The sequence below is a fragment of the Paracoccus sp. pheM1 genome (genome assembly GCF_018499825.1).
Classification (GTDB): Bacteria; Pseudomonadota; Alphaproteobacteria; order Rhodobacterales; family Rhodobacteraceae; genus Paracoccus; species Paracoccus versutus.
Genome location: NZ_JAGXCX010000002.1, coordinates 1,288,622 through 1,741,894, shown reverse-complemented (window position 1 = coordinate 1,741,894; position 453,273 = coordinate 1,288,622). Strand labels below are relative to the sequence as shown.

Annotated in this window: 413 protein-coding genes, 3 tRNA genes, 1 other RNA gene, 1 pseudogene and 2 riboswitches (2 of these 420 only partly in view); of the genes and pseudogenes, 177 read left to right on the top strand and 241 right to left on the bottom strand. The window is 68.9% G+C overall.

Annotation, left to right across the window (positions count from 1 at the left end; translation table 11 throughout):
* The 7 genes in view from soxB to KF941_RS22530 are tightly spaced (at most 54 nt apart) and all read left to right on the top strand, a layout consistent with a single transcriptional unit that may run on beyond the window.
* Positions 1-262, top strand: the 3' portion of a protein-coding gene (gene soxB, locus KF941_RS22560) for a thiosulfohydrolase SoxB (RefSeq protein WP_214274572.1). Its footprint begins 1,433 nt before the window's first position; the window shows 262 of its 1,695 coding nt (coding positions 1,434-1,695); its start codon lies beyond the left edge, outside the window; its stop codon occupies positions 260-262.
* A 23-nt stretch (positions 263-285) separates the two neighbouring features.
* Positions 286-1,578: a sulfite dehydrogenase gene (gene soxC, locus KF941_RS22555; RefSeq protein ID WP_036757778.1), complete on the top strand. Its 1,293-nt coding sequence runs from the start codon at positions 286-288 to the stop codon at positions 1,576-1,578.
* Positions 1,562-2,713, top strand: coding sequence for a c-type cytochrome (locus KF941_RS22550; protein ID WP_214274571.1), 1,152 nt, complete (start codon positions 1,562-1,564; stop codon positions 2,711-2,713). Before soxC ends, KF941_RS22550 begins: the two co-directional genes overlap by 17 nt.
* Before the next feature lie 3 nt (positions 2,714-2,716).
* Entirely contained in the window at positions 2,717-3,427 is a 711-nt protein-coding gene (locus tag KF941_RS22545; protein WP_036757774.1) for a c-type cytochrome, read from the top strand.
* A gap of 54 nt (positions 3,428-3,481) precedes the next feature.
* Entirely contained in the window at positions 3,482-4,744 is a 1,263-nt protein-coding gene (locus KF941_RS22540; RefSeq protein WP_214274570.1) for an NAD(P)/FAD-dependent oxidoreductase, read from the top strand.
* Between the two features lie 17 nt (positions 4,745-4,761).
* A complete protein-coding gene (locus KF941_RS22535; RefSeq protein ID WP_214274569.1) occupies positions 4,762-5,673 on the top strand; it encodes an MBL fold metallo-hydrolase in 912 nt (303 codons plus the stop codon).
* Positions 5,673-6,611 carry an MBL fold metallo-hydrolase gene (locus KF941_RS22530; RefSeq protein WP_036757768.1) on the top strand — a complete coding sequence of 313 codons (939 nt, stop codon included), beginning with the start codon at positions 5,673-5,675 and terminating at the stop codon, positions 6,609-6,611. Before KF941_RS22535 ends, KF941_RS22530 begins: the two co-directional genes overlap by 1 nt.
* A gap of 51 nt (positions 6,612-6,662) precedes the next feature.
* Here the strand turns inward: KF941_RS22530 and KF941_RS22525 are convergent, their stop codons facing one another.
* Both KF941_RS22525 and KF941_RS22520 read right to left on the bottom strand, forming a co-directional pair.
* Positions 6,663-7,247: a rhodanese-like domain-containing protein gene (locus KF941_RS22525; RefSeq protein ID WP_072464274.1), complete on the bottom strand. Its 585-nt coding sequence runs from the start codon at positions 7,245-7,247 to the stop codon at positions 6,663-6,665.
* A 121-nt stretch (positions 7,248-7,368) separates the two neighbouring features.
* Entirely contained in the window at positions 7,369-8,430 is a 1,062-nt protein-coding gene (locus KF941_RS22520; protein ID WP_114535903.1) for a YeeE/YedE family protein, read from the bottom strand.
* Between the two features lie 515 nt (positions 8,431-8,945).
* Here KF941_RS22520 and KF941_RS22515 point away from each other — a divergent pair.
* Complete coding sequence (locus tag KF941_RS22515) at positions 8,946-9,257, top strand: H-NS family nucleoid-associated regulatory protein (RefSeq protein WP_214274568.1); 312 nt, start codon at positions 8,946-8,948, stop codon at positions 9,255-9,257.
* Between the two features lie 44 nt (positions 9,258-9,301).
* Here the strand turns inward: KF941_RS22515 and KF941_RS22510 are convergent, their stop codons facing one another.
* Positions 9,302-9,667: a helix-turn-helix domain-containing protein gene (locus tag KF941_RS22510; RefSeq protein ID WP_036757763.1), complete on the bottom strand. Its 366-nt coding sequence runs from the start codon at positions 9,665-9,667 to the stop codon at positions 9,302-9,304.
* A gap of 135 nt (positions 9,668-9,802) precedes the next feature.
* On the opposite strand from KF941_RS22510, the gene KF941_RS22505 reads away from it, so the two are divergent.
* A complete protein-coding gene (locus KF941_RS22505; RefSeq protein WP_214274567.1) occupies positions 9,803-10,351 on the top strand; it encodes an NAD(P)H-dependent oxidoreductase in 549 nt (182 codons plus the stop codon).
* Between the two features lie 20 nt (positions 10,352-10,371).
* Here the strand turns inward: KF941_RS22505 and KF941_RS22500 are convergent, their stop codons facing one another.
* The 8 genes from KF941_RS22500 to KF941_RS22465 all read right to left on the bottom strand — a co-directional run bounded on the left by KF941_RS22500 (position 10,372) and on the right by KF941_RS22465 (position 17,900).
* Positions 10,372-11,541, bottom strand: a complete 1,170-nt coding sequence (locus KF941_RS22500) for an NnrS family protein (RefSeq protein ID WP_214274566.1) — start codon at positions 11,539-11,541, stop codon at positions 10,372-10,374.
* A complete protein-coding gene (locus tag KF941_RS22495) occupies positions 11,538-12,287 on the bottom strand; it encodes an ABC transporter ATP-binding protein (protein ID WP_214274565.1) in 750 nt (249 codons plus the stop codon). Before KF941_RS22495 ends, KF941_RS22500 begins: the two co-directional genes overlap by 4 nt.
* Positions 12,284-13,102, bottom strand: a complete 819-nt coding sequence (locus KF941_RS22490) for an ABC transporter permease subunit (RefSeq protein ID WP_072463698.1) — start codon at positions 13,100-13,102, stop codon at positions 12,284-12,286. Before KF941_RS22490 ends, KF941_RS22495 begins: the two co-directional genes overlap by 4 nt.
* Positions 13,099-14,094, bottom strand: a complete 996-nt coding sequence (locus KF941_RS22485; RefSeq protein WP_214274564.1) for an ABC transporter substrate-binding protein — start codon at positions 14,092-14,094, stop codon at positions 13,099-13,101. The genes KF941_RS22490 and KF941_RS22485 overlap by 4 nt, the downstream gene beginning before the upstream one ends.
* 106 nt (positions 14,095-14,200) lie before the next feature.
* Positions 14,201-14,506, bottom strand: coding sequence for a DUF1971 domain-containing protein (locus KF941_RS22480; RefSeq protein WP_214274563.1), 306 nt, complete (start codon positions 14,504-14,506; stop codon positions 14,201-14,203).
* Positions 14,503-15,123, bottom strand: a complete 621-nt coding sequence (locus KF941_RS22475; RefSeq protein ID WP_214274562.1) for a hypothetical protein — start codon at positions 15,121-15,123, stop codon at positions 14,503-14,505. Before KF941_RS22475 ends, KF941_RS22480 begins: the two co-directional genes overlap by 4 nt.
* A gap of 3 nt (positions 15,124-15,126) precedes the next feature.
* Positions 15,127-15,534 (bottom strand): Rrf2 family transcriptional regulator, encoded by a 408-nt coding sequence (locus KF941_RS22470; protein ID WP_036757796.1) that lies wholly within the window; start codon positions 15,532-15,534, stop codon positions 15,127-15,129.
* 143 nt (positions 15,535-15,677) lie between these two features.
* Complete coding sequence (locus KF941_RS22465) at positions 15,678-17,900, bottom strand: TonB-dependent receptor (protein ID WP_214274561.1); 2,223 nt, start codon at positions 17,898-17,900, stop codon at positions 15,678-15,680.
* 311 nt (positions 17,901-18,211) lie between these two features.
* Here KF941_RS22465 and KF941_RS22460 point away from each other — a divergent pair, with 311 nt between their 5' ends.
* Complete coding sequence (locus KF941_RS22460) at positions 18,212-19,144, top strand: sugar-binding transcriptional regulator (RefSeq protein ID WP_114535884.1); 933 nt, start codon at positions 18,212-18,214, stop codon at positions 19,142-19,144.
* Between the two features lie 3 nt (positions 19,145-19,147).
* On the opposite strand, the gene KF941_RS22455 is transcribed toward KF941_RS22460, so the two are convergent.
* The 12 genes from KF941_RS22455 to KF941_RS22400 form a co-directional block, all read right to left on the bottom strand.
* The gene (locus KF941_RS22455) at positions 19,148-20,590 is read right to left on the bottom strand and encodes an FGGY-family carbohydrate kinase (RefSeq protein WP_214274560.1); all 1,443 of its coding nucleotides are present in this window, start codon (positions 20,588-20,590) and stop codon (positions 19,148-19,150) included.
* 15 nt (positions 20,591-20,605) lie between these two features.
* Positions 20,606-21,262 carry an HAD-IA family hydrolase gene (locus KF941_RS22450; protein WP_116220756.1) on the bottom strand — a complete coding sequence of 219 codons (657 nt, stop codon included), beginning with the start codon at positions 21,260-21,262 and terminating at the stop codon, positions 20,606-20,608.
* Positions 21,263-21,266: 4 nt separating this feature from the next.
* Positions 21,267-22,730, bottom strand: coding sequence for a mannitol dehydrogenase family protein (locus KF941_RS22445; protein WP_214274559.1), 1,464 nt, complete (start codon positions 22,728-22,730; stop codon positions 21,267-21,269).
* A gap of 65 nt (positions 22,731-22,795) precedes the next feature.
* A complete protein-coding gene (locus KF941_RS22440; RefSeq protein WP_214274558.1) occupies positions 22,796-23,794 on the bottom strand; it encodes an ABC transporter ATP-binding protein in 999 nt (332 codons plus the stop codon).
* 10 nt (positions 23,795-23,804) lie between these two features.
* Entirely contained in the window at positions 23,805-24,635 is an 831-nt protein-coding gene (locus KF941_RS22435) for a carbohydrate ABC transporter permease (RefSeq protein ID WP_036757746.1), read from the bottom strand.
* A gap of 5 nt (positions 24,636-24,640) precedes the next feature.
* Positions 24,641-25,510 carry a sugar ABC transporter permease gene (locus KF941_RS22430; RefSeq protein ID WP_036757744.1) on the bottom strand — a complete coding sequence of 290 codons (870 nt, stop codon included), beginning with the start codon at positions 25,508-25,510 and terminating at the stop codon, positions 24,641-24,643.
* 99 nt (positions 25,511-25,609) lie between these two features.
* Entirely contained in the window at positions 25,610-26,917 is a 1,308-nt protein-coding gene (locus KF941_RS22425) for a sugar ABC transporter substrate-binding protein (RefSeq protein WP_214274557.1), read from the bottom strand.
* Between the two features lie 147 nt (positions 26,918-27,064).
* Complete coding sequence (gene queF / locus KF941_RS22420; protein ID WP_214274556.1) at positions 27,065-27,529, bottom strand: preQ(1) synthase; 465 nt, start codon at positions 27,527-27,529, stop codon at positions 27,065-27,067.
* Positions 27,530-27,546: 17 nt separating this feature from the next.
* A complete protein-coding gene (gene queE, locus KF941_RS22415; RefSeq protein ID WP_072463690.1) occupies positions 27,547-28,254 on the bottom strand; it encodes a 7-carboxy-7-deazaguanine synthase QueE in 708 nt (235 codons plus the stop codon).
* On the bottom strand, positions 28,251-28,604 hold the full coding sequence (locus KF941_RS22410; RefSeq protein ID WP_072463689.1) for a 6-pyruvoyl tetrahydropterin synthase family protein: 354 nt from the start codon (positions 28,602-28,604) through the stop codon (positions 28,251-28,253). The genes queE and KF941_RS22410 overlap by 4 nt, the downstream gene beginning before the upstream one ends.
* Complete coding sequence (gene queC, locus KF941_RS22405) at positions 28,604-29,305, bottom strand: 7-cyano-7-deazaguanine synthase QueC (RefSeq protein WP_214274555.1); 702 nt, start codon at positions 29,303-29,305, stop codon at positions 28,604-28,606. Before queC ends, KF941_RS22410 begins: the two co-directional genes overlap by 1 nt.
* A gap of 94 nt (positions 29,306-29,399) precedes the next feature.
* Entirely contained in the window at positions 29,400-30,830 is a 1,431-nt protein-coding gene (locus KF941_RS22400) for an alkaline phosphatase D family protein (protein WP_214274554.1), read from the bottom strand.
* A gap of 126 nt (positions 30,831-30,956) precedes the next feature.
* Between KF941_RS22400 and ligD the strand changes: the two genes are divergently transcribed.
* Complete coding sequence (gene ligD, locus KF941_RS22395; protein ID WP_240540515.1) at positions 30,957-31,865, top strand: non-homologous end-joining DNA ligase; 909 nt, start codon at positions 30,957-30,959, stop codon at positions 31,863-31,865.
* 17 nt (positions 31,866-31,882) lie between these two features.
* Here the strand turns inward: ligD and KF941_RS22390 are convergent, their stop codons facing one another.
* From KF941_RS22390 to KF941_RS22370, 5 genes are all read right to left on the bottom strand, one after another.
* The gene (locus tag KF941_RS22390) at positions 31,883-32,947 is read right to left on the bottom strand and encodes a sn-glycerol-3-phosphate import ATP-binding protein UgpC (RefSeq protein WP_036757733.1); all 1,065 of its coding nucleotides are present in this window, start codon (positions 32,945-32,947) and stop codon (positions 31,883-31,885) included.
* Entirely contained in the window at positions 32,948-33,811 is an 864-nt protein-coding gene (gene ugpE / locus KF941_RS22385; protein WP_036757731.1) for a sn-glycerol-3-phosphate ABC transporter permease UgpE, read from the bottom strand.
* Positions 33,804-34,685 (bottom strand): sn-glycerol-3-phosphate ABC transporter permease UgpA, encoded by an 882-nt coding sequence (gene ugpA, locus KF941_RS22380; protein WP_036757729.1) that lies wholly within the window; start codon positions 34,683-34,685, stop codon positions 33,804-33,806. Before ugpA ends, ugpE begins: the two co-directional genes overlap by 8 nt.
* A 50-nt stretch (positions 34,686-34,735) precedes the next feature.
* On the bottom strand, positions 34,736-36,031 hold the full coding sequence (gene ugpB / locus KF941_RS22375) for a sn-glycerol-3-phosphate ABC transporter substrate-binding protein UgpB (RefSeq protein ID WP_036757728.1): 1,296 nt from the start codon (positions 36,029-36,031) through the stop codon (positions 34,736-34,738).
* A 411-nt stretch (positions 36,032-36,442) separates the two neighbouring features.
* Positions 36,443-38,497 (bottom strand): TonB-dependent receptor, encoded by a 2,055-nt coding sequence (locus tag KF941_RS22370; RefSeq protein ID WP_214274552.1) that lies wholly within the window; start codon positions 38,495-38,497, stop codon positions 36,443-36,445.
* Positions 38,498-38,645: 148 nt separating this feature from the next.
* On the opposite strand from KF941_RS22370, the gene KF941_RS22365 reads away from it, so the two are divergent.
* The 6 genes from KF941_RS22365 (at position 38,646) to KF941_RS22340 (ending at position 45,320) form a co-directional block, all read left to right on the top strand.
* Positions 38,646-39,686: a ChuX/HutX family heme-like substrate-binding protein gene (locus KF941_RS22365; protein WP_214274551.1), complete on the top strand. Its 1,041-nt coding sequence runs from the start codon at positions 38,646-38,648 to the stop codon at positions 39,684-39,686.
* Positions 39,683-40,561, top strand: coding sequence for an ABC transporter substrate-binding protein (locus tag KF941_RS22360; RefSeq protein WP_214274550.1), 879 nt, complete (start codon positions 39,683-39,685; stop codon positions 40,559-40,561). The genes KF941_RS22365 and KF941_RS22360 overlap by 4 nt, the downstream gene beginning before the upstream one ends.
* On the top strand, positions 40,561-41,637 hold the full coding sequence (locus KF941_RS22355) for an iron ABC transporter permease (RefSeq protein ID WP_214274549.1): 1,077 nt from the start codon (positions 40,561-40,563) through the stop codon (positions 41,635-41,637). The genes KF941_RS22360 and KF941_RS22355 overlap by 1 nt, the downstream gene beginning before the upstream one ends.
* On the top strand, positions 41,634-42,407 hold the full coding sequence (locus KF941_RS22350; RefSeq protein ID WP_072463682.1) for a heme ABC transporter ATP-binding protein: 774 nt from the start codon (positions 41,634-41,636) through the stop codon (positions 42,405-42,407). The genes KF941_RS22355 and KF941_RS22350 overlap by 4 nt, the downstream gene beginning before the upstream one ends.
* A gap of 100 nt (positions 42,408-42,507) precedes the next feature.
* On the top strand, positions 42,508-43,491 hold the full coding sequence (locus KF941_RS22345) for a zinc-dependent alcohol dehydrogenase family protein (protein ID WP_214274548.1): 984 nt from the start codon (positions 42,508-42,510) through the stop codon (positions 43,489-43,491).
* Positions 43,492-43,553: 62 nt separating this feature from the next.
* Complete coding sequence (locus KF941_RS22340) at positions 43,554-45,320, top strand: alpha/beta fold hydrolase (protein ID WP_214274547.1); 1,767 nt, start codon at positions 43,554-43,556, stop codon at positions 45,318-45,320.
* On the opposite strand, the gene KF941_RS22335 is transcribed toward KF941_RS22340, so the two are convergent.
* The 14 genes from KF941_RS22335 to KF941_RS22270 form a co-directional block, all read right to left on the bottom strand.
* Positions 45,317-46,420, bottom strand: a complete 1,104-nt coding sequence (locus KF941_RS22335) for an acetate/propionate family kinase (RefSeq protein ID WP_072463679.1) — start codon at positions 46,418-46,420, stop codon at positions 45,317-45,319. The genes KF941_RS22340 and KF941_RS22335 overlap by 4 nt on opposite strands.
* Positions 46,417-47,385, bottom strand: coding sequence for a bifunctional enoyl-CoA hydratase/phosphate acetyltransferase (locus KF941_RS22330; protein WP_279432832.1), 969 nt, complete (start codon positions 47,383-47,385; stop codon positions 46,417-46,419). The genes KF941_RS22335 and KF941_RS22330 overlap by 4 nt, the downstream gene beginning before the upstream one ends.
* Before the next feature lie 105 nt (positions 47,386-47,490).
* Positions 47,491-47,862 carry a response regulator gene (locus KF941_RS22325; RefSeq protein ID WP_036757709.1) on the bottom strand — a complete coding sequence of 124 codons (372 nt, stop codon included), beginning with the start codon at positions 47,860-47,862 and terminating at the stop codon, positions 47,491-47,493.
* Positions 47,863-47,955: 93 nt separating this feature from the next.
* On the bottom strand, positions 47,956-49,641 hold the full coding sequence (locus KF941_RS22320) for a cation acetate symporter (protein WP_240540587.1): 1,686 nt from the start codon (positions 49,639-49,641) through the stop codon (positions 47,956-47,958).
* 26 nt (positions 49,642-49,667) lie between these two features.
* The gene (locus KF941_RS22315; protein ID WP_036757705.1) at positions 49,668-49,976 is read right to left on the bottom strand and encodes a DUF485 domain-containing protein; all 309 of its coding nucleotides are present in this window, start codon (positions 49,974-49,976) and stop codon (positions 49,668-49,670) included.
* Positions 49,977-50,184: 208 nt separating this feature from the next.
* Positions 50,185-52,146: an acetate--CoA ligase gene (acs, locus tag KF941_RS22310; protein WP_214274546.1), complete on the bottom strand. Its 1,962-nt coding sequence runs from the start codon at positions 52,144-52,146 to the stop codon at positions 50,185-50,187.
* 290 nt (positions 52,147-52,436) lie between these two features.
* Positions 52,437-53,351 (bottom strand): FAD:protein FMN transferase, encoded by a 915-nt coding sequence (locus KF941_RS22305; protein WP_214274545.1) that lies wholly within the window; start codon positions 53,349-53,351, stop codon positions 52,437-52,439.
* Positions 53,348-53,923, bottom strand: coding sequence for a nitrous oxide reductase accessory protein NosL (locus KF941_RS22300; RefSeq protein WP_116220738.1), 576 nt, complete (start codon positions 53,921-53,923; stop codon positions 53,348-53,350). Before KF941_RS22300 ends, KF941_RS22305 begins: the two co-directional genes overlap by 4 nt.
* The gene (locus tag KF941_RS22295) at positions 53,920-54,744 is read right to left on the bottom strand and encodes an ABC transporter permease subunit (protein ID WP_036756607.1); all 825 of its coding nucleotides are present in this window, start codon (positions 54,742-54,744) and stop codon (positions 53,920-53,922) included. The genes KF941_RS22300 and KF941_RS22295 overlap by 4 nt, the downstream gene beginning before the upstream one ends.
* Positions 54,741-55,640 carry an ABC transporter ATP-binding protein gene (locus tag KF941_RS22290; protein ID WP_036756605.1) on the bottom strand — a complete coding sequence of 300 codons (900 nt, stop codon included), beginning with the start codon at positions 55,638-55,640 and terminating at the stop codon, positions 54,741-54,743. Before KF941_RS22290 ends, KF941_RS22295 begins: the two co-directional genes overlap by 4 nt.
* Entirely contained in the window at positions 55,606-56,937 is a 1,332-nt protein-coding gene (locus KF941_RS22285) for a nitrous oxide reductase family maturation protein NosD (RefSeq protein ID WP_214274544.1), read from the bottom strand. Before KF941_RS22285 ends, KF941_RS22290 begins: the two co-directional genes overlap by 35 nt.
* A 4-nt stretch (positions 56,938-56,941) precedes the next feature.
* Positions 56,942-58,903, bottom strand: a complete 1,962-nt coding sequence (gene nosZ / locus KF941_RS22280; RefSeq protein WP_214274543.1) for a TAT-dependent nitrous-oxide reductase — start codon at positions 58,901-58,903, stop codon at positions 56,942-56,944.
* Between the two features lie 22 nt (positions 58,904-58,925).
* Positions 58,926-61,115 carry a NosR/NirI family protein gene (locus KF941_RS22275; RefSeq protein WP_214274542.1) on the bottom strand — a complete coding sequence of 730 codons (2,190 nt, stop codon included), beginning with the start codon at positions 61,113-61,115 and terminating at the stop codon, positions 58,926-58,928.
* Positions 61,112-61,522: a hypothetical protein gene (locus KF941_RS22270; protein ID WP_214274541.1), complete on the bottom strand. Its 411-nt coding sequence runs from the start codon at positions 61,520-61,522 to the stop codon at positions 61,112-61,114. The genes KF941_RS22275 and KF941_RS22270 overlap by 4 nt, the downstream gene beginning before the upstream one ends.
* 337 nt (positions 61,523-61,859) lie before the next feature.
* Here KF941_RS22270 and KF941_RS22265 point away from each other — a divergent pair, with 337 nt between their 5' ends.
* Together KF941_RS22265 and KF941_RS22260 are read left to right on the top strand one after the other, a co-directional pair.
* Entirely contained in the window at positions 61,860-62,297 is a 438-nt protein-coding gene (locus KF941_RS22265) for a pseudoazurin (RefSeq protein WP_036756592.1), read from the top strand.
* Positions 62,298-62,458: 161 nt separating this feature from the next.
* A complete protein-coding gene (locus tag KF941_RS22260) occupies positions 62,459-62,731 on the top strand; it encodes a DUF6522 family protein (protein WP_036756589.1) in 273 nt (90 codons plus the stop codon).
* Between the two features lie 44 nt (positions 62,732-62,775).
* Here KF941_RS22260 and ric read toward each other — a convergent pair whose 3' ends face one another.
* From ric to KF941_RS22245, 3 genes are read right to left on the bottom strand one after another with little or no spacing between them, the layout of a single operon-like run.
* Positions 62,776-63,441, bottom strand: coding sequence for an iron-sulfur cluster repair di-iron protein (gene ric / locus KF941_RS22255; protein ID WP_214274540.1), 666 nt, complete (start codon positions 63,439-63,441; stop codon positions 62,776-62,778).
* Positions 63,434-64,027 carry a UbiX family flavin prenyltransferase gene (locus KF941_RS22250; RefSeq protein WP_214274539.1) on the bottom strand — a complete coding sequence of 198 codons (594 nt, stop codon included), beginning with the start codon at positions 64,025-64,027 and terminating at the stop codon, positions 63,434-63,436. Before KF941_RS22250 ends, ric begins: the two co-directional genes overlap by 8 nt.
* Positions 64,024-65,493 (bottom strand): UbiD family decarboxylase, encoded by a 1,470-nt coding sequence (locus KF941_RS22245; protein ID WP_214274538.1) that lies wholly within the window; start codon positions 65,491-65,493, stop codon positions 64,024-64,026. Before KF941_RS22245 ends, KF941_RS22250 begins: the two co-directional genes overlap by 4 nt.
* 123 nt (positions 65,494-65,616) lie before the next feature.
* Between KF941_RS22245 and KF941_RS22240 the strand changes: the two genes are divergently transcribed.
* The 4 genes from KF941_RS22240 to KF941_RS22225 are packed head-to-tail and all read left to right on the top strand — an operon-like array spanning position 65,617 to position 69,273.
* Positions 65,617-66,150, top strand: a complete 534-nt coding sequence (locus tag KF941_RS22240) for an SCP2 sterol-binding domain-containing protein (protein ID WP_214274537.1) — start codon at positions 65,617-65,619, stop codon at positions 66,148-66,150.
* Entirely contained in the window at positions 66,150-67,142 is a 993-nt protein-coding gene (locus KF941_RS22235; protein WP_036756575.1) for a peptidase U32 family protein, read from the top strand. Before KF941_RS22240 ends, KF941_RS22235 begins: the two co-directional genes overlap by 1 nt.
* Positions 67,143-67,144: 2 nt before the next feature.
* Positions 67,145-68,035, top strand: coding sequence for a U32 family peptidase (locus KF941_RS22230; protein ID WP_214274536.1), 891 nt, complete (start codon positions 67,145-67,147; stop codon positions 68,033-68,035).
* Between the two features lie 23 nt (positions 68,036-68,058).
* On the top strand, positions 68,059-69,273 hold the full coding sequence (locus KF941_RS22225) for an NnrS family protein (protein ID WP_214274535.1): 1,215 nt from the start codon (positions 68,059-68,061) through the stop codon (positions 69,271-69,273).
* A gap of 76 nt (positions 69,274-69,349) precedes the next feature.
* On the opposite strand, the gene KF941_RS22220 is transcribed toward KF941_RS22225, so the two are convergent.
* From KF941_RS22220 to KF941_RS22190, 7 genes are read right to left on the bottom strand one after another with little or no spacing between them, the layout of a single operon-like run.
* A complete protein-coding gene (locus KF941_RS22220) occupies positions 69,350-69,862 on the bottom strand; it encodes a DUF2478 domain-containing protein (RefSeq protein ID WP_214274534.1) in 513 nt (170 codons plus the stop codon).
* Positions 69,862-70,665, bottom strand: coding sequence for a peptidylprolyl isomerase (locus KF941_RS22215; RefSeq protein WP_214274533.1), 804 nt, complete (start codon positions 70,663-70,665; stop codon positions 69,862-69,864). Before KF941_RS22215 ends, KF941_RS22220 begins: the two co-directional genes overlap by 1 nt.
* A 6-nt stretch (positions 70,666-70,671) precedes the next feature.
* Entirely contained in the window at positions 70,672-71,373 is a 702-nt protein-coding gene (narI, locus tag KF941_RS22210) for a respiratory nitrate reductase subunit gamma (RefSeq protein WP_036756561.1), read from the bottom strand.
* 10 nt (positions 71,374-71,383) lie between these two features.
* A complete protein-coding gene (gene narJ, locus KF941_RS22205) occupies positions 71,384-72,073 on the bottom strand; it encodes a nitrate reductase molybdenum cofactor assembly chaperone (RefSeq protein ID WP_036756559.1) in 690 nt (229 codons plus the stop codon).
* Positions 72,070-73,587 carry a nitrate reductase subunit beta gene (narH, locus tag KF941_RS22200; protein WP_036756557.1) on the bottom strand — a complete coding sequence of 506 codons (1,518 nt, stop codon included), beginning with the start codon at positions 73,585-73,587 and terminating at the stop codon, positions 72,070-72,072. The genes narJ and narH overlap by 4 nt, the downstream gene beginning before the upstream one ends.
* Complete coding sequence (locus tag KF941_RS22195) at positions 73,584-77,333, bottom strand: nitrate reductase subunit alpha (RefSeq protein WP_214274532.1); 3,750 nt, start codon at positions 77,331-77,333, stop codon at positions 73,584-73,586. Before KF941_RS22195 ends, narH begins: the two co-directional genes overlap by 4 nt.
* A gap of 14 nt (positions 77,334-77,347) precedes the next feature.
* Complete coding sequence (locus tag KF941_RS22190) at positions 77,348-80,065, bottom strand: MFS transporter (protein ID WP_116220721.1); 2,718 nt, start codon at positions 80,063-80,065, stop codon at positions 77,348-77,350.
* Between the two features lie 273 nt (positions 80,066-80,338).
* On the opposite strand from KF941_RS22190, the gene KF941_RS22185 reads away from it, so the two are divergent.
* A complete protein-coding gene (locus KF941_RS22185) occupies positions 80,339-81,043 on the top strand; it encodes a helix-turn-helix domain-containing protein (RefSeq protein ID WP_036756548.1) in 705 nt (234 codons plus the stop codon).
* 222 nt (positions 81,044-81,265) lie between these two features.
* Here the strand turns inward: KF941_RS22185 and KF941_RS22180 are convergent, their stop codons facing one another.
* Positions 81,266-82,456, bottom strand: a complete 1,191-nt coding sequence (locus tag KF941_RS22180; RefSeq protein ID WP_214274531.1) for a multidrug effflux MFS transporter — start codon at positions 82,454-82,456, stop codon at positions 81,266-81,268.
* 389 nt (positions 82,457-82,845) lie between these two features.
* Between KF941_RS22180 and KF941_RS22175 the strand changes: the two genes are divergently transcribed.
* Together KF941_RS22175 and KF941_RS22170 are read left to right on the top strand one after the other, a co-directional pair.
* Positions 82,846-83,538 carry a FadR/GntR family transcriptional regulator gene (locus KF941_RS22175; protein WP_240540514.1) on the top strand — a complete coding sequence of 231 codons (693 nt, stop codon included), beginning with the start codon at positions 82,846-82,848 and terminating at the stop codon, positions 83,536-83,538.
* 210 nt (positions 83,539-83,748) lie between these two features.
* Positions 83,749-84,708 carry an asparaginase gene (locus KF941_RS22170; protein WP_346429019.1) on the top strand — a complete coding sequence of 320 codons (960 nt, stop codon included), beginning with the start codon at positions 83,749-83,751 and terminating at the stop codon, positions 84,706-84,708.
* A gap of 189 nt (positions 84,709-84,897) precedes the next feature.
* Here KF941_RS22170 and KF941_RS22165 read toward each other — a convergent pair.
* The 12 genes from KF941_RS22165 to coaBC form a co-directional block, all read right to left on the bottom strand.
* Positions 84,898-84,974: transfer RNA gene (locus tag KF941_RS22165), tRNA-Arg, on the bottom strand.
* 53 nt (positions 84,975-85,027) lie between these two features.
* On the bottom strand, positions 85,028-85,684 hold the full coding sequence (locus tag KF941_RS22160; RefSeq protein WP_214274529.1) for a cytochrome b/b6 domain-containing protein: 657 nt from the start codon (positions 85,682-85,684) through the stop codon (positions 85,028-85,030).
* Complete coding sequence (locus KF941_RS22155) at positions 85,677-87,299, bottom strand: tetrathionate reductase family octaheme c-type cytochrome (protein ID WP_214274528.1); 1,623 nt, start codon at positions 87,297-87,299, stop codon at positions 85,677-85,679. Before KF941_RS22155 ends, KF941_RS22160 begins: the two co-directional genes overlap by 8 nt.
* Positions 87,300-87,476: 177 nt before the next feature.
* Positions 87,477-88,688: a cysteine desulfurase gene (locus tag KF941_RS22150; RefSeq protein ID WP_036756531.1), complete on the bottom strand. Its 1,212-nt coding sequence runs from the start codon at positions 88,686-88,688 to the stop codon at positions 87,477-87,479.
* Positions 88,685-89,272, bottom strand: coding sequence for a YIP1 family protein (locus tag KF941_RS22145; protein ID WP_036756528.1), 588 nt, complete (start codon positions 89,270-89,272; stop codon positions 88,685-88,687). The genes KF941_RS22150 and KF941_RS22145 overlap by 4 nt, the downstream gene beginning before the upstream one ends.
* On the bottom strand, positions 89,269-89,757 hold the full coding sequence (locus tag KF941_RS22140) for a hypothetical protein (protein WP_214274527.1): 489 nt from the start codon (positions 89,755-89,757) through the stop codon (positions 89,269-89,271). The genes KF941_RS22145 and KF941_RS22140 overlap by 4 nt, the downstream gene beginning before the upstream one ends.
* Positions 89,754-91,115, bottom strand: a complete 1,362-nt coding sequence (locus KF941_RS22135) for a SufD family Fe-S cluster assembly protein (protein WP_214274639.1) — start codon at positions 91,113-91,115, stop codon at positions 89,754-89,756. Before KF941_RS22135 ends, KF941_RS22140 begins: the two co-directional genes overlap by 4 nt.
* Entirely contained in the window at positions 91,115-91,870 is a 756-nt protein-coding gene (gene sufC / locus KF941_RS22130) for a Fe-S cluster assembly ATPase SufC (protein WP_036756524.1), read from the bottom strand. Before sufC ends, KF941_RS22135 begins: the two co-directional genes overlap by 1 nt.
* Positions 91,871-91,879: 9 nt before the next feature.
* On the bottom strand, positions 91,880-92,191 hold the full coding sequence (locus KF941_RS22125; RefSeq protein ID WP_036756521.1) for a heavy metal-binding domain-containing protein: 312 nt from the start codon (positions 92,189-92,191) through the stop codon (positions 91,880-91,882).
* Positions 92,188-93,714 carry a Fe-S cluster assembly protein SufB gene (gene sufB / locus KF941_RS22120; RefSeq protein WP_072463069.1) on the bottom strand — a complete coding sequence of 509 codons (1,527 nt, stop codon included), beginning with the start codon at positions 93,712-93,714 and terminating at the stop codon, positions 92,188-92,190. The genes KF941_RS22125 and sufB overlap by 4 nt, the downstream gene beginning before the upstream one ends.
* Position 93,715: 1 nt before the next feature.
* A complete protein-coding gene (locus tag KF941_RS22115) occupies positions 93,716-94,789 on the bottom strand; it encodes a cysteine desulfurase family protein (RefSeq protein ID WP_214274526.1) in 1,074 nt (357 codons plus the stop codon).
* The gene (coaBC, locus tag KF941_RS22110) at positions 94,786-96,060 is read right to left on the bottom strand and encodes a bifunctional phosphopantothenoylcysteine decarboxylase/phosphopantothenate--cysteine ligase CoaBC (protein ID WP_036756515.1); all 1,275 of its coding nucleotides are present in this window, start codon (positions 96,058-96,060) and stop codon (positions 94,786-94,788) included. Before coaBC ends, KF941_RS22115 begins: the two co-directional genes overlap by 4 nt.
* Positions 96,061-96,206: 146 nt before the next feature.
* Between coaBC and KF941_RS22105 the strand changes: the two genes are divergently transcribed.
* Complete coding sequence (locus KF941_RS22105) at positions 96,207-97,721, top strand: YifB family Mg chelatase-like AAA ATPase (protein ID WP_036756512.1); 1,515 nt, start codon at positions 96,207-96,209, stop codon at positions 97,719-97,721.
* Between the two features lie 278 nt (positions 97,722-97,999).
* Here KF941_RS22105 and gshB read toward each other — a convergent pair whose 3' ends face one another.
* The 3 genes from gshB to KF941_RS22090 form a co-directional block, all read right to left on the bottom strand.
* Positions 98,000-98,950, bottom strand: coding sequence for a glutathione synthase (gshB, locus tag KF941_RS22100; protein ID WP_036756510.1), 951 nt, complete (start codon positions 98,948-98,950; stop codon positions 98,000-98,002).
* A gap of 149 nt (positions 98,951-99,099) precedes the next feature.
* Entirely contained in the window at positions 99,100-99,852 is a 753-nt protein-coding gene (locus tag KF941_RS22095) for an RlmE family RNA methyltransferase (protein ID WP_214274525.1), read from the bottom strand.
* 2 nt (positions 99,853-99,854) lie between these two features.
* Complete coding sequence (locus KF941_RS22090; protein ID WP_072463064.1) at positions 99,855-100,979, bottom strand: Ppx/GppA phosphatase family protein; 1,125 nt, start codon at positions 100,977-100,979, stop codon at positions 99,855-99,857.
* Positions 100,980-101,049: 70 nt separating this feature from the next.
* Here KF941_RS22090 and KF941_RS22085 point away from each other — a divergent pair, with 70 nt between their 5' ends.
* From KF941_RS22085 to KF941_RS22060, 6 genes are all read left to right on the top strand, one after another.
* Positions 101,050-101,274 (top strand): hypothetical protein, encoded by a 225-nt coding sequence (locus KF941_RS22085; RefSeq protein WP_140846490.1) that lies wholly within the window; start codon positions 101,050-101,052, stop codon positions 101,272-101,274.
* On the top strand, positions 101,274-102,455 hold the full coding sequence (locus KF941_RS22080; RefSeq protein ID WP_036756501.1) for a VWA domain-containing protein: 1,182 nt from the start codon (positions 101,274-101,276) through the stop codon (positions 102,453-102,455). The genes KF941_RS22085 and KF941_RS22080 overlap by 1 nt, the downstream gene beginning before the upstream one ends.
* A 27-nt stretch (positions 102,456-102,482) precedes the next feature.
* Positions 102,483-103,169 (top strand): M48 family metallopeptidase, encoded by a 687-nt coding sequence (locus tag KF941_RS22075; RefSeq protein ID WP_036756498.1) that lies wholly within the window; start codon positions 102,483-102,485, stop codon positions 103,167-103,169.
* A gap of 53 nt (positions 103,170-103,222) precedes the next feature.
* Positions 103,223-104,422: a hypothetical protein gene (locus KF941_RS22070; RefSeq protein ID WP_214274524.1), complete on the top strand. Its 1,200-nt coding sequence runs from the start codon at positions 103,223-103,225 to the stop codon at positions 104,420-104,422.
* The gene (locus KF941_RS22065) at positions 104,419-105,774 is read left to right on the top strand and encodes a cytochrome P450 (RefSeq protein WP_214274523.1); all 1,356 of its coding nucleotides are present in this window, start codon (positions 104,419-104,421) and stop codon (positions 105,772-105,774) included. The genes KF941_RS22070 and KF941_RS22065 overlap by 4 nt, the downstream gene beginning before the upstream one ends.
* A gap of 234 nt (positions 105,775-106,008) precedes the next feature.
* Positions 106,009-107,370: an aminotransferase gene (locus KF941_RS22060; protein WP_036756611.1), complete on the top strand. Its 1,362-nt coding sequence runs from the start codon at positions 106,009-106,011 to the stop codon at positions 107,368-107,370.
* A gap of 15 nt (positions 107,371-107,385) precedes the next feature.
* Here KF941_RS22060 and KF941_RS22055 read toward each other — a convergent pair whose 3' ends face one another.
* Positions 107,386-107,655, bottom strand: coding sequence for a DUF3572 domain-containing protein (locus KF941_RS22055; RefSeq protein WP_072463059.1), 270 nt, complete (start codon positions 107,653-107,655; stop codon positions 107,386-107,388).
* A 114-nt stretch (positions 107,656-107,769) separates the two neighbouring features.
* Here KF941_RS22055 and KF941_RS22050 point away from each other — a divergent pair, with 114 nt between their 5' ends.
* The 3 genes from KF941_RS22050 to KF941_RS22040 all read left to right on the top strand — a co-directional run bounded on the left by KF941_RS22050 (position 107,770) and on the right by KF941_RS22040 (position 110,418).
* On the top strand, positions 107,770-109,158 hold the full coding sequence (locus KF941_RS22050) for a diguanylate cyclase (protein WP_214274522.1): 1,389 nt from the start codon (positions 107,770-107,772) through the stop codon (positions 109,156-109,158).
* A 103-nt stretch (positions 109,159-109,261) separates the two neighbouring features.
* Positions 109,262-109,696 (top strand): DUF983 domain-containing protein, encoded by a 435-nt coding sequence (locus KF941_RS22045; RefSeq protein WP_036756488.1) that lies wholly within the window; start codon positions 109,262-109,264, stop codon positions 109,694-109,696.
* A 5-nt stretch (positions 109,697-109,701) separates the two neighbouring features.
* Positions 109,702-110,418 (top strand): DNA mismatch repair protein MutT, encoded by a 717-nt coding sequence (locus KF941_RS22040; RefSeq protein ID WP_072463090.1) that lies wholly within the window; start codon positions 109,702-109,704, stop codon positions 110,416-110,418.
* Positions 110,419-110,436: 18 nt separating this feature from the next.
* On the opposite strand, the gene KF941_RS22035 is transcribed toward KF941_RS22040, so the two are convergent.
* The 7 genes from KF941_RS22035 to KF941_RS22005 form a co-directional block, all read right to left on the bottom strand.
* Entirely contained in the window at positions 110,437-111,207 is a 771-nt protein-coding gene (locus tag KF941_RS22035; protein ID WP_036756483.1) for an enoyl-CoA hydratase-related protein, read from the bottom strand.
* Between the two features lie 67 nt (positions 111,208-111,274).
* Positions 111,275-111,727, bottom strand: a complete 453-nt coding sequence (locus KF941_RS22030) for a cytochrome c-type biogenesis protein (protein WP_116220711.1) — start codon at positions 111,725-111,727, stop codon at positions 111,275-111,277.
* 3 nt (positions 111,728-111,730) lie between these two features.
* Complete coding sequence (locus KF941_RS22025) at positions 111,731-113,692, bottom strand: heme lyase CcmF/NrfE family subunit (RefSeq protein WP_214274521.1); 1,962 nt, start codon at positions 113,690-113,692, stop codon at positions 111,731-111,733.
* A gap of 90 nt (positions 113,693-113,782) precedes the next feature.
* Positions 113,783-114,316, bottom strand: a complete 534-nt coding sequence (locus KF941_RS22020) for a holin family protein (RefSeq protein WP_240540513.1) — start codon at positions 114,314-114,316, stop codon at positions 113,783-113,785.
* Positions 114,307-114,918: a holin-associated N-acetylmuramidase gene (locus tag KF941_RS22015; RefSeq protein ID WP_214274520.1), complete on the bottom strand. Its 612-nt coding sequence runs from the start codon at positions 114,916-114,918 to the stop codon at positions 114,307-114,309. The genes KF941_RS22020 and KF941_RS22015 overlap by 10 nt, the downstream gene beginning before the upstream one ends.
* A gap of 76 nt (positions 114,919-114,994) precedes the next feature.
* Entirely contained in the window at positions 114,995-115,438 is a 444-nt protein-coding gene (gene ccmE, locus KF941_RS22010; protein WP_114536954.1) for a cytochrome c maturation protein CcmE, read from the bottom strand.
* Between the two features lie 18 nt (positions 115,439-115,456).
* Entirely contained in the window at positions 115,457-116,269 is an 813-nt protein-coding gene (locus tag KF941_RS22005; protein ID WP_036756470.1) for an aspartate/glutamate racemase family protein, read from the bottom strand.
* Between the two features lie 490 nt (positions 116,270-116,759).
* On the opposite strand from KF941_RS22005, the gene KF941_RS22000 reads away from it, so the two are divergent.
* Both KF941_RS22000 and purL read left to right on the top strand, forming a co-directional pair.
* On the top strand, positions 116,760-117,680 hold the full coding sequence (locus KF941_RS22000) for a LysR family transcriptional regulator (RefSeq protein WP_036756468.1): 921 nt from the start codon (positions 116,760-116,762) through the stop codon (positions 117,678-117,680).
* Positions 117,681-117,986: 306 nt separating this feature from the next.
* Positions 117,987-120,158: a phosphoribosylformylglycinamidine synthase subunit PurL gene (gene purL / locus KF941_RS21995; RefSeq protein WP_214274519.1), complete on the top strand. Its 2,172-nt coding sequence runs from the start codon at positions 117,987-117,989 to the stop codon at positions 120,156-120,158.
* Between the two features lie 252 nt (positions 120,159-120,410).
* Here purL and KF941_RS21990 read toward each other — a convergent pair whose 3' ends face one another.
* The 3 genes from KF941_RS21990 to araD1 are packed head-to-tail and all read right to left on the bottom strand — an operon-like array spanning position 120,411 to position 124,144.
* On the bottom strand, positions 120,411-121,322 hold the full coding sequence (locus KF941_RS21990; RefSeq protein WP_214274518.1) for a Gfo/Idh/MocA family oxidoreductase: 912 nt from the start codon (positions 121,320-121,322) through the stop codon (positions 120,411-120,413).
* Positions 121,322-123,076: an L-arabinonate dehydratase gene (gene araD / locus KF941_RS21985; RefSeq protein ID WP_214274517.1), complete on the bottom strand. Its 1,755-nt coding sequence runs from the start codon at positions 123,074-123,076 to the stop codon at positions 121,322-121,324. Before araD ends, KF941_RS21990 begins: the two co-directional genes overlap by 1 nt.
* 9 nt (positions 123,077-123,085) lie before the next feature.
* Positions 123,086-124,144, bottom strand: coding sequence for an AraD1 family protein (gene araD1, locus KF941_RS21980; RefSeq protein WP_276315878.1), 1,059 nt, complete (start codon positions 124,142-124,144; stop codon positions 123,086-123,088).
* A gap of 54 nt (positions 124,145-124,198) precedes the next feature.
* Here araD1 and KF941_RS21975 point away from each other — a divergent pair, with 54 nt between their 5' ends.
* A complete protein-coding gene (locus KF941_RS21975) occupies positions 124,199-125,152 on the top strand; it encodes a LysR family transcriptional regulator (RefSeq protein WP_036759231.1) in 954 nt (317 codons plus the stop codon).
* Between the two features lie 84 nt (positions 125,153-125,236).
* Here KF941_RS21975 and KF941_RS21970 read toward each other — a convergent pair whose 3' ends face one another.
* Complete coding sequence (locus tag KF941_RS21970) at positions 125,237-126,625, bottom strand: L-cystine transporter (protein WP_036759234.1); 1,389 nt, start codon at positions 126,623-126,625, stop codon at positions 125,237-125,239.
* Positions 126,598-126,921: a hypothetical protein gene (locus KF941_RS21965; protein WP_139294102.1), complete on the bottom strand. Its 324-nt coding sequence runs from the start codon at positions 126,919-126,921 to the stop codon at positions 126,598-126,600. Before KF941_RS21965 ends, KF941_RS21970 begins: the two co-directional genes overlap by 28 nt.
* Here KF941_RS21965 and KF941_RS21960 point away from each other — a divergent pair.
* The 5 genes from KF941_RS21960 (at position 126,920) to KF941_RS21940 (ending at position 131,054) form a co-directional block, all read left to right on the top strand.
* Positions 126,920-127,588 carry an ankyrin repeat domain-containing protein gene (locus KF941_RS21960; RefSeq protein ID WP_214274516.1) on the top strand — a complete coding sequence of 223 codons (669 nt, stop codon included), beginning with the start codon at positions 126,920-126,922 and terminating at the stop codon, positions 127,586-127,588. The genes KF941_RS21965 and KF941_RS21960 overlap by 2 nt on opposite strands.
* An 11-nt stretch (positions 127,589-127,599) precedes the next feature.
* Complete coding sequence (locus tag KF941_RS21955; protein WP_072463758.1) at positions 127,600-128,073, top strand: nucleoside deaminase; 474 nt, start codon at positions 127,600-127,602, stop codon at positions 128,071-128,073.
* Positions 128,070-129,278, top strand: a complete 1,209-nt coding sequence (locus KF941_RS21950; protein ID WP_346429018.1) for an MFS transporter — start codon at positions 128,070-128,072, stop codon at positions 129,276-129,278. Before KF941_RS21955 ends, KF941_RS21950 begins: the two co-directional genes overlap by 4 nt.
* A 29-nt stretch (positions 129,279-129,307) precedes the next feature.
* Positions 129,308-129,733 carry a heme-binding protein gene (locus KF941_RS21945; protein WP_036759243.1) on the top strand — a complete coding sequence of 142 codons (426 nt, stop codon included), beginning with the start codon at positions 129,308-129,310 and terminating at the stop codon, positions 129,731-129,733.
* Positions 129,734-129,815: 82 nt separating this feature from the next.
* Entirely contained in the window at positions 129,816-131,054 is a 1,239-nt protein-coding gene (locus KF941_RS21940; RefSeq protein WP_214274515.1) for an Hsp70 family protein, read from the top strand.
* Here the strand turns inward: KF941_RS21940 and KF941_RS21935 are convergent.
* The 3 genes from KF941_RS21935 to KF941_RS21925 form a co-directional block, all read right to left on the bottom strand.
* The gene (locus KF941_RS21935) at positions 131,051-133,150 is read right to left on the bottom strand and encodes a DEAD/DEAH box helicase (RefSeq protein ID WP_214274514.1); all 2,100 of its coding nucleotides are present in this window, start codon (positions 133,148-133,150) and stop codon (positions 131,051-131,053) included. The genes KF941_RS21940 and KF941_RS21935 overlap by 4 nt on opposite strands.
* A 145-nt stretch (positions 133,151-133,295) precedes the next feature.
* Complete coding sequence (locus KF941_RS21930; protein ID WP_214274513.1) at positions 133,296-133,856, bottom strand: DinB family protein; 561 nt, start codon at positions 133,854-133,856, stop codon at positions 133,296-133,298.
* Positions 133,857-133,907: 51 nt separating this feature from the next.
* Positions 133,908-134,804, bottom strand: a complete 897-nt coding sequence (locus KF941_RS21925) for a LysR family transcriptional regulator (RefSeq protein WP_052096186.1) — start codon at positions 134,802-134,804, stop codon at positions 133,908-133,910.
* Positions 134,805-134,922: 118 nt separating this feature from the next.
* Here KF941_RS21925 and KF941_RS21920 point away from each other — a divergent pair, with 118 nt between their 5' ends.
* Positions 134,923-136,296 (top strand): C4-dicarboxylate transporter DctA, encoded by a 1,374-nt coding sequence (locus KF941_RS21920; protein ID WP_338117749.1) that lies wholly within the window; start codon positions 134,923-134,925, stop codon positions 136,294-136,296.
* Between the two features lie 104 nt (positions 136,297-136,400).
* Here KF941_RS21920 and KF941_RS21915 read toward each other — a convergent pair whose 3' ends face one another.
* The gene (locus tag KF941_RS21915; RefSeq protein ID WP_214274512.1) at positions 136,401-137,318 is read right to left on the bottom strand and encodes a LysR family transcriptional regulator; all 918 of its coding nucleotides are present in this window, start codon (positions 137,316-137,318) and stop codon (positions 136,401-136,403) included.
* A 102-nt stretch (positions 137,319-137,420) separates the two neighbouring features.
* On the opposite strand from KF941_RS21915, the gene KF941_RS21910 reads away from it, so the two are divergent.
* Together KF941_RS21910 and KF941_RS21905 are read left to right on the top strand one after the other, a co-directional pair.
* On the top strand, positions 137,421-138,440 hold the full coding sequence (locus tag KF941_RS21910; protein WP_214274511.1) for a YeiH family protein: 1,020 nt from the start codon (positions 137,421-137,423) through the stop codon (positions 138,438-138,440).
* 67 nt (positions 138,441-138,507) lie between these two features.
* Positions 138,508-139,338, top strand: coding sequence for a DUF6635 family protein (locus KF941_RS21905; RefSeq protein WP_214274510.1), 831 nt, complete (start codon positions 138,508-138,510; stop codon positions 139,336-139,338).
* On the opposite strand, the gene KF941_RS21900 is transcribed toward KF941_RS21905, so the two are convergent.
* A complete protein-coding gene (locus KF941_RS21900) occupies positions 139,328-139,882 on the bottom strand; it encodes an alpha-hydroxy acid oxidase (RefSeq protein WP_240540585.1) in 555 nt (184 codons plus the stop codon). The two genes, KF941_RS21905 and KF941_RS21900, sit on opposite strands and share 11 nt — an antisense overlap.
* Before the next feature lie 542 nt (positions 139,883-140,424).
* A riboswitch (cobalamin riboswitch) is annotated at positions 140,425-140,616 on the top strand.
* A 91-nt stretch (positions 140,617-140,707) separates the two neighbouring features.
* Between KF941_RS21900 and nrdH the strand changes: the two genes are divergently transcribed.
* The 4 genes from nrdH to nrdF all read left to right on the top strand — a co-directional run bounded on the left by nrdH (position 140,708) and on the right by nrdF (position 144,496).
* On the top strand, positions 140,708-140,929 hold the full coding sequence (gene nrdH, locus KF941_RS21890; RefSeq protein WP_036759261.1) for a glutaredoxin-like protein NrdH: 222 nt from the start codon (positions 140,708-140,710) through the stop codon (positions 140,927-140,929).
* Positions 140,930-140,937: 8 nt separating this feature from the next.
* Positions 140,938-141,354 (top strand): class Ib ribonucleoside-diphosphate reductase assembly flavoprotein NrdI, encoded by a 417-nt coding sequence (gene nrdI, locus KF941_RS21885; RefSeq protein ID WP_072463767.1) that lies wholly within the window; start codon positions 140,938-140,940, stop codon positions 141,352-141,354.
* Positions 141,336-143,462: a class 1b ribonucleoside-diphosphate reductase subunit alpha gene (nrdE, locus tag KF941_RS21880; protein ID WP_214274508.1), complete on the top strand. Its 2,127-nt coding sequence runs from the start codon at positions 141,336-141,338 to the stop codon at positions 143,460-143,462. The genes nrdI and nrdE overlap by 19 nt, the downstream gene beginning before the upstream one ends.
* Before the next feature lie 62 nt (positions 143,463-143,524).
* A complete protein-coding gene (gene nrdF, locus KF941_RS21875; RefSeq protein ID WP_036759269.1) occupies positions 143,525-144,496 on the top strand; it encodes a class 1b ribonucleoside-diphosphate reductase subunit beta in 972 nt (323 codons plus the stop codon).
* Here nrdF and KF941_RS21870 read toward each other — a convergent pair.
* Complete coding sequence (locus tag KF941_RS21870; RefSeq protein ID WP_214274507.1) at positions 144,493-145,461, bottom strand: bile acid:sodium symporter family protein; 969 nt, start codon at positions 145,459-145,461, stop codon at positions 144,493-144,495. The genes nrdF and KF941_RS21870 overlap by 4 nt on opposite strands.
* Before the next feature lie 118 nt (positions 145,462-145,579).
* Between KF941_RS21870 and KF941_RS21865 the strand changes: the two genes are divergently transcribed.
* Complete coding sequence (locus KF941_RS21865) at positions 145,580-146,800, top strand: PLP-dependent aminotransferase family protein (protein ID WP_240540511.1); 1,221 nt, start codon at positions 145,580-145,582, stop codon at positions 146,798-146,800.
* Positions 146,801-146,833: 33 nt separating this feature from the next.
* Here KF941_RS21865 and KF941_RS21860 read toward each other — a convergent pair whose 3' ends face one another.
* Positions 146,834-148,609, bottom strand: a complete 1,776-nt coding sequence (locus tag KF941_RS21860; protein WP_072463769.1) for an SLC13 family permease — start codon at positions 148,607-148,609, stop codon at positions 146,834-146,836.
* Positions 148,610-148,748: 139 nt separating this feature from the next.
* A riboswitch (cobalamin riboswitch) is annotated at positions 148,749-148,967 on the top strand.
* Between the two features lie 134 nt (positions 148,968-149,101).
* Between KF941_RS21860 and KF941_RS21855 the strand changes: the two genes are divergently transcribed.
* From KF941_RS21855 to KF941_RS21835, 5 genes are read left to right on the top strand one after another with little or no spacing between them, the layout of a single operon-like run.
* Positions 149,102-151,006 carry a TonB-dependent receptor gene (locus KF941_RS21855; RefSeq protein ID WP_214274505.1) on the top strand — a complete coding sequence of 635 codons (1,905 nt, stop codon included), beginning with the start codon at positions 149,102-149,104 and terminating at the stop codon, positions 151,004-151,006.
* On the top strand, positions 151,000-151,848 hold the full coding sequence (locus KF941_RS21850) for an ABC transporter substrate-binding protein (RefSeq protein ID WP_214274504.1): 849 nt from the start codon (positions 151,000-151,002) through the stop codon (positions 151,846-151,848). The genes KF941_RS21855 and KF941_RS21850 overlap by 7 nt, the downstream gene beginning before the upstream one ends.
* Positions 151,845-152,843 carry an iron ABC transporter permease gene (locus KF941_RS21845; protein WP_214274503.1) on the top strand — a complete coding sequence of 333 codons (999 nt, stop codon included), beginning with the start codon at positions 151,845-151,847 and terminating at the stop codon, positions 152,841-152,843. Before KF941_RS21850 ends, KF941_RS21845 begins: the two co-directional genes overlap by 4 nt.
* Before the next feature lie 2 nt (positions 152,844-152,845).
* The gene (locus KF941_RS21840; RefSeq protein ID WP_214274502.1) at positions 152,846-153,613 is read left to right on the top strand and encodes an ABC transporter ATP-binding protein; all 768 of its coding nucleotides are present in this window, start codon (positions 152,846-152,848) and stop codon (positions 153,611-153,613) included.
* Positions 153,598-154,602, top strand: a complete 1,005-nt coding sequence (locus tag KF941_RS21835) for a hypothetical protein (protein WP_214274501.1) — start codon at positions 153,598-153,600, stop codon at positions 154,600-154,602. The genes KF941_RS21840 and KF941_RS21835 overlap by 16 nt, the downstream gene beginning before the upstream one ends.
* Before the next feature lie 16 nt (positions 154,603-154,618).
* Here KF941_RS21835 and glpK read toward each other — a convergent pair whose 3' ends face one another.
* The 8 genes from glpK to glpD all read right to left on the bottom strand — a co-directional run bounded on the left by glpK (position 154,619) and on the right by glpD (position 163,837).
* On the bottom strand, positions 154,619-156,106 hold the full coding sequence (gene glpK, locus KF941_RS21830) for a glycerol kinase GlpK (RefSeq protein WP_214274500.1): 1,488 nt from the start codon (positions 156,104-156,106) through the stop codon (positions 154,619-154,621).
* A 79-nt stretch (positions 156,107-156,185) separates the two neighbouring features.
* Positions 156,186-157,907, bottom strand: a complete 1,722-nt coding sequence (locus KF941_RS21825; RefSeq protein WP_214274499.1) for an ABC transporter substrate-binding protein — start codon at positions 157,905-157,907, stop codon at positions 156,186-156,188.
* A gap of 38 nt (positions 157,908-157,945) precedes the next feature.
* Complete coding sequence (locus KF941_RS21820; RefSeq protein WP_166435384.1) at positions 157,946-158,371, bottom strand: DUF2160 domain-containing protein; 426 nt, start codon at positions 158,369-158,371, stop codon at positions 157,946-157,948.
* Positions 158,371-159,174 carry a carbohydrate ABC transporter permease gene (locus tag KF941_RS21815; RefSeq protein WP_036753280.1) on the bottom strand — a complete coding sequence of 268 codons (804 nt, stop codon included), beginning with the start codon at positions 159,172-159,174 and terminating at the stop codon, positions 158,371-158,373. Before KF941_RS21815 ends, KF941_RS21820 begins: the two co-directional genes overlap by 1 nt.
* Complete coding sequence (locus KF941_RS21810; RefSeq protein ID WP_214274498.1) at positions 159,174-160,061, bottom strand: sugar ABC transporter permease; 888 nt, start codon at positions 160,059-160,061, stop codon at positions 159,174-159,176. Before KF941_RS21810 ends, KF941_RS21815 begins: the two co-directional genes overlap by 1 nt.
* On the bottom strand, positions 160,061-161,149 hold the full coding sequence (locus KF941_RS21805) for an ABC transporter ATP-binding protein (protein WP_214274497.1): 1,089 nt from the start codon (positions 161,147-161,149) through the stop codon (positions 160,061-160,063). Before KF941_RS21805 ends, KF941_RS21810 begins: the two co-directional genes overlap by 1 nt.
* A gap of 1 nt (position 161,150) precedes the next feature.
* Positions 161,151-162,230 (bottom strand): ABC transporter ATP-binding protein, encoded by a 1,080-nt coding sequence (locus KF941_RS21800; protein ID WP_214274496.1) that lies wholly within the window; start codon positions 162,228-162,230, stop codon positions 161,151-161,153.
* Positions 162,231-162,244: 14 nt separating this feature from the next.
* The gene (glpD, locus tag KF941_RS21795; protein ID WP_214274495.1) at positions 162,245-163,837 is read right to left on the bottom strand and encodes a glycerol-3-phosphate dehydrogenase; all 1,593 of its coding nucleotides are present in this window, start codon (positions 163,835-163,837) and stop codon (positions 162,245-162,247) included.
* A gap of 454 nt (positions 163,838-164,291) precedes the next feature.
* On the opposite strand from glpD, the gene cysD reads away from it, so the two are divergent.
* Complete coding sequence (gene cysD, locus KF941_RS21790) at positions 164,292-165,227, top strand: sulfate adenylyltransferase subunit CysD (protein WP_214274494.1); 936 nt, start codon at positions 164,292-164,294, stop codon at positions 165,225-165,227.
* A 1-nt stretch (position 165,228) separates the two neighbouring features.
* Positions 165,229-167,151, top strand: coding sequence for a sulfate adenylyltransferase subunit CysN (gene cysN / locus KF941_RS21785; protein ID WP_072462218.1), 1,923 nt, complete (start codon positions 165,229-165,231; stop codon positions 167,149-167,151).
* Positions 167,152-167,243: 92 nt separating this feature from the next.
* On the opposite strand, the gene glcF is transcribed toward cysN, so the two are convergent.
* From glcF to KF941_RS21770, 3 genes are read right to left on the bottom strand one after another with little or no spacing between them, the layout of a single operon-like run.
* On the bottom strand, positions 167,244-168,539 hold the full coding sequence (gene glcF, locus KF941_RS21780) for a glycolate oxidase subunit GlcF (protein WP_214274493.1): 1,296 nt from the start codon (positions 168,537-168,539) through the stop codon (positions 167,244-167,246).
* A gap of 1 nt (position 168,540) precedes the next feature.
* Positions 168,541-169,674: an FAD-binding protein gene (locus KF941_RS21775; protein ID WP_214274492.1), complete on the bottom strand. Its 1,134-nt coding sequence runs from the start codon at positions 169,672-169,674 to the stop codon at positions 168,541-168,543.
* Positions 169,671-171,116 carry an FAD-linked oxidase C-terminal domain-containing protein gene (locus tag KF941_RS21770; protein WP_214274635.1) on the bottom strand — a complete coding sequence of 482 codons (1,446 nt, stop codon included), beginning with the start codon at positions 171,114-171,116 and terminating at the stop codon, positions 169,671-169,673. Before KF941_RS21770 ends, KF941_RS21775 begins: the two co-directional genes overlap by 4 nt.
* A gap of 157 nt (positions 171,117-171,273) precedes the next feature.
* On the opposite strand from KF941_RS21770, the gene KF941_RS21765 reads away from it, so the two are divergent.
* Positions 171,274-172,086, top strand: coding sequence for an FCD domain-containing protein (locus tag KF941_RS21765; RefSeq protein ID WP_214274491.1), 813 nt, complete (start codon positions 171,274-171,276; stop codon positions 172,084-172,086).
* Between the two features lie 37 nt (positions 172,087-172,123).
* Here KF941_RS21765 and KF941_RS21760 read toward each other — a convergent pair whose 3' ends face one another.
* From KF941_RS21760 to KF941_RS21720, 9 genes are all read right to left on the bottom strand, one after another.
* A complete protein-coding gene (locus KF941_RS21760; protein WP_214274490.1) occupies positions 172,124-173,089 on the bottom strand; it encodes a tripartite tricarboxylate transporter substrate binding protein in 966 nt (321 codons plus the stop codon).
* A gap of 21 nt (positions 173,090-173,110) precedes the next feature.
* Positions 173,111-174,619, bottom strand: coding sequence for a tripartite tricarboxylate transporter permease (locus tag KF941_RS21755; protein WP_036753319.1), 1,509 nt, complete (start codon positions 174,617-174,619; stop codon positions 173,111-173,113).
* Between the two features lie 7 nt (positions 174,620-174,626).
* Positions 174,627-175,091 carry a tripartite tricarboxylate transporter TctB family protein gene (locus KF941_RS21750; RefSeq protein WP_036753322.1) on the bottom strand — a complete coding sequence of 155 codons (465 nt, stop codon included), beginning with the start codon at positions 175,089-175,091 and terminating at the stop codon, positions 174,627-174,629.
* A gap of 56 nt (positions 175,092-175,147) precedes the next feature.
* A complete protein-coding gene (locus tag KF941_RS21745) occupies positions 175,148-176,122 on the bottom strand; it encodes a tripartite tricarboxylate transporter substrate-binding protein (protein WP_036753325.1) in 975 nt (324 codons plus the stop codon).
* Between the two features lie 191 nt (positions 176,123-176,313).
* Entirely contained in the window at positions 176,314-177,639 is a 1,326-nt protein-coding gene (locus tag KF941_RS21740; protein WP_214274489.1) for a sigma-54 dependent transcriptional regulator, read from the bottom strand.
* Positions 177,636-179,465 carry an ATP-binding protein gene (locus KF941_RS21735; RefSeq protein ID WP_240540510.1) on the bottom strand — a complete coding sequence of 610 codons (1,830 nt, stop codon included), beginning with the start codon at positions 179,463-179,465 and terminating at the stop codon, positions 177,636-177,638. The genes KF941_RS21740 and KF941_RS21735 overlap by 4 nt, the downstream gene beginning before the upstream one ends.
* 118 nt (positions 179,466-179,583) lie before the next feature.
* Entirely contained in the window at positions 179,584-180,906 is a 1,323-nt protein-coding gene (locus tag KF941_RS21730; RefSeq protein WP_214274488.1) for an allantoin permease, read from the bottom strand.
* A gap of 89 nt (positions 180,907-180,995) precedes the next feature.
* Positions 180,996-183,119 carry a hydantoinase/oxoprolinase family protein gene (locus tag KF941_RS21725; RefSeq protein ID WP_240540509.1) on the bottom strand — a complete coding sequence of 708 codons (2,124 nt, stop codon included), beginning with the start codon at positions 183,117-183,119 and terminating at the stop codon, positions 180,996-180,998.
* A 94-nt stretch (positions 183,120-183,213) separates the two neighbouring features.
* The gene (locus KF941_RS21720) at positions 183,214-184,962 is read right to left on the bottom strand and encodes a hydantoinase B/oxoprolinase family protein (protein ID WP_214274486.1); all 1,749 of its coding nucleotides are present in this window, start codon (positions 184,960-184,962) and stop codon (positions 183,214-183,216) included.
* A 306-nt stretch (positions 184,963-185,268) separates the two neighbouring features.
* Between KF941_RS21720 and KF941_RS21715 the strand changes: the two genes are divergently transcribed.
* The gene (locus KF941_RS21715) at positions 185,269-186,225 is read left to right on the top strand and encodes a helix-turn-helix domain-containing protein (RefSeq protein ID WP_214274485.1); all 957 of its coding nucleotides are present in this window, start codon (positions 185,269-185,271) and stop codon (positions 186,223-186,225) included.
* 185 nt (positions 186,226-186,410) lie between these two features.
* Here KF941_RS21715 and KF941_RS21710 read toward each other — a convergent pair whose 3' ends face one another.
* Positions 186,411-187,556: a CaiB/BaiF CoA-transferase family protein gene (locus KF941_RS21710; protein ID WP_214274484.1), complete on the bottom strand. Its 1,146-nt coding sequence runs from the start codon at positions 187,554-187,556 to the stop codon at positions 186,411-186,413.
* Positions 187,556-188,755, bottom strand: a complete 1,200-nt coding sequence (locus KF941_RS21705) for an acyl-CoA dehydrogenase (RefSeq protein WP_214274483.1) — start codon at positions 188,753-188,755, stop codon at positions 187,556-187,558. The genes KF941_RS21710 and KF941_RS21705 overlap by 1 nt, the downstream gene beginning before the upstream one ends.
* Before the next feature lie 98 nt (positions 188,756-188,853).
* On the opposite strand from KF941_RS21705, the gene KF941_RS21700 reads away from it, so the two are divergent.
* Positions 188,854-189,762, top strand: a complete 909-nt coding sequence (locus KF941_RS21700; RefSeq protein ID WP_214274482.1) for a LysR family transcriptional regulator — start codon at positions 188,854-188,856, stop codon at positions 189,760-189,762.
* Between the two features lie 177 nt (positions 189,763-189,939).
* On the opposite strand, the gene gabT is transcribed toward KF941_RS21700, so the two are convergent.
* Positions 189,940-191,220, bottom strand: coding sequence for a 4-aminobutyrate--2-oxoglutarate transaminase (gene gabT, locus KF941_RS21695; RefSeq protein ID WP_116220676.1), 1,281 nt, complete (start codon positions 191,218-191,220; stop codon positions 189,940-189,942).
* A gap of 143 nt (positions 191,221-191,363) precedes the next feature.
* Here gabT and KF941_RS21690 point away from each other — a divergent pair, with 143 nt between their 5' ends.
* Entirely contained in the window at positions 191,364-191,942 is a 579-nt protein-coding gene (locus tag KF941_RS21690; RefSeq protein ID WP_036753347.1) for a cupin domain-containing protein, read from the top strand.
* Here KF941_RS21690 and KF941_RS21685 read toward each other — a convergent pair.
* The 5 genes from KF941_RS21685 to KF941_RS21665 form a co-directional block, all read right to left on the bottom strand.
* Positions 191,939-193,372, bottom strand: coding sequence for an NAD-dependent succinate-semialdehyde dehydrogenase (locus KF941_RS21685; RefSeq protein WP_214274481.1), 1,434 nt, complete (start codon positions 193,370-193,372; stop codon positions 191,939-191,941). The two genes, KF941_RS21690 and KF941_RS21685, sit on opposite strands and share 4 nt — an antisense overlap.
* Positions 193,373-193,502: 130 nt before the next feature.
* Positions 193,503-193,937: a hypothetical protein gene (locus KF941_RS21680; RefSeq protein WP_214274480.1), complete on the bottom strand. Its 435-nt coding sequence runs from the start codon at positions 193,935-193,937 to the stop codon at positions 193,503-193,505.
* Positions 193,938-194,441: a hypothetical protein gene (locus tag KF941_RS21675; RefSeq protein WP_214274479.1), complete on the bottom strand. Its 504-nt coding sequence runs from the start codon at positions 194,439-194,441 to the stop codon at positions 193,938-193,940.
* Positions 194,442-194,492: 51 nt separating this feature from the next.
* On the bottom strand, positions 194,493-196,292 hold the full coding sequence (lepA, locus tag KF941_RS21670; RefSeq protein WP_036753359.1) for a translation elongation factor 4: 1,800 nt from the start codon (positions 196,290-196,292) through the stop codon (positions 194,493-194,495).
* A 41-nt stretch (positions 196,293-196,333) separates the two neighbouring features.
* The gene (locus tag KF941_RS21665; RefSeq protein ID WP_116220673.1) at positions 196,334-197,239 is read right to left on the bottom strand and encodes a DMT family transporter; all 906 of its coding nucleotides are present in this window, start codon (positions 197,237-197,239) and stop codon (positions 196,334-196,336) included.
* Between the two features lie 104 nt (positions 197,240-197,343).
* Here KF941_RS21665 and KF941_RS21660 point away from each other — a divergent pair, with 104 nt between their 5' ends.
* The 5 genes from KF941_RS21660 (at position 197,344) to KF941_RS21640 (ending at position 200,455) form a co-directional block, all read left to right on the top strand.
* Positions 197,344-197,529: a heavy-metal-associated domain-containing protein gene (locus tag KF941_RS21660; protein WP_036753366.1), complete on the top strand. Its 186-nt coding sequence runs from the start codon at positions 197,344-197,346 to the stop codon at positions 197,527-197,529.
* A gap of 167 nt (positions 197,530-197,696) precedes the next feature.
* Complete coding sequence (locus KF941_RS21655; RefSeq protein WP_214274478.1) at positions 197,697-198,002, top strand: hypothetical protein; 306 nt, start codon at positions 197,697-197,699, stop codon at positions 198,000-198,002.
* A gap of 7 nt (positions 198,003-198,009) precedes the next feature.
* Entirely contained in the window at positions 198,010-198,690 is a 681-nt protein-coding gene (locus KF941_RS21650) for an NAD-dependent deacylase (RefSeq protein WP_214274477.1), read from the top strand.
* A gap of 181 nt (positions 198,691-198,871) precedes the next feature.
* On the top strand, positions 198,872-200,017 hold the full coding sequence (locus KF941_RS21645) for an alpha-D-ribose 1-methylphosphonate 5-triphosphate diphosphatase (protein ID WP_214274476.1): 1,146 nt from the start codon (positions 198,872-198,874) through the stop codon (positions 200,015-200,017).
* Positions 200,018-200,116: 99 nt separating this feature from the next.
* Positions 200,117-200,455, top strand: coding sequence for a carboxymuconolactone decarboxylase family protein (locus tag KF941_RS21640; RefSeq protein ID WP_036753378.1), 339 nt, complete (start codon positions 200,117-200,119; stop codon positions 200,453-200,455).
* Between the two features lie 21 nt (positions 200,456-200,476).
* Here KF941_RS21640 and KF941_RS21635 read toward each other — a convergent pair whose 3' ends face one another.
* From KF941_RS21635 to nadA, 10 genes are all read right to left on the bottom strand, one after another.
* Positions 200,477-202,108: an alpha-D-glucose phosphate-specific phosphoglucomutase gene (locus KF941_RS21635; protein WP_214274475.1), complete on the bottom strand. Its 1,632-nt coding sequence runs from the start codon at positions 202,106-202,108 to the stop codon at positions 200,477-200,479.
* Positions 202,109-202,118: 10 nt separating this feature from the next.
* Entirely contained in the window at positions 202,119-203,954 is a 1,836-nt protein-coding gene (locus tag KF941_RS21630; RefSeq protein WP_214274474.1) for a 4-alpha-glucanotransferase, read from the bottom strand.
* Complete coding sequence (gene glgX, locus KF941_RS21625) at positions 203,947-206,040, bottom strand: glycogen debranching protein GlgX (protein WP_214274473.1); 2,094 nt, start codon at positions 206,038-206,040, stop codon at positions 203,947-203,949. The genes KF941_RS21630 and glgX overlap by 8 nt, the downstream gene beginning before the upstream one ends.
* Positions 206,040-207,443, bottom strand: coding sequence for a glycogen synthase GlgA (gene glgA / locus KF941_RS21620; RefSeq protein ID WP_214274472.1), 1,404 nt, complete (start codon positions 207,441-207,443; stop codon positions 206,040-206,042). The genes glgX and glgA overlap by 1 nt, the downstream gene beginning before the upstream one ends.
* Entirely contained in the window at positions 207,440-208,702 is a 1,263-nt protein-coding gene (gene glgC, locus KF941_RS21615; RefSeq protein WP_072462239.1) for a glucose-1-phosphate adenylyltransferase, read from the bottom strand. Before glgC ends, glgA begins: the two co-directional genes overlap by 4 nt.
* Positions 208,703-208,745: 43 nt before the next feature.
* Entirely contained in the window at positions 208,746-210,947 is a 2,202-nt protein-coding gene (gene glgB / locus KF941_RS21610; protein WP_214274471.1) for a 1,4-alpha-glucan branching protein GlgB, read from the bottom strand.
* A gap of 21 nt (positions 210,948-210,968) precedes the next feature.
* Positions 210,969-213,365, bottom strand: coding sequence for a glycogen/starch/alpha-glucan phosphorylase (locus KF941_RS21605; RefSeq protein ID WP_214274470.1), 2,397 nt, complete (start codon positions 213,363-213,365; stop codon positions 210,969-210,971).
* 234 nt (positions 213,366-213,599) lie between these two features.
* A complete protein-coding gene (gene nadC, locus KF941_RS21600) occupies positions 213,600-214,451 on the bottom strand; it encodes a carboxylating nicotinate-nucleotide diphosphorylase (protein ID WP_214274469.1) in 852 nt (283 codons plus the stop codon).
* Positions 214,448-216,016 (bottom strand): L-aspartate oxidase, encoded by a 1,569-nt coding sequence (locus KF941_RS21595; protein WP_214274468.1) that lies wholly within the window; start codon positions 216,014-216,016, stop codon positions 214,448-214,450. Before KF941_RS21595 ends, nadC begins: the two co-directional genes overlap by 4 nt.
* 1 nt (position 216,017) lies before the next feature.
* The gene (gene nadA / locus KF941_RS21590; RefSeq protein ID WP_114536629.1) at positions 216,018-217,070 is read right to left on the bottom strand and encodes a quinolinate synthase NadA; all 1,053 of its coding nucleotides are present in this window, start codon (positions 217,068-217,070) and stop codon (positions 216,018-216,020) included.
* A 210-nt stretch (positions 217,071-217,280) separates the two neighbouring features.
* Between nadA and KF941_RS21585 the strand changes: the two genes are divergently transcribed.
* The gene (locus tag KF941_RS21585; protein WP_243700170.1) at positions 217,281-218,063 is read left to right on the top strand and encodes an IclR family transcriptional regulator; all 783 of its coding nucleotides are present in this window, start codon (positions 217,281-217,283) and stop codon (positions 218,061-218,063) included.
* A 5-nt stretch (positions 218,064-218,068) separates the two neighbouring features.
* Here KF941_RS21585 and KF941_RS21580 read toward each other — a convergent pair whose 3' ends face one another.
* From KF941_RS21580 to KF941_RS21515, 14 genes are all read right to left on the bottom strand, one after another.
* Positions 218,069-218,704 (bottom strand): aminotransferase class IV family protein, encoded by a 636-nt coding sequence (locus KF941_RS21580; RefSeq protein WP_214274467.1) that lies wholly within the window; start codon positions 218,702-218,704, stop codon positions 218,069-218,071.
* Positions 218,662-219,789, bottom strand: a complete 1,128-nt coding sequence (locus KF941_RS21575; RefSeq protein WP_166435383.1) for an aminodeoxychorismate synthase component I — start codon at positions 219,787-219,789, stop codon at positions 218,662-218,664. Before KF941_RS21575 ends, KF941_RS21580 begins: the two co-directional genes overlap by 43 nt.
* A gap of 270 nt (positions 219,790-220,059) precedes the next feature.
* Complete coding sequence (locus KF941_RS21570; RefSeq protein ID WP_214274466.1) at positions 220,060-221,220, bottom strand: Gfo/Idh/MocA family oxidoreductase; 1,161 nt, start codon at positions 221,218-221,220, stop codon at positions 220,060-220,062.
* Positions 221,221-221,286: 66 nt separating this feature from the next.
* Positions 221,287-222,336: a Gfo/Idh/MocA family oxidoreductase gene (locus tag KF941_RS21565; RefSeq protein ID WP_214274465.1), complete on the bottom strand. Its 1,050-nt coding sequence runs from the start codon at positions 222,334-222,336 to the stop codon at positions 221,287-221,289.
* Positions 222,336-223,121, bottom strand: a complete 786-nt coding sequence (locus tag KF941_RS21560) for a ThuA domain-containing protein (RefSeq protein WP_116220658.1) — start codon at positions 223,119-223,121, stop codon at positions 222,336-222,338. The genes KF941_RS21565 and KF941_RS21560 overlap by 1 nt, the downstream gene beginning before the upstream one ends.
* A gap of 41 nt (positions 223,122-223,162) precedes the next feature.
* Positions 223,163-224,164: an ABC transporter ATP-binding protein gene (locus tag KF941_RS21555; RefSeq protein WP_072462248.1), complete on the bottom strand. Its 1,002-nt coding sequence runs from the start codon at positions 224,162-224,164 to the stop codon at positions 223,163-223,165.
* A 3-nt stretch (positions 224,165-224,167) separates the two neighbouring features.
* Positions 224,168-225,001, bottom strand: a complete 834-nt coding sequence (locus tag KF941_RS21550; protein WP_072462249.1) for a carbohydrate ABC transporter permease — start codon at positions 224,999-225,001, stop codon at positions 224,168-224,170.
* Positions 224,998-225,960: a sugar ABC transporter permease gene (locus KF941_RS21545; RefSeq protein ID WP_028713855.1), complete on the bottom strand. Its 963-nt coding sequence runs from the start codon at positions 225,958-225,960 to the stop codon at positions 224,998-225,000. Before KF941_RS21545 ends, KF941_RS21550 begins: the two co-directional genes overlap by 4 nt.
* 73 nt (positions 225,961-226,033) lie before the next feature.
* On the bottom strand, positions 226,034-227,311 hold the full coding sequence (locus KF941_RS21540) for an ABC transporter substrate-binding protein (RefSeq protein WP_036753426.1): 1,278 nt from the start codon (positions 227,309-227,311) through the stop codon (positions 226,034-226,036).
* A 411-nt stretch (positions 227,312-227,722) separates the two neighbouring features.
* On the bottom strand, positions 227,723-228,355 hold the full coding sequence (locus KF941_RS21535) for an SCO family protein (protein ID WP_214274464.1): 633 nt from the start codon (positions 228,353-228,355) through the stop codon (positions 227,723-227,725).
* Positions 228,342-229,328 (bottom strand): DUF1775 domain-containing protein, encoded by a 987-nt coding sequence (locus tag KF941_RS21530; RefSeq protein WP_214274463.1) that lies wholly within the window; start codon positions 229,326-229,328, stop codon positions 228,342-228,344. The genes KF941_RS21535 and KF941_RS21530 overlap by 14 nt, the downstream gene beginning before the upstream one ends.
* A gap of 68 nt (positions 229,329-229,396) precedes the next feature.
* Positions 229,397-229,816 carry a DUF2946 family protein gene (locus tag KF941_RS21525; protein WP_036753432.1) on the bottom strand — a complete coding sequence of 140 codons (420 nt, stop codon included), beginning with the start codon at positions 229,814-229,816 and terminating at the stop codon, positions 229,397-229,399.
* 53 nt (positions 229,817-229,869) lie between these two features.
* Positions 229,870-231,513, bottom strand: coding sequence for an iron ABC transporter permease (locus tag KF941_RS21520; RefSeq protein ID WP_214274462.1), 1,644 nt, complete (start codon positions 231,511-231,513; stop codon positions 229,870-229,872).
* Positions 231,514-231,535: 22 nt separating this feature from the next.
* Entirely contained in the window at positions 231,536-232,549 is a 1,014-nt protein-coding gene (locus KF941_RS21515) for a Fe(3+) ABC transporter substrate-binding protein (RefSeq protein ID WP_036753436.1), read from the bottom strand.
* Between the two features lie 92 nt (positions 232,550-232,641).
* On the opposite strand from KF941_RS21515, the gene KF941_RS21510 reads away from it, so the two are divergent.
* A complete protein-coding gene (locus KF941_RS21510; protein ID WP_214274461.1) occupies positions 232,642-233,745 on the top strand; it encodes an ABC transporter ATP-binding protein in 1,104 nt (367 codons plus the stop codon).
* 14 nt (positions 233,746-233,759) lie between these two features.
* Here the strand turns inward: KF941_RS21510 and KF941_RS21505 are convergent, their stop codons facing one another.
* From KF941_RS21505 to KF941_RS21475, 7 genes are all read right to left on the bottom strand, one after another.
* Positions 233,760-236,363, bottom strand: a complete 2,604-nt coding sequence (locus tag KF941_RS21505; RefSeq protein WP_214274460.1) for a nitrate reductase — start codon at positions 236,361-236,363, stop codon at positions 233,760-233,762.
* An 8-nt stretch (positions 236,364-236,371) separates the two neighbouring features.
* The gene (locus KF941_RS21500) at positions 236,372-237,229 is read right to left on the bottom strand and encodes a formate/nitrite transporter family protein (protein ID WP_036753444.1); all 858 of its coding nucleotides are present in this window, start codon (positions 237,227-237,229) and stop codon (positions 236,372-236,374) included.
* An 11-nt stretch (positions 237,230-237,240) separates the two neighbouring features.
* The gene (gene nirD, locus KF941_RS21495; protein WP_036753448.1) at positions 237,241-237,576 is read right to left on the bottom strand and encodes a nitrite reductase small subunit NirD; all 336 of its coding nucleotides are present in this window, start codon (positions 237,574-237,576) and stop codon (positions 237,241-237,243) included.
* Entirely contained in the window at positions 237,573-240,005 is a 2,433-nt protein-coding gene (gene nirB / locus KF941_RS21490; RefSeq protein ID WP_214274459.1) for a nitrite reductase large subunit NirB, read from the bottom strand. Before nirB ends, nirD begins: the two co-directional genes overlap by 4 nt.
* A gap of 15 nt (positions 240,006-240,020) precedes the next feature.
* The gene (locus KF941_RS21485) at positions 240,021-241,229 is read right to left on the bottom strand and encodes a nitrate/nitrite transporter (RefSeq protein WP_214274458.1); all 1,209 of its coding nucleotides are present in this window, start codon (positions 241,227-241,229) and stop codon (positions 240,021-240,023) included.
* 288 nt (positions 241,230-241,517) lie between these two features.
* Positions 241,518-242,690: a CmpA/NrtA family ABC transporter substrate-binding protein gene (locus KF941_RS21480; protein WP_214274457.1), complete on the bottom strand. Its 1,173-nt coding sequence runs from the start codon at positions 242,688-242,690 to the stop codon at positions 241,518-241,520.
* A complete protein-coding gene (locus KF941_RS21475) occupies positions 242,681-243,271 on the bottom strand; it encodes an ANTAR domain-containing protein (protein ID WP_072462257.1) in 591 nt (196 codons plus the stop codon). Before KF941_RS21475 ends, KF941_RS21480 begins: the two co-directional genes overlap by 10 nt.
* A 220-nt stretch (positions 243,272-243,491) precedes the next feature.
* On the opposite strand from KF941_RS21475, the gene KF941_RS21470 reads away from it, so the two are divergent.
* On the top strand, positions 243,492-244,244 hold the full coding sequence (locus KF941_RS21470) for an MOSC domain-containing protein (RefSeq protein ID WP_214274456.1): 753 nt from the start codon (positions 243,492-243,494) through the stop codon (positions 244,242-244,244).
* On the top strand, positions 244,241-245,077 hold the full coding sequence (pdxY, locus tag KF941_RS21465) for a pyridoxal kinase (protein WP_072462259.1): 837 nt from the start codon (positions 244,241-244,243) through the stop codon (positions 245,075-245,077). The genes KF941_RS21470 and pdxY overlap by 4 nt, the downstream gene beginning before the upstream one ends.
* Before the next feature lie 744 nt (positions 245,078-245,821).
* Here the strand turns inward: pdxY and KF941_RS21455 are convergent.
* The 4 genes from KF941_RS21455 to dctP (KF941_RS21440) form a co-directional block, all read right to left on the bottom strand.
* Positions 245,822-245,915 (bottom strand) — tRNA-Sec (locus tag KF941_RS21455).
* Positions 245,916-245,926: 11 nt separating this feature from the next.
* Positions 245,927-246,844: an NAD(P)/FAD-dependent oxidoreductase gene (locus tag KF941_RS21450; RefSeq protein ID WP_214274455.1), complete on the bottom strand. Its 918-nt coding sequence runs from the start codon at positions 246,842-246,844 to the stop codon at positions 245,927-245,929.
* Positions 246,841-248,796: a selenocysteine-specific translation elongation factor gene (gene selB / locus KF941_RS21445; protein WP_214274454.1), complete on the bottom strand. Its 1,956-nt coding sequence runs from the start codon at positions 248,794-248,796 to the stop codon at positions 246,841-246,843. The genes KF941_RS21450 and selB overlap by 4 nt, the downstream gene beginning before the upstream one ends.
* A 188-nt stretch (positions 248,797-248,984) precedes the next feature.
* Positions 248,985-250,013, bottom strand: coding sequence for a TRAP transporter substrate-binding protein DctP (dctP, locus tag KF941_RS21440; RefSeq protein ID WP_083539108.1), 1,029 nt, complete (start codon positions 250,011-250,013; stop codon positions 248,985-248,987).
* A 220-nt stretch (positions 250,014-250,233) separates the two neighbouring features.
* On the opposite strand from dctP (KF941_RS21440), the gene KF941_RS21435 reads away from it, so the two are divergent.
* Positions 250,234-251,007, top strand: a complete 774-nt coding sequence (locus tag KF941_RS21435) for an SDR family oxidoreductase (protein ID WP_114536647.1) — start codon at positions 250,234-250,236, stop codon at positions 251,005-251,007.
* A gap of 69 nt (positions 251,008-251,076) precedes the next feature.
* Positions 251,077-252,063, top strand: a complete 987-nt coding sequence (locus KF941_RS21430) for a LysR family transcriptional regulator (RefSeq protein ID WP_214274453.1) — start codon at positions 251,077-251,079, stop codon at positions 252,061-252,063.
* Positions 252,064-252,102: 39 nt separating this feature from the next.
* On the opposite strand, the gene KF941_RS21425 is transcribed toward KF941_RS21430, so the two are convergent.
* Genes KF941_RS21425 through KF941_RS21415 form a run of 3 tightly spaced genes read right to left on the bottom strand, consistent with a single transcriptional unit; the run spans position 252,103 to position 253,703 of the window.
* Positions 252,103-253,137 carry a hypothetical protein gene (locus KF941_RS21425; RefSeq protein WP_083539109.1) on the bottom strand — a complete coding sequence of 345 codons (1,035 nt, stop codon included), beginning with the start codon at positions 253,135-253,137 and terminating at the stop codon, positions 252,103-252,105.
* A complete protein-coding gene (locus KF941_RS21420; RefSeq protein ID WP_036753484.1) occupies positions 253,134-253,376 on the bottom strand; it encodes a hypothetical protein in 243 nt (80 codons plus the stop codon). Before KF941_RS21420 ends, KF941_RS21425 begins: the two co-directional genes overlap by 4 nt.
* A gap of 39 nt (positions 253,377-253,415) precedes the next feature.
* Positions 253,416-253,703, bottom strand: coding sequence for a hypothetical protein (locus KF941_RS21415; RefSeq protein WP_036753487.1), 288 nt, complete (start codon positions 253,701-253,703; stop codon positions 253,416-253,418).
* Positions 253,704-254,106: 403 nt separating this feature from the next.
* On the opposite strand from KF941_RS21415, the gene KF941_RS21410 reads away from it, so the two are divergent.
* Positions 254,107-255,213: a transglutaminase domain-containing protein gene (locus tag KF941_RS21410; RefSeq protein ID WP_214274452.1), complete on the top strand. Its 1,107-nt coding sequence runs from the start codon at positions 254,107-254,109 to the stop codon at positions 255,211-255,213.
* Between the two features lie 129 nt (positions 255,214-255,342).
* On the opposite strand, the gene KF941_RS21405 is transcribed toward KF941_RS21410, so the two are convergent.
* Entirely contained in the window at positions 255,343-256,545 is a 1,203-nt protein-coding gene (locus KF941_RS21405; RefSeq protein ID WP_214274451.1) for a cysteine desulfurase, read from the bottom strand.
* A 322-nt stretch (positions 256,546-256,867) separates the two neighbouring features.
* On the opposite strand from KF941_RS21405, the gene KF941_RS21400 reads away from it, so the two are divergent.
* The 7 genes from KF941_RS21400 (at position 256,868) to trxB (ending at position 263,561) form a co-directional block, all read left to right on the top strand.
* Positions 256,868-257,098, top strand: coding sequence for a sulfurtransferase TusA family protein (locus KF941_RS21400; RefSeq protein WP_036760382.1), 231 nt, complete (start codon positions 256,868-256,870; stop codon positions 257,096-257,098).
* Between the two features lie 29 nt (positions 257,099-257,127).
* The gene (locus KF941_RS21395) at positions 257,128-257,490 is read left to right on the top strand and encodes a DsrE family protein (protein WP_214274450.1); all 363 of its coding nucleotides are present in this window, start codon (positions 257,128-257,130) and stop codon (positions 257,488-257,490) included.
* Between the two features lies 1 nt (position 257,491).
* The gene (locus KF941_RS21390; protein ID WP_214274449.1) at positions 257,492-257,998 is read left to right on the top strand and encodes a hypothetical protein; all 507 of its coding nucleotides are present in this window, start codon (positions 257,492-257,494) and stop codon (positions 257,996-257,998) included.
* A 9-nt stretch (positions 257,999-258,007) separates the two neighbouring features.
* Entirely contained in the window at positions 258,008-259,579 is a 1,572-nt protein-coding gene (locus KF941_RS21385) for a hypothetical protein (protein WP_214274448.1), read from the top strand.
* 51 nt (positions 259,580-259,630) lie between these two features.
* Positions 259,631-261,112, top strand: coding sequence for a 5-methyltetrahydropteroyltriglutamate--homocysteine methyltransferase (locus KF941_RS21380; protein ID WP_214274447.1), 1,482 nt, complete (start codon positions 259,631-259,633; stop codon positions 261,110-261,112).
* Positions 261,113-261,189: 77 nt separating this feature from the next.
* Entirely contained in the window at positions 261,190-262,617 is a 1,428-nt protein-coding gene (gene selA, locus KF941_RS21375; RefSeq protein ID WP_214274446.1) for an L-seryl-tRNA(Sec) selenium transferase, read from the top strand.
* Positions 262,614-263,561 carry a thioredoxin-disulfide reductase gene (gene trxB / locus KF941_RS21370; protein WP_214274445.1) on the top strand — a complete coding sequence of 316 codons (948 nt, stop codon included), beginning with the start codon at positions 262,614-262,616 and terminating at the stop codon, positions 263,559-263,561. Before selA ends, trxB begins: the two co-directional genes overlap by 4 nt.
* A gap of 145 nt (positions 263,562-263,706) precedes the next feature.
* Here trxB and KF941_RS21365 read toward each other — a convergent pair whose 3' ends face one another.
* The 3 genes from KF941_RS21365 to KF941_RS21355 form a co-directional block, all read right to left on the bottom strand.
* Complete coding sequence (locus KF941_RS21365; RefSeq protein WP_214274444.1) at positions 263,707-264,567, bottom strand: oxidoreductase; 861 nt, start codon at positions 264,565-264,567, stop codon at positions 263,707-263,709.
* Positions 264,568-264,631: 64 nt separating this feature from the next.
* On the bottom strand, positions 264,632-265,498 hold the full coding sequence (locus KF941_RS21360) for an oxidoreductase (protein ID WP_214274443.1): 867 nt from the start codon (positions 265,496-265,498) through the stop codon (positions 264,632-264,634).
* 14 nt (positions 265,499-265,512) lie between these two features.
* On the bottom strand, positions 265,513-266,286 hold the full coding sequence (locus tag KF941_RS21355) for an SDR family oxidoreductase (protein ID WP_214274442.1): 774 nt from the start codon (positions 266,284-266,286) through the stop codon (positions 265,513-265,515).
* 151 nt (positions 266,287-266,437) lie between these two features.
* On the opposite strand from KF941_RS21355, the gene KF941_RS21350 reads away from it, so the two are divergent.
* From KF941_RS21350 to KF941_RS21340, 3 genes are all read left to right on the top strand, one after another.
* A complete protein-coding gene (locus KF941_RS21350) occupies positions 266,438-267,376 on the top strand; it encodes an AraC family transcriptional regulator (protein ID WP_214274441.1) in 939 nt (312 codons plus the stop codon).
* 75 nt (positions 267,377-267,451) lie between these two features.
* Complete coding sequence (locus tag KF941_RS21345; RefSeq protein ID WP_214274440.1) at positions 267,452-268,414, top strand: LysR family transcriptional regulator; 963 nt, start codon at positions 267,452-267,454, stop codon at positions 268,412-268,414.
* Between the two features lie 157 nt (positions 268,415-268,571).
* The gene (locus KF941_RS21340) at positions 268,572-269,249 is read left to right on the top strand and encodes a TetR/AcrR family transcriptional regulator (protein WP_214274439.1); all 678 of its coding nucleotides are present in this window, start codon (positions 268,572-268,574) and stop codon (positions 269,247-269,249) included.
* Here KF941_RS21340 and KF941_RS21335 read toward each other — a convergent pair.
* The 4 genes from KF941_RS21335 to KF941_RS21320 all read right to left on the bottom strand — a co-directional run bounded on the left by KF941_RS21335 (position 269,239) and on the right by KF941_RS21320 (position 273,438).
* The gene (locus KF941_RS21335) at positions 269,239-270,024 is read right to left on the bottom strand and encodes an enoyl-CoA hydratase/isomerase family protein (RefSeq protein ID WP_214274438.1); all 786 of its coding nucleotides are present in this window, start codon (positions 270,022-270,024) and stop codon (positions 269,239-269,241) included. The genes KF941_RS21340 and KF941_RS21335 overlap by 11 nt on opposite strands.
* 3 nt (positions 270,025-270,027) lie before the next feature.
* Positions 270,028-271,050 (bottom strand): TRAP transporter substrate-binding protein DctP, encoded by a 1,023-nt coding sequence (dctP, locus tag KF941_RS21330; RefSeq protein ID WP_166435380.1) that lies wholly within the window; start codon positions 271,048-271,050, stop codon positions 270,028-270,030.
* 178 nt (positions 271,051-271,228) lie between these two features.
* Positions 271,229-272,149, bottom strand: a complete 921-nt coding sequence (locus KF941_RS21325; RefSeq protein WP_036760353.1) for a LysR family transcriptional regulator — start codon at positions 272,147-272,149, stop codon at positions 271,229-271,231.
* A gap of 80 nt (positions 272,150-272,229) precedes the next feature.
* On the bottom strand, positions 272,230-273,438 hold the full coding sequence (locus KF941_RS21320; protein ID WP_214274437.1) for an MFS transporter: 1,209 nt from the start codon (positions 273,436-273,438) through the stop codon (positions 272,230-272,232).
* Between the two features lie 479 nt (positions 273,439-273,917).
* On the opposite strand from KF941_RS21320, the gene KF941_RS21315 reads away from it, so the two are divergent.
* Positions 273,918-275,042 carry a DcaP family trimeric outer membrane transporter gene (locus KF941_RS21315; RefSeq protein WP_214272653.1) on the top strand — a complete coding sequence of 375 codons (1,125 nt, stop codon included), beginning with the start codon at positions 273,918-273,920 and terminating at the stop codon, positions 275,040-275,042.
* A 250-nt stretch (positions 275,043-275,292) separates the two neighbouring features.
* Positions 275,293-276,303: a TRAP transporter substrate-binding protein DctP gene (gene dctP / locus KF941_RS21310; RefSeq protein WP_214274436.1), complete on the top strand. Its 1,011-nt coding sequence runs from the start codon at positions 275,293-275,295 to the stop codon at positions 276,301-276,303.
* Positions 276,304-276,345: 42 nt separating this feature from the next.
* Here the strand turns inward: dctP (KF941_RS21310) and dctP (KF941_RS21305) are convergent, their stop codons facing one another.
* From dctP (KF941_RS21305) to KF941_RS21280, 6 genes are all read right to left on the bottom strand, one after another.
* Positions 276,346-277,365 (bottom strand): TRAP transporter substrate-binding protein DctP, encoded by a 1,020-nt coding sequence (gene dctP / locus KF941_RS21305; RefSeq protein WP_116220630.1) that lies wholly within the window; start codon positions 277,363-277,365, stop codon positions 276,346-276,348.
* Between the two features lie 121 nt (positions 277,366-277,486).
* Positions 277,487-278,596 (bottom strand): CaiB/BaiF CoA-transferase family protein, encoded by a 1,110-nt coding sequence (locus KF941_RS21300; RefSeq protein WP_114537157.1) that lies wholly within the window; start codon positions 278,594-278,596, stop codon positions 277,487-277,489.
* A 9-nt stretch (positions 278,597-278,605) separates the two neighbouring features.
* On the bottom strand, positions 278,606-279,085 hold the full coding sequence (locus tag KF941_RS21295; protein ID WP_036760877.1) for a MaoC family dehydratase: 480 nt from the start codon (positions 279,083-279,085) through the stop codon (positions 278,606-278,608).
* A 24-nt stretch (positions 279,086-279,109) separates the two neighbouring features.
* A complete protein-coding gene (locus KF941_RS21290) occupies positions 279,110-280,342 on the bottom strand; it encodes a CaiB/BaiF CoA-transferase family protein (protein WP_036760879.1) in 1,233 nt (410 codons plus the stop codon).
* A gap of 25 nt (positions 280,343-280,367) precedes the next feature.
* Positions 280,368-281,243, bottom strand: coding sequence for a CoA ester lyase (locus KF941_RS21285; protein ID WP_036760882.1), 876 nt, complete (start codon positions 281,241-281,243; stop codon positions 280,368-280,370).
* A 9-nt stretch (positions 281,244-281,252) separates the two neighbouring features.
* Entirely contained in the window at positions 281,253-282,419 is a 1,167-nt protein-coding gene (locus KF941_RS21280) for an acyl-CoA dehydrogenase family protein (protein WP_072464360.1), read from the bottom strand.
* 343 nt (positions 282,420-282,762) lie between these two features.
* Between KF941_RS21280 and KF941_RS21275 the strand changes: the two genes are divergently transcribed.
* The 18 genes from KF941_RS21275 to KF941_RS21190 all read left to right on the top strand — a co-directional run bounded on the left by KF941_RS21275 (position 282,763) and on the right by KF941_RS21190 (position 302,611).
* Positions 282,763-283,929, top strand: coding sequence for an acyl-CoA dehydrogenase family protein (locus tag KF941_RS21275; RefSeq protein WP_036760892.1), 1,167 nt, complete (start codon positions 282,763-282,765; stop codon positions 283,927-283,929).
* Entirely contained in the window at positions 283,929-285,071 is a 1,143-nt protein-coding gene (locus KF941_RS21270; protein ID WP_072464361.1) for a CaiB/BaiF CoA-transferase family protein, read from the top strand. The genes KF941_RS21275 and KF941_RS21270 overlap by 1 nt, the downstream gene beginning before the upstream one ends.
* Entirely contained in the window at positions 285,068-285,826 is a 759-nt protein-coding gene (locus tag KF941_RS21265; RefSeq protein ID WP_214274435.1) for an electron transfer flavoprotein subunit beta/FixA family protein, read from the top strand. Before KF941_RS21270 ends, KF941_RS21265 begins: the two co-directional genes overlap by 4 nt.
* Positions 285,826-286,752, top strand: coding sequence for an FAD-binding protein (locus KF941_RS21260; protein WP_214274434.1), 927 nt, complete (start codon positions 285,826-285,828; stop codon positions 286,750-286,752). The genes KF941_RS21265 and KF941_RS21260 overlap by 1 nt, the downstream gene beginning before the upstream one ends.
* 129 nt (positions 286,753-286,881) lie before the next feature.
* Entirely contained in the window at positions 286,882-288,528 is a 1,647-nt protein-coding gene (locus KF941_RS21255; protein ID WP_214272672.1) for an electron transfer flavoprotein-ubiquinone oxidoreductase, read from the top strand.
* Between the two features lie 128 nt (positions 288,529-288,656).
* A complete protein-coding gene (locus KF941_RS21250; protein WP_214274433.1) occupies positions 288,657-290,099 on the top strand; it encodes an MmgE/PrpD family protein in 1,443 nt (480 codons plus the stop codon).
* Between the two features lie 45 nt (positions 290,100-290,144).
* Complete coding sequence (locus tag KF941_RS21245; protein ID WP_214274432.1) at positions 290,145-292,070, top strand: AMP-binding protein; 1,926 nt, start codon at positions 290,145-290,147, stop codon at positions 292,068-292,070.
* Positions 292,071-292,074: 4 nt separating this feature from the next.
* Positions 292,075-292,875 carry an enoyl-CoA hydratase/isomerase family protein gene (locus tag KF941_RS21240; RefSeq protein ID WP_072464145.1) on the top strand — a complete coding sequence of 267 codons (801 nt, stop codon included), beginning with the start codon at positions 292,075-292,077 and terminating at the stop codon, positions 292,873-292,875.
* Between the two features lie 7 nt (positions 292,876-292,882).
* Complete coding sequence (locus KF941_RS21235; RefSeq protein ID WP_214274431.1) at positions 292,883-294,274, top strand: MmgE/PrpD family protein; 1,392 nt, start codon at positions 292,883-292,885, stop codon at positions 294,272-294,274.
* Between the two features lie 12 nt (positions 294,275-294,286).
* Positions 294,287-294,673 (top strand): cupin domain-containing protein, encoded by a 387-nt coding sequence (locus KF941_RS21230; protein WP_072464147.1) that lies wholly within the window; start codon positions 294,287-294,289, stop codon positions 294,671-294,673.
* Positions 294,670-295,377, top strand: coding sequence for a nitroreductase (locus KF941_RS21225; protein WP_214274430.1), 708 nt, complete (start codon positions 294,670-294,672; stop codon positions 295,375-295,377). Before KF941_RS21230 ends, KF941_RS21225 begins: the two co-directional genes overlap by 4 nt.
* Before the next feature lie 228 nt (positions 295,378-295,605).
* Positions 295,606-296,490, top strand: a complete 885-nt coding sequence (locus KF941_RS21220; RefSeq protein ID WP_036760001.1) for a CoA ester lyase — start codon at positions 295,606-295,608, stop codon at positions 296,488-296,490.
* Positions 296,487-297,320: a MaoC family dehydratase N-terminal domain-containing protein gene (locus tag KF941_RS21215; protein WP_116220617.1), complete on the top strand. Its 834-nt coding sequence runs from the start codon at positions 296,487-296,489 to the stop codon at positions 297,318-297,320. Before KF941_RS21220 ends, KF941_RS21215 begins: the two co-directional genes overlap by 4 nt.
* Complete coding sequence (locus tag KF941_RS21210) at positions 297,317-298,186, top strand: MaoC/PaaZ C-terminal domain-containing protein (RefSeq protein WP_036760004.1); 870 nt, start codon at positions 297,317-297,319, stop codon at positions 298,184-298,186. The genes KF941_RS21215 and KF941_RS21210 overlap by 4 nt, the downstream gene beginning before the upstream one ends.
* 14 nt (positions 298,187-298,200) lie before the next feature.
* Positions 298,201-299,253, top strand: coding sequence for an acyl-CoA dehydrogenase family protein (locus KF941_RS21205; protein ID WP_214274429.1), 1,053 nt, complete (start codon positions 298,201-298,203; stop codon positions 299,251-299,253).
* A gap of 3 nt (positions 299,254-299,256) precedes the next feature.
* Positions 299,257-300,420, top strand: a complete 1,164-nt coding sequence (locus tag KF941_RS21200) for an acyl-CoA dehydrogenase family protein (protein WP_214274428.1) — start codon at positions 299,257-299,259, stop codon at positions 300,418-300,420.
* An 18-nt stretch (positions 300,421-300,438) separates the two neighbouring features.
* The gene (locus KF941_RS21195; RefSeq protein WP_036760006.1) at positions 300,439-301,353 is read left to right on the top strand and encodes an SDR family NAD(P)-dependent oxidoreductase; all 915 of its coding nucleotides are present in this window, start codon (positions 300,439-300,441) and stop codon (positions 301,351-301,353) included.
* A gap of 61 nt (positions 301,354-301,414) precedes the next feature.
* Positions 301,415-302,611, top strand: a complete 1,197-nt coding sequence (locus KF941_RS21190) for an acetyl-CoA C-acetyltransferase (RefSeq protein WP_214274427.1) — start codon at positions 301,415-301,417, stop codon at positions 302,609-302,611.
* A 71-nt stretch (positions 302,612-302,682) separates the two neighbouring features.
* Here the strand turns inward: KF941_RS21190 and KF941_RS21185 are convergent, their stop codons facing one another.
* Entirely contained in the window at positions 302,683-304,170 is a 1,488-nt protein-coding gene (locus KF941_RS21185; protein ID WP_214274426.1) for an aldehyde dehydrogenase family protein, read from the bottom strand.
* 250 nt (positions 304,171-304,420) lie between these two features.
* Between KF941_RS21185 and KF941_RS21180 the strand changes: the two genes are divergently transcribed.
* The 3 genes from KF941_RS21180 to KF941_RS21170 are packed head-to-tail and all read left to right on the top strand — an operon-like array spanning position 304,421 to position 307,604.
* Positions 304,421-305,602, top strand: a complete 1,182-nt coding sequence (locus tag KF941_RS21180) for an MFS transporter (RefSeq protein WP_166443852.1) — start codon at positions 304,421-304,423, stop codon at positions 305,600-305,602.
* A 12-nt stretch (positions 305,603-305,614) separates the two neighbouring features.
* Positions 305,615-306,799, top strand: a complete 1,185-nt coding sequence (locus KF941_RS21175; RefSeq protein WP_036760017.1) for a CoA transferase — start codon at positions 305,615-305,617, stop codon at positions 306,797-306,799.
* A 22-nt stretch (positions 306,800-306,821) separates the two neighbouring features.
* A complete protein-coding gene (locus tag KF941_RS21170; protein ID WP_214274425.1) occupies positions 306,822-307,604 on the top strand; it encodes an N-acyl homoserine lactonase family protein in 783 nt (260 codons plus the stop codon).
* Positions 307,605-307,682: 78 nt separating this feature from the next.
* Here KF941_RS21170 and dctP (KF941_RS21165) read toward each other — a convergent pair whose 3' ends face one another.
* The 8 genes from dctP (KF941_RS21165) to KF941_RS21130 form a co-directional block, all read right to left on the bottom strand.
* The gene (gene dctP, locus KF941_RS21165; protein ID WP_166436144.1) at positions 307,683-308,717 is read right to left on the bottom strand and encodes a TRAP transporter substrate-binding protein DctP; all 1,035 of its coding nucleotides are present in this window, start codon (positions 308,715-308,717) and stop codon (positions 307,683-307,685) included.
* A 165-nt stretch (positions 308,718-308,882) separates the two neighbouring features.
* The gene (locus KF941_RS21160) at positions 308,883-309,452 is read right to left on the bottom strand and encodes a DUF2889 domain-containing protein (protein WP_214274424.1); all 570 of its coding nucleotides are present in this window, start codon (positions 309,450-309,452) and stop codon (positions 308,883-308,885) included.
* Between the two features lie 17 nt (positions 309,453-309,469).
* Positions 309,470-310,624, bottom strand: a complete 1,155-nt coding sequence (locus KF941_RS21155) for a CoA transferase (protein WP_214274423.1) — start codon at positions 310,622-310,624, stop codon at positions 309,470-309,472.
* A gap of 20 nt (positions 310,625-310,644) precedes the next feature.
* On the bottom strand, positions 310,645-311,844 hold the full coding sequence (locus KF941_RS21150) for a CoA transferase (protein WP_072464159.1): 1,200 nt from the start codon (positions 311,842-311,844) through the stop codon (positions 310,645-310,647).
* A 58-nt stretch (positions 311,845-311,902) separates the two neighbouring features.
* Positions 311,903-312,316 carry an OB-fold domain-containing protein gene (locus tag KF941_RS21145; protein WP_036761365.1) on the bottom strand — a complete coding sequence of 138 codons (414 nt, stop codon included), beginning with the start codon at positions 312,314-312,316 and terminating at the stop codon, positions 311,903-311,905.
* An 11-nt stretch (positions 312,317-312,327) separates the two neighbouring features.
* The gene (locus tag KF941_RS21140; RefSeq protein WP_036761366.1) at positions 312,328-313,551 is read right to left on the bottom strand and encodes a thiolase family protein; all 1,224 of its coding nucleotides are present in this window, start codon (positions 313,549-313,551) and stop codon (positions 312,328-312,330) included.
* A gap of 4 nt (positions 313,552-313,555) precedes the next feature.
* Positions 313,556-314,050 carry a MaoC/PaaZ C-terminal domain-containing protein gene (locus tag KF941_RS21135; RefSeq protein WP_214272643.1) on the bottom strand — a complete coding sequence of 165 codons (495 nt, stop codon included), beginning with the start codon at positions 314,048-314,050 and terminating at the stop codon, positions 313,556-313,558.
* Between the two features lie 86 nt (positions 314,051-314,136).
* Entirely contained in the window at positions 314,137-315,282 is a 1,146-nt protein-coding gene (locus tag KF941_RS21130) for an acyl-CoA dehydrogenase family protein (protein ID WP_116222638.1), read from the bottom strand.
* A gap of 370 nt (positions 315,283-315,652) precedes the next feature.
* On the opposite strand from KF941_RS21130, the gene KF941_RS21125 reads away from it, so the two are divergent.
* From KF941_RS21125 to KF941_RS21105, 5 genes are all read left to right on the top strand, one after another.
* On the top strand, positions 315,653-317,140 hold the full coding sequence (locus tag KF941_RS21125; RefSeq protein WP_214274422.1) for an aldehyde dehydrogenase: 1,488 nt from the start codon (positions 315,653-315,655) through the stop codon (positions 317,138-317,140).
* 302 nt (positions 317,141-317,442) lie between these two features.
* On the top strand, positions 317,443-317,976 hold the full coding sequence (locus tag KF941_RS21120) for a TRAP transporter small permease (RefSeq protein WP_214274421.1): 534 nt from the start codon (positions 317,443-317,445) through the stop codon (positions 317,974-317,976).
* Complete coding sequence (locus tag KF941_RS21115; protein ID WP_214274420.1) at positions 317,973-319,262, top strand: TRAP transporter large permease; 1,290 nt, start codon at positions 317,973-317,975, stop codon at positions 319,260-319,262. The genes KF941_RS21120 and KF941_RS21115 overlap by 4 nt, the downstream gene beginning before the upstream one ends.
* 64 nt (positions 319,263-319,326) lie before the next feature.
* The gene (locus KF941_RS21110) at positions 319,327-320,559 is read left to right on the top strand and encodes an acetyl-CoA hydrolase/transferase C-terminal domain-containing protein (protein ID WP_036760598.1); all 1,233 of its coding nucleotides are present in this window, start codon (positions 319,327-319,329) and stop codon (positions 320,557-320,559) included.
* Entirely contained in the window at positions 320,556-321,374 is an 819-nt protein-coding gene (locus KF941_RS21105; RefSeq protein WP_072464292.1) for a thioesterase family protein, read from the top strand. The genes KF941_RS21110 and KF941_RS21105 overlap by 4 nt, the downstream gene beginning before the upstream one ends.
* A gap of 14 nt (positions 321,375-321,388) precedes the next feature.
* On the opposite strand, the gene KF941_RS21100 is transcribed toward KF941_RS21105, so the two are convergent.
* Complete coding sequence (locus KF941_RS21100) at positions 321,389-322,858, bottom strand: aldehyde dehydrogenase (protein WP_214274419.1); 1,470 nt, start codon at positions 322,856-322,858, stop codon at positions 321,389-321,391.
* A 19-nt stretch (positions 322,859-322,877) separates the two neighbouring features.
* Positions 322,878-323,948: a zinc-binding dehydrogenase gene (locus KF941_RS21095; protein WP_072464290.1), complete on the bottom strand. Its 1,071-nt coding sequence runs from the start codon at positions 323,946-323,948 to the stop codon at positions 322,878-322,880.
* A 319-nt stretch (positions 323,949-324,267) separates the two neighbouring features.
* On the opposite strand from KF941_RS21095, the gene KF941_RS21090 reads away from it, so the two are divergent.
* Positions 324,268-325,263 (top strand): LysR family transcriptional regulator, encoded by a 996-nt coding sequence (locus KF941_RS21090; protein WP_214274418.1) that lies wholly within the window; start codon positions 324,268-324,270, stop codon positions 325,261-325,263.
* A 27-nt stretch (positions 325,264-325,290) separates the two neighbouring features.
* Here KF941_RS21090 and KF941_RS21085 read toward each other — a convergent pair whose 3' ends face one another.
* Positions 325,291-326,445, bottom strand: a complete 1,155-nt coding sequence (locus KF941_RS21085; protein WP_214274417.1) for a CaiB/BaiF CoA-transferase family protein — start codon at positions 326,443-326,445, stop codon at positions 325,291-325,293.
* A gap of 205 nt (positions 326,446-326,650) precedes the next feature.
* The gene (locus tag KF941_RS21080; protein WP_036760579.1) at positions 326,651-327,574 is read right to left on the bottom strand and encodes an alpha/beta hydrolase; all 924 of its coding nucleotides are present in this window, start codon (positions 327,572-327,574) and stop codon (positions 326,651-326,653) included.
* A gap of 163 nt (positions 327,575-327,737) precedes the next feature.
* Between KF941_RS21080 and KF941_RS21075 the strand changes: the two genes are divergently transcribed.
* Positions 327,738-328,631, top strand: coding sequence for a LysR family transcriptional regulator (locus KF941_RS21075; protein ID WP_214274416.1), 894 nt, complete (start codon positions 327,738-327,740; stop codon positions 328,629-328,631).
* 18 nt (positions 328,632-328,649) lie between these two features.
* Here the strand turns inward: KF941_RS21075 and KF941_RS21070 are convergent, their stop codons facing one another.
* From KF941_RS21070 to KF941_RS21060, 3 genes are read right to left on the bottom strand one after another with little or no spacing between them, the layout of a single operon-like run.
* A complete protein-coding gene (locus KF941_RS21070; RefSeq protein WP_214274415.1) occupies positions 328,650-329,420 on the bottom strand; it encodes an SDR family NAD(P)-dependent oxidoreductase in 771 nt (256 codons plus the stop codon).
* A gap of 27 nt (positions 329,421-329,447) precedes the next feature.
* Positions 329,448-329,888, bottom strand: a complete 441-nt coding sequence (locus KF941_RS21065; protein ID WP_214274414.1) for a nuclear transport factor 2 family protein — start codon at positions 329,886-329,888, stop codon at positions 329,448-329,450.
* A 32-nt stretch (positions 329,889-329,920) separates the two neighbouring features.
* Complete coding sequence (locus KF941_RS21060; protein WP_214274413.1) at positions 329,921-331,318, bottom strand: MmgE/PrpD family protein; 1,398 nt, start codon at positions 331,316-331,318, stop codon at positions 329,921-329,923.
* 231 nt (positions 331,319-331,549) lie between these two features.
* Between KF941_RS21060 and dctP (KF941_RS21055) the strand changes: the two genes are divergently transcribed.
* Positions 331,550-332,623: a TRAP transporter substrate-binding protein DctP gene (dctP, locus tag KF941_RS21055; protein WP_214274412.1), complete on the top strand. Its 1,074-nt coding sequence runs from the start codon at positions 331,550-331,552 to the stop codon at positions 332,621-332,623.
* A 172-nt stretch (positions 332,624-332,795) separates the two neighbouring features.
* Here dctP (KF941_RS21055) and KF941_RS21050 read toward each other — a convergent pair whose 3' ends face one another.
* Both KF941_RS21050 and KF941_RS21045 read right to left on the bottom strand, forming a co-directional pair.
* Positions 332,796-334,280: an aldehyde dehydrogenase family protein gene (locus KF941_RS21050; RefSeq protein WP_214274411.1), complete on the bottom strand. Its 1,485-nt coding sequence runs from the start codon at positions 334,278-334,280 to the stop codon at positions 332,796-332,798.
* An 18-nt stretch (positions 334,281-334,298) separates the two neighbouring features.
* Complete coding sequence (locus KF941_RS21045) at positions 334,299-335,918, bottom strand: GMC family oxidoreductase N-terminal domain-containing protein (RefSeq protein ID WP_214274410.1); 1,620 nt, start codon at positions 335,916-335,918, stop codon at positions 334,299-334,301.
* Between the two features lie 214 nt (positions 335,919-336,132).
* Between KF941_RS21045 and KF941_RS21040 the strand changes: the two genes are divergently transcribed.
* Positions 336,133-336,885: a glucose 1-dehydrogenase gene (locus KF941_RS21040; protein ID WP_214274409.1), complete on the top strand. Its 753-nt coding sequence runs from the start codon at positions 336,133-336,135 to the stop codon at positions 336,883-336,885.
* A gap of 40 nt (positions 336,886-336,925) precedes the next feature.
* Here KF941_RS21040 and KF941_RS21035 read toward each other — a convergent pair whose 3' ends face one another.
* Positions 336,926-337,198 (bottom strand): SDR family oxidoreductase, encoded by a 273-nt coding sequence (locus KF941_RS21035; protein WP_240540508.1) that lies wholly within the window; start codon positions 337,196-337,198, stop codon positions 336,926-336,928.
* Positions 337,199-337,732: 534 nt separating this feature from the next.
* Positions 337,733-338,065, bottom strand: coding sequence for a GNAT family N-acetyltransferase (locus KF941_RS21030; RefSeq protein WP_214274632.1), 333 nt, complete (start codon positions 338,063-338,065; stop codon positions 337,733-337,735).
* A 537-nt stretch (positions 338,066-338,602) separates the two neighbouring features.
* Between KF941_RS21030 and KF941_RS21025 the strand changes: the two genes are divergently transcribed.
* The 8 genes from KF941_RS21025 (at position 338,603) to trpB (ending at position 345,413) form a co-directional block, all read left to right on the top strand.
* Positions 338,603-339,187, top strand: coding sequence for a (d)CMP kinase (locus KF941_RS21025; RefSeq protein WP_036756444.1), 585 nt, complete (start codon positions 338,603-338,605; stop codon positions 339,185-339,187).
* A complete protein-coding gene (locus tag KF941_RS21020; RefSeq protein WP_036756441.1) occupies positions 339,184-340,263 on the top strand; it encodes a nitronate monooxygenase in 1,080 nt (359 codons plus the stop codon). The genes KF941_RS21025 and KF941_RS21020 overlap by 4 nt, the downstream gene beginning before the upstream one ends.
* Before the next feature lie 162 nt (positions 340,264-340,425).
* On the top strand, positions 340,426-342,105 hold the full coding sequence (gene rpsA, locus KF941_RS21015) for a 30S ribosomal protein S1 (RefSeq protein ID WP_036756438.1): 1,680 nt from the start codon (positions 340,426-340,428) through the stop codon (positions 342,103-342,105).
* 198 nt (positions 342,106-342,303) lie between these two features.
* Positions 342,304-342,591 carry an integration host factor subunit beta gene (gene ihfB / locus KF941_RS21010; RefSeq protein ID WP_011750022.1) on the top strand — a complete coding sequence of 96 codons (288 nt, stop codon included), beginning with the start codon at positions 342,304-342,306 and terminating at the stop codon, positions 342,589-342,591.
* Between the two features lie 38 nt (positions 342,592-342,629).
* Entirely contained in the window at positions 342,630-343,031 is a 402-nt protein-coding gene (locus KF941_RS21005; RefSeq protein WP_214274408.1) for a LapA family protein, read from the top strand.
* Positions 343,032-343,035: 4 nt separating this feature from the next.
* Positions 343,036-343,683: a phosphoribosylanthranilate isomerase gene (locus KF941_RS21000; RefSeq protein ID WP_072462967.1), complete on the top strand. Its 648-nt coding sequence runs from the start codon at positions 343,036-343,038 to the stop codon at positions 343,681-343,683.
* The gene (locus tag KF941_RS20995; RefSeq protein WP_214274407.1) at positions 343,680-344,129 is read left to right on the top strand and encodes a GNAT family N-acetyltransferase; all 450 of its coding nucleotides are present in this window, start codon (positions 343,680-343,682) and stop codon (positions 344,127-344,129) included. Before KF941_RS21000 ends, KF941_RS20995 begins: the two co-directional genes overlap by 4 nt.
* A gap of 51 nt (positions 344,130-344,180) precedes the next feature.
* Positions 344,181-345,413, top strand: coding sequence for a tryptophan synthase subunit beta (gene trpB / locus KF941_RS20990; RefSeq protein WP_214274406.1), 1,233 nt, complete (start codon positions 344,181-344,183; stop codon positions 345,411-345,413).
* 16 nt (positions 345,414-345,429) lie between these two features.
* Here the strand turns inward: trpB and KF941_RS20985 are convergent, their stop codons facing one another.
* The gene (locus KF941_RS20985; protein ID WP_214274405.1) at positions 345,430-346,047 is read right to left on the bottom strand and encodes a DsbA family protein; all 618 of its coding nucleotides are present in this window, start codon (positions 346,045-346,047) and stop codon (positions 345,430-345,432) included.
* Between the two features lie 91 nt (positions 346,048-346,138).
* Between KF941_RS20985 and alkB the strand changes: the two genes are divergently transcribed.
* A complete protein-coding gene (gene alkB, locus KF941_RS20980; protein WP_240540506.1) occupies positions 346,139-346,771 on the top strand; it encodes a DNA oxidative demethylase AlkB in 633 nt (210 codons plus the stop codon).
* Positions 346,772-346,837: 66 nt separating this feature from the next.
* Here the strand turns inward: alkB and KF941_RS20975 are convergent, their stop codons facing one another.
* Together KF941_RS20975 and puuE are read right to left on the bottom strand one after the other, a co-directional pair.
* Positions 346,838-347,665: a bifunctional allantoicase/(S)-ureidoglycine aminohydrolase gene (locus KF941_RS20975; RefSeq protein WP_036756418.1), complete on the bottom strand. Its 828-nt coding sequence runs from the start codon at positions 347,663-347,665 to the stop codon at positions 346,838-346,840.
* Between the two features lie 87 nt (positions 347,666-347,752).
* Positions 347,753-349,165 (bottom strand): allantoinase PuuE, encoded by a 1,413-nt coding sequence (gene puuE, locus KF941_RS20970; protein ID WP_214274403.1) that lies wholly within the window; start codon positions 349,163-349,165, stop codon positions 347,753-347,755.
* Positions 349,166-349,383: 218 nt separating this feature from the next.
* Here puuE and KF941_RS20965 point away from each other — a divergent pair, with 218 nt between their 5' ends.
* Positions 349,384-350,748: an NCS2 family permease gene (locus KF941_RS20965; protein ID WP_208861507.1), complete on the top strand. Its 1,365-nt coding sequence runs from the start codon at positions 349,384-349,386 to the stop codon at positions 350,746-350,748.
* A gap of 384 nt (positions 350,749-351,132) precedes the next feature.
* On the opposite strand, the gene KF941_RS20960 is transcribed toward KF941_RS20965, so the two are convergent.
* Positions 351,133-351,206: transfer RNA gene (locus KF941_RS20960), tRNA-Thr, on the bottom strand.
* Between the two features lie 478 nt (positions 351,207-351,684).
* Positions 351,685-352,068, bottom strand: coding sequence for a response regulator (locus tag KF941_RS20955; protein ID WP_072462973.1), 384 nt, complete (start codon positions 352,066-352,068; stop codon positions 351,685-351,687).
* A gap of 319 nt (positions 352,069-352,387) precedes the next feature.
* Between KF941_RS20955 and rpsB the strand changes: the two genes are divergently transcribed.
* Entirely contained in the window at positions 352,388-353,173 is a 786-nt protein-coding gene (gene rpsB, locus KF941_RS20950) for a 30S ribosomal protein S2 (protein WP_116220584.1), read from the top strand.
* A gap of 97 nt (positions 353,174-353,270) precedes the next feature.
* The gene (gene tsf / locus KF941_RS20945) at positions 353,271-354,161 is read left to right on the top strand and encodes a translation elongation factor Ts (RefSeq protein WP_036756409.1); all 891 of its coding nucleotides are present in this window, start codon (positions 353,271-353,273) and stop codon (positions 354,159-354,161) included.
* Positions 354,162-354,245: 84 nt separating this feature from the next.
* Here tsf and KF941_RS20940 read toward each other — a convergent pair whose 3' ends face one another.
* The 5 genes from KF941_RS20940 to KF941_RS20920 form a co-directional block, all read right to left on the bottom strand.
* A complete protein-coding gene (locus KF941_RS20940) occupies positions 354,246-355,085 on the bottom strand; it encodes a LuxR family transcriptional regulator (protein ID WP_240540505.1) in 840 nt (279 codons plus the stop codon).
* A 512-nt stretch (positions 355,086-355,597) separates the two neighbouring features.
* Positions 355,598-356,473 carry a hypothetical protein gene (locus KF941_RS20935; RefSeq protein ID WP_036756406.1) on the bottom strand — a complete coding sequence of 292 codons (876 nt, stop codon included), beginning with the start codon at positions 356,471-356,473 and terminating at the stop codon, positions 355,598-355,600.
* Positions 356,474-356,709: 236 nt separating this feature from the next.
* The gene (locus tag KF941_RS20930; protein ID WP_346429017.1) at positions 356,710-357,672 is read right to left on the bottom strand and encodes a GGDEF domain-containing protein; all 963 of its coding nucleotides are present in this window, start codon (positions 357,670-357,672) and stop codon (positions 356,710-356,712) included.
* 8 nt (positions 357,673-357,680) lie between these two features.
* Complete coding sequence (locus KF941_RS20925; protein WP_036756456.1) at positions 357,681-358,250, bottom strand: heme NO-binding domain-containing protein; 570 nt, start codon at positions 358,248-358,250, stop codon at positions 357,681-357,683.
* Positions 358,251-358,275: 25 nt separating this feature from the next.
* A complete protein-coding gene (locus tag KF941_RS20920) occupies positions 358,276-360,456 on the bottom strand; it encodes a ComEC/Rec2 family competence protein (protein ID WP_346429016.1) in 2,181 nt (726 codons plus the stop codon).
* Positions 360,457-360,577: 121 nt separating this feature from the next.
* Between KF941_RS20920 and gltX the strand changes: the two genes are divergently transcribed.
* The 4 genes from gltX to KF941_RS20900 all read left to right on the top strand — a co-directional run bounded on the left by gltX (position 360,578) and on the right by KF941_RS20900 (position 364,543).
* On the top strand, positions 360,578-361,984 hold the full coding sequence (gltX, locus tag KF941_RS20915; RefSeq protein ID WP_214274402.1) for a glutamate--tRNA ligase: 1,407 nt from the start codon (positions 360,578-360,580) through the stop codon (positions 361,982-361,984).
* A gap of 54 nt (positions 361,985-362,038) precedes the next feature.
* A complete protein-coding gene (gltA, locus tag KF941_RS20910) occupies positions 362,039-363,331 on the top strand; it encodes a citrate synthase (protein ID WP_036756401.1) in 1,293 nt (430 codons plus the stop codon).
* A gap of 68 nt (positions 363,332-363,399) precedes the next feature.
* Positions 363,400-363,780: a DUF1284 domain-containing protein gene (locus tag KF941_RS20905; protein WP_036756400.1), complete on the top strand. Its 381-nt coding sequence runs from the start codon at positions 363,400-363,402 to the stop codon at positions 363,778-363,780.
* A 109-nt stretch (positions 363,781-363,889) separates the two neighbouring features.
* Entirely contained in the window at positions 363,890-364,543 is a 654-nt protein-coding gene (locus tag KF941_RS20900) for an SDR family NAD(P)-dependent oxidoreductase (protein WP_036756397.1), read from the top strand.
* 53 nt (positions 364,544-364,596) lie between these two features.
* Here KF941_RS20900 and KF941_RS20895 read toward each other — a convergent pair whose 3' ends face one another.
* Positions 364,597-366,030 carry a cobyric acid synthase gene (locus tag KF941_RS20895; RefSeq protein WP_214274401.1) on the bottom strand — a complete coding sequence of 478 codons (1,434 nt, stop codon included), beginning with the start codon at positions 366,028-366,030 and terminating at the stop codon, positions 364,597-364,599.
* A gap of 69 nt (positions 366,031-366,099) precedes the next feature.
* Between KF941_RS20895 and secG the strand changes: the two genes are divergently transcribed.
* The 11 genes from secG to KF941_RS20840 all read left to right on the top strand — a co-directional run bounded on the left by secG (position 366,100) and on the right by KF941_RS20840 (position 375,566).
* Positions 366,100-366,624, top strand: a complete 525-nt coding sequence (gene secG / locus KF941_RS20890) for a preprotein translocase subunit SecG (RefSeq protein WP_036756454.1) — start codon at positions 366,100-366,102, stop codon at positions 366,622-366,624.
* Between the two features lie 148 nt (positions 366,625-366,772).
* Complete coding sequence (locus KF941_RS20885; RefSeq protein WP_072462978.1) at positions 366,773-368,416, top strand: CTP synthase; 1,644 nt, start codon at positions 366,773-366,775, stop codon at positions 368,414-368,416.
* A gap of 47 nt (positions 368,417-368,463) precedes the next feature.
* Entirely contained in the window at positions 368,464-368,919 is a 456-nt protein-coding gene (locus KF941_RS20880; RefSeq protein WP_114538061.1) for a hypothetical protein, read from the top strand.
* A 63-nt stretch (positions 368,920-368,982) separates the two neighbouring features.
* Positions 368,983-369,891, top strand: a complete 909-nt coding sequence (ppk2, locus tag KF941_RS20875) for a polyphosphate kinase 2 (RefSeq protein ID WP_036756388.1) — start codon at positions 368,983-368,985, stop codon at positions 369,889-369,891.
* A 70-nt stretch (positions 369,892-369,961) separates the two neighbouring features.
* A complete protein-coding gene (locus KF941_RS20870) occupies positions 369,962-370,258 on the top strand; it encodes a DUF1330 domain-containing protein (protein ID WP_036756385.1) in 297 nt (98 codons plus the stop codon).
* A gap of 52 nt (positions 370,259-370,310) precedes the next feature.
* Positions 370,311-370,772 carry a TerB family tellurite resistance protein gene (locus KF941_RS20865; RefSeq protein WP_214274400.1) on the top strand — a complete coding sequence of 154 codons (462 nt, stop codon included), beginning with the start codon at positions 370,311-370,313 and terminating at the stop codon, positions 370,770-370,772.
* Positions 370,773-370,917: 145 nt separating this feature from the next.
* Positions 370,918-371,730 (top strand): amino acid ABC transporter ATP-binding protein, encoded by an 813-nt coding sequence (locus tag KF941_RS20860; RefSeq protein WP_240540575.1) that lies wholly within the window; start codon positions 370,918-370,920, stop codon positions 371,728-371,730.
* A gap of 24 nt (positions 371,731-371,754) precedes the next feature.
* The gene (locus KF941_RS20855) at positions 371,755-372,477 is read left to right on the top strand and encodes a transporter substrate-binding domain-containing protein (protein WP_036756377.1); all 723 of its coding nucleotides are present in this window, start codon (positions 371,755-371,757) and stop codon (positions 372,475-372,477) included.
* A 51-nt stretch (positions 372,478-372,528) separates the two neighbouring features.
* A complete protein-coding gene (locus KF941_RS20850) occupies positions 372,529-373,407 on the top strand; it encodes an ABC transporter permease subunit (protein WP_036756452.1) in 879 nt (292 codons plus the stop codon).
* Positions 373,404-374,231 (top strand): ABC transporter permease subunit, encoded by an 828-nt coding sequence (locus tag KF941_RS20845; RefSeq protein ID WP_036756374.1) that lies wholly within the window; start codon positions 373,404-373,406, stop codon positions 374,229-374,231. The genes KF941_RS20850 and KF941_RS20845 overlap by 4 nt, the downstream gene beginning before the upstream one ends.
* Before the next feature lie 3 nt (positions 374,232-374,234).
* On the top strand, positions 374,235-375,566 hold the full coding sequence (locus KF941_RS20840) for a glutamine synthetase family protein (RefSeq protein WP_214274399.1): 1,332 nt from the start codon (positions 374,235-374,237) through the stop codon (positions 375,564-375,566).
* Between the two features lie 36 nt (positions 375,567-375,602).
* Here KF941_RS20840 and miaB read toward each other — a convergent pair whose 3' ends face one another.
* The 4 genes from miaB to KF941_RS20820 form a co-directional block, all read right to left on the bottom strand.
* Positions 375,603-376,940 (bottom strand): tRNA (N6-isopentenyl adenosine(37)-C2)-methylthiotransferase MiaB, encoded by a 1,338-nt coding sequence (gene miaB, locus KF941_RS20835; protein ID WP_214274398.1) that lies wholly within the window; start codon positions 376,938-376,940, stop codon positions 375,603-375,605.
* Positions 376,941-377,054: 114 nt separating this feature from the next.
* On the bottom strand, positions 377,055-378,527 hold the full coding sequence (locus tag KF941_RS20830; protein WP_214274397.1) for a carboxypeptidase M32: 1,473 nt from the start codon (positions 378,525-378,527) through the stop codon (positions 377,055-377,057).
* Entirely contained in the window at positions 378,524-379,669 is a 1,146-nt protein-coding gene (ctaA, locus tag KF941_RS20825) for a heme A synthase (RefSeq protein ID WP_214274396.1), read from the bottom strand. Before ctaA ends, KF941_RS20830 begins: the two co-directional genes overlap by 4 nt.
* 55 nt (positions 379,670-379,724) lie before the next feature.
* Entirely contained in the window at positions 379,725-380,465 is a 741-nt protein-coding gene (locus tag KF941_RS20820) for an RNA methyltransferase (RefSeq protein WP_036756360.1), read from the bottom strand.
* Between the two features lie 76 nt (positions 380,466-380,541).
* Here KF941_RS20820 and KF941_RS20815 point away from each other — a divergent pair, with 76 nt between their 5' ends.
* From KF941_RS20815 to KF941_RS20805, 3 genes are all read left to right on the top strand, one after another.
* Positions 380,542-381,153 (top strand): thiamine phosphate synthase, encoded by a 612-nt coding sequence (locus tag KF941_RS20815; protein WP_114538036.1) that lies wholly within the window; start codon positions 380,542-380,544, stop codon positions 381,151-381,153.
* 186 nt (positions 381,154-381,339) lie between these two features.
* Positions 381,340-382,899: a glutamine-hydrolyzing GMP synthase gene (gene guaA / locus KF941_RS20810; protein ID WP_214274395.1), complete on the top strand. Its 1,560-nt coding sequence runs from the start codon at positions 381,340-381,342 to the stop codon at positions 382,897-382,899.
* Between the two features lie 184 nt (positions 382,900-383,083).
* The gene (locus KF941_RS20805; RefSeq protein ID WP_214274394.1) at positions 383,084-383,893 is read left to right on the top strand and encodes a GNAT family N-acetyltransferase; all 810 of its coding nucleotides are present in this window, start codon (positions 383,084-383,086) and stop codon (positions 383,891-383,893) included.
* A gap of 6 nt (positions 383,894-383,899) precedes the next feature.
* Here the strand turns inward: KF941_RS20805 and KF941_RS20800 are convergent, their stop codons facing one another.
* The 6 genes from KF941_RS20800 to alr form a co-directional block, all read right to left on the bottom strand.
* A complete protein-coding gene (locus tag KF941_RS20800) occupies positions 383,900-384,829 on the bottom strand; it encodes a CBS domain-containing protein (protein WP_036756353.1) in 930 nt (309 codons plus the stop codon).
* Positions 384,826-385,350 carry an rRNA maturation RNase YbeY gene (gene ybeY / locus KF941_RS20795; protein WP_214274393.1) on the bottom strand — a complete coding sequence of 175 codons (525 nt, stop codon included), beginning with the start codon at positions 385,348-385,350 and terminating at the stop codon, positions 384,826-384,828. The genes KF941_RS20800 and ybeY overlap by 4 nt, the downstream gene beginning before the upstream one ends.
* The gene (locus KF941_RS20790; protein ID WP_214274392.1) at positions 385,343-386,440 is read right to left on the bottom strand and encodes a PhoH family protein; all 1,098 of its coding nucleotides are present in this window, start codon (positions 386,438-386,440) and stop codon (positions 385,343-385,345) included. The genes ybeY and KF941_RS20790 overlap by 8 nt, the downstream gene beginning before the upstream one ends.
* Before the next feature lie 115 nt (positions 386,441-386,555).
* The gene (locus KF941_RS20785; protein ID WP_036756347.1) at positions 386,556-387,293 is read right to left on the bottom strand and encodes an ATP-binding cassette domain-containing protein; all 738 of its coding nucleotides are present in this window, start codon (positions 387,291-387,293) and stop codon (positions 386,556-386,558) included.
* Positions 387,293-388,051: an ABC transporter permease gene (locus KF941_RS20780; protein ID WP_036756345.1), complete on the bottom strand. Its 759-nt coding sequence runs from the start codon at positions 388,049-388,051 to the stop codon at positions 387,293-387,295. Before KF941_RS20780 ends, KF941_RS20785 begins: the two co-directional genes overlap by 1 nt.
* Complete coding sequence (gene alr, locus KF941_RS20775; RefSeq protein WP_214274391.1) at positions 388,048-389,067, bottom strand: alanine racemase; 1,020 nt, start codon at positions 389,065-389,067, stop codon at positions 388,048-388,050. Before alr ends, KF941_RS20780 begins: the two co-directional genes overlap by 4 nt.
* Positions 389,068-389,226: 159 nt before the next feature.
* On the opposite strand from alr, the gene KF941_RS20770 reads away from it, so the two are divergent.
* The 8 genes from KF941_RS20770 (at position 389,227) to KF941_RS20740 (ending at position 395,829) form a co-directional block, all read left to right on the top strand.
* Positions 389,227-390,759: an acyl-CoA carboxylase subunit beta gene (locus KF941_RS20770; RefSeq protein WP_036756338.1), complete on the top strand. Its 1,533-nt coding sequence runs from the start codon at positions 389,227-389,229 to the stop codon at positions 390,757-390,759.
* Between the two features lie 24 nt (positions 390,760-390,783).
* Complete coding sequence (locus KF941_RS20765; RefSeq protein WP_072462992.1) at positions 390,784-391,437, top strand: DUF6497 family protein; 654 nt, start codon at positions 390,784-390,786, stop codon at positions 391,435-391,437.
* 196 nt (positions 391,438-391,633) lie between these two features.
* Positions 391,634-391,765, top strand: coding sequence for a hypothetical protein (locus tag KF941_RS28440; protein ID WP_255469682.1), 132 nt, complete (start codon positions 391,634-391,636; stop codon positions 391,763-391,765).
* Between the two features lie 93 nt (positions 391,766-391,858).
* A complete protein-coding gene (locus tag KF941_RS20760) occupies positions 391,859-392,272 on the top strand; it encodes a hypothetical protein (RefSeq protein ID WP_114538029.1) in 414 nt (137 codons plus the stop codon).
* Positions 392,273-392,417: 145 nt separating this feature from the next.
* Positions 392,418-392,663 carry a hypothetical protein gene (locus KF941_RS20755; RefSeq protein WP_011749921.1) on the top strand — a complete coding sequence of 82 codons (246 nt, stop codon included), beginning with the start codon at positions 392,418-392,420 and terminating at the stop codon, positions 392,661-392,663.
* A 66-nt stretch (positions 392,664-392,729) separates the two neighbouring features.
* Positions 392,730-392,942 carry a hypothetical protein gene (locus KF941_RS20750; protein WP_036756331.1) on the top strand — a complete coding sequence of 71 codons (213 nt, stop codon included), beginning with the start codon at positions 392,730-392,732 and terminating at the stop codon, positions 392,940-392,942.
* Positions 392,943-393,059: 117 nt separating this feature from the next.
* On the top strand, positions 393,060-395,117 hold the full coding sequence (locus KF941_RS20745; RefSeq protein WP_214274390.1) for an acetyl/propionyl/methylcrotonyl-CoA carboxylase subunit alpha: 2,058 nt from the start codon (positions 393,060-393,062) through the stop codon (positions 395,115-395,117).
* 49 nt (positions 395,118-395,166) lie between these two features.
* Positions 395,167-395,829: a hypothetical protein gene (locus KF941_RS20740; RefSeq protein ID WP_036756327.1), complete on the top strand. Its 663-nt coding sequence runs from the start codon at positions 395,167-395,169 to the stop codon at positions 395,827-395,829.
* On the opposite strand, the gene KF941_RS20735 is transcribed toward KF941_RS20740, so the two are convergent.
* Positions 395,795-395,986, bottom strand: a complete 192-nt coding sequence (locus KF941_RS20735) for a hypothetical protein (RefSeq protein WP_036756324.1) — start codon at positions 395,984-395,986, stop codon at positions 395,795-395,797. The two genes, KF941_RS20740 and KF941_RS20735, sit on opposite strands and share 35 nt — an antisense overlap.
* A 102-nt stretch (positions 395,987-396,088) precedes the next feature.
* Positions 396,089-396,616 carry a DUF4174 domain-containing protein gene (locus KF941_RS20730; protein ID WP_036756322.1) on the bottom strand — a complete coding sequence of 176 codons (528 nt, stop codon included), beginning with the start codon at positions 396,614-396,616 and terminating at the stop codon, positions 396,089-396,091.
* 57 nt (positions 396,617-396,673) lie between these two features.
* On the opposite strand from KF941_RS20730, the gene scpA reads away from it, so the two are divergent.
* From scpA to KF941_RS20710, 4 genes and pseudogenes are all read left to right on the top strand, one after another.
* On the top strand, positions 396,674-398,818 hold the full coding sequence (gene scpA / locus KF941_RS20725) for a methylmalonyl-CoA mutase (protein ID WP_072462995.1): 2,145 nt from the start codon (positions 396,674-396,676) through the stop codon (positions 398,816-398,818).
* 109 nt (positions 398,819-398,927) lie between these two features.
* Positions 398,928-399,412, top strand: a pseudogene (locus KF941_RS20720) (N-acetyltransferase family protein).
* A gap of 292 nt (positions 399,413-399,704) precedes the next feature.
* Positions 399,705-400,238, top strand: coding sequence for a hypothetical protein (locus tag KF941_RS20715; protein ID WP_036756314.1), 534 nt, complete (start codon positions 399,705-399,707; stop codon positions 400,236-400,238).
* A gap of 79 nt (positions 400,239-400,317) precedes the next feature.
* Positions 400,318-401,634 (top strand): homoserine dehydrogenase, encoded by a 1,317-nt coding sequence (locus tag KF941_RS20710; RefSeq protein ID WP_214274389.1) that lies wholly within the window; start codon positions 400,318-400,320, stop codon positions 401,632-401,634.
* A 469-nt stretch (positions 401,635-402,103) separates the two neighbouring features.
* Here KF941_RS20710 and KF941_RS20705 read toward each other — a convergent pair whose 3' ends face one another.
* From KF941_RS20705 to KF941_RS20605, 21 genes are all read right to left on the bottom strand, one after another.
* Positions 402,104-403,267 (bottom strand): hypothetical protein, encoded by a 1,164-nt coding sequence (locus tag KF941_RS20705; protein ID WP_214274388.1) that lies wholly within the window; start codon positions 403,265-403,267, stop codon positions 402,104-402,106.
* A gap of 79 nt (positions 403,268-403,346) precedes the next feature.
* The gene (locus KF941_RS20700) at positions 403,347-405,290 is read right to left on the bottom strand and encodes an ABC transporter permease (RefSeq protein ID WP_214274387.1); all 1,944 of its coding nucleotides are present in this window, start codon (positions 405,288-405,290) and stop codon (positions 403,347-403,349) included.
* Positions 405,287-406,474 (bottom strand): efflux RND transporter periplasmic adaptor subunit, encoded by a 1,188-nt coding sequence (locus tag KF941_RS20695; RefSeq protein WP_240540503.1) that lies wholly within the window; start codon positions 406,472-406,474, stop codon positions 405,287-405,289. The genes KF941_RS20700 and KF941_RS20695 overlap by 4 nt, the downstream gene beginning before the upstream one ends.
* Before the next feature lie 259 nt (positions 406,475-406,733).
* The gene (locus KF941_RS20690) at positions 406,734-409,259 is read right to left on the bottom strand and encodes a TonB-dependent receptor (protein ID WP_214274386.1); all 2,526 of its coding nucleotides are present in this window, start codon (positions 409,257-409,259) and stop codon (positions 406,734-406,736) included.
* A 135-nt stretch (positions 409,260-409,394) separates the two neighbouring features.
* Entirely contained in the window at positions 409,395-410,351 is a 957-nt protein-coding gene (locus tag KF941_RS20685) for a FecR domain-containing protein (protein ID WP_214274385.1), read from the bottom strand.
* A 1-nt stretch (position 410,352) separates the two neighbouring features.
* Positions 410,353-410,853, bottom strand: coding sequence for a sigma-70 family RNA polymerase sigma factor (locus KF941_RS20680; RefSeq protein ID WP_072463485.1), 501 nt, complete (start codon positions 410,851-410,853; stop codon positions 410,353-410,355).
* A gap of 236 nt (positions 410,854-411,089) precedes the next feature.
* Entirely contained in the window at positions 411,090-412,733 is a 1,644-nt protein-coding gene (gene recN / locus KF941_RS20675) for a DNA repair protein RecN (RefSeq protein WP_214274384.1), read from the bottom strand.
* Positions 412,734-412,740: 7 nt separating this feature from the next.
* Positions 412,741-413,583, bottom strand: coding sequence for an outer membrane protein assembly factor BamD (locus KF941_RS20670; protein WP_036754985.1), 843 nt, complete (start codon positions 413,581-413,583; stop codon positions 412,741-412,743).
* Positions 413,584-413,711: 128 nt separating this feature from the next.
* Entirely contained in the window at positions 413,712-414,650 is a 939-nt protein-coding gene (lpxC, locus tag KF941_RS20665; RefSeq protein WP_116220564.1) for a UDP-3-O-acyl-N-acetylglucosamine deacetylase, read from the bottom strand.
* Positions 414,651-414,885: 235 nt separating this feature from the next.
* Complete coding sequence (gene ftsZ / locus KF941_RS20660) at positions 414,886-416,502, bottom strand: cell division protein FtsZ (protein WP_036754979.1); 1,617 nt, start codon at positions 416,500-416,502, stop codon at positions 414,886-414,888.
* 220 nt (positions 416,503-416,722) lie between these two features.
* Entirely contained in the window at positions 416,723-418,057 is a 1,335-nt protein-coding gene (gene ftsA / locus KF941_RS20655) for a cell division protein FtsA (protein ID WP_036754976.1), read from the bottom strand.
* 21 nt (positions 418,058-418,078) lie between these two features.
* Entirely contained in the window at positions 418,079-419,101 is a 1,023-nt protein-coding gene (locus KF941_RS20650) for a cell division protein FtsQ/DivIB (protein WP_036754973.1), read from the bottom strand.
* Entirely contained in the window at positions 419,089-420,012 is a 924-nt protein-coding gene (locus KF941_RS20645) for a D-alanine--D-alanine ligase (RefSeq protein WP_214274383.1), read from the bottom strand. Before KF941_RS20645 ends, KF941_RS20650 begins: the two co-directional genes overlap by 13 nt.
* Positions 420,013-420,144: 132 nt before the next feature.
* Positions 420,145-421,065: a UDP-N-acetylmuramate dehydrogenase gene (gene murB, locus KF941_RS20640; protein WP_214274382.1), complete on the bottom strand. Its 921-nt coding sequence runs from the start codon at positions 421,063-421,065 to the stop codon at positions 420,145-420,147.
* A gap of 115 nt (positions 421,066-421,180) precedes the next feature.
* Entirely contained in the window at positions 421,181-421,642 is a 462-nt protein-coding gene (locus KF941_RS20635; RefSeq protein ID WP_240540571.1) for a cell wall hydrolase, read from the bottom strand.
* 71 nt (positions 421,643-421,713) lie between these two features.
* Positions 421,714-422,082 (bottom strand): hypothetical protein, encoded by a 369-nt coding sequence (locus tag KF941_RS20630; protein WP_072463489.1) that lies wholly within the window; start codon positions 422,080-422,082, stop codon positions 421,714-421,716.
* Positions 422,083-422,094: 12 nt separating this feature from the next.
* Positions 422,095-422,370 (bottom strand): DUF2484 family protein, encoded by a 276-nt coding sequence (locus tag KF941_RS20625; RefSeq protein ID WP_036754962.1) that lies wholly within the window; start codon positions 422,368-422,370, stop codon positions 422,095-422,097.
* The gene (gene murC, locus KF941_RS20620; RefSeq protein ID WP_214274381.1) at positions 422,367-423,794 is read right to left on the bottom strand and encodes a UDP-N-acetylmuramate--L-alanine ligase; all 1,428 of its coding nucleotides are present in this window, start codon (positions 423,792-423,794) and stop codon (positions 422,367-422,369) included. The genes KF941_RS20625 and murC overlap by 4 nt, the downstream gene beginning before the upstream one ends.
* The gene (locus KF941_RS20615; RefSeq protein ID WP_214274380.1) at positions 423,791-424,894 is read right to left on the bottom strand and encodes a UDP-N-acetylglucosamine--N-acetylmuramyl-(pentapeptide) pyrophosphoryl-undecaprenol N-acetylglucosamine transferase; all 1,104 of its coding nucleotides are present in this window, start codon (positions 424,892-424,894) and stop codon (positions 423,791-423,793) included. Before KF941_RS20615 ends, murC begins: the two co-directional genes overlap by 4 nt.
* Positions 424,891-426,060 carry a putative peptidoglycan glycosyltransferase FtsW gene (locus tag KF941_RS20610; RefSeq protein ID WP_072463492.1) on the bottom strand — a complete coding sequence of 390 codons (1,170 nt, stop codon included), beginning with the start codon at positions 426,058-426,060 and terminating at the stop codon, positions 424,891-424,893. The genes KF941_RS20615 and KF941_RS20610 overlap by 4 nt, the downstream gene beginning before the upstream one ends.
* Before the next feature lie 227 nt (positions 426,061-426,287).
* On the bottom strand, positions 426,288-427,268 hold the full coding sequence (locus tag KF941_RS20605; RefSeq protein WP_214274379.1) for a TerC family protein: 981 nt from the start codon (positions 427,266-427,268) through the stop codon (positions 426,288-426,290).
* A 268-nt stretch (positions 427,269-427,536) separates the two neighbouring features.
* Here KF941_RS20605 and KF941_RS20600 point away from each other — a divergent pair, with 268 nt between their 5' ends.
* The 7 genes from KF941_RS20600 (at position 427,537) to KF941_RS20570 (ending at position 434,293) form a co-directional block, all read left to right on the top strand.
* Complete coding sequence (locus KF941_RS20600) at positions 427,537-428,439, top strand: hypothetical protein (RefSeq protein WP_036754947.1); 903 nt, start codon at positions 427,537-427,539, stop codon at positions 428,437-428,439.
* Positions 428,439-429,365 carry a homoserine O-succinyltransferase gene (gene metA, locus KF941_RS20595; protein WP_072463514.1) on the top strand — a complete coding sequence of 309 codons (927 nt, stop codon included), beginning with the start codon at positions 428,439-428,441 and terminating at the stop codon, positions 429,363-429,365. Before KF941_RS20600 ends, metA begins: the two co-directional genes overlap by 1 nt.
* 2 nt (positions 429,366-429,367) lie before the next feature.
* Positions 429,368-430,285: a polyphosphate kinase 2 gene (gene ppk2 / locus KF941_RS20590; protein WP_214274378.1), complete on the top strand. Its 918-nt coding sequence runs from the start codon at positions 429,368-429,370 to the stop codon at positions 430,283-430,285.
* 57 nt (positions 430,286-430,342) lie between these two features.
* Positions 430,343-431,284 (top strand): TPM domain-containing protein, encoded by a 942-nt coding sequence (locus KF941_RS20585; protein ID WP_214274377.1) that lies wholly within the window; start codon positions 430,343-430,345, stop codon positions 431,282-431,284.
* A gap of 74 nt (positions 431,285-431,358) precedes the next feature.
* The gene (locus KF941_RS20580; RefSeq protein ID WP_214274376.1) at positions 431,359-432,411 is read left to right on the top strand and encodes an ABC transporter substrate-binding protein; all 1,053 of its coding nucleotides are present in this window, start codon (positions 431,359-431,361) and stop codon (positions 432,409-432,411) included.
* A 173-nt stretch (positions 432,412-432,584) separates the two neighbouring features.
* Positions 432,585-432,938: a transfer-messenger RNA gene (gene ssrA, locus KF941_RS20575) on the top strand.
* Positions 432,939-433,021: 83 nt separating this feature from the next.
* A complete protein-coding gene (locus KF941_RS20570) occupies positions 433,022-434,293 on the top strand; it encodes a glutamate-5-semialdehyde dehydrogenase (RefSeq protein WP_072463497.1) in 1,272 nt (423 codons plus the stop codon).
* Positions 434,294-434,704: 411 nt separating this feature from the next.
* Here KF941_RS20570 and KF941_RS20565 read toward each other — a convergent pair whose 3' ends face one another.
* Positions 434,705-435,361 (bottom strand): histidine phosphotransferase family protein, encoded by a 657-nt coding sequence (locus KF941_RS20565; protein ID WP_214274375.1) that lies wholly within the window; start codon positions 435,359-435,361, stop codon positions 434,705-434,707.
* 40 nt (positions 435,362-435,401) lie between these two features.
* On the opposite strand from KF941_RS20565, the gene KF941_RS20560 reads away from it, so the two are divergent.
* The 3 genes from KF941_RS20560 (at position 435,402) to KF941_RS20550 (ending at position 437,330) form a co-directional block, all read left to right on the top strand.
* On the top strand, positions 435,402-435,581 hold the full coding sequence (locus KF941_RS20560) for a DUF3553 domain-containing protein (RefSeq protein WP_036754938.1): 180 nt from the start codon (positions 435,402-435,404) through the stop codon (positions 435,579-435,581).
* A 139-nt stretch (positions 435,582-435,720) separates the two neighbouring features.
* Positions 435,721-436,500, top strand: a complete 780-nt coding sequence (locus KF941_RS20555; protein WP_072463499.1) for a GNAT family N-acyltransferase — start codon at positions 435,721-435,723, stop codon at positions 436,498-436,500.
* Positions 436,497-437,330: a lysophospholipid acyltransferase family protein gene (locus KF941_RS20550; protein WP_114537563.1), complete on the top strand. Its 834-nt coding sequence runs from the start codon at positions 436,497-436,499 to the stop codon at positions 437,328-437,330. Before KF941_RS20555 ends, KF941_RS20550 begins: the two co-directional genes overlap by 4 nt.
* Positions 437,331-437,478: 148 nt before the next feature.
* Here KF941_RS20550 and KF941_RS20545 read toward each other — a convergent pair whose 3' ends face one another.
* The 4 genes from KF941_RS20545 to ubiE all read right to left on the bottom strand — a co-directional run bounded on the left by KF941_RS20545 (position 437,479) and on the right by ubiE (position 442,526).
* Positions 437,479-439,257 carry an SLC13 family permease gene (locus tag KF941_RS20545; RefSeq protein ID WP_214274374.1) on the bottom strand — a complete coding sequence of 593 codons (1,779 nt, stop codon included), beginning with the start codon at positions 439,255-439,257 and terminating at the stop codon, positions 437,479-437,481.
* Between the two features lie 99 nt (positions 439,258-439,356).
* A complete protein-coding gene (locus KF941_RS20540; protein ID WP_036754926.1) occupies positions 439,357-440,175 on the bottom strand; it encodes a TIGR00282 family metallophosphoesterase in 819 nt (272 codons plus the stop codon).
* A gap of 60 nt (positions 440,176-440,235) precedes the next feature.
* Positions 440,236-441,771 carry a 2-polyprenylphenol 6-hydroxylase gene (ubiB, locus tag KF941_RS20535; protein ID WP_214274373.1) on the bottom strand — a complete coding sequence of 512 codons (1,536 nt, stop codon included), beginning with the start codon at positions 441,769-441,771 and terminating at the stop codon, positions 440,236-440,238.
* Between the two features lie 2 nt (positions 441,772-441,773).
* Positions 441,774-442,526 (bottom strand): bifunctional demethylmenaquinone methyltransferase/2-methoxy-6-polyprenyl-1,4-benzoquinol methylase UbiE, encoded by a 753-nt coding sequence (gene ubiE / locus KF941_RS20530; RefSeq protein WP_214274372.1) that lies wholly within the window; start codon positions 442,524-442,526, stop codon positions 441,774-441,776.
* A gap of 98 nt (positions 442,527-442,624) precedes the next feature.
* On the opposite strand from ubiE, the gene mutM reads away from it, so the two are divergent.
* From mutM to recF, 6 genes are all read left to right on the top strand, one after another.
* On the top strand, positions 442,625-443,470 hold the full coding sequence (gene mutM, locus KF941_RS20525; RefSeq protein WP_214274371.1) for a bifunctional DNA-formamidopyrimidine glycosylase/DNA-(apurinic or apyrimidinic site) lyase: 846 nt from the start codon (positions 442,625-442,627) through the stop codon (positions 443,468-443,470).
* 119 nt (positions 443,471-443,589) lie between these two features.
* Entirely contained in the window at positions 443,590-444,366 is a 777-nt protein-coding gene (locus KF941_RS20520; RefSeq protein ID WP_072463505.1) for an enoyl-CoA hydratase, read from the top strand.
* A gap of 152 nt (positions 444,367-444,518) precedes the next feature.
* A complete protein-coding gene (gene rpsT, locus KF941_RS20515) occupies positions 444,519-444,788 on the top strand; it encodes a 30S ribosomal protein S20 (RefSeq protein ID WP_036754914.1) in 270 nt (89 codons plus the stop codon).
* A 509-nt stretch (positions 444,789-445,297) separates the two neighbouring features.
* On the top strand, positions 445,298-446,641 hold the full coding sequence (gene dnaA / locus KF941_RS20510) for a chromosomal replication initiator protein DnaA (RefSeq protein ID WP_114537622.1): 1,344 nt from the start codon (positions 445,298-445,300) through the stop codon (positions 446,639-446,641).
* 92 nt (positions 446,642-446,733) lie between these two features.
* Positions 446,734-447,852 carry a DNA polymerase III subunit beta gene (dnaN, locus tag KF941_RS20505; protein WP_036754911.1) on the top strand — a complete coding sequence of 373 codons (1,119 nt, stop codon included), beginning with the start codon at positions 446,734-446,736 and terminating at the stop codon, positions 447,850-447,852.
* Complete coding sequence (gene recF, locus KF941_RS20500; RefSeq protein ID WP_114537567.1) at positions 447,849-448,931, top strand: DNA replication/repair protein RecF; 1,083 nt, start codon at positions 447,849-447,851, stop codon at positions 448,929-448,931. The genes dnaN and recF overlap by 4 nt, the downstream gene beginning before the upstream one ends.
* Before the next feature lie 95 nt (positions 448,932-449,026).
* Here the strand turns inward: recF and xth are convergent, their stop codons facing one another.
* Together xth and KF941_RS20490 are read right to left on the bottom strand one after the other, a co-directional pair.
* On the bottom strand, positions 449,027-449,812 hold the full coding sequence (gene xth, locus KF941_RS20495) for an exodeoxyribonuclease III (RefSeq protein WP_072463507.1): 786 nt from the start codon (positions 449,810-449,812) through the stop codon (positions 449,027-449,029).
* Between the two features lie 57 nt (positions 449,813-449,869).
* Positions 449,870-450,205 (bottom strand): iron-sulfur cluster assembly accessory protein, encoded by a 336-nt coding sequence (locus KF941_RS20490; RefSeq protein WP_072463508.1) that lies wholly within the window; start codon positions 450,203-450,205, stop codon positions 449,870-449,872.
* A gap of 75 nt (positions 450,206-450,280) precedes the next feature.
* On the opposite strand from KF941_RS20490, the gene KF941_RS20485 reads away from it, so the two are divergent.
* Positions 450,281-451,417 (top strand): deoxyguanosinetriphosphate triphosphohydrolase, encoded by a 1,137-nt coding sequence (locus KF941_RS20485; RefSeq protein ID WP_036754899.1) that lies wholly within the window; start codon positions 450,281-450,283, stop codon positions 451,415-451,417.
* Between the two features lie 187 nt (positions 451,418-451,604).
* A complete protein-coding gene (locus KF941_RS20480; RefSeq protein ID WP_072463510.1) occupies positions 451,605-452,027 on the top strand; it encodes an OsmC family protein in 423 nt (140 codons plus the stop codon).
* 74 nt (positions 452,028-452,101) lie between these two features.
* On the opposite strand, the gene KF941_RS20475 is transcribed toward KF941_RS20480, so the two are convergent.
* Together KF941_RS20475 and KF941_RS20470 are read right to left on the bottom strand one after the other, a co-directional pair.
* Entirely contained in the window at positions 452,102-452,605 is a 504-nt protein-coding gene (locus KF941_RS20475) for a hypothetical protein (protein WP_214274370.1), read from the bottom strand.
* 138 nt (positions 452,606-452,743) lie between these two features.
* Positions 452,744-453,273, bottom strand: the 3' portion of a protein-coding gene (locus tag KF941_RS20470) for a hypothetical protein (protein ID WP_214274369.1). 22 nt of this gene lie beyond the right edge of the window; the window shows 530 of its 552 coding nt (coding positions 23-552); the start codon falls outside the window, past its right edge — the gene reads right to left on this strand; its stop codon occupies positions 452,744-452,746.

Sequence of the window (453,273 nt, the reverse complement as noted above, 5' to 3'; positions counted from 1 at the left end):
GGGCGGGGACATGGTGCGCGTGGGCGGGCTGGCCTATGCGATCGACGTGTCCAAGCCGATGGGGCAACGGATCGGCGCCATGGCGCTGGCCGACACGGGCGAGGCCATCGAGCCCGCCAAATCCTACACAGTCGCCGGCTGGGCATCGGTCAACGAAGGCACCGAGGGCCCGCAAATCTGGGACGTGGTCGAATCGCATATCCGCAAGATCGGCACCGTCCGTCTGCAACCCAACACCTCGGTCACCGTGACCGGGGTCTGACAATCACGAAGGAGCGTTCGCCCATGAAAGACGAACTCACCAAGGACGGCAAGGACGCCGTCGGCACCTCGCGCCGCGCCTTTCTGCGCGGGGGCGCGGTGGCCGGCGCCAGCCTTGTCACCGGCACGGGCCTGGCCCGCGCGGCCGAAACCCCCGACCCGCTGATTACCGAGATCCAGCCCTGGGCCTCGGAATTCGGCGAGGCGGTCGATGCCAATCCCTACGGCCTGCCGATCCATTTCGAATCGCATGTGAAGCGGCAATATGTCGAATGGCTGACCGAAAGCCCGGTCTCCTCGATCAACTTCACGCCGATCCATGCGCTGGAAGGCACGATCACGCCCCAGGGCTGTGCCTTCGAGCGGCACCATTCCGGCTCCATCGAGCTGAGCAAGCAGGACTACCGGCTGATGATCAACGGGCTGGTGGAAAAGCCGCTGGTCTTCACCTTCGAGGATCTGCTGCGCTTTCCCCGCACCACCACCACCGCCTTCTGCGAATGCGCGGCAAACGGCGGCATGGAATGGGGCGGCGCGCAGCTGGAGGGCTGCCAGTATACCCAGGGCATGATCCACAACATGGAATATGTCGGCGTGCCGCTGTCGGTACTGCTGGCCGAGGCCGGGGTCAAGCCCGAGGGCAAATGGCTTTATGCCGAGGGCGCAGATGCCTCGTCCAACGGTCGCTCCTTCCCGATGGAAAAGGTGATGGACGACATGATGCTGGCCTTCTTCGCCAATGGCGAGGCGCTGCGCAAGGAACACGGCTATCCCGCGCGCCTGGTCGTGCCGGGCTGGGAAGGCAACATGTGGGTGAAATGGGTCCGCCGCCTGGGGATCTATGACAAGGCGGTGGAAAGCCGCGAGGAGACCTCGAAATACACCGACCTGATGCCGGACGGCCGGGCGCGGAAATGGACCTGGGTGATGGATGCGAAATCGGTCATCACCTCGCCCAGCCCGCAGGTGCCGATCCGCCACGGCAAGGGGCCGCTGGTGATCTCCGGCCTGGCCTGGAGCGGCAACGGCCGCGTCACCCGCGTCGATGTCTCGCTGGACGGCGGCAAGAACTGGACCACGGCGCGGATCACCGGCCAGGCCCTGCCCAAGGCGCTGACCCGCTTCCACCTGGACATCGAATGGGACGGGTCGGAAATGCTGCTGCAATCGCGCGCCGTGGACGAGACCGGCTATGTCCAGCCGACCAAGGATGCCCTGCGCGCCATCCGCGGCCGCAACAACGTCTATCACAACAACGGCATCCAGACCTGGTGGGTCAAGGCCGACGGGGAGGTCGAGAATGTCGAAATCGCTTGAGCTGTTTTTGGGCTCGGTGCTGGCGGCCTCGGTGCTTGCCGGTCCGGCCATGGCGGAAAAGCTGGGACTGGGCCGCGCGGCCCTGCCCGAAGAGATCAGCGCCTGGGACACGGCGGTCCTGCCCGACGGCCAAGGGCTGCGCCCCGGCTCGGGCGATGTCGCCACGGGGGATGCGCTTTTCGCCGACAACTGCGCCTCGTGCCACGGCGACTTCGCCGAGGGGCTGGACAGCTGGCCGGTGCTGGCGGGCGGCGACGGCAGCCTGACCGATCCGCGCCCGGTCAAGACCATCGGCAGCTACTGGCCCTATCTGTCGACGGTCTACGACTATGTCCATCGCTCGATGCCCTTCGGCTCGGCGCAGACCCTGTCGGTGGACGACACCTATGCCATCACCGCCTTCCTGCTTTATTCCAACGGCCTGGTTGAGGACGATTTCGTCCTGACCCACGAGAACTTCACCAAGGTCGTGCTGCCCAATGCCGAGGGCTTCTATCCCGACGACCGCGACCAGAGCGAATATCCGCTGTTCTCGAAAGAGCCCTGCATGACGGATTGCGCGGTCGGGGTCGAGATCACCAAGCGCGCGGTCGATCTGAACGTGACGCCCGAGGATCCCGACGGCCGCCCGGCCGGCAGCATGCCCAACCTGGGCGCAGCCGCCGACCCGGCCGAACCCGCCGCACCGGCCGAGAAGAAGGCCGAGGCCGCGCCGGTCGAGGCACCGGCGCAAGCCGCGCCCGAGGTCGTGGTCAAGACCGCCGCCGCGGCGCCGGAAACCCCGGCCCCGGCGGAAGCCGCGGCCGCCGCGGACCCGGCGCTGCTGGCCCAGGGCGAAAAGGTGTTCAAGAAATGCGCCGCCTGCCACAAGGTCGGCGACGGCGCCAAGAACAGCACCGGCCCGACGCTGAACGGCATCGTCGGCAGCCCGGCGGGCAAGGTCGAGGGCTTCAAATACTCCAAGCCCCTGCTCGCCATGGCCGCGGATGGGCTGGTCTGGGACGATGCTTCCCTGCACACCTATCTGGAAAACCCCAAGGGGATGATCAAGGGCGGCAAGATGTCCTTTGCCGGGCTGAAGAAAGAGGACGAGCGCGCCGCCGTCATCGCCTATCTCGCCACCTTCGCCAAGTAACCCATGAGACAGCGCAAGCTTCTGCCCGCGCTGTTCCTGGCCGCTGCGACCGGCACCACGCCGGCCGCAGCGGCCGAAATCGGAGACGCGGTCCACGGGGCAGAGCTGTTCGGCAAGGAATGCTCGGTCTGCCACCGGATCGGCAAGGGCGCGCGCCATTCCGTCGGCCCGCGGCTGAACGGCGTCTTCGGCCGCCGCGCCGCCAGCCTGGCCGATTTCAGCTATTCCAAGGCCATGAAGCGCAAGGGCAATGACGGGCTGACCTGGACCCTGGAAACGCTCGACGCCTATATCGAGAACCCCAAGGCGCTGGTGACCGGCACGCGCATGTCCTATCGCGGGCTGGCCGATCCCCAGGCGCGGGCCGATCTGATGGCCTATATGCGCGACTATTCCGACCGGCCCCAGGACATTCCCGAGGCCGAGCCCACCGCCCGCCGCAACGCGCCGGTGCTGTCCGAAGAGGTGCTGGCCCTGCGCGGGGATCCCGAGTTCGGCGCCTATCTGTCGGCGGAATGCACCACTTGCCACCAGCGCGACGGCTCCGACCAGGGCATCCCCTCGATCGCCGGCTGGCCGCAGGAGGATTTCGTGGTCGCCATGCACGCCTACAAGCAGAAATTGCGGCCGCATCCGGTGATGCAGATGATGGCCGGCAGGCTCAGCGAGGAAGAGATCGCGGCGCTGGCCGCCTTCTTCGCCACGCTCGAATGACCGAAAAGCGGCCGGTTGCCACGCACCGGACCGTTCATCAGGGAGGAGAGAAAGATGATCCTGACGAGACGATCGCTGATCGCGGGCGCCACTGCCGCCACCGGGCTGCTTTATGCGCCCGTCGTCCTGGGACGGGGCAAGCCGAAGGTCGTCGTCATCGGCGGCGGCGCCGGCGGCGGCACGGCGGCCCATTACATGGCCAGGGATTCCCAGGGCGCGCTGGACGTGACCCTGGTCGAGGCCAATCCGGTCTATACGACCTGCTTCTTCTCGAATCTCTATATCGGCGGGTTCCGCGATTTCGAAAGCCTTCAGCACGGCTATGACAAGCTGTCCGCCGCCGGGGTCGCCGTCGTCAACGACACGGCCGTCGGGGTGGATCGCGCGGCGCGGACGGTCACGCTGGCGGGCGGGCAGGTGCTGCCCTATGACCGGCTGGTGCTGTCGCCCGGCATCGAGTTCAAGGAGGATTCGGTCCCCGGCTGGTCGCTCGAGGCGGCCGAAATCATGCCCCATGCCTACAAGGCCGGGCCGCAGACCCAGCTGCTCAGGCGCATGATCGAGTCGATGCCCCAGGGCGGCGTCTTCGCCATGGTCGCGCCCCCCAACCCCTATCGCTGCCCGCCCGGCCCCTATGAGCGGATCAGCATGGTCGCGCATCTGCTCAAGCAGGGCAATCCGACCGCCAAGATCATCATCCTGGACCCCAAGGAAAAATTCTCCAAGCAGACGCTGTTCGAGGAGGGCTGGGGGAAATATTACAACGGCATGGTCGAATGGATCAGCCCCGAATTCGGCGGCGCCAGCGTCGAGGTGCGCCCCGACAGCATGGAGGTGCTGGTCGAGGGCACGGCGCAAAAGGTCGATTGCTGCAACGTGATCCCGGCCCAGAGCGCCGGCCGGATCGCCGCCATCGCCGGGCTGACCGACGAGAGCGGCTGGGCCCCGGTGCATCCCGACAGCATGAAGTCGCGGATGGACGAGAATGTCTGGGTCCTGGGCGATTCCAGCGCCCAGGGCGACATGCCGAAATCCGCCTTCTCGGCCAACAGCCAGGCCAAGGTCGCCGCCATGGCGATCCGCGGCGAGCTGACTGGCTCGCGGGTGTTCCCGGCCAAGTATTCCAACACCTGCTGGTCGCTGCTGGCCCCCGATGACGGCATAAAGCTGGGCGCGTCCTACCAGCCGAACGGCGACCGGATCGCCAGCGTCGAGAACTTCATCAGCAACACCGGCGAGGATGCCGCGCTGCGCAAGCTGACCTATGAGGAAAGCCTCGGCTGGTATGCGGGCATCACCGCCGACATCTTCGGCTGAACCGGAAGGACGAACCCATGCAACTGAGCCGCCGCCATTTCCTTGCGGCCTCGGCCGCCGCCCTGGCCCTGCCCTACAGGCGGGCCTGGGCCGCCACCACCCTGACCATGGGTCCGGTGCGCATCGACAGCCTGTCGGACGGGCATCTGGAACTGCCGCCGGACTTCACCTTCGCCGGGCTGCCCGAGGCCGAGGTCTCGGCCCTCATGGCCCGGCACGGGCTGGCGGCGGGCGCGCTGACGCCGCCCTGCAACCTGACGCTGCTGCGCGACGGCACCAACACGGTGCTGTTCGACCTGGGATCGGGCCCGGACTTCATGCCGACCGCCGGCAAGGTGATCGAGGCGCTGGAGGCGCTGGGGCTGGCGCCCGATGACGTGACCCATGTGCTGATCACCCATGGCCATCCCGATCACCTCTGGGGCCTGCTGGACGAATTCGACGAGCCGGTCTTTGCCCAGGCCGAATACATGATCGGCCAGGCCGAGTTCGACTATTGGATGGACCCCGCCACCGTCGACAGCATCGGCGAGGAGCGCGCCAGCTTTGCCATCGGCGCCTCGCGCCGGCTGGAGGTGGTGGCCGACAGCATCCGCAAGCTGGCAGACGGCGAAGAGGCCCTGCCCGGCATCACCGCGCGTCTGACCCCCGGCCATACCCCCGGCCACCTGGCCTATGAGATCGCGACGCCCGAGGGCGCGCTGATGGTCGTGGGCGATGCGATCGGCAACCACCATATCGCCTTCGAGCGCCCCGACTGGCCCTCGCCCTCGGACCAGGATCCGCCGCTGGCCGCCGCCACCCGCATTGCGCTGCTGGAACGGCTGGCGGCGGATGCCATGCCCTTCATCGGCTACCACCTGCCGCAAGGCGGGCTCGGCCGGGTCGAAAAGGCGGAAACCGGCTATCGCTTCACGGGAGAGATCTGATGCGCAGACTGATGCTTTGCCTGGTCGCCGCGCCCGCCTTCGCCTCCGAGGACATCCCCGACCAATACCCGCAATCGGTCCTGTATTCGAAGCCGGTCGAGGTGATCCCGAACGTCTTTTCGGCCATCGGCGCCACTGCGCCGCCGACCTATGACAATGCCGGGCACAACAACAACCTCAGCTTCATCGTGACCGACGAGGGCGTGGTGGTGGTGAACTCGGGCGCGTCGTGGCAGCTGGCCGAGGCGCTGCACGCGGAAATCCGCGCCGTCACCGACCAGCCGGTCAAGCTGGTCATCAACGAAAACGGCCAGGGCCACGCCATGCTGGGCAACGGCTACTGGGCGGCGCAGGGCGTGCCGATCCTGGCGCATGAAGAGGCCGCCGCCGAATTCGCCGACGGCGCGCCGCAGGATCTGGCCGGCCTGCAGAACTATGCCCGCGAAAGGGCCGAGGGCACGGTCATCGCCCATCCGACCGAGACCTTCACCGACCGCAAGGACATCACCATGGGCGGCGTCGCCATCGAGGTGCTGCACCTGGGGCCCGCGCATTCGCCCGGCGACACCCAGGTCTGGATCCCGCAATGGTCGATGATGATCGCCGGCGACATCGCCTTTCACGAGCGCATGCCGCCGATCTTCGAGGGCACCTGCACCTCGTGCTGGATCGAGACATGGGAGACGAAATTCGCGCCGCTGGCCCCGGCCCATGTCATTCCCGGCCATGGCCATCCGACCAACCTGGCGCAGGTGACGCGCTATACCCGCGACTACCTGGCCGATCTGCGCGAAAAGATCGGCGCGCATATCGAAGAGGGCGGCGACCTGGGCGGCGCCTATTACGTCGACCAGTCGCGCTGGTCGCGGCTCGATACGTTCGAGGAACTGGCGACCAAGAATGCCGGCGTGGTCTTTGCCGAGATGGAGTTCGAATAAGGCTGCGGCCGGGCGGGCACCTGCCCTGCCCGGCCGCTCCGGCCCGCCGGGTTACATCCCGTGCATCTTGGCCTTGTCCAGCTTGTAGCTCCAGGGCAGGCCCGCGTTCTTCCAGCCGTTGACGCTGCGGGTTCCGGCCAGCGGCCCGTCCTTGGCAAGGTCGCCCTCGAACCCGTCCGTCACCGACCAGACATTGCCGAAGCCCGCCTTGGCCAGTTCGTTGGCCGCCTTGGCGCTGCGGTCGCCCGACCGGCAGATCAGGACGATGGCAGCATCCTGGCCAAGGCCCTTGGCCCCCAGCCGGGCCCGGACCTCGTCGATGAAGCCGGGATTGCTTTCCATCTTGAAGGTCGAGCGCTTGTCGTCCCAGGCGGGCGATGCGGGCTGGATCATGTGGGGCACGTTGGCATCCGCGACGGTCGCCATGCCGACAAAGGCCACCTCGCCGGGCGAGCGCACATCCAGAAACAGCACCTCCTGCGGGGACTGCACGACCTTTTCATAGGCCTCGGCCGCGGTCAGATACAGCTTCTGCACCGTCTGCTTGTTTTCGGGCAAGGCCGCCGCATCGCTCGCCCAGGCCGGAGCCAGGGGCGACAGCGCCGATAATGCCAGGCCAAATAGAATGGCACGCATGTGAAATCCTCTCCTGCTTATATATCAAGATACGAATATACGACTTGAGCGATATGACGAAGCGATTTCATGCGTCCCGGCCGGCATTTTCCGGCCCCGGCCTTTTCCCGCCCCCGCCCGGTCAGGCCGTCGCCCGATGCGCGGATTGGTCCACCAGCCAGTCGGTGATGACGGCGCCGATCCACATGCACAACAGCGCAAGCCAGGCCGTCGCCACGAAGATCGAGCCGCCCGAGACGCCGGCGCCGATGGCGCAGCCCCCGGCCAGCATGGCGCCGAAGCCCATCAGCGCCGCCCCCAGCATCGAGCGCCGCATCTGCCCCTCGCCCTCGAAGCCCTGGAACTTCAGCCGCCGCTTCAGCGCTGCCGACAGGAAGGCGCCGACAAAGACGCCCGGCACCAGGCCGATGTCGAAATCCAGGATCGGGCTTTCGGTCAGAAAGAACATCAGCGTGCTGGCGGAAGGCCCGGAAAAGGTGGCCGAGGTCACGCTGACCGGATCGAAGGCCTGCTGCGACAGCGAAAAGGTCAGCACCCAGCCAAGCGCCACCGCAAAGCCCACGCCCGAGGCAAAGACCAGCACCGGCAGGCCGATCCGGTTCGCCCGCGCCAGCCAAAGCGCCAGCACGGCACAGCCGATGCCGACCAGGATGGCGCCGGATTCGCGCAGCGGCAGCGCCGTCAGCAGGCTGACATTGCGCCCGCCCGGCGTGGTCCACAGCCCCGCCAGTTCCTGCCGCAAGGGGGCCAGCCAGCCATGCAGCGCCATCTGCGCCACCACCGCGAAGATCAGCCCCGACACGACCGAGCGCAGGTTCCCCGTCGCCGCCAGCACCAGAAGCCGCCCCGAACAGCCGCGCGCCAGCACCATGCCGGCGCCGAACATCAGCCCGCCGATCACCGCGCCCGACCAACTGCCGGTGACGGCCATCATCCGCGCCTCCTCGGCGCGGAACAGGCCCAGAAGCCCTGCCCCCTGGACCCAGATCACCGCGGTCGAAAAGGTCAGCAGCCAGACCGCGACCTTGGGCCCCAGGCTGCCACGGGCGAATTCCACCGTGGCCGCGCGCAGGCAAAAGGACGACCGTTCCGCGGAAAAGCCAAAGACGGCCCCGACCAGCAGGCCGAAGATCGCGGCCAGTTGCGGCTCGGGAACATGCTCAAGCAGAAAGTCGAGATCCATCGCAGCCATCCTTTTCGACATATGGCCCCGGCCGCCCCGACCGCGCCTTGACATGGATCATATCCGGGCCAAAGCCCAGGCATCAACGCGGCACGCGGCCACCCCGCCCGGAATTGCCGGTCGCCTGCGATAAAAACGCCAATGATCCGGCAGATTCCAGGACAACCGGCCGGCAAGGTTTCTGGAAGCCAAGCGATGAAGATCGCATAATCGGTGCGCCCATCGGCGCAAATCGACCAGGCAAAACGCTGAAATGGAAAGGCGATCTCCTGCGGCCCCAGCGACGCAAAACCCGATGATCGCCGGGATTAAGATCGCATGCCGCGCATGGCCATCGGGCGGCTTGAAATGCTGCCGGCGTCGCCAATGGGCGATTGAAAAACCGCGGCGCTGGATCTTGATATTCCGACCGCCCGGCGGTTATTTTCGAACGATCAGCGCGGCGCCTTCGCCGGCCGCCGGTTTCCGGCGTGAATGCGGCAGCGGCGCCAATCGCCTATCGAAAGGAACTGCAAATGACCGAGATCGATCTGAACGCCATGTCCCTGGCCGAGTTGAAACAGCTGCGCAAGGATGTCGAAAGGGCCACCACCGGTTTCGAGGCCCGCCGCAAGGCCGAAGCCCGCGCCAAGGCCGAGGAAGCCGCGAAACAATTCGGCTTTTCCCTGACGCAATTGATCGAGACGGCGGCGCAGCGTCCCGCGGCCGCGCCGAAATATGTCCACCCCGAGAATCCCGATCTGACCTGGAGCGGGCGCGGCCGCAAACCCCGCTGGATCGCCGAAGGATTGGCCGCCGGCAAGGCGCTGGAAGATTTCGCCATCTGAACGGCATTGCCCCCGGCAGATCGAATGCAGGGGCCTTGTCCCGGCTAGACCTTTTCGCCCGCCCGGTCGAAACGGGCCTGGGCATCATGGATCGCGTCGATATTCGCCATCGCCCATTCCGCCAGCGCGCAGACCGGCTTGCGCAGCGAACGGCCAAGCTCGGTCAATTCGTAATCCACGCGCGGCGGAATGCTGGGCGTCACCGTGCGCGACACCAGCCCGTCGCGCTCCAGCCCGCGCAGGGTCAGCGTCAGCATGCGCTGGGAAATGCTGGGGATCTCGCGGCGCAATTCGCTGAACCGCCGCGGCCCCTCGGCCAGGACCGAAACGATCAGCAGGCTCCATTTGTCGCCGATCCGCTGCAGGACGGCGGCAAAGGCCCGGCAACCGAAACTGTTGGGGTCATGCATCTGGTTTCTCCGGTTTCCTTGCCGTGACCGGGTCACAGCCATGTAACTGCGGCACAGGATTGTGCCTTCTTGCGGGGGTCTTCCCGATGGTTATCTAAGCGGCCTCAGTATAAATTCCATACCTAGGAGACAAAAGTGACCATCCTGCATATCGACAGCAGCATCACCGGCGACAACAGCGTCAGCCGCATCGTCAGCCAGGCGATCATCGACCGGCTGGCCGAGGCCCGGCCCGGCGTCCCCGTCATCCGCCGCGACCTGGCCGGCGCGCCGCTGCCGCATCTGACGCTGGATGCGCTGGCCGACAGCGCGGTTCTGGACGAGTTCCTGGCCGCCGAGACGGTGGTGATCGGCGCGCCGATGTATAACTTCACCCTGCCGAGCCAGCTCAAGGCCTGGATCGACCGCATCGTCGTCGCCGGCAAGACCTTCCGCTATACCGCCGAGGGACCGGAGGGGCTGGCCGGCGGCAGGCGCGTGATCGTCGCCCTGGCGCGCGGCGGCTTTTACAGCGACGACGCGCGGGTGGCGCTGGAGCATCTGGAAAGCTACCTGCGCTCGGTCTTTGCCTTCATCGGCATCGAGGCCGAATTCGTGATGGCCGACGGCGTGAGCATCGGCCCAGAACAGCGCCAGGCCGCCATCGACCAGGCGCTTGGCCAGACCCGGCAGCTTGCCGCATGAACCCCGCGCCGCCCGTCCCCCTAGGGCAGGCGGCGTATCGCCGGCCAGTAATCGGCCAGCCACAGCAGGAACGCCGCCGCCCACAGCAGGGCGGCGAGCAGGTGCAGCGGGCCGGGCGGCCACGGCATCAGCCCCATCTCGGGCAGGGCGCGCAGCAGCACCGCCAGTCCGGCCAGCACGAAAGCCGCGCGGGTCGGCCGGTTCAGGCCAAGCCCCTGCCCGGTATGGAACCGCCCGGCGATCGCCAGCACCGCCAGCACGCCCAGGCCCAGGCCGCCCATCAGCGCCAAATGCAGCGGCCCGGCCTCGGCCCAGGGCGCGCCAAGCGCGGCGGCACCCAAGCCCAGCAGCCCCGCGCCGGCAAATCCCGCCGCCGCCATCAGCACCATGATCTCGGCGCGAAACGCCTCGGCACCGACAAAGCCCTCGGCCATGCGGTCCATGAAGGCGGCGCCGGCGGCGATCCACAGAAAGCCCGCGACCGCCGGCGAGAGCCCCGCGACCTGCCCCGCCAGGGCCAGCGCCACCAAGCCGGCCGACAGGTTCAGCCGCCCCGGATGCGGCCGGAAGGGCGAGGTGCTTTCGCTGGGGTCCAGCACGATATTCGTCACCGGCACGCTGATGCGCGCCAGCGCCAGCGACAGCAGCCCCAGAAACACCAGCCCGGCGATGCGCAGCCATTCCGCCGCCGCCTCGGCCTGCCCGGCCAGCATCGCCATGCGCGCCATCAGCCCGGCCAGCGCCAGCGCGAAAAGCCAGCCCGCAAAGCTGAGCAGCCGCGTGGTCCGCTGCTGCAGCGAGACCTTGAGCAGATAGGCCAGCAGCAGCACCAGCCAGGCCAGGTCCGCCAGCATCGCCGGCAGGACCAGCAGGTCCGCGCCCAGAAGCCCCGCGATCCGCGCCAGGCCCCAAAGTGCGGCCAGCACCCAAAGCGGCCGTCCGCGCAGGCGGGGGGTGTCGCTCCATTCCGGCGCGGCGGTGGTCAGAAAGCCCAGCAGCGCCGCGCCCCAGGCGCCGAAGATCATCTCGTTCGCATGCCAGATGCCGGCCGGGATCTGCCGCGCAAGGGGCAGGTCGAAGGACCAGAGCCCGACCCAGACGAGCGGCCACAGCCCGGCATGCAGCGCCGCCAGCGGAAAGAACAGCCGGAAGCCTTCGTCGGACAGCACGCGGTGCAGCGGAGGCGTCATGGGCGCAGCCGTTCGTCGATGTCGTGGATATGCGCAAACAGCGGGTCGGCGGTCAGGTAGTGCTGGCGCAGGGCAAAGATCGCCGCCTCGTCGCGGGTGCCGGGGCTGCCCGGCGGCAGGCGCTCGCCGGCGATGCCGCGCCCGCCCGCGTCCAGGACCAGGATGCGGTGGCTGATGCGGATCGCCTCCAGCAGGTCATGGGTGATGAAGAGCGCGGCGAAGCGCGCCGAGGCGGCGGCCTCGACCACCAGATCCTGCATCCGCCGCTTCAGCGCCACATCCAGCGCGGTGAAGGGTTCGTCGAAATAGATGAAATCCGGGTCCGTCACCAGGGCGCGGGCGATGGCGGCGCGCTGGCGCATGCCGCCCGAAAGCTCGGACGGGTATTTCCCCAGATCCTCGGGCAGCAGGCCGGCGCGCAGGGCGGCATCGGCGATCACCCGGCGCCGCATCCGGCGCGGCGCGCGCGACAGGCGCAGCGGAAAGCCGATATTGCCGGCCGCGGTGGCCCAGGGCATCAGCCGCGGCTCCTGGAAGACCATCGCGTGGCGCAGGTAGTGGCGGGCGATGCGCCCCTCGCGCGGCTCGACCAGCCCGGCAGCGATATGCGCAAGCGTGGACTTGCCCGAACCCGACGGCCCGACCAGCGCCACGATCTCTTGCCGGGCGACGCCCAGCGTGATGCCTTCGAGCACGGTGCGGCCGAAAAAGGCGTGGCCGATGCGGTTCAGTTCCAGCAGGCTCATCGCTTGACGCCCCAGGGCGCTGCGGCCTCGCGCCAGCGCTCCAGCTCGGCCCGGACAGGGCGGATCAGCACGTATTCGACCGCGATCAGCGCGGCGACGGCCAGGCTGACCCAGGCCAGCGCCTCGGCGATGTCCAGCATGGCCCGCGCCCGCGCCAGCGCGCCGCCGATGCCGCCGGCATTGGCCAGCAGCTCGGCCATGATCGCCACCTTGAAGGCCGAGCCGAGCGCCAGGATCAGCGCCGGGAACAGCTGCGCCGAAATCTGCCGGGCCGAGACGAACAGGAAGCGCCGCAGCGGCCCGGCGCCAAAGACCTGCGCCATGTCGTCCAGGCCGCGGTCGCGCGTCACCACCCCCTCGACCGCGCCGACGAAGACGACCGGCGTGGCCGAGATCAGGATCGTCACCGCCACGGTCAGGTCCGAGGGGCCGAACCAGATCATCGCCAGCACGATCCAGGCGATGGGCGGCACGCCCAGAAGCAGGGTCAGGATCGGCCGCGACAGCCGCAGCGTGGCCGGGGAATAGCCCGCCGCCACCCCGAAAAGCGTGCCGATCAGCGCGCAAAGCCCGAAGCCGGCCAGCGCGCGGGCGGTGGTCAGGGCCAGCAGTTCCTGCGCCCTGCCCTCGTGCATAAGCCGCGCCGCCGCGGCCAGCGTGTCCAGCGGCGCGGTCAGGATGAAATCGCCATAGGCCTCGTGCCCGGCCTGCCACAGCGCGCCGATCAGCGCCAGGCCCGCGAGCCCCGCCCAGGCCGACCACAGGAACCGGCCCAGCCGCGCCAGCCGGTCGAGACAGGCCGAAAGCAGGCTCACAGCAGATAGAACCCGTCGTCGGGCAGCTTGCCGCCGATGATCGCGGCATCGGTCTCGGCCATCAGCGACAGGATCGCCTCGATCGCCGGCCGCGCCTCGCCGGCGGGGCGCACGGCCAGCCGGGAATGCGGCACCGACAGCGCCAGGATCGGGGCGGGCATGTCCAGGGCGCCGGCGGCTTCGGTCGCGGCCTGCACCGGATCGGCCAGCACCTCGCCGTTCGCCTGCGCCAGCGCGGCCTGCAACGGCGCCAGCAGCTCGGCGCCGCCGGCCATGAAGGCATCGGTCGCGGCCAGCCCGGCCTGCGGCAGCACCGGGCCGACATCGCCCTGCCGGCCCCATTCCTCTTGCAGGTCGATCACCCGCGCGAAAGCCTTGCCCACGGTCCGCCCGCGCATGATCGCCACGCTGGAGGCCGGCTCGCTGAGCAGCGCCGCCTCGATCTGGCCGGCCAGCAGCATCTGCGCCGCCTCGATGGGGCTGCCGACGGGCACCAGCTGCACCTTGTCGGCGATGCCCTGCCGCGCCAGCAGCGCGCGCAGCACGAAATCGGGCGTGTCGTTGACGAAGGGCACGGCCAGGCGCCTGCCCTCCAGCCCGGCGAAATCGGCGACCACGCCGGATTCGGCCACGATGAACAGCAGCCCGTCGGTCATCGTATTGACCAGCCGCAGCCCCATGCCGCGGTTATAGAGATTCGCGGCGACCTGCACCGGCACCACCGACAGGTCGATGGTCCCCGAGGTCAGCCCGGCGCGCAACTCGTCCGGGGTGCGCCAGACGGTCAGCGACACCTCGGCCGACAGGTCCTTCAGCGCGCCGCTGGCCACGGCATGGGCCAGGGTGATGCTGGGCCCGGCAGGCGGCCCGAACAGCGCAAGCCGCGCCAGGGGTGCTGCGCGCAGGATGCCGGGCGCCGCCAGGGTGGCGGCAAGCGCGCCGGCCCCGGCAAGAAGGGCGCGGCGCGAGGGATGGCGAGGGGTTTGGGACATGTCTGCCCTCCTGGCAGTCGCAAGATGAACGGGGGATCGCTGGCGGAGGGCTGGCGCGGGGTTGACGATACCATAGGCCGCCGGGACCGACCGTCCTTGATTTAGGTCAGGCCGGCGCCGCGAAATCCCCCGGCCGGGCGCAGAACTCGATGAAAAACCGCACCGGGCCCGCAGCCGCGACCTCGTGCAGCCGCTCGGGGTGGATCAGCGGATGGATGCCCGGCCCCAAGAGCAGCTCGGCCCCGTCGACCAGGTCGCGAAAGACCAGCCCGCCCTCAAGCACATGCAGCCGCGCCCAGGTGCCGGGCCGGGTCGCATGGGCGCGCAAGAGGCCCTTGGGCACGCTGGCCTGGGTGAACTCCGGCGTGCGCCGATAGGGCGCGGCGTCGTCGGGCCAGGCCGGCAGGCTCATGCCGCGGGCCAGTCGTAGAGATGGACCAGCTTGGGATCGTCGGCGGCCGCCAGCATCCGCCGCACCCGGTCCTGGAACAGCGCCGCGAAACGGGCCAGCTCGGCCGGCTCGGCCCGCCCCGCGACCGCGCGCGGCATCAGCTCGGCCATGGCGGGATCGTGGGGCACACGGCCGGTGTCGATGTCCACGACCACGCCGGCGCCATTGTCCCGCCGGCGCAGCGCCATCACCCCGTCGATCGGCGCCTCGAAGCGCAAGAGCCCGCGGCGCGCGAACAGGTGCCCCGCGCCGATGCCGTGAAAGCCGCCCTCGGCCGCCGCGCCGGTCAGCAGCGTCGCGACCGAGGCGACGACCCCGGTCGTGCCCTGCCCGACGCCGTCGCGCATGTGGACCTCGATGCCGCCGCGTTCGGGCAGGTCGTCGCCGTAAAGCCATTCCAGCCCGGCCAGCGCCATCAGCCAGGCCCCGGCCACCACCGGGCAGGAATGGCCGCAAAGCCGCACGGCGTCAGCATAGCGATAGGTCATCACCCCGTCCTCGGCCGAGCCCAGGAAGCCCGCCAGGGGATCGCGGAGCCGGATCGCCGGCGCATCAGCGAAGAAGGCGGGAAAAACCATGGCTCACTCCTGTTCCTCGGCCAGCAGGTCGGCCAGCGTGCGGTGGTCCATCACTTGCAGGAAGGCGGCCAGCGCGTCGCGGATCGCCGCGTCCAGCGCGCCGGGGCGGTTCGGGTCGCGGATCTCTTCGGGGCCGAAGCATTCGGCGGCGGCCATGTCCGGCTCGGTCACGCGCAGCACCTCGCCCAGGGGCAGCACGGCGGGGTCGCGCCCCAGCTCCAACCCGCCCGAGCGGCCGCGGACCGAGTTCAGGAACCCCGCCCGCGTCAGCACGTTCGCCACCTTGGTCAGGTGGCTGCGCGAGATGTCATAGGCGGCGGCCGCCTCTTCGATCGTGACCAGCCGGTCGGGATGCCGCGCCGCATAGATCAGCAGGCGCAGGGCGTAATCCGAAAAGCTGGTCAGTCGCATGCAGGGGGCTTCCTCGATCCGCCCGCACAAAAGCACGGCCCGCGCCAGGCGGTCAATGGCACGCGCCAGGGCCCGGCGCGGCCCGGCCTGGGGCCAGATCCGGGGGGCGGGCGGCGACGGGGCGAAAGCGGCGACCGCCATCATCAGAACCGCAGCCGCGTGCCCAGGTAGAAGGCCCGCCCCTCGCCGGGGATGAAGGCCGCCTGCCCCGCCACCGCCTGGTCCAGCACCAGGGTCGAGGCGGCATAGCGTTCATCGGTCAGGTTCGTGACCTCGACATGGACCGCGGCATTCTCGGTCAGGGCATATTCGGCGCCCAGGTCCACCAGCGCATAGGAATCGTTGAAGACCGTGTTCATGTTGTCCACCGGCGTCTTGCCCGGCACCCAATGCAGCTTGCCGCGCAGCGTCAGCCGCTCGACCGGGCGCCAGTCCAGCGCCAGCGTGACGACGTTGCGCGGCGCGCCGGCGATGCGGTTGTCGCCGCGCAAGGGATCGTCGTCGAAGCGGAAATCCTGCCAGGTCCAGGCCAGCCGCCCCGACAGCGTTTCCGTCAGCTCGCCCGACAGGCCAAGCTCGACCCCGCTGTGCCGCGTCCGCCCGGCGTTGACCGAGGCGAGCGTGGCGCCGGTCACGTCGCGCAGCGACAGCAGCTCGTTCTTCAGCCGCGCGTGATAGACGGTCGCGTCCCAGGACAGGCGCTGCCATGTCCCGCGCCAGCCCAGCTCCAGCGTGATCGAGGTCTGCGCCTCCAGATCAGGCGTGGCGAACATGGCCGCAGGCGCGGCGGGATCGGCGGGGTTCGGCCGGCCCGGCCCGCTGTTGGGCGTGCCGCCCACCGTGCCCAGCAGGTCGTCATGGGTCGGCGGCTCGAAGCCGCGCGCCAGCGAGATCCAGGCGAACTGCCCCTCGGCCGGGGCCCAGGACAGGGCCAGCGCCGGGGTGAAGCCGCTATAGCTGCGGTCGTAGCTGGTCGAGGTCGCCGGCACCGCGCCATCGGGCAGGCGCATGCCGGGGTTCATAGGGCTGTAGGCCACGGTCGGCCGGGTCGCGGCAGTCCAGCGATCCTCGCTTTCGCGGCTGGCATGGTTGAAGGCGATCGAGGGCGACAGGGTGAAGCCGCCCCATGGCAGGTTCGCCCCGGCAAAGATGGACAGCGTATCGGCCGTCAGGCGGTTGCGGCCGAAGGCCGGGCCGCGCGCGCCGCCCAGGTTGTGGTCATAATCGCGGTCGGCCTTGCCGAAGGACCAGGTCAGCCCGGTCTCGAACAGCGGCAATTCCCCCTCGCCCAGCCGGCTGTAGCGCGCGGTCAGCGTGGCGTCGCTGCCCTCGGTGTCGCGGAACCCGGCCGAGATGGGAAAGGCGAAGCTGTCGTCGGTCCGCGACAGGCTCAGGCCGAAGTCATAGATGTTCTCGCCGCGCTCCAGCGTCGTGCGCGCGCCTGCCAGGGTCTGGCGGGTGTCGCGCCGCGGCTGGTCGCGCAGCACGTTCGGTCCCGGACCGACCGGCACGCCGCCGACGATCACCGGGCCGGCGTGGTTGCTTTCGGGATCGTTCTGGATCGCGTCCCAGGTCAGCGGCCCGGCCACGTCGAATTCCAGGTCGGTATGGCTGAAGAACAGCCGCGTCACCGCCTCGCCGGTCTGCAGGGTGACGTTGCCGCCGATGGCGCTGCGGCGCGAGCCGTTGTAGTCGCGATAGCCGTCCTTCTGCGCATGTTCGAAGCGCAGCAGCACATCGGCCCGCTCGCCGTCGATGCCATAGCTGCCCGCGACCTCGCCCCGCCCGAAGCTGCCGCCGCCGAAGCTGAGCCGCATCCCCGGCGCAGTCGCCCCCGAGGGCGAGGCGAAGTTGATCGCGCCGCCCAGCACGTTGGCGCCGATGCGGTTGGCCGCGGCGCCGCGAAACACCTCGATGCTCTCGGCCTGGCCCGGCGCGGCAAGGCCCACGACATAGGAGCCGTCGGCGCGGTTCACCGGCATCCCGTCCTGAAGGATCAGCAAGCCGCGCTCGGCCGGGTTCTGCTGCAGGCCCGAGCCGCGGATCTGGATGCGCGGCTGGTCGTTGCCGCCGAAGAATTCCTGCACGACCACGCCCGGCACCTCGGACAGCGTATCGGCCAGCGTCGGCGCCGCCTCGCCCATGGCCTCGCTGCGGTCGATCAGCGTGACCGCGCCGGGCGTCGCCTCGAAGCGCCGCGCGGTGGTGTCGGCGCGGATCTCGATCTCGTCCAGCACGATCACCGCGCCGGGCGCGGCCGATTGCGCCAGGGCGGCCCCGGCCTGCAAGGACAGCCCGGCCGCCGCCAGCCCGGTCAGGGCGGGGATCATTCGCGCAAAGCGTTTCGTCTTGTCGTCAGCGTCCATGTCGGCACGTCCTTGATCTTCCCGCAGGGGACAGCGCCCACGGCAATGCGCGGCGCGAGGGTGGCAATGAGACGGCTGGCACAGGGCTTGCGATGCGGCATAGCGGCGGCGGGCATGGGCTGCGGACGCGCCGGAATGACCCCGCCTGCATAGGCCGATCAAACATGAATGTGAAGGTCATATTTTATCCGGGGCGCTTTTGCCGCAGCCCCGGCCCGCGCGGGGTGCGCTGGACAGCCGGGCCACAGGCACGCTACACAGGAACCGCAAAAGCGACCCGAACCAGCGCGAAAGACGGAAAAGCCCCATCCATGTCGAACCAGGGCCGGAAACTGGAACAGGCGGCCAAGGCGGCGTGGCTTTCCTATGTCGCGGGCAAGACCCAGGACGAGATCGCGGGGATCATGGGCATCTCGCGCCAGACCGCGCAGCGCCTGGTGGCGCAGGCCATGGCCGAGGGCATCGTCAAGATCCGCATCGACCATCCCTTCGCGCATTGCATGGATATCGCCGCCGGATTGCAGCGCAAATACGCGCTGGCGTTCTGCCAGATCGCCCCTTCGGACGCCCCCGAGGCCGGGGTGGCGCTGATGCTGGCCGATGCGATCGAGCAATGGCTGCGCCGCCCCGAGCCGATGACCATGGCCATCGGCACCGGCCGCACCCTGCGCAGCGCCATCGCGCAATTGCCGCATATCGACTGCCCGCAGCACCGCATCGTCTCGCTGACCGGCAATATCGCGCCCGACGGCTCGACCGCCTATTACAACGTGCTGTTCACGCTTTCGGACCTGGTGACGGCGCGCAGCTTTCCCCTGCCCTTGCCGGTCATCGCCCCCAGCGTGCGCGAGCGGCAGGCGGTCAACGGCCAGCCCAGCATCGAGCGACTGATCCGCATGTCGGCCGAGGCCGCGGTGGCCTTTGTCGGCATCGGCACGGTGGGCGCGCGCGCGCCGCTGATGCTGGACGGGTTCCTGTCGCAGCCCGACCTGGACGCGCTGGTCGCGGCCGGCGCGGTGGGCGAGATCACCGGCTGGGCCTATGACGCGCAGGGCGCGCTGGTGCCGGGGCTCAGCAACGACCGCGTGGCCTCGGCCCCGATCCCCCCGCGCGAGACGACGCTGGTCATCGGCGCCGCCCATGGCGTCGAAAAGGTGCCGGCGATCCGCGGCGCGCTGCGCGGCGGGCTGGTCAGCGGGCTGATCACCGATGCCGAGACCGGGGCGGCGCTGCTGGCCGATTGATCCCTACATCGCCGCGATCTCGGCGCGCTGCTGCTGCATGCGCAGGAAGATGCGCCAGTCCCGCTCGCGCCGGGCGCGGGGGGCGGGCTCGGGGCGGGTGATCTCGACCGGGCGGGCGAAGCGCACCCGCGCCGCGCGGATGCCGCCCAGAAGCGGTGCGGCGGCGGCGATGGCGGTGCCGCGCAGCACCGCATCCTCGGGCTGCCAGTGGATCTCGGCCCCGATGGCATCGGCATAGAGCTGGCGCAGCAGGGCCGAGCGCGCCTGCCCCCCGGCCATGGCCAGCGCGGCGGGCGCCAGCCCCATATGGGCAATGACCTGCCGGGTCCCCAGCGCGATGCCCACCGCCGCGCGCCAATACAGTGCGTCCAGCGCCTGCGGGCTGCGCTCCAGCGTCAGGCCGTGGATCGCACCGCGCAGCAGCGGATCGGCAAAGGGCGTGCGGCTGCCCTTGATGTCGGGCAGGACATGCAGGTCCGGCTCGGGCTCGGGATCGGCGGCGATCCGGGCCAGGATGTCGTCATGGCCCGCCGGCTGCGGGTAAAGCCCGCGCACCCGCTCCAGCAGCGCGCCGGTGGCGGACTGGCCGCCCTCGCTGACGCTTTCGCCGGGCAGGATCGCGCCCGGATAGGGCCCCCACAGTGCCGCGCGCGGCGCCAGCCCCGTCGCCATGACGCAATTCGAGGTGCCGGCGATCAGCGCCGGCATCTCCGGTGCCGCGCCGAGCGCGCCGGCAAAGGCGTCGATCAGCCCGGCGGCGACCAGCGTCTCGGGCTCCAGCCCCAGCTCGGCCGCGCCTTGCGGCGACAGCGGGCCGATGCGCGTGCCGGGCGGCAGGACCGGGCCGGGGCGCGGGAAATCGGCGATCCCGGCCCGGTCCAGCAAGTCCTGCTGCCAGCCGCCGCGGTCGGGCAGCCAGGGCCATTTCGCCGCCGCGGCGCAAAGCGAACGCGCCTCGATGCCGGTGGCGCGAAAGGCCAGGTGGTCGCAAAGGTCGCGCACGCCCGTCAGCGCCGCCCAGACCTCGGGCCGGTGGCGGCGAAGCCACATCAGCTTCGGCGTCTGCATCTCGGGCGAGACCGAGCCGCCGGCCCGCGCGACGATCTCATGCGGGATGCGGCTCAGCTCGGCCGCCTCGGCCACGGCGCGGTGGTCGTGCCAGGCGATCACGTCGGGGGCAAAGCCCGGCGCCTCGACCACCAGCGAGCAGGTGGCGTCAAAGGCCAGCGCGCCGACCTGCGCCGGGCTGGCGCCGGCCTGCCGCCGCGCCTCGGCCAGGGCCTCGGCCACGGCCCGCCAGATCTCGGCGAAATCGTGCATGGCTTGCCGGTCGGGCCCCGGAAGGGTGGCGAAGCCGCGGCTTGCGCGGGCGACCAGCCGGCCGTCGGGGGTGAAAAGCCCCGCTCGCGCGCGGGCCGAGCCCACATCCACGGCCCCGATCAGCACGCCGATTCCCCTTCCCTAGCCCAGACCGGCCAAAGTCTTGGGCAAATCCCGCGCCTGGTCAATCAGCGCATCGGGGGCCAGCGCCGCCAGCTTTTCGGCCAGGCGCGCGGGGGCGGCATGGCTGCCGCCCAGAAAGCCGATCACCCGCATCCCCGCCGCGCGGGCCGCGCGCAGCCCGGCCGGGCTGTCCTCGATCACCACGCAATCGGCCGGGGCAATGCCCAGGTGCCGGGCGGCGAACAGGAACAGGTCGGGCTCGGGCTTGCCGCGCGCCACCTGCGTCGCGGAATAGACATGCGGCCCGAACAGCGGCGCAAGCCCGGTCAGCGACAGCGACAGCTGCAGCCGCTCGGGCGCGCTGGAGGATGCCACGGCGCGCGGCCCCGAGAGTTGCGCCAGCGCCTCGGCCATGCCGGGCACCGGGCGCAATTCGCGGCGAAAACGCAGCGCCAGGGCCTCGGCATAGCCGGGCAGCGCCGGGCCCAGGTCCACGCCCTGGTCCCGCGCCGCCTCGACGATGGTCGAGAAGGAACGGCCCAGGAACTCGTCATAGATGCGGGCGCGGGTGATCGGCGCGCCCAGCCCTTGCAGCAGCGCCTCGATCTCGGCCGCGGCCAGGGGCTCGGAATCGACCAGCACCCCGTCGCAGTCGAAGATCAGCCCGCGCGCCAAGCCCTCAGCCCTTGAGATAGGCGTCGAGCGTCGCGCGCGTGCCCTTGTCCCACAGCATGGCGAGCCAGCGGGCAAAGGGTTCGGCCAGGCGCGGATCGCGGCCGGTCTCGCCATAGATCTCGGCCATGTCGAGCCAGGCCGAGGGGTCGGTCCGGGCCGCCTGCGCCACCTGCACCAGCCGGTCCCAGTTCGGATCGTTCGGCTCGATCACGGCGCCGCTGTCGCTGGTGCCGGCGCAATAGCGGCACCAGAGCGCCGATTCCAGCGCCAGCCCGTCCACGGGCAACCCGCGCTCAAGCCGATGCGCGATGGTCGGCACGATGAACTTGGGCTGCCGGTTCGAGCCGTCCAGGCACAGCCTGCACACCGTGTCGCCGATCTTGGGATTGGCGCAGCGCTCGGCCACCTTGGCGAAATAGGCTTGCAGGTCGGTGCCGGGCACCGGCGGCACGGCGGGGATGATCTCGTCCGCCTCGATCTTTTCCAGGAAGGCGCGAACCTGCGCGTCCTCCATCGCCTCATGCACGAAATGGATGTCCAGAAGCCCGGCCGGATAGGCGATCACCGCATGGCCGCCGTTCAGGATGCGGATCTTCATCAGTTCCCATGGCGTCACGTCGGCGACGAACTCGACACCGGCTTTCTCAAGCGGCGGCCGGCCGGCGGGGAAGTTGTCCTCCAGCACCCATTGGATGAAATCCTCGCAAAAGACCGGGGCCTCGTCCTGGATGCCGAAATCCTCGCGCACCATGCGGCGTTCGCGGTCGCTGGTGGCCGGGGTGATGCGGTCCACCATGGCGTTCGGGAAGGCCACGGTCGCGGCGATCCACCCCGCCAGTTCCGGGTCCGACAGCCGCGCGGTTTCCACGACCGCCTCGCAGGTGACGTTGCCGTTATGCGGGATGTTGTCGCAGCACATGACGGTGAAGGGCGCGTGCCCCGCCGCGCGGCGCGCCCTGAGCCCCGCGACGATCAGGCCGAAGACGGTCTGCGGCGCGTCGGGATTAGCCGCATCGGCGGCGATGGCGGGATGCGCCCTGTCGAAATGCCCGGTGGCGGCGTCGATGAAATAGCCGCCCTCGGTGATGGTCAGCGCCACGATGCGGATCGCCGGATCGGCCAGCGCGGCGATCACCCGCCCATGGTCGCCGGGCGCGATATAGTCCATGATCGGCCCCAGCACCCGCGCGTCCGAGCGGGAGGCCGATTGCTCGACCAGCGTATAGAGGTAATCCTGCGCCGCCAGCGTGTCGCGCATCCGCGCATCGCCCGGCATGACGCCGGCGCCGATGATGGCGAAGTCCTGCGCCAGCCCCATGTTCATCAGCCGGTCCAGATAGGCGGCCTGGTGGGCACGGAAGAAATTGCCGACGCCGAAATGCAGGATGCCGGGGCGCAGGGCGGCGCGGTCATAGCCCGGCACCGGCTGGCCGAGGCGGTCAAGGGTCTGGTTGGAAAGCCTGTCCATCCGAATTCATCCCGGTTCTGATCTGTGAGGATGGGGCCGCGGCGGCGACCCCGACGGGGCTGCCGTCAAAGCGCCTGCCCCTGCTGATCGAAGCGATAGACCCGGCCCTCCTGCGGGGTCAGCCAGATGCGGTCGCCGTGGTCCACCGGGAACTCGCCCGCCGCTCGCGCGACGATGGGGGTGCCGCCGTCCAGCTCGACATGCAGGAAGGTGTCCGAGCCCAGATGCTCGGCCACGCCCACCGTGCCGGCAAAGGCGCCGTCGGTGGTGGACATGGCGAAATGCTCGGGGCGCACGCCGATGGCATGGGCGCCCAGGCGCGCCGCGGCCTCGCCCTCGATGAAGTTCATGTTCGGGCTGCCGATGAAGCCCGCGACGAAGCGGTTGGCGGGCTTGCGGTAAAGCTCCAGCGGGCTGCCCACCTGCTCGACCCGGCCGGCGCGCAGGACGACGATCTTGTCGGCCATGGTCATCGCCTCGACCTGGTCGTGGGTGACATAGACCATGGTCGTCGCCAGCTTCTTGTGCAGCTCGGAAATCTCGACCCGCATGTTCACCCGCAGCGCCGCGTCGAGGTTCGACAAGGGCTCGTCGAAGAGGAAGGCCGAGGGCTCGCGCACGATGGCCCGGCCGATGGCGACGCGCTGGCGCTGGCCGCCCGACAGCTGGCCGGGACGGCGGTCCAGGTAATCGGTCAGGTTCAGGATGCCGGCCGCGTGCTGGACGCGCCGCTCCTGCTCGGCCGCGGCCATGCCGGCCATCTTCAGCGGAAAGGCGATGTTCTTCCTGACCGACATATGCGGGTAGAGCGCATAGGACTGGAACACCATCGCCAGCTTGCGCTGCGAGGGCGGCGCATGGGTCACGTCCCGCCCGTCGATCATGATCTGGCCCGAGGTCACGTCCTCGAGCCCGGCGATCAGCCGCAGCAGCGTGGACTTGCCGCAGCCCGAGGGGCCGACGAAGACGACGAACTCGCCGTCGTTGATTTCCAGATCGACGCCCGGAATGACCTCGACATCGCCAAAGCTCTTGCGGACCTGTTGAAGCGTGATGCTACCCATGGTTTCCTCCTTATTTCACCGCGCCGAAGGTCAGGCCGCGCACGAGTTGCTTCTGGCTGAACCAGCCGAGGATCAGGATCGGGGCGATGGCCATGGTCGAGGCCGCCGAAAGTTTCGCATAAAAGAGCCCCTCGGGGCTGGAATAGCTGGCGATGAAGGTCGTCAGCGGCGCCGCCCTGGAGGTGGTCAGGTTCAGCGTCCAGAACGCCTCGTTCCAGGCCAGGATGACGTTCAGCAGCAGGGTCGAGGCGATGCCGGGGACCGCCATCGGCGTCAGCACATGCAGGATCTCCTTCATCAGGCTGGCGCCGTCCATCCGCGCCGCCTCGAGGATCTCGGACGGGATCTCGCGGAAATAGGTATAGAGCATCCAGGTGATGATCGGCAGGTTGATGAGCATCAGCACGACGGTGATGCCCAGCCGCGTATCCAGAAGGCCCCAGGACCGGAACAGCAGATACATCGGGATCAGCACGCCCGCGGCCGGCATCATCTTGGTCGACAGCATCCACATCAGCAGATCCTTGGTCCGCTTGGCCGGCTGGAAGGCCATCGACCAGGCGGCCGGAATGGCGATCAGCAGGCCCAAGAGCGTCGAGCCGACCGAGATGATGACCGAGTTCATGAAATGCCGGAAATAGGGCGAGCGGGACTGCACCTCGGCATAGTTCTCGGTCGTCCAGTCGAAGAACAGGAACTTGGGCGGGCTGGCGATGGCATCGGCCTCGGACTTGAAGCTGGTCAGGATCGTCCACAGGATCGGGAAGAAGATCAGCAGCGCCACGCCCCAGGCCAGGATGGTGAAGGTCCAGCGGCGACTATTCGTGACTTTGCGGGCCATGGTTCTTACTCCAGCGTCTTGCCGATCATCCGCATCAGGAAGATCGCGACGATATTGGCAAGGATGACGGCGATGATGCCCCCGGCGGATGCGCCGCCCACGTCGAATTGCAGCAGCGCCTGGCTATAGACCAGATAGGTCAGGTTGGTGGACTGGTAGCCGGGGCCGCCGTTGGTCGTGACTAGGATCTCGGCAAAGACCGAAAGCAGGAAGATGGTCTCGATCAGGATCACCACGGTGATGGCGCGCGACAGGTGCGGCAGGATCAGGTGGGTGAACTTGGCCCAGGTGCCGGCGCCGTCCATCTCGGCCGCCTCCATCTGCTCGCTGTCCAAGGATTGCAGCGCGGTCAGCAGGATCAGCGTTGCAAAGGGCAGCCATTGCCAGGCGACGATCAGGATGATCGACAGCAGCGGATACTGTGCCAGAAAGTCGATGGGCTGCGCCCCCACCGCCTTGGCGAGCCAGGCGAAAAGCCCGTTGACCGGGTTCATGAACATGTTCTTCCACACCAGCGCCGAGACGGTCGGCATGATGAAGAAGGGCGCGATCACCAGGATGCGCACCACGCCCTGCCCGAACATCGGCTGGTCCAGCAGCAAGGCCAGCAGGATGCCGCCGCCGACGGTGATGACCAGCACGCCCCCGACCAGCAGCAGCGTGTTCTGCATCGCCGTCCAGAAGGCGGGATCGGACAGGAAATACTTGTAGTTGGTCCAGCCGATGAACTGTTCCATGCCGGGCGAGAGCAGGTTGTAGCTCTGGAAGCTGAACCACAGCGTCATGGCCAGCGGCACGATCATCCAGCCCAGCAGCAGCAGGACCGAGGGCGCGACCATCAGGCGCGCGAGTGTTTTCTGATGTCGGGTAGCCATCGGCGCGCCTCCCACGCGAGCGATGAGGGTTCGGATTGCGGCAGGGGCCGGGCTTGCCGCCCCCTGCGCCGTTTCGCGGCCGTCAGGCCGGGCCGGGCGTCACTTGGGATAGCCGGCCTTGGCCATCTCGCGCTCGGCGATCTGCTGGGCCATCTGCAACGCCTGGTCGACGCTGGCCTGCCCGGCCAGGGCGGCCGAGAATTGCTGGCCGACCGCGGTGCCAAGGGCCTGGAACTCGGGGATGCCCACCCATTGCGTGCCGATATAGGGCACCTCGACGGTGGTCGGGTTCTTCAGGTCGGCCGACATGATGCTGTCCAGCGTCGGCTTGGCAAAGGGCGCGGCCTCAAGATAGGCGGGGTTCTCGTAAAGCGAGGTCCGGGTGCCGGGCGGGACGTTCGCCCAGCCCTCTTCCGCCGCGACCTGCTCGGTGTAAGCCTTGGATGTTGCCCAGGCGACGAATTTCTTCGCGGCATCCGGCGCGTCGGTCGAGGACGGAACCGCCAGCGTCCAGGCCCAGAGCCACATCTGCGGCTTCTCGCCCTCGGGGGCCAGCGCATAGCCCACCTTGTCGGCAACGGTCGAGTCCTTGGGGTTCGACACGAAGCTGGCGGCCACGGTGGCGTCGATCCACATGCCGCATTTGCCGGTCTGGAACAGCGCCAGGTTCTCGTTGAAGCCGTTCGACGAGGCGCCGGGCGGGCCGGCCTCGTTCATGACGGCGACGTAATCGGTCAGCGCCTTCTTCCAGGCCTCGCCCGAGAATTGCGGCTTCCATTCCATGTCGAACCAGGGCGCGCCGTAGCTGGCGCCCATCGAGGTCAGGAAGGCCATGTTCTCGCCCCAGCCGGCCTTGCCGCGCAGGCAGATGCCATAGACCTCGGCCGATTTGTCGGTCATCTTGCGCGCCGCGTCGAAGACGAAGTCCCAGGTCGGGCGCTCGGGCATTTCCAGCCCGGCCTTTTCCATCAGGTCGGTGCGATACATGATCATCGCGGATTCGCCATAGAAGGGCGCGGCGTAAAGCTTGCCGTCCAGCGACAGCCCCTCGGCGATGGGGGGCAGGATGTCGGCGGCGTCGTAAGCCTCGCCCATGTCCTCGAGCGCGAGCAGCCAGCCCTGCTTGGCCCAGATCGGCACCTCGTAATTGCCGACGGTCACGATGTCGTATTGCCCGCCCTTGGTGGCGATGTCGGTGGTGACGCGCTGGCGCAGCACGTTCTCTTCCAGCGTCACCCATTCCAGCTGGATGTCCGGGTTCGCGTCGGTGAACGGCTTGGTCATCTTCTGCATGCGGATCATGTCGCCATTGTTCACGGTGGCGATGGTCAGCGTCTCGGCCACTGCAGGCACCGCCAGCGCCGTCATGGCGCAGGCCCCCATCAGGCCGCGCAGCATCATGCTCATTCGATTGTCCTCCCCTGCGGATCAGCATTTGCTAATGCGATGGGCAAATGCTCACATACTCGCCGCCAAGCTGTCAAGCGAAATCGGCGCGGCCCGATACTCCGGGACCGCGCCGACCGATAGTTTCTTGCAGGGATGGGTGGGGGTTCAGCCGCGGCCGCGATAGGGCGGCACGCCCTGGTCGGGGATCCAGACCGCCTCGGGCATGGGGCCGGTCTGCCAGAACACGTCGATGGGCATGCCGCCGCGCGGATACCAATAGCCGCCGATGCGCAGCCAGCGCGGCGCAAGGAACCCGGCCAGCCGCCGGCCGATCGAGACGGTGCAATCCTCGTGGAAAGCGCCGTGATTACGGAAGCTTCCAAGGTAAATCTTCAGCGATTTCGATTCGACCAGCCAGTCGCCCGGCACATAGTCGATGACCAGATGCGCGAAATCCGGCTGCCCCGTCATCGGGCAGAGCGAGGTGAACTCGGGCGCAGTGAAGCGCACGTTATAGGCCACGTCGGCCTGCGGGTTCTGCACCCGCTCCAGCTCGGCCTGGTCGGGGCTTTCGGGCAGCCGGGTGGCGCCGCCCAATTGCTTGAGGCCGCTGTAGATCGTCTCGGTCATGGTTTCCCTCCGGGATGTCAGACGCCGCGCCGGTTGCCCCAGATCAGGACATGCAGCTGCGGCAGGATGCGCGGTTTCAGCCAGCCGCGGCCGACCGTGTTCTCGACCAGCCACAGCAGCCGGTCGGCCAGGGCCTGCGGATCGACCGGCAGGGCGGGGTCGGTCTCGGGGTTGCCGGGTTGCAGGTAAAGCGGCAGGTCGGGATGGCGGGCCGCGACCTCGTGCGCCCAGTCCAGGTCGGCCTGGTCGAAGATCACGATCTTCAGCACCCGCTGCCCCGCGCCCTCGCCCGCCTGCACACAGCGGTCGAAGGCGTCCCAATCGACCACCTGCCCGCTCGACGGCGGTTTCGGCGACAGCACCAGCATGGCGAGATCCGCGAACCAGGGCTGCGCGACCGAGCCCTGCGTTTCGCAGGCAAAGCGATAGCCGGCCGCCCGCCCCAGCGCGATCAGCGGGGCGAAGTCCTGGATCGCCGGATTGCCGCCCGACAGCGAGACGGTCAGCGGCTGGCCGCCGGACAGGCGCCGCACCTCGGCCCAGACCGCCTCGGCGCTCATCGGCCGCCATTCGTGGCGGTGGCGGCTCTCCACCGCGTGCGGGCTGTCGCACCAGACGCAACGATAATCGCAGCCCCCCGCCCGGACGAAGACCGTGGGCTCGCCGATCAGCGCGCCCTCGCCCTGGATGGTCGGGCCAAAGATTTCCGCGATGCGCAGCGTCATGGCCGATACTCGGCCCAGGTCTTGGGCGTTTCCGAGACCCGGACCGCCACCGTCTCGGGCCAGCGCGCCTTGCACCAGTCATGGAAATGCCGCGCCATGTTCTCGGCGGTCGAGGGGCCGTCCAGCACCTCGTTCAGGTGGCGATGGTCGAAATGCGTGTCGATGTAATGCTTCAGCGGCGCAAGCTCGTGATAGTCGCGCACGAAACCGTCGGCGTTCAGTTCCGCGGCGGCCAGCTCGACCACCACGACATAATTGTGCCCGTGCAGCCGGGCGCATTGGTGGTCCGGCGGCAGATGCGCAAGCTGGTGCGAGGCCGAGAAATGGAACTCCTTCGCGATGCGGAACATCAGGCCCGCCCCCGTTCCGCAATGGCCTGCCGCCAGAAATCCGCATCCTCATAGGCGGTCGGGTCGGGGATGCCGGCCAGGTGGAAGGCCTCGCGCCGCTCGACGCAGGTGCCGCAGCGCCCGCAATGGACGGCCCCGCCCTTGTAGCAGGACCAGGTCTCGGCAAAGGGCGTGCCGTGGCGCGCGCCCTCGGTCACGATGTCGGCCTTGGTCCGATGCACGAAGGGGGTCAGCAGCCGCAGCTGCGCATAGCCGTCGAGCGCGGCGTCCTGCATGTGCTGGAACGCCTCGGTGAAGGCGGGGCGGCAGTCGGGATAGATGAAATGATCGCCGCCATGCACGGCGGTCGCCACCGCCTCGTCGCCCATCGCCGCCGCCATGCCGAAGGCGATGGTCAGCATGATGGCGTTGCGGTTCGGGACCACGGTGATGCGCATGGTTTCCTCGGCATAATGCCCGTCCGGCACCTCGGCCCCACCGGTCAGGGCCGAGCCGGTCAGCACCGCCCCCACCCCGCGCATGTCGATGACGTGATGCGGCACGCCCAGCCGCCGGGCGGCGGCGGCGGCAAAATCCAGCTCCTTGCGGTGGCGCTGGCCGTAGTCGAAGGAGATCAGGCGCGTCAGGCTCCCTTGCGCCGCGACCATATGCGCCAGCGACACGGAATCGAGTCCGCCCGAGCAGACAACTGTCGTCTTCATGATGTGACCCTTGTTTTGATGACCGGGTAGGCTGCGACCGGTATGGGCGCCCGACATAGCGGGCTTTGGCGGGCGGCGCAACCGCCCGCCGGCGTCAGTCGGACAGATCCAGCGCCGGGGTATCGCCGCTGTCCTCCAGGTGCCAGACCGCCTGCCAGCGCCCGTCCTGGCGGGCCAGGGTCAGGTAGTTCCGTTCCGCCACATAGCGGTGGCGCTGGCCGGGCAGCGGGTGGATGCGGATCGGATGGCGGGGCAAGGGCGCCTCGCCCAGCCCCGCGAACAGCCCCAGCGCGCGGGCATAGGCCTGCGGCGGCGCGCGATGCGAGATGCCCGAGGCGACCAGCTGATGCACCCGCTGCGCATCCGGCCCCATGACGGCGCGGGTCGCCAGATGGATCTCGCCCGACAGCGCGGTGACATGGGCACGGGTGCGCCATTTCAGCACCTCGCCCAGCATCCGCCGCCATTCGGCGCGATGCGCGCGGCTTTGCCACTGGTCGCGCAGGTCGTCCTCGTAATGCTGCATGCGCGGCATGGCCATCATCACCCGCTCCAGCAGCGACAGGCGCGGACCCAGCAGCGGCACGCTGGAGACCAGGAACACCTGCTCGCCCTGCGGCGCCAGCGCCTCGACCGCCTGCCAGCCGGCGGGCCCCATGATGCGATGGCGGTGGCGCTCGGACCGCAGGTCGGGCGCGGCGATGGTCAGGCCGGGCAATTCGCGCTTCCAGCTGAGGCTCGCGCCCGAGGCATCCAGGAACAGCTCGGGAATGTCGCTTTCGACCGCGCCGTGCTGGAACAGCAGATAGGTTTCGCGCGCGACGGCGAACAGGGTCTGGCCCACGGCCGAGCGGCTGCGCTTCTCGGGCAGCGAGCCCCAGCCGTCGCAGATGTCATGGTCGTCCCAGACCGACAGCGCCGGCACCTGCGCCGCCATCGCGGCATAGCCCGGCGCCTGCAGCACATGCAGATAGCGGGCGACGAAGCGGCGGCGCAGATGCGCGGCCAGATCGGCAAGCTGGGCGGGATCCTCCACCTGCGGCACCTTGTCGGGCCAGTCCTGGCTCAGCGGATGGCCCTGCGTCGCCTCGTCGGCATAGATCTGGTCGCCGCCCTGCAACAGCAACGCAAAGGGCGCCTGGGCATGGTCGCGCGCCAGCCGCGTCCACATCAGATTGCGCTCGGCGCCGTCGCGGTCCAGGTCGCCGTTCTCCTCGCCGTTGCAAGAGACGAAGGCCAGGCGCAGGTCGCCCGACAGATCGGTCGCAACCGCATGAAAACGGCCCTCGAACTCATAGCCGCGATCCGCCGGGGTCAGGGTGAAATCGTGGCGCCAGGCGGCGATGCCGGCGATCTCGGCGATGCGGCGCGGCGGGATTTCGCTGCCGGACAGGCGGATCGGCGGCGGCGCGGGCTCGTCCTTCGGCCGGATGACGATGGCCGCCAGCCGGATGCCCTGCCCCGCCATGCCGCGGAAATGCAGGATCGGCCCCGCCCGGCCGGGTTGCTGCGCCTCGTCCATCATTCAACCTATCCCTTTCGCATTGCAGCGAGGGATATAGGTGCGGCGCGGCCAAGCGCAAACCGGACCGGCGGCGAACCGCGGCCCCGGTGCCGGCGTTGGTCCCGAAAGGCAGCGCAGGAGCCGGCGATGACCGAGCGGATCGAAGGCGTGACCATCTCGCATCCCGAGCGGGTGATCTTTGACGATGCCGGGCCGGGCAAGGCCGGGCTGACCAAGGCGGGGCTGGCGCGCTATTACCAGCGGATCGCGCCGCTGATGCTGGAAGAGGCCGCGGACCGCCCGCTGTCGCTTCTGCGCCTGCCCGACGGGATGGCGGGCGAGCGGTTCTTCCAGAAGCACCCCGGCAAGGGCTTTCCCAAGGCGATCCGGCAGATGCGGATCACCGAAAGCGACGGCGAGGATGCGGCCTATGCCTATGTCGCCGACGCGGCCGGGCTGGTCGCCGCGGTGCAGATGGGCACGGTCGAGTTCCACATCTGGCCCGCCCGCCGCGACCGGCTGGAGCGGCCCGACCGGCTGGTCTTCGACCTCGACCCCGACGAGGGGCTGGGCTTCGACGCCGTGCGCAACGCCGCGCTGTCGCTGCGCGGCCGGCTGCTGGACCTGGGCCTTGACCCTTGGGCGATGCTGACCGGCGGCAAGGGGGTGCATCTGGTGGTGCCCCTGCGCCGCAGCATCGGCTGGGGCGATCTTAAGCGCTTCGCCCGCGGCTTCGCCGCGCTTTGCGCGCAGGACGAACCGGACCGCTATACGGTGGAACTGGCCAAGGCCAGCCGCAAGGGCCGGATCTTCATCGACTGGCTGCGCAACGAGCGCGGCTCGACGGCGGTGGCGCCGTTTTCGGTGCGGGCGCGGCCGGGCGCCCCGGTGGCGGCGCCGGTCGGCTGGGACGAGCTGGCCGGGATCACCACCGCTCGCGCCTTCGACACCCAGGCGGCGCAGGAACGCGGCTGGGCCGGCGTGACGCGCAAGCCGCAAGGCCTGACCCGGCCGATCTTCGCCGCGCTGGACAAGGCGCTGGCCGGGGCCGGCTGAGCCCGGTTCAGCCCGGTTCAGCCCTCGATGCGCCGGCCGTCTTGCGCATCGAAGAAATGCAGGTGCCCCGGATCGGGCGCCACCTCGACCCGGTCGCCGCGCGCCAGCCCGCTGGTGCCGGGCAGGCGCAGCACCAGGGGCACGTCCGAGCCCTCGATCATGCCATAGCCGAAGGCATCGGCGCCCAGTCGTTCGACCGAGCGCAGCACGACCGGGATCGCCGCCTCGCCCGGCGCGGCGGGCCGCAGATGCTCGGGACGCAGGCCAAGCCGCAGATCGCCGCCGCGCGGCAGGCCCGGCAGCGGCAGCACCGCCCCGCCGGGCAGCGTGGCCCGCCCCTCGGCCGCCGAGACGGTGAAGATGTTCATCGCCGGCGAGCCGATGAAGCCGGCCACGAATTCGCTGGCCGGTCGCTGATAGACCTCGAGCGGCGTCGCGATCTGCTCGGCCACGCCCTTGTTCATCACGATCAGCCGGTCGGCCAGCGTCATCGCCTCGACCTGGTCATGGGTGACGTAAAGCGTGGTCTGGCCGGTGCGCAAGTGCATCTCCTTGATCTGCAGGCGCATCTGCACCCGCAGCTTGGCGTCGAGATTCGACAGCGGCTCGTCCAGAAGCAGCGCGGCGGGCTCGCGCACCAGCGCCCGGCCCATGGCGACGCGCTGGCGCTGGCCGCCCGACAGCGCGCGCGGCTTGCGGTCCAGATAGGGCTCCAGCTCCAGCATGGTCGCGGCCTTGGCGACGCGGGCCTCGATCTCGGCTTTCGGGAGCTTCGCGATCTTGAGCCCGTAGGCCATGTTCTCGCGCACCGACATATGCGGATAAAGCGCGTAGTTCTGGAACACCATGGCGATGTCTCGCTGGCGCGGCTCAAGCTCGTTGACCACCTTGCCGCCGATCTCGACCGTGCCGGCGCTGATCGCCTCGAGCCCCGCCACCATGCGCAGGAGCGTGGACTTGCCGCAGCCGGACGGCCCGACGATCACCACGAATTCGCCGTCGGCGATCTCCATGGTGATGCCGTGGATGACCTGGTTTCCCGCATAGCTCTTGCGGACGTCGTTGAGCAGGATGCGGGCCATCTATTTCTCCGTCTCGACCAGGCCCTTGACGAACCAGCGCTGCATCAGCACCACCACCAGGATCGGCGGCAGGATGGCCAGCACGCTTGTGACCATCACGAGGTTCCAGGGCGTATCGGCATCGGCAAAGGAGATCATCTTCTTCAGCGCGATGACGATGGTGTTCATTTCGTTGGAATTGGTGACCAGCAGCGGCCACAGGTATTGCGTCCAGCCATAGATGAACTGGATCACGAAGATCGCCGCCACATTGGTCAGCGACAGCGGCCACAGGATGTCCTTGAAGAACCGCCAGGGCCCGGCGCCATCGACCCGCGCCGCCTCCAGCAGCTCGTCCGGGATGGTCATGAAGAACTGCCGGAACAGAAGCGTCGCGGTGGCCGAGGCGATCAGCGGCAGGATCAGCCCCGGATAGGTGTCGATCAGGCCCAGGTCGACCATGACCTTGTAGGTCGGCTGGATGCGCACCTCGACCGGCAGCATCAGGGTGATGAAGATCAGCCAGAAGCAGGCCATGCGCAGCGGAAAACGGAAAAAGACGATGGCATAGGCCGAGGCCATCGAGATCGCGATCTTTCCCAGCGCGATGCCCATGGCGACGATGGTGGTATTGGCCAGAAGCCGCCACAGGCTGACCCCGCCGATGCGGCTGATCCCGCCCGAGAAGGCGTCGGAATAGTTCCGCGCCGCCTCGGGTCCGGGCAGCAGGGGCAGCGGCGGGCGCAGGATGGTCTGCACCGAATGGGTCGAGGCGACGAAGACGTAATAGACCGGAAAGGCCACCACGATCACGCCCAGCACCATCCACAGATGCGCCAGCAGCCGCCCGGCGCCGCGCGCGGCCAGGGGGGAGGGTTCAGCCATAATGCACCCTCCTTTCGATGAAGCGGAACTGGAAGGCGGTCAGCGCGATCACGATGATCATCAGGATCACCGATTGCGCGGCGCTGTCGCCCATGATCAGGTTCACGAAACCGTCGTTATAGACCTTGTAGACCAGCGTCTCGGTCGCCTTGCCGGGGCCGCCGCCGGTCACGGCATGGATGATGCCGAAGGTGTCGAACAGCGCATAGACCGTGTTCACCACCAGCAGGAAGAAGGTCGTCGGCGCCAGCAGCGGGAAGGTGATGGTCCAGAAGGCATGGCGGCGCGAGGCGCCGTCGATGGCCGCCGCCTCCAGCAGCGAGCGGGGGATCGCCTGCAGGCCGGCGACGAAGAACAGGAAGTTGTAGCTGATCTGCTTCCATGTCGCGGCCGCGACCACCAGCGCCATCGCCTGTTCGCCGTCCAGCAGCGGGTTCCAGTAGATGCCCATCTGCCGCAGCGGCCAGGCCAGCGTGCCGAAGCTGGGGTTGAACATGAACAGCCACAGCATGCCGGCGATGGCGGGCGCCACCGCATAGGGCCAGATCATCAGCGTGCGATAGAACCCCTTGCCGCGGACGATCTTTTCCGCCTGCACCGCCAGGAACAGCGCGATCGCCATGGCGCAAAAGGCGACCAGCACCGAAAACACCACCGTCACCCGGACCGAGTTCAGGTAGTTCGGATCGCCCAGCACCTTGCGGAAATTCGCCAGCCCGACGAAGGTCGTCTTCAGGCCAAAGGCATCCTCGCGCAGCACCGACTGGCGAAAGGCCTGCGCCGCCGGCCAGTAGAAGAAGATCAGCGTGATCGCCAGCTGCGGCGCCAGCAGCAGCCAGGGCAGCAGCTTGTGCGGAAAGACCGTGCGTCTCATCCGTCCCCCTTGTCGCATCGGGCGGGCGCCGGAACGCCCGCCCCTTGGCCTCAGCCGCCGGCGGCCTCGCGGATGGCGGCATTGCCGCGCTCGGCGGCGTTCTTCAGCGCCGTGGCCGCATCCTGCTGGCCGGCCAGCATCTTTTCATACTCCTCGTTCTGGATGTCGCGCAGCTGCGGCAGGTTCGGCGCGCGCACGCCCTTGGAGTTCTCGGTCGGCTGCTTGCCCATCATCTGCAGGATCGGCGTCTCGCGGCCGGGGTTCTGCTGGTAGAAATCCGAGCCCTTGGTCGCCTCGTAGGCCGCCATCGTCACCGGCAGATAGCCCGATTGCTCGTGCAGGTATTGCTGCACCTCGGTCTGGGACAGGTAGTTGAAGAAGGCGGCGACGCCCTTGTAGGTCTCGTCCGACTTGCCGCCCATCACCCAAAGCGAGGCGCCGCCCGGCGTGGTGTTCTGCGGCGCGCCCTCGGCGGTCTCGTCATAGGGCAGCTGGCCGATGCCGTAGTTCATGCCCGACTTGACGATGTCGCCAAGCCCGCCCGAGCTTTCGGTCAGGATGCCGCATTCGCCCGAGGTGAAGTTCTGCTTGGCCTCGCTGGTGCGGCCGCCATAGACGAAGACGCCCTCCTTCGCCAGGTCCGCCAGCTCCTGGAAATGCTTGACGAACAGGGGCCCGTCGATCTTCAGCTCGGGCGTGCCGGCCAGGCCGTTCTCGTTCGTGCCCCAGCTGACGTTGTTCCAGGCGGCGAAGTTCTCGGTATGGATCCAGGTCAGCCAGGTCGAGGTATAGCCGCAGGTCGCCGCCCCCGATTCCTTGATCTTGCGCGCGGCGGCCCAGACCTCGGCCCAGGTCTTGGGCGGGTTCTCGACGTCCAGCCCCGCCTTTTCGAAGATGTCCTTGTTGTAATACAGGATCGGCGAGGAGGAGTTGTAGGGGAAGGACAGCATGTCCCCCTCGGGCGTCGAGTAATAGCCGACGATGCCGGGCAGATACTGGCTCTTGTCGAATTCGTAGCCGCCTTCCTGCAGCACCTCGGCCACCGGCTTGATGGCGCCCTGCGCGCCCATCATGACGCCGGTGCCCACGTCGAAGACCTGGATGATGTCGGGGGCCTGGCCCGCGCGGAAGGCGGCGATGCCGGCGTTCAGCGTTTCGGGATAGGTGCCCTTGAAGACGGGCTTGAGTTCGTAATCGGCCTGGCTTGCGTTGAAATCGCCGGCGATCTTGGTCACCACCTCGGCATTGGCGCCGGTCATGGCGTGCCACCACGAGATTTCGGTCTTGGCCTCGGCCGCGACGGGCAGCGCCATCAGCCCTGCAAGCCAGAATGGGGTTTTCTGCATGGTATCCTCCGAGTCGTGCCTTGCGGCGTCATCGTTCCCGGACGGCAGCAGCTGGGCCAGGGCCCGCCATGCGCCATCCGCCTCCCTGTGCGGATTTGTCACCTGCCGGGGGCCGGGGTGTCAATTCGCAACTGGTCGGTTTGGTATGGCAGGCGGCAGGCAAGCACCGCGCCGGAAACAGCGGCTCTGTGGCATGGGTTTGTGAAAATCCAATGACAGCAATGGGTAAAATCCATCTCTTGAGGTGATTTCCGACCGCCCGCCCCTTGTCGGCAGCAAGAGGACGGCGCCGGTTCCGTCGCGTAAACCGCCGGGGGGTGGCAGGGTCGCATGGACGGCCGCAGCCGGTGCGGGGCATGAAATCGGCCGGCCGCCAGGGCCGGCCGTTCCGGTGACTGCCCGAAAGCCCCGTCAGAAGCTGCGCGAGACCGACAGCTTGAAGTTCCGCCCCGGCGCCGGGCCGCTGAGCCAGGAGGCGGGCGTATAGTCGCGGTCGGTAAGGTTGTCGACGCCGAGATGGACCTCGATCCCCGCCGCCGCCCCGGCTTGCGGCGCCCAGGTGGCAAAGACGTCATGCACGCCGTAGCCGGCGCGATGTTCGCCATCCGCCTTGTCGCGGCCCTTGGCCAGGGTGCTGCGCAGGCCCAGGCGCCAGGCGTCGCTGGCCTGCCAGATCGCCTGCAAGGTCACGCGGTCGTTGGGCAGCGTGTCCAGCACCGTGCCGTCCTGGTCCTTGCCATCGACGACCGAGACCGCGGCGCCCAGTTCGAAGGCGTCGATGCTGTAGGTCGCCTCCAGCTCGCCGCCGCGCAGATAGGCGCGGTCGATATTGACATAGGCGGGCGTGGGCGCCGCCGCCCCGGTGCGCACGATCATGTCGTCGATATGGTTGCGGAACAGCGTCAGCTTCATCACCGCCTCGTCGCCCTCGGCAAAGATGCCCGAGCCGCGATAGGAGACGCCGGCCTCCAGGTTCTTGCCCTTTTCGTCCTTCAGGTCGGGCGAGGGCGCGCCGCCCATATAGGTATCGAACAGCTCGTCCGCCGTGGGCATCCGGTTCACGAAGGCGGCCGAGCCGAAGACCGACCAGTTGTCGTCCAGCCGCCAGATCGCGGCCAGCTGCGGCTCGAAGGAATCCGAGCTGTAGCGGTCGTCGGTGGCCGTCACCGATGCCTTGGGCTCGATGCGCTGGCGGTCATAGCGCAGGCCGGTGTTCACGGTCAGGTCGCCCCACGTAACCTCGGACAGCGCAAAGGCGGACCAGAACCGGGTGATCCCCTCGGGATGCGAGGACGAGGGCACGCGCGAGGAACGGTCCTGCCGCGACAGCTCCATCCCCGCGGTCAGGTGGTGGTCATAGCCGGCGCCAGACAGGTCGGCGGCGTTCTGCAGCCGGAACTTCCACAGCCGGTAGTCGCGCCGGCCCAGCAAGGACGCCATGATCGGCTCGGCGGGGTCGTCGCCCTGCTGCACCTCCTTCATGGTGTTGGTATAGGACAGCGTCGCCGTCAGATCGACATAGCGGTTGTCCTGCGGGTTCCAGCCCCAGGTCAGCCTGGCCGTCTGGTCGCGCGTGGTGATGTCGCCCACGCCCCAGGAAAAGCCGGGATAGAACAGATCCCTTTGCGCCCCGTTCAGCTGGTCGAAATCCTGGTCCTCGCCCTTGGCCTCCAGGTGCTGATAGGACAGGGCGACATAGTGGTCGCCGAAGCTCTTTCTTGCCTTCAGCAGCAGGTTCGGCGTCTTGGAGTTCGAGCGGATCGTGGTGTTGCCGTCCGCATCCTTGGTATCGCCCAGCTTGCGCCAGGCCAGCGCCGCCAGCGCCTCGAAGTCATGGCTGGGCCGCCAGCCAAGCGCGATGCTGCCCAGCACCGTGTCGGGATTGCTGGCATAGCCCAGCTTGGCCCGGCCGCCGAAGGTCTGGCCCTCGGCGATCAGGTCGCCCGGCTCGATGGTCTCCATGGCGATCACGCCGCCAAGCGCGCCGGCGCCGTAAAGCGTGGACGAGCCGGGACCGCGCAGCACCTCGACCTGGCGCAGGAAGTCCGGTTCCACGAACAGCGCGCCCTGGCGATAGGATTCGTAGAACTTCTTTTCGCCGTCGAGCAGCTGCACGATGCCCGCCTCGGACGCCGCCTGCTCGCTGGCGCCGAAGCCGCGGATGTTGAACCCCTGCCCGAAGAAGCTGCCCGAGCCGACGCCGGCGACGCCGGGCACGGTCGCCAGCACCTCGCCGATATGGCCGGGGTCGATGTCCTGAAGCTGCTGGCCGTCGACCACGGAAACCGATTGCGGCACCTCGGAAGCCACCTTGGGCTTGCCGGCGCGCAGCACGATCTGGTCCAGCACATAGGCGGTCTGCGCGGACTGGGCCTCGGCGCGTTCCTGCGCCAGCAGCGGAGCGGAAAAGAGAAGGGTGCAGGCACTTCCGGCCAGAAGCGCGCCGCGAATCGGATGGCGTGGCATGTGATCCCCGTCGTCATGTCGTGAAGTTTACGGCTGGCCACGGGGCTGGCATCTTGCGCCGGTTAAAATATTCTTAGTAAAATTGTCAATGATTCCTTGCATCTTCCCGGTCCGAACCGGGCATGCAACAGCAGCGAAAGGCACCGCGATGACCGACCATTCCCCCGCAGAGCTGCGCCGCATCCTGGCCGAGGACGGCGGCCGTCCCTTTGACCTGGCCGAGCGGCTGGGCGTCCCCGAGGCGGCGCTGGTCGCGGCGCGGGTCGGCCATGGCGCGACCCGCATCGACGCCCTGCCCGGCCGGCTGATCCCGCAGGTGCAGGCCCTGGGCGAGGTCATGGCGCTGACCCGCAACCGCTCTTGCGTGATCGAGAAGGTCGGCACCTACAACGATTTCCACGACGGCGAGCATGCCGCCATGACCGTGGACCCCGAGATCGACCTGCGCATCTTTCCCCGCCATTGGGTCCATGCCTTCGCCGTCGAGCAGCAGGCCGAGAGCGGCATCCGCCGCTCGGTCCAGGTCTTCGACGCGGCGGGCGACGCGGTCCACAAGATCCACCTGCGCGAGGGCTCGGACCTGGCAGCCTGGGAGGCGCTGTGTCGCGACCTGGCGCTGGCGGACCAGTCCGACACCGCCCGCTTCGAGCCGCGCACGCCGGTCGAACCGCCCAGGGCCGGCGCCGAGCGCGCCGATGCGCTGCGCCGGGAATGGGCCGACATGACCGATACGCATCAGTTCAACATCCTGATCCGCCGGCTCAAGATGAACCGGCTGGGCGCCTATCGCATCGCCGGCGCGCCGCTGGTGCGGCCGCTGGCGGTCGAGGCGGTGCCGGCGCTGCTGGAGCGCGTCCATGCCGATGGCGTGGGGGTGATGTTCTTCGTCGGCAACATGGGCTGCATCGAGATCCATTCCGGCAAGATCCATTCGCTGAGGCCCATGGGGCCGTGGCTGAACGTCATGGACCCGCGCTTCAACCTGCACCTGCGCGGCGACCACGTCACCGAGGTCTGGGCGGTGGACAAGCCCACCAAGCGCGGCCCGGCGATCTCGGTCGAGGCCTTCGATGCCGAGGGGGCGCTGATCTTCCAATGCTTCGGGTTGCGCCCGGAAAAGGGCGGTAATGCCGAACAATGGGCGGCGCTGGTCGCCGGCCTGCCGGCACTGGCCGAGGCGGCGGAATGAAACGGCTGGCGCTTGCCCTGGTCCTGCTGGCCGGCCCGGCCGGCGCAGAAGGCCACCCCGAGGCCCGGCGCGTGCTGTCGCTGGGCGGCTCGGTGACGGAAATCGTCTATGCGCTGGGGGAAGAGGCGCGGCTGATCGGCCGCGACACCACCTCGAACTGGCCGCCCCAGGCCAATGCCCTGCCCGATGTCGGCTATGTCCGCGCGCTGTCGCCCGAAGGGGTGCTGTCGGTCTCGCCCGACCTGATCATCGCCGAAGAGGGCGCGGGCCCGCCCGAGGCGGTCTCGGTGCTGCAATCGGCCGGCGTGGCCTTCGTCAGCGTGGAAGAGCGCTATGACGCCGAGGGCGTGCTGGACAAGGTCGATGCGGTGGCCGAGGCGCTTGGCGTGCCGGACAAGGGCCGCGCCTTGCACGACAAGCTGGCGGCCGACCTGCAAGCGGCGCTCGGCCGGGCGCAAGCGGTGGCGGGCGAGCCGAAAAAGGTGCTGTTCGTGCTGTCGCTGCAAGGCGGGCGGGTCATGGCCGCTGGCGCGGACACCGCGGCGGACGGCATCATCCGCCTGGCCGGGGCGCAGAACGCCTTGCAGGGCGTCGAGGGCTACAAGCCCGTCACCGACGAGGCGGTGATCGAGGCCGCGCCCGACGTCATCCTGATGATGCGCCGCGGCGACGAACAGGCGGATGCGCAGGCCAATGGCGGCAGCAGCCACACCGCGGCGAAAGAGGCGGTGCTGGCCATGCCGGCGCTGGCCCAGACCCCGGCGGGCCGCGCGGGCGCGGTGGTGATGATGGACGGGCTGAAGCTTCTGGGGTTCGGTCCCCGCACCGGCGAGGCGGCGGTCGAGCTGCACGACCTGATATACGCGGGGTCGTGATGGTGGCCGCGACGCCCGACCTTCGCCCCGGACGGCTGGAAGGCGACCGCAGCCATCGCGCGCGGCGCCTGGGGGTGTTCCTGGCGCTGCTGCTGGCGGTGGTCGCGGTGATCTCGCTGGGCTGGGGCGCCTCGGGGACGTCGCTGGCCCGCGCGCTCTCGGACCTGCTGGCGGGGCGCGAACTCGCGGTGCAGGACCGGGTGGTGCTGCTGGACATCCGGCTGCCGCGGGTGCTGATGGGCATCTTCGTCGGCGCCTCGCTGGCGGTCTCGGGCGCGGTGATGCAGGGGCTGTTCCGCAACCCGCTGGCCGATCCGGGCATCGTCGGCGTCAGTTCCGGCGCCTCGCTGGGGGCGATCCTGGCCATCGTGCTGGGCGGCGCGCTGCCCGGCTGGGTGGCGGCGTTCTTCGGCTGGTATCTGGTCCCGGTCGCCGCCTTTGCCGGCGGCTGGCTGACCACCGTGGCGCTTTACCGCATCGCCACCCGGCGCGGGCGCACCTCGGTCGCGACCATGCTGCTGGCCGGCATCGCGCTGGCCGCGATCATGGGGGCGCTGGCCGGGCTGGCGATCCTGCGCGCCAACGACCGCGAGCTGCGCGACCTGACCTTCTGGGGCCTCGGCTCGCTGGCCGGGGCGAACTGGCCCAAGCTGCTGGCCGGGGCGCCGATCATGGCGCTGGCCCTGCTCTACGCCCCCTGGCTCGCGCGCGGACTCAATGCGCTGGCGCTGGGAGAGGCGGCGGCCGGCCATGTCGGCATCCGCGTGCAGAAGGTCAAGAACCGCGCCATCCTGACCGTCGCCGCCGCCACCGGCGCCGCGGTCGCGGTCTCGGGCGGGATCGGCTTCGTCGGCATCGTCGTGCCGCATCTGTTGCGGCTGGCCAGCGGGCCGGACCACCGCTGGCTGCTGGTCAACTCGGCGCTTCTGGGCGCGGTGACGCTGCTGCTCGCGGACATGGTCAGCCGCACGGTGATCGCCCCGGCCGAGCTGCCCATCGGCATCGTCACCGCCGTCATGGGCGGGCCGTTCTTCCTGTGGATCCTTCTGCGCAACCGCGGGGTGCTGGACCTGTGAGCCTGATCGCCAGCGACATCCAGGTCAGCCTTGGCCGCAAGCAGATCCTGCACGGCGTCTCGGTCGAGGCGCGGGCGGGCGAGATCACCGCCATCGTCGGGCCGAACGGCTCGGGCAAGACCACGCTGATGCGCAGCCTGACCGGGGAACTCGCCTGCCGCGGGGCCGTCACCCTGAACGGGCACGACATCGCCGCCCTGTCGCCCGAGGAACTGGCCCGGCGCCGTGCCGTGCTGCCGCAGGCCGCCGCCCTGTCATTTCCCTTTACCGTGGCCGAGGTGGTGCGCATCGGCGTCGAGGCCCGCGGCGAGCGCGCCGATGCGCTGGTGCCGGCGGCGCTGGCGGCGGTCGATCTGCCGGGCTTTTCCGGCCGTCTCTACCAGGAGCTTTCAGGGGGCGAGCAGCAGCGGGTGCAGCTGGCCCGCGTCCTGGCGCAGGTCTGGCAGCCGCTGGACGCGGACGGCCCGCGCTGGCTGATGCTGGACGAGCCGGTCAGCAGCCTCGACATCGCCCATCAGCTGACGGTGATGCGGCTGGCCGCCGATTACGCCAGGGCCGGCGGCGGCGTGGTCGCGGTCATGCACGACCTGAACCTGACCGCGCTTTTCGCGCAAAAGCTGGTGCTGATGAGCGGCGGCCGCGTCCTGTGCCAGGGCCGCCCCGACGAGGTCTTGACCGACGAGGCGCTGTCCAGCGCCTATGGCTGCCGGCTGCGCGTCAATGCCGTGCCCGACAGCGGCATCTGGGTGCTGCCGCACGCGGCGGCGTGACCGGTCGGGCCGAAAGACCCGCGACCAAAGGCCACGCCCATTTACAAGCCCGCCCCGGCATCCGCATATTGGACATGACCCCGCTGTTGAGAGATGCCCGATGCATGCCATGCTGCTGCACAGGATCGGCGCGCCGCTGGTCTGGACCGAACTGCCCGACCGTGACCCCGGTCCGGGCGAGATCCGGGTCCGCGTCCTGGCCTGCGGGGTCTGCCGCACCGACCTGCACGTGGTCGACGGCGAATTGCCCGACCCGGTGCTGCCGATCATCCCCGGACACGAGATCGTCGGCCGGATCGAGGCGCTCGGCCCCGGCGTTACCGGCCTTGCCCTGGGCCAGCGGGTCGGCATCCCCTGGCTGGGCCACGCCTGCGGCGCCTGCCCCTATTGCCGCGACGGGCGCGAGAACCTGTGCGACGCGCCGGGCTTTACCGGCTACACGCGGGACGGCGGCTATGCGACCGCGGCGATCGCCGACGCGCGCTTCGCCTTTCCCCTGGGCGAGGCCGGCGAGGACGTGGCGCTGGCGCCCCTGCTTTGCGCCGGGCTGATCGGCTGGCGCGCGCTGGTGATCGCGGGCAAGGCGCCGCGGCTGGGGCTTTACGGCTTTGGCGCGGCCGCCCATATCATCGCGCAGGTGGCGGCGTGGCAGGGCCGCGCGGTCCATGCCTTCACCCGCCCCGGCGACCTGCGCTCGCAGGATTTCGCGCGCCGGCTGGGCGCGGTCTGGGCCGGCGGCTCGGACCAGCCCCCGCCCGAGCCGCTGGATGCAGCGATCATCTTCGCCCCGGTGGGCGAGCTGGTGCCGGCGGCGCTGAGCGCGGTGCGCAAGGGCGGCCGCGTGGTCTGCGCCGGCATCCACATGAGCGACATCCCCGCCTTTCCCTATGCGCTGCTCTGGCACGAACGCCAGATCGCCTCGGTCGCCAACCTGACGCGGCAGGACGGGCTGGACTTCCTGTCGCTGGCGCCCCGCATCGGCATCGCCACCGAAACCACGACCTATCCGCTGCGCGAGGCCAATCGCGCGCTGGACGACCTGCGCGCCGGCCGCTTCGACGGCGCGGCCGTGCTGGTGCCCTGAGCCGCCCGCCGGGCGCGGCCGCGCCCGGCCAGCCCCTCTCTTTCCGACCGGGATCTGCTGCCATGAAGGAAACGGCGAATACCCTTGCAACCGGCCCCGTCCCGACCGATGCCGGCCCCTTTCGCGCCATCGACCGGCTGCGCGAGGCGATGGCCGCCGGCTTCGGCACCGGCGTCTCGCCGCTGGCTCTTGGCATGGCGCTGATGGACTGGTCGGCACATCTGGCCGCCGCGCCGGGCAAGCGGCTGGAGCTGGCCGACAAGGCCGCGCGCGAGACGGCGGCGCTGCTGGCCCATGCCGCGGCGCTCGCCGCCGATCCGGCGGCCGAGCCGGTGATCCGGCCGCCCCCGCAGGACCGCCGCTTCGCCGCCGCGGCCTGGCAGAACCCGCCCTTCAGCCTCTGGGCCCAGGGCTTCCTGCTGGCGCGGCAATGGTGGCAGGAGGCGACGCGCGACGTGCCCGGCGTCGATCCGCATCGCCAGAACCTGCTGTCCGCGATGGTGCAGCAATGGCTCGACATGGCCTCGCCGGCGAACCTGCCCTTCACCAATCCCGAGGTGATCGCCCGCACCCTGCAGACCGGCGGGCTGAACCAATGGGTGGGCATGCGCAACTGGGCCGAGGACATGGCCCGGCTGGCCGCCGGCAAGCCCCCGGTCGGGGCCGAGCAGTTCCACGTCGGCCACGAGGTCGCGGCAAGCCCCGGCAAGGTGGTCTATCGCAACCACCTGATCGAGCTGATCCAATACGCCCCCGCGACCGACACCGTGCTGGCCGAGCCGGTGCTGCTGGTCCCGGCCTGGATCATGAAATACTATATCCTCGACCTTTCGCCGGAAAACTCGCTGGTCCGGCACCTGGTCGGCGCCGGGCACACGGTCTTCTGCATCTCATGGCGCAATCCCACGGCCGAGGACCGCGACCTGACGCTGGAGGATTACCGCAGCCTGGGGGTGATGGCGGCGGTGGATGCGATCGCGGCCATCCTGCCGGGGCGGGGCATCCATGCGGCGGGCTATTGCCTGGGCGGCACGCTGCTGGCCATCGCGGCGGCGGCCATGGGCGGGGCGCGGGACGACCGGCTGGCCAGCGTCTCGCTGCTGGCGGCGCAGACGGATTTCGCCGAGCCGGGCGAGCTGGGGCTGTTCATCGACCACGACCAGCTCAACAGCCTGGAAAGCGCGATGCGGCAGCGCGGCTACCTGACGGCCGAACAGATGCTGGGCGCCTTCCGCTTCCTGCGCTCGAACGACCTGATCTGGTCGCGCATGGTGCGCGCCTATCTGATGGGCGAGCGCGAGCCGATGACCGACATGCTGGCCTGGAGCAGCGATTCGACCCGGATGCCCTATCGCATGCAGGGCGAATACCTGCGCCGCTTCTACCTGGAAAACGCGCTGGCCGGCGACCGGCTGCTGGCCGACGGCCGGCCCGTGGCGCTGCGCAACATCCGCGCGCCGGTCTTTGCCGTCGGCACCGAAGAGGATTACGTCGCCCCCTGGCGCTCGGTCTATCGGCTGCACTGCCTCAGCGATGCCGAGCTGACCTTCGTGCTGGGGGATCGGGACCACCTGGCGGGGATCATCCTGGACCCGGCCGGGCCCGGCCATCACCGCATCGCCACCCGCGGGCGGGACGGCACCTGCCTGCCGCCCGACGACTGGCTGCACGCCGCCGCGCTGCGCGAGGGCTGCTGGTGGCCGGCCTGGACCGACTGGCTGGCGCGGCATTCCGCGGCCGAGCGGGTGGCGCCGCCGGGCATGGGCGCGGCCGCCGCGGGCTATCCGGTGCTGGAGGACGCGCCCGGCAGCTATGTCCGCCAGCGCTAGGCCAGCAGGGCGGCGGCCTCCATCGCCATCATCCGCTCCTCGTTGGCGGGGATGATCAGCGTCGCGAAATCGCCCAAGGGCGCCATGCGGCGCAGGATCGCCTCGCGCACCGGGGCGGCGTTCTCGCCGATGCCGCCGGTGAAGACCATGGCGTCGATGCCGCCCAGCGAGACCGCCATGGCCGCCGCCGCCTGCGCGCATCTGAGCGCGAAATAGTCCAGCGCGAAACGCGACTGCGCCGAGCCATCCGCCAGCAGCGCCGCCACATCGTTCGACTTGCCCGACATGCCCAAAAGGCCCGAACGGTTATAGATCAGATCCTCGATCTCTTCGGGCGTCATGCCGAAGCTGCGCTGCATCAACAGGATCGCGCCGGGATCGACGGCGCCCGAGCGCGTGCCCATGGGAATGCCGTCCACCGCGGTCATGCCCATGGTGGTATCGACGCTGCGCCCCTGATGCATGGCGCAAAGGCTGGCGCCATTGCCCAGATGCGCGGCGACCACCCGGCCCCGGTGCAGGTCGGGATGGTCGCGCGCCAGCACCTGCGCCAGCCATTGATAGGACAGGCCGTGAAAGCCATAGCGGCGCACGCCCTGTTCGAACAGCGGCTCGGGCAGGGCGAAATGGGTGAAAAGGGCATCGCGCCCGGCATGGAAGGCGGTGTCGAAACAGGCAAGGTTCGGCACCTCGTCGCCCACCAGCCGGCGGGCGGCGGCGATGGCGGCCAGCCCGTGCGGCTGGTGCAGCGGCGCCAGCGGGATCAGCGCCGCCAGATCCTCCAGCACCTGCGGCGTGACCGGGGTCGAGCGGACATAGCGCGTGCCGCCATGGACGATGCGATGCGCCACCGCCTCGATCCGCCAGCCCTCGTCATGGGCGTCGATGAAATCCAGCACGGCCTGCATGGCGGCGGCATGATCGCCGCCCGCGACCGGGCCGCGGAACTCGGGCCCGCCGGCCAGCCGGGCCGCCAGCTCGGCATCCGCGCCGATCCGGCTGACCGCGCCGCGCGCCAGAAGCGCCAGCCCCTCTCGCGCGAAGACCCGGAACTTGAGGCTCGACGAGCCGGCATTCAGCGTCAGGATCGCCGGGGTCATTTCACCTGCCCCAGCCGGCGCGCCTCGGCCATCAGCACGGCCAGCGCGGTGGACAGCATCCGGGCGCGCACGGAATCGGCGCGGCTGGTCAGGACGACCGGCACCCGCGCGCCCAGCACGATTCCCGCCGCATCGGCGCCGCCCATGAAAACCAGCTGCTTGGCCAGCATGTTGCCCGATTCGATGTCGGGCACCAGCAGGATGTCGGCCTGCCCCGCCACGGGCGAGACGATGCCCTTTTCCCGCGCCGCCGCCGGGCTGATCGCATTGTCGAAGGCCAGCGGCCCGTCCAGATCGGCGTCCTCGATCTGGCCGCGATCGGCCATCTTGCACAGCGCCGCCGCGTCCAGCGTGGCCTGCATCTTGGGATTGACCGTCTCGACCGCGGCAAGGATCGCGGCCTTGGGCCGGGCCGGGCCCCACAGCACGCGCCAGAGCACGATGGCATTGTGCAGGATGTCGGCCTTGACCATCAGGTCGGGGGCGATGTTGACCGCCGCATCGGTGATGATGAAGGGGCGCGGATAATCCTCGGTCAGCATCAGGAAGGCGTGGCTGATCCGCCGCTCGGTGCGCAGCCCGCATTGCGGGTGGATCACCGCGCCCAGCAGCTCGTCGGAATGCAGCGAGCCCTTCATGATCGCGCCGACCTGGCCGGTCGCGGCCATCTGCGCGGCGCGGGCGGCGGCGGCGTGGCTGTGTTCGGTATCCACGATCTCATAGGTGTCGGGGGCCTGCCCCGCCTCGGTCAGCGCGGCGGCGATGCGGGCGGCGGGGCCGACCAGCACCGGCTCGATCAGCCCGGCCGCGCGCGCCTCTTCCACCGCGTCGAAGACGGTATGGCTGACCGGGTGGACCACGGCGGTGCGCAGCGGCGGCAGACCGGCGCAGCGGTCGATGATGGCTTGATAGGCGTCGGTCATCGCTATCCTCCGTGCTGGCGCGGATCCCGCGCCCCCGAGGATCCCGATATGCCGGCGGGAGGCAAGGGAAAAGCGGCGTCCCGCCGCAAGCGCCGCGGGAAAGGCCGGCCCGCTGCGACGATCCGGCGCGGGGGCCGGCGTCGGCGGTCAGCCGGTGCGGTCCAGAAGCCGGGCGATCTCGGCCCGCAGTTCCGACAGCTCGAAGGGTTTGGCGATGAAGCCGTCGGCGCCAAGCGCCAGCCCCTTGCGGCGTTCCACCACCGAGCCGCGGGCGGTCATCAGCAGCACCCGCACGTCGCGCAGGCCGGGGTCGGCGCGCAGCGCCTCGACGATCTGGTAGCCCGAGATGTCGGGCAGCATGATATCCAGCAGCACCAGGTCGGGGCGGTTGGCGCGGATCTCGTCCAGCGCGGCGGTGCCGCCGGCGATCCGCCTGTAGCTGTGGCCGGCCCGCGCCAGCAGGAACTCCAGCGCGGCGGCGATATTGTCCTCGTCCTCGACGATCAGGATATGGGCCATCACCCCCTCCGAAGGATCGGACACCGAAGCCGGGCCAGGCGGGTCGGTTCCGGGACGGCGATGGCCCGCCCCCAAGGGGGCGGGCCTGCGTTTTCAGTGCGACGAGGCTTCCGCCGCGCCGATCCCGGTTTCCGAGCGCACCTGCTGGGCCAGGAAGCCGGCCCGGTCGATGCGCGCCCGCGTGCCGTTGTCCATCTTGGACACCAGCCAGATGCCCAGGAAGGCCAGGGTCATCGAGAACAGCGCCGGCGAGGTATAGGGGAAGGGCGCCGAGCCGGCGGGGTTGCCCAGCGTGGCTTCCCAGACCGAGGGCGACAGTACCGTCAGCACCACCGAGGAGATCAGCCCCAGGAAGCCGCCGACCACGGCGCCCTTGGTCGTGCAGTCCTTCCACAGCACCGACATGAACAGCACCGGGAAGTTGGCCGAGGCAGCCACCGCGAAGGCCAGCGACACCATGAAGGCGATGTTCTGGTTCTTGAAGGCGATGCCGAGCACGACCGCCACCAGACCCAGGACCAGCGTGGTGATGCGCGAGACGCGCAGCTCGCTGCCCGGCGCGGGGTTGCCGTTCTTGATCACGGTCGCATAGAGGTCGTGGCTGACCGCCGAGGCGCCCGAGAGCGTCAGGCCGGCGACCACCGCCAGGATGGTGGCAAAGGCCACGGCCGAGATGAAGCCCAGGAAGACGTTGCCGCCCACCGCCTTGGCCAGATGCACCGCAGCCATGTTGCTGCCGCCGACCAGAGCGCCGGAGCCGTCCAGGAATTCCGGGTTGGTCAGCACGAAGGTGATGGCGCCGAAGCCGATGATGAAGGTCAGGAGGTAGAAATAGCCGATCCAGCCGGTCGCCCACATCACCGACTTGCGCGCTTCCTTGGCGCTCGGCACGGTGAAGAAGCGCATCAGGATATGCGGCAGGCCGGCGGTGCCGAACATCAGCGCCATGCCGAAGCTGATGGCCGAGATCGGATCCTTGATGAAGGTGCCCGGACCCATGATCGACTGGCCGGCGACGGCGGCTTCCTCGGCGGTCTTGCCGCCGGCGGTGGCCAGATCGGCCTTGACGCGGACCGCATCGGCGAACATCGCCTCGGGGCTGAAGCCATAGTGCCACATGACCATGAAGGACATGAAGGTCGCGCCGCCCAGAAGCAGGCAGGCCTTGATGATCTGCACCCAGGTCGTCGCGGTCATGCCGCCGAACAGCACGTAGATCATCATCAGCGCGCCGACGATCACCACCGCGATCCAGTAGTCCAGGCCGAAGAGCAGCTGGATCAGCGAGCCCGCGCCCACCATCTGCGCGATCAGGTAGAATGCCACCACGACCAGCGTGCCCGAGGCGGCAAAGATGCGCACCGGGGTCTGGGCAAAGCGGAAGGCCGCCACGTCGGCAAAGGTGAAGCGGCCCAGGTTGCGCAGCCGCTCTGCCATCAGGAAGGTCAGGATCGGCCAGCCGACCAGGAAGCCGATCGAATAGATCAGCCCGTCATAGCCCGAGATCATCACCGCGGCCGAGATCCCCAGGAACGAGGCGGCCGACATGTAGTCCCCGGCGATGGCAAGCCCGTTCTGGAAGCCGGTGATGCCGCCGCCCGCGGTATAGAAATCCGCCGCCGACTTGGTCCGCGACGCCGCCCATTTGGTGATGTAGAGCGTCGCCAGCACGAAGGCGGCGAACATGGTGATCGCGGTCCAGTTCGTCGCCTGTTTCTCGGCGCCCTGGATCACGTCGGCGGCCATGGCGGCGCCCGGCATGGCCAGGGCCGCGGCCATCAGGCCGTTGCGCAGGATCTTGTGGGTCATTTCAGCGCCTCCCGGCGAACCTTCTCGCTCAGCTCGTCGAACTCGCTGTTCGCGCGGCGCACGTAGACGCCGGTGATGATGATGGTAAAGACGATCACGCCGAAGCCCAGGGGGATGCCCCAGGTCATGACGCCGTCGCCGATCCGCGAGGCGAGCAGTTCCTTGTCGAAGGCGATCAGCAGGATATAGCCGTAATAGACCACGAGCATCGCGATCGTCAGGATCCAGCCATAGCGGGATCGTTTCGCTTTCAGTAATTGATAGTTCGGATCTGCGGCGATCCGTTCGGCCAGGTTGTCTTGCATCGGGGTCGTGCTCCTCCACTGCCACGATATGCTGTCTTTTCAGCCGCGCCGGCGCCATGCCGGCGAGACGATCTTCTTCTGGAAGGCTTTTCGGCGGGCGGCAGGCTCCTCCGGCCATGCCGCGGCCGGTCCATGGGCGCGCATCGCCCATGGCGGTCCGTCTTGCACCATGCCGGGCCGGCGATCCGCCGCCGGCCCGCTGCGGCTGTCAGTGCCGGTTCATCCGGTTCTCGATCAGTTCGTCGACGACGCCGGGGTCGGCCAGCGTCGAGATGTCGCCGAGCGCGCCGAAATCGTCCTCGGCGATCTTGCGCAGGATGCGGCGCATGATCTTGCCCGAACGCGTCTTGGGCAGGCCCGGCGCCCATTGGATCAGGTCGGGCTTGGCGATGGGGCCGATCTCGGTGCGGACCCATTTCTCCAGCTCGGCGCGCAGCTCGTCGCTGGGCTCGACCCCGTTCATCAGCGTGACATAGGCATAGATGCCCTGCCCCTTCAGCGGGTGCGGATAGCCCACGACCGCGGCCTCGGCCACCTTCTCATGCGCGACCAGGGCCGATTCCACCTCGGCCGTGCCCATGCGGTGCCCCGAGACGTTGATGACGTCGTCGACCCGGCCGGTGATCCAGTAATAGCCGTCCCTGTCCCGCCGGCAGCCGTCGCCGGTGAAGTAATAGCCCGGATATTGCTGGAAATAGGTCTCCATGAAGCGCTGGTGGTCGCCCCAGACGGTGCGCATCTGCCCCGGCCAGCTGTCGGCGATGCACAGCACGCCGTCGATCTCTTCGCCATGGCCGTCCTGCGGCACGCCGCTCTGCGCGTCCAGAACCACCGGCTTGACGCCGAAGAAGGGCAGCGTGGCCGAGCCCGGCTTGGCCTCGATGGCGCCGGGCAGCGAGGTGATCATGTGCCCGCCGGTCTCGGTCTGCCACCAGGTATCGACGATCGGGCAGCGGCCCTTGCCGACATGCTTGTCATACCAGACCCAGGCCTCGGGGTTGATCGGCTCGCCCACCGTGCCCAGCACGCGCAGGCTGGAGAGGTCGTATTTCTCGACCCATTCCGGCCCCTGCCCCATCAGCGAGCGGATGGCGGTCGGCGCGGTATAGAACTGGTTGACCTTGTGCTTGTCGCAGACGGCCCAGAAGCGGCCGGCATCGGGCCAGGTCGGCACGCCCTCGAACATCAGCGTGGTGGCGCCGTTGGCCAGCGGGCCGTAGACGATATAGCTGTGCCCCGTCACCCAGCCCACGTCGGCCGTGCACCAGAACACGTCGCCGTCCTTGTAGTCGAAGACGTATTGATGCGACATCGCGGCGAACAGCAGGTAGCCGCCGGTGGTATGGACCACGCCCTTGGGCTTGCCGGTCGAACCCGAGGTGTAGAGGATGAACAGCGGATCCTCGGCATTCATCGGCCGCGGCGGGCAGTCGGGGCTGACCTCGTCCATCAGCTTCAGCACGTCGACGTCGCGGCCCTCGATCCAGCTGGTCTGGTCGCCCGTATGCTTGACCACCAGGCAGCGCACCCGGTCCGAGCAATGCAGAAGCGCCGCGTCGGCGTTCGACTTCAGCGCCGTGCGCCGGCCGCCGCGCGGCGCGGTGTCGGCGGTGATGACCAGCTTGGCGCCCGAATCGTTGATGCGGTTGGCCAGCGCGTCGGGCGAGAAGCCGGCGAAGACGATGGAATGGATGGCGCCGATCCGCGCGCAGGCCAGCATGGCATAGGCCGCCTCGGGGATCATCGGCATGTAGATCACCACCCGGTCGCCGCGCATCACCCCCTGGCTCAGCAGGACGTTGGCAAAGCGGTTCACCTTTTCCGACAGTTCGGCATAGGTGATGTGGCGCGCCGGCTGGTTGGGGTCGTCCGGCTCGAAGATGATCGCGGTCTGGTTCGCGCGCTTGGGCAGGTGGCGGTCGACGCAGTTGACCGAGGCGTTCAGGATGCCGTCCTCGAACCATTTGACCGAGACCTGGCCCATGGTGAAATCGGTGTTCTTCACCTTGGTATAGGACTGGATCCAGTCCAGCCGCTTGCCCTCGCGGCCCCAGAACCCGTCGGGGTCCGAGATCGATTCGGCATACATGCGGGCGTAATCGGCCGGCTGGACCAGGGCATCCTCGAAGCCGGGCGGAATGGGATGTTTCGCAACATTTTCAACGGACATGGCGCGCCTCCTCTACTCGCGACAGGGTAGATCCGGGACGCCCGCACCCTCCTCAAGGTGCCGCAAACGGGCGCCGGAACACCGGTTGCGCTCATGTTAATATGAGTTTGCTTTTCCAGTAAACCATTTTTTTACAAAGAGAATTTTGTAAATAAATTGACGCGCGCCTGCGGGTTTTTGTAAATTTTTCACAACCCCGTCAGGATGACGCCGCGCCGCGGCCGCCGCCGGACATGCAAAACCCGCCGCGCGGCCATGGCGCGGCGGCCACCGGGTCCGGTGGCGGAACGCTATGCCCCGCGCGGCGCCGCTTCAAGCCGGGCGCCGTCGAAACGGGCCAGCAGCGCCAGGATCTCCTGCCGGTCGCCGGCCAGGCAGGCGGCGGTGGACAGCGCATCGGCCAAGCCCGCGCCGGGGGCCGAGATGCTGACCGCGCGCCAGGCCGGACGCGCCGGCGCGCCGCTGCGCGGGTCGAGGATATGGCCGTCGCGCCCCGCCTGGTCGAAGCTGGTGCCCAGCGGCGCCGATGTCGCCAGCGCCCGGCCGCGCAGGCCCACCGCGCCGCCCTCGGCCAGCCGCACCGGCCAGTGGGTGCCGTCGGGCCGGCTGCCCAGGGCGCGCAATTCGCCGGTGTCGATCAGGATGTCGCCCAGCCCCTCGGCCTCGAGAAGCGCGGCGACGCGGTCGGCGACATAGCCCTGGCCGATGCCGTTCAGCGTCAAGGCCATCCCCGGCTCCAGCGTGATGCGCGCCGCGTCCAGCCGCACCCGCTCCCAGCCGGTACGCGCCAGCGCCGCGCGACGCTCGTCCGCGGTGGGGCGGCGGCCGGCCGCGGCGGCCTCGGCCCAGAGCGACCAGAGCGGCTGCACGGTCGGGTCGAACAGCCCGCCGCTGGCGCGATGCACCGTGCCGGCCAGCGACAGGCATTCCAGCAGCTCGAAGGGCGGCGCCTCCAGCGCGGCTTCGCGGTTCAGCCGCGACAGGGCGCTGTCGGGGCGATAGAGGCTGAGGATGCCTTCCAGCCGGTCGATCTCGGCCAGGCAGCGGGCGGTGATCGCCTCGGCCTCGGGGTGGTCGATGCGGATCGAGGCGCGGGCGCCAAGCGCCTGCCCGACCCAATGCCGGCCGGGCTGGGCACGCAGGGCCGCGGGCGCAAGCGCCACGGCGGCGGTGATGGTCAGAAAGCGACGGCGGGACAGGCTCATGTCGCGGGCTCCTTGGGTTGGCTCAGCGCGCGCAGGCGGTTGATGAAATCGGCTTCCGTGCTGCCGTCGGGCACGGTCTCCTCGGGCGCCAGCACCATCTCGTCGGGGATCGCGTCCAGCCGCATCACCTGCCCGCCCTGCGCGGCGACGAAGGCATCGGCGGCCTCGCGGCTGGAAAAGGGCACCGCCTCGGGCGCGCCCATGCCGCCGACCTGGACCGAGCCCATGACGAAGAAGGCGTCCTTCGCCTCGATCCAGTTGCCCTGCCCCGGCTCTTCCCAGGTCGCGCCGGGCGCGCCCATGTCGTTCACCTGGATGGCCAGGATCGGGTGGCTTTGCTCGGGCATCCTGGCATAGGCGATGGCGTCGCGGACCTGGCTGAAGAACAGCGGCGTGCCCGGCATCCCCTCCAGATGCACCTGCGCCTTGGGGCCGGGATGCTCCAGCAGGTTCATCTGGCAGAAATGGCCCAGCGTCTGGGCGTTCATCTCGACCGGCGTGGTGTCCTGTGCGACCTCCTCGCGGCAGGCGGCAAGGCCCAGCAGCAGCACCAGCAGCAGCGCATGTCTCATGGCGTGACCTTTCGGAATGCGGCAATGGCAAGGCCAAGCGCGGCCAGCGGCCAGGCCAGGACCGACAGCGCCGATTGCCAAAGCGGGATGGTCGCGGCGGCCCCGCCGACGCCGGCAGCGGCGGCGGTGGCCTGGGCGGCCGAGAGGTTGAACAGGCGGAAGGCGTCGGCCGGGTTCGCAAGCAGCGCGACCGGCAGCACCTCGGTGGTGAAGCCGCCGCCGCCATCGGCGACGATCAGCGCCAGCAGGGCCAGGTCGTAAAGCACCACCAGCCCCAGCCACAGCCCGACCGCCAGCCCGGCCGCGCCCGAGGGCCGGCGCGCGATGCTGGACAGCGCATAGCCGGCGCCCAGGAAGGTCGCGCCCAGCAGGGTCGAGCTCCACATCAGCCGCCACAGCGCCGGCAGCCCCGCGGTCGAGGCCGGATCGCTCCAGACCGCCGCCAGGGCCGCCGCGCCGTAGCCCGCGCCCACCGCCAGCGCCAGGATCGCCATATGCGCGACCAGCTTGCCCGCCAGCACCTCGGCCCGCGCCACGGGATAGGTCAGCAGCAAGGGCAAGGTGCCGCGCTCGACCTCGCCGGCGACGGCATCGAAGCTCATCAGAAGCGCCAGCAGCGGCACCAGGTAGACGGCAAGCGAGGTCAGCGAGGCGACGACGACCGACAGCCGGTCGGCGCCGATGTCGCCGGTGGGCGCGGCACCCGCCGCCGCCAGCACCAGCGCAAAGACCACCATCAGCGCGGTGGCGATGGCCACCCAGCGGTTGCGCAGCGCGATGCGGAACTCCAGCGCCGCGGTGGAAAGGATGCGGCGGATCATTGCCCGTCCCTCCGGCTGAAATGGCTGTAGATGTCCTCGAGGCTGGGCGGGATCACGTCCAGGTCCGCGACCTGGCCGCCAAGCCCGGCGATGCGCGCCAGCAGGCCCAGCTTTTCGTCCTGCGCGCAGGCCAGGTGCAGCGTGCCGTCGCCCGCCAGCCGCGCCTGCGGCAGCGCGGCGGCCAGCGCCTCGGCCGCGCCGGGCGCCGGGACCACGGTCAGCCCCACCGGCAGGGCGGCGCGGCGGCGCAACTCGGCCAGCGTGCCCTCGGCCACCAGCCGGCCCTGCGACAGGATCAGGATGCGGTCGGTGCGGGCCTCGACCTCGGTCAGCACATGCGAGGACAAGAGGATCGCCGCCCCCTCGGCCGCCAGCCCGTCGAGCAGCGCATAGAAGTCGCGCCGCGACACCGGGTCGAGCCCCGAGGTCGGCTCGTCCAGAACCAGAAGCCGCGGCCGCCCGATCAGCGTCTGGGCCAGGCCGACGCGCTGGCGCATGCCCTTGGAATAGGTGCCGATGCGGCGGCGCGCGGCCTTGGCCAGCCCCACCCGCTCCAGCAGTTCCATGGCCCGGCGCGGGCTTTCGCCGCGCAGGGACAGGTAGTGGCGGATCTGCTCCTCTCCGGTCAGGGCCGGGTGGAAGGCGGCGTTTTCCGGCAGATAGGCCACCTGCATCCGCGCCTGGGCCGAGCCGGGCGCGGCGCCGCAGACCCGGACCTCGCCCGCGTCAAAGGGGATCAGGCCCAGGATGATCTTCATCATCGTGGACTTGCCCGCGCCGTTATGGCCCAAAAGCGCGACGCGCATCCCCGGCCCCAGGTCCAGCGAGACCTCGGCCAGCGCCTCGACGGTCTGGAAGCGCTTAGTGAGACGTGAGATCGTCAGGGTCGATGTCATCGTAGGTTCCTTTTGCCCAACGCCCCGCGACCTCGGCCTCGTAGGCCGCGATCTCGGGCGGGACGGGGATGGTCAGGGGTCGCATCAGGGGCGCGCTGTCCTGCACGCCGCCCGGCAGGGTGGCGGGAAAGCTCTGCTGGCTCCAGCGGATCAGCTGCACGGCCGGGGCGCCGGTCAGAAGCGCGGCGGCGGGCTGCGACCACAGGATATGGTCCATCAGGTCGTTGGGGCGATAGACGCCGTCGGCGATGCCGTCGCCGTTCAGGTCGAAGCCCGGATGGTCGGACCAGAAATTGCCGCGCCCCTCGTGGCTCCATTCGATATGGCGGGTGCCCACGTATTTCACCTGCTCGCGATTGCCGACAAAGGCGTTTGCGGTCAGCACGTTGCGCTCGGACCCGGCGGTGAAGTGGATGCCGATGCCGCAATCCTGGAAGCGGTTGTCCCAGATCAGGTTCTTGTGGGCGTTATAGATGAACAGGCATTTCTTGGTGCCGCCGCGGATCAGGTTGCCGGTCACGTCGGCATTGTTGGCATAGTTCAGCATCAACCCATGCTCGCGGTCGCCCAGGCTGCGGTTGTCGCGGATCACCGCCCGGTCCGAGAACATGATGGCGAAGCCCAGGTGGTTGCCGATGCTGACATTGCCCGACACCTCGGTGTTGCGGGTATACATGAAATGCACGGCAAAGCGCAGGTCGCGAAACAGGTTGTCGCGATAGGCGCTGTCGCCGCTGGCGTTCGAGAAGATGCCGTCGCGGCCGTAGCGGACGGAATTGCCCTGCACCAGCGTGCCGGGGCTGTTCCAGACATAGATGCCGTTGCCGCGCTCGTTCATGCGCGGGTCGCGGGTGCCGATGATCTCGTTGCCGACGACCTGGGCGTCGCGGCCGCCATGCACGTCAATGCCGTGCATGTTCCCGATCAGCCGCAACTGCCGCACCTGCGCCCGGTCGGCGCCCTTGAGGATCTTGACCCCGGCGTCCAGATCCTTGTTCGCCATGCCCGAGCCCGTGACGGAAAAGCCCTGCAAGGTGACGTCGGGCGCGGCGATGGTGACGACCGTGCCCCGTCCCTGCCCGTCCACCACCGCGGCACGGCTGCCGGTGACGGTCAAGGGACGGTCGATGGCGACGGGGCCGGCATGGACCCCGTCCTGCAGTCGCAGCACATCGCCGGGGGCGGCCCCGGCGATGGCTTGGGCAAGGCTGCCCTGGCCCGGCGCCACGACATGCTCGGCCGCGAGCGCGGGCCAGGCAAGCAGCAGGGCAAGGGCAAGGGTCAGCAGGCTGCGCATGGGATCAGGCCGCCTTCGGCTCGACCATCATGCGGCCGCGCATTTCCATGTGCAGCGCATGGCAGAACCACTGGCAATAATACCAGTACACCCCCGGATTGGCGGCGACGAAAGTCACCGACGAGGTCTGCTGGGGCGAGATCTCCATGGCGACACCGTGGTTGCCCATGGTGAAACCGTGGGTCAGGTCGTCGATCTCGTCAAGGTTGGTGACGATGACCGTGACTTCGTCGCCCTCGGTGACGGTGAAGCTTTCGACCGAGAAGCTGGGCGCGACGCTGGACATGTAGACCCGCACCTTGTTGCCGTCGCGGATGATCTGGTCGGTCCATTCGTCGATGTTGACGCCGTCGGCCTCGGCCTGCTTGCGGGTTTCGGCCCACATGGGATCGTTGCGGTCCCAGACCGACTTGATGACGCTCGACATGATCGAGGGATGCACGGCGATGGCGTCATGCGGCTCGGCAAAGGTCGGGCCGTCATGGACCAGCACCATCTTGTCGCCCGAGATGTCGATCAGCTGGTCGTTTTCCGGCTTCAGCGGCCCGACGTTCAGGAAGCGGTCCTTCGAGAACTTGGACAGGCAGACCAGCCAGTCGTTGCTGGCGTCCAGCGTCTCGCCCATCACCGTCTTGAGGTGGCCGGGCTGGTAATGCACGTCGATCTTGTCCTTGATCGGATCGACCTGCTCGCCGGCATAGGCGCGGATCGCCTCCTCGATGTTCCACTTGACCACCTGGCTGTCGAGGAACAGCGAAGTATAGGCGTTGCCGCGCCCGTCGAAGGCGGTGTGCAGCGGGCCCAGGCCCAGCTCCGGCTCGGCCACCACGGCGCTGCGCGGATCGGCATTCTCGTTGAACACCGCGTCGAACCTGGTCACGTCCAGCACCGTCACCGTGGGCGACAGCTTGCCCGCGACGACCAGGTGCTTCTTGTCCGGGGCCATGTTGCAACCATGCGGGTTGTTGGCGATCGGGATGTAGCGGGTGAACTGGCTGTTCGCCTCTTTCCGGCCGTCCAGCACCTTGCAGCCGTTGATCTCTTCAAAATTGCCGGCCTCGATGGCCTTTTCGATCTCGGCGATGTTGAAGACGACGACATGGTCCATCTCGGCTTCGGTCATCTCGGGCAGGGTCATGCCCATCTCCGAGTTATACGAGGTCGAGAAGGCCCATTTGCCCTCGTAATCGGCATCGCAGTTGTCGAGGTTGCCCGAGACCAGCACCTGCCAGGCGACTTCCCACTTGTCGGCATCGACGGCGGTGAAGACGTTCACATAGGTCGAGATGTCGTCCATCGTGGTGCCGTCGTTGATCAGCGGCGCCTCGTCCTCGCCGTTGCAGAACACATAGTTGCTGCGCGGCCATTTCTGCGGGCGCAGGCCGTGGATGGCCTTGGCGTTCGGCACCTCCAGGATGGCGTCGCATTTCATCACGTCGCAGCGCACCCGCGCCACGCGGGTATTGGCCTTGTCGTTCATGAACAGGAAGCGGCCGTCATACTTGCCCTCGGTAAAGGACATGTGGACGTGGTGCAGGTCGCCGTTGTCGTGGATGCGCTTGCCGTTGGCGGCAAGGTGCTTCCTGGTCCGCTCGGTCATGGTGCGTTCGTGGATGAGGATCGATTCGTTGGTGATGCCCCAGCCGGTGGCCGAGCAGCGGTTGAAGACCGGCACCCGCATCAGCTCGCGCATCGAGGGAACGCCCAGGATGCGCAGCTCGCCGGTCTGGCCCGAGGACCAGAAGCCGTAATAGTCGTCCAGCTGGCCCGGCGCGACCGCGCCGTCGCCGCTGGCGGCCAGCGCCGCGCCGCTGCCGGCGGCGGTGGCGACGCCCGCGGCGCCCGCACCGATCACGGCCGGTCCCAGCGCCAGGCGCCCCCCGAACGCGCCGGCCATGGCCGCACCGCCGGCGGTCGCGCCCAGAAGCGCGCGGCGGCTCAGGCCGTTTTGCTGTTTGGTTTCCATGGTCGAACTCCTTTTCGTGTGTTCAAGCTTCGATCTTGCGGGTGGCGTTGGGATGGCCGGCCGGGGGCTGGCCCAGCTTGGGCGTGCTGCCGGCGGCCACGGCCTCGCGCCGTTTCAACTTGCGGATCACCACCGGGCAGGTGGTCTTGGACTGGTAAAGCACCTGGCAATGCATGCAGTTGATGCATTCGTTGGGATTGATCTCGCCCGTCGGGTGGATCGACTGCACCGGGCATTGCTGGGCGCAGATCTGGCAGGGATTGCCGCATTCGTGATAGCGCTTGAGCCAGTCGAACATGCGCATCCGCGCCGGGATCGCCAGCGCCGCGCCAAGCGGGCACAGGTAGCGGCAATAGAAGCGCTCGACGAAGAGCCCGGCGATCAGCAGCGCCGCCGCATAGGCCACGAAGGGCCAGGCGCGGATGAATTTCAGGATGATCGCGGTCTTGAAGGGCTCGACCTCGGCCAGATGCTCGGCCTGCTCGACGCTCATCAGCGAGACGCCGAAAAGGCCCAGGAAGATCATGTATTTGACCGGCCACAGCCGCTCGTGCAGGCCCCAGGGCAGCGTCCATTGCGGGATGCGCAGCTTGCGCGCGATCTGGTTGGTCAGCTCTTGCAGCGCGCCGAAGGGGCAAAGCCAGCCGCAATAGGCGCCCCGGCCCCAGAACAGCAGCGCGGCGGCGACCGCGAACCACAGGATGAAGGTCAGCGGGTCCAGCAGGAAGGCCTGCCAGCTGAAGCCGTTCACCAGGCTGCCGAACAGCGCCATCAGGTTCACGACCGAAAGCTGCGCATTGGCATACCAGCCCAGGAAGACCAGCGTCACGGTCAGAAAGCCCATGCGGAAGATGTAGAAGGCGCGCTCGTTCCGGGTCGCGAAGCTCTGGAAGAAGAATGCCCCCGTCAGCACCAGCAGCATGGCGGCAAGCCCGGCGATCTTGGGCTTGGAATCCAGCCAGATCCGCTTCCACAGCTGCGCCTGGGCCTGGCTTTCGTCGGACTGGGCCACGGGTGCCGCCGCCTCGGGCGCGGGTGCGGGGGCGGCAACGCTGCGCAGGTATTTCTGCGGCAGCTGATAGCCCAGGTCGAAGGTGTGGAAGACCTTCTCGATCGGCCCGACCTCGCGATGCACCAGCAGCTGGATGCGGAAGGGCTTGGTCGGGTCGAAGCCCGAGGCGGCGGGGATCTTGAACAGGTCCATCTCGGTGAAATCCGGCGCGCCATCGGCGGCGACGGCGTTCAGCCGGCGATGGTCGCGGTCGCGGAAGCGCACCGAGACGTCGTCCTGGATCAGCACGATGCGGTCGAAGATGCCGCCGCGGACATAGCCCGAGCCCTTGAAGCTGTAGAGCCCGCGGCCCATGACCGCGATGGCCTGGTCGCCCGGCGCCAGCCAGGCCTGCAGGTTCGCGGCCTGCGCATCGCCCAGCAGCGCCTTGCCGATGGCCGGGACCGAGACCAGCCCGGCCTGCATCTCGATGAAGGTGGTGTCCGGCGCCTCGGACAGCGCGCGCTCGGCGGCGCGGCGGTCGGGATTGGCGGCAAAGGCCGCGTTCACCTGGCCCACGTCCAGCGACAGCCGGCGCAGGGTGCCGTCGCCCTCCATCTCGTGCCAGTCGGCCGAGGGGGCCGCGTCGGGGTCGATCTCGAATTTCGGGCCGGCGGCCACGGTTTCGGCGGCCAGCCCGCCAAGGCCGAGCGCGCGCGCGACCTTCAGCCCCGAGCGCACGATGGAATCGTCGATCACCATCACCGTGACCGTGGCGCCCGAGATGATCTCGACCTCATGCGCCGTGCCGCCCGATTGCGCCTCGGCCACCAGGTCAAGGCCCCGGTAGCCCTCGACCAGCGCCTTGACCTTGGCCTCGGGGATGCCGATCAGCACGATGGGTTCGGAATGCTTGACCAGCCGGACGCCGGCCACCTTCGCGTCCTTGTCCAGCGCGACGAGCGTATGGATGGGCTTGCCGGAATAGCCGGTGGTGCCGACGAAATCCGAGGTGACGAAGGCATGGGCGACGGTCTCGCCCCCCTTCAGCACCGGCGCCACGGCCAGGTCGGCGCGGATCGGCCCGAAACCGTCGGCGCCGGGCACCAGCTCGCCCGCGTTCTGTTCCGGCAGCAGCTGCGCCAGCACGCTTTCGGCGGCGGCCGGCAGGGCCGGCAGCAACAGCGATGCGATCGTCAGGACAAGGCGGAGGATCTTCATGCTCGGGCATCCATGGCAATTGCCTGGACCCGACGCATCGGCTGGCGCGGATCGCCCGCATCAGACCAGAGGCTGTCGCCCGCAGGCGACGGGACCGCATGGGTCCAGGCAGAGGGGAAAGACGGGGGGCCGCGCGTCAGCACCAGCACCGGACGGACCGCACCGCGCACCTGCGCCGCGCCCGGCGCCACGGCCGGGCGCGCCCAGGGCATCGGCCGGGCCGGCAGGGCGGGGTCGACCCCCGAGGCCAGCAGCGGCGGGTGGCAGACCGGGCAGTCGCGGCATTCCTGCGGCGCGGGATGTTCGTTGCCTTGGGCGTCCAGCCAGACGGTGCGGGCATGGCCCTCGGCGCAGATGACGACCTCTTGCAAGGGGCCCGACGCCGCCGCGGCGAGATGGGCGGGCATCGCCGCACCCGTCCCCGCCCATCCCGCAACGAGAAGAAGGAGAATCGCGGCAAAGGCGAAAAGGCGCTGGGCCCGGTTATGGTTCGCGCGGCGGCACATGTCGCTGGTCTATGCCTTTGCCCGGCCGCAAGCGTTGATCTAGGTCAAGCCAAATACAATGACGCGAGGTCACAGGGGGCCGGCCGCGGACAGGGACGCCGCCCTGCGACATTCTGTCATGCCGGAAGTCCGAGCTTTTCCCTCTGCCTTTGACTTATCTCAAGCCATGCGTCGCGCAACCGCCCTAGAACAAGGCACGACGGGCGGGTTTGCCGCCCGGACCACCAAGGAGAACACGATGTTCCACAATTCCCTCGCCGCTGCTGCCGCCGCGCTGCTGGCCCTTGCCGCCCCCGCGTTCGCTGCGACCCACGAGGTGCATATGCTCAACAAGGGCGAATCGGGCGCCATGGTGTTCGAGCCGGCCTTTGTCCGCGCCGAGCCCGGCGACGTCATCAACTTCGTCCCCACCGACAAGAGCCACAACGTCGAAGCGATCAAGGAAATCCTGCCCGAAGGCGTGGAAACCTTCAAAAGCAAGATCAACGAATCCTATACGCTGACCGTGACCGAACCGGGGCTCTATGGCGTGAAATGCACGCCGCATTTCGGCATGGGCATGGTCGGGCTGGTGCAGGTGGGCGAGGCACCCGATAACCTCGACGCCGCCAAGACCGCCAAGATGCCCAAGAAGGCGCGCGAGCGCATGGATGCCGAACTGGCCCAGGTCAACTGACCGGGGCCGGCGACCACCGCCCAAGGGGGAAACAGGCGCGGCGCGAGACACTCGCCCGCGTCTTTCTTGATGAAAGTCGTGTCTTATCCGCCCTCCGCCATGGCCAAACGCCCGGCGCATCCCCATATGCCGGACAGGACGGCACCCCGGAGGGCAATGGCATGACCAGGATCGACTTGACCGAACAGGGTTTTATCGTCGAGGCGCAGGAACTGGCCGCGGCCTTCGGCGTCGAGCCGGGCCAGGTGCCCGAACTGATGCGCGCCAATCGCATCACCACCCGCTGCGAGACCGGCGAGGGCGAGGATGCCGGGCGCCATCGCCTGACCTTTTTCTTCCGGAACCAGGCGCTGCGCCTGACCGTCGACGCCGAGGGCACGATCCTGAAACGCGCGCGCTTCGACGTCCCGGCCCGCAACGCCGGGGCGCGCTGAACACGCAGGCGGGGCATCCGGCCAGCCGAAAGCCCCGCGCCCGGTCACGACGCAAGGACGCGCGGGAACAGGACTTCCTCTTCCAGATGGATATGGGCGACCACGTCGTCGCACAGCTTGCGCAAGCCGGTGTAAAGCGCCGTCCACGAACCGCAGGCGCCGGCCGGCAGGGTCAGGCCATGGGTCACATGCTCGATCCGGCGCAGCAGCTCGGCAGTATCCTCATGCTCGGCCCGCATGATGCGAATCGGCCCGGCCAGCATGGCGCCGCCGCCTTGCAGGATGGCGGGGAACAGCACGGTTTCCTCCTTGGCCATGTGCGATTCCAGGTCGTCGCGCAGCGCGATCAGCGCCTCGGTCAGGCCCAGGGGCGCCTCGTCATGGTCGCCATGCACCATCTCGACCCGGTCGGCCAGGCCGATCAGCCAGCCCAGCTCCTCGCGGTGGGTGTCGTGATAGCGGCTCAGGATATGGTCGATCAGCGCCGAGGTCTCGGTCGGGGCGTCGCGGCCGGCATTGTCGATCAGCGCCTGCAATTCGGCGGTCAGCGCCGGCAGGGCGATGCCGGCCTTTTCGGCGGCTTCGGCCAGGCCGGCACTGGCACCGCAGCAAAAGCTGATGCCGGCGCGGCGGAACACCTCGGCGGCGCCGGGCAGCCGGGCGGCGATGTCGCCGACGGGGGTATCTGGGGCAAGGGTGATGTCAGTCATGATGGTCTCCTCCATGGGGGGCGGGTCGAGAGGGGGCCCAGGCTTGGGCCAGGGGCGGGCCGAGGCGCAGCAGATCGACCGCGCGGGCGGCGATCTGGGCGGTGACTTCGGCCAGGCTTTGCGGGCGCAGGTAGAAGGCCGGCACCGGCGGCAGGATCACCGCGCCCATCCGGGTCGCGGCCTGCATGTTTTCCAGATGCGCCAGGGTCAGCGGCGCCTCGCGCGCCAGCAGCACCAGCGGCCGGCGTTCCTTCAGCTGCACCCCGGCGGCGCGGGTCAGCAACCCGTCGTCGAAGCCATGCGCGATGGCCGCGAGGCTGCGCATGGAACAGGGCGCGACGATCATGCCCGCGACCGGGCACGACCCCGAGGCGATGGCCGCGCCCAGGTCGCGCTGCGCATGCACGCGCGCGGCCAGCGCCTGCAAGGCGGTCAGCGCGTCCGGCCCGACCTCTTCGGCCAGCGTGCGCCGCGCCATGTCCGAGACGACCAGGTCGATTTCCGCCCCGGCGCGGGCCAGCGCGCGGGCGCAATCCAGCGCCAGCATCGCGCCCGAGGCTCCCGAGACGCCCAGCACCACCCTCATGGCAGCACCGCGGCCAGCAGCGCCTCGGCCCGCGCCTCGTGCGTCGGGTCAAGCCGCATGACACGGCCCCATTCGCGGCTGGTCTCGGCGCCGATCTTGGTGGTGGCGTCCAGCCCCAGCTTGCCCGCCAGCCCCTCGACGGGCGAGGCGAAGTCCAGGTAGTCCATCGGCGTGCGGTCCAGCAGCATCACGTCGCGGCCGGGGTCCATCCGGGTCGAGATCGCCCAGGCGATGTCGTCCCAGCTGCGCACGTCGATGTCGCGGTCCACGACCACCACCAGCTTGGTATAGCTGAATTGCGGCAGCATCCCCCACAGCGCCATCATCACCCGCCGCGCCTGGCCGGGATAGCGCTTGTCGATCGCCACCACCGCCATGCGATAGGAACAGGCGGCGGGCGGCAGCCACAGGTCGGTGATCTCGGGGATCTGGGCGCGGATCACCGGCAGGGCGAGATCGTTGAACACCTCGCCGATGACCGAGGGCTCGTCGGGCGGCCGGCCGGTGACGGTCGACAGGTAAAGCGGATCGCCCCGGCAGGTGATGCGGCTGACGCGCATGACCGGAAAGGGCTCGACGGCGTTGTAATAGCCGGTGTGGTCGCCGAAGGGGCCCTCGGGTGCGGTCTCGCCGGGATGCACCCAGCCCTCGATGACGATTTCGGCGCGGGCCGGGACCATCAGCGGAACGGTCTGCGCCGCAACCAGTTCGGTCCGCGCGCCGCGCAGCACGCCGGAAAAGCCCAGTTCCGACACTGTCTCGGGCAGCGGCAGCGCGGCGGCCAGCAGCAGCGCCGGATCGGCGCCAAGCGCGATGGCGACCGGCATCGGCTCGTCCGCCTGCGCCCAGCTGCGGTGATGCGCCGCACCGCCGCGATGCGCCAGCCAGCGCAGGATCAGCCGGTCGGGGCCCAGCACCTGCGCGCGATAGACGCCCAGGTTGTAGCGGGTCAGATCCTCGGCCCGGCTGTCCTGCGGCCGGGTCAGCACCACCGGCCAGGTGATCAGCGGCCCGCCGTCCTCGGGCCAGGGCGTCTGCACCGGCAGCGAATCGAGGCCGGGCAGTTCGGCCTCTTGCGCCGGGCCGTGGCGCAAGAGCTTCGGCCGCGTCGCCAGCGCCGCGCGCAGCATCGGCCAGCGCGACATGGCGTCGCGCATGCCCTCGACCGGGGCCGGGCTGCGCAGCGCGGCCAGGAATTCGCCAAAGCCCGCGACCTCGTCCGGCTGCAGGCCCAGCCCGGCCGCGACCCGCGCCCTGGTGCCGAAAAGATTGGCGATGACGGGGATGCGCGCGCCCTCGGGCCGGTCGAAGCGCAGCGCCGGCCCGCCGCGGCGCAGGCAGGCCAGCTCGACCGCCGTCATCTCGTGGCGCAGCGACACCGGCTCGGCGATGCGCGCGAACTCGCCCCGCGCCTCCAGCCAGGACAGAAAGGCCCGCAGGTCGGGAAATGAAGGAAGGCTGCGCATCAAGGGCTCCGGCAGGCCCGCGGCAAGGCGGGCGGATCATGGCGGAAAGGCTAGGCGGGAATTTCCGCGGCTGATTTGACGAATATCAATCACAGCGCCGATTGGGCGGCCTAGACCCGAAACATGACCCAGCGCCCCACCCTGCCGCCGCTGCTGATGCGGCTTCCGCCCCCGCCGCTTTCCCGCCCGGCCCTTGGCCTGGCGCTGACGGCGTTCCTCCGCCGGATCGCCGCGAAGAACCCGGCGATCCTGGCGCGCCTTGGTCCCTATGGCCAGGCGCGCTTCCTGCTCGATGTCAGCGACGGGCCGTTCCTGCTGCTGATGCAGCCCCAGGCGCGGCGGCTGACCGCCCATCCGCGCCATGCCCCCGAGCCCGAGCATGACGCCGCGATCCGGGGCGGGCTGGCGGCCTTCCTCGCCATGCTGCATGGCGCCGAGGACGGCGATGCGCTGTTCTTTTCCGGCGAGTTGCAGATCGGCGGCGATACCTCGGCGGTGCTGGCGCTGCGCAATGCGCTGGACGATGCCGAGCTGGACCTGACCGAGGAACTGGCGGCGCTGACCGGCCGGCCGCTGGGGCGCTGGCTGCGCCGCGGCTCGGCGCTGGTCGCGCGCAGAAGCGGGCTGGTCCTGTCCCGACAAGAGGTGATGCCATGATGGAGCTGGTCTGCCCGGCCGGAACCCCGGCGGCCCTGCGCGCCGCGGTCGATGCGGGGGCGCATACGGTCTATTGCGGCTTTGCCGACGAAACCAATGCCCGCAACTTCCCCGGCCTGAACTTCAGCCGCGAGGAACTGGCCGAGGGCATCGCCTATGCCCATGCCCGCGGCGCGCATGTGCTGGTGGCGATCAACACCTTCCCGCGCGCCGGCGACCAGGCGCTGTGGCACCGCGCCGTTGGCGACGCCGCCCGGCTGGGCGCGGATGCGGTGATCCTGGCCGACCTGGGCCTGATCGCGCATGCCGCCGAGGCCCATCCCGGCCTGCGGCTGCACCTGTCGGTGCAGGCCGCCGCCGCCAATCCCGACGCGATCAACTTCTATGCCGAAACCTTCGGCATCCGCCGGGTCGTGCTGCCCCGCGTGCTGTCGGTCGAGGAGATTACCGCCATCAACCGCGAGATCGAGGTGGAAACCGAAGTCTTCGTCTTTGGCGGGCTCTGCGTCATGGCCGAGGGGCGCTGTTCGCTGTCCTCCTATGCCACCGGGTTGTCGCCGAACATGAACGGCGTCTGCTCGCCCGCAAGCCACGTCGCCTATGCCGATGTCGCCGGCAATCACGAGGCGCGGCTGGGCGATTTCCTGATCCACCGCACGCCCAAGGGCATGCCGGTGCCCTATCCGACGCTGTGCAAGGGCTGCTTCAGTTCGCCCGACGGCAAGGGCGGCGGCCAGACCGGCCATATCTTCGAAGACCCGGTCAGCCTGGACGCGACCCGGCTGATCCCGGCACTGCAAAAGGCCGGGGTCAGCGCATTGAAGATCGAGGGGCGGCAACGCTCGCGCGCCTATGTGGCGCAGGTGGTGCGCGCCTTCCGCGCCGCCGTCGAGGCCGCCGACCAGGGCGCGCCCATGCCCGAGGGACTGCTTGCGCGGCTGACCGAGGGCCAGGCCGCGACCACCGGCGCCTATGCCAAGACCTGGAGATGACCATGGACCTGACCGTCGGCCCCATCGCCTTTTTCTGGAGCGCGGAGCAGGTCCGCGCCTTTTACCGGACGCTGGCCGATACCCCCGTTCAGCGGGTGGTGATCGGCGAATGGGTCTGCTCGAAGCGCCTGCCCTTCTGGCAGCACGAGATCCCCGCCGCGGTCGAGGTGCTGCAGGCCGCGGGCAAGGAGGTGGCGCTTTCCACGCTGACGCTGATCACGCTCAAGCGCGAGCGGCGGCAGACGGCCGAGCTGTTCGCCTCGGGCCTGCCGGTCGAGATCGCCGACCTGACCGCGCTCCAGCACCTGCCGGAGGGCGCGCCCTTCTGGGTCGCCCCGACGGTCAACGTCTATAACGAGGGCACGCTGGAATGGCTGGCCGCGAAAGGCGCGCAGCGCATCTGCCTGCCGCCCGAGCTGCCGCTGGAATCGGTGGCGCAGCTGGCCCGCGCCGGGCAGGACGCCGGCGTCGCGGTCGAAGTCTGGGGCCATGGCCGGGCGCCGCTGGCGATCTCGGGGCGCTGCTATCACGCGCGGCTGCACGACCGCGCCAAGGACAGCTGCCAGTTCGTCTGCGCCGAGGATCCCGACGGCCGCACGGTCGAGACGCTGGAGGGCCAGCCCTTCCTGACCGTGAACGGCGTGCAGACGCTGAGCTATACGCATATGAGCGTCGCGGGACAGGCCGATGCCCTGCGCGATGCCGGCGTCGCCGCGCTGCGGCTTTCGCCGCAGCCGGGCGATTTCGCGGCCGTGACCCGGCTTTACGCCCAACTGCTGGAAAGCGGGCTTTCGCCGCAGGACGCCCTGGCCGGCTTGCGCCGCATCCAGCCCGGCGCCATCTTTGCCCAAGGGTTCCTGGAGGCGCGCCCCGGCGCCGCCCCCTGCCCATGACCCCATCTTGACGGAGACGCGCGATGTCCACCTCGGAACGCATGCGCAACTATCGCGGGCCGGTGCTGCTGAGCCACGGCTTCCGCGCCTTCTTCCTGATCTCGGCGCTCTGGGCGGCGCTGACCATGGCGATCTGGGTGGCCATGCTGGCGGGGGCCGAGATCCTGCCCCTGGCCTTCGACCCGTTCAGCTGGCACGCCCATGAATTCCTTTACGGCTATCTCGGCGGGGTCATCGCCGGCTTCCTGCTGACCGCGGTGCCGAACTGGACCGGGCGGCTGCCGGTGATGGGGGCGCCCCTGGCCGGGCTGGTCGGGCTGTGGCTTCTGGGCCGGGCCGCGGTCGGGGTCTCGGCGCTGCTCGACTGGCGCGTGGTCCTGCTGGCCGATCTGGCCTGCGGGCTCATGCTGCTGGCCTTCCTGGCGCGCGAGATCCTGCACGGCCGGAACTGGCGCAACCTGCCGGTTCTGGCGCTGCTGGGGCTGTTCGCCGCCGGCAACGCGCTGTTCCATGTCGAGGCCGCCCGCGGCGACGCGGCCTTCGAGGGCATGGGGATGCGGCTGGGCCTGGCCGCGGGCCTGATGCTGATCGCGCTGATCGGCGGGCGCATCATCCCCAGCTTTACCCGCAACTGGCTGGCGGCGCGGGGGGTGCAGCAACTGCCGGCGCCCTTCGACCGCGGCGACGGGCTGGTGCTGGGGCTGACCGGGGTGACGCTGGCGGGCTTCGTCGCCCTGCCCGACGGCCGGGCCATGCCCTGGCTGATGCTGGCCTGCGGCGCGGCGCATCTGTGGCGGCTGGCGCGCTGGCAGGGGGCGCGGACCGGGGCCGAGCCGCTGCTTTGGGTGCTGCACCTGGCCTATGGCTTCCTGGCGCTCGGCTTCTGGGCCGAGGCGGCGGCAGGCCTGGGCCTGATGGCGGCGGCACCGGCGCGGCATGTCTGGCTGGCCGGCGCCATCGGGCTGATGACGCTGGCGGTGATGAGCCGGGCGAGCCTGGGCCATAGCGGGCGGGCGCTGCATGCCGGGCGCGGCACCACGGCGCTTTACCTGGCGCTCACCGCCTCGGTGGTGCTGCGGCTGCTGGCCGGGGTGCTGCCGGCGCAGGTCTGGCTGCTGCACCTGTCGGGGACGCTGTGGGTTCTGGCCTTCGGCGGCTTCGCCCTGCTCTACCTGCCGGTGCTGGCGCGGCCGCGCGTGGCGAAAAAGCCGGTCTCGGGCGCAAGGCGGACAGCCTGAAGCGCATCACGAAAAGAAAGGCCCGGTCGCGACGACCGGGCCTTTTCCATTGTGCGGGCCTTGGCGGCCTTGCAGGTCAGGCGGGCTGCAGCCGGCAGACCCGCTGGCACCAGCCCATGACCGCCGCCTGATCGGCGGGAAGCGGCGTGGCGAACCCGTCTGAAAAGGCCTGGAACGCCGGCAGGTTCAGCCCGTTCACCCCGGCCAGCACCGGGATGCCGCGCGACAGTGCCTCGGCGATCAGGGACGCGAAGCCGCGGCCCTCGGATTCCTGCTTGCCGAACTTGTTGACCAGCAGCAGGTCGGCGCCGGGCAGCGCGGCGGCGACGCCCAGCACCGCCGCCTCCAGCACGCCGGCGTCCAGCCGGCAGCCGCGGGCGCCGTCGCCGCGATCCTCGCTGATGCGCAGCACCGGGCCGTCGGGCAGCACGCGCAGGTCCATGGCGCATTTGACGCGGCCCTCGCGCTCGGGGTTGGTCTGCACCGTCCCGGCCAGCCGCAGCCCCGCCGCCTGCGCCGCCCCGGCAAGGGCGGCAAGGAAGCGGTCGTTCGCGCCGCGGCCGGGCAGGCTGACATAGGCCAGTTGCATCACGCCCGCCTTTCCTGGTCGAAGGAAACGCCCGAGATCTCGGCCCCGGCGACCAGCCCGTCCAGGTAGTCGCGGCTGGCGCGCAGCCAGGCCGCCTTGTCATGCGCCTGGCGCAATTGCGGCAGCACGGCCTGGAACGGCAGCACCGCGCCCTGCGCGCGCGCATCCAGGCGGACGACATGCAGGCCATAGCGGGTTTCGGCCAGGGCCAGCGCGCCTTCCTCCATCGTGGCCAGCACGGCCTCGAACTCGGGGACGGTATCGCCCGAGGTCAGCTGCCCCAGAACCCCGCCGGCATTCTTGGAAGAACAGGCGCTCAACTCGGCCGCCAGTTCGGCAAAGCGGCGCGGCTGGGCGCGCAACTGGGCCAGCACCGCCTCGGCCCTGGCCCGCGCCTGGGCACGGGCCTCGGCATCGTCGGGGGCGGCGGCGAACAGGATATGCGCCGCCTCGAAAAGCGAGGGGGCGCGGAACTGTTCGGGATGGGCGGCGTAATGCGCGGCCAGCGCCGCCTCGTCGGCGGGCGCGGGCCGGATCTTCTGGTCCAGCAGGGCGCGGATCGCGGCCTCGTCCTCGGTCTCCCACTGGCCGGGGGCAAGCTCGGCCGGTTCGGCCGCGATGCCCTGGGCGCGGGCTTCCTGCAGCAGAAGCTCGCGCACCGCCAGCGCCCGCGCGGCGGCGCGCCAGGCATGGCCGGGCTTGCCCTTGGGCGCGGGGTGGTTCTGCGCCTCGGCCGCGATGCGGCCGGGGTCCAGGGTCACGCCGTTCACGACGACGGGCGGCAAGAGCGGTTTCACCTCCATCGCCGCTTACTCCGCCGGGTGGCGCTTGGCCGGGTAACGCTTGGTCCGCACGATCTGGTAGCCCGGCCGCCACAGGTAGCGCACGGGGGCCGAGATCATGTGGACCAGCCGGGTGAACGGGAACAGCAGGAAGATGGTCAGCCCCAGCAGGATATGCAGCTTGAAGAGCCAATGCACGCCCACCAGGTGATCCGCCGCGCCCGAGCGGAAATAGACGATGCCCTGCGCCCAGGACATCAGCCGCGTCATCTCGTGCCCGTCCAGGTGCTGCATCGAGACCAGGATGGTCGCAAGCCCCAGCACCAGCTGGGCGACCAGCAGGGCCAGGATGCCGGTATCGGCCAGCGTCGTATGGGCGCGCACCCGCGGGTCGGTCAGCCGGCGATGCAGCAGCATCCCGCCGCCCACCAGCGCCATGACCCCGGCGATGCCGCCGGCGGTCATCGCCAGCACCTGCTTGGCGCCATGGCTGATGCCGAAGGCGTCGAACACCGCGATCGGGGTCAGGAGCCCGACCAGATGGCCGAAGAAGATCACCAGCACGCCGACATGGAACAGGACCGAACCGATGACGAATTGCCGCCGCCGCAGGATCTGGCTGGACTTGGATTTCCAGCTGAACGGATCCTGGTCATAGCGGATGATCGAGCCGAGGATCATCACCGTGATGGCGATATAGGGATAGATCCCGAAAAGGAAATTGTTCATCTGCTCCTCCTCATTGCGCCGGGTTCGCGACGCGCGGGGCGTCCATGCGGGCAAGGATGTCGCGGCTGACCGGGCAGCCGGCATTGGGGTCGGGACCGAAAGTGACCTGCGCCTCTTCCCAGACGGCATCCAGCGCGGCCAGATCCTCGGGGTCGTCGTCGGGAACGGCGGCCAGCTCCTCGGGCAGTTCGGGCGGCTCGGTCACGACCAGCGTCACCAGCGCGCTCAGCACGCCGGCATAGGCGCTTTCGCGCCGCGTCAGCCGGTCGGCCAGCGCGACCAGGATATGGGCGGCATCGGCCAGCAGCGCCTCGGCCTCGGGCAAGGGCCGGGTGGACAGGTATTCCAGCAGCACCGGCAGGTGGTCGGGCAGTTCCGGCCCGACCAGGTCGAAGCCGCCGGCGCGATAGGTTTCCAAGAGATCGACCATGGCGCCGCCGCGGTCGCGGCTTTCGCCATGCACATGCTCGAACAGGTTCAGCGACAGGCTGCGCGAGCGGTCGAACAGCAGCACATAGCGTTCCTGCAGGTCGTAGAGGTCGCCCTGGCGCAGCTCTTGCAGCAGCCGGGCGATTTCCTCCATGCGCTTGGGGCCAAGCAGCCCCTCGGCATGCAGCACCGCGTCGATTTCGGGCAGCGCGGCGATCAACTCCTCGCTGGGATAGGAAAGCAGCGCGGAAAGGGCCTTGAAGCTTTTCATGCGATGAACTCCTGCGGGCTGCGGAACTTCTTGCCGCCGAAGAGCGAGGGGGTGTCGCCCGACGAACAGCCGTGCCCGTCGGTAAAGCCGCAGCCGCCGCGCAGGTCATAGGCGTCCTCGACGATCTCGCGATGCGTGGTCGGGATGACGAAGCGGTCCTCGTAATTGGCGATGGCGAGCAGCTGATACATCTCGTCGATCTGGTGCGGGGTCAGGCCGACGCGCTTGGCCACGCCCAGGTTCACCACCCCGTCCAGCGTCTTGGAACGCATGTAGCTGCGCATGGCCAGCATCCGCTCCAGCGCGGCGGCGACCGGGGCCTCGTCCCCCGCGGTCAGCATGTTGGCCAGGTAGCGCAGCGGGATGCGCAGGCTGCGCACGTCGGGCATGTCGTCCTGCGCTGCGATCTTGCCCGCCTCGGCCGCGTTCTGGATCGGCGACAGCGGCGGGACATACCAGACCATCGGCAGGGTGCGATATTCCGGGTGCAGCGGGAAGGCGATCTTCCATTCCATCGCCATCTTCCAGATCGGCGAGCGCTGCGCGCCGCGGATCCAGTCCTCGGGCACGCCCTCGGCGCGGGCGGCGGCGATCACCTCGGGGTCGTTCGGGTCCAGGAAGACGCCCAGCTGCGCGTCGTAGAGGTCCATTTCCGATTCCGCCGCCGCGGCCTCGGCGATCCTGTCCGCGTCATAGAGCATCACCCCCAGGTAGCGGATGCGGCCGACGCAGGTTTCCGAACAGACCGTGGGCTGGCCCGATTCAAGCCGGGGATAGCACAGGATGCATTTTTCCGACTTCCCGGTGGACCAGTTGTAATAGATCTTCTTGTAGGGGCAGCCGGAAACACACATCCGCCAGCCCCGGCACTTGTCCTGGTCGATCAGCACCACCCCGTCCTCTTCGCGCTTGTAGATCGCGCCCGAGGGGCAGGAGGCGACGCAGGCCGGGTTGAGGCAATGCTCGCAAAGCCTCGGCAGATACATCATGAAGGTGTTTTCATATTCGCCGTAGATGTCCTTCTGGATGCCCTCGAAGTTGTAGTCCTTGCTGCGTTTCTCGAACTCGCCGCCCAGGATTTCCTCCCAGTTCGGGCCCCATTCGATCTTTTCCATCCGCTCGCCCGAGATCTTGGATCGCGGCCTTGCGGTCGGGAAGGCCTGCATCTCGGGCGCCGATTTCAGGTGGTCGTAGTCGAAATCGAAGGGCTCGTAGAAATCGTCGATCTCGGGCAGGTCGGGGTTGGCAAAGATATTGGCCAGGATGCGCCACTTGCCGCCCTGCTTGGGCCGCAGATGGCCCGAGCGGGTCCGCACCCAGCCGCCGTTCCAGCGCTTCTGGTTTTCCCAGTCCTTGGGATAGCCGATGCCGGGCTTGGTCTCGACGTTGTTGAACCAAGCGTATTCGACGCCTTCGCGCGAGGTCCAGACGTTCTTGCACGTCACCGAGCAGGTATGGCAGCCGATACACTTGTCCAGGTTCAGCACCATGCCGATTTGCGCACGCACTTTCATTCCGCTGCCTCCATCTTTTGGGTTGCGGGCTGGTCGAGCCAGTCGACCTTGTTCATCTTGCGGACGATGACGAATTCGTCGCGGTTGGCCCCCACGGTGCCGTAGTAGTTGAAGCCATAGGCCAGTTGCGCATAGCCGCCGATCATGTGGGTGGGCTTGGGCACGATGCGCGTCACCGAATTGTGGATGCCGCCGCGCAGGTTGGTGATCTGGCTGCCGGGCGTGTTCACGATCTTTTCCTGGGCGTGATACATGAACATGCTGCCTTCCTTCATGCGCTGGCTGACCACCGCGCGGGCGGTGATGACGCCATTGCTGTTGAAGACCTCGACCCAGTCGTTGTCGACCAGCCCGGCTTTCCTGGCGTCGATCTCGGATATCCACACCACCGGGCCGCCGCGGTTCAGCGTCAGCATCAGCAAGTTGTCGGTATAGGTCGAATGGATGCCCCATTTCTGGTGCGGGGTGATGAAGTTCAGCACCACGTGCTTTTCGCCCGCGGCCAGCGACTTCCTCGCGTCCGCGCCGACGGTCTTCAGGTCCACCGGCGGGCGCCAGGTCACGAAGCTTTCGCCAAAGGCGCGCATCCATTCGTGGTCCTGGTAAAGCTGCTGGCGGCCCGAGACGGTGCGCCACGGGATCAGCTCATGCACGTTGGTCCAGCCGGCATTATAGCAGACCTCCTCGCTTTCGATGCCGGACCAGGTGGGGGACGAGATGATCTTGCGCGGCTGGGCGGCGATGTCGCGGAAGCGGATCTTCTCGTCCTCCTTGACCTCGGCCAGATGGGCGTGGTCGCGGCCCGTGGCGCGGCCGAGCGCGGCCCATGCCTTGACCGCCACCTCGCCATTGGTCTCGGGCGCCAGCATCAGCACCACCTCGGCGGCGTCGATAGCCGTCTCGATCCGCGCCATGCCCTTGGTCGCGCCCTCTTCGGTCACGCGGCCGTTCAGCGCCTGCAGGTGATGCACCTCGTCCTTGGTGTCCCAGCTGATGCCCTTGCCGCCGTTGCCCAGCTTTTCCATCAAGGGGCCCAGCGCGGTGAAGCGCTTGTAGAGGTTCGGATAGTCGCGCTCGATCTCGATGTAGGCGGGCGCGGTCTTGCCGGGGATCAGCTCGCATTCGCCCAGCTTCCAGTCCTGCACGAAGGGCTGGGCGATCTCGCCGGCGCTGTCGTGCTGCAGGGGCAGCTGCACCACGTCGGTCTCGACTCCCAGCACCTCGGGCGCGATCTCCGAGAACTTGCGGGCGATGGACTTGAAGATCTCCCAGTCGGATTTCGACTCGTAGGCCGGGTCCACCGCCGCTTGCAGCGGGTGGATGAACGGATGCATGTCCGAGGTGTTCATGTCGTCCTTTTCATACCAGCTGGCGGTCGGCAGGACGATGTCGGCATAGACGGCGGTGGTGGACATGCGGAAGTCGATCGTCACCAGCAGGTCCAGCTTGCCCTCCGGCGCCTGCTCGTGCCAGGCGGCCTCGACCGGCTTCTGCCGGCCCTCCTGGCCCAGATCCTTGCCCTGCACGCCGTGATCGGTGCCCAAGAGGTGCTTGAGGAAATATTCATGCCCCTTGCCCGAGGAACCGAGCAGGTTCGAGCGCCAGACGAACAGGTTCCTCGGCCAGTTCTCGGGCGCGTCGGGGTCTTCGCAGGACATCTGCAGATCGCCCGACTTCAGCTCGCGCGCGACGTAATCCCTGGCGGGGATGCCTTCGGCCTTGGCGGCACGGCCGACCTCCAGCGGGTTGGTCCTCAGCTGCGGGGCCGAGGGCAGCCAGCCCATCCGCTCGGCGCGGATGTTGTAGTCGATCAGGCTGAGCCGGTTCCAGTCGCCCGCCGGCGCGGTCGGCGACAGGATCTCTTGCGCGCTGACCGTCTCGTAGCGCCATTGGTCGGTATGGGCATACCAGGCCGAGGTCGCGTTCATGTGCCGCGGCGGGCGCGCCCAGTCCAGCGCGAATGCCAGCGCCGTCCAGCCGGTTTGCGGGCGCAGCTTTTCCTGGCCGACGTAATGCGCCCAGCCGCCGCCCGACTGGCCGACGCAGCCGCACATCACCAGCATGTTGATGACGGCGCGATAGTTCATGTCCATGTGGAACCAATGGTTCATCGCCGCGCCGATGATGATCATCGACCGCCCATTGGTCTTTTCGGCATTGGCGGCGAATTCGCGCGCGACCTGGATGATCTTGTCGCGGCGCACGCCGGTGATGCGCTCGGCCCAGGCGGGGGTAAAGGGCACGTCGGCGTCATAGTCGCGCGCGACGTTCTCGCCGCCCAGGCCCCGGTCCAGGCTGTAATTGGCGCAGAACAGGTCGAAGACGGTGGCGACCAGCGCCTGCTGGCCGTCGGCCAGGGTCAGCCGCTTGACCGGCACGTTGCGGGTCAGCACCGCGCCGCGGTCGTCGACGGCGAAGCCATTGGTCGCGGCGCCGCCGAAATAGGGGAAGTCGACGCCGACCACGTCGTCGCGATCCTCGTCCAGGATCAGGCTCATCTTCAGCCGGACCTCGTCCTCGCCGGCCTTCTGCTCAAGGTTCCAGCGCCCCTGCTCGCCCCAGCGGAAGCCGACCGAGCCGTTCGGGACCACGATGCGGCCGGTCACGTCGTCGATGGCGACCGTCTTCCATTCCGGGTTGTTCGCCTGGTCCAGCGCGCCGTCGAAATCGCTGGCGCGCAGCTGGCGGCCGGGGATCAGGCGGCCGTCCCGTTCCTCCAGCCGCACCAGCATGGGCATGTCGGAATAGCGCCGGCAGTAATCCTCGAAATATTCGGCCTGCCGGTCCAGGTGGAACTCGCGCAGGATGACATGGCCGAAGGCCATGCCCAGCGCCGCGTCGGTGCCCTGCTTGGCGTTCAGCCAGATGTCGCCGAACTTCGCCGCCTCGGAATAGTCGGGGCAGATCACCGCCGACTTGGTGCCGCGATAGCGCGCCTCGGTATAGAAATGCGCGTCGGGCGTGCGGGTCTGCGGCACGTTCGAACCCCAGAGCAGCAGGTAGCCCGCGTTATACCAATCCGCCGATTCCGGCACGTCGGTCTGTTCGCCCCAGGTCTGCGGGCTGGCCGGCGGCAGGTCGCAATACCAGTCATAGAAGGACATGCAGGTGCCGCCCAAGAGCGACAGGTAGCGCGTGCCCGCCGCATAGGAGATCATCGACATGGCCGGGATCGGCGAGAAGCCGAAGACCCGGTCGGGGCCATAGGTTTTCGCCGTATAGGCATTGGCGGCGGCCACGATCTCGGTCGCCTCGTCCCAGGTCGCGCGCACGAAGCCGCCCTTGCCGCGGATGCGGGTATAGCTTTCGCGCGCCTGCGGGTCGGCCTGGATCGCGCTCCAGGCCTCGATGGGGGTCATGGTCCGGCGCTTTTCGCGCCAGAGCTTCATCAGCCGGCCGCGGATCAGCGGCGTCTTCACCCGGTTCGCAGAATAGAGATACCAGCTGTAGGAGGCGCCGCGCGCGCAGCCGCGCGGCTCGTGGTTGGGCAGGTCCGGCCTGGTGCGGGGATAGTCGGTCTGCTGCGTTTCCCAGGTGACGATGCCGGATTTGACATAGATCTTCCAGGAACAGGAGCCGGTGCAGTTCACCCCATGGGTCGAGCGCACGATCTTGTCGTGCCGCCAGCGCCCGCGATAGGTGTCCTCCCAGTCGCGGTTCTCGGTCGTGGTCTGGCCATGCCCTTCCGAAAACACGTCCTTGCGCGTGGATTTCAGGAAGTTCAGGCGGTCCAGCAGATGGCTCATGGCTGTCTCCTATGTCAGGCAGGGGTGGCGGCGCCGGCAGGGGCGCGGCCGCGTTCGATGTCGTGCAAAAGCCCGCCCGGCCGGGTGTAGAACACCCAGGTCACGGCAAGGCACAGCACGTAGAAGCCCAGGAAGGCCCAGAGCGCGCCCAACGCCGATCCGGTCAGCGCGATCGAGCTGCCGTAGGCCTTGGGGATGAAGAAGCCGCCATAGGCGCCGATCGCGCTGGTGAAGGCGATGATCGCGGCGGATTCGCGGTCGGACTGCCGGCGGCGGTCCTCGGGGGAAAGCTGCGGCTCAAGCCGGGCGACTTCCTTGCGCATGATGACGGGGATCATCTGGAAGGTCGAGGAATTGCCGACCCCGGTAAAGAAGAACAGCGCCATGAAGCCCGCGAAGAAGCCCCAGAAGGACAGCGCCTGGAGCGAGACGATCACCAGCCCCACCGACACGATCATGCCGGCAAAGACCCAGAAGGTCACGCGCCCGCCGCCGACCCGGTCGGAAAGCCAGCCCGTCCCCGCCCGGCTGAGCGCGCCGACCAGCGGCCCCAGGAAGACGAATTGCAGCGCGTTCACATCGGGGAAGGCCAGCTTGATCAGCAGCGGGAAGCCCGCCGAATAGCCGATGAAGCTGCCGAAGGTGCCGATATAGAGCAGGCACATCACCCAGTTGTGCAGCCGGGTAAAGATCACCGCCTGCTCGCGGAAGCTGGCGCGGGCATCGGTGATGTCGTTCATGCCCAGCCATGCCGCGATGGTCGAGACGATGATGAAGGGCACCCAGATGAAGCCCGCGTTCTGCATCCACAGCCGGCTGCCGTCCGAAAGCTCCTGCGCCGCACCGCCCATGGCGCCGAAGACGCCCATGGTGATGACGATGGGCACCAGGAACTGCATCAGCGACACGCCCAGGTTGCCCAGGCCCGCGTTCAGCCCCAGGGCGTTGCCCTTTTCCGATTTCGGGAAGAAGAAGCTGATATTGGCCATGGACGAGGCGAAGTTCGCGCCCCCCAGCCCGCAAAGCAGCGCCAGCGCCACGAAGATCACATAGGGCGTCGAGGGATCCTGCACCGCATAGCCGATGCCCATGGCCGGGATCAGCAGCGAGGCGGTGGACAGCGTGGTCCACAGCCGCCCGCCAAAGATCGGCACCATGAAGCTGTAGAAGATGCGCAGCGTGGCCCCCGACAGCGCCGGCAGCGCCGCCAGCCAGAACAGCTGGTCCTGCGTAAAGTCGAAGCCGATCAGCGGCAGCTTGGCCACGACCACCGACCACACCATCCAGACCGCGAAGGCCAGCGTCAGCGCCGGGATCGAGATCCACAGGTTGCGCCGGGCGATCCTGCGGCCCTGCTCGGCCCAGAAGGTCGGGTTCTCGGGGCGCCAGTCGTCCAGCACGCGCGGCATCACCGTGCGCTCGGGGTCATGCACCTCGGCCAGTTCGGGAAAGTTCGGCAGCCGGTCCAGGGCGCGGCCCTGGGCGCGGCGCTCCATGGCGCGGATCGACAGGTGCATCCAGGCCATCGAGACGACGACGATCAGCAAAAGCAGGGCAAAGCACGAGGTCCAGATCCCGGTCAGGTCCAGCGCCGCGCCGAAGACGATGGGCAGAACGAAGCCCCCCAGCCCGCCGATCATGCCGACAAGCCCGCCGACCGCGCCGACGTGGTTCGGGTAATAGACCGGGATGTGCTTGAAGATCGCGGCCTTGCCCAGGCTCATGAAGAAGCCCAGCGCAAACAGCGTCACCACGAAGGGCCAGAGCCCCATCTCGGTCGAGAACGAGATCAGCCCGTCCTTGCCGCGGATGGTATAGTCGGTCGGCGGATAGGACAGCATGAACAGGAACAGCGCGCTGAAGCCGAAGGTCCAATACATCACCGTGCGCGCGCCGAAACGGTCCGACAGGATGCCGCCATAGGCGCGGAAGATGCTGGCCGACAGGCTGAAGGCCGCCGCCGCCATGCCGGCCACCCGCAGGTCGACGCCATAGACCTGCGTCAGGTAATGCGGCAGCCACAGCGCCAGGGCGACGAAGCCGCCGAAGACGAAGAAGTAGTAAAGCGCAAACCGCCAGACCTGCAGATTCCTGAGCGGCGCGAACTGCTCGGCCAGGGTCGGCGCGGCGATGCCCTGGGCGCGGCGCGCCTCGAAATCGGGATCGTCGCGAGCGACCAGCAGGAAGACCACGCCCATCAGCGCGATGCCCACCGCCCAGATCTGCGCGACCGCCTGCCAGCCCCAGGCCACCAGGATGAAGGGCGCGATGAACTTGGTCACCGCGGCGCCGACATTGCCCATGCCGAAGATGCCAAGCGCGGTCCCCTGGCGCTGGGCCGGGAACCATTTCGAGACATAGGCGACGCCGATGATGAAGGAACCGCCCGCCATGCCCACGCCAAGCGCGGCCAGCAGGAAGGTGGCATAGCTGTCGGCCCAGGTCAGCGCCCAGGTGGCAAGGCCGGTGAACAGCATCTGCAACGAGAACACCAGGCGCCCGCCATAGCGTTCGGTCCAGACGCCCAGGATCAGCCGGATCAGCGACCCGGTCAGGATGGGCGTGGCGATCAGCACCCCATATTCGAACTCGGTCAGGCCGAGTTCCTGCTTGATGGTGATGCCGATGATGGAAAAGATCGTCCAGACGGCGAAGCACAGCGTGAAGGCGGTGGTGCTGAGCCACAGCGCCTTTTGCTGCTGCATCGGGGAATAGGAACTTGGGTCCGGCATGGCGGATGCTCCGATTGGGACGTTCGCGCGCTGTTTGTGGCGCTCACCCAACACGGACCCCGGCGGCAATGTTTGATCTGGATCAACCTGTCCCAGCCGCACCCCGAAAACCGACCGGATTTCGATTCTGCGCCGTCAGGATTGGAGGATACTCAATCCGGCACCCATCATTCTCCCTGTCATTTCATGACAAATATGCCATCATTGATTGACAAATATCAAGATTTTTGCTATGTCATATGCGATTCCAGACCCATCCGACAGGACAGCTTTATGCGCGAAGAGGACCGCAACGACATCCGCAACCTGCCGCTGTTTCGCAACATGACCAGCCCGTGTTTCGACGCGCTGATCCATGCGGCCTACGACCAGGTGTTCCCCGCCCAGCTGGAGCTGATCCGGCAGGGCGAGGTGGCGAATTTCCTGCATGTCGTGCTGGAGGGCGCGGTCGAGCTTTACGCCAACTGGCAGGACCGCGACACCACCATGGCCGTGGTCCAGCCGGTCGCCACCTTCATCCTGGCCGCCTGCATGCGCGACGCGCCCTATCTGATGTCGGCGCGCACCCTGCAACGCTCGCGCATCGTGCTGATCCCGGCGGTGGACGTGCGCGCGGCCTTTTCGCGCGACCACGGCTTTGCCCTGGCCACGGTGCAGGAACTGTCCGAGGGCTATCGCAACCTGGTGCGCCATGCCAAGAACCTCAAGCTGCGCAATGCCCGCGAAAGGCTGGGCGCCTATCTGTGGCAGCGGTCGCAGGACGCGGGCGGCGTGGCGGGCTTCGTGCTGCCGCAGGAAAAGCGGCTGCTGGCCTCTTACCTGGGCATGACGCCGGAAAGCCTGTCGCGCGCCTTCAAGGCGCTGCGCGACCATGGCGTGCATATCGACGGCATGCGCGTCACCATTACCGACCCGGCCGCGCTGAAGGCGCTGGTCCAGCCCAACACCCTGCTGGACACGGCGCTGAACATTCCCTGACGGCGAGGATCCGAGCGCAAGCGGCGGCCTCCGACCGCGCCCGGATATGCCGGCGGATGGGTTCCGCCGATCCCGACCGAAAGGCAGCGGGTGCTGGCGCGCGACACGGCGGGCCGGCCCAGCGTGCCAGCCCGCCGGCGCGATCCATGATGCGGGTTTCGGCCCGAGCGCGCCCTGCCCGCCCGCAAGGGCGCGGCGCAGGCTGGGGCGGGACCGGGAAGGTCAGGCCAGCAGCCGCAGCCGCGGCAGCGAGGCCGCGGCCGCCGCCCAGGCAAGGGCCGCGCAAAGCGTGATCGCCGGCACCATGGTCGCCGCGGTATTGTCCAGGAACGGCCCGGTCACGGCGATCATCAGCCCGCCCGTCAGCATCTGCAGCGTGCCGCCCAGCGACGAGGCGAGCCCGGCGATGTCGGGATGCGGGTCCAGCGACATGACCATGGCCGTCGGCATGACCAGCCCCAGGCAGGCATTGGCCACAAACAGCCCGGCGATGACCACCGCCAGCGCGTCGAACCCCGCCAGCACCACCAGGGACAGCGCCAGCGACAGCCCGGCAAAGCCGGTGATGGCCAGCGAGATCACCCGCTCCATCCCGAAGCGCTCGGCCAGCCGGCCGGCGAATTGCGAGGCGGTGAAGAAGCCCACCGCATTCACCGCGAAGGCCAGCGAGAACCCGGTCGGGCTGAGCCCGTATTGCCGGGTATAGACGAAGCTCGCCGAGGCCAGGAACACGAAGAAGCTGGCCATGCCGAAGCCGCCGATCATGGTCAGCCCCAGAAAGCGGCGGTCGGACAGCAGCCGCCGCGCCCCGGCCGTCATGGCCGCCAGCCGCACCGGCCGGCGCCGCTCGGCCGGCAGGGTCTCGGGCAGCACGAACAGGATCAGCCCCAGGCTCAGCAAGGCGGCCGCGGCCAGCACGGCGAAGATCTCGCGCCAGCCGCCCCAGGCCATCACCGCCGATCCGGTCAGCGGCGCCAACATGGGCGAGACCGAGATCACGATCATGATCGCCGCCATCATCCTGGCCGCCGCGGGGCCGGTCGCCATGTCGCGGATCACCGCGCGCGGCACCGCCATCAGCGTGGCCGCGCCCAGCCCCTGCAAGGCGCGGGCGGCGATCAGCCAGCCGATGGTCGGCGCCAGGCTGGCCGCGACGGTGGCGACCAGAAAGATCGCCACGCCGATCACCAGCGGCTTCTTGCGCCCGACCGCATCGGCCATGGGCCCATAGATCATCTGCGCAAAGCCGAAGACGATGAAATACGAGGTCAGGGTCAGCGCCGCCCCGGCCTCGGTGGTGCCAAGGTCGCTGGCCACCTGCGGCAGGGCGGGCAGATACATGTCGATCGCAAAGGGACCGACGGCGGAAAGCAGGCCAAGAAGCAGGGCCATGCGGAACAGGGGATCACGCATCGGAAAACCTGTAGCTGTTCGGATATGGGAAATGCGGGCGCAGAATCGCGCCAAGGGTCGTTCGCCGCCGCCGGCCCTGACTGCCATACCGCAGCAGCGGGTGCAACCCCCACGGGCCGGGCGGGCAGGGTTGATAAATGTTCACCGCGCCCGGAATCCGGCTTCCAAAAATCCGCGGCCCCCGGCAGGATGAGAAACGATTTCCCTGGATTCTGGACGCGGAGCGACGCGGATGAGGATCTATCACCTGATTTTCATGGCGCAGATCGCCGGCCTGGCCGGGCTGCTCGGTGCCGCCATTCTGTACTGGTAGACGGTTCCCCGACAGCACGTCTTGACAGGTGCGCCTGACATGCAACATTGGCGCCATGAACAAGGTGGCTGATTGGTTGTCCCATAAGAGCCCGGTCAGTCGGAAAAACGCCGCCGAGACGGTGTTCGAGGATCTGCGAGGCGCGATACTGGCCGGCCGCTTGCCGGTCGGCATCCGGCTGCCCTCCGAGGCCAAGCTGGCCGAGCATTACGGCGTCAGCCGCCCGATCATCCGCGAGGCCATGCGCTCGCTGCAGACGCTGGGCCTGACCCGCAGCCGCAGCGGCAGCGGCAGCTTCGTCATCTCGGACCGGCAGGCGCCGGAGCTTGCCTATGGCAATTATTCGGCGCGCGAGCTGATCGAGGCCCGCCCCTTCATCGAGATCCCCGCCGCCGGCTGGGCCGCCCTGCGCCGCAGCGACGAGGACATGGCCCGGCTCTTGCAGCTTTGCGACAGCATGGAACGACAGGAGGACGCGCTGAAATGGGTGCGGCTGGATTCCGATTTCCACTGCCTGATCGCCGAGGCCGCCCGCAACCGGCTGTTCGCCCGCATCGTCACCGATTCCCGCGACGCACTGATGCGGCAGTCCGAACTGGTGAACCTGATGGCGGATCGGCGCATCACCTCGAACCTGGAACACCGCCGCATCGCCGAGGCGATCGCCGCGGGATCCGAGACCGAGGCGCGCACCGCCATGCGCGACCATCTCGACGAGGTCGAACAGGCGATGACCTGGATCATCAGCCAGCGCCCGGCCAATTCCTGATCTTGCGGTGGCAGGCCCGCTGCGGCAATGATCCGCCCGCTTTCGCCCCCGGCTGCGCAAGATTACGCAGGGTGCGGCGGACCGGCCGGGCTTGACCCCGGCGGCGGCTGTGTTTATCGCAAGCTGTCAGACAGATCGCGGCAGGCCGGGGTCGCCCAAGCCGGCCGCAGCTCTGCAAGGGAGGGATTGCGCAACCATGCAGTTCGTGTCGTGACCGGGACCGGACGGATTCCGCTGCTGGCGGTGCTTGCCACCGGCGGCACCATCGCCAGCAGCCGGGACACGAACGGCGCCGCCAGCCCCAGCCTGGGGGCGGCGGATCTTTTGGCGATGCTGCCGCCGATGGGGGTCGACCTGCGCCCGCAAGAGGTGCTGGCCAAGGATTCCGCCAGCCTGACGCTGGCCGACATGCAGCGCATCAGCGACGCGGTGGCGGCCCAGCTGGCCGATCCCGGCATCGCCGGCGTCATCGCCCTGCACGGCACCGACGCGATGGAGGAAACCGCGCTTCTGGTGCAATTGCAGCATGCGCCGCGCAAGCCGGTGGTGTTCACGGGGGCGCAATTCGCCTCGGACCACCCGCGTTCGGACGGGGCGCGCAACCTGGCCGATGCCGTCCGCGCGGCCCTGCAGCCGCCCGGCCAGGGGGGCGTGGTCCTGGCCTTCGGCGGCCGGCTGCTGCCGGTCTGGGGGCTTTACAAATTCGCCTCGGACGCGCCGGACGCCTTTCGCCGCGTGGCCGAGGAAGGCCCCAGCGTCACCCGGCCCCTGCCCGCCCCGGTCGACGGCCTGCGCGTCGACATCGTCGCCACCCATCCCGGCAGCGACGGGCTGCATCTCGAGGCCAGCCTGGCCGCCGGGGCGCGGGGCATCGTGATCTCGGCGCTGGGATCGGGCAATGCCACGCCCGAACTGGTCGCCGCCATTGCGCGGGCACGAGCGCAGGGCGTGGTGGTGGTGGTCTCCAGCCGGGTGCCCGAGGGGCTGCTGTCGCCGATCTATGGCGGCGGCGGCGGCGGCCATGACATGCGTCGTGCGGGCGCCATCCATGCCCGGCTGCTGCGCCCCGGCCAGGCGCGCATCCTGCTGGCGGCGATGCTGGCCAATGGCTGCCCCGAGGCCGAGATCGCCCGCGCCTTCGAAACCGCACCGGAAGCCGCAACGACCTGAGCCCGGCCGCACAGCTCGTGGCTGACGCCACGCCGCTGATCTTGGCGGATGGAGGCCTCTGCCCGCGCGCCAACGAATCGCGCCGCGGCGGGCCTTTCCCGCGCAGCCGATGCAGGGGAGCCGTGCTGGTTGGTCCAAGCCCGCAGGAACATCCCAAGCGGCCGATGTTCCGGTGGTGGTTCGGGGAAATGGCGCACCCGACAGGATTCGAACCTGTGACCTTCGCCTTCGGAGGGCGACACTCTATCCAGCTGAGCTACGGGTGCCTCAGGCCGGTCCATAGCCGATCGGACCGGCCCCCGCAATGGCAAATCGCCGGTCAGGGCTTCAGGCGCCGGGGTTCCTCGGCGGCCAGATAGGCTTCCTGCTCGGGCGTCAGGTCGACGGTCTCGAACCCGGTCAGCATCGGCTTCACATGCTCGCGAAAGCCGTGGCCGACGGTCAGCAGATAGACATGCGCCACCACGAAGCTGCCGATCGCAAAGGCGGTCAGGATGTGGATGTTGGCCACCGCCCAGATCGCCCAGCCCGACGGGTCGAGAGCGTCCCACAAGCCATAGCCCAGATAGGCGATGCCGCTGAGAAACACCGCCGGGAACAGCAGCACCTTCAACGCCAGATAGGCCAGCGCCTGCAAGGGGTTGTGCCGGCGCCGCAGCACCTTGCGATAGGGGTGCTCCTCGCCGCGGAACACCCCCCAGGCATAGAAGCGCGCGACCTGCCACAGCCCCGCCCGGCGCGGCGCGAACTGCCGCCACGTCCCGGTCGTCAGCAGCCAGAAGGCGGTGAAGGCCCAGAGCAGCATCAGCGCCACCGCGACGACGGAATGGATCGTCACCGCCAGGCCGAAGGTCAGAACCCCGTGCAGCCCCATGATCCGCAGCCCGGTGAACAGCAGGACCAGGATCGAGGCCGCCTGGCTCCAGTGCCACAGCCGGTTGAAGCGGGTATAGACCAGAACCTTGCGCTCAGCCATGATGCGCCCCCTTTCCCTTCCTGCCAAGCAGGCGCAGAAGCCCGTGCCCGGCCACGCCCGCGACCGCCATCGCCAGCAGGGCCAGCCCGATGATCCCGCCCGGCGGCAGGCCGGTGCCGGGAATATAGACGCCGGTGATTCCGGCCATGCGCCCTTCCGGCCGGTGGCAGGCACCGCATTTCAGCGCATCCTCGGCCGGCGCGACCATATGGGTGATCGGCCAATACATCTGCGTGTCGACGAAATCGAACTTCCCGGAATAATCCGTGCCCATGTAATGCGCCGCCGCCTGCAGCGCCTTGGACCAGTCGAAATTCGTCCAGAAGGCGGTGTCGGTCTGCGGGCCATAGACCTGGCTGTGCAGAAGCACGTTGCGCTCGGTGTCGAAGGCCTGGCGGCCGACCATCTGCTTGAAGGGCCAGATCCGCGCATCCGGGTCGGCGGCCGAACCCTCGAGCCGGTTGATCTCCACCGGCAGCGACGGATCGAAGACCGTCTCGGCGGTGGTGTATTCGACCGTGCCGTTGAACCAGCCATAGAAGGGCACCACGTTCTCGGCCCATTCGAAATTGCCCTTGGTGGACAGGTAGGTGTGCAGGTGCTGGCCGTCGGACTGGGTGAACTCCTCCTCGGCGAAGGGCTTGCCGTCCTTGAGCTTGCCGGCGGTCGACCAGTCCCACAGCGTCTTGGTCGCGACGCCGCCGCGGGCAAAGGACGGAATGTGGCAGGTCTGGCAGGCGACGCGGTCGGTATGGTCGTTCAGCTTCATCCCCGTCGGCGTCGCGGCATGGGGCCGGTTGCCGTGGCAGCTTTCGCAGGTCGCGGCATCGCGCGGCTGGCCCAGCAGATGCGCGTCGACGATGTCCTTGGCCTCGACGGCATAGCGCGAGCCGGCGACGCGGTGATCCTCGGTGACATGGCAGGTCTGGCAGGTGAAATTGCCGCCCTCGGGCGACATATGCACATCGGTCGCCAGGTCCGGCCGGATCAGCGCCGAGGACAGGTCGCCATGCTTCACGTTGTCGCCGCCGCCGCCGTAGAAATGGCAGTTTCCGCAATTGTCGCGTCCGGGCGCGCCCACCGATTGCGCCGCCCGCGCCAGATCGACCGGCTTGGCATCGGCGCCGGTGATGGTCTTGGCCCCGGCGGGCACCGGCTCGAGCGGCGGGTGGCCCGCCATGTTGTCGAGCTTGGTATATTGGCCGGAACGGTCATGGCAGGCCAGGCAATCCACCCGCGCCGGGTCCGAGGGGGGCGGCTGGCGCACGTCGGTCCAGCCATAGCCGGCGTGGCAGGATGTGCAGCGCGCCTCGTTCGAGCCGACATTGCCGCAAAACGAATTGATGACGCTGGATTTTCCCAGCTTCTGCCCGGTTTCGGCATGGGTGTAGTCCCATGTCCAGTGCAGCGTGTGCATGACCTGGTCGCCGGCCTCGGTATGGCAGGACAGGCAGGCCTGGGTGACTTCCGGCCCCGATGAGAAAGGCCCCTTCAGCGCCGGAAATTTCGAATGGTCGGCGGTGCTGCCGCTGCCCGGAACGGCAGGCGCCTCCTGCGCTTGCGCCGGCGCGGCCATCGCGGCCGCGACCCAAAAGGCCCATGCGAGCAAACGCATGGCCCGGTTTGTCGGTGGCATTTGCCCTCTTCCTCCCAAGGATCGGCCGGTTCGCTACGGCCGAAGAGAGCGCGCTTCCTGAATGCAGTCTAGCAATGCCGGCACAACGCCGCCAGAATCGGGCGCCGCCGCAAATTGACGCATGCCTACGAAGGAACGAATATTACGCCGGAGGGGTCAGGCGAACAGTTCCCGGCAGAAGGACAGCCCGTCCACCAGCGCATCGACCTCGGCACGGGTGTTATACATGGCGAAGCTGGCGCGCGCGGTGGCGCTGAGGCCGAAGAAGTCCAGCAGGGGCATGGCACAATGCGTTCCCGCCCGCACCGCGATGCCGCGCTTGTCGAGGATGGTCGAGATGTCATGGGCATGCGCGCCCTGCATCGTCATCGAGAAGATCGCGCCCTTCTCTGCCGCGTCGCCCTGCACCGACAGCCAGTTCAGACTGCGCAGCCGCTCGCGGGCATAGTCGCGCAGGTCGCGCTCATGCGCGGCGATGTTCTCCATGCCAAGCGCCATCAGGTATTCCAGCGCCGCACCCAGGCCAATCTGGTTGGCGATGCCGGGGGTGCCCGCCTCGAAGCGCAGCGGCGGGTCGGCGTAATCCACGCCGTCGCGGGTGACGGTGCGGATCATGTCACCGCCGCCCATGAAGGGGCGCATCTCGGCCTGGCGCTCGGCCCGGATCCAGATCGCGCCAGAGCCCGAGGGGCCATAGAGCTTGTGCCCGGTGATGCAGTAGAAATCGACGCCCAGCGTGGACAGGTCCACCGGCATATGCACGGCGGCCTGCGACCCGTCGGCCAGCACCGGCACGTCGGTCGCCCGCGCGATGGCGCCGACATCGACCACGGTGCCGGTCACGTTCGACATATGGGTGACGGCGATCAGCCGGGTGCGCGGTCCCACCGCCGCCAGCACCTTTTCGGGCGGCAGCGAGCCGTCGGGCTCGGGCTCGACCCATTTCAGCGCCACGCCCTGGCGTTCGCGCAGGAAGTGCCAGGGCACGATATTGGCGTGATGCTCCAGCACCGACAGCACGATCTCGTCGCCCGGCCCCAGCCGCGGCGCGGCCCAGCCATAGGAGACCAGGTTGATCCCCTCGGTCGCGCCCGAGGTGAAGATCACCTCGTCCTCGCGCGGGGCGTTCAGGAAGCGGGCGATGATGGCGCGCACCCGCTCGTAATTCTCGGTCGCGAGGTTGGACAGGAAATGCAAGCCGCGATGGACATTGGCATATTCCGCCTCATAGGCGCGGGTGATGGCGTCGATCACCACGCGCGGCTTTTGCGCCGAGGCGCCATTGTCCAGGTAGACCAGCGGCCGGCCGTTCACCTGCCGCGACAGGATCGGGAAATCGGCACGGATCTTTTCGACGTCGAAGCTCATGGTGTCACCTCGGGGACGATGCCGAATGCCGCCGCGATCAGCGACAGCACGAAGCCAAGCAGGAAAATGCTGCCGATCAGGCCCACGACCACCTTGCCGGTGCTGGTGAACCCGTGCAGCGCCTTGGTCATGGTCACGGCAAGATAGAGGAAAAGGCCAAAGGCCAGCATGGACAGCAGCGTGGCGGTGGCCGGGAACAGCGCCATCATCACCACCTGCACCGCCTGCAGCCCGACCAGCATCAGCTCGACCCAGCCGACGATCAGCAGCGCATCGGCGAACGTGCCATGCCCGCCGAACAGCCGGCCGATCTGGGCCACGAACAGCGCCGACAGCGCCATGGCGCCCAGCTGGATGCCGGCCAGCGTCATCGGTTCGGACAGCATGCGCGAGACGGGGTTGTCCACCTCGATCGGGAACAGCAGCAGCGACAGCGCGGCCAGCAGCGTGGACAGCGTCACCGCCAGCAGCAGCACCATCCAGCGCGTCGCCATCGGCAGGTCCAGCCCGCGCAGCACCGCGACCGCCGCATCCGGGTCGCGCAGGGTCAGGACCATCAGATCGCCAAGATCGCCCAGTTTCATCCGTTCCCCGCCAATGCGCGCAATCCCGCGCCCCATATCACGAGAAAGCCGAGCCCCGCCACCGCCCGCGTCACGCCAAGCGCCGCACCGGGGCCGACCAGCCCGGCGGTCAGCCCCGCCAGCAGCATCGCCGGCGCCACCGCCAGCAAGGCCCAGAACAGCGCCAGCCGCGAATCCTGCGGCGCGACCGGCCAGGGCGTCAGCCGCGACAGCGCCGAAACCAGCGCCGCCAGCCCATAGGCCAGCAGCGGCATCATGAACATCACCGCCAGCAGCGCCCCGCCCATGCGCGCGCCCAGCGGCACCTCGGGCATGAGCTGCGCATCCCGCACATGGCCCGGCGCCTGCGCGATCAGAAAGATCAGCATCGCCGCCATCAGCACGACGATCAGCGCCCGGTCGGGCATGCCGCGCAGGGACCTAACTACCCTGCCCGGCGCCCACCAGCTTTCCAGGATGCGCGGGACGATGCCGGCCCGGCTCATGCCTTGCCCGGACTGGCCTTGCCCGGATTGCCCGCGCGCGCCGTCAGCCAGTCTTCCAGCCGGCCCAGGATGTCGTCGCGCAGCCGCTGGTCCTCGATCTCGTCCAGCGCATCGGCCAGGAAGGACAGCACCAGCAGCACGATGGCGCGCTCCTTGGGCACCCCGCGCGAGCGCAGGTAGAACAGCGCCGTCTCGTCCAGCGCGCCGGTGGTCGAGCCATGCGAGCATTTCACGTCGTCGGCATAGATCTCGAGTTCCGGCTTGGCGAGGAACTGGCTGCCCTCGTCCAGCAAAAGCCCCTGGCTGATCTGGTAGCCGTCGGTCTTTTGCGCGCCGGGCTTGACCAGGATCTTGCCCTGGAAGATGCCCTCGGCCCCGTTCTTCAGCACCTTCTTGAACACCTGGCGGCTTTCGCAGCGCTCGGCGGCATGGGTGACGAAGACGGTGTCGTCATGGTGGAAGCGGCCGATGTCGCCGTCGCCCAGCACCGCGGCGGCGATATGGGCCACGGCATCGTCGCCGGCGATGTCGATCACCGCCTCGTTGCGCATCATCGAGCCGTTGACCGAAAGCGTGAAGGACTTGAACAGCGCCTCGGCAGCGACGCGGGCAAAGATATGGCCCAGCCCCAGCTTGGGATCGTTGGCGCGCTTGGCGCTGATGTGATGGAAGCGGGCGCCCCGGCCCAGGTCGGCCTCGATCACCACGTTCGAGCGCGCGCCGATCGAGCCGGTTTCCAGCAGCGTCAGCTCGGCCCCCTCCTCCAGCTGGACGAGGTGGTGCAGATGCACGTCGGCATCCGCCGCCGAGCGGCGATAGGTGATATGCACCGGACGCTCGACCTTGCCGGTGACGCGGATCAGCACGCCCTCGGCGGCGACCAGCGTGTTCAGCGCGGCGAAGGGCCGCTTGACCGGCACCTGGCCCGCGGCTTCCAGCCGGCCGTAAAGCCCGGTCGCCCAGTGATCCGCCCCGGCATCGGCGGCGGCCAGGCTTTCGACCTGCACCCCCTCGGCCGCAAGCGCATCCGAGGCCTCGGCGTCGAAGCGCCCGTCCACGAAGACCAGGTTCAGCCGGTCGATGCCGGTGAACAGGGTGGTTTCATCCGCCGCCAGCTCGACCGGCTGCGGCCGGGCCGCGTTGAAGGGCGCGGGATCGGTATAGCGCCAGTATTCGTCGCGCGCGCCGGGCAGGCCCATGGCCTCCAGCCGCTGCGCCGCATCCTCGCGCGCGGCGCGGGTAAAGCCGCCGCGCGGCAGGTCCAGCGCGTCCAGGCGCGCCGCAAGCGCGGCATCGCCGGGACGGGCCTTGCCCTCGACCGTGGGCACCTGCGCGGCAAGAACAGCCGTGTCCGCCATCATCCGACCTCCGCCAGCAGATCGCCGTAGCCGTTCTGCTCGACCTCCAGCGCCAGTTCGGGGCCGCCGGTGCGCACGATGCGGCCGTCGGCCATGATATGCACCACGTCGGGCCGGATATGGTCCAGAAGCCGCTGGTAATGGGTGATGACCAGGAAGCTGCGGTCGGGCGAGCGCAGGGCGTTCACGCCCTCGGCCACCAGCCGCATCGCGTCCACGTCAAGGCCGGAATCGGTCTCGTCCAGGATGCACATGCGCGGCTCGAGCATGGCCATCTGCAGGATCTCGTTGCGCTTCTTCTCGCCGCCCGAGAAGCCGACGTTGACCGCGCGCTTCAGCATCTCGCTGTCGATCTTCAGCGTCGCCGCCTTCTGGCGGATCAGCTTGAGGAAATCGGCCGAGGACAGTTCTTCCTCGCCGCGCGCCTTGCGCTGCGCGTTCACCGCGGTGCGCAGGAAGGTCATGTTGCCCACGCCGGGGATCTCGACCGGGTATTGGAAGGCCAGGAACAGGCCGGCGGCGGCGCGTTCCTCGGGCTCCATCTCCAGCAGGCTCTCGCCGTCCAGCGTGGCCTCGCCGCCGGTGACTTCATAGCCGTCGCGACCCGACAGCACATAGGACAGCGTGGACTTGCCCGAGCCGTTCGGCCCCATGATGGCATGGACCTCGCCAGCCGGGACGGTCAGATCGACGCCCTTGAGGATCTGCTTGTCCTCATCCTCAAGCTTGACGTGCAGGTTCTTGATTTCCAGCATGGTTCGTTCCTATTCGACGCTTACGGCGGTGCCCGAGGCGGACACCATCAGCATGTTGTTGATGACTTCATAGTCCAGGTCGACGCCGACCACGGCATTGCCGCCCAGGGCGGCCGCGCGGTCCTGCATCTCGGACAGGGCGGTTTCGCGGGCCGAGGCCAGCGCGGATTCATAGGCGCCCGAACGGCCGCCCACGATGTCGCGAATCCCGGCGAAGATGTCGCGAAAGATATTGGCGCCGATGATGGTCTCGCCGGTCACCACGCCGTGATAGGCGCTGATGCGGCGGCCCTCGATGCCGGGGGTGGTGGTGACGATCATCCGACCGACCCCTCCAGGCTGATGGCGACCAGCGATTGCGCCTCCATGGCGAATTCCATCGGCAGGGCCTGCAAGACCTCGCGGCAGAAGCCGTTCACCACCAGGGCGACCGCCTCTTCCTCGTCCATGCCGCGCGAGCGGCAATAGAACAGCTGGTCGTCGTCCACCTTGCTGGTGGTCGCCTCATGCTCCACGCGGCTCGAGGTGTTCTTGACCTCGATATAGGGCACGGTATGGGCGCCGCATTTGTCGCCGATCAGCAGACTGTCGCATTGCGTGTAGTTGCGGCTGTTCTTGGCGCGCGGGTGCATGGTCACGAGGCCGCGATAGGTATTCTGCGCCTGTCCGGCAGAAATCCCTTTGGAAACAATGCGCGAGCGGGTGTTCTTGCCAAGATGGATCATCTTGGTGCCGGTATCGGCCTGCTGGTGGTTGTTGGCAATGGCGATCGAATAGAACTCGCCCTGCGACTCGTCGCCGCGCAGGATGCAGGAGGGGTATTTCCAGGTGATCGCGCTGCCGGTCTCGACCTGGGTCCACATCACCTTGGCCCGCGCCTCGCGGCAATCGGCGCGCTTGGTGACGAAGTTGTAGATGCCGCCCTTGCCTTCCTCGTCGCCGGGGAACCAGTTCTGCACGGTCGAATACTTGACCTCGGCATCCTCCAGCACGACGATCTCGACCACCGCGGCGTGCAGCTGGGCCACGTCGCGCTTGGGCGCGGTGCAGCCTTCGAGGTAGCTGACGTAAGAGCCCTTGTCGGCGATGATCAGCGTGCGCTCGAACTGGCCGGTATTCTCGGCATTGATGCGGAAATAGGTGGACAGTTCCATCGGGCAGCGCACCCCCGGCGGCACATAGACGAAGCTGCCGTCCGAGAAGACCGCCGAGTTCAGCGTGGCGAAGAAATTGTCCGACTGCGGCACGACCGAGCCCAGGTATTTCCGCACCAGCTCGGGATGCTCGCGGATCGCCTCGCTGATCGAGCAGAAGATGACGCCGGCCTTGGCCAGCTCGTCCTTGAAGGTGGTGCCGACGCTGACGCTGTCGAAGACCGCATCGACCGCGACCTTGCGCCCTTCGGCGGGCGCGCCCTCGGCACCCTCGATCCCGGCCAGGATCATCTGCTCCTTCAGCGGGATGCCCAGCTTTTCATAGGTGGCCAGCAGCTTGGGATCGACCTCGTCCAGCGACTTGGGCTTTTCGGCCATGCTTTTCGGGCGGGCGTAGTAATACTGGTCCTGATAGTCGATCTCGGGATAGTTGAGCATCGCCCATTTCGGCTCGGTCATGGTCTGCCAGCGGCGGAAGGCCTGCAGTCGCCACTCGGTCATCCATTCCGGTTCCTCGTTCTTCTTCGAGATCAGCCGGACGATATCCTCGTTGATGCCCTTGGGGGCATATTCCATCTCGATCTCGGTATCCCAGCCGTATTTATACGACCCCATGTTCTGGACGGTCTCGACGGTCTCGCGGTCTACGCCCTCGCGGATTTCGATTGCCTCGCCGATCTCTACAGTCATCTCAAACCCTTCCCGCGGTCGCCCGCCAATCATTCCTTTGCCGCCAGCGGCCATGCGCCGCAAGCCAGGCATCCGCAAAACGCATCACGTCCCGAGGCTCCGTCGCCGGGCCGATCGAGACGCGGATCGCATCGCCCGCCCATTCCGCCGCGATGCCCATGGCCGTCAGAACCGAACTTGGCCGGACCTTGCCCGATGAACAGGCCGAGCCTGCCGAGACGGCAAATCCGGCCAGGTCCATCTGCATCACCTGCGTCTCTCCGCGCCATCCCGGCGTCAGGATCGACAATGTATTGGGCAGGCGGCGGGCCTCGCGCCCCGGAAATGTAACCATTTCCGCCCCGGATTCCAGTGTGGCCATCAGGGAATCGCGCAGTTGCGACACTTTTTCCCCGATTCCTTGATCCAGATCATTCTGCGCCGCTTTTGCGGCCGCTGCAAAGCCCATGATGCCGATCAGATTCTCGGTCCCGGCGCGGCGGCCCTGTTCCTGGCCGCCGCCCTTGATGCGCGCCTCGACCTCTGTGCCGCGGCGGACCACCAGCGCGCCGATGCCGCGCGGCCCGCCCAGCTTGTGGGCGCTGACGATGCCGGCCTCGATCCCCAGCCAGTTGAAGGCAAGGGGGATCTTGCCGAAGGCCTGCGTCAGGTCGCTGACCGCCAGGCCCTGCGGCAGATCCTGGATCACCCCGGTTTCGGAATTGGCCAGTTGCAGTGCGGTGCGGGCGGGATCGGCGACGGCGACCAGCCCCGCGCGGTCCGCGGGCAGCGATGCCTCGCACCAGGCCAGGACCGCCGGATGCTCGACCGCCGAGCAGACAAGGCCCCGGCCCTCCAGCGCCAGCGCCGCCGCCTCGGTCGCGCCCGAGGTGAAGATCACGTCCGCCCCCTCGGCGCCAAGCGCCACGGCGACGTCCTCGCGCGCGCGCTCCAGCGCGGATTTCGCCGCCCGCCCCTCGGCATGGACCGAGGAAGGGTTGCCGACGATTTCCATCGCCGCCAGCATCGCCTCGCGCGCCTCGGGGCGCAGCGGCGCGGTGGCGTTCCAGTCCAGGTAGACCCGGCCGCTGCTCATCCGTGGTCCTCCGGCAGGCCCTGGCCGGCGGGGCTCAGCGCCTCGGCGATGCGGCCGGCCAGGCGGCGCGCCACCTCGTCCTTGGTCAGGCGCGGCCAGCTTTCCGCCCCTTCCTCCGAAATCAGCGTGACCGCATTCTCGGTCCCGCCCATGATCCCGGTCTCGGGGTTCACGTCATTGGCGACGATCCAGTCGCAGCCCTTGCGCTTGCGCTTGCGGGTGGCATTGTCCAGCACGTCGTCGGTCTCGGCGGCAAAGCCCACCACCAGCGCCGGCCGGTCGCGGTCGAGCCGGCTGATCCAGGCCAGGATGTCGGGGTTCTCGGCGAATTTCAGTTCGGGCAGCTTGCCCGAGCCGTCCTTCTTGATCTTGCCCGGACGGGCATTGGCGACATGCCAGTCGGCAACCGCCGCCGCCATGACCGCGGCATCGGCAGGCAAGGCCGCCTCGACCGCCTCGCGCATCTCGCGCGCGGTCTGGACGGCGATCACCTCGACGCCCTGGGGCGGCGGCACCTCGGCCGGGCCGGTAACGAAGCTGACCCGCGCGCCCAGGTCGCGCAGCGCCGCGGCGATGGCCGCGCCCTGCGCCCCGCTGGAGCGGTTGGCGATATAGCGCACCGGGTCGATGGGCTCATGCGTGGGCCCCGAGGTCACGATCACATGCCGCCCCGCCAGCACGCGGGCGGGCAGCGAGACCACCGCCTCGGGCGGCAGGCGCAGTGGCCGGTCGCGCCCCAGCGCCGCGCGGATCGCCGCCAGGATCGTCTGCGGCTCGGCCATGCGGCCGGGGCCGTATTCGCCGCAGGCCATGTCGCCCTCGTCGGGGCCGACGAAGCGGATGCCGTCGTTCTCCAGCGTCTCCAGGTTACGTTGCGTCGCCGGATGCTGCCACATGCGCACGTTCATCGCCGGAGCCGCCAGCACCGGCTTGTCGGTCGCCAGCAGCAGGGTCGAGGCCAGGTCGTCCGCCATCCCCGCCGCCATCCGCGCCAGCAGATTCGCCGTGGCCGGGGCGACCACCACCAGGTCGGCGGCGCGCGACAGCTGGATATGGCCCATCTCCGATTCGCGCGTCAGGTCGAACAGTTCGGTATGGCAGGGCGCCTCGGCCAGGGCCGAGAGGGTCAGGGGCGTCACGAACTCGGCCCCCGCCTGGGTCAGCACCGGCACGACCGAGCCGCCCTCGCGCCGGATCATGCGGACCAACTCGGGTATCTTGAATGCGGCGATGCCCCCGCCGACGATCAGCAATATGCGGCTGCCTTGCATGGTCGTTTCCCTGTGCCCCGTATGTGCCCCGTGTCATCCGCCCTGCACATAGGCGCAAGCGCGGCCCGGAACAAGCAAGCCGAACCCGTTAACCATTCTTTAAACCCTGCGGGTTAAGCCTGCCCCGGTGCAGGGGAGAAGTGCCGATGGCGGCGATTGCCTATACCGTGGCCTTCGACGGGGTCGAGGCGCGGCTGGTCGAGGTGCAATGCTCGGTCTCGCCGGGCCTGCCGGGATTCGGCATCGTCGGCCTGCCCGACAAATCCGTCAGCGAGGCGCGGGAACGGGTGAAGGCCGCCTTCGGGGCGCTGTCCATCGCCATGCCCTCGCGCCGGGTGACGGTGAACCTGTCGCCCGCCGACCTGCCCAAGGAGGGCTCGCATTTCGACCTGCCCATCGCGCTTGCGGTGCTGGCCGCGCTGGAGATCGTCCCGGCCGAGGCGCTGGAGCGGGTGGTGGCGCTGGGGGAGCTGGCGCTGGACGGGCGGCTGTCGCCGGTCGCGGGCGCCCTGCCCGCCGCCGTGGCCGCGGCCGAGGACGGCCGCGCGCTGCTGGTGCCGCGCGCCTGCGGGGCCGAGGCGGCCTGGGTCGGCACCGTGCCGGTCCTGGCGCCGCAGAGCCTGCGCGAGGTGGTCGATCACCTGACCGACCGCGCGCCCCTGGCCCGCGCCGCACCGGGCGAGCTGGCGGAAGCCGTGTTCGAGGCCGACCTTGCCGAGGTCAAGGGCCAGGAACGCGCCCGCCGGGCGCTGGAGATCGCCGCCGCCGGCCGCCACCACCTGCTGATGATCGGCCCGCCCGGCGCCAGCAAGTCGATGCTGGCGACCCGCCTGCCCGGCATCCTGCCGCCGCTGAGCCCGCAGGAGGCGCTGGAGACCTCGGTGATCCATTCCGTCGCCGGCCTGCTGGCCGAGGGCGGCATCTCGCGCACCGCCCCCTTTCGCCAGCCGCATCACACCGCCTCGATGGCGGCGATGGTGGGCGGCGGGCGCAATGCCCGGCCCGGCCAGGCGAGCCTTGCGCATAACGGCGTGCTGTTCCTGGACGAACTGCCCGAGTTCGAGCGCCGGGTGATCGACGCCTTGCGCGAACCGATCGAGACCGGCGAGATCCACGTCTCGCGCGCCAATGCCCATATCCGCTATCCGGCGCGTTTCCTGCTGGTCGCGGCCGCCAACCCCTGCCGCTGCGGCGAGATCGCGGATGCCAGCCGCGCCTGTTCCAAGGCGCCGCGCTGCGGGGCGGATTACCTGGGCCGCATCTCGGGGCCGATGATGGACCGGTTCGACCTGCGCATCGAGGTGCCGCAGGTCGCGATCGAGGATCTGGGCCTGCCCGCCACCGGCGAAAGCTCGGCCAGCGTCGCCCTGCGCGTGGCCGCCGCCCGCGCGCTGCAAGCCGCCCGCTTTGCCGATCACCCGACGGCGCGGGTGAACGCCGACGCCTCGGGCCGGCTGCTGGAGGAGATCGCGCCGCTCGACGGCGAATGCCGGTCGCTGCTGGCGCTGGCGGCCGAGCGGCTGGGGCTGACCCCGCGCGGCTATCACCGCATCCTGCGTAGCGCGCGCACCATCGCCGACCTGGACGCATCCGCCGCGATTCGCCAGCCGCACCTGGCCGAGGCGCTGTCCTATCGCCTGCCCTTCGGCCGCCCGGATTGAGGGGCGGAGCGTCGCCATGGCGGCAGGTGGCAGGTGGCAGGTGGCAGGTGGCAGAAAGGATGGTTGCCAGAACAGGCGGCGCCGTAAGGCCGGCGGCCAGGTTCGAGCCATGCGGCTGGGAGAAAGGGCAAGCCGCGCGGCTGGCTCCCTCTTGCCGAAAACCGGCTCGCCCACCGCCGGGGCATGGCGGCGCGGCACCTTTCCACGCCGGGCCGGTCCACGCGCGGCCGGCATCGCGAAAGGCCAATCCGCTCCTGCGCCGACCCCGCGGCCGCGGGTCAGCCCCGCTCGGCCAGCCGCCGCTCGATGGCGTCCCAGATCAGCGCCGCGGCATTGATGCCGTCGAAACGCTCAAGCTCCTGGATGCCGGTGGGCGAGGTCACGTTGATCTCGGTCAGCCAGCCGTCGATCACGTCGATGCCGGTGAAGATCAGCCCCTTTTCGCGCAGCACCGGGCCGATGCGGGCGCAGATCTCGTATTCGCGCTCGGTCAGGCCGATCTTTTCCGGCCGGCCGCCGACATGCATGTTGGAGCGCGCCTCGCCCGCGGCCGGGACGCGGTTGATCGCGCCGACCGGCTCGCCGTCGACCAGGATGATGCGCTTGTCGCCGCGGACCACGGCGGGCAGGTATTTCTGCGCGATGATCGGCTCGCGGCTGTTCGACAGGAAGGTCTCGACCAGCGAGGACAGGTTCGGATCGTCCGGCCGCATGTGGAAGATGCCGACCCCGCCATTGCCGTAGAGCGGCTTGAGGATGAAATCGCCGTGCCGCTCGCGGAAGGCGCGGATCTGCGCCAGTTCGCGGGTGATCAGCGTGGGCGGCGTCAGCTCGGGGAAATCCAGCACCAGCAGCTTCTCGGGGCTGTTGCGCACCCAGAAGGGGTCGTTGACGACATAGGTCGAGGGATGCACCCGGTCCAGCAGATGCGTGGTGGTGATATAGCCCATGTCGAAGGGCGGGTCCTGGCGCAGCCAGACCACGTCGAATTCCGACAGGTCCACGTCGGCCCAGTCGCCGAAGGTCACATGGTTGCCCTGTTCGCGGCGCAGGCTGATCGGGCGGCCGCGGGCCATGACCCGCCCCTCGCAATAGCTCAGCCGGTCGGCGGTGTATTGGAACAGCCGGTGGCCGCGGGCCTCGGCCTCCAGCCCCAGCCGGAAGGTGCTGTCGCCGTCGATCGAGACATGCTCGACCGGGTCCATCTGAAGGGCCACGTAAAGACTCATGCTATCATTCCCAGCCAGTTTCGCCCGAAGTTCTGGCAAGCATGGGCGGGGTTTGCAAGCGGCAGCGCCGCGGCCCGCCCGCGGCAGGACCGGCGCGCCGGCACCGCCGCCCTGCGCGGTGGCCGGCCTGGGGGACGCCCAGGGGCGGCTCAGCCCTGGTCGGTTTCGTCCGCGTCCTGGCCGCGAAACCCCTGCGCCACCACGAATTTCTCGGAGGAATCCGAGCGGCTGGCCGGCGGCTTCACATTCGCCACCTTGCGGAAATTGCGCTTGAGCATGGCCTGCATCTCGGTCTCGGCCCCGCCGGCCAGAACCTTGGCGACGAAGGTGCCGCCCGGCTCCAGCACGTCGAAGGCCAGCTGCGCCGCCGCCTCGACCAGCGCCACGATGCGCAGGTGGTCGGTGCCCTTGTGCCCCGACGAGGCCGCCGCCATGTCCGACATCACCACATCGGCCCGCCCGCCCAGCCAGGCCTTGACCTGCGTGTCGGCGCCGTCGGACAGGAAGTCGAGCTGGTGGATCTCGGCCCCCGGAATCGGATCGACCTCTTGCAGGTCGACGCCCAGCACCCGGCCGACCTTCTTGCCGGGCTTGTCGCCAAGCGCGTTCACGCGCGCGACCGCCACCTGGCACCAGCCGCCGGGCGCGCAGCCCAGATCGACCACCCGCGCGCCGGGCACCAGGAAGCGATACTTGTCGTCCAGTTCCAGGATCTTGTAGGCGGCGCGGCCGCGATAGCCCTCGCGCTTGGCGCGCGCGACATAGGGGTCGTTCAGCTGCCGCTCCAGCCACAACGTGCTGGAAAGCTTGCGCCCCTTGGCCGATTTCACCCGCACCCGCAGGTCGCGCTGGCCGCGGCCCGAGCTTTTGCGCCCCTCGCCCGGCTTCTTGCCTTCGCTCATCTTCAAGCCACCCCGTTCATTCCATCCGGGGCCAGCACCCCGTCCTTGACCATCTGCACATAAAGCAGCCCCTCGCGCAGGCCGCGGTCGGCGACCGAAAGCCGCGTCGTCGGCCAGACCCGCATCAGCGTCTGCAGGATCGCCGCGCCCGACATGATCAGCGCATGGCGTTCCCGCCCGATGCGCGGATCGGCACGCCGCCCCTCGGGGCCAAGCGCCAGGTAGTCGCGGATCACCCGGTCGATCTGGGCCGTGGTCATGGTCAGCCCGTCCACCTTGGTCCGGTCATAACGGCGCAGGCCCAGATGGCTGGCCGCCACCGTGGTCACGGTGCCCGAGGTGCCGATGATCTGGAACCCTTCCCGCATGGTCTGGGCCAGCGCATAGGGGGCGAAATCCGCCAGCATCTCCTCGAAATGCCAGGACATCAGGGCAAAGCGGCCCTGGTCGTCCTCGACATCCTCGAACTGGTCGCGCAGCGTGGCCACGCCCAGCGGCACGCTGATCCAGTCCACCACCCGCGCGCCGCCCGGCTGCGGGTCAGTGAAACCATTGCCCAGCCGCATGATCGCGCGCGAGCGTTCCTTGGGCTCGACATCCTCGAGGTCGATCCAGACCAGCTCGGTCGAGCCGCCGCCGATGTCCACCACCAGCAACTGCTCGGTGCGCTGGCTGACCAGCGGCGCGCAAGAGATCACGGCCAGCCGCGCCTCTTCCTCGGCGTCGATGATCTCGACCGGCAGGCCGGTCTCGCGCCGGATCATGCGCAGGAAGTCGCGGCTGTTCCTGGCCCGCCGACAGGCCTCGGTGGCGACAAGGCGCATGCGCGCGACCTTGTGCGCCTCGAGCTTGCGCCGGCACACCTGCAAGGCATGCACCGTCCGCGCCATCGAGGGACGCGACAGCCTGCCTGATGCCTCGAGGCCGTGCCCAAGCTGGACCGGCTTCGAGAAACTGTCCACCACCTGAAACTGGCTGCCCGCGGGACGGGCAATCAGCATCCGGCAGCTGTTGGTGCCAAGATCCAAGGCCGCATAGAGCGGCCCGTCCTCGGCCGGGCGGGTGACGAAAGGCTCGACCGTTTTTCTCGGGAACGCGTCCGCACCCGCAGGACGCCTGGGCGCCATGGTCACGCCCTCCGATAACAAGTTGGACCGAAAGTAACCTGCGGCCGCCACGCCTTCAAGGGGGCGCGCGTTGGGGCGTGCGTGGGGCGTGCCTCTCGACAGGGGCGCGGGGGCGGGCTATGCCCTGCCCATGATCGTGATCGCCGCCTTCCTGATTGGCGCAGCGATCGGCTGGATGCGCGCCGCGAAAGCCGGCGGCAGCCGCGCCGACAAGCTGCAATATGCCGCCGCCCATGCCCTGGCGCTGACCGTGCTGGGGCTGTTCCTGACCATATTGCTCAGCCGGATGGGCTGATGTTTCGGCCCTTCCTCGACAGTCTGCGCCGCCATGGGGTGCCGGCCAGCCTGCGGGAATACCTGGACCTGCTGGCGGGGCTGCAGGCCGGGCTGTCGGACTGGTCGCCCGAGGGCTTTTATCACCTCGCCCGCGCCACGCTGGTCAAGAACGAGGCGCATATCGACCGATTCGACCGCGCCTTTGCCGAAGCCTTCGCGGGTCTGGACGAGATCCCGGTCGAGGCGCTGGTGAACGAGGTCTCGATCCCGCGCGAATGGCTGGAAAAGCTGGCCGAGAAGCTGCTGACCCCCGAGGAACGCGCCGCCGTCGAGGGCGCCGGTTCCTTCGAGGAGCTGATGAAGCGCCTGCGCGAGCGGCTGGCCGAGCAGCAGGGCCGCCACCAGGGCGGCAACAAATGGATCGGCACCGCCGGCACCTCGCCCTTCGGCGCCTATGGCTACAACCCCGAGGGCGTGCGGATCGGGCAGCACGAAAGCCGCCACCGCCGCGCCGTCAAGGTCTGGGACAAGCGCGAGTTCCGCGATTTCGACGATTCGGTGGAACTCGGCACCCGCAACATCAAGGTGGCGCTGAAGCGGCTGCGGCAATGGGCCCGCCACGGTGCGCTCGAGGAACTGGACCTGCCCGGCACCATCCGCGCCAGCGCCGAGCATGGCTATATCGACGTCCAGACCCGGCCCGAGCGCCACAATGCCGTCAAGGTGCTGCTGTTCCTGGATGCCGGCGGCAGCATGGACGACCATTCCCGACTGGTGGACGAGCTGTTCTCGGCCGCCCGCGCCGAGTTCAAGCACCTGGAGCATTTCTATTTCCACAATTGCGTCTACGAGGCGCTGTGGAAGGACAACCGCCGCCGCTGGACCGAGACAACGCCGACGTGGGAGGTCATCAACCGCTTCGGCCGCGACTACAAGGCGATCTTCGTCGGCGACGCCGCGATGTCGCCCTATGAGATCGCCATCCCCGGCGGCGCCAACGAACACTGGAACCCCGAATCGGGCGAGACATGGCTGCGGCGCCTGCGCGAGACCTGGCCCGACCATGTCTGGCTGAACCCGGTGCCCCGCGCGCATTGGCCGCATACCCGCTCGATCGACATGATTCGCGAGATATTCGAGGATCGCATGCAGCCCCTGACGCTGGAGGGGCTGACCCAGGCCATGCGAATCCTTGGCTGAGCGCCGCGCCATGCCCATATTGCGCTTATGCTGAAATTCACGCCGATCCTGCTGATCCTGCTCTATGCCGCCGCGATGTGGTTCTTTTCCGCATGGCGGCTCAAGGCCGAGCTGAACCAGAAGTCCACGCCGCTGCAGCACCCCCGGCTGGTGCCGATGCTGGAACGGCTGGGCAGGGCCATGGACCTGCCGCGGGTGCAGGCGCATGTCTACGAGGTCGGCCATGTGAACGGGCTGGCCGCGCCGGATGGCCGCATCTTCCTGACCCGCGGTTTCCTCGACCGGCTGGACCGCGGCGAAGTGACCGAGGCCGAGCTGGCATCGGTCATCGCGCATGAGCTGGGCCATGTCGCCCATGGCCATACCCGGCGCCGCATGGTGGATTTCGCCGGCCAGAACGTGGTGCGCATGGTGCTGGCGGGCGTGCTTGGCCGTTTCCTGCCCGGCATCGGCGTCTGGATCGCCAATCTCGCCGCCAGCGCCATCGCCGCGCGCCTGTCGCGCCAGGACGAGTTCGAGGCCGACGCCTTCGCCAGCGCGCTGATGGTCAAGGCCGGGCTGGGCACCGAGCCGCAGAAAAGCCTGTTTCGCAAGCTCGACCGGCTGGCGGGCGCGGGACGCGCCGGGGCGCCGGCCTGGCTGATGTCGCATCCGCCCGCCGCGGCACGCATCGCCGCCATCGAAAAGCTCGAGGCGCGCTGGGAATTAGCCTAACTTGTCTGCGCGCGCGGATCGCGTATGCTGCGCGGGCAAGCAGTTGATTTCCCATGACCCGCCCCTTTCGTCGCCGCGTCCTCTACATTCCGGGCTATGATCCGATCCCGCCCCGCCGCTATCGCGAGCTTTACCGGCGCGAGGGGGCGGAACAGGCGCGCATCTCGGGCTACGGCCTGGCCTTCGGCCCGCGCCGCGACCGCACGGGCTTCGGCTGGGGCGTGACCGGCGATTTCGCCGGCACCGCCGCCGAGGCCGAGTTCGAGGTGCTGGTCTGGGCCGACATCGTGCAGGGCTCGATGGGCCAGGGCATCCTTGCGACCTATGGCCAGCTTTTCCGCACCGCCTGGGCCTATGTCGGCTCGGGCGCGCTGTTCCGGCTGATGCGGCTGCGCCGCGGGCCCGTGATCGCGGCGCTCTACCCGGTGGCGGTGCTGCTGGCGCAGCTGCTGGCCTCGGCGCTGGCCGGGGCGCTGCTCGGCTGGGCGCTGGGACGGCTGACCGGGTTCGGCTGGTGGCTGGGCGGGCCCGTGGCGCTGGCGCTGACCTGGGCCGGGCTGCACCTGTGGCGGCGCATCGACGGCAAGATCTTCGCCTGGTATCTGATGCACGACTATGCCTTCACCGCCCAGGACCGCGGCGCCTATCCCCCGGCGCTCAGGGCGCGGCTGGCGCGTTTCGCCGACCGCATCGCCGAGGTGCTGGCGGGCGACTGGGACGAGGTGCTGGTCGTCGGCCACAGTTCCGGCGCCTATCTGGGCGTCTCGGTTCTAGCCGAGTTGATCCACTCGGGCCGAGTTCCCGCGCAGGGACCGCGGCTTTCCTACCTGTCGCTGGGCCATGTCGTGCCCATGGCGTCCTTCCTGCCGCACGCGGACCGGCTGCGCGCCGACCTGCGCTTTCTCTCGGCGCGCGGGGAACTCGACTGGATCGACGTGACCGCGCCGGGCGACGCCTGCTGCTTCGGCCTGTGCGATCCGGTCGCGGTCTCGGGCGTCGAGCCGCCCGGCCGCCGCCACCCGCTGGTGCTGTCGGCGGCCTTCACCCAGACGCTTTCCCCGCAAAAGCGGCGCGCGCTGCGCAGGCGCTGGTTCCGGCTGCATTTCCAGTATCTCTGCGCCTTCGACCGGCCGGGCGACTACGATTACTTCGCCATCACCGCCGGGCCACTGACGCTGGGACAGCGCTTCGCCGGGCGCAGCCATTCGCCGGGCCGCATCGCGCGCGCCGTCAACCGCCGGTGCGCGCCATGATCCCGCCCAAACCGCCGGCCCGACCGGGAAAAGCCTCGGTCTGGCGCTTCATCCGCGATTTCCGCCGCGACATCCTGTCGGCGCAATCCGACCGGCTCTATCGCGCCTGGATGGCCGAGTTCCGCGGCCCCTTCGTCCACAGCTTCACCTGCAACGACCCGGCGCTGGTCGATCTGATCCTGAAGAAGCGGCCGATGGATTTCCCGAAATCGCCGCGCATGGCCGCGGGCTTGCAGCCGCTGCTGGGCAATTCCAGCTTCATCTCGAATGGCGAGACCTGGCTCCACCAGCGCCGCATCATCGACCCCGCCTTCGAGGGCGGCCGCCTGCGCGAGGCTTTCCCGGCGATGTGGGACGCGGCCCAGGCCGGCGTCGCGCGCCTGCAGCCGCTGGCCGACGGCACCGAGATCGACATCGAGCCGCAGACCAGCCATATCGCCGCCGACGTGATCTTCCGCACGCTGTTTTCGATCCCGATCGAGGATGCGACCGCCGCCCAGGTCTTCCAGGCCTTCCGCGAGCATCAGGAGGCGCAGCCGATGGTGAACCTCGGCGGGCTGATGGCGCTGCCCCGCTGGGCGCGGCTGCACGGCCGCCGGGTGCGCCGGACCGCAAGCCGCATCCGCACCCTGATCCGCCAGCTGGTCGCGGCCCGCGCCACCGAGATCGCCGCGGGCACCGCGCCGCCGGACCTTGCGACCAAGATCATGACCACCCCCGACCCGCAGACCGGCCGCACCTTCACCGAGGCCGAGATGATCGACGAGGTCGCGACCTTCTTCCTGGCCGGGCACGAGACAGGCGCCTCGGCCCTGGCCTGGGCGCTCTACCTGCTCGCCGAAAGCCCCGACTGGCAGGACCGGCTGGCCGAAGAGGCGCGGCAGAACCTCGCCCCCGATTTCGCTGCCATGCGCCACCTGCCGCTGGCCCGCGCCGTCTTCCGCGAGGCGCTGCGGCTCTACCCGCCCGTGGCGATGACCGTGCGGCAATGCCGCCGGCCCGAGACCCTGCGCGACCGCAAGGCACCGAAAGGGGCGCAACTGGTGCTGTCGCCCTGGCACCTGCACCGGCACCAGCGGCTCTGGGACGACCCCGACCGCTTCGACCCCGCGCGCTGGGAAACCGAAAACGGCAAGACCTGCCAGCGCGAGGCCTTCATCCCCTTCTCGGCCGGCCCCCGCGCCTGCCCCGGCGCCGGCTTCGCCATGATCGAGGGGCCGCTGATCCTCGCGGCGCTGCTGCGCGCCTATCGCCTGGAACCGGCCCGCGAACGCCCGGTGCCGTTGATGCGGCTGACGCTGCGCGGCAAAGACGGCATCCGCCTGCGCCTTTCCCCAAGGCAAGGGGGATGACCCGCGCCCGCAGCACCCCCAAGGCACCGACGCCAGGACATTTCTTCGTTCCACAAATACCCATGCGACGCCGCCAACCAGCGCAAACCGCCGCGCCCCGCGCCGGCATTTCCACCGCCCGCCCCGGCAATTCGCCCGTCCCGCAGCCCGCCATCCGTCACTTGGCCGCGGCCCCCATTGAACCGCCCCCGGCGCCCGGCTAGCCTTCCGCCAAAGCAGATGGAGGCTGACGTCATGAACCAACCGCAAAGCTGGGAAGCCAGGGCCGAGACCTATTCGCTCTACGGCTTCACCGACATGCCCTCGGTCCATCAGCGGGGCACGGTCGTCGTGACCCATGGCGAAGGGCCCTATATCGTCGACGTGCATGGCCGCCGCTACCTGGATGCCAATTCCGGCTTGTGGAACATGGTCGCCGGCTTCGACCACAAGGGCCTGATCGAGGCCGCCAAGGCGCAATACGACCGCTTTCCCGGCTATCACGCCTTTTTCGGCCGCATGTCCGACCAGACGGTGATGCTGTCGGAAAAGCTGGTCGAGGTCTCGCCCTTCGACAGCGGCCGGGTCTTCTATACCAACTCCGGCTCCGAGGCGAACGACACCATGGTCAAGATGCTGTGGTTCCTGCATGCCGCCGAGGGCAAGCCGCAAAAGCGCAAGATCCTGACGCGCTGGAACGCCTATCATGGCGTGACCGCGGTTTCCGCCTCGATGACCGGCAAGCCCTACAACTCGGTCTTCGGCCTGCCGCTGCCCGGCTTCATCCACCTGACCTGCCCGCATTACTGGCGCTATGGCGAGGAGGGCGAGACCGAGGAACAGTTCGTCGCCCGCCTGGCCCGCGAACTCGAGGACACCATCGAGCGCGAGGGCGCCGACACCATCGCCGGCTTCTTCGCCGAGCCGGTGATGGGCGCGGGCGGCGTGATCCCGCCGGCAAGCGGCTATTTCCAGGCCATCCTGCCGATCCTGAAAAAGCACGACATCCCGATGATCTCGGACGAGGTGATCTGCGGCTTCGGGCGCACCGGCAATACCTGGGGCTGCCTGACCTATGACTTCATGCCCGATGCGATCATCTCGTCCAAGAACCTGACGGCGGGCTTCTTCCCGATGGGCGCGGTGATCCTCGGCCCCGACCTCGGCAAGCGCCTGGAAGCCGCCGTCGAGGCGATCGAGGAATTCCCGCACGGCTTCACCGCCTCGGGCCACCCGGTCGGCTGCGCCATCGCGCTGAAGGCCATCGACGTGGTGATGAACGAGGGGCTGGCCGAGAACGTGCGCCGCCTCGCCCCCCGCTTCGAGGCCGGGCTGAAGCGCATCGCCGACCGCCCGAACATCGGCGAATACCGCGGCATCGGCTTCATGTGGGCGCTGGAGGCGGTCAGGGACAAGCCGACCAAGACCCCCTTCGACGCCAATCTCTCGGTCAGCGAGCGCATCGCCAACACCTGCACCGACCTGGGGCTGATCTGCCGGCCGCTGGGCCAGTCCATCGTGCTGTGCCCGCCCTTCATCCTGACCGAGCCGCAGATGGACGAGATGTTCGAGAAGCTGGAAAAGGCGCTCGACAAGGTCTTCGCCGAGGTCGCCTGAGCCCTCGGGCGGCCCCTACCAGGGGTCGCCCCCGCCCAGCACGGCGCGCGCCAGCTGCACCCGCTGCGGCGCGATCTGCGCCGCCTGCGCGAAATCCAGCACGCGCTGGTCGTGTTCCAGCAGGAAATCCAGCACGAAGACGGAAAACTCCGGCCGCGCCGCCATCGCGCGCAACCCCGCCACGTCGCTGCCCGATTGCGCCAGCAGCGCCCCCACCAGTTCCGCATCCCCGGCGATATGGGCAAAGCCCGCATCGGCAATGTCGCGCGCCTCGTTTCGTGTCATTCCGCTCTCGCTTTCGTGAAGCCCGGCGCGAATTTCTTCGCGGCCGGAAAGGATTTGTTAACCATTGCCGCGCAAGATGCGGCTCTGGGCTCGGGGTGTAAAGCAGGCGTAACCATGGCAGGGCGCATTCTTGTCGTTGACGGCGTGCCGACGAATCGCATCACCATGAAGGTGCGGTTGTCCTCGGCCTGCTACGAGGTCACGACCGCCACCTCGGGGGCCGAGGCCCTGCGCATCGCCCGGCTGATCCATCCGCAGATCGTGCTGGTCGGCGCCAGCCTGCCCGACATGGACGGGGCCGCGCTGTGCAGCGCGCTGCGCGGCCAGCCCTGGGCCGCCGACCTGCCGGTCCTGGTCCAGGCCAGCGGCACGGATCGGGTGGCGGCGCTGCGGGCGGGCGCGGCGGCGCTGATCGACGCATGCAGCGACGAGTTGACGCTGCTTGCGCGCATTCGCGGGCTGATGCGGCATGAATACGGCGGGCTTGATCATCCCGCCCCCGGCATGGCCGAGGCGGCGGCGGGCTTTGCCGCGGACGACCGCCCGCGCGCGATCTTCGTCGCCGACCGGACCGCCACGGCGCTGGGCTGGCGGCACGCCCTGCGCGACCGGGTGGACTTCGCCATCGCGGTCCACGAACCCGAACATGCGCTGGCCGAGGCGGCATCCAGCCGGGTCGCCGATCTCTACCTGATCGCCGCCGACATCCAGCAACCCGGCGACGGGCTGCGGCTGCTGTCGGAACTGCGCTCGCGCCCACGCTCGCGCGAGGCGGCGGTGGTGGTGGCGCTGCGCCCCGAACGGGCCGAGATGATGCCGGTGGCGCTGGATCTTGGCGCCGGCGACGTGCTGCCCTGGGATCTGGCCCGCCCCGATGCGGCGCCCGAGACGGCGATGCGCCTGCAGGCCCAGCTGGCCCGCAAGCACGAGGCCGACCGCCGCCGGCACGAGACCCAGCGCAACATGCGCTGGGCGATGACCGATCCGCTGACCGGGCTGCACAACCGCCGCTTTGCCCTGCCTCGCCTGGGCGAACTGGCGGCCGAGATGCAGGAACGCCAGGGCGACCTGGCCGTCATGCTGCTGGACCTGGACCGTTTCAAGCAGGTGAACGACGTCCACGGCCATCCGGCCGGCGACGCCGTGCTGGCCGAGATCGCCGCCCGCCTGGCCGCCACCCTGCCCGAGGGCGCGCTGCTCGCCCGTTTCGGCGGCGAGGAGTTCCTGGCCGTCCTGCCTGATTGCCCCGCCCGCGACGCCCGCCGCGTGGCCGAGGATCTGCGCCGCGCGGTGATGGCCGCGCCGGTCGCCCTGCCGCAGGGCTGCCAGAATGCCGAGCTGGGCGTCACCATCTCGGTCGGCGTGGCCACCGGCCAGGGCGCTCCGCATCTGCTGCCGCTGGACCCCGAGGCGCTGCTGGCCAGCGCCGACCGCGCGCTGCTCAATGCCAAGTCCGCGGGGCGCAATCGAATCGTCATGGCCGCGCCCGGAATTGCGGCCTGATTGCCGCTGCGTCCCTTTGTCGCGGCAATTCCCGACTTACGGCGCGCTTTTCTTTATGGGCCGCATCCCCTAGATAAAGGCGGAACAGGAAAGGAACGCGCCCATGCCTCATGCCTATTCCGACACCGCCCTGCCCGAACGTCCCGTCAAGCCGGCCATGCTGCGCGGCGCGCTTGGGCGCTGCCCCTCTTGCGGGCAGGGCCGGCTGTTTCGGGGCTATCTGTCGGTCAGCCCCACCTGCCCGCATTGCCACGAGGAACTGCACCACCAGCGCGCCGACGACGGCCCGGCCTATCTGACCATCCTGCTGGTCTCGCATCTGGGTGCGCCGCTGTTGCTGGCGATCTTCATGATGTATCGCCCCTCGGCCATGGCCATGCTGATCGGCTTCGGCCTGGGCGCGGTGGTGCTGTCGCTGCTGTTGCTGCCGCGGATCAAGGGCGGGATGATCGGCTTCCAATGGGCGCGCCGGATGCATGGCTTCGGCGCCGAGCCCGCCTCGATCGAGCCTGCCGCGATCGAGGCCGCCGCGTCGTGAGCACCATGGCCGGAACCCCCGCCCCGACGCGCGACGCCGCCGAGCAGCCGATCCGCGATGCCGCCACCGTCATCGTGCTGGACCGCAACGCCCAGGGCGGGGCTTCGGTGCTGATGGGGCAGCGCGGGGCTTCGGCCGTGTTCATGCCTTCGAAATACGTATTCCCCGGCGGCGCGGTGGATGCGGGCGATGCGCAGGTGCGCCTGGCCGGCGAACTGCCGCCCCGGACCTCGGCGCTGCTGGCGGCCGAGCCGCGCAACGGATCGCAGGTCACGCCCCTGGCGCTGGCCGCCGCCGCCCTGCGCGAACTGGCCGAGGAAACCGGCCTGCTGACCGGCCCCCCCGGCCCCGCACCCGAGGGCTGGGACCATTACGCCGGCGCCGGGCTGGCGCCGGATGCCTCGGCGCTGATCTACATGTTCCGCGCCATCACCCCGCCCGGCCGGCCCCGCCGCTTCGACGCGCGCTTCCTGCTGCTGGACGCCGAGCGGCTGCACGGCGACCGCCACGATTTCAGCGCCGCCTGCGATGAGCTTTCGCACCTGCATTGGGTGCCCCTGCCCGAGGCGCGGGCGCTGGACCTGCCCTTCATCACCGAGGTGGTGCTGGCCGAGGTGGCAAGCCTGCTGGCCGGCGCCGGCGACGGGCCGCTGGCCCCGCCGCCGACGGTGCCCTTCTTCGACAACCGCCTGGCGGTGCCGCGCTTCAAGCGCATCGGCTAGGCGGGCTCAGCCCCCGATTCAGCGCCCGTTGAAGCGGGGCGCGCGCTTTTCCAGGAAGGCAGCGACGCCCTCGGCGAAATCCGCGGTGCGGGCCATGTCGCCTTGCAGCCTGGCCTCCAGCCGCAACTGCCCGGCCATGTCGTTGCCGCCCGAGGCGCGCAGGGCCTGCCGGATTGCCAGGAAGGCGGCGGTCGGCCCCTGGGCCAGGGCTTGGGCGCGGGCGGCCACCACGGTTTCGAACTCGGCGTCCGGCACCGCCTCCCAGATCAGCCCCCATTCCGCCGCCTTCGCCGCGGGAATGCGGTCGGCGAACAGCATCATCCCCATGGCGCGCGGCACCCCGACCGAACGCGGCACGATGAACGTCCCGCCCGCATCCGGGATCAGGCCGATCCGGCTGAACGCCTGCACGAAACTGGCGCTTTCCGCGGCGATGACCACATCGGCGGCCAGCGCCAGGTTGGCCCCCGCCCCCGCCGCGATGCCGTTCACCGCAGCGATCACCGGCACCGGCGCGTCCGAGATGGCGGCCAGCATCGGCTCGTATTCCTCGCGCAGGATGGTTTCGACGTCGAACCCGCCGGTGGCATCGGTCAGATCCTGGCCCGAGCAGAAGCCGCGCCCGTTCCCGGTCAGCACCACGCAGCGCGTGCCCGGCGGCAGGTCCGTCAGCGCCGCGACGATCTCGGCCCGCATGGCGCGGTTGAGCGCGTTGACCACGTCGGGCCGGTTCAGCGCCAGCCTTGCGATGCCGTCTCGATGCGTGAATTCGATGGTCTGAAAGCTCATCCTGCCCCTCCCCCGGTTTCGGCCATCCTGCCGGGGCGGGGCGCGGCGGGAAAGCCCCGACCCTGCGTCAGTCGCGCAGGATCCGCTCCAGCCGGGCCTTTTCCTCGTCGCTGAGCTTGGCCGGCCCTTCCTCGGCCAGGCCGCGCGAGCGGATGAAGCGCCAGCCCACCAGCAGCGCCAGCAGCGCCATGACCGGCCCGGCCAGGTAAAGCAGCCAGTTCGCCCCGCGCGCCGGCGGTTCGAACAGGACATATTCGCCGAAACGGTCGGCGATGGCCTGCACCGCCTCGCCGTCGCTGTCGCCGGCGACCAGGCGCTCGCGCAGGTAAAGCCGCAGGTCGCGGCTGATGGCGGCATTCGATTCGTCGATGGTCTCGCCCTGGCAGACCGGGCAACGCAGGGTCTTGGAGATCTCGCGCGCCCGCGCCTCCAGCGCCGGGTCGGACAGCACCTCGTCGGGCTGGACGGCCAGGGCGGGCAGCGCAAGCAGCAGCGACAGGCACAGGATCAGGGCGCGCATGGGCTACTCCGCCGGCTGGGGCGCGACGCGGGCATGGCGGGCGCCGGCAGCGACGCGATAGCGCCGGTCCGACAGGCTGATGAAGCCACCAAGCGCCATCAGCGCCGAACCCAGCCAGATCCAACTGGCGAAGGGCTTGATATAGACCCGCACCGCCCAGCCGCCGTCCTGCTGCTCGTCGCCGATGACCAGGTAGAGGTCGCGGAACAGTCCGTTCTGGATCGCCGCCTCGGTCGTGGGCATGGATTGCACCGGATAGACCCGCTTTTCGGGATGCAGCAATGCGACCTGCCGCCCGTCGCGTTCGACGCTCATCGCGGCGATGATCGAGTTGTAGTTGGGGCCCGGACGCTCTTCGACGCTGTCCAGGGTGATGTCGTAGCCGGCGACGGTAAAGGTCTCGCCGATCCGGGCCACGCGGATGTCCTCGACCTGCCAGGCCATCAGCAGGCTGATGCCGATGAACGTGACGCCCAGCCCGGAATGGGCCACGGCCTTGCCCCAATCGGCGCGCGGCAGCCGGCGCAGCCGCGCAAGGCCGGAGTTGCCGGTGCGCAGCCACAGGTCGGCGGCCGCGCCCGCGACCAGCCAGGCGCCCAGGCCCGCGCCGATCACCGCCAGCGCCGAATGGCCGGTCGAGACGGCAAAGACCAGCGCCATCACCGCCCCGGCAAAGACCAGCGCGCCGCGCAGCGGGTAAAGCGCGCGCTTCAGCCTGCCGCGCTTCCACGGCAGGATGGCGCCGACCGGCAGGATGATCGCCAGCGCCACCATGAAGGGCGTGAAGGCCTGTTCGAAGAAGGGCGCGCCGACCGACAGCCTGCGGTCCCACAGCATCTCGGCCACCAGCGGCCAGACCGTGCCGATGAAGACCACGAAGGTCGAGACCGCCAGCAGGATGTTGTTCAGGACCAGCACCCCCTCGCGCGAGACGGGGGCGAAGGCGCCCCGCGCCTGCATCGAGGCGGCGCGGAAGGTGTAAAGCAGCAGCGCGCCGCCGACGAAGAAGGCCAGGATCGCCAGGATGAACACGCCGCGCTGCGGATCGCTGGCGAAGCTGTGGACCGAGGTGATGACGCCCGAGCGCACGATGAAGGTGCCGATCAGCGAAAAGCCGAAGGCCATGATCGCCAGCAGGATGGTCCAGCTTTTCAGCACCTCGCGCTTTTCCACCACGATGGCGGAATGCAGCAGCGCGGCGGCGATCAGCCAGGGCATGAAGCTGGCGTTTTCCACCGGATCCCAGAACCAGAAGCCGCCCCAGCCCAGCTCGTAATAGGCCCACCAGGATCCCAGCGCGATGCCGATGGTCAGGAACACCCAGGCCGCCAGCGTCCAGGGCCGGACCCAGCGCGCCCAGGCGGCATCGACCCGCCCCTCGATCAGCGCGGCGACGGCGAAGCTGAAGGCCATGCTGAGCCCGACATAGCCGAGGTAAAGGAAGGGCGGATGGAAGGCGAGGCCGGGATCCTGCAGCAGCGGGTTCAGGTCGCGCCCGTCGAAGGGCGGGCTTTCCATGCGCAGGAAGGGGTTCGAGGTGAACAGGGTGAAGGCCAGGAAGGCCGCGCCGATCGAGGCCTGCACCGACAGCACCCGCGCCCGCAGCTTGGGCGGCAGGTTGGCGTCGAAGACGGCCGCCATGGCGCCGAACAGCGCCACGATCAGCACCCACAGCAGCATCGAGCCCTCGTGGTTGCCCCAGACGCCGCTGATCTTGTAGATCATCGGCTTGGCGGTGTGCGAGTTCTGGTAGACCAGCGCGACCGAGAAATCCGAGGTCACGAAGGCCATGGTCAGCGCCGCGAAGGAAATGCCGACCAGCCCGAACTGCGCCAGCGCGGCAGGGCGGGCGGAGTCGATCCAGCCGCTCCAGCCCTTGCTGGCACCGATCATCGGCACGACCATCTGGAACAGGGCCACGACAAAGGCCAGGATCAGTGCAAAATGGCCAAGTTCAGCGATCATGGGCTTCCTCCGGGGGTGGCTGCGCCGCAGGATAGCCGCGGTGCGGGCGGCAAACCAGCCCCCCGCACCTGCCAGATTGTCACAGCATCGCTAGCGCGCCGCGCCGGCCGCGGCCCAATCCCGCAGGGCCGGGTTGTCCTCGAAGGGCTCGGCCGTCATCGGCGGCGCCGGGGATGCGGCCGGCGCGTCCTCGGCGCCTGCCTTGCGCGGCGGGACGGGCAGCATGGGCCGGCTGCGAAAGTAATGCGCCTCTCGCGCGCCGAAATAGAAGCTGATGATGGCGCCCAGCAGCCACCAGAGCGGCTCGGGCACCAGGTTCAGGTTCTCCATCCGCAGGCCGAAACCCTCGGGATCGGCCATGGCATAGGTGAACAGCCCCACCGTCCCCAGCGTCATCAGCGGCCGCGGCAGCCGGTTCAGCCCGTTCATCATCGCGTCGAACCAGCCGCGGGGCTGGGCGGCGAACTCGCCGGAAAGCTGGGCGATGGCGCGGGCATAGGCCTCTTCGTCCAGTTCCATGCGCCGCGTCGCGTTCTCGCGGAACACCTCGGCCACGCCGGTCGCGGCATTGGCGACGGTGGTGACGGCGCCGCTGGCGCCCAGGAAACGGTCCATCAGCCCCATTTCGCCACCCTCGCCCGATGCTCGGCCGCCGTCAGGTGATACTTGGCCGAGATGAACTCCTCGGCCCGCAGGATCCAGCCGCCCTTGCCCCCCGTTCTGGTGCGGGCGTATTTGCGGCTGGCCGGGCGCGCATCGCCCAATGCGTAGTAATAGTTGCGCCGTGCGATCCCGTAGGCATCGGCGAAATAGCCCGGCGCCGCCGCATCGGCCTGCTGCGCAGCCTGGATGGTGCGCGGCCCGACCACGCCGTCGTCCGTGGCCGCAAAGCCCATGCGCGTGGCCAGCCGTTGCAGGATCTTCACCGCATTGGCACCGGCATTGACATACATGTCGAAAACCGAGGCCTGCACCGAGACCGGCAGTTCCGCCAGGCGCGGGCGGCGGAAATAATGCTCGACGAAGATGCGCTCGGCATCGGCGCGGGTCAGCGCCCTGACATCCGTCACGTCGACCCGCCCGTCGCCGGTCCTGTCGATCCCCAGCCGCTGCAGGGTCGCCAGCGTGACGCCGAATTTCGTCGCCCCGCCCGGATCGTCGGGGTCGTTGACGTAGCCCCCCTCACGCGCGACGATCTCGGCCGCGATCTGCGTTACTGTCTTCATGTCCAGCCCCCAATCCTGAAGCGGACCAAGGCTGGAGAAATCCGGTTAACCGGCCGTTAACCGGGCGCGCGTTGCGTCAGGAGTTCGGCTCCTGGTAGACGCCCTGCTCCTTCAGCGAATCCATGACTTCGCGCGGCATGTAGTTCTCGTCGTGCTTGGCCAGGATTTCCGAGGCGACGAAGGTCTCGCCCTCCATGCGCCCGGTGCCGATCATGCCCTGGCCTTCCGAGAACAGGTCGGGCAGCACGCCGGTAAAGCGCACCGGGATGGTGGCGCCGCCGTCGGTCACGCGGAAGGTCACCGTCTCGCTGGCGCCGCGCACCAGGCTGCCGTCCTCGACCAGGCCGCCCAGGCGGAAGACCTCGCCCATCTCGGGCGGGTTCTCGGTCATCTGGCTGGGCGAGCGGTAAAGGTTGATGCCGTCGCGAAACCCGTAGCCGATCAGCCCGACGGCCAACACAAGGGCCACGGCGGCGGCTATCAGGATCTGGATCCGGCGTCTTTTCTTCAATGACTTCATGTTGCAAGCTTTCCTTGTTCAGGCGCTTTCGAACCTGATCGGATGGCGGAGGAATTGCGTGGCCTTGCCCGAGACGCGCTCGGGATCGCCCGTGGTCAGGAAGCGCGAACGGGTGCCCGCGCCCAGCATTTCAGGATGGCGCTCAAGATAGTCATCAAGGCTTTCGGCGACCAGGTCGGGCTGGGAATAGACCTTGACCCCCGGCCCCAGCGCCTTCTGGAAGGCGGCCTGCACCAGCGGGTAATGCGTGCAGCCCAGGATCGCCGCCTCGGGATGCGGCATCCGGCGCAACAGCGCCTCGACATGGGATGTCACCAGCGCCTCGGCCAGGATCTCGTCGCCCATCTCGATGGCGTCGACGACGCCGCCGCAGGGCTGGGCCTCGACATCGACGCCGATGGCGCGAAAGGCCAGCTCGCGCTGGAAGGCGCGGCTTGCCACGGTGGCGGGCGTGGCGAACAGCGCCACATGCTTCACCGCCACCTCGCGCGGGGGCGAATTGTCGCCCCAGCCGCGCTCGGTCAATGCCTCGATCATCGGCACGAAGACCCCCAGCACGCGCTTGTCCGCGGGCAGCCAGGTTTCCTGCATGCGCTTGAGCGCGGCGGCCGAGGCGGTGTTGCAGGCCAGGATCACCAGATCGCAGCCCTCGGCCCAAAGCCGCTCGACCCCGGCGCAGGTCAGGCCGAAGATGTCCTCGGCGTCCCGCACGCCATAGGGGGTATGGGCATTGTCGCCCAGATAGACCAGCGGCAGGTCGGGCATCCGGGCGGCGATGGCGGCCAGAACAGTCAGCCCGCCCAGACCCGAATCGAATACGCCCACCGCCATGACTAGCCTCCTGCTCGCGAATGGCCTTTTTTAGGATGCGCCGCGCCGGAATGCCATGATTTATGTCACCCCGCCGCCGGGCCGGGGAGTGCGGCGAGGCAAGGCCTCCGGGGCCGCCCCAGCACGGGTTTTCCCGGCCGATTCCCCTGCCGGCGGGACGCAGGGGCGGCAGCGGCGGGGCCGCCCTTGCGGCAGAAGGTCGCGCGGCCCGGTCCCGCGCCCGGTCGGGGGCACCCGCCCGGACCCTGCCCCAGACCACCCGGCGCAGTTCAAAAGCGCGTGACGTTTCGCCGGTCCGAATCGGCACCCCGGACGGGATTTGCACAGGCCTGGCCTGCCCCTGCTCGCCGGGTGGCCATTCGCTGCGCATTGTGGGTAAGCAACACTGTCCGAGAAAGGGTTTTCTTGGCGTTTTGCAGGCTTGTTCCGCTAACCTTCTGTGATAAGGGTTGCACGGATTGCATGGCTGATGCCGCAAGAAAGCACTGTTATGGACTGGGATAAGTTAAGAATATTTCATGCCGTCGCCGACGCGGGCAGCCTGACCCACGCGGGCGATGTTTTGCACCTGTCCCAGTCCGCCGTCAGCCGCCAGATCCGCGCGCTGGAGGATTCGCTGGGCACCACCCTTTTTCACCGCCATGCCCGCGGGCTGATCCTGACCGAACAGGGGGAACTGCTGTTCGAGGCGACCTCTTCCATGGTCCGCAAGCTCGACACCACCGCCGCCCGCATCCGCGACAGCGAGGAAAGCGTCTTCGGCGAACTCAAGGTCACGACCACCACCGGCTTCGGCACCATGTGGCTGGTGCCGCGGCTGGCCAAGCTTTACGACCGCTATCCCGACCTCAAGATCGACCTGATGCTGGAAGAACGCGTGCTGGACCTGCCCATGCGCGAGGCCGACGTCGCCATCCGCATGAAGGAGCCGAACCAGCAGGATCTGATCCGCCGCCGGCTGCTGAACATCCGCATGCGGCTTTATGCCACGCCGGAATATCTGGCCAAGGCCGGCACCCCCGAGACGCTGGAGGATCTGGGGCCGCACCGGCTGATCTGCCAGAACCCGCAGACGCCGCAGGTCAGCTCGGGCGCGGTGCTGTCGCAAATGCTGCTGGCGCGCAACATCAGCTCGACCTTGATGGTGAACAATTACTTCGGCGTGCTGCAAGGCGTGCTGAACCATGTCGGCATCGGCGTCCTGCCGGATTACCTGTCGTCGGATTTCCCCAGCCTGACCCGCGTGTTGCCCGACATCCAGTCGGGCGAGGTGCCGGTCTTCCTGGCCTTCCCCGAGGAATTGCGCGCCTCGCGCCGCGTCGCCGCCTTCCGCGATTTCGTGCTGGAGGAGATCCAGTCCCTGCGCCGCCAGCAGACCGAGGAACAGGCCGCCGACCCGTCCGCGGGATGAGCGCGAAACGGGCAGATGCCGCACAGCTTTGCCCGAGGCATTCGCAGAATGCATATCGGGCATGTGCTGCAATGCGGAAATGATCCTTGAACCGTTCGCCGACTGCACATATTTCCGATCTCGAAGGCGATGGTTTGAGGAAACTCTCATCACCTTCAACCTCCCTGTTGGACTTGAGCCGGGCTTCATGCCCGGCTTTTTTTTGCCCCGCCGGCCGCGGTTTTTCCCGGCCCCGCGCGCGGGCCCCTTTCCTAACCCTTCGCCGCCGCTTAAAAGGCCGCAAAACCGGGGGAAAGGCGCCAGGACATGAACGAACCGCAGATCACCGAGGAACTGATCGCCGCGCACGGGCTCAAGCCCGACGAATACCAGCGCATCCTCGAGATCATCGGTCGCGAGCCGAGCTTCACCGAGCTCGGCATCTTCTCGGCGATGTGGAACGAGCATTGCTCCTACAAGTCGTCCAAGAAATGGCTGCGCACCCTGCCGACCACCGGCCCGCAGGTGATCTGCGGTCCGGGCGAGAACGCGGGCGTCGTGGACATCGGCGACGGCCAGGCCGTGGTCTTCAAGATGGAGAGCCACAACCACCCCAGCTATATCGAACCGCACCAGGGCGCCGCGACCGGCGTCGGCGGCATCCTGCGCGACGTCTTCACCATGGGCGCCCGCCCCATCGCCGCCATGGACGCGTTGTCCTTCGGCCGGCCCGAGCATCCCAAGACCGCGCATCTGGTCAAGGGCGTGGTCGAGGGGATCGGCGCCTATGGCAATGCCTTCGGCGTGCCGAACGTGGGCGGCGAGGTGCGCTTTCACCGCAGCTATGACGGCAACTGCCTGGTGAACGCCTTTGCCGCGGGCCTGGCCGACAGCGACAAGATCTTCTATTCGGCCGCCTCGGGCGTCGGCATGCCGGTGGTCTACCTGGGCGCCAAGACCGGCCGCGACGGCGTCGGCGGCGCCACCATGGCCTCGGCCGAGTTCGACGACACCATCGAGGAAAAGCGCCCGACCGTGCAGGTCGGCGACCCCTTTACCGAGAAATGCCTGCTGGAAGCCTGCCTGGAGCTGATGCAGACCGACAGCGTGATCTCGATCCAGGACATGGGCGCGGCCGGGCTGACCTGCTCGGCGGTCGAGATGGGCGACAAGGGGGGCCTGGGCATCAAGCTGGTGCTCGACGCCGTGCCGCAGCGCGAAACCGCCATGACCGCCTATGAGATGATGCTGTCCGAGTCGCAGGAACGCATGCTCATGGTGCTGAAGCCCGAGAAGGAGGCCGAGGCGCGGGCGATCTTCGAGAAATGGGACCTGGACTTCGCCATCGTCGGCGAGACCATCGCCGAGGACCGTTTCCTGATCGTCCACGGCAACGAGGTCAAGGCCGACCTGCCGCTGTCCAAGCTTTCCTCCAGCGCGCCGGAATACGACCGCCCCTGGGTGGAAACGCCCGCCGCGGCCGAGATGCCCGCCCTGCCTGCCATCGGCCCGATCGCGGCGCTGAAGGCGCTGATCGGCAGCCCCAGCTACGCCCACAAGGGCTGGGTCTGGGAACAATACGACACCCAGGTCGGCGCCGACACCATCCGCCGCCCCGGCCTGGGCGCCGGCGTGGTGCGGGTGCATGGCACGAAGAAGGCGCTGGCCTTCACCAGCGACGTGACCCCGCGCTATGTCCGGGCGAACCCCTATGAGGGCGGCAAGCAGGCGGTGGCCGAGGCTTACCGCAACCTGACCGCCTGCGGCGCCCTGCCGCTGGCCACCACCGACAACCTGAACTTCGGCAACCCGGAAAAGCCCGAGATCATGGGCCAGCTGGTCGGCGCCATCAAGGGCATCGGCGAGGCCTGCGCGGCGCTGGATTTCCCCATCGTCTCGGGCAACGTCTCGCTTTACAACGAGACCGACGGCAAGGGCATCCTGCCCACGCCCACCATCGGCGGCGTCGGGCTGATCGCCGACCTGGACGGGCTGATCGCCGGCCTGCCGGCCGAGGGCGACCTGGCGCTGGTCATCGGCGAGACGCGGGGCCACCTGGGCCAGTCGGCGCTGGCCGCCGAGGCCTTCGGCATCGAGGCCGGCGACGCGCCGCCCGTGGACCTGGCCGCCGAGCGCCGCAATGGCGAATTCCTGCGCGCGCATGGCGGGCTGGTCCGGGCCGCGGCCGACCTGTCGGATGGCGGGCTGGCGCTGGCGGCCTTCGAACTGGCCGAGGCGGCAGGCCTGGGCGTGACGCTGGACAGCGCCGGGATCGCCCAGCTTTTCGGCGAGGACCAGGCGCGCTACCTGGTCGCCTGCACCGCCGGGAACGCGGCCAAGCTGGCCGAGGCGGCCGCGGCGGCCGGCGTGCCGCTGGCGACGGCCGGCAGCTTCGGCGGCGAGACGGTGGTCCTTGGCGGCGATGCCGCGGCCCTGGCCGAGCTGTCGCAGCTTTATCGCACCGCCTTCGAGAAAAGCCTGAACCTGGAACTCGCCTGAGCCCGGAAAGCGGCCCTTGGCCGCTGCCTCCGGCGGGGAGTATTTGGGGAACAGAGAAAGCGCTAGCCGGCGGTTTCGTCGTGCCGGCGCCGGCCCCTCGCAGGCTGCTGCATGCGACAGGAGAGCTTGGGCCGGGGACCGGGAAAGTCGCCTCGATTCTGTCGGAAATGCCCGGTTTTCAGGCCGGTCGCCGCCGAATCCAGAACGAATTCCGCCACGGCGCCCCGTCAAAACCCTTTTTTCAGCGGCCTGCTAGAAGACGAAGGGCTCGACGATCCGGCGGCTGCCGAGGGTAAAGGCGTCGGCGGTCAGGACCATGGAGGAGAGGTCGACGTCGGAGGCGCCCTTGCGCACCAGCGCCGCCATGCGGGCGTAGAGCGCCGGGTATTCGCCCATGATGCTGGCCTCGCCCGTCGCCGGGCGGCCGTCGATCTCCAGCAGGTTGCCGCCCAGGCGCAGCGCCAGCTGGCCGGCGTCGGTCTGGAACTCCATGTCCCAGGTCTGCGGGCCCTGCTGGCGGAAGTCGAAATCGGCCGCGATCCCATGCGACAGGCTCAGCCGCGCGGCGATGGGGGCCTGGCGGTTCTGCGGGAAGTCCAGCTCGGCCGCGGTGACATGCACCGGCATCGGCAGGATCTCGGTCAGGATCGACAGCGCGTTGATGCCGGGGTCGAAGACGCCCATGCCGCCGGCCTGAAAGATCCAGTCCTGGCCGGGATGCCATTTGCGCACGTCCTCGCGCCAGGTGATCCGGCCCTCGTGGATCACGCGGCCGGCCAGCCAGGCCTTGGCCGCCGCCACCGCATGGGCCATGCGCGAATGCCAGCTGGCATACAGCGTCACGCCCTGCGCCTGCGCCAGGTCACGCAGGATATGGACTTCGGAGAGCGTCGCGCCGGGCGGCTTTTCCAGCATCAGGTGCCGGCCGGCGCGCAAGACCGCCTGCGCCGCCTGAAAGCGCGGCACGGGCGGCAGGCACAGGCTGACGGCGCCGATGTCGGGGCGGGCCTCCAGCATGTCCTCGATGCGCGCAAAACCCTCGACCCCCTCGACCCTTCCATGCCGGCTGACGGTCGCGGCCAGCTCCCAGTCGGGGCTGGCCGCCAGCGCCGGGACGTGCTGGTCCAGCGCGATCTTGCCGATGCCGACGAGCGCGATCCGCATCAGTGGCTGTCCTTTCCGACCGGGTTGCCGCGGCAGCCGCGCAGGAAATCCAGGTCCGCGCCGGTATCCGCGCCCATGACATGCTGCTGGTGCAGCCAGGCATAGCCGCTGGCGGGCTGGTCGGGCAGCGGCCGCCATTCGGCCAGCCGCGCCGCCAGTTCCGCATCCGAAATGTCCAGGTGCAGCCGGCGGTTCGGCACGTCGAGCGCGATCATGTCGCCGTCGCGCACCACGGCCAGCGGCCCGCCCGCCGCCGCCTCGGGCGAGGTGTGCAGGACCACGGTGCCATAGGCGGTGCCCGACATGCGCGCGTCGGACACCCGCACCATGTCGGTGATGCCCTTGCGCAGCACCTTGGGCGGCAGGCCCATGTTGCCGACCTCGGCCATGCCGGGATAGCCCCTGGGCCCGCAGTTCTTCAGCACCATGACGCAGGTCTCGTCGATGTCCAGCGCCTCGTCCCCGATCCTGGCCTTGTAGTCGTCGATGTCCTCGAAGACGACCGCCCGGCCGCGATGCACCATCAGGTGCGGGCTGGCGGCCGAGGGCTTCAGCACCGCCCCGTTCGGCGCCAGGTTGCCGCGCAGCACGGCGATGCCGCCCTGGTCGGTCAGCGGCCGGTCGGCGGGCAGGATCACGTCCTCGTTCCAGTTCACCACCTCCTTGACCTCGTCCCAGATCGTGGCGCCGCTGACGGTCAGCGCGTCCTTGTGAAGCTGCCCGGCCTCGCCCAGCCGCTTGATGACCACCGGCAGGCCGCCGGCATGGAAGAACTCCTCCATCAGGTATTTCCCCGAGGGCATCAGGTTCACGATGGTCTTGACGTCGCGCCCCAGCCGGTCCCAGTCCGCCAGCGTCACATCGACCCCGACCCGGCCCGCCAGCGCCAGCAGATGCACCACCGCGTTGGTCGAGCCGCCGATGGCGCCATTGGTGCGGATCGCGTTCTCGAAGGCCTGCTTGGTCAGGATGTCGCTGGGCTTCAGGTCGTCCTTGACCATCTGCACGATGCGCCGGCCCGACAGCTGCGCCATGGTGCGGCGGCGCGAATCCACCGCCGGGATCGCGGCATTGCCCGACAGCGCCATCCCCAGCGCCTCGGCCATGCTGGCCATGGTCGAGGCGGTGCCCATGGTGTTGCAGGTGCCGGATGAGCGCGACATGCTCGCCTCGGCCTCGAGGAACTCGGCCTGGGTCATCTCGCCGGCCTTCACCGCCTCGCTGAACTTCCACAGATGCGTGCCCGAGCCGATGCGCTCGCCCCGGAACCAGCCGTTCAGCATCGGCCCGCCGGTGACCACGATCGAGGGAATGTCGGTCGAGGCCGCCGCCATCAGCAGGCTGGGCGTGGTCTTGTCGCAGCCCACCAGCAGCACCGCCCCGTCGATGGGCTGGCCGCGGATCGTCTCTTCGATGGCCAGCGCCGCGAGGTTGCGAAACATCATCGCGGTCGGGCGGAAGGTGTTCTCGCTGGCCGAGAACACCGGCACCTCGACCGGAAAGCCGCCGGCCTCCCAGACCCCCGCCTTCACCTTTTCCGCCAGTTCGCGCAGGTGGCCGTTGCAGGGCGTCAGGTCCGACCAGGTGTTCAGGATGCCGATCACCGGGCGGCCGTCGAACAGGTCATGCGGATAGCCCTGGTTCTTCATCCAGCCGCGGTGATAGATCGTGTCGCGCGAATTGCCGCCATACCAATGCTGCGAGCGCAGCTTGCGCGGCCATGGGGCGGGGGTAAAGGACGGGGTGCTGGACATGGGCGACCTCTAGAGGGTGGCGACGGCGACCGGCGCCGCATCGTTGGGCAGCTGGACCAGCGGGTTGCGCAGCGGCAGGCCGAGCGCGGGGGCCTCGATCTGGAATACGTCGCCCGGCCGGGCATGGACGCCGTCGGCAAAGGACAGCGTCGCCGTGCCGAAGAAATGCACATGCACGTCGCCCGGCTGGCGGAACAGCGCATATTTGAAATGATGGTGTTCCAGGTTGGCGATGCTGTGGCTCATGTTCGCCTCGCCCGACAGGAAGGGCCTTTCCCAAAGCACCGCCCCGTCGCGCAGGATGCGGCTGCTGCCCTCGACATGTTGCGGCAGCGCGCCCAGCAGCATCTCGGGGCCGAAGCTGGCCGGGCGCAGCTTGGAATGGGCGAGCCAGAGGTAGTTGCCCCGCTCGGTCACATGGTCCGAGAACTCGTTGCCAAGCGCAAAGCCCAGGCGAAGGGGCGTGCCGTCGGGACCGATGAGATAGAGCCCGGCGATCTCGGGCTCTTCGCCCGCGTCGAGCGCGAAGGCGGGCGAGGCAAGCGGCGCGCCCGGCGCCACGGCGGCATGGCCGTTGCCCTTGTAGAACCATTCCGGCTGCACGCCCGCCTCGCCCGGACGCGGCTTGCCGCCCTCGAGCCCCATGCGGAACATCTTCATGCTGTCGGTCAGCTCGCCCGCATCGGGCGCGCCATGCATCGCATCCCGCGTCGCGGCCGAGCCCAGATGCGTCAGCCCGGTGCCGGTCAGGTGCAGATGCGCGGGGTCGGGATGGTCGACGGGCGGCAGCACCCGCCCCTCGGCCAGGGCCTGGGCCAGGTCGACCGGCGCGCCGCGGCCGCGGCCGGCCGCCTCCTCGGCCAGCCCGCGGCCGGCAGCGATGGCGGCCTGCGCCAGGTCGCGGGTGCTGTCCACGCCCGGAACCAGATGCGCGGCATCGCCTTCGCGCAAAGCAACCCCGCGCCCGCCACCCGGCAAAAGCAATTGCGACAGAAACATGGCATGATCCCCCGCGCAGATCGGCCAGGCGGCGCCGCGCAGCCTGGCGGTTGCGCTTGATCTAGCCATGAAACGACATAATGGTAAAATTACATCGCCTGCAGTCTACATATCGGAATCGTCATGTCGTTACCCCCTGCCCGCCTAATGCTGAAGCCCGCGCAATTGCGGCTGATCCAGCAGATCGCCGAAACCGGCCAGCTGCAGCTGGCGGCCGAGCGGGTCGGCATGACCCAGCCTGCCGCCTCGCGCATGCTGGCCGAGATCGAGAACCAGGTCGGCGCGCAGCTGTTCCTGCGCCAGCCCAAGGGCATGGAGCCGACCGAGATCGGCCGCGCCGTGCTGCGCCGCGCCCGCGTCATCCTGCGCGAGATGTTCAGCATGGCCTCGGAGGTGCAGGCGCTGCGCGAGGGGTTCGGCGGCGCGCTGCGGGTGGGGGCGGTGACGGGGCCGGCGGTCAGCTACCTGGTCTCGGCCATCCGCGAGATCAAGCAGGGCGCGCCGGATGCCGACATCACCGTGGACGTCATGCCCTCGCGCGAGTTGCTGCTGCACCTGGCGGCCGGAGAGATGGATTTCGTCCTGGCCCGCATCCTGCCGGAATTCGACAGCCAGGATTTCAACATCCTGCCGATGCGGGACGAGAAGGTGGCCTTCCTCGTGCGGTCGAGCCACCCGCTGGGCCGCGCCGCCCCGGTCACGCTGACCGAACTGGCCGGGCAGGAATGGATCATGCAGCAACGCGGCGCGCCGATCCGCGAGGCGGCGCTGGCGGCCTTTGCCGATGTCGGCCTGTCCGAGCCGAAGAACATCGTCAACAGCCCCTCGCTGCTGCTGACCATCGCCTATCTGGCGCAAAGCGACGCGGTGGCGCCGATGTCCGAGGAGGTGGCGGAGCTGCTGATCCGGCCGCCGGTCGGGGCGGGCTTCGCCATGCTGCAGGTGCCGCATGAGATCCGGGTCTCGCCCTATTACCTTCTGGACCTGAAGCGCCGGCCGCTGTCGCCCTTGGCGCTGCGGCTGCGCGAGAAGCTGGTGGCGCTGTCGAAAAGCCCGGTGCGGGACGCATTCGGCTGAACCGGCGACAGCGCGCGCCGTCGCATGGGTATTTGGGGAACGAAGAAGCCCGGCGCCGCGTCTGCGGGCGGCGCCGGAGCGTCGTCAGGCGTTTTGCAGGCCGCGCTCTTCCCGGCTTTGCAGGACGGCCTTGTCGGTCTGGCCGAGGATCTGCGAGGTGACGGTGCCCGCCGTCATCGAGCCCGAGACGTTGAGCGCCGTGCGCCCCATGTCGATCAGCGGCTCGACCGAGATCAGCAGCGCCACCAGCGTCACCGGCAGGCCCATGGCCGGCAGCACGATCAGCGCCGCCATGGTGGCGCCGCCGCCCACGCCCGCGACCCCGGCCGAGGACAGCGTGACGATGGCCAGCAGCGTCATGATCCAGGCCGGGTCCAGCGGGTCGATGCCGACCGTCGGCGCCACCATCACCGCCAGCATCGCCGGATAGAGCCCGGCGCAGCCGTTCTGGCCGATGGTCGCCCCGAAGGAGGCCGAGAAGGACGCGATGGTCTGCGGCACGCCCAGCCGGCGGGTCTGGATCTCGACATTGAGCGGGATGGTCGCGGCGCTGGAGCGGCTGGAGAAGGCAAAGGTCAGCGCCGGGACGATCTTGCGAAAGAAGGTCAGCGGGTTCACCCCGGTCAGCGTCAGCAGCACGGCATGCACCCCGAACATGATCGCGAGGCCCAGGTAGGAGGCGACGACGAACTTGCCCAGGTTCAGGATGTCGGCCGCGTTCGAGGTCGCCGCCATCTTGGTCATCAGCGCCATGACGCCATAGGGGGTCAGCACCATGATCAGCCGCACCAGCTGGCCGATCCAGGCCTGCAGGATGTCGATCAGGTTCAGCAGGCTGCGGCCCTTTTCGGGATCGCGGCGCAGCAGGCGGATGGCGGCGACGCCGAGGAAGGCGGCAAAGACCACCACCGCGATGATCGAGGTCGGGTTCGCCCCGGTCAGCTCGGCAAAGGGGTTCCTGGGGATGAAGGACAACAGCAGCTGCGGCACCGTCAGGTCGGCGACGCGCGGGGCGTAGGTGGTCTCGAGCGCGGTCAGCCGGGCGGTCTCGGCCGCGCCCTGGGCCAGGCCCTCGGCGGTCAGGCCGAAGGCCAGCGACATGACCACGCCGACGAAGGCCGCGATCGCGGTGGTGCCAAGCAGCGTGCCCAGGGTCAGCACCGAGATCCGGCCGAGCGCCGAGGCGTCGTGCAGCCGCGCCACCGCGCTGAGGATCGCCGCGAAGACCAGCGGCATCACCACCATCTGCAACAGCTGCACATAGCCGTTGCCGACCACGTTGATCCAGTCGATCGTGGTTTGCAGCGCCGGCGCGCCGGTGCCATGGACGAGTTGCAGCCCGATCCCGAACAGCGTGCCCAGGACAAGGGCGATGAAGACCCGCACCGACAGCGTCAGCTGCCCGCCCTGCAGGCGGACCAGCACGACGATCAGCGCGGCAAAGATCACAAGGTTGATGAGGACGGATGCCATCGCGCGTCTCCGGCAATTTCAGATTGACCCATCAAGCCACAATGCACGTCCGGCGTATAGCCCATCGGCCGCGCGGCTCTGCGGTCCTTGGCCGATAAAGCCAGGCGGGGGGCGCGCTGCAAGGCCCTTTGGCCGCGGTTCGGGCGGTTATATTCCACGAAATATTGAAACAGCATTCGGATATTCGAGATTATTTTCGCTGCGCCGCCGCGATACCCTTTGCGAAACCGATCCCTGCGGCCGCTTGGGATCGCGCCGCCGGCGCCGGGTCCAATCGCAACAGCAAGGCAGGCCATGCACAAGCTTCTGGCGATCCTGTTCGCATTCGTCCTGGGCGCCGCCAGCCCCTTGCCCGTCCAGGCACAGACCATGCAAGAGACCGTCCTGTTCACCGCCGCGGCCGATGGCGATGCCGCGGCCATCCGCGCGCTTCTGGCCCGCGGCGTGCCCGTGGATCCGCGCGACGCCAAGGGGCGCACGCCCTTGCTGGTGGCGACCCATGCCAACCGGGTCGAGGCGGCGCGGGCTCTGGTCGAGGCCGGCGCCGACGTGAACGCCAGGGATGCCATCGAGGACAGCCCCTATCTTTATGCCGGGGCGCGCGGGCATCTGGAGATCCTGGAGCTGACGCTGGCCCATGGCGCCGACCTGGCCAGCACCAACCGCTTCGGCGGCACGGCGCTGATCCCGGCGGCCGAGCGCGGCCATGTCGAGACCGTCCGCCGGCTGATCCAGGCCGGGGTCGAGGTCGATCACGTCAACCGGCTGGGCTGGACCGCGCTGCTGGAGGCGATCATCCTGGGCGATGGCGGCCCGCGCCAGCAGCAGGTCGTCGACCTGCTGGTCGCGGCCGGGGCCGATGTGAACCTGCCCGATGGCGAGGGGGTCTCGGCGCTGGCCCATGCCCGCCGCGTGGGCTTCGACGCGATCGCGGCGCGGCTGGTTGCCGCCGGCGCAAGATGAGGGGAAAGGCGATGACCGACAAGGCGAGGCACTATCTGGAACAGGCGGTGATGCTGGCGCATCGCAACGCGCAGGCGGGCGGGCGGCCCTTTGGCGCGGTGGTGGTGCGGGGCGGCGAGGTGCTGGCCACCGGCGTCAACGAAACCGTCGCCACCCACGACCCGACCGCCCATGCCGAGCTGGTGGCGCTGCGCGCCGCCGCGCTGCAATTGGGCTCGCCCGATCTTGCCGGCTGCGCGGTCTACGCCAGCGGCCAGCCCTGCCCGATGTGCCTGGCCGCCATGCGGCTGGCGGGCGTCGCCGATGTGCATTACGCCTATTCGAACCAGGACGGCGCGCCCTATGGCCTGTCCACGGCCGCGCTCTACGAAGAGATGGCAAGGCCCCTGGAACAGCAATCCATCGCCATCCGCTACCTGCCCGTGCGGCCCGAGGGCGCGGGCGACCTATATGCAGGCTGGAAGGCACGGCAGGACCAGGCGTGACGAACCGGCAGCCGCTGATGCTGGCCGTGGTGGCCCTGGTCGGGCTGGCGCTGCGGCCCTTCCTGACCGGGGTCGGCCCGCTGGCGGCGCCGATCTCGGCCGAGACCGGCCTGACCATGCAGGGCCTCTCGGCGCTGACGCTGCTGCCGATCCTGCTGATGGGGGCGGGCGCCTTCCTGGGGCCGGCGATCCAGGCGCGGCTTGGGGCGAAACGCGCCGCCGTGCTGGCGCTGCTGGTGCTGGGCCTGGGCTCGGGCCTGCGGCTGGGGGCGCATTCGGCGCTGGACATGCTGGGCTCGGCCATGCTGCTGGGCGCGGGCGCGGCGGTGGTCCAGGCGGTGTTCCCGACCATCATCAAGCGCGAATTCCCGCGCGGCATCAACCTGGCCATGGGGCTTTACGCCGCGATGATGATGGGCGGCGGCGCCTTTGGCGCACAGGCCGCCCCGCTGATCGCCGCCTGGTCGGGCAGCTGGCGGCTGGCGCTTGGCTGGCTGGCGCTGCCCGCCGCGCTGACCGCGCTGCTGGTGGCGCTGGCCCTGCCGCCCGAGGCGCGCGCCCCGCAGGGCAGCCGGCAGGGGTTGTGGCACTGGCTGCGCCTGCCGCGGGTCTGGCTGCTGATGGCCTGTTTCGGGCTGATCAACGGCGGCTATTCCTCGTCCGTCGCCTGGCTTGCGCCTGCGTTCCAGGATCTGGGCTGGTCGGCGGGCGCCAGTGGCGGGCTGCTGGCGGTGCTGGCGGTGGGTCAGGCGGTCTCGGCGCTGGCGACGCCGGTCCTGGCCAGCCGCGGCAGCGACCGGCGGCCCTGGCTGGGGATCTGCCTGGCCATGCAGGCGCTCGGCTTCGCCATGCTGGTCCTGCACCCCGAGGCCGCGCCCTATCCCATTGCCTTCCTGCTGGGCGCCGGGCTTGGCGGCTGCTTTTCGCTGATGATGATCGTGGCGCTGGACCACCTGCCCGATCCCGCCCAGGCCGGGGCGCTGGCGGCGCTGATGCAGGGCGGAGGCTTCCTGCTGGCCGCGATCCCGCCCTGGATCCTGGCGCTGCTGCACGACCTGACCGGCAGCTTCACCCTCGGCTGGGCGCTGCATCTGGCCGCCGTGCTTGCGGTCTGCGCGCTGGCGCTGCGCCTGTCGCCGGCCAGCTACCGCGGCGCCCTGCACCGGCCCGGCCCGCAGCGCAGCGGCGGCGCGCCGGCCGAGTGAACGATTTTCGACAAGGAGGAGGAGAAACCATGCTGACCATCACCCGACTGGACCAGGCCGATGCCCGCCTGCTGATCGCCGGCGCCGAGGCCCATGCCCGCGAGATCGGCGTGCCCATGTGCATCGCCGTCGCCGACGAAAGCGGCCAGCTTTTGGCCTTTTGCCGCATGGACGGCGGCAAGGTCACGTCGGCGACCATCGCCATCGACAAGGCCTTCACCGCCGCCGCCGCGCGCAAGGCCACGCATGAATACGGTGCCGCCAGCCAGCCGGGCGCCCCGGCCTGGGGCATCTCCTCGGCCATCGGCGGGCGGCTGATGGTGGTGGGCGGCGGCCTGCCGGTCGATCACGACGGCCAGACCGTCGGCGGCATCGGCGTATCCTCGGGAACGCCCGCGCAGGACCAGGCGGTGGCGCAGGCCGGCATCGACCATTGGCGGGCGCATCGCGCCTGACCGCACCCCTTCCGGCCGGTTGCACTTGCGCCCGGCCCCGCAAAAGGCTAGCAGCGCGGGCTTTGCGGACAGGGGCACGGGGATGCTGGACGACAGGCTTGCCATCGATTTCGGAACCTCGAACTCGGCCGCCGCGATCCTGCACGACGGCCGGCCCCGGCGCATCGCCATCGAGCCGGGGGCCGAGACCCTGCCGACCGCCGTCTTCTTCCCGGCGCAGGGCGGTGCCATGCGCATCGGCGCGGCGGCGGCCGAGGCGCTGATCCAGGGCGCCGAGGGCCGCTACATGCGGGCGCTGAAAAGCGTGCTCGGGACGGCGCTTTTCCACGAATCGCGGCTGATCGCCGGCAAGCGCCGCACGCTTTGCGACATCGTCGCCGCCTTCCTCGCCACCCTGCGCGAGCGGGCCGAGGCGGCGGCGGGCCGGCGCTTTCGCCGCGCGCTTTCCGGCCGGCCGGTGCATTTCCATTCGAACGACCCCGCCCGCGACGCCCAAGCCGAGGCGGACCTGCGCGGCTGCTACCTGGCGGCCGGCTTCGACGAGGTCGCCTTCCTGCCCGAACCCGAGGCGGCGGCGCTGGCCAGCCACGGCCTGGGCCGCGCGGGCGAGATCGGGCTGATCGTCGACATCGGCGGCGGCACCTCGGATTTCTCGGTCTTTCGCAGCAGCGGCGCGGGGGTGCAGATCCTTGCCAATCACGGCATCCGGCTGGGCGGCACGGACTTCGACCAGCAGGTCTCGCTCTGCCATGCCATGCCGGCCCTGGGCCACGGCGGGCAGCTGCGCCGCGCCATGGGGCCGGGGCTGCTGCCGGTGCCGAATGCGATCTATGTCGACCTGGCGACCTGGGCCAGGATCCCCTTTCTCTACGTGCCCGAGACGCGGCGCATGGCCGCCGGGATGGCCCGCATGGCGGTGGACCGCAAGGCGATGGACCGGCTGGTCGCGGTGCTGGACGAGGAGCTGGGCCACGAGCTGGCCTTTGCCGTCGAGCGCGGCAAGATCGCCGCCAATGCCGGCGAGGGCGCGCGCATCGCCATGGGCTTCGTCGAGCCGGGGCTGGCGCCGGAAATCTCGCCCGCCTCGCTGGAGGCGGCGCTGTCGGATTGCCGCGGGGATCTCGCGCAAGCCGCGGCCGAAACGCTGCGGCTGGCCGGCATCGCGCCCGGACAGGTGGGCAGCGTGATCCTAGTCGGCGGCTCCAGCCTGATGGGCTTCGTCGCCGCCGAGGCGCTGCGGCTTTGCCCCGGCGCGCAGCTGCGGCGCGCGGGGGCGTTCACCGCGGTGGTGGACGGGCTGGCGCTGGCGACGGCGGCCTAGCGCTTGCCGGGCTTCGGCCCGGCGCGAAAGGGCCTGTCGCCGCCCTTGCCCGACCCGCCGGCCGCAGGCTTGTGCGACTTGAAGCCGGCCGCGCGCCGGGGACGCGCCTCGGCGCCGTCGCCACGCGCGGGACGGTCGTGGCGCGCCGCGCCGCCATGCGTCTTGAAGCCCGCCGATTTCCCCTCCGCACGCGGAGCGGTTTTCGGCGCGGCCTTGTGCGCCTGCTTCTTCTCGGCGCTCCAGCGGGCCTTGCGCGGGGCTTCAGCCGCCGCTTCCGGCGCGGCGTCGCGGTCGGGCACGGCACGGGGGGCGGGCTTTACCTGCTCCGGGTCGAGCAGCGCCGGACGCCGGGCCGGCTTGGGCTTCGGCTCGGACCTGGGCCCATCTTCCGACCACGCGGGGCGCGCGGGCTGGCCGCGATGCGGCTTCCTGTCCCGCAGGGGCGCGTCGGATGTTTCTCCGTTCTCCAAATACCCATGCCGGCCGGGCCGCCTGTCGCGCACGGGGCCGGTCTCGAAAACCGGCTCGCCCTCGATCCGGCGCATGGCCAGGCCGGGCTCCAGCTCCACCCGCTCGCCGAAATTCGGCGCGGCGGGCGCGGCGATCTGCACGAAGGTCTGGTCGGTCTTGACCCGGATCGCGCCGATCGCGTCGCGGGTGATGCCGCCCGCCTCGCAGATCTTGGGCAGAAGCCAACGCGCCTCGGCCCGGCCGGAATGGCCGACCGAAAGCAGGAACCAGACCGCCGGCCCGAACTCGCCCCGCTCGCGCGGCGCGGCAGGCGCGGGGGCCACGTTTTCCGACAGCTCCTCGGGCGCCGGGCGCCCCTCGCGCCACAGCCGCACGAAGGCCGAGGCGACGCGCTCGGCACCGAAACGGTCGAGCAGCGCGGCGGCCAGTCCCGCCTCGTCGCCCGGCGCCTCGGCCAGGGCCGGATGGTCCAGCATCCGCGCGTCGTCGCGGGCCTGCACCTCGTCGGCCGAAGGGGCCTTGCCCCATTCCGCGACCAGCTTGGCGCGCTGGAGCAGGCGCTGCGCCCGCTTGTATTCCGCCGCCGGCACGATCAGCACCGAGGTGCCCTTGGCCCCGGCCCGGCCGGTGCGGCCGGAACGGTGCAGCAGCGTGTCGGGATTGGTCGGCAGGTCGGCATGGATCACCAGCTCCAGCCCCGGCAGGTCGATGCCGCGCGCCGCCACGTCGGTGGCGATGCAGACCCGCGCCCGGCCGTCGCGCAGCGCTTGCAGGGCGTGGCTGCGTTCCTGCTGGGACAGCTCGCCCGACAGCGCCACCACCTTGAAGCCGCGATTGCCCATGCGCGCCAGCAGGTGGTTCACGTTGGCGCGGGTCTTGCAGAAGATGATCGCCCGGCTGGCCTCGTAGAAGCGCAGGGTGTTGAAGATGGCATGCTCCCGGTCGCGGGTCGTCACCGACAGGGCGCGATAGTCGATGTCGCCGTGCTGGCGCGCCTCGCCCATGGCCTGGATGCGCAGGGCGTCGCGCTGGAAGTCGCGGGCCAGCGCCTCGATGGCCGGCGGCACGGTGGCCGAGAACATCAGCGTGCGCCGTTCCTCGGGCGCGCTGCCCAGGATGAACTCCAGATCCTCGCGGAAACCCAGGTCCAGCATCTCGTCCGCCTCGTCCAGCACGCAGGCGCGCAGGGCGGTCAGGTCCAGCGAGCCGCGCTCGATATGGTCGCGCAAGCGGCCGGGGGTGCCGACGACGATATGGGCGCCGCGCTCCAGCGCCCGGCGCTCGGTGCGGTAGTCCATGCCGCCGACGCAGGTGGCGATGCGCGCGCCCGCCTGTTCGTAAAGCCAGCCCAGCTCGCGCGCCACCTGCAAGGCCAGCTCGCGCGTGGGCGCGATGGCCAGCGCCAGCGGCTGCTCTGCGTCCGGCAGCGTGTCGCCCGCAAGGATGTCGCCGGCCATGGCCAGGCCGAAGGCCACGGTCTTGCCCGAGCCGGTCTGGGCCGAGACCAGCACGTCGCGACCCCGCGCCTCGGGCGCGAGCGCCGCTTCCTGCACCGAGGTCAGGCTGGCATAGCCCTTGGCCGCCAGCGCCGCGGCCAAGGGCGCGGCAATATCATGTTCGTTCATCTTCTTCGCCAGAAAGGGGATGCGGGGGCGCATCCGGTGAAAGGCACCATCCCCTTTGCGGCCGGGCCCTCCCATGGCCCGCCGGCCCGGAATGCGGAGCCAAGCCGCCCGCCTATCCTGTCCCGGCCCGCAAGTCAAAGCGAAACTAGGGCCGCATCAGCTGATCCTCGGTCCAGCCGAGCCGCGCCATGTCCTCGGCCCGCGCCGCCGCATCGTCGCCGACGATGAATTCGTCCAGCTGCGGCGGGACCACGCCGGCCTGCGACAGCAGGCCATGCACCTGCCCGCGATGATGGGTCTGGTGCTGGAACAGATGCGACAGCAGGTCGTCGCGGCGGTCGTGCTGCATGCGCGAGCCGCGATCCACCGGCACGATTTCCGCCAGGGCCTCGGGCGTCAGCGCCGCGACCAGCGCCAGCAGGCGGTCGTCCTCGTGCGCCTGCCATTCGGCCAGCCGCGCAAGGTCCGGGCAGTCCCCCGCCTCGGCCAGCGCGGCCTTGTCCAGCGGCCGGCCCGCCAGCGCATCGATATAGAAGCGGTCGACCAGCAGGACATGGTTCAGCGTGGCGCGGATCGAGCCGAAGAAGGACGGGCGCGGCGCCTCGTATCCGCCGGGCGGCAGGGCGGCGCAGGCGCGATGCAGCCGGGCATTGGCCAGCCGGTTCATCTGCGCCAGCTTGCGCAGCATGCGCAGCATCTCGGTCATCGGGCACCTCCGGTCGCGATGATGCCGCGGGGCCCCCGCCGGGTCGAGCCTTCAGCGCGCCGGCCCGGCCGGATCGTGGCCCAGGCTGCGGCGGATCTCGGCCAGGAACAGCTGCAGCGCCGGCACCGGGTCGCGGTGGTGATAGACGATATAGACCTCGGAAACCGGCGGGTCGGGCCGGATCGGCAGGAAGGTCAGCGGCCCCGCCGTCAGCCTGGCGATGCCCGCCGGCACGATGCTGACCCCGAAGCCCGCCACGATCAGGCTGGGGACCGACTGCGCATCCACCACCTGCTGCGAGACCCGCGGCCGATAGCCCGAGGCGACGATGCAGGCCATGACATAGGCCGCGAAATCGGAACTGTCGGGGCGCAGCACGACATGCTGGTCCTCGCGCAGGTCGTCGATCGAGACGCAGGTGCGCCCGGCCAGCCGGTGGTCGCTGCGCACCAGCGCCACCATCTCTTCGCGCCAGCCGTATTCATAGGCCAGTTCCTCGTCGCGCGGCACCGAGCGGTTGAAGCTGACGTCGGTGCGCCGGCTCAGCACCTCGGTCAGCTGCGCGGCCGGGGTCTGTTCGTGGACGCGCAGGGTGATTCGCGGGTGCAGCCGGGCGAAATGCGCCAGCAACTCGGCCAAGCCGCCGCGCAGGATCGAGCCGGTTGCCCCGATTTCCAGCAATCCGTCCTGGCCCTGCTGGATTTCACGGATCTCCTGCAGGCTGCGTTCATACTGGTCCAGCATGTTGCGCGCCCTGGGCAGGAACAGCGCGCCCGCCCGCGTCAGCGCCACCTTGCGGCTGGTGCGGCTGATGAGTTCGGCGCCGACCTCGCGCTCAAGTGTCTGGATTTGCGTGCTCAGCGGCGGCTGCGACATGTTCAGCCGCCGGGCGGCGCGGGTGAAGTTCAGCTCTTCGGCCAGGACGACGAAGCAGCGAAGCTGGCGCATTCTCATATCGTCACCCTATGGATTAACGGTAAATCGATATTAGACACGGATGTGCCCTTGGCCAACACTCTTCGGCATGAAGGGACCGGCCGCGGCCATGCGCCCGATGCGCGAGGAGATGCATCGGGCGCATCGCGGCCCCCCTTCCGTCACAGGGAGGAACAGAAAACACATGCCGAATTGGTCCAGGTCCTTGTTTGGACAGGTTTGCGTGGCGCTGGTGCTGGGGATCGTCGCCGGCTTCTTCGCGCCCGAATTCGCCGCCAAGATGAAGCCGCTGGGAGACGGGTTCATCAAGCTCATCAAGATGCTGATCCCCGTCATCGTGTTCTGCGTCGTCGTGCATGGCATCGCCGGCGCGGGCGACCTGAAAAAGGTCGGCAAGGTCGGCGTCCGCGCCATCGTCTATTTCGAGATCATCACCACCATCGCCCTGGCCCTGGGCATCGCGGTCGCCTATCTGTTCGGCCCCGGCCACGGCATGAACATCGACGTGAGCCAGCTCGACGCCTCGGCGCTGTCGGCCTATGTGGACCGCGCGCATGAAGTCAGCAGCGGCGGCACCGTCGAGTTCCTGATGAAGCTGATCCCGACCACGATGATCAGCGGCTTCGCCCAGGGCGACATCCTGCAGGTTCTGCTGGTCGCGATCCTGTTCGGCTGCGCCCTGTCGCTGGTGGGCGAGCGCGGCAAGCCGCTTTTGCACATGATCGAGCTGACCGGGGACGTCACCTTCAAGATCATGTATTTCATCGTCCGGCTGGCGCCCCTGGGCGTGTTCGGCGCCATCGCCTTCACCGTCGGGCAATACGGCATCGGCTCGCTGGCGCAGCTGGGCTACCTGGTCGGGCTGTTCTATGTCACCATCGCCATCTTCGTCTTCGTGATCCTGGGCTTCGTGCTGCGGCTGGCGGGCTTCAGCATCTTCAAGCTGCTGCGCTACCTGCGCACCGAGGTCGGCATCGTCGCCGGCACCGCCAGCAGCGACGCCGTGCTGCCGCAGACCATGCGCAAGCTGGAACACCTGGGCATCAAGGACTCGACCGTGGGGCTGGTGGTGCCGACGGGCTATTCCTTCAACCTCGACGCCTTCTCGATCTACCTGACGCTGGCGGCGGTCTTCATCGCCCAGGCCACGAACACGCCGCTGTCCACCACCGACCTTCTGGCCATCCTGGGCGTGGCGCTGGTGACGTCCAAGGGCGCGCATGGGGTGCCGGGCTCGGCCATCGTGATCCTGGCCGCGACGCTGGCCGCGATCCCGGCCATCCCCGCCATCGGGCTGGTGCTGGTGCTGTCGGTCGACTGGTTCATGGGCATCGCCCGCGCCTTGGGGAACTACCTGGGCAATTGCGTCGCCACCGTGGTCGTCGCCTCGTGGGTGGGGGACATCGACCGCGACCGCGCCCGCCGCATCCTCGAGGGCGAGGACGTGCCGACGCTGGACGTGCTGGACGAGGACGCGCCGATGTCGCAGCCCCAGCATGGCTGACGAAGTCGCCTCGCGGGGCTGAACGGGACCCGCGCGACCGGCCCCGCCACACCCCCGAGAAGACGGCCTGCGCCTTCCCTCCCGATGGCGCAGGCCATTTCGCGTCAGGGGATGCCGGCGGCGAAGCCCTCGTCCGTCAGGATCTCGTCCGTCAGGATCCCGATCAGCGCCTGCTGCGCCCGCGTGCGATAGCGCTGCGGATTGGTCAGCAGCGAGAACGGCCGCTCTGCCCCCGGCAGCGGCAGGGTGCGGATCCAGCCGGCGGCGGCGGGCCGCGCCACCGCGCGTTGCGACAGCGCGGCAAGGCATTGGCTGGCGGCCACCGCGTTCAGCACCGCCTCGTTCGAGGGCAGTTCCAGCGCCAGGGGCAGCCCGGCCACGGAAAGCCCCTGCCCGGCCATCCAGGTCTCGAACTCGGACCGGGTGCCCGAGCCCGGCTCGCGCAGGATCCAGTTCTGCGCCGCCAACCCGGCCAGGGGCACGGCGTCGCGCCCGGCCCAGGGGTGATCGGTCGCCATGACCAGCACCAGCCGGTCGCGCGCCACCACCTGCCGGTGCAGATCGCCATGCGCCACCGCGCCCTCGACCAGCCCCAGGTCGGCGCCGCCCTCCTGCACCGCATCGGCGACCTGGGTGGTGTTGCTGACGGTCAGCCGCAATTCGATCCCCGGATGCATCTCGCGCAGCGCGATCAGCCGCGGCGGCAGCCAGTAGCTGGCGACGGTCTGGCTGGCATGGACCCGCAGCCGCCCGCGCGGCTCGCGCGCCAGATCCTCCAGCACCATCTCGGCCGTCTCGGCGCGGTCCAGCACCGCGCGCGCCTCGGCCATGAAGGCTTCGCCGGTCTCGGTCAGCACGATGCGCCGCCCCACCCGGTCGAAGAAGCGCACGCCATGCCGCGCCTCCAGCGCCGAGACGGCGGCGCTGACCGCCGATTGCGTCAGGTTCAGCGCCTCGGCCGCGCGGGTGACATGCTGCCGCTCGGCCACGGCAAGGAAGATGCGGAGCTGTTCCAGCGTCATGGCCAACTGATAAGCAAAATCGAACGATATGGCAAATATAATGCGATGGATTGAACGTGTATCCGGGACCATGTTCCGCCTTGCAAGCAAGGAAACGCGATCATGTCCTCGACCCAGCAGAACCAGCAAACATCTTCCGCGATCACGGCCTGGCTTTCCGCCACGCTGCCGGGGCTGGGGCTGACCTTCGGCATCGCGGTCCTGGCGACGGCGGTGCAGCGCTTCTCGGGCATCCCGGCGCTCAGCCCGCTGGTGGTGGCCATGGTGCTGGGCATGGCGCTGCGCAACCTGGCCGGCACGCCCGAGGCGGCGCGGCCGGGCATCGGCTTTTCGCTGCGCCGCGTCTTGCGTTTCGCCATCGTGCTGCTGGGCTTCCAGCTGACGCTGGAGCAGTTGCGCGCCGTGGGCCTGCCGGGGGTGGCGGTGATCGCGGTGGTGCTGGCCGCGACCTTCGTCTTCACCAAATGGGCGGGGCGGGCGCTGGGGGTCGAGGCGCGGCTGGCCGAGCTGATCGCGGCCGGCACCTCGGTCTGCGGCGCCTCGGCGGTGATCGCGACGAACACGGTCACGCGCGGAACGGACGAGGACGTGGCCTATGCCATCGCCTGCGTGACGGTCTTCGGCTCGCTCTCGATGATCGTCATGCCGCTGCTGGGCGAGATGATGGCGATGGGGCCTTCGCATTACGGCATCTGGGTCGGCGCCACCGTGCATGAGGTGGCGCAGGTCGTCGGCGCCGGCTTCCAGCATGGCGCCGAGGCCGGGCAGGCCGCGACCGTGGCCAAGCTGAGCCGGGTGATGCTGCTGGCGCCGCTGATCCTGGTGCTGGGCGCGCTGGCGCGGCGCGGCGGCAAGGCCGCGCATGGCTCGGCGCCGACGCCCTGGTTCGTGCTGGGCTTCATCGCCGTCGTGCTGCTGAACAGCGCCCTGCCCCTGCCCGAGGCGCTGCATGCCGAGGTGGTCGGCCTGACCGCCTTTCTGCTGACCATGGCGCTGGCGGCGATGGGGCTCGAAACCGACATCCGCAAGCTGCGCGCCAAGGGCGTCCGGCCGCTGGCGCTTGGCGCGCTGGCTTGGCTGTTCATCTCGACCCTGGGCCTGGGGCTGGTCGCGCTGCTGTGACCGCGCGGCATTGAGCCGCCCCGCCGCGATGCCTAGATTGGGCGCGATCCGCCAAAGGACCGCGCCCATGGCCCTACAGCCCGCCGACCCCCGCCCGATGACCCGGCGCGAGACCGAGGTCCGCCGCTTCGTCCGCGCCCGCTATGGCCCGCGCGGCACGCTGGCGCTGCATCGCCACGCGCTCGGCCTCGACCTGCTGCGTGCGCCGGTGAACGTCATGCTGTCGCCGCTGTTCCTGCTGGTGCGGCTGGCCGCGCCGCTTCTGCGCCGGATCGGGCTGCGGCGCGCTGGCGACTGGCTGTCGCGCCGGCAGATCTTCCTGAAATCCGACGTGGCGCAAAGGATCGAGGCCGATCTGGCCCATTTCATCGACGACCTGGCCGAAAAGGGGCTGGCGCCCCGGGCCGCGCCGCAAAGCGTCGCCCGCGCCGTCTCGGACTATGCCGAAACCCGCAATGCGGTCTCCGAGATCACCACCTCGGTCCTGGTGCTGGGCTCGGGGCTCTTGCTGTTCCACCGCGCCACGCCGGGGGTGATCTCGCTGGCCGGGCCGGTCGCGCATCTGCGGGCGCAGGCACAGGCGGTCGAGGATTTCGCGCTGGGAAGCTGGGCCGGCCGCATGTGGTATGGCGCCTTCCCGCGAGAGCTTTCCAGCGTGGATCTGCTGCTGACCGGGGTGGTGCTGGCCATGGTCGCCTCGGTCCTGACCACCTTTGCCGGGCTGGTCGCCGATCCGGTCCAGCTTTGGACCGGCATCCACAAGCGCCGGGTGCTGCGGCTGCTGCGCCGGCTGGACCGGGCCGAAGACGGGCCGGGGCTGGGGCGCGAACATGTGCTGGCCCGGCTGGGCGACCTGTCGGATGCGGCGCTGAGCCTGTGGCGCAGCTTCAAGGGCTAGGCCAAAGCACGGTTTCGTCGATCCCGGCCAGGTCGCGACGTCCGGTCAGGGCCATGGCGACCTCCAGCTCGGCGCGCAGGATGGTCAGCATATGCGCGACCCCCGCCGCGCCGCCCACCGCCAGGGCGTGGATCTGCGGCCGCCCGACCAGCACCGCCAATGCCCTCAAGGCCAGGGCCTTCAGCGCATCGGTGCCGCGGCGGATGCCGCCGTCGCACAGCACCGGGATGCGCCCGGCGACCTGGCGGGCGACGACCGGCAGCGCCTCGGCCGTCGCCGGCAGCGTGTCCAGCGCCCGGCCGCCGTGGTTCGAGACGATCACCCCGTCCGCACCCACCGCCACGGCGCGCTCGGCATCATGCGCCGACATGATGCCCTTGAGCAGCAGCGGCAACCGGGTCTGCGACTTCAGCCGCGCTCTTTGATCTGGCGCGCGGTCACGACGGTGACGGTCCGTGGCGTGTCGAGCAGCGGCGCGGTGATCTTGTCCGAGGCGCTTTCGGTGGTCTTGTAGCTGGTCTCGGCCTCGCTGCCCTGCTGGCAGCGGATGACCACCGTCTCCAGCGTCACGGTGTCCTGCGCCTGGGCGGGGCCGCCGACCCCCGCGGAAATGGCAAGGACCGGAAGCAGGCCCAGGGTCGGCAGCAATTGCGCGGCAGACCCCGAGGCTGGCGGTTTGGGATGGGTTTTGTTCATGGGTTATCCCGGCACAAAGATGCCTCGCCTTCCGCCGGCAGGCAGAGGTGACAGAAAGTGTTTACTTATCAATGGATTGCGCTCTGGCGCGCCGGAACGGGAACGGGAACGGGAACGGGAACGGAGCCCCGGTTCACGTGCGCGCGATCCACGCAAGAGGGCGAATTGTCGTGCTTTGTCAAACGACGCGACGTCATTCCATGCCATGTCCCCGCGCCTGTTGCCATAATCCAACAGGCGCGCAGGTGGGGCGGCCCGTGGCCGCAGCCCGTCCACCGCCATGGCCCGGCGGCAAATCGAGCCCTTGGCGCGATCCGGGAACCCCACCAGATATTCCCGGCGCGGCCCGGCCATCCACTAAATATGGATTGACCCGGCCCGTGACCCGTGGCTAACTGCCGGGGTCATGGTTGCCCTGGGGCCGACTCGGGGATGAAAAGGGAAGCCGGTGAAAAGCCGGCACTGCCCCCGCAGCTGTAAGCGGCGAGCGACGCTGGAATGCCACTGGGGCCAAGGCTCCGGGAAGGCCGGCTAAGCCGAGACCCGCAAGTCAGAAGACCTGCCATGGCGCGAAAGGACGAAACCGTGCGGCGGGCGCGGGGCTGGAACAGGGTCCGGTGGCACGCCCATCGGCCCGGCCCCCTCTTGCCGACAGAACAGAAGGAGCCGAGCCATGTCCATCACCGTTTACTCCAAGCCCGCCTGCGTGCAATGCACCGCCACCACGCGGGCGCTCGACGCGCGCGGCCTGGCCTATCAGCTGATCGACCTGACCGAGGACGACGCGGCGATGGAACTGGTCGTCTCGCTGGGCTATCGCCAGGCCCCGGTGGTCGTCGCCGGCGATGCGCATTGGGCGGGCTTCCGGCCCGACATGATCGGCCGGCTGTCCTGACCGGCGCCATGGGCGGGCTGGTCTATTATTCCTCGGCCTCGGGGAACACCGCGCGCTTCGTGGCGCGGCTGGGGCTGGCGGCCGGGCGCATCCCGGTCTCGCCGCGCGATCCGCTGCCCGAGGCGGCAACGCCCTATGTGCTGATCTGCCCGACCTATGCCGACGGGACCGGCCGGGGCGCGGTGCCCAAGCAGGTGATCCGCTTCCTGAACGATCCCGCCCGCCGCGCCGGCCTGCGCGGCGTCATCGCCGCCGGCAACCGCAATTTCGGGGCGACCTATGCCTTGGCCGGCCGGGTGATTTCTGACAAGTGCAACGTCCCCGTGCTGTATCGATTCGAGCTGGCGGGGACTGATCTGGACATTTCCCGCGTGCAGGCGGGGCTTGAGAAATTCTGGGGGACGGAATGCTTGACGATGGCGTAAAGGCCGAGCTGGACTATCACGCGCTGAACGCGATGCTGAACCTTTACGACGGCGAGGGCCGCATCCGCTTCGACGCGGATCGCAAGGCCGCGCGGCAGTATTTCCTGCAGCATGTCAACCAGAACACCGTCTTCTTCCACTCGCTGGACGAGAAGCTGGGCTACCTGGTGGACGAAGGCTATTACGAGGCCGAAGTCCTGGACCAGTATCCGCGCGCCTTCCTGCACCGGATCTGGGACGCGGCCTATGCGCGCAAGTTCCGCTTTCCGACCTTCCTGGGCGCCTTCAAGTATTATACCAGCTACACGCTGAAGACCCGCGACGGGCGGCGCTATCTGGAACGCTACGAGGACCGGGTGGTCATGGTCGCGCTGGCCTTGGCGCGCGGCGACGAGGATCTCGCCATGCGCTTCATGGAGGAAATCCTGTCGGGCCGGTTCCAGCCCGCGACGCCGACCTTCCTGAACGCCGGCAAGAAATCGCGCGGCGAACTGATCTCGTGCTTCCTGCTGCGGCTGGAGGACAACATGGAAAGCATCGGCCGCGGCATCAATTCGGCGCTGCAGCTTTCCAAGCGCGGCGGCGGCGTCGCGCTGATGCTGACCAACCTGCGCGAGGCCGGGGCGCCGATCAAGGGGATCGAGAACCAGTCCTCGGGCGTCATCCCGGTGATGAAACTGCTGGAGGACAGCTTTTCCTATGCCAACCAGCTGGGCGCGCGGCAAGGCGCGGGGGCGGTCTACCTGAACGCGCATCACCCCGACATCCTGCGCTTCCTGGACACCAAGCGCGAGAATGCCGACGAGAAGATCCGCATCAAGACGCTGTCGCTCGGCGTGGTGATCCCGGACGTGACCTTCGAACTGGCCAAGAAGAACGAGGACATGTACCTGTTCTCGCCCCATGACGTGGAAAAGGTCTATGGCATGGCCTTCTCGGAGATTTCCGTCACCGAGAAATACGCCGAGATGGTGGACGACAAGCGCATCCGCAAGAAAAAGATCAACGCCCGCGCCTTCTTCCAGACCCTGGCCGAGATCCAGTTCGAAAGCGGCTATCCCTATATCATGTTCGAGGACACGGTGAACCGCGCCAACCCGGTCGCCGGCCGCATCAGCATGTCGAACCTGTGCAGCGAGATCCTGCAGGTGAACGAGGCCAGCACCTTCGACGAGGATCTGAGCTATCGCCACCTCGGCACGGATATTTCCTGCAACCTCGGCTCGCTCAACATCGCCGCGACCATGGACGGGCCGGATTTCGGCGCCACGGTCGAGACGGCGATCCGGGCGCTGACCGCGGTATCGGAAATGTCGGCGATCGAGGCCGTGCCCTCGATCCGGCGCGGAAACGACGAGGCCCATGCGGTGGGGCTGGGCCAGATGAACCTGCACGGGTTCCTGGCGCGCGAGCGCATCCATTACGGCAGCCCCGAGGGGATCGAGTTCACCTCGGTCTATTTCGCCGCCGTCGCCTATCACGCCATCCGCGCCTCGAACCTGTTGGCGCAGGAAAAGGGCCGCAGCTTCAAGGATTTCGAGACGTCGAAATATGCCGACGGCACGTTCTTCGACAAATACGTGACGCGCGACTGGCTGCCGACGCTGCCCGATGTCGCGCGGGTGTTCGAGGGTGTCGCGCTGCCCACGCGCGAGGACTGGGCCGCGCTGCGGGACGCGGTGATGCGGCATGGGCTTTACAACCGCAACCTGCAGGCGGTGCCGCCCACCGGCTCGATCAGCTATATCAACAACTCGACCAGCTCGATCCACCCGATCGTCGCCAAGATCGAGATCCGCAAGGAAGGCAAGATCGGCCGGGTCTATTACCCCGCCGCCTTCATGTCGAACGAGAACCTGGACTATTACCGCGACGCCTACGAGATCGGCCCCGAGGCGATCATCGACACCTATGCGGCGGCGACCGAACATGTCGACCAGGGCCTGTCGCTGACGCTGTTCTTCCCGGCCGAGGCCACGACGCGCGACATCAACCGCGCCCAGATCCATGCCTGGAAGAAGGGCATCAAGACGATCTATTACATCCGGCTGCGCCAGACCGCGCTGGAGGGCACCGAGGTGCAGGGCTGCGTTTCCTGCACGCTTTGAGGCGGGGGCTGTCTGCCCCCGCACCCCCGAGGATATTTGGACACGAAAGAAAGGGTCTTCGGATGAAGGACCATGCGCCGCGCACGCCCCTGCGGGCCATCAACTGGAACCGGCTGGAGGACGAGAAGGACCTGGAGGTCTGGAACCGGCTGACGGTGAACTTCTGGCTGCCCGAGAAGGTGCCGCTGTCGAACGACGTGCAGAGCTGGGCCACGCTGCGCCCCGAGGAGCGCGAGCTGACCATCCGCGTCTTTACCGGGCTGACGCTTCTGGACACGATCCAGAACACCCTGGGCGCGCCGGCGATGATGCCCGATGCGATCACCCCGCATGAGGAGGCGGTGCTGTCCAACATCGCCTTCATGGAGGCGGTGCATGCGCGCAGCTATTCCTCGATCTTCTCGACGCTGTGCCTGACGCCCGAGGTGGATGCGGCCTTTCGCTGGGCCGAGGAGAACCCGCACCTGCAGCAGAAGGCCCGGCTGGTGCTGGAGGAATACAAGGCCGGCTCGGACCCGCTGAAGCGCAAGATCGCCAGCGTGTTCCTGGAGAGCTTCCTGTTCTATTCCGGCTTCTACCTGCCGATGTACTGGTCGAGCCGCGCCAAGCTGACCAATACCGCCGACCTGATCCGGCTGATCATCCGCGACGAGGCGGTGCATGGCTATTACATCGGCTACAAGTACCAGCGCGGGCTGGAGCGGCTGGGCGAGGCCGAGCGCGCGGCGCTGAAGGATTTCGCCTTCTCGCTGATCTTCGATCTCTACGACGTCGAGGCGAAATACACCGCCGAGCTTTACGACGGCATCGGCCTGACCGAGGACGTGAAGGCTTTCCTGCATTACAATGCCAACAAGGCGCTGCAGAACCTGGGCTACGAGGCACTGTTCCCGCCCCAGGCCTGCGAGGTCAACCCGGCGATCCTGGCCGCGCTGTCGCCCGACAGCGAGAACCACGATTTCTTCAGCGGCTCGGGGTCGAGCTACGTCATCGGCAAGGCGGTCGCGACCGAGGACGAGGACTGGGACTTCTAGGCACGCGGGTTGCGCGCCAGCCGCTGCGCGATGGCCGAGCAGACCAGCAGCTGCGTCATGTGATAGACCATCACCGGCAGCACGATCGCCCCCACCGCCGCGGCCGGGAAGATCGCCGTGGCGATAGGCAGCCCGCTGGCAAGGCTCTTGGTCGAGCCGCAGAAGAACAGCACCGCCCGGTCCTGGGGCGGCAGGCGGAACAGCCGCCCGGCGCCGAGCATGGCGCCCATGACCAGCGCCAGCAGCAGCGCCGTGACCAGGAAGCACAGCACCAGCCCCGGCAGCGGGATCGCCGACCAGATGCCCGCCACGGTGCCGGCGCCGAAGGCGGAATAGACGATGAGCAGGATCGAGCCGCGGTCCACCGCCATGGTCAGCAGCCGGTGGCGCTGGACGAAGCCGCCGATCCAGCGCCGCAGCAATTGCCCGGCGACGAAGGGCAAGAGGATCTGCACGGCGATCTTCTGGATGGCGTCGAGGCTGGCGCCGCCGCCGTCGTGGTGCAGCAGATGCGTGACCAGCAGCGGCGTCAGCACCACGCCCACCAGGTTCGACAACGAGGCCGCGCAGATCGCCGCCGGCACGTTGCCGCCCGCGATCGAGGTGAAGGCGATCGAGCTTTGCACCGTCGAGGGCAGCACGGCCAAAAACAGCAGCCCCAGCGTCAGCTCGGGGCCCAGGACGCCGCCGAACAGCGCGGCCAGCGCAATGCCCAGCACGGGAAACAGCGCATAGGTCGCGCCGAAGGTCAGGCCCTGGAGCCTGAGGTTCAAGAGCCCCGCCCGGACCGAAGCCGCATCGAGCTTGGCGCCGTAGAGGAAGAACAGCAGCGTCACCGCCCAGAAGGTCGCGCCGCGCAGGGCCTCGGCCGCCATGCCGCGGGCGGGCAGGAACACCCCCAGCAGCACCATGCCGACCAGCAGCAGCATGTAGGTGTCGATGCCGATCCGTTTCAATGCCTGCATGGTCTTCCCCGTCGCGCGCCAGCCCCCTGTCTGATATACATCGCCGCCGGGCACAAGCCGGGCCCGGCCGGGCGCCATGAGGCTTGCCCTGTTGGCGAAAAACGGTCACAGCAGGATCATGCCCGACCAAACCGTTCCGACCATGCGCCCCGCTTTTGCCCCCTGGCTGTCCCGCAGCAACGACGTGACCTCGGTCTTTCTGGCGGCGGGCCAGGTGCCCGGCCTGGTCAACCTTGCCGGCGGGCTGCCCGAGCCCTCGGTCTGGCCGGTCGCGGAACTGGCCGGACTGGCGGCCGAGGCGATCCGCAGCCACCCCGACGAGACGCTGGGCTATGGCCCGATCCCCGGCCTGCCGGCGCTGCGCGACCTGATCGCCGCGCGCTTCTCGACCGATGCGCTGCGGCTTTCGCGCGAAAACGTGCTGATCACCACCGGCGGCATGCAGGCGCTGGAGCTGATGGGCAAGGTGCTGTTGCAGCCCGGCGGGCTGGTCGCGGCACAGAGCCCGGCCTATCTGGGCGCGCTCGACGCCTGGATGCCGCATGCGCCGCGCTATCGCCCGATGCGGATCGAGGGCAACGATTTCGACCCCCATGCCGCGCTGGCGGGGGCTCAATTCGCCTATACGGTGCCGAATTTCTCGAATCCCAGCGGCCGGCTGGTGGCCCTGCCCGAGCGGCAGGCGCTGGTCGCCGCCGCCCATGCCACCGGCACCTGGCTGATCGAGGACGACCCTTACGGCGCGCTTTACTACGAAGGCGAGCCCCTGCCCCGACTGCTCGAACTGTCGGCGGGGGCGCAGCCCGGCCCCTATGACGGGCCGGTGGTCTACATGGGGTCGCTGTCCAAGGAGCTGGCGCCGGGGCTGCGCATCGGCTGGGTGATCGCCGCGCCCGAGATGATCGCGGCGCTGGCCACCGCCAAGCAGGGCTCGGACATGTGTTCCAGCGGCTTGTCGCAGATGCTGGCGCTGCGCGCGCTGCAGGCGGGGATCACCGACCGCATCCGCCCCGAGGTGCTGGCGATCTATCGCGCCCGGCGCGACGCGCTTTGCGCCGCCATGCAGGCGCATCTGGCGGGCGACCTGGACTGGCAGGTGCCGGTGGGCGGCATGTTCGTCTGGGCCACGGCGCGCGATCCGCGGCTGGACACCGACCGGCTGCTGCATCATGCGATGGCCGAGGGGGTCTGCATCTCGCCCTCCAGCGTCTTCGACCCCGAGGGGCTGGACCGCCGTTCGCTGCGGCTGAACTTTACCCTGAACCCGCCCGAGCGGCTGGAAGAGGGCTGCCGCCGCCTGGCCCGCGCCATCCGCGCCGCGCTGGCCGAGACGGGCTGAACCGGCCCGTCACACGGCCCGTCAGACCGCCCGTCAGACCGGCCAGACCAGCAGGATCAGCGGCACGCCGGTCAGCACCACCAGCGCCGACAGCGGCGCCCCCAGCCGGGCGTAGTCGCCAAAGCGATAGCCGCCCGGCCCCATCACCAGCGTGTTGCACTGATGCCCGATGGGGGTCAGGAAATCGCAGCCTGCGCCCACCGCCACCGCCATCAGGAAGGCATCGGGCCGATAGCCGAGCTGGTCGGCAAAGGTCGCCGCGATGGGGGCCATGACCAGCACGGTCGCGGCATTGTTCAGGAAGGGCGTGACCGCCATGGCCGTGACCAGGATCAGCGTCACCGCGCCCCAGACCGGCAGGCCCGTCGCCGCCTGCGACAGCCACGCGCCCAGCAGGTCGGTCACGCCGGTCTTTTGCAGCGCCTCGCTGACCGGGATCAGCGCGCCCAGCATGATCAGGATCGGCCATTCGATGGCCTCATAGGCTTCCTCGGCGCTGATCGCGCCGGTCAGGATCATCAGCACGGCGGCGGCGAAGAAGGCGACGGCGACAGGCACCAGCCCCGCCGCCGTCGCCGCCATGGCCACGGCCAGGATCAGCACCGGCAGCAATTGCTTGCGCACCCCGCCCAGCCGGATATGGCGCTCGGCCAGGGGCAGCAGGCCCAGCACGCGCATCCGCTCGGGCAACAGCTCGATCGGCCCCTGCACCAGCAGCACGTCGCCCGCCGCCAGCACCGTCCGGCTGAGCCGCTGCGTCATGCGATGCCCGGCGCGCGAAATGGCGATCAGGTTCACGCCATGCTGGTCGAACAGCGCGATCCGCCCCACCGTCTGGCCGACCAGAAGCGAGGCCGGCGCGATCACCGCCTCGATCACGCCGATCTTGTCGGCCGGCAGCCCTTCTTCGGCCGCCGCATCCTGCCGGGTCAGCTCCATGCCCAGCTTGGTCACGGCGCGTTCCAGCGCATTCGGCTCGCCGCGCAACAGCAGGGTGTCGCCCATCTCGATCACCGTGTCGGGCAGCGTCACCGCGCGGCGCGCGCCGCCGCGGATCAGCCCGGTCACGGCCACCTCGCCATCGACGGCGCTGAGATACTCGCCCACCGTCATGCCGACGATGCCGGCGCCCTCGGGGACGGTGGCCTCGGTGTGATAGTCGCTGATGTTCACCGCCTCGCTCAGCGAGGCCGTCGCACGGCGGTCGCGCGGCAGCAGCCGATGGGCGAAAAGCAGGAAGACCAGCCCCACCAGCGACAGGCCGAGGCCGACCGGCGCATAGTCGAACATGGTGAAGGGCTGGCCCGTCATCTGCTCGCGCACCCGCGAGACGATGATGTTGGGCGAAGTGCCAACCAGCGTGATCAGCCCGCCCAAGAGCGAGCCGAAGGCCATCGGCATCAGATAGGCCGAGGGCGAATGCCCCGAGCGCCGCGCCATCTTCAGCGCCGCCGGCATCAGCATGGCCAGCGCGCCGATGTTCTTGACCAGCGCCGACAGGCCCGTGACCGAGCCGACCAGCACCAGAAGCTGCCAGCGCAGGGTCCGCAACCGCCCCAGCATCCGGCGCATCACCGCCTCGATCACGCCCGAGCGCGAGATGCCGGCGCTGACCACCAGCGCGCTGCCGACGATGATGACGATGTCGTCGCTGAAGCCGCGGAACGCCTCCTCCGGCTTGACCGTGCCGGCCAGCAGCGAGGCCAGCAGCGCGATCATCGCCACCACGTCGTAGCGCAGCCGTCCCCAGACGAACAGCGCCATCATCGCGCAAAGGATCAGCACGGCCAGGATCTGCGGCATGGCCATCGCTTGACCTTCCCTTCCGTCGGATACCTGACCCAATGCCGCGGCCCGGCGGGCGGTTCCGCGGCCGCGTTCCCGGACAGGTTGTCGCGGCGGCCGGGCGCCGGGTGCATTGCCGCTTGACAGCCGGCGCCCGGCTGCGGCAATGCGGGGCCGCTACGGTTCCGGCGGGCTTGCGCGCCGGATGAAAAGGGAACACCGGTGCGCCCGCCGGCCGCGATGCGGCCAGGGCAAGGCCGGGGCTGCCCCCGCAACTGTAAGCGGTGAGCGACGGTCGAACGTGCCACTGGGATCTCCTGGGAAGGCCGGCCTGAGCAGCGATCCGCGAGCCAGGAGACCTGCCGTGGCGATCACCCATTTCCGGCGCGGGGCGCGTCTGGAAAGCGGCCGTTCCGCAGAGGTGACGATCGTCGTCTTGCGGTCGGGCCTGCCAGCCTTTCCGCAGGGCATTTCTGCAAATCGCGGGCCGCGGGCCCGTGCTGGAAAGGCTTTGGAATGTTCAGAACTCCGGTTTCCCTGCTGGCCGCCACCGCCGCCCTGCTGCCGGCGGCCGCCACCGGCCAGGAAGGCTATCGCCTGGACGAGGTGGTGATCTCGGGCGGGCTGACCGCCGTGGCCGAGGGCGGCTATGCCCGCGCCCATACCGTGCTGACCGCCGCCGAGATCGAGGCCAGGGGCATCGCCACCGTGCAGGACGCGCTGCGCGCCGTGCCGGGGGTTTCGGTCTCGGCCACCGGCTCGACCTTCACCCAGGTCCGCATCCGCGGCGGCGAGGGCAACCACACGCTGATCCTGCTCGACGGGATCGAAGCGACGGGCGGGGCCGACGAATACATCCTGTCCGGGCTCGAGACCGCCAATATCGAGCGCATCGAGGTGCTGCGCGGGCCGCAATCGGTCTATTACGGCTCGAACGCCTCGGCGGGCGTCATCAACATCATCACCCGCAAGGGGGAACCGGGGCTGCATTACGGCGGCTCGGTCGAGCTGGGCAACGGCGCCGCCGCCTCGGCCCATGTCAGCCAGCGCGGCGCGCAGGGCGGGATCGCGCTGACCCTCTCGGCGCGGGACGACCACGGCTATGACCAGTCGGGCGACGGCGGCGAAAAGGACGGGACCAACCGCAAGACCATCGGGCTTTCGGGCGACTGGCAGATCGGCGAGGATCTGCGCCTGGGCACCACCCTGCGCCGCGCGAAGGAGAAATACGATTACGATTCCACCAGCTGGTCCGCGACCAGCGCGCAGGAATATGTGGTGGACGACCCGCACAAATACAGCGAACGCGACGAGTTCCAGGGCGGGATCTGGGCCGAATATTCCATGCTGGGCGGCCGGCTGACGCATCGGCTGGACTATCAGGACACGATCTACAAGCAAAGCTCGGACGGCGGCCCGGTCACGCGCGGCGAGACGCGCAAGCTGAAATACCGCGGCAGCTTCGGCATCGACGGCACGGTGGCCGAGGCGTCGCACCTGCTGAACGTGCTGGCCGAGCGGCAAAGGGACGAAAGCTCCTCGGCCCCGGAAAACCGGCGCGAGATGACCTCGGTCGCGCTGGAATATCGCGGCTTTCTGGACAACGGGCTGGATGTCCAGGCCGGTGTCCGCCACGACGGCAACAAGGTGTTCGAGGACTTCACCAGCTGGAATCTGGGCCTGTCCTGGCACGTGCCGGACCGGCCCTTCCGCCTGCACGCCTCGGCCGGGACCGGGCTGGTCAACCCGTCCTATTTCGAGCTTTACGCCAATGCGGATTATGGCTCTTCGGTCTACCAGGGCAATCCGAACCTGAAGCCCGAAAAGAACCGCGGCTTCGACCTGGGCGTCGAGGCGCAACTTCCCAATGGCATGGGCGTGGTCGACGTCACCTATTTCAACGAAAAGCTGCGCGACGAGATCGAAAGCTATCTGGTCCGCACCGAGGGCGGCACCAGCTATTACAGCCATCGCAACCAGGCCGGCGAAAGCCCGCGCGAAGGGGTCGAGGTGACGGCCCGCATCAAGGCGACCGACAGCCTGGATGTCGCGCTGAACTACACCTATCTGGACGCCCGCAACCCGGACGGCTCGGTCGAGGTGCGCCGGCCCCGGCACGAACTGGGCCTGTCGGCGACGCTGGCCGTCCTGGAAGGGCGCGGCACCGTCACGGCCGACATCCGGCATGTCTCGGGCAATTGGGATACCCAATACTGGACCTATGATCCCGCTTCGCAAAGCTACGATGTCGGGGAAATACCCGCCCATACCGTGGTCAACCTCGCGGCGGGCTACGACCTGACCGAGAATCTCCGCGTGACCGGCCGCGTCGTGAACCTGTTCGACAAGGAGTATTCCGATGTCTGGGGCTATGCCTCGCAGGGCCGCACCCTTTACGCCGGCCTGACGGCGAAATGGTAAGGCGGCTCGGCCTTGTCGCCGGCCTTCTGGCCGGCCTGATCCTGCCGGGATTTTTCCAGCCCGCCGCGGCCGAGCCGCCGCGCCGGGTGCTGTCGATGAACCTCTGCACCGACCAGCTGGCGATGATGCTGGCGGCGCCGGGCCAGCTGGTCTCGGTTTCCTATCTGGCGCAGGATCCCAGCGCCTCGGCCATGGCGGCCGAGGCCGGCCGCCTGCCCGTCAACCATGGCCTGGCCGAGGAAATCTTCCTGATGCGGCCCGATCTGGTGCTGGCCGGGGCATGGTCCACGCCCGAGACCATCCGGCTGCTCGACCGCCTGAACATCCCGGTCGAGGTGTTCCCGATCGAGTCCGACATCGCCGGCATCCGCGCCAATATCCGCCGCATGGGCGCGGTGCTGGGCCGCGAGGCCCAGGCCCGCGCCATGCTCGCGCGCTTCGACGCCGACCTGGCGCGGCTTTCGGATGCGCAGGGCCCGCGGCCGCGCGCCGCGCTCTATGTCGCGAACGGCTACAGCTCGGGCTCGGACAGCCTGGCGGGCGAGATCGTGGCGCTGGCCGGCTTCGACAATGTCGCCGACGAACTCGGCCTGCCCTCGGGCGGGGTGCTGCCGCTGGAAACGCTGCTGCTTTCCGACCCCGACCTGCTGGTCGAGGGCCGCCGCTATGCCGGGCATGCCCGCGCGCAGGAGGTGCTGGACCACCCGGCGCTGAAGGCGCTGGCCCGCGGCAGGCCGGCCGAGGTCATGTCCGATCCCGATTGGGTCTGCGGCAATCCGCATATCCTGCGCGCCGTCTCGCAGCTGCGCGACGCGCGCCTTGCCTTGCAGGCCCGGCCATGACCGGGTCGCGCTATCCGCTGCTGATGGCCGGGCTTTCGGCGCTGGTCGTGGCCCTGTTCCTGGCCTCGCTGCTGACCGGCCCGGCGGGGATCGGGCCGGGCGAAAGCCTGGCCGCGCTGTTTCGCGGCGGCGACGACCTGCTGGCGCTGGTCATGCGCGAGCTGCGCCTGCCGCGCGCCATCCTGGGCCTGCTGGTGGGCGCGGCGCTGGGAATGGCGGGGGCGGTGCTGCAGGGCTTCCTGCGCAACCCGCTGGCCGAGCCGGGGCTGATCGGCACCAGCGCCTCGGCCGCGCTGGGAGCGGTGCTGGCGATCCAGACCGGGCTTTCCGCCGCCTTTCCCCTGGGCCTGCCGCTGGCGGCGCTGACGGGGGCCGCGCTGTCGGTGCTGCTGGTGCTGATGCTTGCCGGCCCGCGCGGCGGCACGCTGGCGCTGATCCTGGCCGGCATCGCCATCTCGGCGCTGGCGGGGGCCGCGACCTCGCTGGTGCTGAACCTGTCGCCCAACCCCTTTGCCATCAACGAGATCGTGTTCTGGATGATGGGCTCGCTGGCCGACCGCTCGATGCTGCATGTCTGGATCGCGGCGCCCTTCATGGGCTTGGGCTTCGTGCTGATCTGGCCCATGCGCCGCGCGCTGAATGCGCTGACGCTGGGCGAGGACGCGGCGGCATCGAGCGGCGTGCATCTGGGCCGGCTGCGGCTGATGCTGGTCGCGGGCATCGCCGCGCTGATCGGCGGCGCCACGGCGGTCGCCGGCACCGTGGGCTTCGTCGGCCTGGTGGTGCCGCATGTGCTGCGCCGCGCGGTCGGCGCCAGCCCGGCGCGGCTGGTCCCGGCGGCGGCGCTGGGGGGCGCGGCGGTGGTTCTGGCCGCCGACATCGCGGTGCGGCTGATCGCGCCGGGCCGCGACCTCAAGCTCGGGGTGCTGACGGCGCTGGTCGGTGCGCCCTTCTTCCTGCACCTGATCCTGAAAACCCGGCGCGAGGGGCTGTGACCATGCTCGAGCTTCGCGCCCTTTCGTTCCACCGCGGCGGCCAGGCGGTGCTGGACGGCATCGACCTCAGCATCGGCGCGGGCGAGTTCGTGGGCCTTCTGGGTCCGAACGGCGCCGGCAAGACCACGCTTCTACGCGCGGCGCTGGGGCTTTTGCCGGCACGGGGGCACAGCTCGCTGGCGCGGCTTTCGGCGCGCGAACGCGCCCGCGCCGCCGCCTACATGCCACAGGGCCGCGAGATCGCCTGGCCGATGCCGGTCGAGGCGCTGGTGGCGCTTGGCCGCATCGCCCATCCGCATTCCGCCGGCGCAACCGACCGCGCCGCCATCGAGCGCGCCATCGCCGCGCTGCACCTGGATCCCTTGCGCCACCGCCGCGCCACAGAACTGTCGGGGGGTGAACAGGCCCGCACCCTGATCGCCCGCGCCCTGGCCCAGGAAACCCCGCTTCTGATCGCGGACGAGCCCATCGCCGGGCTCGACCCGGCGGCGCAGATCGACGCGATGCGGCTGTTTCGCCGGCTGGCCGGACAGGGCCATGCGGTGCTGGCCTCGCTGCACGACCTGGGGCTGGCGGCGCGGCATTGCACGCGGCTGATCCTGCTGCACCAGGGCCGGATCGCCGCCGACGGCCCGCCTCAGGCGGTGCTGACCGCCGCGAACCTGGCCCGCGTCTTCGGCATCACCGCCCATCTGGCGCAAGGCCCCGGCGGCATCCTGTTCCAGCCGCTCGACACCATTGAGGGAGAAGACCGATGTCCGACATGCTGACCGCCCGGCTTGCCGCGGCGCTGACCGATACCGGCGCCGGCTGGTCCATGGGCTCCTTCGGGGCCATTGCCGAGTTCCACCATGTCGCGGGCGATCCGCCGCCCCAGCCCCTGGGCGAATGCGGCATCGTCACCGCCCGCGGCGGGCTGCGGCTGGACGCACTGGCCGAGGTGATCCCGGTGGCATGGGAGGCGCTGAGCCCGCGGCCGCATCGCTGGCAGCAGGGCGTCTCGCTCTGCCTGCCCCAGGGGCGGCTGGGCACGGCGCGGCGCCAGGTGCTGACCGAGCTTGGCCCCGACGCGGGCGCGCTGCGCGACCAGGATCACGGGGCGGTGCTGTTCGACCTGGGGCTGGACCAGCCGCAGGTCGATTTCTGCATCCGCAGCGACGATCCGGTGCTGGTCGCGCGGCTGCGGGCGGAATGCGGCCGCTCGGTCCTCGACCCCGAAAGCCGCGCCATGGCGGCGATCCTGCCCGCCCATCCGCATCGCGTGGCGCTGAGCCGCATCGGCCGGATCGAGGTCTACCAGAAGATCGGCGGGCCGGATACCGGCGGCGTCTCGCCCGTCGGGCCGCATACGCATATCCTGCCGCCGCTGCTGCGCGCCGGCCGCACCCATTCGGCGAATACGCCGATCCCGCCCGGACTGGTGCCGGTCGCGGGGCTGCACCCGGCCAGCCCAGTCATGGACAGCCTGGGCCAGGACCGCGATTTCGACGCCGCCGCCTTCGCCGGGTTCCAGGCCATGCTGGCCGATTGGGGCGATGCCGAGCGTCATGCGCTGAAAGCGCGGGTCTGGGCGGCGCTGGCGGCGGGCGAGCCGCCCTCGGCCCTGGCCGAGCCGGCCGACCGCCATGCCCGCGCCGCGCTGCGCATCGCCCTGCGCCAGGCCGAGCGGCGGGACGGGCCCTCGGCCCTGCTGTCGCAATGGCGCGCGGCGTTCGACCGCGAGGCGGCTCCGGCGGATGAGGACGCGCCGGGTCATTGACCGCGGCGCGAACCGATCAGCCGGCCACCTCCATCGTCGCCCTGACGGCGGTTTTCCACCTTGCGTATCGGGCCTCGCGCTCGGGCGCGGGCATGGCGGGGGCGAAGCGGCGCTCCAGCGACCAGGCGCGGGCGAATTCCTCGGGCGGCGGGCACAGGCCCGCCTGCAACCCCGCCAGGTAGCCCGCGCCAAGCGCCGTCGTCTCGGTCACCGCCGGACGGTCCACCGGCGCCCCCAGGATGTCCGAGAGAAACTGCATCGTCCAGCCGCTCGACGCCATGCCGCCGTCCACCCGCAACACCCCGCCCGCATCCGGCCAGTCCGCCCGCATCGCCTCCAGAAGGTCGCGGGTCTGGAAACCCACGCTCTCCAGCGCCGCACGCGCCAGTTCCGCCGGGCCCGAGTTCCGCGTCAGCCCGAAGACCGCGCCCCGGCACTCCGGCCGCCAATAGGGCGCCCCGAGCCCGGTGAAGGCCGGCACCAGCACCAGGTCCTGGCCGGGATCGGCCGCCTCGGCCAGCGCCTGCGTCTCGGACGCGTGCCGGATCAGCCCCAGGCCGTCGCGCAGCCATTGCACCACCGCCCCGGCGATGAAGATCGAGCCCTCCAGCGCATAGGTCGTCCGGCCCCCCAGCCGATAGGCGATGGTCGTCAGCAGGCGGTTGCTCGAGGCCACCCGGTCCGCGCCGGTGTTCAGCAGCGCAAAGCAGCCGGTGCCATAGGTCGATTTCATCATGCCGGGCGAAAAGCAGGCCTGGCCCACCGTCGCCGCCTGCTGGTCGCCGGCCACGCCCAGGATCGGGATCTCGCGCCCGAACAGGTCGGCCCGCGTGGCGCCGTAATCGGCGGCGCAGTCCCTGACCTCGGGCAGAAGCTGCATCGGGATGTCGAAAAGCGCGCAGATATCCTCGTCCCAGCGGTTCTCGGCGATGTTGAAAAGCAGCGTGCGCGCGGCGTTGGTGGCGTCGGTGGCATGCACCCGGCCGCCGGTCAGGTTCCAGATCAGCCAGCTGTCGACGGTGCCGAAGGCCAGCTCGCCGCGCCGGGCGCGGGCGCGGGCGCCGTCGACATGGTCGAGCAGCCATTGCAGCTTGGAGCCCGAGAAATACGGGTCGAGCAGCAGGCCGGTGCGGGCGGCGACCATCGGCTCGTGCCCCTCGGCCCTGAGCCGGGCGCAGAGGTCGGCGGTGCGGCGGTCCTGCCAGACGATGGCGCGGTGCAGCGGCTGGCCGGTCCTGCGGTCCCAGAGCAGCGTGGTCTCGCGCTGGTTGGTGATGCCGATGCCGGCGATGTCGCGGGCAGGGATCCCGGCCTTCTCGACCGCCGCCCGCGCCACGCCGGCCACCGTCACCCAAAGGTCCGAGGGGTCGTGCTCGACCCAGCCCGAGGCCGGGTAGTGCTGCGGGAATTCGTGCTGCGCCGAGGCGATCGGCCGCAAACCAGCGTCGAAGACCATCGCCCGAGACGACGTCGTCCCCTGGTCGATCGAAAGAAGATGGGGCATCGGCGGCCTCCGGCCTGTCCTGGTCGCTGGCGGTTCGGCGGAAAGGGGCGAGGCCCAAGGGCCCCGCCCCCGCAAGGCATCACTGCCAGGACTTGATCAGCTCGTCATAGGAGATCGTCTCGCCCTGCGGCTTTTCGTTCTCCAGCGGGCCGACGGGCGAGCCCTCGGCGGCCAGCCATTCCTGCGGATCCTTTTCCTCGTTCATCCTGGGCCCCAGGTCGCCCTGCACGCCGGCGCGCTCCAGCCGCTCCAGCACCCGCTCCTGCTCGGCGCAAAGCGCGTCCAGCGCCTCCTGCGGGGTCTTGGCGCCGGAAAGCGCGTCGCCGATGTTCTGCCACCAGAGCTGCGCGAGCTTGGGATAATCCGGGATGTTGGTCCCGGTCGGCGACCATTGCACGCGGGCGGGCGAGCGATAGAACTCGACCAGGCCGCCCAGCTGCGGCGCGCGTTCGGTGAAGGACTGGTCCTGGATGGTCGATTCGCGGATGAAGGTCAGCCCGACATGGGATTTCTTCACGTCCACGGTCTTCGAGGTCACGAATTGCGCATAGAGCCAGGCGGCCTGCGCGCGATCCACCGGCGTCGATTTCATCAGCGTCCAGGAGCCCACGTCCTGATAGCCGATCTTGGTGCCCTCGGACCAATAGGCGCCGTGCGGGCTGGGGGCCATGCGCCATTTCGGCGTCCCGTCCTCGTTCATGACCGGGGTGCCGGGCTTGACCATATCGGCGGTGAAGGCGGTATACCAGAACATCTGCTGGGCGATGTCGCCGCGCGCCGGGACCGGCCCCGCCTCGCCGAAGGTCATGCCCATGGCCTCGGGCGGGGTGTATTTCTGCAGCCAGTCGATGGCCTTGGTCACGGCATAGACCGCCGCGGCATCGTTGGTCGCGCCGCCCCGCGCCACGCAGGAACCGACGGGGCGGCTGTTCTCGTCGACGCGGATGCCCCATTCGTCCACCGGCAGCCCGTTCGGCTCGCCCTTGTCGCCCATGCCGGCCATGGACATCCAGGCATCGGTATAGCGCCAGCCCAGGCTGGGATCCTTCTTGCCATAGTCCATGTTGCCCCAGGCCTTCGCCGGGCCGCCCTCGACATAGGACATGTCGCGGCCGGTGAAGAATTCGGCGATGTCCTCATAGGCCGACCAGTTCACCGGCACGCCCAGGTCGTAGCCGTATTTCGCCTTGAAATCCTCTTGCGTCTTCTGGTCGTTGAACCAGTCGTAGCGGAACCAGTAGAGGTTGGCGAATTGCTGGTCGGGCAGCTGATACAGCTCGCCGTCCGGGGCGGTGGTGAACTTCAGCCCGATGAAATCGTCGAGGTCCAGCGTCGGGCTGGTGAAGTCCTTGCCCTCCTCGGCCATCCACTTGGTCAGGCTGCGCGCCTGCTGATAGCGCCAATGCGTGCCGATCAGGTCGCTGTCGTTGACATAGGCGTCATAGATGTTCTCGCCGGTCTGCATCTGGGTCTGCAGCTTCTCGACCACGTCGCCCTCGCCGATCAGGTCGTGCGTGACCTTGATCCCGGTGATGGCGGTGAAGGCGGGCGCCAGCACCTTGGCCTCGTATTCATGCGTGGTGATGGTTTCCGAGACCACCTTGATCTCCATCCCCGCCAGCGGCTGCGCGGCGTCGATGAACCATTGCATCTCCTTTTCCTGGTCCTCGCGCGAAAGCGAGGACAGATCGCCGATCTCGGCGTCGAGGAATGTCTTCGCCGCCTCCATGTCCGCCCAGGCGGGCGCGCCCATGACCACAAGCGCAAGCGCCATGGCCGTGGTCCTTTGCATCGGTCTCATGTTTTCCTCCCTGATGAGACACCGTTTCCCGATCCCCGTCAGACCCAGCGAAACACCGCCGCGGCATGGACGAGGCAGAGCGCGAGCCCCCACCACAGCGGGGGGCCTGCGAAGAACAGCCAGCCCAGGCAGATGAAGGCCGAGCCGAGAAGCGAGATGAACAGCCGGTCGCCGCGCGTCGTCTCGATGCGCAGGATGCCGCGGCGCGGGGTTTCCGGGAAGCGGATGGCCAGGATGGTGAACAGCACCAGCAGGCCCGCGATCACCCAGAAGAACAGCGCCACCGGAAAGGTCCAGGCCATCCAGCCGCCGGGAACCATCGGCGCGGTCCAGTCCCTGGCCCCGTCCTTGACCGGCGTGGCCCAGACCAGCAGGGCCAGGACGGCGCCCATGAGCAGGGCGGCCAGGGCATAGATCGCCGGCCAGGCGATGCGCTTGTGCGTCGGGATGGCGGCGTCGGACATCAGACCCTCCCCAAGGCAAAGCCCTTGGCGATGTAGTTGCGCACGAACCAGATCACCAAGGCGCCGGGGATGATGGTCAGCACCCCCGCCGCCGCCAGCACGCCCCAGTCCATGCCGCTGGCGGAAACCGTGCGCGTCATCGTCGCCGCGATGGGCTTGGCGTTCACCGAGGTCAGCGTGCGGGACAAGAGCAGCTCGACCCAGCTGAACATGAAGCAGAAGAAGGCGGCGACCCCGATGCCGCTGGCGATCAGCGGCATGAAGATCCTGACGAAGAAGCGCGGGAAACTGTAGCCGTCGATATAGGCGGTCTCGTCGATCTCCTTGGGGACGCCGCGCATGAAGCCTTCCAGGATCCAGACCGCCAGCGGCACGTTGAACAGGCAATGCGCCAGCGCCACGGCGATATGCGTGTCGAAAAGCCCGACCGAGGAGTAGAGCTGGAAGAAGGGCAGCGCAAAGACCGCCGGCGGCGACATGCGGTTGGTCAGCAGCCAGAAGAACAGGTGCTTGTCGCCCATGAAGCTGTAGCGGCTGAAGGCATAGGCGGCCGGCAGCGCCACGGCGACGGAAATCACCGTGTTCATCACCACGTAGATGATCGAGTTCACATAGCCCATGTACCAGCTGGGATCGGTCAGGATCACCCGATAGTTCCGCAGGGTCAGGTTGTGCGGATAAAGGCTGAAGGTGCCGGTGATCTCGGCATTGGTCTTGAGGCTCATGTTCACCAGCCAGTAGATCGGCACCAGCAGGAACAGCAGGTAGATCAGCATCACCAGGGCCGAGGGCTTCAGGCGCATCACATGCCCTCCGGGATGTCGGCCTGGCTGCGGTCGATATTGGTCATGACGGTGTAGAACACCCAGCTGACCAGCAGGATCACCAGGAAATACATGATCGAGAAGGCGGCGGCGGGGCCGAGGTCGAACTGCCCGACCGCCATCTTGACCAGGTCGATGGACAGGAAGGTGGTCGAGTTGCCGGGACCGCCGCCGGTGACGACGAAGGGCTCGGTATAGATCATGAAGCTGTCCATGAAGCGCAGAAGCACGGCGATCAGCAGCACGCCCTTCATCTTGGGCAGCTCGATATGGCGGAACACCGCCCAGCGGCTGGCCTGGTCGATCTTGGCGGCCTGGTAATAGGCCCGCGGGATGGATTGCAGCCCGGCATAGCAAAGCAGCGCGACCAGGCTGGTCCAGTGCCAGACATCCATCACGATCACGGTGATCCAGGCGTCCAGCGGGTCGTTGGTATAGTTGTAGTCGAGCCCCAGCGCCTTGAGCCCGCGGCCCAGAAGCCCGATGTCGGTGCGGCCGAAGATCTGCCAGATGGTGCCGACGACGTTGAAGGGGATCAGCAGCGGCAGCGCCATCAGCACCAGCACCAGGCTGGACCAGAAGCCCTTTTTCGGCATGTTCAGCGCCACGAAGATGCCCAGCGGCACCTCGATCGCCAGGATGATGGCGGAAAACAGCGCCTGCCGCCCCAGCGCCCCGTGCAGGCGGCGCGAATGCACCATCTCGTCGAACCATTCGAGACCCGCCCAGAAGAAGGCGTTGTTGCCGAACGTGTCGTTCACCGAATAGTTCACCACCGTCATCAGCGGGATCACCGCCGAGAAGGCGACGACGACCAGCACCGGCAGGACCAGGAACCAGGCCTTGTTGTTCTGGGTCTTTTCCATCAGCCGCCCCCCTGTTCCAACGGCGCGACGCGCCAGTCGTCGGCATAGACGTTGATCTTGCCCGGCGCGAAGGCGACCTGCGGCAGGCCGCCGACCGCCATCCCCTCGGGCATGACCACGTTCAGCGGCCGGCCCGCGACCTCGCCGCGCACCAGCCGGTGGCGGCCCAGATCCTCGATCCGGCGGATGGCCAGCGGCAGCCCGCCGCTGGCGACCAGCCTGGCATGTTCGGGGCGGATGCCGATCTGCACCCGGCCGGCGACCGGGGGATAATGCGCCCCCAGCGCCACCACCTCGCCGCCGGGCAGCAGGGCTTGGTCGCCCCGCAGCTCCTCGGCATCGAGGAAGTTCATGCCGGGCGAGCCGATGAAATAGCCCACGAAGCTGTGGGCGGGCTTTTCGAACAGCTCCTCGGGCGTGCCCATCTGCACCACGCGGCCCTCGTGCATGACCACGACCTGCTGGGCAAAGGTCAGCGCCTCGGTCTGGTCGTGGGTGACGTAGATCATGGTATGGCCGAACTGGCGGTGCAGCTCCTTGAGCTGGGTGCGCAGCTCCCATTTCATCTGCGGGTCGATGACGGTCAGCGGCTCGTCGAAGAGGATCGCGTTCACGTCCTCGCGCACCATGCCGCGGCCAAGGCTGATCTTCTGCTTGGCATCGGCGGTCAGCCCCTGCGCCTTGCGGTTCAGCCATGCCTCCATGCCGATCATGCGCGCGATCCGGTCCACCCGCGCCTTGACATAGGCGGCGTCCTTGCCGCGGTTCCTCAGCGGGAAGGCCAGGTTGTCGCGCACGGTCATGGTGTCGTAGACCACCGGGAACTGGAACACCTGGGCGATGTTGCGCTCGGCCGTGGGGGCCGCAGTCACGTCGCGGTCGCCGAACAGCACCCGGCCCTGGCTGGGGGTCAGAAGCCCCGAGATGATGTTCAGAAGCGTGGTCTTGCCGCAGCCCGAGGCGCCCAGCAGCGCATAGGCGCCGCCGTCCTGCCAGACATGGTCCATCCGTTTCAGGGCGAAATCCGCATCGGACCGCGGATGGGGCAGGTAGCTGTGGGCCAGGTTCTGCAGGGTGATCCGCGCCATGTCAGGCCGCCTTCGCATAGGCGGCCGGGGCGGCAAGCCGCCCGGACGCGTCGAACAGGTAGACATGCGCCGGGTCCAGCCAGACCGAAAGCGGCTGGCCGGGGGCCAGCAGATGCACGCCCTCGACCAGCCCGACCCAGCGGTCGGCGCCATGCTCGACATGGACGAAGGTTTCCGAGCCGGTGATCTCGGTCCCGGCCAGCGTGCAGGCGAACGCCACCGCCGCCGGGCCGTGCCGGGCCAGCGACAGGTGGTTGGCGCGGAACCCGGCCAGATAGGCGCCATCCGGCAAGTCGGCGAAACTGCCCGCTGCCAGCACGCTGTCGCCGAAGGTGACGGCATCGCCCTGCTTGCGGGCGGCGACGAAATTCATCGGCGGGTCGCTGAACACCCGCGCCGTGGTCGCATCCATCGGCTGGCGATAGACCGTCGGCGTCGGGCCGAACTGCGTCACCCGGCCCTGCCACAGCGTCGCGGTATGGCCGCCCAGCAGCAGCGCCTCCTCGGGCTCGGTGGTGGCATAGACGAAGATCGCACCGGAAGCCTCGAAGATGCGCGGGATCTCGACCCGCAGCTCTTCGCGCAGCTTGTAGTCGAGGTTCGCCAAGGGCTCGTCCAGCAGCACCAGCCCGGCGCCCTTGACCAGCGCGCGGGCCAGGGCGCAGCGTTGCTGCTGGCCGCCCGAAAGCTCCAGCGGCTTGCGCGCCAGCATCGGCGTCAGGTGCAGCATCTCGGCGGTCTCGCGCACCTTGCGGTCGATCTCGTCCCGCGGCCGGCGCAGGATGCGCAGGGGCGAGGCGATGTTTTCATAGACCGAGAGGCCGGGATAGTTGATGAACTGCTGGTAGACCATGGCAATGCCGCGGTCCTGCACCCGCTGGCCGGTCACGTCCCGCCCGTCCCAGAGGATGCGGCCGGTCGTCGGCTGGTCCAGCCCCGCCATCAGCCGCATCAGGCTGGTCTTGCCGGAAAGCGTCGGGCCCAGCAGCACGTTCATGCTGCCCCTTTGCAGGGTCAGGCTGGTGGGGTGGACATGCACCCTGCCCCCGACCGACCGCGATACGCCCTGCAGTTCCAGCAAAGCCTTACCCTCCCCTATTCCGCCGCCGAATGGGCGGCATGGTGCCTGTCCACGAAGGCCGCCAGCTCGCGGCGCTGCGCATCGGTCATGTGCAGGCCCAGCTTGGTGCGGCGCCACAGGATGTCCTCGGCGGTGGCGGCGAATTCATGGCGTATCAGCCAGATCACCTCGGCCTCGGTCAGCCCGGCGCCGAAATCGCGCCCCAGCGCCGCCATGCTGCCGGCGCCGTCGAGCAGCAGGAACGCCTCGGTGCCATAGGTGCGCACCAGCCGGCGCGACAGGCGCGGCGACAGGAACGGGTGGCGCGCCTGCAGCTGGGCCAGCAGATCCTCGACCCCGTCCACCGGGAAGTCGCCGCCCGGCAGCGGCACCCGCGCGGTCCAGTCCCCGCCCGCCTGCGGAAAGTAGGGCGCAAGCCTGGCCAGCGCGCCCTCGGCCAGCCGGCGGTAGGTGGTGATCTTGCCGCCGAAGACGTTGAGCAGCGGCGCCCCGCCCGCCTCGCCGTCCTGCAGGCTGAGGACATAGTCCCGCGTCGCCGCCGTGGCCGATTTCGCGCCGTCGTCGTAAAGCGGCCGCACCCCGGAATAGGTCCAGACCACCTGATCGGGCGTCACCGGCCGGGCGAAATAGCGGCTGGCGAAGGCGCAGAGGTAATCGCGCTCTTCCTCGGTGCAGCGCGCCTCGCCGGGGGGGCCGCGATGGTCCATGTCGGTGGTGCCGATCAGGGTGAAATCCTCCTCGAAGGGGATCGCGAAGATGATCCGCCCGTCCGTGCCCTGGAAGAAATAGCAGCGGTCGTGGTCGTAAAGCCGCGGCACGACGATGTGGCTGCCGCGCACCAGCCGCACCCCCTCGGCCGAGGGGATATGCGCGACGTTGCGGATCACGTCCTCGACCCATGGCCCGCCGGCATTGACCAGCGCGCGGGCGTGGTGGATGCGCGTGCCCCCCGCCCCCTCGGTGGTGATGCGCCACAGCCCGTCCGCGCGCTCGGCATGGGTGACGCGGGTGCGGGTCAGGATGGTGGCGCCGCGGGCCTGCGCGTCGCGGGCGTTCAGCACCACCAGCCGCGCATCCTGCACCCAGCAGTCGGAATATTCCCAGCCCCGCCGAAAGCCCGGCTTCAGCGGCTTGCCCAGCGGGTCGCGGGACAGGTCCAGCCGCCTGGTCCCCGGCAGGATCCTGCGGCCGCCCAGATTGTCGTAAAGGAACAGCCCCAGCCGGATCAGCCAGGCCGGGCGGCGGCCGCGCAGCCAGGGCATCGCCAGCGACAGGATGCGCGAGGTCGGCGTGTCGGCCTCGAAGCGCATGTCGGGCGACCAGGGCAACACGAAACGCATCGGCCAGGAGATATGCGGCATCGCGGCCAGCAGCGTCTCGCGTTCCTCCAGCGCCTCGCGCACCAGCCGGAACTCGAAGAACTCCAGGTAGCGCAGCCCGCCATGGAACAGCTTGGTCGAGGCCGATGAGGTCGCCTGCGCCAGGTCGCCCATCTCGGCCAGCGTGACCGCAAGCCCGCGCCCCGCCGCATCCCGCGCGATGCCGCAGCCGTTGATTCCCCCGCCGATGATGAAAAGGTCGGCCTGGGGCCGCACTGGTGCCGACACGCCGATCCCTCCCCGTCGCTGCGCGTCCGTCGATAGCCGAAAGGTGTAACGGCTTCGTGACCCCGGTCAAGCGAAAATTTTCGTTTATGATCGCTTCTGGAAAAAACGAATGAACATGCGCGGCATTGCAGCATGATTCGCGGGAAAACAGTGCAGATGCAGCAATGATCGCGAGCTGCGACGCGCGGTTTTTCTTGCGCCGCAAGAACGGCGAGCCGCCGTCAAGGCCAAAATCGAACTGAAACGAACATTCGGAAGCGCCGAGGGCGCGGCAACCGCAGGTAGAAAGGCATTTCCACGCCGCCGCGCAGCCATCCGCGACTGCCCGCCGTTGCCGCAATGCAGCAATTTCGCCGTCCATGCGGCAAAGGGACGCCGTTTCCGCCGCGCCGGGCTTGGTCTCGGCGGGAAAATCTGGCAAGGACGGCGCATCCTAAGAACAAGGGCCATCCAGATGAACAGCCAATCCGTCATACATACCGGGGGTCAGGTGGCCACGCTGACCCATCTTCAAAGGCTTGAAGCCGAAAGCATCCAGATCATGCGCGAGGTCGTGGCGGCGGCCGACAACCCGGTGATGCTCTATTCGGTCGGCAAGGATTCGGCCTGCATGCTGCATCTGGCGAAGAAGGCGTTCTACCCGGCCCCGCCGCCCTTTCCGCTGCTGCATGTCGACACCACCTGGAAATTCCGCGCCATGTACGAGCTGCGCGACCGCGCCGCGGCGCAGGCGGGCATGGAGCTGATCGTCCACCACAACCCCGAGGCGATGGAAAAGGGCATCAACCCCTTCGACCACGGCAGCCTGCATACGGACATGTGGAAGACCGACGGGCTGAAGCAGGCGCTGACCAAGTTCAATTTCGACGTGGCCTTCGGCGGCGCGCGCCGCGACGAGGAAAAGTCGCGCGCCAAGGAACGGGTGTTCTCGTTCCGCTCGGCCAACCACCGCTGGGATCCCAAGAACCAGCGCCCCGAGCTGTGGAAGCTATACAACACCCGCAAGGGCAAGGGCGAATCGATCCGGGTCTTCCCGCTGTCGAACTGGACCGAGCTGGACATCTGGCAGTATATCCACCTGGAAAACATCGACATCGTGCCGCTGTATTTCTCGGACCTGCGGCCGGTGGTGGAACGCGACGGCCTGCTCATCATGGTCGACGACGACCGCTTCCGCCTGCGCGAGGGCGAGCAGCCGATGATGAAATCCGTGCGCTTCCGCACGCTGGGCTGCTATCCGCTGACCGGCGCGGTGGAATCGAACGCCAAGACCCTGCCCGAGGTCATCCAGGAAATGCTGCTGACCACCACGTCCGAGCGGCAGGGCCGCGCCATCGACCACGACCAGTCGGCCTCGATGGAGAAGAAGAAGCAAGAGGGGTATTTCTGAGATGAACCACGAGATGAAAAGCCCCGTCTATGTCACGGACACGCTGATCTCCCAGGATATCGACGCCTATCTGCTGAAGCACCAGCACAAGACCATGCTGCGCTTCATCACCTGCGGCTCGGTCGACGACGGCAAGTCCACGCTGATCGGCCGGCTGCTCTATGACAGCAAGATGATCTTCGAGGACCAGCTGGCGAGCCTGGAAAGCGATTCCAAGGTCGTGGGCACCCAGGGCGGCGAGATCGACTTCGCCCTGCTGGTCGACGGCCTGGCGGCGGAACGCGAACAGGGCATCACCATCGACGTGGCCTATCGCTTCTTTGCCACCGACAAGCGCAAGTTCATCGTCGCCGACACGCCCGGCCACGAGCAATATACCCGCAACATGGTCACCGGCGCCTCGACCGCCGACCTTGCCGTGATCCTGATCGACGCGCGCCAGGGCGTGCTGACCCAGACCCGGCGGCACAGCTACCTGGTGAACCTGCTGGGCATCCAGAACGTGGTGCTGGCGGTGAACAAGATGGACCTGGTCGATTACTCGGCCGAGCGGTTCTACGACATCGTCGCGGATTATTCGCATTTCGCCAAGCAGATCGGCATGGACAGCTTCCTGCCGATCCCGATCTCGGGGCTCAAGGGCGACAATATCGTCGAGAAAAGCCCGAACATGCATTGGTACCAGGGCCCGACGCTGCTGGGCCACCTGGAAGAGGCGCCGGTCAGCGACACCCGCATGCTGGACCAGCCCTTCCGCATGGCGGTGCAATGGGTGAACCGGCCGAACCTGGACTTCCGCGGCTTTTCCGGCCAGATCGGCGCGGGCATGGTGCGGCCGGGCGACGCCATCCGGGTGCTGCCCTCGGGCAAGACCACCACGGTCAAGTCGATCGTCACCTATGACGGCGACCTGGACCTGGCCGTCGCCGGCCAGTCGGTGACGCTGACCTTCGCCGACGAGATCGACTGCTCGCGCGGCGATATGATCGTGCAATCCGACCAGCCCTGCGAGGTCGCCGACCAGTTCGAGGCGACGGTGGTCTGGATGGCCGAGCAGGAGATGCTGCCGGGCCGCCCCTACCTGCTGAAGATCGGCACCCAGACCGTCACCGCGACCGTGACCGAGCCCAAGTATGAGGTCAACGTCAACACGCTGGAGCATCTGGCCAGCAAGACGCTGGGGCTGAACGCGATCGGGGTGGTCAATATCTCGACCGACCGGCCGATCCCGTTCGAGGCCTATGCCCAGAACCCCGACCTGGGCGGCTTCATCCTGATCGACCGCATGACCAATGCCACCGTGGCGGCGGGCATGATCCATTTCGCGCTGCGCCGGTCGCAGAACATCCACTGGCAGGCGCTGGACGTGAACCGCGATGCCCATGCGGCGCTGAAGAACCAGAAGCCCGCCGTGGTCTGGTTCACCGGCCTGTCGGGCTCGGGCAAGTCCACCATCGCCAATATCGTCGAGAAGAAGCTGCATGCCCTGGGCAAGCACACCTTCCTGCTGGACGGCGACAACATCCGCCACGGGCTGAACCGCGACCTGGGCTTTACCGATGCCGACCGGGTGGAAAACATCCGCCGCGTGGGCGAGGTGGCGCGGCTGATGACCGATGCCGGGTTGATCGTGCTGACCGCCTTCATCTCGCCCTTCCGCTCGGAACGGCAGATGGTGCGCGACCTGATGGCGCCGGGCGAGTTCGTCGAGGTCTTCGTCGACACGCCGCTGGAGGTGGCCGAGGCGCGCGACGTCAAGGGCCTGTACAAAAAGGCGCGGTCGGGCCAGCTGAAGAACTTCACCGGCATCGACAGCCCCTATGAGCAGCCGCAGAACGCCGAGCTGACCGTGAACACGGTCGAGCTGACGCCCGAGGACGCGGCCGAGCGCATCGTGCAATACGTGCTGCGCGAGATGAGCTGACGCCCCGCCCCTTCGCGGATGAGACAAAAGAACGGCGGCCGGGTTGCGGCCGCCGTTCGCATGTCGGGGTCGGGCTTTTCCTAGCGGCGGCGCTAGGCCCTGTCCGCCAGCGCCCGCGGCCTTGGCCCGCTGGTGGCCCAGTCGAGCAGTTCGGCCGTATGGACGACCGGCACCCCGGTGCCCGAGCCGATCTGCATCATGCAGCCGATATTGCCGGCGCTGATGACCTGCGGGGTCAGCGCCTCCAGCGTCTCGACCTTGCGGCGCTTCAGCTCGGCCGAGATCGCCGGCTGCATCAGGTTGTAGGTGCCGGCCGAGCCGCAGCAGATATGCGCGTCCCTGGGCTCCAGCACGGTAAAGCCGGCAGCGGCCAGCAATTCCTTGGGCGCGCTGCGGATCTGCTGGCCGTGCTGCAACGAACAGGCGGCGTGATAGCCGACGCGCAGCGGCTCGGCATGGCCGGGCTCGCGCAAGCCCAGCTCGGCCATGACCTCGGTGATGTCCTTGGCCAAGCCGGCCACCTGCGCGGCATCCGCGGCCAGCGGATCATGCGCGAACATGTGCCCGTAGTCCTTGACCGTGGTGCCGCAGCCCGAGGTGTTGATGACCACCGCGTCCAGCCCCTCGCCCGCGACCTCGGCCATCAGCGCGCGGATATTGGCGGCGGCCATGGCGTGGCTTTCGTCGGTCTTGCCCATGTGATGGGTCAGCGCGCCGCAGCAGCCCAGGCCGCGCGGGATCACCACCTCGCAGCCATGCCGGCGCAGAAGGCGGATGGTCGCGTCGTTGATGTCGGTGTTCAGCGCCCTTTGCGCGCAGCCGACCAGCAGCGCCACCCGCTTGCGGCGCGGCCCCTCGGCGGCAAAGACCTGCGGGCGGTCGTTCAGGCTGGGCGGCGGGATGTCGCGCGGCGCCATGTCCAGCATCGCCCGCAGCCGTGCGTCCGGCACCAGCCGGCGAAAGGGCCGCGCGATCTTCGCGCCCATCAGCGCCAGTCGGAAGCGCCCCGGATAGGGCAGGATGCGCGCCAAGAGCCAGCGCAGCGCCCGCTCGCCCAGGGGGCGGCGATAAGTCTTTTCGATATATTCGCGGGCGTGATCGACCAGGTGCATGTAATGCACGCCCGAGGGGCAGGTGGTCATGCAGGAAAGGCAGCTGAGGCAGCGGTCGATGTGGCCGACGGTCTTGGCATCGGGGATCTTGCCGTTCTCCAGCATGTCCTTGATCAGGTAGATGCGGCCGCGCGGGCTGTCCAGCTCGTCGCCCAGCACCTTGTAGGTCGGGCAGGTCGCGGTGCAGAAGCCGCAATGGACGCAGCTGCGCAGGATCTCGTTGGCGCGGGCCGTGCCGGGGTCGGCCAGTTGCTCGGCGGTGAAATTGGTCTGCATGTCAGCTGTCCATCAGGCCGGGATTGAGGATGCCGGCGGGGTCGAACCTGTGGCGCAACCCGGCCGAGAGCCGGGCGACGGCCGGGGCCTCGGGCGGAAAGGCCGGGCCGTCCAGCCCGCCGCGCCGGACCAGCGTGGCATGGGGGGCGAGTTGCCGCACCGCCTGGGCCGTCCCCGGCCCGCAATACCAGACGAGTCCGCCGCCCCAGTCGAGCGACGCCTCGCCCCCCAGCGCCTGCAAGGCCCGCGCCGCGGCCGGGGCGTCGCTGGGCTTGACCAGCACCCGCCAGAGCGGCGCGTCCGCGCCGGCGAAATGCGCCAGGTCGCGCAGCTCGCGCCACAGGGCCAGGGTGGCGGCATCGTCCAGCACCTCGGCCTCGCGCGGTGCCAGCAGCGCCAGCAGCCGGTCGCGGCGATAGGTCATCTGCGGCCCCAGCCCCTCGACCCGCAGCCAGGCCGAGCCGTCGCGGAAGGCGGCGCCCGAGACCTCGAAAGGCGTCGCCAGCGCGGCCGAGAAGATCGCGACCGCCTCTTCGACCGTGACGCCGTGAAAGCCCAGCGTGCAGCGGTCGGGCAGGTGCGGCAGGGTCTTCAGCGCCACCTCGGTCAGCACGCCCAGCGTGCCATGCGCGCCGCAAAAGAGCTTGCCCAGGTCGAGGCCGGTCACGTTCTTCATCACCCGGCCGCCGTTCTTCAGCACCCGGCCCTGGCCGTCGACGAAGCGCACCCCCAGCAGATGGTCGCGGCAGGCCCCGGCCAGCAGCCGGCGCGGGCCGCTGGCATTGGCCGCGACCACGCCGCCGATGGTCGGCGTGCCGTTACGGCCCAGCACGCCGCGCATGTCGGCGGGCTCGAAGGCCAGCGCCTGGCCCTCGGCAGCCAGCATCGCCTCGATCTGGTCCAGGGGCGTGCCGGCGCGGGCGATCAGCGTCATCTCGCCCGGCTCATAGGTCACGACGCCGCTGATCGCGGCGGTGGACAGCAGCTCGCCCGGCACGGCGCCGGTCTCGACCCGCGTGCCGCCACCGGCGATGCGCAGGGGCAGACGGGCGGCGAAACGCTCGGCGATCAGGGCGGCAAGCTCAGCCTCGCTGGCGGGGCTCAGCCCCGCGCCGCTGGGGTTGTCGGGGGTCATCGGGCGGTTGCCTCCTCGCGCCAGGGCTGGCTTGCGTCCAGCGGAAAGACCTTGGCCGGGTTGAGCAGCCAGCGCGGGTCGAAAGCGTCCTTGACCGCCATCTGGATCTCCAGGTCGGGGCCGTCATATTGCTTGCCCATCAGGTCGCGCTTTTCGATGCCCACGCCATGCTCGCCGGTCAGGCAGCCGCCGACATCGACGCAAAGCCGCAGGATGTCGTTGCCGAAAGCCTCGGCCCGCTCCAGGTCGCCGGGCTTGTTGGCGTTGAACAGGATCAGCGGGTGCATGTTGCCGTCGCCGGCATGGAAGACATTCGCGACCTCCAGCCCGTGCTGGCGCGAAAGCTCGCCGATCATCTTCAGCGTATAGGGCAGCTGGCCCACCGGCACGGTGCCGTCCAGGCAGATATAGTCGCCCAGCCGGCCCATGGCGCCAAAGGCCGACTTGCGGCCCTTCCAGATCGCCAGCGCCTCGTCGGCATTGCGGCTTTCGCGGAACTCGACCGGGTTCAGGGCACCTGCGATCTCGCGGATGCGGGCGATCTGGTGGTCGATCTCGGCCGGCGAACCCTCGACCTCGACGATCAGCACCGCGGCGCAATCGGGATAGCCGGCATGGGCAAAGGCCTCGACCGCGCGCAGGCAGACGTCGTCCATGTATTCGATGGCGACCGGCAGCACGCCCGAGCGGATGATCCGCGCCACGCATTCGCCGGCCACCTCGGCGCCGTCGAAGCCGATCAGCACCGGGCGCGCACCCTCGGGGCGCGGCAGGATGCGCAAGGTCGCCTCGGTCACGATGCCCAGCTGCCCTTCCGAGCCGCAGATGAGCCCCATCAGGTCCAGGCCCATCGGCCCCATCTCGGGCCCGCCCAGCTCGACCACCTCGCCGGTGGTCAGCACCACGGTGGCGCCCATCAGGTTGTTGGTGGTGACGCCGTATTTCAGGCAATGCGCCCCGCCCGAGTTCATCGCGATATTGCCGGCGATGGTGCAGGCCAGTTGCGAGGACGGGTCGGGCGCATAGAAGAAGCCATGCGGCTCCAGCTCGGCGCTGACCGACAGGTTGGTCACGCCGGTCTGCACGCGAATGATGCGGTTCGCGGTGTCGATCTCCAGCACCTCGCGCAGGCGCAGGGTGGCGATGATGACCGAATCGGCCGTGGGCAGCGCGCCCCCGGCCAGCGAGGTTCCCGCACCGCGCGGCACCACCGGCACCCGCATCTCGTGGCAGATGCGCATGGCGGCCGCAACTTCCTCGGTCGTGCGCGGCAGCACCACGGCCAGCGGCGGGCAGCGATAGGCGGTCAGCGCGTCGCATTCATAGGCCCGCGTCTCCTCGGGGTCCGAGATCACGGCATCCGCGGGCAGGACGTCGCGCAGGGCGGCGACGATCTGCGGCGCGCGCGCAAGAATGGCCGCATCGGGGCTGGGCATGGCGATACCGGACAAGCTCTCCTCCCTTGGTGGCGGGGCCGTCCTCTGCCCCTGCATTCTTGGTATAATTTTCAGACCATGTTCGTCAATCGGTATTTTTCTGGACCAATGCGCCGGATTTGTGCTTACATGGCAGCGATCCGACAAAATCGCACGAGCGCCCATGACCAACGCTTCCGTAAAATCCGAACGCGCCGCCGAGGCCGTGGCCCAGCATCTCGAATCGCTGATCCTTGAGGGCTCGCTGCGCCCCGACGAGCGGCTCTTGCCCGAGCGCGAGCTGGCCGAGCGGCTGAACGTCTCGCGCTCGACCCTGCGCGACGGGCTGAAGATCCTTGAGGAGCGCGGGCTGCTGACCAGCGCCGGCGGGCGCGGCAGCCGGGTAGCGGCCCTGGGCAGCGCGGCGATCACCGATCCGCTGATCGCCATGCTGGCCCGCCATGCCGAGGCGGCGGACGATTACCTGGAGTTCCGCGGCATCGTCGAAAGCGCGGCAGCCGGGCTGGCGGCAAGCCGCGCCACCGAGATCGAACTGGCGCGCATCCGCGACTGCCTTGGCCGCATCGACCGCGCCCATGCCCGCGCCGATACCGGCGAGGAAGCCGAGGCGGATGCCGAGTTGCACCTGCTGATCTATGAGGCGAGCCATAACCTGACGCTCTTGCAGATCATGCAGGCGCTGGCGGGGGTGCTGCGCTCGGACGTGATCCAGAACCGCAGCCGGCTGTTCGCGGTGCCGGCCATCCGCGAATTGCTGCGCCAGCAGCACCGCGCCATCGCCGAGGCGATCCTTGCCCGCGATGCCGAGGCCGCCCGGCAGGCGGCGGGCGAGCATATCGGCTATCTGCGCCAGGCCAGCCGCGAGATCCGCGAGGCCGAGGCGCGGCTGGACCTGTCGCTGCGCCGGCTGAACGGCGGCGGCGCCGGCACGCGCGCGGCCGGCGCCAGATCATCCGCCCCCGCCGCAGGGGGCTAGGGGCGAAAGGGCCGGGTTCCGGCCCTTTTATCCCCGCTCAGTCCAGGCTGACATTGGCGTCGCGGACCACCGGCTCCCATTTCGCCATCTCGGCCTTGACATGCTCGGCCAACTGCTCGGGGGTCGAGGCGACGATGGTGGCCGAGAACTCCTTCATCCGCTCGGCCACCGCCGGATCGGCCATGGCGGCCAGCGCGGCCTTGTTCAGCGCCTCGACCGCCTCGGGCGGCGTGCCGGCGGGGGCGAAAAGCGCGTTCCAGGTATAGGTTTCGTATCCCGGCAGGGTCTCGGCGATGGCCGGGATGTCGGGGAAGCTGGGCGCGCGTTCGGCAGTGGTCACGCCAAGCGCCCGCAGCTTGCCCGAGGCGATATGCCCCGAGGCCGAGGGCAGGTTGTCGAAGATGATCGGCACCTGGTTGCCCAGAACGTCGGTCAGCGCCGGGCCCGAGCCCTTGTAGGGGATATGGGTGATGTCCACCCCGGCCATGGCCTTGAACAGCTCACCCGACAGGTGCAGCGGCGTGCCGTTGCCTGACGAGGCATAGGCCAGCGGCTCGGCCTTGGCGAGGTCGATCAGTTCCTGCACCGTGTTCACCGGCAGCTCCGGGTTCACCGCCAGCACGTTCGGCACCAGCACCAACAGCGACACCGGCGCGAAATCCGCGACCGGGTCGTAGGGTTTCTGCTTCAGGATCAGCGGGTTCAGCGCATGGGTGGCGACGGTGGCCATCAGGATCGTATAGCCGTCGGGATCGGCCTTGGCCACCTGGGCCGCGCCCAGGCTGCCACCGGCGCCGCCGACGTTCTGCACGATGACCTGCTGGCCCAGCTCCTGGCTCATCCGTTCGGCGACGATGCGCCCGACCACGTCGGTCGAGCCGCCGGCGGCAAAGGGGATGACCAGGGTGATCGGGCGATCCGGGTATTCGGCGGCGGCGGCGCCGGCCAGGCCGAGCGCCATGGCGGCGCCCAGCAGCAGGCGGCGGGTGATGGATGCGGTCATGGTTTCCTCCCAGTTGAATGTTCAGGCGTCGCTTTCGGTAAAGACCTCGTCCCGGCGCTTGCGGATCTGCGGCATGAAGACCAGCACCAGCACGATCAGCGACATCACCAGCAGGGTGGCGCTGATCGGACGGGTCAGGAAGGTCGTGGGATCGCCGCGCGACAGGATCATCGCCCGGCGCAGGTTTTCCTCCAGCAGCGGGCCCAGGACAAAGCCCAGCAGCAGCGGCGCCGGCTCGCAGCGCAGCTTGGACATGACATAGCCAAGCAGGCCGAAGAAGGCGACGGCGAACAGGTCGTAGCTGTTCGAGTTCACCGAATAGACCCCGATCGAACACATGGCCATGATGATCGGGAACAACACGTAATAGGGCACGCTCAGCAGCTTGACCCACAGCCCGATCAGCGGCAGGTTCAGCACCACCAGCATCAGGTTGCCGATCCACATGCTGGCCACGATGCCCCAGAACAGCGCGGGCTGTTCGCTGACCACGTTCGGCCCCGGCACGATGCCCTGGATGATCATGGCGCCGATCATCAGCGCCATCACCGGGTTCGCCGGAATCCCCAGCGTCAAGAGCGGGATGAAGCTGGTCTGCGCCCCGGCATTGTTGGCGCTCTCCGGCCCGGCGACGCCGGCCAGCGCGCCCTTGCCGAACTCCTCGGGGTGGCGGGAGACCTTCTTCTCGATCGTGTAGCTGGCGAAACTGGCCAGGATCGCCCCGCCCCCCGGCAGGATGCCCAGGATCGAGCCGATGCCAGTGCCGCGCAGGACGGGACCGATCATCTGGCGCAACTCCTCGCGCGTCGGGAACAGCCGGTTGATGTTCTTGGTCATGACCTGGCGGTCATGCTCGTCCTCGAGGTTGCGCAGGATCTCGGCGATGCCGAAGACCCCCACGGCGACGGCGACGAAGTTCAGCCCGTCGGCGAATTGCGTGATCCCCAGGGTGAAGCGCGGCGCGCCGGTATAGATGTCGGTGCCGACCATGCCCAGAAGCAGGCCCAGCACCACCATGGCCAGCGCCTTGAGGACCGAGCCATGCGCCAGCGCCACCGACATCACCAGGCCCAGCACCATCAGGCTGAAATACTCGGCCGCGCCGAATTTCAGCGCCACCGCGGTCAGCGGCGGGGCGAACAGCGCCACCAGGAAGGTCGAGACCGAGCCGGCGAAGAACGACCCCAGCGCCGCCAGCGCCAGCGCGGTGCCGGCCTTGCCCTTGCGGGCCATCTGGTAGCCGTCGATGGCGGTGACGGCCGACGAGCTTTCGCCCGGCATGTTGATCAGGATCGCCGTGGTCGAGCCGCCGTATTGCGCGCCGTAATAGATGCCGGCCAGCATGATGAGCGAGCTGACGGGCTCCAGCTGGAAGGTGATCGGCAAGAGCATGGCGATGGTCGCCGTGGCGCCGATGCCGGGCAGCACGCCGATCAGCGTGCCGAGCAGCACCCCGATCAGGCAGAAGGCCAGGTTCTCCAGCGAGGAGGCGACCGAAAAGCCAAGGGCGAGATTGCTGAAAAGTTCCATCGCGCCCTCACATGCCCAGCCAGGGACCGAAGCGCCGGAAGGGCAGGCCAAGGCCGTAGCTGAAGATCAGCGTGGACAGGATCGTCACCGCCACCGCCAGGATCAGCGCCGCCAGCGGCCGCATGCGCATCGAGGCCTGCGAGGCGATCAGCGTGGTGAAGAACAGCGCCGGCACGAAGCCGAGGCCGCGCACCGTCAGGCCAAAGAAGATCGGCGCCGGCAGGATGAACAGCAGCCCGCGCCAGGCAACCTTGCCGAAGGGCTCGTCATCCTCGCGCCCGAAGGATCTCAGCAGGATGATCAGCCCCAGAACGAACAGAAGGCCGGACAGGACCATCGGGAAATATCCCGGCCCCATCCGCAGCGAAGTGCCGATTTCCAGCCCGGCCGTGTGCCAGCCGAAGAATGCCGCCGCCGCCATCATCGAAAGCCCGGCGACGATGTCGGTGGTATCCTTGGGTTTTGCGGACATGCGTTCCTCCCCCCGAGTGACGGGCCCCGCCGCAAGGGGCGGGGCCGCTTTCCGTTTCAGTCGGCATAGACGCCGGCGGCCTCGATCACCGGCTTCCAGCGGGCGATCTCGGATTCCAGCTTGGCCTTGAGCGCGGCCGGCGTGGCGTTTTCCGCCGGTTCGGGCGCCGTGCCCAGGTCGGCCATCGCCTTGGCGACGCCCTCGTCGGCCAGCGCGACCTGCAGGGCCTGCGACAGCCGCTCGGTCACTTCGGCCGGCGTGCCCTTGGGGGCATAGATGCCGTGCCAGATGCCGAATTCCATCGTCTCGACCCCGCCTTCCTTGGCGGTGGGCAGGTCGGGGAACAGCTCCAGCCGCTCGGGCGAGGTCACGGCATAGGCCTTGATCGTGCCGCCCTTGATCTGCTGGGTGGTGTTGGTGGTCTGGTCGCACATGATGTCGGTCTGCCCGCCCAGCAGGTCGGTCATCGCCGGGCCGGTGCCCTTGTAGGGCACCGTCACCAAGGGCGCCTCCAGCGCCTGCATCAGCAGCATGCCGCACAGGTGGCTGGCCGCGCCGATGCCGGCATTGGCCAGCGTCAGCTGGTCGGCATTGGCCTTGACGTAGTCCTTGAAGGCGGTGAAATCGGCCGGCTCGAAATCCTTGCGCGCCGTCACCACCATCGGCACCTCGGTCACCAGCCCGACATATTCGAAGGCGTTCAGCGTGTCATAGGCCAGGTTGCGGTAAAGCGTGGCCGAGGTCGCCATGCCGATATGGTGCAAAAGCACCGTATAGCCGTCCGGATCGGCCTTGGCGACATTGGCCGCGCCCAGGGTGCCGCCGGCGCCGCCGATATTCTCGACGATGATCTGCTGGCCCAGGTCGGCCGACATGCGCTCGGCCACCATGCGCGCGACCGTATCGGTCGGCCCGCCGGCCGAGAACGGCACGACCATGGTGATCTGGCGCTGCGGCCAGTCCTGCGCGAAGGCCGGCGCGGCCAGCAATGTCGCGGCGCAAAGCGCGCCCAGAAGCTTCGGATAAGCCATGTTCCCTCCCCAAGGATATTCCGGCCGGCGCCTTGCCCGGCGCGGCTACCGGGTGAAGCCTGCGGCGGGCCGGACCGCGGCACAAATCAAAAACGCAGCCCATGCGGCGCATATTGCCGCAATGCGCCGGAAATGGGTGGAAAGGGGAACATCGCCCTGCAGGAATGGGTGGATTTCCACCCATTTTTCGCTCAGCCCGTCTCGTCCTCGGGCGCATCCAGGATCAGCCGGCGGTCTAGCCCGTATTTCTGCATCTTCTCGTAGAGCGTCTTGCGCGAGATCCCCAGCGTCTCGTAGACCGGACGCAGCTTGCCGTCATGGGCGGCGATGGCGCCGGCGATCAGGCTGCGCTCGAAGGCGGCCACGCGGTCGGCCAGGCGCGCGCCCTGCACCGGGCCAAGCTCGACCCCTTCCAGCCCCAGCACGAAACGCTCGGCCAGGTTGCGCAATTCGCGCACGTTGCCCGGCCATTCCCGGGCGGCGGGGGCCTGGCGCTCGGGCAGGTTGTGGCGGGCGGCGGCTTCGCGCAGGAGTTGCAGGAACAGCAGCGGAATGTCCTCGCGCCGGGCGGAAAGCGGCGGGACGTGCAGCACGGCGACATTCAGCCGCCAGAACAGATCCTCGCGAAAGCGGCCCTGCGCGACCAGCCCCTCCAGATCGGCCTTGCTGACGGCGATGAAGCGCACGTCCAGCGCCACCGGGTCGTTCGAGCCGAGCCGGGTGATCGTGCGTTCCTGCAGCACCCGCAGCAGCTTGGCCTGCAATTCCAGCGGCATCGAGCCGATCTCGTCCAGCAGCACCGTGCCGCCGCGCGCATGTTCGAACTTGCCATAGCGCGGGCGCAGCGCGCCGGGAAAGGCGCCGGCCTCGTGGCCGAACAGCTCGGATTCGATCAGCGCCTCGGGCAGGGCGGCGCAGTTGATGGCGATGAAGGGCCGCCCGGCGCGGGCCGAGATGTCGTGCAGCGTGCGCGCCACCACCTCCTTGCCGGCGCCGGTCGGGCCGATCACCAGCGCATCGGCATCCGAGGCGCCGATGGCGCGCAGCCGATAGCGCAGGTCGACCATGACCTGGGTGCGGCCGGGCAGCCGCGCCTCGACATCGTCGCGCTTGCCGGCGACGGCGCGCAAGCGGCGGTTCTCCAGCACCAGCCCGCGATGGTCGATGGCGCGGCGGATCACCGTGGCCAGTTCCTGCACCACGAAGGGCTTTTCGATGAAGTCATAGGCGCCGCCGCGGATCGCCTCGACCGCCAGCGGCACCTCGGCATGGCCGGTGACCAGGATCACCGGGATCTCGGGATCGACCTCGTGCAGCCGGCCCAGCAGGGTCATGCCGTCCATGCCCGGCATGCGGATGTCGCTGACCACCGCGCCGGCAAAGCCCGGCCCGGCCAGCGCCAGCGCCTCCTCGCCCGAGGCCAGCGGCTCGACGGCGAAACCCGCCAGTTCCAGCGCCTGCGCGGTCGAGCTGCGCATCTGCTCGTCATCCTCGACCAGAAGCACGCGCCGGGTCATGCGGCGGCCTCGGCAGCCGCGGCGGCGGGCAGGGTCACGCAGAACTCGGCGCCGGGGTCCATGTTGCGGCAGGCGATCTCGCCGCCGAAATCGCGCACGATATTGGCGGTGATCGACAGGCCCAGGCCCAGCCCCGCCCCCATGCCCTTGGTGGTGAAGAACGGGTCGAAGATGCGCGCGGCGATGGCCGCGGGCACGCCGGGGCCGCGGTCGCGCACCCGGATGGCGATGCGGCCCGCCTCGGCCCGCGCCGACAGCGTGATGCGGCGGTTCGCCCCGCCCTCGACCGCATCGGCGGCATTGGTGATCAGGTTCACCAGCACCTGCTGCAGGCGCGTCGGCCCCGCCCGCAGCGGCGGCAGGTCGGGCGGCACGTCCAGCTCCAGCACCGCGCCGCTGCTGGCCAGCCGGGCGGCGACGATGGTGCGGGTCTCGTCCAGCAGCCCGGCCAGCGCCACCGCGCCCAGCCGGTCGTCGGGCTTTCGCGCGGCATGGCGCAGGTGCTTGCCGATGGCGGCCATGCGGTCCACCAGCGCCAGGATCTGGGCGATGTTTTCGCGCGCGCGGGCCAGGTCGCCGCGCTCGATCAGGATGGCGGCGCTGTCGGCATAGTTGCGCGCCGCCGCCAGCGGCTGGTTGATCTCGTGCGAGAGCGAGGCCGACATCTGCCCCAGCGCCGCCAGCTTGCCGACCTGCACCAGGCTGGCCTGGGCGGCGCGCAGCTCGGCCTCGGTGGCGCGGCGCTCGGCGATCTCCTGCTCCAGCTGGCTGTTGACCCGCGCCAGGTCGGCGGTGCGCTCGACCACGCGGCGCTCCAGCTCGGCGGTGGCGGCCAGGCGGTCGGCGATCCGCGCCCGGCGCTGGCGCCACATCATCAGCCCGATGCCGGCGACGGCGATCAGCAGCGCCAGGCTCAGCACCGCCAGCCGCGCCTCGGCCCGCAAGTCGGCGCTGTCCAGCAGCACATGCACGGTCCAGCCCGCCCCCGGCATGTCCTCGGAGGCGGCGATATAGTCGTGGCTGCGCGCCTCCTCGCCGCCAAGCGCGGGCGGCAGGCGGAACACCGGCGCGCCATGCAGCGCCAGCCGCTGCATCGGCAATTCGGCCAGCGGCGTGCCGGCATAGCGGCGCGAGGATTCGGTGCGCGCCAGCCGCTCGGGCGTCAGCGGCCGGATGCTGTGGTAAAGCCAGCTCGGCTCCGAGGACAGGAAGGCCGTGCCCTCGGGGTCGGTCACCAGCACGCGATACTGGTTGCCGCGCCAGGAGGCCTCGATCCGGTCGACGCCGATCTTGACCGCGACGACGGCGCTGATCCGGCCGGCATCGTCCTCGACCGGGGCCGAGAAGAAATAGCCCCGCACCCCCGAGGTGGTGCCGATGCCGTAGAACCGCCCCTGCCCGCCCGCCATGGCGTCGATGACATAGGGCCGGTAGCTGAAGTTCTGCCCGACGAAGCTGGCCGGGCCCAGGTAGCCGGAATGGGCGATGGTCTCGCCATCGGGCAGGATCAGGTAGATGTCCGAGGCCTGCACGGCCTCGTTCTGCTCGGCCAGCCAGCGGTTCGTCTGCCGGCGCAGCGCGGCATTGCCGGGATCGGCGGCAAGCTGGCGGATCAGGTCCAGGTCGGCGACCAGTTGCGGCACCACCTCGTAGCGCGCCAGGTCGGCGTTGAGCGCGTTCACCGTCAGCCGCAACGCGGTGGTGGCGCGGGCGTGGCCTTCGCGGAAGTAATGCTGATGCGCCAGCTGCGCGCCCAGCCACAGGACGGCCGCCACGCAGGCCAGGCACAGCGCCAGCGGCCAGCAGCCCGCAACCGGCTTGCGCAAGGCCGGCCCTATCCGCATCTGGACCCGTGCATCCAAGGCATGGCTCCGCCCCCTTCCTTCCTCCGCGGCGGAATCTGACAGCAAGGCCGGCTGCGCGCAACCGGCCTTGTGCCAGGGGTCAGGACAGCGCCCGGCGCGGCGCCGCCCGGCCCGCCAGCGCCGCATAGCCCGCCGCCGCGACCAGGAAGGTCGCCGGCGCCGAAAGCGAGGCCGCCGTGCCGCCGGCGAAATGCAGCGCCAGCCCCGCGCCCGAGGCCAGAAGCCAGGCCCCCAGCCCCGCCGGGTTGACCGCGCGCGCCTGCGCCAGATCGGCGTCGCCGGCGCCGCGATCCGTCGCGATATGGACCAGCGCGATGCCGACCCAGGCCACGACGAAGATGCCCTGATAGGCCAGCGCCTGCAGGATATAGGCAAAGACATCGGCCAGCATCAGCGCATAGGTGACGGCGCCGACCACGCAGGCCCAGACCCATTTCGGCAGGTGCAGGCGAAAGACGGTCTGGGCAAAGCTCTCCATGTTCACCGCGGCGAGGTAATAGTTCGCGGTATTGATCCGGGTCTGCGAGATCCAGACGAAGGCGAGGCCCCCCACGCCCATCAGCTGCACCAGCGCGAAGACGACCGAGACCTCGGAAACCCCGCCCTCGGTCGGCAGGCTGGCGGCCAGGAAGATACCGACCAGCCCGTTGAGCAGGAAGGCCACGGCATAGAAGGGCGCGCCGAAGTTGATGGTGGCGTGGAAACGCGCGTCCTCGGGCCGGCCGAAGCGGGCATAGTCATAGGTGAACATCATCAGGATCCAGACGCCCATATAGGCGACGAAGCAATCCCACCAGCCGCCGGCGGGCGCGCCGCCCTGTGGCCCAAGGTTCAGCCAGGCGTCCGAATAGCCGTATTCCGCCACCGCCAGCGCCACCGCCGCGACCAGCCCCAGCAGGTAGAAGGGCAGAAGCACGCCGTTGAACTTGTCCAGCCAGTTCTGGATCGAGCCGAAGATCAGCGCCACCGAATAGACCGCCACCACCAGCGCCGCCAGCGGATAGGAGATGCCGGCATATTCGCGCAGGGCGACGGCGATCACCGAGCCCTCGAACACCGCGTAATAGATCGCGGTGGCAAAGAAGATCAGCGTCGCCACCGCCGCCCCGCTGCGGCCCAGCAGGATGCGCGAGAACAGCGATACGCTGAGCCCGGTGCGGATCGCGTGCCGCACCAGGACCGCGTTCACCGCCGCATAGGCGATGACCGACAGCACCAGCCCGATGATGGCGTTGCGCGCCCCATAGGCCAGCGCCAGCGAGGCGGCGATGACGAGATAGAACATGGCCGAGCAGACCGACCACCAGGCCATGGTCAGGGGCAGCCGGCCCATGCGCCGGTCGCGCGGCACCGGCCGGTCCGAAAATTCCAGTTCTTCCGAATTGTCCAAAGATCCAGCCATGGCTGAAGCTCCCTGCATGATTTTTGTGATTGGATGGGGATGGGCGGGGCCTTGCGCGGCCCCGCCCGGCCTTGGGCCCGGCCTTGGGATCAGGCCTCGGCCAGCGCCCTGGCCTGCTTGTGCGCCTGCGCCGCGCCGCTGGTCGCGGTCACGACATAGACGCCGTTGCCGTCCAGTTCGGCGACCCAGCCCGGCTCGATGACGATGGTGGTCGTCACCTCCTGGATGACCGCCGGGCCGGTGACGACATCGCCCGCGCCCAGCTTGGCGCCGTCATAGACCGGGGTTTCGTGCTTGCGGCCCGAGGCGTCGAAGATCATCTCGCGCGTGCCCGACAGCGCCGCATGGGCGCCTGCGCCCTGCGCGATGCGCATCCGCGCCGGACGCTCGACCGCGCCCGAGACGGCGCTTTCCACGTTCACCACCTCGACCGGGCTGTGCGGCTCGGCATAGGTGTAAAGCTCCTCGTGGCGGGCGTGGAAGGCGGCCTTGAGCCGGTCCAGGGCCGCCTCGTCGATCGGGAAGGGATCGACGCTGACCGTGCATTCATGCACCTGCCCGACATAGCGCATGTCGAGGCTGCGGCGGATGCCGATCCGGTCGCGGGCGAAATCGTCGGCCATCAGCTCGGCCCGGCCCCTGTCTTCCAGCCGGGCAAAGGTCTGGTCCAGGCGCTTGGCCGCCTCGGCCCCTTCCAGCCGCGCGGCGATGGGGGCCATGTAGTTGTATTTCACGTCCGAGATGATCTGGCCGAAGGCGCAAAGCCCCGAGGCGAGCTTGGAGACCAGCACCTTGCCGATCCCCATCTCGCGGGCGAGCGCGGTGATATGCGCGCCGGTCGCGCCGCCCGCGCAATTCAGCACGAAGTCGCGCGGATCGTAGCCACGCTCGACCGAGACGCGGCGGATCGCGTTCACCATGTTGTTGTTGACGATGGTGAACATGCCGTAGGCGGCCGTCTCGACGCTGATGCCCAGGGGTTCGGCCAGGTGCTTGCGGATCGCCTCGCGTGCCTTTTCGACGCCGAGCGGCAGGCGGCCGCCGACCAGCCCCTGCGGGTTCAGGTAGCCCAGCACCAGGTTGGCGTCGGTCGTGGTCGGCATCTCGCCGCCCTTGCCGTAGCAGGCCGGGCCGGGCTCGGACCCCGCAGATTGCGGCCCCATCTGCATCAGCCCCATCGAGTCGATCCAGCCGATCGAGCCGCCGCCCGCACCCAGGGTCTCGACCTGGATCATCGGGATGCCGATGCGATAGCGCAGGAAGTCGATGTTCTTCGAGACATTGGCCTGGCCGTCGCGGGTCAGGGTGATGTCGAAGCTGGTGCCGCCCATGTCGACGGTGATGATGTCCTTCAGGCCATAGGGCTCGCCCAGGTAAAGCGCCGCCCGCGGCGCCGAGGCCGGGCCCGAGTTGATCGCATAGACCGAACGGTCCGAGACCACCGAGCCCAGCGCCAGCCCGCCGTTCGACTGGAAATAGCGCACCGGCTGGCGCGCGCCGAGGCTTTGGAAATAGCCGTCCACCGCCTGCACGTAGCGCGACAGGATCGGCGCCAGATAGGCGTTCACCACCGCGGTCGAGGTGCGGGTGTATTCGCGCAGCTGCGGATAGAGCTGGCTGCCGACGGTCAGCGGCACGCCCGGCATCATCTCGCGCACGATCTGGGCGGCGCGCAATTCGTGATCGGGATGCAGCACGGACCAGACGAAGCTGATCGCGACCGACTGCACGCCTTCGCGCAGGAAATGCCGGCAGGCCTCGCGCAGCTCGTCTTCGTCCAGGGGGGTGTGGACGGCGCCGGTCGAGATCACCCGCTCGCTGATCCCGCGCCGCAGGTAGCGCGGCACCAGCATGGTCGCGGGCGGATAGTCCGGGTCGTAGCGATAGCCGTCCTCCTTGTGGCCGAGGCGGATCTCGATGCTGTCCTCGTGGCCTTTGGTGGCGATCAGGCCGGTCTTGGCGCCGGTATGGGTGATGAGCGCATTGAGCCCGACCGTGGTGCCGTTGATGCAGAGATCGGCGTTCGAGACCAGTTCGCGCGGGGCGATCCCCGTCTCTTCCTCGATCACGGCGAGGCCGTTGCGGATGGCTTGCGTCGGGTCTTGCGGGGTGGAGAGCGCCTTGAAGATGCGCAGCTCTCCCTTGCGGTCGGCGAGGATGAAATCGGTGAAGGTGCCGCCGGCGTCGATGCCGAGGCGATATTGGTGTTTCATGGCGGGTTCCATCTGTGGCTGCGGTCCGCGGGTCCGGCGCCGGGGGCTTCGCGCCCCCGGACCCCCGCGGGGTATTTGGAAAACGGAGAAAGCCTTACGCGGCGCGCAGGCGCGCGGTGGCCGCGTGATCGACGGCAAGGGTCGCGGCATCGGCGATGACGACGCCGTAGTCGAGCCGCGCCCCCTCCAGGCTGACGAGGCCGTTCCTGACATCCTCGACCACCTTCTCGACCGGGCGCTGGTGGGGGTTGCCGTAGCCGCCGCCGCCGGGGTTGCGGTTCGCGGCGCGTTCGCCCGGCTGGATGGTCTCGATGACGTTTTCGGTGATGACCTGCGTCTGGCCATTGCGGGTCACTTCCAGCCGGCCGACCTTGGGCGGGATCAGCGTCGATTTCGCCCCGGCCGCGCCCATGGCCGGGATACGGCGGCCCTCGCCGAAGGTGACAAGCGTCATCGGGCTGTCCAGCGGCTCGACCTCCCAGCAGGTACCCGAGCCGCCGCGGAACTGGCCGGCGCCGCCCGAATCCTGCATCAGGGAATAGCGGTGGATGATGATCGGATAGCTGTGCTCCAGCATCTCGATGTCGCCCGAGGTCAGCGCGCCGAAGCAGCATTCCGGCCCGCAGGCGTGCCAGCCGTCCTGGCTGGCCGTGGCCCCCGCCCCCGAGATGATCGAGGCCAGCACCATGGTCACGTATTCCTCGTCATGGCGCTTGTCCCAGCCGGCGATGTTGCAGCCGTTGGCGTGCCCCCATGAGGCCGAGACCTTGGCGGGTGCGGCCTGTTCGAAGGCCAGCCGCACCGCATCGGTCAGCGTCTCCATCGGCGTCGTGGTGCAGTTCATGTGCGGCGCCGGGGATTTCGCGTTGCAGAGCGTACCCCTGGGCCCCATGTCGGTGGTCACGCAGCGATAGAGCCCCTCGTTATAGGGCGGCGGCAGCTGCGCGAACATCATCAGCCCCAGGTAGACGCCGGAATGGCTGTTGCCTTCGTAGCTGTTGATGAAATAGGGCACCTGCGGCGGCGAGCTGATGGCGATGTGGCAGCCGTCGCCCTGGATCGTCACCGTGGCGGTGATGTCCATGTCGCCGAAGCCGTGGCCCGCATCCTCGAGCACCGCCGTGCCGGTATAGGTGCCGTCGGGCACCTGGGCGATGAGCTTTCTCATATGCGCCTCGGCCATGTCCAGAAGCTCGGCGATGCAGTCCTGCACCACCTGCTTGCCGTATTTGTCCATCAGCCGGACCAGGTTGCGGGCGCCGACCTGGCAGGCGCCGATCAGGGCGTTGAAGTCGCCCTCCTGGTCGCGGCGGGCGCGCATGTTGGTCAGGATCAGGTTCATCACGTCATGGCGCGGCCTGCCGCGGTCCCAGAGCTTGACCGGCGGGATGCGCAACCCCTCGGCATAGATCTCGGTCGCGTTGGGGTTGTAGCCGGCGGGCACCGGGCCGCCGATATCGGTCAGGTGGCCCTTGCAGACGGTCCAGAACACCAGCTCGCCCTGGTAGAAGACCGGGTAATACATGCAGGTGTCGATGATATGGCTGCCGCCATGGGCCGGGTCGTTGTGCAGGATCAGGTCGCCCTCGTGGATGTCGCCCTGGAAGAACCGCGCCACCGATTTCATCGCCGGGATCAGGCTGCCCAAGTGGATGGGGATGTCCTGGCCTTGCAGGATCATCTCGGGCGTGTGGTTGAAGAGCGCGGTCGAATAGTCATGCGCGAGGTTGAAGACCGAGCTGCGGGCGGTCTGTTCCAGCGTCAGCGTCATCTCGCGCTGCGTGGTCTCCAGCACGCCGCGCACCACCGAAAGCGTGATGGGGTCGGGTTTGGGTCTGGTCATGGCTTTTCCCTGTCTGGGGCCGCATGGGCGCACACGGGCAGGGCAGCCGGGAATCGGCTGGTCACGGTCTTCTCCCTGCGGCGTGCCGCCTGGCGCGGCATCTTTTCGGTCGGACCATGGTGCGGCCTGGGCGGCGGCCGGTCTTGGCGCTGGGTGCGGATAAACTTGTCGTCGGGTGCAGTCCTGCCGATCCAAGCGGCAGGATCGGCCGCCGCGGCGCAGCCTCCTGCCCGCCGCGCCAGTTTTCTTTTGCCCGATTGCTCGCGGCGCGCTACGAATCGCCCAAGCGATGCGGGGAGGCGCATCATGACCCTGGAAAGCTACGGCACGGCCGCCATCGCCCCGCCCGAGCGCGCGGCGCATTGGTCGGCGATCATCGCGGATACCTATTTCCCGCTGCACCTGAGCTATCGCGACCCCGCCACCTTCCAGGGCCGGCTGGAGCGGCGCGGCATGGGGCGGGTGTCGCTGTCGCGGCTGCGCACCGAGCCGGCGCGCTATGAACGGGTGCCCGGCCTGATCCGGCAGGGCGAGGCCGAGGAATACCTGGTCACCATCCCCAGCCTTGCCCCGGTGCTGTTTCGCCAGCTGGGCCGCGACATCACCTGCGCCCCCGGCGGCTTCATCGTCGAGCGCGGCGACGAGCCCTATCGCTTCGCCTATCAGGCGCGCAACGACCTGTTGGTGATGAAGATCGCCCGCGGCGCGCTGGCCGAAAGGCTGCGCCAGCCCGACCGGCTGTGCGCCACGGTCTTCGACGGGCGCGAGGGGCTGGGCGGGCTGTTCGCCGAGACGGTGCGCCGCGCCCATGCCATGCCGGCGGACCCCGCCGCCTCGGAGGTGCTGGGCCGGCAGCTGGTCGAGTTGCTGGCGCTGGCGCTGGACCGGCAGGCGGAGACCGATGCCGGCGCCGCCACGGTGATCCGCGCCGCGCATCTGAAGCGCGCGCAGGACACGATCCTGCGCAACCTGACCGATCCGGCCCTGTCGCCCCAGACGGTGGCGGCGGCCTGCGGCATCTCGAAACGCTATCTGCACGACCTGTTCGGCGATACCGGGACGACGGTCGCGCAATTCATCCGCGAGGCGCGGCTGAAGGCGGCGCGGGACATGTTGCAGATGCCGGGCGACCTGTCGCTGGCCGCCATCGCCTATCGCTTCGGCTTCAGCGACCAGGCGCAGTTCTCGCGGTTGTTCCGGGCCATGTTCGGCCAGACCCCCAGCAGCTATCGCGCCGCCTGCCGCGCCAGGCGGCAGGGCTAGCCGTTCGGTTTCTGCATCTGGTGGATCGGATCACCGATGAATCGGTGTGGACCTTGCCGAAGCATTCCTATGGCATGAGTCCGTTCAGCGTCTTGCCCCTGCGGGCAAGGCTGCAGGCTGCGACAAATCGCTCCATTCATTGGCGGGAATCGCCCCCTCAAATCATCGGATCACACACCCAGGGCTCACCCTTCGAAGCGCCATGCGCCCTCGCCAAGCGCCGGGGCGGCGCGATCCGTCACCAGCGGGCTGCGCGAAAAGCGCAGCGGGCTGCGCAGGCCGGCAATGCCCTCGGGGGCGATGCGCAGGCCGCGGGCCTGCACCTGCGGTTCGGCCAGCGCCTCGGCCACGTCGTTGACCGGGCCGGCGGGCACCCCCGCCCCCTCCAGCGCGGCGATCAGCGCGCTCCGGGTGAAGCGGCGCGTGGCATCGGCCAAGAGCGGCACCAGTTGCGCGCGGTTCGCCACCCGTGCCGGGTTGGTCGCGTAGTCGGGCGCCACGGCCAGATCGGGCAGGTCCAGCACCCGGCAAAGCGCGGCGAATTGCCGGTCGTTGCCGCAGGCGACGATCAGATGCCCGTCCGAGGCGGGGAAAAGCTGATAGGGCACGATGTTGGGATGCGCATTGCCCAGCCGGTGCGGCACCGCGCCGCCCAGCAGGTAGTTCGTCGCCTGATTGGCCAGAACCGCCACCCCGCAATCCAGCAGCGACAGGTCCAGATGCTGGCCCAGGCCCGAACGCGCCCGCTCGGCCAGCGCCGCCTGCACGGCGATCACCCCGTAAAGCCCGGTGAAGATGTCGATCCAGGCCACGCCGACCTTCTGCGGCTCGCCCGCCGGATCGCCGGTCAGGTCCATGATGCCCGACATGCCCTGGATCAGGAAATCATAGCCCGGCTGCGCCGCGCGCGGCCCGTCCTGCCCGAAGCCGGTGATCGAGGCATAGACCAGCCGCGGATTGCGCGCCGAAAGCGTCTCGTAGTCCAGTCCGAACTTGCGCAGGCCCCCCAGCTTGAAATTCTCGACCACCACGTCGGCCTGGTCGATCAGAGCCCGCAGCCGCTCCAGGTCGGCGGGATCGTTGAAGTCGCAGGTGACGGAGCGCTTGCCGCGATTGGCGGCGTGGAAATAGGCCGCGACCCGTTCGGTCGTCCCGTCCGCGCGCGGCCGCTCGATGAAGGGCGGACCCCAGCGGCGGGTGTCGTCGCCCTCGGGCGCCTCGACCTTGATGACCTCGGCGCCCAGGTCGGCCAGGGTCTGGCCGATCCACGGGCCGGCCAGGATGCGCGCCAGCTCGACGACGCGCAGCCCCTTCAGCGCCGGCTGATCCATCACGCAAACGCCTGGATGCCGGTCTGCGCCCGGCCAAGGATCAGCGCATGCACGTCATGCGTGCCCTCATAGGTGTTCACCGTCTCCAGGTTCTGCGCGTGGCGCATGACGTGATAGCCGATCTGGATGCCGTTGCCGCCATGCATGTCGCGGGCCTGGCGCGCGATCTCCAGCGCCTTGCCGCAATTGTTGCGCTTGACGATGGAAATCATCTCGGGCGCGAACTTGCCCTCGTCGAAAAGCCGCCCGACCCGCAGGCTGGCTTGCAGGCCCAAGGCGATCTCGGTCTGCATGTCGGCCAGCTTTTTCTGGTAAAGCTGCGTCGCGGCCAGCGGGCGGTTGAACTGGTGGCGATCCAGCCCGTATTGCCGGGCGCGGAACCAGCAATCCTCGGCCGCGCCCATGGCGCCCCAGGAAATGCCGTAGCGCGCGCGGTTCAGGCAGCCGAAGGGACCGCCCATGCCCTCGATATTCGGCAGCAGCGCGTCCTCGCCCACCTCGACATTCTCCATCACGATCTCGCCGGTGATCGAGGCGCGCAGCGACAGCTTGCCCTCGATCTTCGGCGCCGAAAGCCCCTTCATGCCCTTGTCCAGCACGAAGCCGCGCACCTTGCCGCCATGCGCCTCGGACTTGGCCCAGACCACGAAGACATCGGCGATGGGCGCGTTCGAGATCCACATCTTGGACCCGTTCAGCACATAGCCGTCCCCGGTCTTGCGGGCCACGGTGCGCATGCCAGCGGGGTCCGAGCCCGCGTCCGGCTCGGTCAGGCCGAAGCAGCCGATGAACTCGCCCGAGGCCAGTTTCGGCAGGTATTTCTGCTTCTGCTCTTCGCTGCCATAGGCCTCGATCGGGAACATCACCAGCGAGCTTTGCACCGAGGCCATCGAGCGATAGCCCGAATCGATGCGCTCGATCTCGCGCGCGACCAGCCCATAGGCGACGTAAGAGGCACCGACGCCGCCATAGGCTTCATCCACGGTGACGCCCAGCAGGCCCGAGGCGCCCATTTCGCGGAATATCTCGGGATCGGTCTCTTCGTTCAGATAGGCGGCCTCGACGCGCGGTGCCAGCCGGTCGGCGGCGAAGGCGGCGGCACTGTCGCGGATCATCCGCTCTTCCTCGGTCAGCTGATCCTCCAGCAGGAACGGGTCGGACCACGAGAAGGGGCCGCCCTTGTGCGATTTCGTCGTCACGGTGATGCCTCATGCGCTGATGCTTGTCGGTTCATTCATTACCGCTTTCAAACCGGGCCGGAAAATGGATAATCCTCATTACTTCATGCATGGGATGAATGTTCTTGCGGCAAAGGCGCTTTCTTCCGAACCTCAGCCTGCTGCTGGCCTTCGACGCGGTGATGCGCACCGGCTCGGTCACGGGCGCGGCGCAGGACCTGGGACTGACGCAAAGCACGGTCAGCCGGCTGCTGCAAAGCCTTGAGGCGCAATTGGGGCAGGAGCTGTTCATCCGCCACAAGAAGCGCCTGACCCCGACCGAAGCGGCCGAGCGGTATTTCCGCGACATTTCCGCGGCGCTGGACCTGGTCCAGCGCGCCAGCATGTCGCTGATCGCCAATCCCGACGGCGGCAGCCTGGACCTGGCCGTGCTGCCGACCTTTGCCACGCGCTGGCTGGCGCCACGGCTGCCGGATTTCCTGTCGGCGCATCCGGGCGTGTCGATCAACCTGACGACGCGCTTTCGCCGCTTCAGCTTCGACGAAGAGCCGTTCGACGCGATGATCTTCTACGGCCGGGACGACTGGCCGGGGGCCGAGCACCTGAAGCTGTTCGACGAAAGGCTGACCGCCTGCGCCGCGCCCGATCTGCTGGCGCGGCGGCCGGTGACGGCGCCCGCCGACCTGGCCGGGATGGTGCTGCTGCAATTGCCGACCCGCCCCGATGCCTGGCAGGCCTGGTTCCGGGGCCAGGGGGCCGAGCCGCCGGCGCCGCTGGAGGGCATGATGATGGACCAGTTCTCGATGATGATCCAGGCGGCGATCTCGGGGCTGGGGATCGCGCTGCTGCCCGACTACCTGGCCCAGGTCGAGATCGCCGAGGGCCGGCTGGCGCCGGTGCTGCGGCAGGGGGTGCCGGGCAGCGGCGCCTATTGGCTGGCCTGGCCCGCGCGCAAGGTCGGGCTGAAGCCGCTGGCGGCCTTTCGCGACTGGATCGCCGCCCGCATGGCGCGGGACGGCATGGGTTAAGGGGCTGCTGAAAAAGTCCTTGCGGCAGGACAGCGTGGGCAGGGAACCGGGAAATCCGCCTAAAATTTGTCGAAAACACCCCATTTTCTGGCCAATATTAGCTGGATCCAGAACGATTTCCGCTGCGTCGCCCTCTCAAAATCCTTTTTCGGCAGCCTGTTAAGGGGCCGCCCGCTTTCAGGCAGGGACCAGCGCCGCCTCGATGGCCGCTTCCAGGATCACCAGCGCCTCGGACAGCTGCGCGTCGGGGATGGTCAGCGGCGGCAGCAGGCGGATGACGTTATAGCGCGTGCCGCAGGACAGCAGGACCAGCCCCCGCGCCTCGGCCTCGGCCACGATGGCGGCGGTCAGCTGCGGGTCGGGCTGGCTGCGGTCGCCGGCCTGCACCAGCTCGAAGGCGTTCATCGCCCCCAACCCGCGCACGTCGCCGATGGCCGGGAAGCGTCCCGCCAGCTTCTGCAGGCGCGCGCGGATGGCCAGGCCGATTTCCTCGGCGCGGGCGCAAAGGTCTTCGTCCTCGACCACCTCCAGCACGGCAAGCGCGGCGGCGATAGCCAGCGGGTTGCCGGCATAGGTCCCGCCCAGCCCGCCGGGCGCCGGCGCGTCCACGATTTCGGCCCGCCCCGTCACCGCCGACAGCGGAAAGCCCCCGGCGAGCCCCTTGGCCATGGTCACCAGGTCGGGCGCGACGCCGGAATGCTGGAAGCCGAACATGCGGCCGGTGCGGGCCATGCCGGCCTGGATCTCGTCGCCGATCAGCACGATGCCGTGGCTGTCGCAGATCCGGCGCAGCGCGGCCAGGAACTCGGGCGGGGCGACGTTGAAGCCGCCCTCGCCCTGCACCGGCTCGACGATGATCGCCGCCACGCGCCGCGGGTCGATGGACGAGGCCAGCAGCGTCTCGAGATGCGCAATCGCCTGCGCCGTGGTCACGCCCGCCATGGCGTTCGGGAAGATCGCGTGATGGATCTCGGGCGGCATGGCGCCGAAACCGGCCTTGTAGGGCGCGACCTTGCCGGTCAGCGCCATGCCCAGAAGCGTGCGGCCATGGAAGGCGCCGTTGAAGGCGATCACGCCCGAGCGCCCGGTAAAGGCCCGCGCCATCTTCACCGCATTCTCGACCGCCTCGGCGCCGGTGGTGGCGAACATGGTCTTTTTCGCGAAATCGCCGGGGGTCAGCGCGTTCAGCCGCTCGGCCAGGGCGACATAGGTTTCATAGGGCGCGACATGGAAGCAGGTATGGGTGAAGTCCTGCATCTGGCGCTGGACCGCCTCGATCACCCTGGGATGGCGATGGCCGGTGTTGTTCACCGCGATGCCGGCGGCGAAATCCAGCATCCGCCGGCCGTCCGCGGTCCAAAGCTCGGCATTCTCGGCCCGGACGGCATAGATGTCCCGCGTGCCGACGCCGCGCGCCACCGCCGCCTTGCGCCGGTCGATCAACTGTCTCGATTCCATGTGCACACCTCCATGCTGACGCAATCGCAATACACGATGCTCAATATCTTGAGCAACAGGTTTCTTGGAATCCCCGCATGCCCGCAATGCTGGTGCGCAGTCGCCAGCCCTGATAACCTGCGCAAAACGGCATCGGGGCAAGGATGAGCGATTTCGACGTAGGCGCACGGCTGAAGGAATTGCGCAGCGGCGCGGGCCTGTCGCAGCGGCAGCTGGCCGAGGCTTCCGGCGTGCCGCATGGCCAGGTCTCGATGATCGAGACCGGGCGCTCCAGCCCCTCGGTCGCCTCGCTGCGCAAGATCCTTGGCGGGCTGGGCGTCACCATGTCCGAGTTCTTCGAACCGGACCTGCCGCAAAGCCCGCAGCCCTTCTTTACCCCGGCCGAGCTGCGCGACCTGACCTCGCGGCTTTACTCGGCGACGCAGGGGCCGGTCGGGCGCATGACCCTGCGCCAGGTCGGCGACGCGCGGCTGCACAACCTGCAGGTCCTGCACGAACGCTATGAGCCGGGCGCCGACACCGGCGAGACCATGCTGGCCCATCACGGCAGCGAGGGCGGCATCGTCATCGCCGGCGAGATCGAGCTGACCGTGGGCGACCAGAGCCGGGTGCTGAAGGCGGGCGACAGCTATCTCTTCGCCTCGAACCAGCCGCATCGCTTCCGCAATGTCTCGGATCGCGAGGCGGTGGTGGTCAGCGCCTGCACGCCGCCCTATCTCTAGCCCTTGCGAGTGACCAGCCGGGTTTGCAGATAGGCGCCGATCGCCTCGGAACCGCCCTCGGTGCCCATGCCGGAATCGCCGATGCCGCCAAAGGGCAGTTCCGGCAGCGACAGGCCGACGTGGTTGATGGTCAGCATCCCGGCCTGGATTTCGTCCTGTAGCCGCTGCGCGCGGGCCGAACTGCCCGTCCAGGCATAGCTGGCCAAGCCATAGGGCAGCCGGTTCGCCTCGGCAAAGGCCTCGTCATCGCTGCGGAACCTGTTGACCACGGCGATGGGGCCGAAGGGTTCCTCGTTCATCACCGCCGCATCCGCGGGCACGTCGGCCAGCACGGTCGGGGCAAAGAACCAGCCCTCGTTGCCGATGCGCGCGCCGCCGGTCGCCAGCCGCGCGCCGCGGTCCAGCGCATCGCGGATCAGCCGCTCGATGGCGGGGATGCGGCGGGCGTTGGCCAGCGGTCCCATGGCGCTGTCCGGGTCCGTGCCCGGCCCGACCTTGGCGGCGGCCAGCGCGGCGGCAAAGCCTTCGGTAAAGCGATCCGCCACGCCTTCCTGCACCAGGAAGCGGGTGGGCGAGATGCAGACCTGCCCGGCATTGCGCAGCTTCGCGGCCGCCATGGCCGAGACCGCCGCATCCACATCGGCATCGTCGAAGACCAGCACCGGCGCGTGCCCGCCCAGCTCCATGGTGGCGGGCTTCATGTGCAGCCCGGCCATCGAGGCCAGCTGCTTGCCCACCGCCGTCGAGCCGGTGAAGGACACCTTGCGGATCACCGGATGCGGGATCAGGTAGCCCGAGATCTCGGCCGGGTCGCCATAGACCAGGTTCACCACCCCCGCGGGCACCCCGGCATCGGCAAAGCAGCGGATCAGCTCGGCGGGCGAGGCCGGGGTTTCCTCGGGCGCCTTGACGATGATGGTGCAGCCCGCCGCCAGCGCAGCCGAGACCTTGCGAACCGCCTGGTTGATCGGGAAATTCCACGGCGTGAAGGCGGCGACCGGGCCCAGCGGCTCCCGGATCGTCAGCTGGGTGACGCCGGGCACGCGGGGCGGGATGACCTGGCCATAGGTGCGCCGGGCCTCTTCGGCGAACCATTCGATGATCTCGGCGCCGGCCATGGTCTCGACCCGCGCCTGGGCCAAGGGCTTGCCCTGCTCGGCCACCATCAGCGCGGCGATGGCCTCGGCGCGCTCGCGCAAAAGCGCCGCCGCCTTGCGCATCAGGTCCGAGCGCTGCAGCGGCGAGCTGCGCTTCCATTCGGCAAAGGCGCGGTCGGCGGCGGCCAGCGCCTCGTCCAGGTCGGCGAGGCCGGCATGGGCGACGCGGCCGATCTCGGCGCCGGTGGCCGGGTTCAGCACCGGCAGGCTGCGCCCGTCCCGCGCGGGGCGCCAGGTTCCGTCGATGAAAAGCTGCGTGTTCGGATAGCTCATCCTGTCCCCCTGCTGGAATCGGCCGTCGACCGCTTCGGTCATAGGGCAAGGCCGGGCGGTTTTCAATCCGCTTGCTCAATATCCTGAACAGCAGCTTGCAACATGATTGCGCATGGGCAGGGGCCCTGCCCTAGCCTCCTCCTCCGCCGCCGCCGCCGAACAGCAGGTTGAAGAATCGCGAGCCGATGACGAACGAGCCGACGGTGACGATCCCCGCCGCCAGCGTCATCTTGGTTCCCAGGGGCACCTCTGCCCCGGTTTTGGTCCGGCCGAACAGCTGAAAGAAGAATGCCAGTATCACGACAAAGGACGGCAGCAGGTTTTCCAGCAAGGTATCCTTGCTCAGATAGGTCAGATAGGCGACCAGCAGCCCGATAAAGGAAAAGAATGTCAGCTCGAATGGGGCGAGAACCTTTTCCCCTTCATCGAAGCGGATGAAAAGCAGCAGGACCAGCGGAAAGGCGATCGCGAAGAATATGGCGGGGAGCAGGTCCGAAAGCGCCAAAAGGAAATTGAAAAGCGAAAGCTCGGCCCGTTCGACGATGTTGCCCCAGTTCAACGCCATCTATTCCTGCCCCAGCCGGCAAGGATCGCTGGCATAGCAACTGTTCAGGCGATCCTTGGAACTGGCGGCCTCGTCCCGATAGATGCCCATGAACTGGTCATAAAGCCTGTAATACCGGCTGGAGGACTTGTTCGACACCGAGCATTGCCCACGTTCCTCGGCGATCCGGTAGTCGTAATTGCTTTTCTCGTTCGGGGAAAGGTCGCCCCTGCCTGCGGCGGCGTTCACCCTGGCCTCGACAATAAGCAGATCCCGGCAGATCTGGTCTATCGACTCGTTGAACGCCTCGAGATAGGTGACCCGGTAGAGCTCCAGATCCCGGCGATACTTGATCAGGCTGTCCAGCTTTTTCAGGCTGTTATCGACCTGCGGAAAGGCTTCGCTCAGCAGCTGCCGCTGGGTCTGCACATTGATCGGGACCGGGAAGCCGAAATCGTCGCCCTCTTGGGCGAAGGCTCCCGTGCCCAGGGAAAAACCCGCCAGTAAAACGAATGCAACACGCATACCATTCCCCGATGTGGCGCGAATCCATGCTGCCACAATCCGGGGAATGTGTCATCCATCCATCTTCAACGCCTGGATGAATGCCGTCTGCGGGATCTCGACCTTGCCGAACTGGCGCATCTTCTTCTTGCCGGCCTTTTGCTTTTCCAGCAGCTTCTTCTTGCGCGTCGCGTCGCCGCCATAGCATTTCGCCGTCACGTCCTTGCGCATCGCCGACAGCGTCTCGCGCGCGATCACCCGGCTGCCGATGGCGGCCTGGATCGGGATCTTGAACATGTGGCGCGGGATAAGCTCTTTCAGCTTTTCCACCATCGCCCGGCCGCGGCTTTCGGCGCGGTCACGGTGGACCATGATCGACAGCGCATCCACCGGCTCGTCATTCACCAGGATCGACATCTTGACCAGATAATCCTCGCGATATTCCGAAAGCTGGTAATCGAAGCTGGCATAGCCCTTGGTCACGGATTTCAGCCGGTCGTAGAAATCGAACACCACCTCGGCCAGCGGCAGGTCATAGACCACCATCGCCCGGTTGCCGGCATAGGTCAGGTCCATCTGGATGCCGCGGCGGTCCTGGCAGAGCTTGAGCACGTCGCCCAGGTATTCGTCCGGCACCATGATCGTGGCCTTGATGCGCGGCTCTTCGATATGGTCGACATGGGTCAGGTCGGGCATGTCGGCGGGGTTGTGCAACTCGCGCACCTCGCCGTCGCGCATGTGCAGGCGGAACACCACCGAGGGCGCGGTGGTGATCAGGTCGAGGTCGTATTCGCGCTCCAGCCGGTCGCGGATCACCTCGAGGTGCAGAAGGCCCAGGAAGCCGCAGCGGAAGCCGAACCCCAGCGCGGCCGAGGTCTCCATCTCGTAGGAAAAGCTCGCGTCGTTCAGCGCCAGCTTCTCGATGGCGTCGCGCAGCGCCTCGAAGTCGTTGGCATCGACCGGGAAGAGGCCGCAGAAGACCACCGGCTGCGCCGGCTTGAAGCCCGGCAGCGGCTTGTCGGTGCCCTTGCGCTCATGCGTGATGGTGTCGCCGACGCGGGTGTCGCGCACCTGCTTGATCGAGGCGGTCAAGACGCCGATCTCGCCCGGCCCCAGCTCGGCGATGTCCTGCATCTGCGGGCGCAGCACCGCCAGTTTGTCGATGCCGTAGACCGCATTGGTCTGCATCATGCGGATGCGGTCGCCCTTGCGGATCACCCCGTCCATGACCCGGATCATCACCACGACGCCCAGATAGGGGTCATACCACGAATCGACCAGCATCGCCTTCAGCGGCGCGTCGCGGTCGCCCTTGGGCGCCGGCAGGCGGGTGACGATGGCCTCCAGCACGTCGGGGATGCCAAGCCCGGTCTTGGCCGAGATCTCGATGGCGTCCTGGGCGTCGATGCCGATCACGTCCTCGATCTGTTCCTTGACGCGGTCGGGCTCGGCCGCGGGCAGGTCGATCTTGTTCAGCACCGGCACGATCTCGTGCCCGGCGTCGATGGCCTGGTAGACATTGGCCAGCGTCTGCGCCTCGACCCCCTGGGTCGCGTCCACGACCAGAAGCGAGCCCTCGACCGCGCGCATCGACCGGCTGACCTCATAGGCGAAGTCCACGTGGCCGGGGGTGTCGATCAGGTTCAGCACATAGGTGCGCCCGTCCTTCGCCGGGTATTCGATGCGCACGGTGTTGGCCTTGATGGTGATGCCCCGCTCGCGCTCGATATCCATGCTGTCGAGCAGCTGGGCCTTCATGTCGCGTTCGGCGACCGTGCCCGTCAACTGGATCAGGCGGTCGGCCAGGGTGGATTTGCCGTGGTCGATATGGGCCACGATCGAGAAATTGCGGATGAGGTCAAGGTCGGTCATGGCCGGGCTATACAAGGGCTTTGGCGTTGCGGAAAGGGGGTTCATGCGGCCGTGACAAAGCCGGCCTCGCGCAGCCGGCGCCGGCGCAGCGCGGCCTCGCGCCACATGGTATAGCAGCCCGAGACGACGATCAGCCCGGCGCCCAGAAGCGTGGGCAGGTCGGGACGTTCGTCGAAGACCAGGAAGGCCAGGATCAGCGCAAAGACCAGCCGGGAATAGCGATAGGGCGCGATGGCCGAAGCCTCGCCGATGCGGGTGGCGGCGACCAGCAGGGCATAGCCGCCGACACCGACGACCATGCAGCCCGCCAGCTGGCCCAGCTGCACGGCACCGGGCCGCGCAAGCGGCTGGCCCAGGGCGGCCCACATGGCGAGCCCGCCCAGCATGATCGCCAGAAAGGCCGAGCCGGCGATCTGGTCCGAGGGGATGCTGTCGGGGATGCGGCGCGTCGCCAGGTCGCGCACCACCAGCGCCACCACGGCAAGCAGGGCCATCAGCGAGACCGGCTGGAAGCCCGCAAATCCCGGCCGCACGATCAGCAGCACGCCCGCGAAGCCCACGGCGATCGCGCTGCAGCGACGCCAGCCCACCGGCTCGCCCAGAAACAGCGCCGCGCCCAGGACGATGAAAAGCGGCAGCGCCTGCAGGATCGCCGAGGTCGAGGAAAGCTCGCTCAGCGCCAGCGCCACGGTAAAGCCGATGGCGCCCACCACCTCGCCCAGGTTGCGCAAGAGCAGCAGCGGATGCAGCAGCTGGCGCGTCCAGAAGCGCCGCCGCCGACGCAGGAGCGAGGCCCAGAAGGCCAGGAAACCCATGCCGCCCACCATGGCCAGAACCTGCGCATAGGGCAGGCCCATGGTCATCAGCTTGACGAACATGTCCTCGAAGGCGAACAGCGCCATGGACAGGACCATCAGGATCGCGCCACGGAAGTTTTCAGTGACCATCGGTCGCAGCCTCATGTGGGGGAGTTGCGCCCGCGGCGCCTTGGCGCGATCATAGCCGCGTTGCCGGGCAGGCGAAAGGTCCGGGCAGGCGAAAGGATGCACCGATGAAATTCCGCGTCGAGGACATGAGCTGCGGCCATTGCACCGCCGCCATCGAAAAGGCGGTGGCCGAGGCGGGCGGCAGGGCCGCGACCGACCTCGCCGGCCGCAGCGTCACGGTCGAGGGGCTGGATGCCGCCCGCGCGGCCGAGGTGATTCGCGAAGCCGGCTATACGCCGGAACCGGCCTGAGCGCATATCTTGGGGCGCGCGCGCCCGCAGCCGCCATCCTTGGATCCCCTGCGCCGCCCCGCCGCAATTGAGGCGATGGGCGGCTTCTGCTAAGCTGCGCCGGACAAGAACGCGGCCGAAAGAGGGTGCCCAGCCCCGCTGCCGTGGCAGGAGCCGAGGAGACAGAGATGTTCAACCGATTGATGATCGCCGCCGCCGCGGTGGTGCTGGCCACGCCGCTCGCCGTGGCGGGCCCGATCGATTCCGCCTGCGTCCGTTCGGAACGCGGTGCCCGCAACGGCCAGGCCTGCCGCTGCATCCAGCAGGTCGCCGACCAGACGCTGTCGCGCTCGGACCAGCGGCGCGCGGCCCGCTTCTTCCGCGACGCCGATGCGGCGCAAGAGGTGCGGATGTCGAAAAGCGACGCCGACAACGCCTTCTGGGCGCGCTACAAGAGTTTCGCCGCCGCGGCCGAGGCCTATTGCACGCGCTGAGGCGGGGATGCGCATCACCGTGCTGACGGGGGCCGGCATCTCGGCCGAAAGCGGGATCAGGACGTTCCGCGCCACCGACGGGCTGTGGGAAGAGCATCGCATCGAGGATGTCGCGACGCCCGAGGGCTTCCGCCGCGACCCGGCGCTGGTGCATCGCTTCTACAACCAGCGCCGCGCCGATGCCGCCCGCGCCCGGCCCAATGCGGCGCATCGGGCGCTGGCGCGGCTGGCGCAGCGCCACGAGCTGACCCTGGTCACGCAGAACGTGGACGACCTGCACGAACGCGGCGGCTCGCCCGAGGTGATCCACATGCACGGCAGCCTGCTCGGCGCGCTCTGCGCCGGCTGCGGGCACCGCTGGCCGGCGGCGCTGGTGATGCGCCCGCCCGATCCCTGCCCGGCCTGCGGCCAGGCCCTGGCCCGGCCCGACATCGTCTGGTTCGGCGAGATCCCCTATCACATGGAGCGGATCTGGCAAGCGGTCGAAAGCGCCGAACTCTTCGCCGCCATCGGCACCTCGGGCCTGGTCTATCCGGCCGCGGGCCTTGCCCAGCACGCCCGCCGCAACGGCGCCGAGACGATCGAGCTGAACCTGGCGACCTCGGCCGTCAGCCGCGACTTCTCCGACCGCCGCACCGGCCCCGCCACCCTGGTGGTGCCGGAATGGGTCGATGCACTCTGCGGCTGACCCCTCCCGCGTTTTTCTCCGTTGCGAAAATACCCCGGGGGAACGCCGGGCCGGCCCCATCGAGGGGCCGGCCCGGCGTGGGGGCAGAGCCCCCAGGCACCCCCTGCAACCCGCACCGCGCTTGACCAGGGCGGCGCAATCCGCCACCCCTGGCCTGCGCCCCGCAACCCCAAGGCCCGCCATGACCCGCACCATCCTTGCCAATGCCCGCCTGATCCTGCCCGAGACCGTAACCCCCGGCGCGCTGGTGCTGGAAGCCGGCGCCATCACCGCGATCCAGCCGGGCAACGCCGTGCCGGCCGGCGCGCTGGACATGCAGGGCGACTTCATCGCCCCCGGCATGGTCGAGCTGCATACCGACAACCTGGAGCGCCATATCCGCCCCCGCCCCGGCGTGGACTGGCCCCATGCCGGCGCCATCCTCGCCCATGACGCCGAACTGGCGGGCTGCGGCATCACCACGGTCTTCGACGCCATGCGCGTGGGCTCGATCCCGAACGAGGGGCCGGACCAGGATTACGACAAATATGCCCGCGAGCTGGCGCATGAACTCGCCGCGCTACGGGCGCGGGGCGCCTTGCGCATCAGCCATTTCCTGCACCTGCGCGCCGAGATCTGCTCGCAAACCCTGCTGGCCGAGCTGGACGAATTCGGCCCCGAGGACCGGGTCGGCATCATCAGCCTGATGGACCACACCCCCGGCCAGCGCCAGTTCCGCGACATCTCGAAGCTCGCGCAATACGTGCAGGGCAAGTACAAGCTCTCGGACGCGGCCTTCGCCGAGCATGTCGCACGGCTGCAAGACCTGCGCGCCCGCTTCGGCGACCGTCACGAGGCGGCGGCGGTCGAGATCGCGCATCGGCTGGGCGCGGTGCTGGCCAGCCATGACGACACCACGGCCGCCCATGTCGCGCTTTCGGCCGGCCATGGCGTGCGGCTGGCCGAGTTCCCGACCACGCCCGAGGCGGCGGCCGCCTGCCACGACCACGGCATCATGGTGATGATGGGCGCGCCCAACCTGATCCGCGGCGGCAGCCATTCCGGCAATGTCTCGGCGGCGGAGCTGGCGCGGGCCGGGCACCTGGACATCCTGTCCTCGGATTACGTGCCCTCGGGGCTCCTGGCCGGGGCGCTGATCCTGGCGCGGATCTGGGACGACCTGCCGCGCGCCATGGCGACGGTGACGGCCAATCCGGCGCAAGCGGCCGGGCTGAACGATCGCGGCCGCCTGGCGCCGGGGCTGCGCGCCGACCTGATCCGCTTTGCCATGCTGGACGAGGTGACGCCGGTCATGCGCGAGACCTGGGTGCGCGGGCGCCGGGTCTGATGCCGCGAACCTGCGAAAATTCGCAATTTCCTTGACCTGGATCAAGCCGTTCCGGCCGGCACCGGGCTAGCCATGCCCGGCCCAGAAGGAGTGCGAACCATGAGCTACAAGGCAAAGATCGACGAGATGCGCGGCGAATTGCGGGTGATGAACAAGGCCATCCCCGACACCACAAAGGGCTTCGGCGCGCTGACCAGGACGGTGCATGACGGCGGCGTGCTGGACGCCAAGACCAAGGAGTTCATCGCCGTCGGCATGGCCATCGTCCAGCGCTGCGAGCCCTGCATCCTGTTCCATGTCGAGGCGCTGATGAAGGCCGGCGCCACCCGCGAGGAACTGGGCGACGTGCTGTCCATGGCGATCCAGATGAGCGGCGGGCCCGGCCTGATGTATGCCGGCCGGGCGCTGGCCTGCTGGGACGAGCTGGCGGCGGGCTGATCCCGCCGCCGCAAGGCGCGCTCAGGTGATGACGTCGGGCGCGGCGCGGCCGGTGCGGGCGCGGATGCCGGCGATCTCCTCGGCGGCGGCGATGACCGCGGCCAGCGCCTGTTGCGGGTCGTCCTGCATCCGGGCCGGGTCGGTCTCGACCCGCTCCAGGTAGACGCGCAGCGTCGCCCCCTCGGTCCCGGTGCCCGACAGGCGCAGCACGATGCGGCCGCCGCCCTCGGTCATGATGCGCAGGCCCTGCCCCTCGCTGCGCGAGCCGTCCACCGGGTCGTCATAGGCGAACTCGTCCGCCGCCTCGATCCGCAGCCCGGCGGCGCTCCGGCCCGGCAATTCGGCCAGCCGGTCGCGCAGGGCCGCCATCAGCTCGGCCGCGGCCGCCGCATCCACCGCCTCGTAATCGTGGCGCGAGTAATAGTTGCGGCCGTATCGGGCCCAATGGTCGGCCATGATCTCGGCCACGGACTGCCGGCGCTCGGCCAGCAGGTTCAGCCAGAACAGCACCGCCCAGAGCCCGTCCTTTTCCCGCACATGGTCCGAGCCGGTGCCGGCGCTTTCCTCGCCGCAGAGCGTGGCACGGCCGGCATCGAGCAGGTTGCCGAAGAACTTCCAGCCGGTGGGCGTCTCGTAGCAGGCGATCCCAAGGCTCTCGGCCACCCGGTCCAGCGCGCGCGAGGTCGGCATCGACCGCGCCACCCCCTTCAGCCCGCCGGCATAGGCCGGGACCAGCGTGGCATTGGCCGCCAGCACCGCGAGGCTGTCCGAGGGCGTGACGTAGCAGCCCCGCCCGACGATCATGTTGCGGTCGCCGTCGCCATCCGAGGCGGCGCCGAAATCCGGCGCGCCCTCGCCGAACATCGCCTGCATCAGATCCTTGGCCCAGATCGGGTTCGGGTCCGGGTGGCCGCCGCCGAAATCGGGGCTCGGGACAGCATTCACCACCGAGCCCGCGGGCGCCCCCAGCGCCCCTTCCAGGATCGCCCTGGCATAGGGGCCGGTCACGGCATGCATGGCATCGAAGCGGATGCGAAAGCCGTCCGCGAACAGCGCGCGGATCTTGGCGAAATCGAAGATCTGCGCCATCAGCGCCTGGTAGTCGGCGACGGGATCGACGACCTCGACCTCCATGCCGCCCAGGGTGGTGGTGCCGGGCCGGGACAGGTCCACGTCCTGCGCGTCGAGGATGCGGTATTCCGTCAGCGCCTTGGTCGCCTCGAAGATCGCCTCGGTCACGGGCTCGGGCGCGGGGCCGCCGTTGGCGGTGTTGTACTTGACGCCGAAATCCTCGGTCGGGCCGCCGGGGTTGTGGCTGGCGGACATGATGATGCCGCCGTCCGCGCCGCGCAGCCGGATCAGGTGCGAGGCGGCGGGGGTGGACAGCAGCGCGTTCTGGCCGACGATCACCTTCTTCGCCCCGCTGGCCGCCGCCATGCGCAGGATGACCTGCGCGGCGCGGTCGCCGAAATAGCGCCCGTCGCCGCCCAGCACATAGGTCTTGCCCGCGGCGCCGCCGGTGCCGTTCCAGATCGCCTGGACGAAGTTTTCCAGGTAATGCGGCTCGATGAAGACCGGGGTCTTCTTGCGCAGGCCCGAGGTGCCGGGCTTCTGGCCCGCGATGGGCTGGGTCGGGACGGTGTGAACGGTCATGGACCTCTCCTTAGCGTTCGTGGTCGCGCATGATGCTGGCAGTCCGCGCGACCGAGGGCAATGCCGGGAAATCCCCGGCCGCCGCCGGCAGGCGCAGCTGCCAGTTCGGATATTCGCCGACCGTGCCGGGCAGGTTCGGCTGGTCGGCCATATCGAGCAGCAATTCCGCCTGCACCGCCACCAGAAGCGACGGCGTGCAGGCCAGGAAATCGTGCAGCGCATCGACGCCGGGATCGGGCAGCAGCCGGTCGAAGGCGGCGACCTCCTCGGCGCGTTCCTGCTGCTGGGCGGCGGTTTCCTGCCCGGCAATGCGGGCGCGGGCGGTTATGTCGGCGCCCTGCCGCCAGCCGCGCCAGGTCGGCAGGTCGTGGGTCGAGAAGCTGGCGATGGCGCCGCGGTCATAGGATTCCGCCGGGCGAAAGGCGGGCGGATGCCAGCCGTCGCGCTCGAACATCGCCACGCGGCAGCCGAGGATGCCCGAGACCGCCAGCGCCTCGCGCAGCCCCTCGGGGATATTGCCCAGATCCTCGCCGACGATGACCGCATTGCCGGCGCGCGCCGCCTCGATCCGGGCCACAGCCAGCATGGCGTCGCGCGGCATGGCGACATAGGCGCCGGGGGCAGCGTCGGGCACCCAATAGGCGCGCTCGAAGCCCAGGATGTGGTCGATGCGCAGCACGTCCGCGAATTGCAGCTGGCGGCGCAGGGTTTCCGCCAGCGGCGCATAGGCCCGCGCGCGCAGGCCCAGGGGGCTGAAGGGTGCGAGCGACCAGTTCTGCCCCTCGGGCGCAAAGGCGTCGGGCGGGGCGCCCAGCGAGGCGCCGAAGGCGAAGCTCGCGCGATCCTCCCATGTCTCGGCGCCGAAGGGATGGGTGCCGACGGCGAGGTCCAGGTAAAGCCCATGCGCCATGCCGCCGTCGCGCGCCGCCTGCCCGGCCGCCGCCAAGGCCCGCTCGGCCCGCCATTGCAGCCAGGCGTGAAAGCGCATCTCTGCGGCCAGCTCCGCCCGCGCGGCGATGGCAGCGGGCGTGTCGGGCGAGGCGAGCGTCGCCGGCCAATCGCCCCAGAAGGCACCCAGCCGCGCCGACAGCGCCTGATGCAGGGCAAAGCGTTGCAGGCCCTCGCCCTCGGCCGCCTGCCAGGCGTCGAAACCGGGATCGCCGGGGAAGGCGTCGTATTCCGCCCGCAGCGCCGCCATGCGGGCCGGAATGTCGCGGGCGTAATCGACGCGCGGGCCGGGCGTGCCCGCGCCGCCGGACAGGTGGATCACGTTCAGCCGCCGGCGGTGCGAGGGGGTATAGGGGCTGAAAAGCTGCGGCACGGTCGGGAAGCCGGCATGGACCGGGTTGATGCCCAGAAACGCCGCCCCCTTCCCGCCCATCCCCTGCGCCAGGGCCGCAAGGTCGGCATAGCTGCCGATCCCCGTTTCCGAGATGCCGTAAAGCGGCGCGACCAGCCCCCAGCAGCGCGCCGGCTCGGGCAGGCGCGGCGGCGCGGCGAGCAGCGTCAGCTCGCGCCCCTCGGCCCGCAGGCGATGGATGCCCAGCGGCAGCTCGGGCAAGGGGCCGTTGCCCTCGGCCTCGGCGCCATTCTCGAAGGTCAGCTGCCATTCGCCGAGGGACAGGTCCGGGCGCGAGCCGGCGGCGCAGATCACGTCCTGCGGCAGGCGGTCGGCATGGTCGTCCAGCGCCGCCTGCGCCTCGGCCGCGGTGGGCACGGCCAGGCCCATGGCGGCAAGCAGCGCCACCGCCGTCTCGACCGAGGTCGCGCGCCAGTGCCCGGCAAGGTCGTGAAAACCCGGCAGCACCCCCATCCGCTCCGCCAGGGCCAGGCGCGGGTCAGTCATCCTCGCGCTCCAGATCGAAGGCCAGGACGGATTGGCCATCCACCGCCAGCCGCTCGGCCTCGACCACATGCGGGGCCAGGTCGGGGCGGCTGGTGTCCAGGTGCAGCCGCCAGCGCCAGCCCGCGGGGCGTTCGGGCAGCACCACCTCCAGCGGGTCGCCGTTGTTGAAGACCAGGAACAGCGCCTCTTCGCGCTGCGCATATTCGGGGGTGCCGGCGGCCATGCGCAGCTCGGCGCAAAGCACGCGCAGCTGGGGGTTGCCCCAGTCGGCCGGCGTCATCTCGGCCCCGTCCGGGCGCAGCCAGAACAGGTCGGGCAGCCCGTCGGTCAGGCGCGGGCGCGAATGCAGGAAGCGTTTCTGCCGCAGGATCGGATGGGCGCGGCGAAAGGCGATGAGCTTGCGGGTGAAGTCCAGGAAGGCCGGGTCGGCGCCGTCCCATTGCACCCAGCCGATCTCGTTGTCCTGGCAATAGGCGTTGTTGTTGCCGGCCTGCGAATTGCCCAGCTCGTCCCCGGCCAGCAGCATGGGCGTGCCCTGCGACAAAAGCAGCGTCGCCAGCAGGTTGCGGCGCCGCCGCGCGCGGGCATCGAGGATCGCGGGATCGTCGCTGGGCCCCTCGGTGCCCATGTTGTCCGAGAAATTCTCGGAATGGCCGTCGCGGTTCTCCTCGCCATTGGCGGCGTTGTGTTTTTCGCAATAGCTGACCACGTCCATCAGCGTGAAGCCGTCATGCGCGGTCAGGAAGTTCACCGAGGCCGTGGCGGGCCGGCCGGAATGGTCGAACTGCCGGGCGGAACCCGCCATGCGGTCGGCAAGCTCGGGCACCTGCCGGGCGTCGCCGCGCCAGAAGCGGCGGATGCCGTCGCGATACTTGTCGTTCCATTCCAGGAAGGGCGGCGGGAAGCCGCCCAGCTGATAGCCGCCGGGGCCGATGTCCCAGGGTTCGGCGATCAGCTTGACCCGCGTCAGCACAGGATCCTGCCGGATCGCGTCGAAGAACGAGGCGCTGCGGTCGAAGCCGCCGCGCGCCCGCCGCCCCAGCGTCGCGCAGAGGTCGAAGCGGAATCCGTCCACATGCATGACCTCGACCCAATAGCGCAAGGAGTCCATGACCATGCGCAGCACCATCGGGTGGTTCACGTTCAGCGTGTTGCCGGTGCCGGTGTCGTTGATGTAATAGCGCGGATCCTCCTGCAGCCGGTAATAGCTGCGGTTGTCGAGGCCGCGGAAGCTCAGCGTCGGGCCAAGCTCGTTGCCCTCGCCGGTGTGGTTGTAGACCACGTCCATGATGACCTCGATGCCGGCGGCATGCATGCGGGCGACCATGTGCTGGAACTCGGCGATCTGATCCTTGGCCAGGTAGCGCGGATCGGGGGCGAAGAAGCCGAGCGTCTGGTAGCCCCAATAGTTCACCAGCCCCTTTTCCAGCAGGAAGCGGTCGTTGAGGAAGGCCTGCGCCGGCAGCAGCTCCAGCGCGGTGATGCCCAAGGATTGCAGATGCTCCAGCACCGGGTCCGAGGCGAGGCCCAGGAAGCTGCCGCGATACGGGACATCGGGGTGCGCTTCGGTGAGGCCCTTGACATGGGCCTCGTAGATCACCGTCTCGGCGATGTCGCGGCGCGGCGGCTGGTCGGCACCCCAGGCGAAGGAAGGATCCTCGACCACGCAGCGCGGCATGAAGCGGGCGCTGTCGCGGCGGTCAAAGCTCAGGTCGGATTCGGGCGCGCCGACGGTATAGCCCATCAGCGCGTCGTGCCAGACCGGGTGCCGGGTCAGCCGCTTGGCATAGGGATCGAGAAGCAGCTTGTGATAGTTGAAGCGGTGCCCCTCGGCGGGCGCATAGGGGCCGTCGGCGCGCAGCCCGTAAAGCTGGCCGGGGCGCAGGCCGGGGACATAGCCGTGCCAGACGTCGCCGTCGCGTTCGGGCAGGTCCAGCCGGTGCGTCTCGGTCCGGCCGTCGGGGGAAAACAGGCACAGCGTCACCCGCCGCGCATGTTCGGAAAACACGGCGAAGTTCACCCCCTCGCCGTCGAAGGTCGCGCCCAGCGGTTCCGCCCGGCCCTCGAGGATGCGCAGCAGGGTCATCAGGCGGCCATCGCCCCGAACAGCTGGGCATAGGCGCGGGCCGAGGCGTCCCAGCCCACCGGATGCGCCATGGCGTTTTCCATCATGCGGCTCCAGACCGCCGGCTGGCGCCAGAGCGCGCAAAGCCGGGACAGCGCGCGGGACAGCGCCTGGGCATCGACCGGGTGGAACTGCACCCCGGTCGCCACCCCCGCGGCCAGCCCGGCGGCCGAAGCGTTGATGACGGTATCGGCCAGCCCGCCGGTCAGCGCCACCAGCGGCAGGGTGCCGAAGCGCAGCCCGTAAAGCTGGGTCAGCCCGCAGGGCTCGAAGCGCGAGGGCACCAGGATGGCGTCGCCGCCGGCGATCATGCGGCGCGACAGCGGCTCGTCATAGCCCAGCCGCAAGGCCACGCCGGGATGGCGGGCGGCAGCCTGGGAAAAGGCGGCCTCGAGCCCAGGGTCGCCCGAGCCCAGCACCGCCAGCTGGCCGCCGTTGTCGAGCAGCGTGGGCAGCGCCTCGATCAGCAGGTCCAGCCCCTTCTGCCCGGTCAGGCGCGAGACGACGACGCAAAGCGGCCCATCCGCATCCGGCAGGCCGAACTCGTCGCGCAGCGCGGCGCGGTGGGGCGCCTTGCCCTCGGGCGTGGCATAGGGCGGCTTCCAGGCGTCCAGGTCGATGCCGTTCAGGATGCCGGTGAAGTCGGCGGCGCGGTCGGCCAGCACCCCCTCCATCCCCATGCCGTATTCGGGGGTCATCAGCTCCTCGGCATAGGTGGGGCTGACGGTCGAGACCTTGTCGGCAAAGACGATCCCCGCCTTCAGCGCCGAGATCCGGCCCCAATATTCGAAGCCGCGCGGATTGAAGAGATGCGCCGGCAGTTGCAGCGCCGACAGCATATGCGCCGGCGCAAGGCCCTGGAAGGCGATGTTGTGGATGGTCAGCAGCGTCCGCACGTCCCGCACGCCCGCCTGGCGCAGATAGACCGGGGTCAGCCCCGCCTGCCAGTCGTGCAGGTGCAGCACCTGCGGCCGCCAGCCCTCGACCCCCTCGGCGGCGATCAGGGCGGCGGCCTTGCACAGCGCGGCGAAACGCTGCGGATTGTCGGGCCAGTCGCGGCCGTCCGGGCCCAGGTAGATGCCGCCCTGCCGGTCGAAAAGATGCGGCGCGTCCAGGATGTAGAGCACCGCCTTTCCCAGCGCGCCGCGCCGGATGCGGGCCGGGCCGCCGAACAGCTCCAGGATCTCGCGCACCACCGGGGCCTTGGCCGCGGCCCCCAGCACCGCCGGATAGCCGGGCAGCAGCACCCGCATCCCGACCCCCTGCCCGGCCAGCGCCGCCGGCAGCGCGCCCGCCACGTCGGCAAGGCCGCCGGTCTTGACCAGCGGCACGCATTCCGAGGCGACGGACAGAACCCTTGTCATAAAGACGCTTCCCTTCGATCCAGCATGTCCTGCGTGATCAGCGTGACACCCCCTTCCGAGACGCGGAACCATTTCGCGTCCTCTTCCGGGTCTTCGCCGACGACCAGCCCTTCGGGGATTCGAACGGCGCGGTCAATGACCACATTGGTCAAACGCGCGTGTCGGGCGACATTGGCATAGGGCAACACCACCGCGCGCTCCAGGCTGGAATAGGAATTGGTGTGGACCTGGGTGAACAGCAGCGACTCGCGGATCTCGCTGCCCGAGATGATGCAGCCGCCCGAGATCAGCGAACTGACGGCGCTGCCGCGGCGGTCGGGCTCGTCATGGATGAACTTGGCCGGCGGCACCAGTTCGGAATAGGTCCAGATCGGCCAGTCGCGGTCCCACAGGTTCAGGTCCGGGTTGAAGTCGGTCAGGTCGATATTCGCCCGCCAGAAGGCATCGACCGTGCCCACGTCGCGCCAATAGACCGGCTCGCCGTCCGAGCGCACGCAGCTGTCGGCAAAGCGATGCGCCTGCGCCTTGCCGTCCCTGACGATCTGGGGGATCAGGTCGTTGCCGAAATCATGGCTGGAATTGTCGTCCTGCATGTCGCGGATCAGCAGGTCGCGCAGGAAGTCCCAGCGAAAGACATAGATCCCCATCGAGGCCAGCGTCACCTCGGGGTCGTCCGGCGTTCCCGGCGGATCGGCGGGCTTTTCCAGGAAGCTGGTGATGACATCGTTGCCGTCCACCGCCATGACGCCAAAGGCCGATGCCTCGGCCCGCGGCACGGTCAGGCAGCCGATGGTCACGTCCGCGCCCGCCTCGACATGATGGCGGATCATCAGCTCGTAATCCATCTTGTAGATATGATCGCCGGCCAGGATCAGCACGTAGTCGACGCCGTAGCTGTCGATGATGTCGATGTTCTGCGCCACCGCATCGGCCGTGCCGCGATACCACATCGATTCGTCGTAACGCTGCGAGGCGGGCAGAATGTCCAGGAACTCGTTGCGCTCGGCGCGAAAGAAGTTCCAGCCGCGCTGGACGTGGCGGATCAGGCTGTGGGCCTTGTATTGCGTGGCCAGCGCCATCTTGCGGATGCCCGAGTTCAGCGCATTCGACAGCGCGAAGTCGATGATCCGCGACTTGCCGCCGAAATAGACCGCCGGCTTCACGCGCTTGTCGGTCAGCTCGCGCAGGCGCGAGCCGCGGCCGCCGGCCAGAATGAAGGCCATGGATCTTCTGGAAAGCCTTTCCTCACGCGGTGCCATCTCTCTGCCCTCCCCCTTTTTGCCCGGCGCGCGGGTGTGGTTGCTATGATGTCGTCCTGTCGTCCTTGATGAAGATCAGCGTCGAAAGCGGCGGCAGCACCAGGTCCGCATGGGCGGGCTGGCCGTGGCTTTCGCCCGGCAGGGCGGTGACGCGGCCCAGGTTGCCGCGCCCGGCGCCGCCATAGACCTCGGCATCGCTGTTCAGCACCTCGCGCCACAGGCCCGGCTGCGGAAAGCCCATGCGCCAGCCGCTGCGCTCGACCGGGGTGAAGTTGCAGACCACCACCACCTCGGCATCGCCCGGACCCCCGCGCCGCACCCAGGCATAGATGGAATGGGCGGCATCATCGGCCTCGATCCACTGGAAGCCCGCGCCGTCGCAATCATGCGCGTAAAGCGCGGGCGTCGCGCGATAGATCGCGTTCAGGTCGCGCACCAGCAATTGCATGCCGTAATGCAGCGGGTTGCCGATGCAGGCCCAGTCGATCTCGGCATCGTGGTTCCATTCCGACCCTTGGGCGAATTCCTGGCCCATGAACAGCAGCTTCTTGCCCGGATGGCCCCACATGAAGCCGTAATAGGCGCGCAGGTTGGCGAATTTCTCCCATTCGCTGCCAGGCATCTTGGCCAGCATCGAGCCCTTGCCGTGGACCACCTCGTCATGGCTGATCGGCAGGATGAAATTCTCGCTGAAGGCGTAATGCAGGCCGAAGGTCATCTGGTGGTGATGGTGCTTGCGATGGATCGGCTCGCGCTTGATGTAATCCAGCGTGTCGTTCATCCAGCCCATGTTCCACTTGAAGCCGAAGCCCAGCCCGCCTTCATGCACCGGGCGCGAGACCCTGGGATAGCTGGTCGATTCCTCGGCCACGGTCATGATCCCCGGTTCCTCGCCATAGGTCAGGCGGTTCATCGCCTGCAGCATGGCAATGGCTTCGTAATTCTCGCGCCCGCCGTCCTTGTTGGGCACCCATTGGCCCTCGGCGCGGGAATAGTCGCGGTAGAGCATCGAGGCCACCGCATCCACCCGCAGCCCGTCCAGGTGATATTCCCTGAGCCAATACAAGGCATTGGCGGTCAGGTAATTCATCACCTCGGCCCGGCCGTAATTGTAGATCAGCGTGTTCCAGTCCTGGTGGAAGCCCTCGCGCGGGTCGGCATGTTCGTAAAGCGCGGTGCCGTCGAACTGCACCAGCCCGTGCGGGTCGGTGGGGAAATGGCCGGGCACCCAGTCGAGGATCACCCCCAGCCCGGCCTTGTGCGCGGCGTTCACCAGGTCGCGGAACTCGTGCGGCGGGCCGAAGCGGATCGTCGGCGCGAACAGCCCGACCGGCTGGTAGCCCCAGGAGCCGTCAAAGGGATATTCGCTGATCGGCAGCAGCTCGATATGGGTAAAGCCCATGTCCTTGGCGTAATCGACCAGCTCGACCGCCGCCTCGCGGTATGAGATCGGGCGGCCGCCGTCCTTCCTGCGCCAGCTGCCCAGATGCACCTCGTAGATCGAGATCGGGCGGTCGATGCGCTGCGCCTCGGCCCGCGTGCCCATCCAGCCATGGTCCGACCAGCCATAGCCCGCAATGTCGCGCACGACCGAGGCCGTGGCCGGCGGGTGCTGGGCGCCGAAGCCGACCGGATCGGCCTTTTGCGCCAACCCGCCATAGGCGCCGAGGATCTCGTATTTATAGGCGGTGCCATCGCCCAGGCCGGGCATGAAGATCTCCCAAACGCCGGTCGCGCCGCGGCGGCGCATGACATGGCGCCGCCCGTCCCAGGCGTTGAAATCCCCGATCAGCGAGACGCGGCGGGCATTGGGCGCCCAGACCGCGAAATGCGTGCCGGCCGTGCCCTGGTGTTCGATCACATGCGCCCCGAGCGCCTGCCACAGCCCATGGTGCCGCCCCTCGCCCAGCAGGTGTTCGTCAAGCTCGCCCAAGACCGGGCCGAAGCGATAGGCGTCCTCGACCAGCCATTCCTCGCCGTCGCGCCGCCCGCGCAAGAGATAGGGTTCCGCGCCCGGCACCATGCCATGGAACAGGCCGGGATAGCCCTCGACCGGGTCCAGCGGATGCGCCTTGCCGCCCGCCATGGCCGCCATCTCCTGCGCGCCGGGATCGAAGGCGGTGACATGGCGCGTGCCGCCCCGCGGATGCGGGCCAAGAACGGCGAAGGGATCGTCGAAGCGTCCCTCGGCGATGCGGCTCAGCACCGCGGGGTCGGCGATATCATCCGGGTCGATCTGCGCCATGGTTCCCCCTCCGCGACGGCGTCACTCCTGCCCGAGCAGGCTTTGCGCGTTCCAGATGTCCTGCATGTAGCCGCGGATGGTGCGATCCGACGAGAACCAGCCCGAGCGCGCCACGTTCAGCGCCGCCATGCGCGTCCATTCGCTGCGGTTGGCATAGGCGAAGTCGACCTCGCGCTGCGCCCGCCAGTAATCGGCGAAATCCGAGGCGACGAGGAAATAGTCCGCCCGCGTCAGGTTCTCGACGATATTCGCATAGCGGTCCGGCTCGCCTGGGCTGAAGGTGCCGCTGCGGATCGCCTCGACGGCGCGGGTCAGGCGCGGATCGGCGGCGACCGCGCGGGCGGCATGGTCGGGGACGGCGCGGCGGGCCTCGGCCTCCTCGGCGGTCAGGCCGAACAGGAAGAAGTTCTCGGCCCCGACCAGTTCCCGGATCTCGACATTGGCCCCGTCCAGCGTGCCGATGGTCGGCGCGCCGTTCAGCGCGAATTTCATGTTGCCGGTGCCCGATGCCTCCTTGCCCGCCGTCGAGATCTGCTCGGACAGGTCGGCGGCCGGGATCAGCCGCTCGGCCAGCGTCACGTTGTAGTTGGGCAGGTAGAGGATCTGCAGCTTCTCGTTCGTCGCCGCATCGGCGTTGATGACGGCAGCCACGTCGTTGATCAGCCGGATGATGTCTTTGGCGAAGAAATAGCCCGGCGCCGCCTTGCCGCCAAAGATCTTGACCCGCGCCGTCCAGTCCGCGGACGGGTTCTCGCGCATTTCCTGCCACAGGGCGATGGCTTCCAGGATGTTCAGGTGCTGGCGCTTGTATTCGTGGATGCGCTTGATCTGCACGTCGAACAGCGCCTGCGGGTTCAGCGCCACGCCATGCTCGCGGGCGATCCAGTCGCACAGGTCCGCCTTGTTCGCGACCTTCACGGCGGCGAACGCATCCAGCCAGCCGGCGTCGGCGACATGGGGCTCCAGCGCCTGCAACTGCTCCAGATCGCCCACCCAGCCATCGCCGATGGCCTGGGTGATCAGCCGCGACAGCCGCGGGTTGCAGCCCAGAAGCCAGCGCCGCGGGGTCACGCCGTTGGTCTGGTTCACGATGCGGTCGGGCCAGATGCGGTGCTGGTCGGCAAAGACCGTGGTCTTCATCAGCCCGGTATGCAGAGCCGAGACGCCGTTCACCCGGTTCGACAGGATGAAGGACAGCTCGCCCATCCGCACCTTGCCATCGCCGCGCGCGGTATTGCGGCGGTCGGGATGGGCCTTGGCATCGGTCTCGTCGATGCGGTCGATGATCTGCAGGTGGCGCGGCAGCAGGTCGGCAAACAGCCCCTCGCCCCAGCTTTCCAGCGCCTCGGGCAGAAGCGTGTGGTTGGTGTAGTTGACGCAGCCGCGGGTGATCCCGATCGCCTCGTCAAAGGGCAGGCCGCGTTCGTCATGCAGGATGCGCACCAGTTCCGGCCCGGCGATGGCGGGATGGGTGTCGTTCAGCTGGATCGCCACCTTCTGCGGCAACAGGCGCAGGTCGGCATGGTCGGCCTCGAAGCGGCGCAGGATGTCGCGGATCGAGGCGGCCGAGAAGAAATATTCCTGCGTCAGCCGCAGCCGCTTGCCCTTTTCGGTCGAATCCTCGGGATAAAGCACGCGCGAGATGGTGCGGGCCAGCGCCTCGGCCTCGGCCGCGGCGGCAAAATCGCCGGCGTTGAAGCGGTCGAGGTCGAAGGGATCGACCGCCCGCCCGGCCCAGAGCCGCAGCGTATTGGCCCAGGCCCCGCGCCAGCCGATGACCGGCGTGTCGAAGGCCTCGGCCTGCACGAAGCTTTCGGGTTCCCAGACCGCCCGGCCGTCGCGGGTCGCGACCCGGCCGCCGAAGCCCAGGGTAAAGCGCGCCTCGGGGCGCTCGAATTGCCAGACGAAGGGCTGTTCCAGCCAGTCCTCGGGCGCCTCGACCTGCCGGCCCTCGGCAAAGCTCTGGCGAAACAGCCCGTGTTCGTAGCGGATGCCATAGCCATAGGCCGGGCAGCCCAGCGTGGCCAGCGATTCCATGAAGCAGGCCGCCAGCCGCCCCAGCCCCCCGTTGCCAAGCGCCGCGTCGGGTTCGTCCAGCAGCAGCCCGGCATAGTCGAGGCCAAAGCTTTCCACCGCCGCCTGCGCCTCGTCGGCCAGTTGCAGGTTGACGATATTGTCCTGCAGCAGCCGTCCGATCAGGAATTCCATCGACAGGTAATAGACCCGCTTGGCATCGGCGCGATAGGTGGCGCGGGTCGCCGCCATCCAGCGGTCCACGATGCGGTCGCGCACCGCGTGGCTCAGCGCCAGCCGCCAGTCGAAGACCTGCGCGTGGTCGGGATCCTTGCCCAGCGTATAGGCCAGGTGCCACAGGATCGCGTCGCGGAAATCGCTTTGGGGCATGTCGTCCCTGGCCATGGATCACCCTATCTTTCGGCACACCCGTATCCTTTCGGGTCATCCCCTTGGCTTAAGCCATCCGTTATCGAAAGCAAGCGGTTGGGAGAAAATTCTGTTAGCGTTAACCGACGCGGGCAATATCGTGCCGAAACCCGGCGCGGATCGTCGGAATCGCCCGCATTCCCGGCCCCGCACGCCAAAGGATTGCGCCAAACCGGGCAAGGGCCGCATGTTCTGCGGCTCTTTGGCCGGTCAGAAATCCAGGCCCAGGTCCAGCGTGCGCGCCGAATGCGTCAGCGCGCCCACCGAGATGTAGTCGACCCCCGTCGCCGCCACCTCGGCCACGCGCGCCAGGCGCATGTTGCCCGAAGCCTCCAGCACCACGCGACCCTGGGCCATGACGACGGCCTCGCGCAGCTCTACCGTCTCCATGTTGTCCAAAAGCACGACATCGGCGCCGCCCTCCTCCAGCACCTCGGAGAGCTGGTCGAGCCGGTCCACCTCGATCTCGACCCGCATCATATGCGAGGCGCTGGCCTTGACGGCTTGCAGGACCGGCCGGATGCCGCCCGCCGCGGCGATGTGGTTGTCCTTGATCAGGATGGCGTCGGACAGGCTGAAACGATGGTTGAAGCCGCCGCCATGCAGCACCGCCTGTTTCTCGACCAGCCGCAGCCCCGGCGTGGTCTTGCGGGTGCAGGTGATGCGCGCGCGCGTTCCCGCCGTCTCGGCCACGAAGGCCGCCGTCTGCGTGGCGATGCCCGCCAGCCGGCCGGCGAAGTTCAGCGCCACCCGCTCGGCCGAGAGGATCGAGGCCGCCTCGCCCTCGATCTCGGCCAGCGTGTCGCCGGGCTGGAAGCGGCTCCCGTCGGCATGCTGCAGCCGCCAGTCCAAGCCTGGATCGATCAGGCGAAAGGCGATGGCCGCCAGCTGCATCCCCGAGGCCACGCCCGCCTCGCGCGCCACGATCCGCGCCCGGTAGCGGGTGCCGGCCGGGATCACCGTGCGGGTGGTGATGTCGCCATAGGTGCCCAGATCCTCGGTCAGCGCGGCCCGGACCAGCGGTTCCAGGATCATCTCGGGCAGCGGGGGCATCTCGGTCATGTCGTCTCCGGTTCAAGCGAGGCGCGCAGGGCCAGCGCCTGCGCCAGCCGCAGGCGCGAGCGGCGCCCTTCGGGCAGGGTCTGCGGGAAATCGGTGCGGCAATGCGCGCCGCGGCTTTCCTGCCGCATCAGCGCCGCGGCGGCGATCAGCGTGGCGGTGGCGGTCATGTTCGAGAGCGCCGGGCAATCGGGCTGCGCGGCCTCGATGGCGGCAATCTCGCGCAGGCAGCGGGTCAGGCCCCCGGCGTCGCGCAGGACGCCCGCGCCCTCGGTCATGGCACGGCGCAGGCGGGCGACCAGCACCGGATCGGGCACCGGGCCGGGCGGCAGGTCGGGCAGCACCACTTCCGGCGCGTCCTGCGCCGCCGGGCCCAGCCGCGCCTCGATCGACAGCGCGCAGCGGCGGGCAAAGACCAGCGCCTCCAAAAGCCCGTTCGAGGCCAGCCGGTTCGCGCCATGCAGCCCGGTCGAACTCGCCTCGCCGCAGACCCACAGCCGGTCGAGGCTGGCCCGCCCCTCGTCATCCACAGCCACCCCGCCCATGTGGTAATGCGCGGCGGCCGCCACCGGGATCTGCTCGCGGGTGGGGTCTATCCCCGCCCGCGAGCAGGCCCCCGCGACGGCCGGGAATTCGCTCAGGATGCGGTCGCCCAGGCAGGCGCGGGTGTCCAGCACCGGCCGCAGCCCGGCCTGGCTTTGCGCATAGATCGCGCGCGCCACCACGTCGCGCGGCGCCAGCTCGGCATCGGGATGCACCGCCAGCATGAAGCGCTCGCCCAGCCGGTTCAGCAGCTGCGCCCCCTCGCCGCGCAGCGCCTCGGTCGCCAGCGGCGCCGGGTCTTCGCCGCAGTCGATGGCGGTGGGATGGAACTGCACGAATTCCGCATCCGCGATCTCGGCCCCCGCCCGCGCCGCCATGCCGATCACCTGGCCGCGGATGCGCGGCGGGTTCGTCGTCAGCGCGTAAAGCCCGCCCGAGCCGCCGCCCGCCAGCAGCACGCCCGGCGCCCGGATCAGGACCGGCGCCGAGCCCTGCGGGCCGGACAGCGTGACCTCGACCCCCGCGACCGCGCCGCCCTCGACGCGCAAGCCGGTGGCCATGACGCCCTCCAGCACCTGCACCGAGGGCGCCTCGCGCAGGCAGGCGACCAGCGCGCGCATGATCTCGGCCCCGGCCTGGTCGCCGCGCACCCGCACGACGCGGGCAAAGCTGTGCGCCGCCTCGCGCGACAGCACATAGCCGCCGTCCGGCTTGCGGTCGAAGGGGGTGCCGAGCCGGGTCAGGTCCAGGATATGCGCCCGCGCCTCGTCCGTGACCAGCTGGGCGATGGCGGGATCGACGGTGCCGGCGCCGGCGCGCAGCGTGTCGCGGGCATGGGCCTCGGCGCTGTCGGCCGGGTCCATGGCCGCCGCCACCCCGCCCTGCGCCCAGGCCGAGCTTGCGCCCTGCCCCAGAACCTCGGGCGAGATCATCAGCACCGGGCGCGGCGCCAGTTTCAGCGCCGCGTAAAGCGCGCCCAGACCTGCGCCGACGATGATGACGCGGCCGGTCGAGACCTCGCGCACCTCAGGCCGCCAGGCGCTGCGACAGGTCGATCATGCGCTGCACCGCCAGGCGGGCGCGGTCCGCGACCTTGGGATCGACCTCGACCACGCCGGTCATGGTGTGCAGCGACCACAGCACCTTTTCCAGCGTGATCTTCTGCATGTAGGGGCACATGTTGCAGGGGCCCAGGAACTCGACCTCGGGATTGGCGTCCGAGATGTTCGAGGCCATCGAGCATTCCGTGACCAGCATCACCTGCTTCGGCCGCTCGGTCTCGACCCAGCCCTGGATATTGGCGGTCGAGCCGGCATAGTCGGCTTCGGCCACCACATCGGGCGGGCATTCGGGATGGGCGATGATCTTCAGCCCCGGATTCCAGTCGCGAAAGTCGCGCAGGTCCTGTGCGGTGAACTGCTCATGCACGATGCAGGCGCCATCCCACCAGACGATGCGCTTTTGCGGCACCTTGTTGGCGACGTTCTGCGCCAGCCACTTGTCGGGCGTCATGATGACGGTGTCGCTGTCCATGGCCGCGACGATCTGCGCCGCATTGGCCGAGGTGCAGCAGATGTCGGACGCCGCCTTCACCTCGGCGGTGGTGTTGACGTAGCTGACCACCGGCGCGCCGGGATAGCGGGCGCGCATCTCGGCGATGCCCTCGGCGGTGATGCTTTCGGCAAGCGAGCAGCCGGCCGCCATGTCGGGCATCAGCACGGTCTTTTGCGGGTTCAGGATCTTCGAGGTCTCGGCCATGAAATGCACGCCGCATTGCACGATCACCTCGGCCTCGACCCTGGTCGCGGCGATGGCCAGCGCCAGGCTGTCGCCCACCACGTCCGAGATGCCGTGATAGATCTGCGGCGTCATGTAGTTATGCGCCAGCACCACGGCGCCGCGTTCCTTCTTGAGCTTGTTGATCGCGGCGACATAGGGGGCATGGATCGCCCAGTCGGGCCAGGGCATGACGCGACCCATCCGGGCATGGATATCGGCCATGCGCTCGGCCAGCTCGAGCGAGGGCTCGAGATCGTAATGCGAGCCCAGCTCGCTGCGGATGGTCGTCAGATCGAGCATTCGGTCCCCCCACTCTGCCCGCGTCGCAGTCACCCCGGATATAATGCGCCCGGCCCCCGATACCAGAGCGCCGGGCCCGTGAGTCGCGGTTCCTAACCCATGGATGACGCTCGGGCAACGCAAATGCTACGCCGCGGCGAGGGGACGAACGGCCTTGCCCGGCCTTGGCGTCTGGACCTCGGGCCGTCCTGCGGTAAAAAGGACGGTGAAGTGATCGGGTTCCAGGCCATGCAAGAGTTCCAAGACAATTCCCCTGTGCCGCCCAGCCTGCGAAACCTCCAGATCCTGGAAGTGCTGGCGCGCGAGGCCCGCCCGATGACCGCGACCGAGATCAATGCCGCCCTGGGCCTGCCCAAGCCCACCATCCACCGCCTGGTCGCCCATCTGGAGCAAGAGGGCTACCTGTCGCGCCAGCTCGACGGGCGCAGCTACCTGCCCGGCCTCAAGCTGCGGCAGATGATGCTGGGCGTCATGCATGCCGGCCAATACGACCTGCCGCGCCACGACGTGCTGGTGCGACTGTTCGCCGCCGTGGGCGAGACCTGCTCGATCTCGATCCCCGAAGGGGACACGCTGGTCTATGTGGACCGGGTCGAGACCACCTGGCCCTTGCGGCTGGTGATCCGGCTGGGCACCCGCATCCCGCTGCATGCCACCGCGGCCGGCAAGGTCTGCCTGGCCTTCATGAACCCGCAGAGCGTCGAGCATTTCCTGCGCCATGCCCGGCTGCAACCGCATACGCCGAACACCTTCGCCTCGGCCGAAAGCCTGCGCGAGGAACTGGCGCGGGTGCGCGAGCAGGGCCATGCCGTCGACGACCAGGAGTTCATTCCCGGCATGGTCGGCATCTCGGTCCCGGCGCTGGATGCGCGCGGCCGGGTTCTGGCCGCCGTGACCTTCCACGCGCCGGTGCAGCGCATGTCGCTGGAAACGGCAATGACGCATCTGCCGGCGCTGCAGCGCGCCGCACGCGAGCTGGCGGCGCTGGCCTGACCGGCTCAGCCCGCCCAGGCGGCGGGGATCAGGCCGCGCAGCGCATTGCCGACCCACAGCCGGACGCGCGGCAGATCCTCGGCCGGCAGCAGCTCTTCGCGGCAGGTGCCCTCGGCCAGCATCCCGGCGCGCAGCACGCCCGGCAAAAGCCCGCAGGACAGGGGCGGCGTGCGCATCCCCTGCCCGCGGTCGAAGAATATCGTGGTGATGGTGCCGTCGCAGACCTCGCCGCGCTCGTTGAGGAAGATCGCCTCCTCGATCCCCTCGGGCAGGGCGGCGCGGGCGGCGTCGTAATGCGCCCGCCGCGTGGTCTTGAGCCGCAGCCAGGGATCGTCCGAGCGCAGCCGCGTCCCGGCCAGCGCCAGCCGCCACTCCGGCCGCGACTGCGGCAATGGGCCGCGCGTCACCTCGATCCGCCCAGCCCGGTCCAGCGTCAGCCGCAGCCGCGCGGGCTGGCCCGCAGGCGCGACCAGCGCGGCGCGGGCGGCCTGCGGGTCGCAGGGCCAGCCAAGCGCCCGCGCCCCCGCCGCCAGCCGCGCCAGGTGCCCCTCGATCCGCGGGCAGCCGGCGCCGTCCCACAGCACCGTCTCGATCAGCCTCAGATCGGGGTCGTCAGATCCTGCGCGTAGCGGGCTTTCCATAGCGCCTCCTCCCATTCGCCTTCGGCGGTCGAATCCTGCACCACGCCGCCGCCGACGTTCAGCGTGACCTCGCCATCCGGCCAGACCGACAGCGTGCGGATCGCGACCGAGAAACAGGCCGCCCCGTCCGGCGCCATCCAGCCGATGGCGCCGCAATAGACGCCGCGCGGGAACGGCTCGACCTCGCGGATGATCTGCATGGCGCGGATCTTGGGCGCGCCGGTGATCGAGCCGCAGGGAAACAGCGCCCGCAACAGCGCGCCCAGGTCCGCCGGGCGCTCCAGCTGGCCCACCACGCGCGAACTCATCTGGTGGACGGTGGCAAAGCTGTCCACGGCGAAAAGCTCGGGCACCCGCACCGAACCCACGCGCGAGAGGCGGGCGATGTCGTTGCGCAGCAGGTCGACGATCATCAGGTTCTCGGCCCGGTTCTTTTCCGACGCCGCCAGCCCCGCCGCCAAGGCCGCGTCGCGCGCCGGATCGGGGTCGCGGGGTGCGGTGCCCTTCATCGGCCGCGCCTCGATCCGGCCCTGCGCATCCAGGCGGAAGAACAGCTCGGGCGAGCGCGAGACCACCACCGGCCCCTGCCCCAGATCGGCATAGGCGCCGAAGCCGACCGGCTGGCGCGCGGCCAGCGCGGCGTAAAGCTCCAACGCCGAGCCGGAGATCAGGCGCGAGCGGATGGGAAAGGTCAGGTTGATCTGGTAGCAATCCCCCGCCGCGATATAGTCGCGGGTGCGGGCAAAGGCCGCGGCATAATCCTGCGGCGAGATCATCGGCTCCAGCGGCGCCAGCCGGGCCGCGTCGCCCGCGGGTAGCGCCGGCGCGGGCTCGGGCGCGTCATGGACGGCGAAGGCCATGAGCGGCGTGCGCCGGTCGGCCGGCATGTCGCGCGCCAGCACCGGCTCCAGCGCATAGCCCAGCTCATAGGACAGGTAGCCCGCGATCCAGGCCCCCTGCCGGCGCCGCGCCTCGAGATGGTCGAGCGCGGCAAGAGCGTCCTCGGGGCGCGTGACCACCAGCACTTCCCGCGGATCCCGGAACAGGACCGGCTTGCCGTCAGGACCGAATTCGCAAAGGATCACGCGCGCCTCCATTCTCGCGGCGCGAGGTAGCATGGCCGGGGCGGCATGAACAATGGCCGGCGCTCGACCGGCGCGACAATCGCGCGGAATGCCGGGCTCTGCCGGGGCCTAGCAGGCTGCTGAAAAAGTCCTTGCGACAGGACAGTGCGGGCGGGGAACCGGGAAATCCACCTCAAATTTGCCGAAAACACCCCGTTTCCGGGCCGATATTAGCTGGATCCAGAACGATTTCTGCTGCGTGCCCTCTTAAAATCCTTTTTCAGCAGCCTGCTAGAGCGCCAACGCGACCCAGGCGCCGTTGCGCTTGCTGGAACGCAGGCAGGCATCGACGAAGGCCACGCCCTCCAGCCCGTCGCGGATGCCGGGAAAGACCACCGCCGGGTCGGGCGCGGCCCCGTCGCGGCGGGCCAGGATGGCGCGCGCCGCCTCGGCATAGATGTTCGCGAAGCCCTCCAGATAGCCCTCGGGGTGGCCGGCGGGGATGCGGGTCAGGCGCGCGGCCTCGGCCCCGGTGCCGGCACCGCCGCGCGACAGCCGGTAGCGCGGCCGGCCCAGCGGCGTGACCCACAGGGCATTGGGTTCCTCCTGCGCCCATTCGAGCCCGGCGCGGCTGCCATAGACCCGCAGCCGCAGCGCGTTCTCGCAGCCCGAGGCGACCTGCGAACACCACAGCATCCCGCGCGCCCCGCCGCGATAGCGCAGCAGCACATGGCCGTTGTCGTCGACCGGACGTCCGGGCACGAAGCTTTGCAGGTCGGCGGCCAGCGCCTCCAGCTCCAGCCCGGTGACGAAGCCGGCCAGGTTGAAGGCATGGGTGCCGATGTCGCCGATGGCCCCGCCCGCGCCGGATTGCGCCGGATCGGTGCGCCAGCCGGCCTGCTTGTTGCCCGCCTGCTCGATGGGCTCGGCCAGCCAGTCCTGGGCATATTCGACCTGCACCAGCCGGATCTCGCCCAGCTCGCCCGATGCGATCATGGCGCGGGCCTGCCGCACCATCGGATAGCCGGTGTAGTTGTGCGTCAGCACGAACAGCGCATCCGAATCCGCGGCGGCATTGGCCAGCTTGCGCGCCTCGGGCAGGGTCGCGGTCAGGGGCTTGTCGCAGATGACATGGATGCCGCGTTTCAGGAACGCGCGGGCGACGGGGGCGTGCAGGTGGTTCGGGGTGACGATGGCCACCGCCTCGATCCCGTCCTTGCGCCGCGCCTCGCGCATGGCCATCTGCGCGAAATCGCCATAGGCGCGGCCCACGCCCAGTTCCGCCGCCGAGGCCGCGCTTTTTTCCGGCGTCGAGGAAAAGCAGCCCGCGACCAGCTCATACTGGTCGTCGATGCGGGCGGCGATGCGATGCACGCCGCTGATGAAGGCGCCCTGCCCGCCGCCGACCATGCCAAGGCGGATGCGGGGCGCGCGATGAACGGTCCGGGTCATGCCATGCTCCTTGCGGGATGTCCGGCGGCGGCAGGGAGGAGAAGGCCGCCGCCGGATCGGTTGCGCCTAGACGGCGAGGCTAAGGCCGGACTCGACCGAGGATTCCTCGGCCCGGTCCAGCAGGCGTTGCAGCGCCGCGCCGCGGGCGAAATCGGGATCGGCCGCGCCCTCGCCCCGGATCGCGGCGATGAAGCGCTGGTAGATCGTCGGCACCGGCGGGCATTCGACCTCGTGCCAGGCGGCGGTCTCCAGGTCCGGCGACAGGCAGGCGCGCAGCCGGCTCACGCGGTTCTCGAAGCCGACCTCCAGCCCGCCGCGGTCGCCGTAGATCCGCAGCCGCAGGTCGTTCAGGTGCCCGCTGGCAAAGCGCGTCGCCGCCACCGTCCCCAGCGCGCCGTTCTCCAGCACGATCTGCATGGTGGCGCTGTCGTTGGCGTCCAGCACATAGTCCCCGATCCGCCCGCCCGGCGCCTTGTCGAAGGTCTTGAGCAGGCAGGAAACCTGCGCCGCATCCTGACCGGCGATACAGGTGGCGAAGTCGAGGATATGGATGCCCACGTCGCCCAGCACGCCCTTGGAGCCATGCGCGGTCGACACCCGCCACAGCCATTTCGGGTCGGTGCGCCAGTCGCCCCAGCCGGGCTGGGTCAGCCAGCTTTGCAGGTAGCTCGCCTCGAAATGCCGCACCTCGCCGATCTCGCCCGCGCGCACCATGGCCGCGGCCTTTTGCAGCGCCGGCACGTCGCGATAGCTGAGATTGACCATGTTCACCACGCCCGCCCGCGCTGCCGCCTCGGCCATCGCCTCCGCATCCGCGGCATTGGTGGCCAGCGGCTTTTCGCAAAGCACATGCTTGCCCGCCGCCAGCAGCGGCATGGTGGTCGGGTAATGTGCGGCATCCGGCGTCACGTTGGTCGCGGCGTCGAATGCGCCCCAATCCAGCGCCTCGTCCAGGCTGGCAAAGCCGCGGGCGATGCCGTGCTCGGCGTTGAAGGCGGCCAGCGGCTCGGGCCGCGGATCGACGCCGCCGACCAGCTCGACGCCGGGCATGGCGGCGAAGGCGCGGGCATGGTTCGCCGCCATGCCGCCGGTGCCGATGACGAGAAGCCGGACCATCAGCGATAGCCCTCTTCGCCGGCGGCGTGCAGCTTGGGACCGCGCTCCTCGATCGGCTCCAGCGCCTGCTCGACCGGGACATTGGGCGCGACGGTCGGCTCGGCCAGGCGCGCGGCCGGGTTATGCGCCCATTTCACCGCGTTCAGGATCACCCGCTGCACATTGGCGTCGTGATAGGTCGGATAGGTCTCGTGGCCGGGGCGGAAATAGAACACGTTGCCGGCCCCGCGCTTGTAGGTCAGGCCCGAGCGGAACACCTCGCCGCCCGCGAACCAGCTGACGAAGACGGTCTCCAGCGGCTCGGGCACGCCGAAGGGCTCGCCATACATCTCTTCGTGCTCCAGCTCGAAATGATCGGGCAGGCCGGCGGCGATGGGATGGTTGCGCGAGGTCAGCCACAGCCGCTCGCGCTCGCCCGCCTCGCGCCAGGTCAGGTTGCAGGGCGTGCCCATCAGCCGCTTGAAGGGCTTCGAGAAATGCGCCGAATGCAGGAAGATCATGCCCATGCCGGACCAGACCGCCTCGGCCACGCGCTCGACCACCGCGTCCTGCACCTCGCCATGGGCGCAATGGCCCCACCAGATCAGCACGTCGGTCTGGGCCAGCCTTTCGGCGGTCAGCCCATGCTCGGGGTCTTGCAGGGTCACGCTGCCGGCCGCGATGCCGCTATCGCGGTTCAGCGCCGCGGCGATGGTGTTGTGCATCCCGTCCGGGTAAATCCCGGCGACGGTCTTGTTCTTCTGCTCGTGGACGTTCTCGCCCCAGACAGTGACTCGGATGGTCATTCATCGCTCCTTGTTGTTCCCTGCGGGAACGGGTGGTGGGTTCAGCGGATCGGCGCGTCGTTGGCGTCGAAACGGTGCAGGTGGCCTTCGCGCGGCCCAAGGCTCAGCCGCGTGCCCAGCGGCAGGGCCAGCTTGCCCGGCTGGCGCACGACCATGGGCTCGGCCGCGCCGATCTCGACGAAAAGGTAATGGTCGGCGCCCAGATCCTCGGCATGGACGACCTCGCCCGACCAGGGACCAGCCTCGACGATATCGATATGCTCGGGCCGGATGCCCAGGGTCGCGCAGTCATGCGCATGGGCGAAACCGTCGGTCAGGAAGTTCATCTTGGGACTGCCGATGAAGCCCGCGACGAAGGTCGAGTTCGGCCGCTCGTAAAGCTCGGCCGGGGTGCCGACCTGCTCCAGCTTGCCGTCGCGCAGCACGGCGATGCGGTCGGCCAGCGTCATCGCCTCGACCTGGTCATGGGTGACGTAGATCATCGTCACGTCCTCCATGCCGTGGTGCAGCCTGGCGATCTCCAGCCGCGTCTGCACCCGCAGCGCCGCGTCGAGGTTCGACAGCGGCTCGTCGAACAGAAAGACGCGCGGGTCGCGCACGATGGCGCGGCCGATGGCGACGCGCTGGCGCTGGCCGCCCGACAGCTGCTTGGGCAGGCGGTCCAGCAGATGCTCGATCTGCAGGAGCCGCGCCGCCTCGCGCACGCGGCGGTCGATCTCGGCCTTGCCGGCCTTGGCCAGCTTCATGCCGAAGGCCATGTTGTCATAGACCTTCATATGCGGGTAAAGCGCATAGCTCTGGAACACCATGGCGATGCCGCGGTCCGAGGGCACCAGGTCGTTCACCCGCTGCCCGTCGAACAGCATGTCGCCGGTGGTGATCTCCTCGAGCCCCGAGATCAGCCGCAACAGCGTGGACTTGCCGCAGCCCGAGGGGCCGACGAAGACCATGAACTCGCCCTTGCGGATCTCCAGGTCGATGCCCTTGATGACCTGCAAGCCGCCATAGGATTTGGTGACGTTCTTCAACTCGATCTTGGCCATGGTTCAACCTTTCACGCCGCCGGCGGTCAGGCCCGCCACGATCTTGCGCTGGAAAATGAGGACGAGGACGATCAGCGGCACCGTCACGATGACCGAGGCGGCCATGATCGGGCCCCAGGGGATCTCTTGCTCGGACGCGCCCGAAAGCAGGCCGATGGCCACCGGCACGGTGCGCATGCTTTCGGTGCTGGTGAAGGTCAGCGCGAACAGGAACTCGTTCCAGGCGCCGATGAAGGCCAGAAGCCCGGTCGTCACCATCGCCGGCCACAGCAGCGGCAGGAAGACGCGGGTGATGATGACCCAGGGGCTGGCGCCGTCGACGATCGCCGCCTCCTCGATCTCGACCGGCAGGTCGCGCATGAAGGTGGTCAGCACCCAGACGGTAAAGGGCAGCGTGAAGATCGTATAGGACAGGATCATCGCCCAATGGGTGTTGAAGATGCCCAGGAAGCGCACCAGCTCGAACAGCCCGGCCAGCACCGCGATCTGCGGAAACATCGACACGGCCAGGATGGTCATCAGCAGCAGGCCCCGCCCCCGGAACCGCACCCGCGCCAGCGCATATGAGGCGGTGACGCCCAGGAACAGCGACAGCCCCACCGTGGCCGTGGCGATCACCAGCGAGTTGCCGATGGAGTAAAGGAAGTTCTTCGACCCCAGCACCGCCTGGTAATTGCGCAGGTCGAACCCCGCGGGCAGGTAGTTCACCCGAAACAGCGCCGTCCCCGAGGCGAAGCTGGTCACGACGGCATAGTAGAAGGGAAAGACCGAAAAGACGACGATCACCACGACCAGCGCGTAAAAGCCGATCTGTTTCAGCAGCTTGTGACGGGTCATTTCGAGCCCTCCCCGCCCAGGTCCACGCGGCCGAGCCAGATATAGGCGCTGACGAAGACGGCGATGATCGCGAACAGCAGCGTCGATTGCGCCGCGCCATAGGCGAACTTGTCGAAGTCGATCATGTTCTCGCGGCTGATGACCGACATGGTCTTGGTGGCCGAACTGTTCGGCGTCAGCACATAGATCAGGTCGAAGATGCGCAGCGCGTCGAGCATGCGAAAGATCACCGCCACCATCAGCGCCGGCTTGATCAGCGGCAGGGTGACGCGGAAGAACACCTTGACCGGGTGGATGCCGTCGATCCGCGCCGCCTCGTAGATGTCGCGCGGCACCATCTGCAACCCGGCCAGGATCAGCAGCGCCATGAAGGGCGTGGTCTTCCAGATGTCCACGATCAGCACGGCGGTCATCGCCGTCTCGGTGCTGGCGGTCCAGGCAATCTTCTCGCCGATCAGCCCCAGCCGCAGCAGGATGTCGTTCAGGATCCCGAACTGGTCGTTCAGCATCCAGGCCCACATCTTGGCCGAGACGATGGTCGGGATCGCCCAGGGGATCAGGATGGCGGCGCGCACCAGGGCGCGGCCCTTGAACTCGGCGTTCAGCACCAGGGCGACGATCAGGCCCAGCACCGTCTCGAACCCGACCGAGATCAGCGAGAAGCGGACGGTGTTCCAGACCGCGTTCCACCAGGCCGGATCGACCAGCGTGCCGCGCCAGACCACCCGGCCCGAGGACAGCGTGCGCATCGACAGGTAGTTGTCGAAGCCGATCCATTCGCCGCCATAGAGGTTCGACAGCGTGGTGTTGGTGAACGAGAACCAGATGGTGCGCGCCAGCGGCCAGGCCGCGACGCAGAGCAGCGCAAAAAGCATGGGGGCCAGGAACCAGAAGGCCGCCCTTTGCCGACGCTGCCGCAGGCTGGGACCGCCGGGGCGGCCCGCGATGGGGTCAGTCATGGGGGAAACTCCTCATCGGCCGCAAGGGCCGCTCGGGGCCGGCGGGTTTGCGCGCCGGCCCCCGCCAAGCGCCTTACCAGCCCGAACCCTGCATGTCGCTCAGGTCCAGCTCCAGCAGTTCCAGGTTCTCGGCCGCGGTGCCGTTGCCCGACAGCGTGTCATGCACGGCCGACCAGAATTTCGACGAGACCTCGTTATACTTGCTCTTGGTCGGCCCCGAGGGACGCGGCACCGCATCGGCGAAGACCTCTTTCCAGCGCGGGATCAGCGGCACCGCCTCGGCGATCTCGGGGTCGTCGTAAAGCGCGACCACGGTCGGCAGGTTGCCGTCCAGCAGCGCGCGGCGCTTCTGCGCCTCGGCCGAGGCGAGATAAAGCGCCAGGTCGACCGCCGCCTCCTGCTTGGTCGAGAATTTCGACACCGCGACGTTCCAGCCGCCCAGGGTCGCGGCCGAGCCGGCCTCTTCGGTGCCGGCGGGCAGCGGCGCCACGTCAAACTTGCCCTTGACCGCGCTGTCCGCGCCCGCGCTCAGCGCGAAGGCATAGGGCCAGTTGCGCATGAAGACGGCATTGCCGGTCTGCCAGACGCCGCGCGCCTCTTCTTCCTTGTGCGCCAGCACGCCGCGCGGGCTGATGGTGCCGATCCAACCGGCCGCCAGTTCCAGCGCCGCCACCGCCTGCGGATTGTTGATCGAGATGGTGCCGTCCGCCTCGACGATCTGGCCGCCGCCAAAGGACTTCACCCATTCCAGCGCGTTGCAGGTCAGCCCCTCATAGGCATTGCCCTGCCAGACGAAGCCCCACAGATCGCCCTGGCCTTCGGCGCGCTCGCCGTCCTGGACCAGCTTGGCGGTCTCGGTCAGCTCGGCCCAGGTCTTGGGCACCGGCTTGCCGTATTTCTCCAGCAGGTCGGTGCGGTAGTAAAGCGCCGGGGCATCGGTATAAAGCGGCAGCGCCACCAGCTTGCCGTCCGAGGTCTGGCTTTCGATGACCGAGGGGAAATGCTCGCCCAGGATGTCCTTGGCCGCCTCGGACAGGTCGACGAAATATTCGGACAGCTGCGGCGCCCAGATCACATCGGTCTGATAGAGGTCCACATCCGCCGTCCCCGCCGCCAGCCACAGCCGGTATTGCGCGAACTGGTCCGAGCTGGACTGCGGCATCGGCACCAGCGTCACCGTGTGGCCGGTGCGCTCCTCCCAGGGCTTGACCAGATCCTTGAAATGCTCGGCCTGCTTGCCCACGCCGCCGGCGACATAGAACAGCTCGTCCGCCACGGCAGGCAGCGCGATGCTGCCCAGCAGCGCGGCCAATGCGACCGGGCGCAGCGCGCCCCGGCTGATTTTTCCCATCCTCATCCTCCCCTTGGTAAAGGTGCCTCCCAGCACCGTTCGCAGCATCGGGCGCCCCTGCCTGCGCCCGTTCCGAAACCTTTCGGGAATTTCCTACCGCATCCGGCCGATCCGGTCAATAATTCCGGCAGACCCCGCCGGAAACCTCCGGCAGGCGGCAAAAAACCATGCATTTCCTGGGAAAAACCGTATCGGCGCTGCGGGTGTCGCGGCGACCGGGCGGGGCGGCAGATGTCATACGCTAACATCGCAGGGCGCATTTCGCCGCCAAGGGCGCTTTCGCGGCCGAATCACCGGCGCGAGGCCGGGAATCGGCCGCCGTGCGGGTTTCCAAAACATTTCGGAGACGAAAACCGGCCAGACCCGCCGGATTGGGGAAAGCGGCGCCGGAAACCCGGCGCCGCGGGGGCTCTAGCCGTTCAGCAGGCGGCGCAGGCTCGCCAGGGCGCGCTCGCGGTCCTCCTGATAGCCGATCAGCCCGGCATAATCGCCATTGCCGTCAAAGAGCAGCATGGTCGAGGAATGGTCCATGGTGTAGTCGCCCCCTTCCAGCGGCGACTTGCGGGCATAGATGCGGAAGGCCTTGACCGCCTTGGCGACCTCCTCGGGCGCGCCCGAGACGCCGACCACCCCCGGCACCCAGGACACGTATTCGCGCAGCGCCTCGACCGTGTCGCGCTCGGGGTCGACGGTGACGAAGAACACCCGCAGCTTCCTGCCGTCCTCGCCCAGTTCCTCCTGCCAGCTGGCGACGTCGCCCAGCGTGGTCGGGCAGACGTCCGGGCAATGGGTGAAACCGAAGAACACCGCCGAGGGCTGGCCCTTCAGCGCGGCCTGGCTGAACTCGGTGCCGTCGGTCGCCACCAGCCGGTAGTCGCCCCGCCCCAGCGCCGCCGTCCCGGCATCGGCGATCGAGCCCGTGCCCGAACCCGAGCGGGGCGAGACGAACTGGAACCAGCCCAAGCCGGCCAGCGCCAGCACGACCAGCGCCCAAAGCGCATAGCGCAGCGGTTTCAACCCGGACTTGCCCTTAGTGCCCGCCATGGCCACCCCCTTGATGCGCCGCCCCGGCATTGCGCGGCCCGACCGCCAGCGGCAGGCTGACCTCGCCCGCCTTCTCGAAGCTCAGCGTGACGTTCACCGTCTCGCCCTCGACCAGCGGCTGTTTCAATTCCATGAACATCAGGTGATAGCCGCCGGGCTTCAATTCAACCGTGGCGCCGGCCGGGATCGCCAGCCCCTCGGGCAATTGGCGCATCCGCATCACCTCGCCCTCCATCGCCATCTCGTGGATCTCGGTGCGGCCGGCGAAATCGGCATGGGCCGCGACCAGCCGGTCCTCGGCCCCGCCGTTGGCGATGGTCAGGAAGCCGCCCGCCACCGGCGCGCCGGGGGGCGTCGCGCGGCTGAAGGCGCCGCTGAGCGACAGGTCGCCCAGGACCACCGGCCCGGCCGACGCCGCGGCCTGATCGCCCTGGCCATGCCCGTGACCATGACCGTGACCGGCCTTGCCCGCCGTGACCGTCAGCCCCGGCGCGGGGTTCGGCACGTCCTTGCTGCCCGAGACGTCGGTCCAGTCGGCCTTGCCATCCGCGCATTCCTGCACGGTCGGGAAATACAGCACCGTGCCCGGCGCCACATCCGCGCCAAGGGTGCCGCGGATGACGAATTCGTCATACCAGTCGTCCTGCAACGCGCCGCCGGACCAGATCACTTCGCGCGTGCCCTCGGTCATCTGCGTGCCGTGGTTGTCGAAGGGCTGGGCATAGGCGCCCTTGACCGTCTCCAGCGCCCAGCCCGGTTTGGGCATGGGCTTGGCGTTGTAGAAGCCATCGGGCAGTTGCACCCGCAGGGTTTGGGTGGCCTGGCCGTCGCAGCCATGGCCGATGCGGATCACCGCGCGATAGGCGCCGCCGGCCGGGGCCTCGGATTTCTCCAGCGTGGCATGGGACAGGGCCGGACCGGCCGCAAGGCCAAGAAGCGTGGCGCAAAGCGCGGCGAAAACAGGTTTTTGCATGATCGTTCTCATCTGATGGGAAAGGCACCGCCGGGCCCTGGCCCGCCGGCTGCCGAAGCAGGATTCCGTCAGATGAGGCGCGGCGGCCCCCGCGCCGAGGGCTCGGGCAGGGCCGAGGCATGCGGCGGGGCCGGCGGTGCGGGCCAAAGCGCCAACCGCGCCGCGGCCGCCATGGGCTGGGGCGCATCGGCGACGACCCCTTGCAGCGCCGGCTGGCCATGCGGCGCCCAGTCGCAGGCATGGGGATCGCCATGCGGCATCTCGTCCGCCGGGACCAGGCTGCCATCGGCCGCCACGGCCATCTGGACCGGCCCCTCGCCCGAACACAGCACGACGGCGACGCTGCCCTGCGCGTCGCGGACGAACATGGTGCCGGGCTGGATCAGCGAGAACAGCAGGAAAGGCAGCACCGCCAGCCAGCAGCACAGGCGCCGCAGCGCCGTGCCGCGTCCAAGCCTCGTCGTCCGATGTCCGCTTCGACCCTGCATGGGCGCAGCCCTGTCAGAAATCGGTGCCGGAGAAAAGGGACAATCTGCCGCAATCACCGGCGAATCGTCCGCGCCAGCACCATCACCGGCAGGATGCCGATGACGACGATGATCAGCGCGGCGATGGCGGCGTCCTCATAGGTGCCGCGCGCCGCCTCGCCGTAAAGATGGGTCGAGAGCGTCTCGAAGTTCAGCGGCCGCAGCAGCAGCGTGGCGGGCAGTTCCTTGACGCAATCGACGAAGATCAACAGCCCCGAGGCCGCCAGCGCCGGGCGCGAGATCGGCACATGCACCTGCCGGAACACCTGGCCGGGGCTGCGGCCCAGCGTCCGCGCCGCATGGTCGAGCGAGGCGGGCACCCGGCTCAGCCCGGCCTCGATCCCGCCGGTGGCGATGGCGAGGAAGCGCGCGACATAGGCATAGACCAGCGCCGCGCCCGACCCCAGCAGCAAAAGCCCCGGCCCCGCGCCCAGCAGCGCCTGCGAGACGGCGGCGATCTGCCGGTCGGCCAGCGCGATCACCGGCAAAAGCCCGATGGCCAGGATGGTGCCCGGCACCGCATAGCCCAGCGTCGAAAGCCGCGCCATGCTGCGGGTCAGGCGCCCCGGCCGCATCCGCGCCGCCCCGGTCACGACCAGGCCCAGCACCAGCGCGACCAGCGTCGCCAGCGCGGCGAAACGGGCGGTGTTGCCGGCCTCTTCGATGATCCGCGGCGAAAGCCCGGCAAAGCGATAGCGCGCCCAGGCCGCACCGACCAGATACCAGGCCGGCGCCGCGAAACCCAGGGCCACCGGCAGCGCGCAGACCAGCGTGGCCCCCCAGGCGCGCCAGCCGCCCAGGCGGGTGCGCCGCAGGGGCTGCGCGCCCGCGGCATAGCGCTGGCGCCGGCGGCCGCGGCGCTCCAGCATGACCAGCGCCATGGTGATGGCCAGCATCGCCAGCGCGATCTGCGCCGCCCCCGGCAGGTCCGAGCGGTTGATCCAGGTCGAATAGACCGAGACGGTCAGCGTGCGCACGCCCAGGAACTCGGCCGCGCCGATGTCGTTCATCGCCTCCATCAGCGCCAGCGCCGTGCCGATGGCGACGGCGGGCCGGGCCAGCGGCAGGGCCACGCGCAGGAAGCCGGCGACCGGCCCCGCCCCCAGGCTCCGCCCCGCATCCAGCAGGTTGCCGGCCTGCATGGCGAACAGCGCCCGCACCGGCAGGTAGACATAGGGGTAAAGCACCAGCCCCAAGAGCAGGATGCAGCCCGGCATCGAGCGGATGTCGGGCAGGCGGAACTCGCGCGGGCTGGAATAGCCCAGCCAGCCGCGGATCGCGCCCTGCACCGGCCCGACCGGGTGCAAGAGGTCCAGATAGGCATAGGCGACGATATAGGTCGGCACCGCCAGCGGCAGCAGCAGCGCCCAGCCGAAGAAGCGCCGGCCCGGAAAGTCGCAGGCCGCGACCAGCCAGGCCGTGACCGTGCCCAGCGTGGCGACGATGGCGCCGACGCCGACCAGCAGGATCACCGTCTGCCGCGCCGCCACCGGCAGCACGTTGCTGACCAGATGCGCCCAGAGCCCCGGACTGCCCCGCAGCGCGAACAGCCCCAGCGCCAGAACCGGCAGCAGGACAAGCGCGGCGACGGCCAGTGCCGCCGCCTGCCAGCCCATCCCCGCGCGGACGCAGGGGACTCGTGTCAGTTCCGGGGTCATGCGGCCTGCGCCCGCGGCGGGCTCAGTTGTCGAAGCCGACCGCCTCGGCCAGTTCGCTCGCCGCCTTGCGCTGGCGGGCGATCTCGGTCAGGTCGGTGCCGTCGACCTGAAGCCCCGCCATGTCCTCGATCACCGGGCTGACCGCGACGCCGGGCTTGACCGGATATTCGAAATTCGCCTCGGCATAGATCCTTTGCGCCTCGTCCGAAACCAGGTATTCCAGCAGCTGCACCGCCTGGTCGCGGTTCGGCGCGTGCTTGGCCACCGCCGCGCCCGAGACGTTGACCTGCGTGCCGCCGCCCTCGAAGGTGGGCAGGATGACCTTGATCGCCTTGACCCATTCCTCCTGCTCGGGGCCGCCGGCACCGCTGCGCATCAGCCCGACGTAATAGGAATTGGCGATGCCGATCTCGCAGATGCCGCCCATGATGTCGCGCGCCACGTCGCGGTCGCCGCCGCCGGCGGTGCGGGCCAGGTTCGCCTTGACGCCTTCCAGCCATGCCTTGGCGGCCTCTTCGCCGTGATGCACGATGTAGGAGGCGGTCAGCGCCACGTTATAGGGATGCTGCCCCGAACGGATGCAGACCTTGCCCTTCCATTCCGGCTTGGCCAGATCCTCGTAGGTAAAGCTCGCCAGGTCCAGATCCTTGTCGGCGTAAAGCACCCGCGCCCGCTGCGACAGCGCGAACCAGTTGCCGTCCTTGTCGCGCAGGTTCTCGGGGATGGCGGCGGCCAGCACCTCGGATTCGACCGGCTGGGTCAGGCCGCGGTCGACCAGGTCGACCAGGTTGCCGATGTCCACGGTCATCAGCACGTCGGCGGGCGAGGCGTCGCCTTCCTGCTCGACCCGCTCGGGCAGGCCGTCCTTGAGGAAGATCGTATTGACCTTCACCCCGGTGGTTTCGCTGAACGATGCCAGCAGCGGCTCGATCAGATTCGGCTCGCGCGTGGTGTAAAGGTTCAATTCCTGGGCGCTTGCGGCGACGGCCTGTGCCGCCAACAGGACACCGATCACTCCAGATAGTCCGACACGCATTCCCTGTCCTCCTTGCGATTTCTCGACATGTTTACTAAACTAATTAGTAATGTAAACTATTCTCATGCGGTTGCGGTCACGAAGGGATGCCGATGAACCAATTCGCCAGCCCTCCCGACTGGGCCAGCCAGGTGGATGCGCCAGATGCCACCCCGTCCCTGCCCATGCTGGAGGTCGAGGCGCTGTGCCGCCGCTTCGCCGGCGTGGCGGCGGTCGAGGATGTCGGCTTTCGCGTGGCGCCGGGCCAGGTGACATGCCTGCTGGGCCCTTCGGGCTGCGGCAAGTCCACCACGCTGCGCATGATCGCCGGCATCGAGCGGCCCGATTCCGGCGCGGTCCGCATCGCCGGCCGGCCGATGTCGGGCGCCGGCGCCTTCCTTCCGCCCGAACGCCGGCCGGTCGGCATGGTGTTCCAGGATTTCGCGCTGTTCCCGCATCTGGACGTGGCGGCGAATGTCGGCTTCGGCCTGCGCGGCCCGGCGCGGCGGGACCGCGACCGGATCGCCGCGCTGCTGGAGCGCGTGGGCCTGTCCGGCCATGCCGCGAAATACCCGCACGAGCTTTCGGGCGGCGAGCAGCAGCGCGTGGCGCTGATCCGGGCCCTGGCGCCGCGCCCTTGCCTGATGCTGATGGACGAGCCCTTCTCCAGCCTCGACCACCGGCTGCGCGACGGGGTGCGCGACGCGGCGCTGGACCTGCTGCGCGAAACCGAAACCGCGGTGGTGATGGTCACGCACGACCCCGAAGAGGCGATGCTGATGGGCCATCGCATCGCCGTCATGCGCCGGGGCCGGCTGATCCAGGAAGGCCGCCCGGACGAGCTTTACAACCGCCCGGCCGACCGCGGCGTGGCGGCCTTCTTCTCGGACCTGAACATCGTCGCGGGACGGGTGGCGGGCGGGCGGGTGCAGACCGTGCTGGGCGCCTTTCCCGCCCCCGGCCTTGCCGAAGGCAGCCGGGCCGAGGTCGCCGTCCGCCCGCAGCACCTGGTCCCGGCCGAGGCCGGCGGCACCCAGGCGCGGGTCGAGCGCGCGCGCTATCTGGGCCGCGAAAGCCTGATCGAGATCCGGCTGGAACCCGGCGGCGCGGCGATGAAATCCCGCATCCCCGGCCTGGTCCTGCCCGCGCCGGGCAGCCTGATCCGCGTCGCAGTCCAGCCCGGCAGCGCCATGGTCTTTGCCGGCGACGGCGAGTAGGCGCGGCCCATTCCCTATTCGGCGGCGGCGCGGCAGGCGGTGCCGGCCTCCAGCAGCGCGCGGATCTCGGGCCGGCACGAGCCGCAATTGGTGCCCGCCCGCAGCGCCTGCCCCACCGCCTCGACCGAGGTCAGGGCCTGGCTGGCGATGGCCCGCACGATGCTGTTCACGCCGATGCCGAAACAGGCGCAGACCAGCGCGCCTTCGTCCGGGCGGTCGGCGCCGGGGCGGCCGGCCAGCGCCTCGGCCCCGCTTTCGCCCAGCAGCGCCGCGACATGGCTGCGCGACAGGCCCACCGGCTCGGGCGCGACGAACAGCGCCGCCTGCAAGCGACCCTCGCGCAGGAAGGCCAGCCGCACCTGCCCGCGGGCGCGGTCGTGCAGCACCAGCGGCTCGTCCGGCAGGCCGAACAGCGCGCGGGCATGGGCGGTCCAGTCCTGCATCGGCTCCAGCCCGGCCAGTTCGGCCTGCTCGCCCCGCGGCAGCGTGGCCCGCGCCCAATAGGCGCAATCCGGGCGGATCGGACCCGCCGACACGGCAAAGCCGAACCAACGCGCGGCAAAGGGCCGGATCGCCACCGTCGCCGATTTCAGCGCCGGCTGGCCCGAGACCGGATCGACCGTCCCCGGCACCAGCGCATCGACCCGGCCCGAGGGCGCGGTCTCGCCCGTCCAATGCATCGGCGCAAAGGGATGGCCCGGCGCCACGCGGTCGCTGACCAGCACCCGCAGCACGGCGCGGCCATGCGGGCTTACGACCTCGGCCAGGCTGGCGGGCGTCAGGCCCAGCCGGGCGGCATCGCCGGGATGCAGCTCCAGGAAGGGCTCGGCCAGGTGGCGCGACAGGCGCGGCGACAGGCCGGTGCGGGTCATCGTGTGCCAATGGTCGCGCACCCGGCCGGTGTTCAGCCGGAACGGACGATCCACATCCACCAGCTGCGACACGCGCGGCGTGACCGCGACCAGCCGCCCGCGACCCGAGGGCGTATGGAACCGCCCGTCGCCAAAGAAGCGCCCGCCCTGCCGGCGCGCCGATTGCGGCCACAGGAAGGGCTCCAGCGCGTCATACTCCACCTGGGCGATGCCGGCATGGGCCGAGATGTCGAAATCGCTGCCCAACCCGCCCGCGATGCCCGACAGCGCGGCATGTTCGGCAAAGACCTGCGCCGGGCTGGTCCAGCCGAAGGCCCCCGGCCAGCCCATGCGGCGCCCGACCTCGGCCAGGATGCGCCAGTCGTCGCGCGCCTGGCCCGCGGGGGCGAGCGTCCGGCGCTGGCGGCTGATGCGGCGTTCCGAATTCGTCACCGTGCCGTCCTTTTCGCCCCAGCCGGTCGCCGGCAGCAGGACATGCGCCAGCCGCGTGGTGTCGGTCCGCGCCATGATGTCCGAGACCACGACGAAATCGCAGCCGGCGATGGCGCGGGCGACGCGGTCGGCCTCGGGCATGGTCACGGCGGGGTTGGTGCAGATGATCCACAGCGCCTTGATCCGGCCGTCCTCGACGGCGCGGAACATGTCCACGGCCTTCAGCCCCGGCCGCTCGGCCATGCGGGGCGCGTTCCAGAAACCGCGCACCGCCGCGCGATGTGCGGGGTTCTCGATCTCCAGGTGGCAGGCCAGCATGTTGGCGAGCCCGCCGACCTCTCGCCCGCCCATGGCGTTGGGCTGGCCGGTGACGCTGAACGGGCCCATGCCCGGCCGGCCGATGCGGCCGCTGGCCAGGTGGCAGTTCAGGATCGCGTTCACTTTGTCGGTGCCGCTGTCGGACTGGTTCACGCCCTGCGACCAGACCGTCACCACCTTGTCGCTGTGCAGCCACAGGTCGAAGAACTGCCTGATCTGGCTGTGCGCCAGCCCGGTGGCCGAGGGCAGCGTCTCGCGCGCCGCAGTCATGGCATCCTCGATTCCTTCCAGGTTGTCGGCGCAGATCTCTGATCTTCTGCCGATTTCCGCCAGCAGCAGGTTGAACAGCGCCGCATCGGAACCCGGTGCCAGCGGCAGATGCAGGTCGGCGATGTCGCAACTCGCGGTGCGGCGCGGATCGACCACCACGACCCGCGTGCCCCGCGCCTCGCGCGCCGCGGCCAGCCGCTGGTAAAGCACCGGATGGCACCAGGCCAGGTTCGAGCCGACCAGCACCACCGTATCGGCCAGTTCCAGATCCTCGTAGAGCCCCGGCACCGTGTCCGAGCCGAAGGCCCGCCGGTGCCCCGCCACCGCCGAGGCCATGCAAAGCCGCGAATTGGTGTCGATGTTGCCCGAGCCGATGAAGCCCTTCATCAGCTTGTTGGCGACATAGTAATCCTCGGTCAGGAGTTGCCCCGAGACGTAGAAGCCGACCGAATCCGGCCCGTGTTCGGCGATGGTTTCGGTGAATCGGCGCGCGACCAGGTCCAGCGCCTCGTCCCAGCCGGCCTCGCGCCCGTGGATGCGCGGGGCGAGCAGCCGGCCGGCAGGGCCGACCGTCTCGCCGAGCGCCGAGCCCTTGACGCAGAGCCGGCCCTTGTTCGCCGGATGCGCGGGGTCGCCGGCGATGCCCAGCCCGCCGCGGCCGTCGGGCGCGGCCAGCACGCCGCAGCCCACGCCGCAATAGGGACAGGTGGTGCGGATGCTCTGCATCGGGGCCCTCACTCGGCGGGAACGGCGGGGGCTTCGGGGCGGGCACCGGCATCCGCATCCGCCGCGCGGCGGGGCGAAGTCTTGTGATGCGTGGCATAGATCATCGCGCCGACAAAGGTCAGCCCGCCGACCAGGTTGCCCAGCACGGTCGGGATCTCGTTCCAGATCATGTAGTCCATGATGGTGAACTGCCCGCCCAGAAGCAGCCCGGCCGGGAACAGGAACATGTTCACGATGGAATGCTCGAACCCCATGTAGAAGAAGATCAGGATCGGCATCCACATGGCGATGACCTTGCCCGAGACGGTGGTGGACATCATCGCCGCGACCACGCCGGTCGAGACCATCCAGTTGCACATGACCGCGCGGATGAACAGCGTCAGCATCCCCGCCGCGCCATGGGCGGCATAGCCGAGCGTCCGCCCCTCGCCGATGTGGCCGATCTTTTCGCCGACCGCGTTCGGCGCCTCGGAAAAGCCGAAGGTGACAATGATCGCCATGAAGACCGCGACGGTGAAGGCGCCGGCGAAATTGCCGGCGAACACCAGCCCCCAGTTGCGCAGCATGCCGCGCAGCGTCACCCCCGGCCGGCGGTCGATCAGCGCCAGCGGCACCAGCGTGAACACCCCGGTGAGCAGGTCGAAGCCCAGCAGGTAGAGCATGCAGAAGCCGACCGGGAACAACAGCGCGCCGATCAGCGGCTCGCCCGTGTTCACGGTGACGGTCACGGCAAAGGCGGCCGCCAGCGCCAGGATCGCCCCGGCCATATAGGCGCGGATCAGGGTGTCCTTGGTGGACATGAAGACCTTGGCCTCGCCGGCATCGATCATTTTCTTCGCGAAATCAGCAGGATTGACGTAGGACATGATGCAACTCCTCAGGCGGCGTTCGAGCGGGAGACGAGTTCGGCACTGATCAGGACGCGGCCCCGCTCGACGCGGACGGGCCAGGTGCGGACCGCGCCCTCGTCGGCGCCCTGCGCGGCGCCCGAGTTCATGTCGAACACCCAGTTGTGCAGCGGGCAGGTCACGCGATCGCCATGAACCATGCCCTCGGACAGCGGGCCGCCCTTGTGCGGGCAGCGGTCGTCCAGGGCAAAGACCCGGTCGTCCAGCGTGCGGAACACCGCGACGCAGCCCTGCGCGGTGCGGATCACCCGCGCGCCCTGGCGGGGGATGTCGTCCAGGGCTCCGATGTCGACAAAGATGGTCATTCCGCGGCCTCCAGGGTCAGATCGGCAAGGGGCGCCCATTTGGGCGTCTCGGTGGTGGTGGAATGCTCGGCCCAGGGGTCGCGGCGATAGACCGACTGGCTGACCTCGAAGCGCTCGACCAGCGCGCGGCGGGTCGGCAGGTCCGCGACCTGCGCCTTCACCCAGTCGAGCCCGACCTTGGCCACCCATTTATAGGGCCGGTCCAGATAGCGCGCGTGCTCGCGGTAAAGCTGGATGAAGGCGGTGATGATCTCGACCGCCTCGTCCTCGGAGGGGGTCGAGGCCAGGGGCTCGGTCTCCTTCACCTCCATCCCGGCGGCGCCGGCGACGCTGATCTGGTAGCCGCTGTCGACGCAGATCACGCCCACGTCCTTGCAGGTCGCCTCGGCGCAGTTCCTCGGACAGCCCGAGACGCCCAGCTTGACCTTGTGCGGCGTCCAGGACCCCCAGAGCAGCTTTTCCAGCCTGATCCCCAGCCCGGTCGAATCCTGGGTGCCGAAGCGGCAGAACTCGCTGCCGACGCAGGTCTTCACCGTGCGCAGCCCCTTGGAATAGGCGTGGCCCGAGACCAGCCCGGCCGCGTTCAGGTCGGCCCAGATATGCGGCAGATCCTCTTTGCGCACACCCAGCAGGTCGATGCGCTGCCCGCCCGTGACCTTGACCATGGGCACGGCATATTTCTCGGCCGCGTCGGCGATGGCGCGCAGCTCGCCCGGCGTGGTGACGCCGCCCCACATGCGCGGCACCACCGAATAGGTGCCGTCCTTCTGGATATTGGCGTGGTTCCGCTCGTTGACAAAGCGGGACTGGCGGTCGTCGCGATAGTCCAGCGGGTATTCGGCCAGCAGGTAATAGTTCAGCGCGGGGCGGCAGGAATGGCAGCCGCCCACGGTCTTCCAGCCCAGCTCCTGCATGACGGCCGGGATCGACTTCAGCCCCATCGAGCGGATCAGCCGCCGCACGTCCTCGTGGCTGTGGTCGGTGCATTTGCACATGCCGGCGGGGACGGGCGCGACGAAGCCGTCGCCCAGGGTCAGCTTCATCACCTGCTCGACCAGCCCGGTGCAGGTGCCGCACGATCCCGACGCCTTGGTGCAGGCGCGCACGGCGTCCAGCGTGTGGGCGCCGCCCAGAACGGCATCGACGATGGTGCCCTTGCAGACGCCGTTGCAGCCGCAGATCTCCGCCTCAGGCGGCAAGGCTGCAACGGCCGCCATAGGGTCCAGCGCGGTCCCCCCCTGGAAGGCCGGGCCGAAGATCAGCGTGTCGCGCATCTCGCCGATGTCGGTTTCGTCCTTCATCAGCCCATAGAACCAGTTGCCGTCGGCGGTGTCGCCATACATGACGACGCCGACGATGCGGTCGTTCTCCAGCACCAGCCGCTTGTAGATGCCGCGGCCGGGGTCGCGAAAGACGATGTCCTCGCGCCCCTCGCCTTCGGCGAAATCGCCGGCGCTGTAGAGGTCGCAGCCCGTCACCTTCAGCTTGGTCGCGGTCTGCACCGGGCGGAACGCGGCTTCCTCGCCCAGCAGGGTCCGGGCCAGCACCTTGGCCTGGTCGTAAAGCGGCGCGACAAGGCCGAAGACCTGGCCGCGATGCTCGACGCATTCGCCGAGCGCGAAGATATGCGGGTCGCTGGTGCGCAGGGCGTCGTCGACGACGATGCCGCGCTCGACCTCCAGATGCGCGTCATTGGCCAGCCGCACCTCGGGGCGGATGCCGACGGCCATGCAGACCAGGTCGGCGGCATGGACGGTGCCGTCCTCCAGCAGCACGGCCTCGGCCCGGTCGTGGCCCAAGATGGCCTTGGTCGCGCCCTTGCAATGCACCTTGATGCCGCGCCGCTCCAGGTCGCGCTGCAGCAGGTAGCCGGCGGCGGGGTCCAGCTGCCGCTCCATCAGGTGGCCCATCAGGTGGACGACGGTGACGCTGGCCCCCCGCGCCGCCATGCCGGCCGCGGCCTCAAGGCCCAGCAGCCCGCCGCCGATCACCACCGCGTCCTTGCCGGCGACGCCAGCCTCGATCATCGCATTGGTGTCCTCGAGGTCGCGATAGGTCACGACGCCCGGCAGGTCGCTGCCCGGCACCGGGATGATGAAGGGCGCCGAGCCGGTGGCGATGACCAGCGCGTCATAGGGCGCGCCGCCCGTGTTGGAATAGACGGCGCGATTGGCGCGGTCGATCCTGACCACCGGCTCGCCAAAGCGGCAGTCGACGCCATGCGCGGCATACCAGTCCGCGTCATGGGTGACGATCTGCTCATAGGTCTTTTCGCCCGACAGGACCGGCGACAGCATCAGCCGGTTGTAATTGCCGCGCGGCTCGGCATTGAACAGGGTGACATGCCATTCGCCGGGCGCGGCCTCGAACAGCTGCTCCAGCAGGCGGCCCGAGGCCATGCCGGCGCCGATGACGACGAGTTTCTTCATCGCGTGACTCCTTTCTCAGGCGGCTTGCAGGGGCGCGCGGCCCATCTGGCGGATCGAGGCATGCATCCAGAGCGCGCAGGCCCCGACCAGCAGGAACAGCGCCATGAAGCAGCTGGACCACAGCCCGGTCTGGTCGCGCAGCCAGCCGAAAAGCAGCGGCAGCAGGAACCCGCCAAGGCCGCCGATCATGCCGACGAGCCCGCCCACCGCGCCGACATGGCCGGGGTAATAGCTGGGGATGTGCTTGTAGACGGCGGCCTTGCCCAGGCTCATGAAGAAGCCCAGGACGAAGATCACCGCCAGGAAGACCGGCACCGGCACGCCCGAGGGGATCGAAAGGATCCCGGTCGCGACCAGCGAGACGGCGAAGGTCGCATACATCACCGTCCGCGCGCCGATCCGGTCCGACAGCACCCCGCCATAAGCGCGAAAGATCGAGCCGGGGATGGAATAGGCCGCGCCGATCATGCCGGCGGTGGCGATGTCGAAGCCGTAGACCTGCGTCAGGTAATGCGGCAGCCACAGCGCCAGCGCCACGAAGCCGCCGAAGCTGAAGAAGTAATAGGCCGAGAAGCGCCAGACCCGGACCTGGCCCAGCGGCGCGAACTCGGCGCGCAGCGGCGCCTTGCGGGCGGCCCCTGCGGCGGTGACGGGGTCGTCCTTGCTGAAAAGCCAGAACAGCACCGCGGTCAGCGCCAGCGCGCCGGCCCAGATCTGCGCGGTCGCCTGCCAGCCCAGCGCCAGCATGACGAAGGGCGCGGCGAACTTGGTCACGGCGGCGCCGACATTGCCGACCCCGAAGATGCCCAGCGCCGTGCCCTGCCGCCCCTCGGCATAGAAGCGCGAGACATAGGCGACGCCCACGGCGAAGGAGCCGCCGGCCAGCCCCACGCCCAGCGCCGCCAGCAGCATCTGCGGCCAGGTCGAGGCATGGGACAGAAGGAAGGTCGCGCCGGCGGCGGCCAGCATGGTCAGCGTATAGACGCGCCGCCCGCCCAGCCGGTCGGTCAGCACGCCAAGCGCGATGCGCACCAGAGAGCCGGTCAGGATCGGCAGGCCGATCAGCAGGCCGAACTGGGTCTCGGTCAGGGAAAGCTGCTCGCGGATCTGCAGGCCGATGATCGAGAAGATCGTCCAGACCGCGAAGCAGATGGTGAAGGCGAAGGTCGAGAGGCCCAGCGCGCGGCTGGCCTCGGAGGGCGGAACGGGGGAAACGGCGGGCATGGTGGCTCCGATGCGTTGCTGATGGCGAAGGCTGTCGGAAAGCGCGCGGCCAGGGCGGCGGGACGCCGCAGCGAGACTGCGCTTTCGGAGGGGAGGGATTTCCGCGCCCTTGCGGGAATCCGTGCCGCATCATTGCGAGCGGGCCGGTGGCACGCCATTGCGCCGGGCCATGGGACCAGATTGGGTCAGGAAAGCGGCCGGATCAAGCCTTGATGCGGCATCGCAGCATCCGCCGCCCGTTCCGCCCGAAAGCCGGGCAGCATCGCGCCCGGCCTGCCCGCGAAACGCTCAGCCGGCGAAAGGGGGCTCGAAGATGGTGCCGTCGAAGAAGGCATCGGCGCGCAGAATCATCTGGCCCTTTTCGGCCGCGACCTCGCGGTCCTCGGTCAGCGCGCCTTCCAGCCGCGCCGAGGCGCCGGGCAGCGCCGCCCCCGCCTCGCGCAGGTGCTGGCGATAAAGATCGGTGCGGAAATGCGCCATCGCCTTTTCCATCGCCGGCGCCGGGTCCAGCCCATGCCGCGCGGCGATGCGCTGCGCAAAGAAGGCGGCCAGGCTTTTCCAGGGGAAATTCGCCGCCCCGGCATGGAAGGCGATGAAGCCCGGCACATGGCGGATTTCGCCCGAGGGCGTGACCTGCAGCCGCCCGGTCAGCCCGCGCTCGGCCAGTTCGGTCGGCAGGTCCAGGTATTCGCGCCGCGACAGGATCTCGGCGGCGGTATCGCGGTTCTCGGGCTCGTCGAGCCAGCGCCCGGCGCGCCAGACCGCCCGCATCAGCGCGCCGGTCAGCTGCGGCTGGCCTTCGGTGAAGTCGCGGCGCAGCACCAGCCCCTTTTCCGGCGGCGAGGCCCAGATCGCGGTGCCCGGCAAGAGCAGCGAGGCAAGGCTGCGGTCCACCGCGCTCGACGCCCAGGGCTCGCCGACGCAGAAGGCATCGACTTCGCCCGCGGCCATGGATTCGGCCATCAGAGGCGGCGGCACGGTCACGACCTCCAGGGCCGGGCTGAAGCCGCTGGCGCCCAGCCAGTGCCGGATCAGTTCCAGCTGGGTCGAGAAATGGAAGGGCACGCCCACCCGCAGCCGGCCGGGCGCGGCCTCATGCAGCGCATGGGCGGCCTTGCGGGCATCGCGGAAGTCGAAGTCGTGGCCCTGCTCGCGCATCCTGGCGGCCAGGGCGGCGCTGACCGCGACCGCCTGCCCGCCCTGCGACAGGAACATCGCCAGGTCCAGCTCCGGCAGCGCCGGGCCCAGACCCAGCGCCTGCGCGACCGGCATCGGCACCAGCATATGCGCCGCCTCGATCAGCCCGGCGCCCAGCATGTCGCGGGCCTGCGCCCAGGCGCCCAGGCGCAGCAGCTGGAATTCCAGCCCCTCTTCGGCGGCAAAGCCCAGCTCGCGCGCCACGATCAGGGGGGCGGCGTCGATCAGCGGCACATAGCCAAGGCGCAGGGGAGTCAGCGGCATGAGAGCAACCCCGCGGCCAGGACCAGCTGCTGCGCGATCTCGGCCACGCGCTTGCCCTGGTCCATCGCCGTCTTGCGCAACAGCGCATAGGCGGCCTCTTCGTCGATGCCGCGCGCCTTCATCAGCACCGCCTTGGCGCGGTCGATCACCTTGCGCTCCTCCAGCGCGGCGCGGGTCGCGGCCAGTTCGGCGCGCATGCGCTGGAACATGTGAAAGCGGGCGATGGCCGCGTCCAGCACCGGCTTGATCCGGTCCGGCCGCAGCCCGTCCACGACATAGGCCGAGATGCCGGCCTCGACCGCCGCCCGCGTCAGATGCTCGTCCGAGCGGTCCACGAACATCGCCACCGGCCGTTCGGTCGGGCCCGAGGCCAGCGCCAGCTCCTCGAGCACGTCGCGCGAGGGGTTGGCCAGGTCGATCAGCACCATGTCGGGCCGGCATTCGGCGATATGGCGCGCGAGGCCGGTTTCCTCGGAGATGATGCGGATGTCGTGGTCGCCGATCTCGCGCAGCCCGTCCACGATCGGGGCGGCGCGCTCGGGGTCGGGCTCGATGACGACGATGGAAAGGCGCTTGTCCATCTGCTTCCTGATCTGTGCCGCCCTTGCAGGTGCCATCGCAGCCGCGCGCCCGCAACGCATCACACCGTCGCCGTGCCGCCCCGCGCGGGATCTGCCCGCCCGGCGGGCAGGTTTCGGGCGGCTCTGCCCAAGGGGCGGGCAGGAAAGTTGCCGCGCCCGCTCCCTTGAGCCTGCCGGGGGTTTGGCTAATCTGGCGGCGACGCGCGAGCAGAGGGACACCATGCCAGAGATCATCCTGCTGACGGGCAAGGCCGCCCCCCTGCCCGGAAGCGACCAGAAAAGCGGCATCGACAAGCGCCCGGTGGACCGGCCGCTGGCGCTTGGCCCGGAGGGGCTCGAAGGCGACGAACAGGCCGACCGCCGCGTGCATGGCGGGCCGGAAAAGGCCGTGCATCACTATCCTTTCGATCATTATGCGGCCTGGCGCGAGGGACTTGGGCGGCTGCGCCCGGCCGAAGCACCGGGGGTTTCACACCCCCGGACCCCCGTGGGGTATTTGGAAAACGGAGAAATCACGGGGTTGCTGGGGGCGCCCGGCGCCTTTGGCGAGAATATCTCGACCGAGGGGCCGACCGAGGCGGAGGTCGCGGTGGGCGACATCTTCCGGCTGGGCACGGCGCTGGTGCAGGTCTCGCAGGGGCGGCAGCCCTGCTGGAAGCTGAACCGCCGCTTCGGGGTCGCGGACATGGCGCGGCGCGTGCAGGAAAGCGGCCGCACCGGCTGGTATTACCGCGTCCTGCAGCCCGGCGTGGTCGCCCCCGGCGACTGGCTGGAGCTGGTCGACCGGGTGGCGCCGGAATGGACGCTCGGCCGGCTGTGGCATGCGCTTTACGTGGACCGGCTGAACCTGGGCGAGCTGCAGGGCATCGCCGGGCTCGACGTGCTGGCCGAGGGCTGGCGGCGCTACGCCATCCGCCGGCTGGAGAGCGGGCGGGTCGAGGACTGGTCCAGGCGGCTGGAGGGCAGCGCATGAGCCGGCCGCTGGTGATCTCGATCCAGAGCCAGGTGGTCATGGGCCATGTCGGCAATTCCGCCGCGGTCTTTCCGATGCTGGCCGCCGGGCTGGAGGTGGCGCCGATCCCGACGGTGATCTTTTCCAACACGCCGGATTACCCGACCCTGCGCGGCCGGGCGCTGCCGGGCGATTTCTTCGCCGACCTCTTGCAGGGCGCCTGGGACCGCGGCCTGCCCGAGCGCGCGGATTTCCTGCTGACCGGCTATATCGGCTCGGTCGAGGTGGCGCGGCTGACCGCCGATTTCGTCGCCCGCGCCAAGGCGGCGAACCCGCGGCTGCGCTATTACTGCGACCCGGTGCTGGGCGACGAGCAGCCGGGGCTTTATGTGCCCAGGGAGATCGCCGACACCTTCCGCGACCGGCTGCTGCCCATGGCCGACATCGCCTCGCCCAACCCGTTCGAGGTCGCCTGGCTGACCGGCCAGCCCATCGCGGAACTGGCCGACATCCCCCGCGCCGCCCGCGCCCTGCGCATGGCCCCCGAGGCGCGGCTGATCGTCACCGGCTGCAAGCTGCGCGAGACGGCGCCGGACATGCTGGAAAGCGTGATCCACGGTCCCGAGGGCCTGTCGCGCCACCCGACGCCGCACCTGCCGCTGGCCATGGCGGGAACCGGAGACCTGTTCGCCGGCCTTGTCGCCGCGGCGCTGGGAAGCGGGCGCAGCCTGGCGCAGGCGGTCGAATATGCGCAGGTCCAGACCTCGCGGGCGCTGATGCGCGCGGCGGCGCTGGGAACGAAGGAGGTCGTCCTGTGCGACCGCGATTTCCGCATGGCCCTGCTGGGGGCCTGAAGCCGCGCCCTGGCGGCGGAATTGCCGGCCGGCGCGCCCTTGCCGGATTGCGCCTTCATCGGCCGTCCTCGTATTCCCGCAACCGGCACGTGACCTCGAAGAGCGCCCGCGCCAGGTGCTTTTGCACCGAACCTTCCGACAGCGCCATATGCCGCACCGCCTCGCGATAGCTAAGCCCCGGATGCGGTGCAGGACGAAGATCCGCCGCGTCTTGTCCGGCAGCCCGGCCAGCGCATGAAGGAAGACCTGCAGCCGCTCGCGGTCGATCATCCGGCGCTCCTGCCCCGGCCGCGGGTCGGCGATGGCGGCCAGCACATGGTCGCCCGGCATGTGGGTGCGGCGCCGCCTTTGCAGGCGCAGGTGGTCGACGGCGATGTTGCGGACGATGCGGTAGGGATAGCCGCGCAGGTTTTCCGGCCTGTCGCCGCCCTGCAGCGTGGCGCAGCAGCGCAGGAACGCGTCTTGCGTCAGGTCCTCGGCCAGGTCCGGGTCGCACAGCATCCGCGCCAGGTAGGAACTGACGTCGCCGCCATGGCTGCGGAACAACCGCTCGATCCCCGTCCGTGCCACCTTCCCGCCCCATGCCGCCGATCGCAGAAGGTTCGGCTGGCAGCGCAAGGATGCGGGGTGGCTGGCCGATCAGCCGCCATTACCACGCCAACAGCCACGCCCTGCAAAGCCATATCCGCAGGGAGGGGCCCGGCCCGGCAGGCCGGCCTGCGCCGGACCCTCCGGCAAGGCGATTGGCGGAAGGGAGTGGGAGTCGAACCCACCAAAGACTGACGCAGCCTCAACCGGATTTGAAATCCGGCCGCCCCACCAGGAACGCTTCCCTTCCATCGCCGCCCCTCAGGCGGCCTGCAGCCGGGCGCAGATCGCCGCCACGGCCCGGTTCGCATCTTCCAGCGCATGGCCGACCTCGCCGCCAAACCCCGCGCGCACCGCACCTATGGCATACATACCCGGCAACGATGTCTCGAGATGGTCGTCGACGGCCAGCGGTTCCTGGCCCTGCACCGCGCCCGGCGGCAGGAAGCCGGTATTCGGCACCAGCCCGACCATGGCGAAGAAGCCCTGCACCTCGACCCGGTCCTGCGCGCCGCTGCGCAGGTCGCGCAGCCGGGCATGGGAAAGCCCGCCCGCGCCCTCCAGCGCCTCGACCACGGTGCCAAAGCGGACCGAGATCGGCGCCGCGGCCCCGACCGCCTCGACGAAATCCGGGCGCGCGGTAAAGCGGTCGCCGCGATGGACCAGATGCACGACCGGGCAGTATTCGGCCAGGATCAGCGCCTCCTGCAGGGCGGAATCGCCGCCGCCCACCACCATGCCGGGCTTGCCGTGCACCATCGGGCCGTCGCAATCGGCGCAATGCGAGACGCCGCGATGCTCGAACTCGGCCTCGCCGGGGATGCCGAGCGCGCGGTGGCCGGCGCCGCTGGCGACAATCACGCTGCGCGCGGCGTGGCGTGCGGCGCCGGTGACGACGGTCCAGCCGCCGCCTTCGCCCGGCTCGATGGCGGTCACATGTTCGGGGATGTTTTCCACCCCCAGCTCGGTGGCGCGCATCATCAGCTCGGCCGACAGGTCGACGCCGGATTCCGGCATGCCCTCGGGGCCTGGCCAGAGCCTGTTGATGTTCAGCACCAGCCCGCCGAACATGCCACCTTCGGCCAGGGCGACCCTGAGCCCCCGTTGCGCGGCCTGCCCGGCCGCCGCCATGCCGGCGACGCCGGAGCCGATGATGAAGATGTCGTAGGGATTGCTCATCTCGTTCTCCTGTTCTGGATGCGGGGTGGATGCGCCGGCCCGGCCGCGGTCGCGGCCGTCGCGTCATGCCCGGCCCGCAGCAAGCGGACATTGCCCTGGCGAAGCGTGACCCCCTGCCGGTCCAGGCATTCCAGGATCTCGATGGCAAGGGCGCGCCCGGTCCCGATCACGTCGCGGTAGTCCGCGGCGCTGAACAGCCCGTCCGCGGACCGCCGCGCCGTCTCGGCCGCCTTGCGGGCCAGCGTCTCGACGGTTTCGGGCAGGGCAAAGCGCTCGGGCGTGATCTTGACCGCCTCGCCCAGGGCGGCCTTGCGGTGAAGCAGGTCGCGGACCTTCTGCAAGGGGATGCTGGTCTGGACCGACAGTTCGCGGGCACTGGGGATCTGGAAGCCGGCATCTTCCAGGATCGGCCAGATCAGCGACCAGCTTTGCTTGTCCTGCGGGTTTGCCGTGGAATCGAAGCCGGCCAGCCGCAATTGCGAGCCGACCAATTCCAGCTCCCAGCCCGCGGCGCATTGCCGGACCAGGTCGGCAAAGACCTCGGCCTCCTGTCCGGGCGCGATTTCCTTGTGCAGCCGGCTCAGCTCGATCCCGCTGGCATCCTGCCGGGCGGCGTGAAAGCGCGCCACCGCCTCGGCGGCGCGCAGGCCCAGCCGCTCGGCGCGCATGAAGGAAAAGGCGGTGGGGATGCGCGTCCTGGTCAGCGGCGCCCCCTGGGGCAGCAGCTCCAGCGCCTGCGGCAGCGGCATGGTATGGATGCGGGCGAACCAGTCCATCGGCACCCCGTCCGGCAGGCCGTCCAGAAGCGCCAGCAAGCCCGCCCGCCGGTCGCGGCCGTCCAGCGCCTGCAAAACCGCGCTCCGCCGGCTGCGGCGAGAGGGCGGAAAGGGATTGACCACGAAGCCGCCGCCGATGGTCCGGCTGGCCGATTGGTCGCGGATGATCAGCCGGTCGCCATGCGCGGCATGGACCGGGCGATCCAGCCGCAGCTGCGCCAGCGCCTCCTGCCCGGCCTCGATGGCGCCGCCGCGGCGCAGCGCCAGCCGGGCCGGGATGTCGGCGGCGCCGATATGCAGATGCAGCGGCGTCCAATGCGCCAGGGCCCGCGCCTCGCCCCGCAGAACCCGGATGCGCACGTCGATGCGGTCGGTCACGTGATCGGCCTCGGGGTGGACCAGCCAATCGCCACGCGCCACCGAGGCATGGTCGAGATTGGCCAGGTTGATCGCGCAGCGCTCGCCCGCGCGGACCAGCTCGACCGCCTGGCCGTGGCGCTGCAGCTTGCGCACCCGGCCGCGGATGCCGGCGGGGCTGACCAGCAGGCTGTCGCCGATCCGCACCTCTCCGGCCAGCAGGGTGCCGCGCAGGACCGTGCCGCTGCCGGCGGCGACGAAGACGCGGTCCACGACAAAGCGCGGCCAGGCGCCATCCGGCCTTTCCGGCGGGCTTTCCAGGGCTGCGACCTCGGCCAGCCGATGCCGCAGCGCCCCGATCCCCGCGCCAGTCGTTGCCGAGACGGCGATCTGCGGAAAGGGCGGGAAGCCCGCGCTTTCCAGCAGCTCGTCGACCTCGGCGCGGACCTGCGCGATCCTGTCGGGGCCGGCCCGGTCGCATTTGGTGATGACCACCGTGCCGTCGCGCAGCCCGAGCAGGCCGAGGATATGCAGATGCTCGCGGGTCTGCGGCATCACCCCGTCGTCGGCCGCCACCACCAGCAGGGCATGGCCCACGGCATAGACCCCGCCCAGCATGTTGCGGATGAAGCGCTCGTGCCCCGGCACGTCGATGAAGCTCAGCATGCGGCCGTCGTCCAGCGGCAGATGGGCAAAGCCGACCTCGATCGAGATGCCGCGGGCCTTTTCCTCTTTCAGCCGGTCGGTCTCCATCCCGGTCAAGGCACGGACCAGCGTGGTCTTGCCGTGGTCGATATGGCCGGCCGTGGCGACGATCATGGCCGCCCCGCCACGGGCCGGGCCCGATGCGGCAGGCCGTTGCGCAGAAAGATGGCGCTGCGGGAAACCATGGCACGCTCCATTGTTGTCGAAGATCCGGCTTGCGTCCGGCCCCGGCGGGCCGCGCGGGCCACGGGGGCATCGCGGCCACCCCTGGCCCATCCGGCACGGGGACCGCGCCCCCAGGGCTATTGCTTCAGCGCATCCAGCACGGATTGCGCGTCCAGCCCGGCCTTGGTCATGTCCTGCGCCCAGGCGGCGACCACGCCCTCGAATTTCTCCTCGAACTGGACGATCTGCTCGGGGGTCAGCTCGACGACGCTATGGCCGTTCTCGGCCACGATCCGGTCGCGGATCACCAGGGTCTCGCGATCCTCGTAGCTGCAAAGCTGGTCCTGCGCCTTCAGCCCGGCCTCGGCCACGATCTGCCGCACGTCCTCGGGCAGCTTGTTCCAGCTGGCCTCGCTGATGGCGAAGCCGACCAGGTTGCCGCCGAAGCGCGGGCCGTGGACCGAGTATTTCAGCAGGTTCTCCAGGTCGAAGTCGGGCAGGCTGACATAGGGATAGAACGTCCCGTCGATGGTCCCGCGGCTGAGCGAATCGTAAAGCTCGCCCACCGGGGCCTGGATCGGCACGGCGCCCAGCTGGCTGGCGGTCTTGCCGACGGCATTGCCGTTCGCGCGGATCTTAAGCCCCTTGATCGCCTCGATCCCCTCGGGCCGGACCCTGGTGGTCATCAGCACGTTGGGCGGGATCACGTTGGCGAAAAGCACGCGCATGCCCTGCGCCTTGTATTCGCTGTCGCCCAGAAGGCCGCCGGGCTTCACGATGTCCCAGACCATATGCGTGCCTTCGCAGGACGAATCGTAAAGCCCCGGCAGCTCGCCCGCGGTCGAAAGCGGCAGCTTGTCGGGGGAATATTGCGGGACGAAGAAGGCGATGTCGGCGATCCCCGAGGACAGCACCGACAGCATGTCCTTGCCCAGCTGGCCCGCCGGATAGACCTCGAAGCGGACGCGGCCGCCGGTCCTGGCGGTGATCTCGTCCGTCATGACCTGGCCGCCCTGCTTCCAGATATAGACATCCGCCGGCAGCAGATGCGCGACCTTCAGCGTGATCGTGTCCTCCGCCATCGCGGGCCCGGCCAGCAGCGCCAGCGCCGCGGCGGGACCGGCGAGGCGGCTGCCCTGTCGGAACACGGCTTTCCATGAAATCATGATGTCCTCCCTGATCTGTCTTCGCCGGCCGGGGCCTGGCGATCGGGCGTCTCCTCCACCCGGACGCGGGGATGATGCGGCAATTTCCAGCGCGCACCTACGACGAAAGCACCTGCATAGGCACCGCCTATGATCGACATCGGGCCGCGCCGGTATTCCCCGCCACCGCCGGGCCGCTAGGCTTGCGGGGAACCGGGCCATGACGAGGGGAGGGGCGGCAATGGATCTGGACATCAAGGGGTTGCGCGTCGTCGTCACCGGGGGCGCCCTGGGGCTGGGCGCGGAAATCGTGCGCCGTTTCCTGGCAGAGGGCGCGCGCGTCCATGCCTGCGACATCGACGAGGCGGCGCTTGGCCGGCTTGGCCGGCAGGACGGGCTGTCGCTGGGCGCCTGCGACGTGGCCGACCCGCAATCGGTCGAGCGGATGCTGGCCGCGGCGGTGCAGGCCATGGGCGGGCTCGACTGTCTCGTCAACAATGCCGCCGTCTCGGGGCCGCTGGCCCCGGTCGAGGAAACCGAGATCGCGGCCTGGGAACATTGCCTGCGGGTCTGCCTGTTCGGGCAGTATTACTGCTGCCGCTTTGCCGTGCCGCATCTTCGGCGCTCGGCGAACGGCTCGATCGTCAACCTGTCCTCGGCGGCGGGGAAGTTCGGCTTTACCAACCGCTCGGCCTATGCCGCGGCGAAATCGGGCATCCTGGGCCTGACCCGCACGCTCTCGCGCGAGCTGGGACCGGCGGGGGTCCGCTGCAACGCCGTGCTGCCCGGCATCATCGACGGCGACCGGCTGCAGCGCGTGCTGGCGGCGAATGCCCAGGCGCAGGGCCGCAGCCCCGAGGCGGTGGCGCAGGATTGGCTGGCCCATGCCTCGATCAAAAGGATGTTGAAGGCCGGGGAGGTGGCTGACATGATCGCTTATCTGGCCTCGCCGCGGGGGCGCTCGATCTCGGGGCAGGCGATCAGCATCGACGGCGACCTGCAAATGCTCGCCTGACCGTTGCGGGCGGAGGAGGCGCGGCATGTCCCGACCAGCCATACCGGCGCTTGCCGGACATGCCCGGCCATGACGGCCGTGGACAAGCCGCCGCGGTTGGAGCTGCGGCAGCTGCGCTACGTGACCATGGTGGCGGAATGCGGCAGCATCACCCGCGCCGCCGCCCGGCTGGGCATCGCCCAGCCCTCGCTGTCCGAGGCGCTGTCCCGGCTTGAACAGGATCTCGACACCGCGCTGCTGGTGCGCGGCAAGCATGGCGTGATCCTGACCGAGGCCGGCGCCACCCTGGCCGAGACCGGGCGGCAGGTGCTGGACACCATCGACACCGCGCTGGAGCAGGTCCAGAAGCTGGGCCACCAGAGCCGGCGCGAGATCGCGGTCGGCCTGCCGATGACGCTGACCGGGCTGATGGCGGTGCCGCTGGCCGACAGCATCGCCCACGAGCATCCCGACATCCGCGTGCAGATCACCGAGGCGACCACCACGGTCCTGCTGGAGCAGCTGGCCAGCGGCGCGCTGGACCTTGCGGTCTGCTATGGCGGGGCGGATTTCGACGCCTTCGCCGCGCAGCCGATCTTCGAGGAAGAGCTGTTCCTGGTCGCCGCCTCGGACAACTGGAGCGAAAGCCCGGTCATCGACGGCCTGGCGCAGAAGGCCATCGCCTTCGATCGCCTGGCGGATCTGCCGCTGGTCCTGCCGGCAAAGCAGAACCCGATGCGACTGATGCTGGATCGCCTGGCCAAGGCGCATAAATGCGAACTGAAACCGCTGCTGGAGCTGGATTCGCTGCTGAGCCTGGTGACATTCGCCAGCCGGGCCAGCGCGCATATCGTCCTGTCCCATGCCGCGGTGGTCAAGGAGGTGGCGAACGGAACGCTGGTGCTGGTCCCCTTCCGCGAGCCGGCACCGACCCATACCGCCTATCTGCTGCGCCGGCGCGACCGGCCGGTGTCCTCGGCCAGCCTGCTGGTCGAGCGGATGATCCTGTCGGTGCTGGCCGAGATGATCGCCCGCTATCGCCTGAAGGCGCGGCTGCTGAAACCGGCCGGCGACTGAGGCGCGTCAGGGTGCGCCGGGGCGCACCCCGCGCCTGGTTCAGGGCAGCCGGATCTTCTTCGTCACCGCCATGTTGCCGAAGGTCGCGCAATACGAGTTGTGATAGGCCTCGGGGCCCCCCGCCACCGCGATCAGGATGTCCTCGGCCCTGGCCGTGACCATGTTCCTGCCGTCGATGATGTTGCGCGAGTTCTGCTCGACCGCGCTGACCTCCTGGGGCAGTTCGCTGGCCGGAAAGGTGGCGCGGCGGAACAGCTCCTCGCGGATGCGCGGCTTGTCGTAGCCCTGCTTGGCCAGCAGGTCGGCATGGCCGGGATTGAGGAACAGGATCGGGTTGCCTTCGCCCAGCAGCATGTTGTTGGCGGCAAAGGACACCATGCCGCTGGCCAGCGTGCGCAGGATGCTTTCGGCCTGCTGGAAGCACACGAACATGTTGCCGATGTCCTGCACGCCGACCACGGTGACGGTGCTGTCCTCCGGCTCGAAGCCGCGCTCGACATGCAAGGGCACCCAGGGGCTTTCCTCCTCGGCCTCGCCCAGGCACATGGTGTATTTGCCCGGCTGGCCCAGGGTGGCCTTGTCCACCTCTTCGGGGATGGCGCCGCCGATGTTGAGCATGATCAGCCGGATCGCCCGGCCGATGGTGGCATTCGCCCGCCGCCCCGGACCCAGCGCATTGCGCCCGCAGTTCAGGTCCAGCTGCTGCCGGACCGGGCCGTTGACCAGGATCAGCGGCCCGACCGGGTTGGTGGTGGTGGCGACGCCGAACAGGTTGAACTGCGGCTCGACCAGCGCCTCGACCGCCGCGATCAGCACCGGCATGTATTCCGGCAGGCAGCCGGCCATGACGGCGTTGACCGCGATCCCCGTCACGGTGGCCAGATGGTTGGCCGGCGGGATCACGGCGATCTCGTCCGAGCCGGGCCGGCCCGATGCGGCGATGAACCGCTGCACCAGGTCGTCGGTGGGCGGGATGACCGGCATGCCGTCGGTCAGTCCCATGCGATAGAGCGTGTCGAACAGCTCGGCCGGATCGGCCGGCGCCTCGATCATGGCGGCGTTCTGCTGGTTCATTCCGTATCTCCCCCGCCTTGCCGCCCCGCCCCGACAGCGCCCGGTGCGATCAGGCCGACATAGGTCTCGACGATGGTTTCGGTGACGCGCGCCACCTCTCCCTCCGCGTAGAATTGCGGGTTGAGCGGAAAGACGATGGTGGGCAGATCCGGCATTCCCCGTCCCGTGCGCGCCATCCTGGCAAGCGCGGTGAAGCGTTCGGTGACAAAGACGACCGAGGGGATTCCGCGTTTGGTCAATTCGATGCAGTCATGGACACTCCACGACGTGCATGAGCCTCAGTTGGCCAGGCCGACGACGGCAAAATCGCCCAGCCGGGCGGCCTCGGCGATCACGGCCTCGTCGACGGCGGTGCTGACCGGGACGTCGAACTGGATCACGTCCTTGACGCCATAGCGCGACTTCAGCGCGGTGCCCAGATGGTCGATCATCTCGTCCATGCAGGTCCAGTGGTTGTTCAGCACCACCATGGTCTTGCCCTGCAAGCCGTCGATCTTGGGATAAAGCTGCGCCGCGGCATCGCGGGCCTTGGCGCGCGGATCATGGATAAACAGTCGTTCCGTCATGGTTCCCTCCTGAAAACGCGGGGGGCGCGATGGCCCTGGCGCCCTGGATGATCCGGCAGAACGGCCCGTGAGGCAATCGCCGAGCGGGCCGCATAGGCGCCCCCTATGCCAAAGCCGCGGCGCGCCTAGGCATGGCGGGGGGACAGGCCCGGCCGTGGACCGGCGCGGCGCGGGCGCTCGCATGGGGCAAGGCCGGCGACGTGCCGGAACGGCCTCCCCTGGCTCCTATGGCATTCATAGGCCCGCTTCAGATTCGTTGACGGTGCCGGCCGCCGCCGACTAGGCTGCATGTGTCGTGGCTGTCCAGCCGAACGCGACCCCGTGCAACGTCGGAGGTTCCGATGGCAGTTGCGGCAGCACCCCGCATCATCCCGGCACCCTCCCGCAACCAGAGGACCAGACCATGCCCAGCACCAGCCGACGCAACCTGTTGAAACTCGCCCTGGCCGCCGCCGCGATCCCCGCGGTGCCGGGCCTGCTGCGGGCGGCGCCCGAACCTCGCGGCTTCGCCCCCGCGCCCGGCGACTGGCGCAGCTTCGAGCTGCGCACGCGGGTCAGGCTTGCGCCGCAGGGCCCCACGCAGATCTGGCTGCCGGTGCCCTCGGCCCAGTCGGACTACCAGCGCTCGCTGGACGACAGCGTGACCGGCAATGCCAGCGAAGCCGCCTTCGTCACCGATCCGGCCAGCGGGGCGCGGATGCTGCACGCGCGCTTCGACGCCTCGGTCGCCGAGCCCACGGTCGAGCTGGTCAGCCGCATCCAGACCCGCAACCGCACCGTGGACTGGAGCCGCACCTCGGCGGTGCAGGAAGACCCGGCGGTGCTGGAAGCCGCGCTGCAGGGCTCCAGCCTCAAGCCGCTGGACGGCGTGGTGCTGGACCGCGCGCGCGAGATCACCCAGGGCGCCACCACCGACCGCGAGAAGATCGCCGCGATCTATGCCTGGATCGTCACAAATTGCCATCGCAACCTCGACACCCCCGGCTGCGGCCCCGGCGACATCCAGGCCACGCTGACCAGCGCGGGCCTTGGCGGCAAATGCGCCGACCTGAACGGGCTTTTCGTGGGTCTTGCCCGCGCCGCGGGCGTGCCGGCGCGCGACATCTACGGCGTGCGGGTGGCGCCCTCGGCCTTCGGCTACAAGCAGCTGGGCGCGAACAGCCCCGACGTGACCGGCGCGCAACATTGCCGGGCCGAGGTCTGGCTGGCGGGCCACGGCTGGGTGGCGATGGACCCGGCGGACGTGCTGAAGGTGATGCGGGCCGAGACGGACCGCTGGATCAAGGATCCGGCCGACCCGCTGGTCGCACCCGTCAATGCGGCGCTTTTCGGCAATTGGGAAGGCAACTGGGTCGCCTACAACACCGCCAGCGACGTGACCCTGCCCGGCGCGAACGGCGCCCCGGCCCTGCCCTTCCTGATGTATCCGCAGGGCCTGAACGCCCAGGGACGGCTGGACGAGCTGGACGCCAAGGCATTCTCCTACGAGATGACCGCGCAAGAGGTCTGAGCAAGCCCCTCGGGCAGGCGTTCCGGTCCCGGATGCCTGCCTGTCCAAGGGCCGCAGCGAGGCGTCTTTCGGCCTCGCCCCCACCGCCGGCCTGTCGCACTGGCTGGGTATGTCAGGCGGCTTCGAGGGTCACAGGGCGCAGAGCGCGGCGCAAAGCCGGTCGATGTCCTCGCGCGTGGTATAAAGGCCCAGGCTGGCGCGGCACAGCGCCGTGACCCCCAGCGAGGCCATCAGCGGCTGCGAGCAGAAGGAGCCGGCGCGCACGGCGATGCCCTCCTGGTCCAGCAGCGCCGCCAGGCGCTGCGGCGATCCCACCCGCTCCAGCCGGAACGAGAACAGCGGCCCCTTGCCCGGCGCCATGCCGAACAGCTCGATCCCCGGCACCTTGGCCAGTTCCGCCTGCGCATGGGCGACCAGGGCCTGCTCATGCGCGCGGATGCGCGCCATGCCGATGCCGCCGAGATAGCGCAGCGCGGCGCCCAGGCCGATCTGGGCGACGATCGCCGGGGTTCCAGCCTCGAATCGCAGGGGCGGGGCGGCATAGGTCACGGCCTCGCGCGTGACCTCGCGGATCATGTCGCCGCCGCCGCGATAGGGCTGCATCTCGGCCGCCCGCTCGCGCCGGACCCAGAGCGCGCCCGAGCCCGAGGGGCCATAGAGCTTGTGCCCCGCCAGCGCATAGAAATCGCAGCCGATGGCCTTTACGTCCACCGGCGCATGCACTGCGCCCTGCGCGCCATCGACCAGCACCGGCACGCCCCGCGCCCGCGCACCGGCGCAGATGGCGGCCAGGTCGACTTCGACGCCCAGCACGTTCGACATCTGCGTGACCGCGACCAGCCGCGTCCGCGGCCCGATGGCGTCGATCACCGCCTGCGGGTCGAGCCAGCCGCCGGCATCGAAATCGACCCATTTCAGCACCACGCCCTGGCGTTCGCGCAGGAAATGCCAGGGCACGACATTGGCGTGATGCTCGGCCGCGGTCAGCACGATCTCGTCGCCCGGCCCCAGCCGCGGCGCGGCCCAGGCGGCAGAGACCAGGTTGATCCCCTCGGTCGCGCCCGAGGTGAAGATCACCTCGTCCTCGTCGGCGTTCAGGAAATCGGCGACGATGCCGCGCACGGATTCGTAGCGCTCGGTCATCACGGCGGACAGGTGGTGCAGCCCGCGATGCACGTTGGAATAATCCTCGGCATAGGCGGACATCACCGCATCCAGCACCGCCCGCGGCTTCTGCGCCGAAGAGGCGCTGTCCAGATAGCACAGCGGCTTGCCGTTCACCCTGCGCGCAAGGATCGGGAAGTCACCGCGCAGCTCCAGCGTCTCGATCATGGGTCTCTCCGTTCCTGGTCGCGCCCGCCGATGCGGGCGGGCATGCATGAACCCAACCACGGCGCAAGGCCGGGGCGCAACAAACAGCCGCCCCTATGCCATTCATAGGCGGGGCTGTGCCCTTGGTTGACAGCCTTGCCCGGCCCGACCAAGCTGCAGGCGACAATGCGAGGGAGGAGCCTTGCAGATGGATTAGCTGGACACGCCCTGACCGCGCGCGGTGCCGCAAAGGCCGGCCTGCGCCGTTCCATCATCCCCATCCCGCCCCGAACCCCGGATCGCCCCGATCCGGCAGCCGGGCCTTGGCCGAGGACCAGCCGGAATGACCGACGAAACCGTCTTCGATGCCGGCGCGCTCGGCTGCGGCGAGCTGGTGGTGCTGTTGCGCATCCGCTTGCGCAAGATGCCGGGGCGGGTGCTGCGCGTCGTCGCCACCGATCCCGGCGCGCCCGAGGACATTCCCGCCTGGTGCCGCATGACGCGTTGCGACCTGCTGCGCCACGACCCGGCCACCCATTCGTTCTGGATCCGGTCGCGCGACGACTGGAGCTGAACCCGACCCGCATCAATCAGGAGAAACCCATGCCCGGAAAATTCGTCGTCTCGATCAGCTGCGCCCGCGACAATACCGACAAGGCCACCGTCGGCTTCGTGGTGGCCAATGCCGCCGTCGCCTCGGACAAGGAGGCCGTCGTCTTCCTGTCGATCGAGGGCACCCGGCTGTCGCAGAAAGGCTATGCCGACGACATCCACGAGGAAGGCTTCGCGCCGCTTGCCGAGCTGATGGCCAGCTTTGCCGAGGCCGGGGGCGAGATCTACGTCTGCTCGCCCTGCTTCAAGAAGCGCGGGCTGGACGAGGACAAGCTGATCGCCGGCGCCAAGGTGGTGGGCGGTGCCAAGCTGGTCGAGTTCATGTCCGACGGCGCCCCCTCGATCTGCTACTGACATGACCCTCTGGAAACCCATGCTTGCGGCCTTCCTGCTGGCCTGCGCCGCCTATGTCGGCCTGTCGTTCCTGCTGTTCGAGATGCCCAGGTCGGTCGCCGACGCGCTCGACTGCGGCTTCCTGCCGGAAGAGTTCGTCGCCTCCGGCACCCTGACCTTCGACCGCAACCGCGCCTTCGCCGTCAGCTTCCTGCGCAAGCAGGAATATCTGACGGCGGCCACGGTGGGCGTGGCGGTGGCCTTCGCCGTCTTCGCGCTGCGGACCGGCCGCAGGGGCGGCGGCGCCATCGCGGCAGGCGGCGGGCTGATGGCGCTTGGCGCGGTCTGCGTGTCCTGCCTTGCCCCGGTGCTGTCGGTGGTGGGCCTCGGCGTCATCGGATCGGTGTTGGCGGGCGTGCCGAAATGGTTGTTGCTGGTGAACACGCTGGCCCTGACCGGCTGGGGGATGCTGTTCCTCTCGCGCCGGGCCGGATCCTGCGCGCTGCCCGCGCGGCGCGTGAACCCATAGGGGATGGCCATGAAACGCATCTTCCTTTCCCTCGCCTGCGCGGCGGCCCTTGCCACCCCCGCCCATGCCGAGGATTCCGCCCTGCTGATCCCACCCAGGGACGGCTGGCCCCTGGCCAACCCCATGGCCGCGGCCGAGATCGCCCCGCCCCCGTTCTCATTGCCGACCGAGCGCGGGGTGAACCCGTCCTATGTCGCGGGCCTGCCGGGGTTGCATCAGGGGCTCGAGACCTTCGACGACTTCGACCGCCGCTCGCTGAAGCACGACAGCGTGCTGATCCGCCAGAGCCGGGTCGAGAACGGCGAGGTCGTCATCCCTCCCGGCGGGCTGGCCTATCTGGAGGACAGCTGGGGCGGCGAGGTCGCCCTGCGCGGCGAGAAGGTGCCGATCCTGGGCCGGACCGCGACCTATATCGACTACGACATGACCGTGGTGCTGCACAGGGACGTGACCATCCCCGCCGGCCAGGCGGTGGCGGTGGGCGGCACCGTCTATCACTACTACGCCAGCATCGGGCACGAGCAGATGGTGAACCACACTCTGCATGTGCGCACCATTTCCGGCCTCGACTGGGAATGGGCCTTCGGCTCGCCCGCATTCTCGACCACCGAGCCCAACTGGTGGGGCAATTCCTTCGCCCAGCTCTACAACCAGGGCAAGCTGCGCGAGATGAGCCGCGAGGCGCTGGTGTTCGACTGGCTGGCCGGGGTGCGGATGGACCGCATGACCTATGCCGAGACCGAGGTGTTCAAGGGCCTCGCCGCGCCGGGCGACGCCTGGACCATGGGCGGGCAGACCCTGCGCGTCGCCGCGGTGGATGAGGCCGCCGGCACCGCGACGGTGGAACTGGTCGAGGGCGGCGCGGTGGTCGCCGCCAAGACCCTCGGCCCGGTGCTGCCCGACCGGCTGATCGAGGACCACGACGCCCGCAAGGCGCTGGTCTTCGAGCATGGCGACGTGGTGGCGTTCCTGTCGCCCTGGCCCGCGGCGTTCGAGGACGGCAAGGTCAGCCTCAAGGTCTATGACGATGCCTTCGCCTTCGACTACGGCGCCGATTTCGCCCGCGACCCGCGTTTCGCGGTCTGGCCCGTGACCTGCCCGACCGGCCACGCCTTCGGCTTCATGCTGACCAACAAGCAGGAAATCCGCCTGAAACCCGGCCAGTCCGTCGACGGGCCCGAGGGCTATTTCAAGGTCGTGGTCAACAGCATCGAGGGCGATCACGTCACCTCCTGGCATGTCGAGGACAGGCAGGGCAACCGCTCGGCCGATCTGGGCGGGCCGCAGATCGCCAATGTGGACCTGGTGCTGGGACAGGGCCGCGTCACCGGCCAGTCGATCTTCAAGGATCTGGGCCGGGCGCTGCTGGCGCGCAGCTACGGCACTCAGGTCGCGCTGGAAACGCTGGCCAGGCCCGAGGGCGGCGTGGCCCCGGCCCCGGCGGCTGCGCCGATGACCGCCTCGGTGGTGCCGGTCCCGGCCGGGGCGCCGCTGTCGCCCGCGCTGCTGCTGGCGCTTGCCGTGGCGGTGATCGCCTCGGGCGCGATCGGCTATGAACTGGCCCGCCGCCGCGGCGGCTGACCCATGGGCCGCCGGGCAGCCGGCGGCCCCCTTTCGCCGGAGGAACCGCCCATGACCACCCCCCATCCGCTGCCGCCCGACGTGTCCTTCGACGGCGGCGACCTGGATTGCGGCAACGGCCTTTTGCTGCTGATCCGCAAGCATATCGACCCGCTGCCGCGCGGCGGCCTGCTGGAGATCCTCTCGACCGAGATCTCGGTGGACGAGGATCTGCCGGCCTGGTGCCGGATGACCGGCAACGCCTTCCTGTCGGTCCATCGCGAGGGAAGGCAGCGGTCCTTCCTGATCTGCAAGGGCGCGCTGTCGGAACGCCGGGCCGAGCCGCCGCCCGCCGTTCCCGCCGAACCGGCCCCCCTGCCGCCGCGGGTAGCGCGCCCCGTCCCGCCGGTGCCGCCGCTGGCGGTGATGGGCATGGGCTCGTGGCCGCGGCCGCGCTGGATGGTCGAGGCCATGCACGCCCATGTCGAGGGCCGCCTGTCCGAGGCCGCCTTTCACCAGACCGCCGACGACGCGGTGCGGCTGGCCGTCGCCGCGCAGGAACGCGCCGGCGCCGATGTCGTCACCGACGGCGAACAGCGCCGCGACAGCTATGCCAGTTTCGTCGCCACCCGGCTGGAAAACTGCCAGCTGATCCCGCTGACCGACCTGCTGCCCCTGGTCGACCACCCCGAGGAATTCGAGGCCGAACTGCGCGCGCTCGACATCCCCGCCGGCGATGTGCGCCACCCGGCGGTCTTCGGCCGGCTGCGCCGCACCCGCCCCGTCGTCGCGCATGAGGTCGATTTCGCCCGCGCGCTGACCGACAGGCCGGTCAAGGTCGCCCTGCCCGGCCCCTATCTGCTGACCCGGACCATGTGGATGGAATGCATCTCGGACCGCGCCTATGCCAGCCGCGAAGAGATCGCCACCGACATCGTGCGCGTCCTGCGCGAGGAACTGGCCGAGCTGGTCGAGGCCGGCGCCGCGCTGATCCAGTTCGACGAGCCGGTGCTGTCGGACGTGGTCTTTTCCGGCGCCAAGAACAAGCGCAGCTTCATGTGCGGCGCGCTGTCGGAAACGCTGGCGCCCGAGCATGAGCTGGGCTTTGCCCGCGACCTGCTGAACGCGGTCTTCGACGGCTTCGACCGCGACCGCATCGCGCTGCATGTCTGCCGCGGCAACTGGACCCCCGACGAGTCGGTGGCGCTGAGCGGCAGCTATGCGCCGCTGATCGACACCCTGGCCCAGGTCCGCGCGGGCGCCTATCTGCTCGAGGCCGCGACGCCGCGCGCGGGCGACATGTCGATCCTGACGGCCCTGCCCGAGGACGCGCGCATCGGCGTGGGCGTGGTGAACCAGAAGCTGCAAACGGCCGAGGCGGTGGACGAGGTCGCCGCCCGCATCGCGCGCGCCATCGGCCTGTTCGGGCACGAGCGGGTGCTGCTGCATCCCGATTGCGGCTTCGCCACCTTCGCCGACAACCCGATCTGCTGCGGCGACCTCGCCTGCGACAAGATCGCCGCCATCGCCCAGGCCGCGGCAAGGTTCAGGTAAGATCGCCAAGACCCTGTCGCATCGCCGCCGGGCCGCGCATCATGGCCGCAGCAACCCGGCACCCAAAGGACTGACAGATGCAATCCAAGCTTTCCACCCTGCCGCCCCTGCACGAGATCGTGCAAACGCCCGCCGGCCGCGCCTGCGTCGAGGCGCATGGCCATGCCGCCAGCCTGGCCTGCATCCGCGAATTGCTGGACGAATACCGCCAGCAGCTTCTGGCCGGCACCGCAGAGGCCGAGGACCGGGAAAGCGCCGCCCGGAGGGTGGCCGGGGCCGCGCTGGAAAGGCTCGACAGCCGCAGCGCGCCGGCGATGAGGCGCGTGCTCAACATGACCGGCACGGTGCTGCACACCAATCTCGGCCGCGCGGTCTACGCCCCGCGAGCGGTCGAGGCCGCCAACCGCGCCATGACCGGGCCGCTGGCGCTGGAATACGACCTCGACGCCGGCCGGCGCGGCCAGCGCGACGATGCCGTGCAGGCGCTGGTCGCCGAGATCACCGGCGCCGAGGCCGCCTGCATCGTCAACAACAACGCCGCCGCCATTCTGCTGGTGCTGGCGGCGCTGGCCCAGGGGCGCGAGACCATCGTCTCGCGCGGCGAGCTGATCGAGATCGGCGGCTCGTTCCGCATGCCGCAGATCATGGAAAGCGCCGGCACCCGCCTGCGCGAGGTCGGCACCACCAACCGCACCCATCTGCGCGACTACGAAGGCGCCATCGGCCCCGACACCGCGCTGCTGCTGAAGGTGCATCCCTCGAACTACCAGGTGCTGGGCTTCACGCATGAGACGCGCTGCCCGGACCTGCTGCCGGTGGCGCGCAGGCACGGCTTGCCGCTGGTCGACGACCTGGGCTCGGGCACGCTGGTCGACCTGTCGCGCTGGGGCCTGCCGCATGAACGCAGCGTGCAGGACGCGCTGGCCGAGGGCGTGGACCTGGTGACGTTTTCCGGCGACAAGCTGCTCGGCGGGCCGCAGGCGGGCTTCATCGCGGGGCGCCGCGACCTGGTGGAACGGTGCGCGAAACATCCGCTGAAACGCGCCCTGCGGCTCGACAAGGTGCGGCTGGCGGCGCTGGAGGCGACGCTGGCGCTTTACCGCGACCCCGACCGGCTGGCGGACCGGCTGCCGACCCTGCGCCACCTGGCCCGGCGGCCCGACGAGATGCAGGCCATGGCCCAGGCGATCCTGCCCGCGCTGACCGCCGCCCTGCCGGCCGGCCATACGCCCGAGATCGCGGCCTCGCAGGCGCAGATCGGCTCGGGCGCGCTGCCGCTGGAAAAACTGCCGAGCCTGGCCTTGCGCATCCCCGCGCCGGGCGCCAGCGCCGAGCGGATCGCGCGGGCCCTGCGCCGCCTGCCGCTGCCGGTGATCGGGCGGATCGCCGAGGGCGCGGTCTGGCTGGACCTGCGCTGCCTCGACGATCCGCAGCCGCTGGTCGAAGAACTGCCCGGCCTTGCCGCGCTGCTGGCCGAACCAACCCCAACCAAGGAACTGCCATGACGGAACGCCATTCGAAACTGATCATCCTGGGCTCGGGCCCGGCCGGCAATACCGCCGCGATCTATGCCGCCCGCGCCAATCTCAGGCCCATGCTCATCGCCGGGATGGCGCATGGCGGGCAGCTGATGACCACCACCGACGTAGACAATTGGCCCGCCGATGCCGAGGGCGTGCAGGGCCCCGACCTGATGGTCCGCTTCCAGCAACATGCCGAGCGCTTCGAGACGGGCTATGTCCACGACCACATCAACGCAGCCGACCTGGCCGCCCGGCCGATCCGGCTGCAGGGCGACAATGGCAGCTACACCTGCGACGCGCTGATCATCGCCACCGGCGCCTCGGCGAAATACCTGGGACTGGCGTCCGAACAGGCGATGATGGGCCGCGGCGTCTCGGCCTGCGCGACCTGCGACGGCTTCTTCTACAAAGCCAAGCCGGTCGCCGTGGTCGGCGGCGGCAATACCGCGGTGGAAGAGGCGCTGTATCTGGCCAATATCGCCAGCCATGTCACCCTGGTCCACCGCCGCGACAGGCTGCGCTGCGAAAAGATCATGCAGGACAAGCTGATGGAGAAGGTCGCCGCCGGCAGGATCACCCTGCGCTGGAACAGCCAGATCGACGAGGTTCTGGGCGACGACCGCGGCGTGACCCATGTCCGGCTGCGCGGCACCGCGGACGGGACCACCGACGAGATCGCGGTGGACGGCGTCTTCATCGCCATCGGCCATCATCCGAACACCGACCTCTTCGCCGGGCAGATCGAGATGGACGGCGGCTATATCGTCACCCAGGGCGGGCGGCACGGCATGGCGACCCAGACCTCGATCCCCGGCGTCTTCGCCGCGGGCGACGTGCAGGACCAGATCTATCGCCAGGCCGTCACCAGCGCCGCAAGCGGCTGCCAGGCCGCCCTGGACGCGGAACGCTACCTCGACGGGATGTGACGCGGACGGGGCCGCGGCGGGGCGCGCAACGGGAAGCTTTCTTCGCCGACGCCGGCGGCCGGCGGCCGGACAGCAAGAACGCAGCCCCCGCGCGGGGGCGGCGTCCGTCATGCCATCCGCCGGGCCCTGGGCGCAGGGGCCGATCCTACAGCGCCTGGGCGGTGTTCTTCAGCGCGCCGGGAATGGCCGTATCCTCGCCGCGCTGGCGCCAGGTCGCCAGGTCGCGGGCGCGCGAGGCGACGGCGCCTTCCCACAGCTGGTATGCGTCCTCGCCCAGCATCAGCCGCACCGAGGCCGTGTCGCCGTCCACCATGTCGATGATGACCTGCGCGGCCTTGACCGGATCGCCCATCTGCTGGCCGTCCTGGGTGGCGTAATAGTCCTCCATCCCCGCATTCAGCGCCGCGTAATCCTGGATCCGGCCCTCGGCCTTCATCGCCGCGCTGCCGGCGAAGCCGGTGCGGAAGGCACCCGGCTCGATCAGCGTCACCCGGATGCCCAACGGCTTGACCTCGTGATGCAGCGCCTCGGTAAAGCCTTCCAGCGCGAACTTGGACGCGTTGTAGAGGCCGCTGCCGGGGAAGGCCACGAGGCCCGCGATGCTGGTCAGGTTCAGGATATGGCCAGACTTCCGCGCGCGCATCTGCGGCAGCACCGCGCGCGACAGTTCCGCGGCGGCAAAGAAGTTCAGCTCCATCTGCGCGCGGATCTGCTCGGGGGTGAATTCCTCGAGCGCGCCGTATGAGCCCGCGCCGGCGATATTGGCCAGCACGTCGATGCGGCCGAATTGCCCGGTCGCCTGCGCCAGCGCCCGGCCGCGGGCGGCGGCGTCGGTCACGTCCAACTGGAGCGCAAGGGCGCGGTCGCCGTGGCCGGCCGCGATCTCTTGCAGCGGGGCGGCGCGGCGGGCGGTCAGCACGGCGCTGTCGCCGCGCGCCAGAACCGCCTCGGCCAGCGCCTTGCCGAAGCCCGAGGAGGCGCCGGTGATGAACCAGATCTTGCTCATGTCATTGTCCTTTACGAAAAGATGGGGAGTCGGTGCCGCGATGGGCGGCGGGTTGCGCAGCTGCCTAAAGCGCGATCTCGACGACGTCGGCACCGTCGAAAGCCGTGTCCTCGCCGCGCACGCGCCAGGCGTTCATGTCCTCCAGGCGCCCGGCGATGGTGGCGTCCCAGATCGACCAGGCGTCGCGGCCCAGCATCAGGCGCGTGGGCGGGGCGTCGCTGGCCACCACCTCCAGCATCCGCTGCGCGGCCTTCGCCGGGTCGCCCATCTGCTTGCCGGCCGAGCTTTCCAGATAGCCCTCGAAGGTCTCGACCATCGGGCGCCAGGCGTCGATGCGGATCTCCGGGCGCATGTTCGCGTCGGCGGCGAATTCGGTGCGGAAGGCGCCGGGTTCGACCAGGGTGACGTGGATGCCCAAGGGCTTGGCCTCGATGGCCAGCGATTCCGTCCAGCCCTCGATGGCGAATTTCGCCGCGCAATAGGGACCGGCCGCGTTCATCGCCACCAGCCCGGCGATGGAGCTGACGGTCAGGATGTTGCCCGCGCCCTGCGCCCGCATCTGCGGCAGCACGGCGCGGGTCATCTCGGCCGCGGCGAAGAAGTTCAGCTCCATCTGCTCGCGCAGCTGCGCAAGGCTGAACTCCTCGCAAGCGCCCGCCACGCCGCGACCGGCGACATTGGCCAGAACGTCGATGCGGCCAAAGCGCGCCAGCGTCTTGGCCACCGCCCTGTCGCGCGCAGCCGCATCGGTCACGTCCAGGGCCAGCGGCAGCACGCGATCCTCGTGGCCGCGCGCGATCCCTTGCAGCCGGTCGAGGCGGCGGGCGGTGATCACCGCATTGTCGCCATGGGCGACGACCGCCTCGGCCAGCGCCTTGCCGAAGCCGGACGAGGCGCCGGTGATCAGCCAGGTTTTCGGTTGGTAGCTCATGTTCTTTCTTTCGCTCAGATGATGGTCAGGCCGCCATCGACCACCAGCTCGGCGCCGATGACGTAGGAGGCTTCGTCGCTGGCCAGGAACAGCGCCGCCCTGGCGATTTCCTCGGAGGTGCCGACGCGGCCGATGGGAATGCCCCTCAGCAGGCCCTCCAGCATCTCGGGGTCTTCGGTGAAATGGGTGGCCATGGGCGTGTCGATCAGGCCGGGATAGATGCCGTTGACGCGGATGCCGCGGCGGGCGAAATCCACCGCCGCGGCCTTGGTCAGGTGGCGGCTTGCCCCTTTCGAGGCGCTGTAGCCCGGTGGCACGTCCGGGAACACGATGATGCCCGCGGCCGAGGAGATGTTGACGATGGCGCCGCCGCCCTGCCGCTCCATCTGCGGCGCGACGGCCTTGATGCCGTAGAACTGGCTGTTCAGGTTCACGTCGATGACATGGGGGAAATCCTCGGCCGTGGCCTTGTCCCAGCTGCCGTCGCGCGGCCCCGGCGTGCCGGCGTTGTTGATCAGGATGTCGATGCGGCCATGGCGGTCGATGGTATCGGCCACGACCGCGACCCATTGGTCCTGCCGCGTCACGTCCAGCACCGCCGCAGAGGCGCGCTGCCCCTTGGCCGTGATCTCGGCGACCAGCCGGTCCATGTTCTCCTGCCGGTTGGCATTGGCGGTCACGACGACGGTGGCGCCTTCCTCGGCGAAGACGCGGGCGATCACCGCGCCCATGCCGGTGCCGCTGCCCGCGCCGGTGACGATGGCGACCTTGTCCTGCAAGCGTTTCATGTCGGTTTTCCTTTGAATGACGGGACCGGACCGCCCATCCACGGGCGGCTGAACGCGCAAGGCGTTCGGTCGAGGGCATAGATAGGGATTGATCCGCGAACGACCCATGCTAGAAAGTCCGTTATTCTTATTCGATCGTACGGATTTCAGGATGGACCCGCTTTCGGACGTGTTGTCGCTGCTGCGGCCGCAAGGTCAGTTCTATGCCGGCTTCGATGCCGCGGGGGACTGGTCCTTCGCCTTCCCCCCGCACGCGGGGATCAAGTTCACCGCCGTCATGCGCGGCAACTGCTGGGGCGTGGTCGAGGGGCAGCAACAGCCGATCCGCCTGAACGAGGGCGATTGCTTCCTGCTGAACAGCGGGCACGGCTTCGTGCTGTCCTCGGACCCCGCCCTGCCGGCGGCAAGCGGCGAGGCCATCCTCGAGGCCGCCGCCCGCGACGGGATCGCCGTCCATGACGGCGGCGGCGAGGTGTTCCTGATCAGCGGCCGCTTTTCCTTTTCCGGCAGCCATGCCGCCGTGCTGTTCGACGCGCTGCCGCCCATCGTCAACATTCCCAGGGCCTCGGCCCAGGCCGAGGTGCTGCGCTGGCTGCTGGATCAATGGGCCGCCGAGCTGCGCGGCCGGCAGCCGGGCAGCGCGCTGATGTCCACCCACCTGGCGCATCTGATGCTGGTCCAGGTGCTGCGGCTGTTCCTGGACAGCGCCACCGAACTGCCGCCGGGATGGTTGCTGGCGCTGACCGATCCGCAGATCAGCCCCGCCATCGCCGCCATCCATGCCCAGCCCGCCCGCCGCTGGACGCTGGAGGACCTGGCGCGCGTCGCCGGGATCTCGCGCACCGTCTTTGCGCAGCGCTTCAAGGCGCTGGTGGGCAGCACGGCCATGGACTACCTGGCGCGCTGGCGGATGCTGATGGCGGCGGACCGGCTGCGCAGCGGCAACGAGAACGTCGCCGCCATCGCCTTTTCGCTGGGCTACGAATCCGAAAGCTCGTTCAGCACGGCGTTCAAGCGGATCATGGCCTGCTCGCCCACGCAGTATCGGCGGCAGGCGGCAGCCCCGGCCGCCGCCGGGATGCCGCGCTGAGGCGGCCGCCCCCGCCTCGCCATCCGGCGCAAGACATGCTTCTATGCCCGCCAGCCGCCAACCGATGAGGCCGACGTGGATCTGCGACAAATGCGCTATTTCGTTGCCATCGTGGACGAGGGCGCGTTTTCGCGCGCCGCGGCCAGCCTGGGCGTCGCCCAGCCGGCCCTGTCGCTGCATGTGCGCAAGATGGAAGAGGAACTGGGCACCACGCTTCTGCTGCGCAGCGCAGGCGGCGTGACCCCGACCGAGGCGGGGCTGCATCTGGCCGCGCGGGCCAGGGGCCTGCTGGCCGAGATGCACAGCCTGGAGGAAGAGCTGCGGGGCCTGGGCGACCAGCCCTCGGGGGTGGTGCGCATCGGCCTGCCGGGCACGATCAGCGTGATCCTGTCGGTGCCGCTGATCGCCAGGGCGCGCGCGCAATATCCGCGCATCAAGATCGTCGTCGCCGAGGCGATGAGCGGCTTTGTCCGCGACTGGCTGCGCGAGGGCAGGATCGAGTTGGGCGTGCTTTACGGCGAGATCGGGGAAGCCGGCCTGCGCTCGTCCCCCCTGCTCGAGGAAGAACTGGTGCTGCTTGCCCCGCCGGGCGCGCCGGCGGACGAGGCGGGGCTGGCGATCCTGGCGGACAGCCCGCTGATCCTGCCCAGCGAGGCCCACGGCCTGCGCCGCATGGTCGAGCACAGCCTGCGCGCCGAGAACCTGCAGGTCGACCCCGCCATCGAGATCGACTCCTATCCCTGCATCAAGCGGCTGGTGGCGGATGGCTATGGCTGTTCGGTCCTGCCCTGGCATGCGGTCGCCGAAGAGGCGGCGAAGGGCCTGGTGTCCGTGCGCCGCTTTACGCGGCCCCGGCTGTGGCGGCGCGCCAACCTGGCCTGGAACGCCGCCCGGCCGCTGGGCCGGGCCGCGCAATCGGTGCAGGATCTGCTGCGCGCCGAGGTCGAGCAGCTGATCGCGACCGGCATCTGGGTCGGCGCGCGCGGCGTGGATGCCCAGCGGCGACCCGACCCCGCCGCAAGAAGCCGCCAGGGATGAGCTGATCGGGGCAGGCGGCCGGGTTGGGCCCGCGACGGCGGCGCGATCCGCCGCGGCCATAGGATACGCCTATGCCAAGGCGCAACGACCGCGGTTGACAAACCCGTTTCCGCGCGGCTGATCAATAGGGCCGAACAGGACAAGCAAAGCCAGGACCATGCCGGAAACGCCCCCCGAACCAAAGCGCCGTCCGAAGCCCCGCAAGGCCGAGACCACTCGGGGCGAGATCCTGGCCGCCGCCGCCCGGCTTTTCGCCGAAAAGGGCTATGGCGAATGCAACCTGCGCGAACTGGCCGACCGCGTGGGCATGAAGGCGGGAAGCTTCTACTACCACTTCAAGTCCAAGGAACAGATCCTCGACGAATTGCTCAGCGCCAGCATCGCCATGGTCTCGGATGCGGTGACGCAGGCGGTGGCGGAACTGGGCGCCTCGGCGCCGGTGCGGGACCGGATCGCGGCGGCGATGCGGGCGCATATCACCGCCTTCCTGTCCGGCGACAACAACTCGGCCTCGTTCATGCGCGTGTGGGAGCATCTGCCGCCGACGCTCAAGCGCCGCAAGCGCGAGGAGCGCCGCGCCTATGCCCGGATCTGGCACGACCTTGTCGCCGAAGGCATGCGCGAGGGCGAGATTCGCAACGACATGGACATTCGCCTGGTGGTGCCCTTCCTGATCGGCACGATGAGCCGCAGCATCGAATGGTATCGCCCCAGCCGCATGAGCATCGACGATGTCTGCCATCTCATCATAACGACCTGCCTGGACGGCGGGCTGGGGCGGCAGGGGCAAGGCGGCGCCAGGGCGCGGCGCCCCGGCACGCTGGTCAGCCGATAAAGCGCGGCGCGCGCTTTTCCAGGAAGGCCGCGATCCCCTCTTGCGGGTCCGGGCCCTGCATGACGGCGACCACCCTGGCCTGTTCGGCGCGCAAGCCCTGCTCCAGCGGCAGGCTTTCCGAGGCCCGCGCCAGCTCCTTCATGGCGCGCAGTCCGGGCCGGCTTTTCCCCGCCAGATCCGCGCAATAGTCCAGCGCCGCCTGGCGCAGCCCCTCTGCCGCGACGACATGGTTCACCAGGCCCCAGCCTTCGGCGGTCGCCGCGTCGATCCAGCGGCCGGAATACATCAGGTCCAGCGCCCGCTTCATGCCGACCAGCCGCGGCAGGCGCTGGGTCGCGCCCCAGGCCGGCACCAGCCCGTATTGCGCATGCTGGTCGCCGAAGCGGGCATCGCCGGCGGCAAAGACCACGTCGCAGCAAAGCGCCAGCTCCAGCCCGCCCGCCAGCGCCAGCCCCTGGCAGGCCGCCACGACCGGCAGCGGGCTGGCCTCGAGCCGGCACAGCCCCCGGTTCATGTCCTCCAGGTAGCGCGCGAGCGCCGCCGGGTCGCCCTCCATCGACTGCGCTTCGGCTAGGTCGCCGCCGGTGCAGAAATGCCGGCCCTGCGCGCAGACCAGCACCGCGCGGATGCCCGAGCCTTCCGCCTCGAAGGCGTTCAGCGCCTCGGCCATCAGGCGAAACACCTCGTGGGTGATGGCGTTGAACTTGTCCGGGCGGGCCAGTTCAAGGACGCCCACGGCGCCGGCGCGGCCGACGGAGAGCACGGGCGGCGCCACGGCCTACTCGGTCCCCTTGGCGTTGCGGAACGCCTCGAGGATGGCATCGCCGGGCTTGCCGGTGGATTCCATCTCGGCCGCCCAGTCCTTGGCGACCTCGGTGATCCGCGCCTCCCATTGCGCCTTTTCCTCGGGGGAAAGCGTGGCGATCTGCCAGTCGCGCTCTTCGGCCAGCTCCTTGCTGAAGCTCGCCTCCTGCTCGTCCTGCCAGCTGCAGCTTTCGATCTCGGTGATCGGGCCGGCCTCGTTCATCGCGGCCTTCACATCCTCGGGCAGCGCTTCCCAGGCCCGGTCCGACATGGCCAGCACGACGCTGCCGCCGCCCAGCGACATGCCGCCGACCGAATACTTGAACAGCTGATCGAGCTTCAGCGAGGGCAGCGCCATGTGCGAATAAAGCGCGCCATCGACCGTGCCGCGGGTCAGGGCGTCGAACATCTCGGGTCCGGGGATCTGCACCGGCACGCCGCCAAGCGCGCCGACGGTCTTGGTCATGGCGTTGCCCGCCACCCGGATCTTGAGCCCCGACATGTCGGCAAGCGAGGCGACCGGCTTTTTCGTGGTGATGACCGTATAGGGCGGGACGGTCAGCACATAAAGCACATGCAGCTTGAGCGGCTTGTATTCGGCTTCGTTGAGCGGCCCGCCCTCCTTGGCGATTTCCGAGAACTTCCGGGTCGCCTCGCAAGAGGTGCCGAACAGGCCGGGAAGCTCGGTCACCGAGGTCAGGGGCAGCTTTCCGCCCGCGATCGCCGGGGTCAGCAGCGCGACATCGGCCAGCCCGCTGGACAGCAGCGCAAGCTGGTCCTTGCCCAGCTGGCTGTTGGGAAAGACCTCGAACGTCACCTTGCCGCCGGTCTGCTCGGCCACGCGGTCCACGAAGCGCGCCACCCCGTGTTCCCACAGGAAATGCGTCGCCGGATAGCCATGGGCGAGCTTCAGATGCACGGCATCCTGCGCCGCGCCGGGTTGCGCCATCGTGGCCAGGCCGAAAGCGGCGGCCAGCGCCAGGCTGATCGGTTTCATGTCGTTTCCTCCCATTTCGCGGATCATCGCGATTTTCACGCGCAGGGGCCGGTCCCGTCCCTGCGTCTGGTATCGCCACCGATTTTCGTGCAAATGCCGGGCGGCAGGCCAGAACAATCTCGGCAGGCCGAAGCGATGCAGGCTATCGGAAAAACCTGTGGCCGCAATCAGGCCGGGATCAGGCCGAGGCGGGCGGGCGATCCAGAAGCTGCGCCATCAGCACCGAGGCCGCGCGCCCCGGCACCCTGCCCTGGGCGGTGGCGATCAGGATCTGGCGCTTGGCCCAGGGCTCGTCCAGCCGCACGACCGCGACCTGGTCGAGCATGTCGCGATAGATCAGGCATTCGGGCTGGATGGTCACGCCCAGCCCGGCCTGCACCAGGCTGGTCGCCACCCCGCCGCTGCGCACCATGTATTTCGGCGCGAACTCGACATGGTTGCGGGCCGCCGCCGCCTCCAGCGCCTCGCGCAGGCCGGCCACCGGGATGAAGCGTTCCGCGATCAGGTCCTTGAATCGCACCGACTCACGCCCGGCCAGCGCATGGTCGCGCGGCACCACGGCGACGATGCGGTCCTCGCGATAGGGCACCACGTCGGCGCCCGAAAGGTCCAGCCCGGCCGCGGCGGCAAAGACGCCGATCTCGGCCTCGCCCCCCAGCACGGCCTGCACGATGCGGGCGTTCTCGACCTCCTGCACGACCAGGTCGACCATGGGAAACTCGCGGCTGAAATCGCCCAGTTCCTTGGCGAGGAAGGGCGCGATGATCGAACGCGCCGAGGCCACCACCAGATCGCCCCGCACGCCTTCCGAGAAAGCCGAGATCTCGTTGCGCAGATCGTCCAGCTGGCCGAAGATCGCGCGCAGGTAGCGTTCCAGCACGCGCCCCGCCGGGGTCGGCACCACCCCCGAGGGAGTCCGCTCGAACAGCTTGACGTCGGCGATCTCCTCGAGATCCTGGATCCGTTTCGTCGCGGTCGAGGCCGAGATGTTCTCGCGCATGGCCGCGCGGCCGATCTGTCGCTCCTCGACCGCCGACAGAAACAGCTTCAGCGAGAACAGATCGACCTGTCGGATCAGATGCAGGCGATTGAAGGCCATGGAATACCGCGCGGAACCGGGGATTTTCTGCGTCCGGGTATCGCGCCGCACCCGCCGGCTGTCAACACGCGCGGCCCGCCCTAGCGCCCGCGCGCGGCCAGCACCGCGCAGGCCGCCATGCCGGCCGCCATGGTCCAGACCATGCCCGCCACGCCCAGATGCTCGCCCGTGGTGCCCAGCAGCAGCGGCAACAGCGTCTGGATGAAATTGGTCAGGGTCATGGACAGGCCCATGGTCTCGTTGGCCCGCCCCTCGGGCGTGGTGCCCATCAGCAGGCTCAGCGCGATGGGCACTCCCATGCCCAGCGACAGCCCCAGCACCGCGCTGCCCGCCAGGAACAGGCCAAGGCCCGTCATGGCGGGCAGCAGCGCATAGACCAGCGCGCCCAGCATCAGCGCCGCCGCCAGCGCCAGCGGCAACCGGACCAGCCGCACGACGGGCGCCACGCAAAGCCGCGCGACGATGGTGCCCGCCGAACAGGCGCCCAGCACCAGGCTGGCCTGCGTCGTGGACAGGCCGATCATGGCGGCATGGACCGAGACGACGAAGGGATAGACGGTCAGCACCGCCCCGAACATGCTGCCGGTCACCAGCCAGCGCCGCAGGTCCGGCAGCATCACCAGGTCGCCCCGCCGCCGCGGCATGGCGCGCGTCGCCCCCGCCGGGCCGCGAAAGACATGCCGCCCCCGGCCAAGCAGCAGCAGCGCCAGCGCGCCGGGCAGGCAGGTGACGGCCAGGGCCGGCCTTGCGCCGCCCTGCTCAAGGGCGACGGCCCCGGCGATGGGGCCCAGGAACTGGAACAGCGCATAGAACAGCAGCATGGTGCCCAGGTTGCGCGCCCTGGCCGCCTCGGTCGGGCTGGACTGGGCCACGGCGCGGGTGGCGACCGCATGGGCAAACATGGTGCCCGCACCGATCAGCCCCGCCGCCAGCAGCAGCTGCGCCAGTCCGGGCCGAAGCAGTCCGGGAATGCTTGCCCCCGCGATCAGCCCCGCCGAGACCATGGCCGGCCGCAGGGTGCCGACGCGATCGGCCCAGCGGCCGAAGCGCAGGTTCAGCAGCATCGGCGCCAGCGTGAACAGCGCCGCCAGCAATCCCGTCAGCGCAGCCCCCGCCCCCTGCTCCAGCGCCATGCTGGGCAAGACCAGCCGGGCCGTCATCAGCGTCGAACAGCACAATCCGGCAATCAGGAAGGTCGCGTGAAGATGCGTGGCAGGCGGCGGATCCTCTGCCGGGCGCATCGGCGCGCCGGCAGCGACAGGGTTCGTGCTGGAGGTGCTGCCGTCCATCTTTCGCCCGCATATCCAAGGTTCGTCGCCCCAGTCTTTTCCGCCCCGCCCCAAGGTTACAGCGGGTTTTTTCATGCATCGGAAAGCGGGGCGGGCGCATAGGCATTGGCTATTCCTGAATCCGCCGTCTTGCGGATAGCCGCGCCCTATGGGTCGAATAGGGGACGGCTTTGACCCGCCCGGTAAAAGGCAGGTTTGGTTTGACGCCAATTCCCCCGCCCGCCTATCAGGAAAGAACGCGTCCGTCAGATTCGCGAAGAATAACAACGGCGACAGCCGCCAACGGGGGAAACATGACCACGCATCAGCATTATAATCCTTGAATGCGATGACCGCCGGCATCGCCGGATAAATCACCACGCTGCAAAAAGACAATGGCGCCGCCGGCAATTGGCGCGCGGGTTTTCCATGCCTGCGTCCTCGATGCCGCCGCACCTGCGGTGCGGCGCGATGCATCACCAGGCTCAGGGAGGAGCACCATGAAGAAGACCCATATCGGCGGGCTTGGCCTCGCCGCGCTGGCGGCCGGGCTTGCCGCCCTGCCCGCCGCCGCGCAGACGCTGGAGGACCGCGTCGCCGCGCTCGAGGCGCGCCAGGCCCAGCCGGCCGGCCTGACCACGCCCACCGGCTTCACGCTGAACTTCTACGGCTACGTCAAGGGCGACCTGATCTACGACAACAGCCACGACCTCGGCATCCATTCGGGCGGCATCGCCGGCATCACCGCCGCCAGCACCGAGGATGCCGCCAGCCGCGCCCATGCCTACCAAAGCCGCATCGGCATCCGCGGCGCCCAATCCACCGACATGGGCGAGCTGAAGTTCAACCTCGAGGGCGACTTCCTGGGCGGCGGCGGCGGCACCTTCCGCCTGCGCCACGCCTTCGGCGAGCTGAACGGCCTGCTCGCCGGCCAGACCTGGAGCCTGTTCACCCCGGTGGGCGAGCTGCCGGCCTTCATCGACGCCAACGGCCAGACCGGCGCCCCGGCCTATCGCGTCGGCCAGGTCCGCTATACCGCCGAGTTCGGCGACACCTCGGCCGCGCTCTCGCTCGAAGAGGACAACTCGGCGCTCAAGGACCGCGTCGCCATCGCCGCCGCGGTGACGCAGAAATTCGCGCAGGGCAGCGTGAAGCTGGCCGCGATCTCGCGCAGCCTGGAGCATCCGGTCAACGGCGTCGAATCCAGCTGGGGCGCGACGATCAGCGCCAATGCCAAGCTGTGGGAGGGCGGGCTGATCCAGGCCTCCTACACCCAGGGCGACGGCATTTCCTCGCTGCTGCCGGCCTGGAGCGCGACCTATGCCCCCGAGCTGGACGCGAATGGCCAGGCCATCGGCGCCAAGGGCTACGGCATCGCGCTGAGCCACGCGATCACCCCGCAGTTCGAGATCGGCGCGGGCTATGGCGTCAACGACTACGACGATCATGCCGGCGCGGCCGCGGACGGCACCGACAAGCTGAGCGCGGTGCATCTGAACGTCAAGTACAAGCCGGTCAAGCCGGTGACGCTGGGCCTGGAATACATCAGGGCCGAGCGCCGCCAGTTCGACGGCGCCAGGTTCGACAACGACAGGATCCAGTTCGCCGCGCAATACAGCTTCTGAAAATAGGCAAACCCGATCAATCTCTCTCTCGTGGAAAAAGGCCGCTGGCGTCCGAAAGGATGCCAGCGGCCAACTCGTCCAGGCGGGCCGGGAAAGCCGGGGATCGCGGCTTGCGACCGGCAAAGAAAAAGGGCCCCGGCGCATAGGTTCATGCGCCGGGGCCATCGTTTTCCCCTATGGACGGAAGCATGAAATCGAACGGTGGTTTGGTATATTCTGCGCCTATCCGAATTGGAGGAGAACCACGGAAATGTTCGACAAGCTGGCAACCACCGCCCTGGCGCTGATATTGGCCGCAGGCGGCGCAACCGCCCAAGAGCAGATCACATTGCGCTTTGCCCATCTTTTCCCGCAATCCCATTATTTCTGGGAACATGGCGGCAAGGTCTTCGTCGAAGCCCTTGAGGCCAAGACCGACGGCAAGGTCGAGACCAGCGTCTTCCCGGCGGCGCAGCTCGGCAAGGACTCGCTGGCGGTGCTGCAATCGGGCCTGGCCGACATCGTGACGCTGGTGCCGTCCTACAGCCCCGACAAGCTGCCGCTGACCTCGGTTTCCGAACTGCCCGGCTTTCACGACACCACCTGCGAGGGGGTGGCGAAGCTGTGGCACATCATCCAGGACGGCGCGCCGCTGGACCAGGCGGAATACGCGCCGCAGGGCCTGCATCCGCTGTTCGTCGCGCATCAGCCGACCTACAAGGTGCTGACCTCGAAAAAGCAGGTCCGCGCGATCGGCGACCTTGCCGGGCTGAAGCTGCGCGCCAACGGCGCGGCGATCGGCAGCCTGGTGCGCGGCACCGGCGCCGTGCCGGTCAGCATGAGTTCGGGCGAGGTCTTCGACGCCATGATGCGCGGCACCGTCGACGGCACGCTCCTGCCCTATTACACCCTGCCGATCTATGGGCTCGAGGACGTGGTGGACTATGCCTATGAAGGCGCGGAGCTGGGCGGCGGCTCGGTCGTCTTCGCCATGAGCGACAAGGCCTGGCAGGCGCTGCCCGACGACATGAAGACCCGCTTCACCGAGGCCGCGGCCGAGGCGCAGGACAAGCTTTGCTCCTACCAGGACGAGCTGGAAAAATCCGTCCGCGACGAATTCGCCGCCGGGGACAAGGTGACGATCTCGTCCGCGTCCGAGGCGGACCTGGCCGAGTGGCAGCAGCATTTCGACAAGAACGCGGCCGATTGGGCGCAGGGGATGGAAAAGCAGGGCCGGCCCGGCCAGGCGATCCTGGATGCCTTCAAGTCCGGGGCGCAATGAAAAATGGCCCCGGAAGGGGCCATTTCCTCATGCGATCCGCGGTCAGTTGCCGGCGCCGGCGGCCTCGAACGCCTTCAGCACCTCGGTGCCGGGGCGGCCGCTCTGGTCCAGCCGCGCCGCCCAATCCGCCGCCACGCCCGCGGTCAGCGCGTTCCAGCGCGCCGCCTCCTCGGGGGTCAGCGCATTGACCGCCAGCGTGCCCGCCTGGACATAGCCGTCGCGGATCTTGTCCTCCTCGCGGTCCTGATAGGCGCAAAGGTTCTGCTGCGCCTTCTGGCCGGCCTCGGTCATCGCCGCCTTCACCTCGTCGGGCAACCCGTCCCAGGTCTGCTGCCGGATCGCGTAAAGCACCGCGGCCGAGCCGGCATGGAAGCCCTCGGTGGTCTGGTGCAGCACCTCTTGCAGGCTGAAGGGCGGCACGCCGACCCAGATATAGATCGCGCCGTCCACCGTGCCGCGCGACACGGAATCGTAGAACTCGCCCGCCTGCACCTGCACCGGCGCGGCCCCCAGCGCCCGCACCGAATCCGCCTGCGCGCCGCCGACCGAGCGGATCTTGAGTCCGCGCAGATCCTCGAGGCTGCGCACCGGCTTCCTGGCGGTCATCAGCTTGTAGGGCGGCGGCACCGCCACGAAAAGCACATGCAGGCCAAGCGCCTCGTATTCCTTCTGGTCCAGCAGGCCGCCCTCTTGCGCCAGGGGCCAGAGCTTGCCGACCGCCTCGCAGGAGCTGCCGAAATAGCCCGGCAGTTCGGTGACGCCGGTCAGACCCAGCTTGTCGGGCGCATAGGGCGCGGCCACCGTCGCCATCTGCGCAAGGTTGCTGTTCAGCAGGCTGAGCTGGTCCTTGCCCAGCTGGCTGGCGTGGAAATCGGCGAAGGCGACCTTGCCGCCGGTCGCCTCGTTCACCGCATCAGCAAAGACCTTGCCGCCTTCCTGCCAAAGGTAATGGTTCTCGGGCCAGAGGTTCGAGAACTTGATGGTGGTGTCCTGCGCGGCCGCCCCTCCGGCCAGCGCCAGCGCGAAAAGCCCGGCCCAGGCCGGGCCGCGATAATTCGGCATGTCTTACCTCCCGTTGTCTTGTGCTTGATGGCGCCAGATTAGCAAGCCGGGAGCGGAAAAACGGTTTTATTTCCGTTCTATAGCAGGAAGCTATGGCACGGAAAGGCAGGCCCTGCGGGCCTCAGCCCCCCTGCGCCACGCCCCAGTCGCGCAGCACTTCGGCGGTATGGGCGCCGCGCGCGGGGGCCAGGCGCGCGATCCCGCCCGGCGTGCGCGAGAAGCGCGGGGCGGGCTGCGGCTGCTCGACGCCCTCGACCTCGACCAGCAGGGATCGGGCGCGGTTCTGCGGATGGCCCCCCGCCTCGTCCAGCGTCAGCACCGGCGAGAAGCAGGCGTCCGTGCCCTCGAACGCCGCCGCCCATTCGTCGCGGGTCCGGGTGGCGAAGATCGCCTCGAAGCGCGCGCGCAGGCCGGGCCAATGGGCGCGGTCGTTGCGATCGGGCAGCGTGGCGGGGTCGAGGCCAAGCACCGACAGCATCTGGTCGTAGAACCGCGCCTCGATGGCGCCCACGGCGACATATTTGCCGTCGCGGGTGGCGTAGCAGCCATAATAGGGCGCACCGCCGTCCAGCACGTTCGCGCCGCGCCGCGGGTCGAGCTGGCCCAGCTGGCGAAAGGCGTGGAACACGGTCAGCAGGCTGGAGACCCCGTCGACCATGGCGCAATCGACCACCTGCCCCTGGCCCGAGCCTCTGGCCTCATGCACCGCCGCCAGCAGGCCGAAGGCCAGGTAGACCCCGCCGCCGCCGTAATCGCCCAGCAGGTTCAGCGGCGGCACCGGCGCCCCGCCCGCCGGGCCGATGCGGTCCAGCGCCCCGGTCAGTGCGATATAGTTGATGTCATGGCCCGCCATCTGCGCCATCGGGCCTTCCTGACCCCAGCCGGTGGCGCGGCCATAGACCAGCCTGGGATTGACCTTCCGGCAATCCTCGGGACCGATGCCCAGCCGCTCGGCCACGCCGGGGCGATAGCCCTCGATCAGGATGTCGGCCTTGCCGACAAGTTCCATCAGCGTGGCGTGGCCCTCGGGGCTTTTCAGGTCCAGCGCGACCGAGCGCTTGTTGCGGTTGCGCAGGTCGTATTTGTCGGGCAGGTCCAGCCCCAGGTCGACCTCGGCCAGCCGGTCGATGCGCAGCACATCGGCGCCCAGATCGCCCAGCAGCATGCCGCAGAACGGCGTCGGACCCAGCCCGGCCAGTTCGATGACCTTCAGTCCGGCAAGCGGTCCCATGGCGCGTCCTCAGCCCGGATTTTTCTTCAGCATCATGCCGGTGCGGCGGAAGGTCAGCACCATCTTGTCGTCCTGGTTGAAGCTGCGGGTCTCGAACTCGACGATGCCGGCATGGGGACGCGACTTCGACTCGCGCTTGGAGACGATCTCGGTCTCGCTGCGCAGCGTGTCGCCGATATAGACCGGGTTGGTGAACTTGACGTCATAGAAGCCCAAGTTGCCCTGGGTGGTGCCCAGCGTGGTGTCGGCCACGGTGACGCCGCAGGCCAGCGACAGGGTGAACAGGCTGTTCACCAGCCGGCCGGGATGGCCCTGTTCCTTGGAATAGACCTCGTCCATGTGCAGCCAGGCCGAGTTGTAGGTCAGCGCCGAGAACAGCAGGTTGTCCGCCTCGCAGACGGTGCGGGTGATGGCGTGGCGATAGATGTTGCCCACCTCAAGCTCTTCGTAATACTTGCCGGTCGCCAGTTCGGTATAGTTCACACTCATGGGTTTTCTCCGCTTGGCCGGGGGTCAGATGACGCCCTGGGATTTCAGGTTTTCGATCTCGTCGGCGCCCAGGCCCAGAAGGCCCAGCACCTCGGCATTGTTCGCGCCCAGCGTCGGCGCGGGCCTGTCCAGCCCCACCGTCGAGCCGGACATGCGGATCGGGATGCCGCTGCCCACCGCGTCGATCTCGCCCGCTTCCGGGTGGACCAGCGGCACGATGGCGCCGCTTTCGCGCAAGGCGGGGTCGGCCATCGCCTCGCGCGCGGTGCGGACCTTGACGCAGGGCACGCCGCGGCTGGTGGCCAGGGCATGGATCACCTGTTCGGTGGTCAGGTTGCGGGTCCAGGCCTCGATCATCCCGTTCAGCGCATCGGCATTCACCGCCCGCGGCCCACGCGTGGCATAGCGCGGATCCTCGATCAGCTGCGGCTGGCCCATGGCCTCAAAAATCAGCCCGGCCCATTTGTCGTTCGCCGCCGCGATCGAGACATGGCCGTCGCTGGTCCTGAAGATGCCAAAGGGCGCCAGCCGGGTCTGGTGGTTGCCGCTGCGCGCCGGAAAGCCCATGCGCTGGAACACGTCGAAATGCTCGAACGGCAAGAGCGAGGACAGGCAGTCCAGCATCGAGGTCATGACATGCTGGCCCTGGCCCGTGGCCTCGCGCTGGCGCAGCGCCGCCTGGATGCCGATCACCCCGTAAAGCGGCGCCAGCAGGTCGGCGATGGGCAGGCCGAAGCGGGTCGGCGGGCCGTCCTTGTCGCCGGTGGTGTCCATCACCCCCGACAGCGCCTGCACCACGATGTCCATGACCTTCAGCCCCGGATAGGGGCTGGGCCGCCCCATGCCGGTGATCGAGCAATAGATCAGCCGCGGATTGACCCCCTTGAGGCTGTCGTAATCCACGCCCAGCCGCTCGACCGTGCCGTCGCTGAGGTTCTCGACCACGATGTCGGACTGCTTGGCCAGTTCCTTGAAGAGCCGCAAGCCTTCGGCGGATTTCAGGTCCAGCGACAGGCTTTTCTTGGCCCGCGCCCGCGCCAGGATCGACAGCGATACGTCGCCTTCCTCCAGCGCGCCCAGGTGGATGCCGTCCTTGCCATAGAAGGGCGGGTTGAAGCGGGCGATGTCGCCGCCCTGCGGCGCCTCGATCTTGATGACCTCGGCCCCCAGCCCGGCCAGAAGCAAGGTGCAATAGGGCCCGGCCAGCGCCACGGTCAGGTCGAGGACGCGGATGCCCTCCAGCGGTCGGTTCGTCATCTTCTCCCCCTCCCCTTCCTGGCGTTCAGGCCGCGTATTCGCGGGCCAGCGCGATGATGTCGCGCGCGGTCTTCGCATGGGCGATGTCGATATGCTCGCCATCATACATGACCGAGGCCCGGCCTTGCGCCTGCGCCGCCTCCAGCGCGTCGATCATGCCCTGGTAGAAGGCCACCTCATCGGCCGTCGGCGTATAGGTGCGGTTGATGGTCTCGACCTGCATCGGGTGCAGCGCCAGCTCGCCCGACATGCCCAGCTGCCGGTCGAAGGCCGAGGCCTTGGCCAGCCCCTCCAGATCCTTGATCTGCTGCCAGATGCCGCCGATGGGCATCTTGCCGGCGGCGCGGGCGGCCATGACGACGCGGGACTTCATGTATTCCGACTCGCGCCCCTCGGGCGTCCAGACATATTTCAGCGCCCGGCCGACATCGGCGTTCTTGGCCGTCGCGCCGACGATCCCGGTCACGCGCGGGATCTGCGCGATCTCGTAACACAGCTGCATCGAGCGCGCCGTCTCCAACAGCGGGATCAGTCCGACCGAGCCGATGGGCAGGTTCGCCCGCGCCTCGGCTTCGGCGATCATGCAGGACGCCATATGCACGTCCTCGGGACCCCAGGGCTTCGAGATATAGATGCCCTCGACGCCCGGCTGCACCACGGCAAGGATGTCGTCCAGATCATAGATATGCGCGGTCCGGTTCACCCGCACCCAGATGCGCTGGCCTGCGGCGATCAGCTCGGGGATCTTGCGGGCGACCAGCTCGCGCGCGGCCAGCTTTTCGGCCGGGGGCACGCTGTCCTCCAGGTCCAGGATCAGCGCATCGGCGCCGGCATTGGCGCCCTTGTCCAGCATGGATTCCTTGTTGCCGGGCACGAACAGGAAGGAACGGATCGGTTTCATCGCGGCACCTCAATAGGATTTCGGCAGGCCCAGCTTGCGCTCGGCGATATTGGACAGGATCAGCTGCGGCGTGACCGGGGCGATATAGCCGATCCAGGCCTCGCGCATGAACCGCTCGACATGGTATTCCTTGGCATAGCCGAAGCCGCCATGGGTCAGGATCGCGGTGTTGCAGGCCTTCATGCAGGCCTCGGAGGCCACCAGCTTGGCCGCGTTCGCTTCCGAGCCGCAGGACAGGCCCTTGTCGTAAAGCTCGGCCGCGGCCAGCAGCATCAGGTTCGCCGCCTCGAGTTCCGCCCAGTTGCGGGCCAGCGGATGCTGCACGCCCTGGTTCTGGCCGATGGGCCGGCCGAAGACCACGCGGTCCTTGGCATATTGCGTCGCGAGCTTCAGCACCGCCCGGCCGATGCCGACCTGCTCGGCGGCGACGAAGACGCGCTCGGCGTTCATGCCATGGAAGATGTATTTCAGCCCCTTGCCTTCCTCGCCGATCAGGCTGTCCCTGGACACCGGCAGGTTGTCGATGAACAGCTCGTTGGTATCGACGGCGGCGCGGCCCAGCTTGTCGATCTCGCGGATGTCCACGTAGTCGCGGTCGAGCTTGGTATAGAACAGGCTCAACCCCTCGGAATGCTTCCTGACCTCCTCGATCGGCGTGGTGCGGGCCAGGAGCAGCATGTGATCGGCCTGCTGCGCGGTCGAGATGAAGACCTTCTTGCCCGAGATCAGGTAATCGCCATTCGCCTGCTTCCGGGCCGCCACCTTCAGCTTGGTGGTGTCGAGGCCGGTGTCGGGTTCCGTCACCGCGAAACAGGCCTTGACCTCGCCCCGTGCAAAGGGCGGCAGCCAGCGCTGCTTCTGCTCCTCGGTGCCGAAATGCACCACCGGCTGCAGGCCGAAGATGTTCATGTGGATGGTCGAGGCGGCCGCCTGCCCGCCGCATTCCGCCACGGTGCGCAGGAACAGCGCCGCCTCGGTCACGCCCAGGTTGGCGCCGCCGAATTCCTCGGGCATGCAGATGCCCAGCCAGCCGCCATCGGCCACCGCCTGGAAGAACTCGTGCGGGAAGGCGTGGTCGCGTTCCTTCTTCAGCCAGTATTCCAGCGGGAAGTTCTCGCAGATCTTCTCTGCGGCATCGACGATCGCCTGCTGGTCGTCGGTCAGTAGATAGCCCATTGCCCTCTCTCCTCGGCGTGGCTCGATCAGGGTTCGATCAATTTTCTAACACTCATTAGGCATCTTGCCGTCCATGGGTCAACGAATCTTGGCGCCCTCGCCGGGCGCGAAAGGCTGCCCCGAGCCGTTCCATAGGTTCATGCTATGGCCAGACCCGCACCGATGCGGCGCAGCGGGATGATATTGCCTTGTTATTGCCTCCACCCCGGCGCCTCGGGCGCTTGCCATATGGAAATGTTATATCAGCAATCCACAACATATATTTGCATTATGCGGCACCGCGATGCCATGACTGCTGGCGACAGTTCGCCCGATGCGGACACAGCTGGCACGGATCATCACCATGTTTGACCAACGCACCGACGAATATCAGGACATCCGCGATGCGGTCCGCGCGCTTTGCGCCGAGTTTCCCGACGAGTACCACCGCAAGATCGACGAGGCCCGCGCCTATCCTGCGGAATTCGTCGATGCGCTGACCCGCGCCGGCTGGATGGCCGCGCTGATCCCCGAAGCCTATGGCGGCTCGGGCCTGGGCCTGACCGAAGCCTCGGTGATCATGGAGGAAATCAACCGCTCGGGCGGCAATTCCGGCGCCTGTCACGGCCAGATGTATGTCATCAACACGCTGATCAAGCACGGCTCCGAGGCGCAGAAGCAGCATTACCTGCCCCGCATCGCCACCGGCGAATGGCGGCTGCAATCCATGGCCGTGACCGAGCCGACCACCGGCTCGGACACCACCAAGATCAAGACCGTCGCGGTGAAGAAGGGCGACCGCTGGGTCATCAACGGCCAGAAGGTCTGGATCAGCCGGGTGCTGCATTCCGACCTGATCATCGTGCTGGCCCGCACCACGCCGGTCGAGCAATGCAGGAAGCCCTCGGAAGGCATGTCGATCTTCATCGTCGATGCGAAAGCGGCACAGGCGAACGGCCAGCTGGTCGTCAAGCCGATCCCGAACATGGTCAACCACGAAACCAACGAGCTGTTCTTCGACAACCTGGAAGTGCCCGAGGAAAACCTGATCGGCACCGAAGGCCAGGGCTTCAAGCACCTGCTCTCGGGCCTGAATGCCGAACGCGTGCTGATCGCCGCCGAATGCATCGGCGACGGCTACTGGTTCACCGACCGGGTGGTAAAATACGTCAACGAGCGCGTGGTCTTCGGCCGCCCCATCGGCCAGAACCAGGGCGTGCAATTCCCCATCGCCGAGGCCTTCATCGAGGTCGAGGCGGCGAACCTGATGCGCTTCAAGGCCGCCGCGCTCTACGACGCCGACCAGCCCTGCGGCGCCGAGGCGAACATGGCGAAATACCTGGCCGCGAAATCCAGCTGGGAGGCGGCGAACGCCTGCATCCAGTTCCACGGCGGCTTCGGCTTCGCCAACGAATACGACGTGGAACGCAAGTTCCGCGAGACCCGGCTCTACCAGGTGGCGCCGATCTCGACCAACATGATCCTAGGCTATGTCGGCCAGCATGTCCTCGGCATGCCCAAGAGCTACTGATGGGCGCGCTTCCCCTTTCGGGGCTCACGGTCGTCGCCATCGAGCAGGCCGTCGCCGCCCCCTTCACCAGCTCGCGCCTGGCCGATGCGGGCGCGCGGGTGATCAAGATCGAACGGCCCGAGGGCGATTTCGCCCGCGGCTATGACGACGTGGCGCAGGGCCAGTCCAGCTATTTCGTCTGGCTGAACCGCGGCAAGGAATCGGTCACGCTGGACCTCGGCTCGGACGCCGGCAAGGCGGAACTGGCGCGGCTGCTGGAGGGCGCCGACGTGCTGGTCCAGAACCTCAAGCGCGGCGCGCTGGCAAAGCTGGGCTTTTCCTTCGAGCGGCTGGCGCGCGACTGGCCCCGCCTGATCACCTGCTCGATCACCGGCTATGGCGAGGACGGCCCGATGGCCGACCGCAAGGCCTACGACCTGCTGATCCAGGCGGAATCGGGCCTCTGCTCGATCACCGGCGGTCCCGACGAGCCGGCCCGCGTCGGCATCTCCATCGTCGACATCGCCACCGGCGCCACCGCCCATGCCGCCATCCTCGAGGCGCTGATCGCCCGCGGCGTGACCGGCAAGGGGGCGAATATCTCGGTCTCGATGTTCGACGTGATGGCCGACTGGCTGACCGTCCCGCTTCTGAACCACGAGGGCGGCAAGTCGCCGAAGCGGCTCGGCATGGCGCATCCTTCGATCGCGCCCTACGGCGTCTTCACGGCGCGGGACGGCGGGCAGGTGCTGATCTCGGTGCAAAGCGACCGGGAATGGCGCAAGCTGGCCGAGCTGTTCCTAGGCCGGCCGGAACTGGCGGGCGACCCGCGCTTTGCCACCAATGTCGCCCGCGTGGCGAACCGCGCCCAGACCGATGCCGTGGTGGCCGAGGGCTTTGCCCGCATGACGGCCGAGGGTGCCATCGCGGCGCTGCTTCAGGCCGAGGTGGCGCTGGCCTCGGTCAGCGACATGGAAAGGCTATCGAACCACCCGCATCTGCGCCGCATCACCGTGGACACGCCGAACGGCCCGGTCCGCTATCCCGCCCCGGCCGCGATTTTCGCGGGCGAGGCCCGCCCCTACGGCGCGGTGCCGGCGCTGAACCCCCTCGATGCGGCCGCCCCGCGGCTGGCCGAAGAAGCAACAGGAGCAATTGCATGAGAATCCTCGTGCCAGTGAAGCGCGTGATCGACTACAACGTGAAGGCCCGTGTGAAGGCTGACGGGTCTGGCGTCGATCTTGCGAATGTGAAGATGTCGATGAACCCGTTCGACGAGATCGCGGTCGAGGAGGCGATCCGGCTGAAGGAGAAGGGCCAGGCCTCCGAGGTCATCGCCGTCAGCATCGGCGTGAAGCAGGCGGCGGAGACGCTGCGCACGGCCTTGGCGATGGGCGCCGACCGCGCCATTCTCGTCACCGCTACGGATGACGTGCAGCAGGACATCGAGCCCTTGGCGGTGGCGAAGATCCTCGCCAAGGTCGCCGAAGCCGAGGACACCGAGCTGGTCATCGCCGGCAAGCAGGCGATCGACAACGACATGAACGCGACCGGGCAGATGCTGGCGGCGCTGCTGGGCTGGGCGCAGGCGACCTTCGCCTCGAAGCTCGAGATCGACGGGGGCAAAGCGAAAGTCACCCGCGAGGTCGACGGCGGGCTGCAGACCATCGCGGTGGCGCTGCCGGCGGTGGTCACCGCCGACCTGCGCCTGAACGAGCCGCGCTACGCCAGCCTGCCGAACATCATGAAGGCGAAGAAGAAGCCCTTGGAGGAAAAGACCGCAGCCGATTACGGCGTCGACGTCGCGCCGCGGCTCGAGGTGGTCTCGGTGCGCGAGCCCGAGGGCCGCAAGGCCGGCATCAAGGTCGGCTCGGTGGACGAGCTGGTCGGCAAACTCAAAGAAGCGGGGGTGATCTGATGGCTGTTCTGCTGCTTGGAGAGGTGACGAACGGGGTGCTGAACCGCGACGCGACGGCGAAGGCGGTGGGCGCGGTCAAGGGCCTGGGTGATGTCACGGTGCTCTGCGCCGGCGCCTCGGCGAAAGCGGCCGCCGAGGAGGCCGCGAAGATCGCCGGCGTCGCCAAGGTGCTGGTGGCGGAAGACGCGCTCTACGGCCACCGCCTGGCCGAGCCGACGGCGGCGCTGATCGTGGGCCTTGCCGGCGATTACGACCACATCGCCGCCCCGGCGACGACGGACGCCAAGAACGTCATGCCGCGCGTGGCGGCGCTTCTGGACGTGATGGTGCTGTCGGACGTCTCGGCCATCATCGACGCCGAGACCTTCGAGCGGCCGATCTATGCCGGCAACGCCATCCAGGTGGTGCGCTCGAAGGACGCCAGGAAGGTCTTCACCATCCGCACGGCGAGCTTCGAGGCGGCCGGCGAGGGCGGCTCGGCCAGCATTACCGAGACCGCCGCCGCCGCCGATCCCGGCCTGTCGGCCTGGGTTGCCGACGAGGTTGCCGAGAGCGACCGCCCCGAGCTGACCTCGGCCAAGCGGGTGGTCTCGGGCGGCCGCGGCCTGGGCTCGAAGGAGAGCTTCGCGATCATCGAGGCGCTTGCCGACAAGCTCGGCGCCGCGGTGGGCGCCTCGCGGGCTGCGGTCGACTCGGGCTATGCGCCGAACGACTGGCAGGTGGGCCAGACCGGCAAGGTGGTGGCGCCCGAGCTCTACGTGGCGGTGGGCATCTCGGGGGCGATCCAGCACTTGGCGGGGATGAAGGATTCGAAGGTGATCGTTGCGATCAACAAGGACGAGGAGGCGCCGATCTTCCAGGTCGCCGACTACGGGTTGGTGGGCGACCTGTTCGGCCTGGTGCCGGAACTGACCGGCAAGCTCTGAACTTCTCAGTTCCGCAAATACTCCGGGGGGAGCGTCCCTGCGGCCCCATCGAGGGGCCGCAGGGGCGCGGGGGGCAGAGCCCCCCGCCCCACCCCGCAACCGCCACCAGCCAGCCAGGGGGGCCGAGCCATGTCCGAAATTGAACGCGAGTCGATGGAATACGACGTTGTGATCGTCGGCGGCGGCCCGGCGGGGCTGTCGGCGGCGATCCGGCTCAAGCAGGTGAACCCGGACCTCGGCGTCGTGCTGCTGGAGAAGGGCTCGGAGATCGGCGCGCATATCCTCTCGGGCGCGGTTCTGGACACCGCCGGCCTCGACAAGCTGATCCCGGACTGGAAGGACAAGGGCGCGCCCGTCAGCACCGAAGTCACCCAGGACAATTTCTACATCCTCGGCCCGCAGGGCCAGGTCCGGGTGCCGAACTGGCCGATGCCGCCCTTGATGAACAACCACGGCAAATACATCGTCTCCATGGGCAATGTCTGCCGCTGGCTCGCCGAGCAGGCCGAGGCGCTGGAGGTCGAGATCTTCCCCGGCATGGCCTGCTCGCAGTTGGTCTACGAGGGCAGCCGCGTCGCCGGCGTCGTGGCCGGCGAGATGGGGCTCGATGCCGACGGCACCCCCGGCCCGGCCTACGAGCCCGGCATGGAGCTGCGCGGCAAATACGTGCTGATCGCCGAGGGCGTGAGGGGTTCGCTGGCGAAGGAACTCATCCAGAAATACGACCTCTCCGCCGGCCATGAGCCGCAGAAATTCGGCCTCGGCATGAAGGAGATCTGGGAGATCGACCCCTCCAAGGCCCGCCCCGGCACCGTCACCCACACCATGGGCTGGCCCTTGGGCAAGAACGCCGGCGGCGGGTCGTTCATCTATCACCTCGAGGGCAACCAGGTGCTGGTCGGCTTCGTCGTCCACCTGAACTACGCCAACCCCTACCTCTATCCCTACATGGAGTTCCAGCGCTTCAAGCACCACCCGCTGGTCGCGGAGCTGCTGGAGGGCGGCAAGCGCGTGGCTTACGGCGCCCGCGCCATCTCCGAGGGCGGCTGGCAGTCGATCCCGAAGCTGGCGGTGCCCGGCGCGGCGCTCTTGGGCTGCTCGGCGGGACTGGTGAACGTGCCGCGCATCAAGGGCAACCACAACGCCATGCTCTCGGGCATCGCCGCGGCCGAGGCGGCGGCGGCCGCCATCGCCGCCGGCCGCGCGGGCGACGAGCTCACGGACTACGAGGCCGACCTGCGCTCGGGCCCCATCGCCCGCGACCTGAAGCCGGTCCGCAACGTCAAGCCGCTCTGGTCGAAGCTGGGGCTGTGGCCGTCGCTGGCGCTCGGCGGCTTCGACATGTGGGTGGCGAACCTGACCGGCTGGAACCCGCTCGGCACCTGGAAGCACGGCAAGACCGACGCCGAGGCCACCGGCAAGGCCGCCGATTTCCAGCCCATCGACTATCCCAGGCCGGACGGCAAGCTCTCGTTCGACCGGCTCACCAACGTGGCGTTTTCCTTTACCAACCACGAGGAAAGCCAGCCCTGCCACCTGAAGCTGAAGGACCCCGCGATCCCGATCGCGGTGAACCTGCCGCTCTATGCCGAGCCGGCGCAGCGCTATTGCCCGGCCGGGGTCTACGAGGTGCTGGAGGGCGAGGGCGGCCCGCGCTTCCAGATCAACTTCCAGAACTGCGTCCACTGCAAGACCTGCGACATCAAGGATCCCAGCCAGAACATCGACTGGACAACACCCCAGGGCGGAGACGGGCCGAACTACCCGAATATGTGACAAGGCGAGCTATCGGTTTTTCCTTTGGCCGGGACAGAAGCACACGATGAACGAAATTCTAGCGCCTGTTAGATGATCGGGCGATAGTCGCCGGCAGGAGAACCGGCCGCCAGGGAGGAAGCTGCAAGATGACCACGATGATCCAGAAATTCGCCGACTTGGCGTCCGGCACCCGGATCGAGGATCTGCCGGCCGAGGCCATCGGGGAAACGGCGCGCATCCTGCTCGATTCCATCGGCGTCGCCGTCGCCGGCATCGGCGAGCTGAAGGGCCGCGCCGGGATCGCCTACGGCAAGCTGATCGGCGGCGGCCAGGGCGATGCGACGATCATGGGCACCGGCGACAAGGTCTCGGCCTTCGGCGCCGCCTTCGCCAATGGCGAGCTGATCAACACGCTGGACATGGACGCGATCATGCCGCCCGGCCATGTCACCCCCTATGTGCTGCCCGGCATCATGGCGCTTGGCGAAACCATGGTCAGGGACGGCAAGGCGGTCGCCCTGGCCATCGCCGTCGGCCACGAGATCTCTTGCCGCATCGGCATGGGCATGGACTATCTGCGCGACACCAGGGACGGCAAGGTCGACCCGCCGCCGGTCTTCGGCTATGCCGAGACCATCTTCGGCGCCGCGGCCGCCATCTCGATGCTGCGCGGCCATTCGGCCGAGGTGACGGCGAACGGGCTGGGGATCGCGGGCTCGGTCTCTCCGGTCAATGCGCAGACGGCCTGGTTCCAGCACGCGCCCAGCTCGACCATCAAATACCTGCATGCCGGCGTCCTGACGCAATCGGCCTTTACCGCCGCCTATGCCGCCGAGCTGGGCCATCGCGGCGACATCCAGATCCTCGACGACGAGGAATTCGGCTATCGCCGCTTCATCGGCACGCGGCGCTGGTTTGCCGACCGGATGGTGGCGGACCTGGGCCGGGAATGGCGGTTCGTGGACCTGTCGGCGTTCAAGCCCTATCCGCATTGCCGCATCCTGCACGCGCTGATCGACGAGATGCAGGATCTGCTGGACCGGCACCAGATCGCCGTCGAGGAGATCGAGGGCATCAAGGTCTATGTCGAGGGCATGGTCGAGCAGCCGGTCTGGCTGAACCGCGAGATCCTGCTGCCGCATGACGCGCAGTTTTCCATCGCCCATGGCATCGCCGTCGGCGCCCATCGCGTGCCGCCGGGCCGGGCCTGGATGGACCCGGAGCTGGTCTTCGGCGACTCGGTCATGGGGCTGATGGACAAGGTGACGCATGAGGTGCATCCCGATTACGTCAAGCTCTTGACCGGCAATGCCGCGAGCCGCCCCGCCAAGCTGGAGATCCGGGCGCGCGGCCGGACCTATGCCGGCGAGCGGCGCTATCCCAAGGGCACGAAATCGCCCGACCCGGCCAGTCACATGACCAATGACGAGCTGATCGCCAAGTTCCTGAACAACGTGGACGGCATCCTGCCGCGCGGCAATGCCGAGGCCATCGTGGAACTGGTCATGGACCTGCCCCGGCTGGACGACCTTGGCCGCGTCATGCGCCTGACCGCGCCCGACGCGCAGGGCCCGGCCCCTCGCAACTGAACCACAGCCGGCGCCCGGATCGCCGCGAACCCGGAGGAAATCAAGATGACAGCCCCAGAAGCCTGGACTCCGCAGCAGAAGCATCTCGACAGCGCCCATGTGCTGAAGCTGGCCGAAAGGCTGGGGGTCGCGGATTACGATGCGCTGCTGGCCCTGTCCGTTGAAAAGCCCGAGGCCTACTGGCAGGCGGCCGCGGATTTCCTGGGCATCGAATGGGACAAGGCGCCCGAGGGCTATGTGGACCTCTCGCGCGGCAAGGAGTTCCCGCAATGGTGGCCGGGGGCGCGGCTGAACTGGGTCAATACCGTGCTGGCCCATGCCGGGACCGCGCCCGACCGCATCGCCGTCATCGACGAGGCCGAGGACGGGACGGTGCGCCGGATCACCTTTGCCGAACTGGCCGTCATGGTGCGTCGCTTTGCCCATGGCCTGCGCCAGCAGGGCATCGGGCGCGGCGACCGGGTCGGGCTGCTGCTGGACAACGGCATCGAGGCGACGGTTTCCGCGCTGGCCATCCCCTATATCGGCGCGATCATGGTGCCGCTGTTCTCCGGTTTCGGGCATGAGGCGGTGATCTCGCGGCTGGAACCCAGCGCGGCCAGGGCGGTGATCGCCACCACCGGCTTTGCGCGCCGGGGCAGATATGTCGACATGCAGGCGGTGATGCAGGAGGCGCGCAAGCACCTGCCCTCGGTCGAGACGATCATCTGGAAGGACGCGCCTGGCGTGGCGATTCCCCAAGGCGACCTGACCTGGAACCAGGTGGCGGAAGCCGACGACGACCACCGCCCCGCCGAAAGCATGGGGCCGATGGACCCGTTCATGGTGATCTATACCTCGGGCACCACCGGCAAGCCCAAGGGGCCGGTGCATACCCATGGCGGCTTTCCGCTGCGCATCGCGCATGACTCGGCGGTGCATTTCAACGTCGGGCCGGGCGACGTGTTCTGCTGGCCGGCCGACATGGGCTGGATCGCCGGCACGCTGGTGCTGTCCACGGCGCTTCTGCGCGGGGCGACGCTGGTGCTTTACGCCGGCGCGCCGGACTTTCCCGACTGGTCGCGCATGGGCAAGCTGATCGAGGATCACAAGATCACCCATTACGGCTCGGCCCCCACGCTGATCCGCGGCTTTGCCGCCAACGAGGCGCTGGCGCTGAAGCACGACCGCTCCAGCCTGCAACTGCTGATCACCGCGGGCGAGGTCATCGACGCCGAACATTTCGCCTGGTACCAGAACCGCTTCGGGGCGAACGGCAGCCCGGTGATCAACTATACCGGCGGCACCGAGGTTTCGGGGGCGCTGCTGTCCTCGGTGCAGGTCAAGCCCATCGCGGCGGGCGGCTTCAACACCGCGTCGCCGGGCATCGACGTGACCGTGACCGACCCGCAGGGCAACCCTGTCCTGGGCGAGGTCGGCGAGGTGGTGATCCGCGCCCCCTTCATCGGCATGACGGCCAGCTTCTGGCAGGACGACGCGCGCTATATCGACAGCTACTGGTCCACGATCCCCGGATCATGGGTGCATGGCGACCTGGCGGTGAAATCGCCCGACGGCAGCTTCGTGGTCATGGGCCGCTCGGACGACACGCTGAAGGTCGCAGGCAAGCGCCTGGGCCCGGCCGAGGTCGAGGAGGTCGTGCTGGAGATGGAGGAGATCAGCGAGGCGGCGGCGGTCGGCGTCAGCGACCCGGTCAAGGGCCAGAAGCTGGTGGTCTTCGTCCTGCCGATGCCGGGCTTTGCCGGGGATCGCGACGACCTGGCCAAGCGCGTGGCGAATGCGGTGGGCGACCGGCTTGGCAAACCCTTCAAGCCGGGCAAGGTTCACCTGGTGACGCAACTGCCCAAGACGCGCTCGGGCAAGATCATGCGGCGGCTGATCCGACAGGCCTATGCGGGGGAAAAGCTGGGCGACCTGTCCTCGCTCGACAACCCGGCGGCGCTGGACGAGATCGCGGCACTTGGCAAGTGAGGAAATGATGGACGCCTATTCGCATTACACCGCCTTTCGCGCCGACATGCCGCATCCAGGCGTGCTGCGGCTGACGCTGAACCGGCCCGACAGCCTGAACACGCTGGACAAGGCCGGCCACCAGGAGATCGCCGATGTCTGGAAGCAGATCCACAAGGACGACGCCGTCCGCTCGGTCCTGCTTTGCGCCGAGGGGCGGGCGTTTTCCGCCGGCGGCGACTTCACCCTGGTGCAGGAGCTGATCGACGATTTCGGCGCCCGCGTGCGCATGTGGCACGAGGCGCGGGAGCTGGTCCACAATATCCTGGATTGCGAAAAGCCCATCGTCTCGGCCATCCAGGGCCCGGCGGTGGGCGCCGGGCTGGTGGCGGCGCTGCTGGCCGACATCTCCATCGCCTCGAAGAAGGCCAAGATCGTCGACGGCCACACCCGGCTCGGCGTGGCGGCGGGCGATCATGCCGCGATCATCTGGCCGCTGCTTTGCGGCATCGCCAAGGCGAAATACTACCTAATGCTGTGCGAGCCGATGACGGGCGAAGAGGCCGAGCGCATCGGCCTCGTCTCGCTGGCCGTCGAGCCCGAGGAACTGGCCGAGCGGGCGATGAATGCCGCGATCCGGCTGGCCGAGGGCGCGCCGACCGCAATCCGCTGGACCAAGCATTCGCTCAACAACTGGATGCGCGCCGCCGGCCCCGCCTTCGACGCCTCGCTGGCGCTGGAACTGCTGGGCTTCGGCGGGCCGGAGGCCAGGGAAGGGCTGGCCTCGCATCTGGAAAAACGCACGCCGGATTTCGGCAACAAGTGAGGAAGCCATGACCCTGCCCTCGCTGGAAGAAGCCGTCGCCCGCCTTGTCACCGACCTGCGCCACGATGCGCTGCCGCGCGAGGCGCTGGAAGGCGCGCGCCGGCTGATGCAGGACCAGCTGGCCCTGCAGGTCGGCAGCGCCAGCCTGCCATGGAGCCAGGCGCTGCTGGCGCTGGCCAAGCGCAGCCACGTGCCCGGCAAGGCCCGCGTCGCCGCCTCGGGCGAGCGGATGAGCGCGGGCGACGCCGCCTTCGTCAACGGCAGCTATGGCCACGGCTTCGAATATGACGACGCGCATCGCGCCAGCTCCAGCCATCCCGGCAGCTGCGTGGTCCCCGCCGCGCTGGCGGTGGGCGAGGAAATCGGCGCGACCATGGCGCAGGTGATCGAGGGCATCGTCGCCGGCTACGAGGTCTATACCCGCATCGGCAACCTGGCCGCGCCGCAGCTGCTGGAACGGGGCTGGCACCCGCATGCGATCCTGTCGAATTTCGGCGCCGCCGCCGTGGTCGCCCGGATGCGCGGCTTCGACCTGGAGCGCACCGCCCATGCGCTGTCCATCGCGCTGTCGCATGCCTCGGGGACGACGGAATACACCTCCTCGGGCGGGTCGATCAAGCGCGTCCATGCCGGCATCGGCACCCGCAACGGCATCCGCGCCGCGGAAATGGCCGAGGCCGGGCTGACCGGGCCGACCACCTTCCTGTCGGGCGCCAAGGGGTTCTTCCGCACCTTCGTGCAAAAGGACATCCCCGCCGACCAGGCCGCCCGCTTCGACAAGGACCAGGGCTTCGAGATCGCGAAAGTCTGGATCAAGCCCTATTGCTGCTGCGGCATCAACCACGCCTATATCGACGGCGCCCGCCAGCTGGCCAACCGCGCCGACCGGATCGAGGCGATCGAGCTGGGCATCCAGACCGGCGGCAACATCATCGTCGGCAACGCCAACGCCAATGCCTATGCGCCCAAGACCATCGAGCATCTGCAATACTCCCTGCCCTTCCAGTTCGCCCTGTCGCTTCTGGGCAAGGGCAACGGCTACGAGACGCATTCCGCCTATATGCAGGGCGCGCTGGACCTTTCCGAAGGCAGCGAGGTCGCCCGGATGGCGCAGCGGGTGAAGATCACCGTCAAGCCGGAACTCGACCGCGCCCATCCCGGCAAATGGGTCGGCGACATCACCGCGCGCATGGCCGACGGGGCCGAGGAAAGGCTGTTCATCCTCGACCCGCTGGGCACGACGGAAAACCCGGTCTCGCAGGCCGACCTGGATGCCAAGTTCGACGACCTGACCCGCTCGGCCCTGGGTGCCGAGCAGTCGGCGCGGCTGCTGGCGACGATCAAGGCCGGCGATCCGGCGCTGCCGGCGGCCGACCTGGTCGCCCTGCTGATCCGCTGAACGGAGGCTGCGATGTTCCCCGTCGACCTGACCACCGGCTGGCAACCTGTCCCCGAAACCGCGGGGATCGCCGTGAAACCGCTCAGCGGCGCGCTGGACGAGGCCGCAGGCCAGGGCTTTCGCACCCGCTATGTCCGCATCCTGCCCGGCGGCGAGACCTTCGCCGCCTTCACCCACCCCTATTGGGAGGAAGCGCTGCTGGTCGAGGGCGAGGTGACGCAAAAGGAAACCGGCGTGACGCTGAAGGCGCCCGCCTATGTCATCCGCCCGCCGGGCACGCCGCACGGGCCGATCCGCTCGGCCACCGGCTGCCTGATGATCGAGACGCAATATTTCGCAGAACGCGCCCTGGGACTGGCGGATTACCTTGACCCCAAGGCGCCGGAGGGCCTGGCATGAGACAGATCGAAGACATCCCCGCGGGCGAGGAAAGCGATGCCGATGTGCTGCGACGCCTGATGCGGGCGCGATACAGCTGCCGCGCCTTTCGCCCCGATCCGGTGCCCGAGGAAACCATCCGGCGCATCGTCGATACCGCCCGCTGGGCGGCCTCGTGGTCGAACGTGCAGCCTTGGGACGAGTTGATCGTCACCCGGCCCGAGACGACGGCGCGGCTTTCCGCGGCGCTGCTGGCCGAGGCCGAGGCGCATCCCGAGATCGCCTCGGACATCCCCTATCCCGAAAGCTATCCCGCGCCGAACATGGCCCGCCGCCGCGAGGTCGGCTTCGGGCTTTACGCCGCGCTCGGCATCGCGCGCGAGGATCGCGGCGACCGCCACGCGCATCACCTGAAGAATTTCCGCTTCTTCGGCGCGCCGCATGTGGCGCTGCTTTCGGTGCCCCGCGCGCTTGGCCCCTATGGCGTGCTGGACATCGGCGCCTTCGTCTCGTCCTTCCTGCTTGCCGCGCAGGCCGAGGGGGTGGCGACCGTGGCGCAGGCGGCGCTGGCCCAGCACGCGCGGGTGATCCGCGCGGTCTTCGACCTGCCCGAGGACCGCGATTTCGTCTGCGGCATCTCGTTCGGATACGCGCTGCCCGAGGATGCGGCGAACCGCTTCCGCTCGACCCGGATCGAGCCCGAGGCGCTGTTCCGCTTCGCCTGAGCGGTCGCGGATGGCCTGCCCCGCCACGGCGAAAGGGCAGGTTCACCACCCGCGATGATATAGGCTTTGCCTATATATACCAACAGGTTTTGCCTTGTTTGATTCTATGGAATTTCCCCGCTCTCCATGAGAACACATGGGAAAAGCCCGGCCTGGCGGTTGCTCTCCGTCCCGCCGGCGCCAACGGAAACAACCTGCTTGCCGACCAGCGACCCAACGGAAAATCTTATGGCTGACATTCATACCCTGCCGCTTCGCAGCCTGCTGTTCTGCCCCGGCTCGAACGCCGACCGGATGGGCAAGGCGATGGCTTCGGGCGCGGATGCGGTGATCCTGGACCTCGAGGATTCGGTCGATCCCGCGGCCAAGGCCGAGGCGCGGGCGCTGGTGGCCGAGGCGCTGGCGGCGCCGCGCGCTCTGCCGGTCGCGGTGCGGGTGAACGCGGCCGACACCGCCTGGCACCTGGCCGATCTGGCCATGGCGGTGCGCGGCGGCGCCGATGCGATCATGCTGCCCAAATGCGGCGGCCGGCCGGACCTGGCGCAGCTTTCCGACCGCATCGACGCGCTGGAGGCCGGTTTCGACCGCCCCGCCGGCCGCATCGCCATCCTGCCGCTGGTCACGGAATCGGCGCTGGCGCTGCTCGACATGGATTACCGCGCGGCGACGCCGCGGCTGGCCGCGCTGTGCTTTGCGGGCGAGGATCTGGCCTCGGATCTGGGGGTGATGGCGCGTGCGAGCGGGCAGATGAACCCGCTGCTGGCCCATGCCCGCCGGCAGGTCGCCATCGCGGCGGCGGCCGCGGGCGTGCGCGCCATCGACACGCCCTTTCCCGATCCGCGCGCGGCCTCGGGGCTGGAGCTGGAGACGCGCGAGGCGCTGGCGCTGGGTTTCGCCGGCAAGCTCTGCATCCATCCGGCGCAGATCGCCACCGTCCACGCCACGCTGCGCCCGGCGCCCGAGCGGGTGGAATGGGGCCGCGCGGTGATCGCGGCGCTGGAAGGCGCCGCGAACGGCGTCGCCGTGGTGGACGGCAAGATGGTGGACATCGCCCATCTGCGGCTGGCGCATCGCTATGTGCAGATGGCCGCGCTTTCGGAGGGCACGGCATGACCGGCATCGACATCGCCCATCTGCAAACCTGGATTGGCCGGACCGAGGAAAGCCGCGACGTGATCGCGCCCGCCCATGTCCGGCGCATGGCGGCGCTGCTGGACCGCCCCGCCCCGGCCAGGGGCGAGGCGCTGCCGCCGCTCTGGCACTGGACGTTCTTCACCCCCGAGGCGCCGCAGTCGCAGATCGGCCCGGACGGGCACCCCCGGCGCGGCGGCTTCCTGCCGCCGGTGCCGCTGCCGCGGCGGATGTGGGCGGGGGGCAGGCTGACCTTTCACGCACCGCTCCATGTCGGCGAGGAGGTGAGCCGCACCAGCGAGATCCTGTCCGTGACCGAGAAATCCGGCCGCCAGGGCGCGCTGGTCTTCCTGACGGTCAGGCACAGCCTGGCCACCGGCGCCGGCCTTGCCATCGAGGAGGAACAGGACATCGTCTATCGCGAACCCTCGACCAGCGCCCAGCCGGCGGCGGTGGCGGAGGTCGCGCCCGCCGACTGGCGCGACCCGCTGGACCCCGACCCGGTGCTGCTGTTTCGCTATTCGGCGCTGACCTTCAACGCGCATCGCATCCATTACGACCTGCCCTATGCCACGGGCGAGGAAGGCTATCCCGGCCTGGTGGTCCACGGCCCCCTGACCGCCACCCTGCTGATGGAGGGCTTTGTCCGCCACATCGGCAAGCCACCCCGCAGCTTCAGCTTTCGCGGCCAGGCGCCGCTGTTCGCCGGCGGCCGGATGCAGGTCTGCGGCCGCGTCACGGCCGAGGGCCACGATCTCTGGGCCGAGGGCCCCGGCGGCTATACCGGCATGAGCGCCAGGGTGACGGCATGAGCATCGACCTGGACAAGCTGATGCGGCTGGAGATCCCCGTGGTGCGGCAGGAGCTGACGCCACGCGACATCGCGCTTTATGCGCTGTCGATCGGCATGGGGCGCGATGCGCTGGACGCGCGGCAGCTGCCTTACGTCGATCCGCTGCAAGGGCCGCAGGTGATGCCGGCCATGGTGCTGGTGATGGCGCATCCCGGCTTCTATCTCGGCCACCCGGATTCGGGCGTCGACCCCAAGGGCGTGCTGCATGCCGACCAGGCCATCGAGATCCTCGGCCCGATCCCCGGCAAGGGCACGGTCGAAAGCCGCACCCGCATCACCGAGGTCATCGACAAGGGCGCGGGCAAGCCGGCGCTGATCCTGGCCGAGACCGAGCTTTCCGACGGCGAGGGCCGCCGCTTCGCCCGGCTGAACCGCACCACCTTCATCCGTGGCGGCGGCGGCTTCGGCGGGCCCTCGGAGCCGCGAAACCCCGTGCCGCGCCTGCCCGAGCCCCAGACCGCGCCGGATCATGTCGTCGACCTGGAAACCGCCGACGCGCAGGCGCTGATCTATCGGCTGAACGGCGACCTGAACCCGCTGCACAGCGACCCAGAACTGGCCCGCAAGCTGGGGTTCGAGCGGCCGATCCTGCATGGGCTTTGCACCATGGGCGTGGTCTGCCACGCGCTGCTGCGGGCGCTTGGCGGCTATCGCGCCGAGACCATGCGCGCGGTGCGGCTGCGCTTTGCCAAGCCGGTCTATCCGGGCGAGACGATCCGCAGCGAGATCTGGGCCGACGGCCGCTTCCGCGCCCTGGTCCCCGCCCGCGACGCCGTGGTGATCGACGGCGGCCTTGCCCGCTTCGATCCCGCCCCCGAACCATGAACCCGGAGCCGAACATGATCCCCGAGGACGTTCTTTCGTCGATGGAAATGATCCGCGACAGCGCGCGCGGCATCACCGGCCAGGACCTGACCCGCATCCGCAAGCTGCGCTACAGCTCGCCCGGCTTCGACCGCGCGGTCTGGTCGGAAATCTGCGCCCTTGGCTGGCCCGCCCTGCGCCTGCCCGAGGACAGGGGCGGCGTCGGCCTGGGCCTGCTGCCCTATGCCGCGCTGGCCGAAGAGGCCGGCCGTGCCCTGCTGCCCGAGCCGCTGATCCCGGCGGTGCTGGCCTCGGCCCTGCTCCACGGCGCGGCGTTGGAGGCGCATCTGGACGGCGCGCGGCTGGTGATCCCGGCCTGGGCCGAGGCGCGCGGCACGCTGGAGCCCGCGGGCGATCCCGCGATCCGCGACGGCAAGGTCACGGCGAGCCGGATCCATGTGCCGATGGCGGCGGGGGCGGATGCCTTCCTGATCGTCGGCGCCACGCAATCGGCGCTGGTCGCCGCCGATGCGCCCGGCGTGACCGCCACCACCGACGAGACGCAGGACGGCGGCCATGTCGCCGCCATCCGCTTCGAGGATGCGCCCTGCGCCGTGATCGCCGCCGACCCCCGCCCGGCGCTGGCCGAGGCGGCGCTGGCGACCGCCGCCTATCTGCTGGGGCTGATGGAGGGCGCGCTGGACATGACCGTCGCCTATCTCAAGCAGCGGGTGCAGTTCGGCAAGACCATCGGCCAGTTCCAGATCCTGCAGCACATGGCCGTGGACGCCCGGCTGGAGATCGAGGTCAGCCGCGCCAGCATCGAGCAGGCGGCGCTGCAATGGGACCGCGAAGGGCCGACGCCCGCCGCCCAGGCGGCGATCTCGCGCGCCAAGGCGCGGGCCTCGGCCTCGGCGATGAAGGTGACGCGCGACTGCATCCAGCTGCATGGCGGCATCGGCTTTACCGACGAACACGACATCGGCCTGTATCTGCGCAAGGCCATGGTCGAGGCGGCGCGCTTTGGCGGGCCGTCCCAGCACCGCGCCCGCTTCGCCCGTCTGAAACCCGTCACGCAGGAGGCATGAGCCATGGCCTATGATGCGTTCAAGCTGGACGATTACAACGCGCTGCCGGACGAGGATTTCCGCGCCCTGGTCCGCCGCTTCCTGGCCCAGAACCACCCGCCCCATCTGCGCCACCCGGCCAAGCGGCTGCATTGGGACGATGCCGAGCCCTGGTACATGATCCTGTCGGCCGCCGGCTGGCTGGCGCCGAACTGGCCGCGCGACCATGGCGGCATGGGGCTGAACCCCGGCAAGCAGCTGATCTATGTCGAGGAATTCGAGAAATTCGGCGCCGCCCGCACCCCCGACCACGGCATGATGCTGCTGGGGCCCCTGCTGATCAACTACGGCTCGGAAGAGCAGAAGGCGCATTTCCTGCCCAGGATCCTGTCGGGCGAACATATCTGGTGCCAGGGCTATTCCGAACCCAACGCCGGCTCTGACCTGGCCAACCTGCGCACCGAGGCGGTGCTGGACGGCGACGAATGGGTGGTGAACGGGCAGAAGATCTGGACCACGCTGGCCGGCGATGCCGACTGGATCTTTTGCCTGGTCAGGACCGACAAGACCGGCAAGAAGCAGGAGGGCATCAGCTTCCTGCTGATCCCGCTGGACACGCCCGGCATCACCATCCGGCCGATCATCAACCTGGAGCTGGACGACGAATTCTCGGAAGTGTTCTTCGACAACGTCCGCGTGCCCAAGGGCAATATCGTGGGCGAGGTCAACCAGGGCTGGACCATGGCCAAGAACCTGCTGGGCTTCGAGCGGATCTTCCTGGGCGGCCCGCGGCAGTCGGCCAGCGCGCTGGCCAAGCTGCGCCGGCTGGGCCAGCATTACGGCCTTCTGGACGATCCGGCCTTCGTCGACCGCTACGCCGGCTTCCAGATGGAGCTGGAGGACCACCAGGCCATCTTCAGCCGCGTCGCCGACAAGCTGCGCCGGGGCGAGAGGCTGGGCCCCGAGGTCAGCTTCCTCAAGCTGAACCAGACCGCGCTTTACCAGCGCATCACCGAATACGGGCTGGAGCTGATGGCCGAGGATGGCGGGCTGCTGGCGCCGCTCATGGGGTCGAACGACCTGGCCATGCCGACGCAGTTCCTGAACGCCCGCGCGGCCACGATCTATGGCGGCACGACCCAGGTGCAGAAGAACATCCTGGCCAAGGCCGTGCTCGACCTGCCCTGACACGAAAGGACAACGGAAATGACCCAGATACTGGACGGCAAGGTTGCGCTGGTCACAGGCGCCGGCGGCGGCATCGGCCGCGCCATCGTCATCGCCATGGCCCGCGCCGGCGCCTCGGTGGTGATCAACGACATCGGCGTGTCGCTGTCGGGCGAAGGCGGCTCGGCCAGCCCGGCCGAAGAGGTCAAGGCCGAGATCGAGGCCTTCGGCGGCAAGGCCGTCATCAACACCGACAGCGTCTCGGAATGGGACGCGGCGCAGCGCATGGTGGCGCAGGCCAGGGACAGTTTCGGCCGCCTCGACATCGTGGTGAACAACGCCGGCATCCTGCGCGACGCCATGTTCCACAAGATGACGCCCGAGCAATGGCTGGCGGTGATCGGCGTGCATCTGAACGGCAGCTTCTTCGTCAGCCGCGCCGCAGCCGAGATCTTTCGCGAACAGGAAAGCGGCAGCTTCATCCACATGGTCTCGACCTCCGGCCTGATCGGCAACCTGGGCCAGGCGAACTATTCCGCCGCCAAGCTGGGCATGGTCGGGCTGTCGAAGACCATCGCGCTGGACATGAAGCGCTACAACGTGCGCTCGAACTGCATCGCGCCCTTCGCCTGGGGCCGGATGACCAGCAATATCCCGACCGAGACCCCGGACCAGATCGCGCGGGTCGAGAACCTCAAGAAGATGACGCCGGAAAAGAACGCGCCGCTGGCGGTGTTCCTGGGCTCGGATGATGCCGGGGACGTGACCGGGCAGATCTTCTCGGTGCGCCGGAACGAGATCTTCCTGCTCAGCCAGAACCGCCCGATCCGCTCGGTCCACCGCGACGGGGACTGGACGGCCGAGACCGTCCGCGACCACGCCATCCCCGCCCTGCGTTCCTCGTTCTACCCGCTGGAGCGCAGCCAGGACGTCTTTACCTGGGATCCCTGCTAGGGCCCTGCCGGGACGGGCCGCGGCCCGTCCGCCGAAACCCCGACCACCAAGGAGAAACCCCATGCGCCGCGCCGCCATCGTCAGCCCGCTTCGCACCGCCGTCGGCGGTTTCGGAGGCGCGCTGCGCCCCGTTCCCGTCGAGGTTCTGGGCGGCACCGTCACCAAGGCGGTTCTGGAAAAGACCGGCCTCGATCCCGCGCTGATCGAGGACGTGGTCTTTGCCCAGTCCTATGCCAATTCGGAAACCCCCTGCGTCGGGCGCTGGATCGCGCTGGACGCCGGCCTGCCGATCGAGGTGCCGGGCCTTCAGACCGACCGGCGCTGCGGCGGCGGCTTGCAGGCGCTGGTGACGGCGGCGATGATGGTGCAGACGGGCGCCTGCGACGTGGTGCTGGCCGGCGGCGTCGAGTCGATGTCGAACATCGAGTTCTACACCACCGACATGCGCTGGGGCCGGCGCTCGGGCACGACGCAGTTCTACGACCGGCTGGACCGGGGCCGCGAACGCTCGCAGCCCGTGCATCGCTTCGGCTATATCTCGGGCATGATCGAGACGGCCGAGAACCTGGCCCGCGACTACGGCATCACCCGAGAGGAGGCGGACGCCTTTGCCGCCGAAAGCCACCGCCGCGCCGCCGCCGCCTGGGCCGACGGGCGCTTTGCCCAGGAGGTCGTGCCGGTCGCGGTGCCGCAGCGCAAGGGCGATCCGCTGGTCTTCGACCGCGACGAGGGCATCCGGCCGGACACCACCCCGCAATCGCTGGCCAGGCTGCGGGTGATCCAGAAGGACGGCACCGTCACCGCCGGCAATGCCGCGCAGCAGAACGATGCCGCCGCCGCCTGCCTGGTCGTGGCCGAGGACAAGCTGGAGGAACTGGGCCTGACCCCCATCGCCTTTCTCAACGGCTGGTCGGCCGTGGGCTGCGACCCGTCGCGCATGGGCATCGGCCCGGTGCCGGCAACCGCCAAGGTGCTGCAAAAGACCGGGCTGAAGATGTCCGACATGGGCCTGGTCGAGATCAACGAAGCCTTCGCCGCGCAAGTCCTGGCCTGCCTGAAGGGCATGGACTGGGACGAGCGCGACAAGCTGAACGTGAACGGCTCGGGCATCTCGCTGGGCCATCCCATCGGCGCGACCGGGGTGCGGATCATGACCACGCTGGTCCATGAAATGGCCCGCCGCGGCACCCGCTATGGGCTGGAGACCATGTGCATCGGCGGCGGCCAGGGCATGGCGGCCGTGTTCGAACGCGCCTGATCGAAGGGCAGGAAATGAAAAGGGGCGAGGCTCGCAGCCTCGCCCCTTTCGCATGGCCCTGTCCCTCGCGGTCAGTCCAGGTTGATGTAGGTGGCTTTCGGGTAAAGGAAGCTCTCGACATGCTCGCGGGCGCCCTTCCAGCCATAGCCGCTCATCTTGGTGCCGCCAAAGCCGATGGCCGGGTCCAGCACGCCGTAGCAATTGACCCAGACCGTGCCGGCGCGGATGCCCTGCGCGACCTTGTGCGCCGTCCCCAGGTTCTGCGTCCAGACCCCGCCGGCAAGGCCGTAGGGCGTGTCGTTGGCCAGCCGCAAGGCCTCGTCCATGTCGTCGAAGGGAATGACCGAGGCCACGGGGCCGAAGATCTCTTCGCGGGCGATGGTCATGTCGTTGCGGACATTGGCAAAGACCGTCGGCTCGACATAGAAGCCCGCCGCCAGCTCGCCGCCCGGACGACGGCCGCCGGCGACCAGCTCGGCCTCGCCGCCGCCGATGCCGATGTAATGCTGCACCCGCTCGAGCTGGCGTTGCGAGACCAGCGGCCCCACCTGCGTCTGCGGATCGCAGCCGTCGCCGACGCGGATCGTCGCGGTGAACTCCTTCAGCCGCGCCACGAATTCGTCATGAACCCTGCGCTGCACGAAGATCCGCGTGCCGGCCACGCAGACCTGCCCGGTATTGGTGAACACGCCCATCGCCGCGCCCGGCACCGCCTTGTCCAGGTCGGCATCGGCAAAGACGATATCGGGCGACTTGCCGCCCAGCTCCATCTGCAACCGCTTGAGATTGCCGGCCGAGGCGCGGGTGATCGCCTGCGCAGTGCCGACCGAGCCGGTAAAGGCCAGCCGGTCGACGCCCATATGCTCGGCCAGGGCCTGCCCGGCCTCGTGGCCATAGCCGGTGACGACGTTGATGACGCCCTCGGGCACGCCGGCCTCGAGCATCAGCTCGGACACGCGCAGCACCGAAAGCGAGGCGTCCTCGGCCGGCTTCAGCACCGCCGTGCAGCCGGTGGCCAGCGCCGGGCCAAAGATCCACCACAGCCCGATCAGCGGCCCGTTCCAGGGGATGATGCCGCCGACGACCCCCACCGGCATCATCTGCTTCAGCGTCAGGAAATGCCCCGGCAGCGAGTTCCTGGGCGCAGCCACCGTGCCGGCATCGCATTGCGAGGCATAGAATTGCAGCACCTGCGAGGTCCATTCCCGCAGGTTGCGGATCCGCGACAGCGGCGCGCCCATGTCCAGCGTCTCGATCAGCGCCAGTTCCTCGAAATGATCAAGGACCAGGTCATGCACCTTGAGCAGCAGCTTGCGGCGCTGGTGCGGGGTCCAACGGCTCCAGTCACCCTCGAAGGCGCGGCGGGCGGCGGCGACGGCCAGGTCGACGTCGCGCGCGTCGCCGCGGGCGATCCGGCACATCTCCTGCCCGGTCGCGGGGTTGATGGCGGCGATCTGCTCTCCGCCCGCCGGATCGACCCAGCGGCCGCCGATCAGCAGCTTCTTGGCACCCTGCACAAAGGCCGGCCGTTCGGGCCGGTCGTGGTTTTGGCTTGTCATCTTGATCCCTCCATCGCCAAAGGATCGGCCAGCACGGCACGGCTGTCGATGCCCGGCGCCGAGCCATTCCCGCAGCCTGCAACCTCCATAGGGAAAACCTTTGTGGTTTCGTGCTGATGCAGACGCAGGCCCGCGCTAAATGCATAGTCGTATGGCAGCGCTGCCGGCGACAGCGCCGGGCTTTCCCAGGGCGACCGCGACCGCCAAGGCACCGCCGATCCACCGAAACAACCCCCGCGACGAGAGCAAGGTGACAGCACAGACCCCCGAACAGGACGGCAAGGCAAGGCACGGCGACGGCCTGCTGCTGGTCGATACCATCCTGATCTCGGGGCTGAACAATGCGACCCTGGCCTCGGCCCGGCTGGTGCTGCCGATGATCGCGCTGGGGCTGCATGTCGGCACCGCCCAGGTGGGCATCATGGCGGCGCTGTTCACGCTGGTGCCGATGATCTTCAGCGTCGGCTTCGGCCGCTGGGTGGACCGGACGGGGACGCTGGTGCCGATCCTCAGCGCATCGGGGCTGATCCTGCTGGCCAGCCTGCTTTTCGAGGTCTTTCCGGCCGCCCCCGTGCTTTACGCGGTGGCCGGGCTGATCGGGGCGGGCGCGGTCTTCAGCCATGTCGCCGCCGCCCGCGCCGTGGGCGAGATCGGCGCCATCGCCGACCGGCCGCGCAACCTGGGCTATCTGGTCGTCGCCTATTCCGTCTTCCAGTTCCTCGGCCCCATGGTCGCCGGGCTGGCCTATCAGTTCTGGGGCGCGGCCGCCGCGCTGTTCAGCATCGGCGCCTCGGCGCTGCTGGCGGCGCTGCTGGTCTTTGTCCTGCCCCACAACTTCGACCGCAGCCCCAGCGCCGGCCGCACGGACCGGCCCGGCCCCACGACCGAGCTGCTGCGCATTCCCGCCCTGCGGCAATGGCTGATCATCAGCGCCGTGTTCAGCTCGGCCCAGACCATCTATCCCTTCATCATCTCGCTGCACGCGCTGGAGGTCGGGCTGTCGCCGGCGGCGGCGGGGCTGATGCTGGGCGCCTTTGCCATCGGCACCGCGATTTCGCGCCTCAGCGTCGGCATGATCACCCGCCGCTTCAGCGGCAATGCCATCTCGCGGCTAGCGCTGATCGGGGGCGCCCTGGGCTATGCGCTGCTGCCGCTGGCACGGGACTTCGCCGCGCTTTCCGTGCTGAGCCTGGTGCTGGGCGTCATCATCGGCATCGGCGTGCCCATCGCGCTGGCGCTGATCTATGGCGCCGCCCCCGAGCGCCGGGTGAACGAGGCCATCGGCCTGTGCATGGCCATCACCAATTTCCTGCAAACCGCCACACCGTTGCTGCTGGGCTTTCTGGCCTCGGGGCTGGGATCGGGCGCGATGACCTGGGCGCTTGCGCTTGGCATGGCGGCATCCTCGGCCCTGACGCTGGCCCGGCGCTGAAAGGAGAAACCCGTGACCCAGACCCGCCAGCCCGCGCTTGCCGGCATCCGCGTCCTCGACCTTGGCCGCTATATCGCCGCACCCTTCTGCGCCCAGCTTCTGTCGAACGAGGGCGCCGAGGTCATCCGCATCGAGCCGCCCGAGGGCGCCACCGACCGCGAGGTCATGCCCATCGGCATCCCCGGCGCCGGCGGGCTTTACATGCAGGTCAACGCCAACAAGAAGTCGCTGACGCTGGACTATGCCAGGCCCGCGGGCCGCGCCGTGCTGGAGCGGCTGGTCGCGACGGCCGATGTCGTGATCGTCAACCTGCCGCAAAAGGCGCTGCTGAAGCTGCGGCTGGACCATGCCACGCTGAGCGCGATCAAGCCCGACCTGATCCTGACCACGATCTCGGCCTTCGCGCCCGATGGCGAGGATCGCGACCGGGTGGGCTTCGACGGCACCGGCCAGGCGCTGAGCGGGGCGATGTATCTGACCGGCTTCGGCGACACCCCCACGCGCGAGGCGGTGTCCTATGTCGATTACGCCACCGCCATGGCGGCCGCCTTCGCCACCACCTCGGCCCTGCTGGAGCGGGCGCGGACGGGCAAGGGCCAGCATGTGCAATGCTCGCTGATGGGCACGGCGCTGACCATGATGAACCCGATGCTGATGGAAGAGGCCTCGGGCTATCGCTCGCGCCGCCCGATCGGCAACCGCAGCCCGATCGCCGGGCCTTCCGACCTGTTCCGCGCCCAGGACGGCTGGGTGATGATCCAGGTCATCGGCGACCCGATGTTCGCCCGCTGGGCGCGGATGATGGGGCGCGAAGACCTGCTTTCCGACCCGCGCTTCGCCTCGGATTCGCTGCGGGGCGAGAATGGCGAGGCGCTGAGCGCCATCCAGCAGGAATGGTGCGCCGGCCGCACCGTCGCCGAGTGCCAGGCGGAGCTCACGGCGCACTCCCTGCCCTCCTGCCCCTGCCTGACCCCGGCCGAGACGCTGCGCCTGCCCGGCCTGGCCGATTATACCGACCCGATCCGCGCGGGCGAGGCGCCGGAGCTGCCGCTGGTCACGCGCGCGATCCTGACCGAGGCCGGCCGCGCGCCGCGCAGCCTCGCACCCGCCCTTGGGGCCGATACGCAGGCGCTGCTGGAGGGGCTGGGGCTGGGCGCCGCGGAAATCGACGCCCTGCGCGCCGAAGGCATCGCCTGAAATCAAGCGAGGGAGGAGGAACATGGCAAGGATCAGGATGACGGCGCTGGACGTGGCGCCCCTGTCGCTGGAAAAGGCAAAGATCGCGACATTCCAGCCCGGACATGTCGATCTGGTGACAACCGTGGCCGTGATCGAGCATGAACGCCACGGCATCCTGCTGTGGGACACCGGCATCAACGGCGCGGTGCTGGACCCCGAGGCGGGCTATTGGGCGCCGGGACTGGCCGAGGCTTTCGGCACCCAGGGCATCAGCCGCGACCATATCGTCGACCGCCAGCTAGAACGGCTGGGCATCGGTCGAGGCGACGTGCGCCATGTCGTCTATTCGCACCTGCACCTGGACCACTCGGGCGGCGCGGAATATTTCCCCGATGCCGTCCATGTCGCGCAGCGGGCCGAGCTGAACTATGCCTTCTGCCCCGATCCCTGGACGCGGCCGGTCTATTGCGACAAGGACATCGACCGCCTGCGCCGGGTCGAGCTGCTGCCGCTGAAAGGCGACGCCGACCTTTTCGGCGACGGCTCGGTCAGGCTGCTGCGCACGCCGGGCCACGCGCCGGGGCACCAGAGCCTGCTGCTGGACCTGCCGCACCGGGGCCGCATCCTGCTGGGCGGCGACGTGGCGCATCAGCGCGACCAATATCGGAACCACATCCCGATGCCCTGGGACCATTGCCTGTCCGACACCACCGCCTCGCGCCGCCGCGTCGCCGCCATCGAGCGGGGCGGGGTGCCGCTGTTCCTGTGCCACGAGCAGGCCGATTTCGCGCAGCTGCCGACGCAGGGCACCTTCTGGGACTGACGGCCCGCCAAGCGCGAACGGAAAAACCCCGGCCCATCGGCCGGGGTTTTCATGTGCGGGGCGGCAGGCCGGGCGCGGTCAGTCCACGCCCAGGGGCTGCGCGTCGTGGAATGCCTGAAGGATGGCGGTGCCGGACAGGCCCTGGCCGTCCATGCGCTGCGCCCAGGCGTCGATGACCGGCGCCAGCTTTTCCTGCCAGCGCGGCTCTTCCTCGGCCGAGACCGTGACCGGGACATAGCCGTGCTGATCGATCATTTCCTGCCGGACGCGGGCCTCGTCCTGGTCCAGCCATTTGCAGAAGCGCGGCTGCATCTGGGCGGCGGCCTCCTCGAAGGCGGCCTTGGCCTTGTCGGACAGCCCTTCCCATTTCTTCTCGCTGATGGCGAAGATCACCGAGGTCGAGCCGAGGCTCGGCCCTTCCAGCCCGTATTTGAACAGCGTGTCCAGTTCATAGGGCGGGGCCGAGTGATAGGGCCAGAACGCCCCGTCCATGGTGCCGCGCCGCAGCGAATCATTGACCTCGGGCGCCTGGATCTGCACCGGCACCGCGCCAAGCGCACGCGCCGTCTGCTCCATCGCCGCGCCCGAGGCGCGCAGCTTCAGCCCCTTGAGGTCGTCAAGCGTCCTGAGTTCCCTGGAGGTGGTCATGGCCTTGTAGGTGGGCAGAACCGCCACGAACAGCGGGCGCAGGCCCTGGGGCTTGTATTCCGCCTCGTAGAGCGGGCCGCCGGGCTGCGCGATCGCCCAGAGCTTGCCGGTCGCCTCGCAGGCGCTGCCGTATTTGACCGGCAGTTCCGAAACCGAGGTCAGCGGCAGCTTGTCGGGCATGTAGGAGCCGACCAGCACCGCCATATCCGCCAATCCGCTGCCGAGCAGGCCGATATAGTCCTTGCCCAGCTGGCCGGCGGGAAAGTTCTGGAACTGCACCTCGCCGCCCGTCGCCTCGGTGATCATCTCGGTAAAGGGCTGGCCGCCCTCTTTCCAGCCGAAATGGGTCGGCGGGAACATATGGGTGAATTTCAGCGTCACCTGGTCCTGCGCCAGGGCCGGCTGCACCGCCCCCGAGGCAAGGATCGCGGCCGCAAGCGCGGCCTTTCTGGCAAGATCCAACATCAACTCCTCCGATCTGTTGGTATGGCGGCGGTTTTCCATTCCCGCGGCGCGTTCGGGCTGATTGCCATTTCTAGGGCGAAACCGGCCGCGGATGGCCCGAATCCGTCTTTTGCACAGCAGAATACGATGCCATCCATCGGAAACACCTCTGACCCGCGGGCGGGCTCATTCCTTGCCGGCCTTGTCCGCATGTTCGGGCCACAGGCTGGCCACCAGGTCGCGGTTGCGGCCATAGGCATAGCAGCTGTCGATCTTGACCGGATTGCCGTCCCGGTCCCGCGCATCCAGCAGATGCAGCCGCTCGACCGTCATGGTCTGATAGGCGGCGCTGGCCAGCGGCGTCAGGATTTCCTTGAGATGCGTGCAGGTGTCGCAATTGGGCAGGCGCTGGCGGATCGCCCGGTTCCAGCCGCGCCCGATGCTGACCCCGACCATGGCCTGCAGCGTATCGCCGCCGCCGGGACATTGGCGATAGGGATGCGAGGCGATGAAGGTGCCGATTTCGGTGATCACCATGTCCTTGTCGAAAACCACGATGACGCCCAGGTCATGCACCGGCGCGCCGGCCGGCACCGGCCGGGAATCGCCCGGCGGGGTGAAATCCACCGGCTTGCGGTCGGTCAGATGCGCCCGCAGCTCGAACTGGCCGTCGCTGCGCCGGTAGCCGCGAAAATCCAGGCGGCGGTGGTGCATCTCTTCGCGGGTGATGCCGTCGTCTTCCGGCAGGTCCGGCATGGGTCTCCTCCTGTGGCTCAGGCCGGCTTTCCGGCCAGCAACCGCTTCAGGGCATCGTCGTCGTCGCCGATCTCGGGCGCGGCATGCAGCGGCGGCGGGCGCCGGCCGTCGAAGGACAGCGGCAGCTGGACGGTCTCGATCTCGTCCTCCTGCGGCTTGGCGATCATGCCAAGCGCGCGGGTCTGCTCGTGGTGGAACAGCTCGGCGGTGGTCTGCACCGGGGCGGTGGCGATGCCGAAGCGGCCCAGGTGGTCGTCCCAATGGGCACGGTTCTGCGTCGCCAGCCGCTCTCCGATCAGGCGGTCGATCTCGTCGCGATGGGCCAGCCGGCCGGCATTGGTGGCGAATTTCGGATCGCCGGCCCATTCCGGCCGGTCCAGCGCCTCGCAAAGCCGGGCGAACAGCCGGTCGTTGGCACAGCTGACGATCTGATAGCCGTCCGCCGCCCGATAGGCGCGATGCGGCACGATGAAGGCCACGCCCGAGCCGAAGCGGCCGCCCGGCTCGCCATCCGCGGCGTAATTGGCGATGCCCACGGTCATCCAGGCGATGGCGGTTTCCAGAAGCGAGCTGTTCACCGTCGCGCCCTGCCTGGTCCGCGCCCGGCGGAACAGCGCCGCCAGGATGCCGATCACCGCCCACATGCCGGTGCCGAAATCCACGATCGAGACGCCGGCGCGGACCGGGGCCTGCCCCTCCTCGCCGGTCAGGCTCATGATGCCGGCAAAGGCCTGCATCAGGGGATCATAGCCCGGCAGGCGGTTCATCGGCCCGACATGGCCGAAGGCGCCGACCTCGCAGCAGACCAGATCGGGCTTCAGCGCGCGCAGGCTTTCCGGGTCCAGCCGGTATTGCCCGGCCGAGCCGGGCCGAAGGTTGTGCAGGAACACGTCGGCATGGTCGCGGATCAGCACATGCAGCGTATCGAGCTGCGCCGCATCCTTCAGGTCCAGGCAGATCGAGCGCTTGCCGCGGTTCAGCGAATGATAGGCGGCCCCGCTGCCCTTCCATTGGCTCGGCCCCCAGCTGCGCGAGGAATCGCCGGGGCCGGGACGCTCGATCTTCCAGACCTCGGCGCCAAGCGCCGCCAGCACCTGCCCGCCGAAGGGCGCCGAGGCGCTGTCGCCCAGTTCCACCACCACGATGCCTTTCAGGGGTAGCTCGTCGCTCATTTCCGTCTCCTCCGTCTCGCTCAATCGGCCGTCCGGGCGCCACCGCTGGCAACGAGGCCGGCGGCCTCATCCTCCGAGAACCCGTATTCGCCGAGCAGTTCCATGGTGTTTTCGCCCAGCCGCGGGCTGTGGTGGCGCAGCTCGGGCTTGCTCTCGCTCCAGCTTTGCGGCAGGCCGATGGTGCGCAGGCGCCCCTCGCTCGGGTGGTCCTGCATCCCGAAAAAGCCCACCGCCTGCATATGCGGATCGCTGAGCAGGGTTTCGGGCGTGTTCATCCTGATGACCGGAATGTCGGCCTCGGTCAGCAGCCTTTCCCATTCGTCGCTGGTCCTGGTCTCGAAAACCTTGCCGAGGAAGCGGTAAAGCTCGTCGATATGCTGGGTGCGGCCGTAGATCGTGGCATAGCGCGGATCCTCGGCCATCTCGGGATGGCCCGAGAGATGGAAGAAGCGGTGCCAGTGCTTGTCGTTGTAGACGTTGACGCCCAGATAGCCGTCCTTGGTCCTGTAGGGCCGGCGGTCGGGGCTGGTCATGCGCACATAGCCCCAGTCGCCGATGGGCGGATCGAAGGTCAGCCCATACATGTGGTCGCCCATGACGAAATGGCTGAAGGTCTCGAACATCGGCACCTCGACGCATTGGCCGTGCCCGCTGCGCTCGCGGTAATAAAGCGCCGCCGTGACCGCATTGGCCGTGGCCATGCCGACGATGCGGTCCGCGATGGCCGAGGCGACATAGACCGGCTCGCCATTGTTGCGCCGCCCCTGCACCACCGGCATGCCGACGCCGGCCTGGATCAGGTCGTCATAGGCCGGACGGTCGGCATAGGGACCGTCCTGGCCGAAACCGAAGCAGCCGCAATAGACCAGCCGCGGGTTGAGCTTGTGAACCTCGTCGAAGGACAGGCCCAGCCTGGCCAGCGTCCTGGGCCGGAAACTGTGCAGCAGCACGTCCGCCGATTGCAGCATCTTCTTCAGGGCCGCCAGCCCCGCCGGGTTCTTGAGGTCCAGCACGATGCTGCGCTTGTTGCGGTTCAGGTGCAGAAAGATGACGCTCATGCCCGGATTGCGGGCGGGGCCGACGCCGCGGGTGGTGTCGCCGCCGGGCGCCTCGACCTTGCAGATGTCGGCGCCCAGGTCGGCCAGCAGCAGCGAGCCATAAGGCCCCATGAAATTCGAGGTCAGGTCGATGACCTTCACATCCGCAAGCGGTCCCGGCATCGTTCTCCCCCTTCAAATGTCCCGGCGTCCCCGACCAGCCTGCCGGAAACGCTCATTTTCATTCTGCGCATCGGAAGACGGGCAGGGTTTGTCTGCCGCGCTTGATGAAGGCGACCTCGACGGGGCGGCCGATGCGCATGTCCTCGGGCTTGCCCTCGATCTGGGTGAAGAGGTGATAGCCCTCCTCCAGCACCACGAAGCCGACGGTGTAGGGCGCGATCGCCTGCCAGGCCGGGGTCGGGCCGCGGCCCACCGTGCTGTGGGAATAGATCCGCCCCTTGCCCGAGGAGCGCCGCCATTCCAAGGCCTCGCCGTCGCATTCCGGGCAGAAGGACCGCGCCGGCCACACCACCGCGCCGCAGCCGGTGCAATGCTGGTAGGTCAGCTCGCCCCGCGCGCAGGCCTGCCAATAGGGCGCGGCGTCCATCTGCGCATAAGGCTGCGGAAAGCCGTCGACATATTCGATTTCCATGGCGTCTCCCCTTAGGTCCGGTTGCCGAGGATGGCGACGGCGCCGGCCGCCAGCATGCCGCCCGAGCCCTGCACCAGCACCGTCTGCGGCCGCTTCGACGGCGCCGCCCCCAGCGCGGTGCCGCGCAGCTGGCGGATGGCCTCGACATAGCTGTCCATGTTGCACGAAATCCCCGGCTGGCCAAAGGACAGCCAGCCGCCGTTGGTGTCCAGCGGCAGGTCGCCGTCGATGCCGGTGCGCCCCTCGCGGTAGAGCCGCGCGCCCTTGCCCTTTTCGGCAAAGCCCAGGTCCTCGAGGATGATCGGCCCCATATGCGCGAAATTGACCGAGATCTGCGCCATGTCGATGTCGTCGCGGCCGATGCCGGCCTGGGCGAAGGCCTGGCGCGCCGCCTCGGCCGTCGCGGTATGGGTGATGTTGGGCAGCGGGCCCAGCGTGTCGAAGCGCGCCCGGCGCATGTTCATCCGGTCGCCCAGGTATTCATGGGTCGAGGCCGAGCCGTAGCCCAGCAGGTAGACCGGCGCCGCGAAGTTGCGGGCGTTCCCGGCCGAGGTCACCACCAGCGCCCCGCCGGTGCCGCCGCCCCAGGTCGAGCACATCCAGCGCCGCAGCGGGCTCGAGACATAGGGCGAGGCCAGCACCTTCTGCGCGTCGATCTCGCCGAAGCGGGCCTTGGCGGCATGGGGGTGCTTCACGCCCCATGCCTGGTTGGCGATGGCGACCTGGGCGAAATCCTCCTCGGTCACGCCGAACTCGTGCATGTAGCGGCAGGCCGCCTGGGCATAGAGCGAGGGGATGGTGGGGCCGTAGGGGATCTCGAACTGCGGGTCGGCATCGGCCTCGGCGCCCATGGCGACGGCATCGACGAAAAGCTCGGTGGCGTCGCTTTGCAGGCAGAGCACGTATTCGGCCTTGCCGGCGGCGATCATCTGCGCGGCCATGCCCAGGCTGGCGGTCAGGCCCGCGCCGTGCATCGTCAGCTCGCTGTTGATCGTCACCGGCATCTGCATGTGCGAGATGAAGATGTTGGACCATTGCGAGCGCTTGTCGGCCCAGGGCGAGCGGCCGGTGAAGACCGCGTCGACCTGCTGCCGGCCGATGCCGGCGTCCTTCAGCGCGGCGCGGGCGGCCTCGACCGCCAGCCGCATCGGATCCTTGCGGTTGTCGCGGCTGGCATAGGCATCGCCCATGCCGACGATGGCGGCGACAGGGCCGGTGGCGGGGCTGGGGCTCATGGCGTCAGTCCTTGAAGATCGGCGTGGCCTGGGCCATCAGCTCTTCCAGGTCGGCACGCTTGCGCAGCATCAGGATCGACCATTCGCTGCGCTGAAGCACGTCGCTGTTCTGATTATAGGCCTTGATCAGGAAGGTGCCGACACCGAACTTGTCGTCCTTGTCCTTCTTGGCGATGACCTCGCCGGTGGCATAGACCGTGTCGCCGATCTTGACCGGGTGCAGGAAACGCAGCTTGTCCACGCCGTAATTGGCCTGGATCGCCGGGCCGAACTGCAGGAGCCCCGAGATCAGCGAGAAGGTCAGCTGGCCCTGCACGATGCGTTCGCCCCAGCGGGTCTTGGACGAATATTCGGTGTTCGAGTGGATCTCGATCCAGTTGCCGGTCAGCATGCAGAAATTGACCACATCCGTTTCGGTCACGGTGCGGCCGGGCGAGCGGAAGACATGGCCGATTTCCAGCTCGTCCAGCGGGGTGTTGACGCGATTGTCCGCAATCATGGCTTCATCCTTTCAATGGGTTGCATCCTCCTTGGGGGAGGCGGCGCCGCGGCGGGGAGGCGGCCGGCGGCGCCGCGCGACGCGGGTCAGAGCCGCATCGACTTCGAGATGATCGTCTTCTGGATCTGCGAGGTGCCGCCGCCGATGGTGGACTGCACGCTTTCGCGCAGGTAGCGCTCCATGTCGGCCTCGGGCAGGTTGGCGTGGCCGCCCAGCACCTGCATCCCGGTCAGCGCGCATTGCTTCAGCGTCTCGGAGCCATAAAGCTTGGCCATCGACACCTCGCGCGAGCAGGGGATCTTGGCCGCCGCCATGCGGGCGGCGCGATAGCACAGCAGGCGGGCGGCATCGACTTCGGTCTGGCGCTCGGCCAGCATGTGGCGCAGCACCTGGAAGTCCCAGATCGGGCGGCCGAACTGGATGCGTTCATGGGCGTATTGCGTGGCCTTGTTCACCGCGGTCTGGGCGTTGCCGACATAGGCGGCGGCGACCGAGCAGCGTTCCAGCTCCAGATGCGCCAGGATGATTTCCCAGCCCTGGCCTTCCTTGCCCAGGAGGGCGTTGCCGGGCACCTTGACCTCGTCGAGGAAGATCTCGGTGGTGCCGGTGGCGTGGCGCGACAGCGTCGGCAGCTTGTTGATGACCATGCCCGGCGTGTCGTTCGGGATCAGCAGGATCGACAGCCCGCCATGCTTGTCGTCGGCATCGGTGCGCACCAGCATGGCGATGACGGTGTTGTTCGCCGCCGCGCCCGAACACCACAGCTTCGAGCCGGTGACGATCCAGTCGCCGTTCTCGTCGCGCCGCGCCCGCGTGGCGGTGTTCGAGGCGTCCGACCCCGCGCCCGGTTCCGAGATCGAGACCGAGAAGCGGATCTTGCCGTCGATGAAGGGCTTGATGTATTGCGCCTTCTGTTCTTCGCTGCCGTATTTCTGGATGTTCATCGCGGTGAAGGTCGGCACCAGGATGGCGGCGGCGAAGTCGAAGCCGTATTTGCCCAGGCCCTCGGCCATCAGCGTGTAGTCGAAGATGTCGCCGCCGGCGCCGCCGTCCTCTTCCTTGAACAGCAGCCCCAGCCAGCCCTGCCTGGCGATCTTGTCATAGGCTTCATAGGGATAGTCGCGGTTCATGTCGCATTTGCGGATATATTCGACAGTCACCTCGTCATCCATGAAACGGTTCACCGTCTCAAGCCAAAGCGCCTGCCCCTCGTCCAGAAAATTCCTGTCCATTCCATCCTCCTGAAATCCATAGTACGGCGACCGGGCGATCCGCCAGGCCGCGTTGAGGGCAAGCTAGGCAGACGCGGCCCAGGAACCAACTTGCGTTTCCTGAAACGGCAATTCGAGAAAATCGAATTGGCTGGCCGGCGGAACATCGAAAAATTCAACCAGCTGTTATTCATGGAGAATTTTTCGCGGCTCCTTTCCCAGCGCCGCCTGGTTATTGGGTTTTTCTATATCTCGTCATGAATATCCCTATGACTTCCGCCGCCTTTCGGCAGGATGCTTGCCTAGGGCAAAAGCCCGTCCCTAAACTCCCGCGCAGATTCACCTGCGGTTCGTCCGGCAGGATTCGCGCCCGGCATCGGGGAGGAAAGACATGGCCAAGGCGACGGAACCAGAGCGTTTCGAGCATCTCTATATAAACGGCGAATGGGTGAAGCCGATCGACGGCGCGCTGGTGGACAGCATCGACCCCGCCACCGGCAGGCCCTGGGCGCTGGTCGCCTTTGCCGGCAAGCAGGACGTCGACCGCGCCGTCGAGGCCGCCCGCGCCGCCTTTCGCGGCCCCTGGCGGCGGATGCCGGCGCATGAGCGCGCGGCCATGCTGCGCCGCTTTGCCGAGGCCTTCCGCGAGGCGATCCCCGAGATCATCGAGCATGAGGTCCGCGACAGCGGCCGGCTGATCGTCGATGCCCGCGCCGACCTGGGCGCCGAGGTGGCCTGGTATCACTGGTTCGCCTCGCTGGCCGACAAGACGCTGGGCACCACGGTGCCGATGGACGACAGCGTGCATTGCTTCACCACCCGCGTCCCGGTCGGCGTGGTCGCCGCGATCACGCCCTGGAACGCGCCCCTGATGACCATCTGCCTGAAGCTGGGCGCGGCGCTGGCCGCCGGCTGCACCCTGGTGGTGAAGCCGGCCGAAACCACGCCGGTCTCGACCCTGCTCTTGGGCCGCATCGCCGAGCGTGCGGGCCTGCCGCCGGGCGTCCTGAACATCGTCCCCGGCCACGGGCACGAGATCGGCGACCACCTGGTCGGCCATCCGGGCGTGGACAAGGTGTCCTTCACCGGCTCGGGGGCGACCGCAAAGCGCATGCTGAAGACCGGCGCCGACAGCCTGAAGCGCTTTACCTTCGAGCTGGGCGGCAAGGCACCGCATATCATCTTTGCCGATGCCGACCTGGAGCAGGCGCTGAACTCGGCCACCTCCTCGGCCTGGACGAATTGCGGGCAAAGCTGCGCGCTGGGGTCGCGGGTGCTGGTCGAGCGCCCGGTCTACGACCGCGTGGCCGAGATGTTCCGCCAGCGCGCCGCCACCGTGCGCGTCGGCATGCCGATGGACGAGGCGACCCGGATGGGGCCGCAAAACAGCCAGCAGCAGCTGGACAAGACCCTGTCCTATTTCGAGATCGGCCGCGCGGAGGGCGCCGAACTCCTGGCCGGGGGCCGCCGGATCGACCGGCCGGACCTGGCCGGCGGCTATTTCGTGGAGCCCACGATCTATGCCGGCGTGACCAACCAGATGCGCATCGCCCGCGAGGAAATCTTCGGCCCGGTCGCCGCGCTGATCCCCTTCGATGGCGAGGAAGAGGCGATCGAGATCGCCAACGACACGCCCTTCGGCCTGACCGCGGGGCTCTGGACCAACGACCTGGGCCGGGCGCATCGGGTCTCGAACCGGATCGAGGCCGGCAGCGTCTGGGTCAATACCTATCGCTACGTGCGCTGGTCGCTGCCCTATGGCGGCTTCAAGCAAAGCGGCTGGGGGCGCGAGAACGGCATCGACGCGCTCGACCCCTACCTGGAAACCCGCACCACGGTCATCAGCACCACCGGACAGGCAGCGAACCCCTATGCCTGAGGGGCCGGCCATGGGATTGGCTATGCGTCTGCCAAAACCATAGCCTTTCCCTATGGGACGTCCCGCTTCGGCGATGATGCCTTTGGGAAGGTTTGCGGGAAACGCGGCTGCGGATGTAAAATCGGCCGCATCTACCCCGGATCCGATGCCCGCCGATCGCGGGCAACCCTATCGGACACAAGCCGGAAATCATCGGACCAGGAGAAAAGGGGCCGATCGGGCTTCGCTTGCGCGCGCGGGCCGCAAGGCCGGGTCATCTGAAAAATCGGCGCCGTCCCGGCTGGCGGCACATGGGAGGAGAAATGGGAAAGGTTATCATATCACTGGAACGGCTGGGGCTTGCGCTTGCCGTCATATGCGTCACGCTGATCATGTTGATCGTGTCCTATGACGCGTTCTCGCGCTATGCCTTTCACGCGCCGCTGCCCTGGGCCTTCGAACTGATCAGCTATTACCTGATGATCGCCGCGACCTATTTCGCGATCTCGGCCACGTTCCAGCAGGGCGACCACATCAATATCGACCTGTTCCGCAGCATCATGGCGCCGCGGCTTCGCCGCGTGCTGGACATCCTGTGGTCGCTGCTGGGCGCCGCGATCTTCGCCGTCGTCGCCCATGGCGCCTGGGGCGAGATGGTCCATGCCTATACCCGCAACGAATTCCTGCCCGGCTACATCACCTGGCCGGCCTGGTTGTCGCAGCTGCCCATCGTGCTGGGCTTTGCCCTGCTGGTGGTGCGCCTTTGCGCCCATGCCCTGACCCTGCTGCTGCGCGGATCCGATCCCGATGTCGTCGATCACACCACCGGCGTCGAAATCAAGGAACATCACGAATGATCGCCACCATCATCGTCCTTCTCATGTTCGTGCTGCTGGCGGCGGGCATGCCGGTCGGCTTCACGCTCATCGCCTCGGGCGCGCTCGGGATCCTCTGGATCGGCGGCCCCTCGGCCATGATGGGCATCCTGGCGAGCATGCCCAAGGACAGCGCCTCGTCCTATGAATTCCTCGCCATCCCGATGTTCCTCTTGATGGCCGAGTTCGTGCTGCGCTCGGGCGTCGCCGACGACCTGTTCCAGGCCGCGGCCGCGTGGTTCGGCCGGGTCCGCGGCGGGCTCGGCATCGCAACCGCGCTCGCCGGCGCAGGCTTCGGCGCCATCTGCGGATCCTCGACCGCATCCGCCGCCACGCTCGCCTCGACCTCGCTGCCGGCCATGCTGAAATACGGCTACGACAAGCGCATGGCATCGGGCGTCGTCGCCATCTCGGGCACGCTCGCCATGCTGATCCCGCCCTCGATCGCCATGGTGGTTTATGCGCTGCTGGCCGATGTCAGCGTCGCCAAGATGCTCATCGCCGGCGTCGTGCCCGGCATCCTCGTCACCCTCACCATCGCGCTGACCGTCTATGTCCTGGCCGCGCGCAACCCCGAGCACGCGCCGCTGAGCCAGGCCTTCCCGCTGCGCGAAAAGCTGGCCCTGCTGCGGCTGATCCTGCCCATGGTGCTGCTGATGCTGGTCGTCACCGGCGCCATCTACACCGGCATCACCACGCCGACCGAGGCCTCGGCCGTCGGCGCCTTCGCCGCGGGCCTGCTCTATCTCAGCCGCCGCCACAAGGACACCTCGCTCGCCGAGATCTACGCCATCATCGCGCGGGCCACCCGCACCTCCTGCATGCTGGCGATCATCATCCTGGGCGCGCATGTCTTCACCACCTTCTTCGCGCTGACCCAGACCACCGCCATGATCATCGACTGGGTCGGCGCGCTGAATGTCAACCGCTGGGTCATCATGGTGCTGCTGATCGTGGTCATCCTGATCCTGGGCTGCTTCATGGACCAGATGGCGATCCTGGTGCTGACCGTGCCGGTGCTGGCGCCGCTGCTGACCTCGATGGGCTTCGACCTGGTGTGGTTCGGCGTGGTGCTGATCGTCACCGCCGAGGTCGGGCTGGTCACGCCGCCCTTGGGGCTCAACTGCTTCGTGGTGTCGAAATACGCCCGCATCCCGACCGGCGACGTGTTCTGGGGCGTGCTGCCGCATGTCTGGGCCCACCTCATCGCCATCGCCATCATGCTGGCCTTCCCGGCCATGGTCATGTGGCTGCCGAACCACATGTGACGGGGGGCCCGAAACCGAAACCGCGGGCGCCCCGGCATGCCGGGGCGCCGTCATGGAGAAAGCCATGCCCACCGATCCCGACCTGTCCCGCATCATCCGTCCGGGCGATTGCCTGATCTGGGGCCAGTCCCATGCCGAGCCGCGCCGCCTGATCCGCATGCTGGCCGAGCAGCGCGGCCGGCTGGGCGGGGTGCGGGTCTTTCTGGGCATCGGCCTGTCCGGCCTGCTCGGGCCCGAACATGCCGACCATATCGACTTCCTGGCCTATTGCGCCAGCGGCACCAACCGCGCGCTGATGCAGGCCGGGGTGCTGGACATCCTGCCGGTGCATTACTCGCGCCTGCCGCAGCTGCTGCGCGCCGACGTGGCGATGCTGCAGGTCTCGCCCCCCGACGCGCGCGGCCGCTACAGCCTGGGCATGGCGCGGGAATACCTGACCGCGCCCCTGTCCCGCGCCCGCGCCATCATCGCCGAGGTCAACCCGGACGTGCCCTGGACCTTCGGCGGCCCCTACCTGACCCGCGACGATTTCGCGCTGCTGGTGGACAGCGACGCGCCCCTGCCCGACGCCCCCGCCCGCATCGGCCCGGTCGAGACCGCCATCGGCCGCCATGTCGCCACGCTGGTCGAGGACGGCGCCACCCTGCAAACCGGCATCGGCGCGATCCCCGACGCGGCGCTGGCGCAACTGGGCGACCGCCGCGACCTGGGCATCCACAGCGGCAGCCTGGGCGACGGCGTGGCCGCCCTGCAGCAGGCGGGCGTGATCACCAACAGCCGCAAGCCGATAGACCCCGGCGTCACCGTGGGCGGCGTGCTGATGGGCGGCCCCGCCCTGCGCCGGCTGGCGCACCTGAACCCGCAGATCGAGCTGCGCGGCACCGAATACACCCATGATCCAAAGGTGCTGGGCCGGCTCGACCGCTTCGTGGCGCTGAACTCGGCGGTCGAGGTGGACCTGACCGGCCAGGTCAACAGCGAGGTCGCGGGCGGGCGCTATGTCGGCGCGGTGGGCGGCATCATCGACTTCCTGCGCGCCGCCGGCGCCAGTCCGGGCGGCGTGCCGATCATCGCCCTGCCCTCGACGGCGGGCGCGCACAGCCGCATCGTCGCCCGGCTTTCGGGCCCGGCCTCGGTGCCGCGGGCGGAATCCTGCGTGATCGTCACCGAACACGGCGTGGCCGACCTGCGCGGCCTGTCCTTGCGCCAGCGGGTTGACCGCATGATCGCCATCGCCCATCCCGATCACCGCGAGGCGCTGGCCCGCGAGGCGCATGAGAAAGGACCATGGGGATGAGCGAGTTCGGCATCCCGACGCTGCACAGCCGCGTCGAAAGCTGGGAATGCGACTTCAACGACCATTGGAACGCGCGTTTCTATGGCCGCAGCTTCCAGCTGGCGCTGGAGACGATCCCGACCCTGCCCGGCGTCACCGACCTGGGCGAGGCCCCGCCGCTGACCCGCTATATCCGCTTTCACCGCGAGCTTTTCGTCGGCGCCGGGGTCGAGGTCCGCTCGGCCCGGCTGGCGGACGGCGCCCATGCCGGCGCGATCCTGCACCGGCTGTCCAGCCTGGGCCAGCTGGCGGCGACGGCGCTGGACATCGGCGGCATCGCCGTGCGGGGCCTCTTGCCGGACGTCCCGGCCAGCGCCGCGCGCCTGGCCCTGCCCCGCGGCCTGGCCGGTCGCGACGACGCCCGCTGGGACAGCGAGCGCGGCGCCACCCTGGCCGAGACCGGGCCGATCCGCCCCTGGGAACTGGACCATCGCGGCCGGCTGCTGTTCGAGGAGCTGGTGCGCCGCGTCGCGCTGGCCTCGCATTTCCATGTCGGCCAGCTGGGCTTTACCGACGAATTGCGGCGCGAGACCGGCATCAGCCGCATGGCGGTCGAGACCCGCGTGACGCAGATCTCCGATGCGGCCGCCGGCACGCCCGTCCGCATCCGCTCGCGCGTGTCGCAGGTGGGGGCGAAATTCTTCACCGTCACCCATTCGGTCGAAACCCATGCCGGCCAGAAGCTCGCCTTCGTCGAGCACAGCATGGTCACGGTGGACCTGAACGCCCGCCGCGCCATCCCGGTGCCGGAGTTCCTGCGCCGGCTGGAGCTGTAGCGCGCCGGCCCGGCCTAGGCGGGCTCGTCCAGCACGATGGTCTTGCTTTCCAGGAAGGCGGCCAGCCCCTCGGGCCCGCCCTCGCGGCCGATGCCCGACTGCCGGAAGCCGCCGAAGCCGATCGAGAAATCCGTGCGCGGCCCGTTGTGGCCCACCGTGCCCGAACGGATCTGCCGCGCCACCCGCAGCGCCCGGTCGCGGTCGTTGGTGAAGACCGCGCCGTTCAGGCCGAAGATCGTGTCATTGGCGGTGCGGATCGCCTCGGCCTCGTCCTCGACCGCGATCACGCCCAGAACCGGGCCGAAGATCTCTTCGCGCGCGATGGTCATGTCGTTCGAGACATTGCCGAAGACCGTCGGCTCGAAGAAGAACCCCCGGTTCAGATGCGACGGCCGCCGGCCGCCGGTGGCAAGCCGCGCGCCCTCGGCCAGGCCCTGCGCCACATAGCGCTCCACCGTGTCGCGCTGGCGCGCAAGCGCAAGCGGCCCCGAGGTGGTCGCCGCGTCGAAGGGATCGCCCAGCACGATCCCTTGCGCCACCGCCGACAGCGCCTCGACCATGGCGTCGTGTTTCGCACGCGGCACGATGATCCGCGTCAGGCTGTGGCAGACCTGCCCGGTCAGGTAGCCGAAGAAAAAGCCGCCCAGCGTATTCGCCGCCGTCTCGATGTCGTAATCGTCCAGCACCACGGCGGGCGACTTGCCGCCCAGTTCCAGCGTGACCCGCGCGATGCGTTCGCCCGCGGCCGAGGCGATGCGCCGGCCGGCCGCCGTCGAGCCGGTGAAGGTGATCTTGTCCACGCCGGGGTCGCGCACCAGTTCCTCGGATTCGGCGCGGTCGGCGGTCAGGATGTTCACCACGCCCGGCGGCAGGCCGATCTCGTCGCAGATCTCGGCGAAAAGATAGGCCGAGCAGGGCGCCTCGGGCGCCGATTTGACGATGACCGTGCAGCCGGCCAGCAGCGCCGGCGCGACCTTGTAGGCCAGAAGGCCCGCCGGTCCGTTCCAGGGGATGATGACGGCGGTGACGCCCACCGGCTCTTGCACGCGCAGGCCCCTGTGGCCGGTCTGCGAGCGCTGCTCGACCTCGAAGGGATAGGTCGCGGCCATGGCGGCGTATTGGCGGAACGCGCCGCTGATGAACAGGCCGATGCGCGGCTGCGCGACCCTGTAGACGACGCCGGACTCGATGCTCCAGATCCGGGCGAAATCGTCGTTCATCGCCTCCAGCCGCTCGGCCAGCCTTTCCAGGAAGGGCGCGCGCTCGGCCGGGGTCATGCGCGGCCAGGGACCCTGGTCGAAGGCCGCGCGCGCCGCCTGCACGGCACGGCGCATATCCGCGGATTCGGCACGGGCGACGGTGGCCGCGACCTCTTCGGTCGCGCAATCCAGCACGTCGAACGTGCCGGTCCCGGCCGGTTCGACCCATTCGCCGCCGATATAGAACCTGCCGGGATGCTTCAGTTCGATGCGCCGCGCCGTCATGGCCGTTTCCCCCTTTGCTTCAGAACAGGAAGACGCCCTTGCCGCCGGCCTGCTTGTTGAAATCCTCATAGGCCTGGGCGGCCTGGTCCAGCTTCCATTCGTCGGTGAAAAGCCTGTCCACCTCGACGCCGTGGTCGGCGATGAACCAGGCGCAATCCTTCATGCCCACCTCGGAGAAGGTGTAGGAGCCGATCACCGTGCGCTGCTTGCCGATCAGGTCCTTCATCCCGTCCACGTTCAGGTTGCCGCCCACCGCGACCAGCGCGATCTTGCCCCAGACCCTGGTCGAGCGCACGGCCTGCTGCTTGGGCACCTCGCCCCCGGCGCAATCCATGGCGCAGGAGACGCCCTTGCCGCGGGTCAGCTTGTGGATTTCCTCGACCGGATCCAGCTTGCTGGCGTCGATCACATGCGCCGCGCCGAAGTTCCGCGCATTGGCCACCCGCTGGGCGTTGATGTCGACACCGATCACCTCGACCCCCATGGCGGCGGCAAGCTGCACCGCCGACAGCCCGACCGGGCCCAGGCCAAAGACCGCCAGCGTGTCGCGGGCGCTGATGTCCAGCCGCAGCAGCGCGCCATAGGCGGTGCCGGTGCCGCATGTCACCGCCGCGCCGCCCTTGAAGGACAGGTCGGACGGCAGATGCACCAGCGAACTGGCCGGCACCTTGATGTAATCGGCATGGCCGCCGTGCTTGATGACGCCATGCGGCGCCGCCCCCTGGTCGCAAAGCTGGGTCCAGCCGCTGCGGCAATGGTCGCAATGCGTGCAGCCCTCGTAATGGAACACCATCACCCGGTCGCCGGGCTTGAAGGTCTTGGCATCCACCCCCGCGCCGACCTCGGCGATCACGCCGCAGGGCTCGTGCCCGCCGATGATCGGGGCATCGGGGTCGATGCCGCGCGACGCCAGATCCTTGAAGCCCAGCATCTTGATGACCTCGGCCATGCCGTGGCGATAGAAATGCAGGTCGCTGCCGCACATGCCCGAGGCCTTCATCTGGACCACCACCTCGCCGGGGCCGGGCGTCGGGTCGTCGAAATTCAGCAACTCGACCTTGTTGTCACCTTGAAAGACCATGCCGCGCATAGGATTCCCCCTCCGATCCGGCGGCAAGATCGCCGCGCCTCGTGCCGTCTCCGGCCGCCGCGGCCGGATGCACCTTGTTGATAACCCCCTGCCCCTCCAGGCGAGAAGCCTTATCGAAAACGGCAGGCCCTAGACATGGCATCGTTTTTCCCTATGGCCGTCCCCGTCCCAGGCCGGTCGCGGAAAACCCTTTGACAATAATGCGGCCATGCCGCGAAAATGGCGGGCAGGGAGCAGGATCGACGATCAGGCGGGCCGACTTGCCGAATGTTCAAGGGAAAGCCTATGGCCCCGATCCGCCGTCCAAGGGGGAGTATTCGTGAGCAGAGCCACCCGCGCGCAGGCGCCGGACATCGACATCAAGCATGTCTATTATTTCCTGATGCTGGCCAAGCACGGCTCCATCTCCAAGGCGGCCAATGCGCTGGGGCTGGCGCAGCCGTCGCTGTCGGAACATGTCGCGCGGCTGGAGGCGCGGCTGAACACCAAGCTCGCCATCCGCGGCCCGCGCGGCGTCACCCTGACCGAGGCCGGCCGCTTCCTGGCGCGCGAGGGGCACAAGCTGGTCGACGTGGCGCGCGCCCTGACCGACAGCCTGCGCGAGATGAGCGACGAATTGCAGGGCACGGTCTCGATCGGGCTGCCGCCTTCGCTGAGCCTGCTGGTCAGCATCCCGCTGGCCGAGACCACGCGGCTCGAGGCGCCCGGCATCCGGCTGCACCTGACCGAGGGGCTGTCGGGCCATATCCTCGACTGGATCGAGCAGGAGCAGCTGGACATGGGCTTCGTCTACACCATGCCGCCCAGCACCGGCTTTCAGACCGATGCGATCCTGGAGGAAGAGATCTTCGTCGTGGCGGCCGAGGACAATGTCCCGGTCGAGCCGGACGAGGACGGCGGCTATTCCATCCCCGCCTCGCAGCTGGGCGAGCTGCCGCTGGTCATGCCCGGCCTGCCCCACAGCGCCCGCCATGCCATCGAGCGCTTCGCCCGCGCCCATGGGCTGAACCTCAACGTCATCGTCGAGATCGACTCGCTGTCGCAGATCATCGAGATGGTCAGCCGCGCCAGCGCCTTCAGCATCCTGCCCCATGCCCCGGTCGCCAAGCTGGTCGAGGAAGGCAAGCTGGTGCTGATCCGCATCAAGGATCCCGGCTTCAACCGCACCGTCTACCTGACGCGCAAGCGCAGCCGGGCGGTGTCGATGGTCAGCCTGACGGTGGAAAAGACCGTGCTGAAGATCATCGAGGAGATGGTCGAACGCTACGGCCTGCGCGCCCGCTTCATCGCCAACGAGAAACCCGGCCGGAAGTGACCGGCCGGATCGGTCGCGGCCCGCGCCTCAGGCGACGGCGCCGCTGTCGCGCAGCGCCGCGATTTCCGGGCCCGAGAAGCCCCAGTCCGCCAGGATCGCGTCGCTGTGTTCGCCCGGACGCGCAGGCGGGCACTGGATGGCGCCGGGGGTGCGGCTGAAGCGCGGCGCCGGGGCGGGCTGGATCACTCCGTCCACCTCGACGAAGGTGTGGCGGGCACGCAGATGCGGATGCGCCGGCGCCTCGTGCAGCGACAGGACCGGGGCAATGCAGACCTCGCGCCCCTCGGCCAGCGCCACCCATTCGTCGCGGGTGCGGCTGCGGAAGGCCTCGGCGAATTTCTCGCGGATCAGCGGCCAGCCTTCCTTGTCGTGCTGGTCGGGCAGGCCGGCATCCTCAAGGCCCAGCAGCTTGACCGCGTTGCGATAAAACCGCGTCTCGTTGGCGCCGATGCCGATATGCTTGCCGTCCGCCGTCTCATAGACGTTGTAGAAGGGCGCGCCGGAATCCAGCCGGTTCGCCCCGCGCTCATCCGTCCAGTAGCCCATGGCGAGCGCGCCGTAGATCAGCGTCATCAGCGAGGCCGAGCCGTCCACCATCGCCGCATCGACCACCTGCCCCCGCCCCGAGCCCCTGGCCTCGAGCAGCGCGCCAAGCACGCCCATCACCAGGTAAAGCGAACCGCCGCCGAAATCGCCGGCCAGGTTCAGCGGGATGACCGGCGGGCCGCCGGCCTGCCCCACCGAATGCAGCACGCCGGTCAGGGCGATATAGTTGATGTCGTGGCCCGGCTCGCGCGCCAGCGGGCCGTCCTGCCCCCAGCCGGTCATGCGACCATAGACCAGGCGCGGATTGGCGGCCTGGCATTCCTCGGGGCCCAGCCCCAGCCGCTCGGCGACACCGGGCCGGAACCCCTCGATCAGCGCATCGGCACCGCGCACCAGCCGCAGCACGGTCTCGACCGCCTTGGGGTTCTTCAGGTCCAGGGCCAGGCTGCGGCGGCCGCGGTTGAGCAGATGCAGCCGCGGATCGCCCGGCAGGCCGCCGTCGCCGGCCTCGGCGCGGTCGATGCGGATGACCTCGGCCCCCATGTCGGCCAGCAGCAGCGCGGCAAAGGGCACCGGGCCGACCCCGCCCAGCTCGATGATCCTGATGCCCGCCAGCGGGCCTTTTGCCTTGCTCATGCCTTCCTCCTCGTGATGGGCGCCGGACGGGGCGCAAGCGAAAGCGGCGGACGATCCCGTCGCCGCCGCTTCCGAACCAGCCTTGCCGTGGCTCTTTTCCGTTCTGCCGGACGCGCCGCCTTGGGGCGGAAATTAGGCCCGCCGCGCCCGCCATCCAACTCGTAGATTTCGAAGCCGCATTTCGGTCTTGCCGAAGCGGCCCCTGCTAGAGGTTCTCGGCGAAGAAGGTCTTGAGCTGCGCCATGGCCTTCCCGACCGGCTCGGGCTGGTCATAGAGGTCGTAATGAGTGGCGCCGGGCACGACCAGGATGTTCTTCCTGGCCGAGCGCGCCTTGTCGAACAGCTCGAACCCGTCGCGATAGGAGCCGAAGGCACCGGCCTGGCCGCCGCCGACGATGATCTGCAAGGGCTGGGTCAGCAGTTGGTCCGCCAGATGGAACGCATCGAAGCCGAAGCCGGCCTGCGTGCTGACCACGTTGAGCCTGTTCGGCGAGCCGGGCTGCCGGCCGCGCTGGGTGGTGTAGTAGTCCACCGCCTCGACCACATCGACGTCCTTGATGCCCGTGGCTTCCAGCTCCTCCTGCGAGCGCGGGATATAGCTGGTGATCGCCGGCTCGGCCCCGCGCGCCTCGGCGGTGCGCTGCGCGCAGATGCCCTCCAGCGCCTTGATGGCCGCGTCGGGGCTGAGATCGCCCTCGCGCGAGATCCGGCCGTAATTGGCGCCGACGACGGTGGCGACGGCCTTGAAGCGGCGTTCGGTCATCGCGGCATTGACCGCATAGCCGCCGCCGCCGCAGATGCCCAGGACGCCGATGCGGTCGGCATCGACGAAATCCTGCGCCACCAGGTAGTCGACCGCGCAGCGGAAATCCTCGACGCGGGTGGCCGGATCTTCCAGATACCGCCCAGGCCCACCGCTTGCGCCCTGAGTCGAGGCGTCGAAGGCCAGGCAGACATAGCCCAGATCGGCCAGTTTCGCGGCATAGATCGCCGCGGTCTGTTCCTTGCACGAGCTGATCGGATGGGCGACGATAATGGCCGGGTATTTCCCGCCCTCGTCGAACCCTTCGGGAAGATGCAGGTCGGCAGCCACGTCCCAGGTCTTGTTCCTGAAGCTCACGGATTTCATGGTTCGGTTCTCCTCTTTGCCGCTATCGGGCGGGGTGGGATCAAGGATAGGTCTTGAAGATGGGGCGGACCGGCTGGGCCGACGCAATGACCGGAATATAGCCAAGCCGGCTTCTTGCGATTAGATGGGGCAATCGGAATACGGCCATTAGCGGGTCTTATGAATGAACACCGAGGATCTTCGCGACCTGAACGCCTTCGTCGCCGCCGCCGAAGAGGGCAACTTCACCCGCGCCGCCGCGCGGCTGGGGGTGTCGCAATCGGCGCTGAGCCAGACGATCCGCAATCTCGAGGAACGCACCGGCGTGCGCCTGTTCAACCGCACCACCCGCAACGTTTCGCTGACCGAGGCGGGCGAGCGGCTGCTGAAAAGCGTCCACCCCGCCCTGGCCGAGATCGAGCAGGGTTTCGCCCAGCTTGGCAGCCTGCGGGACAAGCCCGCCGGCACCATCCGCATCTCGGCCGACGAATATGCCATCGACAGCGTGCTATGGCCGCTGTTGCAGCCCTTCCTGCGCAAATATCCCGACATCGCGCTGGAGCTGACCACGGATTACGGGCGCGGCGACATCATCGGCCAGCGCCAGGACGCCGGCGTCCGCCGCGGCCGGCTGGTGTCGCAGGACATGATCGCGCTGCGCATCGGGCCGGACGTGCCCATGGCGGTGGTGGCGACGCCCGAACGGGTGGCCGCGGGCAAGGCGCCCGCCCGGCCGCAGGATCTGGCGGGGCAGGATTGCATCAACCTGCGGCTGCCGACGCATGGCGAGATCTTCCCGTGGCATTTCACCGTGGATGGCAAGGACATGCATGTCACCATTTCCGGGCGGCAGGTCTTTACCTCGATCGCGCTGGTGCGCGCGGCCTGCCTGGCGGGGTTCGGCTATGCCTACCTGCCCCTGGGCTATGTGGACGCGCATCTGTGCGACGGGCGGCTGGTCGAGGTGCTGGCCGATTGCAGAAAGACCTTCGAGGGCTATCACCTCTATTATCCCAGCCGCCGCCAGCAGCCCCCGGCGCTGGCGGCGCTGATCGAGGAATTGCGCGGCCGCGCCTGAAGCGGTCGCGCAGGGCGCTCAGCGGGCGACGTAGCCGCCATCGACCGGCAGCGCCACGCCCGTCACATAAGAGGCATCGTCCGACAGAAGCCACAGCGCGGCATGGGCGATCTCTTCGGGCTGGGCCAGGCGACCCAGCGGGACGGCGGCCATGATGCGGGCCAGGTTGGCCTCCTTGCCGGCCTCGTCCACGTTGCGGTTCATGAAGAAGGGCAGCATCGGCGTCTCGACCGGGCCGGGGCAGACCGCGTTCACCCGGATGCGGTCGGCGGCAAAGCGCTGCGCCAGCGACTGGGTAAAGCCGACGATGCCGAACTTCACCGCCGAATAGACCGGGCTCATCATCGAGCCGACCAGCCCGCCGACCGACGAGGTGAAGAGGATCGCACCCCCGCCCGCGGCGCGCATATGCGGCGCCACCTCGCCCGCGCAGACCAGGGCCGAGGTCAGGTTCAGCGCCACGGAAAAGTCGTATTGCTCCAGGTCGATGCCCTCGACCTCGGTCGGGCCGGGCGTCCCGGCATGGGACCACAGCGCGTCGATGCCGCCCAGGGCTTCGGCCGCCTCGGCGATGATGCGCCTGCATTCCTCGGGGCGGGACAGGTCGGCGACGATGCCTGTCGCCTTGCCGCCCTCTGCCTCGATCCCGGCCACGACCTCGGCCGTGGCCTCGGCGTTCACGTCCACCACCGCGACGCTGGCGCCGTTCTGCGCGAAAAGCCGGGCGCCGGCCCGGCCCATGCCCGAGGCGCCCGCCGTCACCACGGCGCGTTTTCCCTGCATTCTCATGATCGCTTCCATCCCTTGCCGCGGGGATCAGCCCCGGATGTTTTCCTTGAAGACCGGGCTGGCCGAAACGAAGCTTTCGAACTTCAGCGACCGCACCTTCCAGCCCGCGCCGGTGCGGGCAAAGCTGAAGGCGTAACCCCCCGACAGAAGCTGGTGGATGCCGTCCGCGGTCAGCCGGAAATAGGTCACGTCGGTCTTGGCCGCGGCCTTGTCGCCGTCCACCTCGATCACCGGGTTGGTGATGTGGTGGTGGCATTGCGGCACCTCGCGCCAGACCTTCTGCACCAGTTGCCGGATGCCGTCGGTGCCATGCCCCTCGCCGCGGGGCAGCAGATAGTCGCCGTCCTCGGCCCAGATGCTCATGAAGGTCGGTTCGTCCTTCCTGTCGATGCCGTGGCAGTATTTCGCCATCAGGGTCTTGATGTCCTCGATGTCGAGCAGGCGTTGCAGCTTGTCCTCGGCCGTCATTCCTTCCTCCTCCTGGATGTGGCAGCCGCGGCTCAGGCAGCGGGCGTGCCGTTCAGAACCTCCGCGAGCCTGCGGGCGTCGCTTGCGTCGTCCCAAAGCGCGGCGGCCAGCGCGCCGCCGCTGGGGAAGCGGCCCAGATGCGCCAGCCCTTCGCCCTTGGCGATGATCTGTTCGACGCTCAGCGGCTTGCGGGCCGTGCCCACGCTGTCCACCACCAGGGCCGAGCGCGTGCCGCCATCGGCAAGGCGCATCGTCACGCGCGAGGCGAACTGGCGCGGGTAATATTCCCGCTCGATCTCGGCATCGACCTGGAAGCGGACCTTGGCGACCAGCGACAGGATGCGCGGATCGTCCAGGAATTCCTCGCCATAGGCGTCGTAGCGGGTCGGGCCGTAGGCCAGGGTCGCCGCGACGATATAGGGGCAGCTGTATTGCGCGGTCATGGTCGATTCGGCCCGCGTCATGTGCTGTTCGGCGACCAGGCGCGGACCCTGGATCAGGATCTCGGCGATGCTGTCGGTGGGGACGGTGAAATCATCCGTCACCTCGCGCAGGGCGTCGATGGTCGAATGGAACAGCCGGCAGCAGGAATAGGGCTTGAGGCTGATGACATGGATCTGCTTCTCGCCCGGCTCGACCGCTTGCAGCGGGCCGCCGAACAGGCCGGCCACGCCATAGGCGCCCTCGGCCGCCTGCAGGGGCGCGGTCACGGCCGAGAGTTCGGCGAAATCCGCGGCCAGCACGCCGTTGCGCGCGCCCAGCCCGGCATGGACGCGCTTGACCTCGCCCCCCGTCGGCTCGGCCGAGAACTGCATCGAGCCGCAGGCCTGCGACAGCGCATGGCCCCATGCCTGCAGCAGCATGTCGGGCGTGACCTCCTGCCCGCGCGCATAGGCCCGCAGGGCGACCGCCGCGGTCGCCGCCCCGAACGAGCCGAAGACCGAGGTCGGGTGAAAGCCGCGATGCACCGTCTCGAGCCCGCCGGCGCAGCCGCCGATCAGCGCCATCGCCTCGTAGCCGGCGATGGCGGCGCGGAACAGGTCGGCCTGCGAGGCGCCGGTCTGCGCCCCCACCGCCAGCGCCGCGGGAATGATGACGCAGCCGGGATGGCTGGTGGTCACGTCATGGGTGTCGTCCAGCTCATAGGCGTGGCCGGCCGTGCCATGCACCAGCGCCGCGACCGAGGGATCGGCGGTCCAGTCGGCGCCCAGCACCATGCTGGGCCCGGTCCCGGCAAAGCGTCGCGACCATTCCGAGATCTGCCGCACCGCCGGCCGGGTGATCCCCCACAGCGAGACGATGAACCCGTCCAGGAACAGCCGGCGCATCGCCTCGGTATCCTCGGCACTCGGCATGGCATTGGCCAGGGCCGCGACATGCGTGGCCAGCCGCAGCGTCAGGCCAGCCGTGTTCGGCGCATCCTGCTTCATCTCGGGTCTCCTCCGTCCAGCGAACCGGCGGCGCGACCGGGCGCCGCCTTGCCCGCCCATGGTCGTGCTTCCCCGGCTTTCGGGCCACCGCAAAAACGCGCGCCCCTCTCTATGGCCCATGCAGGCTCGCCCTATGGCCGGGGCGAAAAGCGTTGCCCGGAGGGGATCAGGGGAAGACATTCCCCAGCCATGAAGTCGCCGATCCGACAACGGCGACAGGGAGGAAACCTCATGACAAAGGCATCATCAGCGCGGCGGGCCGACAGGCACAAGAGCCAAGGCAGACCGCCCGTCCTGCGCCGTCTGCTGTCCGGCGCGCTGCTGGCGGCGGCCGCGGCGACGCCCGTTCTGGCCCAGGACAAGATCGAGCTGAAGGTCGCGCATCTGTTCTCGAACGAGCTTTACCTCTGGGCCGAGGGCGGCAAGAAGATGGTCGACGCGGTCGAGAAGGCCACGGACGGCCAGGTCAGCTTCACCGTCTATCCCTCGGGCCAGCTGGGCAAGGATACGCTGGCCGCGCTGCAATCCGGGCTGGCGGACATCGCCATCGTCATCCCCGCCTATAACGCGCAGAAGCTGCCGCTTTCGTCGGTGGCCGAGCTGCCCGGCCTTTACGCCGATTCCTGCGAGGCCAGCGCCAGCATGTCGGCCATCGCCGCGCCGGACGGGGTGCTGGGCCAGGCCGAATACGACCCCCAGGGCGTGCGGCTGCTGTTTGCCAATGTCCAGCCGGGCTACAACCTGTTCATGGGCAAGACCGATCCGCAGAACCTCGAGGCGATCAAGGGCAAGAAGATCCGCGCGGTCGGCAATTCCGGGGTCAGGACCATCTCGGCCCTGGGGGCGGTGCCGGTGCAGATCACCGTGTCGGAAGTCTACGATTCGCTCAGCCGCGGGACGATCGACGGCGCGCTCTACAACTATATCGGGCTTCCCGACTACGATCTGCCGGACCTGCTGAAATATTCCGTCCAGGGCCCGCGTTTCGGCGGCACCGCCATCATCTATGCGATGCGGAACGAGACCTGGAACAAGCTGCCCCCCGAGGTGCAGCAGCATTTCACCGAAGCCGCGGCCAAGGCGCGCGAGAACCTCTGCACCTGGCAGCAGGAAAACACGCTTTCCATCCGCGAGGACATCGTGGCCGGCAAGGGCCATACCGTCGTCACCCTGTCGCCCGAGGAAAACGCCCGCTGGGAAGCCCCCTTCCCCGGCGTGATCGACGCCTGGCTGGGCGACATGTCCTCGGCCGGCAAGGACGGGCAGGCCATCCTGGACGCCTATCGCGGCAAAGCAGCCGAATAGGCGCGATCCGCAGCAGGACATCGGCCCGGTTCCTGGGCCGGCGACGGATCATCCCGTTGCCGGCCCTTTGCCCTGTCCTCGCCGCCTTGCTGCCCGGTGCGCTGCAGGGGTCGCGCCGCAAACAAAAGATCCCGCCGCAGGGGATGCGGCGGGATCGTTTCCTTGCCGGCGGTCAGAAGCGGACCTGGACCGATTTGCTTTCCGTATAGGCCAGCACCGATTCCGCGCCGAATTCGCGGCCGAGGCCCGATTGCTTGAAGCCGCCGAAGGGCATCACCGGGTCGGTCTCGCCGAAGGTGTTGACCCAGATGCGCCCGGCCTTCATCGCCCGCGCCACCTTGTGCGCGCGCGAGATGTCGCGGCTCCAGACCGCCGCCGCCAGGCCATAGCTGGTGTCGTTGGCCTTGAAGATCGCGTCGTCCTCGTCCTTGAAGGGGATCAGCGAGACGACGGGGCCGAAGATCTCCTCGCGCGCGATCCTCATGCCGTTGGTGACGCCGGCGAAAACCGTGGGCCTGACGAAGAAGCCGGGGCCTTCGACGCGGTCGCCGCCGGTGCGCAGCTCGGCCCCCTCGGCGTTGCCGGCATCGACATAGGACATCACCCGGTCGAGCTGCCTGGCCGAGATCACCGGGCCAAGCTTGGTTTCCGGGTCGAAGGGGTCGCCGACCTTCTGGCCCGAGGCGATCTCGACGATGCGCCCGGCCACCTCGTCATGGATGCCTTCCTGCACGAAGACCCGCGTCCCGGCCGAACAGACCTGCCCCGAATTGCGGGTAAAGCCGTTGACCGCCGCGACCACCGCCTTGTCCAGGTCGGCATCGGCGAAGATGATGTTCGGCGACTTGCCGCCCAGCTCCAGCGTCACCCGCTTCATCGTCTCGATCGAGGCTTGCAGGATCTGCTTGCCGACCACGGTCGAGCCGGTGAAGGCGACCTTGTCCACCTCCGGGTGCCCCGAGATCGCCGCGCCCACGGTCGAGCCATAGCCCGTCACCACGTTCAGCACCCCCGGCGGCAGGTCGGTGTCCTGGATCAGCTCGGCCATGCGCAGGGTGCTGAGCGAGGCCAGCTCGGACGGCTTCAGCACCACGGTATTGCCGCAGGCCAGCGCGGTGGCGATCTTCAGCGCCGCCATCAGGCTGGGCACGTTCCAGGGGATGATCTGGCCGCAGACCCCGACCGGGTCGCGCAGGGTGAAGATGAACATCGAGGCGTCGGTGGGCGTGGTGGTGCCGAAGATCTTGGAACACCAGCCGGCGTAATAGCGGAAGGTGTCGCCCACCATGGCGATCACCGCATTGCTGAACCAGGTCGGCATGCCGTTGTCCAGCGTCTCCAGCGCCGCAAGCTCGGCGGCGTCCCGGTCGATGGCCTCGGCCATCTTCAGCAGCATCCGCGTGCGCAGATGCGGCGAGATGCCCGACCAGGTCGGCGCCTCGAAGGCGCGGCGGGCGGCGCGCACGGCGACATCCACGTCGCCCGCATCCGCCTCGGAGATCCGGGCCAGCAGCTTGCCGGTGGTCGGGTTCAGGCTTTCCAGCGTCCTGCCGGATTGCGCCTCGACCCATTGGCCGTCGATCAGGTTGCGTTTCGGCCCCGCGGCCGCCCAGTCCCGCGCGGTTTCCCGTCCCGGATGGGTGAAATCTGCCGTCATCTTGCTCCCTCCCGATGTTCAGCTTGCGTCGCGGCGCGGCAGGGCGTCCTGCCGGATCATGTCCGCCGCCTTTTCCCCGATCATGATGCAGGGCGCGTTGGTATTGCCCGAGGTGATCGTGGGCATGACCGACCCGTCCGCCACACGCAGCCGCCCGATGCCATGCACCCGCAGCCGCGGATCCACCACCGACAGCGCGTCGCGCCCCATCCGGCAGGTGCCGACCTGGTGCCAGCCGCAATTGCCGTGGGCCCTGATGTGCTCGAGCAGCGCCTCGTCCTCCTGCACCGCCGGCCCCGGCAGCCGCTCGGCCACCACGCGGGCCGCCACCGGGTCGCGGGACATGATCTCGCGCATCCGCCGCAGGCCCAGGACCGTGCGCCGCCCGTCGTCGGGGTCGGAAAGGTAGTTCGGCTGGAAGGCCGGCGCCGCCAGAGGGTCGGGCGATCTCAGCGACACATGCCCGCGCGAGCCGGGGTTGAGCAGCACCACCCCGGCGCTGACGCCGGGAAAGCCGTCCACCATCACCGCCCCCTTGGGATGGAAGGTGTAGGACACCGGCCGCAGCACCATCTGCAGGTCCGGCTGCGCCAGCGCGTCCGAGCTGCGCACAAACACCGCCGAGGCCGAGACCGACAGGGCCAGCAGCCCGCGCCGCGCCAGCAGGTATTTGACCCCCTCGACGTATTTCCCCAGCCCGCGCAGGGCGTCGTTGCAGGAACTGCCCCGCGTCACCTCCCAGATCATCGGGCCGAACCAGTGGTCCTGCAGGTTCCGGCCCACGCCCGGCAGGTCGCGCGCGACCGCGATGCCCTGCGCCGCCAGCATCCGCCCCTCGCCGATCCCCGACAGCATCAGCAGATGCGGCGAATTCAGCGACCCGGCCGAGACCACGATCTCGCGCCGGGCGCGGATCACATGGCGCCGGTCGCCCTGCAGGATCTCGACGCCCGTCGCCTCGCCCCGCTCGACCAGGATGCGCAGCACGCGGGTCTTGCGCATCACGGTCAGGTTGCGCCGGTGCAGGACCGGCTTGACGAAGGCGGTGTAGCTGGTCTCGCGCCGGCCGTCGCGGATGGTGTGCTGGTGGAAATCCGCGCCCTCGTAGGGCGGGGCGTTCAGGTCGCCGACGCGCGGGACGCCGGCATTCTCGGCGGCGCGCAGGTAGTCCTCGATCGTGGGGTGCTTCTGGCGCGGGTCGCTGACCCGCAGCGGGCCGTCGCCGCCGTGGAACGCGCTGGCGCCGCGGCTGTTCGATTCGGACTTGATGAAATAGGGCAGCACCTCGTCCCAGCCCCAGCCCTCGGCGCCCAGCGCGGCCCAGCGGTCGAAGTCCAGCGGGTGGCCGCGCATGTAGACCATGCCGTTGACGGCGCCGGTGCCGCCTTCGGTCTTGCCGCGCGGCCAGTAGATGCTGCGGCCGTTGATCTCGGCGCCCGGCTCGGTGAAATAGGCCCAGTTGATCGCCTTTTCCAGGAACAGCCGCCCCATCCCGGCCGGCGCATGCACCCAGAAGCGGTCGGCATGGCCCCCAGCCTCCAGCAGCAGAACCTGGTTGCGACCATCCTCCGACAGACGGCTCGCAACCACGCTCCCAGACGAACCAGAGCCAATCACGATGTAGTCGTAGCTGCTCATCCGGCCTCCCCCTTCTCCCTCGAAGGGCAGTCTAGGGCCTGGGCGCGGCCGGGCTAGCGGTGCCCGGCCTATGGCGCGCAAAGGGCCGTCCTGTAGCACGGAAACCGCCTATGCCATCCATAGGCTTTCCCTATCCATTGGCATGCCGTGTTGAGCGGCCGCCCTTGCGGCGCTTTGCTGGCGCAACAGCAGCCGACACGGAAAGGAGAGGGGAATGGACAGGGTAAAGGGCAAGACGGTCCTGATCACCGGCGCCGGCAGCGGCATGGGCGCGGCCTCGGCCCGGCTTCTGGCCGACGAGGGGGCGAATGTCCTTGTCACCGACATTCGCGGCGATGCCGCCGAAACGGTGGCCGCCGGCATCCGCGACCGGGGCGGCGAGGCGCAGGGCCAGGTGCTGGACGCGACCCGGCCCGATCAATGGCAGGCGGCGGTCGAAAGGGCGCTGGCACTGTGGGGCGGCATCGACGTCCTGGTGAACAATGCCGGCCTGCCGGGCGAGCCGATCAGCTGGGAAGAGGCCACGCTGGAGGGGCTGAACCGGATGATGGCGCTGAACATGGACAGCCAGTTCCTGGGCATCAAGGCGGTGACGCCGCATATGAAGCCGGGCAGTTCCATCGTCAATTTCTCATCCATCGCCGGGCTGGTCTGCTTTCCGAACCTGCATCCCGGCTATGGCGCCTCGAAGGGCGCCAACCGGCTGCTGTCGAAATGTGCCGCGGTGGATTTCGCGGCGCGCGGCATCCGGGTGAACTCGGTCCATCCCGGCCTGATCCGCACGCCGCAATCCGAGTATCTTTTCGACGATCCCGCCGTGGTCGAGGCGGTCCTGGCCAGGATTCCCCTTGGCCGCCCCGGCGCGCCCGAGGACGTGGCCAAGGTCGTCCTGTTCCTGGCCAGCGACGATTCCGCCTATATGACCGGCGCGGAACTGGTGGTCGATGGCGGCTATACCGCCATCTGACCGCCATCTGACCCCAGCGGCGGCGGCGGGCCGGCCGCATTCAGCCCTCGGCCGAGGAACGGGAATTGCGGTGCGGCATCAGCCCGCCATCGACCGGCCGCACCACGCCGCGGACGAAGTCCGACAGGCCGGAGGCCAGGACCAGCGCCGCATCGGCGATGCAGCGCGGATGGCCGGTCATCGGCAGCGGCTGCATCCTGGCAAATTGCCGGCCTGCAGCATGCCCTGCCCCAGCTGGTGCTTTTCCCGCAGCGCCGACTTGACGGCACCCGGCACGATCACGTTGACCCGCGTGCCCTGGCCTCCCGGCCATCCGCGCCGCATGGCGGCCGATCTGGCAGACCGAGGCCTTGGCGATGGTATAGGCGCACCCCCACAGCCGCCGAGGTCAGGATGATCGCGCCCTTGCGCGCCTTCAGCGCCGGGGCGGCCACCTTGATCGCCAGCATGATCGCGGTTTGCAGCATGGGCGGGAACGGCGACGCTCTTGCCGGCCAGCGCCGCCTCGAAGCGGTCGAGGCAATGCGCCACGCGCGGCTGCACATAGTCCGAGATCACCGCCGTTATCGTGCGCTCATACCCGCGAACCACCGGCCAGGTGCCCGATGAGGGGGCGACGGGCATCTCGGGCGCCGTCTCGGCAAGCATGGCCGCGACGGCGCTCTCGTTTTCGGGGTTGCGGCAGGCATGCAGGAAGGCCAGGACGATGCCCGCCGCCCGCGCCGCCGCCGACATCCACCACGATGCGATAGCCCATTGCCCACTTCCTTTTGCCGTTTCGCGGCAGCCTGCCACGGCAAAGGCAGGCCGGGTCAATTCGATCTGGCATGGCATGCATGGCCATGGGTTATGGTTTCGGCACCGACATGTAGCATTCGGGATGCGGCACCGGGCGGAATCCGGCGCTTTCATGGACCGCATGGGCGTCGCGCGTGGCCAGCATCCAGGTCTGGACCCCGGCAAGCTCGGGGTGGGTGCGGATCGCCCGCGCCAGCCAGCCGGCCAGCCCGCGGCCGCGGTGGTCGGGCAGCACGAAGACGTCGCGCAGATAGGAGAAGACGGTGTAATCCGTCACCAGCCGCGCAAAGCCCGTCATCGTCCCCTCCGGCGCGATCACCGCCATCGGCAGCGACCCGGCCAGGGCGCGTTCAAGCCGGTGCCGCTCTGCCGAGCTTTCCAGCTATCCCGCCCTGCCGCCGCCCCAAGGCGACGACCCGTCCCTCTGCTGGCGCGGCTGACCGGGCAGGAGCCGCTGGGCTCGGTCAGCTACGGGACCGAGGCGGGGCTGTTCCACGCGGCCGGCATCCCTGCGATCATCTGCGGGCCTGGCAGCATCGCCCGCGCGCACCGCGCGGACGCGTTCATCCCGGTCGCAGAGCTTGACGCCTGCCGCCGGATGCTGCGGGGCCTGGCAGAGGAAACGTCCCGCCCAGCCGTCGCCATGGCCGGGATCCGCACGGGCCGTGGCGCGGGGGCGGGACCAGCGGCCCCTTGCCGGGCCCGGATATTGACAAAGCCGCGGACAGCAGGCAACGCAGGACGGCGCCGGGTGCAACGCCTGCAGCCGGCGGCACGATCCAGACGCGGACGGGCGGTCGTCCGGCGGATGCCCTGGCGGCCCTTGCAAGGTCGCGGCCCGGATCCAAGACGGGCCGGCCGGCACATGGCCCGATGCGGGCGATGCCGGGGGCGCCCCTCCCCCAAAGCCCGAGGCCCCATGCCCTTCACCATCGCCATCGACGGACCCGCCGCATCGGGCAAGGGCACCATCGCGCGGGCGCTTGCCCGGCATTTCGGCTTTGCCCATCTCGACACCGGCCTGCTTTATCGCGCCGTGGGCGCCAAGGGCGGCGATCCGATCGCCGCGGCCCGCGCGCTGGCCCCCGAGGATCTGGCCCGCCCCGACCTGCGCAGCGCCGAGGCCGGGCAGGCCGCCAGCCGCGTCGCCGCGATCCCCGAGGTGCGCGCCGCGCTGGTCGAGTTCCAGCGCCGCTTCGCCCGCAGCCAGCCCGGCGCGGTGCTGGACGGGCGCGACATCGGCACGGTGATCTGCCCCGAGGCCGAGCTGAAGCTCTACGTCACCGCCAGCGACGAAATCCGCGCCCGCCGCCGTGCGCTGGAACTGGGCGCCGACGAGGCCCGGATCCTGGCCGAGCTGCGCGAGCGCGACGCCCGCGACGCCGCCCGCGCCGTGGCGCCGATGCGGCCGGCCGATGACGCGCTGCTGCTGGATACCAGCGAAATGACCATCGACGAGGCCGTGGCCCGCGCCATCGCCTGCGCCAGGGAGGCCGGCGCATGACCCCGCGTTTCCAGCTGACCGACCTGCGCGTGCCGGTGATCCAGGCGCCGATGGCCGGCACCGCCACGCCGCATCTTGCCGCCGAGGTCAGCCTGGCCGGGGGGCTCGGCTCGCTGGGGCTGGGCGCCGCCAATGCCGCGCAGGCCGCCGCGATGATGGCCGAGACGCGGGCGCGGCTGGGCTCGGACCGCTATGGCGTCAACCTGTTCTGCCACCGTCCCGCCCAGGCCGATGCCGCGCGCGAAAAGGCCTGGCTCGACTATCTGGCGCCCGAGTTCCGCCGCGCCGGGGCCGAGCCTCCGGCCCGCATCGAAGAGGTCTATCGCAGCTTCGTCGCCGATGACGACATGCTGCGCGCGGTGCTGGCGGCGCGGCCGGCGCTGGTCAGCTTTCACTTCGGCCTGCCGCACGCCGGACACATCGCCGCGCTGCGCGACATGGGCGCGGCCCTGGCGGCGACCGCGACCTCGCGGGACGAGGCGCTGGCCATCCGCGACGCGGGGCTGGACCTGATCGTGGCCCAGGGCCACGAGGCCGGCGGCCATCGCGGCATCTTCGACCCCGACGGCCCCGACGAATGCCTGCCGACCGCGGCGCTGCTGGCCGAGTTGCTGGACCTGGGCCTGCCGGTGATCGCGGCCGGGGGCATCATGGACGGCGCCGATGCGGCGCGCCACCTTGCCGCCGGGGCGGCGGCGGTGCAGATGGGCACCGCCTTCGTCGCCTGCCCGGAATCGGCGGCCAATGAGGCCTATCGCAGCCGGCTGGCCGCGGCGCAGCCGGGCGATGCGGTGATGACCCGCGCCATCTCGGGCCGTCCGGCGCGCGGGCTTGCCAACCGGCTGACCGCGCTTGGCGAGGCACCCGAGGCCCCGCCGCTGCCGGATTACCCCATCACCTACGACGCGGCCAAGCGGCTTCATGCGGCGGCGGGCGGCTCGGACTACGCGGCGCAATGGGCGGGAACCCAGGCGCCGCGCGCCCGGCCCATGCCCGCCGCAGACCTGCTGGCGCTGCTCGGGCGCGAGATTTGCTTGCATCTGCCGGGCCTCGGCGCTTGCCAGGACCGCCGATGAGCGCTATATCCCGCCCGTCAAGGTAAGCGATGGGGCCAGAACAGGCCGCTTCAACAGGGTCGGGCACATGCCGCGACCCTTTGCGCTTATCCCGGCATCTACAAAGAGACCGGCGGAGCCAACCGCATGGCCAGCAATGATCGAAAAGGAAACTGGATCTATATGTGCGCTAAAGCGACCATGGAGGAATTCGAGGCCCTCCTGAACGAAAGCCTCGCCATCGACACGCCCGAAGAGGGCTCGGTCGTCAAGGGCAAGGTCATCGCCATCGAGGCGGGCCAGGCCATCATCGACGTCGGCTACAAGATGGAAGGCCGCGTCGATCTGAAAGAATTCGCCAACCCCGGCGAAGCCCCCGCCATCGCGGTCGGCGATGAGGTCGAGGTCTATCTCGACCGCGTCGAGAACGCCCGCGGCGAAGCCTCGATCTCGCGCGAGAAAGCCCGCCGCGAAGAGGCCTGGGACCGCCTGGAGAAAGCCTATGCCGCGGAAGAGCGCGTCGAAGGCGCCATCTTCGGCCGCGTCAAGGGCGGCTTCACCGTCGACCTGGGCGGCGCCGTGGCCTTCCTGCCCGGTTCGCAGGTCGATGTGCGCCCCGTGCGCGACGCCGGCCCGCTGATGGGCCTGAAGCAGCCCTTCCAGATCCTCAAGATGGATCGCCGCCGCGGCAATATCGTCGTGTCGCGCCGCGCCATCCTGGAAGAGAGCCGCGCCGAGCAGCGCGCCGAGGTCATCGCCAACCTGTCGGAAGGCCAGACCGTCGAGGGCGTGGTCAAGAACATCACCGAATACGGCGCCTTCGTCGATCTGGGCGGTGTTGACGGCCTGCTGCACGTCACCGACATGGCCTGGCGCCGCGTCAACCACCCGTCCGAGATCCTGTCGATCGGCGAGACCGTCAAGGTCCAGGTCGTCAAGATCAACAAGGACACCCACCGCATCAGCCTGGGCATGAAGCAGCTTCAGGCCGACCCGTGGGATACCGTGGCCGACAAGTTCCCGATCGGCTCGGTCCATACCGGCCGCGTGACCAACATCACCGACTACGGCGCCTTCGTGGAGCTGGAAGCCGGCGTCGAGGGCCTGGTCCACGTCTCGGAAATGAGCTGGACCAAGAAGAACGTCCACCCCGGCAAGATCGTCTCGACCTCGCAGGAAGTCGACGTCATGGTGCTGGAGATCGACGAGGCCAAGCGCCGCGTGTCGCTGGGTCTGAAACAGACCATGCGCAACCCGTGGGAAGTCTTTGCCGAGACCCATCCCGTCGGCACCGTCATCGAGGGCGAAGTCAAGAACATCACCGAATTCGGTCTGTTCGTCGGCCTGGAAGGCGACATCGACGGCATGGTCCACCTGTCGGACATCAGCTGGGATACCCGCGGCGAGGAAGCCATCCAGGACTTCCGCAAGGGCGATGTGGTGAAAGCCGTCGTCCAGGAAGTCGACATCGACAAGGAGCGCATCTCGCTGTCGATCAAGGCGCTTGAAAACGACGCGATGGCCGAGGCCGTCGAGGGCGTCAAGCGCGGCTCGGTCATCACCGTCACCGTGACGGCGATCGAGGATGGCGGCATCGAGGTCGAATACAACGGCATGAAGAGCTTCATCCGCCGTTCCGACCTGGCCCGCGACCGCCAGGACCAGCGCCCCGAGCGCTTCCAGGTCGGCGACCATGTCGACGTCCGCGTGACCAACATCGACACCAAGACCCGCCGCCTGGGCCTGTCGATCAAGGCGCGCGAGATCGCCGAGGAAAAGGAAGCCGTGGAACAGTATGGCAGCTCGGATTCGGGCGCCTCGCTGGGCGACATCCTGGGCGCCGCGCTCAAGGGCCGCGGCTGAGCCAGCGATCGGCTGAACTTCGCGCCCCCGGTTCCGGCCGGGGGCGCTTTTCGTTGCGCAGTTCCGCCGATTGAACCATAAAGGCTTGAAAAGCGCGGCAACCAAACCGCCGGCCATGCGTTCTGTCGTTGAATGCCGCGCCGCCAGCCCTATGATCGCGCGACAGGAATTGTTGGAACACCAGATTCAGGAACCGCAATGATCCGATCCGAACTGATCCAGAAAATCTCCGAGGAAAACCCGCATCTGTTCCAGCGCGATGTCGAGCGGATCGTGAACACCGTTTTCGAAGAGATCATCGACGCCATGGCGCGCGGCGACCGGGTGGAACTGCGCGGCTTCGGCGCCTTCTCGGTGAAAAAGCGCGACGCGCGCCAGGGCCGCAACCCCCGCACCGGCGAGACCGTCAGCGTGGACGAAAAGCATGTGCCCTTCTTCAAGACCGGCAAGCTGTTGCGCGAACGGTTGAACGGCCTCGACGAATAGGCCAGATTGCCGGCGTCAATCTTTGCGGGGTTCAGGCGATGCGCACGATCCGGGTCTTCTTCCTTGTCATTCTGGCCATCGTGCTGATGCTGCTCGCGGCGGCGAATCGCCAGCTCGTCACCGTCAGCCTGGTGCCCGAGGCGCTGGCGCAATTCGCCGGCGGGCGCTGGTCGCTGACCATGCCGGCCTTCGTGGCGCTGTTCCTGGCCATGGTCTTCGGCGTGCTGGTCGGCCTGGTCTGGGAATGGCTGCGCGAATGGCATCTGCGCGCCGAATCCAGCCGCCGCGCGCATGACCTGGCGCAGCTGCAGCGCGAGGTCGGCGACCTGCGCCGCACCCATGCCGCGCCGCGCGACGACGTGCTGGCGATCCTGGACGAATCGGGGCGCAAGCCGGCCGCTCCGGCGGGCTCCGGCTCGACCCTGCCGGCACCGCGCTGATCCCATGGCCGTCTCCGTCAAGATCTGCGGCCTGACCGAGGCCGCCGGCCTTGCCGCGGCCGTCGAGGCCGGCGCCCGCTATGTCGGCTTCGTCTTCTTCCCGAAATCCCCCCGCCATGTGACGCCCGAGGCGGCGGCCGAGCTTGCCGCGCAGGTGCCGCTGGGCGTGGCCAAGGTCGGGCTCTTCGTCGATCCCGACGACGCGGCGCTGGAGGCGGTCCTCGCCCGCGTGCCCCTGGACCTGATCCAGCTGCACGGCACCGAGACGCCCGCCCGCGTGGCCGAGGTCAAGGCACGCAGCGGCCTGCCGGTGATGAAGGCGGTGGGCATTGCCGATCCGCAGGATCTCGATCAGCTCTGGGACTACGGCCTGGTGGCCGACATGCTGCTGATCGACGCAAAACCGCCCAAGGACGCGCCCCTGCCCGGCGGCAACGGCCTGGCCTTCGACTGGCGGCTGCTGGCCGGGCGGCAGATCCTCAAGCCCTGGCTGCTGGCCGGCGGCCTGACGCCCGAAAACGTGGCCGAGGCGATCCGCCTGACCCGCGCCCCCGGCATCGACGTCTCCTCGGGCGTCGAAAGCGCGCCGGGCATCAAGGATCCGCAGCGCATCCGCAGCTTCATCGCCCGCGCCACGGCCCCGATCCTGTGACCGCCGTCGCCTTCCGCAAGGCCCGGCGCGACGAGGTCGCCGCCGTCCTGGCCCTCCTGCGCGACGACATGCTGGGCCAGGCGCGGGAGGCAGGCGACCTCGCCCCCTATCTCGCCGCCTGGGACGCCATGCAGGCCGAGGCCGCGAACCACCTGGTCGTGGGCCTGCTGGGCGGCGAGGTGATCGCCTGCTACCAGATCACCGTCATCTCGGGCCTGTCGCTCCGCGCCGCCCGCCGCGCCCAGATCGAGGGCGTGCGCGTCCGCCCCGACCTGCGCGGCCGGGGCATCGGCGCGGCGCTGATCCGCGACGCCGAATCCCGCGCCCGCGCGGCCGGCTGCACGCTCCTGCAATTCACCACCAACCGCAGCCGCACAGAGGCGCATCGCTTCTACGACAGGCTCGGCTTTACCCCTTCCCATATCGGATATAAGAAATCCCTCTGACGGGGCTTCTCTGTTGCCCAAATACCCACCCGACCGCGCGCGAGGAAAGCCATGGCCGAAGACCTCATCAACAGCTTCATGACCGGCCCGGACGAGCAGGGCCGCTTCGGCATCTTCGGCGGCCGCTTCGTCAGCGAGACGCTGATGCCGCTGATCCTCGACCTCCAGGCGGAATACGACCGCGCCAAGGACGACCCCGCCTTCTGGGCCGAGATGGACGATCTCTGGAAACATTACGTCGGCCGCCCCAGCCCGCTCTATTTCGCCCCGCGCCTGACCGAGGAGCTGGGCGGCGCGAAGATCTATCTCAAGCGCGAAGAGCTGAACCATACCGGCAGCCACAAGATCAACAACGTGCTGGGCCAGATCCTGCTGGCGCGCCGCATGGGCAAGACCCGCATCATCGCCGAGACCGGCGCCGGCCAGCATGGCGTGGCGACGGCCACGGTCTGCGCCCGCTTCGGGCTGAAATGCATCGTCTACATGGGGGCGCATGACGTCGAGCGCCAGGCGCCGAACGTCTTCCGCATGCGGCTGCTGGGCGCCGAGGTGGTGCCCGTCACCTCGGGCCGCGGCACGCTCAAGGACGCGATGAACGACGCGCTGCGCGACTGGGTGACGAACGTCCGCGACACCTTCTACTGCATCGGCACGGTGGCCGGCCCGCATCCCTATCCCGCGATGGTGCGCGACTTCCAATGCATCATCGGCCGCGAGACCCGCCGCCAACTGGCCGAGCAGGAGGGCGAGGGACGGCTGCCCGACAGCGTGGTCGCGGCCATCGGCGGCGGCTCGAACGCCATGGGGCTGTTCCACCCCTTCCTCGACGATCCTTCGGTCCGCATCATCGGCGTCGAGGCCGGCGGCAGGGGCGTGGACGAGCGCATGCAGCATTGCGCCAGCCTGACCGGCGGCCGCCCCGGCGTGCTGCACGGCAACCGCACCTATCTGCTGCAGGACGACGAGGGCCAGATCCTGGAAGGGCATTCGATCAGCGCCGGGCTCGACTATCCCGGCATCGGCCCGGAACATGCCTGGCTCAAGGAACAGGGCCGCGCCGAATATGTCAGCGTGACCGATGACGAGGCGCTGGCGGCCTTCCAGACCCTCTGCCGGCTCGAAGGCATCATCCCGGCGCTGGAACCCAGCCACGCGCTGGCCCATGTCATCAAGATCGCGCCGGACTTGCCGCGCGACCACATCATGGTGGTGAACCTGTCGGGCCGCGGCGACAAGGACATCTTCACCGTCGCCAAGCACCTGGGCGTCGACATCCGCACCTGAGCGCGAAAGGCGCGCGCTATTTCGCGGCGCGCGCCTCGGCCACCAGCTCGGCCAGGTCGTCCTTGGCCAGATAGCCGAAGATCGCCCGCTCGCCGGCGACGAAGCTGGGCGTGCCGAGCAGCCCGATCTCGTCGGCCAGCGCCAGCGATTCCTCGATCCGCCGGGTGATCTCGGGCGCCTGCATGTCGCGCTGCAGCCGCGCCACGTCCAGCCCGACCTCGCGGGCGACGCGCAGCACCGACGCCTTCTCGGCCTTGCCGCGCATCGCCATCAGCGCGCGGTGGAACTCGGGATACTTGCCCTGCGCCTGGGCGGCCAGCGCCGCCTCGGCGGCAAAGCGCGAGCCCTCGCCGAAGATCGGGATCTCATGCACCACCAGCCTCACGCCGGGATCCGATTGCAGCAGCGCCGCCACCTCCGGCGCGCTCTTGCGGCAAAAGCCGCAATTGTAGTCCGAGAACTCGACCAGCACCGCATCGCCCCCGGCATTGCCCATCACCGGCAGGCCGGGACCGTCGAACACCGCCCGCTTGATCGCCGCGACCTCGGCCGGGCTGCGGTCCTGCGCCGCGACCGGCGCCAAGGGCAGGACGCAAAGCAGCGTCAGGACGATTGCGGCAAGGGGGCGGCGCATGGCAAGAATCCTTTCCTGTGGCCCGACCTGAAAGCCATCGCCATGGCCACAGGTCAAGCCGCAGCACATGACAATCCCGTGGGAGGGCTGCATGGAACCAGACCTGTTCGGAACCCGCCGCGACGAACCCCTCGGCCCCGGCGCCATGATCCTGCGCGGCTTCGCGCCCGGCCCCGCCATGGTTGAAGAGGTCGCGCGCATCGCCGGCCTCTCGCCCTTCCGGCAGATGCAGACTCCGGGCGGACGCTTGATCGGCGTCGAGATGACGAATTGCGGCGCGCTCGGCTGGGTCAGCGACCGGCGCGGCTATCGCTACGAGCCGCTGGACCCGCTGACCGGCCGGCCCTGGCCCGAAATGCCGCAGCGCTTCCGGCAGTTGGCACAAGAGGCCGCGGCGCGCGCGGGCTTCCCCGATTTCCGGCCCGATGCCTGCCTGGTCAACCGCTACGTGCCGGGGGTCAAGATGGGCCTGCACCAGGACCGCGACGAGGCCGACATGGCCGCGCCCATCGTCTCGGTCTCGCTGGGCCTGCCCGCGACCTTCCAGTTCGGCGGCCCCGAGCGCGGCAACCCGGTGGCGAAACACGCGCTGACCCACGGCGATGTGGTGGTCTGGGGCGGCCCGGCGCGGCTGAACTGGCACGGCATCCTGACGCTCAAGCCGGGCGAGCATCCGCTGACCGGCGCCGCCCGCATCAACCTGACCTTCCGCCGCGCCCGCTGACCGGCTTTCTCCGTTTTCCAAATACCCCGGGGGAAGCCGCGCAGCGGCTGGGGGCAGAGCCCCCTCCTACTTCCAGATCGGCGCGTGCCGGTTCACGTCCTTGTAGAGCAGATAGCGGAAATTCCCCGGCCCGCCGGCATAGCAGCATTGCGGGCAAAAGGCGCGCAGCCACATGAAATCGCCGGGGCCCACCTCGACCCAGTCGCGGTTCAGCCGGTAGACCGCCTTGCCCTCGATGACGAACAGCCCATGCTCCATCACATGCGTCTCGGCAAAGGGGATCGAGCCGCCCGGCTTGAAGGTCACGATGGTGATATGCATGTCGTGGCGCATGTCCGCCGGGTCCATGAAGCGGGTGGTGGCCCAGCTGTCATTGGTCTCGGGCATCGGGATCGGGGCGATGTCGCGCTCGTTGGCGACGATCACCTCGGGCTTTTCCAGCCCCTCGACCGCCTGCCAGCGCTTGCGCCACCAGTGGAAGCGCGAGGTCTCGGCACCATTGCGCACCGACCAGGCCATGCCGGCGGGGATATAGGCAAAGCCGCCGGGCACCAGTTCATGCGCCTTGCCGTCGATGGTCAGCGTGACCGCGCCCTCGGTGACGAAGATCGCGGCCTGCACGCCCGCGTCGTCCTCGGGCCGGTCCGAGCCGCCCTGCGGCGCCAGCTCGACGATATACTGGCTGAAGGTCTCGGCAAAGCCCGAGAGCGGCCGGGCGATCATCCACATCCGCATCCCCGTCCAGCCCGGCAGGAAGCTGGTGACGATGTCGCGCATCGTGCTGGCGGGGATGACGGCATAGGCCTCGGTGAAGGTGGCGGTGTCGGTGGACAGGTCGGTCTGCGGCGGCAGGCCGGCGAAAGGCCCGGCATAGGTCGGGGTCTTGGCGGTCATGTCAGGTCTCCGTTGCGCCGGGGTCTCTCTGGCCCGGATCGTGGCTGGCAAACCCCGCCCGCGACCAACGGCGGGCGGGGCCGGGGCTCAGGCATCGCCCAGCATCTGCTGCAGGCGCAGCGCGCCGATGCGGCTGACCTGGCGCTCGGCCTCGGCGCGCTCGGTCGCGCTGTCGTTGTCGAGACGCCGGCGCATGGCGGCCATGATCCCCGGCTTGTCGTGGTCGCGCACGGCGATGATGAAGGGGAAGCCGTGCTTTTCCACATAGGCCGTGTTCAGGCGGTCGAACTCGGCGCGCTCGGCATCGGTCAGGCTGTCGAGCCCGGCGCTGGCCTGTTCGGCGGTGCTGTCGGCGGTCAGGCGCTTGGCCGCGGCCAGCTTGCCGGCCAGGTCCGGGTGCGCCAGCAGCACGCCCAGCCGCTCTTCGTCGCTGGCCGCGCGGAAGACCTGCGCCATGCGCGCGGCAAGCCCGGCGGCGGTGTCGTGGATCGCGCCCATCTCGCCCTCCCAGACGCGCTCGGCGATCCAGGGCGAATGCTCGTAGATGCCGCCGAATTTCTCGACGAACGCCTCGCGGTCCATCTGCGAGGGGCGCTGCCTGGGCTGCCAGGGATGCGCCCGCGCCCAGTGCCGCGCGATGTCGAGCCGGGTGGCGAACCAGACCCCCTCGTGGCTGCGGGCATGGTCGAGGAAGCGCTTGATCGCCATGGCCCGGCCCGGCCGGCCCGCGAGGCGGCAGTGCAGGCCGATGGACATCATCTTGGGCGCGCCGGCCTCTCCCTCGGCATAAAGCACGTCGAAGCTGTCGCGCAGGTAGTCGAAGAACTCGACCCCGGTGCCGAAGCCCTGGCCCGAGGAAAAGCGCATGTCGTTGGCGTCCATCGTATAGGGCACCATCAGCTGCGGCTTGCCGTCGTGGACATGCCAATAGGGCAGGTCGTCGGCGATGGTGTCGGCCAGGTATTCGAATCCGCCCTCCTCGCAGCCCAGAGCCACCGTGTTCATCGAGGTGCGGCCCTGGTAGAAGCCGCGCGGCCGCTCGCCGGTGACGCGGGTGTGCAGCTCGACCGCGCGGGCGATATGCTCGGCCTCGACCTCGCGCGGGATGTCGCGGTAGTCGATCCATTTCAGGCCGTGGGTGGCGATCTCCCAGCCGGCGGCCTGCATGGCGGCGACCTGTTCGGGCGCGCGCTCCAGCGCGGTCGCGACGCCGTAGACGGTCACGGGCACGTCGCTGAGCAGCCGGTGGAGCCGCCAGAACCCCGCCCGCGCGCCATAGTCATAGATCGATTCCATGTTCCAGTGGCGCTGGCCGGGCCAGGGCTGGCAGCCGATGATCTCGGACAGGAAGGCTTCCGAGGCGGCGTCGCCATGCTCGATGCTGTTTTCGCCGCCTTCCTCGTAGTTGATGACGATCTGCACCGCGATCCGGGCATTGCCGGGCCATTTGGGATCGGGCGTATGCTCGCCATAACCGATCATGTCGCGGCTGTATCGCATCGCTTGCTTCCTTTCCTGATTTCTGGCTGACTAGCACTCATCACCCTGCCGGCCCCGCAGGCAACCCGAGAATTTCTATAAACAGAACCAAGTTTTTCTTGAAAATGGCTGTTTATTAACGTCCCGTTGAAACTCTGTCGCCAGACCCTGCATTCTCGTTGAAGATGCCTGGGCATAATCTGGCCAGCATGGCGGGCAAACCGCCAATGGGAGGAATCATGCCAGACAAGCAATCCGGCCTGACGGCCAGCGGCGCCAGCATCAGTCCAGGGGAAGGAACCGTGCTCGACAAGCGCTTCGGCCTGACGGCCCATGGCACCAGCGCCAGAACCGAGGTGATCGCGGGGATAACCACCTTCCTGACGATGGCCTACATCATCTTCGTGAACCCCGAGATCCTGTCCTCGACCGGCATGGATCGCAACGCGGTCTTCGTCGCGACCTGCCTGGCCGCGGCGCTGGGATCGGCGATCATGGCGCTTTGGGCCAACTGGCCCATCGGCATGGCGCCCGGCATGGGGCTGAACGCCTTTTTCGCCTTCACCGTGGTCGGCGCGCTGGGGTTCACCTGGCAACAGGCGCTGGGGGCGGTGTTCATCTCGGGCCTGGTGTTCCTGTTCCTGTCGGTGACGGGCATCCGGCGCTGGCTGATCGCGGGCATCCCCACATCCATGCGCAGCGCCATCGCGGCCGGCATCGGCATGTTCCTGGGGCTGATCGCGCTGAAGAACTCGGGCATCGTGGTGGACAACCCGGCGACGCTGGTCGGCCTGGGCGACCTGACCCAGACCGGCACGCTGCTGGCCATCGCCGGCTTCTTCATCATCGCGGCGCTGGATGCGCTGAAGGTGCGCGGCTCGATCCTGATCGGCATCCTGGTCATCACCGTCGTCTCGATCGCCATCGGCGCCAGCCCCTTTGCCGGGGTGATCTCGATGCCGCCCTCGATCATGCCGACCTTCATGCAACTCGACATCGCCGGGGCGCTGACCGTCGGCATCTTCCACGTGATCCTGGTCATGGTGCTGGTCGAGGTCTTCGACGCCACCGGCACGCTGATCGGCGTGGCCAAGCGCGCCGGCCTGCTGACCGAGGGGCCGACCCATACCAACAAGAACCTGGGCCGGGCGCTGATGGCGGATTCAACGGCGATCCTGGCCGGCTCGATGCTGGGCACCAGCTCGACCACCGCCTATGTCGAAAGCGCCTCGGGCGTGCAGGCGGGCGGGCGCACCGGGCTGACCGCGCTGGTCGTGGCGGGTCTGTTCCTGTTGGCGGTGTTCTTTGCGCCGCTGGCGGGCTCGGTCCCGGCCTATGCCACCGGGCCGGCGCTGCTTTACGTCGCCTGCCTGATGGTGCGCGAGTTCGAGGAGATCCAGTGGAGCGACGTCACCGAAAGCGCGCCCGCCGTGCTGACGGCGCTGATGATGCCCTTCACCTATTCCATCGCCAATGGCTTGGCCTTCGGTTTCGTGAGCTATGCCGCGATCAAGCTGGCGACCGGCCGCGCGCGCGAGGTGCATGCCGCGACCTGGATCGTCGCCGCGCTGTTCGTGATCCGGTTTGCCTTCTTCATGGAGTGATCTGCGCCAAGGCCGGGGGGCTGTCTGCCCCCCGGACCCCCCGAGGATATTTGGACAAGGAAGAATGGAACTTGCCGGGTCGGCCGGGATTCCGGCCGGAGACCATTGCCTGGGCCGCGTGATCGCGCATCGCAAGCCGGGCCATCGCAAGCCGGGGCGCGGGATGCGCATCCGGCCGTTGCGTTTCTGGCCGGGTTTCGGCGGGATCCCCGGCAGGCCGGGTGCCGCGGCCCGGCATGGTTTATCGCATCGGGTGAACGGGGCGAGGAAAGCGGTGAGGGAGCGGTGAGGGAGCGGTGAGGGAGCGGTGAGGGAGCGGTGAGGGAGCGGTGAGGGAATTTTCCCGTCCGGCGCGGCTTGGTTTTCGTCGCCGTCGGCTGCGCGTGCCCCCTGTCCGATTCGAACGGACGACCTACCGCTTACAAGGCGGTTGCTCTGGCCAGCTGAGCTAAGAGGGCGACGCCCGGACTGTTTAAACGACCAGCGCCTTTCGGGCAAGTGAGTCCGCCGCGCCGGGAAGATGATAGGCCGCAGCCCAGCCAGGAGTGCAGATGCAGCCGACCGTCTGTCGCCCGGTGCCTGCCCGCCGATTCGACGAAGGCCAGGCGGCGCGGAGGGAGGCCAATGCCTGGGACGCAGATACGATGCCGCAGGGCACAGGGCACAGGGCACAGGGCACAGGGCACAGGGCACAGGGCACAGGGCACAGGGCACAGCCTGCGATAGGCAGCTACTGAACGCAAGGCGACCCTCGCCTGGCCGGGACAGCATCCATTCTACCGCGGGACAGGTCTTGGGAAGGATGGCCCCGAGGCGTCGCTGACTTGCCATTCGCCCTTGGGGAATCGCCACCATCGTAGCCGAGGGCGGGGCAGTTCGCGCTGCCGCATGGCGAGGGCCGATGCTGCCCCGCCTGCCCGCGCGCCCTTGCCACGGTCACGGGGGACGGCCATCGGGGGCCGCGACCATGCGCACCGTCTCGACCAGCCGCACCGGGTCGAGCGGATAGGGCAGCCAACCCGCCGCCCCGGCATTGCGGGCGCGGGCCTTCAGCTGCGGCGTGGCCGAAACGGCCATGACCAGGATCGGGATGTCGCGCAGGCGGGCCTGGCGCCGCACCGCCTCGATGAAGCCGAAACCGCAGACCCGCCGCATGTTGATGCCCGTCAGGATCACGTCGACGGAAGCGGTCCTGAGCAGCGCCAGCCCCTCGGCGCCGTCGCAGGATCGCTGCACCGCCATCCCCGCCGCCTCCAACGCAGCGACGGCGGCTTCGCGCAATTCGCCGCGGGGATGCTGGACCAGCACCGTCAGCGCCATCGCCGCCCCCAGACGACCGGGCCAGGCCGTCCTTTTCCTTCCGCAGCGATCATCCGCCCCTCCGATTCAGCCGGTTTCGCGCAGGATCGCGCAGAAATATTGAATTTCGGTTGACGCGGCCGGAGCGGAAGGCCATCTGTCCCGAATTGCCGCGAAACCGGCCCATTTCCTGTCGCCGGGGCTTGCATTCCGGGCGGAAAAGGACTATTTCGCGCGCACTTCACAGGCGGGGTCGGGCCCCGGAGGGAGACATCCTTCGACGGTCCACCGGTTGGGGCAAGCCCCTGAAAGCCCCGCCAAGGCGCAAACCGGAAAGGACATGGACATGGCGCTTCCCGAATTCTCCATGCGTCAGCTGCTTGAAGCTGGCGTTCATTACGGCCACCAGACCCAGCGCTGGAACCCCCGCATGGCCGAGTTCATCTATGGTGAACGCAACGGCATCCACATCGTCGACCTGACCCAGACCGTGCCGATGCTGGACGCGGCGCTGCAGGTGGTGCGCGACACCGTCGCCAAGGGCGGCCGCGTGCTGTTCGTCGGCACCAAGCGCCAGGCGCAGAAAGCCGTCGCCGACGCGGCCGAGCGTTCGGCACAGTTCTACATGAACCACCGCTGGCTGGGCGGCACGCTGACCAACTGGAAGACCGTCTCGCAGTCGATCCAGCGCCTGAAGGCGCTTGACGAGACGCTGGGTTCGGGCGCCGAGGGCCTGACCAAGAAGGAACGGCTGCAGATGGAGCGCGAGCAGGCCAAGCTGCAAGCCTCGCTGGGCGGCATCCGCGAGATGGGCGGCCTGCCCGACCTGCTGTTCGTCATCGACGTGAACAAGGAAGACCTGGCCATCGCCGAGGCGAAGAAGCTGGGCATCCCGGTGGTCGCCGTGGTCGACACCAACTGCTCGCCCAAGGGCGTGGACTATGTCATCCCCGGCAACGACGACGCCGCCCGCGCCATCGCGCTTTACTGCGACCTGATCAGCCGCGCCGCGCTGGACGGCATGACCGCGCAGATGGGCGCTGCCGGCGTGGACCTGGGCGCGCTGGAAGCCAGCGTCGAGGAAGAGCTGGCCGGCGAGACCGCTGAGGAAGCCGCCGAAGCCTGATCGGCGCCGGTCCCAAGCGGGCCGCGACAGGTTTACGGAACATTCATCAGGCGGGGATAAACCCCGCCTGACGCATTGAAAAGCAAGGAGACTCTCGATGGCTATCACCGCTGCTATGGTGAAAGACCTGCGCGAAACCACCGGCGCGGGCATGATGGACGCCAAGAAGGCGCTGACCGAAACCAATGGCGACATGGAAGCCGCCGTCGACTGGCTGCGCACCAAGGGTCTGGCCAAGGCCGCCAAGAAATCGGGCCGCGTCGCCGCCGAGGGCCTGGTGGGCGTCGCCGTCCGCGCCGGCCGCGGGGTCGCCGTCGAACTGAACTCGGAAACCGATTTCGTCGCCAAGAACGCCGATTTCCAGCAGCTCGTGCGCGAGATCACCAATGTCGCGCTGGACGCTGCCACCGATGTCGAGGTGCTGAAGGCCACGCATCTGAACGGCCGCCCGGTCGAGGACGTGCTGACCGACGCCATCGCCCGCATCGGCGAGAACATGACCCTGCGCCGGATGCACGCGCTGGAAGGCGACACCATCGTCTCTTACGTGCATAACGCCGCTGCCGAGGGCATGGGCAAGATCGGCGTGCTGGTCGCGCTGAAGGGCGATGCCGCCAAGGCGCAGGAGATCGGCAAGCAGATCGCCATGCATATCGCGGCGACCAACCCGGCCTCGCTGTCGGAAGCCGACCTGGACCCCTCGCTGGTCGAGCGCGAGAAGTCGGTGCTGACCGAGCAGGCCCGCGAATCGGGCAAGCCCGAGGCGGTGATCGAGAAGATGATCGAAGGCCGGATGAAGAAGTTCTTCGAGGAAGTGACCCTGCTGGGCCAGAAATTCGTCATCAACCCCGACGTGACCGTGGCCCAGGCCGCGCAAGAGGCCGGCGTCGAAGTGACCGGCTATGCCCGCGTCGTGGTCGGCGAAGGCATCGAGAAGAAGGAAGAGGATTTCGCCGCCGAGGTCGCCAAGACCCGCGCCGGCGCCTGATTCTCGCCAGACCCGGATTACGGACGCCGGCCCCCTTTTGGGCCGGCGTTTCGCATTCCGCGACGGCATCGGGCCGCAATGCGTCTAGCCGGCGCAGATCTGGTCGCGCGCCGGCAGCCCCGGCGCGCCGTCTCGGGCGGGCGAGGGATGCCCGCCCTGTCCGGGGCCATGGGGCTCGGCGGTGGAGTTGAAGATCTGCCTGCGGCTGGCGGCCAGCAGGATCGCCTGCGCCGTAGTCTTGGCCCCCAGCGCCTTGCGCGCCAGCCGCAGATGCTTTTCCACCGTGGCCGGCGTGACGTCCAGGATCTCGGCGATTTCCTGGGTGGTGCGGCCGACCGAGATGCATTCCAGCACCTCGCGCTGGCGCAGGGTCAGCACGCATTCCTGCTCGGCATGGGGAAGGGTCGAGATGCGCAGATGCGCCAGCCGGCTCAGCGCCTCGACAAGCCGGCCGTGCTGCGCCCAAAGCGCGTCCAGCCGGTCCTGCCGCATGCCGATCGCGCCGCCGAGGATCACGCCGGCGCGCACCCGCTCCACATCGTCGCCCATGCCGACCGCATAGCCCGCGACATGGCCGTAGCGGGCGAAAGCATCGGCCGCGCGCTCTTCCTGCGGCGTCAGCCGCCCGGCCAGGCGGAGCCGCCGCATCCAGTCCCAGCTTTCGCTGCCCCTGTTATGGGTCAGCCAGCGGTGCATCGGCAGGCTTTCAAGCAGGTCCAGCGCGGCAAGCTCCTGCATCAGGCGCGGCGGGTAACTGGACAGCAGGACGCGGTCCTCCAGCATCCGGTCGCACGAGGCCTCCAGGATCCGCACCGCATGATAGGAAATGTTGGGAAAACCCAGTTCGGTCAGGCGCGCAACGTAATGCTGCCAGACCTCTTGCGCCGAACGGGCCCCCAGGATGACTTCGATGTCATTCAGCATTTCCATATTATACCAAGCTCTTTCGAAAATATTTAAGAATAAATTTGCACCATAACGGATAGCTTTGAAACATTATTGCCAAGAACCGCAAAGGATCAATGCATCACGCGCAAACCGAACGGTTACGTAAGGTCAACATGATTAACCCTGGCCGTGAAACCCGTTGTTCGTCATGGAAAATCTTCCGTCCGCCGATGAAATGGCCACGCCATCACCACGATTTTTGCCGCAGGATTCGCCATATCGCGCCATTTTCGCGACACGTCATGATTGCATGATTGAATAAATTTCCACCTTTGCATGAAAATCGCGCGGCTCGGTGCCAGGGCGGGGGGAATCCGGGCCACTCGTCGACGCGGTGTCGTTGGAAGCCCGCGCCGGGACATTCATGAAAACCCGCCGCTGCCGCAGAATCAGCCATGCCGCGGTGCCGGTTCCCCGGCCGGCAATTGCAGCCGATCTTGCGCTTTCGCACCGGCCCGCCGCATTCCGCAAGCCGGGAAACCGCCCGGTCAGGGGGTAAGGAATTCGATTCCGGGCAGGGCGGCGATCTCGGCCATGTCGGCGTCATAGGCGGCGGTGATGCGATCGACCATCTGCTGGGTCCAGCCGGGCAGGTTCAGCTCGACCTCGATCTGCTCGGGCTGGCCATATGCCTCCAGGGCGGCGGCAAAGATGCGGCGGCGGCTTGCGACGGTCAGCCGTTCTTCCTGCGCCAGCGCGTCGCGGATCATGCGGATGCCGTCCGGGTGCAGGATGTCGCCCAGGATCTGCAATCCGGCCTTGAGCGGCACGTCGGCGGGCATGGTCGCGATGCGGCGCACCACCTCGGGCCAGATCAGCGAGGTGTCCTCGTGGCACCAGACCACCAGGCGCCGGCCCGGCAGCGCGGCCTGGATGCGCCGCAGCGCCGGCCCCCAGCGCAGCGCCTCGGGATCGACGCCGTCCATCAGCTCGGCATAGCTGCCGCTGCCCTCCTGCGACAGGACGAACGGGACCAGCGTGGCCGGGTTCTTCAGCGCGATGAAGAACTCGACCTCGGCGCTGGGAAACAGGTTGGCCAGCGCCGCCATCTTCTCGCCGGCGGTGACGTAAAGCCCCTCGGGCGAGATGGCCCGCGTCGCCCGGCCAAGAAAGCTGGGCGTGCTGCAAATGATACGGCGCGGATCGTCCGAATCCAGGATCGCATCCAGCATCACCTGCTCCATCGCCTTGGTGGCGGGGCCACCGCGCAGCGCGCTCAGCGCCTCGTTGAAGATCTCGCCATGCCGGTTCGGGGTGACGGGCTCGATCCCGTTGCGCAGCAGCCAGTCGCGGTTCTGCAACAGCGTCTTGACCATGCGATAGAGGTCCGTTCCGTGAACCCCGCAATGAAAGACCACCTGCATACCCGCAACCCCCGACTCGTTTGGGCGCACAGTAACCAGCAATGCGCGCGCAGAAAACCTCATGGTTGAGCGACGCCTGTGCCGATCCCGCGCCCCGCGCCCACCGTCCATGCCCGGCCATCTTGCGACGCGCCGCCGCGGCGCGGAACAGCAGGACCGGATCGCAGCTGAGGCGCGGCATGCGGCATGCGGCATGGCCGGAGCGCGATCATCCGCCCCGATCATCCAGGCGCGGATCAGCCGCCGGGATCGGTCCACAGCACCACCCTGCCCTTGCCGGCCAGCTTCGCCTGGTAAAGCGCCGCATCCGCCATCTCGAACAGCTGGTGCTGGTGGGTGATGCGCCTGTTGCCGGACACCGCAACGCCCATGCTGGCCGTGATCCGGCACGGATAGGTTTTCGCGGCCATGATCTGGTGGATCATCCGGGTGCAGACGTTCATCGCATCCTCCTCCGGCCTGTCGGAGAAGATCAGGATCAGGAACTCGTCCCCGCCGATGCGGCAGACCCGGTCGCCGGAACGCACCCCCGAGGCCAGGACCGATGCCACCGTGACCAGGACGCGGTCGCCGGCGGCATGGCCGAATCGGTCGTTGACCTCCTTGAAATGGTCGAGATCCAGGTGGACCAGCGCAAAGGGATCCCGGTTGCGCGCCTCGAATGCCTTGGAAAAGACGACGTCGAAGCCACGCCTGTTCAGCAGCCCGGTCAGCGGATCGGTGATCGACAGGATCTGCGCGCTTTCGCGGGCGCCCTCCAGGCTGGTGTTGACGCGCGACAGTTCCAGCAGCGCCGCGCGGTTCGCCTCGTGCAGGAACAGGAATTCCATGGCCAGGTCGGACGGCGGAAAATCGGAATCGTTCAATTCGAATTTCTGCACTGCCGAGGAAAGGTATATGCCGAAGCCCAGGTTGAGCATGGCCATGTCCGGCGACAGATGCACGCCATGCCCGCGCAGGGAAACGCCGCCATGGTCGCGCAGCTGCAGAAAGACCCGCCTGCCGCAGCCAAGCTGGGGAAACAGCTCCTCGAAACGGATGCGGTGGCCCAGGTTGTTGGCGGGAATGAAGGCGTCCTCCAGGCGGGACGCGCTGCCCAATACCTTGGCAAGCGTCTTGCCGCGCGACACCATCACGCCGGCGCGATCCACCATGAGATGCATCGGCATCAGCTCCGACAGGGTGCGAATGTCTATCACGGCGTCTTTCAAATCTGCGCTCGCTTGGGGGAAAGCTCGAAGCCCCGCTTGCTGGAGTAATCAGGCAGGACGACATCTATGTCGATGCGGTCCCGGACGACCGAAATGACGGCAAGCGAGCCATAGTCGTCCGCCATCACCCGCAGCATGCCGGCCAGGACGCGCATCAGGCCCGGCTGGTGCGGCTCGGCGATGATCCGGTAGCGTCCCGGCGCGTCGGACAGGACCGTGAATCCGGGAAACTCCAGGTCGGGGATCACCAGGTGGATGCGGCCCGGCAATTCGCGCAGCGATTCGACGAATTCCTGGAAATTCGCGCCGCCGAACCGCAACAGCCGGCGGATCTGCTCCTGCCGGCTCAGCCATGCCCCGACATCCTCGAGCAGCTCGCCCACCGATTTGTCGAGCCGCCGGGCCGAGGCGAGGACGATGGCATGGGTGATGCTGTCCGGGCTGCTTTCCCAGGTCAGGAACCCGTCGGGGTGGACATCGGCTTCGGCGGCGACCTGCTGCCAGGTCGCGCTGCCATAGGTGTTGCGCAGGAACGCCTCGATACAGCGATTGACCAGACCATGCATTTTCTTGGACCCCGTGCGGATTGCGTCAATGCCAGAGCCGGCGGATGCCCGGCCGGTCGACGGAAACGTATCTGGGGCCGGAAGGCTCCAGGAATATCGCCACCGCGCCGTGTTTCCGCAGATAGGGCGGATCGAGGACCAGGCATTCGCCCAGGGCGGCGGGGCTGGGGGAAAGGGCGGCGTTCGCGACCAGGATGCCGCCTTCGCGGCAATGGCCGCGGGCATCCTCGCGCGTGGCCTTGCCGGTCAGGTGGCGGATGCGAAGCCGGGTCCCGCCCCGGTCGAGTTCCGCCCAGCGATTCGCGGGCGGGCCCTGCCACAGCGGGCGCGCCGCGGCACCGGCCTGATCGGCGGCGTCGCCATCGGCCTTGAGCCAGCTTTCTACCGCGAAGCTGCCGCCGCCGGGCTTCGAAGGCACCCTGCCCGCGGGGGTCAGCACCGCCACCGCGTCGCCCTGGGCCGAAACCAGGATGTCGGGGCGTGTCGCACCCAGCCACAGCACCCCCGCCGCCGCCAGCAGGGCGATGCCCGTGCCCCGGCGCAAAAGCGGCAGGGGGCCGCGCGCGCCCGCGGGCTGCGCACCGGGCAAAAGCAGCATGGCGCCCACGGCCATCAGCGGCAGGACGGCGCGCGGCGCGACGGGAAACAGCGTGACCGCCCCGCCCAGGTCCGAGATCCATTGCGCGACCGCCAGCATCCAGCCGGTTCCCAGCCCCATCAGCCACAGGGCCGGTTGCGCCAGGCCCAGCGGCGCCAGCAGCGCGGCAAAGACACCGCCCGGCATCACCAGCGCGCCGACGACGGGCACGACCAGCATGTTGGCCAGCAGGCCGTATTGCGTCATCCGCCCGAAATGCGCCGCGGCGATGGGGGCCGTCACCATGCCGGCCACGAAAGAGGACAGAAACAGCATCAGGACCGGCCGAGCCCACCAGGGCAGCCGCGGCGACAGCCTTGCCCATGGCTCCTGCATCAGGATCAGCGCGACCGTGGCGGCAAAGCTCATCTGGAAGCCGGCCTCGGTCAGCGCCTCGGGATTCAGCACCAGCACGATGCCGGCGGCGACGGCGACGGTGCGCAGCGACACCGCGCGCCGGTCGGCGATGATCGCAAGCAGCATCACCGCCACCATGATGAAGGCGCGCTCGGTCGCGACGCCGCCGCCCGAAAGCCACAGATACAGCGCCGAGGCGCAAAGCGCCCCCGCCGCCGCCAGCTTGTGGACCGGCACCGCCCGCACCCCGCCCAGCCCCTGCGCCGCCACGCCGCCCAGCCGCAACGCGGCATAGACGAAGCCGGCCAGCATGCTCATGTGCAGCCCCGAGATCGACACGATGTGGTAAAGATTCGAATCGCGCATGATCTGGTTGGTCTGCTCGGCGATGCCGGAACGGTCGCCGGTCATCAGCGCGGCCGAGACCGCCCCCGCCTGGCCGCCGATCCGCTCCTGCATGGCCTGGGACAGCGACATGCGGATGCGGTGCAGCGCCAGCATCCCGCCATCGGCCGGCGGCTCGACCGTCATCACCGGCGTGCGGGCATAGCCCACCGCGCCCAGGCGTTCGAACCAGGCCAGGCGGCGAAAGTCGAAGCCGCCCGGCTCGGACGGGCCGGCGGGCGGACCCAGATGCGCGGTCAGCATCACGCGCTGGCCGGGCACCGGCAGTTCCTGCGGCTCCATCAGCGAGATCCGCACCCGCGCCGGCGTGCGGCCGGGCGCGACCTCGTGCAGCCCGACCTGATCGAGCAGCAGCCGCAGCCGGTCGCGCGACGAGCGGTCGATGCCCACGACCCGCCCCTCGACCGGGCCGTAATAGCGGAAATCCAGCACCGGGGCGGCGACCAGATGCGCCCGGACCCCGGCGAGCCCCGCCCCCAGCACCACCAGCAAGGCTGCGAAGGCGGCCAGCCGCAGCCGGTCCGCCCAGGCCCAGCCCAGCCTGCCGGACCCGGCCAGCCGCATCGCACCGCCGGGCAGCAGCAGGCAGGCGACCCCGGCCAGGACCAGCCCGGCATGGAAGCCCGGCCCCGGTTCCCGCGGCAGCAGGAACCAGCCGCCGATGCCCAGCGCAAGCCAGAAGGGCATCCAGGGCAGCAGCCCCGCGCGAATGCCGACCGACGGCCGCAGCCCGGCCGCAGCCTGCCGCCCGCCGCGCGGCCCCAGGGCCGGCAGCCGCGTTTGCAAAGCATTCACCGATTCCGTCACCAAAACTTGTCCTTGCCGTGGCACTTGCTTATCTGTGGCGCCAAGATTGGCATGCCGACCTTTCGAAAGGATTAACGGGCATGGCCGATGGCCCCGTTTTCTGAAACTGACCGGACCGCTGATGACTGATTCCCGCCCCGTCGTGACCCGCTTCGCGCCCTCGCCCACCGGCTACCTGCATATCGGGGGCGCGCGGACGGCCCTGTTCAACTGGCTCTATGCCCGCGGGCGGGGCGGAAAATTCCTGCTGCGGATCGAGGATACCGACCGCGCCCGCTCGACCCCCGAGGCGACCGAGGCGATCCTGCAGGGCCTGCGCTGGCTGGGCCTGGACTGGGACGGCGAGCCGGTCAGCCAGTTCGCCGGCGTCGCCCGCCATGCCGAGGTCGCCCGCGCCATGCTGGAAAACGGCACCGCCTACAAATGCTTCTCGACCGCCGAGGAGATCGAGGCCTTTCGCGAAAAGGCCAAGGCCGAGGGGCGCTCGACCCTGTTCCTGTCGCCCTGGCGCGACGCCGATCCGGCCAGCCTGCCCGACGGCCCCCATGCGATCCGGCTGAAGGCGCCGCGCGACGGCGAAACCGTGGTGCGCGATGCGGTGCAGGGCGACGTGACCTTCGGCAATGCGCAGCTGGACGATATGGTGCTGCTGCGCTCGGACGGGACGCCCACCTATATGCTGGCGGTGGTGGTGGACGACCACGACATGGGCGTGACCCATGTGATCCGGGGCGACGACCACCTGACCAATGCCGCGCGGCAGATCCAGATCTATCAGGCGATGGGCTGGGACATCCCGGTCTTTGCCCATATCCCGCTGATCCACGGGCCGGACGGCAAGAAGCTGTCCAAGCGCCATGGCGCCGTGGGCCTGCACGAATATGCCGCCATGGGCTATCCGGCGGCGGCGATGCGCAACTACCTGGCGCGGCTGGGCTGGAGCCATGGCGACGACGAGCTGTTCGACGACGCCCAGGCCAGGGCCTGGTTCGACCTGGACGGCATCGGCAAGGCCCCGGCCCGGCTGGACTTCAAGAAGCTGGAACATGTCAGCGGCTGGCATATCGCCCGGATGGAAGAGGCCGAATTGCTGGAGGAAATCGCGCGTTTCCGCGCCGCGACCGGCGCACCGCCGCTGTCCGAACGCCAGATCGCCCGGCTGCTTCCCGCGCTGGAGGCGCTGAAGGCCAAGGCCAGGACCCTGCCCGCGCTGCTCGACCAGGCGCATTTCGCGCTGATCGACCGGCCGGTGGCGGTCGAGGAAAAGGCGGCGGCGGCGCTGGATACTGTATCCCGTGGTATACTGACTGAATTGACTGCCGCGGTGCAGAATGCTAGCTGGGACCGCAACGAACTCGAAGCGGCAGCCAAGCGGATTGGCGAGTCGCACGGGCTGGGGCTGGGCAAGGTCGCGGCGCCGCTTCGCGCGGCACTGGCCGGGCGCAGTTCCACCCCCAGCGTGTTCGACATGATGTTGGCGCTTGGCCGCGACGAAACGGTGGCCCGGCTGCAGGATCAAGCGGGCTGAGACCCGCCCCCATCACCCGGCCTGCGGGCCGGAGACAGGTGAAAGGAACTGGGAATGGCAGAAGAAAAAGCCGCAAGACTGCATCTGGCGGGCAAGGACTACGACCTCGCGGTCCTGTCCCCGACCGCGGGGCCGGATGTGGTCGACATCCGCAAGCTCTACGGCGAGGCGGGCGTTTTCACCTATGACCCCGGCTTTACCTCGACCGCGTCCTGCGATTCGACGATCACCTATATCGACGGGGACAAGGGCGAGCTGTGGTATCGCGGCTATCCGATCGAGCAATTGGCCGCGCAGTCGCATTACCTGGAAGTCTGCTACCTGCTGCTTTACGGCGAATTGCCGACCCCCGACCAGCTGGTCGATTTCGAGACCCGGATCACCCGCCACACCATGGTGCATGAGCAGATGCACTATTTCTTCCGCGGCTTCCGCCGCGACAGCCACCCGATGGCGACCATGGTGGGCGTCGTGGGGGCGATGTCGGCCTTCTACCACGATTCGATCGACATCAACGACCCGGTGCAGCGCGAGATCGCCTCGATCCGGCTGATCGCCAAGGTGCCGACCATCGCCGCCATGGCCTACAAGTATTCGCTGGGCCAGCCCTTCGTCTATCCCCGGAACGAGCTGGATTATGCCAGCAACTTCCTGCACATGTGCTTCTCGGTCCCGGCCGAGCCCTATAACGTCGATCCGGCCCTGGCCCGCGCCATGGACCGCATCTTCACGCTGCACGCCGATCACGAACAGAACGCCTCGACATCGACCGTGCGCCTGGCCGGCTCCTCGGGGGCGAACCCCTTTGCCTGCATCGCGGCCGGCATCGCCTGCCTCTGGGGCCCGGCGCATGGCGGCGCCAACCAGGCCTGCCTGGAGATGCTGCGCGAGATCGGCTCGGTCGAGCGCATCCCCGAATTCATCGCCCGCGCCAAGGACAAGAACGACCCGTTCCGGCTGATGGGCTTTGGCCACCGCGTCTACAAGAACTTCGACCCGCGCGCCAAGGTGATGAAGGAATCGGCCGACGAGGTGCTGGACCTGCTGGGCGTCCACAACAACCCGACGCTGCAGGTCGCCAAGGAGCTTGAGAAGATCGCGCTGGAGGACGAGTATTTCGTCTCGAAGAAGCTTTATCCCAACGTCGACTTCTACTCGGGCATCATCCTGGAAGCGATGGGCTTCCCGACCTCGATGTTCACCCCGATCTTCGCGCTGTCGCGGACCGTCGGCTGGATCTCGCAGTGGAAGGAGATGATCGCCGACCCGCAGAACAAGATCGGCCGCCCGCGCCAGCTTTACGTCGGCTCGCCGCGGCGCGATTACAAGCCGCTGGACGCCCGCTGAGCGCGACCGTCCAGGACCAGGATCGGCCCCGGACCAGTTCCGGGGCCGTTCTGCTGCGCCCCCATCACGTGCTCTGCTCGATCGGCTGGCAAGGGCGCGGCTATTCGCCCGAGTTCACCCGGAACATGAACGCCGTCGTCCTGGGCCGGCTGCGCGCCGATCCGCAGGTGCCGGTGGTCTTTACCGTCATGGCCGATTCGATCTGCGCCCCCTGCCCGTCGCGGCGCGGCATGGGCTGCGCCGCGGACGACCGGATCAGCCGGCTGGATCGGCGCCATGCCGCGGCGCTGGACATCCGCCCAGGCCAGCGCATGACCTGGGCCGAGGCCCAGGCCCGCGCCGCGGCGCGGCTGCAGCCCAGGGACCTGGAGCGGATCTGCAACGGCTGCCGCTGGCTGGGCCTGGGCATGTGCCAGTCCGCGCTGGCCAAGCTGCAGCAGCCCGACTGAAAGCCCCCGATCAGCGCTGCGGGCGGCGGCAAGGTCAATGTGACGCAGTTGCCGGCAGCCCCGCTGCAAGGGGCTTGCGCGCCGCCGCGGCCGGTGCGAAATCGGCACCATGACCGAGCATGACAAAATCGCGCTGATCACCGGCGCCTCGCGCGGCCTTGGCGCCGCTTTGGCCGAAACCCTTGCCGCGCGCGGCTGGCATATCCTGGCCGTCGCCCGCACCACCGGCGCGCTCGAGGAACTGGACGACCGCATCCGCAAGGCCGGCGGCTCGGCCACGCTGGCGCCGATGGACGTGGGCGAGCCGCAGGCCATGGTGCAGATGGTCCGGGCGGCGATGGAGCGCTGGGGCGGGCTCGACCTCTGGGCGCATACGGCGATCCATGCCGCGCCGCTGTCGCCGGCCGGGCATATCGACGCCAAGGATTTCCAGAAATCGGTCGACCTGAACATCGTCGCCACGCGCGGGCTGCTCAACCTGATCGAGCCGCTGTTGCGCGCCCGCCAGGGCACGGCGCTGTTCTTCGACGACAAGCGCGCCGGGCAGAAGTTCTTCGGCAGCTATGGCGCGACCAAGGCCGGGCAGATCGCCCTGGCCCAAAGCTGGCAGGCCGAGAACGCATCCCTGGGCCCGCGCGTCGTCATCGCCGAGCCGGCACCCATGCCCACCGCGGTGCGCGCCCGCTTCTTCCCCGGCGAGGACCGCGCCCGCCTGACCCCCTGCCTGGCCGAGGCCGAGCGCATCCTGGCGGAAACCCTCTAGCCCCGCCGGCGCAAAGGGCCGGCCCCTCGCGCGCCAGTGCGAAAATCCGGTCCCTAGCGCGCCAGCGCGAAAATCTGGTCGATGTCCAGATGCGCCTCGAGATGCGCGGCCAGCCGGTCCAGCACCGTCTCGACCCCCGCGCCGTAATCCAGCGCCGAAGCTGCGCCGAACTGCCCAAGCCAGGCGGCGCGGAAAGCATCGCCCGAGAACAGCCCGTGCAGATAGGTGCCGGCGACGCGCCCGTCGGGGCTGGTGGCGCCGTCCGGGCCGGGGACATGGGCGAAGGGGCGGGCGCAGTCCGGCCCCTCGGTCCGGCCCATGTGGATCTCGTAGCCCTCGACCGGCTGGCCAAGCGCGGTGCCTTGGGCCCGCGTCAGGCGCTTGTCGGGTGCCATGCGGGTCTCGACGTCCAGCAGGCCCAGGCCGGGGGTGCTGCCGGGGTCGCCGTCATGCCCCTCGGGGTCGTGGACCCAGCGGCCCAGCATCTGGTAGCCGCCGCAGATGCCCAGGCACCGCCCGCCGCGCCGCAGATGCGCGGCCAGGTCGACGTCCCAGCCCTGCTGGCGCAGAAAGGCCAGGTCGCCCCGCGTCGATTTCGTGCCCGGCAGGACCACCAGGTCGGCATCGCCCGGCAGCGCCTGTCCGGGCGGCACCATGGTCAGCCGCACCGCCGGCTCGGCCGCCAGGGGGTCGAGATCGTCGAAATTCGCGATCCGCGACAGCATCGGGCAGGCGATGTGCAACCTGCCCGTGCCGCGGGTGCGGCGCAGGTCCACCGCATCCTCGGCCGGCAAAAGCGCGGCATCGGCGAACCACGGCACGAGGCCCAGGTCCGGCCAGCCGGTGCGCTGAGCGATAAAGACCCGGCCGGCATCGAAAAGCGAGGGATCGCCGCGAAAGCGGTTGATGACGAAGCCGCGGATCATCGCCGCATCCGCCGGGTCGATCACCGCCTGGGTGCCGACGATCTGCGCGATCACCCCGCCGCGGTCGATGTCGCCGGCCAGCACCACCGGAACATCGGCGGCGCGGGCGAATCCCATGTTGGCGATGTCGCGGGCGCGCAGGTTGACCTCGGCCGGGCTGCCCGCGCCCTCGACCAGCACCAGGTCATGCGCGGCGCGCAGCCGGGCGAAACTGTCCAGCACCGCGCCCATCAGCTGCGCCTTGAGCGCGCCGTAATCCGCCGCCGCGGCCCGCGCCACGGCGCGGCCCTGCACCACCACCTGCGCGGCGCGGTCGGTTTCGGGCTTCAGCAGCACCGGGTTCATGTGGACCGAGGGCGCCAGCCCCGCCGCCCGCGCCTGCAGCGCCTGCGCCCGGCCGATCTCGCCCCCGTCCGGGGTCACGGCGGCATTGTTCGACATGTTCTGCGGCTTGAAGGGCGCCACGCTGATCCCGCGCAGCCTGGCGGCCCGGCACAGCCCCGCCACCAGCAGCGATTTCCCGACATTCGACCCGGTTCCCTGGATCATCAACGCGCCCATGCCAGCCCCCGCTTGCCAATCCGCGCCTTGGTGACTAGATAGGCGCGTCGCTGAATGAAAGGCCCCGTGGTGGAAAACGTCGTTCTTACCGTGCATCTGATCCTCGCCGTGCTGCTGATCGGGGTGGTGCTGCTGCAGCGGTCCGAAGGCGGCGGCCTTGGCATGGGCGGTGGCGGAGGCGGCGTCATGACCGGCCGCCAGGCAGCCAATGCGCTGTCGCGCCTGACCTGGATATTTGCCATCGGCTTCATCATCACCTCGATGACGCTGACGCTGATCGCCGCGCAGAACGCTTCCAGCGGCTCGATCGTGGACCAGCTGAACCTGGGCGGCACCCAGCAGGCCCCGGCGACCGGCCTGCCCGGCATCGGCGACTACGTCCCGCCGCCCGGCGCGGGCCAGCCCGTGGTTCCGGGCGCCGGCCAGCCGGTCGCACCGCCTGCGACCGCACCTGCACCCGCCGCCGAGACCCCGGCCGAAACCCCGGCCCCGACGCCCGCCGCGCCGACCGAGGGCAATGCCCCCGCGACCGCGCCGGTGACGCCGCCGGCCGCTGCACCGGCGCAGGAAAGCCCGGCACCGGCCAACAACTGACACCACAACTTGGGGGCGCGACCGGCGCCCCTTACAACAACTTGCGGTCCGTTGCGGCCACGGGGCAAATCGGATATGAGTCGAGTCCCGTGATGCCGCCCAGATTCGGGCCGCGATCTTTTATTGGATTACTCACGGGGGCCCCTCGATGGCGCGTTACATCTTCATCACCGGCGGCGTGGTTTCCTCGCTCGGCAAGGGGCTGGCATCGGCGGCGCTGGGGGCGCTGTTGCAGGCGCGCGGCTTTACCGTCCGGCTGCGCAAGCTCGACCCCTATCTGAACGTCGATCCCGGCACGATGAGCCCCTTCGAGCATGGCGAGGTCTTCGTCACCGACGACGGCGCCGAGACCGACCTGGACCTGGGCCATTACGAACGCTTCACCGGCGTCTCGGCGCGCAAGACCGACTCGGTCTCGTCGGGGCGGATCTATTCCAACGTGCTGGAAAAGGAACGCCGCGGCGCCTATCTGGGCAAGACCATCCAGGTCATCCCCCACGTCACCAACGAGATCAAGGACTTCCTGGCCGTGGGCGAGGACGAGGTCGATTTCATGCTCTGCGAGATCGGCGGCACCGTAGGCGACATCGAGGGCCTGCCCTTCTTCGAGGCGATCCGGCAATTCGCCCAGGAACGCGCGCGCGGGCAATGCATCTTCGTGCATCTGACGCTGCTGCCCTGGCTGGCGGCAAGCGGCGAGTTGAAGACCAAGCCGACCCAGCATTCCGTCAAGGAGCTGCGCTCGATCGGCATTGCCCCCGACGTGCTGGTCTGCCGCAGCGAGCAGCCGATTCCGGAAAAGGAACGCGCCAAGATCGCGCTGTTCTGCAATGTCCGCCCCGATGCGGTGATCCCGGCCTATGACCTGAAGTCGATCTACGAGGCGCCGCTGGCCTATCACCGCGCGGGCCTGGACCAGGCGGTGCTGGACGCCTTCCAGATCAGCCCGGCGCCGCGCCCCGACCTGACCCGGTGGGAGGACGTGATGGACCGGCTGACCAATGCCGAGGGCCAGGTCCGCATCGCCATCGTCGGCAAATACACCCAGCTCGAGGATGCCTACAAATCCATCGCCGAGGCGCTGACCCATGGCGGCATGGCCAATCGCGTCCGCGTCAAGGCCGATTGGGTGGATAGCGAAAAGCTGGAGGGCGAGGGCGCGCATCTCTTGGACGGCTATAACGGCATCATCGTGCCCGGCGGCTTCGGCGAGCGCGGCACCGAGGGCATGATCGCCGCGGCGAAATATGCGCGCGAGAAGAAGGTGCCCTACCTGGGCATCTGCCTGGGCATGCAGATGGCGGTGATCGAGGCGGCGCGGAACCTGGCCGACATGCCCGACGCGGGTTCCGAGGAGTTCGACCACGAGGCCGGCAAGACCCGCTTCACCCCCGTCGTCTATCACCTCAAGGAATGGGTGCAGGGCAATTACACCGTGCAGCGCAAGCTGACCGACGACAAGGGCGGCACCATGCGGCTGGGCGCCTATACCGCCGTGCTGGCGCCGGGCTCGAAGATCTCGGAAGTCTATGACGGCGCGCTGGAGATCGAGGACCGCCACCGCCACCGCTACGAGGTAGACGCCAAATATCGCGACCAGCTGGAGGCGGCGGGGCTCAGCTTCTCGGGCATGTCGCCGGACGGGCGGCTGCCGGAGGTGGTGGAATACCGCGACCATCCCTGGTTCATCGGCGTGCAGTCGCACCCCGAGCTGAAATCCAAGCCGTTCCAGCCCGCGCCGCTGTTCGCCGGCTTCGTCCGCGCCGCGATGGAGAACGAGCGGCTGGTCTGAACCGCCGCGCCGCGCCATAGTGTCGGGATCCAATGGACGGTCCCGACATGCGCCTTGCCCCGATTCCGGTCCTGATGCTTTGCGCCCTGCCCGCGCTGGCGGATGCGCCGCTGTTCGTGCTGGACCAGACGCGCCTGCCCTTCGACCTTGGGCCGGGCGCGCCGCAGAACCAGCCCTCGCGGCAGGCGAACTCGCCGCATGCGGCCGCCAATTCGGCGGCAAGCCCGGCCAACAGCGCCTCGCGCTATGCCAATTCGCCGCGCAACCCGGCCAATGAGAAGCGGGTGATCTTCACCGCGGACGGCTCGGTCGTCGGCTATTACGCCCCGAACGGCGCGGGCACGCTGAACCTGTTCGACCTGGGCGGCAAGCGCGTCGCCTATCGCCCCAAGGGCAGCAAGAGCCTGTTTTCCAGCGACGGGCGCTGGTGCGGCACGGTGGCCGATGCCAGCGGCGGCGGCTTCGCCTTTGGCGTCACCCGCGACTGCGCCGGGCTGTTCTGAGGGGCGACACAGGATTGTCACATTGCAAGGCTAGATCGCAGGCAAGCGCAGCAGGAGATCCCCATGCAGGACCAGACACCCAAGGACTGGCTTGAAGCCGAACTTCAGGACACGCTCGACGAGGATTTCGAGATCGAGATGGAGGATGCGGTCCTGTCCCAGGAAATCGCCCGCATCTATCGCGACACCCATCCCGACCAGATGCCGCGCGCCGACTATTTCCGCGAGCTGCTGCGGCTTCAGGCGGAACTCATCAAGCTGCAGGACTGGGTGGCCCATCACAAGGAAAAGGTGGTGGTGATCTTCGAAGGCCGCGACAGCGCCGGCAAGGGCGGCGCCATCAAGCGCATCACCCAGCGCCTGAACCCGCGCGTCGCCCGCGTGGTGGCCCTGCCCGCCCCTTCGGACCGCGAAAAGACGCAATGGTATTTCCAGCGCTACGTCCCGCACCTGCCGGCCGGGGGCGAGATCGTGCTGTTCGACCGCAGCTGGTACAACCGCGCCGGGGTCGAGCGGGTCATGGGCTTCGCCTCCGAGGACGAGGTGCAGCAATTCTTCGACGACGTCCCGGAATTCGAGCGGATGCTGGTGCGTTCCGGCATCCGTCTGGTGAAATACTGGTTCTCGATCACCGACGAGGAACAGCAGATGCGCTTCCTGATGCGCATCCACGACCCGCTGAAACAGTGGAAGCTGTCGCCGATGGACCTGCAATCCCGCATCCGCTGGGAGGATTACACCAAGGCCAAGGAGGACATGTTCGAGCGCACCAATATCCCCGAGGCGCCCTGGTATATCGTGCCCGGCAACGACAAGAAGCGGGCGCGGCTGAACTGCATGGCTCATCTTTTGACCATGGTGCCCTACGGCCCGGTCCCGCATGAGGAGATCACCCTGCCCGACCGGGTCTTCAACCCCGATTACGAGCGCGAGGTGCTGCCGCCCGAGCTTTACGTGCCGCAACGTTACTAGGGCGGGATCGGGCTTGCGGCGGCGGCCCCGCGCGGCATGATCGGCACGGATCAGCCGCAAGGAGCCCGCCATGCCCAAAGCCTATTGGATCGGCCATGTCACGGTCGACGACCCCGCCGCATACGAAGCCTATCGCCAGGCCAATGCCGCCGCCTTTGACCGCTATGGCGCGCGTTTCCTGGTGCGCGGCGGCGCGCTCGAGGTGGTCGAGGGCCAGATGCGCCCGCGCACGGTGGTGATCGAGTTTCCCGACCTGGAAACCGCCCGCGCCTGCTATCGCAGCCCGGAATACCAGGCGGCGCTCGCCTTGCGGCAGCCCTGCTCGATCGCCGACCTGGCCATCGTCGAGGGCTGGGAATCTGCCTGACAAATTTCGCGCGGGATATTGTTGCGCCGCCAAAATACCCTAATATCCGGTCATGTTTCGCAATCTTCTGAGCCGGCTTTTCGCCGACCGCCCCGATTCCGCCCACCTGAGCGGCCAGGATGCCGAGGTCGCCATCGCCTCGCTGCTGGTGCGGCTGGCGCGCGCCGACGACCATTACGGCGCGGCCGAGCAGCAGCGCATCGACCAGGTGCTGGCCCGGCGCCGCGGCCTTGGCGCCGCCGAGGCGGCCGAACGGCGCGCCGCGGCCGAGATGATCGAGGCCGAGGCGCCCGATACCGTCCGCTTCACCCGCACCATCAAGGAGCGCGTCGACCTGCATGACCGCCAGGAGATCGTCGCCGCCCTGTGGGAGATCGCCTATGCCGACGGCGCCCGCAGCGCCCACGAGGAATCGCTGGTGCGGCTGGTGGCCGGCCTTCTGGGCGTGAACGACCGCGATTCGGCCTTGGCGCGGCAAAGGGCGCTGGACGATCTGGGGCTGTCGGACAAGTGAAAGCGCAACCCCGCCCCAACCCGCCGTCTCAGCCCCTTGCCGGGGCGATCCACGCCCCTGCCCTGCCGGCAAGGCCCGCGACGAAAGCGTTGCAATCGCGCGGCAAATATCGCCTCATATTCCCATGAGCCAGACAGAACCGACCATGGCCGCCCCCGTCACGGCCGCCGATCCCGCCGCCGATCCTGCGCGGGTGCCGGTGATAGAAATCAGGGATCTGCACAAGGCCTATGGCCCGCTTCAGGTCATCCGCGGCGTCAGCCTGGCGGCGCCGCGCGGCCATGTCATCAGCCTGATCGGCTCGTCCGGCTCGGGCAAGTCCACGCTGCTGCGCTGCTGCAACCTGCTCGAGGACAGCCAGCAGGGCGAGATCCTGTTCGAGGGCGAGGCGGTGAAATGGCGCGGGACCGGGCTGGCCCGCGTGCCCGCCGACCGGGCGCAGGTGACGCGGCTGCGCACCAACCTGTCCATGGTGTTCCAGCAGTTCAACCTGTGGTCGCACATGACCATCCTGCAAAACGTCATGGAGGCGCCGGTCCATGTGCTGAAGCGCGATGCGCAGCAGGTCGAGGCACGGGCGCGCGAATTGCTGGCCAAGGTCGGCATCGGCGACAAGGCCGACGCCTGGCCGGCGCAGCTGTCGGGCGGCCAGCAGCAGCGCGCCGCCATCGCCCGCGCGCTGTGCATGGAGCCCAGGGCGCTGCTTCTGGACGAACCGACCAGCGCGCTCGACCCCGAATTGCAGCAGGAAGTGGTGCGGGTCATCAAGGATCTGGCGGCCGAGCATCGCACCATGCTGCTTGTCACCCATGACATGCGGCTGGCGGCCGATGTCAGCGATCACGTCGTCTTCCTGCATCAGGGCCGGATCGAGGAAGAGGGACCGCCGGCGCAGCTTTTCGGCGCGCCGCGGTCCGAGCGGCTGCGCCAGTTCCTGAGCGCCACCATGGCCGAATGAAAGAACCGACAGGAGAGCAAGGACATGAAGAAACTGACGCTTGCCGCCGCAGCCTTCGCGCTGACCGCGGGCATGGGCATGGCCCAGACGGTGCGCATCGCCACCGAGGGCGCCTATCCTCCCTACAACCTCATCAACGACCAGGGCCAGGTCGCCGGTTTCGAGGTCGATCTGGGCAACGAGCTGTGCAAGCGGGCCGAACTGCAATGCACCTGGGTCAAGAACGACTGGGATTCGATCATCCCCAACCTGGTATCCTCGAACTATGACGCCATCATGGCGGCGATGAGCATCAACGAGGAACGCAAGCAGGTCATCGCCTTTACCGAGGACTACCTGCCGCCGGCGCCCTCCTCCTATGTAGCGCTGGACGAGGGGGCGAACCTGGAAACCGGCATTGTCGCGGTGCAGACCGGCACGGTCCAGGCGTCCCATATCGCCGACACCCAGGCCACGATGCTGGAATACCCCAACATCGACCAGGTCTTCGCCGCCGTCCGCAATGGCGAGGCCGATGCGGCCTTCGGCGACCACGAGGTCATGCGCCCCTTCGTCGAGGACAGCGACGACCTGATCTTCGTGGGCGAGCAGGTCCGGCTGGACGAGGGCATCGGCATCGGCGTGCGCCAGTCCGACAACGAGCTGCGCGAAAAGCTGAACGGGGCGATCGCCGCGATGAAGCAGGACGGCAGCCTGAACGCGCTGATCAAGACGCATTTCGGCGAGGATGCGCAGACCTACGAATGACATCACTGATGCCGCCGCGGTCCCTGCCGCGGCGGCCAAACCGGCGGCATGATGCTTTCCCATTGCACCGACCCCTCTGCCCTGCAAGGGCTTGCCTGGTTGTCATGCTATCTGACGACCGGCAACCACATGCTGTTCTATGCCAGCTTCGGCACGGTGCTGCTGCTGCTGGCGATCACCGCGCCGGTGGCGCTGCTTTTCGGCTTCGGCGGCGCCATGGCCTCGCGCTCGCGCATCGCCGGTGTGCGCTGGTTCGGCCGCATCTATACCTCGATGGTGCGCGGCGTGCCCGACATCATCTTCTTTCTCTTCGTGCCCATCGCGCTGGACCAGGGCTTCGAATGGCTGCGCTCGCGCGTCTATTGCGACCCCTCGGTGCCGGTGCGGCAGGGCAATGAGTTCATCGTCTGCGCCGCGGCCAAGCTGCCGCTTTCGACCAGCCCGGAATGGGTGCATCAGGCCTATGGCATCTTCCTGGCGGTGATCGCCTTTGCCGTGGTCTTCGGCGCCTTCGCGGCCAATGTGCTGCATGGCGCGATGAACGCGGTGCCGCGCGCGCAGCTGGAAACCGCCGAGGCCTACGGCATGACCCCGCGCCAGGTGAACCGGCGCATCCTGGTGCCGCAGATGTGGACCTATGCCCTGCCGGGCCTGGCGAACCTGTGGATGATCCTGATCAAGGCCACGCCGCTGCTGTTCGTGCTGGGGGTCGAGGACATCGTCTATTGGGCGCGCGAACTGGGCGGCGCCAAGACCCGCGCCTATGCCTATCCGCATCCCGACTGGCGGCTTTACTATTTCCTGGCCATCCTGGTCTTCTACCTGCTGATGACCTGGGGATCGGAGCGGATCTTCGACCGCATCCGGGCCAGGCTGTCGCGGGGCCAGGCCACCGCCGCCGGCGAGGCGATGCGAAAGGCCGCGACATGAACCAATGCCTGCAAACCATCCAGGACTATGGGCTGCGGTCGCTTGGCCTGGGCGAAAGGCTGCTGCCGCGCAGCGGATTTACCCTGTGCGAGCAGGTCACGCTGATCGGCTCGGGCCTGATCTGGAACGTCTATTTCGCTGCGCTGGCGCTGCTTTTCGGCTTTTTCCTGGCCAATGCGCTGGCCGTGGCCAAGGCCAGCCGCAACCCCTGGGCCAGGAAGCCGGCCGAGTGGTTCATCTTCCTGTTCCGCGGCAGCCCGCTCTTCATCCAGTTCTTCCTGGCCTATGAGCTGCTGGTGCAACTGCCCCGCGCCGGCATCGACGTGCTGGGCATCACCGTGCAGACCAGCTGGATGACCCGCGCCTGGGCCGGGGCGCTGCTGGTGCTGATGCTGAACACCGCCGCCTATTCGGCCGAGATCTTCTACGGCGCGCTGCGCAACCTGCCCAAGGGCGAGCTTGAGGCCGCCGACGCCTATGGCATGGCCGGCTGGACCCGCTGGCGCCGCGTGGTCTGGCCCACCGCGATGCGGCTCGCCTGGCCCGCCTATACCAACGAGGCGATCTTTCTGTTCCACGCCACGACGCTGGTGTTCTTTTCCGGCTTCCCCGCCTTCCAACAGCGGGGCGACGCGCTTTATTACGCCAATTATTTCGCCGACAAGACCTTCAACCCCTTCATCGCCTATCCGATCGTGGCGGGCTATTTCGTGCTGCTGACCCTGGGACTGATCGCGCTGTTCGGCCTGGTGAACCGGCGGCTGAACCGCCACCTTCCCGGCGCGGCGAAGAAGATCCGTTACAGGCCCAATCTCATCAGGTGACCCATGGACTGGCTGCGCGAGCATCCCGACGTCAAGACCATCCGCATCGCCGCCGCCGACCTCAACGGCGTGGCGCGCGGCAAGCGCGTCCCGGCACGCTTTGCCGACAAGATCCTGACCGAGGGCACCAAATTCCCCTTCTCGGTCCTGAACATGGACATCTGGGGCGAGGACATCGAGGACAGCCCCCTGGTCTTTCAGGCCGGCGACCCCGACGGGCTGCTGCTGCCGACCGAGCGCGGCTTCATGCCCATGCCCTGGCTTGAGGCACCGACCGGCCTGCTGCCGATCTGGATGTTCCATCTGGACGGCCGCCCCTATGAGGGCGATCCCCGCCAGGCGCTGGCCCGCGTGGTCGAACGCTACAAGGCCGCCGGCCTGACCCCGGTGGTCGCGACCGAGCTGGAGTTCTTCCTGATCGACGATTCGGGCGGCCAACTGCGGGTGCCGCCCAGCCCCCGCTCGGGCAAGCGCCGCACCGGGGCGGAAACGCTGTCCCTGCGCGCGCTCGACGCCTTCGACCGTTTCTTTACCGCGCTCTACGACGCCTGCGAGGCGATGGACATCCCCGCCGATACCGCGATCTCGGAAGCCGCGCCGGGCCAGTTCGAAATCAACCTGATGCACCAGCCCGACCCGCTGAAGGCCGCCGACGACGCCTGGCTCTTCAAGCTGCTGGTCAAGGGGCTGGCGCGGCGCTACGGCTTTGCCGGCTCCTTCATGGCCAAGCCCTACGAGGCATGGAACGGCTCGGGGATGCACATGCATTTCTCGGTGCTGGACCAGCAGGGCCGCAACGTCTTCGACAATGGCGGCGACGAAGGCTCGGACGTGCTGCGCCATGCCGTCGCCGGCTGCCTTGCCGCCATGCCCGGCTCGACGCTGCTGTTCGCCCCGCACGAGAACAGCTACGACCGGCTGGTGCCGAACGCCCATGCGCCGACCGGCATCGGCTGGGCCTATGAAAACCGCACCTCGGCCATCCGCATCCCCTCCTCCGGCCCCAAGGCGCGGCGGATCGAGCATCGGGTGGCGGGCGGCGACGTGAACCCCTACCTGACCGTCGCGGCGGTGCTGGGCGCGGCGCTGAACGGCATCGAGGACAGGGCCGAGCCGCCGCCGCCGATCCAGGGCAATGCCTATGAGCAGGGGCTGGAGCAGCTTCCCGGCAGCTGGGGCGCGGCCATCGACGCCTTCGAAACCTCGCCCGAGATCCAGCGCATCTTCCCCGCGCATCTGATCGAGAATTTCGTCATGACCAAGCGGCAGGAACTGCACTACATGGCCGAGCTTTCCGACGACGAAACCGTCGAGCTTTACCTCGACACGGTCTGACCCGGCGGCTTCCGCACCTCACCGGCCGCCCGGCCTTCAGGCCGCCAGCACCCCGGCCAGCGAGTTCGGCGCGCTATGGGTGATGCGCACCCGCACCAGGTCGCCGACCTTCGCCGCCGGCGCCTCGACAAAGACCGCGTGCAGATAGTCCGACTTGCCGACCATCTGGCCGGGATTGCGGCCGGGCTTTTCGAACAGCACGCCCAGCTCGCGCCCGACCATGCCTTCCTGCGCCGCCTTCTGCTGGCTCGACAGCAGCGCCTGCAATTCCTGCAGGCGCCCATCGGCCACGGCGCCCTCGACCTCGGGCCGCTCATAGGCCGGGGTGCCGGGGCGCGGCGAATACTTGAAGCTGAAGGCGGTGCCGAAATTCACCGCCCGCACCAGATCCAGCGTGTCCTGGTGGTCCCGGTCGGTCTCGCCGGGGAAGCCGACGATGAAATCGCTGGTCAGCATGATGTCGGGCCGCGCCTCGCGGATGCGCCCGATCAGCCGCAGATACTGGTCCACCGTGTGGCGGCGGTTCATCGCCTTCAGGATGCGATCCGAACCCGACTGCACCGGCAGGTGCAGATAGGGCATCAGCTTCGGCTCGTCGCGATGCGCCGCGATCAGGTCGTCGGCCATGTCGTTCGGGTGGCTGGTGGTATAGCGGATGCGGTCCAGCCCGTCGATCTCCGCGATCGCCCGGATCAGCCGGCCAAAGCCCCATTCGGCCCCCTCCGGCCCCTCGCCATGCCAGCCGTTGACGTTCTGGCCCAGAAGCGTGATCTCGCGCACGCCGCGCCCGACCAGGTCGCGCGCCTCCGAAAGGATGCGCGCGACCGGGCGCGACACCTCGGCCCCGCGGGTATAGGGCACCACGCAAAAGGCGCAGAACTTGTCGCAGCCCTCCTGCACGGTCAGGAAGGCGGCGGGCGTGCGCCGGGTGGCGGCGGGCTTCGGCAGATGCTCGAACTTGTCCTCGGCCGGGAACTCGGTATCGACCCCGCCGCCCGCCCGCACCATGGCCGGCAGCCGGTGATAGGCCTGCGGCCCCACCACCAGGTCGACGATGGGCATGCGGCGCTGGATCTCGCCGCCCTCGGCCTGGGCGACGCAGCCGGCGACGCCGATCTTCAGGTCGGGCTTCTCCGCCTTCAGCGGCTTCAGCCGGCCCAGGTCGGAATACAGCTTCTCGGCCGCCTTTTCCCGGATATGGCAGGTGTTCAGCAGCACCATGTCGGCGTCCGCCTGGTTCTCGGTCAGGACATACCCTTCGGCGCCCATGGCTTCGGCCATGCGCTGGCTGTCATAGACGTTCATCTGGCAGCCATAGGTCTTGATGAAAAGCTTCTTCACCGCCGGGGCGGGCTTGCTGGCTGGGTCACTCATGCCGTGCTGTCCTTGGGATCGACGCCTGATACAGGAAAACGCCCGGCTTGGAAAGACCGGCCGCCCCATGCCCGGCGCCCGGCTTCTTCGTTCCCCAAATACCCGAATCCGGCCTCAAAGCCGGTAGATGGCCGAGAATTTCTCTTCCAGGTAGTCGAGCAGCGGCCCTTCGCCGACATCGGCCCCGGTCGCCTGCCCGATCAGCTCGCGCACCGGGTAAAGCCCGCCATGGCGCTGGACGTTCTCGCGCAGCCATTCGACGGCCGGGTCGGCCTCGCCGCGCGCCAGCGCCTCGTCCAGGTCCGGCACCACGGCACGCAGCGCGGCATGCAGGCAGCCGGCGTAGACGTTCCCCAGCGCATAGGTCGGGAAATAGCCGAACAGCCCCACCGCCCAATGCACGTCCTGCAAGACGCCATTGGCCGGCCGGTCCACCGCCACGCCGAAATCCCGCAGGAAGCGGGCGTTCCAGGCCTCGACCAGATCCTCGACATCCAGCCGCCCGGCGATCAGGTCGCGCTCCAGGTCAAAGCGCAGCATGATGTGCAGGTTGTATTGCACCTCGTCGGCCTCGGTGCGGATGAAGCCGGGGGTGACGCGGTTCACGGTGGCATAGAAGGCATCGGCATCGGGCACCGAAAGCCCGCCGAAGGCGTCCGACATGCGCTGGTAAAGCCAGCCGGCAAAGGCGCGGCTGCGGCCCAGCTGGTTCTCGTAGATCCGGCTCTGGCTTTCATGCGCCCCCATCGAGACGCCGCGGCCCAGAGGCGTAAAGGCATAGTCGCTGTCGATGCCCAGCTCATAGCTGGAATGCCCGACCTCGTGGATGGTCGAATAGAGGCAGTTGAAGGGATCGGCCTCGACCACCCGCGTGGTGATGCGGCTGTCCTGCCAGCGCCCCGAGCTGAACGGGTGGACGGCGATGTCCATCCGCCCGCGCGTCCAGTCATAGCCGAAGGCGGTGGCGCAGGTGCGCGCCAGGCGCAGCTGGGTCTCCTGCGGGAAATGCCCGGCCAGCGGCTCGGGCTGGAAGGCGGCGCCCAGCACGTCCTCGCGCAGCGCCACCAGCCGCGGCCGCATGGCGTCGAACAGCTGCGCGATCTCGGCCTGGGTGGTGCCCGGCTCGTAATCGTCCAGCAGCGCGTCGTAAAGATCGCCGCCGTCGGCCAGGGCCGAGGCTTCCTCGCGCTTCAGCATCAGGATGTCGTTCAGCGCCGGCAGGAAATCCTCGGGCGCGTCCTTGGCGCGGGCATCGGCCCAGATGCCCTGCGCCAGCGAGGTCTGCCGCGCCAGCTCCGTCGCCAGCCGCGACGGGATGCGCGAGGCGCGGCGATGGTCGCGCGCGATCAGCTCGATGACGCGGGCATCCTCGTCGTCCTCGGGCTCGGCCTGGTCCAGCCATTCGCCGATGCGCGGATCGGTGCGCCGCTCGTGCAGCACCGCTTCCATCGCCGCCATCTCCTCGGCGCGCTGCTCGACGGCGCCCCGCGGCATCACGGTTTCCTGGTCCCAGGCCAGCCGCTCGGCGACCGAGGACAGCGCCTCGGTCTGGCGCTGGAAGGCGAGAAGATCGTCGAAAGCGCTCATCGGACAGTCCCCCGGACCGAAGTTTCGATTGGATAGCGCGCATGGTGGCGCGCGCGCAGGATCAGCGTAAACAGTGCCACGGCTCCGATCTGATGCGCCAGTGCCAAAGCCAGCGGCGAGGCATGCAGCACGTTCATGATGCCCAGCGCCACCTGCACCGCGACCGCCGCGATCATCGCGGCATAGGCGCCGCGCGTCACCGGATGCGGCGAGCGGCGGGCGCGCAGGAACACCCCCACGGCAAAGATTGCCAGCAGATAGGCCACCATGCGGTGGATGAATTGCACCAGCGCCGGGTTCTCGAAGAAGTTGCGCCAGCCCAGCGTCGCGTCCCAGATCTCGGCCGGGATCCATTCGCCGCCCATGGTGGGCCAGCCGGTATACATGCGCCCGGCGTCGATCCCCGCCACCAGCGCGCCCAGCAGGATCTGGACGAAGGCCAGGTGCATCAGCCCGGTGGTCATCGAGAAAAGCTTGCCCTCGCCCGCCCGGCGCGCGCGCAGCAGCGCCGCCTCGGACCGCGACAGCGCCAGCACCTGCCAGGCGATCATGCCCAGGATGGCGAAGGCCAGCCCCAGATGCGTGGCCAGCCGATAGGAGGCCACGCGCACCATCTCGCCCGACAGGCCCGAATGGACCATCCACCAGCCGATGGCGCCCTGCGCGCCGCCCAGCACGCCCAGGCCCAACAGCCGCGGCACCCAGCCCGCGGGGATGCGCCTGGTCGCCAGGAAAAAGACGAAGCCCGCCGCCCAGACCAGCCCCACCAGCCGCCCCAGCAGCCGGTGCGACCATTCCCACCAATAGATCCGCTTGAAGCTCGCCAGGTCCATGTCGGAATTGACCAGCTGGAACTGCGGGATCTGCCGGTACTTGTCGAACTCGGCCTGCCAGGTCGCGGCATCCATCGGCGGGATCGCCCCGGTCACCGGCTTCCATTCGGTGATCGACAGGCCCGAGCCGGTCAGCCGCGTCGCGCCGCCCAGCGCGATCATCGCCGCGACCATGACGAACAGCACGATCAGCCAGATGCGGATCGCGCCACGCGCGCCCTTGGGTCCGGCGTCGATCATGCCGCCGGCGGGCGGCGTGCTGCGGGGGGTCGTCTCGGTGACTTCCTGAAAGACGGGACGTCTTGCCATGTCAGCTTCCTTCTCGATCGGGCGCGACCTTGGCCCGCCCGCGCCCGGAAATCAATCAGCCGCGGCGGATCAACTGCCGCAGCATGCCGTGGAAGATGCGCGTGTCGGCGCGGGTCAGGGGCAGCCGCGACCAGAGGTTGCGCAATGTCAGCTTCATCGCCGGCGCCTTCTCGGGCGGAAAGAAGAAACCGGCCTCGTCCAGCCGCTCTTCCCAGTGATCGGCCAGCCGCTCGATCTCCAGCCGCGTCGCCTGGACCTCGCCATCGGGGCGGCGGCCATGCGGGGCGGGCTCGGGCGGCAGGCTGTCCTGCGCCCACTCATAGCCGGCCAGCAGCACCGCCTGCGCCAGGTTCAGCGAGGGGAAGTCGGGATTGACCGGCACGGTGATGATGGCATTGGCGCGCGCCACGTCCTCGTTCTCCAGGCCCGCGCGCTCGGGGCCGAAGATCACCGCGACCCGGCCGCCCTGCGCGACCCGGCCGCGGGCATCCGCCATGGCCGTGGCCGGGGTCAGCACCGGCTTGGTCAATTCGCGCCCGCGGGCGGTGGTGGCATAGGCATGATCGACATCGGCCATCGCCTCGGCCAGGGTCGCGAAAACCCGCGCCCGGTCCAGCACCCGGCCGGCCGCACCCGAGGCCATGGCCACGGCGCGCGGGTTCGGCCAGCCGTCGCGCGGCGCCACCAGGCGCATGTCGCTCAGGCCGAAATTCAGCATGGCGCGCGCGGCCGCGCCGATGTTTTCGCCCATCTGCGGGCGGACAAGGATGATCGCCGGTTCCATGGCCGCGGCCATATCCTTCCGCAGACCCACTGGCAAGGCGCGCGGCGCTGCGCTATCTGCTGGCGGAACTCCAGGGGATGACAGCGCCATGACAGACCAGCCCAATTCGCCGCAACTCTACCTGATCGCCCCGGTCGGCGCGGCCGCCTCGACGCTGGGCCCGATGCTGGCCGAGGTCATGGACCGCTTTCCCATTGCCTGCCTGCGCATCCCCGGCGCCGGCACCGAGGAGGAGCTGGGCCGCATCGCCGATCTGGCGCGCGAGATCGCCCATGCCCGCGACGTGGCGGTGGTGATCGAGGACCATGTCCAGCTGGCGCAGCGCCACGGGCTGGACGGCGTGCATCTGACCAATGGCGCGCGCGGCGTGCGCCATGCCCGCAAGGAACTGGGCCAGGACGCCATCGTCGGCACCTTCTGCGGCGCCTCGCGCCACGACGGCATGAACGCGGCCGAGGCGGGGGCGGATTACGTCAGCTTCGGCCCCTGCGGCGCCACCGCGCTCGGCCATGGCGAGACCGCGCCGCTGGACCTGTTCCAATGGTGGTCCGAGATGATCGAGATCCCTGTAGTCGCCGAGGGCGCCCTGACCCCCGCGCTGATCGGCCAGCTGGCCCCCGTCGCCGATTTCATCGCGCTGGGGGCAGAGATCTGGTCCGAACCGGACCCGGCCGAAGCCCTGGGGATTCTCTGGCGCTGACGGCCCCTGCCGCGGCGTTGCATGGGTATTTGAACAACAGAGAAGGCGACGGACCCCGATCGAGCCGCGCTGCCGGCAGAGGCGCGACGGCTGGCCTTCTCTGTTGTTCAAATACCCATGCGGCGGTGCAGCCGGCGATGCGTCAGCCCCCTTGCGAAGCGCCATGCCGCAGCCTAAAGCCTTGCCATGACCCAGCATCAGCGCCTTCTCATCATCGATTTCGGCTCCCAGGTCACGCAGCTGATTGCGCGCCGCCTGCGCGAGCTGAACGTCTATTGCGAAATCCACCCGTTCAACGCGGTGGACGACGCCTTCCTGAAAGCCTTTGCCCCGCAGGCCGTGATCCTGTCGGGCGGGCCGGCCTCGGTCACGCAGGCGGATTCGCCGCGCGCGCCGCAGGGGCTTTTCGATCTGGGGGTGCCGGTCTTCGGCATCTGCTATGGCCAGCAGGTGATGATGGAGCAGCTGGGCGGCCGCGTCGAATCGGGCCATCACGCCGAATATGGCCGCGCCTTCATCGCACCGGCCGAGGGCCACAAGGGCGACGGCATCTTCTCGGGCCTGTTCGAGACCGGCCGCGAGGAGGTCTGGATGAGCCATGGCGACCGGGTGACGCAGCTCGCGCCCGGCTTCGAGGTCATCGGCACCTCGCCCAATGCCCCCTTCGCCATGATCGCGGACGAGGCGCGCCGCTTCTTCGCCGTGCAGTTCCACCCCGAGGTGCATCACACTCCGAACGGCCGGATCATGCTGGAGAACTTCGTCCGCATGGCCGGCTTCACCGGCGACTGGACCATGGCCTCCTATCGCCAGGAGGCGATCCGCAAGATCCGCGAGCAGGTCGGGGACAAGCGGGTGATCTGCGGGCTTTCGGGCGGCGTCGACAGTTCGGTCGCCGCGGTGCTGATCCACGAGGCGATCGGCGACCAGCTGACCTGCGTCTTCGTCGATCACGGGCTTTTGCGGCTGAACGAGGCCGAGGAAGTCGTGACCATGTTCCGCGACAACTACAACATCCCGCTGATCCATGCCGACGAGAGCGAGCTGTTCCTGTCGGCGCTGGAAGGCGTCAGCGACCCCGAGGTCAAGCGCAAGACCATCGGCAAGCTGTTCATCGACGTGTTCCAGAAATACGCGAGCGGGATCGAAGGCGCGGAATTCCTGGCCCAGGGCACGCTTTACCCCGACGTGATCGAATCGGTCAGCTTCTCGGGGGGGCCCTCGGTCACGATCAAGAGCCACCACAACGTCGGCGGCTTGCCCGAGAAGATGGGGCTGAAGCTGGTCGAGCCGCTGCGCGAACTCTTCAAGGACGAGGTCCGCGCACTTGGCCGCGAACTCGGCCTGCCCGAGAAATTCATCGGCCGCCATCCCTTCCCCGGCCCCGGCCTTGCCATCCGCTGTCCGGGCGAGATCACCCGCGACAAGCTGGAGATCCTGCGCAAGGCGGATGCGGTCTTCATCGACCAGATCCGCAAGCACGGGCTTTACGACGAGATCTGGCAGGCCTTCGTCGCCATCCTTCCCGTCCGCACCGTCGGCGTCATGGGCGACGGGCGCACCTACGACTATGCCTGCGCCTTGCGCGCGGTGACCTCGGTCGATGGCATGACGGCGGATTACTATCCCTTCAGCCACCAGTTCCTGGGCGAGACGGCGACGCGGATCATCAACGAGATCAAGGGCATCAACCGCTGCACCTATGACATCACCTCGAAGCCACCGGGCACGATCGAGTGGGAATGACCCCGAGGGGCGGCCGCTGCGCCGCCCTTTTCGTTTCAGGGGCTGCATTCGGGGCAAGGCGCGGCTTTGCAAATTGACAAGGACGGCGCAATGCCGCCCGATAAGGTTATCGCTGCTAACGGTTCCGGCCGCGGGAAGCCGCCGTCGTCCATCGTTGCGGCCCGTTCACGACGAGGATCTTGCCATGAGTTGCGCCTGCGGACAGAACCACAACCACGCCCCCCCGCCCATCCTGGGCGGCGAGGAGATCCCCCTGGAAAAACCGCTGGTCTCGCTGACCGGCCGGCTGATCTGCAAGGATGCGGCCCAGATGATGCTGGCCATGGACCTGCTGACCGAGCATGTCGCGCTGAGCCGGGCCGAACCCGGCAACCTGCGCTTCGACCTGTGGCAGTCCGAGGATCCGCTGGTCTGGGAACTGAACGAGCTTTACGCCGACGACGAGGCTTTCGAAGCGCATCGTGCCCGGCTGGAACATAGCCGCTGGGGCCGCGAGAGCCATGGCATCGGGCGCGATTTCACCCGCAGCGATCCCCTGCCGCGCATCCGGGCCGAGCTGGCGCATGATCGCGCCGCGGTGTCCGACCTGCTGGCGCGCGCCTTCGACGGCCCGGCCGAGGCGCGGCTGGTCGAGACCCTGCGCGGGGCGGGCGACCTTGCGCTGTCGCTGGTGGCCGAGGCCGAGGGCACGGTGATCGGCCATATCGCCCTGTCGCCGCTGGCGGCCGAGGGGCCGGCCCTGGCCCTGGCGCCGCTGGCAGTGCATCCCGCCGTGCAGTCGCGCGGCATCGGCACGGCGCTGGTCCGCGCCGCCCTGGCGGCATTCGACGACCATACCATCGTGGTGCTGGGCGATCCGGCCTATTACCGCCGCTTCGGCTTTGTCCCGGCCGACCTGGAATCGCCCTATGCCGGGCCGCATCTGATGGCGCTGGGGCCGCGGCTGCCCGCAGGCAGCCGCATCGTCCATGCGCCGGCCTTCGCCGGGCTCTGAGCCGGCTCAGCCTTCGGCCGGGGGTGGCGGCTCGGGTTGCGGCAACCGCAGCCGCACCCGCTTGACCCGGCGCGGATCGGCGTCGATGATCTCGAACTCGGCGCCGCTTTCATGCGGGATCACCTCGCCGCGCACCGGCACGCGGCCGGTCAGCATGAAGATCAGCCCGCCCAGCGTGTCGATCTCCTCCTCTTCCTCGTCGGTGGCCAGGCGCAGGCCGGTCTGGGCCTCGACATCCTCCAGCGCGGCGCGGGCCTGGATCAGCCATTGGCCGGGCTGTTCCTGGATCACCAGGCCGCCTTCGATCTCGTCATGCTCGTCCTCGATCTCGCCGATGACCTGTTCGATCAGGTCCTCGATGGTGACGAGCCCGTCCACCCCGCCATATTCGTCGATCACCAGCGCCATGTGGATGCGCTTCTGCTGCATCTGCTGCAGCAGAACGCCGATCGGCATCGAGGGCGGCACGTAAAGCAGCGGCCGCAGCATCGGGCGCAGCGCGAACTTGACCGGAGCCTTGGCGCCGAAGCCGTATTTCAGCGCCAGATCCTTCAGGTGGATCAGCCCCAGCGGGCTGTCCAGCGTGCCGCGAAACACCGGGATGCGGGAAAAGCCGTGTTCGCGGAACATCTCGACCAGTTCGGGCAGGGTGGCCGTGACCGGCGCGGCGACGATCTCGGCCTTGGGCACGGCCACGTCGTCGACGCGCATCCGCCGCAGGTTGACCATCCCCGGAACGCCCGCCGGCGGGGCGGCAGGGCCCCTGTCGCGGGCCTCGGCGCCGGCCGGCTCGGCCTCGCCGCCGCCGAATGCGCCCAGGATGCGCCCCAGAAAGCCGCGCGATTGCGGCAGGTCACGCCCGTCCCCGCCTGTGCCATCCGCCCATGAGGCGGGTTCGGCGGAAACGGGCGTGTCGGGACTTCGGTCGTTGGTCATGTCTCATGTTCCAGGTAAGGGTCGGGGATGCCCAGCTTGCCCAGGATCGAGCGTTCGGCATCCTCCATGGTTTCGGCATCCTCGTCGTGGATATGGTCATAGCCTGCAAGATGCAGCATGGCATGGACCAGCAGATGCATGGCGTGATCGGCGAAGGGCTTGCCCTGCGCCTCGGCCTCGCGCAGGCAGGTGTCGTAGGCGATGGCGATGTCGCCCAGTTCCTCGACTTCGGGCGGTTCGGGATGGGCGCCGGGCAGGCGCGCATCGAACTCGACCGCGGGCCAGCTCAGCACGTTGGTCGGCTTGGGCTTGCCGCGGAACTCGGCGTTCAGCGCGGCGATGCGGGCGTCGTCGCAGCCCATGACGACGACCTGGAACGCGCCCAGATCCAGCCATTCGCCGACCGCGCGCGCGGCGCGCTCGGCCATGGCGGGCAGGCCGGCGTCCTCCCAGCGGTCGTCCTCCAGCACGATGTCGACGATCTCCAGCGCCTCGTCGGGCGCATCGGCGCTGTCAGGCATCGCCCTGCCCCCCCGAGGCCAGCCGCGGCTCGCGCCGCGGTATGCGCTGGCCGCGCTCGTCGAAGATCTCGCCGCGGGCTAGCGCCGCCTCGGCCTCGGCGTCATAGGCCTCGATGATGCGGGCGACCAGCGTATGGCGCACCACGTCCTTGGCGGTGAAATAGCTGAAGCTGATGCCCTTGATGTCCTTGAGGATCTTTTCGGCCTCGACCAGGCCCGAATGCACGCCGCGCGGCAGGTCGATCTGGGTGCGGTCGCCTGTGACGACCATGCGCGAGCCCTCGCCCAGCCGGGTCAGGAACATCTTCATCTGCATGGTGGTGGCGTTCTGCGCCTCGTCCAGCACCACGAAGCTGTTCGACAGCGTGCGGCCGCGCATGAAGGCCAGGGGCGCGATCTCGATGCGCTTTTCCTCCATCAGCTTCTGCACCTGCTTGGCCGGCAGGAAGTCGTTCAGCGCGTCGTAGAGCGGCTGCATGTAGGGATCGACCTTTTCCTTCATGTCGCCGGGCAGGAAGCCCAGCCGCTCGCCCGCCTCGACGGCGGGGCGCGACAGGATGATGCGATCCACATGGCCGCCGATCAGCATGGTCACGCCCACCGCCACCGCCAGATAGGTCTTGCCGGTGCCCGCCGGGCCGATGCCGAAGGCCAGCTCGTTGGCGAACAGCGCGCGGACATAGTCCTTTTGCGCATCGGTGCGCGGCTCGACGGTCTTCTTGCGGGTGCGCAGCTCGATCGGGCCGGTCTGGAACATCTCCAGCTGCTCGGCCGGGCTGGGGCCGTCGACCACCGTCTCGGCCCCCATGCGCAGCGCCGCCTCGACCTCGGCCATCTCGACCGGGCGGCCCTGCTCCAGCCGGGCGTAAAGCGCGCGCAGCACCTGCGCCGCCTCGGCCTGGGCCTCGACCGGACCCACGACGGACAGAAGGTTGCCGCGTCGCAGGATATGCACCTTCAGCGCCTCCTCGATCCGCGCGAGATAGCGGTCATACGGGCCGCAGAGGTCGATCAGCAGCCGGTTGTCGTGAAATTCCAGCAGGGTTTCGCCGGGGGTCGCGGTCGCGGGATGCGTAGGGGTCAGACCCAAATTCGTCTCCGAGGTGGGGTTCTCAGTAACTCATGGTTGCAACTGAGCGGGATTCGCACAAGGGGGGCGGGCCCGCAGTTTCGGATTTGCCGTCGATTCGGCGAAAAAACGGACATCACGCCTGCGGCCCGCGCGCCATGGGCCGGGCGCGCCCTGCGACGAAATCACGCAGGTAATCGTCCTCGGCCGCGTCCATCTCCGCCACCCCGCCCTGCCAGCGGACCCGTCCGCGATCCAACAGCGCCACCCGGTCGGCGATGGCGCGCACCGAGCTCATGTCATGGGTGATGGTGATGGCGGTGGCGCCGGTCTCGTCGACGATGCCGCGGATCAGCGCATTGATCGCCGCGGCCCGGATCGGGTCCAGCCCGGTCGTCGGCTCGTCGAAGAAGATCACCTTCGGGTCGGCGGCGATGGCGCGGGCCAGCCCGGCGCGCTTGCGCATCCCGCCCGAGAGTTCCGCCGGGTAAAGATCCGCCACCTCGGGGCCCAGGCCGACGCGGGCCAGCTTTTCGATGGCGATGGCGCGGGCGCGGGCCTTGGGCATCGTCCGCAGCAGGCGAAAGGCGACGTTGCGCCAGACCGGCAGGCTGTCGAACAGCGCCGCGTTCTGGAACAGCATGCCGAAGCCCTCCATGAAGGCGGCGCGCCGGCCGGCCAGCGGCTGGCCCTGCCACAAGACCGCGCCGGCATCGGGCGTCTCCAGCCCCAGGATGCAGCGCAAAAGCACCGATTTCCCGGTGCCCGAGCCGCCGATCACCACCAGGCTTTCGCCCTGGGCCAGATCCAGCTCGACCCCGTCCAGCACCCGCTTGGCGCCATAGGCTTTGCAAATCCCGCGCACCGCCAGCATCAGAAGAACAGCCCCGTCAGCGCGAAATTCGCGGCCAGGATGCCGACCGAGGCGGCGACCACGGCATTGGTCGTGGCCCGTCCGACGCCCGCGGCACCGCCCGCCGCCGTCATGCCGAACCAGCAGCCCGACAGCGCCACGATCAGCCCGAACACGGCGCCCTTCAGCAGGCCCGAGACCACGTCCCAGCTTTCCAGATAGGCCCAGGAATTGGACAGGTAGATCGCCGAGTTGAACCCCAGCGCATTCACCCCGATCAGCCAGCCGCCCATGATGCCGATCACGTCGCCCACGCCGACCAGCACCGGCACGCACAGCAGCGCCGCCCACAGCCGGGGCGAGACCAGCCAGCCCATGGGATCGGTGGACAGCGTCACCAGCGCGTCGATCTGTTCGGTGACGCGCATGGTGCCCAGCTCGGCGGCGATGGCGCTGGCGACGCGGGCCGCGACCATCAGCCCGCCCAGGACCGGGCCAAGCTCGCGCGCCATGCCGATGGCGACGATGGCCGGCACCACGTCGCCGGCCTGGAAGCGCTCGCCCCCGGAATGGATCTGCAAGGCCAGCGCCGCGCCGGTGAACAGCGCCGTCAGCCCGACCACCGGCAGCGACAGCCAGCCGATCTGCATGACCTGCCGCGCCAGTTCCGCCGGATGCTGCCCGATGCCGGCCAGGCCGCGCAGGGCAAAAATCGTCACCCGCCCGGTCAGCCGGGTCAGACCGATCACCGCCCTGCCGGTCAGCCGGGCCGGGTTCACAGCCAGCGACGCTCGTAGCGCCGGCCCAGCGAGGTCAGGATCTCGTATCCGATGGTGCCCGACAGCGCCGCCAGGGCGTCCACGCCCTGCCGCGCGTTCAGGATCTCCAGCGCCGGGGGCACGTCGGGCAGGTCGGTCACGTCGACGGTGATCAGGTCCATCGAGATGCGGCCGATCACCGGGCAGGCGCGCTCGCCCGACCAGAGCGTCAGCTTGCCGTCCCGCGCCAGGGCCCGCGCCAGCCCGTCGGCATAGCCCGCCGCCACCGTCGCCACCCGCGACGGCCGCGCGGCCGTCCAGGCATAGCCGTAGCCCACGGATTCGCCGGGGCGTACCTCGCGCGTCTGGATCACCGGCAAGGCCAGCGTGACCACGGGCTGCGCATCGCCGAACGGCTCGCCGCCGTAAAGCCCGATGCCCGGCCGCACCAGGTCGAAATGATAGTCCGGCCCCAGCAGGATGCCCCCCGTCGCGGCCAGCGAGCGCGGCACGGCCACGCCCTCGGTCATGGCGCGGAAGGCGGCGAGTTGCTGGGCATTGGCCGCATGGTCCGGCTCGTCGGCGCAGGCCAGGTGCGACATGATCAGCGCCGGGCCGGCCGCCAGGGCCTCGGTGCGGATGGCGGCCCATTCGCCGGGCTCGATCCCCAGCCGGTTCATGCCGCTGTCCAGCTGGATGCCAAAAGGCCCGCGCGGCCGCAGCGCCCGGTCGCGGAAGAACTGCTCGGGACTGTTCAGCAGCGGGATCAGCCCGGCCAGGTCCGCGCCCTCCATATGGCCCGACAGCACGAAGATGCGCGCATCCTCGGGCAAAAGCGGCCGGATCGCCCGCCCCTCGCCGGCCAGCGCCACGAAGAAATCCCGCGCCCCCGCCGCGTAAAGCGCCGGGGCCACGCGATCCGCGCCCAGACCATAGGCGTCGGCCTTGACCACCGCCGCCGCCCGCGCGCCGTGGGCCTTTGCCGCGAGCGCTTTCCAATTGGCCACGACGGCCGCAAGATCAATGACGAGTCCCATGGCAGCGGCATGGCTCTTGCCCTTGCCCGCGTCAAGGGTTTTAGCAATTTTGCTGTTTGCAGCGAAATTATCTAGCATATTTTGCAAATATTCGCCTTTCCGCTTCCCGCACCCGCGCCAAGCCGGTAGTTTGCGCCAAACCGGAAAGGGAGACGGCTCATGAAGGACATCCTGGGCGAACTGGAATCGCGCCGCCGCGATGCGCGGCTGGGCGGCGGGCAGCGGCGCATCGACGCCCAGCACGCCCGCGGCAAGCTGACCGCGCGCGAGCGGCTCGAGCTGTTGCTGGACGAGGGGTCGTTCGAGGAATTCGACATGTTCGTCCGCCACCGCTCGACCGATTTCGGCATGGAGGAGGACCGCCCCTATGGCGACGGCGTCGTCACCGGCTGGGGCACGATCAACGGCCGCATGGTCTATGTGTTCTCGCAGGACTTCACCGTCTTCGGCGGCTCGCTGTCGGAAACCCATGCGCAGAAGATCTGCAAGATCATGGACATGGCGGTGCAGAACGGCGCGCCGGTGATCGGGCTGAACGATTCCGGCGGCGCGCGGATCCAGGAGGGCGTGGCCAGCCTTGCCGGCTATGCCGACGTGTTCCAGCGCAACATCATGGCCTCGGGCGTGGTGCCGCAGATCAGCGTCATCATGGGCCCCTGCGCCGGCGGCGCGGTCTATTCGCCGGCGATGACCGACTTCATCTTCATGGTCAAGGACACCAGCTACATGTTCGTGACCGGCCCGGACGTGGTCAAGACGGTGACGAACGAGGTGGTGACGGCCGAACAGCTGGGCGGCGCCTCGACCCATACCAAGAAAAGCTCGGTCGCCGACGGCGCCTTCGAAAACGACGTCGAGGCCATGTCGGAAATCCGCCGTCTGGTCGACTTCCTGCCGCTCAACAACCGCGAAAAGGCGCCGAGCCGGCCGTTCTTCGACGACCCGGCCCGCGTCGAATCCAGCCTCGACACGCTGATCCCCGACAACCCGAACCAGCCCTACGACATGAAGGAGCTGATCCTGAAGGTCGCGGACGAGGGCGATTTCTACGAGATCCAGAAGGATTTCGCCGGCAATATCATCACCGGCTTCATCCGCATCGAGGGCCAGACCGTCGGCGTCGTCGCCAACCAGCCGATGGTGCTGGCCGGTTGCCTCGACATCGATTCCAGCCGCAAGGCCGCGCGCTTCGTGCGCTTCTGCGACGCCTTCGAGATCCCGATCCTGACCTTCGTTGACGTGCCGGGCTTCCTGCCGGGCACCGGGCAGGAATATGGCGGCGTCATCAAGCATGGCGCCAAGCTGCTCTTTGCCTATGGCGAGGCGACGGTGCCGAAAGTGACCGTCATCACCCGCAAGGCCTATGGCGGGGCCTATGACGTCATGGCCTCCAAGCACCTGCGCGGCGATTTCAACTATGCCTGGCCCACGGCGGAAATCGCGGTGATGGGCGCCAAGGGCGCGGTCGAGATCCTGTATCGCAGCGAGTTGGGCGATACCGACAAGATCGCCAACCGCACCAAGGATTACGAAGACCGCTTTGCCAATCCCTTCGTCGCCGCCGAGAAAGGCTTCATCGACGAGGTGATCCAGCCGCATTCGACCCGCCGCCGCGTCGCGCGCGCTTTTGCCAGCCTGCGCGGCAAGAAGCTGTCGAACCCCTGGAAGAAGCACGACAACATCCCGCTGTAACGGCGGGAGACCGAGGGAGGAAACATGTCGGGAGTTGCGGTGATCGGCCTTGCGCTGGTGCCCTCGGCCGTTCTGGCCGGGTTGGCCGGCGCCGCCCTCGCGCAAGAGCCGGGGGCGGACATCACCCTGCCCTCGGGCGCGGTGGTGCGCTGGCTGGAAACCCGCCACGACAATTCCGGCGGCATGGGCCTGACCTATCGCTTTCGCTTCGTCATGCCCGACCTGGCGCAGCGCGTGCCCGCGACCGTCGGTCCCGCCTCGGACTTTGCGCCGGACGAGGCGCGCGCGCCGATCGAGATCGACACCGAAAGCGACGAGGCCTGGGAGGACGGGGCCGATGACGGGCTGATCGACCCGGCCACGCTGGAGGATCTGGCCCAGGCGGACCTTCCCGACCCGGCCGACGAAGAGGCCGCCGACGCCCTGGTCGGCGCCCCGGTCCTGCCCGCCGCGCCCGATGTGCTGGCGCAGGATCCGGTGCATGAGGACATCGTCTGGCTGTGCGAGAACTGGGCCCTGCCCCGCATCGCCGCCCCCGCGCCGCGGCCCAGCCAGATCGTCATCAGCCTGGCCGACCGCGAGATCCCCTTTGGCGCCTTCGACCCCGAGGCGGTGCAGGTCTTCGAGGCGTTCGGCCTGCCGCCCGACCGCGACGCCTGCGAATGGGAGCCGTGGTGATGTCTGCGGTGATGCCCGCCCTTTGCCACCCTGATGCAAGCCTGCCACAGCGCCAGGCACCCGCACGACTGCGGCCTCAACGCGCCTGTCGGCGCTTCGCGGCGCTGGCTATCATGCCGCCGCGGTCGCATGAGGCGGCCGAATCTCAACCGAGCAGTCGGGACTTGTCGGTCCCGCATCACAGGAGCACGACGACATGTCGAAAAAGCTTGCACTCGCCCTCGTCCTGGTCGGCCTCGCCGCAGCCTGCGCCAAGAAAGAGCCGGAAGTCGCCCCGATTCCGGTCCAGCCCGAGCCTGTTTTCCAGGGCAAATACGGCGCCAACTAAGCCATTGGCCGCGCGCGGGCTGCCTGGCGGCCCGCGCCATCTGCGTTCCGCCCGGCCCCCGCGCGACAACGCAATCCTGCAAGGGGGCAAGACATGCTGAAGCATCGCGGCTTTCCGGGCCGCCTTCCCGGCACCGATTTCCAGTTCATCATCCGCCGCGCCAACAAGAAGGGCGCGACACCCCTGGTCCGGCGCGAGCGCTATCGCGACCGCAAGCCTGCCGACCGCCGCGCCGATACCGCCTTCCTGGCGGCCTTGATCCAGCATTTCGGCGAGGAACCCTTTGCCCGCGGCAACCTGGATGCCGGGCGGCTGTCCTGGCTGATCGGCCGCGAGGTGATCGCGGTCGGCAAGCTTGATCCCACCGATTACGACCAGCTGCTGCGCGTCGACATGAAGCGCGCCGAGGCAAGCTTTCCCGAGCTTTTCGCCCAGGACGCCCCGGAGTTCGACTGGGACGATGCCGGCTGGGACGAGGACGACTGGGACGACGAGGACGAAGACTGATGGCCGGCCGAAGGATGGGCGGATTGCCGCGTAGTCTTGTCTTTTCACACCGTTGTCAGTTTCTTCCGGGGTTGGCGCGTGCAATATTGTGCGCACCTCTATCACCAACGGCCCGGAAGCGGGTCCATAATACAGGCAAAACGCTATGCAAAAATCCGTCATCCTTCGTCTTTCCGGCGCGGTCCTGCTGGTCGCCGGCCTTGCCGCCTGCGAACAGGGCTATGGCGGCGGCTCGACCCTTTCGCCCGACGCGCAGCGCGCGGCCGGCGGCGCGCTGGCCGGTGCGGCCGTGGCAAAGATCATCGACGGTGACGTGGCCACCGGCGCGCTCATCGGCGCCGCGGGCGGTGCGCTTTGCGACGACGCCGGCGTCTGCCAGCGCCGCTACTGATTTCAACAGGGCGGCAGGCGCTGCACCGACGGCTCGCGCCGCCGCCCGCATCCCGGAGCAAACGAGATGTCCAAGAAACTCGTCCTCGTGCTTGGCCTCGGTCTGTTCGGCCTGGCCGGCTGCACCCAAGGCATCAATCCGACCGACATGGACCGCGGCATCATCGGTGCCGGTGTCGGCGCAACCGCTGCCCATGTGGGCGGCCATGATGTCGCCAAGGGCGCGGCGATCGGCGCCGTCGCCGGTGCGCTTTGCGACGACGTGCGGCTGTGCCAATAACGCCTTCGCCACGCTGACGGCGCGCCCGCGCGCGCCCGCCCAGCCTTTTTCCAGCCGTCCCGGCAGCCTGCCGGGGCGGCTTTTTCACGTTCGGGATCTGCCCCAAGGGAAAGAAGCATGTTCAAGAAAATCCTGATCGCCAACCGGGGCGAGATCGCCTGCCGGGTCATCAAGACCGCCAAGAAGATGGGCATCCAGACCGTCGCCGTCTATTCCGACGCCGACCGCAATGCGCTGCATGTCAAGATGGCCGACGAGGCGATCCACATCGGCCCGCCGCCCGCGAACCAGTCCTATATCGTGATCGACAAGATCATGGAGGCGATCCGCCGGACCGGCGCCGAGGCGGTGCATCCCGGCTATGGCTTCCTGTCCGAGAACATGAAATTCGCCGAGGCGCTGGAAAAGGAAGGCGTCACCTTCATCGGCCCGCCCTCGCCCGCCATCGAGGCGATGGGCGACAAGATCACCTCGAAGAAACTGGCGCAGGAGGCCGGGGTCAGCACGGTTCCGGGCTACATGGGCCTGATCGCCGATGCCGACGAGGCGGTGAAGATCTCGGGCCAGATCGGCTATCCGGTGATGATCAAGGCCAGCGCCGGCGGCGGCGGCAAGGGCATGCGCATCGCCTGGAACGACCAGGAGGCGCGCGAGGGCTTCGAATCCTCGAAGAACGAGGCGGCGAACAGCTTTGGCGACGACCGCATCTTCATCGAGAAGTTCGTCACCCAGCCCCGGCATATCGAGATCCAGGTGCTGGCCGACAAGCACGGCAATTGTGTCTATCTGCACGAGCGCGAATGCTCGATCCAGCGCCGCAACCAGAAGGTGATCGAGGAGGCGCCCTCGCCCTTCCTGGACGAGGCGACGCGCAAGGCCATGGGCGAGCAGGCCTGCGCGCTGGCCAAGGCGGTGGGCTACACCTCGGCCGGCACGGTCGAATTCATCGTCGATGCGCAGAAGAACTTCTACTTCCTGGAAATGAACACCCGCCTGCAAGTCGAGCATCCGGTGACGGAACTGATCACCGGCATCGACCTGGTCGAGCAGATGATCCGCGTCGCCGCGGGCGAGCCGCTGCCCTTTGCCCAGGCCGACCTGAAGATCAACGGCTGGGCCATCGAAAGCCGGCTTTACGCCGAGGATCCCTATCGCAACTTCCTGCCCTCGATCGGGCGGCTGACCCGCTATCGCCCGCCGGCCGAGACCGCGGCCGGCCCGATGCAGCCCGCCGACACCTGGGTGCCCGCCCATCCCGGCGACCACCCGCCGGCGGCCGCGACCGGGGTGCGCAACGATACCGGCGTCTACGAGGGCGGCGAGATCAGCATGTATTACGACCCGATGATCGCCAAGCTCTGCACCTGGGCGCCGAACCGGGCCGAGGCCATCGAGCAGATGCGCCTGGCGCTGGACGAGTTCGAGGTCGAGGGCATCGGCCACAACCTGCCCTTCCTGTCGGCGGTGATGGACCACCCGAAATTCGTCTCGGGCGACATTTCCACGGCCTTCATCGCCGAGGAATATCCCGACGGCTTCCTGGGCGCGACCCTGCCCGAGGCCGAGATCACCCGCGTCGCCGCCTCGGCCGCGGCCATGCACCGGGTCGCGGAGATCCGCCGCACCCGCATCTCGGGGCGGCTCGACAACCATGAACGCCATGTGGGCGAGCATTGGGTCGTCTTCGTCGCCGGCAAGGAGATCCCGGTGCGCATCACCGCCGACCGCCAGGGCTCGACGGTCGAGATCGACGGGCGCAAGCTGCGGGTCGAAAGCGACTGGCTGCCCGGCCAGTCGCTGGCGCGGCTGTCGGTCGACGGTGCCCCCCTGGTGATGAAGGTGGACCGGCTGCCCTCGGGCTTCCGGCTGCGGGTGCGCGGCGCCGACCTCAAGACCTATGTCCGCCGTCCGCGCGCCGCCGAGCTGGCGCGGCTGATGCCCGAGAAGCTGCCGCCCGACACCTCGAAATTCCTGCTTTGCCCGATGCCGGGCCTGGTGGTCAGGATCAATGTCGAGGCCGGGGACGAGGTGCAGGAGGGCCAGGCGCTGGCCACGGTCGAGGCGATGAAGATGGAAAACATCCTGCGCGCCGAAAAGAAGGCCGTGGTGAAATCCGTGAACGCCAAGCCGGGCGAAAGCCTCAAGGTCGATGACGTGATCATCGAGTTCGAGTGACGGGAAACCGCCGGGCGCCCGCCAGCGCCCGGCACGAGGATCGGGAACCATGCCGCTTCTGGACGACTATCTCAGCCCCCATGCGCAGCAGGCGTTGATCGCCGGGCTGTTCATCGCCGCGGGCTGGTGGGTCGTCGCCTTCCAGAACCGCCGGCGCGACGCCAAGCTGCGCGCCGAGCGGGTCGGCGACGTGCAGCGCGCGCTGCTGGCCGAGATCCGCGCCCATGTCGTGGCGCTGGAAGCGCAGCGGCTGGACGAGGACGAGGCGCAGCGGCTGCTGGACAGCCTGCGCGACAGCGGCCGGGTGCCGGTGATCCCGACCCAGGCCAACGACCGGATCTTTGCCGCCATCCTCGACGAGGTGCATGTCCTTCCGGCCTCGGTCATCGACCCGGTCGTGACCTATTACCGGCAGCTTTCCGTCATGGCCGCCTTTGCCGAGGCGATCCGCAGCCAGGCCAGGAAGGACGCGGCCCGCGCGGTCGAGATGTTCGGGGATTACCTGGGACTGACCGAGGCGGCGCGCGAGACCGGGCACGAGGCGATGCGGCTGCTCATGGCCAGCATCTTCGGCGGCGAGCGGGCGGTTCAGGAATTGCTGCAACAGGAGGAACGGACGAGCGCCGGGCGCATCGCCGCCGCCCTGCCCGGCGAGTTGGCGGAACTGCGCGACCGCCTCAGTAGGCGATCTTCGGACCGGAGCGGCCTTTGATGGGTTTCAGACCGACGATGATGGCCATCTCATTGGCGGTGCGGGCACGGGCCAGCCGCTCGGCCAGCGAGGCCGCGACCGGGCCCGGCTTGGGCTGGCCGGACACCGTCGCCGGGGCGGGTTCTTCCGTCGCGCGCAGCAAGGGCGTTTTGGCCATCGAGCTTCTCCTTGTCACCGGGCATCCGTGCGGCCCTGCCCCCAAGATAATGCCTGGGCGGCCGTCCCGCAACGGAATCGCTGCGATTTTCGCCATGCCGCGTCACGGCAGGCCGGCGCGGCCGATTTCCTGCAGGCGCAGCGGGAACTTGTCGATGGCCCGCGTGATCTCGCGCACCGACCAGGGCACGGGCTTGCGCTGCTTGACTTGGCCGTCCTTGTCCATCAGCACCAGCGAAAACCCCTCGGGGCGCAATTGCCGGCGCCAGATGCTTGCCGCCGCCGGCTCGGTATCGGTGACGACCACCACGTCGCGGGCGATCAGCGGCGCCGGGTCGCGCTGCAAGGCGGCCAGCTGCTCGATGAAGGCCGGATCGGCGGCGGTATCGGCAAAGATCACCACCGGCCGGGCCTGCCACCTGAACTCGGCCGGATCGGCCTCGGCGGCGGGCAGCACCGTCAATTCGCCCGCAGGCGTTTCGGGACGCGCGGGCGTCCCCGTCTCGCTGCGCGCGGCGGGCACTTCGCCGCGGACATATGGGCGATGGCCGTCGGCCTCGCCTTCGGGCCTTGGACCCATCGCCGCCACCAGCGGCACCACGACCAGCAAAATCAACCGTTTCAGTTTCATCGCCCCCTCTTCTCCTCATTCATATAAGAGCCGAGGGGCCATGGGAAAGGATGCAAGATGACCGAAAGCACGAAAGCCGCCCTCGATGAATGGCGCCGGCTCGCCAGCAAGGAGCTGAAAGGCGCCGATCCCGACAGCCTGACCTGGCACACGCTGGAGGGGATCGAGGTCAAGCCGCTTTACACCGAGGCGGACGTGAAGAGCCTGGATCACCTGGGCAGCCTGCCCGGCATCGAGCCCTTCACCCGCGGCCCGCGCGCCACCATGTATGCCGGCCGGCCCTGGACCATCCGGCAATATGCCGGCTTTTCCACCGCCGAGGAATCGAACGCCTTCTATCGCAAGGCGCTGGCCGCCGGGCAGCAGGGCGTCTCGGTCGCCTTCGACCTGGCGACGCATCGCGGCTATGACAGCGACCATCCCCGCGTCGAGGGCGACGTGGGCAAGGCCGGCGTCGCCATCGACAGCGTCGAGGACATGAAGATCCTGTTCGACGGCATCCCGCTGGACAAGGTGTCGGTCTCGATGACCATGAACGGCGCGGTGATCCCGATTCTGGCGAATTTCATCGTCACCGGCGAGGAACAGGGCCATTCCCGCGCCGTGCTGTCGGGCACGATCCAGAACGACATCCTCAAGGAGTTCATGGTCCGCAACACCTATATCTATCCGCCCGAGCCCTCGATGCGGATCATCGCGGACATCATCGAATACACCTCGAACGAGATGCCCAAGTTCAACTCGATCTCGATCTCGGGCTATCACATGCAGGAGGCGGGGGCGAACCTGGTGCAGGAGCTGGCCTATACGCTGGCCGACGGGCGCGAATACGTCCGCGCCGCGCTGAAGGCCGGCATGGACGTGGACCAGTTCGCCGGGCGGCTGTCCTTCTTCTTCGCCATCGGCATGAACTTCTTCATGGAGGCGGCCAAGCTGCGCGCCGCCCGCCTGCTGTGGACGCGGATCATGAAGGAATTCGACCCCAAGAAGCCGGGCAGCCTGATGCTGCGCACGCATTGCCAGACCTCGGGCGTCAGCCTGCAAGAGCAGGATCCCTACAACAACGTGGTCCGCACCGCCTATGAGGCGATGGCGGCGGCGCTGGGGGGCACGCAGTCGCTGCACACCAACGCGCTGGACGAGGCCATCGCGCTGCCGACCGAGTTCAGCGCCCGCATCGCCCGCAACACCCAGCTGATCCTGCAGGAGGAAACCGGCATCACCCATGTCGTCGATCCGCTGGCGGGCAGCTATTACGTCGAGAGCCTGACCGCGCAGCTGGCCGAGAAGGCCTGGGCGCTGATCGAGGAGGTCGAGGCCATGGGCGGCATGACCAAGGCCGTCGCCTCGGGGATGCCCAAGCTGCGCATCGAGGAGACGGCGGCCCGCCGCCAGGCCCAGATCGACCGCGGCGAGGAGGTGATCGTCGGCGTGAACAAGTATCGCCTGGCCAAGGAGGATCCGATCGACATCCTCGACATCGACAACATGAAGGTGCGCGACGCCCAGATCGCGCGGCTGCACAAGATGCGCGAGACGCGGGACGAGGCGAAATGCCAGGCGGCGCTGGCCGAACTGTCGCGCCGGGCGAAGGAAGGCGGCAACCTGCTGGAAGCCGCGGTCGAAGCCGCGCGGGCGCGCGCTTCTGTAGGAGAGATCAGCATGGCGATGGAAAAGGAATTCGGCCGCCACCGCGCCGAGGTCAAGACCCTGGCCGGCGTCTATGGCGCCGCCTATGAGGGCGACGACGGTTTCGCGCAGATCCAGCGCGACGTCGAGGCCTTCGCCGAAGAGGAAGGTCGCCGCCCGCGCATGCTGGTGGTCAAGATGGGCCAGGACGGCCACGACCGCGGCGCCAAGGTGATCGCCACCGCCTTCGCCGACATCGGCTTCGACGTCGACGTGGGGCCGCTGTTCCAGACCCCCGAGGAAGCGGCGCAGGACGCCATCGACAACGACGTGCATGTGGTGGGGATTTCCTCGCAGGCGGCGGGCCACAAGACCCTGGCGCCCAAGCTGATCGCGGCGCTGAAGGAGCAGGGCGCGGGCGACATCATCGTGATCTGCGGCGGCGTGATTCCGCAGCAGGACTACGATTTCCTGAAGAAGGCCGGCGTGAAGGCGATCTTCGGGCCGGGGACAAACATCCCCGCGGCGGCACGCGACATCCTCGGCCTGATCCGCGCGGCGCGGGCGGCATGACAAGCCTGCGGCCGGGGCGCCCGGCGTCGCGGCCGCATGGGTATTTGGGGAACGAAGAAGCGCGCGGCCCTTGCCCGATGGGCGGCGCGGGGAGGGAGGCCCGGCAATGATGCTGCGTCCTGTTGCCGAGGGGGACATTCCGGCGATCCTGGCGTTCTGGAACCCGCTGATCCGCGAGACCACGATCACCTTTTCCAGCGAGGAGAGGACGGCAGAGGGGCTGGCGCGGATGATCGCCAGCCGCCGGGCCGCCGGGCGGGCGTTCCTGGTCGCCGAAGAGGCCGGCGCGTGCTGGGGCTGGCGAGCTATGACCAGTTTCGCGCCGGCAACGGCTATGCCCATTGCATGGAGCATACCGTGATCCTGTCCCCCGCCGCGCGCGGGCGCGGGGTCGGCCGGGCGCTGATGGCGGCGCTGGAGGATCACGCCCGCGCCGGGGGCGCGCATGGCATGATCGCCGCCGTCTCGGCCGAGAACGGCGCCGGCCTCGCCTTTCACCGCGCCATCGGCTATCGCCAGGTCGGGCTGGTCCCGCAGGCGGGGCGCAAGTTCGGCCGCTGGCTGGACCTGGTGCTGCTGCAAAAGATCCTCTGACCCGGCTTGCCTGCCGCCGGGCGCTATGGAAAACTCGTGCCCGGCAGCGCGGGGACAGGATGGACGACGGCAGGGGCAGGCAGATCACCGGCATCGCAGGCAACGGAAAAATCGGCCGCAAAGACATTTTCTTGAGACGCGGGGCGCCTCGAGGGGCCGCGGCCTGCTTGCCGCCCGATGCGGTCCCGCTGCGCGCTCGCACGCCGCTTGACCCCCGGCGGGCGGCATCCGGCGGGCCGCGGCCTGTGGGCTTGGGCCATGGCCTGCTTCCCCTCGCCCCTATCGGTGCATCATGGCCAGGATAGGCGCGCCGCCCGAGACGCATTACACCCTGCCGCCGGATTTCGCCGCAGCCCTGGGGCAATGCGTGGCGAATTTCGGCTGGCTCGAGGAGATCATCAAGCGCACCATCTATGCGCTGGACCGCGCGCGGCTGGCCGACGACCTGACCGAGGAAGAGCTGCAAAGCTGGCTGACCCGCATGGTCTCGATCGCCGACGATTCCATGGGCACGCTGATCGAGCAGCTCGACGCCGCCATGCGCCGCTATCCCGGCCTGCGCGACCGCAACCGCATCACCGACCGGCTGGCCGAGATCCGCCTGCAGCGCAACCTGCTGTGCCATGCCTCGTGGCGGCCGACCGAGGACAAGGCGCGCTGGCACCCCGCCTTCGTCAACACCAAGGGCGAGGTGCAGCGCCAGCCCCTGGGCATCGCCGACCTGGAGGTCATCCGCGCCGACACGGTCGAGATCGGCACCCGCGTGCTGCGGGTGATGCGGGCGACCGGCGTGCGGGGCTATTGGGCGGGCGACGACGAGGCCTGAGCCGCGGCCGGCAGCCATGCGCGTTGCAACGTGCCGCGCCATCCGCTAACACCGCATCGTCCATAGATAAGAGTTTCATATGTCCGCCCAGAACCAGGGGCAAAACGCCTCTCCGCTTCGTCTCGGCATCGCTGGCCTCGGGACGGTCGGCACCGGCACCGTCAAGATCATCCAGAAACACGCCGCCCTGCTGGCCCTGCGCGCCGGCCGGCCGATCACCGTCACCGCCGTCTGCGCCCGCGACCGGCGCAAGAACCGCGACCTGGACCTGTCCGGCTATGGCTGGGAAGAGGACGCCCGTGCGCTCGCGCTGCGCGAGGACGTGGATGTCTTCGTCGAGCTGATCGGCGGCGACGAGGGCATCGCCCGCGAGGCGGTGACGGCCGCGCTGCGCGCCGGCAAGGACGTGGTGACGGCCAACAAGGCGCTGCTGGCGATCCACGGCCAGGAGCTGGCGGAACTGGCCGAGGCCAATGGCCGGGTGATCCGTTTCGAGGCCGCGGTGGCGGGCGGCATCCCGGTGATCAAGGCGATGACCGAATCGCTTTCGGGCAACGAGATCCGCCGCGTCATGGGCGTCATGAACGGCACCTGCAACTATATCCTGACCCGGATGGAAAGCGCCGGCCTGCCCTATGAGGAGGTCTTCGAGGAGGCGCGGCAGCTGGGCTATCTGGAGGCCGATCCGACGCTGGACGTCGGCGGCATCGACGCCAGCCACAAGCTGGCGATCCTGTCGGCGATCGCCTTCGGCACCCGGCCCAGCTTCGACGCGGTCGAGATCGAGGGCATCGAGCGGGTCAGCATCGACGACATCCGCCGCGCCGCCGACATGGGCTATCGCATCAAGCTTCTGGGCGTGGCGCAGATGACCGGGCGCGGGCTGGAACAGCGCATGTCGCCCTGCCTGGTGCCCGCCGACAGCCCGCTGGGGCAGTTGCAGGGCGGCACCAACATGGTGGTGATCGAGGGCGATGCGGTCGGCCAGATCGTGCTGCGCGGCGCCGGGGCCGGCGAGGGCCCGACCGCCAGCGCGGTGATGTCCGACGTGGTCGAGATCGCGCGCGGCGTGCGCATGCCGAGCTTCGGCCAGCCGGCGGCGACGCTGGCCAGCCCGCAGCCGGCACGCACGGCGGTGCCGGCGGCCTATTACATCCGCCTGCAACTGACCGACAAGCCGGGGGCGCTGGCCAAGGTGGCGACGGTCCTGGGCGATGCGGGCATCTCGATCGACCGCATGCGGCAATACGGCCATTCCCGCACCGAAGGGGTGGCGCCGGTGCTGATCGTCACCCACAAGACCACGCCCGAGGCCATCGACCATGCCATCGAGGCCCTGCCCCGCACCGGCGTCATCGCCGGCGAGCCGGTCGAGCTGCGGATCGAAGAGGTCTAAGGCCGCCGCCGGCCGGCTGCATGGCGACAGGAGCGGTGGAGGCATCGAAGCCGGAGCGCGGTGGCCTTTGCGGCCGGGATTTCCCCTGCCGCCCGCAACGGGCCGGTGATCGCAGGACCACCGCCCCGACGCGCAAAAGGTGAAGACGGCGAAAGGTTCGCCACCGGCGGCCGTCCCCTGGCGATCAATCCCTTAGGGGGCGGGGCTTGCCCTGCGCGTGGCTGCGAAATGCAGTCAGTCGTCGGAACCCCGCCAAGGACGCATGAAGCATCGCCCCCCGCCGGGATCGAAAACCTCGGCCAGGGCGGCGCCGGATCGGATCGCCGGACCATCCCGGCCCATCGGATCGGCCGCGCCGGGGCGGGATCGGGCCCGCCCCGCCACGATAAATCCGGGCCGGCCGCTTCGCCGGGAGGACCGGTGGTCGGAACCGGCCCAAGCCCTGGCGAAGCGGCCAGCGGGCCGAGGCTTATTCGCCCCCTTCGCCCAGCCTTTCCAGGTCGATGCGCAGCAGCGAATCCAGCGCGCCCTCGCGATAGTCCGGGTGGTCCTTGTCATGCGGGGCCTTGACCGTCACGAACAGGGTCCGGCCGTCCTCGCTGACCTCCAGGCTGTTGGGATGGCTGGGCAGCGGGATGCGCTGCTTGACCGCATAGTCCTGCGCATCGATCACTGCCAGGCCGCCGGTGCCGGCCTTGTTCTCGCGCTCGACCCCGCGCCAGGTGGCGTAGATCTCGGACCGCGCCGGGTTATAGGCCACGTCCAGCATGCCGGTGCCGACCGGAACCTGCTTGGCCACCTCGGCCCCGGCGATGTCGAAGACGTAAAGCGCGCCCTGGTTGGCATCGGCCGCAAACAGGCGCTGGCCCTCGGCGTCGATCGCCAGGTTCACGAGGAAATGCTGCGAGGCCTCGGCCCCTTCCTCGGTGGTGTCGCCGGTCGAGATCGCGCCGACCCGCGCGCCGGCCGCGTCGATCACCGCGATCTCCTCGATGCCGCCGCCGCCGGCGTAGAAGCGCCCGGCAGCCGCGTCATAGGCGGCGCCGGCGGTCCAGAGCCCGCCCTCGATCCGGTGCAAGAGTTCCCCCGCCTTGGTGTCCACGATCCAGGTCACGCCCTTCTGGCCGGGACTGGTGACGAAGGCGAGGCCCTTTTCCTCGTCCAGCGCGATCATGCGGGTATGCTCGAAGCCCTCGCCGTCGGGCTGGCCGAGCTGGATGGTGTCGAGGATCTGCCCGCCCCGCGCATCGATCACGGTCAGCGAGCCGTCCAGCGTATTGCCGGCGTAAAGCCGCCCCGCGCTGCGGTCCAGCGCCAGCGCGAAGGGCCGGCGCGGCAGCTGGATCTGCCGGATCGGGTGCAGGTCATTGGCGTCCAGCACATGGATGAAGCCCGGCGTGCCCTTGTCGAAGCTGGGCACCGAGGCGACGAAGACCAGCCCGGCCTCGGCCCAATGCACGGCCTCGTAGGCGCCGGGGATGGAATCGGTGCGGATCACGGCGGGGGCGAACTGGGCCATGCTCATGGCTTCGGGCTCGGCGGGGGCGTCCTGCGCGGCAGCAGGCATGGCCAGCGCCAGCGCCATCAAAGCAGGCAGCGCCATGCGCCATGCGGTCCGGGTCTTCGGTTTCATCGTCATTCTCCTGTTCGGGGCCGCAGGGGCAGCGGTTCGGGGAAAGGCTGGCGGTCCGGCAGGACGGCTGGCGGGAAGATCAAGGGCTGGCCAGCGCCTCGACGGGGCTTAGCCTGGCGGCGCGGATGGCGGGGACCAGGCCGAAGGCGGCGCCCATGGCGGTGGCGCCGGCCAGCGCGCCAAGCGCCACGGTGACGGAAAACACCACCGGCATGCCGAAGCCCGAGGCGGCGACCGCGCCGATCCCGCCCGCCAGCGCCAGCCCGGCCAGGCCGCCAAGCGCCGACAGCACCGTGGCCTCGGTCAGGAACTGCACCAGGATGTCGCGCATCGAGGCGCCGGTGGCGGCGCGGATGCCGATCTCGCGGGTGCGTTCGCGCACGGTGATGAACATGATGTTCATCACCCCGATGCCGCCGACGAAGATCGAGATCGCCGCGATGGCGCCCAGCAGCAGGTTCTGCGAGGCGCGCTCGGCCTCGGCTGCGGCAAAGGCGCCCGCGGCATCGGCCAGCCAGAAATCCTCGGCCCCGTGGCGCTGGGTCATCACCTGGCGCAGCAGCGCGTTCGTCTCGTCCAGCCGCGCCATGTCCTGCAATGCGACCACGATCACCGACAGCTCGCCCGGCCCGTAGACCCGGCTTTCCAGGCTGGCAAGCGGCATGGCCACCACCTTGTCGCGGTCGCTGCCGTCCTGGCTCAGCCCCTTGGCCTCCAGCACGCCGCCGACCAGAAAGGGCGACATGTTGACCATGACGAACTCGCCCGTCGGATCGCGGGTGTCGGGAAACAGCGTCCGCGCCACGGTCGCGCCCAGAAGCAGCACCGGGCTGCCGCCGCGCTCGTCCGTTTCGGAAAAGAAGCTGCCGCGCACCACGTCCCAGCCATGCACGCCGCGGAAATCGCGGTCGGTGCCCAGGATGTCACTGTCGATGGACAGCCCGCCCGCGGCGACCCTCGCCTGTTCCCACCGCCCCGGCATCACGCCCGCGACATTGGGCAGGCCCTTCAGCGCCATCGCATCCTGAAGCGTCAGCGGCCGGCGCGGCATGCGCGTGTCCTGGTCCGAGCCGACCACGACCCAGTTGGTGCCGATGGCCGAGGCGCGGCGGATGAACTCCTCCTGCGCGCCGCGGCCGATGGCCAGCATGGCGACGACCGAGGCCACGCCGATGACGATGCCCGACAGCGTCAGCGCGGTGCGCACCGGGCTGGCGGCGATGGCGGCAAAGGCCGCGCGGGCGGCCTCGCGCAGGGTAGAGAGAAGCGCCGGGCGGCGGTGGACCGGCGGCGGCAGGTCCGGGGCCGGCTCGGCCGGCGGGGCAAAGCCGCTGTCGCCGGCGATCCGCCCCTCGGCCACGCGGATCACCCGACCGGCGCGGGCGGCGATGTCGGCGTCATGGGTGATCAGGATCACCGTATGGCCCTTGGCGGCAAGATCCGACAGCAGCCGCATGACCTGCCGGCCGCTTTCGGCGTCGAGCGCGCCGGTCGGCTCGTCCGCCAGGATCACCGCGCCGCCGTTCATCAGCGCCCGCGCGATGGACACGCGCTGCTGCTGGCCGCCCGACATCTGCGCGGGACGCGCCCCCATCCGGTGCCCCAGCCCGAGGCTTTCCAGCAGCGCCGCCGCCCGCGCCCGCCGCGCCTCGCGCGCGGCCCCGGCATGGCTGGCGGGCAGCGCGACATTCTCCAGCGCCGTCAGCGTCGGGATCAGGTTGTATTGCTGGAAGACGAAGCCGAACAGGCGATTGCGCAGCCCCGCCTGCGCGTCGCGCGACAGCCGCGCCACGTCCTGCCCGGCCAGGTGATAGCTGCCCGCCGTCGGCCGGTCCAAGAGGCCGAGGATGTTCATCAGCGTCGACTTGCCGGACCCCGAGGTGCCGACGATGGCCACGAACTCGCCCGCGCGGATGTCGAGGTCGATGCCGCGCAGCACATGGGCGCGCGCCGCACCCTCGCCGAAGACCCGGTGCAACCCGCGGATGCGGATCAGCGGAAGGTCATCCGCCGGGGCGGTCACGGTGCGATCCTCAGCAAAGGCTCGCCCTCGGGGGGGCGGGTGCCGGTGATCACCAGCTCGCCTTCCTCCAGCCCCGAGGTGATCTCGACATGGGAGCGGGTGCGCATTCCGGTCCGGGGGCGGCGGGTTTCCGGCATGCCGGCGCGGTTCAGAACCCGCACGGCCCCGTCCTCGTCCAGCGCCGAGACCGGGATGGCCAGCACGTCCGCCACGCTTTCGGTGACGAAGAAGACCTGCGCGGTCATGCCCGAAAGCAGCGCGCCGCCCGGATTGGCGATGTCGAACAGCGCCACGTAGGTAACGACGGAATTGGCCTCCTCGCCCTCCTTGACCGGCGGCGCGGGCAGCACCTGGCGCAGGGTGGCGCGATGCTTGCGGTCGGGAAAACCGAGCGTGGTGAACCAGACCGGCATGCCGGGGCGCAGATGCACCACATCCGCCTCGGAGACGTCGCTGCGCACCGTCATGGTGGCCAGGTCGGCGATGCGCAGGATCAGCGGCGTGTCGTAATTGGCGTTCAGCGTCTGCCCCTCGCGCGCCAGGGCGGCGACCACGGTGCCGGCCATGGGCGAGGTGATGCGTGAGCGGGCCAGCGTCGCCTCCTCGGCACGCAATTCGGCGCGGCTGCGGCGGATGGTGGCGTCCAGCGCCTCGATCCGGGCGCGCAACACGTCGCGGTCGCGCTCGGCCTCTTCCAGCGTCACCCGGCTGCTGCTGCGCCCGGCCAGCGAGGAATGCCGCCCGGCCTGGCGTTCGGCAAAGCCCAGCTGCGCCTGCAATTCGCTGCGCTCGGCGGCCAGGCGGGCCAGTTCGGCCTGCAAGCCCTCGACCTGCGCCGCCTGCACCTCGGCGTCGATCTCGGCCAAGAGCTGCCCCGCCTCGACCCGGTCGCCGGCCGCGACATGCAGCCGGCGCAACTGCCCCGAGACCTGCGCGCCCACATCGACATGGGCATGCGGCTCGATCCGGCCCGAGGCGGTCACGGCGTTTTCCAGGTCGCGGCGCATGACCGGCGCGGTGTCATAGGCGACGGCGGGCGGCCCGCCGCGCAGATGCCACAGCCCCGCGCCCGCCAGGGCGGCCAGCGCCAGCACGGCCAGCAGGGCGCGGCGGCCGCGGCGGGCGGGTGCTTGCGCGGGCAGGGGCGGCGGCAGGTCAGTCTCGGACTGTAGAAGCGCGTTCATGCACAGGGTCCATTCGGTGCCCGAAAACAGGAAGATCCGACCTGGCCGGATCGCGTCGGAAGTGATGAGGCACGCCTGCAACCTTCGCCGCAGGCGGCGCGGCGATCTGGCTTTGCGAGGGTCCGATGGCGACGGTCGGGGGACCGGCGGCCCTGCACATGGCGTCCCTGCTGCTTAGGGCCGCCCCGGCCCAAGCGCAACAGGCCAAGGCGGGTGCGCATCGGCCGGGGAAAGCCCGGCCGACGGCTTGCGGCACGCCTCAGAACCGGCCGCGCAGGGTCAGCGTGGCATTCCGGGGCTCGCCATACCAATTGCCGCCGCCGGGAGTGCCGATGGTGGCGTAATAGGTCTTGTCGAAGACGTTGTTCACGTTCAGCGCCAGCGCCCATTGCTCGTCGATCCGGTATTGCACATGCGCATCCCAGACCGAATAGCCGCCCTGCCTGATCTCGAACTCGGGCTGGGTCCAGTTGCCGTCGGGGCCGCGCAACCAATAGGTGCCGCTGTTCGCGTGCCGGCTTTTCACCGTCACCCCGCCGCCGAAGGTCCATTTCGACCAGTCGCCCGGCAGGTTGTAGTCGGTCCACAGCTTGAACATGTGGCGGGGGGTCAGGGCGCTGAAGACGGCGTTCTCCCTCGTGTTCTTGTTATGGTTGTAGGTATAGCCGGCAAAGACCTGCCAGCCCGGCGCGACCTCGCCCGAGACCTCCAGGTCGATACCCTGGCTGACGATCTCGCCCAACGGCAGGTAATAGGTGCCGAGCTCGTCCTCATAGCGCGGATCCTCCACCTTCTCGCCCTGGCGCTCGATGCGATAGAGCGCAGCCGCAAGGTTCAGCGCACCCCCCATGATGGCACCCTTGGCGCCCAGTTCGTAGTTGCGGCCGGTGATCGGGTCCAGTTGGGTCGGGTTATCGGGCGGACCGGCAAAAGTGTTGCCCTGCGGCTTGTAGATCTCGGTCAGGCTGGCATAGGCGGTCCAGTCCGGCGTCAGGTCATAGGTGACGGCGGCATAGGGCGTGAAGATGCCGTTTTCGCTCCAGCGCCAGCTGGTGTCGCGATAGGTGACGTTTCCGTCCTCGTCATACTCCTCCATAGTCTCGGAATGCCTGTAGTTGCCGTAACGGCCGCCGACGATGACATGCATCCTGTCGGTCGCCTGCATGTCCAGCCGGGCATAGATGCCTTGCTGCTTGCCGCCCCATGCCGGCCAACCGGATCCGGCCCTGCCCCGCACCGGCGCGGGCAGGTCCAGACCAGGGAAGTCGCCCAGACGGATTTCGCCCTCGGGAAACGCCGTGTCGATGCGGTTGCGCAACTGCTTGCCGTAGCTGCGCCGCCAGTCGGCGCCCATGGTCAGCTTGTATTCCCGACCCCAGGCATCGAAGCGACCCGAAAGGCTCAGGTCCACCCCGTCCGAGTGGTTGCCGTCGTCTTCGGAAAAGGCGCTCGGCGTGCCGAAAGAACCCGTCACCGGATCGATCGGACCGCCGAGACTGAGGTTGAGGTAATCGAAATCAAAGCGTTGCCGTGCGGCGCTGAGCTTGAGCGTCCAGTCCGAATCGAACCGATGCTCGACCGAGGCGAAAAGCTCGCGGATGGTCTGTTCGCGCTTGGCCCAGTCCACCGTCAGCGCCACGTCGCGCGGCAGGCCAAGCTGGCTGCCGTCGGTATAGGTCGGCAGGCCCCTCTGCCACATGGTGCCGTCCTGGCGCTGGTAGCTGATCCCGGCGCTGATCGTGGTCGAGGGCGTCAGGTCGTATTCCAGGATGCCGTAGAGAACCTGCTTTTCCTCATCCGCCGGCTTGTAGAAATAGTCGCGGTCTTGCCAGACGCCGACCAGCCGGCCGCGCAACCGGCCGTCGAACCCCAGCGGGCCGCCGATATCGGCCTCAAGCCGGCGGTTGTTCCAGCTGCCATAGGCCAGCGTCACCGCCGAGCGCAGTTCATCCGTCGGGCGCTTGCGCGCCAGGTTGATGGTGCCGCCCGGCTCGCCCGCGGCGGAAAACAGCCCCTCGGCCCCGCGCAGCACTTCCAGCCGGTCATAGATCGCCAAGTCGAAATCCGGCCGGAATGTGGAATCATACGAGGTGCCCAACCCGTCGATCTGGTAATTGTTGATGACGAAGCCGCGCGAATGGAACTCGGGGTTGCCCATGCCGTCGGTGATGGCGACGATGCCCGGGGTCTTGGCCATGGCGTCGGACATCATGGTCAGGCCCTGGTCCTCGATCGCCTGGCTGGTCAGGACCGTGACCGATTGCGGCACCTCCTTCAGCGACTCGGCGCCGCGGGCGATGCTGGCGGACGGCGTGGCATAGGAGCCGCTGCCCTCGGTCGTGGCGCTGCCGCCGCGCAGGGTGACGGTATCCAGGACCACCGCACCATCGCCCGCCCCCGCCGGCGCCGCGGCACCGGGCCGGACCAGGACATAGCTTCGCGGCCCCGCCTGCTGCAGCTGGTAGCCGCTGCCGGACAGCAGGACGGAAAAGCCCTGCTCGACCGTGTAGCTGCCGCGAATGCCGGCGCTTTGCAGCCCCGCCAGCGCCGAGGGTTCATAGACCAGCTGCACGCCCGAGGCGGCCGCATAGCGCGCCAGCACGTCGCTGAGCCGGCCGGGGCCGATGGCATAGTCGCGCGCCTGCGCAAAGGCGGGGGCGGTGATCGTGGCACCCAGCGCGGTGCCGACCAGAAGCGCCCGCGCCGCGCCGCGCGGGGCCGATAGCCCGGTCGAAAGCGCGAGGGCGCGGGCAACCGCCACCGGCGCGCAGGTAAGATAAGTCATGCTGCTTCGTCCTGTCTGGAATGGATGAAGGGCAGCGGGCTGATACCTGCTTGGCTGGCTCCCTTTCCCCATTCACCGGACGAGATCCGAAAAGTGATCACCCTGGCGGCAAAAAAACTTCCCGCGCCGGGCCTTTCAGGCGCGCGGCGCGACCACCACCCACCAGGGCGTGCGGCGCTGGATGCGCACCGGCAGGGTCTGCGCCAGCAGGTCGAGGCCGCGATCCGTATCGGCCAGCGAGATCGCCCCCGAGACCCGTATCCCCGCCACGGCGGGATCGCAGCGCAGCACGCCATGGCGATAGCGCGCCATCTCGGCAATCACCTCGCCCAGCCGCATGTCCTGCGCCAGCAGCATGCCCTGTTCCCAGATCGCCGCACTGTCATCCACCGCCGCCGGCCGCCTGACCCCGCCGCGGCCGAAATCCGCCTGCTCGCCCTGGCGCAGGACATGGGGCGGGGCATCCAGCGGCCGGATCTCGACCGCATGGCGAAAGACCGAGACCCGCGCCAGGTCGTTTTCCAGGTGCCGCACGCTGAAGCGGGTTCCCAGCGCCCGGATCTCGCCAAAGGCCGTGGCGACCAGCAGCGGACGCGGGGCCGGCGCGGGATCGGCATGGGTCGTGACCAGGATCTCGCCGCTGTGCAGGTGGATGCGCCGCTCGGCGGCGGTAAAGGCGATGTCCGCCGCGCTGTCGGTGTTCAGCACCAGTTCCGAGGCGTCGGGCAGGTCCAGCGCCTTGCGCTCGCCCACCGCCGTGGCCACGTCGGCGCGCCATTTCTGCCAAGGCTGCTGCCAGGCCAGCGCCCCGGCCGGCGGGACGAGCAGCAGGCCGCCCAGCAGGCCGAGCGCCCGGCGCCTGTTGGGCTGCGGTTCGATGGTGCGCAGGACATCCTGGCCCAGCCCGCGCGGCAGCCGGTCGAAGGTCTGGAACACCGCCTGCGCCCGCGCCCAGGCCGCGGCATGCTGCGGGCCCTGGGCCAGCCAGCGGTCGAAGGCGGCGCGGTCGACCTCGCCGGGGGCGCCGTAGCGCATGGCCATGGCCCAGTCGGCGGCTTCCTCCAGCAAGGCGTCCCCGCAAGGCTGCGCCATGTCAGGCCGCCTCCATGCAGGCCAGCAGCGCCTTGCGGACATGCCGCCTGACGGTGATGACCGGCGCCTGCACCCGCTGGGCGATCTGCTGCAGGGTCAGCCCGTCCAGCTGGGCCAGCAAAAAGACCTCGCGGGTAAAGGCCGGCAGCCGCGCCAGAACGGCGTCGATCCGCATCAGGGCCTCGATGACCAGCATCTGCTCTTCGGCGGGCGGAACCGCAGGGGCGGGCAGATGGGCGATGGCCTGCTGATAGGCCCTTTCGACGCGCCGGCGCCGCCAGTGATCGGCCAGCAGGCCCTTGGCGATATGGGTCAGAAGCGCGCGGGGCCGGTCGCCCAGTTGCGAGCGCCGCGAGGCCAGCAGCCGCAGGAATGTGTCATGGGCCAGATCCGCCGCATCGCCGCTGTCGCCCAGCTTGCCGCGCAGCCAGCCATGCAGCCAGCCGTGATGAGCGGCATAAAGCGCATGGAACTCGCATCTGGGATTCTCGCCGATCGACACCCTGCCCCGCTGATCTGCCCGGAAAGCGTCCGGGTCCGAAATCCTTACTAGATTGCAAAGGTATTTCCATCCTGGGCTTGCCGGCGGCGCCGGAAATTTGCCCGCCGCGGCCCGGTTGTCGATTTCATGTCACAACCGGCCGGCATGCGCGGCATGGCAGCGCCGGGCTGGCCCGCGCGATCCACCGCGCATCGCCGCGGCGGCGGGGCGCGATTCGGCCGCGTCCAAGGCTGGGCCTAGGGTTCGAGCAGCGCGCGCGCGGCCGCCTTGGCGGCGGGGGTGATCTCTTCGCCGGCGAGCATGCGGGCGATTTCCTCGATGCGCTGGCTGGCGGTCAGCGCGGCGACGTTCGAGGTGGTCATGCCGCCCTCGACCGATTTCGCGACCCGGAAATGATGCCCGCCAAGCGCCGCGACCTGCGGGCTATGGGTAACGACCAGCACCTGCGCGCCCTCGGCCAGCCGGGCCAGGCGCCGGCCGACCGCATCGGCGGTGGCGCCGCCGACGCCGCGGTCGATTTCGTCGAAGATCAGCACCAGCGCGTCGTTGCCGCGCGCCAGGCAGACCTTGAGCGCCAGCAGGAAGCGCGACAGCTCGCCGCCCGAGGCGATGCGGTCCAGCGGCCCGGCCGGGGCGCCCGGATTGGTGGCGACGGTGAAGGCCACCGCGTCGCGGCCCTCAGGGCCCGGCTCGGCCTCGGCAAGCCGGGTCTCGAAGACCGCGCGCTCCATCTTCAGCGGCGCGAGTTCGGCCGCCATCGCGGCATCGAGCCGCTTGGCAGCCGTGGCGCGCTGGTCGCTCAGCCCCGCCGCCGCCGCGCCATAGGCGGCGTCGGCCGCCGCCACGGCCTCGCGCAGGCGCGCCAGATCCCCCTCGCCCGCGTCGATCCGGCCCAGCCGCTCCCGCAGCGTGTCAGCCAGCCCCGCCAGGTCGTCGGCCAGCACCTCATGCTTGCGCGCAAGCGCGCGCAGCGCGAACAGCCGTTCCTCGGTCGTCTCGAGGTCGCGCGGGTCGAAATCCATCGCCTCCAGCGCCGCCTCGACGCCCGAGGCCGCCTCGCCCAGTTCGATCAGCGCCCGCTGCAGCGCGGCCGCGGGCGTCTCCAGCCGGCCCTCGGCCCGCTCGGCGGCACCGTCGAGCCAGCGCGCGGCATCCAGCATCGCGCCCTCGGCCCCTTGCGGCCCCAGCGCCTGCAAGGCCCGCGCCACGTCCTCGCGAATGCGCTCGGCGCCCTGCATGGCGCGGCGGCGGGTGTCCAGTTCCGCCTCCTCGCCCGGCTGCGGGTCGAGCTTGTCGAGTTCGGCCACGGCATGGCGTAGGAAATCCTCTTCGCCCTTCGCCGCGGCCAGCGCCGCCTCGGCCCGTTCCAGCGCCGCGCGCGCCTCGCGCCGGGCGGCCCAGGCGGCACGGACCGGCCCCAGGTCCACCCCGGCAAAGGCATCCAGCAGCAGCCGGTGGCCGCGCGGGTTCAAGAGGCCGCGGTCGTCATGCTGGCCATGCAGCTCGACCAGCAGTTCCGAAAGCGTGCGCAGCACCTCGCCCGAGGCGCGGCGGTCGTTGATCCAGCCGGTCTTGCGCCCGTCCAGCGCATTCACCCGGCGGATGATCAGCTCGTCCGAGACCGGAAAGCCCGCCTCGTCCAGCAGGGTGCGGGCGGGATGGCCGGGCGGCAGGTCGAAGACCGCCGTCACCTCGCCCTGGCTGGCGCCGGCGCGCACCAGGTCGGCGCGGCCGCGCCAGCCCAGCACGAAGCCCAGGCAGTCGAGCAGGATCGACTTGCCCGCCCCCGTCTCGCCGGTCAGCACGTTGAGGCCCGGCCGGAACTCCAGTTCCAGCCGGTCGATCAGCAACATGTCGCGGATGTCGAGATGCCGCAGCATCGCCCGCTTACAGCCACTTGCCCTGGATGACCTGGCGATAGACCCGCGTCAGCCAGCTGTCGCCGCGCGCTTCGGCCTGCAGGCCGCGGCCGCGCAGTTGCGCATGGGCATCCTGATAGAAGGGCGAGGACTGGAAGTTGTGGCCCAGGATCGCGCCCGCCGTCTGCGCCTCGTCGTTCAGGCCAAGCGCCAGATAGGCCTCGACCAGGCGCATCAGCGCCTCGGGGGTATGGGAGGTGGTCTGGAACTCCTCGACCACGACGCGGAAGCGGTTGATCGCCGCGGTGTAATGGCCGCGCTTGAGGTAGTAGCGGCCGATCTCCATCTCCTTGGCGGCGAGATGGTCGAAGGCCAGGTCGAATTTCAGGATGGCCGAGCGGGCGTATTCGGTGTCGGGATATTGCTCGATCACCTCGCGCAGCGCCTGAAGCGCCTGGAAGGTCAGGCCCTGGTCGCGCCCGACCTCGTCGATCTGGTCGTAATAGCTGAGCGCCAGCAGGTATTTCGCATAGGCCGCGTCCGCATCGCCCGGATAGGTGTCGATGAAGCGCTGCGCGGCGCCCCGCGCCTCTTCGTAGTCGCGGGCGCGGTGATAGGCATAGGCCTGCATGATCAGCGCGCGCTTGGCCCATTCGGAATAGGGGTAAAGCCGCTCGACCTCGGAGAAATACTGCACCGCGTCCTTGGGCCTGCGCGAGTTCTCAAGCTCGTATTCGCCGCGCTTGTAGATCTGTTCGGCGGTAAAATTCTCGAATGATTCGGGCTTGTTCCCCGCACCGCCCGAACAGCCCGCCAGCAGGCCCAACGACAGCACAGCCGCGACCAAGGAACCCGATCTGATGCCTGTCATTCCATACCGCCCGTCAGAAATTCACGCCGCCGCATGGGCGGAAGGCCCGCGCGGCCCGGTCGTCCTAGCACAGAAAATCGGGCTGCGCAAAATGCCAAAACGGCAAAAACGGCGCAGGGCCGCCACCTTCAGGCGACGGCCAGCTGACGGGTGCGGGAAGCGAGGCGCGCAGCCGAGGCGATCACCCCGGCGCCGGGCTGGCGGCTTTCCATCGCCGGGGTCAGCGTGACCCATTCCCAGGCATCGGGCTGGGCGAAAAGCGCGCGCAGCAGCTTGTTGGTCATGGCGTGCCCGGCGCGGTGGCCGGTATAGCGCGCCAGCAGCGGCGCCCCGGCCAGCGCAAGGTCGCCCACCGCGTCCAGCATCTTGTGGCGCACGGCCTCGTCGCGGTGGCGCAGGCCGCCCGGCGACAGCACCCGGTCGCCGTCCACGACCACCGCGTTCAGGTAGGTGCCGCCAAGCGCCAGGCCGTTCTTCTGCATCTGCACCACGTCGGCCTGCCGGCAGAAGGTGCGGCTGTCCATCAGCTCATGCACGAAGCTGCCGTTGGCCATGTCGAGGCGCTTTTCCTGACGGCCGATCGCCGCGTCCACGAAGTCGATGTCGAAATGGATCTCCAGGTGGTCGGCGGGCGAGAGGCGGGCGAAAGCCTCGCCCTGCCGCACCTCGACCTCGCGCAGGATGCGGATCGCGCGCAGGGGCGCCGCCTGCTGGCGCAGCCCGGCTTCCAGGATGCCCTGCACGAAGGGGGCTGCGGAGCCGTCGAGAATCGGCACTTCCGGCCCGTTCACCTCGACCACGGCATTGTTGATGCCGGTGCCCGACAGCGCGGCCATCACATGCTCCACCGTCGAGACGGTGGCGCCGCGGCCGTTGTCCAGCAGGGTGCAAAGCTGCGATGGGGTGACATGGTCCCAGCGCGCCGGAATCCGGGCGCGGTCCAGGTCGGTGCGCACGAAGACGATGCCATGGTCCGCCGGCGCCGGCAGGATCGCCAGCCGCACGGCCGCACCCGAATGCAGTCCGACGCCGCGGAACTGGGCTTTCTGAGCGATGGTGGTCTGCATGGTCTTGCCTGCCGATTCTTGTGAACTGAGCGTGCCACGGCAAGAAATCCGCGGCGCAAGGATCAGTTAGGCATCCCCCGCCGATTGCTCAAATAACCTTTTGTAACGGGGTGAAACAATCGGCCCCGGCTTGCGCCCCAGCCCCGGCCGGAACCGCCAATACCTTGATCCAGCAAAGAAAAAGGACCGCCGAAGCGGTCCTTCACGAAATCGTCGCCGGAATTTTGTGATCGGCTCAATTCGCCTGGCGGCGCAGGAAAGCGGGGATCTCGACATTGTCGCCGGCCCGGTCGGGGCTGGCCAGATCGTCGAAACCGGCGTCGAAACCGCCGCGGTTGCGGGCCGCGACACGCTCGTTCACGCGCTCGGCGATGGTCGAGGGCGCGGGCTTGTCGGCCTGCTCGCCATGGCCCGAGATGCGCTCCAGCATCCGGCTCAGCCCGCCCATGCGGCCCTGGGCGCGGCCCTGCTCGGCCGGCTGCGGCTGCTGCTGGGCGGCGCGGTTCTGGGCCGCGGCCTGGCGCTCGGGCGCCTTCTGGACGGCGGCGGCCAGGCGCTGCATCACCGCATCCGAAGGCGTGCCGGCCGGGGCCTGCGGCCGGGTCGGCGCGACGAAGCCGCCCGCATCGCCGTTCAGCGCGTCGCTGGGCGCGGCGGGCTGGCGCAGCTCGGGCTGGTAGGCCGGGCGCGGCATGTCTTCCTCGTCATAGCGCGCGGCAGGGGCCGAGGGCTGGACGCGCGCCGCCGGGGCGGGCTCGGCCAGGGGCGCGGTGCGGCGCGGCGGAACCGGCAGCTCTTCCTCGGCCGGCTTCTGCGCCACGACGGGGTTCTGGGTCAGCGGCTCCTTCATGCCGCGGCGCGGCACCGGAACCTCGGCCGCCGAAGCGTCGATGCCGGTCGCGACGACCGAGACGCGGATCGAGCCCTCCATCGACGGGTCCAGCGTCGAGCCGACAATGATGTTCGCATCCGCATCGACCTTCTCGCGGATCTTCTCGGCCGCCTCGTCCATCTCGAAGAGCGTCAGGTCGTAGCCGCCGGTGATGTTGATCAGCACGCCCTTGGCGCCGTTCAGGCTGATTTCGTCCAGGAGCGGGTTGGCGATGGCCTTTTCGGCCGCCTGCACGGCGCGGTTCTCGCCCGAGGCCTCGCCGGTGCCCATCATCGCCTTGCCCATCTCGTCCATCACCGCGCGCACGTCGGCGAAGTCCAGGTTGATCAGGCCCGGACGCACCATCAGGTCGGTCACGCCCTTGACGCCCTGGTAAAGCACGTCGTCGGCCATGGCGAAGGCTTCGGTGAAGGTGGTCTTTTCGTTGGCCAGCCGGAACAGGTTCTGGTTGGGGATGATGATCAGCGTGTCGACGACCTTCTGCAGCGCCTCGACGCCTTCCTCGGCCTGGCGCATGCGCTTGGTGCCCTCGAACTGGAAGGGCTTGGTCACGACGCCGACGGTCAGGATGCCCATCTCGCGCGCGGCCTGGGCGATGATCGGGGCGGCGCCGGTGCCGGTGCCGCCGCCCATGCCGGCGGTGATGAAGCACATATGCGCGCCCATCAGATGATCGACGATGTCCTCGATCGTCTCTTCGGCGGCCTTGGCGCCGATCGAGGGCTTGGCGCCGGCGCCCAGCCCCTCGGTCACTTTCGGGCCGATCTGGATGCGGCTTTCCGCCTTGGAGGATTGCAGCGCCTGGGCGTCGGTGTTCGCCACGACGAACTCGACCCCCTCCAGCTGCTTGTCGATCATGTTGTTGACCGCATTGCCACCCGCACCACCGACGCCGAAGACGGTAATGCGCGGCTTCAGTTCCTGGTCATCATTCAGCATCAGGTGAATCTGCCGTTCCATGTCTCGCCTGCCTTCATCTGTTGCGCCGGACATGTGCGCAGTCCGGTCGAATCCCCGTATACCGGCCAGCCTAGCCAGATTCGCGCCGAGCGTCACCCGAAAAACACACCCCGCACACCAAATATCGCGGTGGATGCTGGGGTTTTCGGCGGCATCTTGCCCATTCTGCTGCATGTGGTGGAGGCGCCGGCCCACACCACCGCATCCGGGTTCCGCGCCCCTACCAGTTGTTGCGGAACCAGCGATAGGCCCGGCGCAGGCTGCGCGCCGGATAGTGTTCGGCGGGCATGTCGAAGTCCCACCATTCGTCCTGCGGATGCGCCGTCAGCAGCGCCAATCCGATGGCCGAGGAAAAGCCCGGCGCGGTCGCGTTATGCGGCAGGCCCTGGATGCGCAGCGGCCGGCCGATGCGCACGTTCTGCCCCAGCATGCGCGAGGCCAGCGCATCGAGCCCCGGAATCTGGCTGCCGCCGCCGGTCAGCACGATCTGGCGCGAGGGCATATAGTCGAAGCCCGCCGCGTCCAGGATCTCGCCCACCTTTTCCAGGATCTCCTCGACCCGCGGGCGCATGATGCCGATCAGGTCCGCGCGGCTGACGCTGCGGCGGTCGGTGTCCCAGTCGCCGGTCTCGCCGCCCAGCTCGATCATTTCGCGGTCGTCGCGGCCGGTGGCCTCGAGCCCGCCGTGCAGGGTCTTGAGCCGCTCGGCCACGGCATGGCTGACGCGCAGCCCCTTGGCGATGTCCTGGGTGATCAGCTCGCCGCCGAAGCGGACGGCATCGGCAAAGATCATGTGCTTCTTGATGAAGACCGAAACGCCCGTCGTGCCGCCGCCCAGGTCGATGCAGGCGGCGCCCAGCTCCTGCTCGTCCTCGACCAGCGCCGCAAGCCCCGAGGCGTATGAGGCCGAGGCCACGCCCGCCAGTTCCATGTCGCAGCGCCGGATGCAATGCACCAGGTTGCTGGCCGCATCGCCGTCGATGGTCAGCACATGCATGTCGCAGGCCAGCCGGCCGCCCGACTGGTCGCGCGGGTCCGACAGCCCCGAGCGGCCGTCGAGGGCAAAGTTCACCGGCTGGGCGTGCAGCACCTCGCGGCCGCGGCCGAAATCGGGCACCTCGCAGGCGGCCAGCACGCGGGCCACGTCGCCCTCGCCCACCTTGCCGGCGGGCAGCACGATCTCGCCCGCCAGGCCATAGCTGGCAGGGCGCGCGCCCGAGATGCAGGCGATGACGTGGTCGACGCGCACGCCCGCCACCTTCTGCGCCGACTGGATCACGGTGCGGATGGCGCGCTCGGTCTCGGCCATGGTCTCGATCTCGCCATAGCGCATCCCGCGCGAGCGGGTGGTGGCGGTGCCGATGACGCGGAAATTCGACTGGCCGGCCATGGGGCCGACGCCGTCCGTCTCGCGGAACTGGCTCGGGCCGTCGAATTGCAGCACCAGGCAGGCGATCTTCGAGGTTCCGATGTCCAGAACCGCGATGACGCCGCGCTGCATGGCCTGGCGGCGCATGTTCCGCATGGCCCGCTGGCCCTGATACAGATCCTTCATCTCACCTGCCTCCTTGCGCTGTCAGCCGCTTTTCTTCGCGGTCTTCGCCGCTTTGCCGGCCGTTGCCTCGGGCGGCAGCGGCAACCCGTCGGGGCCCAGTTCCGGCTGGCCGCGGGCACGGCGGATGGCGTTCTGCGCCTCCATCCCCAGCCGCACCACCGGGCGCGCCTCCTGCCGCAGGTCGACGACCGAAAGGTCGCGGTCCAGCATGTGCAGCGCGCGGTCCAGCGCGATGGCGCGCTCCAGCGCCTGAAGCGCCTTTTCCTCGGGCAGCTTGATGCGCTGGCCGCGGTCCAGCACCACGTCCCAGCGCCGCTCGCCCATGCGCTCCAGCCCGCGCAGCCGCGGCAGGATCGGCCCGGCGGCGTCGATCAGCGCCAGCGCCTCGGCCGCGGCGCGGTCGGCGCCCTCGCCGGCGATGATCGGCAGGTCGCCGCGCACCTCGCGCCCCGTGACCGAGGCGACGCGGTGCCCGGTCTTGTCCAGCAATTCGATGCCGCGGGCATGGCGCCACAGCAGCGCCGGCACCCGTTCCGTGACCACGGCCGACAGCACCCCGCCCGGCTTGATGCGCAGGTCCACCGCCTCGACCGCATCGAGCTTCAGCACCCGCTCGCGCAGCTTTTCCAGGTCGATGTCGAAGCTCGAGGCCGGCAGGTCCACCGGCAGCATGGCGCGCAGCCCCTTGTCCACCGCGGGCGAGGCGCCCTCGATGGTCATCATCCTGACCATGAATTCGTCGCGGTGCTGGATGCGGTCCACGATGGCGTCGATGCCGCCGGTCAGGTTGGCCCGGCGGGTGTCGTCCGACAGCCAGATCCCCGCCACCAGCGCCGCCAGAAAGGCGGGCAGGCCGACATGCACCAGCCGCCGCACCAGCGGCCGCAGCATCATCCGGTTCAGCCGGTAGGCCAGGCGCGAGGGCGCCGGATCCTTGCGCGGCGTGCGCGGCGCCGCCGGGGCGGGGCGCGCGGGCGCAGGGCGCACCGGCGCCGGCCGCCCGCCCGGCCCCTGGCCGCGGTGGAAGGGGTTCAGGCCCTGCATAGCGCCTCCTCGACGATCCAGCGGCAGAGCGCGGGAAAGTCCATGCCGGCATGGGCCGCCTGCTCGGGGGCAAGCGAGGTCGGGGTCATGCCGGGCTGGGTGTTCACCTCGAGGATGATGAGCCCGCCCAGCCCGCGGCTTTCGTCCCAGCGGAAATCGGTGCGGGTCAGCCCGCGGCAGCCCAGGGCCTGGTGCGCGCGCACGGCCTGGTCGCGGCAGGCGGCGGCGATTTCCGGCGGGATCTCGGCGGGGATGACATGGCGCGAGCCGCCGGGCTTGTATTTGGCATCGTAGTCGTACCAGCCCTCGGTCACGATCTCGGTCACGCCAAGCGCACGGTCGCCCAGCACGGCCACGGTCAGCTCGCGCCCCGGCGCATAGGTTTCCACCATGACCCGCACGGGCATCCGGTCGGAAAGCTGCGGCGGGCCGTTCGCGGCCTCATGCACGATATAGACCCCGACCGAAGAGCCCTCGTCGTTCGGCTTGACCACATAGGGCGGCGCCATGACGTGGCGGGCGCGCACCTCGGCGGCATCGGCGATCAGGCTGTCCAGCACCGGCAGGCCGGCAAGGCGCAGCACGTCCTTGGCGCGGGTCTTGTCCATGGCCAGGGCCGAGGCCAGCACGCCGGAATGGGTATAGCGCCAGCCCAGCCATTCCAGCAGGCCCTGCACGCAGCCGTCCTCGCCCCAGCGGCCATGCAGCGCGTTGAAGACCACGTCCGGCGCGTGTTCGGCCAGACGCGCGGGCAGATCCCTGCCCGCGTCCAATTCGACGACTTCATAGCCCGCCTGCCGCAGCGCAACCGCGCATTCACGCCCCGACGAGAGCGAAACCTCGCGCTCGGCCGAGGGTCCGCCCATCAGGACTACGACTTTCGGGGCCGACCTGCTCGACCTGCCCGCCAATGTTCTGCCTCATGCTCCCCGGTTGATCCGGGTATTTGTCGGGTCAGGATAGCCGCTTGGGCGGAATCGCAAAAGTCCCTTTTCGCGTCTCGCGCGATATTTCCGGCAATGACGGCGGGTTACGGCCGGTTCCTAGGGCTGGCCTACGCGGATGACTTCCCATTGCAGCTCGTGCCCGCTGGTCTCGCGCACCTTCTGCCGGACCAGTTCGCCCAGGGCTTCCAGCTCGGCGGCGGTGGCGCCGTCGGCGTTCAGCAGGAAGTTCGGGTGCTTTTCCGACATCTGCGCCCCGCCCAGGCGCTGGCCGCGCAGGCCGGCGGCGTCGATCAGCGACCATGCCTTCAGCTCGTGGCTGTCATCCGCCCGCCCGGTCGAGGAAAACCCGGCCGGGTTGCGAAAGGTCGAACCGGCGCTGCGTTCGCGCGTGGGCTGGCTCGCATCGCGGCGGGCCAGCTGTTCCTCCATCCGCGCGGCCAGTCCCGCGGGATCGCCCGGCTCGGCGCGAAAGCGGGCCTCGGTCACGACCCAGCCCTCGGGGATCTCGGAATGGCGATAGCCGAGGCGCAGGTCGGCGGCCGCGATCTCGTGCAGGCTGCCGTCGCGGGCCACGGCGCGGACCGAGACCAGGTGGTCGGCGACATAGCTGCCATAGCAGCCCGCGTTCATCCGCACCGCGCCGCCGATGCTGCCGGGGATGGTGCGCAGGAAGGTCAGGTCCAGCCCCGCCTCGGCCGCGCGGCGCGCGACATGGGCGTCCAGCGCCGCCGCACCCGCGGTGACGATGCCGCCCTCGCAGGAAATGCCGTTGAAGCCGCGCCCCAGCCGGATCACCACGCCGCGGATGCCGCCGTCGCGCACGATCAGGTTCGAGCCGACGCCCATGGCAAAGACCGGGAGCGAAGGGTCGAGGCCGCGCAGGAATTCGGCCAGATCCGCTTCGTCCGCTGGCTGGAACAGCCAGTCGGCCGGCCCGCCGACGCGCAGCCAGGTCAGGTCGGCAAGGGCCCGGTTCGGGGTCAGGGCGCCGCGGGGCGCGGGAGGCGTCTGGGTCATGGCGCGGTGGTTAATCAGCGTTGCGCGCGCCGTCAATCCGGCCCGCATGCCGCAGCCGCTTTCCGGCGCGTCTCGCCAGGGTTCCGGCGGCGGCCTGCCGAGACGCGCCGCGCATCTAGCGCAGCCCGTCCACCGGGGCCGGAGGCACGGGCTGGGTCACAAGATGGCTCTTGCGCTTTTCGTAGAAGGCATTGCCACCCGCCACCAGGACATAGTGCATGTTGTCATAGGAAAAGCGGTGATCCTTCTGGTGGAAGAACATGGCGTTGCCGATCCCCGGCTGCCTTTCGCCGCGCAGGACCGCGATCGCGGCCTCGCGCACCGCCGGCAGGGATTTCGAATCCATTCGCCGGGTCAGGACGCCCGGCGCGAACTGGCCCTTTTGCCCGACCACGCCGCAAACCGTGTTGGGATAGCCCTGCGCCCTGACGCGGTTCATGACCACGTTGCCGACGGCGATCATGCCGTCGCGGCTGGAACGGTTCGCTTCGAAATAGATCGCCCGCTCCATGCATTCCAGCTCGCTCATGCCGCCGCGGCCGCAGCCGGCAAGCCCGGCCAGGGCAAGCGCCAGCATCGCGCCCAGCCCTGCCCGGACCCGCATCCTGCTTTCCGTCATCTCGTCCCCCTTTTTCATCCCGTTTCCTGTCATTCCAGCGCGCTGAGGACCACCGCCAGCGCGGCGAAGCAGCCCAGGCCGACGATGTCCCAGGGCTGCGAGAACGGCGCGCGAAGGACCGGCGGCGGCCGCAGGCGGTCGTGAACCCAGCGCAGCAGCGCGCCTGCGGCCAGGCCCCCCGCCGCGATCAGCAGCAAGAGCGACAGCAGCGCGCCGATGATCCCGGCCAGATAGCCGCCGGTCTTGCCGTCGCCGATCAGATAGCAAAGCCAGGCCGCGCCGAGCAGCAGGGCCAGTTCGCCCCCCAGCACCCGGAACGAGCGGGCGCCGGCACGCAGGATGCCGATGGCGGCGGCCAGCGCCACCGTGACGGCGACGATCAGCCATGCCACCATCATCGCCGGCGGTCCCTAGCGCAGGCCGCGCTGCGCAAGCGCGCGCCGGCGGCGGCGCGCATCGAAGGGCGGCCAGACCAGCAGCGACAGGCCGAGCGCCAGGAACAGCACGCCGAAGCCGGGGCCGCACAGATAGGTCAGCCAGCCCAGCACCGGCACGCCGCACAGCACCAGCGCCCAAAGCGCCGAATGGCGCCAGCGCAGCCGCACGAAGGGCAGAAGGCAGGCCATCACGCCCCAAAGCAGGGCGCAAAGCGCCGCGGTGGCGGGATGGCTGGCCAGCGCGATCACGCGGCCTTCTCCGTCAGCCGCTCGGGCAAGTTGTTGGCCCAGGTCGAGATGGTGCCGGCGCCCAGGCAGACCACCATGTCGCCCGGCCGCGCCTGTTCGCGCACCAGCCGTTCCAGGTCGCCCTCGTCCATCACCGCGCGGGCGTGGCGGTGGCCGTGGGCGATCAGCCCGGCGACCAGGTCGTCGCGCGAGGCGCCGGGGATCGGTTCCTCGCCCGCCGAATAGACCTCGGCGATGGCGACGACATCGGCTTCGTTGAAGCAGGTGCAGAAATCGTCGAAGAGGTTGGAAAGCCGCGAATAGCGATGCGGCTGATGCACGGCGATGACCCGGCCCCTGGTGGCCTGGCGCGCGGCCTTCAGCACCGCCGCGATCTCGACCGGGTGGTGGCCATAGTCGTCGATGATGGTGACGCCCCCCACCTCGCCCACGCGGGTAAAGCGGCGGCTGACCCCGCCGAAGCGCGCCAGCGCCTCGCGGATCTGGGCGCGCTTCATGCCCAGGTGGCGGGCGACGGCCACCGCGGCCAGCGCATTGCTGACATTGTGGTCGCCCGGCATCGGCAGGGTGCAGCCCTCGATCACCGGGATCTCGCCGTCGTTCAGCTCGGCCTCGCCCTGCAGGGCGATGTCGAAATGCGCCACGCCGTTCTCGTAGCGCAGGTTCACGGCGCGCACGTCCGCCTGGGCGTTGAAGCCGAAGGTCGCGACGCGGCGGTCGGTCAACCGGCCCACCAGCGACTGCACCTCGGGGTGGTCGGTGCAGCAGACGGCCAGCCCGTAGAAGGGGATGTTCGAGACGAAGTCCTGAAAGCCGCGGCGCAGCGCGTCGAAACTGCCCCAATGCTCCATGTGCTCGGGGTCGATATTGGTCACGATGGCGATGGTCGCGGGCAGGCGGTTGAAGCTGCCGTCCGATTCGTCGGCCTCGACCACCATCCATTCGCCGGCGCCGGCGCGGGCATTGCTGCCATAGGCATGGATCACGCCGCCGTTGATGACCGTCGGATCGAAGCCGCCCGCGTCCAGCAGCGTCGCGACCATGGTGGTGGTCGTGGTCTTGCCATGGGTGCCGGCGATGGCGACGTTGGATTTCAGCCGCATCAGCTCGGCCAGCATCTCGGCCCGGCGCACCACGGGCAGGCCGCGGCGGCGCGCCTCTTCCAGTTCGGGGTTGCCCTTCTTGATCGCGGTCGAGATCACCACCACGCCCGCTTCGCCAATGTTTTCAGCGCGCTGGCCCTCGAAGACGGCGGCGCCCAGCGCCTCCAGCCGGTCGGTGATCTTCGAGCGTTTCGCGTCCGAGCCCTGCACCTGGTAGCCCAGCGTCATCAGCACCTCGGCGATGCCGGACATGCCGATGCCGCCGATGCCGACGAAATGGATGGGGCCAAGCTCGCCCGGAAGTTTGGTCGCTGCGTTCATCGGGTCGGTTCCGTCACTAGATCTGCAAGGCGCTGCGCCGCGTCGGGGCGGGCAAGCGTTAGCGCGGCAGCTGCCATGGCGGTGGCGCGGGCGCTGTCGGAAAGGATGTCCCGGATGTCGCGCCTGAGGCTCTCGGCGTCAAGCACGGATTCGGGCAAAAGGATCGCCGCGCCGGATTCCGCAAGGGCACGGGCGTTGGCGGTCTGGTGGTCGCCGGTCGCCGCGGCATAGGGGATGAGGATCGCCGGACGGCCGACCACGGTGATGTCGGCGATGGACGAGGCCCCGGCCCGGCTGACGACCAGCTGGGATTCGGCAAGGCGGCGGGGCACGTCGTCGAAAAAGGGCCGGACCTCGGCATTGACGCCGGCCGCGGCATAGGCGGCGGTGACGCGCTCGGCATCCTCGGCGCGGGCCTGGTGGCTGACCGACAGGCGGGCGCGCAGGTCGTCCGGCAGGCCGGCGATGGCCTCGGGCACGATGTTCGACAGCACGCGCGCGCCCTGGCTGCCGCCGATGACCAGCAGGTGCAGATCGCCTTCGCCCGGCGGGGCATAGGGGGCAGCGGCGCGGTCCAGCACCGCCTGGCGCACCGGGTTGCCGGTATGGATGCCCTGGACGCCGGGCGGCAGCCGGGTCGGCCAGGTGCCGCAGGCCACGCGGTCCACCCGGCGGGCAAAGGCGGCGTTCACCCGGCCCATGATGCCGTTCTGTTCGTGGATCATGCGCGGGATGCGCAGGGCCAGCGCCGCCGACATGGCGGGGATGGTCGGGTAGCCGCCAAAGCCAACCACCACGGCGGGACGGTCGCCGCGCATCGCCCGGATCGCCCCCAGGATGCCGGCGCCGATGCGGAAGGGCACGGCCAGTTTGGCCAGCGCGCCCCCGCGCGCGGTGGTGGCCGAACTGACCACCTCGCGCACCACCTCGGCCGGGAAGGCGCCGGCATAGCGCGCGCCGCGCTCGTCGGTGGAAAGCTTCACCCGCCAGCCCTGGGCCAGCAGCACCTCGGCCAGCGATTGCGCCGGGAACATGTGGCCGCCGGTGCCGCCGGCAGCGATCAGGCACAGCGGCCGGCCTTGGGACTGCGGGCCGCTCATCCCCGGCCCCGGCCCAGCACGTCGCCGATCCGGCCCTGCGGGCGCGAGCGGGTCAGCGCCAGCAGCATCCCCATGGCGATGCCCGAGGCGATCACCGACGAGCCGCCGTAACTGACGAAGGGCAGCGTCATGCCCTTGGCCGGCAGAAGCCGCACCGCCACGCCCATGTTGATCAGCGCCTGCACGCCGAAGGCGCAGGCAAGGCCGGTGCCGGCGATGCGGACGAAGGGATCGCGCTCGCCCTGGAGCCGCAGCAGCGAGCGGATGACGATGGCGGCATAAAGCGCGATGATGATCAGGACCAGGATCAGCCCGTATTCCTCGGCCGCAACCGCGATGATGAAATCGGTATGCGCGTCCGGCAGCGACCACTTGACCGAGCCCTCGCCCACGCCGACGCCGAAGAAGCCGCCCTCCTGGATGGCGTTGGTGGCATAGCCCAGCTGGGTGCGCGGATCGACCTCGGCCGCAAGGAAGCCGTTGATGCGGCGGGCGAAATGCTCGGACGCGCCATAGGCGAAGACGCCGCCGACGCAGGCCAGCCCCATCACGCCGCCCAGAAGGTAAAGCGGCGCCCCGGCGATGAAATACATCACGCACCAGGAAAACAGCACCAGCGAGGCCTGGCCGAAATCGGGCTGCATGGCCAGAAGCAGCACCACGACCACGGCGAGGCCGAAGGAAAAGGACTTGCCTGGCGGGCCGCCGACCTCCTGGCTTGCGGCCATGAACCAGGCGCAGATGGCGACGAAGCAGGGCTTGAGGAACTCGGACGGCTGCACCGACATGCCGCCGGGCAGGCGCAGCCAGCGCACCGCGCCCTTGCCGAAATCGGTGCCGATGAAGGGCAGCGCCATCAGCACCACCAGCGCGACCAGGAAACCCAGCACGCCGATCCGCCGCACCATCCGCGGCGAGAAGGTCGAGATCACCAGCATCGCCGCCAGCGCCATGGCACCGAACACCGCCTGGCGGGTGACGTAATAGAACTGCGGCAGGCCGTTCTTTTCGGCCAAGGGCACCGAGGCCGCCAGGCCCAGAAGCAGCCCCACCGCGAACAATCCCAGCACGCAGGCCAGGGACCATCGGTCCAGCGTGCGCCACCAGCGTGGAAGAATCGGGTCACCTGCCCGCAAGGGGGTGGTGCCAAAGACCATTTCGGTCATGGGTTACCGCCGTCACTGCCTCGTTTGCATCGCCCGTTTGCCGGGTCTGGGCGGAAGCATAGCGCGATTGCACCCGGCGCGCCACTGCGGATTGAGCGACGTGGTGGCAGCCCGGATCACATCGCGCGGAAGACGGCCGGGTTTCGCACCCCGCCGCCCCGCCTTCTCCGTTCTTCAAATACCCGACGGCAACCGCGCGGCCGGGCGCGGCGGCGGAAATCTGGCGCTCAGGCGCGCGCCGCGTCCTTGCGGGTGCGCCACAGCGACCAGCCGACGCCGGCGCCGAGGATGGCGAAGGTGATGCCCAGTGACACGGCGGGCGGGAATTTCGCCAACCCCATCAGGTCGGCGATGAACACCTTGGAGCCGATGAAGATCAGCAGCACCGCCAGCGCCTGCTTGAGGTATTCGAAGCGGTGGATGATCGCCGCCAGCGCGAAAAACAGCGCGCGCAGGCCCAGGATGGCGAAGATGTTCGAGGTATAGACGATATAGGGATCGGTGGTGATGGCAAAGACCGCTGGCACCGAATCGACGGCGAAGATCACGTCGGCGATCTCGATCATCACCAGCGCCAGCAGCAGCGGCGTGGCGAAACGGCGCAGACGGCCGGTCTTGGGGTCGGACTGGCGCACCACGAAGGCATGGCCGTGCAGCTCCTGCGTCAGCGGCATGCGGCGGCGCAGGAACCTCAGGACCGGGTTCGCGCCCATGTCATGCTCCTTGTCGCCGATGAACAGCATCTTGATGCCGGTCAGGATCAGGAAGCCGGCGAAGACATAGAGGATCCAGCCGTATTGCGCGACCAGCGTGGCGCCGACGCCGATCATGATGCCGCGCAGCACGATCACCCCCAGGATGCCCCAGAACAGCACGCGATGCTGGTAGCGGCGGGGGATCGACAGCGTGGCGAAGATCAGCGCGATGACGAAGACGTTGTCCATCGCCAGCGTCTTCTCGACCACGAAGGCGGTCATGTATTCCGCGGCGGCATTGCTGCCCAGCTGATACCAGACGAAGCCGCCGAACAGCACGCCCAGCGTGATGTAGAAGGACGACAGCTTCAGGCTCTCGGCGACGCCGATCTCCTTGTCGCCGCGATTGAGCACACCGAGATCGAAGGCCAAGAGCAGGCCGACCAGGCCGACGAAGACCAGCCACAGCCAGATCGGCGTGCCGAGAAACAGGGTCAGGTAGAAAGGTTCCATGTCAGGCTCCACGTTGAACGAAAGCCGGTGCGAAGCCTTGGGCGGGAATGGTTCCGGGCTGGCACCGAGCAGGGCTCGATGCGGTCCGACATCACGACATGCGTCGTCAGAGGGGCCCGGTCCGCCCGTCCCAGATAGGGGCTCGATGGCGCGATGCAAGGCCGTCCCGCCGGCTTTTCGACAGGCAGTCCCACCGGCGGCCCGCGTCCCCCTTCCCCTCGGCCCTGCGCGGGACTAACTATCGCCAAGCCCCGCAAAAGGATCGCCCATGCTTTACCAGACCAAGGCCGAATGGCTGGCCGCCCCGAAAAAGCGCGTGCTGTTCTTTGGCATGTCGGGCCTAGGCAAGACCTTCCTGGCCTCGATGCTGCGCGGCTCGGGCGAATGGTTCCACTATTCCGTCGATTACCGCATCGGCACCCGCTACATGGGCGAGCTGATCGCCGACAACTTCAAGCGCGAAGCGATGAAGGTGCCCTTCCTGCGCGAGCTCTTGCTGTCGGATTCGGTCTATATCGCCAGCAACATCACCTTCGAGAACCTGGCGCCGCTGTCCACCTATCTGGGCAAGCCCGGCAGCGTCACCCGCGGCGGGCTGGAATTCGATGAATACATGCGCCGCCAGGACCAGCACCGCATGGCCGAGATCGCGGCGCTGCTGGATACCGGCCATTTCATCCGCCGCGCGCAGGAGATCTACAACCTGGGCAATTTCGTCTGCGATTCGGGCGGCTCGGTCTGCGAGGTGGTGGACCCCTTTGCCGAAAGCGACCCGGTGCTGGACGCACTGGGGCGCGAGCTGCTGCTGGTCTGGATCAAGGGCTCGGACGCGCATACCGAGGAACTGGTGCGCCGCTTCGACCGCGCGCCGAAGCCGATGTATTACCAGCCGGATTTCCTGGACCGGGCCTGGACCGACTATCGCGTCGAAAAGGGCCTGCGCGAGGACCAGGTGAACCCCGACGACTTCATCCGCTGGACCTATGCCCGCGCCCTGGCCCACCGCCAGCCCCGCTACGAGGCGATGGCCCGGCGCGGCGTGACGCTTTTGGCCGAGGAGGTGGCGCAGGTGACGACCCCGCAAGACCTGATCGCGCTGATCGGCCATGCCATAGACCGACGGCCCGCCGGCGCCGCCATTGCCGGAAAGTTCGACAGAAAGGACGCATGATGCCCATCACCCTGCCCAATGACCTGCCCGCCTATGACATCCTGTCGAACGAAGGCGTCATGGTCATGTCGCCGGGCCGGGCGGCGACGCAGGACATCCGGCCCTTGCGCATCGGCCTGCTGAACCTGATGCCCAAGAAGATCCAGACCGAGAACCAGTTCGCCCGGCTGATCGGCGCGACCCCCTTGCAGATCGAGTTCCAGCTGATCCGCATGTCGGACCACGAAAGCCGCAACACGGCCGCCGACCACCTGCAATCCTTCTATCGCCGCTTCTGCGAGGTCGCAGAGACGGGCGAGAAGTTCGACGGGCTCATCATCACCGGCGCGCCCATCGAACACCTGCCCTTCGAGGCCGTGACCTATTGGGACGAGTTGACCCGCGTCTTCGACTGGACGCAAAGCCACGTGCATTCGACCTTCGGCGTCTGCTGGGGCGGCATGGCGATGGCCTGGTATTTCCACCGCCTGGAAAAGCACATGCTGGACCGCAAGGCCTTCGGCTGCTTCCGCCACCGCAACCTGGCGCCCTCCAGCCCCTATCTGCGCGGCTTTTCCGACGACGTGCTGGTCCCGGTCAGCCGCTGGACCGAGGTGCGCCAGGACGAGGTGGACGCCATCCCGGCGCTGAAGACGCTGATCGCCTCGGACCAGGTCGGGCCCTGCCTGCTGCAAGACCCCGGCCATCGCGCGCTCTATGTCTTCAATCATTTCGAATATGACAGCACGACGCTGAAGGACGAATACGACCGCGACGCCGCCTCGGGCAAGCCGATCGACGTGCCGGTGAACTACTACCCGGACGACGACCCCTCGCGCACGCCGACGAACCGCTGGCGCAGCCATGCGCATCTGCTCTATGGTAACTGGATCAACGAGATCTACCAGACCACCCCCTTCGACCTGAACCGCATCGGCGAGGCGTGAGCATGGCCAGCAACGGCGACAAGGCCGGGTCCGGCAAGCAGGGATCGCTGCCCGACCTGCCCTTTGTCGGCGCGATCACCCGCTATCTGGAAAAGGACGCGCCCGATGGGCTGCGCAAGGCGGTGGCGGCGGCCGAGGGCAAGCGCATCCCCGATCCCACCTATCCCTATCCCGAGGAGATGAAGGGCAAGGATTACGACGACCGCATGGCCGGGCTGCAATTGCAGCTGGTGCGGCTGATGCGCGACGTGATCCACCAGCGCAAGCGCCTGGTGGTGCTGTTCGAGGGCCGCGACGCCGCCGGCAAGGGCGGCACCATCGAGCGGGTGCGCGAGAACCTGAACCCGCGCTCGGCCTATATCGCCGCCCTGCCCAAGCCCAGCGAACGCGAGGCCGAGGAATGGTATTTCCAGCGCTACGTGGACTGGCTGCCCGCCAGGGGCGAGATCGCGCTCTTCGACCGCAGCTGGTATAATCGCGGCGTGGTCGAAAAGGTCTTCGGCTTCTGCACGGATGCGCAGCGCGAGACCTTCTTTCGCCAGCTGCCGCTGTTCGAGACCATGCTGGTCGATGACGGGGTGATCCTGGTCAAGCTGTGGCTGGAGGTGGGCCGGGCCGAGCAGCTCAAGCGGTTCCTGGACCGCGAGCGCGACCCGCTGAAGCAATGGAAGCTCAGTTCCATCGACGTCGAGGGGCTGGCGAAATGGGACGATTACACGGCGGCGATCCGGGATACGCTGCTGCGCAGCCATTCCGGCATCGCGCCCTGGACGGTGATCCGCGCCGACGACAAGCGCCGCGCCCGGATCGCTGCGATCCAGGCGATCCTGCGCGCGGTGGATTTCGCCGGGCGCGACGACGCGGTGATCGGCCAGCCCGACCCGCGAATCACCGGCGGCCCCGAGATCCTGCCGGGGTGACGGGCAAGACGATGGACAAGGCGGCAGACAAAGCGGCGGGCGAGGCAAGGAGCGACGATGGATAGGCCGTCCGGGACCGCCCCGGCCAGCGCAATCGCCCGGATGGCGGCATGGCTGGTCGCGCTGCTCTGGCTGGCGGCCCTGGCCCCGGCCCATGCGCAGGGCCTGCCCGACTGGCAGAGCCTGCATGTCAACGATTTCGCCGGGTTGCTCGCGCCCGAGGATGCCCAGGCCCTCGACGGGGCGCTGGCCGCGCTCAGGGAACAGACCGGCATCGAGGGCACGGTCGTCACCCTGCCCGACCGGGCACGCCATGGCGGGGCCGACGGGCTGGAGCCCTTTGCCACCCGGCTTTTCAACCATTGGGGCGTGGGCGACGCCGCGCGCAACGACGGCTTCATGGTGCTGGTGCTGGCCCAGGACCGCGAGGCGCGCATCGAACTGGGCCGCGGCTACGAAAACGACGCCGACATCCTGGCCCAGGACATCATGCGCAACACCATGCTGCCCGCCTTCCGCGACAACCGGATGTCGCAGGGCATCCGCGAGGGCACGCTGGCGGTGATCGACCTGATCGCCCGCCCCGTCGCGGCGGGCCAGCCGCTCGCCATGCCCCGGCGCAGCCTGATGGACCGCATCCTGCCCTTCCTGTTCGGCGCCGCCGGGCTGGCGATCCTGGGCGCCGCCGCGCGGCAGGCCTGGCGGCGCAACCGCTGCCCGCGATGCGGCCGTCGCGGCCTGGAAACGCAGGTGGCGCCGCTGGAAACCCCGCTGCCCGAGGGCGGCCACATGGTCTCGCAGGACAATGTCACGCGGCGCTGCCCGGCCTGCGGCTGGTCCGAAACCCGCCAGCGCCTGCGGCCGCAGACGGTCTGGTATGGACCGACCGGCACGGTGCTGCGCAGCGAGCCGACGCCGGGCTATCGCAGCGCCGCGCGCGGCTCCTCGGGCTTCGGCGGCGGCTCGTCGCGGGGCGGCGGCGCCTCGGGGCGCTGGTAGGGCACGGCCGCGCTTGCGAGGGCGCGGCGGGACCGCTAGCGTCGTGCCAGACTGCCTTCAAGGAAAGCTCCGACATGAAACCTCTCCGCTTCCCCGCCCTGGCGCTCGCGCTCGCCAGCACCAGCCTCACGGCCGCCTGGGCCGCCGACCCCGAACTGACGGTCTTCGACTGGGCCGGGTTCGAGGAGCCGGTGATCTTCCAGGGCTATATCGACCAGCATGGCGCCAGCCCCACCTTCGTCTTCTACGGCGACGACGACGAGGCCTATCAAAAGCTCGCCTCGGGCTTCAAGGCGGATGTCGCGCATCCCTGCTCGCAGATGGTGTCCAAATACCGCGACGCCGGGCTGATCGAGCCCTGGGACGTGTCGAAGATCCCGGCCTTCGAAAGCCTCGATGCGAAATTCCTCGATTCGGAAATCTTCAAGGACGACGACGGCGTCTGGTATATCCCGACCGATTGGGGCGCGACCGCGGTGGCCTACAATACCGAAACCGTGCCGGCCGAGGACGTGGCCAGCCTGAACATCTTCATCGACCCGAAATACCAGGGCCGCACCTCGCTGCCCGATTCGGCCGACGACGTCTGGGCGCTGGCCTACCTGGCCACCGGCACCACCGACTGGACCGAAGTCACCGACGAGCAGTTCGCGGCCGCCGCGGACTGGTTGCGCCAGGCGCACCAGAACGTCGCCGCCTATTGGGCCGACCCGGCCGAACAGGCGCAGCTGATGGCCTCGGGCGCGGTGGACGTGGCCTGGTCCTGGAACGACGGCGTGGTGTTGCTGGAAAACGACGGCTTCCCGGTCGGCTTCCAGCGCGCGGCCATGGAGGGCAGCTCGACCTTCTTCTGCGGCTTCATCAATCTCAAGAACGGACCGGGCAAGGAAGACAAGGCCTACGATTTCATCAACGCCTGGCTCGCGCCGGAAGCGGCCAAGGGCCTGCTGGACACGATCGGCTACGGCCATACCTCGACCGTCGCCATGGAGACGATCAAGGACGAGCCCGCGGTGCAGGAGGGTCTCTCGCCCGTGGACGCCCCGATCCTGGCCCAGACCCCGAACGACCCGCAGCAGCGCGAAAAGCAGTTGCAGGAGTTCGAAAAGATCAAGGCCGGCTTCTGATCGGCCCTTGCAGCGCCCCGCCCGAAGGCGGGGCGGTTCCCCGGCGGCACGGCCGCATGAGTATTTTGGGAACGAAGAAGGCGGGACGCCGCGCCCGCTTCTTCTCCGTTTTCCAAATACCCCAAGGGGTGAATTGGCCCGCGCAGCGGGACAAGAGGGGAACAGCGTTCCCCTCTCTTGCGCGACGGGATGGCGGCGCCTATATTCCGCTTGTCCGGGTTCGCCCGGACTATGGACATAAACGCGCAGGTAATAAGCGGATCGGACCCGGGGGCGGTACCCGGCGGCTCCACCAAGATCCCTCGTTGGGGGCACAGGGGGCCGAAACAGGATCGACGAACGTCTAAAGCTGTTTGCTTTGTCTCGGTGAGCTACCACCGTTATCGGTGCAAAATGTACAGTTGCCAACGACAACCGTGCTCCGGTGGCTCTGGCTGCGTAAGCAGCTCGGGTAACCGAAACTTAAGCCCTTCCGCCTAGCAGCGTAAGGCGGGGCCCGCAGGAGCCTGGCAACAGAATCCTGCACCTTCCCCTTTCCATCTGCCCGCTTTGCATCTGGCTTTTCAGCGCGCCGGCCCCTATTTCAGGCGTCATGCAAGGGAATGCCGCCATGAAAGACCTGACCTCTTCCGATGCCGATGCGCTGATTGCGGATCTGGGCGCAAAGGCGCGCGCCGCCGCCGCCGTCCTGGCCGAGGCCAGCGCCGAGCGCAAGCACGCCGCCCTGGTCGGCGCCGCCGATGCGATCCTGAAGGCCGAGGACGCCATCCTCGACGCCAATGCCGAGGACATGCATTACGCCGAGGCAAAGGGCCTCTCCCCCGCCATGCTCGACCGGCTGAAGCTCGATCCCGCGCGCATCCGCGCCATGGCCGAGGGGCTGCGCTCGGTCGCGGCGCAGGCGGACCCGGTCGGCAAGGTGCTGGCCGAATGGGACCGGCCGAACGGGCTGCATATCCAGCGCGTCGCCACCCCCCTGGGCGTCATCGGCGTGATCTACGAAAGCCGCCCCAATGTCACCGCCGATGCCGCGGCGCTGGCGCTGAAGGCCGGCAATGCGGTGATCCTGCGCGGCGGCTCGGAAAGCCTGAACAGCTCGGCCGCGATCCACCGGGCGCTGGTGACGGGCCTGGGGCAGGCCGGACTGCCCGAGGCTTCGGTGCAGATGGTGCCGACCCGCGACCGCGAGGCTGTCGCCGCCATGCTGCGCGCGCAGGAATTCATCGACGTGATCGTGCCCCGCGGCGGCAAGGGGCTGGTCGGGCTGGTGCAGAAGGAAGCCCGCGTGCCGGTCTTTGCCCATCTGGAGGGCATCTGCCACGTCTATGCCGACCGCGACGCCGACCTGGACAAGGCGCGGCGCGTGGTGCTGAACGCCAAGACCCGGCGCACCGGCATCTGCGGCGCCGCCGAATGCCTGCTGATCGACTGGCAGTTCTATACGAAACATGGCGCCGTGCTGGTGCAGGATCTGCTGGACGCGGGGGTCGAGGTGCGCGCCGAGGGCGAGCTTGCCAAGGTGCCGGGCACCACCCGCGCCGAGCCCTCGGATTTCGGGCAGGAGTTCCTGGACAGGATCATCGCGGTGAAACTGGTCGATGGCGTCGAGGAGGCGATCGCCCATATCCGCCGCTATGGCTCGGGCCATACCGAATCGATCCTGACCGAGAATGACGCCACCGCCGAGCGCTTCTTCAAGGGGCTCGACAGCGCGATCCTGATGCGCAACGCCTCGACGCAATTCGCCGATGGCGGCGAGTTCGGCATGGGCGCCGAGATCGGCATCGCCACCGGCAAGATGCATGCGCGCGGCCCGGTCGGCGCCGAGCAGCTGACCAGCTTCAAGTATCTCGTCACCGGCGACGGCACCATCCGCCCCTGATCCCGCCCGAAAGGCTGCGCCGGGGCCGCCGCATCGCCCCGTTTGGCGGCGGCCGCCACGGATGCGCCGTGGTCGGTGTCGCGCAAGGCCCGTGCCTTGCCGAAAGGCTGGATTGGCGCGCAGGTGATGCAGGCCGCACGGCGCGACCGTTCGTCCAGGACCGCAGCATGACGCCGGCCGAAGCGCCGCCGCCGCCGATCCAGATCGCGGCGACCGGCTCTCGGCGAAGGCCGGTTTGCCGCGCCGGGCAAGGTAGCGGCGGCGCTCGCTTGGCATGAGTTGCGGGGCGGGCGATTCCGGCAAAGCCGCGCTCACGGCGCGGAGAGGCTTTCCAAGGACAGGCCGCATCCATGACCGGCATAGCCCACCCAAACCACGGCGGGTCCGGCCCCAAAAGCCCGGCAGAGAGCCTCAGAACGAGATCTCGCCGCCGGTCTCGTCCAGTTCCCAGGCCAGCGGCCGGTTGGCGGCGCAGGCAAAACCGGCCAGCAGCGGGAAATGCACCTCGGAGGCGCCCGGTTCCGGCCGCGCCCGGTCCCTGTCGAGGCCGAGCCAGGACCACAGCGCCGGATCGGACCGGATGCGGCTACATTCGGCGACCAGCCGCCAGCCCTGGGCGCCGCGGCAGACCAGCACGCTGCCGCCCCAAGGCATCGCCGTCTCAAGGCACATCAGCGCCAGCAGGATCAGGCGGGCCTCGATGCGCGGCAGGTCGCCCTCGGCCTCCAGCCGCAGGCGGATGCGGCCGCCCTTCTCGACTTCGGCCAGCAGCGCGGCCAGTTCGGCCAGGCCAAGGCGCTGGTCCGGCGCGGCATGGCCGAAGGCCACGCGAAACCAGCGTATCCGCGCCCGCGCCGCCTCGACGCTTTCGGCGATCAGCTGCATCTCGGGGCTGTCGTCGATGCCCGGCCAGGCGCCCGAAAGCTGCAGCAGCTCCAGCCCGTTGCCGATGGCGCCCAAAGGCGAGACGATGTCGTGGCACAGCCGCGAGCCGACCAGCGCGGCCAGCCGCTCGGGCGACACCGCGCCGGGGGTGTCGGGCGGGCAATGGATTGTCAGATCGTCCATGGAAGGCTAGCCTGCATGCTGTCTCGGGAAAGGGCGTGAGATGAATGAAATCCTGGAACCCGGCATGATCGTGCGCCATCCCGGCGCGCCGGAATGGGGCACCGGGCAGGTCCAGTCGCGCATCGGTGACCGCATCACCATCAATTTCACCAATGCCGGCAAGCAGGTGGTGAACGGCAGACATATCAATCTTGAACTGGTCACAACCGACCCTTTTTAGGCGACCATTGCAGAGTAATTCAACTTTTGCGCGAGTCAACCGCTGTTGAAACGCCGGGCCTGCTGGCGGTTGCAATGTCGCGTTCCCCCGCCTAGACACGGGCGCAAGATGCCATAAGCCGGGGATAGCAGGCCGTAAGATGACGCCGGAAACCTCCTATTTCGCGACCCGTCTCGCCACCGAGGAAGCCGATCTTCTGGCCGCGCAGCGCCTGCGCTATCGTGTCTTCGTCGAGGAACTGGGCGGCGACGGCCCTCTGGTCGACCACGTGAACCGGTTCGAGCGCGACGAGTTCGACCCGGTGGTGGATCACCTGGTGCTGGTGGACGACCGCCGCTCGCGCGAGGCGCTGGACCATGTGGTCGGCGTCTATCGGCTGTTGCCGGGCGACCGGGCCGAGGCCTTTGGCCGCTTCTATTGCGACAGCGAATACGACCTCGCGCCGCTGCGCGCCTCGGGGCGGTCGCTGCTGGAGCTGGGCCGGTCCTGCGTCGATCCGGCTTATCGCGGCGGCTCGGGCATGTTCCTGATGTGGAATGCGCTGGCCGATTACGTGCTGGCGCGCGGGATCGAGATCCTGTTCGGCGTCGCCTCGTTCCACGGCACGGACGTGCAGGCGCTGGCCCAGCCGCTGTCCTGGCTTTACCACCACCACCTGGCGCCCGAGGCGATCCGGCCCCGCGCCCGGCCCGACGGCTATCGCCGCATGGACCTGGTTGCGCCCGAACAGCTGGACCGCCGCGCCGCCATGACCGGGATGCCGGCGCTGATCAAGGCCTATCTGCGGCTGGGCGGCATGGTCGGCGAAGGCGCGTGGCTCGACCGCGCCTTCAACACCACCGATGTATTCCTGATGGTCGATACCCAGGCGATGTCGGCCAAGCACCGCAGGTTCTACGAAGCCCGGCAGGGACAATGAGCGAGGGCAACCGCGCCACCTGGCGGGACGCGGTCGCGCCGCCGGCCATTCCACGGCCCGGCGCGCTCGGCTGGCTGCTGGTGCTGCTGCGCGGCAGCGGCATCGTCCTGGTGCTGGCGCTCGGCGTGCTGCTGATCCTGCCGCTGCGCCTGGCCGAGCGGCTGTTCACCGGCCCGCGCCGCCCGCTGACCGGCCCCTGGGTGCAGGGCGTCTGCCGCATCTGCCTGGGGATCATGGGCCTGCGCTGGCGCTGCATCGGCCGGCCGATGCGCGGCCCCGGCGCGGTGGTGGCGAACCATTCCAGCTGGCTCGACATCTTCGTGCTGAACGCAGCGATGCCGGTGTTCTTCGTCTCGAAATCCGAGGTGGCGGGTTGGCCGGGGATCAACATCCTGACCCGCGTCACCGACACGCATTTCGTCGCCCGCGACCCCAGGCTCGCCCGCGCCCAGGCCGAGGAATTCGCCGCCCGCACCCGCGCCGGCCACCGGCTGCTGTTCTTCCCCGAAGGGACCAGCAGCGACGGGCGCCGCGTGCTGCCCTTCAAGCCGACGCTGTTCCAGGGCTTCCTGGATCCCGCCCTGCCCGAGGGGCTGGCGATCCAGCCGATGAGCGCGACCTATCATGCGCCCGAGGGCCGCGATCCGCGCTTCTACGGCTGGTGGGGCGACATGGCGCTGGGTCCGCATCTGCTCGCGGTGCTGGCAGAGCCGCGCCAGGGCTCGGTCGCGGTGCGGCTGCTGTCGCCGATCCCGGTCGCGGCAGAGACCCGCAAGACGCTTTCCGCCAAGGCGGAAACGGCGGTGCGTCAGGGCTTCGACCAGGGCTGACGCGCCGCGCCGACGGCGCTGTCGCATGGGTATTTGTGCAACAGAGAAAGCCGCAAGGCACGCCCAAGCAGGCCGGGGAGCTCCAGAGGTTGGCCTTCTCTGTTGTTCAAATACCCCGGCAGCCGTGACGCCGAGACCGCGCCGCCGCCTAGAGCGGCCAGAACAGCGGGATGGTCAGGCAGGCGACGATGCCGCAGATGATGTCCAGCGGCACGCCGACCTTGACGAAATCGCTGAATCTGTAGCCGCCGGGGCCATAGACCATCAGATGGGTCTGGTAGCCGATGGGCGTGGCGAAGGCGACCGTGGCCGAGAACATCACCGCCACCACATAGGCGCGCGGGTCATGGCCCAGCGATTTCGCCAGCGCGATGGCGACCGGGGTCAGCAGCACCGCGACGGCATTGTTCGACAGCACCTCGGTCATCACCAGGCCCAGGAAATAGACCGCGATCAGCGTGGCAAAGGGCGGCAGGCCGGAAAGATGGGGCGCGACCACATCCACCACCAGGTTGACCGTGCCGGTATGTTCCAGCGCCTCGCCCACCGCCAGCATGGCAAAGATCATCGCCAGGAGCCGGGCATCGACAAAGGAGAACGCCTCTTCGGCATCGACGCAGCGGGTGATCAGGATGATCGCCGAGGCCATGAAGGCCAGCGCCATGATCGGCGCCACGTCCAGCGCCGCCAGCGTGACCACCGACAGCAGGCATACGATAGCGATCGGCGCCTTGGCGCGGCGATAGGGCCGGGCCGAGGGGCGCGAGACATCGACCAGTTCCATGTCCGCGGCCAGCCGGGCGATGTCCTCGGGCGCGCCTTCCAGCAGCAGCGTGTCGCCGACCTGCACCACCAGGTCGTCGAGCTGGCGGCCGATGTTCTGGCTGCGGCGATGCGCGGCCAGAACATAGACGCCATAGCGCCGCCGCAGGCGCATGTCGCCCAGCCGCCGCCCGACCAGCCGCGCGCCGGGCGAGATCAGCACCTCGACCGTGTTGGTCGCGACCGAGCTGAGCTTGTCCACCATCTGGAAATTCTTGTTGGCCTGCATCTCCAGCAGGTCGGCCATTTCCGAGCGCAGCACCACGCGGTCGCCCGGTTCCAGCACCACCTCGGCCAGGTTGCGGCGCAGCGAGGCGTCGCCGCGCAGCACGTCGATCACCCGCACCGCCTCGCGCTTGAAGATCGGCGCGGCCAGCACCGGCTGGCCGACCAGGCTGGAATCCTCGGGGATGGCGACCTCGGTGAAATATTTCATCTCGCGTCGGGTGCCGAGGAAGCCGGCCAGCGAGGTGCGGTCGGGCAGAAGCCGCCAGCCGATGGCGGCGAAATAGGCGATGCCCGCAAGCGTGATGGCGATGCCAACCGGGGCGATCTCGAAGATGGTGAAGGGCACCATGCCCTGTTCGCGGGCCACGCCGTCGACCAGCAGGTTGGTCGAGGTGCCGATCAGCGTCATCATCCCGCCCAGGATGGTGAAATAGCTCAGCGGCATCAGCAGCTTCGAGGGCGAGAAACCCAGTCGCAGCGCCAGCTGGATGAAGATCGGGATCATGACCGCCACCACTGGCGTGTTGTTCATGATCGCCGAGGCCAGGATCACGAACAGGAACAGCGCGCCGATGGTGAAGCGCGGATGGCTGGTCGCCCGTGCGGTCACGAGGCGGGACATGATTTCCAAAGCTCCGGTCCGCAGAAGTCCGCCCATGATCAGGAACATGAAGGCGATGGTCCAGGGCGCCGAGTTCGACAGCACCCCGGCCGCGTCCTTGATCGGCAGAAGGCCCAGCAGCAGCATCACCGCGGCAGTGCCGATGGCCACGACTTCGGGCGGGTGCTTTTCGCGAATGAACTCGATGAACATGATGGTCACGACGATCAGCATCGCCACCGCCGCATTGGTTCCGGTCAGTTCAAAGCCCAGCATGCAATCCTGTCCCGTGCGCCGTTAAATCACGGCCCTTTCGATGGGTAATAGAATTATTTTCTCCGCCGCCGCAAGCAAAAGCACGAGGCACCGTCGCCTTCAGGCAGGAAGCTGCGTGGCATCCAGCCTGCCGCCCTGGCGCACCGCCTGGACCGCGACCGCCTTGCCGGTGCGGTCATCGGTTGTGACCAGCACGCCCGAAAGCGTCGCCTCGCCCTCGGCCGGGGTGAAGCGTTCCGAGGCCATGCCGGTCAGGAAGCGGCGCAGCGGCTCGGCCTTTTCCATGCCGATCACGCTGTCGTAGTCGCCGCACATGCCGGCGTCGGTCTGGTATGCGGTGCCGCGGTTCAGGATCATCGTATCGGCGGTCGGCACATGGGTATGGGTGCCGACGACCAGGCTGGCGCGGCCGTCGCACCAATGGCCCATGGCCATCTTTTCGCTGGTGGCCTCGGCATGGATGTCCACGACCGATGCCTGCACCAGCCCGCCCAGCGGATGCGTGCGCAGGATCGCGTCGATGGCCGAGAAGGGATCGTCGAAGGGCCGCTTCATGAAGACCTGGCCCAGCACCTGCGCCACCAGCACCTTGCGGCCGCGCGTCGCCTCGAAGACCCGCGCGCCATGGCCGGGCGCCACCTTGGAATAGTTCAGCGGCCGGATGACGCGCGGCTCGGTCTCGATATAGGACAGCATTTCCTTCTGGTCGAAGGCATGGTCGCCCAGGGTGATGCAATCGGCGCCGGCCTCGAGGATCAGCTTGGCATGGCCGCCGGTCAGCCCCATGCCGCCCGAGGCGTTTTCGCCGTTCACCACGGTGAAATCGACGCCCAGCCGTTCCTTGAGCGGGCCGAGCCCTTCCGCAATCGCGCGCCGGCCGGCGCGGCCCATCACATCGCCAAGATAGAGAATCCGCATGCGACAGCGTTAGGCGAAAGCCGGGGCACGCTCAAGCCCCGGCGGAGGCCGGGCGGCATCTTACCCCAGCCATGCGCCGAAGGCCGCGCCCGCCAGGGCAACGACGGCGCCCAGCGCCATGCCGGCGACAAGGCCCGGACGCCGGCGCGGCTCGGCCGGGGGCGGCGGTTCGCGCAGCAGCTCGGGCATGCGGCGCTCCAGGTATTCCGGCAGAAGCGGCGCGAAGCGCCCCAGAACCTGCGCCGCCCGCGTCAGGTCGCGCACCGCCGCATGGGGGCCCAGGTTGTCGCGGATGTAGCTTTCCACCACCGGCTTGGCGACTTCCCACATGTTGATCTGCGGATCGAGCGAGCGCGCCACACCCTCGACCACGACCATGGTGCGTTGCAGCAGGATCAGTTCGGTCCGCGTGGCCATGCCGAAGCGCTCGGTCACTTCGAACAGATAGGCCAGCAGGTTGGCCATCGAGATGCGGCTGGCATCGGCGCCGAAGATCGGCTCGCCCACGGCGCGCAGGGCACGGGCGAATTCCTTGATGTCGCGGTCGCGCGGCACGTAGCCCGCCTCGAAATGCACCCGCGCGACGCGTTCGTAGTCGCGGCGGATGAAGCCCATCAGGATCTCGGCATAGACGCGGCGGGTGTATTCGTCGATCTCGCCCATGATGCCGAAGTCATAGATGACGATGTCGCCGTTCCTGGCCACCTTCAGGTTGCCCTGGTGCATGTCGGCGTGGAAATAGCCGTCGCGCAGCGCGTGGCGCAGGAAAAGCTGCAGCACCCGCGCGCCGATCGTCGGCAGGTCGTGCCCGGCCGCCCGCAGCGCCGCGACATCGCCCATCGGCACGCCCTCGGCCCAGTCGGTGGTCAGCACGCGCCGCGCGCTGAGGTGCCAATAGGGGGCGGGCACCGCCATCCCCTCGTCCCCCGACGTGTTCTCGGCAAATTCCGAGGCCGAGGCGGCCTCGAGCCGCAGGTCCAGCTCTCCGGTCACCACCGATTCGAAATGGGCGACCACGTCGCGCGGCCGCAGCCGGCGGGTCGAGGGCGACAGCCGCTCCATCATGCCGGCGGCGAAATGGAAGGCGTCGATGTCGCGGCGAAAGGCCGATTCGATGCCGGGCCGCAGCACCTTGACCGCGACCTCGCGGCCATTGTCCAGCCGCCGCGCGCGATGGACCTGCGCGATCGAGGCGGCGGCCACCGGCTCGGAGAACTCGCTGAACAGCGCCTCGACCGGGCGGCCCAGCTCGGCGGCGACGGTGCGGCGCGCCTGTTCCTGCGCAAAGGGCGCCAGCCGGTCCTGGAGCATGGAAAGCTGGTTGGCCAGCTCCACGCCCACCACGTCCGGCCGGGTCGACAGGATCTGGCCGAATTTCACATAGGCCGGCCCCAGCGCGGTGATGGCGCGGGTGACGGGCGGCAGCGCCGGGTCGCCCTTGTAGCCGAGCCAGGCGAAGGGCCAGCCCAGGATGCGGGCGGCGACGCGGATGCCGGCGGGCGCGTTCGCCGCGTCCAGCGCGACCTTCATCGCGCCCGTGCGCTCGAAGGTGGCGCCGGTGCGGATCAGGCGCCAGATGTTGTGCGGGCCGCGCATCGTTACAGCTTCCAGCCCGAATGCAGCGCGGCGATGCCCATGGACAGGTTGCGCCATTGCACGCGGCCGAAGCCCGCCTCGCGGATCATGGCGGCAAAGGTTTCCTGGTCGGGGAACTTGCGGATGGATTCGACCAGATACTGGTAGCTGTCGCGGTCGTTGGCGACGATCTGGCCCATGACCGGGATCACGTTGAAGCTGTAGCGGTCATAGAGCCATTGCAGCATCGGCACCGGCATCTGGCTGAACTCCAGCACCATCAGCCGCCCGCCGGGGCGCAGCACGCGGCGCGCCTCGGCCAGCGCGTCGGGGATGCGGGTGACGTTGCGGATGCCGAAGCTGATCGTGTAGCGGTCGAAGCTGTCGTCGGCGAAGGGCAGCTGCATCGCGTCGCCCGTCACCCAGGCGAGGCGCGAGGCGAGCTGGCCGGCCTCGGCGCGCTTGCGGCCCTCGACCAGCATCGACTCGGTCATGTCGCAGACGGTGACGCGGGCGCCCGGCGCGCGCTCCAGGAAGCGGAAGGCGATGTCGCCGGTGCCGCCGGCCACGTCCAGGAGATGCTGGCCGTCGCGCGGCGCCAGCCAGTCCATCATCGCGGTCTTCCAGATGCGATGGATGCCCCCGCTCATCAGGTCGTTCATCACGTCATAGCGCGAGGCCACGCGCGAGAAGACGCCATGGACCAGCCCGGCCTTGTCCGTCTCGGCCACGGTGCGGAAGCCGAAATGGGTCTGCTTTGACTCGTCAGGGGTCATGTCGCTTGTCCATCCGTCGTTTCGCGCCCAGATAGTCCGAAAGCGCGCCGCGCGCCATAGCAAGGCCGCGGCCGCACCATGCGACGAACGGGAAGAAAATGCCAGAACTGCCAGAGGTCGAAACCGTCCGGCGCGGCCTTGAGCCGCATCTTGAAGGCCGCGTGATCGCCCGCGCCGAGGCCCGCCGCCCCGACCTGCGCTGGCCGCTGCCGCCGGACCTGGTGCAGGTGCTGACCGGGGCGCGGGTGACGCGGCTGCGGCGGCGCTCGAAATATATCCTGGCCGAGCTGGAGGATCGCGGCAGCCTGCTTTTGCACCTGGGCATGTCGGGGCGGATGCTGATCGAGGGGGAAAGCCAGGGCGAGTTCCACCGCGACCCGGCGATCCTGCCGCGCCACGACCATGTGGTGATCTGGACCGACCAGGGCACGCGCATCACCTTCAACGACGCGCGGCGATTCGGCATGGTGGACCTGGTGGCGCCGGGCGCGACCCATCCGCTGCTGGCGCATCTGGGGCCCGAGCCCCTGTCCGACGCCTTCACCCCCGAGGCACTGGGGCGGGCGCTGGCCGGGCGGCGCACGCCGGTCAAGGCGGCGCTGCTCGACCAGCGAATCGTGGCGGGGCTGGGCAATATCTACGTCTCGGAGGCGCTGCATCGCGCCGGCATCGACCCGCGCCGGCTGGCCGGAGCGGTCGCCGCCCCCGAGCTGGCGGCGCTGGTCGGCCATGTCCGCGCCGTGCTGGAAGAGGCGATCGCGGCCGGGGGATCGTCCCTGCGCGACCACCGGCAGGCGACGGGCGAGCTGGGCTATTTCCAGCATTCCTTCCGCGTCTATGGCCGCGAGGGCGCGCCCTGCCCGACGCCGGGCTGCGCGGGCGCGGTGCAGCGCATCGTCCAATCCGGCCGGTCCAGCTTTTTCTGCCCGCTCTGCCAGACGTGAAGCGGCCGCCGGCCGCTGCCTCCGGCGGGGGTATTTGGACAACAGAGAAGCGCGCTGGCCTTGGCCTCGCGCATTTGTTACGAGTCGCGGTCAACTTGCTTGCGAAAGGCGAAGAGTCGATGGCTTACCAGACCCTCACCGTCGAGATCGACGATTATGTGGCGCTGATCCGGCTGAACCGGCCCGAGGCGCTGAATGCACTGAACGCGCAGCTTCTGGGCGAGTTGGGCGATGCGCTGGCCGAGGCCGACCGGAACGAGAAGGTGCGCTGCGTCGTCCTGACCGGCAGTGAAAAGGCCTTTGCCGCCGGCGCCGACATCAAGGAAATGTCCAGCAAGAGCTTTGTCGACGTCTATGCCGAAGAGCTGTTCGGCCCCGAGATCGACCGCATCACCGCGACGCGCAAGCCGATCATCGCCGCGGTCTCGGGCTATGCGCTGGGGGGCGGGTGCGAGCTGGCCATGGCCTGCGACTTCATCATCTGCGCCGACAACGCCAAGTTCGGCCAGCCCGAGATCAACCTGGGCGTGATCGCCGGCATCGGCGGCACCCAGCGGCTGACCCGTTTCGTCGGCAAGTCGAAATCGATGGAGATGCACCTGACCGGCCGCTTCATGGATGCGGCCGAGGCCGAGCGCTCGGGGCTGGTGAGCCGCGTCGTGCCGGCCGCGAAGCTGATCCCCGAGGCGCTGGCCGCGGCCCGCAAGATCGCCGAGAAGGGCCAGATCGCCGTCATGGCCGCCAAGGAGGCGGTGAACCGCGCCTATGAGACCACCCTGCGCGAGGGCATCCTGTTCGAGCGCCGCAGTTTCCAGGCGCTGTTTGCCACCGAGGACCAGAAGGAGGGCATGGCCGCCTTTCTGGAAAAGCGCGAGCCGCAGTTCCGCGACCGTTGATTTGGCGCTTGGCATCGAGGCCGGTCCACTGTATAGGGCCGGGCTACATGCGCGTGGGCCCGCTTAAGGCAAGAATCATGACCGTCCGTTTCTGCGGACGGCGCCATGGGCTTTGCGCAACCGAGACATGAAGAACAGATAGGACCGCACCCATGGCCAATACGCCCCAGTCGAAAAAGCGCGCCCGCCAGATCGAGCGCCGCACCGCCGTCAACAAGGCCCGCCGCTCGCGCATCCGCACCTTCCTGCGCAAGGTCGAGGAAGCCATCGCCGGCGGCAATGCCGAAATCGCCCGCGAAGCGCTGAAGAATGCCCAGCCCGAACTGATGCGCGGCGTGACCAAGGGCGTCATCCACAAGAACACCGCCTCGCGCAAGATGTCGCGCCTCGCGGCCCGCGTTAAGGCCCTGGGCACCGCCTGAGCCGCTGCGGCATTTTCGCAACTATCGGTGGAGTCCACCAGGGGCGCGCTCTATCCAGGCGCGCCCTTTCGCATAAGGAAGCCATGGTTTTTCCTTGGCTTTTCAGCATTTTCGTTCCTGCCCTCCCCTTACCGCCGGGCCGCGAGATTCGATCAGGCAAAGTGACTGTCAAGCGCGAAGATCGGTTGCTGGCCGGGCGCGGTTCTTGCTAGCTTGTTCCCTGCGATTCACCGTCGCGCCTGGGGGACATGCCCTGAACCGTCGGCCGTGCCGCCGACAGGCAGGGTGGCAGCAGGATCGGACAAGATCCGCTACCGATGAAGCGTAAGCCGGCTGCCACCGGACTGCGCTGCGTGTCTGCAAGTTTCGGCCGCAAGATGGCCCATGCGTCGCCTTGGCGGCGGGGTCTTCTTGTTGCCGAAACGTATTGCGTTCAGGCCGCGGCACCGAATCGCCTCACGCCGGAAAATGCCGGCGGCATGTGGGGACAAGAGACGGAACTGGGCGAGATGGACAGACTTTGGGGGCAGGCGCGTGAAGAACTTCAGAAGATCGTCGGAGCCGACAGTTTCTCGACCTGGATCGAGCCCCTGCGCCTGACCGGCGTCGAGGACGGCACCGCCACCATCGCCTGCCCGACCCGTTTCCTGTCCGACTGGGTCTCGCGCCATTACAGCGACGACATCCTGAAGGTGCTGGACCGCATGGGCGGCCCCGTGCAACGCCTGAGCTTCCAGACCCGCAGCCAGACCGCGCGCCAGGCCGCCGCGCCCGCCGTCAAGCGCCCCGCCCCGCGCCCCGCGGGCGAGGAGGAGCTGGCCGCGCCGCTGGACAGTCGCTTCACCTTCGAGAATTTCGTGGTCGGCAAGCCCAACGAGCTGGCCCATGCCGCCGCCCGCCGGGTGGCCGAGGGCGGCCCCGTCACCTTCAACCCGCTGTTCCTTTACGGCGGCGTCGGCCTGGGCAAGACCCACCTGATGCATGCCATCGCCCGTGAGATCCAGATCCGCCAGCCCGAGGCGCGGGTGCTTTACCTGTCGGCCGAGCAGTTCATGTATCGCTTTGTCCAGGCGCTGCGCGACCGCACGGTGATGGATTTCAAGGAACTGTTCCGCACCGTTTCCGTGCTGATGGTCGATGACGTGCAATTCATCGCCGGCAAGGATTCCACGCAGGAGGAATTCTTCCACACCTTCAACACCCTGGTCGACCAGGGCAAGCAGATCGTCATCTCGGCCGACCGCGCGCCGGGCGAGATCAAGGACATGGAAGAGCGCATCAAGTCGCGCCTGCAATGCGGCCTGGTCGTGGACCTGCACCCGACCGATTACGAGCTGCGCCTGGGCATCCTGCAAAGCAAGACCGACAGTTTCCGCGCGCAATATCCCGGCTTGCAGATCGCGCCGGGGGTGCTGGAGTTCCTGGCCCATCGCATCACCTCGAATGTCCGGGTGCTGGAGGGCGCGCTGCAACGGCTGTTCGCCTTTGCCAGCCTGATGGGACGCGAGATCACGCTGGACATGACCCAGGAATGCCTGGCCGACATCCTGCGCGCCAACGACCGCAAGGTTTCCATCGAGGAGATCCAGCGCAAGGTAGCCGAGCATTACAACATCCGCCTGGCCGACATGATCGGCCCCAAGCGGGTGCGCACCGTCGCCCGGCCGCGGCAGATCGCCATGTATCTGTCCAAGCAGATGACCTCGCGCAGCCTGCCCGAGATCGGGCGCCGCTTCGGCGGGCGCGACCACACCACCATCATGCATGGCGTGAGGAAGATCGAGGAGCTGCGCGGCTCGGACCGCAGCTTGGCCGAGGACATCGACCTGCTGCGTCGCCTGCTGGAGGCGTGAACGCATCTGCTTGACCTTGCGCGGGATTGTGCCACATTGGCGCCCCGCGTCGCCGGGTGCGGGACGAGGCCAGAACGACATAAGGGTTGACCATGAAATTTTCGATCGAACGTGCCGATCTGGTGAAAGCCGTTTCCCAGGCCCAGTCCGTGGTCGAACGCCGCAACACCATCCCGATCCTTGCCAACGTGCTGATCGAGGCCGCGCCGGACGGCGTCAGCTTCCGCGCAACCGACCTGGATACCGAGATCGTGGACCGCGCCACGGCGCAGGTCGAACGGCCCGGCGCCACCACCGTCTCGGCCGGGATGCTGAACGACATCGCCCGCAAGCTGCCCGACGGCGCGCTGGTGCAGCTTAGCCTGGATGCCGCCTCGGGGCGGCTTTCGGTGCAGGCGGGGCGGTCGAACTTCAGCCTGGCGACCCTGCCGCGCGAGGATTTCCCGGTCATGTCCTCGTCGGAATACAGCGCGAATTTCTCGGCCCCCGCGGCAGTGCTGCGGCGGCTGTTCGACAAGTCGAAATTCGCCATCTCGAACGAAGAGACCCGCTATTACCTGAACGGCGTCTACATGCATGTCGCGCAGGCCGAGGACGGGCCCAGCCTGCGCTGCGTCGCGACCGACGGCCACAGGCTGGCGCGGATCGACGCGCCGCTGCCCGCCGGGGCCGAGGACATGCCCGGCGTGATCGTGCCGCGCAAGACCGTGGCCGAGCTGCGCAAGCTTCTGGACGATGACGAGGCCGAGATCGCCGTCTCGGTCAGCGAGACCAAGGTGCGTTTCGCGACGCCGACGATCACCCTGACCTCGAAGGTGATCGACGGCACCTTCCCGGATTATTCCCGCGTGATCCCCTCGGGCAATACCCGCAAGCTGGAAGTCGATGCCGGCGATTTCGCCAAGGCGGTGGACCGGGTGGCGACGGTCAGCAGCGAGCGTTCGCGCGCCGTCAAGCTGTCGCTCGACGAGGACCGGCTGGTGCTGTCGGTGAACGCCCCCGACGCCGGCGCGGCGGACGAGGAACTGCCGGTCGCCTATGCCGACGAGCCGCTGGAGATCGGCTTCAACGCCAAATACCTGCACGAGATCGCCAGCCAGATCGAACGCGAGAACGCGGTCTTCCTGTTCAACGGCTCGGGCGACGCGGCGCTGATCCGCGAGGGCGGCGACACCAGCGCGGTCTATGTCGTCATGCCGATGCGCGTGTGACGCTGAGCCGCCTGCACCTGACCCAGTTCCGCAGCTGGGCCAGGCTGGAGATCGAGGCCGACCGCCGCCCCATCGCCATCCATGGCCCGAACGGGGCGGGCAAGACCAATATCCTGGAAGCCGTCTCGATGCTGTCGCCCGGCCGCGGCATGCGCGGCGCGGCGCCCGGCGACCAGGCCCGCAAGGGGCCTGATGTCGGCTGGCAGATCCGGGCCGAGATCGGCCAGCATCAGGTGCTGACCCGCGCCCTGCCCGGCCAGCCGCGCGAGGTGGTGATCGACGACAAGCCCTCGACCCAGCTGGCGCTTGGCCGGCTGATGCGGGTGATCTGGCTGACCCCCGCCATGGACCGGCTGTGGACGGATGCGCCCGAACAGCGGCGGCGCTTCCTCGACCGGGTGACGCTGAGCTTCACGCCGGGCCATGCCGAGGATGCGCTGGCTTACGACAAGGCCATGCGCGAGCGCAACCGGCTGCTGCGCGACGAGGTGCGCGACGCCGGCTGGTATCGCGCGCTGGAGGCGCAGATGGCCGAGGCGGGCGCGGCCCTGACGCGCAACCGGCTGGACGCCATCGCCCGGATCATGGCGGCGCAGCAGGGGGCCGAGACCGCCTTTCCCTGGGCCAGCCTGGTGCTGCTGCCCGGCGAAGGCGCGGCCGACGATCCCGACCCGGACAGCATCGCCGCCCGGCTGGCCGAGGGGCGCGGCCGCGACATGGCCGCCGGGCGCACGCTGACCGGCCCGCACCGCGCCGATCTGGGCGCGCATTGGGGGCCGCAGGCGATGCCCGCCGCCCTGTCCTCGACCGGCGAGCAAAAGGCGCTGCTTCTGTCGCTGATCCTGGCCAATGCCCGTGCGCTGGCCGACGAAAGCCCGGTGCTGCTGCTGGACGAGGTCGCGGCGCATCTGGATGCCGACCGCCGCGCCGCGCTTTACGACGAGATCTGCGCGCTCAGGGCGCAGGCCTGGCTGACCGGCACCGGCCCGGAGCTGTTCGCGGCGCTGAGCGGCCGGGCGCAATCCCTGGCGGTCGCGCGCGAAGGCGACAGCTCGCGGCTGGTCGGGGACGGTTCGTGATCGGGCCCTGACGGGTTTCCTTGTCCGTCGGGACCACCCTTCGGACGCCGGGACGCTCCGCCGTTTCCTGGGTATTTGTCCAACGGAGAAGCGCATCAGGCGTCGAGGTCGATCCAGACCGGGACGTGGTCGCTGGGCTTGTCCTTGGCGCGTTCGTCGCGGTCGATGCCGACGTCGATCAGCAGGTCGGCGGCCTGCGGCGACAGCAGCACGTGGTCGATGCGGATGCCGTTGTCCCTTTGCCAGGCGCCCGCCTGGTAGTCCCAGAAGGTGAAGGGGCCGCGCGTGCTGCCCGGATGGCGCAGGCGCACCGCATCGGCCCAGCCGTCGAACAGGATGCGGCGCAGCGCGGCGCGGCTTTCGGGCTGGAACAGCGCATCGTCCAGCCATTTTTCCGGGAAGGCGGCGTCGCGGGGCTCGGGGATGACGTTGTAGTCGCCCAGCATCGCCACCGGCGTCTCGGTCGCCAGCAGCGCCCTGGCCCGCGCGTGCAGCCGCTCCATCCAGGCCAGCTTGTAGTCGAATTTCGGCCCCGGCTGCGGATTGCCGTTGGGCAGGTAAAGCCCGCAGATGCGCACCGCGCGATGGCCGACCACCGTCGCCTCGATATAGCGGGCCTGTTCGTCGCCGTCGTCGCCCGGCAGGCCGCGGCTGACATCCTCGAGCGGCAGCTTCGACAGGATGGCCACGCCATTGAAGCCCTTTTGCCCGTGGGTTTCGATATTGTAGCCCAGATCGGCGATCGGCTCGCGCGGGAAGCCCTCGTCCTGGGTCTTGATCTCTTGTAGGACCACGACATCGGGCCGGGCTTCGGCAAGCCAGGCGGTCAGGGTCTCGATACGGGCACGGATGCCGTTGATGTTGAATGTCGCGATCTTCATGCGCGCGAGACTAGCCGGCCCGGCGCGCCCGCGCCAGACCGGATCGAAAACCCGCGGTCAGATCGAGAACGAGGTGCCGCAGCCGCAGGAGGCGCTGGCATTGGGGTTGTCGATGGTGAAGCGGGCCCCGATCAGCTCGTCGGCGAAGTCGATGGTGGCGCCGGCCAGGAAGGGCAGCGAGACCGGGTCGACCACGACGGTTTGCCCGGCGCCGCTGAGGACCAGGTCGTCCTCGGCCGCCTCGTCCAGGCGGATGTCATACTGGAACCCCGAGCAGCCGCCGCCCGCGACCGCGACCCGCAGGGGCCGGGCGGGGCCGCCTTCGTTGATCTCGGCCAGGCGCGCAAAGGCGCGTTCGGTGACTTTGGGGGGCAGGTTCAGACCTGTGTTCATGGGGCGTTCCCGTTTCCGACTTCCGGTCTGGAATATAGGCTCTGGCCCGAACCCTCGCAAGGAACGCAGGACCAGATGACGGCACCCTATGCCTGCCAGCCCCAAGACAGCCGCGGCCGCCGCTGGCCCGAGCGCATGTCCACCTTTCGCAGCCCCTGGCAGCGCGACCGCGACCGCATCATCCATTCCAGCGCCTTCCGCCGGCTCAAGCACAAGACCCAGGTCTTCGTCGAGCACGAGGGGGATTACTACCGCACCCGCCTGACCCATACGATCGAGGTGGCGCAGGTCGCCCGCACCATCGCCGGCGCGCTGGGGCTGAACACCGACCTGGCCGAGACGGTGGCACTGGCGCATGACCTGGGCCACCCGCCCTTCGGCCATACCGGCGAGGATGCGCTGGCCGCGCTGATGGCGCCCTATGGCGGCTTCGACCACAATGCCCAGGCGCTGCGCATCGTGACCCGGCTGGAACGGCATTACGCCGATTTCGACGGGCTGAACCTGACCTGGGAAAGCCTGGAGGGCATCGCCAAGCATAATGGTCCCGTGACCGGCGAATTGCCCTATGCCCTGGCCGAGGTGAATGCGGAATGGGATCTGGAGCTGCACAGCAATGCCAGCGCCGAGGCGCAGGTGGCGGCGGTGGCCGACGACGTGGCCTACAACCACCACGACCTGCATGACGGGCTGCGCGCGGGGCTGTTCACCGAGGCGGATCTGGCACAATTGCCCGTCGTCGGCGAGGCCTTTGCCGAGGTCGATGCCCTGCATCCCGGCCTGGCGCCGATGCGGCGCCGGCACGAGGCGCTGCGCCGCGTCTTCGGCGTGATGGTCGAGGATGTGATCGCGGTGGCGCAGAACCGCCTGACCGGCCTGCAGCCGCAAAGCGCGCAGGACATCCGCGACATGGAGGGGCCGATCATCCGCTTTTCCAAGCCGCTTTACCAGAATCTCAAGGCGATCAAGCTGTTCCTGTTCCAGCGCATGTATCGCGCCCCCTCGGTGGTGGTCGAAAGGCAGCGCGTGACCGAGATGCTGAACGGGCTGTTCCCGCTGTTCCTGGCCGACCCCTCGAAGATGCCCCCGACCTGGTTCGAGGCCGCCGAGGCCGCCGGGGACGAGACCGGGCGCGCGCGGGTGGTGCTGGACTACGTCGCCGGCATGACCGACCGCTTCGCCATCCAGGAGGCGCAGCGCCTGCTGGGCTGAGGACGGGCGCCGCTGGCGACGGGATGGCCGGCATGCGCTTTCCCTACGCGCCGGGGGACGGGGCTTTATACCGTGGCGGGCACGCTGGCTGTGCTACGCTTTCCCTGCGCGCCGGGGACGGGCGATTGAACCCGCGCAAGGGATCGCGCGTTCGCCCCCCAGGTCACGGCAGAAAAGGAGAACGGCGATGATCGTGAATTCCGGTTCGGCGAAATGGGAGGGCGGGCTCAAGGACGGCAAGGGGTCGCTTTCGACCAAGTCCGGGGCGCTGAGCAGCCAGCCCTATGGCTTCAACACCCGCTTCGAGGGGCTGCCCGGCACCAACCCCGAGGAGCTGATCGGCGCGGCCCATGCCGCCTGTTTCAGCATGGCGCTGTCGATGATCCTGCAAGAGGCGGGGATCGGCAATGTGCGGATCGAGACGACGTCCGAGATCGGGCTGGCCAAGGAAGGCGACGGCTTCGCCATCAAGACCGCGCATCTGAACACCAAGATCTGGGGCGACGGCGACAAGGCGGTGATCGAGGATTGCGCGCGCAAGGCCGAAAAGGGCTGCCCGGTCAGCAAGGTGCTGAACGCCGAGGTGACGATGGACGTGACGGTGGCGTAAGATCGGCCATGCGGTGCGGCCTTGCGCCGTGCCGCATGCGGTCGAGGCGGCGGTTATGCGGGACGGAGCCGCCGTTAGCCTTCTCCGCCGCTCAGGACTTCTGCCACCACCTCATACCAGATCTGCTTGGCGTGTTCGGAAACATCTGGCTGCTCCACGCGCACGAGCAGAGCCGATACCCATGGGTCGGGCCTGCCTGAATTCTTGATGATCGGAGAAGCTTCTGTGGCATTGAGAATTTCCAGCAGCTTGGCACGGGGTTCGCCAGATGACGCCAACTCAAGCGCACGCAGCATGTCACGCTCAGCATCCTGGCGTTCGATGGCGTTCGCAAGAAGAATGCCCCGCTCCAAGTAGATGCGGGACATTTCATGGTCTTCTGCAGCCACTAGCCAGATACGAGAGATACCAAGCGACAGGTTGCAGTATCTTAGTCTTTTCGCCTCACCGTACTTCGGATTGACGCAAACGCTTGCTGCAAGGCTCCCTGTCATCAACGAGGACCATATGCCTAGGAAGACCACGACGAGGATGACGATGAATCGTCCTGAGGGCATGGGCAGTTGGACGAACTTCATTGCAACGTCTTGATGAGCGCCACTGACTTAGATCGCATCAATCGCAGGAGCAATGACCGCAATGGGCTCGGAGCGATGCTCAACGCCCCAGGACCACCAGCGCGGCGGCAGCGATGCGGGACGGAGCTGCCGTTCGTCCTATTTGTCGCAGGGATGCGTAATTTGCTCACCCGCGTTCACTCTGAAAAAATCGCCGTCGGTCATGAACGCCAATGAGATAATCACACGGCAGCCATGGATGCCGCGCTTCAAGGGGCCATACCCAAGCGTGACAATTGGAGGTATCTTCTCGGGATCGCGGCGCTCGTGGGTGCCCTCAGCTATCTGCTGTTCCATCCTGCTGACAAAGCTATGGAACAACGCGTCTCGTTCCTCAGGCGTTAGAGGTGTGGCGCCCTTAAGCAAAGACACATCACAGGTCGAGCGCAACTGACCGACGCCATCAATATATGTGGAGTGGACCACTTGAAGAGGAGATGAGAGGAAGCGCCAGATTCGACGATCTCTCACATTTAAAGGCAGTTCAGTTTCAGCCTCGCCTACCCTCTCTAGACCGTCGTCGGAAAACCCTGTCGTCGTTTCCAGAGAAGCCTGACAGCGGCTCAGGGCGTCCTGAAAATCGGCGAGATAGATCTGCGCGGCAGCTGAAACAGGAAAGCATAGAAGCG

Coding starts and splice junctions, on each gene's coding strand:
- soxC (WP_036757778.1), top strand. CDS start 286: ATGAAAGACGAACTCACCAAGGACGGCAAGGACGCCGTCGGCACCTCG.
- KF941_RS22550 (WP_214274571.1), top strand. CDS start 1,562: ATGTCGAAATCGCTTGAGCTGTTTTTGGGCTCGGTGCTGGCGGCCTCG.
- KF941_RS22545 (WP_036757774.1), top strand. CDS start 2,717: ATGAGACAGCGCAAGCTTCTGCCCGCGCTGTTCCTGGCCGCTGCGACC.
- KF941_RS22540 (WP_214274570.1), top strand. CDS start 3,482: ATGATCCTGACGAGACGATCGCTGATCGCGGGCGCCACTGCCGCCACC.
- KF941_RS22535 (WP_214274569.1), top strand. CDS start 4,762: ATGCAACTGAGCCGCCGCCATTTCCTTGCGGCCTCGGCCGCCGCCCTG.
- KF941_RS22530 (WP_036757768.1), top strand. CDS start 5,673: ATGCGCAGACTGATGCTTTGCCTGGTCGCCGCGCCCGCCTTCGCCTCC.
- KF941_RS22525 (WP_072464274.1), bottom strand. CDS start 7,247: ATGCGTGCCATTCTATTTGGCCTGGCATTATCGGCGCTGTCGCCCCTG.
- KF941_RS22520 (WP_114535903.1), bottom strand. CDS start 8,430: ATGGATCTCGACTTTCTGCTTGAGCATGTTCCCGAGCCGCAACTGGCC.
- KF941_RS22515 (WP_214274568.1), top strand. CDS start 8,946: ATGACCGAGATCGATCTGAACGCCATGTCCCTGGCCGAGTTGAAACAG.
- KF941_RS22510 (WP_036757763.1), bottom strand. CDS start 9,667: ATGCATGACCCCAACAGTTTCGGTTGCCGGGCCTTTGCCGCCGTCCTG.
- KF941_RS22500 (WP_214274566.1), bottom strand. CDS start 11,541: ATGACGCCTCCGCTGCACCGCGTGCTGTCCGACGAAGGCTTCCGGCTG.
- KF941_RS22495 (WP_214274565.1), bottom strand. CDS start 12,287: ATGAGCCTGCTGGAACTGAACCGCATCGGCCACGCCTTTTTCGGCCGC.
- KF941_RS22485 (WP_214274564.1), bottom strand. CDS start 14,094: ATGTCCCAAACCCCTCGCCATCCCTCGCGCCGCGCCCTTCTTGCCGGG.
- KF941_RS22480 (WP_214274563.1), bottom strand. CDS start 14,506: ATGAGCCTGCCGGCCTGGCCCGACGACGCCGCGCCCTATCGGCGCACG.
- KF941_RS22475 (WP_214274562.1), bottom strand. CDS start 15,123: ATGGTTTTTCCCGCCTTCTTCGCTGATGCGCCGGCGATCCGGCTCCGC.
- KF941_RS22470 (WP_036757796.1), bottom strand. CDS start 15,534: ATGCGACTGACCAGCTTTTCGGATTACGCCCTGCGCCTGCTGATCTAT.
- KF941_RS22465 (WP_214274561.1), bottom strand. CDS start 17,900: ATGGACGCTGACGACAAGACGAAACGCTTTGCGCGAATGATCCCCGCC.
- KF941_RS22460 (WP_114535884.1), top strand. CDS start 18,212: ATGTCGAACCAGGGCCGGAAACTGGAACAGGCGGCCAAGGCGGCGTGG.
- KF941_RS22445 (WP_214274559.1), bottom strand. CDS start 22,730: ATGGACAGGCTTTCCAACCAGACCCTTGACCGCCTCGGCCAGCCGGTG.
- KF941_RS22440 (WP_214274558.1), bottom strand. CDS start 23,794: ATGGGTAGCATCACGCTTCAACAGGTCCGCAAGAGCTTTGGCGATGTC.
- KF941_RS22435 (WP_036757746.1), bottom strand. CDS start 24,635: ATGGCCCGCAAAGTCACGAATAGTCGCCGCTGGACCTTCACCATCCTG.
- KF941_RS22430 (WP_036757744.1), bottom strand. CDS start 25,510: ATGGCTACCCGACATCAGAAAACACTCGCGCGCCTGATGGTCGCGCCC.
- KF941_RS22425 (WP_214274557.1), bottom strand. CDS start 26,917: ATGAGCATGATGCTGCGCGGCCTGATGGGGGCCTGCGCCATGACGGCG.
- queF (WP_214274556.1), bottom strand. CDS start 27,529: ATGACCGAGACGATCTACAGCGGCCTCAAGCAATTGGGCGGCGCCACC.
- queE (WP_072463690.1), bottom strand. CDS start 28,254: ATGACGCTGCGCATCGCGGAAATCTTTGGCCCGACCATCCAGGGCGAG.
- KF941_RS22410 (WP_072463689.1), bottom strand. CDS start 28,604: ATGTTCCGCATCGCGAAGGAGTTCCATTTCTCGGCCTCGCACCAGCTT.
- queC (WP_214274555.1), bottom strand. CDS start 29,305: ATGAAGACGACAGTTGTCTGCTCGGGCGGACTCGATTCCGTGTCGCTG.
- KF941_RS22400 (WP_214274554.1), bottom strand. CDS start 30,830: ATGATGGACGAGGCGCAGCAACCCGGCCGGGCGGGGCCGATCCTGCAT.
- ligD (WP_240540515.1), top strand. CDS start 30,957: ATGACCGAGCGGATCGAAGGCGTGACCATCTCGCATCCCGAGCGGGTG.
- KF941_RS22390 (WP_036757733.1), bottom strand. CDS start 32,947: ATGGCCCGCATCCTGCTCAACGACGTCCGCAAGAGCTATGCGGGAAAC.
- ugpE (WP_036757731.1), bottom strand. CDS start 33,811: ATGGCTGAACCCTCCCCCCTGGCCGCGCGCGGCGCCGGGCGGCTGCTG.
- ugpA (WP_036757729.1), bottom strand. CDS start 34,685: ATGAGACGCACGGTCTTTCCGCACAAGCTGCTGCCCTGGCTGCTGCTG.
- ugpB (WP_036757728.1), bottom strand. CDS start 36,031: ATGCAGAAAACCCCATTCTGGCTTGCAGGGCTGATGGCGCTGCCCGTC.
- KF941_RS22370 (WP_214274552.1), bottom strand. CDS start 38,497: ATGCCACGCCATCCGATTCGCGGCGCGCTTCTGGCCGGAAGTGCCTGC.
- KF941_RS22365 (WP_214274551.1), top strand. CDS start 38,646: ATGACCGACCATTCCCCCGCAGAGCTGCGCCGCATCCTGGCCGAGGAC.
- KF941_RS22360 (WP_214274550.1), top strand. CDS start 39,683: ATGAAACGGCTGGCGCTTGCCCTGGTCCTGCTGGCCGGCCCGGCCGGC.
- KF941_RS22355 (WP_214274549.1), top strand. CDS start 40,561: ATGGTGGCCGCGACGCCCGACCTTCGCCCCGGACGGCTGGAAGGCGAC.
- KF941_RS22345 (WP_214274548.1), top strand. CDS start 42,508: ATGCATGCCATGCTGCTGCACAGGATCGGCGCGCCGCTGGTCTGGACC.
- KF941_RS22340 (WP_214274547.1), top strand. CDS start 43,554: ATGAAGGAAACGGCGAATACCCTTGCAACCGGCCCCGTCCCGACCGAT.
- KF941_RS22335 (WP_072463679.1), bottom strand. CDS start 46,420: ATGACCCCGGCGATCCTGACGCTGAATGCCGGCTCGTCGAGCCTCAAG.
- KF941_RS22325 (WP_036757709.1), bottom strand. CDS start 47,862: ATGGCCCATATCCTGATCGTCGAGGACGAGGACAATATCGCCGCCGCG.
- KF941_RS22320 (WP_240540587.1), bottom strand. CDS start 49,641: ATGGCCGCGGCCCTGGCCATGCCGGGCGCCGCCATGGCCGCCGACGTG.
- KF941_RS22315 (WP_036757705.1), bottom strand. CDS start 49,976: ATGCAAGACAACCTGGCCGAACGGATCGCCGCAGATCCGAACTATCAA.
- acs (WP_214274546.1), bottom strand. CDS start 52,146: ATGTCCGTTGAAAATGTTGCGAAACATCCCATTCCGCCCGGCTTCGAG.
- KF941_RS22305 (WP_214274545.1), bottom strand. CDS start 53,351: ATGAGCCTGTCCCGCCGTCGCTTTCTGACCATCACCGCCGCCGTGGCG.
- KF941_RS22300 (WP_116220738.1), bottom strand. CDS start 53,923: ATGAGACATGCGCTGCTGCTGGTGCTGCTGCTGGGCCTTGCCGCCTGC.
- KF941_RS22295 (WP_036756607.1), bottom strand. CDS start 54,744: ATGATCCGCCGCATCCTTTCCACCGCGGCGCTGGAGTTCCGCATCGCG.
- KF941_RS22290 (WP_036756605.1), bottom strand. CDS start 55,640: ATGACATCGACCCTGACGATCTCACGTCTCACTAAGCGCTTCCAGACC.
- KF941_RS22285 (WP_214274544.1), bottom strand. CDS start 56,937: ATGCGCAGCCTGCTGACCCTTGCCCTTGCCCTGCTGCTTGCCTGGCCC.
- nosZ (WP_214274543.1), bottom strand. CDS start 58,903: ATGGAAACCAAACAGCAAAACGGCCTGAGCCGCCGCGCGCTTCTGGGC.
- KF941_RS22275 (WP_214274542.1), bottom strand. CDS start 61,115: ATGAAGATCCTCCGCCTTGTCCTGACGATCGCATCGCTGTTGCTGCCG.
- KF941_RS22270 (WP_214274541.1), bottom strand. CDS start 61,522: ATGCCCGCCCATCTCGCCGCGGCGGCGTCGGGCCCCTTGCAAGAGGTC.
- KF941_RS22265 (WP_036756592.1), top strand. CDS start 61,860: ATGTTCCACAATTCCCTCGCCGCTGCTGCCGCCGCGCTGCTGGCCCTT.
- KF941_RS22260 (WP_036756589.1), top strand. CDS start 62,459: ATGACCAGGATCGACTTGACCGAACAGGGTTTTATCGTCGAGGCGCAG.
- ric (WP_214274540.1), bottom strand. CDS start 63,441: ATGACTGACATCACCCTTGCCCCAGATACCCCCGTCGGCGACATCGCC.
- KF941_RS22250 (WP_214274539.1), bottom strand. CDS start 64,027: ATGAGGGTGGTGCTGGGCGTCTCGGGAGCCTCGGGCGCGATGCTGGCG.
- KF941_RS22245 (WP_214274538.1), bottom strand. CDS start 65,493: ATGCGCAGCCTTCCTTCATTTCCCGACCTGCGGGCCTTTCTGTCCTGG.
- KF941_RS22240 (WP_214274537.1), top strand. CDS start 65,617: ATGACCCAGCGCCCCACCCTGCCGCCGCTGCTGATGCGGCTTCCGCCC.
- KF941_RS22235 (WP_036756575.1), top strand. CDS start 66,150: ATGGAGCTGGTCTGCCCGGCCGGAACCCCGGCGGCCCTGCGCGCCGCG.
- KF941_RS22230 (WP_214274536.1), top strand. CDS start 67,145: ATGGACCTGACCGTCGGCCCCATCGCCTTTTTCTGGAGCGCGGAGCAG.
- KF941_RS22225 (WP_214274535.1), top strand. CDS start 68,059: ATGTCCACCTCGGAACGCATGCGCAACTATCGCGGGCCGGTGCTGCTG.
- KF941_RS22220 (WP_214274534.1), bottom strand. CDS start 69,862: ATGCAACTGGCCTATGTCAGCCTGCCCGGCCGCGGCGCGAACGACCGC.
- KF941_RS22215 (WP_214274533.1), bottom strand. CDS start 70,665: ATGGAGGTGAAACCGCTCTTGCCGCCCGTCGTCGTGAACGGCGTGACC.
- narI (WP_036756561.1), bottom strand. CDS start 71,373: ATGAACAATTTCCTTTTCGGGATCTATCCCTATATCGCCATCACGGTG.
- narJ (WP_036756559.1), bottom strand. CDS start 72,073: ATGAAAAGCTTCAAGGCCCTTTCCGCGCTGCTTTCCTATCCCAGCGAG.
- narH (WP_036756557.1), bottom strand. CDS start 73,587: ATGAAAGTGCGTGCGCAAATCGGCATGGTGCTGAACCTGGACAAGTGT.
- KF941_RS22195 (WP_214274532.1), bottom strand. CDS start 77,333: ATGAGCCATCTGCTGGACCGCCTGAACTTCCTGAAATCCACGCGCAAG.
- KF941_RS22190 (WP_116220721.1), bottom strand. CDS start 80,065: ATGCCGGACCCAAGTTCCTATTCCCCGATGCAGCAGCAAAAGGCGCTG.
- KF941_RS22185 (WP_036756548.1), top strand. CDS start 80,339: ATGCGCGAAGAGGACCGCAACGACATCCGCAACCTGCCGCTGTTTCGC.
- KF941_RS22180 (WP_214274531.1), bottom strand. CDS start 82,456: ATGCGTGATCCCCTGTTCCGCATGGCCCTGCTTCTTGGCCTGCTTTCC.
- KF941_RS22160 (WP_214274529.1), bottom strand. CDS start 85,684: ATGGCTGAGCGCAAGGTTCTGGTCTATACCCGCTTCAACCGGCTGTGG.
- KF941_RS22155 (WP_214274528.1), bottom strand. CDS start 87,299: ATGCGTTTGCTCGCATGGGCCTTTTGGGTCGCGGCCGCGATGGCCGCG.
- KF941_RS22150 (WP_036756531.1), bottom strand. CDS start 88,688: ATGAGCTTCGACGTCGAAAAGATCCGTGCCGATTTCCCGATCCTGTCG.
- KF941_RS22145 (WP_036756528.1), bottom strand. CDS start 89,272: ATGAAACTGGGCGATCTTGGCGATCTGATGGTCCTGACCCTGCGCGAC.
- KF941_RS22140 (WP_214274527.1), bottom strand. CDS start 89,757: ATGAGCCGGGCCGGCATCGTCCCGCGCATCCTGGAAAGCTGGTGGGCG.
- KF941_RS22135 (WP_214274639.1), bottom strand. CDS start 91,115: ATGGCGGACACGGCTGTTCTTGCCGCGCAGGTGCCCACGGTCGAGGGC.
- sufC (WP_036756524.1), bottom strand. CDS start 91,870: ATGCTGGAAATCAAGAACCTGCACGTCAAGCTTGAGGATGAGGACAAG.
- KF941_RS22125 (WP_036756521.1), bottom strand. CDS start 92,191: ATGATCGTCACCACCACCCCCGGCATCGAGGGCCGCCGCATCAGCGCC.
- sufB (WP_072463069.1), bottom strand. CDS start 93,714: ATGACTGTAGAGATCGGCGAGGCAATCGAAATCCGCGAGGGCGTAGAC.
- KF941_RS22115 (WP_214274526.1), bottom strand. CDS start 94,789: ATGAGCAGCGGCCGGGTCTACCTGGACTGGAACGCCACCGCGCCGCTG.
- coaBC (WP_036756515.1), bottom strand. CDS start 96,060: ATGCAAGGCAGCCGCATATTGCTGATCGTCGGCGGGGGCATCGCCGCA.
- KF941_RS22105 (WP_036756512.1), top strand. CDS start 96,207: ATGGCGGCGATTGCCTATACCGTGGCCTTCGACGGGGTCGAGGCGCGG.
- gshB (WP_036756510.1), bottom strand. CDS start 98,950: ATGAGTCTTTACGTGGCCCTTCAGATGGACCCGGTCGAGCATGTCTCG.
- KF941_RS22095 (WP_214274525.1), bottom strand. CDS start 99,852: ATGAGCGAAGGCAAGAAGCCGGGCGAGGGGCGCAAAAGCTCGGGCCGC.
- KF941_RS22090 (WP_072463064.1), bottom strand. CDS start 100,979: ATGGCGCCCAGGCGTCCTGCGGGTGCGGACGCGTTCCCGAGAAAAACG.
- KF941_RS22080 (WP_036756501.1), top strand. CDS start 101,274: ATGTTTCGGCCCTTCCTCGACAGTCTGCGCCGCCATGGGGTGCCGGCC.
- KF941_RS22075 (WP_036756498.1), top strand. CDS start 102,483: ATGCTGAAATTCACGCCGATCCTGCTGATCCTGCTCTATGCCGCCGCG.
- KF941_RS22070 (WP_214274524.1), top strand. CDS start 103,223: ATGACCCGCCCCTTTCGTCGCCGCGTCCTCTACATTCCGGGCTATGAT.
- KF941_RS22065 (WP_214274523.1), top strand. CDS start 104,419: ATGATCCCGCCCAAACCGCCGGCCCGACCGGGAAAAGCCTCGGTCTGG.
- KF941_RS22060 (WP_036756611.1), top strand. CDS start 106,009: ATGAACCAACCGCAAAGCTGGGAAGCCAGGGCCGAGACCTATTCGCTC.
- KF941_RS22055 (WP_072463059.1), bottom strand. CDS start 107,655: ATGACACGAAACGAGGCGCGCGACATTGCCGATGCGGGCTTTGCCCAT.
- KF941_RS22050 (WP_214274522.1), top strand. CDS start 107,770: ATGGCAGGGCGCATTCTTGTCGTTGACGGCGTGCCGACGAATCGCATC.
- KF941_RS22045 (WP_036756488.1), top strand. CDS start 109,262: ATGCCTCATGCCTATTCCGACACCGCCCTGCCCGAACGTCCCGTCAAG.
- KF941_RS22040 (WP_072463090.1), top strand. CDS start 109,702: ATGGCCGGAACCCCCGCCCCGACGCGCGACGCCGCCGAGCAGCCGATC.
- KF941_RS22035 (WP_036756483.1), bottom strand. CDS start 111,207: ATGAGCTTTCAGACCATCGAATTCACGCATCGAGACGGCATCGCAAGG.
- KF941_RS22030 (WP_116220711.1), bottom strand. CDS start 111,727: ATGCGCGCCCTGATCCTGTGCCTGTCGCTGCTGCTTGCGCTGCCCGCC.
- KF941_RS22025 (WP_214274521.1), bottom strand. CDS start 113,692: ATGATCGCTGAACTTGGCCATTTTGCACTGATCCTGGCCTTTGTCGTG.
- KF941_RS22020 (WP_240540513.1), bottom strand. CDS start 114,316: ATGGGGCTGATGGACCGTTTCCTGGGCGCCAGCGGCGCCGTCACCACC.
- KF941_RS22015 (WP_214274520.1), bottom strand. CDS start 114,918: ATGAAGACAGTAACGCAGATCGCGGCCGAGATCGTCGCGCGTGAGGGG.
- ccmE (WP_114536954.1), bottom strand. CDS start 115,438: ATGAAGTCATTGAAGAAAAGACGCCGGATCCAGATCCTGATAGCCGCC.
- KF941_RS22005 (WP_036756470.1), bottom strand. CDS start 116,269: ATGGCGGTGGGCGTATTCGATTCGGGTCTGGGCGGGCTGACTGTTCTG.
- KF941_RS22000 (WP_036756468.1), top strand. CDS start 116,760: ATGGACTGGGATAAGTTAAGAATATTTCATGCCGTCGCCGACGCGGGC.
- purL (WP_214274519.1), top strand. CDS start 117,987: ATGAACGAACCGCAGATCACCGAGGAACTGATCGCCGCGCACGGGCTC.
- KF941_RS21990 (WP_214274518.1), bottom strand. CDS start 121,322: ATGCGGATCGCGCTCGTCGGCATCGGCAAGATCGCGCTGGACCAGCAC.
- araD (WP_214274517.1), bottom strand. CDS start 123,076: ATGTCCAGCACCCCGTCCTTTACCCCCGCCCCATGGCCGCGCAAGCTG.
- araD1 (WP_276315878.1), bottom strand. CDS start 124,144: ATGGCTAGATCAAGCGCAACCGCCAGGCTGCGCGGCGCCGCCTGGCCG.
- KF941_RS21975 (WP_036759231.1), top strand. CDS start 124,199: ATGTCGTTACCCCCTGCCCGCCTAATGCTGAAGCCCGCGCAATTGCGG.
- KF941_RS21970 (WP_036759234.1), bottom strand. CDS start 126,625: ATGGCATCCGTCCTCATCAACCTTGTGATCTTTGCCGCGCTGATCGTC.
- KF941_RS21960 (WP_214274516.1), top strand. CDS start 126,920: ATGCACAAGCTTCTGGCGATCCTGTTCGCATTCGTCCTGGGCGCCGCC.
- KF941_RS21965 (WP_139294102.1), bottom strand. CDS start 126,921: ATGGCCTGCCTTGCTGTTGCGATTGGACCCGGCGCCGGCGGCGCGATC.
- KF941_RS21955 (WP_072463758.1), top strand. CDS start 127,600: ATGACCGACAAGGCGAGGCACTATCTGGAACAGGCGGTGATGCTGGCG.
- KF941_RS21945 (WP_036759243.1), top strand. CDS start 129,308: ATGCTGACCATCACCCGACTGGACCAGGCCGATGCCCGCCTGCTGATC.
- KF941_RS21940 (WP_214274515.1), top strand. CDS start 129,816: ATGCTGGACGACAGGCTTGCCATCGATTTCGGAACCTCGAACTCGGCC.
- KF941_RS21935 (WP_214274514.1), bottom strand. CDS start 133,150: ATGAACGAACATGATATTGCCGCGCCCTTGGCCGCGGCGCTGGCGGCC.
- KF941_RS21930 (WP_214274513.1), bottom strand. CDS start 133,856: ATGACCGAGATGCTGCGCATGCTGCGCAAGCTGGCGCAGATGAACCGG.
- KF941_RS21925 (WP_052096186.1), bottom strand. CDS start 134,804: ATGCGCCAGCTTCGCTGCTTCGTCGTCCTGGCCGAAGAGCTGAACTTC.
- KF941_RS21920 (WP_338117749.1), top strand. CDS start 134,923: ATGCATCGGGCGCATCGCGGCCCCCCTTCCGTCACAGGGAGGAACAGA.
- KF941_RS21915 (WP_214274512.1), bottom strand. CDS start 137,318: ATGACGCTGGAACAGCTCCGCATCTTCCTTGCCGTGGCCGAGCGGCAG.
- KF941_RS21910 (WP_214274511.1), top strand. CDS start 137,421: ATGTCCTCGACCCAGCAGAACCAGCAAACATCTTCCGCGATCACGGCC.
- KF941_RS21905 (WP_214274510.1), top strand. CDS start 138,508: ATGGCCCTACAGCCCGCCGACCCCCGCCCGATGACCCGGCGCGAGACC.
- nrdH (WP_036759261.1), top strand. CDS start 140,708: ATGTCCATCACCGTTTACTCCAAGCCCGCCTGCGTGCAATGCACCGCC.
- nrdI (WP_072463767.1), top strand. CDS start 140,938: ATGGGCGGGCTGGTCTATTATTCCTCGGCCTCGGGGAACACCGCGCGC.
- nrdE (WP_214274508.1), top strand. CDS start 141,336: ATGCTTGACGATGGCGTAAAGGCCGAGCTGGACTATCACGCGCTGAAC.
- nrdF (WP_036759269.1), top strand. CDS start 143,525: ATGAAGGACCATGCGCCGCGCACGCCCCTGCGGGCCATCAACTGGAAC.
- KF941_RS21870 (WP_214274507.1), bottom strand. CDS start 145,461: ATGCAGGCATTGAAACGGATCGGCATCGACACCTACATGCTGCTGCTG.
- KF941_RS21865 (WP_240540511.1), top strand. CDS start 145,580: ATGCCCGACCAAACCGTTCCGACCATGCGCCCCGCTTTTGCCCCCTGG.
- KF941_RS21860 (WP_072463769.1), bottom strand. CDS start 148,609: ATGGCCATGCCGCAGATCCTGGCCGTGCTGATCCTTTGCGCGATGATG.
- KF941_RS21855 (WP_214274505.1), top strand. CDS start 149,102: ATGTTCAGAACTCCGGTTTCCCTGCTGGCCGCCACCGCCGCCCTGCTG.
- KF941_RS21850 (WP_214274504.1), top strand. CDS start 151,000: ATGGTAAGGCGGCTCGGCCTTGTCGCCGGCCTTCTGGCCGGCCTGATC.
- KF941_RS21845 (WP_214274503.1), top strand. CDS start 151,845: ATGACCGGGTCGCGCTATCCGCTGCTGATGGCCGGGCTTTCGGCGCTG.
- KF941_RS21840 (WP_214274502.1), top strand. CDS start 152,846: ATGCTCGAGCTTCGCGCCCTTTCGTTCCACCGCGGCGGCCAGGCGGTG.
- KF941_RS21835 (WP_214274501.1), top strand. CDS start 153,598: ATGTCCGACATGCTGACCGCCCGGCTTGCCGCGGCGCTGACCGATACC.
- glpK (WP_214274500.1), bottom strand. CDS start 156,106: ATGCCCCATCTTCTTTCGATCGACCAGGGGACGACGTCGTCTCGGGCG.
- KF941_RS21825 (WP_214274499.1), bottom strand. CDS start 157,907: ATGAGACCGATGCAAAGGACCACGGCCATGGCGCTTGCGCTTGTGGTC.
- KF941_RS21820 (WP_166435384.1), bottom strand. CDS start 158,371: ATGTCCGACGCCGCCATCCCGACGCACAAGCGCATCGCCTGGCCGGCG.
- KF941_RS21815 (WP_036753280.1), bottom strand. CDS start 159,174: ATGCGCCTGAAGCCCTCGGCCCTGGTGATGCTGATCTACCTGCTGTTC.
- KF941_RS21810 (WP_214274498.1), bottom strand. CDS start 160,061: ATGGAAAAGACCCAGAACAACAAGGCCTGGTTCCTGGTCCTGCCGGTG.
- KF941_RS21805 (WP_214274497.1), bottom strand. CDS start 161,149: ATGGCGCGGATCACCCTGCAGAACCTGGCCCACAGCTACCTGCCCCAT.
- cysD (WP_214274494.1), top strand. CDS start 164,292: ATGAACAGCCAATCCGTCATACATACCGGGGGTCAGGTGGCCACGCTG.
- cysN (WP_072462218.1), top strand. CDS start 165,229: ATGAACCACGAGATGAAAAGCCCCGTCTATGTCACGGACACGCTGATC.
- glcF (WP_214274493.1), bottom strand. CDS start 168,539: ATGCAGACCAATTTCACCGCCGAGCAACTGGCCGACCCCGGCACGGCC.
- KF941_RS21775 (WP_214274492.1), bottom strand. CDS start 169,674: ATGACCCCCGACAACCCCAGCGGCGCGGGGCTGAGCCCCGCCAGCGAG.
- KF941_RS21765 (WP_214274491.1), top strand. CDS start 171,274: ATGACCAACGCTTCCGTAAAATCCGAACGCGCCGCCGAGGCCGTGGCC.
- KF941_RS21760 (WP_214274490.1), bottom strand. CDS start 173,089: ATGACCGCATCCATCACCCGCCGCCTGCTGCTGGGCGCCGCCATGGCG.
- KF941_RS21755 (WP_036753319.1), bottom strand. CDS start 174,619: ATGGAACTTTTCAGCAATCTCGCCCTTGGCTTTTCGGTCGCCTCCTCG.
- KF941_RS21750 (WP_036753322.1), bottom strand. CDS start 175,091: ATGTCCGCAAAACCCAAGGATACCACCGACATCGTCGCCGGGCTTTCG.
- KF941_RS21745 (WP_036753325.1), bottom strand. CDS start 176,122: ATGGCTTATCCGAAGCTTCTGGGCGCGCTTTGCGCCGCGACATTGCTG.
- KF941_RS21740 (WP_214274489.1), bottom strand. CDS start 177,639: ATGACCCGGCGCGTGCTTCTGGTCGAGGATGACGAGCAGATGCGCAGC.
- KF941_RS21730 (WP_214274488.1), bottom strand. CDS start 180,906: ATGGCTGGATCTTTGGACAATTCGGAAGAACTGGAATTTTCGGACCGG.
- KF941_RS21725 (WP_240540509.1), bottom strand. CDS start 183,119: ATGAAACACCAATATCGCCTCGGCATCGACGCCGGCGGCACCTTCACC.
- KF941_RS21720 (WP_214274486.1), bottom strand. CDS start 184,962: ATGACCAGACCCAAACCCGACCCCATCACGCTTTCGGTGGTGCGCGGC.
- KF941_RS21715 (WP_214274485.1), top strand. CDS start 185,269: ATGACCCTGGAAAGCTACGGCACGGCCGCCATCGCCCCGCCCGAGCGC.
- KF941_RS21710 (WP_214274484.1), bottom strand. CDS start 187,556: ATGGATCAGCCGGCGCTGAAGGGGCTGCGCGTCGTCGAGCTGGCGCGC.
- KF941_RS21700 (WP_214274482.1), top strand. CDS start 188,854: ATGTTCTTGCGGCAAAGGCGCTTTCTTCCGAACCTCAGCCTGCTGCTG.
- gabT (WP_116220676.1), bottom strand. CDS start 191,220: ATGGAATCGAGACAGTTGATCGACCGGCGCAAGGCGGCGGTGGCGCGC.
- KF941_RS21690 (WP_036753347.1), top strand. CDS start 191,364: ATGAGCGATTTCGACGTAGGCGCACGGCTGAAGGAATTGCGCAGCGGC.
- KF941_RS21685 (WP_214274481.1), bottom strand. CDS start 193,372: ATGAGCTATCCGAACACGCAGCTTTTCATCGACGGAACCTGGCGCCCC.
- KF941_RS21680 (WP_214274480.1), bottom strand. CDS start 193,937: ATGGCGTTGAACTGGGGCAACATCGTCGAACGGGCCGAGCTTTCGCTT.
- KF941_RS21675 (WP_214274479.1), bottom strand. CDS start 194,441: ATGCGTGTTGCATTCGTTTTACTGGCGGGTTTTTCCCTGGGCACGGGA.
- lepA (WP_036753359.1), bottom strand. CDS start 196,292: ATGACCGACCTTGACCTCATCCGCAATTTCTCGATCGTGGCCCATATC.
- KF941_RS21665 (WP_116220673.1), bottom strand. CDS start 197,239: ATGGTCACTGAAAACTTCCGTGGCGCGATCCTGATGGTCCTGTCCATG.
- KF941_RS21660 (WP_036753366.1), top strand. CDS start 197,344: ATGAAATTCCGCGTCGAGGACATGAGCTGCGGCCATTGCACCGCCGCC.
- KF941_RS21655 (WP_214274478.1), top strand. CDS start 197,697: ATGTTCAACCGATTGATGATCGCCGCCGCCGCGGTGGTGCTGGCCACG.
- KF941_RS21650 (WP_214274477.1), top strand. CDS start 198,010: ATGCGCATCACCGTGCTGACGGGGGCCGGCATCTCGGCCGAAAGCGGG.
- KF941_RS21645 (WP_214274476.1), top strand. CDS start 198,872: ATGACCCGCACCATCCTTGCCAATGCCCGCCTGATCCTGCCCGAGACC.
- KF941_RS21640 (WP_036753378.1), top strand. CDS start 200,117: ATGAGCTACAAGGCAAAGATCGACGAGATGCGCGGCGAATTGCGGGTG.
- KF941_RS21635 (WP_214274475.1), bottom strand. CDS start 202,108: ATGACCGTTCACACCGTCCCGACCCAGCCCATCGCGGGCCAGAAGCCC.
- KF941_RS21630 (WP_214274474.1), bottom strand. CDS start 203,954: ATGACTGACCCGCGCCTGGCCCTGGCGGAGCGGATGGGGGTGCTGCCG.
- glgX (WP_214274473.1), bottom strand. CDS start 206,040: ATGACCCTGCTGCGCATCCTCGAGGGCCGGGCGGAACCGCTGGGCGCG.
- glgA (WP_214274472.1), bottom strand. CDS start 207,443: ATGACAAGGGTTCTGTCCGTCGCCTCGGAATGCGTGCCGCTGGTCAAG.
- glgC (WP_072462239.1), bottom strand. CDS start 208,702: ATGGCACCGCGTGAGGAAAGGCTTTCCAGAAGATCCATGGCCTTCATT.
- glgB (WP_214274471.1), bottom strand. CDS start 210,947: ATGGCGCAGATCGACCCGGATGATATCGCCGACCCCGCGGTGCTGAGC.
- KF941_RS21605 (WP_214274470.1), bottom strand. CDS start 213,365: ATGGCCAGGGACGACATGCCCCAAAGCGATTTCCGCGACGCGATCCTG.
- nadC (WP_214274469.1), bottom strand. CDS start 214,451: ATGACCGAGATGCCCCCGCTGCCCGAGATGATCCTGGAACCGCTGGTC.
- nadA (WP_114536629.1), bottom strand. CDS start 217,070: ATGCTCGATCTGACGACCATCCGCAGCGAGCTGGGCTCGCATTACGAT.
- KF941_RS21580 (WP_214274467.1), bottom strand. CDS start 218,704: ATGGAAAGCCCGCTACGCGCAGGATCTGACGACCCCGATCTGAGGCTG.
- KF941_RS21570 (WP_214274466.1), bottom strand. CDS start 221,220: ATGACCCGGACCGTTCATCGCGCGCCCCGCATCCGCCTTGGCATGGTC.
- KF941_RS21565 (WP_214274465.1), bottom strand. CDS start 222,336: ATGGTCCGGCTTCTCGTCATCGGCACCGGCGGCATGGCGGCGAACCAT.
- KF941_RS21560 (WP_116220658.1), bottom strand. CDS start 223,121: ATGACCATCCGAGTCACTGTCTGGGGCGAGAACGTCCACGAGCAGAAG.
- KF941_RS21555 (WP_072462248.1), bottom strand. CDS start 224,164: ATGGCCAAGATCGAGTTGAAGAACGTCACCAAATCCTATGGCGGCTTG.
- KF941_RS21550 (WP_072462249.1), bottom strand. CDS start 225,001: ATGACCCGTCACAAGCTGCTGAAACAGATCGGCTTTTACGCGCTGGTC.
- KF941_RS21545 (WP_028713855.1), bottom strand. CDS start 225,960: ATGACTGACCCCATCGCGGGCCGCCCCGGCGGTCCCAGCCTGCGGCAG.
- KF941_RS21540 (WP_036753426.1), bottom strand. CDS start 227,311: ATGGGAAAAATCAGCCGGGGCGCGCTGCGCCCGGTCGCATTGGCCGCG.
- KF941_RS21535 (WP_214274464.1), bottom strand. CDS start 228,355: ATGGCGGGCACTAAGGGCAAGTCCGGGTTGAAACCGCTGCGCTATGCG.
- KF941_RS21530 (WP_214274463.1), bottom strand. CDS start 229,328: ATGCAAAAACCTGTTTTCGCCGCGCTTTGCGCCACGCTTCTTGGCCTT.
- KF941_RS21525 (WP_036753432.1), bottom strand. CDS start 229,816: ATGCAGGGTCGAAGCGGACATCGGACGACGAGGCTTGGACGCGGCACG.
- KF941_RS21520 (WP_214274462.1), bottom strand. CDS start 231,513: ATGACCCCGGAACTGACACGAGTCCCCTGCGTCCGCGCGGGGATGGGC.
- KF941_RS21515 (WP_036753436.1), bottom strand. CDS start 232,549: ATGCGTGTCGGACTATCTGGAGTGATCGGTGTCCTGTTGGCGGCACAG.
- KF941_RS21510 (WP_214274461.1), top strand. CDS start 232,642: ATGAACCAATTCGCCAGCCCTCCCGACTGGGCCAGCCAGGTGGATGCG.
- KF941_RS21505 (WP_214274460.1), bottom strand. CDS start 236,363: ATGCAGAGCATCCGCACCACCTGTCCCTATTGCGGCGTGGGCTGCGGC.
- KF941_RS21500 (WP_036753444.1), bottom strand. CDS start 237,229: ATGTCCTACGTCAATCCTGCTGATTTCGCGAAGAAAATGATCGATGCC.
- nirD (WP_036753448.1), bottom strand. CDS start 237,576: ATGACCATCTTTGTCGACATCGGAGCCCTGGACGACATCCCCCGCCAG.
- nirB (WP_214274459.1), bottom strand. CDS start 240,005: ATGAAGAAACTCGTCGTCATCGGCGCCGGCATGGCCTCGGGCCGCCTG.
- KF941_RS21485 (WP_214274458.1), bottom strand. CDS start 241,229: ATGCCCGCCGTTTCCCCCGTTCCGCCCTCCGAGGCCAGCCGCGCGCTG.
- KF941_RS21480 (WP_214274457.1), bottom strand. CDS start 242,690: ATGCCGCTGACTCCCCTGCGCCTTGGCTATGTGCCGCTGATCGACGCC.
- KF941_RS21475 (WP_072462257.1), bottom strand. CDS start 243,271: ATGGACAAGCGCCTTTCCATCGTCGTCATCGAGCCCGACCCCGAGCGC.
- KF941_RS21470 (WP_214274456.1), top strand. CDS start 243,492: ATGCCAGAGATCATCCTGCTGACGGGCAAGGCCGCCCCCCTGCCCGGA.
- pdxY (WP_072462259.1), top strand. CDS start 244,241: ATGAGCCGGCCGCTGGTGATCTCGATCCAGAGCCAGGTGGTCATGGGC.
- KF941_RS21450 (WP_214274455.1), bottom strand. CDS start 246,844: ATGAGCAATCCCTACGACATCTTCATCATCGGCTCCGGCGTCGCCGGC.
- selB (WP_214274454.1), bottom strand. CDS start 248,796: ATGATCGTCGCCACGGCCGGCCATATCGACCACGGCAAGACCACGCTG.
- dctP (WP_083539108.1), bottom strand. CDS start 250,013: ATGATTTCATGGAAAGCCGTGTTCCGACAGGGCAGCCGCCTCGCCGGT.
- KF941_RS21435 (WP_114536647.1), top strand. CDS start 250,234: ATGGATCTGGACATCAAGGGGTTGCGCGTCGTCGTCACCGGGGGCGCC.
- KF941_RS21430 (WP_214274453.1), top strand. CDS start 251,077: ATGACGGCCGTGGACAAGCCGCCGCGGTTGGAGCTGCGGCAGCTGCGC.
- KF941_RS21425 (WP_083539109.1), bottom strand. CDS start 253,137: ATGAACCAGCAGAACGCCGCCATGATCGAGGCGCCGGCCGATCCGGCC.
- KF941_RS21415 (WP_036753487.1), bottom strand. CDS start 253,703: ATGACGGAACGACTGTTTATCCATGATCCGCGCGCCAAGGCCCGCGAT.
- KF941_RS21410 (WP_214274452.1), top strand. CDS start 254,107: ATGCCCAGCACCAGCCGACGCAACCTGTTGAAACTCGCCCTGGCCGCC.
- KF941_RS21405 (WP_214274451.1), bottom strand. CDS start 256,545: ATGATCGAGACGCTGGAGCTGCGCGGTGACTTCCCGATCCTTGCGCGC.
- KF941_RS21400 (WP_036760382.1), top strand. CDS start 256,868: ATGACCGACGAAACCGTCTTCGATGCCGGCGCGCTCGGCTGCGGCGAG.
- KF941_RS21395 (WP_214274450.1), top strand. CDS start 257,128: ATGCCCGGAAAATTCGTCGTCTCGATCAGCTGCGCCCGCGACAATACC.
- KF941_RS21390 (WP_214274449.1), top strand. CDS start 257,492: ATGACCCTCTGGAAACCCATGCTTGCGGCCTTCCTGCTGGCCTGCGCC.
- KF941_RS21385 (WP_214274448.1), top strand. CDS start 258,008: ATGAAACGCATCTTCCTTTCCCTCGCCTGCGCGGCGGCCCTTGCCACC.
- KF941_RS21380 (WP_214274447.1), top strand. CDS start 259,631: ATGACCACCCCCCATCCGCTGCCGCCCGACGTGTCCTTCGACGGCGGC.
- selA (WP_214274446.1), top strand. CDS start 261,190: ATGCAATCCAAGCTTTCCACCCTGCCGCCCCTGCACGAGATCGTGCAA.
- trxB (WP_214274445.1), top strand. CDS start 262,614: ATGACGGAACGCCATTCGAAACTGATCATCCTGGGCTCGGGCCCGGCC.
- KF941_RS21365 (WP_214274444.1), bottom strand. CDS start 264,567: ATGAGCAAGATCTGGTTCATCACCGGCGCCTCCTCGGGCTTCGGCAAG.
- KF941_RS21360 (WP_214274443.1), bottom strand. CDS start 265,498: ATGAGCTACCAACCGAAAACCTGGCTGATCACCGGCGCCTCGTCCGGC.
- KF941_RS21355 (WP_214274442.1), bottom strand. CDS start 266,286: ATGAAACGCTTGCAGGACAAGGTCGCCATCGTCACCGGCGCGGGCAGC.
- KF941_RS21350 (WP_214274441.1), top strand. CDS start 266,438: ATGGACCCGCTTTCGGACGTGTTGTCGCTGCTGCGGCCGCAAGGTCAG.
- KF941_RS21340 (WP_214274439.1), top strand. CDS start 268,572: ATGCCGGAAACGCCCCCCGAACCAAAGCGCCGTCCGAAGCCCCGCAAG.
- dctP (WP_166435380.1), bottom strand. CDS start 271,050: ATGAAACCGATCAGCCTGGCGCTGGCCGCCGCTTTCGGCCTGGCCACG.
- KF941_RS21325 (WP_036760353.1), bottom strand. CDS start 272,149: ATGGCCTTCAATCGCCTGCATCTGATCCGACAGGTCGATCTGTTCTCG.
- KF941_RS21320 (WP_214274437.1), bottom strand. CDS start 273,438: ATGGACGGCAGCACCTCCAGCACGAACCCTGTCGCTGCCGGCGCGCCG.
- KF941_RS21315 (WP_214272653.1), top strand. CDS start 273,918: ATGAAGAAGACCCATATCGGCGGGCTTGGCCTCGCCGCGCTGGCGGCC.
- dctP (WP_214274436.1), top strand. CDS start 275,293: ATGTTCGACAAGCTGGCAACCACCGCCCTGGCGCTGATATTGGCCGCA.
- dctP (WP_116220630.1), bottom strand. CDS start 277,365: ATGCCGAATTATCGCGGCCCGGCCTGGGCCGGGCTTTTCGCGCTGGCG.
- KF941_RS21300 (WP_114537157.1), bottom strand. CDS start 278,596: ATGGGACCGCTTGCCGGACTGAAGGTCATCGAACTGGCCGGGCTGGGT.
- KF941_RS21295 (WP_036760877.1), bottom strand. CDS start 279,085: ATGAGTGTGAACTATACCGAACTGGCGACCGGCAAGTATTACGAAGAG.
- KF941_RS21290 (WP_036760879.1), bottom strand. CDS start 280,342: ATGACGAACCGACCGCTGGAGGGCATCCGCGTCCTCGACCTGACCGTG.
- KF941_RS21285 (WP_036760882.1), bottom strand. CDS start 281,243: ATGAAACCGATCCGTTCCTTCCTGTTCGTGCCCGGCAACAAGGAATCC.
- KF941_RS21280 (WP_072464360.1), bottom strand. CDS start 282,419: ATGGGCTATCTACTGACCGACGACCAGCAGGCGATCGTCGATGCCGCA.
- KF941_RS21275 (WP_036760892.1), top strand. CDS start 282,763: ATGTTTGACCAACGCACCGACGAATATCAGGACATCCGCGATGCGGTC.
- KF941_RS21270 (WP_072464361.1), top strand. CDS start 283,929: ATGGGCGCGCTTCCCCTTTCGGGGCTCACGGTCGTCGCCATCGAGCAG.
- KF941_RS21265 (WP_214274435.1), top strand. CDS start 285,068: ATGAGAATCCTCGTGCCAGTGAAGCGCGTGATCGACTACAACGTGAAG.
- KF941_RS21260 (WP_214274434.1), top strand. CDS start 285,826: ATGGCTGTTCTGCTGCTTGGAGAGGTGACGAACGGGGTGCTGAACCGC.
- KF941_RS21255 (WP_214272672.1), top strand. CDS start 286,882: ATGTCCGAAATTGAACGCGAGTCGATGGAATACGACGTTGTGATCGTC.
- KF941_RS21250 (WP_214274433.1), top strand. CDS start 288,657: ATGACCACGATGATCCAGAAATTCGCCGACTTGGCGTCCGGCACCCGG.
- KF941_RS21245 (WP_214274432.1), top strand. CDS start 290,145: ATGACAGCCCCAGAAGCCTGGACTCCGCAGCAGAAGCATCTCGACAGC.
- KF941_RS21240 (WP_072464145.1), top strand. CDS start 292,075: ATGATGGACGCCTATTCGCATTACACCGCCTTTCGCGCCGACATGCCG.
- KF941_RS21235 (WP_214274431.1), top strand. CDS start 292,883: ATGACCCTGCCCTCGCTGGAAGAAGCCGTCGCCCGCCTTGTCACCGAC.
- KF941_RS21230 (WP_072464147.1), top strand. CDS start 294,287: ATGTTCCCCGTCGACCTGACCACCGGCTGGCAACCTGTCCCCGAAACC.
- KF941_RS21225 (WP_214274430.1), top strand. CDS start 294,670: ATGAGACAGATCGAAGACATCCCCGCGGGCGAGGAAAGCGATGCCGAT.
- KF941_RS21220 (WP_036760001.1), top strand. CDS start 295,606: ATGGCTGACATTCATACCCTGCCGCTTCGCAGCCTGCTGTTCTGCCCC.
- KF941_RS21215 (WP_116220617.1), top strand. CDS start 296,487: ATGACCGGCATCGACATCGCCCATCTGCAAACCTGGATTGGCCGGACC.
- KF941_RS21210 (WP_036760004.1), top strand. CDS start 297,317: ATGAGCATCGACCTGGACAAGCTGATGCGGCTGGAGATCCCCGTGGTG.
- KF941_RS21205 (WP_214274429.1), top strand. CDS start 298,201: ATGATCCCCGAGGACGTTCTTTCGTCGATGGAAATGATCCGCGACAGC.
- KF941_RS21200 (WP_214274428.1), top strand. CDS start 299,257: ATGGCCTATGATGCGTTCAAGCTGGACGATTACAACGCGCTGCCGGAC.
- KF941_RS21195 (WP_036760006.1), top strand. CDS start 300,439: ATGACCCAGATACTGGACGGCAAGGTTGCGCTGGTCACAGGCGCCGGC.
- KF941_RS21190 (WP_214274427.1), top strand. CDS start 301,415: ATGCGCCGCGCCGCCATCGTCAGCCCGCTTCGCACCGCCGTCGGCGGT.
- KF941_RS21185 (WP_214274426.1), bottom strand. CDS start 304,170: ATGACAAGCCAAAACCACGACCGGCCCGAACGGCCGGCCTTTGTGCAG.
- KF941_RS21170 (WP_214274425.1), top strand. CDS start 306,822: ATGGCAAGGATCAGGATGACGGCGCTGGACGTGGCGCCCCTGTCGCTG.
- dctP (WP_166436144.1), bottom strand. CDS start 308,717: ATGTTGGATCTTGCCAGAAAGGCCGCGCTTGCGGCCGCGATCCTTGCC.
- KF941_RS21160 (WP_214274424.1), bottom strand. CDS start 309,452: ATGCCGGACCTGCCGGAAGACGACGGCATCACCCGCGAAGAGATGCAC.
- KF941_RS21155 (WP_214274423.1), bottom strand. CDS start 310,624: ATGAGCGACGAGCTACCCCTGAAAGGCATCGTGGTGGTGGAACTGGGC.
- KF941_RS21150 (WP_072464159.1), bottom strand. CDS start 311,844: ATGCCGGGACCGCTTGCGGATGTGAAGGTCATCGACCTGACCTCGAAT.
- KF941_RS21145 (WP_036761365.1), bottom strand. CDS start 312,316: ATGGAAATCGAATATGTCGACGGCTTTCCGCAGCCTTATGCGCAGATG.
- KF941_RS21140 (WP_036761366.1), bottom strand. CDS start 313,551: ATGAGCCCCAGCCCCGCCACCGGCCCTGTCGCCGCCATCGTCGGCATG.
- KF941_RS21135 (WP_214272643.1), bottom strand. CDS start 314,050: ATGATTGCGGACAATCGCGTCAACACCCCGCTGGACGAGCTGGAAATC.
- KF941_RS21130 (WP_116222638.1), bottom strand. CDS start 315,282: ATGGACAGGAATTTTCTGGACGAGGGGCAGGCGCTTTGGCTTGAGACG.
- KF941_RS21125 (WP_214274422.1), top strand. CDS start 315,653: ATGGCCAAGGCGACGGAACCAGAGCGTTTCGAGCATCTCTATATAAAC.
- KF941_RS21120 (WP_214274421.1), top strand. CDS start 317,443: ATGGGAAAGGTTATCATATCACTGGAACGGCTGGGGCTTGCGCTTGCC.
- KF941_RS21115 (WP_214274420.1), top strand. CDS start 317,973: ATGATCGCCACCATCATCGTCCTTCTCATGTTCGTGCTGCTGGCGGCG.
- KF941_RS21110 (WP_036760598.1), top strand. CDS start 319,327: ATGCCCACCGATCCCGACCTGTCCCGCATCATCCGTCCGGGCGATTGC.
- KF941_RS21105 (WP_072464292.1), top strand. CDS start 320,556: ATGAGCGAGTTCGGCATCCCGACGCTGCACAGCCGCGTCGAAAGCTGG.
- KF941_RS21100 (WP_214274419.1), bottom strand. CDS start 322,858: ATGACGGCGCGGCGCATCGAACTGAAGCATCCCGGCAGGTTCTATATC.
- KF941_RS21095 (WP_072464290.1), bottom strand. CDS start 323,948: ATGCGCGGCATGGTCTTTCAAGGTGACAACAAGGTCGAGTTGCTGAAT.
- KF941_RS21085 (WP_214274417.1), bottom strand. CDS start 326,445: ATGAGCAAGGCAAAAGGCCCGCTGGCGGGCATCAGGATCATCGAGCTG.
- KF941_RS21080 (WP_036760579.1), bottom strand. CDS start 327,574: ATGAAATCCGTGAGCTTCAGGAACAAGACCTGGGACGTGGCTGCCGAC.
- KF941_RS21075 (WP_214274416.1), top strand. CDS start 327,738: ATGAACACCGAGGATCTTCGCGACCTGAACGCCTTCGTCGCCGCCGCC.
- KF941_RS21070 (WP_214274415.1), bottom strand. CDS start 329,420: ATGAGAATGCAGGGAAAACGCGCCGTGGTGACGGCGGGCGCCTCGGGC.
- KF941_RS21065 (WP_214274414.1), bottom strand. CDS start 329,888: ATGACGGCCGAGGACAAGCTGCAACGCCTGCTCGACATCGAGGACATC.
- KF941_RS21060 (WP_214274413.1), bottom strand. CDS start 331,318: ATGAAGCAGGATGCGCCGAACACGGCTGGCCTGACGCTGCGGCTGGCC.
- dctP (WP_214274412.1), top strand. CDS start 331,550: ATGACAAAGGCATCATCAGCGCGGCGGGCCGACAGGCACAAGAGCCAA.
- KF941_RS21050 (WP_214274411.1), bottom strand. CDS start 334,280: ATGACGGCAGATTTCACCCATCCGGGACGGGAAACCGCGCGGGACTGG.
- KF941_RS21045 (WP_214274410.1), bottom strand. CDS start 335,918: ATGAGCAGCTACGACTACATCGTGATTGGCTCTGGTTCGTCTGGGAGC.
- KF941_RS21040 (WP_214274409.1), top strand. CDS start 336,133: ATGGACAGGGTAAAGGGCAAGACGGTCCTGATCACCGGCGCCGGCAGC.
- KF941_RS21035 (WP_240540508.1), bottom strand. CDS start 337,198: ATGGCCGGGAGGCCAGGGCACGCGGGTCAACGTGATCGTGCCGGGTGC.
- KF941_RS21025 (WP_036756444.1), top strand. CDS start 338,603: ATGCCCTTCACCATCGCCATCGACGGACCCGCCGCATCGGGCAAGGGC.
- KF941_RS21020 (WP_036756441.1), top strand. CDS start 339,184: ATGACCCCGCGTTTCCAGCTGACCGACCTGCGCGTGCCGGTGATCCAG.
- rpsA (WP_036756438.1), top strand. CDS start 340,426: ATGTGCGCTAAAGCGACCATGGAGGAATTCGAGGCCCTCCTGAACGAA.
- ihfB (WP_011750022.1), top strand. CDS start 342,304: ATGATCCGATCCGAACTGATCCAGAAAATCTCCGAGGAAAACCCGCAT.
- KF941_RS21005 (WP_214274408.1), top strand. CDS start 342,630: ATGCGCACGATCCGGGTCTTCTTCCTTGTCATTCTGGCCATCGTGCTG.
- KF941_RS21000 (WP_072462967.1), top strand. CDS start 343,036: ATGGCCGTCTCCGTCAAGATCTGCGGCCTGACCGAGGCCGCCGGCCTT.
- trpB (WP_214274406.1), top strand. CDS start 344,181: ATGGCCGAAGACCTCATCAACAGCTTCATGACCGGCCCGGACGAGCAG.
- KF941_RS20985 (WP_214274405.1), bottom strand. CDS start 346,047: ATGCGCCGCCCCCTTGCCGCAATCGTCCTGACGCTGCTTTGCGTCCTG.
- alkB (WP_240540506.1), top strand. CDS start 346,139: ATGGAACCAGACCTGTTCGGAACCCGCCGCGACGAACCCCTCGGCCCC.
- KF941_RS20975 (WP_036756418.1), bottom strand. CDS start 347,665: ATGACCGCCAAGACCCCGACCTATGCCGGGCCTTTCGCCGGCCTGCCG.
- puuE (WP_214274403.1), bottom strand. CDS start 349,165: ATGCGATACAGCCGCGACATGATCGGTTATGGCGAGCATACGCCCGAT.
- KF941_RS20965 (WP_208861507.1), top strand. CDS start 349,384: ATGCCAGACAAGCAATCCGGCCTGACGGCCAGCGGCGCCAGCATCAGT.
- KF941_RS20955 (WP_072462973.1), bottom strand. CDS start 352,068: ATGGCGCTGACGGTGCTGGTCCAGCATCCCCGCGGCGAATTGCGCGAA.
- rpsB (WP_116220584.1), top strand. CDS start 352,388: ATGGACATGGCGCTTCCCGAATTCTCCATGCGTCAGCTGCTTGAAGCT.
- tsf (WP_036756409.1), top strand. CDS start 353,271: ATGGCTATCACCGCTGCTATGGTGAAAGACCTGCGCGAAACCACCGGC.
- KF941_RS20940 (WP_240540505.1), bottom strand. CDS start 355,085: ATGCTGAATGACATCGAAGTCATCCTGGGGGCCCGTTCGGCGCAAGAG.
- KF941_RS20935 (WP_036756406.1), bottom strand. CDS start 356,473: ATGCAGGTGGTCTTTCATTGCGGGGTTCACGGAACGGACCTCTATCGC.
- KF941_RS20925 (WP_036756456.1), bottom strand. CDS start 358,250: ATGCATGGTCTGGTCAATCGCTGTATCGAGGCGTTCCTGCGCAACACC.
- gltX (WP_214274402.1), top strand. CDS start 360,578: ATGACTGATTCCCGCCCCGTCGTGACCCGCTTCGCGCCCTCGCCCACC.
- gltA (WP_036756401.1), top strand. CDS start 362,039: ATGGCAGAAGAAAAAGCCGCAAGACTGCATCTGGCGGGCAAGGACTAC.
- KF941_RS20900 (WP_036756397.1), top strand. CDS start 363,890: ATGACCGAGCATGACAAAATCGCGCTGATCACCGGCGCCTCGCGCGGC.
- KF941_RS20895 (WP_214274401.1), bottom strand. CDS start 366,030: ATGGGCGCGTTGATGATCCAGGGAACCGGGTCGAATGTCGGGAAATCG.
- KF941_RS20885 (WP_072462978.1), top strand. CDS start 366,773: ATGGCGCGTTACATCTTCATCACCGGCGGCGTGGTTTCCTCGCTCGGC.
- KF941_RS20880 (WP_114538061.1), top strand. CDS start 368,464: ATGCGCCTTGCCCCGATTCCGGTCCTGATGCTTTGCGCCCTGCCCGCG.
- ppk2 (WP_036756388.1), top strand. CDS start 368,983: ATGCAGGACCAGACACCCAAGGACTGGCTTGAAGCCGAACTTCAGGAC.
- KF941_RS20870 (WP_036756385.1), top strand. CDS start 369,962: ATGCCCAAAGCCTATTGGATCGGCCATGTCACGGTCGACGACCCCGCC.
- KF941_RS20865 (WP_214274400.1), top strand. CDS start 370,311: ATGTTTCGCAATCTTCTGAGCCGGCTTTTCGCCGACCGCCCCGATTCC.
- KF941_RS20860 (WP_240540575.1), top strand. CDS start 370,918: ATGGCCGCCCCCGTCACGGCCGCCGATCCCGCCGCCGATCCTGCGCGG.
- KF941_RS20855 (WP_036756377.1), top strand. CDS start 371,755: ATGAAGAAACTGACGCTTGCCGCCGCAGCCTTCGCGCTGACCGCGGGC.
- KF941_RS20850 (WP_036756452.1), top strand. CDS start 372,529: ATGCTTTCCCATTGCACCGACCCCTCTGCCCTGCAAGGGCTTGCCTGG.
- KF941_RS20845 (WP_036756374.1), top strand. CDS start 373,404: ATGAACCAATGCCTGCAAACCATCCAGGACTATGGGCTGCGGTCGCTT.
- KF941_RS20840 (WP_214274399.1), top strand. CDS start 374,235: ATGGACTGGCTGCGCGAGCATCCCGACGTCAAGACCATCCGCATCGCC.
- miaB (WP_214274398.1), bottom strand. CDS start 376,940: ATGAGTGACCCAGCCAGCAAGCCCGCCCCGGCGGTGAAGAAGCTTTTC.
- KF941_RS20830 (WP_214274397.1), bottom strand. CDS start 378,527: ATGAGCGCTTTCGACGATCTTCTCGCCTTCCAGCGCCAGACCGAGGCG.
- ctaA (WP_214274396.1), bottom strand. CDS start 379,669: ATGGCAAGACGTCCCGTCTTTCAGGAAGTCACCGAGACGACCCCCCGC.
- KF941_RS20820 (WP_036756360.1), bottom strand. CDS start 380,465: ATGGCCGCGGCCATGGAACCGGCGATCATCCTTGTCCGCCCGCAGATG.
- KF941_RS20815 (WP_114538036.1), top strand. CDS start 380,542: ATGACAGACCAGCCCAATTCGCCGCAACTCTACCTGATCGCCCCGGTC.
- guaA (WP_214274395.1), top strand. CDS start 381,340: ATGACCCAGCATCAGCGCCTTCTCATCATCGATTTCGGCTCCCAGGTC.
- KF941_RS20805 (WP_214274394.1), top strand. CDS start 383,084: ATGAGTTGCGCCTGCGGACAGAACCACAACCACGCCCCCCCGCCCATC.
- KF941_RS20800 (WP_036756353.1), bottom strand. CDS start 384,829: ATGACCAACGACCGAAGTCCCGACACGCCCGTTTCCGCCGAACCCGCC.
- ybeY (WP_214274393.1), bottom strand. CDS start 385,350: ATGCCTGACAGCGCCGATGCGCCCGACGAGGCGCTGGAGATCGTCGAC.
- KF941_RS20785 (WP_036756347.1), bottom strand. CDS start 387,293: ATGCTGGCGGTGCGCGGGATTTGCAAAGCCTATGGCGCCAAGCGGGTG.
- alr (WP_214274391.1), bottom strand. CDS start 389,067: ATGGGACTCGTCATTGATCTTGCGGCCGTCGTGGCCAATTGGAAAGCG.
- KF941_RS20770 (WP_036756338.1), top strand. CDS start 389,227: ATGAAGGACATCCTGGGCGAACTGGAATCGCGCCGCCGCGATGCGCGG.
- KF941_RS20765 (WP_072462992.1), top strand. CDS start 390,784: ATGTCGGGAGTTGCGGTGATCGGCCTTGCGCTGGTGCCCTCGGCCGTT.
- KF941_RS28440 (WP_255469682.1), top strand. CDS start 391,634: ATGTCGAAAAAGCTTGCACTCGCCCTCGTCCTGGTCGGCCTCGCCGCA.
- KF941_RS20760 (WP_114538029.1), top strand. CDS start 391,859: ATGCTGAAGCATCGCGGCTTTCCGGGCCGCCTTCCCGGCACCGATTTC.
- KF941_RS20755 (WP_011749921.1), top strand. CDS start 392,418: ATGCAAAAATCCGTCATCCTTCGTCTTTCCGGCGCGGTCCTGCTGGTC.
- KF941_RS20750 (WP_036756331.1), top strand. CDS start 392,730: ATGTCCAAGAAACTCGTCCTCGTGCTTGGCCTCGGTCTGTTCGGCCTG.
- KF941_RS20745 (WP_214274390.1), top strand. CDS start 393,060: ATGTTCAAGAAAATCCTGATCGCCAACCGGGGCGAGATCGCCTGCCGG.
- KF941_RS20740 (WP_036756327.1), top strand. CDS start 395,167: ATGCCGCTTCTGGACGACTATCTCAGCCCCCATGCGCAGCAGGCGTTG.
- KF941_RS20735 (WP_036756324.1), bottom strand. CDS start 395,986: ATGGCCAAAACGCCCTTGCTGCGCGCGACGGAAGAACCCGCCCCGGCG.
- KF941_RS20730 (WP_036756322.1), bottom strand. CDS start 396,616: ATGAAACTGAAACGGTTGATTTTGCTGGTCGTGGTGCCGCTGGTGGCG.
- scpA (WP_072462995.1), top strand. CDS start 396,674: ATGACCGAAAGCACGAAAGCCGCCCTCGATGAATGGCGCCGGCTCGCC.
- KF941_RS20715 (WP_036756314.1), top strand. CDS start 399,705: ATGGCCAGGATAGGCGCGCCGCCCGAGACGCATTACACCCTGCCGCCG.
- KF941_RS20710 (WP_214274389.1), top strand. CDS start 400,318: ATGTCCGCCCAGAACCAGGGGCAAAACGCCTCTCCGCTTCGTCTCGGC.
- KF941_RS20705 (WP_214274388.1), bottom strand. CDS start 403,267: ATGAAACCGAAGACCCGGACCGCATGGCGCATGGCGCTGCCTGCTTTG.
- KF941_RS20695 (WP_240540503.1), bottom strand. CDS start 406,474: ATGAACGCGCTTCTACAGTCCGAGACTGACCTGCCGCCGCCCCTGCCC.
- KF941_RS20690 (WP_214274386.1), bottom strand. CDS start 409,259: ATGACTTATCTTACCTGCGCGCCGGTGGCGGTTGCCCGCGCCCTCGCG.
- KF941_RS20685 (WP_214274385.1), bottom strand. CDS start 410,351: ATGGCGCAGCCTTGCGGGGACGCCTTGCTGGAGGAAGCCGCCGACTGG.
- recN (WP_214274384.1), bottom strand. CDS start 412,733: ATGCTGCGGCATCTCGACATCCGCGACATGTTGCTGATCGACCGGCTG.
- KF941_RS20670 (WP_036754985.1), bottom strand. CDS start 413,583: ATGACAGGCATCAGATCGGGTTCCTTGGTCGCGGCTGTGCTGTCGTTG.
- lpxC (WP_116220564.1), bottom strand. CDS start 414,650: ATGCAGACCACCATCGCTCAGAAAGCCCAGTTCCGCGGCGTCGGACTG.
- ftsZ (WP_036754979.1), bottom strand. CDS start 416,502: ATGGAACGGCAGATTCACCTGATGCTGAATGATGACCAGGAACTGAAG.
- ftsA (WP_036754976.1), bottom strand. CDS start 418,057: ATGAAGGATCTGTATCAGGGCCAGCGGGCCATGCGGAACATGCGCCGC.
- KF941_RS20650 (WP_036754973.1), bottom strand. CDS start 419,101: ATGCAGGGCCTGAACCCCTTCCACCGCGGCCAGGGGCCGGGCGGGCGG.
- murB (WP_214274382.1), bottom strand. CDS start 421,065: ATGACCCAGACGCCTCCCGCGCCCCGCGGCGCCCTGACCCCGAACCGG.
- KF941_RS20635 (WP_240540571.1), bottom strand. CDS start 421,642: ATGCTGGCGCTTGCCCTGGCCGGGCTTGCCGGCTGCGGCCGCGGCGGC.
- KF941_RS20630 (WP_072463489.1), bottom strand. CDS start 422,082: ATGATGGTGGCATGGCTGATCGTCGCCGTCACGGTGGCGCTGGCCGCC.
- murC (WP_214274381.1), bottom strand. CDS start 423,794: ATGAACGCAGCGACCAAACTTCCGGGCGAGCTTGGCCCCATCCATTTC.
- KF941_RS20615 (WP_214274380.1), bottom strand. CDS start 424,894: ATGAGCGGCCCGCAGTCCCAAGGCCGGCCGCTGTGCCTGATCGCTGCC.
- KF941_RS20610 (WP_072463492.1), bottom strand. CDS start 426,060: ATGACCGAAATGGTCTTTGGCACCACCCCCTTGCGGGCAGGTGACCCG.
- KF941_RS20605 (WP_214274379.1), bottom strand. CDS start 427,268: ATGGAACCTTTCTACCTGACCCTGTTTCTCGGCACGCCGATCTGGCTG.
- KF941_RS20600 (WP_036754947.1), top strand. CDS start 427,537: ATGCTTTACCAGACCAAGGCCGAATGGCTGGCCGCCCCGAAAAAGCGC.
- metA (WP_072463514.1), top strand. CDS start 428,439: ATGCCCATCACCCTGCCCAATGACCTGCCCGCCTATGACATCCTGTCG.
- ppk2 (WP_214274378.1), top strand. CDS start 429,368: ATGGCCAGCAACGGCGACAAGGCCGGGTCCGGCAAGCAGGGATCGCTG.
- KF941_RS20585 (WP_214274377.1), top strand. CDS start 430,343: ATGGATAGGCCGTCCGGGACCGCCCCGGCCAGCGCAATCGCCCGGATG.
- KF941_RS20580 (WP_214274376.1), top strand. CDS start 431,359: ATGAAACCTCTCCGCTTCCCCGCCCTGGCGCTCGCGCTCGCCAGCACC.
- KF941_RS20570 (WP_072463497.1), top strand. CDS start 433,022: ATGAAAGACCTGACCTCTTCCGATGCCGATGCGCTGATTGCGGATCTG.
- KF941_RS20565 (WP_214274375.1), bottom strand. CDS start 435,361: ATGGACGATCTGACAATCCATTGCCCGCCCGACACCCCCGGCGCGGTG.
- KF941_RS20560 (WP_036754938.1), top strand. CDS start 435,402: ATGAATGAAATCCTGGAACCCGGCATGATCGTGCGCCATCCCGGCGCG.
- KF941_RS20555 (WP_072463499.1), top strand. CDS start 435,721: ATGACGCCGGAAACCTCCTATTTCGCGACCCGTCTCGCCACCGAGGAA.
- KF941_RS20550 (WP_114537563.1), top strand. CDS start 436,497: ATGAGCGAGGGCAACCGCGCCACCTGGCGGGACGCGGTCGCGCCGCCG.
- KF941_RS20545 (WP_214274374.1), bottom strand. CDS start 439,257: ATGCTGGGCTTTGAACTGACCGGAACCAATGCGGCGGTGGCGATGCTG.
- KF941_RS20540 (WP_036754926.1), bottom strand. CDS start 440,175: ATGCGGATTCTCTATCTTGGCGATGTGATGGGCCGCGCCGGCCGGCGC.
- ubiB (WP_214274373.1), bottom strand. CDS start 441,771: ATGCGCGGCCCGCACAACATCTGGCGCCTGATCCGCACCGGCGCCACC.
- ubiE (WP_214274372.1), bottom strand. CDS start 442,526: ATGACCCCTGACGAGTCAAAGCAGACCCATTTCGGCTTCCGCACCGTG.
- mutM (WP_214274371.1), top strand. CDS start 442,625: ATGCCAGAACTGCCAGAGGTCGAAACCGTCCGGCGCGGCCTTGAGCCG.
- KF941_RS20520 (WP_072463505.1), top strand. CDS start 443,590: ATGGCTTACCAGACCCTCACCGTCGAGATCGACGATTATGTGGCGCTG.
- rpsT (WP_036754914.1), top strand. CDS start 444,519: ATGGCCAATACGCCCCAGTCGAAAAAGCGCGCCCGCCAGATCGAGCGC.
- dnaA (WP_114537622.1), top strand. CDS start 445,298: ATGGACAGACTTTGGGGGCAGGCGCGTGAAGAACTTCAGAAGATCGTC.
- dnaN (WP_036754911.1), top strand. CDS start 446,734: ATGAAATTTTCGATCGAACGTGCCGATCTGGTGAAAGCCGTTTCCCAG.
- xth (WP_072463507.1), bottom strand. CDS start 449,812: ATGAAGATCGCGACATTCAACATCAACGGCATCCGTGCCCGTATCGAG.
- KF941_RS20490 (WP_072463508.1), bottom strand. CDS start 450,205: ATGAACACAGGTCTGAACCTGCCCCCCAAAGTCACCGAACGCGCCTTT.
- KF941_RS20485 (WP_036754899.1), top strand. CDS start 450,281: ATGACGGCACCCTATGCCTGCCAGCCCCAAGACAGCCGCGGCCGCCGC.
- KF941_RS20480 (WP_072463510.1), top strand. CDS start 451,605: ATGATCGTGAATTCCGGTTCGGCGAAATGGGAGGGCGGGCTCAAGGAC.
- KF941_RS20475 (WP_214274370.1), bottom strand. CDS start 452,605: ATGAAGTTCGTCCAACTGCCCATGCCCTCAGGACGATTCATCGTCATC.